The following is a 452687-nucleotide window of genomic DNA, read 5'->3' as shown; positions in this document are numbered from 1 at the left end:
CGAAGTCGAAGTGCGACTCCGAGTCGAGCGTGAACGTGCCCTGGAACCACGTGCCGGTCTCGGGCTGGTGCATCGCCGCGCGCAGCCGCGCGAACAGCGAACCGAGCTCCGGCGGCGCCGCGATCGACACCGAGACCGGGCCGTTGCCCTCGTCGCCGACCGAGCGGACCTCGAGTTCGGAGTAGTCGCCGACCTGCCGGAACTGGGCGCCGACCCGCTGCCAGCCGGCGGGCAGCACCCGCAGCAGCGTCCGGCCGATGGCGCGCAGCAGCGCGGCCTGATCGCCCGTTCCCGGCTGCAGCCGGGATTCCGGCGTCTCGACGAAGTCGTGCCTGGTCTGCCACAAGGCCGTCAGCCGCGTCGGTGCGGCCGTGGTCGAGAAGTCCGTCAGGCCCAGTTCGGCCGCGCGGGTCGCGTCCTCGCCCGCCCAGCGCAACGTCAGGTCGCCGCCGGTGCTCGGCGCGATCTGGAAGTGCTCGTCGTCGAACCGGCCGTACGACTGCAGGCTGAAGGTCGCGCCCGCCTCGCCGTTCAGCACGACCCTGGCCGGACGGCCGTTCCAGTCGCGGTCGAAGCCCTCGGGCGCCGCTTCCCCCGGCGGCGCGATGAGCAGCAGCGTGCCGTCTTCGGTCGACCGCTGGGCCGCGAAGACGGTGTCCCCCCAGACGGCGTACAGGCCATCAGGCCGCTCCGCCGCTTGAACCCGGTAACGCACTATGTGTCCCCTCCCCAAGTACCCCAAACCGGAGGTAAATCTAGTGGGCCGGATAGCGGGCGTACCACCGGTCGTCACCCGGTGCGCTCCCGCCGAACTCCGCGAGCGCGTCGTCCGCCAGCCCTCCGATGACCTCGGCCAGCTCCAGCTTCGCTAGCCAGTCCGGGTTGAGCGCTTCCTCGCCGTACATCGCGCCGACGAGATTTCCGCAGATCGACCCCGTCGAGTCGCTGTCACCGCTGTGGTTCACCGACGCGAGCAGCGCGGCGTTCGCGTCCGTGGTGGTCAGCGCGACGTAGACCGACATCGAAAGCGCGGTTTCGCCGATGTTCCCCTGGCCGAGGGTTTCGAGCTTCTCCGGCGTCGGGGCACCTTCCCGTGACAGGGCGAGCGCCTGGTCGAGTGCGACGCTCTGCTCCTCGTGCCCCCGGTACTTCTCCAGCTCGGTACGCGCGGTCGCGACGGCGTCGAGCAGCGGTTTCCCCACCAGCAGTTCGCGCACGATCACCGCGAAGGCGCCCGACGAGAGATACCCGCTCGGGTGACCATGCGTCAGTGCCGCGCTCTCGGCGCCGAGCCGGAACACCTCGGCGAGGTCGTCCGACCACAACGCGACCGGTGCCGCGCGCATGACCCCGCCGCAGCCCTTCGAGTTGTTCACCGGCCTGTCCATGCCGACGCGCACGCCTGTCCTGCCGTACGCCTCCAGCTCGCCGAAACAAGTGAGCCCGGGCGCGCGACGGCTGAACAGCTCGCGATTCGTGATCAGCCAGCCGTCCGGTTCCGCGCTCGTGTCCTTCGGGCCGCGGGCCCGCTCCCACGGGATGCCCTGGGTGTGCAGCCAGCGCTGGTAGGCCTGTTGGAGCGACTGCTCTACTGGCGACGTGGTAGCAAAGGTCCCTTGCTCCCGGCGGGCGGCGGCATGAGCCCTGATCAGGCCTTCGAGGGTGAAGAGCGTCATCTGGGTGTCGTCGGTGATCCGCCCGACGCCGCCGTACGCGGGGATGAGGTCGGTGATCCCGGCGGGGCCGGCGATCTCACGGATGCGGTCGATCGAGTCGAACTCGGTCTTCGCGCCGAGCGCGTCGCCGATCGCCCCGGCGAGCAGGCTGCCGCGCAGCCGCGACCTGGTCGCCGGATCTTGAAGCCACTCGCGCATTGCCTACTGATCTCCTCGTGGATACCGGTTCGCGTCCCAGCGCCGCCGCTCTTCGGGCTCGCGGGGCAGGCCGAAGCGGTTGAAGTAGTAATAGGCGTCGCCCGCCAGATTGTCGATGACGCCGAGGCCGTCGTACGCGGCGAGCCAGGCCTCCGGCAGGCCGGGCACGGTGAGCCTGGCGCCCACCGTCGCCCCGGTCAGCGCGGCCGTCACCGAGCCGCCGCGAGCGGCCAGCGCCAGCGCCGCTTCGGGGTCGTACCCGCGCTTGGCGGCGGCGAACAGGGCCCGGCCGAGCACCGAAAGCGGCGTCCGGCCGTCGCCGATGCTGTCGAACTGCTCGATGTCGTCTCCGTCGATGTCGTTCCGGAGGTCGAGCACGGTCTTGACCAGCTCGCCGACCTCGCCGCTGTACTCGTCGAAGCCTTCGAGGAAGTTCGCGACCGCCGGTTCGCCGTTCTGGGCCGCGAGCTGGGCGCGGAACACGTTCACCAGCAGTTCGGCGCCGTGGACGACCTCGTGACCGGCCGCGGAACCGACCAGTTCGCGGACCACCTTCATCGCGTAGAAGGTGCTGTCGGCGGGCCCCTGTACGCCACCGGTCACCGTCGCGGCCAGCGCTGTCGCCAGCATCGCCGAGAACTCGGCGGGTGCCGGTCCAGCGGACGCGGTGGCCTTGGCGACCCAGCCGTCCGGCCGTCCGCCGGCGGGCAGCGAGGCCGGGATCTCGGGCTTGTCCGGCGTCGGGTCCAGGCCGCGGATCACCGATTCGGTGTGGAACAGCAGCTGCCGGGTCAGGCCGCCGAGCGGCAGGCCGTCGGCAGGATCGGCGCCCGAGCCGAGTGCGTCTCCGAGCGCGAAGCCGACGTACGCGCCGAGAAGCCGCGGGTACGCGAAGCTGCCGATGGGGAGCGTCGGGTCGTAGAATTTCCCGAACGTCCAGGCGCTCGGACGCGGCTCGCCGTTGTCGTAGTAGTGCGTGACCAGCCCGTTCGCGAACAGGTCTTCGGGCAGTTCGGGCAGCGGACGGCCGTCGTACTTCGCCCGCGAGCGCTCGAACGACAGCGTCGAGGCATGCGTGAAGAGGGTGAGCTCTTCGCCGCTCAGCGGGTAGCCGTTGTCCCGCGCCTGGTCGACGAGGCTCCGCAGATTCGCGACGGCCGGAGTGTCGTACTCCCCGCTGAAGTAGGCGGGACGCCCGACGGATTCGGGGCGTTCGGTCCCGGCCGGGAGTTCGAGGTCGGCGACCTGCCGCAGCGTCTCCGGGTAGACGTTGAACGTCTCCGGACGTCCGGGATTGACCAGCAGGCCGAGGCCCGGGGTGTCCTTGCCCCGGCGCAGGAGCACGCGGGGCTGGATCCGCTGCCACACCGTGTACTCGGACGGGACCTGGGCTTCGGAGGTGTAGACGACGAAGCGCACGCCTGCGTCACCGAAGTCGCGGACCTGCAGATGGCCGTCCTTCGCCGGGGCGAGCACCTCGAGGTCGAGCATCCAATGGACGAACTCCTCCGGCGTGATCCACTCGACGCGGAGGTAGCCGAGAAGCGTCTCGACCGGGCTTTCGGGCGCCGGGCGGCCGGAGAATCGAGGCCCGGGGCGATGCTCCGGGTTCGCGCGGACCGCGCCGGTCGGCTCGCCGAGAAGCGTGTGCTGCTCCCAGCGCAGGATCGCCGCCTTCGGCACGGGCAGGCCGGGGACCGCGTCCGGATCGAACTCGGGATCGACGACTTCCGCCCACCGGGTGAACGCGTCCGGGTCGTCGCCCGCCGCCGAAACGGCCATCAGCTCCAGGTCGAGGCGGATCTCGCCGCCGTCGTCCGGGACGAACGCGACCGGGCTGGGGAACAGGCCCGTGCCGGGATCGGTGCCGTCGAGCCAGCCGACGGTGTTGTAGGTGACGTTCCAGCCGTCGGTCGCGCGCACGACGTACTCGCGGCGGACCCGCAGCGCGCCGGTCCCCTCCCCGCCTCGGTCCGTCAGCCATTCCTCGACGCGGCTGACGGCTTCCTCTTCGTTCATCGTCCCCATTCCAGTTTCACCAGCGGGGATACCGCTGGGACCAGCCGTCGACCTCGTGCAGCGCCGAATGGCGGTCGAAGTGCCAGAACGCGTCCGTGGCGATGTTCTCCAGCAGGTAACGCAGTTCCAGCTGCTCGACCCACTTCTGCGGCAGCCCCGGGATACCGGTGCGGGCGCCGAGCAGCGCGCCGGCGATGGCGCCGGTGATCGCGCTGCGGCCCGAGTGGTTGACCGCCCGCAGCAGCGCCTGCTCCGGATAGTTCTCGAAGCCGGACAGCGCCGCGAACGCGCGGCCCAGCACGGAAAGCGTGCCCTTGCCGTCGCCGATCAGCTCCGGGACCCGCAGGTCGGGCAGGCCGTGTTTGCCGAAGAACGGCACCGATTCCGCGACCATCGCCTTGAGATCCGCCCAGACCGGTCCCCGCTGGTGCGGGTTCTGGTCGCTGAAGATCTCGCGGGAGGTGTTCCAGATCGGGTAGCTGAACGCCTCCGAGGTCAGCGCCGGTTCGAACAGCCAGGTCAGGTAGGTCGCCGCTTCGACGTCGACCTCGCCGGGATGCGTGACCGCCACGATGTCGCGGACCGCTTGCCGGACGCCGCCGCTCATCGCGCTCCCCGGCCCGGCCGCGGTCATCGCCGCCGGCAGCGCCGCGACCAGCGCGTCCGGCCCGCTCATCGGCATCGCCGTCGGCGAGACGGTCGCCAGCGCGTGGTACGCGTTCAGTTCGGCGTCGTCGGGGGTGCGGCGGACGCGGAGCTCCGGCACCTTCACGAGCCAGCCGTCCGCGTTGTCCAGCGGCGCGCCCTGGGTGTGCAGCCAGCGCATCAGCGAGTTGCGGGCGACCGTGCCGAGCGCCTTTTCGGCGTCGCGGTTCTCCGGCTGCTCGCGATGCGGGCTGCGGATCACGGCCTCGGTGTAGAACAGCAGCCGCTGGGTGAGCGGCCCGACGCGACCGGGCAGATCGAAGGCGACCGTCAGATCCGAGACGCCCTCGGGGCCGTACGTGTTGTGGATTTCGTCGAGCCGCATCCGGTCGACAGCCGCCCCGAGGGCCTCGCCGAGCGCGAAGCCCACGTACGCGCCCGTGACGCGCTGCCAGCCGTAACGCGAGCTGGAGCGGTCTCGGTCGAAGTACTTGCCGAAGGTGTCCAGACGTGGCTGGATCTGGCCTTCGTTGTCGTAGCCCGGCGCCAGGCCGTTCGCCCGAAGGTCGTTCGGCCGGGCGCGAGGCGGCTCCGGCTGCTTGAGCCGGGCCAGCCAAGACTGACCGAGGACGGTCTTCTGGCATTCCTCGGCGCTCAGCTCGAAGCCGCGACGGCGTGCTCGCTCGGCCGCGGCCAGTGGCGGCTTCACCGGCTCGGCCAGGCCCATCTTCGCGGCGGTTTCGGCGGCGAGGGTCTCCAGCTCAGGTTCCGCTTCCGGGCAGCGTTCGTTGACGTCGACACCTGGGCCCCGGCGGGGGAACCGCTGCGCGGTCTCGGCGAGCTCGGCGCCGCTGACGTCCTCGAACGTCGCGGGACCGCCGTTGATCACGAGGTTCGGCGGGCTCTCGTACCCGGCCAGAGTGGCGATGTCGACCTTCCAGTACCCGTGTTCGCGGGACGGGAGATTCCTGGTCGAACTGAAGACACGCAGCTCGGCGCGTTCTTCGTTGAAGTAGAACCGCTCCGTCTTGCCCGACGCCAGGTCGAGCGGGACGTAGACCTCGCAGCGCAGCAGCCCGATGAGCAGCTGTTCCCTGGTCAGCCAGCCGACGCTGGCGAACGACAGCAGCGTTTCGAGCTTGTTCTCCGGCTTCGGGTAACCACGGCGGACCGGCCCGGCCTTGTATTCGGGGTTCTCCCGTTCCTCCCCGGTCTGCACGCCTTCCGCGTTGACCTTGACCCAGCCCGCGACGACCGCCGGCGGGACGCCGAGGTCACCGAGACCGGACTTCGCGTACTCGGGGTCGACGACCTCGCGCCAGGCCTCCTGGCCGGGGAACGCGACCGGGACGCTGAGCCCGCCGGGCTGCGGATGCGCCTGGCGCAGCTCGCCGTCGGGTTCGCGCACGATCACCGACGGCGGCGGGAAGATCTCCTTCTCGGCGTGACCCTCGTCGAGGAAGGCGATCGTGTTGTAGGGGACCGACCAGCCCTCAGGGATGCGCAGGACCTTCTCGTGGTTCACACGCAGGCCGGCGCCGCCCGGTTCGGACACGTCCGGACCGTGGACCGCGCGCAGCCACTCTTCGACCTTGGCTACCGCTTCCGCCGATTCCACCTACTCGATCCTCTCCAGGCTGCCGTCGGACACGTGCTCGGCGATGGTCCTCGGGAGCACGTAGGCCACCGCCCCACCAGGCATGTTCGCCCAAGGGACGGTGACACCGATGATCACGTGGAGCGGGCGTCGCAGCCGGTAGGTCCCACCGACGCGCTCCCGTTCCAGCGGCAGGGACGTCGTGGCGAACCGTACCCCTCCGTGGTGAACCAGATTGCCGGTTTCCTCGCCGAACCGCAGTACGACCGTACCGGCGACCATCCGGCTGACGCGCTTGTTGCGGAGCAAGGTGAGGGGAGGCTCACCCGGCGCCGCGTGCACCGGCCAGTCGGCGAGTTCCTTCGCCGTCTCCAGCGGCGTCTCGTGTCCGGCGGTCATCCGCGCCGGATGCAGCAGAACCGCGCCGAGAAGCTGATGCGACGCGTCTTCGAGCTTGTCGAAATACTTCGGCGAGACCGCGGCGCCGTCCGAGTAGGCCGCGACCTCCCAACCCTTCTCGGTGAAGTTGAGGCACCAGGCGCCGTCCGCGCGGTCGCCGATGCGGTAGGCCTCGGGCCAGACGGCGTGCTCGCCGAGCCTGCTGACCAGCACGACCAGGAGTTCTTCGTCGGTCAGCTCCGGATTCGGCGACGTCTCCAGCTCCGCGGCGATGTCGCCCTCGGTCTTCTTGACGTCGGAGCGGCCCGGTCTCGGTCTCGGCTTCCCGAGCAGATCCGCTTCCGCGGTCCGCCGCACCAGATGTTCGACGTACGGCGGCTGGAACCGCTGGCCGCGGATGTGCGCGACCAGCTCCGGCTCCGGCGGGATCCCGTATTTCCGCAGGTAGTGCGGTACGGACGCGTGCCAGATCCAGGTGCCGTCGGTGTGGTAGCTCTCCGGGACGTCGCCGTCGGCCTCCGGATCGAAGATGTCCTTGCCGAGGCCGCTGCCGGACAGGATCGCCGGTTCCCGTTCGAGGTACTGCGCGACCAGCGGCGCTTCGGACTCGTCGAGCTCCGGCCGGTCCACCACCGGCGGCTCGCCCTCGGTGTACGCGTCGACGATCCGGGCGTGCCGGAACTCGACCCGCAACGGAAGCTGCGCGCGCAGCCGCCACCAGTCCGGGACGTGCTCGTCCTCGCGCGGGAACGTGGCCAACTCGTCCGGGTACGCCGAAGTCGGCGGAGTCTCGGTCCACGACGGCTCGTCGTCGAGGGTGAAGTCGAAGTCGAAGGTGCCGTCGGGCTTCAGCGTGAACCGCGACTGCAGCCAGGTCCCCCGGCCGGTCGCGTACATCCCGGTGCGGAGCCTGCCGAAGAGCTCGTTCAGCTCGGGCGCGGGCGCGAGGTTGTGGCCCTCGAGTTCGGTGTGCTCCCCGATCTGCCGGAAATCGGCGACCGCGGCATGGGCGGGGTCGGCGATACCCGCCAGGATGAGCCTGCCGATCTGGACCAGCAGTCCGCGCTGGTGTTCCGGAGTCAGTTGTTCCACGTGAATCATCGCGCCCGGTTCGGGAAACGCGGCTCCGCGCGGAACGACGGCGGCTCACCGGCGGCGCGGCGGGCCAGCTCGTCCTCCCACATCTTGAACGTGCGTTTGCGCAGCGACTTGATCAACGCCGATTCCTGCGGTTCCACGCGCCGGTTCTCGCTCTTGGCCTGCTGGTAGAGGCCGTCGATGGTCTCGTACAGCGCGAAGATCGGACCGTCGCCCTTGAGCTCGTACGCGCGGGCTCGTTCGGTCTCCTGGACGAACCTCTCCTCGGGCACCTTGCTGATGTCCGAACTCGCCATCGCCCGCAGGACCTCGCGCACGTGCTCCGGCTTTTCGTCGAACTCGCCGGAGCTCAGGTTGAGGAGGTAACCCGTCAGGCCCCCGTCGGGAGTCGACTCGACGCGGTACGTCTTCCCGAAGTACGTGTAGAAGGACGGTGTCTGGATCACGTGCTCTCCTCCGGCGGCAGGCCCTTGCGGAGACCGGCCATGAACTTCTCCCGGACCCGGTCCATCAGGGCCGCTTCCAGCAGGGCCTGCTCCGGGGACAACCGCTTCTTGTTGTCCGCGTCCAGTGTCCGGTTGTACGTCGGGAAGTCGCGGCGGACCTCGTACAAGGCGTGTTCGTAGGCCGAGACGGTGTCGATATGCCGCAGGTGCAGCCGCAGTTCGGCGACGTGCCCGTTCGGCAGCCGGACGTTCATCTGCAGATCGCGGTACCCGCTGTCCTGCGGATTCGCGAACCGGTCGTCGAAGCTGACGATCCGGAGATCCGGATCGGCCATCACCGCGTTCAGCGCGTTGTAGACGTCGGCCAGCGTGTCGAACTGGATCTTCACGCCCACCAGGTCGGTGAGTTTCGACGCGTCGCCGTCGTAGCCCTCGATCTTCGCCTTCGCGCGGTCGTCGTCCTTCGGGCCGGGACGTCCTGAGGACTCGCCGTTGTTGTCGGCCGCGATCCGCTCGGCGATCCGGTTGAGATCGCCCTGGTTCTGCGGCCAAGCCTCCCGCTCGGCGTCCAGGAACTCCTGGATCTTCGCGGTGTCGCCCTTGTCCGCGCGATCGAAGCCGGCGTGGTACTGATCGCCCGGTTCCACGTCGGCGGCGATGTCCGCCGCCGCGTTCGCGAGGTCCCGCTGCTCCTGCGTGAGCGGGGTGTCGCCAGGACCGTCCTGGTGGACGTCGTCGATCATCTGGTGGCCGCGTTCCTCGACGTCACGCAGGGCGTCTTCGAGGATCGGGATGGCTTCCGGGTGCAGCAGCAGGCTGCCGATGGTCATCGGGTTGTTCAGCAGCGAAGCCCGCAGGTACGCGTTGTCGGGGTGCTCCATCAGCCGGACGAGTTCCGGATGCGCGGGCAGGTGCTCGCGGATGAAGTCCCGCATCGGGCCGACGTCGTGCTTGACGCCGTTTTCGTCCTCGTGGACGGCCCGCTTCTTGTCCGGGTCGAGTCCGTCGACCGCGGCCGCGACCTCGGGATCGTTCAGGAACCGTTCGACGTCGGCCCGGCCTCCATGCGACGGCTCGTCGGACGCCATGCCGTAGCCCGCGTCGCGCGGCGGAGTGACGATCGGACGGCCGTCCGGCCCGATCCGCGACGGCTGCACGTCGGGCGTGTCTTCCCTGGCGAACGCGATCCGCGGGTCCACCGCCGGCTGATCCGGCCGCGCGAACGCGATCCGCGGGTCGACGGGCCGCGTCGACGAGGTCTCCGTCCGCGTGATGTGCCCGTCGGTGTGCTGCGCGGCCGGGCCCTCCGGGACACCGACGTGCATCAGTTTCATGCCCAGCGGCGGATGCGGCAGGTTCATCAGCGCGCCCGACTGCGGGTCGAGGAACGCGACGCCGTCACGCGTGTTCGCCACCATCGCGACGTGCCCGCGTTCGACGCCGTTCTCGTCGAGGTACTTCACCGCGACGACCGCGTGGTGATCGGTCGGCATGCCGCGCATCTCGCGGATCACGGCGTCGTAGTCGGCGCGGTCGGAGAACTGCCCGCCGAACCGATCTTCGACGTGCTCCAGCGTGCCGCGGCTGTCCATCTCGTGCACGAGCAGCGGATCGGCGGTCGAATCGATGCCGTTCAGCCGGTCCATGTACGCGCCCGGCGTGCGGGTGCAGTTGGAGCGGTAGCCGTTCGCCAGCGCGTCGGGGTCGTTGAAGTGCGGGTTGACCTCGCCGAGCCGCGGGTGCCGGTCGGCGATGTAGGCGGCCTGCTGCTCGGGGCTCGCCGAACCGGCGTGGATCGCCGGTTCGCTCGGCGGGTTGGTCGCGACCGCCATCGACGAGTAGTCGCGCTCCGGGACCGGCAGTTCGGCCGTGTCGTCGGTGGCGGAGTGGTCCTGAGCGGGTTGCTCGCCGTACTCGGGACCCTTGTCGGCGTCCGCGACCCCGTGCTCCGCCGGGTTTTCCGCGGTGAGGTGCGGGGTCTGCGGCTCGTCGAAACCACCGAGGCGCGCCATCGACTGCGCCTGGGCGAGACGGGCGAGTTCCGGTGCCTCGGCGGCGTGCCGGGCCCGCCGCTCGTCCATCTTCTGCTTGGCGGTGTCGGGGTCCAGGTAGCGCGGGTCGCCGGGAGTGACCTCTTCGGCGTGGATGACCCACTTCGGCCGGTCGACCAGCGGCGGAGTCTTGAACTCCTTGCTGTGCACGTAAAGCTGCGTGGCCGGCTTGTTGATGGCCTCGTTCTCACCGGGGTTCTCGGCGAGCGACGAGACGTCCTTGCCCGTCTTCGAGACGATGTGGATCTCGACGTCTTGGCCGAACTTCGACTTCGTGTCCGGCGACGTCTTGATGGTGGAGCTGGTCATCGTCGGCTCGGGGACGGTCTGCCCCGGCTCGTAGTGCGCCGCCATGATCGCGGCGGCCTGCATGTCGCCCTTGGTGTCGATGCCGCGGATGGCCTCGCCGTGGAAGTCCGGCAGCTCGTTGAGCGCGCCGACGATCGCCCGGGTGCTGCGCTGGGCGTTCTCGAAGTCAGGGTGCGACTCGCCCTTACGGTTCGCCTCGTTGATCGCGTAGGCGTGTTCGCGCGAGTACGAGTAGATCGCTTCGGCCGCTTCGGGCGAGACGCGATCCTTCAGCGGGCTCGCTTCGAGACGCCTCAGCGCCTTTTCGCGGGCCTGCTCGGCGAGGTCGGCGGAGTCGTAGCGGTCACGGAGGCTCTTGTGATCCTCAGGCGTGCCACGGAAGTTCTCGTCGCCGAGGTAACTCTCGTCGAGTCGCGCCGGCGTCTCTTCCGGACCCTTGAGCCGCTCGGCGATGTCGACCTCGGTCTTGGGCGCCTGCTCCTGGACCGGGGTTTCGGCTTCGCCGGTCTTGTCGGTCTTGTCGGTGTGGGTGGTTTCCGGTGCTTCCGGCGAGTGGACGTGCGGAGCGTCGCCGCCGCCCATCGGCATGGCCTTGATCGACGTCGGATCGTCGGGCAGCGTCGCGAGCCGCCCGGTCATCGGGTCGGCGAAGACCACGCCGTGCGGCGTGTTCACCGCGGCGACGATGCGCGTCTCGATCCGGTCCTTGGACCGCGGCGAGCCCTCCGGCGCGTTCGGATCGGCGGGGGCGTGATGCTCGAACGCCACCGCGGTCCGCGCGCCGACCGGGCGTTCGCCCAGCTCACGGGCGACGTCGGCGAAACCGTTCCGATCCGACCACTGCCCGCCGAGCCGGTCGCTGACGTGCTGCAGCGGCGAACCACCCGTCGACGGCCCGGCGACGGCGTCGCCACCGTCCATCCGGTTCTCGAACGCGACCAGCGCCTCGGCCGAGTTCGTCTGGTAGCCGTCCTTCCACGATTCGGGCGCGTAGTAGTTGCGGGTGTTGGCCTCGCCGATCGCCGGAAGCTCGTCCATGACCAGCCGGACCTGCTGGTGCGGCGTCTCGGTCGAACCGGCGTGGATGACCGGCGTCCCGCCCTCTTCGAGCGGCTTCGCCAGCTCGGACCAGCCACCGTCGGGAGTGTGCTCCCTCGGCGGCTTGGGGAGCTCCCGGACCGGGGCGTCGGTGACGTCGGTCCAGCCACCCTTGCCGTCGGCCAGCTTGGTTTCGAGCCCGCCGAGACCCTGGGTCTGGAACAGCTCCGGGTGATCGCGGCGCAGCTGGGCTTCCTGGTCGGCGGCTTCCTGCGCCAGCCGCTCCTGCACGGCGTTGTTGTAGTCGCGCCGCTCGGCGACCTTCTGGTGGACCTCGTCCGGGCTCAGATGGCCGTCGTCACCGGGGACGACCTCTTCGCATTCGACGATCCACTTCGGCAGGTCGTTGGGCGAACCGTCGTCCAGCCGCTTCTTGTAATCGGGGTGTTCGGGATGCCCCGGGCCCATCTTGACGTCGGTGACGCGCAGCTGCGTCGCCGACTTCATCAGCACTTCGCGTTCGTCCTTTTTGGACGCGAGGTCTTCGATGTGGCGACCGGTCTTCGACTGGATGCGCATCTCGACTTCGCCGGGGAAGGTGCTGCGCGGATGGTCCGGCGTGACCCGCGACGTGCTCAGCATCTGCGGGTCGACCATGACCTGGCCCTTGGCGTGCGCTTCGAGGAAGGCCCGGATCGCGCTCTCGTTGCCGTTGAAGTTCACCCGCCGCGAGACGAGACCGTCGTAGGCGGGCATCTCGTTGAGGCCGGAGGTGATCGCCTCGATATGCGGCCGGAGCGCGTCCAGCTCCGGGCCGCCGTGACGCTGGGCGTGCGTGATCCGCTCGGCCATGTCGGTGCGCGTGTAGCTGTGCACCGCGTACGCGCCCTGATCCGACATCTGCTTGACGCGCGGATCTTCGTGGGCGTCGCGTTTGGCGAGACCTTCGCGGCGGACCTGTTCGCTCCGCGCTTCCCCGGTGTCCTTGTCGAAACCGCGTTTGTCGATCTGCGTTTCGGCGAGCGCGCGGTAGGCGGCGGGATCGTCCGTGCGGAAATCCGGGTCGGTCAGGTACGGCTCGTCGACAGTGGCCCTGTCGTCGGGCGTGGGTGCTTCGGTGTCCTTCGGTGCCTCGACGTCGTTGGGCGCGTCGGTGTCCTTGGGTGCGTCAGTGTCCTTGGGGCTCTCGACGTCCTTCGGCGTCTCGGTGTCCTTGGGGACTTCCGTGTCCTTGGGGGCCTCGACGTCCTTCGGCGCCTGGGTGTCCTTCGGGAGCTCGGTGTCCTTGGGCGCGTTCGCGCCGTGGTCCTGCGGCACCTGCTGCGGCGCGTGCTCCACCGGCCGCACCGGCGGCTGCTGCTGCGGCGGACGCTGCGGCTGCTGGGGACCCGCGTTCCCGTCGTGGCCGGGCCGCGGGGCCGGGACCTGCGGCGGACGTTGCGGACCACCGAAACGCGGCGGCTCGGCGCCGGGCGGCATCGGCCGTCCGGGCTGCTGTCCGGGACGTCCCGGCTGACCGGGGTGGTGCCCTGGCGGAGGCGGCGGCATCGGGCCGCGGTTGCCGGGGAACGGACCGTTGCCCGGGTGCTGGGGTCGCGGCGGAGGCGGCGGGTAGCCCCCGGGACCGCGGTTGCCGGGAGGCGGACCGGGCGGAGGTGTCTGCGGGCGCGGCGGAACCCCGCCGTTCGGACCGGGACCGGGCCTGCCCTGGTAACCCTGGGGCGGCCGCGGCGGGCCGGGCGGTGGTGGCGGCTGTGGCGGTTGCTGAGGGCGCTGACGCGGCCCACGATCCTGCGGATGTCCACCCTGGCCAGGGGGTGGCGGCTGCGGCCCGGTCGGACGCGGACCCATCGGGCCCTGTTGTCCTCGGTGCGGCATCGGTCCGCCGCCGCCACCCGGAGGCGGCGGCGGAGGCGGCGCGAACCCACCCGGAGGCGGCGGCTGCATCGGCTGCTGGCCCTGGAAGGGCATCGGCGCGGGCGGCTGGTCGAACCGCGGCTGCTGCGGTCCGCCGTTCCCGGCGAGGCCCGCGGCCTGGACGCCGTCGTTCGGCCGGGGAGGCCGGGACGGATCGTGTCCGCCGGGCGGGAAACCACCTGGCGTGGGCCCGTTGCCCGGCGGGTTGCCGCCGGGCGCCATGCCGTAGCCACCCGACGGAGCGGACGAGCCGGACGCCATCCCGTAGCCGCCGGAACTCGACGGCGCGCCCGAGGAAGCGGCGGGTGGCATCGCGCTGGACTGCGACGGGCTCGGCGAAGGGCCGTGCGAAGGACTCGGTGCCGGACTGGACGCCGGTCCTTGTGACGGGCTGGACGCAGGTCCTTGCGACGACGAGCTCGGTGCCGGGCTTGAAGCCGGCGTCTGGGCAGGGCTCGCCGCGGGCGCCTGCGCCGGAGCCTGCGACTGGGCGGCGGGTGCCTGCTGCTGATTCCCCGCCGCGGCCTGCTGCTGCTGTTGTTGCTGCTGACCGGATCCGTTGTCCGCGACCGGTGCGTTCTGGTGGGTCTGCGCCGCACGCTGACCGTCGCCGGTGTCCGCCGGACGTTCCGGAGCCTGCGTCGAGGACTGGCTGACCCGATCACCGTCGGCCGCCCGCTGGGGTTGCGGATCGGCGGACGAACTCCGCGGCGAAGGATCACTGTCCGAAGTGGACCGTGGCGCCGGGTCCGGCGAAGAGTCCGACCGCGACGAGGAATCCGAAGAAGAACCGGAGTCCGACGACGACCCCGAGTCCGACCGCGAAGAGCCCGAGTCCGAAGACGAAGAGTCCGATCGCGAAGAAGAACCGGAATCCGAGGAACCCGGCGTACGCGAAGGCGTCCCGGAATCCCCCGAATCCACATCCGGCGTCGTGGGCCCGTCACCCGCCGCCGGGCCGGGCGTGTTCGCGGCCTTGATGTCGCCGATCTGGCTCTTCGCCCCGTCGACACCACCGCCGACCGCCCCGCCGGACGCGCCCATCAGCACGTCCTTGGCCGAAAGCTTGTCCAGGTCACCGGTGACGGCGGCCTGCCCGACCGTGCTGGCGACGCCTTCGGCCGCTCCGCGCACGGCACCCCGCGCCGCGCTGTCGACGATCTGGCCGCCGACGCTGTCGGAAAGTCCCTTGGTGGCGCCCTTGCCGATACTGCTGCTGCCCGCGCCCACGACACCGTCGACGGCGCCGCTGATCGCGGAATCCTTGGTCTTGCTGAAATCCCAGCTGTCGCGGTCGCCCTTGGCCATCTGCAGGCCCTGGATGCCCGCGTCCATGGCGAGGTTCATCGCCGTGTTCTGCAGGACCTCCTTGCCGATCTTCTTCAGGCCCTCCTTGAGAAGTTTCTCCAGGAGTTCCTTCGCGACCTTCTTGAAGCCTTCCTGCGCGAGCTTCTGCATCAGCTGGCGGAAGATCATCTGGACGGTCATGCGGGTGGCGATCTGCGCCGGCGCGATCCCGGCCGTCGAACCGCCGAACGTCACCGCCGCGGCCGCGATCATCGCGACGATCTGGGCGGCGAGGATCACCAGCGAGATGATGATCATGTACTTCGTGTACTCGACGTCCAGCGCGGTCGCGTTGCACGAGTCGCCGAGCGCCTTCGAAGAATCGGCGAGCGACTTGAAGTACGCCTCGTCGCCCTCGACGAACTTCTTCCAGGCCTCGGCGAACTTCTCCGCGCCCTGACCGCTCCAGCCGCCGAGGACCTCGGTGGCGCCCTTGGTCGCGGTGTCGGCGATCGGCTGGATCGCCTTCGAGGCGTTGTGCCAGGCGTCGCGCAGTTCGCGGAGCTTGTCCTCGTCGCCTTCGGGCCAGCTTTCCCCGACGACGATCGGCAAGAGCCACTTGACCGCGTCGGGCATCTCCATACCCACGGCGCTAGACCTTCTTGTCCAGCGTCGACTTGATCTCTTCCTCGGCGTTCGTGAACGCGGTCATCGAGCGTTCGACGTTGTGCTGCATACCCCGCAGCGCCTCGACGATGTTCGCGAACCCCTCGGACGAGCCCTGCGCGCCCGGCTCGTAGTCCTTCGCGAACTCCTTGCCCGCGTCGTCGTTGCCCCAGCACTGGCCGAGCGAGTTCATCGCGGCCAGCAGTTCCTTGCCAGCCTCGTCCAGCTGGTCCGCGGCGATCCCCAATTTGGCCGCGGCCGACTTCACCGCATCCGGATCCGCGGTGAATCCGGCTCCGCCCCCACCGTTCGGCATCAGACTCCCCTGGTCAGCCAGCTCGAAGGCGGCTCTTCCTCATCGTCGTCCTGCTGACGCACCCGTTTCGGAACCGGTTTCGGCGTCGGCGGCGCGGGCGGGGCGGCCGGTGGCGGAGGAGGCGGCGGCGTGTCGTCCTTGATCATCAGTGGCGCGTCGAAGTCTTCGTCGGACTTCGCCGGCTCTGCTTCCTCTTCGGCCGCGAGGAAGTCCGGAATGGCCGGCATCAGCCCTTGCAACGAAGGCGCGCCTTCGATGAGGTCCGAAAGGTCCGGCAGCCCTTCGGTGATCGGGGCCATCAGCTCGGCGACCTGCTGCTTGACCTGCAGCGATCCCTGGCGGACCAGGGTCAGCACGGTGTTGGCCAGCTGCGCGGGGTTGGTGCGCTCGAAGGCGTTCGGCTGGATCTCGAGTTTGGCGAGGGTGCCGGTCGCGTCGATGGTGGCGCGGACGAGGCCGTCCTGCGAGACCACCGTCGCGGACGTCTGCGAAGCGGCTTCTTGCGCGTCCCGGAGCTGGGCCGTCTGGCGCTCGAACTGTTCGAGCAGCGTGTCGACCTGGTCCTTCATGGCGGCATTGCGCGCTTCGAGGCGTGCGCTGTCGTCGCCGGCCGTCGTCACTTGAGCCCCCGCTAGTGCTGGATCCCGGGCATACGCCACCCGGTGTCGGTAAGCGTCACCCTAATGCCAACGCCCGCGCCATATCACCGGATCTGGTGTTTTCGCACGGCGAGCAGATGACCGGCGGCTCCCGCCAGGTAGAGGACGGTCGCCGTGACGAGCAGCCCCGGCGAGCGTCCGTCGGCCGGGATCACCGTCGCGGCCAGCGAGACCGCGACGACCTGCGTGATGTTGAAGAGCGTGTCGTAGAGCGCGAAGACGCGTCCTCTCGCTTCGTCGGCGACGTCGAGTTGCACCGAGGAATCGACGCAGAGTTTCAGCACCTGTCCGGCGCCGGTCACCAGGAACGCCGCGAGCAACGCGGTGGGGATCGTCATCGGCAGGCCGAGCGCGGACTGCGCGGCCGCCGCCAGCACCAATGCCCCCACCACGACGCGGACCCTGCCGAACCGCTTGATCAGCCAGGCGGTCAGCAGCCCGGCGACGAGGATCCCGGCACCGGCGAACGCCGCCATCTCGCCCAGCCCCGTCATGCCGGCGGCGAAGTGGTTGCGCATCAGCAGCACGGTCACCAGCAGCGAGATCCCGTACGACGCGCGATGGGCGAACAGCGCGACGAACCCGGCCGTGACGCTGGGCGTGCGCCAGGCCGCCTTCGCGCCGTCGGCCAGGCCGCGGGCGACGGCGAGGGCCGGGTTCGACGGCTCGTCGACCGTCGACGGCCCGAGCAGTCCGTGCGCGAATCCGGCGGCGAGGACGGCGGCGCCGATCCCGCCCAGCGCGGCGACGGCGGTGACCCAGGCGGAACCGGCGTCGTCCGCGCCGGTCAGCGCCCGGAGGCCGATCGCGCAGCCGCCCCCGACGACGGCGAGCACCGAACCCCAGGTGGCCGCGAAGGCGTTCGCGGCGACCACGGACTTCTCTTCGACGACATGGGGAAGCGACGCGGACAGACCCGAGCCGATGAACCGCGAAATGCCTTCGGACGCCAGCGCGAGGGAGAAGAGCCCGATCCCGGCCACGCCCGTGCCCACGGCGACGGCCGTCGCGAGGATGGTGGCCGACCGCAGCAGGCTCGCGAAGATCAGGACCTTCCGGCGGTCCCAGCGGTCGAGCAACGCGCCCGCGAACGGGCCGACGATCGAGTACGGCAGCAGCAGCGCCGCGAATCCGCCCGCCATGGCGAGCGCGTCGGCGGCGCGTTCGGGGTTGAAGAGGACGGCACCGGCCAATCCGGCCTGGTACATGCCGTTGCCCCAGTGCGCGGAAAACCGCGTGAACAGCAGTCGGAGGAAGTCACGGTCGCGGACGAACGCCCTGGTGGGCGCCGTGGCGGTGGTCGTCACGGGAGCAGCCTATAAAGGTGGCCGATGCGCTTTGAGGTCGCCTCTCGGCGGCTATGCGCAGTGTGGCTCCAGCCGGACGGTATTCCACAAAGGCGGTTCTTCAGTGAGCCCGGGGGACACGGAAAGCGCACCGACCGTTGTGTCCAACGGTGCTCGTGATGCTGTTGTTCCCAGAGCCGGACGATTTGTCTCCGCTCGAAGTGGGATCATGGCGGACGTGCCAGCGGACGCCGAGGTCGAACCGGGAACGCTCCTGGTCGCCGCCCCCACGATGTTCGATCCCAACTTCCGGCGAACCGTCGTGTTCGTCATCGATCACCGGGACGAGGGAACGCTCGGCGTCGTGCTCAACCGGCCGAGTGACGTGCCGGTGTACGACGTGCTCCCCAACTGGGGCGGGCACGTCGCCGAGCCGCAGTCGGTGTTCGTCGGCGGTCCGGTCGAGAAGAAGACCGCGTTGTGCCTGGCCGCGTTGCGGACCGGCGAGACGGCGTCGAGCGTGCCCGGCGTGATCGCCGTCCGGGGTCCGGTCGCGCTGGTCGACCTCGACACCGATCCCGAGATCCTGGTGCCGAAGGTCCGCGGCGTGCGGGTGTTCGCCGGGTACGCGGGCTGGGATTCCGGCCAGCTGGCGAACGAGATCGAACGCGACGACTGGGTGATCGTCCCGGCGCTGCCCAGTGACGTCCTCGCCTCGCCGCACCACGACCTGTGGGGCCAGGTGCTGCGGCGTCAGGGCATCCCGCTGGCGCTGCTGGCCACCCACCCGGGCGACCTCCAGCGCAATTAAGCGGTGGCGGTGTCGGCCTTCTTGAAGACGCCGCAGGTGCCGCACGCGCAGCCGCTGCAGCCGGCGGGCCGCTCCGGTTCGGGCTCCGGCACCGTCGCGGCGGCGCGGTTGCCGAGCACTCCCCCGGCCGCGACCAGCGCGACCATCCCGGCCACACCCACGAACGAGGCGAGCAGCAGCCCGAACGTCGTCGGCATGACCAGCGCGGCGATCCCCGCGAGCACGGCGATCACCCCGCCTGCCAGCGTCGGGACCCCGGCGACCTTGTTGCCGAGCCGGAAGGCCTCTTCGGTGCGCATCGTGGCGGCGGTGCGCACGCCGGCGCCGCGGTCACGCGGCAGCTTCTCGCGCAGGCCGAGGAACCCACCCCAGCCGACGAGGACACCCAGCACGATCGGGACCAGCGCTATGACGAACACTCCACGAGGATAAGCGTGACGTCCCGGCAACCTGCCGGATACCCTGATCGACTGTGCTACAGGCCATGTCACGCCGAGTTCTTTCCGCAGCCCTGATCGGGGCCGTTCCCCTCACCCTGATGGCCGCACCGGCCGCCGAAGCGGGTCACCGTCCGCTTCGCCTGATCGGGGAACAGATCGTCCCGAACGCCCTGCCCTACGAAGGCACCGTCGTCGGCGGCCTGTCCAGCATCGACTACGACCCCCGCACCGGCGAGTACGCGCTGATCTGCGACGACCGCTCCGCCATCAACCCGGCGCGGTTCTACACGGCGAAGTTCTCCCTCGACGCCAAGGGCCTCGGCCCGGTGACCTTCACCGGCACCAAGCCGCTCCTGCGTCCCGACGGCACGCCGTACCCGCCGCTCGCGAAGAACGACCCCGCGCAGCCGCCGAACATGCAGACCATCGACCCCGAAGAGCTGCGCGTCGACCCCTGGACCGGCCGGTACGTCTGGTCGCAGGAGGGCGAGCGGTCGGCCGCGGCGCGGATCGACCCGTCGATCCGCGAGGCGGAGCGCGACGGCTCCTACGCCCGTGACCTGCCGATTCCCGCCAACGAGAAGATGACCGAGACGGCGGGGCCGCGGCAGAACCTCGCCCTCGAAGGCCTCACCTTCGCGGGCTTCGGGTCGCTGGTCGCCAGCTCGGTCGAGGGCCCGCTGCTCCAGGACGGCCCGGAGCCGAACACCACGTCGGGCGCCCTTTCGCGCATCACCGTCCAGTCGCGGTTCGGGCCGGTCCTCGCGCAGTACGCGTACCCGCAGGAGAAGGTCTTCGCGTCGCCGAACCCGCCCGGCGCGTTCGCGACCACCGGCATCTCGTCGCTGCTGGCCGTCGACCAGGCCGATCCGACGCGCTACCTGGTGATGGAGCGGTCGTTCGTCACCGGCGTCGGCAACAAGATCCGCATCTACGAAATCGACACCAAGGGCGCCACGAACGTCCTCAAAACGCCCTCCCTCGCCGATGCGACGAAGGTCAAGCCGGTCAAGAAGCGCCTGTTGGCCGACCTCGCGGACTTCGAACTGTCCACGGTGGACAACCTCGAGGGCATGACCTGGGGCCCGCGCCTCCCGAACGGGGAGCGCAGCCTGGTCCTGGTCAGTGACAACAACTTCTCCGCGACCCAGGTGACCCAGTTCATCGCTCTGGCGGTCCCCTCGGAACGCCTTTGACCTGGGCGTTAAACTGGACTCATGAACACGGCTCGGCTGCTCCTTAGCCTGCCGCGCTGAACTCGGTCGAACGGCCGGGACCAGCGCGGCGACCCCTCATGCCCTCCGGGCTGAGGGGTCGAGTTGTTTCTGGAGTGGCTTGACGTGGATGAGCACGGAGGATTTCGGCGATGAACCAGGCGAGCGAAGGCGCCGACGCGGCCCCTCAGCACCGCTACACCGCGGAGCTGGCGGGCCAGATCGAGCAGCGTTGGCAGGACTACTGGTCCGACCACGGCACTTACCACGCACCGAACCCGGTGGGCCCGCTCGCGGACGAAAGCGGGGAGGTCCCGTCGGACAAGCTGTTCGTCCAGGACATGTTCCCGTACCCGTCGGGCGCAGGCCTGCACGTCGGGCACCCGCTGGGCTTCATCGCGACCGACGTCTTCGCGCGGTATCACCGCATGATCGGCCGCAACGTGCTGCACACGATGGGCTTCGACGCCTTCGGCCTGCCCGCCGAGCAGTACGCGGTGCAGACCGGGCAGCACCCGCGCAAGACGACCGAAGAGAACATGGAGACCTACCTGCGCCAGATCCGGCGCCTGGGCCTGGGTCACGACGAGCGTCGCCGGATTTCGACGATCGATCCGGAGTACTACAAGTGGACCCAGTGGATCTTCCTGCAGATCTTCAACTCCTGGTACGACGAGAAGGCGGGCAAGGCCCGGCCGATCGTCGAGCTGGAGACCGAGTACGCCCAGGACAAGCGCCGCACGCCCGACGGCCGCAACTGGTGCGAGCTGACCCGCGCCGAGCAGCTGGAGATCATCGACACGCACCGGCTGGTCTACTTCTCCGAGGCGCCGGTGAACTGGTGCCCCGGTCTGGGCACGGTGCTGTCGAACGAAGAGGTCACCGCGGACGGCCGCAGTGAACGCGGCAACTTCCCGGTGTTCCGGCGCAATCTGCGGCAGTGGATGATGCGGATCACCGCGTACGCCGATCGCCTGGTCGACGACCTGGACCTGCTGGACTGGCCGGAGAAGGTCAAGTCCATGCAGCGCAACTGGATCGGCCGCTCGCACGGCGCGCGGGTCTCGTTCGATTCCGGCGACAAGAAGATCGAGGTCTTCACCACCCGCCCGGACACCCTGTTCGGCGCCACGTACCTGGTGGTCGCGCCCGAGCACCCGCTGGTCGACGAACTGACCGCCGCCACGTGGCCGGAAGGCGTCGACGCGAGCTGGACCGGCGATGCCGCCACCCCGGCCGAAGCCATCGCCGAGTATCGCGCCGCGGCTTCGCGGAAGTCCGAATTGGACCGTCAAGAGAACAAGGAGAAGACCGGCGTCTTCACCGGCTCCTACGCGGTGAATCCGGCCGACGGCAAGGAGATCCCGGTCTTCGTCGCCGACTACGTCCTGATGGGCTACGGCACCGGCGCGATCATGGCCGTCCCCGGCCAGGACACCCGCGACTGGGAGTTCGCCGAGAAGTTCGGCCTGGAGATCATCCGTACGGTCCAGCCGACGGAAGGTTTCGACGGCAAGGCGTTCACCGGCGACGGACCGGCGATCAACTCGGGCTTCTTGGACGGCATGGGCGTCGACGAGGCCAAGAAGACGATGATCGGCTGGCTGGAGGAGAACGAGCACGGCCGCGGCACCGTCCAGTACAAGCTGCGCGACTGGCTGTTCTCGCGTCAGCGTTACTGGGGCGAGCCGTTCCCGGTGGTCTACGACGAGGACGGCCACGTCCACGCGCTGCCGGAAAGCATGCTGCCGGTGGAGCTGCCCGAGGTCGCCGACTACTCGCCGGTGACGTTCGACCCGGAGGACAAGGACAGCACGCCGTCCTCGCCGCTGGCGCGCGCCACCGACTGGGTCGAAGTCGAACTGGACCTGGGCGAGGGCAAGAAGACCTACCGCCGCGACATCAACACCATGCCGAACTGGGCGGGTTCCTGCTGGTACCAGCTGCGGTACCTGGACCCGACGAACCCGGACGTGTTCGTCGCGCCGGAGAACGAGGCGTACTGGGTCGGCCCGCGGCCTGCCGAACACGGCGTCGACGACCCCGGCGGCACGGACCTGTACGTCGGCGGTGTCGAGCACGCCGTGCTGCATCTGCTGTACTCGCGGTTCTGGCACAAGGTGCTGTTCGACCTGGGCCACGTGTCGTCCAAGGAGCCGTACCGGAAGCTGTTCAACCAGGGCTACGTGCAGGCGTACGCGTACACGGATGCCCGCGGCGTGCACGTCCAGGCCGATCAGGTCGTGGAGCGGGACGGCAAGTTCTTCTTCGGCGAAGAAGAGGTCAAGCAGGAATACGGCAAAATGGGCAAGAGCCTGAAGAATGTCGTGACGCCTGACCAGATGGCCGCCGACTACGGCGCCGACACCTTCCGCTTCTACGAGATGTCGATGGGCCCGCTGGACGTCTCACGGCCGTGGGCGACCAAGGACGTCGTCGGCGCGCAGCGGTTCCTGCAGCGCCTGTGGCGCCTGGTCGTCGATGAAGAGACCGGCGAGCTGCGTGTGTCCACAGTGGACGCCACGGACGCCGACCGCAAGCAGCTGCACAAGGCGATCGCCGGGGTCCGCGAGGACTACGCGGAACTGCGGTTCAACACGGCCGGCGCGAAGCTGATCGAGCTGAACAACCACGTCACCAAGGTCTACGGCGGTGCCGAGGCGACTCCGCGCGAGCTGGTGGAGCCGCTGGTGCTGATGCTGGCGCCGTTGGCCCCGCACCTGGCCGAGGAGCTGTGGAAGCGCCTGGGCCACGCGGATTCCCTGGTGCACGGGCCGTTCCCGGTCGTGGACGAGAAGTACCTGGTCGAGGATTCGGTGGAGTACCCGATCCAGGTCAACGGCAAGGTGCGTTCCCGCGTCACCGTGCCGGCCGACGCGGGCAAGGACGCCGTGCAGGCGGCCGCGCTGGCCGACGAGAAGGTCGCCGCGCTGGTCGGCGACGGCACCCCGCGCAAGGTGATCGTCGTGCCGGGACGCTTGGTCAACATCGTCCTGTAGCACCGTGGCGGAAAGACGCCAGCGTCGAGGGTCGTGCGGCGATTCGATGGAGTTGTTCAAGGACAACGAAATCGAACGGAGAACATCGCATGACCCTCGACGGCAAGGTGGCTTTGGTGACCGGCGGCAGCCGCGGGATCGGTGCCGCCACGGCGATCCGGCTCGCCGAGGACGGCGCTGACGTCGCACTCACCTACCAGAACAACGCCGAACTCGCGGCCGGTGTCGTGGACCGGATCAAGGCGCTCGGCCGCCGCGCGCTGGCGATCCAGGCCGACAGCGCCGACGCCGCGGCCGTGGTCTCCGCGGTCGACACGGCGGTCGCCGAATTCGGCAGGCTCGACGTGCTGGTCAACAACGGCGGTGTCGGCTTCGTCGGCCCGCTCGACCAGACGAGCCTGGAGGACATCGACCGCGTGCTCGCGGTCAACGTCCGCGGTGTCTACGTGGCCACCCAGGCCGCGGCCCGGCACCTCGGCGACGGCGGCCGCGTGATCACCATCGGCAGCTGCGTCTCGGACCGCGTGCCCGGCCCCGGGATGTCGCTGTACGCGGTGAGCAAGACCGCGCTGCTGGGCCTGACCAAGGGCCTGGCCAGGGAACTGGGGCCGCGCGGCATCACCGTGAACATCGTCCACCCCGGCCCGACCGACACCGACATGAACCCGGCCGACGGCCCGTACGCCGCCGACCAGCGGAGCCTGACGGTGTTCGACCGCTACGGTTCGCCGTCGGAGGTCGCCGCAACCGTGTCGTTCCTGGCACGGCCGGAAAGCAAGTACGTGACCGCCGCGACCGTCTCGGTCGACGGCGGGCACGCGGCCTAGCTACTCGGTGGACAGGCCGATCTCGCGCGCGAGATCGGCCAGCATCGCGTCGAAGAGGACGTCCGGTTTCGAGAACGGGATCGGGTAGTTGCCGAAGACCTCGAGCGTGACGTGCCCGTAGAGCCGGGCCCAGAACTGGATCATCAGGTACGTCACGCCGAGGTCGAGCTTTTCGAGCGGGAACGTCGCCCCGGACTCCTTCAGCACGGCGAGCAGTTCTTCTTGGAACGACGTGAGATCGTCGCGCAACTCGGCCGGGACCACGTCGTTCGACGGCGTCACCAGATCGTGCATCGCGAGCACGCGCCCCGCCGCCGCGAGGAAGATCCGCCCGAACGGCTCGTCCAGCCTGCTCAACGTGTCGTCGCCGGCCGGCGACGCGAAAACCAGCGTGAACTCCTTCGTGTGCGTGAGCGCCCACCGCCGGAATCCCTTGCAGATGGCGAAAAGCTGCAGCGCGCCCTCGTCCGGCAACTGCGCGATGTCCTCGGCGAGCCCGGCCGCCAGATCCGCGACGACATCCGCGCGCAGATGCTCGACCAGATCGTCGCGGGAACCGTAGTAGCGGTACAACGCCGGTGCCGTGATGCCGAGCTCGCGCGCGATCGCCCGCAGGGTCACGGCCTCCGGCCCCTGCTCGACCAGGAGCGCCCGCGCCGTCCGGCGGATGTCCTGATCGGTCGCGGCCCGCTCGCGACCCCTGCGGCCGGTGTTCGTCATCCGGGCATTCTAGGTGGTCAGTGCGTCCTTACCGGGGAAGAACCCAGAAGCCGGGACTGGAGCCGCGTGAGTGGCCGGAGCGCAAGGAAGATCGGGATGGCCATCCCGGCCGCGATGAGGAAGTGCACGATCCACGCCCCTGCCAGCGTCGGCCCGCCCCACGTGCCCTCGGGATCGCTGCCGGTCCAGAAGAGCCCGTAGGTCGCGATGCGCCCGACGAGGTAGAACAGCAGCAAAGCGAGCAGGAACGCGACCGCGCTCGGACCGAGCGCCGCCACGAACCGCGGCCGGGACCCACTCTCGTGCCCGAGCCAGCGCCGCGTCAGTCCACGCTGGACCTTCGCGCCGCCGAGATACCCCGGCAGCACGAGAAGCGCGTAGACCGCGCGTTTCCAGTCCGAAATCGTCATACCGGCCACGCTAGGGGTCGCTGACCTGCGGGAACATGAGGTAAGCCGTCGGATCCGGTAGGGAAAACCGGAGGTCGCTGTGGTGATCCACACGACCGGGGTGCGGATGTCCGCCAAACGTTCCCCGATGTCAGACGGGTATGCCACACTCGGTCGCCGAACGGCTACGACGTGAACAGGGGAGGTTCGCGTGTCGAACCCTGAGCAGCTCTTCGCTGATTTCGAGGCCAAGCTGGCCGACGCCCAGCGGAAGGCGAATCAGATGCGCACCGAGATCGAGGGTGTCTCGGTGTCCGAACGCAGCAAGGACGGCCAGATCTCGGTCAAGGTCAACCACGCGGGGAACCTGGTGGGCCTGGAGATCGGCCCGTCCGTGCGGGACAACCCCGCGCTCGCGCAAGAGATCCTCCGCGTCGTCCAGAGCGCGCAGAGCAAACTCGCGGCCGCCATGCAGACCGGTGTGCCGTCCATCGCGGGCACCGAAACGATGAACGAGCTGGTCAACCAGCTGCACAACGAGTACCCGGAACCCGAACCGACGGGCTACGTCGAGGGCGGTCACCAGGAGGCGGACGAGGACGACCGCTTCGTCGCCGAAGACGAACTCGACGCGCCTCCGCCCCCTCCCACCCCGAAGCCGCCCGCACCCCCGGCCCCGCCCGCGCCGCCGCGTGCCGCGCGCCGGCAACAGACGGACCACGAGGACGACTACTTCACCGGCGGCGACTTCCTGCGCTGAGCGGGTTCTTGAGGGAGGGAAACCATGGGGCAGCCGCAGGCAGGTCAGGGTTTCGACGTAAATCCGGACCAGATCGACGAACACGCCAAACAGGTGGAACGGACGCACGAGCATTTGAGGACCGCGCTCGACGCGGACAAGGACCGTGTGGACGTGCTGGCCTTCGGGCTGATCGGCAATCTGTGCGGGATGTCGTTGATCTGCAACAACCTTTCGGAGAACGTGCGTGAGGCCCTGCAATCCGCGATCTCGTCGGGTGAGCACCATGTCGCCGCGGTGCGGAAATGGGCCGAGGTTCGACGAGTGACCGACCAGGACGCGGTGGATCTTCTGAAGCGGGCAGAGCAGGTGGAACGTGGCTGAGAACGACGTCCTCAAGAGTGCCAAGAGCGAAACGGACGCCGAGAAATACAAGGTGGACAACGCTCTGGAAGGTGCGGGCGCCGTCCAGGATGTGTTCGGCGGCGCCGAGAAGCTCTTGAAAGGTGACTGGACGGAGGGGCTCCTCAGCCTCGCGGGAGCCGTCCCGGATATCGTCGACGTGATCAAGAACCCTCTGGAAACCCTGATGAGCTGGGGTTTCGGTTGGATCATCGAGCATGTTGACTTCTTGAAGGAACCTCTCAACTGGGTTTCCGGCGACCAAGACGCACTTGATCTCGAGGTGCAGAAATGGCTGGAGGTCGGCAAGTACGTCAAGACGACGGCCGAGGAGTTGACCGACGAGGTCCAGAAGAACTGCATGGACTGGTCGGGCGCCGGGGCTGACGCGTATCGCGCCTACGTGCAAAAGCAACTCAACGGGTACCGGGAGATAGTCCGGCTCGCCGAGCTCGCCGGGAACATCATCAACATCTGCAAGACCGTGCTCTCGGTGGTTCGAACGATCATTCGCGATCTGATCACCGACACCCTGGCGAAGATCGTCATGATCATCGCCAGGTATCCACCGCCTGCCTATCCGGCCGCTCTGGCTGCGGAGGGTGTTCCCTTCGCGATCGAAAAAAGCACTGAGGCCATGACATGGGCCGAGAAGTTGATGCGCGTCCTCATGCGCGCGAAGTCCATGTTGATGGACTTCTACAAGAACGTCGGCGACATCCTCAAGAAAGGCGATGTGTTCGAGGGCGCGGGAATGGGCGCGTTCTGGGAGGTGGTGAAGGAAGCAGGAAAGACGGCAGTAAAAGAGGTGGTCAAGAGCGCGTCGGAAGACAAGGCGCGAGACCGGCGAGAGACGACCATCGACGCCACTGGCGAACCGAAGCCCTCAGAGAAGGCGAACGGAGCGGTCGGCTCCAGGCGCCCTGTCGAGCAGGAGCCGATTTTCGAGCAACCTGGAACGCAACGGATATCCGGGTCGATTCAGTGAGCAACGGTCTTCTGATGACCGGGTACGAAGCGGTTCCCACAGTCACGCGTAGATCCCCTTGGAAGGTGGCGGGCGCCGCAATCGGCGTATTCCTCTATGCGCTGGTCTGCTGGACCCTGCTCGGCCGCGGGATGGTGTCCCACGGCGAGGAGGGAACGAGCAAGGTCGTCGACATGGCGACGGCGAAGTCTTGCGAGGAGATAGGACCGCTGAGCATCGCCGGGGTCGGCTACTACTGGGTTTGCGACCTCGAGGTTCGCCCCTATTCGTCGGGTTCCAGGCAAGAAGTCGTGACGGCGCGCTCGTATCCGGACGAAGTGACTCCGGCCGACATAGGTAAACCCCTCCGCGTCAAAGAGGTCGGCAGGTACTACGCCCGGGACTTCAAAAGCGACGTTCCGTGGTGGAGCATCGCACCTGGCATCGGTGGGTTCGTGGGGTTGGGCCTGTTCGCCTACTGGCGACGGAACAAGCGTTTCCGCAAACCTGACACCGAAACGCCCGTGACCAGTTCGCTTTCTCTCTCGTCAGTTCGTCCGAGGGGTGGCGTGGCGGCTCCTGCCGGCCTACCCGCGACGGCGTCGAGGACGGTCACGCCCAACGACTGGTCGTCGGCGAAGTTCTGGCGCATTTGTGGGGTGCTCCTCGTTGTCGCCGTCATCTCCGGGATCGTGGGTTTCACCGCGGGCCGCGGAACGGAGCTCCGCGAAGCGACCCTGACGATCGCGGCGATCGGGCTCCTCTCTCCCGGATGGCTTTGGTTCTGCACCCCCGCGCGATGGAAAAAGGCGACCTGGTGCACCACGTTCACTGTGTCGGTCGAAGGAATTCGCTGGTTCCGCCGCGACAAGGCGACCTTCGAGTTGGGCTGGGACGAGCTCCGCGAGCTTCGGCTGACCACCGTCACCGATGGCAAACACGTCTTGCGGATGATCGACTTCTTCCCACTCGACGATGATTTCGCGAAGCGTCATCGGACGCTGAAGGGACTATGGGAAATCGGGGCGAACCTCGCCGGTCGCTCGCTTCCGCCGGTCGTGAACGGCTACCGGATTCCTGAAGCGTTCAGCGACGCCGCGTTCGCCGAGATCCGGGCGGCGATGACCATGATCCGGCCTGACAAGCTGGGCGAGTATCGCGGAATCCCGCAGAACACAGTCGCGTCCTGAGTGCGGCACCCGGTTGAACCGGGGCGCCGCCGGCGCCGATCACTCGGGGGGCTACGTGATCGACGCCGGCGACCCGATGCCCTCTTCCCGACGGAAGCCGGGATCGGGGCAACGTCACCGCTTGGAAGCGGCAACGCATCTCAAGAGCGGGCGTGATCGCCGAAGTGACGCCCGGGGGAAGGTTATCCCCCGAAAGAGTGACGGCGTTCCGCTGCTCGCCTGATTGTCGCACTACGCGCCGAGAAAGTTACAAAGTTCTTCACATCTTCGTCTGGAGAAGGGTCATGCCCGGACAACTGCTGGTCATGGCATCGTCTCTTCCATGACTTCTCAGGTGCTGGTCATCGGGTCCGCCAATGCCGATCTCGTCGTCCCGGTCGATCGGCGACCCGGTGGTGGCGAAACCGTACTCGGTGGCGACACGATCTTGTCGCCGGGTGGCAAGGGCGCCAACACCGCGGTCGCCGCGGCCAGGCTCGGGGCGGACGTCGCGTTGCTCGGCGCGGTCGGCGACGACCCGTACGGCGAGTTGCTCAAGCGGTCGCTCGCCGAGTCCGGGGTGGACACCGGCTCGCTGCGCACGAGTGAGCGCCCGACGGGGATCGCGTACATCACGGTCACGCCGGACGGTGAGAATTCGATCCTCGTCTCACCCGGCGCCAATTCCGCCTTGCGGCCCGAGGACGTCGACCTCGACGGCGCCGAGATCGTGGTGCTGTCGCTGGAGATCCCGCTCGAAACCGTCGAGCATGCCGTCGCGAAAGCCGTCGATCACCACGTGAAGACGCTGCTGAATCTGTCGCCCGCCGCCGAGCTTTCCGCGAAGACGCTGCAGGGGCTGGACGTCCTTCTGGTCAACGAGCACGAGGCCGCGTTCCTGCTCGGTGGCGAGGCGGATTTCCCCAAGCTGCTCGATCTCGGTCCGAAGGCCGCGGTCGTGACGCTCGGCGCGAAGGGGGCGGCTGTGGTGACGGCCGACGGGGTGACGGAGGTGCCGTCGCCGAAGGTCGAGGCCGTCGACACGACGGGCGCCGGTGACGCTTTCGCGGGGGCGCTCGCCACGTCGCTCGCGAAGGGCGAGGAATTGGTCGACGCGGCACGCAAGGCGGTGAAGGTGGCGGCGATCACCGTGACCCGCCAGGGTGCGCAGCCCTCGTATCCGACGGCGTCCGAACTGGAATGATGTCCTCTTCTGTGTTCTGCTGATGGCTATGAGCCAGCTCACGCCGCCTATGAGATATGGTCTAGACCATGCCGTCTGAGTCACTGTCCGGGGTCGCTGTCAGTCCCGGCCGCGCGAGCGGTCCTGTCGTCCGGGTCGCCGAACCGCTCGGTGAACCCGCGAGCACGCCGGCACCGGCCGATCCCGCCGCCGAGGCCGCCCGGATCGCCCCGGCCGCGCAGATCGTGGCCGGCAGGCTCGAGAAGCTCGCCGAGACGGCGACCGGTGAGGCCGCGACGATCCTCATCACCACCGCGGCGATGGCGGCCGATCCGGCGCTCGTCTCCTCGGCGGAGCAGCTGGTCAAGGACCAGCATCTGCCCGCGCCGCGCGCGGTGCACCAGGCGGCGGGGAAGTTCGCCGACGCGCTCGCCGCCGCCGGCGGCTACATGGCCGAGCGGGCTCGCGACGTCCTCGACGTGCGCGACAGGCTCATCGCCGAACTGCTCGGCATCGCGCCTCCCGGCGTTCCCGACCTCGCCTCGCCGAGCGTGCTCGTCGCCCGCGATCTCGCGCCCGCCGACACCGCCGGTCTCGACCCGGACAAAGTGCTCGCGCTCGTCACCGAAGAGGGCGGCCCCACCAGCCACACCGCGATCCTCGCCCGCGCGCTCGGCATTCCCGCCGTCGTCGCGGTCCGCGGGCTCCTCGCGCTCGACGCGCAAGCGCTTGCGGTGGACGGTGACACCGGCGTCGTCGAGGTCGCGGACCCGGACGCCGAGGTCGTCACGGCCGTCAAGTCCGGCGCGATCGAGTGGGACGGCACCGGCGCGACCTCCGACGGACACCGGGTGAAGGTGCTCGGCAACGTCGGTTCCGCCACCGACGCCCAGGCCGCCGCCGAGGCGGGCGCGGAAGGCGTGGGCCTTTTCCGCACCGAGTTCTGCTACCTCGACGCCTCTTCCGAGCCGAGCGTCGAAGAGCAGCGCAAGGCCTACACCGCCGTGCTCACGCCGTTCCGCGGCAAGCCGGTCATCGTGCGCACCCTCGACGCGGGCGCGGACAAACCCCTCGCGTTCCTGGAGCCTGAGGACGAGCCCAACCCGGCGCTCGGCGTACGCGGCCTTCGCGTCGCTTTCGACCGTCCCGAGATCCTCGACCGCCAGCTCGAGGCCATCGCGGGTGCCGCGCAGGACTCCGGCGCCGAGGTTTCGGTGATGGCCCCGATGGTCGCCACCGCCGCCGAGGCCGCCTGGTTCGCCGAGCGCGTCCGCGCCGCCGGAATCGCCCGTGCGGGCGTGATGATCGAGATCCCGGCCGCCGCGCTGACCGCCCGCGAGATCCTCGACGCGGTCGACTTCGTCTCCGTCGGCACCAACGACCTCGCGCAGTACACCTTCGCCGCGGATCGCCAGCTCGGCGCGGTCGCCAAGCTCAACGACCCGTGGCAGCCCGGCCTGCTGCGCCTGCTCAAGGTCATCGGCCAGGCCGCGAAGGACACCGGCAAGCCCGCCGGCGTCTGCGGTGAGGCCGCCGCCGATCCGAGGCTTGCGCTGGTGCTGGCCGGGCTCGGCCTGACCAGCCTCTCGATGAACGCGCCCGCCGTGCGCGCGGTCGGCGCGAGCCTGGCGGCCACGACGCTGGCCGAATGCGAGGCACTGGCCGACGCGGTCCTCGCCACGTCGGACCCGGTGTCCGCGAGGCAGGCCGCCGCCAAGCGGTAGCAAAGGTCCCCCGCTCCCGAAATCGGATCCGGGGGCATGTCGAAATCCGGTCCACCACTTCGACGCCTAGGTGAAAGACACCGAAGCGACGAAAGGACCGGACCATGACGACCACCATGACCCCGACGCGGGCAGGACGCCGGGAATGGGTCGGGCTGGCCGTACTGGCCCTGCCCACCTTCCTGGTCTCCCTCGACGTGTTCGTGCTGATCCTCGCGCTGCCGAAGCTCAGCCAGAGCCTCGGCGCCGACAGCACCCAGCAGCTGTGGATCATGGACGTCTACGGCTTCATGATCGCCGGGTTCATGGTCACCATGGGCACCCTCGGCGACCGCATCGGCCGCCGGAAACTGCTGCTCGTCGGCGCCACGGCGTTCGGGCTGGCCTCCGTGCTGGCCGCGTTCTCGACCAGCGCGCTGATGCTCATCGCCGCCCGCGCGATCCTCGGGATCGCCGGTGCGACGCTGGCGCCGTCGACGCTCGCCCTGATCAGCAACCTGTTCTCCGACAGCCGTCAGCGTTCGCTCGCGATCGGCATCTGGGCAGGCTGCTTCACCGTCGGCGCGATCGTCGGGCCGATGGTCGGCGGCGTGCTGCTGGAGCACTTCTGGTGGGGTTCGGTGTTCCTGCTCGGCGTCCCCGCGATGGTCCTGCTGCTCGTCGTCGGCCCGAAGCTCCTGCCCGAGTACCGCAACGAGAACGCCGGCCGCCTCGACCTCGCGAGCGTCGCGCTGTCACTGGTCACGATCCTGCCCGCGGTCTACGGCATCAAGGAACTGGCCCGCGAGGGTGTGCACGTGGTCCCGGTGGCCTCGCTCCTGATCGGTCTCGGCTTCGGCGTGGTGTTCGTGCGGCGCCAGCGGACCCTCCAGGACCCGCTGATCGACCTGACGTTGTTCCGCGGCCGTGCGTTCACGACGGCGCTGGGCGGGATGTGCGCGTTCTCCATGCTGGGCGGGACGACCATGCTCTTCGTCGCGCAGTTCTTCCAGATCGTGTTGGAGCTTTCCCCGGTCGGCGCCGCGCTGGCGCTGCTGCCGGGCATGCTCGCCTCGACCGTCAGCTTCCTGGCCGCACCGATCCTCGCCCGTCGTATCCGCCCCGCGACCTTGATCGCCACCGGGCTGGCCGGCGCCATCGCGGGGTTCCTGCTGCTGACACAGGTCGAGCCCGGAACAGGCCCGGTGGTCCCGGCGATCGCCTTCGCCATCACCTGCCTGTGCGGTGGACCGCTGATCACCCTGGGCACGGATCTGGTCGTCGGCTCCGTGCCGCCGGAGAAGGCCGGTTCGGCGGCCTCGCTTTCGCAGACCGGCAACGAATTCGGCTACGCGCTGGGTATCGCGACCGTCGGGACGCTGGGCAACGCGGTCACCCGGTCACGGCTCGCCGACGCCGTTCCGGCGCACGACGCGTTCGCCAGCGGGATGCACGCGGTGTCCGCGCTGGCCGCGCTGGTGCTGGCCGCGGTCGCGTTCTTCGTGGTCCGGCACCTGCGCCACATCTAGCCGAAGAACCCCCGCCGCGGGTACTTGATGATCAGCGACCCCCCGTGCACGCGCCCGGTGATGACGAACCGGGGCGTGCCGGGGCGGCCGTTCGAGCGGGTCCGGTCGTCGAGGTTGCCGAACTTGATGTCGGTGATCGAGTTCGTGTCGACGGCGCCGTCCTCGGGGATGGTGATCTCCACCGGCCCCCATTTGGCCTGCAGTTCGATGTGCACCACGGGGTACCGGATCTCGGCCTGGGAGAAGTCCAGTTTCGTGGCGCCGTACTTGTTCCGGATCACCATCGACTCGGGGACGAGCCAGTTCCCGTTGCGCTGCAACGCCGAGTACTTGCCGTTGAGCTCCATGACACCGGACGTCGAGGCGTAGGCGGGCTGCTGAGGCGGCGGCGCCCACGGGTTCTGCTGCCGCCGGGGCACCATTCCGGCTTCGGGATGCACCAGTCCGGGCAGATCCGTGAGCACCGCGTTCAGCTCACCGCGGGTCTTCGAGGCGAGGGCGCGGTCGGTCCGTTCGGTGAACTCGTCGAGGTTCAGCATCCCGAGGCCGATCGCCTTCTGCAGGACCTCGACGACGTGCTCGCGTTCCGCGTCGGAGACCCGGATGTCCCGTCCGGTCAACGGCTTGGTTTCGGTCGCCGGCTGCTCTTCCTCGCCCATGCCAGGAATGGTAGAACCGATTCTCACGCGCGAGATCGGGGAAATACCCTGAACAGACCCGCATTTCTCCCCTGTGCCGCCCTGCTGGCGGCCGTCCTGCTGCTGGCCGGATGCACTGTCGAAGCAAATCCGCCGGAAGCCGTCCCGGAGCCGACCTCGCCGCCGCCGTCGAAACTCGAAGGCGTACCGGTGGACTACAGCGGTTTCCGGCTCGTCATGGCGACCTCACCGCCGTCGATGCTCGATCCCGCCACCGGCGCCACCACGCCGCTGCCCGGTGCTCCGGGCGGTGACCGGGTCAACGACGTCATCCGCGTCGGCAAGTTCCCGGTCGTGCTGTCGGCGGGCCGCTGCGGGCCGTCTTGCCTGGAGCCGTCCGAGGTGCTCGTCTACGGCGACCCCAAGAACCAGCCGTGGAAGCTCGGCAGGGCCCGCAGTGTCGCCCCCGCCGCCGACGAGAGCGGCGTCTGGCTGATCCGCGACGACGGCAACGACCTGTGCCGCCTCCAATACGTCTCCCTGCTCGGCGTCGAGCGCGGGCGCGGCCGTCCGGCGAGCTGCACGATGGCGGTGCGCCAGGAGGTGCCGCAGGGCCTGCTGATCACGGTCAACACCGGGACGGCCACCGCCGAGGACGTGCTGATCGACCCCGCCACCGGCCGCGCCGTGCGCCAGTTCCCCCGCGTCCTCGCGATCACCAAGGACCGGATGCTGCTGGCCGAGCTGACCGAGTTCTCCGTGCTCGACCTGCGGAACAACCAGCGCACGCCGGTCAAGCGGCCGGTGGCCAACGGGACGCCGGGCGCCGCGGTGCCGAGCCGCGACGGCTACAAGGTCGCCGTGCTGTTCGGTGACCCGGCCTGGGCCGGGACGGCCACGCAGACCGCCGACGTCTGGGTGCTCGCCCTCGACACGCTGACCTGGACACACGCGCCCTCGAACCCGATCGCCACCGAACTCAAGCGGGTCGCGGTCGAATGGACCGAGGACGACAGCCTGGTGCTCGCCACGGACGTCGTCGCGAGCTGGCGGCTCGACCGGCCACAGTGGACGGTCGTCAAGACCGCGTTGCCCGCCGAGCGGAATCGTTCGGTGGTGACGATCGGGCAGGGCTGAGCTATTCCTCGTCCAACCCGTGCTCGATGGCGTACCTGGCCAGTTCGACGCGGTTGTGCAGCTGGAGTTTGCGCAACGTCGACTGGACGTGGTTCTCCACCGTCCGATGCGAGAGCACGAGTTTCTCGGCGATCTGCCGCGCCGTCATCCCCTTCGCGACCAGACGCAGGACGTCGGTCTCGCGTTCGGTCAGCCGCGGCGGCGCGGGCCCGTCGTCCGGCGCGTCCGCCATGCGGCGGTACTCGCCGAGGACGAGTCCGGCGAGCCCGGCGGTGAACACCGGGTCGCCCGCCGCGGTCCGCTTGACCGCGTCCACCAGTTCGCTCGCCGAGGCCGATTTCACCAGGTAGCCCGACGCCCCGGCCTTGACCGCCTCGAGGACGTCGCTGTGCTCGCCGCTCGCGGACAGCACGAGCACCTTCGTCGACGGCAGCTCCGCGGTGATCTCGCGGGTGGCGTCGACCCCCGACGTCTCGCCGAGGTTGAGGTCCATCAGCACGACGTCCGGCCGGACCGTGCGCGCGATCCGCACCGCGGCGGGCGCGTCCGGCGCGGTGGCCTTCACGTCGAAGCCGTGCTCGGCCAGGTCGCGCGCGACGCCGTCCCGCCACATCGGATGGTCGTCGACCACCATCACCGAGACCTGAGGCGTTTCGGTCATCGCTTCCCCCTCGCCGCCACTGGAACCTTGACTTCCCATTCCGTGCCCTGGCCGGGCGCGGTGTCCAGGGCGACGCTCCCGCCCAGATCCCGCACCCGCCCCTTGATGGACTCCGCGATACCTAGATGTCCCTCGGCCGCCGCGCGTTCCAGGACACCGGGCGCGATTCCCGGCCCGTCGTCGCGGACGCTGACCACGACCTCGGTGCCGAGATCCTCAAGCAGCACCCAGGCGTGAGCCTCTTCGCCCGCGTGCTTCTCGACGTTCGACAGCGCCTCGCGTGCCACGGCCACCAGCTCCGTGGTGACGTGTTCGGGCAGCTGGACCTCGCCCGCGGGCGTCGAGACCTGCACGGACGGCGTCGCGAGCAGCTGCAGCGCGGACCGGAGGTCGGTGGTCCCGTTCTCGCTCGGATGCGTCGGCTCGGTGGTGACCAGCGCCCGCAGCGCGATCTCCTGCTCACCGGCCAGTTTCGCCAGCTCGGCGGCCTCCCCGCCGAATTCGGCGCCGCGTTTGCGCACGCGCGCGAGCACCTGGAGGACGCTGTCGTGGATCGAGCGGGCGAGCCGCTCCCGTTCGGCCGTCGCGGCCTCCATGCGCAACGCCCTGGTCAGCGCGTCCGCCGACCGGCGCGCCATGGTCGCGGCGAGCCCGATGACGAAGCCGCTCGCGGTCAGCAGGAAGCCGTCCCGCGCGACGTCGACGTCGAACCGCCAGCGCACCAGCCCGGTGACCACCGAGACCACCAGCCCGGCGAGCACCCCGCCGAGCGCACCGAACCGCGTCCCGGCGGCCGCGGGCGGGACCGCCGCCCACACCGTGGTGATGAGCGGGGTGTTGGCGTCGAACTGCGCGGTGGTCAGGATCCACATCGACGTGAACATGAGGACGACGGTCAGCGCGAGATCGACGCCGACCAGCCACGGCCAGCGGCTCGACGGCCGCGCGTAGAACACGCTGCTCAGCACCGTCCACAGCGTCATCACGCCGAACGACGTCCATGCGAGCCACTTATTCGCGTAGCCGTCGTAATGGACGATGAACGAGCCGAGCGCGAAGAGCAGCGTCGTCACGCGAAGCACGATCACCCCGCGCCACAGCGGAGTGGCCGGGTCCCGCGTGCCGAGCGCCGAAACGGCGCGCCAGAGCGGGGGCTCGGTCATGACTTGGCTTCGGACTCTTCCCCGGGATCGTTCGGCTGCGCCGCCTGATCCCGCAGGACGTCGATCTCGGCCGGATCGGGATCGTGTTCGTGCAGCAGCGACCGGATACCGGCGTTGAGCACCGCGAGCAGCGGCACCGACAGCAGCGCGCCGGCGATCCCGGCGGCGACGAGACCGGCGGTGATCGCGAGCACCACGGCGAGCGGGTGCAGCTTCACCGCGCGCCCGAGCAGGATCGGCTGCAGCACGTGGCTCTCCAGCTGCATGACGCCGATGACGATGGCCAGCACGATCAGCGCGCCGACGACGCCCTTCGTCACCAGCGCGATCAGCACCGCGACCGCGCCCGCGATCACCGCGCCGATGATCGGGATGAAGGCGCCGAGGAACACCAGCGTCGCCAGCGGGATCACCAGCGGCACGCCGACGATCGCCAGGCCGATGCCGATACCGACCGCGTCGACCACGGCCACCGCCGCCGTCGCGCGCACGTAGCTGACCAGGGACGCGAAGCCGCGCCGCCCCGCGACGTCGACCCGGTTCCGGACGCGGCCCGGCACGCCGCGCACGAGGAACGTCCAGATCTGGTCGCCGCCGGAGAGGAAGAAGATGAGGATGAACAGCGTCAGGATGAACCCGGTGACGATCTCGCCGACCGTGCCCGCGGTGGTGAGCGCGGTGGTGGTGATCGAGGCCTGGTTGTTCTGCAGGAAGCTGATCGCCTGGTTGATGAACTCCTGGATCTGCTCCTGGCGCAGGTGCAGCGGCCCGTCGATGAGCCAGACCTTGATCTGGTTGAGGCTCTCCGTCAACTGCTTCTGCAGTTCCGGCAGGCCGGAGGAGAACTGCGCGACGACGAACGTCAGCAGCCCGCCGAGCACCGCGAGACCCGCGATCAGCACTATCCCGGCCGCCAGCCCGCGCGGGAATCTCAGCGCCGTCAGCTTGGAGACCGCCGGCGCGAGCAGCGCGGCGAGCAGCAGCGCGATCGACAACGGGATCACGACCACCGACAGATAGCCGATCAGGAACACGATCACGTAGAGCGCGGCGATCACCACGATGAACCGCCACGACAACGCCGCGCCGATCCGCAGGCCGCGGGGCACGAGGTTGGTGACGTCCTCGGTGGATTCCGAAAGGAACGGGTTCGCCGGGTCGAATTCCGGCTGCTTGCGCTGGGGCTCGCTCACGCGGACACCGTATCGGTCCGAGGCGACGTTTCTTGAACATTCCGGGCAACGCGCGAGCGGCGAATTCGCCCGATGCGACGCTTGACACATCGTCGGTGGATGGACTCCGGAGTAACCGGGCTCCGCCAGCCTTGATCACCGATCGTGATTTCGGGTTACACCGAGTGTTCTTCACACGATCGTGCCATCAAGGCCTTTCAAACTCGCGCAAGCCTTCCGCACTTTGCTTACCTCGGTCCCGCAACGACGAATCGAAGCGACAGGAGACCGAGTGACGAACGCGGCGAAGAACGAGAGGCGTGGCGCTGTGCGCTTCGGCCGTCTCGCTTCGCGTGCGCTGTTCGTGCTCGGTGGTGCCGTCGCCGGTTCCGCCGCGGCGTGGGCCGTTTCCGGCGCTTCCGCTTCCGCGGACATCGCCCCGGTGGTCTCCGCTCCGGACACCAGCGTCACCCCGGTCACCGACGCCACCGCGGCGGGATTGACCGACGTGTCCGGTGGCGCCTCGAAGTTCGCCGGCGATGTCGCCGGAGCGATGTGCGGCGAAGGCCACCAGGACGCCACCACGTGGTCGATGCCGGGTGAGAACGGATCCGCTCCCGCGAAGCGCCACTGCGGCGACCTCCGTGCCGACCAGCACGAGGTCTCCACCCGCGTCAGCGACGCGGTCACCGACTTCGCGGACACTTCGGTGGTCACCCCGGTCAAGCGGACCCTCGGCGCCGTCGAGCACATCGTGCGCAAGCCGCAGGACACCCGTCAGGTGCTGGACGAGACCTTCGCCCCGTCGCCCGACTTCGGCCGCGACGTCTGGGATCTCCTGGACCCGAACAAGCACGGCGACCTCGTCCCGGAACTCCCGGTCGGCGAATCCCCGGTGAACCCCGGCTCCCCGCTGGACACCATCGGCGCCGGCGAGCAGGTCACCGACTTCGCGCAGCTGGCGACGACGCAGTTCCCCGCTTCCTCCGAGACCGTCCTCCCGATGCCGGCGTTCGCGCAGTCGCACGATGCCTTCGATCAGGTCGAGGACGCTCCGGCGCGTGACGGTCACCGTGGTGACTTCCCGCGTCCGATCACCCCGGCGCCGCTTCCCGCCGCGCCTTCCTTCCCGACTGTCCCCGGCGGCTCCGCCCCCGGTGGTCACCTCGACGGCCTGACCCACGGCGTTCCCGCCTGGGTCGCCGCCGCCGTCGAGCGTTCCCTGACCGGCTACGCGCTGGCAGGCACGCGGTACATGCCGCTCACACCGGGCTCGCAGCCCGGCGTCACTCCCGACTGAACACCTCCCTCCGCGGGGTAGCCGACGCGCCTCACGCCTCCCGATTCCGGGCTTGGCTTCGCGTCCGCTCCTGATCCCCGCGAAACGGCGGTGCGCTTTTGTGCGCCCGCAGCCAGTTCCACCCCCCTCTGGTGCCGCTTCGAAGGCACCTCCTCAGACCCGAAAGGGAACCCGAAATGAAGGAGAACAACCCCATGCAATCCTGGGCAAAGCGCGGACTCCAGACCGCGTTGGTCACGGGTGGGCTGTTGATGCTGGGTACCGGCATCGCTTCGGCTGACGAACAGGTCAACCCCGACACCCCGGCCTCCCCGCTCGACGCGAACGTCACCGTTCCGGTCGAGATCGACAACAACGCCGTCGGCACGCCTCTCGGCCAGGCCGACCTCCCCGGCTACAAGGGCGAGATCAGCACGAAGGCCGTCACCAAGCCCGTCTCGGACGCGCTGGACTCGGCTTCGTCGCCCGGCGGCAGCACCGACGGTATCGGTGGAGGGCTCCCCAGCCTTTCCGGCAAGAACGCCGCGGTCCCGGCGCCGCTGGCCGCGAAGGACTCGGCCCGCCAGATCACCGGCGGCCCGACCGGCGGTGGGTTCACCACCACGGACGACATCCTCAAGGGCAACAAGGTCGTCGGTGACGTCGTCGTCCCGATCCAGATCGTCGACAACGCCATCGGCGTGATCGGCGACGCCGAGGTCGAGGGTGGCACGCACGACCAGACCTGGGCGCACAACCAGGACATCGAGACCACCGGTGAGGACTCCAGCCTCGCCGGGAACGTCGTGTCCCTCGACTGGGCGCTGCCCGTGCAGATCGCCGGCAACGGCGGCGGGCTCGCCGGCGGCACCGGCCGCGTGGTCGGCGGCTCCGCCAGCCAGAGCACCACCGAGACCGGCAACATCACCACCGACGGCGAGGGCTCCGCCCTGTCCGGCAACGTGCTGGCCGGCCAGTTCGCCACCCCGGTCCAGGTCACCGGCAACGCCGCCTCCTGGATCATCGGCAACGCCAACAGCTCCGGCTACGAGGCCGAGACCGAAGCCACCTCCGGCGGCTGGGTCGAGACCGACGGTGACGACTCCGCCCTCGGCGGCAACGTCGGCGCGGTGCCGATCGCCCTCCCGGTGAAGGTGAACGACAACGCGGCCGCCGCGTGGGGTTCGCTCGCGAACTCCAACAGCAGCTCGTCGGCGGACGCCACCGCCGGTGACACCACGCCCGGCTGGAGCAACGTCCCCAGCTACGTGCAGACCTCCGGCGAGGACTCGGCCGTCGCGGGTAACGCGATCGTGCCGCAGACCGCGGACGTCGCGAACGTCGGCGGCGTGGCCGCCAGCTGGATCGGCCTCGCGAACACCGGCACGGAAGGCGGGACCAGCCAGTCCAGCACCGTCGACGCCGGTGGGTTCGTCAGCAGCGAGGGCGAAGGCTCCGCCGGTGGCGGCAACATCGTCGACCCGGCCGTGGCCGCTCCCGTCGAGGTGACCTGCATCGCGGGCACCTACATCGGCAGCGCCAACGTCGCTTCGTGCGAGAACACCGTCGACGCGAACGCCGGCAACGGCACCCACACCACGGGTGACGACTCCACCCTGGCGGGCAACGTCGTCAACACCCAGGCCGCGCTGGCCCCCGAGGTGTTCGGCGTCGCCGGCTCGCACATCGGACAGGCGACCGCCGAGGCGTCCGAGACGAAGACCGTGACCGCGGGTGCGTACGACGGCACCACGGGCAACGACTCGTCCGGCTCGGGCAACATCGTCCAGGTCCCGGCCGCCGTTCCGGCCGAGGTCTTCGGCGTCGGTGGCTCGTTCATCGGTCAGAGCACCGCCTCGGCCGAAGAGACCAAGGTCGTCTCCGGTGGCGGCGGCGGGAACACCGCCGACGACAACGGCTTCCTCAGCTCCAACCTGGGCACCGTGCCGGTTTCGCTGCCGGTGCAGGCGTTCGGGATCGGTGGCGCGTTCATCGGCCAGGGCCACGGCGGCGCCGACGGCGACACCACCTCCAACGCGGGTGGCGACGTCCACGCGACCGGTGACGGTGGCGCGGGCTCGGGCAACCTGGTCTACGGCCCGGTCTCCCTGCCGGTCCAGGCGCACAACTTCGCCGCGGTGCTCGGCGGGATCGCGTCGGGCAAGGGCACGAACCTCACCGACTCGAACGCGGGCGGCGACGCCACCGCGAACGGTGAAGAAGGCGCCCTGGCGGGCAACATCGTCCAGACGCCGATCGGTGGCGCTGTCCCGGTGACCGGGCACGGCATCGCCGGTGCGGGCATCGCCGAGGGCGAGAGCGTCAGCGACGTCCTTTCGGAGGCGGGCGGCGACGCCACCACCAACGGTGACGCGGGCGCGGTTTCGGGCAACATCATCGGCGCGCAGGCGCTGCCGATCGTGCCGGTCACCCACGACGCGGTCGCGGCCGCCGGTCTGGCCGACGCCAACGGCGCCAACACCGTCGACGCCCTTTCGGGCGGGGACGTGGAGACCTCCGGTCTCGACGGATCGCTCTCGGGCAACATCCTCGACATCCCGGCCGCGGTCGACCCCGAGGTGTTCGGCGACGCGATCGCCGCCGCCGGTGGCGTCGCGGAGACGGAAGCCGACAGCATGATCACCGGCCAGGCCGGTGGCGACAGCATCACCGACGGCAGCGGAGAGGCCCTCTCGGGCTTCAACTTCCACCACCCGCTGGTCTTCGTGATCCCGCTGAACGAGCTCGAAATCCCGATCCTGGCGATCGCGGACGAGAACTCGACCGACTCCACCGTGATCAACGAGGAGGAGTACACCCGCGCCTTCACCGACTCGGTCGGTTCGGAGATGCCGATCGACGCGCTGCCCGCGCTGCCGTTCGGTTCGGTGCCGTCGCTGAACGGTGCCGGCGCCCTGCCGACCACCCCGGAGATCGGTGGCGCCCGCGCCGACGGTCCCCAGGTGGCGACCCTCCCGGTGCAGGTGGCCGGCCTGACCGCGCTGAAGCAGCTGGGTGCCATCCCGACGCAGCTGCCGAAGTCGGACCTGCCCGAGCTGCCCGGCACCCCGGCCCTGCCCGGTGTCCCGGCCCTGCCGAAGACCCCGGGTCTGCCCGGTGACGCCGCTCGTGCGGACGCCCCCAAGGTCGCGCAGCTGCCGACCCTCCCGGCGCTGAGCAACGGGCTGCCCGCCGCGGGCAACCTGCCGGTGCAGCTCCCGACCGCGGGCACCCTGCCCACCGCCGGCAACCTGCCGGTGCAGCTCCCCACGGCCGGCGCCCTGCCGACCGCGGGCGCGCTGCCGGTGCAGCTGCCCACCACGGGCACCCTGCCCGCGGTGAACAGCACCCCGGCGATGCCGACCGCGCAGGTCCCGGCTCTGGCGGGCGTCGACTCGTCGCCGCTGAGCATGTTCCAGCGCTTCATCGGCACCCTGACCGGCAAGAAGTTCCACACCATGTGAACCTGCCAGTCGGCTAGCGCCACTGAATGAACCGAAGCGGGCCCGGGAGACACTCCCGGGCCCGCTTTGTGTTCCGCCCCCGATCACGCGTGTTCGCTCTCCAATCACGCGTGTCGTCCGTCTGATCACGCGAGATCGCCGTTTCAGCCCCTCGGGGTGAAGAGCGCGTCCTGCGCGGCGCCCATCGCGGTCAGCACCGCGCCCTCCAGCACCGCGCCGCCGCCGACGGTCCCCGGCCGCACCTCGGTCCGCAGCGGCGAGATCTCCGAGAGCCGTCGGCTCACCCGTGCCGCCAGCGCGTCGCCGCCTGCCCGCCCGATCTCCCCGCCGAGGACGAGACAGCCCGGGTCGAGCACCGCGGTGACCGCGGCGGCGCCGATCGCGATCCGCTCCGCGACGATCTCCAGGAAGTCCTCGGCGTTCGAGTCGATCGCGTACCCGATGGCCGCTTCGGCCGCGGCGGCGTCGTCGGCCGACGACGCCGGGATGCCGTGCTCGCGGGCCAGTTCGCACAGCGCGGCGCTGCCCGCCAGCGTGTGGAAACCGCCGTCGCAGTCGGTCGAGGTCGGGAGCCGCCCTGGCCCCAGCATCGGCAGGAACCCGATCTCCCCCGCGCCGCCCGACGCGCCCCGCCGCAGCGAACCGTCGAGGACGACGGCCGCGCCGACCCCGAAGCCCAGCCACAGCAGGACGAACGTGTCCCGGTCGCGGGCGGCGCCGAGCCGCTGTTCGGCGGCGGCCGCGAGGTTGACCTCGTTCTCCAGCAACACCGGGACAGCCAGCCGCCGCCGGAGTTCGTCGACGAGTTTCCCGTGCCACGCGGGCAATCCCCCCGCGTGCCGCAGCCCGCCGGTCGCCGGGTCGACCAGACCGGGGGCGCCGACGGCGATCGTGTGCAGCGCGGTCGCGCCCGCCTCGGCGGTCGTGGTCTTCAGCAGGGCGATCGCCCGCTCGACGGCCTCGTCGGTGTCGACGTCCAGGTCGAACGGCAGCGACGCCTCCGCGCGGGTCCGGCCCAGCAGGTCCGCGACCGAAACGGCGAGGCCGTGGGTGCGGACGTCGAGCCCCGCGAGGTACGCGCGTTCGGCGACGATGCCGTACAGCTTCGCGTTCGGGCCGCGGCGGTCCGCGCCCGCCTCGCCGACGATTTCGATCAGGCCCGCGTCCTGCAGACGCTCGACGAGGTCCGCCACCGTCGGCCGGGAAAGCCCGGTCAACGTCTTGAGCTGGGCGGCCGTCAGCGAACCCTCGCGGTGGAGCAGGTCGAGGGCGAGGCGGTCGTTGATGGCACGCGCCGTGCTCGGGGAGGCGGACGGCGTCCGGATGACACTCACCGGCAGATCCTCCCAGAATTAATTATCAGGTTCCCTTCCTGATAGTTTACGCTGACGGCCGTCGAGTCGTCTCATGGACCTTGGGGGCCCAGTGACCAACACAGTGGAAACCGTCGGCGGGCCGACGCGGCGGGTGCGGCAGGCGCGGGTCGCCATCGCCGCCGTCTTCGCCGTGCACGGCGCGGTGACCGGCAGTTTCGCCACCCGGATCCCGTGGATCCAGGAACACGCGGGGATCAGCGCGGGTCAGCTCGGCCTCGCGCTCGCCTTCCCCGCGATCGGTGCCTCGCTCACCATGCCGCTCGCCGCGCGGATCGGGCACCGGCTCGGCGGCAGGCTGGGGCTCCGGCTGCTGCTCGCGTACTGGACGCTGGCGCTGATCCTCCCGTCCCTGGCGGGAAACCTCTTCACCCTGTGCCTAGCGCTGTTCGTCATGGGCACCGCGGCCGGCACCTCGGACGTGCTGATGAACGCCCTCGGCGTCGACGTCGAGGAGAAGATGGGCAAGTCGGTCATGTCGGGGCTGCACGGCATGTGGACCACGGGCGCGCTCGTCGGCTCGGCCGCGGGCACACTCGCCGCGCACGCCGGATTGGACGCCCGGATCCACTTCGTGATCGCGTCGGCGGTGCTCACCGTCGCCGGCGCACTCCTCTGTCAGGGCGTTTTCGACGTGCGGAGCGCGCCCGACGAGCACCCTCCGCCGAGGTTCGCGTTGCCGCCGAAGTCGGCCGTGATCATCGGTGCCGTCGCGTTCTGCGCCGTCTTCGCGGAGGGGGCGAGCCTCGACTGGTCCGCCGTCTACCTGCGTGACGTCCTCGGCACTTCGCCGGGCATCGCGGCCGCGTCGACCACCGCCTTCACTTGCACGATGGCGGTCGCGCGGCTCTCGGGCGACGCGCTGGTGCGGCGCTTCGGCTCGGTCAAGACCGTCCGCGCGGGCGGAGTGTTCGCGACCGCCGGTGGGTTGCTGGTCGTCTTCGCCGTCCATCCGGTGATGGCGATGGCCGGTTTCGCCCTGATCGGGCTCGGCGTCTCCGTCGTCGTACCGCTCGCCTTCGCGGCGGCCGGACGCAGCGGGCCGACGCCGAGCCAGTCGATCGCGGGCGTCGCGACCATCACCTATTCGTCGGGTCTCGTCGCGCCGTCGCTCATCGGCGGGATCGCCGACCTGACGTCGTTGACGATCTCCTTCGCGGTGGTCACGCTGCTGGCGCTCGGTTTGGTGGCGGGCGCCGGCGTCCTGCGGTCCCGCTAGCCGAACTGGAGGGAACGCTTGGCGAGGCCGTGCCAGTAGCCGTCGATCACGGTCTCGCCCTTGCCCTCCGACGAGCTCGCGCCGAGCGACACGAACAGCGGGGCGAAGTGCTCGATCCTGGGGTGCGCGATGGCCGCGGCGGGGGCCTTGTGCTGGAAGTCCAGCAACGCGTCGAGGTCGCCTTCGCGCAGGGTTTCCGCACCCCAGTGGTCGAATTCGCTCGACCACGACGGCGGCGTCCCGTCGGTGCCGTCGGTCTCGCGCATCGCGCTCAGGTTGTGGGTGAAGAAGCCGCTGCCGATGATCAGCACGCCTTCGTCGCGCAGCGGCGCGAGCTTCCGGCCGAGGTCGAACAGCTCACGCGGGTCCAGCGACGGCATCGACACCTGCAGCACGGGGATGTCGGCGTCCGGGTACATCTCCACGAGCGGGACGTACGCGCCGTGGTCGAGACCGCGGTCGGGCGCGTCGTGGACCGGCGTCTGGGACGAGCGCAGGAGTTTGCGCACCTTGTCCGCCAGCGCGGGAGCGCCGGGCGCGGCGTATTCCACCTGGTAGTAGCGGTCCGGGAAGCCCCAGAAGTCGTAGACCAGCGGCACCGTGGTGGTGGCGCCGAGGGTCAGCGGGGCCTCTTCCCAGTGCGCCGAGACGACGAGGATCGCCTTCGGCTTCTCGAGGTCCGCCGACCAGCCGGCGAGCTGGCGGGTCCAGGTGGCGTCGTCGGCGAGCGGCGGCGCGCCGTGGCTGAGGTAGAGCACCGGCGTCATGTCAGCTCCAGGTGTTTGAACTTTCAACTACCAGGATAGACGACGCCGCCCGCCTCCGCCTTATTCCCGGGCGAGGTTCGCGGCCATGCGCTCCAGTACGCCGACCGTCGCCCGGTACTCCTCGTCGCTGATGCCGTCGGTCACGCGTGAGCGGAACTCGCCGACCTTGGTCTTCAGTCGGAGGTGGGCCGCCCGGCCTGCTTCGGTCAGGCCGTCCTCGTCCATCCAGCCGCGAAGGCGCAGGTCGGCGATGGTCTCCCGGAGATCTCCGAACGGCTTCAGTGCCTCTTCGGGTGACGCTCCCGTGTTCAGGACCTGCCAGTGGCGGCGGGTCAGCGATTCGGCGGCGAGGAGGTGGTCCAGTGAAGATTCGAGAGCCTGGTGAAGATGGGCGAACCAGAATCCGATGGGTTTCATGGATACTCCTCAAGCAGGCGACAACTACATGTAAAAGTACATGCATTTGGTGAGGACGGGCAATGACGGACGCCGTGGCCGACGTGGAACGCGCGATGATCGCCATCCGGCGAAGCCAAGCGAGGCGATCGCTGTCGAAACTCGCCCGCGACCGCGCCGAAACGATGCCGGACCAGGCGATACAGGGGCTCCTGGACGCCGTCGAAGCAGCCGAGGAGAGCGGCGAACCGGGCACCGTCACCAGCCTCGCCGCGGCGTTGACCATCGACCAGCCGCGGGCGAGCCGCCTGGTCGCCCGCGCGGTCGAGGGTGGTTTCCTCCGGCGCGAAGCCGATCAGCGCGACGGCCGCCGCGCCGTCCTCGTGCTCACCGAAACCGGTCGCGCCGAAGTGACGCGGATGCACGAATTCCGCCGCTCGGTGTTCGCCGAGGCGATGGCGGACTGGCCGGACGACGACCGTCGCGAATTCGCGCGGCTGCTGACGGCGTTCGTCCGGAACTACGGGGCGCTCGGCGTGAAGTAGTTGACCAGGTTGCCGTCGGGGTCGCGGAACAGCAGCGACCGGTTCCCCCACGGCATCGTGGTCGGCTCCTGCACGATCTCGGCCAGATCCGCCAGCCGCTCGTACTCGCGGTCGACGTCCTCGACGCGGAATTCGAGGATCGAGGTCCGGTTCGATTCGGGCACGGCGGCGCCCGCGCCGAACAGCTGCATCGTCTCGGCGCTGCCGATCGCCAAGGTGCACGACGGGCCGACGAGTTCGGCGAACTGTTCGGAGCGCCATCGCGCGTCGAGGCCGGTCGCCTTCTCGTAGAAACCGGCGAGACGGGCGACGTCATGGGTGATCACACGGACGGAAACGAACTGCACGATGGATCCTTTCGGGTGCCGGAAAGCGGGACACCGGCCACGCTAGGAGCGATACCGGGCAGAATCCGCCCGGTATTCTCCGGCTTGTGACCAGGCCCATCGCCCGAGTTCTCGCGCTGCTGGAGATCCTCCAGAGCGGTGGGACGCGCACCGTCGCCGAGCTCGCCGACCGGCTCGACGTGGACGAACGCACCGTCCGCCGCTACGCCGAACACCTCGTCGACCTGGACATCCCGGTGCGCTCGGTGCGCGGCCGGTACGGCGGTTACCGGCTGGCCCCCGGCTACCGGATGCCGCCGCTGATGCTCACCGACGAGGAGGCTCTGGCCGTCCTGCTCGGCCTGGTCGCGGGACGGCGGGCGGGGCTGATCACCACGTCGGTCGCGGCCGTCGAGAGCGCGGTCGCGAAGGTCCGGCGGGTGCTTCCCGAAGCGCTGGGCCGCCGGTTGGACGCGCTGCTGGAGACCGCCGACTTCACCGCCCCCGCCCGGAAAGCCCTGTCGGCCGAGGCCGAAGTCCTGCTCACCGTCGCGGAGGCGGCGCGGGACCGGCGTCCGGTCGCGCTCGCGTATCTCGCCGGTCACGGCGGTGCGAGCGAACGCGTCGTCCATCCCTACGGCGTCGTGGCGCACTCCGGACGGTGGTATCTGACGGGCTTCGACTCGGCCAGCGGAGAGGTGCGCACCTTCCGCGTCGACCGGATCCAGTCCGCCGAGACGCGGGCCGGGACTTTCGAGGCGCCGGACGGTTTCGATCCGGCCGAGCGGGTGCTGACCGCGCTGGCCGAGACGCCGTACCGGCACGACGTCTCCGTGTGGATCAAGGCGACGCCCGAGGAGATCCGCGCCGTTTTCCCGCCGTCCGTGGCCACTCTCCAAACCGACGGCGCCCGGGTGCGTGTCCGCATCCGGGCGCAGCGGCTGGACTGGATCCCGCCGCTGCTCGCCGCGCTCGACCGGCCGTTCGTCATCGAACGGCCGGCCGAGCTCCGAGATCTGGTCGGCGCGCTGGCGGCCCGGCTGGCCGAGCGGGCGCGCTGACCGGTCACTTACCGCAGAACACCGTCCGGACGAGCTTGTTCAGCGCCGCCGGGAACGCCTGCGTCGGGTCGTTCGCGGCGTCCCCGCCGGTGACCGACGCGGTCAGCGTCTTGCTGCCGTCCGGCGTGCTGTACATCAGCGATCCGTAGCCGTTGAGGCCACCGTTGTGGTTGAGGACGACGCCGACACAGCCCGGGCCCAAGTCCTGCGAGAACTGCCCGAGACCGTAGAAGCCGTAGAGGCTTTCGCTGCCCGGATGCGTCACGCGCATCTCGGCCAGCAGCCAGGCAGGCAGGAGCTTTCCGCTCTGCAGCGCGGAAAAGTACGTCTGGAGATCCTTGGTGGTCGAGATCATGTCGCCGGCGCTGGAGATCCAGGTCGGGTTCTGGTGGGTGACGTCGATCGTCTTCCACTGGCCGGCGTTTTCGTAGCGGTAGTAGGCGTGGGCGTACGGCTTGGGCATCCCGGCCCACGCTCCCGGCGACAAGGTGTCACGCAGCTTGAGCGGCCGCAGGATCCGCCGGTCCAGCTCGTCGGCGAAGGGACGGCCGCTGAGCTTCTCGACCAGCAGCCTGGCCACCACGTAGTTGGTGTTGGAGTAGCTCCAGCCCGCCCCCGGCGCGAAGACCGCGGGCTTGGACACGGCCAGCCGCACCAGTTCCTCCGGCTGGTAGGTGTGGAACCGCTTGTCCACCCATTCCTGGCCCGCCCACGGGATCCCCGGCGTGACCGTGCCGTCCGGGTTGTACTGGCCGGTGTGGTTGAACAGCCCGCTGGTGTGCTGCAGCAGCATCCGCACGGTGATCCGCGGGTCCAGCCCGAGCCGGGGAAGGAGACCGGCGACCGGGGTGTCGAGGCCGATCCGGCCCTCGGCCACGAACTGCAGCACCAGGGTCGCGGTGAAGTTCTTCGTCGTGCTGCCGAGGCGGAAGTGGCCGTTCGTCGGCGGCTTCGCGGTGCCGCCCAGTTCGCGCACCCCGGCGCTGCCGGTCCATTCGCCCCGCTCGTCACGGACACGCAGCTGCATCCCGCCGAAGCCCGCGTCGACGAATTCCTGGGCCGCCTTCTGCAGCTCCGGGCGATCCTGCCCGGCGGAGGCGGCGGGGGCGGTCACGCCCGCCAGCAGTGCGGCGGCCAGCGCGGTGAGACCGATGCGGCGGAAGGTCTTCAGTGTCTTGGTCATGGCGACCACATTCGCGGGCCGCGCTGACACGGGACGGTCACGGCGCTGACATGGGAGTCTCGATCATGGACGAATTCAGGTTCGAGCAGGAACTGGTGCGGGCTCTGCTGCGGGAACAGCATCCGGATCTCGCGGAACTCGAACTCCGCGACGTCGAAGGCGGCTGGGACAACCAGCAGTGGCGCCTCGGACCGGACCTGGCCGTGCGCCTGCCGCGCACCGAACGTGCGCCGGAGTTGTTGCGCGGCGAGCAGAAATGGCTTCCCGTGCTGGCCGAGCGCTTGCCACTGCTCACTCCGGTGCCGGTGCGGATCGGTGAGCCTTCGGCTCTGTTCGAGCACACCTGGACGATCACGCGCTGGGTCGACGGCGAACCTTCGGATCGCGCGCCGATCACTCGTCCGGATGCCGCCGAGGCACTCGCGGGCTTTCTCGCGGCGCTGCATCAGGAGGCTCCCGCGGATGCCCCGGTCAGCCCGACGCGCGGCATCCCGCTCGCCGAAATGCGCGACGCTTTCGACCAAGGGCTGGAGTTCATCGAGGGCGACGCGAACACCGGACCCGCGCGGGAGATCTGGGAGAAGGCCCTCGCGGCGCCCGCGTGGGACGGGGCACCGATCTGGCTGCACGGCGACCTCCATGCCGCGAACGTGATCGTGCGGGACGGAACACTCGCCGGGGTGATCGATTTCGGTGACCTGTGCTCGGGCGATCCCGCGACCGACCTTTCGGCGGCCTGGCTCCTGCTGCCCGAGGGCACGGCGAACCGGTTCTTCGAGGCCTACGCGGTCGCGGACGAGGCCACCGTCGCGCGGGCCCGCGGCTGGGCGGTCCTGCGCGCGTTGCACCTGATCGGCATCGGGCGCAACGGCAGGCTCGGTCGTCCCGGGGGCAAGCCGACCTGGGAGCCGGCGGCCAGGGCGGCCCTCGAACGCGCGTCAGCCTGAGAGGCGGGCTTCGATGCCGTCCAGGAGGAAATCGAGGCCCATCCGGAAGGTTTCGTCGGCGTCCAGGTGGACGGCGTCGCGGACGACCGTGGCCAGCGCGGGGAGATCACCACTGGTGAACGCCCGCGTCAGATAGGGCCCGAGCGTGGCCTGCCACCGCTGCTCGTCCATCCCGGTGGCACGTTCGGCGCGGCGTTCGGCGATCTCCCGGCGGACCGCGCCGATCGTGTACGCGTTGACCGCCGAGACCACCGGCATCGCGGAGTCCACCCCGACGTCGCCCAGCGCCGCCATCACGGCCTCGGCGGTGGCCAGCGCGTGCGGCCCCAGCTGGGGCCTGCCGCCCAGGAGGTCGGCGAGCCATTCGTGCCGGTGGACCGCGCGGCGCATGGCGTCGGCGAGCGACCACAGTACCTCCCGCCAGCCGTCCCCGGTGGGCCGGATCTCGGCGTGGGCGGCGTCGACCATCAGGTCGAGCAGCTCTTCCTTGCTCTCGATGTAGCCGTACAGCCGCATCGGGCCGACGTCCAGCGCGGTCGCGATCTTGCGCAGGGACACCGCGTCCAGACCGTCCGCGTCGGCGAGGCGGATCGCCGCCCGCACGATCAGCTCCCGGCTCAGCGGGGCCAGCGCGGGCCGATCCGGCGGCTCGGGCCGCTCCCACACCACCATGGCGGTGACAATACAACGCATTGCTCGATACAGTGTATCGAGCAATACACTGTATCGAGAGGTGCGAAACATGACCATCGCCATCGTCGGAGCGGGCCTCGGCGGCTTGGCTCTCGCCCGGGTCCTGCACGTCCACGGCATCGAAGCCGTCGTGTACGAACGGGAGTCGTCACGCCACGCCCGCGGTCAGGGCGGCATGCTCGACATCCACGACGACACCGGGCAGCGGGCGCTGCGCGAAGCCGGTCTGATCGACCGGTTCGCCGCGATCGCCCGCGGCGAGGGCCAGGACATGCGGCTCCTGGAACCGGACGGCACCCTGCTGCTGCAGGAGGACACACCGGACGACGCGCCCTTCGCGCGACCCGAGGTCGACCGGGCCGATCTGCGCGACCTGCTGCTGGACTCGCTTCCCGAGCACACGGTGCGCTGGGGGCACGCGTTCGAATCCGCCGAAGACGGCGTCGTGCGCTTCGCGAATGGGCACAGCGCGACGTACGACCTCCTGGTCGGTGCCGACGGCGCCAACTCCCGCGTCCGCGCCTTGCTCACCGACGCCCGGCCGGCGCATCTCGGCCACAACCTGGTCGAACTCCGCATCCCCGACATCGACCGCACCCATCCCGATCTCGCGGCGATGGTCGGACGCGGCACGTACTGGGTGCTCGGCGACGGGAAATCCCTCGCGGCGCAGCGCAACGGCGACGGCACGGTTCGCGTTGGCCTCAGCTTCTACGGCACCGCCGAGGACTGGTTCGCCACCAACGGGATGCCGCTCGACGATCCGGCCGCCGCCCGGACGTGGCTGATCGGACGGCTCGACGGCTGGGAGGCGCGGTTCACCGCGCTGATCGCGGCCTGCGACGACGTGATCGTGCCGCGGTCGATCAGCAGCCTTCCCGTCGGCCTGACCTGGCCGTCGGCGCCGGACGTCACCCTGGTCGGCGATGCCGCGCACCTGATGCCGCCGGTGGGCGAAGGCGCCAACATGGCCCTGCTCGACGGTGCCCTGCTCGGGCTCGCGCTGGCCGCGCGGCCGGACGACTTCCCCGCCGCCGTCAAGGAGTACGAACACGAGATGTTCGAACGCGCCACTGCCGCCGCCCGGATGTCCGAGCGGGTCCACGAACTCCTCGCGGCTCCGGACGCTTCTCGGAAAATGCTCGCGTTCTTCCAGCCCGGGTGAGGCTAAGGTGGCTATGAACGAAAACTCATTTCGTTCATAGCCAGCCGGGAGCCGAGATGCCGAGCCCGTTCAGCGCCGAGGACCGCGCCAGGATCACCGAGCGGCTCCTGGACGCCGGACGTGCCCTGTTCGCCGCGCAGGGCCTGCGCAAAACCTCTCTGGACGACCTCGTGGCCCCCGCCGGGATCGCCAAAAGCAGCTTCTACGCCTTCTTCGATTCGAAGGAGGCGCTGTACCTGGAGCTCATGCTGCGGCAGGCCCCTGAGCTGCACGAACAACTGGCGGTGGTGGTGAACGAGACCGAAAACGCCCGCGCCGCCCTTGCCGGTTTCCTGCGCGCCACGGTACGGATCTTGGCGGAGAACCCGCTCTACCACCGGCTGATCACGCATCCCGAGGAGATGCGGGCGGTGGCCCGGCGGATGGGGCCCGAAGAGATGGCCAGAGCCGAGGAGGTGCTGCCGTTGCCCGGATTCCTGGCGGCGGCCCGAGCCAAGGGACAGCTCGTCGACGCCGACGACGACGAGCTGACCGGCGTGCTCCAGGCCGTACTGCTGCTGCCCATGCACCGGCAGGACATCGGCGAGCACCGCTACCCCGCCGTGCTCGACCGGCTCATCGACATCGTCGCGGCGGGACTGATCAAGGAGTGACCATGCGCGAAGGTGTACTGGCCGGTGGGGCCCCGTATTTCGAGTTCGGCACGGGAAGCCCGCTCGTGGTCTTCCGGACGGTGCTGCCCGACTCGGCCAACCCCACCGGCGTCGCCCGCTGGGCGGAGGTGCGTTCCCTCAAACCGCTGGCCGCGCGGTTCACCGTGCTGACGGTCGGACGGCGGCCGGGGCTCGAACCCGGCGTCACCATGGCCGACCTCGCCGCGCACCACGCCGAAGAGCTGCGGGAACGGTTCGACGGCCCGGTCGACGTGCTCGGCGTGTCCACCGCCGGTTGCCTGGCGCTGCAGTTCGCCGCCGACCACCCCGGCCTGGTGCGAAACCTGGTGGTCGGCGCCGCGGGCACCCGCCTCGGCTCGACCGGCCGCCGCGTCCAGCGCGAGTACGCGGATCTCCTGGCCGCCGGACGGCACCGGGCCGCGGCCATGGCGTTGGCGCCCACGGTCGCGGAATCCCGGCCGGGGCGCGCACTGCTGGCCGGTCTGCTGGCGCTGACCTCCGGCCGTCCGGCGGACCCGAACGGCATGGTGGCCATGCTGCGGGCCGAGGACGCCTTCGACATCGAAGACCGGCTCGGCGAGATCACCGCGCCCACCTTGGTGATCGCCGGCTCGCGGGACGCCCTCTACCCGCTCGAACTCGCCGAGCGGGTGGCCGACAAGACGCGCCGCGGCGATCTCAAGGTCTACCCGGGCCGACGGCACCACACCGTGATGAGCGATCGGCGGTTCACCAAGGACGTCTTCGAGTTCTTGCTTTAGTCGTGTGACAGGTCGACGAAGCGGCTGTAGTGCAGCTGGTGCGCCACGGTGATCGTCGCCGTCGGCCCGGCACGGTGCTTCGCGATGATCAGGTCCGCCTCACCCGCCCGCGGGTCGTCCCGCTCCCAGGCGTCGGGGCGGTTGACCAGGATGACGAGGTCGGCGTCCTGCTCCAGCGAGCCGGACTCACGGAGGTCGGACAGCATCGGGCGTTTGTCGGTCCGCTGCTCGGGACCACGGTTCAGCTGGCTGATCGCGATCACCGGGACCTCGATCTCCTTCGCCAGCAGCTTCATCTGCCGCGAGAACTCCGAGACCTCCTGCTGCCGCGACTCGACGCGCTTACCCGAGGTCATCAGCTGGAGATAGTCGAGGACGACGAGTTTGAGGTCGTTGCGCTGCTTGAGCCGCCGGGCCTTCGCGCGGATCTCCATCATCGTCATGTTCGGCGAGTCGTCGACGAACAGCGGCGCTTCGGAGACCTCGCTCATCCGGCGCGCGAGCCGCGTCCAGTCGTCGTCGGACATCTTGCCACCGCGCATATCCGCCAGGCGGATCCGAGCCTCGGCCGAGAGCATGCGCATGACGATCTCGGTCCTGCTCATTTCCAGCGAGAAGATGACGCTGGTCAGACCGTGTTTGATGGACGCCGAACGCGCGAAATCGAGTCCCAGCGTCGATTTCCCGACACCGGGCCGCGCCGCGACGATGATCATCTGGCCGGGGTGCAGGCCGTTGGTCAGGTCGTCGAAATCGGCGAACCCGGTCGGGATGCCCTGCGACTGCCCGCCGCGCGACGCGATCGCGTCGATCTCGTCCATGGTCGGCTGGAGCAGCTCTTCGAGCGCGACGTAGTCCTCGCTGGTGCGCCGCTCGGTGACGTCGTAGATCGCGGCCTGCGCGCGGTCGACGACCTCGTCGATGTTCGCGCCGTCGGCCGCGGCCGCGCCGTAGCCGTACTGCACGATCCGCGTGCCCGCCTCGACCAGGCGCCGCAGCACCGCCTTCTCGGAGACGATCTCGGCGTAGTACCCGGCGTTCGCCGCCGTCGGCACCGTCGCGATCAGGGTGTGCAGATACGGGGCGCCACCGACCCGGCCCAGCTCGCCGCGGCGTTCCAGCTCGGCGGAGACGGTGATCGGGTCGGCGGGTTCGCCTCGGCCGTAGAGATCGAGGATGACGTCGTAGATCGCTTGATGCGCGGGACGGTAGAAGTCGTCGGGGCCGAGGGCTTCGATGACGTCGGCGACGGCGTCCTTCGACAGCAGCATGCCGCCGAGCACGGATTGCTCGGCCGCGATGTCCTGCGGAGGCTGGCGGTCGTATTCACCGCCACGCGGACCGGGGTCGCTGGGACCCGGGTCGGACTCCGCGTACATCGGATTGCGGTCGTCGGTCAGCGCCACCGCTGCTGCCACCTCCTCAAGACATCGAACACGCGTTCGATTATGCCAGAATTTCCCCGGTCGGTCCGCCCGCGCCCGTCCGCCCCTCCCGCGGCTCCGGACTCTCCCCTGTCTTCCCCTTTTCGGCCGGACGACCACCACGGTGTGTACCGGCCCGGCGGGCACGCTAAGCCCCCCGAAAGGACGAGCGCAATTTCGCCTGGGGACCGCCCTGTGGATAACCTGGGGATGACTGCGGGCATCCCTTCACAGGTGACCCAAACCCTGTGTACAACTTGTGGGCAACGCTGGGATGGTCTGACAAAAGTGCTGGTCAGGCCCTGTGGAGAGTCTGTGGAGAACTTTATTCACCTCGCGACGGCGTGTCGGGCAAAAGTCGTCGTTCGGCGTGTCGCACGCGGGCGCACAGGGGTGCCCTGTGGATGAATGCTACGGAGGGTAGAGGGCTGACCCGCCGGGCTGAACGGGCCGGAATTCAGGACGCGAACAACCTGCCCTGTGCGCTCCGTAGTCGTTCTCCGAGAACCTGCTGGTCGGCGGGTGTGAAGGCGATCCTCGGCTCGCCACTCCCCGGTACCTCTTCGGTCAGCCACCGGCCCTCGGTCGTATCGATGTAGTTCACCGGGCGTTCGATCCGCTGCCGCGCGCCACTCCGGCCGCGGGCCGCGACGTAGAGGCTTCCACTCCCCAAACGGCGTAACGCGAGGATGCGGCGAAGCTCGTCGGCCTCCTGGCTGCCCGTGCTCTGCCGCCCGCTGCGAAGCACCTCGAAGCCCTCGTCCTGCGCCGTCGACGACGAGCGCGGAGCCTCGACCTGACTCTTCGGGACGGCGATCGGACGGCCGCGTCCCGGCGCGAGCTTCGGGATCTGGTCGAGGAACTCGGTGAGCAGCTCTTCGGGCCGCACGGAGGCCAGCGCGACGCCGTCGTGCTCGCTGTGCCGGGCGAGCACGAAACCCTCGCCGCCCGCGCTCCCCGCGAGCAGACTGAAGCTCAGCGCCTTCCCCTCGAACCCGCCGTCGACCCAGCCGTAGTACTCCAGCGTCGGCCTGGCGATCGCTTCGAGCGTCGCCTTGAAACCGGGGTGCAGTCCTCGCGCGCCGAAGAGACCCTGGCTCGCCAGTTCCTCGTTGGTCCGCTCGTCCTCGGCCCGCTGCGCGTCCTCGTCGTACCAAGTGGGGGTTTCCGACAGGATCGTGTGCGGTTCGCCGCCTCGGCGGTGGATCAGCGTGATGAGGGTGCCGGTCGTGATCGTGACCTGTTTGTCCAGCACCGGAACTGCCCCCTAGTCGTTCTGTTCGTCCAGCCCGGAACAAGACAAGCCGGGCGCGGCCCCAATCTTGGCACGCGCCCGGCCCGCTCGTGATGACTACTCGCCGATCACCGGCGGTGCGGTGAGTTCGTCGGTTCCGAAGATCTCGTTGGGGTCGTCGCCGACGAGGAACTTGGAGCTGCGCTCCTCGTCTTCGCCGCCCTTCCCCTTGGCGCCACCGGCTCCCATACCGCCCATGCCGCCCATCATGCCGCCGGCACCGCGGCCCGCTCCGGAACCGGAGCCACCGGCGCCGCCGCCCATGCCGGCGCCACCCATGGCACCCGCGTTGCCGGGCAAGGCCGCGCCACTTCCGCCGCCGGGGCCGAAGCCGCCACCAGGACCGAAGCCACCGTCCGGGCCGAAGCCGCCCGCACCGGGGATGTCGGTGCCACCGAAGCCGCCACCGGCGCCTCCGCCGCCACCACCCGGGCCGAAGCCACCGGCGCCGGGGATCTTCGGCGGGGTGTAGCCGGACGCGTTCGTCCCGTCGTCCCAGGACGGCGGCTTGTAGTTGCTGCCGGGGATGTTCGGGTTGTACTGGCCGCCGGGCAGGTTCGAACCCGGCAGGTTCGACCCGGGCAGATTGCTGCCCGGAAGGTTCGATCCCGGCGTGCCGATGCCCGGCATGTTCGAACCGGGGATGTTCGGGCTCGGGACGCTCGGCATCCCGCCGGGCGGCATCGAACCGGGCGGCGTCGAGATGCCCGGCATGCCGTTGTTCCCGTTCCGGTCGCCCTGGCCGCTGCCGTCCTTGTCCTTGCCGTTCTTGTCCTTGCCGCCGCCGTTGACGTCGACGTTGGTGTTCTGCCCCTCCATCTTGTTGTAGGTGGGCAGCTTCTTACCGTTCTCGGAACTGGCCTTGAAGTACTCGTTGAACGCGTCGACGTTCGCTTGACCCTTTTGGTTGTAGTCCCGGATCGCGCGGTCGGTGTCGGTGGTCCACGGGGTGATGGAGTTGAGCAGGTTGTTCTTCGGCGGGTCCTTCGGGACCTGCTGCACCTTCGCCTTCACCGTGGTGAAGGCGGTGTTCTGCTCACCGAGGTACTTGTCGGAGTCCACCAGCTTCTTGCCGGAGTCCTCCATCCACGTCCGCAGCGGATGCGCACCCGACTGCTGCGCGGCTTCGGCGCTCTTGCCGGTCCAGGCGGCGTCCATCTCCTTCGACAGGTTGTCGATGGTGGTCAGCCTGTCCTGGTAGCCGGCTTTGAGCCGGGTCGCGGCGGCCTGGCCCTCCTGGATCGACCCGGTACCCGGACCGGTGACGATCTTCTCCCAGATGTTGTAGCAGTCGATCTTGCGATCGCCGCCGGACGCTTCGAAGTCGCCGGATTTCGTGGTCGCCAGGTTGTAGGCCGAATACCCGGCGATGATCGGCAGCAGGAACACGCGTCAGCCCTCCTTCAACGTCTCGATCATCGCTTCCCCCACTTTGAGCGCGACCGGGCACGGATCACTCGCGCCGGGCCCGTTGTCGTACTGCACCAGGATGTTCACGGACAGCTGGTCGGTCACGCCGACGAACAGACCGCATTTGCCGTTCTTGCGGTGGTCGAGCGACGCGGCGTACACCGCCGGGTAGCCCGCGACCTCGGTCGGCTCGAAGTACTCGTTGTTGGCCTTCGTGTCGTAGACGTCGCTCAGGCCGTTCTTGTTCGCGAGCACCGGGCTGATCTCGATCTGGTTCAGCTTGTCGTCGGCGGCGAAGATCGAGCAGCCGGGCCCGACGCTCGTGGTCCGCCGCTCGCCTTCGCCGAGACCGAGCTCGGTCCGCTTCGCCGCGGAAAGCGCCGAACAGGCGTCGCTCTCGATCGACGAGGTCTTCAACGGGTTCGACACCTTGGGCGCGGAGCCGGACGAGCCGCTCGACGCGCTGGAGGCACCGGGCCCGGTCGTGTAGGACGGCTCCGAAGAGGCGGTGCCGTTCTTGGTGCCCGAACAGCCGGCGACCAGCGCGCCCGCGGCCAGGAGGAGAACGAGGGAACGTCGCATCACACGGCCTTGTGCTTGTTGAGCGAAGCCTGCGTTTCGGCCTCGTTCGTGGCGATCTTCTGCTTGGCGGCGGTCAGCTGGTCGATGTAGTTCTTGACGTAGTCCTGCATCTTCTGGTTCTGCTCCAGGAACGCCTTGCCCGACGGGTTGGCCAGCTTCTCCCAGTCGCCGCTCGCGAACTCCTTGCCGGGCGCCTTGACGTTCGCCATCAGGTTCGCGTCGGCGTAGTCCCGCTTGAGCTCGGCCTGCAGATCCGTCCACTTCTTGATGATGCCGTCGATCTTGTCCTTGTCGAAGGTGAACCCGCCGCCACCCCCGCCCGACTTCGTCGTGTCCGGATTGGCGGGCGCGGACACCGTGACCTTCTCTTGCCGGTTCTGCTCGGCGTTGCTGTCGTAAGCCATGCGTCCAGATCTCCCCGTGCCTCGACGTCGAGTCTCGATAATGCCTTGATCCCCAGTCAAGCTTAAGACGTGGCCCGAAGGGGTGGGGTTCCCCGTAAAACAAAGGGCGGGACACCTCCGGAATGGAGACGTCCCGCCCTGTGCCGAAGCGGTGTTACTTGGCCTTGACCTCGAGCCGCACGTCGACGCGGACGTCGGGGTGCAGACGGGCGCCGACCGAGTGCTTGCCCACGGTCTTGATGTGGTCCTTCAGCTCGATGACGCGCTTGTCGAGCAGCGGGCCACCCGCGGCCTTGATCGCGTCCACGATCTCGGCGGTGGTGATCGAACCGAAGAGCTTCTTCGAGCCCTCGGCCGCCTTGCCGCTCAGCTGGATGGCGCCGAGGCCCTCCAGGGTCGCCTTGATCTCCTTGGCGTGGTCGAGGTCGCGGATGCGACGGCTCTCCTGCGCCCGCTTGATCGTGCGCACGTTCTTCTCCGCGCCCTTGGTGGCCACGATGGCGTAGCCGCGGGGGAGCAGGTAGTTGCGTGCGTAGCCGTCCTTGACCTCGACGATGTCGCCGGGCCCACCGAGGTTGGCGACGTCGGTGGTGAGAATGATCTTCGCCATTGACGTGCCTCCTTAGCGCGCGGTCGAGGTGTAGGGCAGCAGCGCCATTTCGCGGGAGTTCTTGACCGCGATGGCGATGTCACGCTGGTGCTGGCTGCAGTTGCCGGTCACACGACGGGCACGGATCTTCCCGCGGTCGGAGATGTACTTCCGAAGCAGGTTGGTGTCCTTGTAGTCGATGTTCTCCGGGCGGCCCTTCTTCTCGGCCTTGCAGAACACGCAGACCTTCTTCTTGGGCTTGCGGATGGGTGGCTTGGCCACGGTATTACTCCTGAATTTCTACGTAGTGGTTGTCTCGAGGCGTCTCGCGGAGCTCGCGCCCGCGGTGGATCGCCTGATCAGAAGGGCGGCTCGTCGGAGAAACCGCCGCCACCGCCGCCACCGGCGGGCGGGGCGGAACCCCACGGGTCGTCGGCGGGCGGGCCGGACTGGCCGCCACCGCCGCCACCACCGAAGCCGCCGCCACCGCCACCGGTGCCACGGCTGACCTTGTTCACCTTGGCGGTGGCGTAGCGCAGCGACGGGCCGATCTCGTCGACCTCGAGCTCGACGACGGTGCGCTTCTCGCCTTCCTTGGTCTCGAAAGACCGCTGCTTGAGGCGCCCCTGCACGACGACTCGCGCGCCACGCGTCAGCGACTCGGCGACGTTCTCGGCCGCCTGACGCCAGATGTTGCAGCGCAGGAACAGGGCCTCGCCGTCCTTCCACTCGCCGGACTGACGGTCCAGCGTGCGCGGGGTGGACGCGACGGTGAAGTTCGCGACCGCCGCACCGGAAGGGGTGAAGCGAAGCTCCGGGTCGGACGTGAGGTTGCCGATCACCGTGATGACGGTGTCTCCAGCCATCGGAAAGTCCTTCGGCTCAGGCCTTGGCGGCGGCGGTCGCGGCGCGCTTGATCTCGCGGCGCATGACCTTGGTGCGGAGCACGGTCTCCTGCAGCGAGAGCTGACGGTCCAGCTCCTTGACCGCTTCCGAAGTCGAGTTCAGGTCGAGGAGCGCGTAGATGCCCTCGGCGTGCTTCTTGATCTCGTAGGACAGCCGGCGACGGCCCCAGACGTCGACCTTCTCGACGCTTCCGCCCGAAGTGCGGATCACGTTGAGGAAGTTGTCCAGGGTCGGGGCCACCGTACGCTCGTCGAGCGTGGGGTCCAGGATGACCATTACCTCGTAATGGCGTGACACAACCACTCACCTCCTATGGGCTCGCGGCCACGGACTGTCCGTGGCAGGAGGGTTTGTCCAGGTAAGCGTACCTGGCGGTCAGGAGACGCGGCGCAGGACCCAGGTGCGGACCAGCGCGGCGGTCACGCCGGCCAGCACGAGCACCGCGAGCAGCATCGGCAGCTGGACGTCGCCGCCCGGCATGCCGTCGGTCGCGAGCGCTTCGGCGTTGCCCGCGTTGCGGACGTCCGGACCCGGGCCGGCCTGGCCGTCGGTGCCGTACTGCGGGGCACCCTCGCCCGGGAGCGGGCTGTTGGCCGGGTAGCGCACGCCCGGCGCCACCGCGACACCCGGCTGCGCGACCGGCAGGTTGCCGTAGTCGCGCGGCGGGGCGTAGCCGGTGCCGTTGCTGCCGCCGGGCAGCAGGCTCGGCGACGTCGGGAGGCCGTTGGTGCCGCCGCCGTTGCCGCCCTGCTGCGGGCCGGTGGTGCCCGGCGTCGGCAGGGTGGGCGCGACGTAGTTCGTGGCGACCGTGGTCAGGCCGCAGCTGCCGGCGACTTTGTGCTCGATGGAGTTCAGCGTCTTCTCGGGGTTCAGCCCGAGGCCCCAGGACTTGGTGTCCTTGACCGCCTGCCGCACGGCCGTGCCGATCGCCTTGCCGTCGATCGAACCGCCCGCGGCGTTCGGGACAGAGCCGAGGTCGATCTTGTTGACCTTCGCGATGTCGTTCGCGGCGACGTCGTACAGCGCCAGCGTGCCCGCTTCCCGCGCGCCCGCCCGCACCAGTTCCTTGACCGAGGTGCCGGTGATCGCGACGGTGTCGCCCATCCCGCCGTTCACCGTGCCGCTGCACGCGTTCGCCAGCGTGGTGCCCGCCGCCGAGGCGGTACCCGCCGTCAGGAGCGCGCCACCGGTGACCATGGTCGCGAGTGCGGTGACGGTGAGCGCCTTGCGGGTGGTCTGCCAGATGGTGGTCTTCCGCACGGGCGCGATCCTCCGGGTCGGTGGGGGCGTGAAGCAGTGCATGAGGAATCACTGCAACGGGGATAACGAGGGAGTGACCAGAAAGATACTAGGCGGTAGGACTAACTTGTAGCGGCCATTCGGCGGAGGACCCAGGTGCGCACGAGGCCCGCACTGACTCCGGAGAGTGCCAAAACGGCGATCAGCAGCGGCAGTTTCCCGTCCTGAGTGAATCCGTCGCTCACACTCGGTAGCGCTTCGGCCTGTCCCGCATTCTGGACGTCCGGGTTGCCGGCCTGGTTCTCGGTCGCGATGCCGAACTGCGGCGCGTAACCCGGGATCTGGCCGCCGTACCGGAGGCCGGGCGACGGGCTGAAGAGACCGGCCGTCGCCATCGGGATGGAGCTGTAGTCGCGCATCGGGGCGTAGCCCGTGCTGATGCCCCACGGCAGGCCGCCGAAATTCGGGGTGAAGGTGCCGGGCAGGAGCGGGCTGTTCGCCGCCGGGATGCCGCCCGCCGGGGCGCCACCCTGCGCGGGAGCACCCGGTCCGCCGGTCTGGGGTCCGCCGCTGCCGGGTGTTCCGGGAGCGGGTTTCCCAGGCTGGGGCTGGGTTCCGGGAGCGGGCTTGGCGCCACCACCGGTCAGCGCCTGGGTGGTGCCGGCGACCGCGCCGTTCAGCGCTTCCGCGGCGGGTGCGCCGACGACCGGGACCGGCGCGACGACGGTGTTCACCACGGTCACCGTCACCTTGCATACTGTGCCGAGCAGCGCGTTGATCGTGCCCGTGAGCACCCCGGAGACCGACCCGGCCTGGCCGAGGTTGAGCGGGATGCCGAGCAACGGGGTCTTGCCGAGGATCGTGTCGCCGGTCTTCGCGGTCACCGAGCCGCCGCAGGTGGCGGTCTTGGTCTCCGCGGCGGCGGCCTGGCCGGGCATGGCGAGGGCGGCCGAGCCCGCGAGAATGAAGGCCGACGCACCCAGGGCGGTCGCCCTCCGTGTCCGTTCGCGCATGCCTTCGACTCCTCCGTCGTCGGGGTCACCTACCCGGATAACGACGCTAATGGAGACAAGTAACGCCCGCTCACTCGAAGAGGTCAGGCATTCGAGTGGAAGCGGGCGTCACTGACGGTGAAGATCAGGCGGGCTTACCCCGCAGCCAAGCGCGGACGAGAGCCGCGGCGACGACGGCCAGCGCCAGCACCGCGAGCAGCAGCGGCAGCTTGGCCGGGGCGACCGGCGCCTGGATGGCCTGCGCGTTGCCGGTGTCCTTCTCGTCGACGGTGGGCGGCGGCACCTCGCCGGGGATGATCTCGGTGATCACCGGCGCCTGGACGAAGCTGCCGGGGAGCAGCGCCGCGTTGCTGATCAGGCCGGCGATCGAGTCGCCGCCGATACCGGTGGAGGAACCCGGGGCGGTCTCGACCGGGAGTTCGCTGCCCGGACCGCCGGGCTGACCCGGACCCGGCTTCGGGGGCTCCGGCTTGGGAGGTTCGGGCTTCGGCGGTTTGGGGACTTCGGGAACCGGCAGCTCGTCGGCGACACCCTGGGTCAGGTTCCCGACCGCGTTCACCGCGCCCTGCGCCGGGGTGCAGACACCCTGCGCGACGAGGTCGCCTGCCGCGTTGTCGGTGAGACCGGTCGTCTTGACGAGATCCCCGACCGGCAAGGAGAGAAGGGGCTTCCGGCCCTCGGCGGTCTTGGCCTTCGAATCCAGACCGACCGTCAGCACCTCGGACGACCCGAGCGGCGCGCCCACGTCGGCGGTGAGGCCGTTGCCGGACTTTCCGTTCTGCAGCGTCGATCCGCAATCACCGGAAAGGGTCGGGCTCGGTTCCTCGGCGGCCGTCGCGGTCATCGGGAACGCGAGTCCGGCCATGACCGAAAGCGCGAATCCCCAAGCCGTGATCCGCCCGGCAGTCTTCCCCATCGAGTTCGTCCTCCGCCCCTCAAAGACCCACGCGGTTTAACGGAACGCGCTCACGCTACCCCACGAGCGTGACGGACTGGGGCGCGCCGGGGAGAATTCGGCAGGTATAGCGTGCTGGCATGAAAATCGGTGCCCATGTCCGCGACGACGATCCCCTCTCCGCGGTCGCCGAACGCGAGGCCGAGGTCCTCCAGTTCTTCCTTTCCGACCCGCAGGGCTGGAAAGCTCCCAAACCCCACCCGCACGGCGAAGCGATCAAGGAATCGCCGGTCGAGGTGTTCATCCATTCGCCGTATCTGATCAACGTGGCGTCGTTGAACAACCGCATCCGCATCCCGTCTCGGAAGAACGTCACCCAGCACGCGAACGGTGCCGCCGAAATCGGCGCGAAAGGGCTCGTCGTGCACGGCGGCCACGTCGGTGCGGGCGCGGACGTCGAAGAGGGCCTCGTCAACTGGCGCAAGCTTTTCGAGCGGGAACAGGAAAAGGGCGGTTTCGCCGTGCCGATCCTGATCGAGAACACCGCGGGCGGCGACAACGCGATGACCCGCGACCTCGACACGATCGCCCGGCTCTGGGACAAGGTCGGCGAATTCGGCGCGGGTTTCTGTTTCGACACCTGCCACGCGTACGCGGCGGGCTGGGATCTGACCGAGGCGGTCAAGAAGGTCAAGGCCATCACCGGCCGGATCGACCTGGTGCACCTCAACAATTCGCGTGACGAGTTCGGTTCCACGCGGGATCGGCACGCCAACGTCGTCGGCGGCGACGGCACGATCGATCCCGAGGTTCTGGCCGCCGTCGCGGCCGAAGCGGGTGCGCCCGTGGTCGTCGAGACCCCGGCCGACGGGCAGGCCGCGGACATCGCCTTCGTCCGGGAGCGCGTCGCGTCCGCCTGAAGTCACGGACCTGGAACACAGGGCGCGGCGTGCGCGAAGGCGTGATTCGCGTGCTCAGGCACGTGACTCGCGTGACTGGAAGCCGCACTCGGGGTGTTCCGCCCCTGATCACGCGAGTTCCGGCTTCGATCACGTGAGTGCGGTACTCGCGACGGATTGGGCAGCTGAAGTACTCGGCATGGTGTGAAGGCACTGTGACCGCTGTGCCTGCTTGTGCCTGTGGGGTGCGTGGCGAGGACCTGGCATGTGATCAAGCCGGACCGAGGGGCTACTCGCGCGGGAGATCGTTCCCTCTCCAGCGGGAGGCCCACCCGCGCGGGCGAAGGAAGGCTCGAATCCAGCCGGGAAACACCCGGTACTGGAGGGAAAGCCATGAAGCTCAAGGCCAAGATCGCCGCCGTCGCAGTGCTCGCCGTCGCCGTGGGAACGCTGGGGGCGACCCAGGCGACGGCGGCGCAGGCCCCGCCGTCCGGCTCGGTCGTCCTCGGGTCGGCGGGCGGTCCGCTGACGTTTCCGGGCTACGAAGGCGATCCGGTCCGGTTCGACTTCGCAGCCTTCGGCGATCCCGGGAAGTCCTCCGGGCGGTTCCACGTGAATCATCTGACCAAGGACGGGAAGCCCTTCGCCGATTTCGAAGGCAAGGTCGACTGCGTCTCGCGTGATGGCGACCTCGCGATCCTGACCGGCGTGATCGAACGCGCCGACATCCCCGCGCTCCCGGTGAACCTGGTCGGGCGCCGGGTCGGTTTCTCGGTACGGGACGTGCCGGGCGGGCACGACCGGATCGGCTGGAGCTGGGCCGTCGGCGGCTTCGATCAGGACGTCGTGCGCTGCACGGCCCCGATCCCGTTCTTCGAAACGAGCACGGGCGGCTACCTCGTGCGCTGAATCGGCTTGACCCTCTCGCCACGGGAGGGTCGAGTCTTGGCCGCATGAAGAATCGGACCGTGTACCGGGCGGAGGACGGCGAGCACGTCGGCTACGTCGTCCCCGCGCCGGAAACCCGTTGGCAGGCACTGACCGTTTTCGGCTACCCGCTCGGCGGGCCCGCCGCCTTCGACGACTCCGTCGCGTTGCTGGAGGCGGAGGGCCTGGCCATCCTCGCCGAGCGCTGGTCGGTCAGGCACGGCGAAGACTGGTTCACCTGCAGGCTGGTCGAAACCTCGCCCGAAGCCGTCGTCGTGCGGATCGAAGACTTCGGGGCCGAGGACTTCGGCAAGCACATCAGGCTCGAACGTCCTGGGCCTGAGGTGTTGAAGCGGGCTTGACCGCGCGTAGGTCGGGGGCGCCGTCGAGGAATCCGCCGATCGGATCGTCGTCCCCGGCGGCGCGGACCGGGTCTTTGCGTGGCTGGTGGATGTCGCGGATCACCAGCGCGCAAAGGCCGACCACCGCCAGGTCGCGGACCACGACGGCGCCCAGGAACCAGTCCTGGGGCAGGCCTTTGTTGTCGACGCCGAGGTAGTACATCATCCGCGGCGCCCAGACCAGCGCGTCGAGGATCATCCAGCCGAGCAGCAGCCGCCAGCGCGGGATCGCGAGCACCGCCAGCGGGACCAGCCAGAGCGAGTACTGCGGGCTCCACACCTTGTTGGTGAGCAGGAACGCGGCCACCACGAGGAACGCGAGCTGACCGAGCCTCGGACGGCGCGGCGCCTTCAGCGTGACGTAGCCGATGCCGGCGCAGGCGGCGAGGAACAGCACCGCGACGACGGCGTTGAGCACGACCGGTGTCTCGCCCGTGGCGAGTTTCCCGTCGAAACCGGCCCAGCCGGAAAGATGGGAGATCACGTTGTAGAGCGAGTCCGGGTCCATCGGGCGTGCCGTGTTGAGCCGGAAGAACTCCCACCAGCCGGTCGGCGCGGCGAGCGCGAACGGGACGTTGACCACGACGAACGTCGCCACGGCGAGCCCGGCGGCGAGCGCCCACTGTTTGACCTTGCCCGCGCGCAGGCACAGGAAGAGCAGCGGGATGAGCAGGAGCAGCGGATACAGCTTCGCCGCCGCGCCGAGCCCGAGCAGGAATCCGGCGATCTCGGGCCGTCGCCGTGCCCACGCGAGCAGCGCGGTCGCGGTGAACGCGGTCGCGATGGCGTCGAAGTTGGTGAAGACGTGCACCAGCACCAGCGGCGAGATCGCGACCAGTGCGGCGTCCCACGGGCGGCGTTTCAGCGATCGGCCGGTCGCCCACACCGTGACCAGCCAGGCCAGCGCGAGCCACAGAGCCGAGATGTTGAAGTACACGGCCACCGGGAGCGCGCCGGGCAGCCAGCCCGCTTCCGCGACCGAGAGCCAGGCTTCGGTGAGCTTCGCGTTGATCCACTGGAACAGCCCGGTCGCCACCGGGTACTCCATGTACCGCGTGGTCTCCTTCGCCGTTCCCGCGTTTTCGGTCCACGAAGTCACGTACGGGAAGGTGTCGGAGTTGTTCAGCCGCTCGGAGCTGTAGAGCGGGATGATGTCCGAGTAGCACATCGCGACGAACGGGCGGCCCGCCCGCCAGTCGAGCTGATGGGTGCCGGAGTCGTCGGTGTACTGCTGGATGCACGACGCCTTGCCGAACCACGAGAGCACCAGCGCGAGGCAGGCCAGCAGCAGCCCGACCCGCTGCGGCGACCAGAACCAGTGCCGCCCCACGGCCGCGTGCTCGCCGAGCGGGCCGCCGATCGGGCGGGTGGCCGCGGCCACGAGCGGTTCGTTCCAGCTCGGGATGACCCGCTCGCCGGGGGTGAGGGAGAGCGGAGCCTCGGGCTGGGTCGTCTGGTCGGACACGTGGCGGATGTTAGCGCCTATCCGGGTGACCACCCGGTGATGTCGCCGCTCTCGGAGAACCCGGTCGGCGATCTACTGGTGTCCGCAGGCCCACTTCCAGGTGGCGTCCCCGTAGGCCTTGGCCGCGGTATCGGGGTCCTTGCCGCGAGCCGGCATCGCTGTCCGGTCGGCCATTTCAGGTGTCAGAACGGTGCGGGCGAGTCCGCTGATCGCGAGCGCGGATCCCGCGCTGCAGAAATTCTTCGCCGCCTCGAACATCTCGTCGTAAGTGTGCGGCGAGTTCGGTACGAAACCCGCGCCCTTCATCGCGCCCGTCCATTCGGCCTTGGGATCGGGCGGGGACACGGCGGTGCCGCATCCGGACAGCAGAACCCCGCAGGTCACGGTGATGGTCGCGATGATCGCCCTGGCGCGCAACTGACTCCCTTTGCTCCCGAATGTCGATGCAAGGTCGTCACGGGAGCTTCGTCCGTTACAAGCCGGTTCCTAGGTGATGTCGCCGCTCTCGTAGAACCCGGCCAGCACCTCCGCCGCCGCGCCGAACGCCACGACGTCGTCGCCCATCTCGTCGAGGTCGACCTGGATCCGTTGCCAGTGCGGCAAAGGCAGGAGCTCCCGCAGTCGCTCCGCGACGGTGTCGCGGTACACCTCGGGTGCCGCGCGGACCGAACGTCCGGTCAGCACGACACGTTCGAGGTCGAGCACCTGGACGAGGTCGGCGAGCCCGATCGCCAGCAGGCCTGCCGCCTCTTCCGTGGTCGCCGCCGCGTTGTGCAGCACCTCCACGCAGCCGCGGCGGCCGCACGCGCAGCGCGGTCCGTCGAAGGCGAGCGTCGTATGCCCGAACTCGCCGGCGTTGGTCCGCGGCCCGCGGTACAGCCTGCCGTCGATCAGCAGGCCGACGCCGATCCCGGTGCCGACGAGCACGACGGCGGTCGCGGCCTGGTCGCCCTCCGGCCAGTGCTGCGCGAAGGCGGCGGCGTTGGTGTTCTTGTCGAGCCGCACGGGCAGTCCGGTGCGCTTCGCGAGCAGGTCGCGTAGGGGCACGTGGTGCCAGCCGGGCATGTTCGTGGCGTCCCGGACCACTCCTTCGTGGTGATCGAGCGGGCCGACGCTGCCGACGCCGAGGCCGAGGACACCCTCGACGCCGTCGGTTAGCGCTTCGGTCGCTTCGCCGAGGGCGGCAACGGCCTGGTCGGGGGTGAATCCGGGGGCCAGCGGCCCGCCGCGCGACGCGATGATCCTCCCGGTCAGGTCGGTCATGACCACCCGGTAGGAGTCCCGGTCGAGCTGGGCGCCGAGCGCGTGCCGGGCGTTCGCGCGGACGCGCAGCAGGGTGCGTGGCTTGCCGACACCCGACGCGGGCTGGCGTTCTTCGTCCAGCAGGCCGGCTTCGAGCAGTTCGGGCACGATCTTCGAGACGGCCTGCTGGGTGAGCCGGGTGCGCTCGGCGAGTTCGACGCGGCTGAGGCCGCCCGCGCGCAGGATGTGCGTGAGCAGCAGTGTCCGATTGTGCTGGCGCAGGCCGCGCAGATTGACCCCGGTCTCCGGCATAGCGCGCATCCTGCCATGACTGGCTGATTACGCAACACTGTTGTTTAATGGGGTCATGGCTGACTTGCGAGTGGGGATCTTCGGATACGGCACCGGCGGACGCGTCTTCCACGCGCCGCTGGTCGACGCGACACCGGGGCTGACCCCGGCCGCCATCGTCACCTCGAACCCGGACCGGGTCGCGCAGGCACGCGCCGACCACCCGGCCGCCGACGTGCTGCCGGACGCGGACGCGTTGTTCGCGAAGGCCGGCGAGCTGGACTTGGTCGTCGTCAGCACGCCGAACCGCACGCACGTCCCACTCGCGCTCCAGGCGATCGAGGCGGGTTTGCCTGTCGTCGTCGACAAGCCCTTCGCGCCGACGGCGGCCGAAGCGGCGAAGGTCGTCGAAGCCGCGAAGGCCAAGGGCGTCGGGCTGACGGTGTTCCAGAACCGCCGGTTCGACTCGGACTTCCTCACCGTCCGGAAGGTCCTCGAAACCGGCCGTCTCGGCGACGTCTTCCGCTTCGAGTCACGCTACGACCGCTGGGTGCCGAAGCCGCGGGACAACTGGCGCGAGTTCGGCGACCCCGCCGAGGCGGGCGGGCTCCTCTACGACCTCGGCGCGCATATCGTCGACCAGGCGCTGCAGCTGTTCGGCCCGGTTTCCGATGTCTACGCGGAGGTCGACAGGCGCCGCGCCGGGGTGTCGGTCGACGACGACGCCTTCGTCGCGCTTCGGCACACCAACGGCGTGCGATCGCACCTGTGGGCGTCCGCGCTCGCGGGCACCCGGAACCCGCGATTCCGCGTGCTCGGCGACAAGGCGACCTTCACCAAGTACGGCCTCGACGTCCAGGAGCCGCAGATCAAGGACGGGCTGCGGCCCGGCGACCCCGGCTGGGGCGTCGAACCGGAGTCGGACGCCGGCGTGCTCGGCGTGAACGACGACGTCGAGACCGTGCCCACCGAGGTCGGCCGCTACGAGGACTTCTACGCGCAGGTGCGCGACGCGCTGCTCGGCAAGGGCGGCTTCCCGGTCGATCCCGCCTCCGCCGTGGAGACGCTCCGGGTCATCGAAGCCGCCCACCTCGCGGGTGCCGAACGGCGCGTCGTCACCCTCTAGCTATTCGGTATCGCCTCTGCCGCCCCGGCCCGGCGGGCCTCCGTTGCCGCCCTCTTCGTTGTTCTCACTGGACGAAGGCGGGTTCTTCGAGCTCGAAGGCGGATCCTCTTCGTTCCGCGAAGACGAAGATCCGGTCGAGGGACCCGTCGACGGCGTGCCGGTCTCGGTCGAACCCTCGTCGTCGTCCGGCGGGGTCTGCGTCGACGGGACGGTGTTGCTGTCGTCCCCGCCGATGATCTTGACCTTGTCGAAGCGCTCCCCCGGTTTCCCGTTCAGGTACAGGGAAAGGAACTTCTGCCAGATCGGCCCGGCGATCGTCGAACCGAAGATCGACTTGCCGTTCTTGCCCTTCAGCGCCTTGTCACCGTCGCCGCCGACCCACACCGCGGCCGAGATCGACGGCGTGTAGCCGACCATCCAGGTCTGCGAGTTGGCGTCCTTGGCCGACGCGGGCTCGCCCTGCCGGTAGGTGTGCTGCTGGGTCCCGGTCTTGCCGGCGCACTCGTGGTTGTTGGGGCACTTGAGCTTCGAGAACGGGATGACACCCTTGAGCGACTCGGTGACGTTGCCGGCGATCTGCTTGCTCTTGTCGGAGTCGTCGGCGAACGCAGGCTTCGCCTCTTCCGGAGCCGAGTACGCGGCCTCGTCCTGCGAGTTGGTCACCTTGACGATGAAGTGCTTGTCCCGGCGCTGGCCGTCGCCCGCGAAGGTGGCGTACGCGGCGGCCATGTCCTCCGGGGTGATGACCGTCTTGCCGCCGCCGAGCGCGATGTTGTTGTCGGCGAACAGTTCCGAGGTGCCGTCGGGGGCGGGTTTCACCCCGGCGTCCTTGGCGGCCTGTGCCACCGGCCCGGGTTTGGTCACGTTCACGACCATGTCGTAGAACACCGTGTTGGCCGACCGTTGCATCGCCTCGGACACCGTGCACTGCTGCGAACAGGTGCTGCCGGGACCGGCGTTCCGGATCGTCTGCTTCCCGAACTGCCGGTTGTTGGACCCGTCGAACGTCGAGTTGATCCCGCCCTTGCCGAGCTGCATGTACGCGGTGAGGTCGAACGGCTTCATCGACGATCCGGGGTTCTGTGGCGTGTTCGCCCAGTCCCGGCCCTTCTGGTCCTGGCCGTTGGGGCCCTTCACGATGGACGGGCCGCCGTAGTACGCCTTCACACCGCCGGTCTTGGGATCGATCGCGACGAGCGCGTTGAGCAGGTTCTCGTCGGTCTGGCCCTTCATCCCGTCGGCCACCGCCTGCTCGGCCGCGGCCTGCGCCTTCGGGTCGATGGTCGTGTAGACCTTGTAGCCGCCCCGGTAATAGACGTCGGCGGTGATGCCGTTCGCGGCGAGCTCATCCTTGACCTTGTCGCGGATGAACGGGTTGACCACGCCCGCCTGCTCCTTGTCGGTCTGCGGGATCGGCGTCGGGAACTGCAGGTTCGCGCGGTCGGCGGCGGAGAGGAAACCGTTCTGCACCATGCGGTTCAGCGCGACGGTCCAGCGTTCGTTCGCGACCTTCGGGTTCTCCGAGCGGCCCGGCTGCTGGATGAGGCCCGCGAGCAGTGCCGCCTCGGAGGCGTTGAGTTCGCCCGCGGGCTTGCCGAAGAACGACTGCGCGGCCGACTCGATGCCGTATGCGCCGCGCCCGAAGTAGATGATGTTCAGATACGCCGAGATGATGTCCTTCTTCTCGTACGTCTGGTTCATCTTGAAGGATTTGGCGAGCTCGGTCCATTTACGGGCGAGCGACGATTCGTCGTCCCCGCTGGCGACCTTGATGTACTGCTGGGAGATGGTCGAACCACCGCCCTTGCCCGCGGTCACCTGGTTGTAGACCGCGCGCAGGATGCCGCCGATGTCGAAACCGGAGTTGGTCTCGAAGGAGGCGTCCTCGGTGGCGATGACGGCCTTCTTGACGATGTCCGGGATCTGCTCCGGCGTCAGGATGTGCCGGTTGCCGCCCTTGGGGACGTCCTTGCCCATCTCGGTGTTGTCGGCGTAGTAGTACGTCACCGCCTGGCCCTGCGTGGCCGCGACGGACTGCGGCGACGGCACGTCGACGGCGAAGTAGGTGATCACGAACGCGATCGCCGGGATGACGACGAAGAGGCAGAACAGCGCGAGCAGCACCCGCCGGATGCGTCTCCACCGGCGCTTCTTGCGCTGGGCCGGGGTGAGGATCGGCTTCCCGTTCTCGTCGGTCTCCGGGCCGTACTGCTCATCGTCGTACGGCTCGTCGTAGCCGCGGTCGGCGGTGCCGTTGTGCTCGTGATGCGTGATGAGGTCCGGTTCGTGCTGCGGCGCGACCGGCGGCCGCTGCGGACGACGCGGGGGCGGCGGCTGCTGCTGGGACGGACCCTGGCGCTGCCACGGCGCTTGCCCCTGCGGGCCGGGACCCGGGCGCTGTCCGTATCCCGGGGGCGGACCGGCGGGACGACGGGGCGGTCCGGCCGGGCGTTGCGGACGACGGGCGGGGTCAGGGTCCTGACCTGGCCATCCGCCGTGGGGATCGTCGTTCACTGGGACGTCCTCCGAACCTTCCGTGGGTGAGCGCGGTCCTGCGGTCGCAGGTCTCCTTCTACTAAAGACGTATCGGATCGGTTCAGGTTCACCGATGCCACGAAAAAAGGTGTGCCGGGCGAGTGCCCGGCACACCTTTCGTCACGTGCTCAGCCCGATCGTCACGGATCTTCGCCGTTCGGGAACAACGGATCCGAAGTCCCCGGCCCCGGCCTCGTCCAGCTCGGCTTCGTGGGCTTGGTCGGTTTCGTCGGCTCCGTCTCCGTCGGCTCGGTGGGAGTCGTCGGCGTCGGGGTGGTCGTCGGCGTCTCGGTCGGCGTCGACGTCTCCGGCGGCTTCTGCGCCGTCGTCGTCGGCACGGAACGCGCGTCCTTGCCGATCGGCTTGACGCTCTCGAACTTCTCCGACGGCTTGCCGGTCATGTACCGGGACATGAAGTCTTCCCAGATCGGGCCGGCGATGGTCCGGCCGTAGACCGGCTTGTTGTTCTTGTCGTGCAGCGGCTTGTTGCCGTCGCCGCCGACCCACACCGCGGTCGAGATGCTCGGCGTGTAGCCCACCATCCAGGTCTGGGCGTTGCGATCGCGATAGCTCGGCGGGTCGTCCTTCTTTGGGTCGTACTGCTGGGTCCCGGTCTTGCCCGCGCACTCGTGCCCCTTCGGGCACTTGAGCTTCGAGTACGGGATGACCTCTTCGAGCGCGTCGGTGACGTTGCCGGCGATCTGCTTGCTCTTGGCGGCGTCGTCGCTGAAGGCGGGAGCGCCCTTGGGAGCGGTCTCGTCGAACTCGACCTCGTCCTGGGAGTTGGTCAGCTTCGCGACGAAGTGCTGCTTCTGCCGGACACCTTCACCGGCGAAGGTGGCGAAGCCGGCCGCCATGTCCTCCGCGGTGGTGACCGTGCCACCACCGCCGAGCGCGATGTTGATGTCGGGGCTCAGCTTCGCCTTGCCGCCGTCGGCCTCCACTATCACGCCGGCTTCCTTCGCGGCCTTCGCCACCGGGTCGATCTTCGTCTCGTTGCGGACCATGTCGTAGAACACGGTGTTCGCGGAGACCTTCATCGCCTCGGCGACCGTGCATTGCGGCCCGCAGTTGGAGCTCTCGCCCGCGTTCCGGATCGTGCGGCCGTCGAACTTCCGGTTGTTGGAACCGTCGAAGGTCTCGCCGAGACCCTTGCCCATCTTGAGGAAGGCGGTCAGGTCGAAGGCCTTGAACGCCGAACCGGGGTTGTGCGGCACGTTCGCCCAGTCCATCGCCTGGACGTCCTGGCCCTGCGCGTTCTTCGTCCAGTCCGGGCCGCCCCAGTACGCGACCACGCCGCCGGTCTTGGGATCGACCGCGACCAGCGCGTTCAGGATGTTCTCGTCCGTCTGGCCCTTCATCCCCTCGGCGACGGACTCCTCGGCCATCTTCTGCGCCTTGGGGTCGATCGTCGTGGTGATCTTGTAGCCGCCCTGGTGCAGCCGGTCCTGGTCGTAGCCGCGCGCTTCGAGCTCGTCGATCACGCGGTTGCGGATGTGCAGGCTCAGCGTCCCGGCGTCGTCGGCCTTCGCCTGCGCCTTCGGGATCGGCTTCGGGAAGGTCGCGGTGGCGCGCGCACCCGGGTCGAGCCACTTGTTCGCCACCATCTGGTCCATCACGAAGGTCCACCGCCTGGTGGCGTAGGCCTCGTTCTCGGACTTGCTCGGGCCCTGGATCAGGCCGGCGAGCAGGGCGGCCTCGGACGCACCGAGTTCCTTGGCCGGCTTCTTGAAGTAGGCCTGCGCGGCCGCTTCGATGCCGTTCGCGCCGCGACCGAAGTAGATGGTGTTGAGGTAGGCGGTGATGATCTCCTCTTTGGACATCTGGTTGTTCATCTTGAAGGATTTGGCCAGCTCGGTCCATTTACGGGTGAGCGTCGGCGCCTCGTTGGCCGTGGCCTTCTTGATGTACTGCTGGGAGATCGTCGAACCGCCGCCCTGGCCGCCGGTGACGTTGTTGTAGACCGCGCGCAGGATGCCGCCGACGTCGAAACCGGAGTTGGTCTCGAACGACGAGTCCTCGGCCGCGTACACGGCCTTCTTGACCACCTCCGGGACGTCGCCCGGCTGCAGAAGGTACCGGCTTCCGCCGCTGGCGGGCGCGATCTTGCCCATCGGGCTGCCGTCCGAGTACATCAGCGTGATCGGCTGGCTCTGCAGGCTCGCGACGCTTTCCTGCGACGGGACGTCCACCAGGAAGTAGGTGATGACGAACGCGATCGCGGGCACCACGACGAAGAGGCCGAACATCGCGTAGAGGACCCGGCGGATGATCCGCCAGCGACGCTTCTTGCGCTGCTTCGGCGTGAGGACCTTCTTCTTGCCGTCTTCTCCGTCTTCTCCGTCTTCGGAGGGCTCGTCGTCATAGGCGTCTTCGCCCTCGGCGCCGAGCGTGGTGCTTTCGTGACGATCGTCATAGCGATCGTCGTACGGGTCGTAGCCGTACGGGTCTTCGGTGCCGTTGTGCGCGTGATGCGTGATGAGCTCGGGCTCGCGCTCGTACGGTTCCGGCTCGACCGGCCGGACCATCGCGGTCGCCTGGTCGGCCGGGGCCGGAGGACGGCGGTTGCCGGGCGGGGGCGGCGGCGGGCGGTGCCCGGCGGCACCCTGACGGGACCGCTGGTCACCGGCGGGGCCTCGCGCTCCCGGCGGCGGGGGTCCCTGCTTGCGCGGGGGCATGCCGTTGGCACGACGCGGGGCCGCGGGACGGCGCGGCTCGTTGTCGGAGGGCCACTCCGGGCCGCCGGAGTCGCCGCCCGGCCACTGTGGCTCGTTCGCGGACCGTGGCGGGGCCGAGCGGGGGGTGCCGCTCGGGGGTGTCCGGCGCTGGGGGCGGCGCGGCGGTTCTTCGCTCGGCCAGCCTGGTTCGTCGGCTTCGCCCGGCCACTGGGCACGGCGAGGTGCATCAGGCTCCTGGCCAGGCCAGGAGCGATTGCGGTCGTCGTTCACGAATGGGCCTCCCAGACCGGCGCTTCGGGGGACGCCGCTCTGTGGTCAACTGCGTTTTCGATACCTGTCACTGACCCGCTGTCCTCTGCGACCGGGTCCGTGGCCGGGTGGTTCCCGGTTCTCCTGTTCCGAGGACGTAGGACCGCACCAAGTGGTTCCAGTGACAGCTCTGGCAGACCTCGACCTCGTAGACGGTGAACTCCGCGAAGAGCCCGTCCATCCGCGTCAGTTCCTCCGGCGTCTTGGCCGATCCGGCGGCGTGCTTGAGCTCGTCGCCGTACACCCAGGACACCAGGGTCAGTTGCTCCCGGTGGCAGACCGGGCAGTCCTGCTCGCCTGGTCGGCCGTGGAATTTCGCGGCCCGCAGGAGGTACGGGCCCGCGTCGCAGACGTCGTATGTGCCGACCCGTCCGGAGTGGACGCCCTTGAGCAGCGCGCGCCGCTGTAAGGCGTAGTCCACGACCTGCCGCTGGTTTCGCACGCCAACAGAGTACGGGCTCTTCCTGTGTGGTCCACGCCCCGTTCTCGGGGGGACGGTCCGCGCACGGTCGGACACGCCGACGATTCGATAACTCTCCGGTGAATTTCGTCCGGATCAGCCGGTGCTCGATCGGGTTAGCTACGCCACTTCGATGTATCGGCGCGATATAGTGGGCCGGTAGGTTGACCGAGCCGGTCACGGTGGCCAACGCGACCGGTCGCGGTTTGTTCCCGGAAGGGGGTGCGGTGTGCTCGAGCTCGCGATCTTGGGGCTGCTGCACGAGACCCCCATGCACGGTTACGTGCTGCGCAAACGTTTGCATGAGACGCTCGGGATGTTCCGGACGTTCTCGTACGGCTCGCTGTACCCGACCTTGCGCCGGTTGCTTCGCGCCGGTTACCTCGTCGAGGAGCTCGAAGAGGTGGAAGACCGGGCGTGGGCGCGCCGGGGCAAGCGGGTGTACAAGCTCACCGCCGAGGGCAAGGAACGGTTCGCCGAACTGCTCGGCGACGCCGGGCCGCAGACGTGGGACGACGAAGGCTTCGGCGTCCACCTGGCGTTCTTTTCGAGGACACCGGCCGACGTCAGGATGCGAATCCTGGAAGGTCGTCGTCGTCGGGTCGAGGAACGCCGAGAAGGACTTCGGACGGCAATGGCGCGGGCCGAGGAGAAGATCGACCGCTACACCCGTGAGCTGCACCGGCTCGGGCTGGAGTCCAGTGAGCGGGAGGTGCGCTGGCTCAACGAGCTGATCGCGCACGAACAGGCCGAGCAGCGCGGACCGGAGACCTGAGGCGCTCCGGCGGTCCTCGCTGCGCATTACCTACAACTGTTGGACTAATGAAGGAGAAACCGGCATGGGCGAGAACCGCCGCGTTCGGGTGGCCATCGTGGGCGTCGGCAACTGTGCGGCCTCACTGGTCCAGGGCGTTCAGTACTACCGCGACGCGGATGCCGGCACCCGCGTGCCCGGGTTGATGCACGTCGTGTTCGGCGAGTACCACGTCCGCGACATCGAGTTCGTCGCCGCGTTCGACGTGGACGCCAAGAAGGTCAGCCGTGACCTGTCCGAGGCGATCTTCGCCAGCGAGAACAACACCATCAAGATCGCCGACGTGCCGCCGCTGGGCGTCACCGTGCAGCGCGGTCACACCTACGACGGTCTCGGCCGCTTCTACCGCGAGACCATCGAGGAATCCGACGAGACTCCGGTCGACGTCGTCGCCGCGCTGCGCGAGGCCGAGGTCGACGTGCTCGTCTCCTACCTGCCGGTGGGTTCCGAAGAGGCCGACAAGTTCTACGCGCAGGCGTGCATCGACGCCGGTGTGGCGTTCGTCAACGCGCTGCCGGTGTTCATCGCCTCCGACCCGGAGTGGGCGGAGAAGTTCCGCGCGGCCGGCGTCCCGATCGTCGGTGACGACATCAAGTCCCAGGTCGGTGCCACCATCACGCACCGCGTGCTGGCGAAGCTGTTCGAAGACCGCGGCGTCCAGCTCGACCGGACGATGCAGCTCAACGTGGGCGGGAACATGGACTTCCTGAACATGAAGGAGCTGGAGCGGCTCGAGTCGAAGAAGATCTCGAAGACCCAGTCGGTCACCTCGCAGGTCGACCGCGAGCTCGGCAAGGGCAACGTCCACATCGGGCCGTCCGACTACGTGCAGTGGCTCGACGACCGCAAGTGGGCCTACGTCCGCCTCGAAGGCCGTGCCTTCGGCGACGTGCCGCTGAATCTGGAGTACAAGCTCGAGGTGTGGGACTCGCCGAACTCGGCGGGCATCATCATCGACGCCGTGCGCGCCGCGAAGATCGCGAAGGACCGCGGCATCGGCGGCCCGATCCTCTCGGCTTCCTCGTACTTCATGAAGTCGCCGCCGGAGCAGTACGACGACGCGACCGCCCGCGACGAGGTGGAGAAGTTCATCGCCGGCGAGGCGTGACCCTCCCGGTCGCTCGCTAGGAACGGTCCTTTCCTTGCAAATTTTGCAAGGAAAGGACCGTTCCTAGCATTCGAGGGGCCGCTTAAACCCCTTCAGTCCTCCTGAAGCGCCGACGGCAGGTCCGTGATCACCGGGACCACCGTCGTCTGCTCCAGCACCGCCGGATCCGGCGGGAAATGCGGATTCGGCACCGCGTACACCGCCATCCCCGCCGCCAGCGCCGCGCGCAGCCCGTTCGTGGTGTCCTCCACGGCCGCGCAGTTCTTCGGCTCCGCGCCCAGCAGCTCGGCCGCCTTCAGGTACACGTCGGGCGCCGGCTTCCCCGCGCCGACCTGCTCAGATGAGACCGCCGTCGGCACCGGCAGCCGCGTGATGTCCAGGAACGCCTTGATCAGCAGCGGCGGCGACGAGCTCGCGATCGCCACCGGCCAGTGCTTCGCGACTTCGCGGACGACGCCCGGCGCGCCCGGAATGATCGGCGGCTTCTCCGCGTACCGCCGCGCCATCCGGTCGATCACCAGCTGCGCGACGTCCGAGGGCCGGAGCTGGACGCCGAGGTCGTGCGCCAGGTAGGCGGCCCATTCCGGGGTGCTCATCCCCTGCATGGCCCTGGTCGATTCCTCCCGCCAGGTGCCGTGGAACTCGTGGACGACCGCCCGGCGGACCTCGTCCCACATCTTTTCCGAATCCACCAGGACACCGTCGAGATCGAAGATCACCGCTTCCACACCCTCAACCCTAGGCGCTGGAAACCTGTGCGGCAGATTACTTAGCCATGCTCAGTAATTTTAGTTAGCATGGCTAAGTGACCACGAAAGTCGCCGATCTCGCCCACCGGCTCCGCCCGCTGGTGTTCCGGCTGTACTACCTCGTCCGCCGGGAGACGCCGCAGGTGCAGCTCACCCTCACGCAGGGTTCGGTGCTGTCGGAGCTGCTCAACGGCGGGCCGCGCCGGATGAGCACGCTCGCCGACCTGGAGCGGGTCCGGATGCCGACGATGACCGACGTCGTCCGCCGTCTCGAACGGCTGGGCCTGGTCAGCCGCCGTCGCGATCCCGCCGACGGCCGGGCCGTGCTCGTCGAGGTCACCGAGGTCGGGCAGCGCTTTCACCGGCGGTTGATCGTCGCGAGGGAGGAGTTCCTCCGCGAGCGGCTCCTCGAACTCGACGAGACCGACCGCATCGCGATCGAAGCCGCGCTCCCCGCTCTCACCAGGTTGCTGCACGAAGACAAGAAGGAGGAACTGATCCGCGATGAGCGCTGAGCCCCACTCGAGCCTGTTGGACGCCGTCAAAGGACAGCCCAAACAGGTATGGATCACCGCGTTCGCCGCGGTCATCGCGTTCATGGGCATCGGGCTGGTCGACCCGATCCTGCTGTCGATCGCGGAAGGCCTGAAGGCGACGCCGTCCGAAGTGACGCTGCTGTTCTCCAGCTACCTCGGCGTCCAAGCGGTCGCCATGCTGGTGACCGGCGCGATGAGTGCCCGGTTCGGGGCCAAGCGGACCGTGGTCGTCGGGCTGACGCTGGTCGTCGTCGCCACCGCACTGTGCGCCGCGTCCGGATCGATCGAGCAGCTCATCGGGCTGCGCGCGATCTGGGGGCTCGGCAACGCCTTCTTCATCGCGACCGCGCTTTCGGTGATCGTCGGCGCCGCGACCGGCGGCCAGGCGGGCGCGATCCTGCTGTACGAAGCCGCGCTCGGGGTCGGCCTCGCGGTCGGCCCGCTGCTGGGTGCCCTGCTCGGCAGCATCTCCTGGCGTGGTCCGTTCCTCGGCACTTCGCTGCTGATGCTGTGCGGTCTCGTGCTCTGCTCGATCTTCCTGACCGGTGACGCGAAGGAGAAGCGGCCGAAGATCCGCCTGCTCGACCCCTTCCGCGCGCTCAAGCACGGCGGGCTGCTGCGCACCTCGATCGGTTCCGCGCTCTACACGGCCGCGTTCTTCGTGGTGCTGGCCTGGTCGCCGTTCGTGCTGGAGTGGAGCGCCGTCGCCGTCGGCCTGATCTTCTGCGGCTGGGGCCTTTCGGTCGCCGTCGCGGGGGTGGTGCTGGCGCCGAAACTCGCCGCGAAGCTGGGCGAACGGCACGCGACCGTGGTCGCCGTCTTCGGGTACGCCGTGTTGCTGCTGATCATGGCGATCCCGAGCAAGCCGGTGCTGGTCGTCGGCATCATCCTGTCCGGTCTGGTGTCCGGCCTGCTCAACACGCTCTTCACCGGCACGGCCATGTCGATCAGCGGTGCCCCGCGTCCGGTCGCGAGTGCCGGGTACAACTTCTGCCGCTGGCTCGGCGGCGCGGTCGCCGCGACCGTCGTCGGTCACCTGGCCGAGTGGTTCGGTGCGAAGCAGGCGCCGTTCGTGATCGCCGCGGTCCTGTGCGTGCTCGCCGGAGCCCTGTTGACGATCCGCGAGAAGACCGCCGACCCGCACACGATCCCGGCCGAAGCGGTCCTCGTCGGCGAAGAGATGTAAATCGGAACAAAAGGTGAACACCGGACCAACGAGGGGTTTCCTCTCGTTGGTCCGGTGCCCTAGCGTCGACCTCCCGAACTGCAGATACGGAGGTCCGCGTGAAGTTCCTTCCGTTACTGGCCGGCCACTCACCAAGCCGGGCGTCAGTGACTTGTACCTATCGCTGTGGCGACGCGTGCTTCCACGACGCGCCGAACACGTCGGACAACCCCACCTTCGCCGACGTGCTCGGCGCGGTGAGCCGCCGTGGCGCGCTGAAGGCGACGGCCGTCGTCGCACTGGCCGCCGGGACGCCGCTCGCGCTCGCGGCGCCGGCGTCCGCCGCTCCCGAGGGGCGGCCGAAACCGCCACCCGGCACCGACTACAAACGGGTCCAGCCGAACACGCTCGACGCCGTCGTGGTGCCCGAGGGCTACGAGCAGGGCATCGTGATCCGCTGGGGTGACGCGGTTCTGCCCGGCGCGCCCGAATTCGACTTCGACCACCAGACCGCCGAGGCGCAGGCGAAGCAGTTCGGCTACAACTGCGACTTCGCCGCGCTGTTGCCGCTCGACCACTGGGGCCTCACGTCGCTCCTGGTCACGAACCACGAGTACACCTCGGAAGAGTTCATGTTCCGCGGTTACGACAAGGACAACCCGACCGAGGAACAGGTCAAGATCGCGTGGGCGGCCCACGGACTGACCGTCGTCCAGGTGTCGCGCGGACGCGACACCGGGCACCTGCGGCCGAAGATGTCCCGCTACAACCGGCGGATCACGCTGCACACGCCGTTCAAGGTGACGGGCCCCGCCGCGGGCAGCGATCTGCTCAAGACCGCCGCCGACCCCACCGGCACGGTGGTGCTGGGCACGATGAACAACTGCGCGGGCGGCGTCACGCCGTGGGGCACGATCCTGTCCGGCGAGGAGAACATCAACCAGTACTTCGGGAACGCCGAAACGGTGACCGATCCCGTGAAGCGCAAGCGCTACGCGCGGTACGGCATCAAGGGCACCGCCACCACCCGCAAGTGGGAGCGGTTCGACGCGCGCTGGGACATCGCCAGGGAACCGAACGAGGCCCACCGCTTCGGCTGGGTGATCGAGCTGGACCCGAACGATCCCGACAGCACCCCGGTCAAGCACACGCATCTCGGGCGGTTCAAGCACGAGACGGCGAACATCCGCGTCGCCAAGGACGGCCGCGTGGTCGCGTACTCCGGCGACGACGAACGCTTCGAGTACATCTACAAGTTCATCTCCAAGGGGCGCATGAAGCCGGGCGACAGCGCGCATGCCCGGCGCCACAACATGACCCTGCTCGACGACGGCACGCTCTACGTCGGCCGGTTCACCGGCGACAGCCCGGTCTCCGAGATCGACGGCACCGGGAAACTGCCCAGCGACGGCGAATTCGACGGCGGTGGCGAGTGGATCCCGCTGGCGTCCGGGAACAAGTCCTTTGTGGACGGAATGACCGCCGAAGAGGTGTACGTCTTCACCCGCGAGGCGGCCGACCGGGTGGGCGCCACGAAGATGGACCGTCCCGAGGACATCCAGGCCCATCCGTACACCGGCCGGATCTATTGCGCGCTCAGCAACAACGTCGAGCGTGGCAACCCCGGCAAGGAAGGCGCCACCGAGCCCAACCCGCGGCTGAACAACAAGCACGGTCAAGTGCTGGAGCTCGAAGAACGGCGCGGGGACGCGCTCGCGCTGACGTTCAGCTGGCGGCTTTTCCTGGTGTGCGGCGATCCGGCCTCGCCGGACACCTATTTCGCCGGCTTCCCCAAGGATCAGGTCTCGCCGATCTCCAGCCCGGACAACGTGGCCTTCGACCGGCACGGCAACCTCTGGATCTCCACCGACTCGGCGGGCGCCCTCGGCATCAACGACGGCCTCTACTCGGTGCCGCTGGAGGGCCGCAACCGCGGCGAGCTGAAGCTGTTCCTCACCGTGCCCCGCGGCGCGGAGACTTGCGGCCCGATCGTCGAGCGGAAGATCGTCACGGTCTGTGTCCAGCATCCGGGTGAAGTCGACGGCGCGAACGCCGACAAACCGGCCTCCCATTGGCCGGACGGCGGCGAAAACCAGCCCCGTCCCTCGGTGGTGGCGGTCTGGAAACCGGGCAGGCACGGGCTGTCCGACATCGGCTCCTAGTCGAAAAGCAACGATCTAGCAGTACTTTTGGTCGATGGCGCGCTACCGGGTCCGGCAGCGCGCCATCGCTCGTTCGCGCGCTGTTCATCTTCTGGCCAGGGCCGGATCGTTTTGGTCGCTTAACGTCACGGCGTTCCCCCGACTGGACTACGTGTACCCACCGCGACCATGGAGGCCCTGTGTCCTTCGAGCCTCAGCGGCTCCTGCCGTTGATCACCTCCCACCCCGGTGGCCGCTCCGCGGTCACCTGCGAGTACCGCTGCGGCAACGCGTGCGCCCACCCCGAGCCGAACACGTCGGACAACGAGTACTTCGGCGACGTCGTCAAGAACATGCTTTCCCGTCGTGGCGCGCTGAAGGCGAGCGCCGTGCTGGCCGCGACCGCCGGTGGTTTCGCCGCGCTGTCCGGTACGGCCGCCGCCGAGACCCCGGCTGACGTCTCCGCCGCCGGCCACGGCAAGCCGGGCCGCCCCGGGCGTCCGGTGCCCGGCACCGACTTCGAAGCGGTGCCGCCGAACACGCTCGACGCCATCACCATCCCCGAGGGTTACGACCAGCGCGTCGTCATCCGCTGGGGCGACGCGGTCGAATTCGGCGCCCCGAAGTTCGACTTCCGCAAGCAGACCGCGGCCGCGCAGGCGAAGCAGTTCGGCTACAACAACGACTTCGTCGGCCTGATCCCGCAGGATCCGCTGGGCATCCGCAACCTGCTGGTGGTGAACCACGAGTACACCACCGAGGTCCACATGTTCCCGGCCGACCAGTACGACCCGGCGAACCCGACCGAGGAGCAGGTCAAGATCGCGTGGGCCGCGCACGGCCTTTCGGTCGTCCAGGCCTTCCGCGACCCGATCGGCGGCGCGCTGCGCACCGTGCCGAGCCCGTTCAACCGCCGCATCACGCTGAACACAGCCTTCGAGGTGCGCGGCCCGGCGGCGGGCTCGAAGTTCCTCAAGACCTCCGCGGACCCGACCGGCCGCAAGGTCTTCGGCACGCAGAACAACTGCGCCGGCGGCGTGACCCCTTGGGGCACCGTGCTTTCCGGTGAGGAGAACGTCAACCAGTACTTCGCCAACGCGGCGAGCGTCACCGACCCGGTCGCGGCCGCGCGCCTGAAGCGGTACGGCTTCTCCGGTGCCGCCAGCACCCGTAAGTGGGAGCGGTTCGACAAGCGCTGGGACCTCGCGCAGGAGCCCAACGAGGCCAACCGCTTCGGCTGGGTCGTCGAGATCGACCCGAACGACCCGAACTCGACGCCGATCAAGCACACCGCGCTCGGCCGGTTCAAGCACGAGGCCGCGAACGTCAAGATCACCAAGGACGGCCGCGTCGCCGTCTACTCCGGTGACGACGAGCGCTTCGAGTACATCTACAAGTTCGTCTCCAAGGGCAAGTACAAGCCGGGCAAGAGCGCGCACGCGCGCCGCCACAACTCGGCGCTGCTCGACGAAGGCACCCTGTACGTCGCCCGCTTCACCGGCGACAGCCCGGCCGCCGAGATCGACGGCACCGGCAAACTGCCGTCGGACGGCGAATTCGACGGCGTCGGCGAGTGGATCCCGCTGGCCGCGGGGAATCAGTCCTTTGTGGACGGTTTCACTGCCGAAGAGGTCTACGTGTTCACCCGGCAGGCTGCGGACAAGGTCCAGCCGACCAAGATGGACCGGCCCGAGGACATCGAACCGAACCCGGTCAACGGCCGGATCTACGCCGCGCTGACCAACAACAGCCAGCGTGGCCCCGCCGGCAAGGCGAACGTCGACGAGCCGAACCCGCGGCCGAACAACCGCAACGGCCATGTCCTCGAGTGGGAAGAGGACCGAGGCGACGCCGCGTCGACGAAGTTCTCCTGGCGGCTCCTGCTGGTCTGCGGTGACCCGAAGACGGCGGACACCTACTTCGGCGGTTTCCCGAAGGAGCAGGTCAGCCCGATCTCCTGCCCGGACAACGTCGCGTTCGACCGGCACGGCAACCTGTGGATCTCCACCGACGGCAACGCGCTCGGCTCCCACGACGGGCTGTTCTCGGTGCCGGTCGACGGTCCGGAACGTGGGCACGTCAAGCAGTTCCTGTCGGTCCCGGTCGGCGCGGAATGCTGCGGCCCGGTGGTGACCGACCACCTGGTGCTCGTCGCCGTGCAGCACCCGGGTGAGGACGCGGACAGCTCCGCGAACCCGACGTCGCACTGGCCGGACGGCGGCACTTCGCAGCCGCGGCCGGCGATCGTGTCGGTGTGGAAGAAGGGCCGCTGGGGCCAGGTCGGCCGCATCGGCGTCAAGTAGTGCCTTCCGGCGCCCCGATCACTCTCGGCGAGACTTGTTCTCCCTGATCGGGGCGCCGGACGACACCGTTCGGTGATGACGGAAGCCGGTCGCGCTCATTAGCTTCAGCCCTGTGAAAAGGGCACTGGTGTTCATCGCGGCAGGCGCGCTCGTCTCCGGCTTCGTCCCTTCGTACGCGCAGGCGACGACCGTCCCGTCCGGCTGCACCGGCGGCGCCGCGCCGAACCCGAGCGTCGAGCAGGGCAGCCCGCCCGCCGGATACACGTTCAGCCCGGCCGCCCCGGTGCCACCGGGCACGCCGAGGAGCAAGCAGCCCCGGCTGTCGACGGCGAGTGGCTACCAGCCCGATGGCGGCAGATACGCCCTGATCGCGACCCCGGACAAGATGGTCAGCACCGCCTACGCGGCGCTGAAGTTCGTGCCCGGCGCCGTCTACACGCTGACCGACTGGACCGGCACGAACGTCCAGCGCACGGACGCCGTCCAGGAAACAGGACTGCGGTTCTACGACGGTTCTGGCAAGGTCGTCCTGGAGAACAAGCTCAAGGTCACGCATGCCGTCGAAACCGACGGCGCGCTGGCGCGGCAGGACTTCCCGCCGTCCACCGCCCCGCCGTCGGCCGGCTCCGTGAAGTTCTTCGCCGCAACCGACCGCAACTGGGTGATGTGGGACTGCGTCCACCTGCAGGTCGCCTCGTTCTCGGCGAAGGCGGAGGTGCGGGATCCGGCGAGCGGCGCCTGGGGCGCCACGGCCACCATCGAGGCGGGTACCACCGCGAACTACCGGTTCACGGTCACCAACGACGGCACCACGACGCTGACCGACATCAAGGTCGACGACCCGTACTGCGACGTGAAACCCGCGCCGATCGCGAGCCTCGAAAGCGGCAAGTCCGCGACCGTCACCTGCGACCACAAGAACGTCACCGAAGCGGACAACGGCCACGTCAGCACCGTGACCGTCTCCAGCGGCACCCTGCCGAAGAAGACCGCGACCACCACCATCAAGGTCACCCCGCCGCCCGCGATCGACGAGATCGGCGAGTTCGTCTGGGACGACGTCGACCGGAACGGCCTGCAGGACGCCGGGGAGCCGGGCGTCCAGGGCGTGAAGGTGACGTTGAAGGACGCGTCGGGCAAGGCGCTCGGGACGATCACCACGGACGCCGGCGGCAAGTACCGCTTCACCAAGCTGAAGGACGGCATCTACCAGGTCTGCTTCGACATCGCCGGGCTTCCGTTCACGTATACGGCCAAGGACGCGGGCGACGACACGAAGGATTCGGACGCCGACCCGGCGACCGGCTGCACCGCGACCACCACCGTCGGCCCGCGTAAACGCGTCGACCTGACGCTCGCGGCGGGGCTGAACGCGCCGACGAGCAGGCTGGGCGACTTCGTGTGGCTGGACAAGGACAAGGACGGCCTCCAGAGCCGCGACGAACTCGGCGTCCCGGACGTGAAGGTGACTTTGAAGGACGCGTCGGGCAAGGAGGTCGGCTCGGCCGTCACCGGGCCGGACGGGCGGTACGCCTTCGAGCGGCTGGCTCCGGGCTCGTACCAGGTGTGCTTCGACGTCGGCTCGCGTCAGCTGACCCGATCCGGTGCCGCGCACCACGACGGCACGGATTCGGCGGCGGATCCCGCGACCGGGTGCACGCCGGTGGCCGCGGTGGCGGCGCCGGAGGATCTGACCAGGGACGCAGGGCTGCTCGAACCGTGAATTGTCGGTGGGTGCCGCTAGCGTCGCCCACCGTGACCACTCATCTCGACGCCACCCGCGAGTCCTACGACACCGTCGCCGAGGATTACGCCGCGCTGATCGGCCCGCGCTTCGACCAGGAGCCGATCAGCCGCGCGATGCTGGCCGCGTTCGCCGAACAGGTACGCGGCCCGGTCGCCGACGTCGGTTGCGGACCTGGCCACGTCACCGCCCACCTGGCGTCGCTCGGCCTCGACGTCACGGGTGTCGACTTGTCGCCGAAAATGATCGAAGTGGCTCGTCGTCAGTTCCCTGACCAGCGGTTTTCCGTCGGATCGATGACGGCCTTGGATTTCCGCGACGGCTCGTTGGACGGTCTCGTCGCCTGGTGGTCGATCTTCCATCTGCCGCCGGAGGTGCTCCCCGACGTCTTCGCGGAGTTCCGCCGCACGCTCGCGCCCGGAGGCCGTCTGCTGGTCGGATTCCACGTCGGTGACGAGCGGCTGAGTCCGGAAAAGGCGTACGGCCACCCCGTCAGCTACGACGCCTACCTGCTGGATCCCGGCCGGATCGCCGACCTGCTGGGTCTGGCCGGTTTCGAGGTCGCCGCGCGGCTGATCATGGAAGGGAGGAAATGGCCACAGGCCTGCCTGTCCGCCCGGGCGGTTTGACGCGCGGGCCGCGGACCTGATCTCCTGCGCACGCAACCGAGCCGGGCGGGGTCATGACGCAGACGAACACGACCACGGGTGAGAACACGCCCGACTGGCCTTCGCGCGCCTGGTTCCGCCGGCCGTCGACCTGGACGTGGTTCGGGTTCGGCCTGGTGCTGATGGTCTACGCCGACCTGGCCTGGCGCCGTCGCTGGATGAGCGACGACGGGCTGATCGTGCTGCGGACGGTTCGCCAGATCCTCGCGGGCAACGGGCCGGTGTTCAACATCGGCGAACGCGTCGAGACGAACACCAGTCCTTTGTGGACGGCGGTGCTGAGCGTGCTCGGGCTGATTCCGGGCGTGCCGCTGGAGTGGATCTCCGTGGTTACCGGACTGGTCTTCTCCGTCGTCGGGCTGTTCTTCGGCCTGGACGGCGCCCGGCGGCTCTACCAGCCGCTGGCGTTCCATGGCCTCGCGCCCGCCGGGGCGCTGGTGGTCTGCGCGCTGCCGCCGTTCCGAGACTTCGCGACGTCCGGGCTGGAGACCGGCCTGATCACTCTGTGGCTGGGTGGCACCTGGTGGCTGCTCGTCCGCCGTGCGTCCACAGTGGACGATCTGCGCAGCTGGCCGGTCGCGCTGGTCGCCGGTCTCGGGCCGTTGGTGCGGCCGGATCTCGCGCTGTTCAGCGTCGTCGCCTTGGTGGCGCTGCTCGTGCTGCTGCGTCCGGGACGTCGTCGTGCGCTGGGCCTGCTGGCCGTGGCGGGCGCGCTCCCGTTGGCGTATCAGGTGTTCCGCATGGGCTACTACGGTCTGCTGACGCCGAACACCGCCCTGGTCAAGGAAGCGTCGGAGGTGAACTGGGCCCGCGGCTGGGCCTATCTGGTGGATCTCGTCCAGCCGTACTGGCTGTGGCTCCCGTTGCTGGTGCTCGCGGTCGCGGCCGCCACGGTTTCGTCCACTGTGGACAAGACGTTCGTGGTGCTCACCGCGGTCCCGCTCGTCGGCGCGGTGCTGCTCGCGGGGTACGTGATCCGCGTCGGCGGGGATTTCATGCACGGGCGCATGCTGCTCCCGGCGCTGTTCTGCCTGCTGTTGCCCGTGCTGGCCTTGCCGGTGACGAGGCTGACCGTGGCATTCCTGGTCGTCGTCGGGATTTGGGCGTTCGTGGCCGCCGCGTCGCTCCGCCCGGCGTCCTCGGCTTCTCCGCGCGCCGTCGGCGTCACGGACGAGCGGTCGTTCTGGTCGCGGTCGATCGGGCACGAACACCCGGTCCTGGCCGGCGACTACGCCGACCACCCGTTGATGCCGTCGGCGCTGGAGGCCATTCACGGCGTGGTCGGCCCTGCGGTGCTGGTCCAGGACTACGCGACCAGGCGCTGGTACGCGTACCCGACGGACCGGCCGTACGTCACCGTCGCGGCGGACAGCATGGGCGCCCTCGGCCTCCTGATCCCGCTCGATGTGCGGCTGCGCGACGGCTACGGCCTCGCCAACCCGTTCGCCGCGCATTCGACGTCGCTCCCCAACGGCCGCCCCGGTCACCAGAAATGGCTGCCGCCGGTCTGGGAACTGGCGAACTCCGCCCGCCTCCCGATCGCCGAAGGCGGCCCGGCCCGCGCCGAGGACGTCGCCGCCGCCCGAGCCGCACTCGACTGCCCTGCCCTTCGCGCGATCGACGCTTCGGTGCGCGACCCGCTCACCGCCGCCCGCTTCGCGGACAACTTCGCCGGTTCCTTCACGCGCGGCTCCGTACGATTCCCGCGGGTCGCCACCCCTCCCGTCGTGTGCGCCCTCCAATCACGCGAGTTCGCCTTCTAATCACGCGAGTTCCGCTTTCGAGCACGTGAGACCGCCGTACTAGCGTGGCGGGTATGGCTGATCTCCCCCTGGCTCTCGTCACCGGTGCCACCCGCGGCATCGGTGCCGCGACCGCCCGCGCGCTCGCTCCGACCCACCGGTTGCTGCTCGGCGGTCGCGACGCCGACGCGCTCGGCGAACTCGCGGAGACGCTGCCCGACGCGCGGCCGTGGCCGATCGACCTGACCGACGACGAGGCACTGGAAACCGCGACGGCCGAATTCGGCGCGCTGGACGTGCTGGTGCACTCGGCGGGCGTGGCGCGGCTCGGCACGGTCGAAACCGCGACCGACGCCGACTGGCGGGCGAACTTCGAGGTCAACGTGCTCGCGGTCGTCACACTGACCAGGCGGCTGCTGCCCGCGCTGCGTGCTTCGAAGGGGCACGTCGTCGTGATCAACTCGGGTGCCGGGCAGAACGCCCGCCCGGGCTGGGGCCCGTACGCCGCGAGCAAATTCGCCGTCCGTGCCTTCGCCGACTCGCTGCGGGAGGAGGAGTCCGCGCTTCGGGTGACGTCGATCTACCCCGGCCGCACGGACACCGAAATGCAGCAGGCGATCATCGCCGACGAGGGCCGCGCGTACGAGCCGGAACGCTTCCTGCGCCCCGAATCCGTCGCGGCCGCCGTCCTCGCCGCGGTCTCGGCGACCGGTGACGCGCACCCGACCGAGGTGACCCTGCGGCCGCGGGGCCTGGTCTGACGCGCCTTCGTTGCTCGCTTGTGTGTTCCCAATGTCGCATTCGAGACGCTCAGCGTCCCAAATGCGACATTGGGAACCCCAGCACAGCGCCCTAATGCCCCCAATGTGGCAACAGGGCCACTCAACGTCCCCAATGCCACATCGGGCGCCCCGGCCCAGTTATCCACAGCACCGCCCCATTGTGGACAACCAGCCCCTGAACAGCACTTTTTCCCAGGCCCCAGCCCCCACCCCCGATAGACTGGCTTCGGGGCCGCCCCCCGGGACGGGTGGGGGGCTGGGTAGGTGAGTCAAGAGCGAAGGCGTGCGGCGGTGTCGGCGACTTCGGCTTGTACTTGGGCGCGGTCCACTCGCAGGGATTCGCCGTCGCCGACGACCTGCTCACCGGCGACCCACACGTCGCGCACGCGGCGTGAGCCGGCGGCCCACACCAGGTTCGAGAGCAGCTGCACGTCCGGCACGTCGATGCCGGCCGCGAAGGCCGGGTCGTCGAGGTCGACGTGCACCATGTCCGCCCACCGGCCGGTTTCCAGCGCGCCGATGTCGGTCCTGCCCAGCGCGTCCGCGCCGCCGCGGGTGCCGAGCAGGAACGCGTCGGCCGCGGTCAGCACGGTCGAGTCGCCGGTCGCGAGGCGCGCGAACATCGCGGAGAGCTGCAGCTCCTCCCACAGGTCGATGTCATCGTTCGACGCCGGGCCGTCCGTGCCGAGCCCGACGGCGACGCCCGCCTTGCGAAGCTCCGTCACGCGTGCGATGCCCGAAGCGAGCTTCGCGTTCGAGCCCGGGCAGTGCGCCATCCCGACACCGCGCGCGGCGAACAGTGCGATGTCCTCGTCGGACAGGTGGATGGCGTGCGCGGCCAGCGTCCGGCCCCGCAGCATCCCGACCTTCTCCAGCAGCGCGGGCACCGAGCCGTGCGCTTCACGCTGCTTGACGTCTTCGAGCGCCGCCTCGGCCACGTGGATCTGCACCAGCGCGCCCCGCTCGGCCGCCGATTCCGCGGTCGCCCGCAGCGCCTCCTCGTTCAGCATGTACGCCGAGTGCGGCCCGTAGCCGACCTCGATCCGGTCGCCCGGCCCGAACCGCAGGCCGTCGGTGTCGATCCAGCGTTCGATGCTCTTCAGCATCGCGCGCCAATCCATCCCCGGCAGTTCCATGATCGGCGGAGCCAGCACCACACGGCCACCGGTGGTGAGCACCGCGTCGGCGAGCTGCTCGCCTTCGAAGTACATCTCCGCACTCGTCGTGACACCGTGCCGCAGCATCTCGACCGAGCCCAGCAGCATCCCGGTGCGGATGTCGGCCGGCTTCAGCTTCGCTTCGGTCGGCCAGATGATCTCGGTCAGCCACGGCAGCAGCGGCAGGTCGCCGCCCATCCCGCGCAGCAGCGTCATCGGGCTGTGCGCGTGCGCGTTGACCAGACCGGGCAGGAGGATACCGCTCAACCGGGTCACGGGAGCGGACGTTCCGGGCGCCTCGGAAGCGGGACCGACATGGGTGATACGCCCCGCCTCGTCCACGTCGACCACGGCGTCACGCAGCAACGAGCAGGCGGGGTCGGCGGGGAGAACGACGGGAGCGTGGAAACGGCGTTGCATGACCCGAGCTTACGGGTGCCGTTTATCGCGCCGCTCAGTCCACAACTCCGCTCCGCCACGCCCACGCCGCGATCTCCACCCGGTTCCGCGCACCGACCTTTCCCTGCACCGACGCCAGATGCGTCTTCACCGTCGACAGCGACAGGAACAGCTCGGCCCCGATCTCGGTATTCGTCAGCCCCTTCGCGGCCGCCTTCACGACGTCCAGCTCCCGCGCGGTCAGCGGCTCCGAAGGCGGGCTGACGTCGCGTTTCACCGTCCCGCCGTCGAAATGCTTCAGCAGCCGGACGGTGATCTGCGGCGACACCAGCGCGTCCCCGCGCGCGGCCGCGCGCACGGCTTCGATCAGCAGCGCCGGCCCGGCGTCCTTCAACAGGAAACCGCTCGCACCGTTCCGCAGCGCGGTGTGCACGTACTCGTCGAGGTCGAACGTCGTCACCACCACGACCTTCAGCGGATCGGTGACATCCGGGCCCGCCAGCTGCTTGGTGACCTCGAGCCCGTCGATCCCGGGCATGCGGATGTCCAGCAGGCAGACGTCCGGCCGCAGTTCTCGCGCCTTCGCGACCGCCGAGACACCGTCCGCCACGTCGGCGACCACCTCGATGTCGTCCTGCGCGTCCAGGATCATCCGGAAGCCGATCCGCACCATGTCCTGGTCGTCGGCGATCAATACCCGGATCACTCTTCTCCTTCAAGTGGTAGCCACGCTTCGACGCGCCATCCGCCGCCCGGCGCCCGCCCGGCGGAGAGCCGGCCGTGCAGCAGGGCGACCCGTTCGCGCATGCCGATCAGACCGTAGCCGCCCGACCCGCCCGCCGGACGCCGCTGGGGTTCGCGTCCGTCATCGGTCACCTGGAGGTGCAGTTCGTTCCCGGACACCTCGGCGATGACCAGCGCCTCTTTCGCCCCCGACGCGTGCTTGCCGACGTTCGTCAGCGACTCCTGCACCAGCCGCAACGCCGACCGTCCGACCTCGTGCGGCACGTTCGACGGCAGTTCGAGCTTCATCGACGTCTTCACGCCGTGGTTCGACCGTTCGATCAGCGTCCGCAGATCGGCGGCGAGATCGGTGGTGGCCTGTTCGCTGAACTCGCTGCTCCCGGCCGGGGCGTCGCCGCGCATACTCCGCACGAGCCGCCGCATCGCCGCCAGCGCCTCCACCCCGGCGTCCTCGATGCGGCCCATCGCCTCGACCGCGACCTGCGGATTCTTCTCGCCCATCATCTTCGCCGCCTGCGCCTGCACGACGATCCCGGTGACGTGGTGGGCGACGACGTCGTGCAGTTCCCGCGCCAGCGCCATCCGTTCCGAGGTCTGCGCGTCACTGATCGCCGACTGGATGACCTGCGTCCGCTCCGAATCCCGCGAACGCAACGCCAGGCCGACCGCCACCGAGATACCGAGCAGCAGCACCGCCGCGACGGCGAGCCCGGCGATCTCGTCCGGGTCGGTCATCAGCCTGGGGCCCGGCCGTTTGGTGTTGAGGATCGAGGCCACGGCGACCACGGCCGAAAGCCCCGCGATCCGGGACACGGCCTTGCTCAGCCCGACCGCCCGGACCAGGGTGACGACCAGCCCCATCCCCGCGACGATCTGCGTCCCCGGCACCCCGCCGGGCGTGGCGTAGTCGTAGCGGAGCCGCAGGAACGGCGTCACCAGAGCGGAAAGCAGCATGACCGCGGTGAGCGCGACCATCGCGTCGGCGGGCCGTCGCGGCGCCGCGACCGCGATGATCGCCGCGACGATCGAGCAGACCAGGATCGGGAAACCGTGCGCCCCGCTCTCGTAGGTGAAGCCGAACTCCAGGATCAGCGCGACACCCAGCAGACCGATGAGCGGCCATTGCCCCATCACCAGCTTGTTGAGCTTCTGCAGCTTTTCGTAGCGTTTCGGATGCGCCGTGCGGTCGCGGCCGGGGATCGCGAAGATCAGCGTGCCGCCCAGCAGGATGCCGCCGAACAGCATCGCCTGCGCCATCGTGCCGTTCGAATCGCTGCCGTAGAAGTACCGCCCGGACACCGCGGTCAACGTGGCCAGCACCAGACCCGAGATCACGGCGAAGGCGACACCCGGTCGCGTCCGGCGCGCGGCGTAGAACAGGATCTCGACCCCCGCCACCACCTCGGTGATGGACAGATGCGCGAGCACGCTCGAGTAGGTCGGGATGTTGAAGTACCGGACGACCAGCGTGTACGCCACCAGCACGACCGAGGCGGCGACGGCGGCGACGGCGGCCCTCTTCTGCGCCCAGAGCGCGCAGAACACCATCGCGAAAATGCCGGGGAACAGCAGGAGATCGATGCCGCGGGGGCCCGTGTCGTCGAAGGCCGCGTCGGTCACGAAGACCAGGTCGAACGCGAGCGCGGCCAGCAGGACGACGGCGGGCATGCCGATACGTCGCGCGAGCGCACTCACCCGCGCGGTGAACTTGTTCTGGGCCGGACCTGCTGTCACACCGTGACGGTAGAGGATCGGCCGCCGTCCGCACCTTGGCCGACCGGCCCGAGCCGGGTCGGCCGATCGGCCGATGCGCGGGTGATCAGCACTGGCCGTCTGCCCGAAGTGGACAGACGGCGGTTTCGCAAAGCTGATCGAGGCTGAAGTGACCGAGGTCTTTTGATCTTTTGAAGTCGCGCCCCTGTTGACCGTCAGGTCCCGTGATCGTGATGGCAGGGCGCCTTTGAGTGGGAGGTAACGTGAATTCCGAAGCAGCGCCCTGGCAGCACGATCACGGCAGGCGCGATGACGGCGCAGTGCTTTCGGGCCGCGGGCTGGTGAAGCGGTACGGCACACAGCACGCGCTGGCCGGGATCGACATCGACATCCAGGCGGGTGACGCGGTCGCCATCGTCGGGCCCTCCGGCTCGGGCAAGACCTCCCTGCTGCACGTGCTCGCCGGGATCCTCCGCGCCGACTCCGGGCAGATCTTCCTGGCGGGCCAGCGCGTCGACCAGCTCAACGAGCGCAAGCGCAGCGAACTGCGGCGCACCGAGTTCGGCTTCGTGTTCCAGTCCGGGATGCTCGTCGCCGAACTGAGCGCCGAAGAGAACGTCGCGCTGCCGTCACTGCTGGGTGGCAAGGGGCGCAAGGAATCCATCGAAGCCGGCCGCGAATGGCTGGCGAAGCTCGGCCTAGCGGGCAAGGAGAAGCGCCGCCCCGGCGAGCTTTCCGGCGGTGAGGCGCAGCGCGTCGCGATCGCCCGCGCGCTGACACACCGGCCGAAGGTGATCTTCGCCGACGAGCCGACCGGCGCGCTCGACACCCGCACCGGCCGCGCCACGATGGACGCGCTGCTCGCCGCTGCCGCCGACAGCGGCGCCGCGGTGATCGTGGTGACCCATGACCGCGAGCTCGCCGAAGCCATGCCGCGCACCGTCTCCATCCGGGACGGTCTGATCGCGACGAGGTTGGCCGCGTAATGAACAGCTTCCAGCTGGCCATGCGGGTGCTCCGGGTCGACCGCCGGACCCGCACGTCGGCCATCCTCACCGCGGTCGGGGTCGCCGTCGCGACCAGTCTGGTGCTCCTGCTCGCCTCTCTTCCCGGTGCCACGCAGGCCCGTTCGCAGCGGGCGATCTGGCAGGACATCGGCAGCTACTACTCCCAATCCGGGGAGAGCCAGCGCCCGGCGCCGCTGCTCATGGCGTCGAACAAGGACTACTCGGGCGATCGCGAGATCATCCGCGTCGACATCGCCCTGACCGGTACCGCGCCGATGCTCAGCCTGCCGCCGGGCATCCCGAGGTTGCCCGGTCCCGGCGAGTCGATCGTTTCGCCCGAACTCGGGAAACTGATCCAGTCCGCGCCGCAGGCGCAGCTCGGGGACCGGTTCGGCAAACTCGTCGACGCCCTCGGCCCCGAATCGCTGATGTATCCGGAGCAGCTGGTCGCCGTCGTCGGCCACACCCCGGAGACGATGCCGCAGACGGCGCTCGCCGCGGACGGCTTCCCCAACAAGCAGGCGAAACCCGACCCGATGCTCGAACTGCTCGCCTGGGTCGGCGTCATCGTCCTGCTCGTGCCGAGCCTGGTGCTCGTCGCGTCGTCGGCGAGGCTCACCGCCGCACGGCGTGAGCTGCGGATGGCCGCGCTCCGGCTCGCCGGGGCGACTCCCGGTCAGGTGACGAAGATCGTCGCCGCCGAAACGGCGTTGTCCGCGACCGTCGGCGCGTTGCTCGGCATCCTCGTGGCGCCCGCGCTGCAGGGGCTCTCCACGTTCGTCCCCTGGGCGGGCGGGACCTGGCTCGCGTCGGACTTCAGCCTGTCGGTCGGCTCGACCATCGCGGTCGCCATCGCGATCCCGCTGCTGGTCGTCCTCGCCGGGGTCCTCGGCATCCGCCGCGTGCTGAAGACGCCGCTGTTCGCGGCCTCGGCGCACGCTCGCAAGCCGCTGCACTGGTGGCGCTTGCTGGCGGTCCCCGTGGCCGGTGCCTTCTTCCTCTTCGCGATCACCCAGGACAACGCCAGCCTGCCGATGGTGATGCTCGGACTGTTCCTGCTGGTCGGCTCGGCCGCGATCATCGGACCGTGGGTCACCTCGGCGGTCGGCGGCACGTTCGTCCGGATTTGGCGCAAACCGGCGTCGTTGCTGGCCGGGCGCAGGCTCCGCGACGACCCGAAGAGCGCCTACCGCGCCACCGCGGGTGTCGTGCTCGCCGTCTTCACCGGCTCGATGGCGCTCACCCTGCTGCCCTCGTTCGAGTCGATGGCGGGTGGCGGCCGGACCTTCAAGGACAACGTCCTCTACGCCCAATCCGACGCGACCCAGGCACGGCAGGTCGCCGACCGGACCAACGCGTCCCTCGCCCGCTACGGGATCACCGAGAAGGCCGTCTCGGTCGGGCAGGTCTACCTGTCCACCGGCGAACCGGGCACCCGCTCGCAGAATCTGAGCCGGGCCTTCGTGATGACCTGTGAGGACGCCTCGAAACTCCTGCGGGTGAACATCGGCGGCTCCTGCCGGCCGGGTCCGGCGATCTACAGCAGGTACGCCATCAACCCGGCGGAGTACCGCGTGCTGTCGGAGTACGACAAGGCCGGTCCGCAGCTGGATCCGAAGGCCCCCGTCCACCTCTTCCCGCAGGGTGACGAGGACACGTCCAGCACGATCGTCATCGACCCGGCCCTGGTGCCCGCAGGGGTCACGCCGGAACGCTTCGACGTGATCGTGCCGACGACCCGGGACAACGGCGAGGTCGTGCGGACCGCGCTGGTCGGCGCGGCCCCCGGCCAGGAGGTCGGCAGCCGCGGCCTGCACCTGATCGGCCAGCAGCAGGAGCTCGGCGACCTGCGCCGGGTCACCGTCATCGGCCTGATCGCCGCCGGCGTGCTCGCCGGCTGCAGCGCGGCCGTGGCGACCGCGGGTTCGGTGATGGACCGCCGCCGCACCTTCGGGGCGCTCATCGCGGCCGGGACACCGGTCCGGGTGCTGGCGAGGGCGTTGCGGATGGAAGCGGCCCTGCCCGCGATGGTGGCCACCATCGGCGCGGGTGTGGTCGGGATCGGAGTCGGCATGGGGCTCTACAGCCTGGTCGAGAAGGAGTCGGTCGTGCTGAGCCCGTGGCTGCTGGCGCCCGTGGTGCTGGGAATCGGGGTGGCGTTGCTCGGGGCATCCGTCTCGACCCCGGCGCTCAAGCGGGTGCAGTCGGAGCCCTTGGCCGACGAATAGAAAAAAGGTTCGCCCGAATGGCGTCATGGCGCCTGGGCGGGCAGGTCTCGTGGGTGGAGTCGGGTGATCACATCCACGAGGCCGGGTGCCCGGTCGTCTCTCTGTCGGGGGAGGGACGAACGGGCACCGGGGACGCGCAGGGGGCGTTCCAAGGCACGGGGGTGTGAAGAAAGGGCCGGTCAGGGGACGTGGGGACGTCCTGACCGGCCCTTTCTGTGTGCTCTAAACCCGCTCGAAGATCAGATCGTGCGAGATCCGGCCCTCGACGTCTGCGCGGTTCTCGAACTTCGTGATCGGCCGCCATTCCGGACGCGGCGCCCAGCCGCCGGGCTCGCCGGCGTGGCGGTTGCGCAGGAGCGGCTCGGCCGAGCAGACCTCCATCATCTGCTCGGCGTAGTTCTCCCAGTCGGTCGCCATGTGGAAGGTGCCGCCCGGCGCGAGCCGCGAGGCCACCAGCGCGACGAACTCGGGCTGCACGATCCGCCGCTTGTGGTGCCGCTTCTTCGGCCACGGGTCCGGGAAGAACAGCCGGACGCCGGACAGCGTGCCCGGCTCCACATGCGAGGTCAGCAGCACGACGGCGTCACCGTGCATCAGCCGCAGGTTCTCCACACCGAGCTTCTCGGCGCGCAGCATCAGCTGGCCGAGCCCCGGGTCGTACACCTCGACCGCGACGTAGTTCAGCTCCGGCGCGGCGGCGGCGAGCTGGGACGTGGTCTCGCCCATGCCCGAACCGATCTCCACCATCACCGGGGCCCGCCTGCCGAACCAGTCGTCGAAGTCCACCGGTCCTTCGGGCAGTTCGCCGACGGTGCGGCCGAGCGACGGCCAGAGTTCGTTCCAGGCTCGCTGCTGCCCGACGGTCATCCGGCCGCCGCGTTTGACATAGCTGACCACGCTGCGCATCCGTGGCTGGTCCTCGTTTTCCACCAGCCCATTAAACGCGGCGGTTACCTGACTGCTTCGAACTCCCCCAGCCGCGAGCGCAGCCCCGCGAATCCGCCGACCGCGATCGGGGCGGGCGTCGTACCGGAATGGGCGGGGAGGACGTCGATCCAGCCGTCGTGGCCGCTGGTGTTCAGCACCGTGGTCGGGATCGAATGCCCGGACGCGCCGCGTTCGGAAGGCATGAACTCCCAGTAGCCGGATTCACCGTCCGCGGCCCACGGCACGAATTCCCAACCGGGCCGCCTGCCGAGCAGGCCGGCGATGCGATCTTCGATGCGGAAACCGAGCTCCCGCGATTCGAGCCGTCCGTCCACGATGGCCCGAAGCCACCAAGGCGCGGGAATTTCGCCGTGCATTCCGCTCGACGCGCGGTACAACGCGACGACGAGATCTTCGGGAGCGCGATGCACCCAGGCGCGGCGGATATCCGACGGCCGGGTCGCGGACGCCACCGTGCGGGGCAGTTCGATCGCCTGTGACCATTCGAGGTCGAGCATGGGCTCGAGCCGGGGCTGCATACTTTCCGTGCGGGCTTGCGGGATCATACGTTCCACTCCCTGACCGGAATCCACCGTCAAGGATCACCTCCGGGGCCGAGAGCCGAGAAATAGGCTCATCCCGAGCATCGCCCGGTCAGGAACAGTATGTCCGCTTCCTGTGAGAGAAGCCACAGCCTCTTAACGTGGACTTAACTCCTTTGGCCGCGGTAAAAGCTCACGCATCCCTTCGATGGGTGATCATCAGCCCGGCCGCATAAACAATCACGCAGATGCCGCCGAAATAAGCCAAATAGCCCCACGGTCCCAACGGTGGTTCGAGTTTCAGCATCGAAACCGTCAGATCCGGCCCCGAAAACTGATTCGCCGCGAAGAACGGCATCCACTGGTAGATGTCGTCGCCCACTTTCGGGATCAGCATGACGAGTCCCTCGAGCAGCTGCGTCCAGGCCAGCGCGAACCCGAGCGCGAACGCGGGACTGCGGAACAACAGCCCGAGGCCGACGCCGAGCAGACCGGTCAGGAAGAAGGTCAGGCCCTGCCCCGCCACCGCGCGCCAGTCGGCGCCCGAAGCCAGGCCCAGGTCGGCGGCCGGTTTGATCAAGTACGCGATCGCCCACGAGCCGAAGCCCACGAGCAGGCCGATCAGCCCCGAGAACACCCCGACGACGGCGCCCTTCGCCAGCAAGGCGGGCAACCGCGAGGGCACCGCCTGGAAGGTGAGCTTCATCGTGCCCCAGTTGAACTCCGTCGCCGCCGCGAGGATCGCGAGGACCAGCACCACGGTGCGGCCGAGCGCGCTGGCGACCTGCGTCGAGTTGACGCCGGTCTGGCCTTCGAGCGGGACGAAACCGAAGAACAACGCGGTGTAGGCGAGCGCGATCACGACCGCGATACCCGCGCACCACCAGGGCATGCGGGTGCTCAGCAGTTTGATCCGCTCCGCGCGGAGCACGTTCGCCGCGGTCATCCGACGACCTCCGGGACCTGGCCGGTGCCGTACTCGACGGCCTCGGCGGTGAGTTGCATGTACGCCTGTTCGAGCGAGCCGGTGAGCGGCTTCAGCTCGTGGAGGGTCGCGCCCGCGGCGAACGCGAGTTCGCCGATGTGGTCGCTGTCCATTTCGGACACGACGAGCGCGCCGTCCTCCTCGCGGAATTCGGCGCCCTTCTCGGTCAGCGCCCTCCGCAGCTCGGGCAGATGCGGGCTGCGGACCCGCACGCCGAGGCCCTTCGCGCGGCCGACGAAATCCTCCATCGTGCCCTGGTAGATCAGCTTCCCGCGTCCGATCACGACGAGGTCCTGCGCGGTTTGCGCCATCTCCGGCAGCAGGTGGCTGGACACGAACACGGTGCGTCCCTCGGCGGCGAGCGCGTGCATCAGCTTCCTGATCCACACGATGCCCTCGGGGTCGAGCCCGTTCACGGGCTCGTCGAACAGCAGCACCCGGGGGTCGCCCAGCAGCGCCGTGGCGATCCCGAGCCGCTGCGCCATCCCGAGCGAGAACTGCCCGGCGCGTTTGCGGGCGACCGGCTCCAGCCCGACGAGCCGGAGCACCTCGTCGACGCGTTTGTCCGGCAGGCCGTTGGTCGCGGCGATCCAGCGGAGGTGCTCGCGGGCGGTGCGGCCGGGATGCCGCCAGGTGGCGTCGATCATGCCGCCGACCGTCCGAAGTGGATCACGCAGCTCGCGGTAGGCGTGGCCGTCGATCGTCACCGTGCCCGACGTCGGGTTGTCGAGCCCGAGCATCATCCGCATGGTGGTGGACTTCCCCGCCCCGTTGGGGCCGAGGAACCCGGTCACCCGTCCTGCTTCGGCGGTGAAGGAAAGATCGTCGACGGCGAGCTTGTCGCCGTAGCGTTTCGTGAGTCCGATGGCCTCGATCATCAGCCCTCCCTCCGGTGGATTCCGACATTACGCGGGAAAGGACCGGGCTGCCCCCCGATAGGCGGCCCGGTCCTTGTTCCCCTTTTTCTCCCCGTCCGGACGTCTCGCTCCCCCGAGTGAGACGTCCGGCTTTCTCCCCTGTGGAAGTCCTTACGCGTCGCGCTTGTTCGCGACGACCAGCGAGATGGCCAGCAGCACCAGCGCGAAACCGGCGAAGTAGGCCAGCGAGCCTGCCTGGTTCAACGGCGCGTCCGCCGCGGCGGGGCCCCCGGTGAGGAACCGGTCGGCGACGTGGAACGGCATCCAGTCGTAGATGTCCTTGCCGATCTTCGGGATCAGCTGGATCAGGTTCTCCACCGCGAGGGCGTAGATCAGCACGAGCGAGATGGCGCCGGCGCTGTGCCGGATCAGGATGCCGACGGCGATCGCGATCACCGAGGCGAGGGCGAACACCACGCCCACCCCGGCGACGCTGACCCACTCCGCGGTGGTGTCCAGCATGAGGTCTTCCGGCCGCATGATCGAAGCGAGGCCCCAGGCGCCGAACGCGGCGATCTCGCCGATCACGAGCGACAGCGTCGCGACGACGCCGGTCTTGGCCAGCAGCGCCGAAGTGCGGTTCGGCACGGCCTGGAAGGTGGTCCGGATGGTTCCGAAACGGTATTCGGTGGTCACCGAAAGCGCGGCGAGCACCATGATCACGGCCATGCCGAACCCGTAACCGAACTGGGTCAGGCTGACGTCGGTGAGTTCCCCGGCGGGCGCGGCACCGGAGACGATGGCGGCGAAGCCGATCACGACCGCGAGTGCGGCCAGCGCGCACCACCAGGGTGAGCGGGTGGTGAACAGCTTGATGCGTTCCACGGCGAGCAGAGTCATGGCTTTTCTTTCCTCAGAAGAGTGGACGGCTACTGGGCGGCGGTGACCACTTCGGCGGCTTCGGCTTCGAGACCCGTGTGGTACTCGACCGAATCGCCGGTGATCTGCATGAAGGCCTGCTCCAGGGAGCCGGTCTGCGGGCTGAGCTCGTGCAGCACGATCTGGTTGGCCGCGGCGATCTCGCCGATCTTGTCACTGTCCAAACCGGACACCACGATCGCTCGGTCGGCGTCGGTGACCTGAGCGCTCGCCTGCGTCAGCGCGGTGCGCAGCGCGGGCAGTTGCGGCGACCGGACCTTGACCGTGTTCTCGGCGGCCCGCGCCACGAAATCCTCGGTGGAGGACTGGGAGATCAGCTTCCCCTTGCCGATCACGACCAGGTGGCTCGCGGTCAGCGCCATCTCCGAAAGCAGGTGCGAGGAAACGAATACCGTGCGGCCTTCGTCGGCCAGCCGGTGCATGAACTTCCGGATCCAGAGGATGCCTTCGGGGTCGAGGCCGTTGACGGGCTCGTCGAACAGAAGGACCTCCGGGTCGCCCAGCAGTGCCGCCGCGATCCCCAACCGCTGCGACATCCCCAGGGAGAAACCACCGGCGCGCTTCCCGGCGACGCTGGTGAGCCCGACGATCTCGAGCACCTCGTCGACCCGGCTCTCCGCGATCTTGTTGGACTTCGCCATCCACCGCAGATGCGCCCGCGCCGACCGGTTGGGGTGCACCCATTTGGCGTCCAGCAGCGCGCCGACGGTCCGCAGCGGGTCTTTCAGGTCGCGGTAGAGCTTGCCCCCGATGCGCACCTGGCCCGAGGTCGGGTTGTCCAGACCGAGGATCATCCGCATGGTCGTGGACTTGCCCGCCCCGTTGGGGCCGAGGAACCCGGTGACCTCACCCGCCGCGACGGAGAAGGACAGGTCGTTCACCGCCAGTGTCTTGCCGTACCGCTTGGTGAGGCCCGCTGCCTCGATCATGTCTGCTCCCCTCGGCGACTGCGAGAACAATCGTCGTCCATGTGGGTGGCCGAGCGCGTCATCCTGAGGTGCCAACCTGATACCCGACCTGAGACGTAGCTTGCCGTCTTCCGGCGGCGTACGCGATCGGTGATACCCCTGAGAGTGACCCTGATTCGCCAGGGTTAATGAACCGTGGTTCAATAATCGCATGGCGAGGCCCCGCAGCATCACCGACGAACGACTGCTGACCGCGGCGGGAACCGTGATCGGCAAGGTCGGCCCCGGTTTCACGCTGGCCCAGGTGGCGGCGGAGGCCGGGGTCGCGGTCGGCACCGTCGCCCAGCGGTTCGGTTCGAAGAACGGTCTTCTGCTGGCGTTGAGCCGGGCGAACACGCGATCCGTCGTGGGGCTGATGCGGGAATGCGGCGAGCTGGCCGATCCCGTGGAAGCACTGCGGGCGGCGGTCGTCGTGGTCTACGAGGGCCTGGGCGACGCGGAGACCGCGGCGAACCATCTCGGGCAGCTGGGGGTGGACATCGGCGATCCGGAGCTGCGCGCCCTGCTCGGTGAACATTTCACCGCCGTGGAAGCGGAATTACGCAGGCTGGTGCGCGCCGCGACGCGTGACCTGCCGGGCGCGCCGGGTGTCGTCCGCGCCGCGCGAGTGCTGCTGGGGGTGGCGAACGGGGCCGCGCTGGACTGGTCGATCCGGCCGAAAGGACGGATCACCGAACGGTTGGGGCAAGACGTGGACGCGGTGCTGACCGCGTGGAAGGGAGTGTCCTGAATGGACCGGAAAGTGGCCGTGGTCACGGGGGCGACGCGGGGCTGCGGCCGGGCGATCGCGGTGGAACTGGGCAGGCTCGGCTGGACGGTGTTCGTCACCGGCCGCACGACGCGGGAGCACCAGTCGCCGATGAAGCGGTCGGAGACGATCGAAGACACCGCGGAGCTCGTCGACGCGGCGGGCGGCCGGGGGATCCCCGTCCGGACCGACTTCACCGTCGTGTCCGATGTGGACGCGCTGAAGGCGCGGATCGAGTCCGAAGTGGACGGCCGGATCGACGTCCTGGTCGACGACGTGTGGGGCGGTGACCCGTTCGCGGATTTCGAGGGGGCGTACTGGGACTCCAGCCTCGACGACGCGCTCACGCTGGTGCACAACGCGATCGACACGCATCTGATCGCGCTGCACCGGCTGCTCCCGCTGGTCGTGCGGCGGGAAGGCGGCCTCGTCATCGAGGTCACCGACGGCGACCACGACGAGTACGTCGGCGCGGGGATCCCGTACTTCCTCGCGAAATGCGGGATCCGCGCGATCGGCAGGGCACTCGGCGCCGAACTCGAGAAGTACGGCTGCGTCGGCATGACCGTCACGCCGGGCTTCCTGCGTTCGGAAGCCATGCTCGACCACTTCGGGGTCACCGAGGAGACGTGGCGTGACGCGGTCGGCAAGACCGCCCCGGTCGATTTCGCCATCTCGGAGACCCCGGCGCTGCTCGGGCGCGGTGTCGCGAAGCTGGCGACCGACCCGGAGGTCTCGCGGTTCGCCGGCAAGACGCTCGCGTCGTGGACGCTGATGAACGAGTACGGCCTGACCGACGTCGACGGCTCACGCCCTGACTTCGGCAAGTGGATGGCCGAAGTCAGGGAGCCGGGCAAGGACACCGCGACGGCGGATCACGCGCTGTACCGCTGAGGGATCGTGCCGGCCGGGGAGCTACTTCTTCCCGGCCAGCACGTCCAGGTAGTGCTGGTTGAACATGACGCCGAGGACGTTGCCGAACGGGTCGACGACGGCCGCGGTCACGAAGCCCGGCCCGCGCTCGATGATCGGCTCGTACTCCTTCGCGCCCTTCTCCAGCAGCTTCGCGAAGGCGTCCTCGACGTTGTCGACGGCCCAGTTCGCGATGGCCCCGCCGGGGCCCGGCTGAGCCGACGGCGGCCGGAAGTCCCCGCGGACCAGGCCGAACTCGTGCTGGTAGTCGCCGATCCGGAACTCGGCGTACGCCGGCGTGCCGTCGGGACCGTTGCGGACGAAGTACGGCTCGATTCCGAAAAGGCCGGAGTACCACTCGATCGCGGCGGCCAGGTCGTCGGCGTAGAACGTGGTGGTGGTGAGACCTCGCAGCATTTCGTTCTCCTCAGGTAGTGGCTCTGAGAAGAAGGATCCACCGCAAAGTGCTCACCGAATGACCACTTTTCCGTGTGTTCCGGCTCCAATCACGCTTGATCCGGCTGGCATCACGCGAGATCCGGCTTTCCGAAGGGACTCGCGGTCGCCAGCCCCAGCAGTTGCGCGCGAAGGCCCCCTTCCCTCGGCTCAGCCGAGGAAACTCGACCTTCACACCTTCCCCAAGTACCTGAAGGCCCCCTTCACTGCGTCTAGCGCAGTGAAGGGGGCCTTCACGTACTGCAGGGGCGAGCGAGTGTGACAGTGGCGCAGAGGCTCAGGTGACCCCGGGACGCGCCAGCCCGGTCTCGTAGGCGAGCACCACGGCCTGCACCCGGTCGCGCAGGTCCAGCTTCGACAAAATCCGCCCGACGTGCGTCTTCACCGTCGCCTCGGACAGGAACAGCGTCTCGGCGATCTCCAGGTTCGAGAGCCCCTTCGCGATCAGCACGAGCACCTCCCGCTCCCGTTCGGTGAGGACATCGAGCTCGGCCGCGTCGCGCATCGGCTTCCCGCCGCCGCCGACGAACCGGTCGAGCAACCGCCGGGTCACCGAAGGCGAGACGACGGCGTCACCCGAAGCGACCGCCCTCAGCGCCGACACCAGGTGATCCGGCTGCGTGTCCTTCAGCAGGAACCCGCTGGCCCCGCCCTGCAACGCCGAATAGACGTACTCGTCCAGATCGAAGGTCGTCATCACGAGCACCCGAGCCGTCCCGGCCTCGACGATTCGCTTCGTCGCTTCGACCCCGTCCAGCACCGGCATCCGGACGTCCATCAGCACGACGTCGGGCCGCAGTTCCTCGGCGAGCCGGATCGCCTGCGCGCCGTCCCCCGCCTCTCCGACGACATCGATGTCGGCCTGCGCGCCCAGGACCATCCGGAACCCGACGCGCATCAATTCCTGGTCGTCGACGACCACCACCCGTATCACGTCGCCAACCTAACCGGGAGCCTCGCGTGCACCTGCCACCCTCCACCGGGAGCGGGGCCGACCTCCAGCGTGCCGCCGAAGACGTTCGCCCGTTCCCTCATTCCGATCAATCCGTTCCCACCGGGGACGGTGAGCTTCCGCGGCGGCGCGGTGTGCGCCGCCACCTTCGTCGCCGCGGGCACCAGCTGTTTCGCGCGGCCGGCGCCGTCGTCGGTGACCTTGACGTCGATCACGTCGGCCTCGCGGCGCACCACCACCTCGGCCTGTGCGCCCTGACCGGCGTGTTTCAGCGTGTTCGTCAGCGATTCCTGCACGATCCGGTACACGCCGAGGGAGACACCGGCGGGCAGCCCGGCCAGCGCTTCCGGCCCGATCGCCAGCGTCACCGGCACCCCCGCCTGGCGGATCCGGTCCGCCAGGTCGGTCAGCGCGCTGGCGTCCGGCTGCGGCACGCGCGGCTCGTCGTCGCCGTCGCTGCGGAGCACGTCCAGCAGGCGCCGCAGTTCGGCGAGCGCGCCGCGGCCGGTCTCCGAAATCGTCTGCAGGGCTCGTTTCGCCATCTCGGGATTCCCGTCGACCGCGTAGGACGCGCCGTCGGCCTGCACGACCATCACGCTCACCGCGTGCGCGACGACGTCGTGCAGCTCACGGGCGATACGTCCGCGCTCCTCGCCGACGGCGATCCTGGTCGCCTGGTCCCGTTCCGTCTCAAGTAGATGCAACCTGGCTTCCACCTCCTCGTGATAGGCGCGCCTCGCGCCGGCGAACTCACCGAGCGTCCAGCACAGCGCGGTGGAGAAAAGGGCGATGATCGCCAGGATCCACACGTCTTCCGGCGTGTCGATCCACAGCTGGAGCCCCGAGACGACGACGGTCGCCAGCAGGTACAGCAGCCCCTGTTTGCGCCCGACGTAGACCAGCACCGAGTAGATGCTGATCATCATCGCGAACGCGCTGGCCGCGCCCAGCTCCAGCGCGCTGTGCGGGATGCCGATCAGCAGCAGGAGGTACGCCGACCACAGCGTCGCCTTCCGCCGGAAGACCAGCGGCGCGACCATCGCGATGTCCAGCGGCAGGACCACGTACCAGGGCGGCATCGGGACTTCGGGCGTCTCGGCCGCCGCCACGAAGAACAGCAGGTCCGTGAGCAGCAGGGCGACGGCGATGAAGCTGTCCCCGGCCATGGGGTGGGCACGCATCCAGAGGCTTAACCGTCGCACCTGGTAACACTATGTCGGGCGATGCCGTTCGCGCGTCGGTCGCCGGTACCACCTTCGGTGCGACCCGAGGATGAGCGGCATGGCACGATTCTCCTCGGCGTGCTCGACGACTGGGAGGGGTGGGCGCCGTGACCTCAGCGACGGAGCAGGGCCGTCTCGCCGGTCCGTTGTCGATGTCGGTGGCGAATCTCTGCCATCGCCTCCAGCCCCAGGTGTCCGCGCGGACCGCGGCGGGTTTCGCCGAAGTGCTGCGCAGGCTGGGCGGCCCGTTGCAGGTCGCCGTCGCGGGCCGGATCAAATCGGGGAAGTCCACCCTGGTCAACGCCCTGATCGGCCGCCGGGTCGCGCCGACCGACGTCGGCGAGTGCACGCGGCTGGTCACCCGGTTCCAGTACGGCACGGTCGACCGCGTCGAGATCGTCTTCAACGACGGCCGCAAACAGGTGCTGCCCTTCTCCGCCGACGGGATGATCCCGGCCGAGCTGGGCATCGACATCGACCAGGTCTCGCATATCGAGGCGTACCTCACCAACGCGGTCCTGCAGGGCATGACCGTCATCGACACCCCGGGCCTCGGCTCGCTCGACGCCGCTTCGGTGTCGCGGACCGAGGAGCTGCTGGGCGCGGCGAAGCACCGCAAGCCCGACGATGACGAAGAGGAAGAAGAAGGCTCCGACGAGCTGGACGACACCTCGCGCAACGCGGTCGCGGGCGCCGAGGCCGTGCTCTACGTGGTCACGCAGGGCGTGCGCGCCGACGACCAGCAGGCGCTGGCCGCGTTCACCGCCGCGACCGCGAGCCGCGAGGCGGGCCCGGTCAACGCGATCGCGGTGCTCAACAAGGCGGACACCATCGCGCCGGAGTCGGTCGAAGGCTCGGGCGGCGACGTGTGGAAGGCCGCGACACTGCTGTCGGAGAAGCAGGCCGCGACGCTGAAACCCCGCGTCGCGGACGTGCTGCCGGTGATCGGGCTGATCGCGGAGTCGGCCGAGTCCGGCGGGTTCACCTCCCCCGACGCCGAGGCGCTGCGCCAGCTGGCCGAGATGGACGACGACATCCTCGAGACCATGCTGATCTCGGCGGACATCTTCACCAGCTGGGAATGCGACGTCGCGGCGGGCACCCGGCTGCGGCTGCTGGAGAAACTGGACCTGTTCGGCGTCCGGTACGCCGTCGAGGCGATCCGCAAGGAACCCGAGATCACCGCGGGCTCGCTGCGGCGGAAGCTGCTCGACGCCTCCGGGCTCGAAGCCGTCCGCCAGCGGCTGAGCATCGTCTTCGCCGCCCGAGCCGACGGCATCAAGGCCGCCGCCGCGCTCGCTTCGGTCACCGCGCTGGCCCACGCGTCCGGCGATCCGGCCGAGCGGCAGCGCGTCCACGACGCGATCGAGGTCCTGCTCGCCAAGCCCGAGGCGCATCAGCTGCGCCTGCTCGAAGCGCTCACCCTGGTCGCGTCCGGCGCGGTCGACATGCCCGAGGACCTGTCCGAGGAGGTCCTGCGGGTCGGCAGCAACGCCGACATCGGCGCCCAGCTCGGCAAGCCGGGCGCTCCCCGCGCCGATCTCGCCGCCCACGCCCTGGAACGCGCCGGCTGGTGGCGCTCCTTCGCGTCCTTCGGCGCGACGCCCGCCCAAAGCCGTGTCGCGCACGTCGTGCACCGGGCCTACTTCCTCATCTGGCAGCAGATCCGCGACTGACCTCCCGCGATCCGCGCATTTAGTCCTCTGGATGCGGTCCTTGCACGCGCAATGACCGCATCCAGAGGACTAAATGCGGGCCGGATTGATAAACCGAGCGCTCGGTCTAATAATGGGCGCATGGAAACGATCGTCGACGAGCCCCAGTGGCTGCGCACGGCCTCCTGGATCGGCTGCCCACTGGCGGGGGCCGCCCTCGGCTGGTTCCTCCAGTCGATCTCGGGCTGGGTGGCGTCCCTGAGCTGGATCCCGTTCAAGGGCCCGTTCCAACTGGTCTCGAACATCCCCCAGCCCTGGGCAACGGTCGTCGGAATCGGCGTGGGCCTGGTCCTCGGCCTGCTGTTCGCCGCGGTCTGGGCGCACGAACGGCTGATCGTCAAGGTGACGCCGACCCGCATCACGCTCACCACCAAGGGCCGCAGCCGCGCGTACGAAGCCGAGCTGGAGGCCGTCTTCCTCGACGGCAAGGAGCTCGTCCTGCTCGCCGCCGACGGCAGGGAACTGGCGCGGCAGAAGGGCGACGTCGACCGCGAGGCCGTCGCCAAGGCCTTTCTCGAGTACGGCTACCCGTGGCTCGACGAGCCCCCGGCGGTGAAATGAGGACGGTCGACCCCGCCAAACACGAGGCCAAACGCCGCGCCATCCTCGACGCGGCCGCGTGGCGTTTCTCGGAGAAGGGCTTCGAGAAGACCACGACGGCGGAGATCTGCCGCGCGGCGGGGATCAGCACCGGCAGCCTGTTCCACTACTTCCCGAACAAACGCGCGGTGTTCGTCGGCATCTTCGAGCAGGACGCCGACGAGACCGCGGCCCTGCTCGCGGCCGCCGGGGAGATCGAGGACCCGTGGGAGTCGATCCTCCACGTCGTCGCGCACGTGTCCGAGCAGCTGCTGCACCCGGTCGCGGCCAAACTCGTCCTCGAAGTCGCCGCGCAGTGCTCCCGCGACGCCGACCTGGCCGAGCTCGTCCAGGGCAACGACCGCGCCCTGCGCGACGGGCTCACCCTCCTCGTGACGCGGGCGGTGGACGCGGGCCGGATCGACCCCGGGTTGCCCCCGCGGACAGTGGCCAGCTGGCTCGTCGCTTTGGTCGACGCGCCGCTCTCCCGCGTGATTCTGGAGCCGGACCTCGATCCGGCGGCGGAACTCGCGGTGATGAAGGAGCTGATCGCCAGATTCCTTCGTCCCGTTCTGGCGATTCCGCCCCCGGCGGCCGGGCGGGTGGCCGACACTGGTGAAATCTCCCCGGGCTGATCGGTAAGCCCGGGACATCAGTTACGGGGGTCGAATCGGTGGGTGCCTGGCTGCGCAAGAAGGCGGTCGACGAGGAAAATCCGGACGATGTGCCGACCGGCCAGATCTCGGCGGCGATCATCGCCGAAGCGGATGGCGGGACTTCGCCGTCCGAGGGAACCACTGAGGTCGAAGCCGCGTCGAAACCCGATGTGGAGTCCACGACCACGGGTCCGGCCGACCTCGAACAGGCTCTCGCCGACAGGCAGGCACTGATCCAGATGTGCCTGTACGCCCTCGATCGCGCCCGCAGCGGCGGTGTCGTCGAGCGGCTCGAACACGGTCTCGCCGCGATCGGCGTCCGTGCCCTGCGTCCGGACGGCGAGCGGTTCGACCCCGCCGTGCACGAGGCGGGCGGCGCGGTCGCGACCGAGGATCCGGCACTCGAAGGGCTCGTCGCGGAGACCGAGGTCGTCGGGTTCGCCGATCACGACCGGGTGCTGCGCGCGCCGATCGTCATCGTCTACGCGAAGAAGGCACAGTGACCGCTCCGAGCGCGGCGGCCAACCTGCCCGCGGTCGTGAAGAGCACCCGCGAGCAGCTGCTCACCGTCGTCCGTGAAGCCGATCCTCAGGCCGCGAAATGGGTCGAGGACATCCGGAAGACGCGGCCGAAGAAGCCGTCGGTCGTGGTGGTCGGCGAGACCAACCGCGGCAAGAGCTCGCTCGTGAACGCGCTCCTGTCCATGCCGGGACTGTCCCCTGTGGACGCCGACGTGGCCACGGCGACGTATCTCGTCTTCGAACACGCCGAGCAGTGGTCCGCGCAGGCCTGCTACCCGGGCCAGCTGGCGCCGGTGCCGATCAACCTGAACGACCTGATCCACTGGGTCTCGGCGGCGCACGAACTGCCGGAAGGGCAGATCCCGCCGCGGTACGTCGAGGTCTCCGGCCCGGTCCCGCTGCTCGAACGAGTGTCCATTGTGGATACCCCGGGCGTCGGCGGGCTCGATTCGATGCACGGCGAGCTGGCGAAGGAGGCCGCCGCGGGCGCCACCGCGCTGTTGTTCGTCGTCGACTCCTCCTCGCCGTTCACCGCGCAGGAACTGCAGTTCCTGCAGGACATGGGCGAGCGCGTCGAGACCGTGCTGTTCGCGCTGACCAAGACCGACCAGTTCCGCGGCTGGCGCGAAGTCCTCGAAGCCGACCGGCGGCTGCTCGCCGAGCACGCCCCCCGGTTCGCGGACGCGGTGTTCCACCCGGTGTCCGCGCGCATGTTCGAAACGGCGGCCAAGGCCCCGAACGAGCAGATGGCCATGATGCTGCGCGAGAAGGCGGGCATCGCCGCGCTGCAGGGCGCGTTGCAGGAGATGCTGGTCGGCCGTTCGGCGATGCTGGGCGAGGCCAACACCCTGCGCGCGCTGTCGAGCGCGCTCGGCGAACTCAAGGCGAAACTCCAGGCGGAAAGCCGCGCGCTGTCCGCCGGCGAGGCCGAAGCGGAGCAACTGCGCCAGCGCCGCGACGATCTGACCACCGAACGCCGGTCTTCGACCCGCGGCTGGCAGCTGAAACTGCGTGCGGAGATCCAGAGGACCCGTGTCGAGGTCGGGCACGAGACCAGCAGGCAGATGCGCGACGCGTCGACCCACTTCCGCCAGCGGATCGACGGCGCGAAACGGGACGATCTCGCCGCGCTGCCCCAGCAGGTCGACATCGCGCTGCAGACGACGTCGCAGCGGATCTCGATGCTGCTCTCCCAGCGGCTCAACCAGGTCACCAACGTCGCGCTCGCCGAACTGTTCTCGCCCGAAGAGCTCGACATCATCCGAGGCCAGTTCGCCAGGGCGGGCGGCCCGCCGGTCGTGCTGCGCCCGCCGGACAAGAAACCGCCGACGGCCGAGGACAAACTGCTCATCTTCATGGGGGTTTCCGGCGGTCTCGGCGCCGGGAAGGTCGCCGCGCTGCCGCTGGCGGGTGTCGCGATCCTGAACCCGGTGATCCTGCCCGCCACGATCATCATCGGGCTCGGTGCAGGCTGGTGGATGGCGCGGACCCGCAAACACGCGTCGGACAAGCAGCACATGAAGCAATGGCTGGTCGAGGCGATCGCCGACGCGCGGTCCACGTTGGACCAGCTCGTCGCGGAGCAGCTGATCGAAGCCGAACAGCAGCTTTCGATGGCGCTCGACGAAGCCCTCGGCCGCCGCATCGACGCGATCGAGGCGGAGCTGAAGGAAGTCGACAAGACGATCAAGATGGGCGCGCAGGAACGGGCGAAGAAGATCTCGGTCGTCGCGAAGCGCCTGAAGGACGTCTCGGACGGCCGGGACCGCGCTGAGGCACTGCTCGGACGCATTCGGTCACTGCGCGACGCCTGATCACCCGCGTTTAGTCCTCTGGATGCGGTACTTGCACGTGCAAGTACCGCATCCAGAGGACTAAACGCGCTGGGCCAGCCTGCCCCAGCGGGTGGTCCTGTTGTGGACCGGAACCGAACCGGCTTACGGTGAGTCTTAAGCTTCGACACACCAGCAGGTCAACGAGGGGGTTATCCCATGTGGGTCGACGAGAGCGGCGGCACGGACACCGAGTCGGGCTCCACCGAAGCGGTCACCGTCCACGTTGACGGCGAGGAGTACCAGGCCGAGCTCAACTACGACCTCGACAAGGACGGCGTGAACGACGCCGCCGTCATCCAGCACGAGGACGGCACCGGCCAGGCGTTCGTCGACAGCGACGGCGATGGCGAGGCCGACCAGTACGCGGTGCTCGACGAGAACGGCAAGGTCGTCCAGGAAGCCGTCTACGACGAGGCGTCCGGTTCCTGGGTCGAGGCGGGTGGCGGCGGCAACGACGACGGTTCCGACGCGGGCACCAGCGGCACCATGCACGCCGACATGCCCAGCGGCGACGTCGAGGTCGGCCCGCCCACCGTCGACACCAACAACGACGGGACCCCGGACACCGCCATCGTCCACACGGAGGACGGCCGCACGATCGCCTTCACCGACAAGGACGGCGACGGCAGCGCCGACATCGCGGTGGAGACCGACGCCTCCGGCAACTCCAAGACCTACGAGCACACCGGCCCCGGCCAGTGGTCCGAGGTCGGCAGCGGCCTGGTCAACAACGACATCGACTCGGCCTTCACGAGCGCTCCGGCGGCCGAAGGCGACCCGGCGGGCGACGCGGCGTGGGGTGGCGAAGGCACCGAAACCCTCGAAGGAGTGGCGAAGATCGATTCCGCCACCGGCCAGTGGATCAGCCCCAACTAAATCCTGAAATGGCCTGGACCAATACAAGAATGGTTTAGTCCATTTCGGCGGGCCGATTAATGTAATCCTGGTCACAGAACAACCCGGCACGAGACCTCGTGCCGGGTTTTCTCATGTCCGATTCGTCTGCCGGCTGTGCCATCGATCACCGGAAGAATTTCTGCGTATGGCCCATTCCGGTGATACTGAATCGATTCCCTTATCGTTCTTGTGAGAGAACCGACAGGTCAGCTCTCGGTTACCTGCCGGTCATCCGGCTACTCTCGGGGAATCCCAAAACCTGCACACCGGTCTTCCCGCCGGTGTGCGAAGCCATTCGGTCGCCGGCATCGAAGCCCGCATCGGAACAGCGTCGTTCCCGGTGTGGGCTTCTGCCGTCGGAAGTCAGGAGTAGAGATGACCGCAGTCGCCATCCCTGGACTGGAAAATGCGCCGACGACGCACAGTGGCGTGCTGTCCTGGGTCCGGGAGGTCGCCGAACTGACCACTCCGGACCGTGTGGTGTGGGTCGACGGGTCCGACGAAGAGGCCGCCCGGATCAACGCCGAGCTGGTCTCCGCCGGCACGTTCGTGCAGCTCGACGCGAAGCCCAACTCGTTCTGGGCGGCTTCCGACCCGAATGACGTCGCCCGCGTCGAAGAACGCACCTTCATCTGTTCCGAGAACGAAGAGGACGCCGGTCCCACCAACAACTGGATGGACCCGGCCGAGATGAAGGCCACGATGACCGAGCTGTACCGCGGGTGCATGCGCGGTCGCACGATGTACGTCATCCCCTTCTGCATGGGCCCCCTCGGAGCCGAGGACCCCAAGCTCGGCATCGAGATCACCGACTTCGCCTACGTCGTCGCCTCCATGCGCGTGATGACCCGCGCCGGCAAGGCCGCGCTGGACAAGTTCGTCACCGAGGACGGCACCGAGCGCGAGTTCGTCCCGGCCCTGCACTCCGTCGGCGCGCCGCTGGAGCCGGGCCAGGAGGACGTCTCCTGGCCGTGCAACACCACCAAGTACATCTCGCACTTCCCCGAGTCCCGCGAGATCTGGAGCTACGGCTCCGGCTACGGCGGCAACTCGCTGCTGGGCAAGAAGTGCTACTCGCTGCGCATCGGTTCGGTCATCGCCCGCGACGAGGGCTGGCTGGCCGAGCACATGCTGATCCTCAAGCTGATCTCGCCCGAGGACAAGGTCCACTACGTCGCGGCGGCGTTCCCGAGTGCCTGCGGCAAGACCAACCTCGCCATGCTGCAGCCGACCATCCCCGGCTGGCGCGCCGAGACCCTCGGTGACGACATCGCGTGGATGCGGTTCGGCGAGGACGGCCGCCTGTACGCGGTGAACCCCGAGTTCGGCTTCTTCGGCGTCGCGCCGGGCACCGACTGGCACACCAACCCCAACGCGATGCGCACCATCGAAAAGGGCAACACGGTCTACACGAACGTCGCGCTCACCGACGACGGCGACATCTGGTGGGAGGGCATGGGCGACAAGCCCGAGCACGCCACCTCCTGGAAGAAGCAGGACTGGACGCCGGAGTCGGAAGAGAAGGCCGCGCACCCGAACTCGCGCTACTGCACCCCGATGTCGCAGTGCCCGATCCTCGCGCCGGAGTGGGACGACCCGCAGGGCGTGCCGATCTCGGCGATCCTGTTCGGCGGCCGCCGCAAGACCACGGTCCCGCTGGTGAACGAGGCCCGCGACTGGCAGCACGGCGTGTTCATGGGCGCCACCATGTCGTCGGAGACCACCGCGGCCGCCGCCGGCGCGGTCGGCAACGTGCGCCGCGACCCGATGGCCATGCTGCCGTTCCTCGGCTACCACGCCGGTGACTACTTCAAGCACTGGCTGGACCTCGGCAAGAACGCCGACGCGGACAAGCTGCCGAAGATCTTCTACGTCAACTGGTTCCGCCGTGGCGACGACGGCCGTTTCCTGTGGCCGGGCTTCGGCGAGAACTCGCGGATCCTGAAGTGGGTCATCGACCGCGTCGAGGGCAAGGGCAACGCGAACGAGACCCCGGTCGGTTTCGTGCCGAACGCCGAGGACCTCGACACCGACGGCCTCAAGGAGCCGCTGGCCGACATCCAGGCCGCGCTGGACGTCTCCGCCGACGAGTGGCGTCAGGAACTGCCGCTCATCGAGGAGTGGTTCGAGAAGATCGGCGACAAGGTCCCGTCGTCGCTGCGTGACGAGCTGGACGCGCTCAAGCAGCGCCTCGGCTGATAATCCGGACGCCGGAGAAGGCCTCATCCTCGGAGTCATTCCCGAGGATGAGGCCTTCTTCCTGTGCGCTCGGTACCGTGGCCGCATGGTCAAATTCGGCGTCAACATGGTCGTCCCGGAAAGCCGTGCCGCGTGGGTCGAAAAGTGCCGCAAGGCCGAGGACCTCGGATTCGACGTGATCGGCGCGGCCGACCACCTCGGCATGGCGCCGCCGTTCCCGGCCCTCGTGCTCGCCGCCGAGGTGACGAACCGCCCTCGGCTCAACACTTTCGTCATCAACACCGCCTTCTACAACCCGGTGCTGCTGGCCCGCGACGTCACCGGCACGGACCAGTTCACCGAAGGCAGGCTGGAGCTCGGCCTGGGGGCCGGTTACGTGAAGGCCGAATTCGAAGCGGCGGGAATGGAGTTCCCGCGTGCGGGCAAACGCGTCGACCATCTCGAAAACACCATAAAAGAGCTGAAACGGCTCTATGCCGACGAAAACCACAAACCGCCGACGGTGCAGAAACCGGGCCCGCCGCTGATGATCGCCGGCCGCGGCGACCGGCTCCTCACCCTGGCGGCCGAACACGCCGACATCATCGGCTTCACCGGCACGGCGGCCGTTCCCGATGGTGGCGCGCTCGCCGTCGACGACGCGGCCGGAATCGAGGAGCGGGTGAACTTCGTCCGCGGGAAACTGAACGGCCGCGCGGTCGAATTCAATACCCTCTCGCATTTCGTCGCCGTGGTCGAAGACCGGCGAAAAGGGTTGGAGAGCCTGCGAGAGTTACTCGACGGCACGCTCACCGTCGAACAACTCGCCGAGCTGCCGACGGCTTTGGTCGGCACCCACGAGCAGATCGCGGAACAGATCCTGGCGCATCGCGAACGCTTCGGCTTCACCTACTTCACCGTGCTGGAACACAACATGGACGCGCTCGCTCCGGTGATCGAATCCTTGCGCGGCAAATGATCGACGTACGCGGGCTCGGCGTCCAGGCCGGGGAGCACTGGTTGTTCGACGGCCTCGACTTCGAGGTCGAGGCGGGCGAATGCGCGGTCATCGTCGGCCCCAACGGAGTCGGGAAATCGACCCTGTTGCGGTGTTTGTACGGAACGCAAACTCCGCAGCGCGGCCGCGTCGTCGTCGCGGGCGGAAAACCCGACGAACGCGATGTTTCCTTCCGTCGCAAGGTTTCCGTTCTGTTCGACGACTCCGATTTCTTCGCCGAGCTGACCCCGCTCCAGCATCTCGAACTGCTGGAGGGTTCGTTCGGTGCCGATCTCGGCGATTTCGACGCGCTCCTCGCGGACGCGGGGCTCGCCGAGCGGGCGAAGGTCACCGCGGGCAAGTTCTCGGCCGGGCAACGCCGTCGGCTGTTGCTCCTCGGCGCGACGGCGCGGCCGCACGACGTCCTGCTGCTCGACGAGCCCGAGCGGGCGCTCGACGTCGCGGGGAAGGAATGGCTGACGTCGTTGATCAAGCGTTCGACCGACGCCGGGGCGGCCGTCGTCGTGGCCACGCATCATCCGCCGCTGCTGGAAGCGGCCGACTCCACCCTTGAGTTGTGGTGACCACGAAGGCGCCAACGCATGTGCCCGGACGTCAGCGATTCGGCGGGCTGCTCAACGGCGACTACCAGACCTTTTTGGCACTGTTCGGTTTCGGCGCGCTGTTCACCGCCTTCCAGAACCTGCCGAAGCTCCGCGATTTCCTCTTTGGACAGTCCGTTGTGGACTTCCCGGCGGTCTTCGGGCTGCTGGTCGTGCTCTGCGCGATGTTCTGGCGCGGCCTCCTGCGCCGGGGCTTCGTCTGGGCCGAACCGGCGGCGCTGACGTGGATGGACTTCGCCCGCGTCGACAGGCGCCGTGTCGTCGTGAAGCGGATGTGGACGCTGTGGTCCGGCCTGGTCCTGGTGGTCGGTTACACCGGGGCGCTGGTCACCGCGATCGGCGGCGGATCGAAGGACGTGTGGATCGCGATGTCGGCGTTGACCGCCTCCGGCGCGATCCTGGCCGCCGTCACCGCGCGGCGGACGGCGATCCGCGGGGAAACGCTCGCGCCGGTCGTGCTCGCGCTCGCCGGTCTGGCGTTCGCGGCCGCGGGCCTCGGCCCGGTCGCCGTCGAGGTGCTGGCCGGCGCGTTGTTCGTGGTGGCGGTCGCGGTGGCCTTCGGCGGCGAGCCGATGTCCGGGGTCGGCCGTCAGGAACTCGTCGACGGCTGGAACGCGCGGCTGCTGCGGGCGATGGCCGCGGTGTTCATGGATCCCATGCTGCTGATCCCGGAGTCGAAACCGGTGCCGTGGCTGTCGCTGCGGCGTCCGACGGCGCTGCGGCTCGCGTGGGCCGGGGTGCTCGGCCGGGCGCGCTACGCGGCGGCGAGCGTGGTGATCGCGTGCCTGGTCGGCGTCGCGCACCTGGCCTTCCCGGCGATCCCCGCGGCGGCGCTGTTCACGCTCGGCGCGTACGCGGCGCTCGTGCCGTTCGTCGGCGGGCTCGGCGAACTGTGGCGCAACCCCGGCCGCAGGCGGTGGCTCGGCGCGTCCGACTGGGAGTTGCGGCTGGTCAACGGGCTGGTGATCACCCTGCTCGGTATCGCTTGGGGGATCCTGCTCGGTCTCGTGACGTTGCTCCTCGGCGTGATCCCGGCCTGGCCGGTGTGGCTCGCGATCCCGCTCGCGGTCTTCGCCGCGCTGCGGACGGCGACCCGGCCACCGATGAACTACGACGTCAGCGGCGGGGCGGCCGGGCTTCAGGCCCTGCGCGGTGTCGACGTCCTCGTCGTCGGTGCCGTCTTGCTCAGCGTGATCGCCTGAGGTCACCCGTTCCCGCGTTCGGATCATTCGGATACTCCGAACGCGGGTTACCCTCGATGCGACGAAAGGAGCACGAGTGGGCGGCGGGCACGCACCGGGAAAGGGGCGGCGGGCGACCAGCGAGTTCCCCGCGGGCTGGACCGACGAGCAGATCATCGCGGTGATCAAGGACGTCGCGAACGATCCGAGCGAACCCCGCCTCAGACTCCACAACGGCCGTTGGCGCTGCGCCGGCGAACGGTACGGCGTGCACCTGATCGTGCTGGTCGAAGACAACGGCCACGTCAAGACGGGTTATCCGGTGGCGGGCCCCGGCGTGGTCCGCAATCCCGACACCGCCGCCGACCCGGCGAACCCGACCGTCGCCGACCTCGCCGCCGGCCGGATCAGCTTCTTCGGCGACAGCCTGCTCGACCAGATCGGCGACCGGATCGCGCCGGACGTCCTGGCCTTCTACCGCACCTTGCACTGGTCGGGTGAGTGGGAAGAACTGGCGGACGTCCTCGTCGCGCACGCGCTGAAGGAGAACCTGAACCTCGGCGTGGACGAGTACGCCACCTTGGAAAGCCTGCTGAACAGCTTCGACCTGCCGATCGACGGCTTCCTTTACCTGAACGACCGGGCACACGCCCTGGCCGCTCTGCGCCCCTGATCTCTGCGTCACCCGCGCAACCCCACCCCCCACCCATCCCTGGGGGGCGCGCCCTGCACCAGCGTATCGGCGGTGGGTGACGGGAACGGGGTGGAAGGGGATCGAGGGCGGTAGTTGTCCACAACGGCGGGGCCCTGTGGAAAGTGGGATGAAGGGGGCCTTGACCGCATGCGATGCAGCGAAAGCGTCCTTCACCGCTTCGCGTACGCCCACTGCTCACGAAGCGGTGCTGAAGCCCTCGTCAGCTCGCTTCGGCGACCTCTTCGGCGTCGCCCTCGGCGGCCGAACGCAGCGCGTCCAGCGGCAGCGCGACGGCGTCCGCGATCGCCATCACGGTGAAGAAGGCGGGCGTCGGGATCCGCCCGGTCTCGATCTTCCGGAGCGTCTCCACCGAGATCCCGGCCTCGGCCGCGACCTCGACCATGCTCCGCGACGACGCCGCGCGCGCGTCCCGGAGCGCCAGCCCCAGCCGCTCGCCACGTTCGCGTTCCTCGTCCGTCAACGGCACTCGCACCATGAGCCCAATACTAATACCGCTCGCGTGCCGAGTTACCCCCAGCCTGTGGACAACTCTGTGCACAGGTCGTGGACAACCCCAAGAAAAGGGCCCCGCCGAGCCGAAACTCGACGGGGCCACAATCCCTAGTGGCTTCAGGCGCCCGCGGGCACCGGAAGTGGGAGTCCGGGGAGGCTCTGGTCGTTCGGCACCTTGCCGTCGACGAGGTAGTCCTCCACGACCTTGTCCACACCCACGTTGCCGCCGGCGTAGATACCGTGGTCACCTTCACCGGTCACGGTGATCATCCGCGAGTTCGCGAACGCGCGGTGCGCACGGGTCGCGCCCTCGATCGGGGTCGCGGGGTCGTGCACCGACTGGACGATCAGCACCGGCGGGACGCCGCGGCCGTCGAGCTTCGGCAGGTCGACCGGCTTGTTCTTCCAGAAGATGCACGGCTGGATCAGCCAGCCGGCGCCGAGCAGCGGCAGATCGCGGTCGATCAGCTTCTGCGACTGGCGGATGACGCTCTGCCGGGTGCCGGTCCACTTGCCCTCGTTGCAGGGGATGGACCAGAAGCTGGCGTTGTAGGAGTCGCCGTCGCTCGGGACGAACAGCGGCTGCGGGCCGATGACGCCGTCACCGTCGACGGTCTCGGCCTTGACCTTCTGCGCGGCCGAGGCCTTCTGCTGCTGCGACGAGGTGCCCTCGGTCAGCGTCTTCAGGTTGACCAGGTAGTCGGCCAGTGCCGGGAAGTTGCGCTTCGAGTAGAGGTACGAAGCGATGGTCGAGTCGAGGGCGTTGGCCGAAACCGGGACGCCGTCGACCTCGACCGGGTTCTGGGTCAGCGCGAAGCGGACCTTCTCGTAGGTCTGGCGAGCGGCCTCACCGTTCTTGCCGAAGCCGTAGACCTTGTCGTACTTGCCCATCCACGGCAGGAAGTCCTGACGCCAGCGGCGCTCGAAGCCGAGCGGCTGACCGTCGAACGAGTTCTGCCAGGTGGTGGTGAACTCGGTCGAGGAGTCGAGCAGGAAGCGGCCGGTCCGGGTGGGGAACTGCTGCGCGTAGTGCGCGCCCATCCAGGTGCCCGCCGAGTAGCCGACCCAGTTGATCTTGTCGCGGCCCAGGAGGACACGCAGCAGGTCGATGTCGCGGATGGTCTGGGCGGTGTTGATGAGCGGGCCCAGCTCGCCGGACTTCACCTGGCACGAGTCCGCCGCGTACTTGGTGGCATCCAGGATCAGGTTGAGGTTCGCCCGGCTGCGGTCGCGCGGGTCCAGGTCGGAGCCGGTGCCGATCGCGTTGCCGCAGGTGATGTTGGTGCTCTTGCCGGTGCCGCGCGGGTCGAGACCGATGATCTCCTGGTTCGCGCGCAGCTTCGTCTGGTTGCGCAGACGGGCCGGGAAGTTACGGCCGGGAGCGCCGGGACCACCCGGGTTCGTGATGACACTGGCCGTCGCGTTGCCGCTGGTGGCGGCGAGGCGGCTGACGGCGATCGTCAGGTCGATGGCCTCGTTCGTCTTGTACCAGTTACGCGGCGCGCGGTAGGTCGCGCACTCGATGTTCTCGGCCCCCGGAGGCGGCGCGGACGGCAGCTCGCCGGCGGTGCACTTGTGCCAGTCCAGCTTCTGGTCCGCGTACTTCGCCGGAATGTTGGTGGAGTTCAGCGGCTGCTGCCCGGCAGCCTCCGGCCCTGCGAACGCAGGCGTGAACCCGGCCAGCATGGTGCCGGCGACAGCCGGGATCACCACCGCATAGCGGAGTTTCTTCATCCGATGCCCCTTTGATGTTGCGTGCGAAGTTCCTGTTCGCGACTTGCGGCTATTGATATCCGCCGGGGACTCCGACGGCAACCGCCCTTCGTCGTATGAGGCGTCGCTGATCAAATCGATATCAGGCAAGCGTGACCCGGACGGGGGAGAGGTTCTAGGGTCATCGGGTCGATCCGGGGGTACGGGAACGTTAGGTGAGGTCCGATGGCGTCAGGTAAGGCAGACGGGAAGGTGAGGGGTTTTCAGTTCAGCCCCTGGAACCTCCTGTTGATCATCCCGTTGCTGGTGCTGATCACGTCCTTGTTCAATTCGGACGGTCCCCGGCTGTTCGGGATGCCGTTCTTCTACTGGTTCCAATTCGTCTTCGTGGTGGTCGGTGTCCTCTGCACATGGATCGTCTACGTGATGACGAAGGACAAGCCGACCAGTGAGCGTCCCGACCGGCTGTCCGTGGACGAGCTCGACGAGGGGGACGTCAAGTGACCAACATCCAATGGCCCGAGCTGATCATCTTCACGATCCTCTTCGCGGTCGTCACCGTTCTCGGCTTCGTCGCGTCGCGCTGGAAGGCGGGAAACACCCTCGATCACCTGGACGAGTGGGGCCTCGGCGGGCGCAAGTTCGGCTCGTGGATCACCTGGTTCCTGCTCGGTGGTGACCTCTACACGGCTTACACGTTCGTGGCCGTTCCCGCGCTGATGTTCAGCGCCGGCGCGATGGGCCTGTTCGCGCTGCCGTACACGATCATCGTCTACCCGATCGTGTTGATGCCGGCGCTGCGCATGTGGTCGGTCTCGCGCGTCCGCGGTTACGTCACCCCCGCCGACTTCGTCCGCGGCCGGTTCGGTTCGCCGACGCTGGCGCTGCTGATCGCCATCACCGGCATCATCGCGACGATGCCGTACATCGCGCTGCAGCTCGTCGGGCTCGAGGCGGTCCTGCGGACCATGGGCATCAACGGCTCCGGCATCGTCGGTCACCTGCCGCTGCTGGTCGCCTTCATCATCCTGGCGGTCTACACCTACCAGTCGGGCCTTCGCGCGCCCGCGCTGATCGCGTTCGTCAAGGACATCCTGATCTACCTCGTGATCCTCGTGGCGATCATCTACCTGCCCTCGAAGCTCGGCGGCTGGTCGGCGATCTTCGACGCCGCCGACGCGAAGTTCGACAAGACGCCGTCTCCGGCGGACGGCATCCTGCTCAACGCCAACAACCAGTTGCAGTACGCCACGCTGGCGCTCGGTTCGGCGCTCGCGCTGTTCCTGTACCCGCACTCGCTCACCAGCGTGCTCGCCTCGCGCGGCCGCAGCGTGATCAAGCGGAACATGGTCGCGCTGCCGGCGTACTCGCTGGTCCTTGGCCTGCTGGCGCTGCTCGGCTACGTCGCGATCAGTGCCTCGGTCAAGCCGATCACGAACAACGCCACCGGCAAGCCCGACACGAACACCGTCGTCCCCGTGCTGTTCGACATGCAGTTCTCGTCGTGGTTCGCCGGGATCGCGTTCGCCGCGATCGGCATCGGCGCGCTGGTGCCCGCGGCGATCATGTCGATCGCGGCGGCCAACCTGTGGACCCGCAACATCTACAAGGAGTACATCAAGAAGAACGCGACACCGGGCCAGGAGGCGAAGCAGGCCAAGCTCGCTTCGCTGATCGTGAAGTTCGGCGCGGTGGCGTTCATCCTGTTCATCGACCCGCAGTTCTCGATCGACCTGCAGCTCATCGGCGGGGTGCTGATCCTGCAGACGCTGCCCGCGGTGGCGATCTCGCTCTACACGCGGTGGTTCCACCGCTGGGGCCTGATCGCCGGCTGGGTGGTCGGCATCGGGTGGGGCCTGATCATGCTCTACAACATCCCGAACCCGGCGACCGGCAAGGCGCACTTCGGCGGCTCGGCGCTGAAGCTCGGGGACCTGTCGATCTTCGGCTGGCACCCGCTCAGCGGCTCGCAGCTGCAGATCTACGTCGGGTTCGTGGCGCTGATCGCGAACCTGCTGGTCGCCGTGATCTTCACGGTGATCGCGCGGCAGCTGAAGGTCTTCAACGGCACGGACGACACCGAGGCCGAGGACTACCACGCCGACGAACACGACAAGGATCTCCGCGAAATCGGCGTCCACTAGTCACCGCTGATCGAAGGGGCCGCGTCCTGCCGGGACGCGGCCCTTTTCGTGGCCGTGGTCGCCGCCAGGTAGAGGGTGAGGCCGTTCAGCAGATGCCAGAGGAAGTGCGTTCCGGCGGGGAAGTTCCCGCAGACCGTGTGGTCGGCCGTGCGGAACGAAAGGGACACCCCGAAAACGCCCGCGGCGAGGGCGAACCTGCGGCGATGTTCACCCTTGAGAATGACCGCGAAGATCACGAGCCCGAGCAAGGCCGAGAGGTACAGCCCGCCGCCCAGCGACGCGACGACGGCGGTGAAGGCGAGGAACACGGGAATGCCGAGCCACGAGAGCCCGCGGCGGACGCCGAAGAACAGATGCGGGAACACGGCGGCGTAGTACAGGACGAACACCAGGATGAAGCCGGTGTCGGCGGCCGCGGACCAGCGGGTGGCGAGCAGGTGGAAGGCCGTGCTGCCGAGGAACACCAGTCCGATGAGGACGGCGAAGACGCGGCCCTTCGGCTGCCGCCAGACCGCGATCGCCGCGATCAGGAACGCGAGATTGCTGAGACTGTTGAGCGGCTCGCCCCAGAGGCCGGGAGCGAGGCGTTCGCAGTAGCCGTCGACGTACGCCGTCCAGTTCACTCCCCCAGGTAACCGTGCCCGCGTGAACCGGAGGTGTCTTCCGCGCTGGACTTCGCGAAAGTGGCTTTCGCGTCACCCCGCCCGCCGGATCTCCGTGTCCTGAAGGGTCCCTTTGAGACGCTCAATGTCCCGAAGGCCCCCTTTGAGACATCCACCCGAGTTGTCCACACCCACCCGCCGTTGTGGACAACTCGGCCCCTTGGGCCACTGGAACCCACCCCGCGTCGCCCCCTCCCGATACGCTGGTGCGGGGCGCGCCCCCCTGGGAGCGGTGGGGGGTGGGGTACGCGCGGGGAAGCGAAAAATGCCTGGTCAGTGGGGTGAGCAGGACGCCAGTCGTCGGCTGAGGAAGCGACGTTGCGGCTCCGAGCAGGGCAGCGCGAGCGCGCGCCGGTAGTGGTCCGCGGCTCGCCCGGGATCGCCGGCGCGCAGCCACAGCGCGCCGAGGACGGCGGGCAGCAGCGTGTAGTCCGGCAGTTCGGCTTCGACGGCTTCGAGTTCGGCGATCCCGGCCGCCGCCCCGTCCACCATCGAAAGCGCGATCGCGCGATTCAGCCGCGCCACCGGCGACGGCCGCAACGCCAGCAGGTCGTCGTACAGGCCGACGATCCGGCGCCAATCCGGCGGCGAGGCTGTGCCGTGGCACAGCGCGATCGCCGCTTCGACGTGATACGCCGACATCTCCGGCCCGGTGCACGCCCGCTCGAACAGCCGCGTCCCCTCGGCGATCATCGCGTGATCCCAGCGGTCCCGGTCCTGCTCGTCGAGCAGCAGCAGGTCACCGTCGCGGTCCACCCGCGCGGGCAGCCTGCTCCCCTGCAACAGCATCAGCGCGACCAGCGCCCGCACCCTCGGCAGATCCGTCTTCGGCTCGGCCAGCAGCAGCCGCCCCAGCCGGATCGCCTCGCCGCACAGTTCGCCGCGCACCGCGACCTCGCCGGTCGTCGCGTCGTAGCCTTCGTTGAACAGCAGATAGAGCACGGCCAACACACTGTCCACTCTGGACTCCAGCGCGTCCGGCCCTGGCAGGGTGAGCGGCTTCCCCGATTCCCGCAGCCATTTCTTCGCCCGCACGAGCCGCTGCGCCACGGTCGCCGGTTTTGTCAGCAGGGCCGCCGCGATCTCGTTCACCCCGAGCCCACCGACGGTCTTCAGCGTCAGCGCCACCTGCGAGACCGTCGGCAGCGCGGGATGACAGCACAGCAGCATCAACACGAGTTCGTCGTCCGTACGCCGGTCGGCTTCGTGGCCGTTCAGCTCGACGAGCCGCGGCAGCAGCGCGCGCAAGGTCTGTTCGCGCCGGACGACGTCCATCGCCCGGTTCCGCGCGGCCCGGAACAGCCAGCCGCGCGGATTGTCCGGCACCCCGCTCTGCGGCCAGGTCCGCAGCGCCTGCTCCAGCGCGTCGGCGACGGCCTCCTCGGCCAGGTCCAGGCGTTCGGGGCCGAGCGCCCTGGCCAGCGTGGCGACGATCCGCCCGGCACTGTGCCGGAACAAGTGCTCCACCACGCCGGCCGGGCGGCTCATGCCGACCTCAGTCCTCGCAACCGCGTTCGCCGATCTTGCGCACCTCGATCGGCCCGAACTTCAGATGCGGATGCGTCGCGAAGATCTTCTCCGCCTGGTCGAGGTCCACGGCCTCGATCACCTGATAGCCGCCGACGATCTCGGTGGCTTCGGTGTGCGGCCCGTCGGTCGCGCCGACCTCGCCGCCCGTGCCGCGCAGCACCCGGCCGCCTCGCGACAGCCCGCCGCCGCCGACGAAACGGCCTTCCTTCGTGCGTTCGTCGGCCCAGGCGATGTAGCTCTCGAGCACGCGTTGTGCTTCGTCGGGGCCGAGGTGATCATGCGAATCCGACTGGGACCGCAGGAAACCGGCGTACTGGGGCATGGTGTCCTCCTTGGAATCGATGGCCCCTAGACGAACGAGCCCCCGGCGAATCGACATCAATAGCGGAAGAGCCGGTCGTGCAGTTCACGCTGCCGCGCGAACCAGGCACCCAGCCTGGTGCGGCGCCGTCGCCGTTTCAACACCTGCCGCACTTCGCGCACACAGGGTTCATGGGACGTGAAGGACTTCCCGGTCAGCAGGACGGCGTAGTGGCCGTCGGGGCAGCGACCGGAGACGGAGATCATGCCCGGGGTCAGGTCGTCGACGAAATCGATCGAGTCGACCCCGACCACGGACCGCCGATCGCAGACGGGGCAGTAGACGACGAACACGTCACAGCTCCAGCCGCCAGGTCTGCCCGGTCAGCTCGTACCCGAAGCCCGTGATCGTCTCTTCGCTCACCAGCTGGAAACCGGCCTTCTGGTAGATCGCCCTCGCCGCCTCCAGCAGCGAGACCGTCCAGAGCTCCATCGCCGGGTAGCCGGACGCCCTCGCGAACTCGACGCACTCGCTGACCAGGCGCTTCCCGACACCCCGTCCTCGCGCGGCCGGTTCGAGGAGCAACATCCGCAGCTTCGCGGTGACGCCGTCTTCGGCGGGCATGCAGAAGATGCTGCCGACGCGCTCCCCGTCGAGCTCGGCGATCCAGCCCGCTTGGCGCGGATCGCCGCGCCTGTCGACGTACTCCGCGACGACACGGGCGACGAGTGCTTCGAAGCGTTCGTCCCAGCCGTACTCGCGGGAGTAGAGGGCGCCGTGACGGTGGACCACCCAGCCGAAGTCACCCGGCCGCGGCGGGCGCAGGACCAGCGTGGGATCCGCGGCGCGTTCGCCGACCAGCGACGTGATCGTGTCCATGGCACCGAGCAGGCGTTGCTGTTCGTCGTCGCCGAACCGGCCGAGCAGCGAGCCGATCCTGCCCACCGACCGTTCGTCGAGGACAGCGAAGGCCTTGCGGCCGTTCTCGGTCAGCCGGACGATCTGACGGCGGGCGTCCTCGTCGCTGCGTTCACGGGTGAGCAGGCCGCGTCCCTCGAGCCTCGCGAGCAGCCTGCTCGCGTACCCGGCGTCGAGGTCGAGACGTTTGCGCAGGTCGGTGACCTGGGTCTGCTCCTGCTGCGCGAGTTCGAAGATGACCCTGGCTTCGCTCAGGGAGTACTCGGCGTCGGCCGGTCCTTCGTCGAGGACGCCGATCACGCCGGTGTACAGGCGGTTGAAGGCCCGGACGGTCGCCACCCGGTCTGCGGATCGATTCATTTGACCACCTCAACAGATTCGTTGACGAGGTCAAGTGTTACTCCGCGAAGCGGTGAAGGCAAGAAATCTTTCGGGTCCGGACATATGGAAACCCCGTGATGCTGCCAGGTCGGGGGTCCGCCAGCATCACGGGGTCGTAGTGGGTATCGACGCCGCGTTCCGCGGCGTTACACCTCACGCACTATGTGTCGTAGGTCACTCGAATGGGCGACACCTACAACGGTTGTTGTCGGGTCAGCGCATGTGCGTGTGACGCGCCTGGGAGATAGCGATGAGCTCCTGACGAACGGTCGCGGTGGCCGCGGTGTCGATCGCCCGGTTCAGCGCCCGGCGAGTGCGAGCCTCGGCGCGACGGGCACGGAGCTTGGCGGCGATGTTGTTCATCGGTTTTTGTCATCCCCTTGGGAGTAGGTCTTGCGTCTTCGTGGCTGTGCTCCTAGTATGCACCCTTTTTCACAAGGAAGCCAACGATTATCCGGTGACTTGGCACACCTGCCGATGAATCATCGGCAACATGAGCGTAAAACCGGAGAGATTTGGTGGCGCCGGTCACTTCTTGATAACGCCGGCGGCTAGCGCAGGACCGCGTCGGCCCAGGCCGCCGTGGCGCTGCACGGCGAGTCGATGTTGTCCACCTGGAGGAGCAGTTGCTTGCCCTGGGCCACGGGGAGGTCGAGCACATCGACCTGTCCGGCGCGAAGGTCCCGGGTGGCCAGCGCCCGTCCGTCGATCCTCACCACGAACCGCGTGACGGTCTCGGCGGGCGCGCCGTCCGCGATGCCCAGCGTCACGTGGAAGCGTTGAAAGCGCTGATCGATGGCGAAGACTTCATGGCCGTCGTCGGATTTCGAGCACGTGGTGCCGATGTAGCTGTGTTTGAAGACTTGGCCGCCGACGGCGGCTTCGCCACGTCGCCAATCTCCGTAGCCGCCCTCGACCTTCGGCAGGTCGATGAGCCACACTCCGCCGCTTGGTGGCGCCGCCGAAGGCGAGGGTGACGAAGACGAGGGTGACGTGCTGGTCGCGGCGGCCAAGCCGGGTGTCCGATCGGGAGTGTTCCGTTCCGTCGCCAGCGAGAAACCGAAGACTCCCGCGCCGGCGACCGCGACCGCGGCGCCGGCGGCAAGCCGGACGTCGACCGGCATGCCCCATCGCCGCCAGATGGCGAACACCCCGAGGAGCACCGCGCCGAGGCTCGTCGCCCAGACGATCGGCAGTCCGCCGCCGACGATCAGGACCGATACCGCCGCCACGTCGGCGACCACGCCGAGCGTCTGGGGGAGGAATCGGGTGGGTGGCGCACTTCCCGGAGTGCCGCCGACGCGACGGAAGTTCATGAACGACTCTTCGTCGACCGGGCCCGCATGGCAGCGACGGTAGCGATTCTCGTCGTCGTGCTTCCGAGTCGACTTTCGCCGTAGTTGAGGGCGCAGGTCCGCTGTCGCTCGATGCTGCTGCGAATTCAGCGGCACTCTGCTGGTCGAACCTCGGTTTTCGTTGCCTCAGATGACTTTCGAGACCACTCGATCGAGTGGCGCGCTAGGGCTCTCTACCTCTTTCTAGAGCTGACGCTATAAAGCCTGAGAGAGGCTTAGTCCCGGCCGAGCAGGTAGTGGCCGAAGTGCGGGACGGTGAAGGCGATGTGCCCGCGCTCGGCGGAGTACACCAGGCCCTTTTTCATCAGGCTGTCCCGCGCCGGTGACAGCGACGAAGGCTTCCGCCCCAGGTAGACGGCCACATCGGCGGTCCCGGCGGACTCGTCCCGCCCCTGCGTCAGCTCCGCCATCGCGAGCAGGTACTCACGTTCCGCGGGCGTCGCGCGTTCGTAGCGGGAGCCGAAGAAGCCGACCGCGAGCTCGGACTCGGCCTCCGGGGCGGCGACCTGGACGTCCTTCACGGTGATGGGGTCCGCCGGCGCGGCATCCCAAGCGGCCTTGCCGTAGGCCTGGATGAAGTACGGATAGCCGCCGGACGCGTCGAACAGGGCGTCCAGCGCCTCCGGTTCGATGCCCGCGTCTTCGCGTTCGATCGGCGCCATCACCGCGAGGTCGGCGTCTTCGCGCTCCAACCTGTCGATGCGCGCGTAGCGGAAGAGACGCTCCGAGTACGACTTCGACGCCGACAGGACGGCGGGTACGTGCGGCAGTCCCGCGCCGACCACGACCAGCGGCGCCCCGGACTGCGAAAGTTCGTGGCAGGCGGCGCAGAGCGCGGAAACGTCCTCCGGCAGCAGATCCTGGATCTCGTCGATCAGCAGCGCGACCCCGGTGCCGACGTCGGCCGCCAGCTCCGCGACCTCGGTGAACAGTTCGACCAGGTCGATCTCGATGTCGCCGGAATCGGCGCGGCCCTGCGCGGCGGGCACGTCGATGCCCGGTTGCCAGCGGTCGCGCAGCTTCGCGTCCGGTTTGTTGGCGCGCAGCGCGAACGCCTTGAGCACGCCGAGCACCTGCTCGACCCGGTCCGGCGCGCGATGGCGGACGGCGAGATCGCGGATCGCGCGGTGCAGCGCGGCCGAGAGCGGCCGCCTCAGTTCGGTGTCCGGGCGGGCCTCGATCTTGCCAGCGCCCCATCCGTGCTTGATGGCCCTCGACCGCAGCTCGCCCAGCAATACGGTCTTCCCCACGCCACGCAGGCCGGTCAGCATCAGGCTGCGTTCCGGTCTCCCCCGCGCGACCCGTTCGAGCACGACCTCGAAGGCCTGGAGCTCGCGGACGCGACCTGCCAGCTCGGGCGGCCGTTGACCGGCGCCCGGCGCGAAGGGGTTGCGGATGGGATCCACTCTCCCACGCTATCGGGGTTTCTAGCTCTCGCCCGATATGCAGTGATATTTGCCTACGGCGTGTCGCGCTGACGGAAAAGCGCCGAAGAGGCGCTGTTCCGGTTCGCTCGTCACCTTGACGAACAGCGGCGCCCCTTCATCGCATTTCCGTGGCCTTCGGCCAAAAGAGGCGCGCGACGGTGAAGTCTCCGTCGGGCGCGGGCGCCCTTCGGGAGACCCCGCAGTTGAGCCGAGAGATGGGTCTGCAGCCCCGTCCCTCGTTCCTACTCACTCAGGTTGCGTTCCGCGTAGATCGTCATCGCGTCACGGATGTATTTCGCGGTGCCGGGGCCGTGCTTCTCGTCGTACTGCCCGTAGCGCGGGTCGTCGACGTACAGCTGCCCGAGACCGGCGAAGTAGCCCTTCGACACGGCTCGCACGGCCGGCCGGAGCCATTCGTACAGCCGCCGCGTGATCGCCTGGGCCTCGTCACCGTCGGCGGGCAGGCCCTGCGCGCGGGCCTCGCCGAACGCGGCCGCGATGTCCTTCTGTTCCTGCTGGTGCGCCTTCTTGTCCTCGGCGCTCAGCGACTTCCACCACCGGTCACCCTGCTTGTAGGCGTCGGCGCCCCAGCGTTCGGTTACCTCCTTCTCGTACTTCGTGTGGTCGAAGCCGTCGAACACTTCCGTTGCCATCAGTTGTTCACCTCTCTCCGTCTTCCTCAAGGTCGTTTTGACCGATTCGATCTGCCGCCCGAGCCGCTGTCGCTCCTGCTCCAGCCACTTCAGATGCGTGCGTAGCGCCGCCGTCGTGTCCTGCTCCCCTTCGAGGACTTCGCCGATCGCGGGCAGGCTCAGCCCGAGTTCGCGAAGCAGCAGGATCCGTTGCAGCCGCACCAGCGCGTCCTGGTCGTAGTAGCGGTATCCGTTGTTCCCCACCCGGCTCGGTTCGAGCAGCCCGATGTCGCCGTAGTGGCGCAGCGTGCGGCTCGTGGTCCCGGCCGAGCGGGCGATGTCCTGGATCGACCACTCCGTCTCGTTCGGCATGTCCACGAAGGTAGAGGTTGACGTTGCGTCAAAGTCAATCGAAGTTCACCCGACCGTGGCATGGTTCACGGATGAAGACATTCGCGCTGGTCATGGCCGCTGCGCTGACCTTGACGACGGCCGGGGTCGCCGACGCGCAGCCGCGTCGCGCCTTCGACATCCAGGCTCACCGCGGCGGGCTCGGCCTCACGGTCGAGAGCACGCTCGCGTCCTTCGGCAAGGCGATGGAGCTGGGGGTGACCACGCTCGAACTCGACATCCAGATCACCAAGGACGGTCGCGAGGTCATCACCCACGACCGCAAGACGACACCCGCGAAGTGCCGCGACACCGCGCCCGCGACGCCTGGCGACCCGGCGTACCCGTACGTCGGCAAATACGTGAAGGACCTGACGTTCGCGCAGGTCCGCACGCTCGACTGCGGTTCGATCCGGCAGCCCGCCCACCCCGGTCAGACACTGTCCCCCGGCGCCAAGATGCCGACGCTCGCCGAGCTCTTCCAGCTCGCCAGGGACCACCACGCCTGGGGGATCGAGTTCAACATCGAGACCAAGGTCGAGGCCGCCGCGCCGCACGAGACGGCGCCGCGTGAGCAGTTCGTCCAGCGGGTGGTGCGCGAGATCCTGCGTGGCGGGTTCGCCCGCAACGTCACCGTCCAGAGCTTCGACTGGGGCGCGCTGATGCGGCTTCGTGAAGTGGCGCCGTGGATCCCGACGGTCGCGCTGACCCAGCCCGAGTTCCTGCAGGTCGGGCAGCCGGGCAAGTCGCCTTGGCTCGGCGGGCTCGACATCGACGACTTCGGCGGCAGCCCCGTCCGGGCGGTGAAGTCGTTCGGCGCGAGCGCGCTTTCGCCGGTGCACGGCAACCCGCAGGGCGGCAAGGTCGGCGACCCCGACTACCGGCCGTTCACCACGAAGGCACTGGTCACCGAGGCGCACCGGGCGGGGATCAAGGTCGTGCCCTGGACGATCGACGACCCGGCCACCATGCACAAGCTCATCGACGACGGCGTGGACGGCATCATCACCGACTATCCGGACCGGCTGCGGCAGGTCGCGGCCGACCGCGGCTTCAAGCTGCCGAAGGCGTATCGGGCCCGCTAGTGAAATCTAGCGTCATCTAGCACTAGAGAAATATTCCGGGATACACCGTTAGCGCGGTTCGGCGCGGTGGCGGGCGGGAAGTCTGGGGATAGGTTTGTTTCCCGGGTCCGGATCCAGAAAGGTTTACGACCGTGATTCTCCGTCGCGTCGCACGTCCGCTCCTCGCCGCGATCTTCATCTCCGGCGGGATCGGTGCGCTGAGGGACACCCAGGGGCACGCCAAAGCCGTGGAGCCGTTCCTCACCGAGTCCTTCGACAAACTGGAGGGCGTGGTGCCGGAATCGGTGCCGCGCGACCCCGCCACCCTCGTCCGGATCGACGCCGCGGTGAAGGTCGGCGCCGGGGTCGCGCTCGCCGCGGGCAAGGCGCCGCGCCTGGCCTCGATGCTGCTGCTCGGCAGCCTCGTCCCGACCACGCTGGCCGCGCACCGGTTCTGGGAGATCAAGGAACCGGCCGAGCGTCAGCAGCAGCAGATCCAGTTCATCAAGAACGCCGGTCTCGCCGGTGGCCTGCTGCTGGCCGCCGCCGACACCGCGGGCAAGCCGTCGCTCGGCTGGCGCGCCAAGCGGGCCGCCTCCAAGACGGAGAAGCGCGCCGAGAAGCTGGCGAAGAAGGCCGAGAAGGCCATCACGAAGTGACGACCCGCGTTTAGTCCTCTGGATGCGAAAAAGCGCATCCAGAGGACTAAACGCGTGGGGTCATGAGGTGAAGGCCTCGATGTCCTCCGCCTCGACGACGGTGCGGACCTCGACCTCGATCTCGTCGAACAGCGCGGCGTAGGACTCGGCGAACGCGACGGCCTCCGCCAGATCCTTTGCGTTGATCAGCGCGAACCCGCCGATGACCTCCTTGGCCTCGGTGAACGGGCCGTCGGTCGCGGTGATCTTGCCGCCGCGCGCCTTGCGGACCTTCGCGCCCCGCTCGGAGGGGTGCACGCCCTCCGCCGTGATGAGGATGCCCTTCTCGAACGAGTCCTCGATGAAGGCGCCCATCTTCTCGATGAACTCCTTGCTGGGGTTCCAGGCCTCCGGGGCGCTCTCGTCCAGCCGGTGCATCATCAGAAACCGCATCGTCGCTCCTCAGTGTCTTGGCGGGGCTTTTCTACCCCGCCTTCACCGACGCGTCGAGCAGCTCGACGGCGGTTCGACATTTGTGCACAGAAGTTTTTCTAGCGGCTCGCGACCTTCTTGTACTGGGCCGTCGCCAGCGGCGCGAAGATCGCGATGATGGCGATGCAGCACAGGATCGCGTACAGCGACGCGTGCTCGGCCGGCCAGCCCGTCGGGGGCGCGCCGAAGCGGTTCCCGAACAGGTCGCGGGCCGAGTTGATCACCGCGGTGAACGGGTTCCAGTCGGCGATGGCCTTGAGCACGCCCGGCAGCTTGTCCGCCGGGACGAACGCCGTCGAGATGAAGCTCAACGGGAACATCCACATCAGCCCGGCACTCTGCGCCACCTCGACACTGCGCGCGACCAGCCCGATCCAGGCGCCGACCCAGGACAGCGCCCAGGCGAACATCAGCATCACCAGGTAGCCGAGCACGGCGTCGAGGAAGCTGCCGCGGATCCGCCAGCCGACCAGCAGCCCGCACAGCGACATCACGACCAGCGCGACCACGCTGATCACCAGGTCGGACGTCGTGCGGCCGAAGATCACCGCGAGCCGCGAGATCGGCAGCGAACGGAACCTGTCGATGATGCCCTTCTGCAGGTCGTTCGCGAACCCGATCACGGTGAACGCCGAGTTGAACGCGACCGTCTGCGCGAAGATGCCGGCGATCAGGAACTCCCGGTACGCGAGCCCGCCCGCCTCACCGCCGATCGCGTCCCCGAAGACGTACGCGAACAGCAGCACGAACATGATCGGCTGCAGCGTCGCCGCCATCAGCCAGTCCGGGTTGCGCTGGACGTTCTTCAGGTTCCGCCAGGTGATCACGCCACCGTCGGAAAAGGCCTTCGCGACCGCGCTCACTTCTTTTCCCCCTCGTCCGTGGCGTGCCCTGTCAGCGAAAGGAAGACGTCGTCGAGCGTCGGCCGGTGCAGCGCGACGTCTTGGACGGCGACGCCGTGTCCGTCGAGCCGCCGCAGTGCTTCGATCAGCGCCTTCGGCCCGCCCTCGACCAGGACGTCGACCTTGCGGGTGTGCTCGTCGACCGTCGGGGTGCCCGAGCCGACCTCGGTGAGCACCTGCGTGGTCATGGCGAGATCGCTCGTGTTCGCCACGACGAGCTCCAGCCGTTCGCCGCCGATCTCCTGCTTCAGCTCGTCGGCGGTGCCGCGCGCGATGACCTTCCCCTTGTCGATCACGACGATCGAGTCGGCGAGCTGATCGGCCTCCTCCAGGTACTGCGTGGTCAGCAGCACGGTGGTGCCGTCGGCGACGAGCTCCTTGATGACCTCCCAGGTGTCGATCCGGCCGCGCGGATCGAGCCCGGTGGTCGGTTCGTCGAGGATCACCACGGTCGGCTCGGCGACCAGCGCACCCGCCAGGTCGAGCCGCCGCCGCATACCGCCGGAGTACGTCTTGGCGGGTCGATCCGCCGCGTCCTCCAGCCGGAACCGGGCGAGCAGCTCACGCGCCCTGGACTTCGCCGCCGCCTTCTTGCTCCCGTACAGCCTGCCGACCATGTACAGGTTCTCGAAGCCGGTGAGGTTCTCGTCCACGGCGGCGTACTGCCCGGACAGCCCGATCGACCGCCGGACGGCGTCGGGCTGGGCCAGCACGTCGTGCCCGGCCACCTCCGCCTCGCCCGAATCCGGGCGGAGCAGGGTGGTCAGGATGCGGACCGTCGTCGTCTTGCCGGCGCCGTTCGGCCCCAGCAGGCCCAGCACCTTTCCCGTCGGGATCGACAGATCGACCCCGTCGAGCGCCCGGGTGGACCCGTAGGTTTTGACCAGCGCTTTCGCCTGAACTGCGAACATGCGCACACGCTAGACCCGGGCACCGACAAAGACACCCGGGTTTTTCCCCGATCCGCTGCGGGCGAACGCTACTTTTCGAGGATCGCGGTGACGCCCTGGCCGCCCGCGGCGCAGATCGAGATGAGTCCGCGGCCGGATCCCTTCTCGCTCAACAGTTTCGCGAGGGTGGCGACGATACGGCCGCCGGTCGCGGCGAACGGGTGCCCGGCCGCGAGCGACGAGCCGTTGACGTTCAGCTTCGCCCGATCGATGGAGCCGAGCGGCTCGTCGAGACCCAGCTTCGACTTCGCGAACTGCGGGTCCTCCCACGCCTTGAGGGTGGCGAGCACCTGCGAGGCGAAGGCTTCGTGGATCTCGTAGAAGTCGAAGTCCTGCAGAGTGAGTCCGGCACGCGTGAGCATCTGCGGGACGGCATACGCGGGCGCCATCAGGAGGCCCTCGTCGCCGTGGACGTAGTCGACGGCCGCGGTCTGCGAGAACGTCAGGTACGCCAGCACCGGCAGCTTCCGCGCCTTCGCCCACTGCTCGGTCGCGAGCAGCACGGTCGACGCGCCGTCGGACAGCGGCGTCGAGTTGCCCGCGGTCATCGTGCCGTCAGGACCACCGAAGGCGGGCTTCAGCTTCGCGAGCTTCTCGACGCTGGAGTCCGGCCGCAGGTTCTGGTCACGCGCCAGCTTGAGGTACGGCGTGACCAGATCGTCGAAGAAGCCCTTGTCGTACGCGGCGCCGAGCCGCTGGTGGCTGGTGGCGGCGAGCTCGTCCTGCGCCTCGCGCGTGATCTCCCAGACCTTCGCGGTCAGCGCGGCGTGCTCGCCCATGGACAGGCCGGTGCGCGGCTCGGAGTTGCGCGGGATCTCGGGGACGATGTGCCCGGGACGCAGCTTCGCGGCCAGCTTCAGCCGGTCGGGGAGCGTCTTCGCGGCGTTGAGCTGCACGAGGATCTGGCGCAGGTCGTCGTTGACCGCCAGCGGCGCGTCGGACGTGGTGTCGACGCCGCCCGCGATGGCCGAGTCGATCTGGCCGAGGGCGATCTTGTTGGCGACGTTGATGATGGCCTGCAGGCCGGTGCCGCACGCCATCTGCACGTCGGAGGCCGGGGTGGCGGGGTTCAGCCTGCTGCCGAGGACGCTTTCGCGGGCGAGGTTGAAGTCGCGGGCGTGCTTGAGCACCGCGCCGGCGGCGACCTCGCCGATCACCTCGTCCTGCAGGGAGAAGCGGCTGGCCAGGCCGTCGAGGGCGGCCGTGAACATGTCCTGGTTCGACGCTTTCGCGTACGGACCGTTCGAGCGGGCGAAGGGGATCCGGTTGCCGCCGATGATCGCGACCTTGCGCACGGGTGCCGTCCTTTTCGTGGCCATTTTTTCCACTCCTCCGTAGGCTCTCTCACACTGTAACCTACTAGCGAGTAGGTTAGAATGCGACGTGACGCAAACTGCACGGGAGGCACGTAATGGCTGACAGGTACCAGCAGTTCACGAAATCCCCCGTGGGGAAATTCGTGGTGCCGAAGCTCGGCCTGCCGAACCCCGCGACGCTCCGCCGGTACAAGCCCGGCCAGCCCGCTCTCGAGGGTCCCGCACTTCTGGGGGCCGCGCCGGGCGGTCGCCTCGAAAAGGTGATCGAGGCGCAGCTGCACCGCGCGGGGATCGAGGTCGTCTCGGCCGCGACGGACAGGCACGCCGCGCTCGTCTTCGACGCGACAGGCGTGAAGGACCCGAAGCAGCTTCGCGAGGTCTACAACTTCTTCCACCCGGTGATCCGGAGCGTCGGGCCCTCGGGCCGCGTCGTCGTCCTCGGGACGCCCCCGGAGCTGGCCGAAGGCAACGAGCGGATCGCCCAGCGCGCGCTCGAAGGCTTCGTCCGTTCCGTCGGTAAGGAGCTGAAGCGCGGCGCGACCGCTCAGCTCGTGTACGTCGCCGAAGGAGCCGAAGAGGCTACTGAGTCCACGCTCCGCTTCCTGCTCTCGTCGAAGTCCGCCTTCGTCGACGCACAGGTCATCCGCGTCGGAACCGAGACCAAGACCGCGTCCGCGCCCGCCGACTGGGCGAAGCCGCTGGACGGCAAGGTCGCCCTGGTCACCGGCGCTTCCCGCGGTATCGGCGCCGCCATCGCCGAAGTGCTGGGCCGCGACGGCGCCCACGTCGTCGCGCTCGACATCCCCGCGCAGGGCGCGGACCTGTCGAAGGTGGCCAACAAGGTCGGCGGCTCGGCGCTGCAGCTGGACATCACCGCCGCCGACGCGCCGGAGAAGCTCGCCGAGTACCTCGTCACCCGCCACGGCGGCGTCGACATCGTCGTGCACAACGCGGGCATCACCCGCGACAAGACGCTGGGCAACATGACCGAGGGCGGCTGGGATTCGGTCATCGCGGTCAACCTCGCGTCGCAGCTCGCGGTGAACGAGAAGCTGCTGTCCGACAAGGTGCTGCGCGAGAACGGCCGCATCATCGGCGTCTCCTCCATCGCCGGCATCGCGGGCAACGTCGGCCAGACCAACTACGCCACCAGCAAGGCGGGCGTCATCGGCATGGTGAACGTCGGCGCGCCGAAGCTCGCCGAGTACGGCGGCACGATCAACGCCGTCGCGCCCGGCTTCATCGAGACCAAGATGACCGCCGCCGTGCCGCTGTTCATCCGTGAGGCCGGGCGGCGGCTGTCCAGCCTCGGCCAGGGCGGGCTCCCGGTCGACGTCGCCGAGACGATCGCCTGGTACGCGAACCCGGCTTCGGCCGCGGTCAACGGCAACGTGGTCCGCGTCTGCGGCCAGGCACTGCTGGGGGCGTGAACATGGCGGTCAAGGAACTCCACGAGTCGCCGAGCCTGTCTTCGTTGTACCCCAAGGCGTTGCTCGGCTCGCTGCGCAAGAGCGGCGGGAACACGCTGCCGTCGACCGAGTTCGTCCGCGAGGGCGTCGTCGTCGACCCGGCCCACCTCGCCGCGTACAACCAGGTGTGCGGATTCCGGCTGGACGACGTGCTCCCGGCGACGTATCCGCACATCCTGGCGTTCCCGCTGCAGATGGCGCTGATGACCGAGGACGACTTCCCGTTCCCGTTGCTGGGCATGGTGCACGTCGCCAACCGGATCACCCAGCACCGGCAGCTGCGGCTCGACGAGTCGTTCACCCTGCGAGTGCGCGCCGAGGATCTGCGGCCGCACGAGAAGGGCAAGCAGTTCGACGTGATCAGCGAACTGCTCGTCAACGACAGTCCTGTGTGGACGGACGTCAGCACGTACCTGCGCCGCGGTGACGGCAGCGGCGAGAAGACCTCACGCGGTCAGCTCTCGCAGCCTTCGCCCACCGCGATCTGGCAGGTGCCCGGCGACATCGGCCGCCGCTACGCCGAGGTCTCCGGCGACCGCAACCCGATCCACCTGCACTCGATCACCGCGAAGGCGTTCGGGTTCCCGTCCGCGATCGCGCACGGCATGTGGACGAAGGCGCACGCGCTCGCGGCGTTCGAAGGCAGGCTTCCGGAGGCCTTCACCGTCGACGTCAAGTTCAAGCAGCCGGTCCTGCTGCCCGCCAAGGCCGCTTTCACTACTTGGAGTGAAGGAGATGGCTGGGCCTTCGAGCTGTGGAACGCCCGCAAACCGAAGCCGCATCTGGAGGGCTCAGTCGTCGCTCTCTGACGGCTTCCAGATCTCGCCCTCGACCAGGTCGTTGAACCCGAGCCAGACCAGGTTCATCAGCCACGAGGCGAGTACGCCGTCGGAGACGTCGGGGTGGTCGAGCGCCCAGTCGGCCAGCGACTCGGCCGCCCCGACCAGCGCGGCGGACAGCCCGGCGCCGGAGAACTCGGCCTGCTCGCCGAGGCCCTTGCGGGTGCCCGCGGAGACGACCAGCGCGGCGACCAGTTCGATCGCGCGGGTGCGCATGTCGGTGATCTCCGCGGCGAAGGCGCCACCGACGGTCATGGCCTGGCGGTGCAGCACCGTCCAGGACTCGCGATAGTCGGCGACGAAGCGGTAGAACGCGCGCAGACCGTGCCAAAGCTGCATGTCGGGCGGCAGATCGGGTTTGATCCCGTCCTGCACCGCCTCCAGCAGGCGGGTGGCTTCGCGGCGGATGCACGCGCCGAAGAGGTCTTCCTTGGAGCCGAGGTAGGTGTAGATCATCGGCTTGGACACGCCGGCGACCTCGGAGATCTCGTCCATCGACGCGGAGTGATAGCCGTAGCGCGAGAACACCGAGACCGCTGCGTCCAGGATCTGGCGTTCCCGCACCGCTCTCGGCAGCCTTTTGGCGCGTTCGGCGGGACGCGGCACTTCCTCGGACAACTCAAGACCTCCCATTAGCTCGCGTAAGACGCTACCGGGCTGCCACCGGCATGGGTGATTTCGGCACGCTTGCCCGCCTACCTACTCGCGGGTAGCCTTACGCTCGGGTAGCTGGAACTGGAGGGATGATGACCGAGATCGTGGGGCTGACCGGCCGCGCGCTGGTCGACGCGCTGGAACGGATCGAGCCGGATTCGGTCGAAGCGCACTCTCTCGACGTCAACGAGGTCGCGGGCGCCATCGACCCGAAGGACCTCGGCAAGGACGACGTCCGGCGGCTGCTGACCGCGCTGGGACGGCTCGCCGAGTCCGCGCCCGCGTTCGACCTCCGCAAGGTGGACCCGGCCCGGTTCGCGAACCTCGTCGCCCGTGCCTCGCGCACGCAACTCGAGAGCGTCGTCGCCGAACGGCCGCTCCGGGAGCGGGTGCTGCGCGAGATCTTCGACCGCATGGGTGCCCACATCCGGCAGGACCGCGCGAAGACACTGCACGCCGTCGTCCACTGGCGGCTGTCCGGCGGCACCGGTGACGGCGGTTACGACCGCTACGAGACGGTGATTTCGCACGGTGAGTGCACGGTCAGTCGCGACATGAAGGAGAAGCCGAGGGTGACGATCACGATCGCGCCCGTCGACTTCTTCCGGCTCATCACCCATCAGGCGACGCCCGCTGTGCTATTCGTCACCGGAAAGATCAAAGTAAAAGGTGACCTGGCGTTCGCGGCCGGTCTCATCGGTTTCTTCGACCTTCCGAAACCGTCCTGAACCCGGCCGAGCAGATACACTTCCGTGCCGTGCCCCGAAATTCCCAGAACCGGCGCTGGCGGGACAAGGTACGCCTTTCCCGTCCGTTGAGGCTGCACAAGACGCGCACCGGTGGCGAGCACGTCGTCAACGCGTTCGCGGAGAAGCTCGAGCTCGCGAAACTGAGCCCCGAGCAGTTCACGCAGGTGCTGGAAACCCTGCACATGCTGGGCGAAACCGGCGCGGGCATCGAGTTGAGCTCACTCGAGACCGAGGTGCTCGTCGACGTCGTGCAACGGGCGTCACGGGAGCAGCTCAAGGCGATCGCCGATCACCCGGAACTGCGTTCGGCGTTCCTCGACGAGATTTTCCGCAGAATGTCGGACCATTTCGTTCCCGAACGCGCGCGCCATGTGGACTTCGTCGTCGCGTGGCGTTTCACCGATGGTGACGGAGAAGACGGTTTCGATCGTTTTCAAACGGTCATCGAAGACGGCGTCTGCGTTTCGAGCACGGATCTCGCGCGCACTCCGGACACCACGATCACCCTTTCCGTCGACGACTTCATCCGGATGGCGACCGGCAACGCGGCGGTGGCGGCGATGTTCGTGACGGGCAAGGTGAAGGTGAAGGGCGAGTACGCGCCGGCCGTGCGGTTCAGCGGGTACTTCGACATCCCGAAGCCGAGTGGCGCCTAACCACCTGTTTCATCGAGGGTTCGCTTGGACGTACGGCGGTAGCGGACGTTGGGGCTCCGCAGATTTCGCTCGGTCGCTTCGATCAGTCCTTGCCTGAGCAATACGGTCAGCCAGCGCGTCATCGTGCGGTCGTGCAGCCCGGTCACCGCGACCAGGTCGGCACGTGTCGCCTCGTCGTCACCTAGGGCGTCGAGGATCTCTTCACGCCGATCGGCGCGCCGCTTCGGCGGTGCCGGACTATCGGTGCTGTCGGTGGGAGCGGGAGCCGCGTCTTCCGCGAGGGTGTAGTGCGCGTACCGGCGACCTCCGGCCGGGACAAGAAGACCTCGCGCGACAAGATCACCGAGTTCTTCGGTCGCCACCCTCGAATCGAGGTCGTTGGCGTTCCGGTAGGCCTGGTTGTTGAGCGTCTCCCCGTGGAACAGCATCGCGAGGCCGTGGCATTGGCTGTCGGTGAGACCGTGCTCGTCCAACGAAGCGATCCAGCGAACCGCGTCATCGCCCATCAAGGTGTGGTTCGGGAAAGTCGCCGAAAAAGCGGAAATATCATCGGCGAACCGAGGCGGGCTGAGCTTCGCGTCTCGCATGGCGGCGAGCATCGCGGGGATTCCGGATCCACGGTTTTCACAGATCGGACGATCCGACCCGGGCAACGGGGTGTCTTCGAGAATCTTCAGCAGCGTCGCGTTGCGGGCCGAGGATGTCCCTTCGACGCCGAGATTCTCTTCGCGGACCGACCCGTAAAGGCCCCCTGGGTTACGGATGAGCAACCGGTCGGGATACATCTCGACCTGCACCTGTGTCCCGTGGGAAGTACCCGAGTAGTCGCGGTGCACCAGTGCGTTCACCACTGCTTCTCGTAGTGCGGTCTCCGGGTACTCGTACGTTTCGGCCCGTCCGGCGCCGCGAACGGTGGATCGTCGTTTCATATTCCGGCGGAGAGCGATGAGCGCTTCGTCCACCATCACCGGAATCGGCCCCTCCGCGGCGACGTTGTCGATGAACCGCGTTCCGTTTCGAGGATCAGGCCCGGATTTCGTCGGGTAGTGCACGAAAGTCAACATGAGCTGCGGGAAGAACTCCTGAGGGTATTCTCCCAGCGCCAGAAGCCCTGCAAGGGAAAGCTCGGTGCCGACGAGAACCTTCGCGCGGCGCAGTGCCGCGGTGGTGTCCAAGTTCGCGAAAGCCCTGCTCCGGTGGCGGCGGAGTCGGCTCAGAAAAGTGTCGACCAGGGCATGGTCGAGGTTCGCAATGGTGGTACCGGCCACGGGCTGCTCGTCATCCCGCGGTTGGCCGCGGTTCGCCATCATCAGCTGGACTTCGTATGGGCTCAGCCTTCGATCCCCGTCGGCGACTCTGACGAAGCTCCCCTGCGTCATGCCGACGCCCCGATTGAACGAAGGCTTGCTGCCCGGCGGCAGTTCGGGAATCTCGGCGACCACGAGATCCGCCCCTTCGAAACGGTGGGTCCCGATGAGAGGGCGTAGCGGCGGCTCCAGGTTTTCCGAGCACAAGGCCGCCAGGTCGGCTTCCATCTTCGCCGGGTCGCGTACACCGGTCGCCTCGAAACCTTGGGTTTCGTCGAGGCCGAGGATCAGGACGCCGCCGCTGGTATTGGCGAACGCCGAGAGCGTTTCGCGGACGCTCTTCGGAAGCTTTGACTCGGCTCGTTTGGCCTCGACAAAGGCGTGGTCGCCGCCGAGGCCGCGAAGGTTCGCGATGATCTCGGCGAGGTCGTCGTAGAGCATGCCGCCGTCCCAGCTTAGACACTAGCTTAGACACTAGCTTAGACACTGGAGCCTAGCGGCGAAGCTAGTGTCTAAGCTGGCGAGGGTCAGCCCTCGACGATGCGGCCCTCGATCACCGGCGGCTGCTTCTTGGCGGCCTCCGCGGGCGGCGTGTCCGTCACGACCTCGCTGTCCACGACCATCACCGGCCCGCGGGCGCGGTTCGCGAACTTGACCGCCCGGCGCTGCATCCGCTTCTGCCACACCTTGCGCGCGACACTCCGTGTCGGCGGCAGGATGAACAGCAGGCCGATGACGTCGCTGACGAAACCGGGCAGCAGGATCAGCAGACCGCCGAGCCCGATCAGCATCCCGTCGGTGAGTTCCTTCTCCGCGTCGGCGGGACGGCCGAGCCGCGCGGATTCGGCGAACGCCCGGAAGGCGCGGCCGCCTTCACGGCGCGCGAGCCAGGATCCGACGAACGCGCCGGCGAAGAGCAGCGCGATCGTGCCGAGCACGCCAATGGCCGAGCCCACCGCCCACACGGCGGCGATCTCGGCGACGACATAGAGCAGGAACGCGACAGCCATACCTGGACAACGTACGGCTTGCCCGTTTTGCTCCCAACCCCCGGTCAGCCGATCCGGCGAAGGAACTCCTCCGCCTCGCGAGGCCTGGTCAGCACGATCCGCCGTGCGTGCGCGCCTCGCTCCGCCAGCCGTCGCACCGTCCGCTCCCGGTGGTGCTTCGGCCAGCGCCAGACGTAGGAATAGAACTCCGGATCCAGCCTTTCGGGGCAACCTGGCGCCTGCTTGTCTTGGCCGAGGTCGCGCAGGCTACGCACCAGGACCCGCCGGAGGCAGATACGACGCGGGTAGTCGAGGAAGACGATCGTGTCCGCTCTCGGGAGGCGGAGGTGCATCGACGCCCCGTAGTTCCCGTCGATCACCCAGGCGTCGGAGGCGATGACCTCTCGTTGCGCGGCGTGGAACTCGGCGTCCGGCGCCGGTGTCCACCCCGGCCGCCAGTAGAGCCGGTCGAGGTGGATGACCGGCAGGCCGAGCGCGGCGCCGAGTCGTCGCGAGAACGTCGACTTCCCGGCGCCGCTGCAGCCCACGACCATGATCCGCCGCACGGTCAAGCCTCGTCGAGGTACGCGGCCGCCTGCAGGGTGAACAGTTCGGCGTAGCCCGCCTCCGCCGCCATCAGCTCGTCGTGTGTCCCGTATTCGGCGACCTTGCCGTGTTCCAGCAGCAGGATCCGCTCCGCCTGCCGCACGGTGGAGAACCGGTGCGAGATGTACAGCGTCGTGCGTCCCTCCGAAAGCTCCCGCAGCCGCGAGAAGAGGTCGTGCTCGGCCTGGGCGTCCAGCGCGGACGTCGGTTCGTCGAGGATGAGGATCGGCGCTTCCCGCAGGAACGCCCTGGCCAGCGCGATCTTCTGCCATTCGCCGCCGGACAGGCTGACACCCTGGTCGAACCAGCGCCCGAGCGGGCTGTCGTACCCGTTGGGCAGGCGCTCGATCCGCTCGTCGGCGCCGGCGCGTTTCGCCGACGTCTCGATCCGTTCGCGGTCGACGAGGTGCGTCAAGTCGCCGAGCCCGATGTTCTCGGCGGCGGTGCCCTGGTAGGTCACGTAATCCTGGAACATCGCGCTGATCTGGCGCCGCAATTCCACCGGGTCGTATTCGCGGATGTCGACGCCGTCGAGCAGGATCCGCCCGCCCGTCGGGTCGTACAGCCGGCACAGCAGTTTGAACAGCGTCGACTTCCCGGCCCCGTTGCGGCCGACGACGGCGACCGTCTCACCCGGCCGGATCTCGAAGCTCACGCCGTCGAGCGCGGGATCGGGCGCTCCCGGATAGGTGAAGGACACTTCCTCGAACTGGATGTGTCCCTCCACAGTGGACGGAAGTGGGCGCGGCTGGAGCGGCGCGACGATCTCCGGTTTCGTCCCGAGGAAGCGATACAGCGTGTCGAGATAGAGATTGTTCTCGTACATCCCGGAAAACGCGGTGAACAGGCCCTGGACGGACGTCTGCACCGACGCCGCGGCCGCCGTGTACAGCGCGAGGTCGCCGAGGGTGAGCCTGCCGCCGACGGCCTCCAGCGCGATGTACAGCGCGATAGCGGATCCGGCGGCCGTGCTGAGCAGGCCCCACGATGTCGAGCTGATGCTGCGCTTGCGGGTCAACGTCCGCTGACGGTCGTAGAAGACCTGGCCGAGCCGCTGGAACCGGTCGACGAAATACGGACCGAGACCGAAGAGCTTGGTCTCCTTGGCATACGTGTCGGTGGTGACCAAAGAGGACAGATAGTCCATCCGTCGTTTCAGCGGCGACATCATCAACGTCAGCCAGAACGCGCGGGCGCCGTATTTCGATTGCGAGATGAACGCGGGGATCGGTGCCAAGAGGGCGACGAGCGCCAGCAGCGGGCTGATCGAGACGAGCAGCGCGATCATGCTGCCGAAGGTGATCACGGTCCGGACCAGGCCCAAGGCCGAGTTCATCATCGACAGCGGCCGGGTCGGCGCCTCCTGCGCGGCTTGGCGCAGCATGTCGTAGGACGCGGAACCCTCGAAGTACGAAAGATGCAGCTTGCTCGCGTGGTCCATCACCTGGTGGCGGATGGTCAGCGTCATCCGTTCCTGCAGCAGCGACTGGCCATAGGTGGTCAGCGCCTGCGAAACCGCGGTGAGCACGAGGATGCCGAACTGGAAGAGGGCGACACCGACGATCGCGCTCTTCGTCCCGTGTCCCTGGATCGCCGCGACCACCGAGTCGATCAGCAGCTTCGCGATGTACGCGGTCGCCGTCGGGAGGAGACCGGAAAGCAGCGTCACCAGGGTGATCACGATGGTCAGCGCCGGGCTTGCCTGCCAGGTCAGCTTCGCGACCTTCGGCAGGCCGCGGACCGTGCCCGCGACGTTGACCCACATGCGGTCGAGCCGGGACTTGAGGTCTTTCGGGACGGCTTCGGGTTCGGGCTCCGGGATGTCGACCGGGCCGGTCAGCCCGCTGTCGGGCACCGTCGACGGCGGACGACGGCGTCTGCCGCCGCGGGCCATGAACAGCTCCAGGCCGCCTCCCCCGCCGGGCGGGCCGATCACGCGGCCGCCAAGGCGCCGTTGAGGAACACGTCGACGAGCTCCATCGTGGTGGGCTCGTCCCCGGTCTCGCTGAACCGGATCCGGCCGCTGAACAGCAGCGACAGGAACAGCGCCGCGGACTGCGACGGCGGCAGGCGCAGCCGATCCTTCTCCGGTTCGAACAGCTCGGCCATGGCGTCGCGCATGACGCTCATCGACTCCTTGCGCCGGTCTCGGCGATCGTCATGACGATGCTCCAGTCGCCTGCCGGAACCATGCATGACCGCCATGAGCGCGCCCATCCGCTGGAGGTGCGCGCTGAGCGCGTCGGCCGCCTCGATGAGCCTGTCGTCGAGGGGCTGTTCGAGGTCGATGACCGCGATCGCGTCGAGTACCTGGTCGGGCTTCAGCGCTTCGGCGAAGCAGGTGGCGAACAGTTCGTCCTTGTCCTTGAACACGCGGAAGACGGTGCCTTCGCCGATGCCCGCGGCGCGCGCGATCTGGCTCGACGTGACACCGGCGCCGTGCTCCACCAGCAAGGGCAGCACGGACTGGACGATCATCCGGCGCCGCTCGTCGGCACTCATCCCCGGCGCTCTCCGCCGGGCGGTGGTTTCTGTCATGCGTCCAGTGTGCGGAGTGAGCGCTCACTCCGTCAAGCGAATAAGCCTCGAAGCGCGTGAAGGCCTCCTTCCCTCGACTCAGCCGAGGGAAGGAGGCCTTCACGTGCGAAACGTCAGTAGGTGATCGCGACCGCCGGGTCGGCCAGCAGGGCGCCGACGTCGGCCAGGAACTCCGAACCCTGCTGCCCGTCGACCACACGGTGGTCGAAGCTCAGCGAAAGCTGGAGCACCTTGCGCACCTTGATCTCGCCGTCGACTACCCACGGGGTGTCCTTGATCGCGCCGAGGCACAGGATCGCGGACTCGCCGGGGTTGATGATCGGCGTACCGGTGTCGACGCCGAAGACGCCGACGTTGGTGATGGTGATCGTGCCGCCGAGCATGGCCGCCGGGGTGGTCTTGCCCTCGCGGGCGACGTCGGTCAGCTCGGTGAGCGCGATCGCGAGTTCCTTGAGGGACATCGAATCCGCGTCACGGACCTTCGGCACGACGAGCCCGCGCGGGGTGGCCGCGGCGATCCCGAGGTGCACGTAGTCCTTGTAGACGATCTCCTGCGCCGCCTCGTCCCACACCGCGTTGACGTCCGGAGTGCGCTTGGCCGCCAGGCAGACGGCCTTCGCCGCGAAGGTCAGCGGGGTGACCTTGACCCCGGCGAACTCGCGCGACTTCTTCAGCTTCTCTCGGAATTCCATCATCGGCGTGACGTCGATGGTCAGGAACTCCGTGACATGCGGGGCGGTGTAGGCGCTCTGCACCATCGCGGCGGCGGTGGCCTTGCGGACGCCCTTGATCGGGACACGGCGTTCCCGCGTCGCCGGGTCGTAGCCGCTGTCCACAGTGGACACAGCGGTCGGTGTGGCCGAACCGTTGGCGGCCGCGTGCACGTCGTCACGCGTGATGACGCCGCCGTCGGCGGTGCCGGTGAGCGCGTGCAGATCGACGCCGAGATCCTTGGCGAGCTTGCGCACCGGCGGCTTCGCCAGCGGCACGTACCCGCCCTTCGGCTTCGAAGCCACCGCAGGCGCGGCAGGCGCGACGGGAGCAGGAGCCGCGGCCACCGGAGCCGGAGCAGCGGGAGCAGCACCCTTGCGCGCCCGGCGCTGCGTCACGACGGCCTTGGAGCCGTAGCCGACCAGCGGCTTCATCTCCTCTTCCGCCGGCTCTTCAGCCGCGGGAGCGGCGGCGGGTGCCGGTGCCGCCTTGCCGCCGGGGTCGACGTCGATGGTGAGGATCGGCGCGCCGACCTCCACCGTCTGGCCCGGCTCGACGAGCAGTTCGGTGACCACGCCCGCCCACGGGATGGGCAGTTCGACGGCGGCCTTCGCGGTCTCGACCTCGACGACGATCTGGTTCACCGTCACGGTGTCACCCGGCTTGACCTGCCAGGCGATGATGTCGGCCTCGGTCAGCCCCTCCGCCGTGTCGGCCAGGGGGAATTGTTTGTACTCGGGCATTTCAGCTATTTCCCCCTTACCAGGCGAGCGAACGGTCGACGGTGTGCAGAACCCGGTCCAGGTCGGGGAGGTAGTGCTCCTCGAGTTTGGCGGGCGGGTACGGCGTGTCGAATCCGGTCACCCGCAGCACGGGGGCTTCCAGCGAGTAGAAGCATTCCTCCTGCACGCGCGCGGCGATCTCCGAGGTCAGCGACGATTCCGACGGCGCCTCGCTCAGCGCGATGAGCCGTCCGGTCTTGCGTACCGACTCGAAAACCGGCTCCAGGTCGAGCGGGGAGAGCGTCCGCAGGTCGATGACCTCCAGCGACTTGCCCTCGTCCTCGGCGGCGGTCGCCGCGTCGAGCGCGACCTTCACCGACGGGCCGTACGCGACGACGGTGACCGCCGTGCCTTCGCGGACGACGCGGGACTTGAACAGCGGGTCCGGCGTGGTGTCGGTGTCGACCTCGGACTTCATCGCGCCCGAGTGGTACAGCTTCTTCGGCTCGAAGAACAGGATCGGGTCGTCGGACTTGATCGCCTGCTGGATGCCCCAGTAGGCGTCGACGGCGTTCGAGACCGAAACGACCTTGAGGCCGGGGATGTGCGCGAACAGCGACTCCGGCGACTCCGAGTGGTGCTCGACCGCGCCGATGCCGCCACCGAACGGCACGCGGATCACGATGGGCATCTTGATCTTGCCCTGCGTCCGGTAGTGCAGTTTGGCGACCTGGCTGGAGATCTGGTCGAAGCCCGGGAAGATGAAGCCCTCGAACTGGATCTCGCAGACGGGGCGAAAACCACGGACGGCGAGGCCGACCGCGGTGCCGATGATGCCCGATTCCGCGAGCGGCGTGTCCAGGACGCGCTGCTCGCCGAAGTCCTTCTGCAGTCCGTCGGTGATGCGGAAGACGCCGCCGAGCTTGCCGACGTCTTCACCCATGATCAGGACCTTCGGGTCCTCTTCCATGGCGCGCCGGAGGCCGAGGTTGATCGCCTTGCCGATGGTGAGTTTCTGGAGGTCGGCCATTTCAGTGCTCCCCCGCCCCGATGAAACCGTCCAGGTAGGACAGGTACTCCTCGCGCTGCGCGTCCAGCAGCGGCGTGGACTCCGCGTACACGTGGGAGAAGATCCGGTCCGGTGGTGGTTCGGGCATGTTGAAGCAATAGTCGCGCAGTTCGGCCGCGAAGGCGTCCGAGTCGGCCTGCACCTGGTCGAAGAACGCCTGGTCGGCGCCGCCACCGCGGGCGAGGTACGCCCGGACGCGCTCGATCGGGTCCTTCAGCTTCCACTCCTCCAGCTCGTCGGAGAGCCGGTAGCGGGTGGGGTCGTCGGTGGTGGTGTGCGCGTCCATCCGGTAGGTGAACGCCTCGATCAGCACCGGGCCGTTGCCGTGACGGCACTCCTCCAGCGCCCAGCGGGAGACCGCGAGGCAGGCGAGGACGTCGTTGCCGTCCACGCGGATGCCGGGGAAGCCGTAACCGCGGGCGCGCTGGTACAGCGGCAGCCGCGACTGGCGCTCGGTGGGCTCGGAGATCGCCCACTGGTTGTTCTGGCAGAAGAACACGATCGGCGCGTCGTAGACGGCTGCCCAGACGAAGCCTTCGTGCACGTCGCCCTGCGAAGTCGCTCCGTCACCGAAGTAACAGATGGTCGCTTCGCTGTCTTCGTCGCCGACCTTGCCTTCGAACTTCTGGCCCATCGCGTAACCGGCGGCGTTGAGCACCTGGTTGCCGATCACGATGGTGTACGGGTGGAAGCGGTGGGCCTGGTAGTCCCAGCCACTGTGGTCGGTGCAGCGGAAGATGCCGAGCACCTCTTTGAGGTCGATGCCGCGGGCGTACGCGACGCCGTGCTCGCGGTAGCTCGGGAAGGCCATGTCCCGCTTCTCCAGCGCGCGGCCGGAGCCGATCTGCGCGGCCTCCTGACCGAGCAGCGGGACCCAGATGCCGAGCTGGCCCTGGCGCTGCATGGCGTTGGCCTCGCGGTCCGCCCGGCGGACCAGGACCATGTCGCGGTACAGGCCTTTGAGGGCTTCGGCGTCGATGTCGTCGACATACCGGTCGAATTGCGGCGAGGCGACCCGTTCGCCTTCGGGAGTGAGCAGCTGAGTCAGCTCAGCGCCACCTTCGCTCGTTGCTCGCAAACCCGCGATCACCTGTTCGGGGGTGGGTTGCGCCGCCGCGGCGGCGGGACCGTCTCCAGGTTCCGGGTGCGTCCAGTGTTCGGACGGCATGCGCTGCTCTCCTTGATGTCGGCGCCGCTGGCGACCACTTGTGGCGGCGACAGTGACTGCGCCGGCGGGGACCAGCGCGTCGGATCTGAAGCGCCGGGTCACCATCGGCGTTGACGGTTCGTGCGCACATCCTGGCATGCCGGACGCCGTTTTGGTCAGGGCCGGATGCTGATTTGTTGCTGAGAAAGGGTGCCTGAACAGGGAAAATGCTAGGAAGCCCGAGTGTGGGGCCGCCGAAAGTAGGGGTTGCACTCGCGGGTCGACCAGCGGACGACAGACCCGGACGGGTGTCCTGTCCGGCGCGGGCGATGACGATCCGTGCCCGCCGCTGTGATCCATCCCACTCTCCGGCACCCGTGGCAGGATGGCGGACGTGGAGCAGAAATCCGTACGCGAAACCGTGGTTTCGAACTGGACGAACGACGTCCTTCCCAGCCTGTCCGGCCTGGTGGCGATCCCCGCCTTGTCGCCGGCGTTCGACGCCGAGTGGGCGAAGACCGGCCATCTGGCCGCCGCCGTCGAGCACGTCCGCTCCTGGATCGCCGCGCGGGAGATCCCCGGCGCGACGCTCGAGGTCGTGGAGCTCGAAGGCCGCAGCCCGCTGCTGGTCGTCGACATCCCGGCGACGTCCGAAGCCGCCGACAAGGGCACCGTGCTCATGTACGGGCACCTCGACAAGCAGCCGCCGGTCGGTGGCTGGTCCGAGGGGCTCGACCCGTGGACGCCGGTGATCCGCGACGGGCGGCTGTACGGCCGCGGCGCGGTCGACGACGGCTACTCCGGCTACGCGGCGACGACGGCGATCGAAGCCGTGCGCGCCGCCGGTGGCGAGCACTCCCGCGCGGTCGTGCTGCTGGAGACCGGTGAGGAATCCGGCAGCCCGGATCTGCCCGCCTACGTCGAGCACCTGAAGGAGAAGCTCGGCGCGGTCTCGCTGGTCGTCTGCCTCGACGCCGGCGGCACCGACTACAAGCGCCTGTGGCTGACCACCAGCCTGCGCGGCATGCTGCACGTCAACGTCACCGTGAAGGTGCTCGAGTCCGCGCAGCACTCCGGCATGGCCAGCGGCATCGTGGCCAGTTCGTTCCGCGTCCTGCGTGCGCTGATCGACCGGATCGAGAACGTCGAGACCGGCGAGATCAAGCTCGCCGAGCTCAGCGTCGACATCCCGGAGAACCGCGTCGAAGAGGCTCGTGGCGTCGTCGAGATCGCGCCCGGCGCGGCGAAGACGCTCTTCCCGGTGGTCGGCCGGACGGTCTCCGACGACGATCTGGAGCTGCTGCTCAACAACTCGTGGCGGCCGACGCTTTCGGTGATCGGCGCGAAGGGCTTCCCGCTCCCCGCCGACGCGGGCAACGTGCTGCGCGACAGCACCACGCTCACGCTGAGCTTCCGTCTGCCGCCGACCGCCGACGCGAAGGCCGCGATGGAGGCGGTCCGCCGCGTCCTCACCACCGACGTTCCTTACGACGCTTCGGTCGAGCTCGGGGATTTTCAGGCGGAGAACGGCTGGAACGCTCCGGACACCGCGCCGTGGCTCGACGAGGTGCTGCACCACGTCAGCGGCGAGGTCTTCGGCGAGCCGCACAAGAGCTTCGGCATGGGCGGGTCGATCCCGTTCATGGGGCTGCTCGGCGAGAAGTACCCGGACGCGCAGTTCGTGGTCACCGGCGCCTGCGGGCCGGACTCGAACATCCACGTGCCGGACGAGTGGCTGAACATCGACTTCGCGCAGCGGATCACCGAGGCGGTCGCGCACATCCTGGACGCGCACGCCAAGAGCTGATCTCCCGGCTCACGCTGCAATGAAAGGTCCTTTCCTAGCAAAATTCGCTAGGAAAGGACCTTTCATTGCACGCGCGGGAGGATCATGTTCGAAGGCTTCGAGCTCGAAAACGTCGACACGGGCGAAGTGACCTTCAGGGTCCGCCACGGCGGATCGGGGCCGCCGCTCGTCCTCCTGCACGGACATCCCCGCACCCACACCACCTGGTACGACGTCGCGCCGCGGCTCGCGGACGCGTTCACCGTCGTCTGCCCGGATCTCCCCGGCTACGGCCAGTCCTCGAAACCCGAGACCGCCGAAGACCACTCGGCGCACTCGAAACGTGCCATGGCCAGGCACATCGTCGCCCTCATGCGGCACCTCGGGCATGAACGGTTCGCCGTCGCCGGGCACGATCGCGGCAGCTACGTGGCGCATCGGCTGGCCATGGATCACCCCGAAGCGGTCACCAGGCTGGTCGTCCTCGACGGCGTCCCGATCGGTGAGGCGCTCGCGCGGGCCGACGCGACCTTCGCGCGGAAATGGTGGCACTGGTTCTTCTTCGGTCAGCTCGCGAAACCCGCCGAGCGGGTGATCAACGCCGACCCGGACGCTTGGTACGGCGGTGATCCCGAAGCGATGGGCGCGGAGAACCACGCCGACTTCCTGCGTGCGATCCACGATCCCGAGACGGTTCACGCGATGTTGGAGGACTACCGCGCCGGCCTCGGGCCCGACCGCGAAGCCGACGACGCCGACAAGGCGGCCGGGCGGAAGCTCGGCTGTCCCGTCCTCATGCTGTGGTCCAGCCGGGATGACATGGCCGAGCTGTACGGCGACCCGATCGCGGTGTGGCGCGAATGGGCCGACGACGTCCGCGGCTTAGCGATCGAATCCGGGCACCACATGGCCGAGGACAACCCGGCCGACCTCGCGGCGGCGTTACGGGAGTTCCTGGGCTAGGCGAACTTGTTCAGCGTCGCGGCGAGTTCCGTCAGCTGCGGCGTGAAACGCTGGTACGAGAACGGCGTCTCGTTGTTCCAAGGGATCAGCTTCCCGGCCTTCACCGCGGGCAGCTGTGCCCAGGTCGGCACGCCGCCGAGCCCGTCCGGGCCGAGCGAAAGCGAACCGCCGCGGTTGTCGTACATGATCACGTCGGCCGGGTACTTGCCGATGTTCTCCCAGCTGATCTGCTGGTAGTAGCCGCCCTGGCTCTCGTCCGGCGCCTCCGGCGTGACGAAGTCGAGTCCCTTGCTCTGGTAGTGCTTCGAGGTCGCGAATTTCGGCGCGTTCGAGACGTAGACGGCGTCCTTCTGCGCGGACACGAGGAGGATCTTCAGCCCAGCGGCCTTCTTCGCCGCTTCGGCGAGCGCGGCGTCAGCCTTCTCGTACTCCTCCTTCGCGGCCTTGATCGCCGGAGTCTCGGTGTCGGCGCCGAGCGCCTTCGCGAGCGCGATGAACTTCGCGATCCCTTCGGGCATCGAGATGTCCTGCAGCCGGACGCCGACGCTGGGCGCGGCCTTGTCGATCTTCTCGGTCTGCGTGTCCGGGACGTACCACATCTGGTCCTTGAGGTACATCACGCTGATCAGCAGCTGCGGGTTCAGCGAGACGAACTTGTCGAAGTTGAACTCGTTCCACACGTTCCCGAGCGAGGTCACCGTGTTGAGGTCGACGCCGCCCGCCTGCGGGTCCGGCTTGCCGTCGGCGAACTTCGACGGACCGAAGATCCCGACCGACTTCACGCCGAGGTCCCACAGCGCCGCCGCCGCGGTCACCTGCGCGACGATCCGCGTCGGCCGCTCGCCTTCGAGTTTCCGGCCGCGGTCGTCGGTGAACGACCAGGTCGCGCCCGCTCCCCGCGTGGGTGTCTCGTCCTGGTAGCCGCAGGCGGTCAGGAGGCCGGTGGCGCCGAGCGCCGCGGTGCCGGCGAGAAAGCCGCGTCGGGAGAGGTGCATGGAGATCTTCTTTCGCCGTCGAACCGGATTTCGTCGTTAGGCTAGCCTTCCCTTATCGTGGACGCCATGGTCCAGGTCACGGAGCGCGGCACGACCATGAGGACCAGCGTTTCCGTGAGAACGCTGGTCCTCGTGGGGTCCCTGACAGCGCTCGTCGCGGTCATCCTGCTGTCGATCGGCTTCGGCTCGAACCGCCTCTCGCTCGGCGAAGTCCTGCACGCCCTCTTCGCCTACGACGGGAGCTACAACGACGTCGTCGTCCGCGACGATCGCCTGCCCCGCACTGTGCTCGGCGTCCTGGTCGGGATGGCGCTCGCGCTGGCGGGCTCGCTCATGCAGGCGATCACGCGCAACCCGGTCGCGGAACCCGGCCTGCTCGGCATCAACCACGGTGCCGCCGTCGCGATCGTGCTCGGCTCGACGCTGTTCTCGGTGACTTCGCCCGGCGAGTACGTCTGGTTCGCCTTCGCCGGGGCGCTCGCGGGAACCGCGCTGGTCTCGGTGATCGGCGGGACACGCGGGGCGACGAGCCCGCTGAGGCTGGTGCTGGCCGGTGTCGCCGTCCAGGCGGTGTTCGTCGGGATCAACCAGGGCATGCAGATGGTCAACACGCACAACCTGCAGGCCATGCGGTTCTGGCTGGTCGGCTCGCTGGTGAACCGGAACCTGGATCAGCTGTCGGTCTTGCTGCCGTTCTTCGTCGCGGGGGTGGTGATCGCGATCGTGCTGGCCCGCGCGCTGAACGCGCTGGCGCTCGGTGAGGACACGGCCCGCGGCCTCGGCGCGAATCCGGCGCTCGTCCGCGTCGCCGGGATGGTCGCCGTCGGTCTGCTTGCGGCGTCGGCGACCGCGGCCTGCGGGCCGATCGCCTTCGTCGGCCTGATGATCCCGCACGTCGTCCGCACGTTGATCGGCCAGGACGAGCGGTGGGTGATGCTGATTTCGGCGTTGCTCGGGCCGGTGCTGCTGCTCGGCTGCGACGTCCTCGGCCGCCTGCTCGGCTCGCCGGGGGAGATCCAGGTCGGCGTGATGACCGACGTCGTCGGCGGGATCGCGTTCGTGATCGTGGCCCGGCGCTTGAAGGCGGTGCGCCGATGACCGCGCTCGTCCGTCGTGAGTCCGGTGTGGACAGACGATCGGTGATCGTCGTCGCCGTGCTGGCCCTGGTGACGCTGACGCTCGTCGTGCTTTCCGTCGGCACCGGCGACTACGAAATGAGCCCCGGCGAAGTGCTCGCCACACTCGCGGGTTCGGGCACGAAGGCGCAGTACCTGGTCGTCATGGGACGGCTGCCGCGCGTGCTGGTCGCGATCCTCGTCGGGGCCGCGCTGGCGCTGGCCGGGGCGGTCTTCCAGACGATCACGCGCAACCCGCTCGGCAGCCCGGACATCATCGGCTTCACGACCGGCTCGGCGACCGGCGGCATCGTGACCCTGCTGCTCTTCGGCTCCGGCCCCGGGCTGGTCTCCGTCGGCGCGCTGGTCGGCGGGCTGCTGACCGCGCTGGTCGTGATGGCCTTGTGCGCGCCGCACGGTCTGCTGAGTTCGCGGCTGGTGCTGCTCGGGATCGCGGTCAGCGCGGTATTGGTCGGCGTGAACTCGTATCTGCTGGTGAAGGCGAACCTCGAAGCCGCCGCGCAGGCCGTCGGCTGGCTGGTCGGCGACCTCGCCGGCCGCGACTGGAGCTTCTTCGTGCCGCTGGCGGTCGCGGTGGCGGTGCTCGCCCCGATCGTGTTCTTCAACGGCCGCGCGCTGCGCATGCTGGAGATGGGCGACGACACCGCCACCGGTATCGGCGTCGACGTCCACCGCGTGCGGCTGACCCTGGTGCTGGTCGCGGTCGCGCTGGTGGCCGCCGCCACCGCCGCGACCGGGCCGCTGCCGTTCATCGCGCTCGCCGCGCCCCAGCTCGCGCGCCGGATGACGCGTCTGCCGGGGCCCAACCTGGCGGCTTCGGCCTTCGTCGGCGCGGCGCTGGTCGTCGCGGCGGACTACCTCGGCCAGCGGCTGCTGGAGTCCTCGCTGCTGCCCGCCGGTGTCGTGGCGGCAGCCCTCGGCGGCGCCTATCTGCTCTGGCTGCTGCTGCGTCGCAGGGCTTAGGTCAGCCGGGTCAGCTGCACCGAGACGTCCAAAGTGGACTGACCGCCACCGGTGAAGATGCCCTTGAGCGGTGGTACGTCGGCATAGTCGCGGCCGTACGCGACCCAGACGTGCCGCGGCCCGACCGGGATCGCGTTCGTCGGGTCGTAGGCCCACCAGCCGCCGGTCCACACGTCGACCCAGGCGTGGCTTTCGCCTTCGACCGTCTCGCCGAGCTTCGCCTCCGGTTTCGTGTGCAGATACCCGGAGACGTAGCGCGCCGGGACGCCGATCGCGCGCAGCATCACCAGCGTGACATGCGCGAAGTCCTGGCAAACCCCTTCGCGCGCACGCCACGCGTCGGTCGCCGTGCTGTGCACACCGGTCGTCCCAGGCTGGTACTTCAGCTGCTGGTTGACCCATTCGCAGACCGCGAGCACGGCCTCCGCGGGGTCGAGCCCCTTCCGCAGTTCACGCGCGACCTTCGTCAGCTCCGGATCGCGGGGCGTGTAGGGCGTCGGCGTCAGGTACTCGGTGCGGTGGTCGACGACGGTGTCGCTGCGCAGGTCCTTCCACGTCGCCGAACGGACCGGCTCGCCTTCGTCGGCGGTCTCGACCACCGACGTCGCGAGCACGGTGAACTCGGTGTGCGGCGCGTGAAGGTCGAACGAGGTCACGACGGTGCCCCAGTAATCCGTGTACCGGTAAGCACGGGTCGCCGGCGTCGTCTCGACCCGGTTCACGACCGTGGTCTGGCGCCGATCGGAGCGCGGGGTCAGCCGCGCCTCGTTGTACGACTGCGTGGCCGGGGTCGCGTACCGGTACCCGGTCCGGTGGGCCACCCGAAGCTGCCAGGTCACAGCGAAACCTCCGCACCGCTCCAGGCCACCCAAGGCGACGAATGGAAGTACTGCACCGAAACCGCGTCGCCGATGTCCTTGATCGAGGTCTGCAGGGCGCCGAGCCGTTTCGGCAGGTCCTCCAGCAGATCCGATGGCCGCAGGAACTCCAGCTCGCTGCGCGCGCGGCCGAGCTGCCGCAGAGCCTCGGACTTCTCGTTGGCACGCGAGTTGACGCCGGGGTCCAGCCGCTCCAGGCATTCCTCCGCCTGGCGCAACGCGTGGAACACCGAACGCGGGAAGAGCGTGTCCCGCAACAGGAACTGCACGACCCGGGCGGCGTCGAGCGCGCCGCGATAAGTCCGCAGGTACGTGTCCTGCGCGCCCGCCGAACGGAGCACGGTGATCCAGCCGGGTGACGACGCGCTGTCCTGCACTCGCGAGAGCAGCAGCCGCACCACCATGTCCGCGCGTTCGACCGAGCGCCCGAGCACCATGAACAGCCAGCCGTCGTCGCGGCTCATCGTCGAATCGGCGAGCCCGGCGAACATCGCCGCGCGCTCCTCCACGAAGGAGAGGAACGCGTGCGGCCCGGCGCGGCGCGCGTACCGCTGCCTGTCCGGCACCGCGTTCCACGTCGCGTTCAGGCATTCCCACAGCTCGGTCGAGACGACCTCGCGGGCACCGCGCGTGTTCTCGCGGGCCGAGTTGATCGAGCCGACGATGGACGCCGGATTGTCCTTGGCGTAGGCGACCAGTTCGGTCAGCTTCCACACGTCGAGGGTGTCCATGCCCTCCGGCGAGATGCCGAGGACGGCGAGCAGCTGGCGGCTCGCGTGGTCCGGGTCGACGCTCGCGTCTTCGAGCAGCTGATGCACGGAGACGTTGAGGATCCGGGAGGTGTCATCGGCGCGTTCGACGTACCGGCCGATCCAGTACAGCGATTCCGCGTTGCGGGCGAGCACATCAACTCCCTTATGCCTGTTGCTGCTGCTGTTGCTGGGTGGTGGTCAGCTCCGGGCCCTGTTCGGCGACCAGACCGTCTACTTGGGACAGTGCGCCGAGTGCGGGCCGCTCCAGTTCCCGTTCCGCCGTCGAGGATCGCGGCGCCAGCACCCAGGTGTCCTTGGAACCGCCGCCCTGCGACGAGTTGACCACCAGGCTGCCCTCGGGGAGCGCGACCCGGGTCAGCCCGCCCGGCAGGACGAAGATCTCCTTGCCGTCGTTGACCGCGAACGGCCGGAGATCGACGTGCCGTGGCGCCAGTCTGTCGTCCACTTTGGACGGAACGGTGGACAGCTGGACCACCGGCTGGGCGATCCAGCCGCGTTTGTGCGCCCGGACCTTGCGTTTGAGCGCGGTCAGCTCCGCCTGCGTCGCCTCCGGGCCGAACACGATGCCGTACCCGCCCGAACCTTCGACCGGTTTGATCACCAGCTCGTCCATATGCTGCATGACGTGGTCGAACTCGTCCGGCAGCCAGCACCGGAAGGTGTCGACGTTGGGCAGCAGCGGCTTCTCGTTGAGGTAGTACTTCACCATCTCGGGCACGTAGGTGTAGACGAGCTTGTCGTCACCGACGCCGTTGCCGACCGCGTTCGCGATCACCACGTTGCCCGCGCGCGCCGCGTTGAGGATGCCGGCCACGCCGAGCACGGAATCCGGCCGGTAGTGCACCGGATCGAGGAACTCGTCGTCGATCCGCCGGTAGATGACGTCGACCTGCCGCTCGCCCTCGGTGGTGCGCAGGTAGACGACGTTGTCCCGGCAGAACATGTCGCGGCCCTCGACCAGCTCGACCCCCATCAGCCGGGCCAGCAGCGAATGCTCGAAATACGCGGAGTTGTGGACGCCGGGGGTGAGCACGACGACCATCGGGTCGGCGACGTTCGCCGCGGCCGCCGCCCGGAGCGCGCGCAGCAGATGCGAGGCGTAATCGCCGACCGGGCGCACCCGGTGCTGGGCGAACAGGTCCGGGAACACGCGCGCCATCGTGCGGCGGTTCTCCATCACGTACGACACGCCGGACGGGTTGCGGAGGTTGTCCTCCAGCACCCGGAAGGTGCCCTCCTCGTCGCGCACCAGGTCCACACCGGACACATGGATGCGGACGCCGTTGGGCGGATTGATCCCGAACGCCTCGCGCTGGAAATGCTCGCACGAGGTGATCAGCCGTCGCGGCAGAACGCCGTCACGCAGGATCTGCCGGTCGCCGTACACGTCGGCGAGAAAGGCTTCGAGCGCGCGGACCCGTTGCGCCACACCGCGTTCGAGTTTGCTCCATTCGGCGGTGGTGATCACGCGCGGCACCAGGTCGAGCGGGAATGGGCGTTCCTGGCCCGACAGCGAGAACGTGATGCCCTGGTCCACCATGGCCCGGTCGATCGCCGCAGACCGGGACGAAAGGTCCGCCGACGTCAGCGCGGAGATCGATTCGTACAGCGCGCGGTACGGCTGGCGGACCGTGCCGTCGGCGGTGAACATCTCGTCGTACGCGCCCGCGTGTGGCCGCGACGGCGAGAGATAGCCGTCGAACTGCGCCCCGGGTTTCGCCGCGCGCCGGGCCGACGTCGTCGTCCGCGGGCGGCGGCCCGCGGGTGGGAGGCGCGGCGCCGAGTTGTTGTTCATGGGGGTCATCGTGACCTATGTACCCCGTTCGGCGCGAGATGCCCGGGTTGGCTTGGCGGAATGATCAGCCTGATGCTAGCCTCGCCGGGCGTATTCGAACCTGACTGGGGAAGGTTGGATTCTGTTCGGCGTTTCGCCATGCGTAAAACTCGTTGATTCGCGTATTACCTGCTGGATAAGCAGGCTCTGAATTTCACCTGCAATTTACAAGGGGAATTGTGAAGAATCTTGTGAAAACGTTCGTCGTGGCCGGTGCCGCAGTGGCGGCGCTGGCCGTTCCGGGTGTCGCGATGGCAGCTCAGGACGGTGCCGCGGCGCCGTCGACCAGTGTCGGCGTAATGGATGTCACGAGTCGTTGGTGCGGTCACAACTACGATAGCTGTATCCGTGAGCGGAGCGAATTCGCCCGGTATTACAACGTCGGGCCGCTCGAGTACTTTCCTGTCGACCCCAGTTGTGCGGGTATCTGCTACAACGGCTACAGGTTCCAATATTGGCCCAAGTAGATAGGGCGGCGGTGGGGCGCTTCGGCGCCCCATCGTGTTTCCCGTGCTGGGCCGGTTGAACCTCTGTCGGGACCCACCGGGACCGAGGTCGGCTCCCTCCCGTTGTCGGGACGATCTTCGCTGGAAACAGCGCTGTAACGTCTCGGTGCTGTGCTTGCCGCCGGATGAGTGGCACTATGCATGCTCTCGACACATGGGAACTACAAGGAGTGACGACGTGGCCCGATTGAAAGCGCTCGCCCTGATCCCGGCGCTCGCCCTAGCCGCGGGTGCGCTGACCGCGTGTGGCGAAGAAGGTGGGCAGAGCACCGCGGCCGGTGGCGTCCAGCTCGTCGCCTCCGGCAAGCTCACCACCTGCACGCACCTGCCCTACCAGCCGTTCCAGGTCAAGCAGGGCGACAAGATCGTCGGCTTCGACGTCGACCTGGTCGACCTCGTGGCGAAGAAGCTGGGCGTCGAGCAGAGCATCGTCGACATCGCCTTCGAGAACATCGAGTCCGGCGAGGCGATGAACACGGGCCAGTGCGACCTCGCCGCCGCCGGGATGACGATCAACGACAAGCGCAAGGCGAAGTTCGCCTTCTCCGACCCGTACTTCGAGGCGTCGCAGGCGCTGCTGGTCAAGACCGGTTCGCCGATCAAGGACCTGAGCAACGTCGCCGGCAAGAAGATCGGCGTCCAGTCGGCCACCACCGGCGCCGACTACGGCAAGGAAAAGGCCGTCGGCGCCGAAATCGTCACCTTCGACGACCTCGCGCTGCTGGAGCAGGCGGTGAAGAGCGGCCAGATCGACGCGGGCATCAACGACAACGGTGTGCTCTACGACTTCGTGAAGACGAACCCGGACACGACCGTCGTCACGGAGTTCAAGACCAACGAGTTCTACGGTATCGGCGTGAAGTCGGGTAACACCGCCCTCGTCAACCAGGTCAACGAGGTCCTCAAGGCTTCGGTCGCCGACGGCTCGTACGCGCAGATCTACCAGAAGTGGTTCGGCAAGGCGCCGACCTGGCAGCCGGGCAGCCCGGCCGCCGGTTGATAATCCGTCCTCTGTGGCCGGTGCCCAGTGCACCGGCCACAGGCTTGTCACCACCTGTTTGAGGAGAGAAATGGCTCTGAGCCGCCGCCAGCGACGATCGGCGTTCCGGTGGGCGCAGTACGGTCTGCTGCTGGTGATCGTCGTGGTGTTCGCGCTGCTGGCCGACTGGGGACGGCTGGGCAAGGCGTTCTTCGACCTCGAAGTCGCCGCGAAGCAGTTCCCGGACGTCATCACCGTCGCACTGAAGAACACGATCGTTTTCACCGCGCTGGGCTTCGCGCTCGGCCTCGGCCTCGGGCTCCTGCTCGCGCTGATGAGACTGTCTTCGGTCGGCCCGTACCGCTGGTTCGCGCGCGGGTACATCGAGTTCTTCCGCGGCCTGCCCGCGCTGCTGATCTTCCTGGCGGTCGGTGTCGGAGTGCCGATCGCCTTCCCGAACGTGTTCCTGCCACGGAACGTGTCGATCATGCTGGCGCTGGGCATCGTGTCGTCGGCCTACATGGCGGAGACCATTCGCGCCGGTATCCAGGCGGTGCCGCGCGGACAGGTCGAGGCCGCGCGTTCGCTCGGCATGTCACCCGCCCGCACGATGATCACCGTCGTGATCCCGCAGGCGTTCCGGATCATCCTGCCGCCGCTGGCCAACGAGCTGATCATGCTGACGAAGGACTCTTCGCTCGCGTTCCTGCTCGGCACCACCCCGGCGCAGCAGGAACTCGCACAGTTCAGCCGTCAAGCGCTGCTGGAGGCCAAGGGCCTGACCCCGATCGTCGTCGCCGGTCTGTGCTACCTCGTCATCACCATTCCGCTGTCGATCCTGCAGCAGCGGCTAGAGAAGAAATACGGAGCCGGAGTGCCCGGCGGAGGAACGGTATGAGCACCCAGACGATCGTCGAAGTTTCGGGACTGCACAAGGCGTTCGGCGAGCTCGAGGTGCTCAAGGGCATCGACCTGGAGGTCCAGCGGGGCCAGGTCGTCTGCATCATCGGCCCGTCGGGTTCCGGCAAATCGACGCTGCTGCGCTGCGTCAACCTCCTCGAGGAACCGCAGCAGGGCAAGATCGTGGTCAACGGCAGCGAGATCACCGACCCGGACGTCGACATCGACGGCGCCCGCACGAAGATCGGCATGGTCTTCCAGTCGTTCAACCTGTTCTCGCACCTGAGCGTGCTCGAAAACCTCACCGTCGCTCAGCGCAAGGTGTTGAAACGCGGCAAGGAAGAGGCGGAGCGCGTCGCGCGGGAAAACCTCGCGAAGGTCGGGCTGGCGGAGAAGGAGTCTTCGCTGCCGACACAGCTTTCCGGCGGGCAGCAGCAGCGCGTCGCGATCGCCAGGGCGCTTTCGATGGATCCCGACGTCATGCTGTTCGACGAGCCGACGTCGGCGCTGGACCCCGAACTGGTCGGCGACGTCCTCGCGGTCATGCGGCAACTCGCGCAAGAGGGCATGACGATGCTCGTCGTCACGCACGAAATGCAGTTCGCGCGTGAAGTGGCCGACATCGTGCTGTTCATGGACGGCGGCGTCGTCGTCGAGCAGGGCTCGCCGGACCAGGTGATCGGGGACCCGCAGGAGGAGCGCACGAAGACGTTCCTCTCGCGGGTCCTGAACCCGAACCACCAGGGCTAGCGTCCGCGAAGCTGCGACTCCAGCTGGACGACCTTCGCGACGATTTCGTGCGGCCCGGCGCCCATGAGGCTCACCCAGCCCTTGGCGTCCGGGCCGAACACGACGCGGCCGTGTTCGGTGTCCATCCAGCCCGGCGGCCTTTCGACGCGTTTCCGGTTGCCGCCGCCGTCACGGATGGCGACGTAAAGCCGTCCGAAGAAGGTGTACGGCGACCGGATCCACTGGAGGATCTTCTTGGCGTCGCGGATGCTCGGACCGGTGCCGATGAGCATTTCGCCCTTCATCAGGACCTGAAGATCGGCTTCCGAGCAGTTCAAGGACGGCGTGCGCGCGGCGGGCGCCTCGGGGAGCAGACCGGTGAAATCCTGCGCCAGCGTGTCCGGCCGCGTCGGCGTCAGGTAGACGACCTTGTCGACCAAAACGACGTTGACCGCTTCCCGGCCACTGCCCGCGGCGCGAACCGTCCGTTCCCGTCCCTCGGACTTCACCCACGAGTAGTACTCCACCGCCGGCCGCTGCAGGAAGCGCAGTGTGTCGAGGAATTCGTCGTCGATCTTGCCGCGCCTGAGCAGTCCCTGTCTGTCCAATTCGGACTGCGCGGTGGCGGCGAGCTCGCGCCGTTCCTCGGGCAGATACCACTGCGCGCCGCGGACGAGCGTCGGATGGATGTCGCCGAGATTGTGCTGGTCCAGCAAGGTTTCGTAGGTCTGGAGCGTCAGTTCGACGGGTTTCTGCAGCACGTTACGCGCCGATCACCGGCGGAACCGGCTTGTCACCGTCGTAACCGCCGAAGAGGGAGTCGCCGTCCTCTTCCTGCAGCGTGATCTTGCGCTGGTGCTCCTCGTCCTCGCCGCCCTTGCCCTTGCCCGCACCGGCGCCCATCCCGCCGCCGCCCATACCCGGCGCGCCGGCACGACCCGCCGCCGCGGCGCCGCCCGCCGGCGTACCGCGCATCGGCCCTTCACCGGGCATTGCGGCGCCGACGCCGCGACCGGGCCCCATACTCCCCGGCCCGCCCGTCGACCCACCCGGCCCGAAACCGCCGCCGGGCCCGAAACCGCCACTGAATCCGCCCGATCCCGGCCCGAATCCGTTGCCGCCACCGGGCCCGCTCCCTGGCCCGGGACCGAACGAGGGCGGTCGGTGGTCGCCCGGCCGCACCTGTGTTTTCGGGTCCCAATGGGACAGTTGGGTCCGATCGTTCGGCTGTGGTGACGGAACCGGACGCGGCACCTGCGGCACCCTCGGCGCAGGCGGAACCTGCGGCGGCCTCGGCGCCTGATACCCCTCGGCCCCCGGAGGCGCGCTGTACGAACTCGGCCCGCCGGTGTACCCACCGGGACCGCTGTGCCGCCCGGAGTCGCCCGGCCCGCCGCTGAACCCGCTGACCTTGGTCTGCCCGGGATCGATCGGATCCGGCGTGATCGGCCCCGCCGAAACGTTCGGATCATGCGCGGCGGGATAAACCGGCGCGAGCGACTGCTGCCGCGGCTGGGTGCTCTGGTAGTACGGCTCGTAGATCTCGACGTTGTGCTTGGTGTCCGAGTCGAACTTCGCCGCCGCGATCTCGTCGTCACTCGCGCCGATGGACAGGATGTCGCCGGGCCCGTTGTCCCCCGCGCGTTCCTTCTCGACGGGACGGACATTGCCGCGTGTGTAATGGAAGGAGGCGTTCTGGTCGTACATCGACTGGCGAGCGCGGTCCATGTTCTCGCCGGCGATCTTGGAGGTCGCGATGAGCGGGGCGAGGCCTGCTGTTCCGCTGTCGGCGGCCTTGCCCTTCCAAAAGGACGTCAGCGCCGTTTGGCTGGTCTCCATGGCCTTGCTGAAGTTTTCATGGAACACCATCAACTTGTGTGAGGCGACCTGCGCCTTGTCGAGGGTTTCCGTCGTGGACGGATTGGCGTTGAGTTTGGTGAATATCTCCCAGCCGCTATAGGTCATGGCCTAAGCTCCTTTGAGCTTCTTGATCGCTGCGGCAGCAACCTTGGTAGCGAGACCACAGGGATCGGACAGCATGGGGTTTCCAGTGGCCAGGAGCGGCGTGACCGTATAGGTAAGGTCGTCACGCACGCCTACCGCGAGTACGCACCGCCCCTTGCCTTCTCCGCCGTTGTCGTAGATGACGCCTGGATATCCTTCGATCGAGTCGATCGGCTTGAAGGTGGAGAGCCCGCCCTGCGCGTGTTTCGCGTAGAGGCTGCTCAGCCCCTCCTTATTGCCAGGCAGGAGGCCTGCGGTCACGCTGCTTGGCCCGGCCTCGAAGATCCAGCCGCAGCTTTTTCCGAAAGTCCCGTCGTCGACCTCTGTCTTCTCGACCTTTCCGCCGAGTTCCTCGATCTGAGCGGTGGCCACCGTGCTACACGGGTCCGATTCGGCTTGGGTGGTGTTCAGAATCGGATTCGTCACAGCAGGAGCGCCGTTCGCCGGTAGCCGGGCCGAAGTGGGCGCGGTCGGGGCGGCTGAGGTCGCATCGCCCGTCTTGGGATCGCTGCATCCGCTCATCAGCAGCAAACCGCTCACTGCGGCTACGGACACGAACTTCCTGGCGTGGGGCATCAGTCGGCCTTCCCGATCTGGCGGAGTGCGTCGATGGCTGCTTGATCCTGGTTCTGGTACGCAGTCCGGATTTGCCTCAAAGTGTCCAGGTACGAGTTCGTGTAGTCCCAGGCCCCCTGCATGAAGGCCTGGTAGGAGCTTCCCGAGTTGTTCGCAGCGGCCGTGTATCCCTCGCTGCCGACTTCATGGCCCGGCGGCTGGATCTGATTCAGTACGTCGGCCTCGCGACGTGCCTTCCGGAAGTCGCTCTCGAGGCAGTCTTCGAGGGACTTGATCACGGCGTCCATAGCGGCAGGATCGAACTCCCAGCCACCATTCGCCGAGGCGGCTGCGAAGTCGGCCTTCGCTTGTCCGCTGCCCAGTTCGCCGTAATTCGGCGGCGGAGGGGACGGCGGGGGCGGCGGCGCTGCGGCAGCGCCCTGAATCAACCCCGAGTTCGGAGGAGGCGCCTGCGGCCCCGGCCCGTTGATCTGGTCGTAGACCCCTTGGGGGCCGCTTCCTGGTCTCGTCATTTCGTGCCTCCCCGCACGGGTCGCGATGGGGCGCGACCTACCCGTAGTTCCCCGATGACTCCGATCGGTGACGATAGCAGCAGGTAAACCGTTGATCAGCCCCTTCGTGAAAGATCACCATCGAAAGATGGGAAGTCGGCGTGATTTGTCTTGACTCCGGTGAGTGACCGCGGCGGCGAAACAGGACACCGGCGGCGAATCCGCCCAAGATCACTACCGCGGACGCAAACGGCCTGTTCCAGCACCCGGGGCGGCCGTTCTGCCGTCGCGATCCCGTGGCAGGTTCCGGTCCACTGTCCCGGGCCACTTGCGAACCCCGTGCGTGATCGGCTTCGCTGGGGGCCGAGGAACGACGGGGGAGGGAAGCGAAACGATGCCGGGTTTTCGGCGCAACAACGGGCCGCGCGATCCGGGGGAAGGTGACCAGAACGGCGACACGTCCTTGCCGCCGCTCGACCCGTTCGACCCGAACCCCGACAAGCGGTACGAGGTTCCGGCGTCCGAGCTGATGAAGCCGGGGACGACGGGGCTGCTCCGGTGGCGCCGCCAGGCGACCAACGCGCCGATCGTGCAGGTCGAGGACGCGTACATCACCGGGACGCTCGATCTGCGCGCCGCCGACATCAAGTATCTGTTCCGGTTCGAGCGGTGCCGGTTCGAGCATCCGCCGGACGTCCGTGAGGCGCATCTGCTCGGGCTCGTGTTCCGCAAGTGCTGGCTGCCCGGGCTCAAGGCGCGCAACCTCCGCACCCGCAACGACGTCCGCCTCATCCGCAGTGTCGTGCACGTCGACGCCGAGCACGAGATCGAGGAGACCACGGTCCAGCGCGGTGACGATCGCGAGCGCGGGATGCCGAACGCGGCGGTCAATCTCACCGACGCGGTCATCGAGGGTTCGGTCGTACTGACCCGCACGGTGATCACGCATCCTCGCGGCAAGGCGATCCAGGCCGACCGGGTCAACATCGTCGGCGCGCTGCTGGCGTATCGGTTGGTGGCCAACGGAGAAGTCCGCATCCCGGGTATGCGGGCGGGCGGTAACGTCAACTTTTCCGGCGCGACGCTGAACAACCGGGATGGCTTCGCGCTCAACGGCAACGGAATCCACATCGGCGGCAGTCTGCTGTGCGAGGTGGACAACTACGGGCCCGCCGCGCAGCGGAAACGCTTCTCCGCCAGTGGGATCATGTACTTGCCGAGCGCCACTGTGGACAGTGACATCATCCTGCGCGAGGCCAAGCTCTCGGTGAACCAGTCCGGGCCGATCGTCGTCGACGCGTGGAAATCGAATGATCCGTACATCGATCCGCGGCCCGCGTTGGTCGCGGACCGCTCGACGGTCAACGGGAACCTCGAGCTGAGCGATGGCATGCAGGCCACCGGGACGCTGCGGATGGTCAACGCCCGCATCGGCGGTTCGCTGCGGTTGGCGGGCGCCGAGGTCCAGGTCGTCCGTGGGCAGAGCATTCCTTACTACGACCGCGCGATCCATCTCGACGGGACCACCATCGGCGGTGATCTCGAGGCGACGAGCCTGCGGGTGCCGTCCGGGCAGTTGCGCATGGCCGACATCACCGTCGGTGGGAACGTGCTGGCGTGGAACTCGATGTTCCTGCACCCGCGCCGCGACGTCTTTTCCGCGCGGCGCGCGAAGATCGCGGGCAACTTCCAGCTCACGGACGCGACCGTCCAGGGCACCTTGCGGTTGCAGGGCGCCGAGATCGGCGGCAGCGTGAACCTCTTCGGCACGAGCCTGACCGAGCCCGGCGCGCGCACGCGGACCAGCTACTCGCTGGACGTCCGCACCGCGCGGATCGGCCGGGATCTGATCCTCACCGAGAACAAGGAACGTCCGTTCGTCGCGCAGGGCGGGGTCAACCTCGACGGTGCGCAGGTCGCACGACGCGTCGACTTCCGCGGCGCGCGGCTTGGTTCCCTGCCGCAGCACGGGATCGCGCTCGACGGCAGTGACGTGTCCGCCGACGAATTCCTGCTCACGCCCGCCGTCCCACCGGACGGCCGGATCGTGCTGCGCCGGGCGCATTGCGGGACGCTGGGCGACAACGAGGCGTTCTGGGCGTCGGCGACGGGGATCGAGCTGGAGGATTTCCGTTATGACGCACTGCAAGAGGACATCGCGCTCGACGACGACCGGGCGATCGACCATCGGATCGTGTTGCTGCGCAAGGCGATGGACGGTTACCGGCCGGGCCCCTACGACCAGCTGGCGGCGACGCTGCGTGCGTCCGGTAATGAAGAGCACGCCTCCACGGTGCTGCTGAAGAAACAGCAGTTCCGGTACGAGGCGCTCGCGAAGGGCTTCAAGTTCTTCGGGCCCGGCGTGCACGTGTGGAGCTGGTTGCAGCGGTCGATGGTCGGCTACGGCTTCCGTCCGGTGCGTGCGCTCGGCTGGCTGTTGACGTTGTTGGTGCTGGGCAGTCTGTGGTTCGGGTTCGGGGTCGACGACTGCGTGACCAAGCCCAATCTCACGGTGAGCGGGCCGCGCTGCCTGGTCAACCAGGACGACACCGGGCTGCAGTGGAACCCGGTGCTGTACACGATCGACCTGCTGGTCCCGATCGTCGACTTCGGCAACAAGTCGCGTTGGTACATGCACGGCATGGACAACTGGGTCGCGGCCGGGTTCACCGCGTCGGGCTGGGTGCTGGCGACCACGGTCGCGGCCGGGATCAGTCGCATGCTCCGCCGGGACAACTGAGGGTATTTCACATACCCTCAGTACGGAGGTATGTCATGACAGAGCCCAGCGCCACCGGAAAGATCGCGATCGCCGCCCCGCCCGAGAAGGTGTATTCCCTGGTCAGTGACCCGGGTGCGCTCGCGGGTATGGCCGAGGAATACGAGGGACACCGCTGGGTCGGCGCCGCGGGGGCCGTCGTGGGCGCCAAGTTCCGCGGCCGAAACCGCCGTGGGCTCCGCCGCTGGAGCACGCTCTCGACGATCACGGACGCCGACGAGGGCAAGCGGTTCGCGTTCGAGGTGACCACCGTCGCCGGCCTTCCCGTCGCGCGCTGGCAGTACGACATCGAGGCGTCGGGCGACGGTTGCGTGGCCGTCGAGAGCACGTGGGACCGGCGGCCGGGCTGGCTGCGCGGGCCGACGTCGCTGTTCACCGGGGTTTGGAAGCGGGACGACGCCAACCGGGCGAACATCGCCGCGACGCTGGCTCGGCTGAAGGCCGCCGCCGAGTCCTGACCCATACCACGGCCGGTCCCGGATCACCGAAAAGAGCAAGGGACCTTTGCTACCACGTGGGGCACATGTGGTGACGAACGATCCTCAACGCCACCACATGTAGCGTCCCCAACCCACAAACTCAAGTCATGAACGGACCGTTCATTCGACGAACCGAGACCAGAACTCGACGTGCCGCGGCCCGCCCTCCGGCGGCGGGCCCAGCGGCTGGCCGCAGAAGTCGTGCTGCAGGTATCCCCGCAGGTCGTAGCCGTAATAGACGATGTCGGTCTGATACACCGACAGCACCGGATAGCCCGTGCTCCCGGCGATCCCGGGCAGATACCGGTGCCCGCAGACGGGTACCAGCTGCGGCGCGAGCGCCAGATGCGATCGCGCCCGTGAAAGCGCGTCGGCGAGGTCGATCGGGCGCATGCCCCAGTCCGGCAGCCAGAAGCCGTTGTGTTCGACGTCGTAAAGCACCCCGTCGACCGGCCAGTCCAGGCGTTTTCGCAGCTGGTCGGGGTTGCCGCAGCGCCAGTCCGGCCAGCGGTCGCCGATCGGCACCCCGGCGGACAGGAACGTCCGGTGGTCGGCGGCGAACCGGAAGCCGAAACGGGCTTCGACGTCGTCGAGCTCGGCCTCGCTCAACCCGGGACGCACGGGTTCGGCCAAGCTCGCCTGGAGGTCGTGTGCCTCCTCGATGGTGAAGGCGTGCTCAACAGTGGACATGTGTTCGAGCCTAAATTGCGCATCGCGAAGGCGCCTTCCCTTTTAACACCACTCCCTCATCACCTACATGGGCCTCCTCCCGAGGGGTGAGCTCGCCCTCTCAACGCCTGGACCTCGGAACAGCACGGCCGCGGGTGTAGTTCACTCATGTCGTGACTTCCCCACGAACGCAGTCCCGTGTGCGCGCCCCCGAGCTCGCCGGTGACGGGTGGCTCAACACCGGCGGCGAGCGGATCACGCTCGCCGGGCTGCGCGGCCGCGTCGTCCTGCTGGACTTCTGGACCAGCGGCTGCATCAACTGCCTGCACGTGCTGGACGAGCTGCGCCCGCTGGAGGCCGAGTTCGCCGACGTCCTGGTGACCATCGGCGTGCATTCGCCCAAGTTCCTGCACGAGGGCGAGGCGGCCGCGATCGAGGCCGCCGTGCGGCGTTACGAGGTGCACCACCCGGTCCTCAACGACCCGAAGATGGCCACCTGGTCGCAATACGCGGTCAAGGCATGGCCGACGTTGGTCGTCGTCGACCCCGAGGGTTACGTCGTCCACGTCGCCGCCGGCGAGGGGCACGCCGAGGCACTGCGCAGGGTGATCGCCGACCTCGTCGCGACCCACGAGGCCAAGGGCACGCTCCGCCGCGGCGGCAGTCCGTACGTCCCGGCCGAGGAGCAGCGCACCGAGCTGCGGTTCCCGAGCAAGGCCGTCACCACCGCCGAAGGCCGCATCCTGGTCGCCGACACGGGCAACCACTCCATCGTCGAGTTCGCCTCCGACGGCGAGACGATCATCCGCCGGTTCGGCAGCGGTGAGCGAGGCGCGCAGGACGGGCCGTTCGACCTGGCGAGCTTCACCGAGCCGTCCGGGATCACCCTGCTGCCGTACGAGGTCGCCGAACGCGCGGGCTATCACGCCGTCGTCGCCGACACGGCCGGGCACCGGCTGCGCGGGATCGACCTGATCACCGGCGAGGTCTCCACGGTCGCCGGCACCGGCCGCCAGTGGCGCGACGGCGTCGACACCGGCAAGGCGCTCGACATCGACCTCACCAGCCCTTGGGACGTCGCCTGGTGGGGTCCCGCGGGCGGCGTCGTGGTCGCCATGGCGGGCAACCACACGCTGAGCGTGTTCGAGCCGGTCTCGGGCACCATCCGCCGCTTCGCCGGCACGACCGTCGAAGGCCTGCGTGACGGCGACGTCCACGAGGCGTTCTTCGCGCAGACGTCCGGCCTGACGCCCGACGGGCAGAAGCTGTGGCTCGCGGACGCGGAGACGTCGGCGTTGCGCTGGATCCAGCCCGAGGGCGAGACGTTCACCGTGCACACCGCGGTCGGCGTCGACCTGTTCTCCTTCGGCCATGTAGACGGACCCGCCGACAAGGCGCTCCTGCAGCATCCGCTCGGCCTTGCCGTGCTCCCTGGCGACACCGTCGCTATCGCCGACACCTACAACGGCGCCATCCGCCGCTACGACCCGCTCACCCGCCAAGTGACCACGCTCGCGACCGGGCTCGCGGAGCCGTCCGGGCTGCTGGTGCACGACGGCGAACTGCTGGTCGTCGAGTCGGCGGGCGGCCGGATCGGGCCGGTGCCGCTCGGGGAGCAGGCCGTGGCCGGGGACGCGCACGCGGTCCGCCGTCCGCCGACCGTGCTCGCGCCGGGTGAGCTGGAGTTCTCCGTCGTCTTCACCCCGCCGCCCGGCGAGAAGCTCGACGACCGCTTCGGCCCGTCGACGCGGCTGGAGATCAGCGCGTCGCCGCCGGAACTGCTCGCCGACGGCGCCGGAGTGGGCACGGACCTGTTCCGCAAGCTCCGCTTCGCCGAGGGCGTCACCGGAGGGGTTCTGCAGGTCGTCGCGCAGGCGGCGAGCTGTGACGATGGAGGCGAGCATCCCGCCTGCCGCATCACCCGCCAGGACTGGGGTGTGCCGGTGCGGTTCGAAAACGGCGGAGAAAGCGTGCTGAGCCTGGTCATGGCGGGCGACCCGGGTAAGTAGAGTCGTACCTGTGTCAGAGCGGCCGAAACTCGAGATTCAGATGCTGCAGGACAGGGTGCTCGTGAAGCTGTCCCCCGAGGACGGGGAGCGCCGAAGTTCCGGCGGCATCGTCATCCCCGCCACCGCGCAGGTGGCGCGGCGGCTCGCGTGGGGTGATGTACTGGGCGTGGGCAACAGTGTGCGGAACGTCAAGACCGGCGACCGCGTGCTGTTCAACCCGGACGACCAGCACGAGGTCGAGATCCAGGGCGAGGGGCACCTGGTGATGCGGGAACGCGACATCCACGCCGTGGCGACCGAACGGACCGAACACGGCACGGGGTTGTACCTGTAACTCGAGCCACGGGAGGGGTGGTGAGGGGCGGTGCGCGAAGACCATGACGAGCCGGGCGCCGACCTGTTCACCGACGATCTCCTCTCGGCCCCGGAAACCGACGAGGGCCTGGTAGACGAGCTCTTCGAGGGCGACAGGGTGGTGCATCCGCCGCCGACGCCCGCGTCGAAGTTCCGCAAGGGCCTCGGCAAGGCCCTCATGGTCACCGGCGTGCTCATGGGCCTGTTCGTGCTCCTGTACGCGGTCGATTTGATCGTCAGCGCCGGGGACGTCCCGCGCGGCGTCACGGTCGCGGGGATCGACGTCGGCGGTCTCACGCACAAAGACGCCGAGTCGAAACTTCGCCGTGAGCTGGAGCCGAGGCTGATCGAGCCGGTGCGGGTGCGGGCGGGCGACGTCCGCACGGTGCTGTACCCGACGTCCTCCGGCCTCGGCCTGGACTGGCCGCAGACGCTGGGCCGCGCCGGTCATCAGCCACTGAGCCCGTACACGCGGCTGATGTCGTTCTTCACCAGCCGCGAGGTCGGTGTCGTCACCTGGACCGACGCGCCGAAACTCGAAAAGGCCGTCTCGGACCTCGCCGCCACGAAGCTGAACCGCCCGCCGGTCGAAGGGAACATCACCTTCCAGCCGGTCGCGGGCACCGACGGCGGCGTGGTCCCGGCCGCGGTCGAACCGCGCAACGGGCAGACCCTCACCGACCTCAAGGAGGCCGTCACCGCGGTCACCGAGGGCTGGCTGAGCGACAACGGTGTCGAGTTCAAGGTGAACGTCGCGCCGGTGAAGGCGACTTCGCCGGGCGTGCACGCGGCGCTCGTCAAGATCGTCGTCCCGGCCGTCGCGAAGCCGCTGGTCATCCGCGGCGAGGGCAAGGACGCGACGCTGAAACCGGACGTGATCGCGGGGTCCTTCCAGTTCGCCGCGCGCGACGACGGCAACCTCGAAGTCCGTATCGACCAGGGCAAACTGCGGGCGGTGGCGCAGCCGCAGCTCAAGGAGACCGAGACCGACGGCGCCGACGCGCAGATCGTCTTCGTCGGCGACAGACCGGCCGTCCAGCCGTCGAAGGACGCGAGGAAGGTCAACTGGGACCTCACGTTCTCCTCGCTGACCTCGACGCTCGCCAAGAGCGAGGAGCGGGAGCTGAAAGCGGTCTACGACGCCAGCAGCCCGGCCGTCAGCACCGAGGCGGCGAACGTCCTCGGCATCAACGAGGTCATCGGCGAGTTCACCACGTCCGGTTTGAGCGGGCCGGCGATGACGAACGTGCAGACGCTGGCCACCAGGGTCTCCGGCGCCATCGTGAAGCCGAACGAACGGTTCAGCCTCGGCGCGCGCTCCGGGGCGAGGACGGCGGACGCGGGCTACGTGCCCGCCCCGGTGAACGAGGACGGCACCGGGCCGGTCGTGGTCGGCGGCGGCGTCTCGCAGCTCGCGACGACGCTCTACAACGCCGCGTACCTGGCGGGCCTCGCCGACGGCGGTCATCTGGAGCACGACAACTACCTGGACCGGTATCCCGTCGCGCGCGACGCCAAGGCGATCAACACCGACGGTTCGCCGGTCGATCTGCAGATCGTCAACGACGCCCCGACCGGGATCGCGCTCCAGGTGATCCCCGCGAACGGCTCGGTGACGGTGCGGATCTGGGGTACGAAACGGTTTTCGGTGCAGAGCGTCGCCGGCGAGCGGCATTCGTACGTTCCTCAGCCGGTGCAGATGGGGTCGGGGCCCGGCTGCGTCCCGGATCCCGGCGCGGCCGGGTTCAGCACGTCGGACACCCGCGTGCTCGTCGACGTCGTCACCGGTACGGAGGTCCGCCGGGAGACCCGCAACGCGACCTACTCGCCGAGGACCGCGATCATCTGCGCCTGAGCTTCACCGCAGCACCATGCAGCCCCGCGCCTCGAAGTCAGCGAGCCACGGCGGCTCGCGCAGTTCCTTGTTCCACCGCAGATCCAGTTTGTCCAATTTGGACAGCCGAGTGATGGACTCCGGCAGCGAGGTGAGCCGGTTCTCCCTCAGGTCGAGCTGACGCAGCTCGCTCAGGTCTCCGATGGAGGACGGCAAGGTGGTCAACCGGTTCTTTCGCAGATGCAGTTCGCGTAACGCGGAAAGTGTCCCCATCGATTCCGGGATTCCGGTCAATCCGTTGCCGTACAAGCGGAATTCACGCAACGACGTCAGGCCGGACAGATCCTCCGGAAGGGTGGCGATGCGATTGTCCGTGCACCCCAGGTATTTCAGCCGTCCGAGCGAACACAACGCGGCGGGGAACTCGGTCAACCGGTTGTCGCTCACGTAGAGGTATTCCGTCAGCCCGGAAAGCTCGCCGAGTTCGTCCGGCAGGACGGAAAGTTCGTTGTGCCCCAGATCCAGCGTGTGCAGATTCCGCAAGGCGCCGATGGCGGGCGGGACGGAGGTCAGCCGGTTGGTGGCCAGATTCAGCACGCGGAGCCCGGAAAGCGACCACAGCTCGTCGGGAACGGACGTCAGCCGGTTGTCGTACAGATCCAGGTACTCCAGCGTCGCCGGGAGGGAGATGCCGGACAGGGAGGTCAGCCCCTGGCCACCGAGTTCGAGTCGAGTGGTCACAGGGGCCGACCGTAGTCCTGGGTCAGGTCGCGGCGCGATGCCCGCCCTTGATCTTGGCGTAGATCGCGGCCGCGGCGATGACGCCGACGATGGCCGCGCCGACCTGGAAGGCGTGCCGGATCCAGTCGATGCCCGCGGTGTCGCGGACGCCGAACACGCCGGCCAGCCAGTTGCCGATGAACGCGGCGACGATGCCGACGACGATCGTCAGCCACATCGGGATCTTCTGATCGCCGGGCGCGATCATCCGGCCGATGACGCCGAGGATCAGCCCGACCACGATCGTGGTGATGATGCCCCAAAGGCCACCCAACATGGTCCCTCCTTCGCTGGAGAATCGAGTGAACCCACGGTGACACCGAAACCGGCTCGTCGCGCCTCAAGACCCCTTACCGGGTGACACCGCGGCGTCCGTAGAGGTTGGCGGCCAGCGTGACCCCGATCCCGGCGATGACGATCTGGGTGATGAGTTCGAGCCAGTCGAAGCCCTTCGTGTCCGCGTAGCCGAGCCCGCGGGCGATCGCGGTGCCGATGAAGGCGGCGACGATACCGACGACGATGGTCAGCCAGATCGGGATGGACTGCTTGCCGGGGGCGAAGAACCTGCCGAGCACCCCGAGGATCAGGCCGACCACGATCGCCGTGATGATGCCGGTGACTGTCATTGAGACTCCTTTGCCGAGGTCTCCGCCAACGGGCGGACTCAGCACGGAAATTCCCCCGGAAATCCCCCTCGAAACCACGAAGAGCCCCCTCCGGACCGGAGAGGGCTCTTCGTCACGAAACCGTTTAGAACGCGGCTTCGGGGATCTCCATGAGGCTGTTGTCCGCGGCCTCGACGATCGCACGGCGCGACGTCAGCTCCGGCAGGACGCTCTTCGCGAAGAACGACGCCACGGCGAGCTTGCCCTCGTAGAATGGGACGTCCTTCGCCGACGCGCCCGCGTCGAGCTTGCCGATGGCGACCTCGGCGTGCTTGATGAGCTGCCAGCCGATGAGCAGGTCGCCGACCGACATCAGCAGGCGGACCGTGTGCTGTCCGACCTTGTTGATGTTCTGCGGGTCTTCCTGCGACGAGGTCAGGTAGCCGATCAGCGAGCCGAGCATGCCCTGGGTGTCTTCGAGCGCCTGCTTGAGCAGACCGCGCTCGTTCTTGAGCCGCCCGTTGCCGATCTCCGACTCGATGGTCTTCGTGATCTCGCCGGCGACGTAGGCCAGCGAAGCGCCCTTGTCGCGGACGATCTTGCGGAAGAAGAAGTCCAGCGACTGGATGGCCGTGGTGCCTTCGTACAGCGAGTCGATCTTCGCGTCACGGATGTACTGCTCGATCGGGTAGTCCTGCAGGAAGCCGGACCCGCCGAGGGTCTGCAGCGACTGCACGAGCTGCTCGGTCGCGCGCTCGGAGCCGACGCCCTTGACGATCGGCAGCAGCAGGTCGTTGACGCCGTGCGCGATCTTCCGCGAAGCCTCGTCGCCCTCGCCGGTCCACACCTGGTCCTGGAAGGTCGCGGTGTAGAGGTACACCGCGCGCAGGCCCTCGGCGTACGCCTTCTGCAGCATCAGCGAGCGGCGGACGTCCGGGTGGTGGGTGATGGTGACGCGCGGCGCCGCCTTGTTCAGCATGTTCGGCAGGTCCGCACCCTGGACGCGCTCCTTGGCGTACTCGAGCGCGTTGAGGTAGCCGGTCGACAGCGTCGCGATGGCCTTCGTGCCGACCATCATGCGGGCGTACTCGATGACCTGGAACATCTGCGCGATGCCGTCGTGCACCTCGCCGAGCAGCCAGCCCTTGGCGGGGGTGCCGTGCTGGCCGAAGGTCAGCTCGCAGGTGGTGGAGGCCTTGATGCCCATCTTGTGCTCGACATTGGTGACGAAGGCGCCGTTGCGCTCGCCCAGCTCACCGGTCTCGCCGTCGAAGTGGAACTTCGGCACGAGGAAGAGCGAAAGGCCCTTGGTACCGGGCTTGGTCTCGATGCCGGGGCCCTCGGGGCGGGCCAGCACCAGGTGCATGATGTTCTCGACCATGTCGTTCTCGGCCGAGGTGATGAACCGCTTCACGCCGTCGATGTGCCAGGAGCCGTCCTCCTGCTTGACGGCCTTGGCGCGGCCGGCGCCGACGTCGGAACCGGCGTCGGGCTCGGTGAGGACCATGGTGGCGCCCCAGCCGCGGTCGATCATGATCTGCGCCCAGCGCTTCTGCTCGTCGGTGCCGTTCTTGTCGACGATGCCGGCGAAGTTCGGGCCCGCCATGTACATGAACAGCGGCGCGTTGGCACCGAGGATCAGCTCGGCCGCGGCCCACTGCACGGTCGGGGGCAGGCCGAAGCCGCCCAGCTCGTTCGGCAGGCCCAGCCGCCACCATTCGCCGTCCATCAGCGCCTGGTAGCTCTTCTTGAACGACTCGGGGATCTTCACCGAGAAGGTCTTCGGGTCGTACACCGGCGGGTTGCGGTCCGCGTCGGCGTACGAGTCGGCGAGGGGACCGGAAGCGAGCTTGTTCAGCTCGGTCAGCACGCCGCGGGCGGTCTCCTCGTCGGATTCCGCGAGGACGCCCTTGCCGAGGCGGTCCTGCACGCCGAGGACCTCGAAGAGGTTGAACTCCAGGTCTCGGACGTTGCTCTTGTAGTGGCCCATTTCGTCACTCCAATGTGTTCGGCTCCCCGGCCGGGCACACGTCCCTACTCGCCGGTAACATCAGGATATTACCTGTGGGTAACCGGCGGCAAGTGAATGGCCACTGTTGTGATGTGGAAATCAGCAATTCGGGGGGTCGAGGTGCTGGTTCAGCGGGGTGACGGCGCGATCGAAGTGGCCGCCTGCGGCTCCGCCGGGGTGTGCGCGTCGTCGGGATTCGCCACCAGGATGCCGGAGCGGAACGCGATCGTCACGGCGTGTGTGCGGTCGCGGGCCGAAAGCTTGCGCAGGATGCTCTTGACGTGCGTCCGCACGGTTTCGACGGACAGGAACAGGATCTTCGCGATCCCGGAGTTCTCGAGTCCCTCGGCCACCAGCTGCAGGACCTGGTACTCGCGGCGGGACAGCGGCATCAGGCCGCGCGCGGTCGCCGGCTTGGGGGCTTCGCCCGGCTTCGGGAGCACGGGCTGGCGCTTCGGCCGCGCCGTGAGTGCCGCCAGCGTCGGGTCGATGTAGCGGCGGTCGCTGTGCGCGCGCCGGATCGCCTCGGCCAGGTGCCGTCCGTCGGTCGCCCTCGGCACGATCGCGTGCACGCCCGCCGCGATCGCCGCGGCGAGGTACTGCTGGGTGCGGTTGGTGTCCCTGATCATCGTGATGATGACCAGCGCCGGGTCGCCGCCGCTGAGCAGCCGGGACAGATGGCAGTTCGGGTCGAGCGCCGAATCCAGCACGATGACGTCCGGTTTGAGCTGTTCGCACAGCTGGAGCGCGGCATGATGGCTCGCCGCGTGGCCGAGCCACGTCAGCCCCGGCGTGCGGTGGACCAGCGAGCTCAATCCCTCGCAGAAGATCGGGATCGGATCGACGGCGGCCACGCCGAGTCCGCGGCCGCCTGGCGACAGTCCGCCAGGCCTGCCGGCCTGCGTTCGGTTCGGCTCGATGCTTCGCATCACGGACCCCTCCGTTTTCGTGCCCGCCATCTCCGGACGAGAGGACTCGGAAGTCCATTCGGTGACCACTGCCCCCCGGCGTGGTCACCCTCGCCAACCGGTCCCCCCTGCGGGACCGGACAGAGATGACACCTCGTAACTATTACGAGTCGGTAGGTCGGAGCACGTGACGCGATATCCCCCTCATAGATGTATCGCCTCGTCGCAGCAAACTCTGCGTATCAGCTGGTTGTGGATCTCTTGCTCGAATGAGCGCACCGACGGGAGATCCTGACCCGTTCACTACTGAGAGTGGACTTCGGCACGAAGGCGCCCGAACTCGTCCCCGAGCGCCGCGGGCGTCCAGTGCGCGTTCAGCCCGCTCGGATTCGGCAGTACCCAAACCCGCGCTCCGCCGATCTCGGTGTCTTGCGGGCCGATCTTCGCCTTCGGCAGGCCGAAGGCGGTCCGGTAGGCCGTGATCCCGACGACCGCGAGCCGGCGTGGCCGGAATTCGGCGACCCTCGCCGTGAGCAGACGGCCGCCTTCCCGGAATTCGTCCGGCGTCAGCTCGTCGGCCCGCGCCGTCGTCCGCGCGACGACGTTCGTGATGCCGAGACCGAGGCCGAGCAGTTCGTCCTGCTCGCTGGGGTCGAGCAGGCGCGGGGTGAAGCCGCCGCGGTACAGCGCGGGCCAGAACCGGTTCCCCGGCCGGGCGAAGTGCAGGCCGAGGGCGCCCGAGTAGAGGCCGGGGTTGATCCCGCAGAACAGCACGTCCAGATCGGGCGCGATGACGTCGTCGATGGTCTTGCCGTAGGCGGCGGCCAGCTCGCCCTTGGTCGGTTTGGTCCTCACGGGGCCAGTTTCCGGCACGCTGGTGGGTATGGAGCAGGGGACGTTCACGGCGGACGGGTGTTCGGTGGAGGTGTACCGGCTGCTGCCGCCCGGCGACGAGCCGGGGATCGTGCACGCGGCGGTCCCGGCGGGGGCGTCGATCCTGGAGCTCGGCAGCGGCGCCGGGCGCGTCACGCACGCGTTGCTGGAGCTCGGGCATCCGGTGGTCGCGGTGGACGATTCGCCGGAGATGCTCGCCCACGTCCGCGCCGGGACGGTGTGCTCGAAGATCGAAGACCTGCGGCTCGGCCGGCTCTTCGACGTGGTGTTGCTCGGCAGCCACCTGGTCAACACCGCCTCGGAAGCCGATCGGGCGGCCTTCCTGGCCACCGCCCGCGCGCATGTCGCGCCCGGCGGGCGGGTGCTCGTCGAATGGCATCCGCCGGAGTGGTTCGACTCGGTCCGCGACGGTCAGGGCGGCAGGCTCGGCGAGGTCGACGTCCGGCTCGGCCAGGTCGTCCGTGACGGCGACCTGCTCTCGGCCGTCGTGCGGTACTCGGCCGGCACCCGGTGGTGGAGCCAGGCGTTCACCTGCCGGCGGTTGGACCTGCAGGCCCTGAAAGCCGCGCTGACCAGCGCAGACCTGGCCTTCGAACGGTGGCACACCGAAGACCGGACCTGGTTCTCGGCGAGCCCCGAGTGACCTGCGACACCCACTTTCGTCTCAAGGGGTGGTCAACTCAGCACGATGTGCGTACTGTTTGTGATCTCGCACACAAGGTCGTCTTCGAGGAGGCGTTTTGCAGCTCTCGCTCATCCTCGGCCTGGTCGCGTTGATCTTCGTGGTGGCCACCGTGCTGGTGATCGCGGAAGACCGGCGGGCCGCGAGGCGCGCGGCCCAGCGACGGCAGGCGAGGCTAGCGGACTTGGGCGAGGTCGACCCGCTCGCGGCGCGGAAGCTGAAGCTCGACCGTTGAGGGAACGGGCTTGCGCACGAGGCTGAGCAGCAGGGCCCCGGCGATCCAGCCGAGCATCGCGCCACCGGTGTTGTTGAGCAGGTCGTCGACGTCGAAGATCCGGTAGACGTAGGGCGCGGTGCCGAAGTTCGCGGTCAGCTGCGTGATCTCGATCAGCAGCGAAGCGGCGAGGCCGATCAGCGTCGTGCCGACGAGGCCGCGCTTCCACAGCGTCCTGGCGAAGAAGCCGAGCGGGACGAACAGCAGCACGTTCATGGTGGCCTGCTGGAAGGTCTGCGTGGTGAACCAGTCGGCCATCGGCAGCCCGTGCTTGAGCAGTTCGGTGTGGATGTCGGCGACCCATTGGAACGGCTGCAGTTGCACGGTCTGGCTCAGCCGTTTGACGCCGGGGCCGGGCAGCGGCAGGAAGGTGACGGCCAGCGTCATGGTCGCGTAGAGCAGCACGGCGGCCGTGGTCAGGACGGGACGAAGCCGCACCCGGCCGTGCCGCGCGTGCAGGACGATCAGCTGCGGGATCAGCACCGTCGCCCAGAGCGCGAAGAAGCTGATCAAGCCGTACTGCAGGGCGGTGACCTGTGCGTTCGTCATGACCACGACGTTATGGATCACGAGGGGTCCGCCACTTCGGTCGAAGGGCCGCGGCGGACGGCGCCGGATCGGCCGAGTGGCCGACCCCGATCTTGGCCGATCGGCGATATTCGTTCCCCGATCCACCGCTCGACGTGGGATTCTGCCCGGATGTTGCTCGTTCGACGGCTCGTCCCCTCGGACCTCGACGTCTTCCGCGAGGTCCGCCTGCGTGCCCTGACGGACACCCCCGAGAACTACGGCTCGATCGCCGCTGCCGAAAGCGCGCAATCCGACGAGGAGTGGCTCGCGAAGCTGGCGGGCGACGTCTGGTTCGCCGCCTTCGACGACGGGCGTCCGGTCGGCCTCGTCGCCGGACGGGCGCGGGACGACGGCTGGATCCTCTACTCGATGTGGGTCGCGCCCGAAGCCCGGGGCCGGGGGCTGGGCACCCGGAAGCTCACGCGCCATGTGACGGTTGCCTATCGTCCTCCTTTTTCCTCTGGTGAAGGTCAAACCCGCAAGGCAGACTCCTCCGCCGTGCGCCCAACAATGAAGATCTCCACCCGCCTGGCCGTCGTCGCCGGTGCCGCGCTGACCGCGCTGGCCGCCGTCGCCGCGCCCGCGTCCGCCGCGTCGGCGACCACCGACGTCCGGCTGATCACGTTCAACGACCTGCACGGCAACCTCGAACCGCCGTCCGGTTCGAGCGGCCGTGTCACGCTGCCCGACGGCAAGACCGTCAACGCGGGCGGCGCCGCCTACCTCGCGACGCACCTGAAGAAGCTTCGCGGCGAAGCGCGCAACTCGGTCGTCCTGTCGGCCGGTGACAGCATCGGCGCGTCGCCGGTGATCTCGGCGCTGTTCCACGACGAGCCGACCGTCGAGCTGCTGAACCGGCTCGGCGTCGAGGCTTCCGTCGTGGGCAACCACGAATTCGACGAGGGCCTCAAGGAGCTCCGCCGGATGCAGCACGGCGGCTGCCATCCCACCGACGGCTGCCAGTTCCGCGAGTCCTTCAAGGGCGCGAACTTCCCCTTCCTCGGGTCCAATGTGTACTACGAGAACGGCGTCCCGGCGTTGCTGCCGTTCAGCATCGAGGTCTCCGGCGGCGTCCCGATCGGCGTCATCGGCGCCACGCTGAAGGATCTGCCGCAGGTCGTCACCCCGGAGGCGATCAAGGGCCTCAAGTTCGGCGAAGAGGTCCAGGCCATCGACCGCACGGCCAAGCTGCTCGACTTCTTCGGGGTCAAGGCGCAGGTCGTGCTGCTGCACCAGGGCGACAACTCCGAGACCGCAGGTCCGGACGAGTGCAAGGTCAAGCCGGGCGCGGCGACCGCGATCGCGCAGAAGGTGACGTCCAAAGTGGACGCCATCTTCACCGGGCACAGCCACCAGCAGTACAACTGCGTGATCAACGATCCCGAGGGCGCCCCGCGTCCGGTGATCCAGGGCGCGTCGTTCGGCCGTCTGCTGTCGGTCGTCGACCTGAAGATCGACCGCCGGACCCGCGACGTCGTCCGTGGCGAGACCAAGGCGCACAACCAGATCGTCACCCGCGACGTCACCCCGGACGCCGACGTGGTGAAGCTGATCGACGAGGCCAAGACCAAGGCCGCGCCGATCGCGAACAAGGCCGTCGGCACCATCACCGCGGATCTGGTCGCCAAGGGCGCGGCGTCCGGTGAGTCGCCGCTGGGCGACGTCATCGCCGACGCCCAGCTCGAAGCCACGAAGTCGAACGGCGCGCAGATCGCGATGACGAACCCGGGCGGTATCCGCACGGACTTCACCTACGCGTCGTCGCCCGCCGGCGAAGGCGACGGTGTCGTGACCTACGGCGAGGCGTTCGCCGTGCAGCCGTTCGCGAACATCATGCAGACGATCACGCTCACCGGCGCGAACCTGAAGAACGTGCTCGAACAGCAGTGGCAGGCCAACGGCGTCGTGCGCACGCTGCAGATCTCGAAGTCGCTGAAGTACTCGTACTCGGCGTCGGCGGCTCAGGGTTCGCGCGTTTCGAACCTGACGCTCGACGGCGCGCCGATCGACCCGGCGGCGTCGTACCGCGTTTCGGTGAACAACTTCCTCGCCGCCGGCGGGGACGGCTTCACCGAGTTCACGAAGGGGACCGGCCTGTCGGGTGGTCCGGTGGACCTGGACGCGCTGATCGCGTACTTCGGGGCGCACCCGGGCATCGCTCCGCCGCCCGCGGACCGGATCACCGTCCTGCCGTAGCTCCCCCGCGCGCCATGAAAGGTCCTTTCCTTGCGAAATTTGCGAGGAAAGGACCTTTCCTTGCATTCGCCGGGTGGTTTTGTCAGTGACCCAGGGCACAATGTCCGCCATGACGACCTGGGAAGAAGTCGTGGCTCTGGCGGGCAGGTTGCCGGAGGTCGAGGAGTCCACGTCGTACCGCACGCCGTCGCTCAAGGTCGCGGGCAAGAACTTCGCCCGGCTGCGCACCGAGGCCGAGGGCGGGCTGATGCTGCTGTGCGAGCACGCGGAGAAGGAGGCCCTGCTGGCTTCCGGCGACCCCGCGTACTTCACCACGCCGCATTACGACGGCTACGGCGCGATCCTCGTCGACCTCGAGAAGGTGGAGAAGGTGCAATTGAGCGAACTCATCGAGGCGGCCTGGCGGATGAAGGCACCCGCCAGGCTCACGAAAGGACTGAACGACTAGCGGAGTTCCCCTTCGAGCAGGCTCATCAGGTACTCGTCGTGCCACTGGCCGTTCTGGCCGCGGAACGACTGCCGATGCCTGCCGTCCACCTGGAACCCGAGCTTCTTGTAGATGTGGATCGCGGCCTCGTTGTCGACCACGACCCACAGCGCGATCATGTGCAGCCGCATCATGTCGAAGCCGTAGCGGCAGAGCGTGCGCATGGCGTCGGTGCCGTAGCCGCCGCCCCAGTGGTCCTTCTCGCCGAGGTAGATGTCGAGTTCCGCGCGGCCCTGCTCCGGGGTGGCGTCGCGCAGGGTGCAGGTGCCGATCAAGGTGCCGACGGCGAGGCTCTCGATCGCGAAGTCCACCTGGCTGAAGCTGTTGGGTTTCCGGTGGGTGAAGCGTTCGCGGATCTGGGCGAGGGATTCCGGGTGGTCCGCGGGCAGCCAGCGCGTGACCTCCGGGTCGTTGTGCCAGCGCCACAGCGTGTCCGCGTCCTCGGGTTCCAGCGGGCGCAAGCGGATCAGTTCACCGGTCAGCATCGTCCATCCCAAGATCGGTATCGGACTTTCCAGACTATTGGGCGACACCCTCGAGCAGCCACCGCTTAACGGGGACTTCCAGCAGCACCCTGGCGCCGAACGGGGCGATCTCCACCCCGGCCGCCCAGCCGTCGTACTTCGCCGCCAGGGCCGCAAGGACGTCTTCGCGCAGAGCTCCTCGATGGACGCGCGCCACGCCTTCGGCGACAGCCGGAGCGTCGCCGTCTTCGAGCGCGAGGCTGACGCGTGGATCGCCGTCGATGTTGCGCACCTTCACGTTCCGCTCGCCGCTTCCGATCCAGAAGACGCCGTCGAGATACACGAACCACACCGGCGTGACGTGCGGCGATCCGTCCCCGCGGAGCGTGCACAACCAGGCGTTGCGCTCCCTGGCGAGCCGTTCGATAAGCGATTGATCACGTTTCACCTGGTCAGCCTGCCCGAAAGCTAGGGTGCCGGGCGTATGAAGGTCCACCAGTACTGCTACTTCGCCTTGAAGAGCGAAACCGTGTCCGCCGGGGAGATCACCGCGCGGCTCGGCATGGAGCCCGACGAGGTGCTGGTACTGGGTTCGCGGTCCGCCGAACACCGGTTGCCGCGGATGCACGCCTGGAAGGTGACGCATCGCGGTTCGGAACCGGTCGACGACCAGATCGAGAGCGTGATCGGCAGGCTCGCCCCGGTCCGCCCGGAAATCCGGCGGCTGGTGGACGAAGGCGTGAGCGCGGTGCTGCAGGTGGTGCGCTACTTCCATCACCGTGACGGCGGCGAGGAATTCGGCTGGCACCTCTCGCCCGCCGTGATCGCGTTCCTCACCGAAGCGGCGGCCGCGCTCGACGTCGACGAGTACGACCTCAGCGAATGACCTTCCGCCGGTCCGGTGCGCGAGGGGAACGCCGGAGATGGTGGGATGGGGCCCCACAGCCGGACAACCCCGTTGGGAGCCCAGCATGTCGAGCGAGAACTGGCCGATGAGTCAGGATCCCGAGTCGCCGGTGATCATCTCCCGGTCGCTGGTGGATGACCCGTCGAACCTCGCGTTCGTCGTCCTGGACGACGACGGCGACTGGTTCATCAGCGACGGCAACGAGTTCTCCGAAGACATGGAGGAGAACAAGGACGCGTTCGGCGCGCTGCCGCTGCGGGACGCCGTGGAGCTCATCCCGGAGATCGCCGTGCTGGCAGGCCTCCCCACCGGCATGGCCGCCGACTGGGATCCGGAGCGGCGCACGTGGCTGCTCAGTTCGGTCGCCGACTCGGACGACGACGAGGAAGACCTCCTGGTGCGCGCCGCCCGCCTCGCCGCGTGGACGCATCCCGGCTCGCCGCTGGAAGAAGTCCAGGTGAGCACCGAACTCGCCGAGATCTCCACCGACCCCGCCGCCCCGGCGCGCGCCGTCCGGCAGGTCGTCCGCGAGGCCGACGGAAGCTGGCTGCTCGTCGGCTTCCAGGTCCCGGAAAGCGAGGACTTCGAGGTCGAAGCCCTCGAGATGGAACACGCCGTCACGCTGTACCCGGATGTCGCGCTGGTGCTGAGCGCCGCGCCCGGCCAGGTGTACGACCGGCCGAGCGCCGACGCTCCTTGGGAACTCGTCGAAGGCTAAAGGCAGCGCAGCCACACGGCGTGCCGCCAGGACATCCCGTCGGTGCGGACGTCGACCACGCCGAGTTGGACATGCGTCGCGACCGTGGTGTCCGTGCCGACGCACGTTGGTCCCGACGAGCCATCACGCCAAACGTTGTCGGGGCCGACCCATCGAGCGCCCGACAGAATGAAGCCGTCGCCGTTCGAGCCGCCCTCAGGTGACTCGGTGAGCCAGATCGTGTTCCCGGCCGCGTTCGGCCATGCCCAGCCTTCGACGGTGGTCGGCCGGACGTCGCGGTTCAGCAGCCAGGTCGCCGTGATCGCGACCGCCGCCACGGCGACGACGGCTGTGACGGCATGTCTTTTGATCGTCCCGTTCACGGTTTCAGCCGAAGTCGCAGTACATGACGTGCAACCCGATGCGCCCCAGCGTCGGGTGCTCGAACGCGCCCGGCACCGTGCCGACGATCTCGAACCCGAGCCGTTCGTAGATCCGGATCCCGGCCGCGTTCGATTCGGCGACCGCGTTGAACTGCATCCCCGCGAAACCCCGTTCCCTGGCCCAATCCAGGGCATCCGCACACAGCGCGCCACCGATGCCCTTGCCGCGAACGTCCTTGTCCACCATGAAACTGGCCGTCGCCACATGGGCCCCGGGCCCGCCGCGGTTCGGCCCCATCTTGGCCGTGCCGAGCACGCGGCCGCCCTCGACCACGACCACCGTCCGGCCCGGCGGCGTCTCGACCCAAGTGCCGCGGGCGTCGTCCTCGGTGAGGTTCGGGTCGTAGGTGTACGTGTCCGCCGCCCGCACGACTTCGCGCACGATCGGCCAGACCTGCGCCCAGTCGTCTTCGGTGAACTCCCGGATTTCCATACCTGGCACGGTAACGACACTGGGAAGTCAATAACCGGCCCAGCGGTTCCGGCGCCACCGCCAGGCGAAGCCGGAGAGCAAGAGCAGGCCGGCGACCGTCAAACCCGAGCCGATCCAGATCCGCGTCGAGCCGGATTCCCGCTCGACGCGGATCCCCGGCGGCAATCCGGCCGCGATCCCGTCGATCTTGGCCTGGACCGAACGATGGTCGAAGACGCTCAGCTCGCCGTCTTCCGCCAACGTCGCCAGCCAGCGGCGAATCTCGTCGTTCTGCTCGCGGGAGAAACCGGGGAATTCGAGCGAGGCATCGCGCAGCACTCCCGGACCCATGCATCTCAACGGGTCCCCTGTGGACGCGTCGAGATATTGGCCTGTCGCCCCGCATTCGTCACCCGCCTTGGCGAAAACGACGGTGTACGGCCCCGGGGTGCTGCCCGTGTTCAAGCCGATGACGAGGAAGATCCCGCCGACCAGGAGGAGCGGAAGGATCAGCGACCCGGCCACCACGGTGAGCAAGGCCGCGGCCGTACTGTCGCTCGACATTTTCCGCACGGTGGAGAAGGTAATCGCGGGGAGCGGGACGGGTCCCCGGCTTCGGCTCGGGTCGCGACAGGGCCGGTCACCAGTCCTGAGGCAAAAGGCGCCTTCTGAATCCAGCCCGGACCAAACGATCGTAAGCCTCGGCGACGCTGCCCGGAATGCCCTGCCGGACAGCGAAACCGCGTTCCGCATAGACGGTGATCCGTTGCGTATCACCGACAAGCATGTTGATCACCCGGTCCACATCGCCGATGCTCTCGACGTAGTCATTCAGCGGCAACGGCCGCGAAGCGCAGATGACGTCCACCTCGGGCCACAGCTTCTTGCAGGTCGCGTAAGCACGCCGCTGTTGATACGGCCGAGAGATGAGAACGACCGACCCGACCTCGAGGCCGCGAGACTCCAGCAGCTTTCGGGTGAGCGTGATGTTGTCCCCGGTGTTCCGAGCCTCGGGCTCGACCAAGATGGCGTCATCCGGCACGCCCAACGCAAGCGCGTGTTCGCGGTAGTGCACCGCCTCGCCGCGCGGGAAGCGTTCGACGGTGGTCGGCGCGTTGGCCCCGGTGAAGACGACGCGCGGGAACATCCCGGCGTGGAACAGTTCCGCGGCACAGGTGGCGACGCCGAGATCGTGGCTGCCGAGTCCGATCCCGACGTCGGCGGGCCGGAGTTCGTGCCGCATGTCGTGGTAGTCCCAGAGCGTCTGGACGTCGTGGCGGAGGCCATCCGGCAAGGTCATAAGACTCCAAAGCGAAAGCCCCAGGTCCTAAGTGGACATCCACTGACCTGGGGCTTTCGCATGAGAGCGGATGACGGGAATCGAACCCGCGTATTCAGCTTGGGAACCAGGGTGATCATGCTGGAAAGTGGCTCTGGCCTGCGACTGACTGTCCGATGATCATGGTCGTACGGCGTGCTCTGTCAGGCTCCTGTTTTACGAACGCTGGATGCTAGACGCGTTGTTGTAACGGATCTTGCCGCAGCGACGATCCTCTGAGGGCCGTGTCAGGAGGTGATTGCGTAAGATCGCGCAGCGTCACGCATTCAGCGTGTAAAGATGCGTCTTGTTGGTCTGAGTCTTTTGTGCGGAGAGTTCGTGTGGATTTTTCAACATTAACTGGCCCTGTGGCGACAGTGGTGGCCGCGCTGGCTGGTTTGGTTGCGGCAAGGCGTAGAGAAAACCGTCTACGAAGTTCGATCCAAGCGAATTTGAGCTCGATTGAGAAGTTGCGCGAACTGAAGTTGGATAGCGAAAAATTGCTCGTCGGAAAATTTGAGGCAGCGCTTTCGATTCAGATCGATAGTCTGCTTGGTATGGAAGAGGCCCATGCAAGGGGGAAACAGCGAAACTGGCCATCTCTTGCGGCCGCCTTCCTGTTAGCTGCCATTGTTTCTACGCCGATGTGGCTCATGTGGCGCCCTCAAGTCTGGTATGCATGGACTCTGTTTGTGGCGCTTGGAGCTTTCTCGATTATGTTGATAATGTCGGGCCTTATGGCGTGGCGCAAAGGACCAGATGAGGGCAAGGCTGTGAGGTCGCGGAAGGGTTGAGTCTAGATACGTTCCATGTGGTCTGGGGCCGGCGCTCCGTTCGATTCGGGCGACCCTGGGAAGTCTTTCTTATAACTTAAAGCTTTTGATTTCGCCGCTGCGCAACGTGTGGTCAAGTGTCAGAATCCTGTCAATCGCAGCTGCTGAATTCAAGGGAGTGATGGTTATGTGGAAATCTCTGCGTGAGGTTCGAAGGATTTCCAGGGTGCAGGAAGGTTCCTGCCCCGGTCCAGGTGGAACGTGTCCCCTGCGGCACTTAGAGACCTGGGTCAAGCCGAGCAAGACGCGCTCCTCTTCACCGGTGAGCGAGGTGGGAACGCGGTCCGTCGGCCGAATTTCAGTCAGCGGACGAAGTGGGTCGAGGTCGTGGGGAAGATCGGCTTGAAGGGGCTGCACTTCCACGACCTGCGGCATGCCGGGAACATCTGGGGCATGACGACATGCGGGCGGCGCTGATCTAGCAGCGGGCGACGAGTGAGGCCGACGCGCAGATCGCGGACCGGCTGTCCAAGCTCGTCGACCGACACCGCAAGAGCACGACTCCGGACGACGACGAAGATCAGGACGGCCAGCCAGTTCCGGTCGGCAAATGGCACGTTAATGGCACGCGAGCATCGGCGGCCGGACAAAGCGAAAGCCCCAGGTCCTAAGTGGACAACCACTGACCTGGGGCTTTCGCGTGAGAGCGGATGACGGGAATCGTACCCGCGTATTCAGCTTGGGAACCAGCGTGATCATGCTGGAAAGTGGCTCTGACCTGCGGGCGGCGCTTGCTCGGGGTGGCCGCGATTGACCTTGGTTGACCCCGCTGAATGGCCCAACGTGCGCCTGTCTCCACCTGCGTCCTTGTGCCTGTTTGCTCCGCTTCCCTCGCCCCTGCCATCTCTAGCGCCGGGTCGGTCGTGTCAAGGCACGCTTTCCCGCCTTGATGCGGGCGACACGGTGTTAGACGCTGAGCAGCGAGGGACACCCGGTGACACTGCCACGCGGTCAGGTGGGCGGGGTGATCTGACGTCGTGTTCCATGGGTCTCCGGTGGCGGCGGCGCGCTGTGCGGTGCTGCCTCGTCGGCGGGCTCGCCCGGTGGCGCCTGCCGGAGCGGAGCGGGAGGCCGGCGTCCGCCATGGGGCGAAGCCCGCCGTACGGACGGTGACGTGCGCGCCGCTGGTGGCGGCGCCTTGATCCCATCGAGCCAAGTTCGGCAGACAACGCCGCTGCACAAGATCCCTCATTGGGAGTGTTTCAGGGCCAACTGGCGATGGAGTCGACTGACTCTGGTGATCATGGATTCGCTGTGTCGGGGACACCAGTGCGAGTGCTCCGTTAAAGTCAACCCTTTGCGCAATCTTTCACGTGATTAGATATCGAATAGAGTTTCTTGATTGCGTTGCGCTGAGGAAAGCTTAAGATCTTAAGCTTGAGCGCCGATTGCGTCAGAGGGAGCGGTAGATGTTGCCACTTAGTGAACTTGCAGACGAGCCCGCTGGTCGCCTGCATAGTGTCCTGGGACTCTTCCGAGATTTGGACTCCAATGGCTCAGTGACGCAAATGTGGGGTAAAATTGCTCCACTGGTCGCTACGGGTGGCGATGCCATATCGGTGCGTTCTGAGGCGGCAAGCCTTCTTCGAGATGTGGAACGTGCTGTGTATTCATTGCCGCAACGTCGGCACCGGGCTTCCGCGCTGCTCCGCGACCGTCCGCAATGGGCGCGTCCAATATTTGGAATTTCATTTAATGACACTGCAGCTTATTCTCCAAATGATCTAATAGCGGATTCTGCGCTGGATTCCTTGTCGACGCTTTCATCTCTTTTGAGTCTGGCTGGCCCAGAACATAGGCCTAAAGGTAGCGATGAAGAGCTAGTTCGCGTTCTGGAGGAAGTGTATGATCAACTCGGACAGCTTCGCATTGACATTGAAAATGCTACGGACATACCAGAGGTCGCTCGAATTAGAATGCTCGGGCCGATCTCGATAGCATTGGAGAAGATAACCTACGTTCGTATTCGTGGTTTCTCTCATCTGCTTGGAACGGTTCAAGTCACGGCGTTTGAGGTTGGGGTTGTTGTTGCAGAGCAGGCTTCCGAGGAACCTTCCGCGATCGAGCGCTTCAACAATTGGCTTGAAGTATTCAGGCAGGTAATTCGCAAGGTGGAGGAAGTAGTGCTTCCGCCAGCTGTTGGTATTGCTACTGGAATTTCTTCGAAGAATCTTGAGCTTGGTTTAGGTGCCACCCTTGCTACTCGTATAAGTCTGGAAAACTTGAAGATTCGCAAAGAAATCGAATCTGGAAGCAATGGAGAAGCAGGCCTGAATTCAGATCAGTTGAGTTGATTTAAATAGCCTAGTAAAACTTTTCCCACTGGTAACGTGTATGGAATTCGTCAGGATGCAGGATTTCCTGCAGTAATTTCATAGGGCCTATTTTAAAAAGTGATTTCTTTTGTGCGTGATCACAACGGCGAAGAGTGCCTCTGCTAGAGAAGGCGTTTCACGTAACCAGCTCGTATCAAGCGCTTGTAGGCGGCCGTGACGTAGTTTGGGATCTCCTGGTGGATGGCAAAGCCACGCTCGGCGTAGGCGGTGATGCGCTGGGTGTCGCCGACCAGCATGTTGATGACGCGGTCCACGTCGCTAATGCTCTCGATGTACTCGTCCAAAGGCGGCGGCCGCGAAGCGCAGGAGACGTCCACCTCGGGCCAGAGCTTCTTACAGGTCGCGTACGCGCGACGCTGCTGGTACGGCCGAGAGATGAGCACGACTGACCCGACCTCGATGGCGCGAGAATCCAGCAGGGCGCGAGTGAGCGTGATGTTGTCGCCGGTGTTCCGCGCCTCGGGCTCGACCAGGATGGCGTCATCCGGCACGCCCAGCTCAAGCGCATGTTCGCGGTAGTGCACTGCCTCACCGCGCGGGAAGCGTTCGACTGTCGTTGGCGCGTTGGCTCCGATGAAGACGATGAGCGGGAACATTCCGGCGTGGAACAGTTCCGCAGTGAACGTGGCGACCCGAGATCGTGGCTTCCGAGTCCGATCCCGGCGTCTGCTGGTCGGAGTTCGTGGTGCATGTCGTGGTAGTCCCAGAGCGTCTGGACGTCGGCGCGGAAGTTGTCCGGCAGGGTGGTCGAGCGCTCGGGCACGGGTTCTCCGGGGTCAGTCGGGGATCTTGAAAGTGTAGGTCCAGGAGAAGGCGGGCACGTCGACCAAAGACCTCATGGCGCGGATGGGGCATGACGACATGCGGGCGGCGCTGATCTACCAGCGGGCGACCAGCGACGCTGACGAACGGATCGCCGACCGGCTCTCGAAGCTCGTCGACCAGCACCGGACGGGCAGCGCGGATGACGATGACGACGGCCTGAGTGGCCAGCCGGTCCCGGTCGGCTAATGGCCCGTTAATGGCCCAGCCGGAAGATCGGCCGGACAAAACGAAAGCCCCAGGTCCTAAGTGGACATCCACTGACCTGGGGCTTTCGCAGCTGAGCGGATGACGGGAATCGAACCCGCGTATTCAGCTTGGGAAGCTGATGTTCTACCATTGAACTACATCCGCAGTGCTCGGCCAGCATACATGGCCCGGATCTCTCCTTGCCAAGACCCCGCCCATCTTGACGTCGTCGCCAGAAGTGACAACACTTGTTGTCTACCTCGGAGGTGATCCGGATGGGCGAGCGGCTGCCTGACCCCGAACTGTTCCGTCAAGGCGGGTTCCGGGTCGCGTCGAGGCTGTTCATCGAGGGCGACATCAGGGGTGACGAGCGCCAGGTGGCGCGGCTGCGGCAGTTCGCGCAGCGGGAGGATCCGGCGGCCGACGTGCTGGTGCCGCTGCTGCGCAAGAGTCAGCCCGAGTTCGAACGGGCGCTGCGGCAAGGCATCGACAGCGTCGAGAGTCCGCCAGAAGCGCTCGAAGCCTTCTTTCGCGACGTCGAGGCGACGCCGTACTGGGTCGACCGGGACCGCCTTGACCGCGGAGCGCGGGCGATCACGCGTGCCGGGTTGCTCGGGCTCTTCCCTCTTGGCGACGTCTCGTTGATGGGCGGCTATCTCGCTTCGCGCGCTACGAAGTCGCTCGTCGGCACCGGCGAGATCGAGTACAAGGCGGCACGACGTCTCGTCGAGACGGCGACGTGGTGGATCCACGTGACGACACCGGGCGCGCTGGTGCCCGGCGGGCGCGGGTACGAGTCCGCGTTGCGGGTGCGGATCGTGCACGCCCACGTCCGCGCGGCCATGAATCGCCGTAAGGACTGGGATTACGCGGCTTGGGACAGGCCGGTCAACCAGGTCCAGACCGCGGGCACGCTCCTGCTCTTCTCCCTCGTCTACGTCTTCGGCACGCAACTGCTCGGGCTCCGCTACAGCGCCCGCGAGCGCGCCGACATCCTGCATCTTTGGCGCTATGTCGGCTGGCTGATGGGCGTCGACGAGGAACTCCTGCCCGCCGGCGAGGACGACGCCTGGCGGCTGCTGTGGCTGCTCGCGACCACCGAGTTCATTCCCGACGACGATTCCAAACGGCTCGCCGCGGCGCTCATGAAGGCCCACGCCGGGATCGGCGACGGCCGCGGCGCGCTCGGCAAGGTCCTCGCGCACGTGTCGGTCGCGGGGCACGGGGCGATCAGCAGGCTCCTGCTCGGCAAGACCAACGCCGACTTCCTCGAACTGCCCGACGATCCGATCGCCCAGGCGGCCGTGGTCGCGGCGGCCGGGGTCAACTTCGCCGCCGAGACGGTGCGGCGGGTGGTGCCCGGCGCGACGGCGCTCCAGGAGCTGATCGGGGCGGCCGGCCGTCGCCACTATCTACGGCAGGTGACCAAGGTGTTCGGGCTCGACCCGACCTACGGCAGGCACATGAAGGCCGCTTGACTACGCTGATCGCGTGCTCCTCAGCGACCGTGACCTCCGTAAAGAGCTCGACGCCGGCCGTCTCGGCGTCGACCCGTTCGACCCGACGATGGTCCAGCCGTCGAGCATCGACGTGCGACTCGACCGCTTCTTCCGCGTGTTCGACAACAGCAAGTACACGCATATCGACCCGCAGCTGCAGCAGGACGAGCTGACTTCGCTGGTCGAGAAGGAGGGCGAAGACCCCTTCGTCCTCCACCCCGGCGAGTTCGTCCTCGGCTCCACCTACGAGACCGTCACGCTCGCCGACGACCTCGCCGGCCGCCTGGAGGGCAAGTCCTCCCTCGGCCGCCTCGGCCTGCTGACGCACTCCACCGCGGGCTTCATCGACCCCGGCTTCTCCGGCCACATCACCCTCGAGCTGTCGAACGTGGCGAACCTGCCGATCACGCTCTGGCCGGGTATGAAGATCGGCCAGCTCTGCATCTTCCGCCTGTCCAGCGCGGCGGAGTTCCCGTACGGCTCGAACGAGGCCGGTTCGCGATACCAGGGGCAGCGGGGCCCGACCCCGAGCCGCGCGTACAAGAACTTCCACCGCGTCGACACCTGGAGGTAGCGCGTCAGCCCACTGGGGCTTCCCAGTCGATCCGGTGCCGCCACATGAAGGCGTTCGGATCCTCCGCCGGTGGGTTCTTGAACGCCCGCGTGAGGAAGAAGTCCCGGATCACCCGCCCGACGGGCCCGACCGCCTTGTCGTCGCCGTTGCGCTTGCCGCGCTCGACGACGGCTTCGACGCGCTCGCGCCGCAGGCCTTCGTAAACGGCGAGCGCCTTCGGGATCGAGGGCACGTCACGCAGGCATCGCGCCAGCGTGACGGCGTCCTCGATGGCCATCGCGGCGCCCTGCCCGGCCGCGGGTGAGGTCGCGTGCGCGGCGTCGCCGATGATGACCATCCGGTCCGTCCGCCAGGTCGGCACGCTCGGGAAGTCGTAGGTCGCCCACGGCCGGTAGATCTCGCGCGTCGCGCGCACGATCTCGACGGCCGGGGTGCGGTCCACCGCCAGCCCCCGGATCAGGTCCTCGCGCCAGGTGGTCGTCACGGTGAGGTCGGCCGGCGACGGCTCACGCTTCCGGGGGACGTTCGCGAACCACCAGACACCCCCGTCCGGGTGGACGACGTGGGCGAAGAACAGCCGCTTGCCGAACGTCATGTGCATGACGCCGGGTTCGTCGTCCAGCCGCAGGCCTTCGGCCAGTCCGCCGGTGTTCAGCAGCGGCACGTAACGCGGTGACGGCGCCTTCGGGTCGATGATCGTCCGCACGCGCGAGCGGAGCCCGTCCGCGCCGATCAGCAGGTCGCCTTCGGCCGACGAGCCGTCTTCAAAGGTCGCGAGGACGCCGTCGCGGGTTTCGCGCGCGTCGGCCAAACGTTTGCCGTAGCGGATCTCGATGCCGCGTCTGACGGCTTCGTCGCGTAGGCCGATGTAGAGCTCGGAGCGCAGCACCGTCTGGCTCACGGTGCCGTCGTCGAGCTGCCCGCCGAGGGCGAAATCCGCCAGCTCGCGTCCGTCGCCGAGGTGCATCTTGATCCGCGGTGTATCGAATCCCAAGCCCTTGACCAGGCTTTTCAGTCCCAGTGGGGCCAGCGCGTCGAGGCCGTTCACCGCCAGGGTCAGGAACGCGCCGACCCCTTCCGCGGTCCGGTCGTACGCCTCGTGGATCACCGGCTCGTGGCCCGTCTCGTGCAGTGCGATCGCCGTGATCGTGCCCGCGATACCCCCGCCGGCGATCAGTACCTTCGCCATGTCGTTCACCCCATCGAATCTCTTAGAAACTAATTCGTTCTATCGAACTAAAGACTCCGCTAGGCTGACCGATGTGTCAAGCGAGCGAGCGGAACTGGTCGAGCGGATCCTCAACGGGTCGCGCGCGCTGTCGACGGAGACGGTCATGTTCCACACGGCCATCGCCGAGCTGAGCGGCCTTTCGGCCGTCGAAAGCAAGGTGACCGACTACCTCGCCCGCTTCGGGCCGCAGACGCCGAAGGCTCTTTCGCAGCTCTCGGGGCTCGCGCCGGCGTCGATCACCGCGCTCATCGACAGGCTCGAAGGCAAGGGGATCGTCGCCCGGAAGCCGCATCCCGAAGACCGGCGGAAGGTTCTCATCGAGATCGACGCGGCGAGGATGAACACCGTCGCGCCGCTGTGGGATCACCTGGTGAAGTCGGTCCGCGAGGCCTGCGAGAACTACACGGACGATGAGCTGGAGACCGTGATCCGGTTCCTCGCCGACGCGGCGGCGATCACGCACGACTCCACGGGTCGCCTCAGCCGCTGACCGGTATTACTACTTTCGGGGGTATTGCCGTAACCAGTTCGTGATAGTTTTCGGCCCCGTGTCCCCCAATAGAACACGAAGCCGGTTACTGCTTGTCACGCTCAGTGTCCTGCTGGGCGGGGTGATCGCCAGCGCGAGCTACCTGATGGTGACCGATCGGTTCCAGGGCACCGCGCTGAGCAATCTCTCACTCAGCGTCCCCGACACCAAGGGCAGACCCGGCGACGCCCTCGCGAAGCCGCCCGCCTACTTCGGCCAGACGTCCTCTCCGGCGCCGGAGGGTTCCGGGCCCGGCTCGGCCGCTCCGACGTCGTCCTCGGCGGCTCCCACGTCGTCCACCGCCCCGCCCAGCTCGTCCTCCGCCGCGGCCGAGCCGCCCGCGAAGTCTTCCGAGGCCGCCAAGCCCCCTTCGAGCAAGGCTCCGGAGCCGCCCCGCTCGCAGGACAGCTCGCTCGCCGGGCAGGTCATCGACCTCGTCAACGCCGAGCGCGCCGACGCGGGCTGCTCCCCGGTGAGCAACGAGTCGCATCTCGCCGCCGCCGCGCAGGGCCACAGCGACGACATGTCCGCGCGGAACTACTTCTCGCACACCACGCCGGAAGGCGTCACGTTCGACCAGCGCATCCGGGCCGCCGGCTACGACAAGCCCGGCGCCGAGAACATCGCCAAGGGCCAGTCGAACGCCGCCAAGGTGATGGACGCCTGGATGAACTCCGAGGGCCACCGCGCGAACATCCTGAACTGCAAGCTGAAGAAGATCGGCGTCGGCGTCAACACCAAGGGCATGTACTGGACGCAGAACTTCGGCTACTGACCCTTGTCCCACCGTTCGGCGATGTCGCCGTAGCGGGCCAGCACGGCCGCGCGCAGTTCGGCGTCCGTGCGCGGGACCGGTTCGATGAACACCTCGGTGACGTCGCCGAAGGACTCGGTCAGCTCGGTCGCCATCCGGACGCAGGCGCGTTCGACGTCCGCCGCGCCGAGTGAATCGTCGAAGTCGACGCGGGCGCAGACGAGCACCTGATCGGTGCCCATGAGCATGGTCTGCAGGTCGACGACGGCCTCGATCTCCGGCGCGTTCCTCAGGTGCTCCCGCACCCCGCGCACCAGCCGGGGATCCGCCTGCCTGCCGATCAGCAGGCCGCGGTTGGTCCGCCCGAGTACGTAGGCGACCAGCGCCAGCAGGACGCCGATCGCGATCGACGCCGCGCCGTCCCAGACGTGCGAGCCGGTGAGCTGGTGCAGCCCGATCCCGGCGAACGCGAGCAGCAGGCCGATCAGCGCGGCCGAGTCTTCGAACAGGACTGTCTTCGGCGCCGGGTCGTCGATCATCCTCAGGTAGACCGAGACCTTCTGGCCGGAGTCGGCGGCGTCGCGGCGCACCTGCCGCACGGCCTGGAACCAGGAGACGGATTCGAGGGCGAACGCGATCGCGAGGACGATGTAGCCGACGATCGGATCGGTCTGCTCGGTCGCCTCGCCGAAGACCGTCGAAAAGCCTTCGTAGAGCGCGAACATCGCGCCGGAGGCGAAGATCGACACCGCGGCGAGCAGCGACCAGAAGTACCGCTCCTTGCCGTAGCCGAAGGGATGGACTCGGTCGGCGGGGCGGTCCGACCGTTTCAGCGCGGTCAGCAGGAGCACCTCGGTGATCGTGTCGGCCACCGAGTGCGCGGCCTCCGACAGCATCGCGCCGGAGCCGGTGATGATCCCGGCGATCAGCTTCAGCACGGCGATGGCGAGGTTGACCCCACCCGCCAGCACCACGGTCAGCGTGCTTTCGTCACCGGATTCTTCACTCACCTCGCGTAGCGTAGTGCGGGTGCGCCGATCTCACAGGCGACGCAATCCCTGCAGGACGCGTTCCATCAAGGCGAGTGCCGGATGACCGTCGAATTCAGCCTGCGTTTCATGAACGGTGACCAAACCGAGTTCGGCCATGTCACCCAAAAGGACCTTTGCAACGCCGAGTGGAACACATAAGGACGCGGCCACTTCGGCGACCGAAGTCGGACGACGGCAGAGTGATCTCACGGAATGGAATTCGACACTGAATCCCGGGGCTGTCCACGGTGCGTCGTTCCGGACGGAAATCATCGCTTCGATCGCGAAGTTCCGCTTGGACTGCGTGCGTCCGCCCGTGCGGACGTACGGGCGGACGCGCGTGCGTTTCCGTTCCTGTCGCGGCGGCCGCCGCGCGGCCGGGATGCTGGGGATGGTCGCTTCCTGGGCCACTCTGGCGAGTGCCGCGGACGACGGGATACGGGCGGTCGGGCGAACGGTCGGTGATCCCGGTGTGGCGAGCCGATGCTCCCTGACCGAGCGGAGTTCGTGACGGTTGCCCATTGATTCCTCGCCCCTTTTTTCCGGATCCGCTGCAGCCTATCGCCACGGTGTACCGCCGAACGGGTAATGGAACGAAATAACCGCACCGGGGATAAAACAAGAGGGAACATTCTCTCGCATTATGTGCGAGAGAATGTCCCCTCCGGGTGTGACGTTCTACTTGTCTTCCTCGGGCAGCGGGGTTCCGGTGGCCGTTTCGTCGGTCGACGTGTCGGCCTTTCCGTCGAGTTCGGCGTCCGAGACCGCGTCCAAAGAGGGCGCTCCCGCCGGGACCAGTTGCGGCTCCGGCTTCCGCTTGACGGCGGTCAGCAGCAGCTGGGCGACGTCGACGACCTCGACCTTCTCGCTCGCCTGCCCGTCGCTCTGGCGCGCGGTGACGCCGTCGGTGAGCATCACGCGGCAGAACGGGCAGCCGGTCGCGATCTTCGACGGCGCGGTGCCGAGCGCCTCGTCCACGCGCTCGACGTTGATCCGCTTGCCGATCTTCTCTTCCATCCACATCCGCGCGCCGCCGGCGCCACAGCACATCGAGCGGTCGCCGTGCCGCGGCATCTCGCGCAGCTGGGCGCCCGAAGCGCCGACGAGCTCACGGGGAGCGTCGTAGACCTTGTTGTGGCGGCCCAGGTAGCACGGGTCGTGGTAGGTGACGTCCTCGGCGACCGGGGCCACCGGGGTCAGGTGCTTCTCCCGCACCAGGCGGTTGAGCAGCTGCGTGTGGTGCACGACGTCGAACTGGCCGCCGAGCTCCGGGTACTCGTTCGCGAGGGTGTTGAAGCAGTGGGCACAGGTGACGACCACCTTGCGCGCCTTGCGTTCGCGGCCCTCGAACACCGAGTTCAGGATCTCGACGTTCTGCTGCGCCAGCATCTGGAACAGGAACTCGTTGCCCGCGCGGCGGGCCGGGTCACCGGTGCAGGACTCCTCCGAGCCGAGCACGGTGTACTTGACGCCCGCGATGTGCAGCAGCTCCGCGACGGCCCGCGTGGTCTTCTTCGCGCGGTCCTCGAACGCGCCGGCACAACCGACCCAGAAGAGGTACTCGGTGTCGCCGAGGTCGCCGTCGAACACCGGCACCTCGAAGTCCAGGTCCTCGGTCCAGGCGAGCCGGTCCTTGGCGTTCTGGCCCCACGGGTTGCCCTTGTTCTCCAGGTTCTTGAACATCCCGTTGAGCTCGCTGGGGAACGCGGACTCGATCATCACCTGGTAGCGGCGCATGTCGACGATGTGGTCGACGTGCTCGATGTCCACCGGGCACTGCTCGACGCAAGCGCCGCACGAGGTGCAGGACCACAGCACCTCGGGGTCGATGACGCCACCGTCGTCACCGATGAGGGCCTTCTGGGACTCCGCGATCGCCAGGACGTCGATACCCGCGTACATGTCGTCGCCGGACAAGCCGACCTCGTCGCCGGCCATGTCGCGCTTGCCGCCCGCGAGCAGGTACGGCGCCTTCGCGTAGGCGTGGTCGCGAAGCTGCGTGATGAGCAGCTTCGGCGAAAGCGGCTTGCCGGTGTTCCACGCGGGGCACTGCGACTGGCAACGGCCGCATTCGGTGCAGGTGGAGAAGTCCAGCCAGCCCTTCCAGCTGAAGTCCTCGATCTTGCCGACGCCGAAGGTGTCCTCGTCCGGGTCCGCCTCTTCGAGGTCGAGCACCTTGCCGTTGCTCATCATCGGCTTGAGCGCGCCCAGCGCGACGCCGCCGTCGGCCTCGCGCTTGAAGTAGATGTTGAAGAAGGCGCTGAACCGGTGCCAGGCGACGCCCATCGTCATGGTGCGTGCCACGACGATCAGCCAGATGGTGGCGCTCATCAGCTTGACGAACGCGAACACCGTGACGAGGTTCAGGCTCGACGGCAGCAGCAGGCCGACCGGATGCGAGACGAACGAGGCCCAGATCGGGATCTCGTGGACGCCCAGCGCGGACTTCGCGGCGCGGACACCGAGGATGCCGATGCCCTCGATGAGCACGACGGCCTCGACGAAGTACGCCCATTTGAAGTTGGAGCCCTGGAAGCGGGACTGCCGGTCCGCGCGGCGCGGGTGGTTCTTCTGCCGGATCCCGATCAGCACCAGGATGCCGACGATGGTGCCGACGCCGAGCAGCTCCATGAGCAGGTGGAACAGCGACCAGTCGTCGAGGATGGGCCAGCCCCAGGTCGGGACGAAGACCTCGCCGTACGCCTCGAACACCGTGAGGGAGCCGAGCAGGAAGCCCCACATGACCAGCCAGTGCGCCGGGCCGACGCTCTTGACCTTGTTCATCCGGGTGTGCGCGGCGAATTCCTTGATCAAGGTCTTCATCCGCGGGATGAACGGCCCGTTGCGGGTCGAGTCCGGCTGGCCGAGGCGGATCACCCGCACGAAGCGGGCGACGGTCGCGAAGAACATTCCCCAGGCGACGACGCCGAGCAGGACCGCGATCCCGCCGAGCGTCAGCTGTACAGCGCCCATCGTCGGGTGCCTTTCGTCCGTGAAGCCAAGTGGTGAGTGGGCAGAGTGTGGTTCGGGCAGACTAATGCTTCTTACTGATGGGTAACCCACTGACCGCGCCCAAGTCCCACCGATGTGGTGTACGCCTCTCTTGGTTTTAAGACGATCGTCCAGGTAGTTTTTGTGACATGGGTGCGTATCTCCTTCTGGCTTTGGCCATCGCCGCTGAGGTATCCGCGACGGTGTCGTTGAAACTTTCCGAGGGCTTCAGCAAGGTGGGGCCGTCGATCGTCGTGGTCGTCGGATACGCCGTCGCGTTCGTCGCGCTCGCGTATGTACTGAAGGCGGGCGTGCCGGTGAGCGTCGCGTACGCGATCTGGGCCGCGGCCGGGGTCGCGCTGGTGGCGGCCGTCGGGATGGTGTTCTTCAAGGAGCCGGTCAACCTCTCCGTGATCGCCGGTCTGGTACTGGTGGTCGGCGGCGTCGTGTTGATCGAGGCAGGGAGCGCGCACTAAGTGAAGATCCAGGTCGACGGCCGCAAGGCCAGGGGCGAGAAGCGGCGTGAGGAGATCATCGCGGCCGCGTTGCGGGTGATCGAACGGGACGGCGTCGCCGGCGTCACCCATCGGACGGTCGCCGCCGAGGCGGGCGTGCCGACGGCTTCGACGACCTATCACTTCTCGAGCCTCGACGATCTGCTGATCGCCACCCTCATCTCGTGCGCGAGGGATATGGCGACCGAGGTCTACTGGATGATCGACCGCGCCCGGTCGCGCGGCAGCCGCGGCGCGGAAGAGGTCGCCGGGCTGCTCGCGGAGGCGCTGGGCCCGAGCCGCGGGCGGACGATGGCGGAGTACGAGCTGTACCTGCTGGCCGCCCGCAAACCCGAGCTGCGGCCCGCCGCCCGGCGCTGGCTGGACGTGCTCACCTCGATGGTTCGGCACGACGACGAGGTCGCGTTCCGGGTGTTCCTCGCCGGGATCGACGGTCTGCTGATCCAGGGCCTCATCGACGACGAGCCGCCGTCCGCGGAGGAACTGCGGCCGGTGGTGGACTACCTGCTGAAACCTCGTTGACCTGCTGGGTAGCGTTCGGATCATGAGGATCGTCGGCGCATACGAACTGGATGACGACCCGGCACGGGTGGACCTCGACGTGGTGTGGAAGCACCTGTCCACCGGCGTCTACTGGGGCAAGTGGCGAGACCGCGAACTGGTCGAGAAGGTCTTCAGGAACGCTTGGCGCGTCGTGGGCGCGTACGAGACCTCGACCGGTCGCCTGGTCGGCTTCGCGAGGGCGTTCTCGGACACCATCGGCAGTGCTTATCTCGCGGACGTCTTCGTCGTCGACGAGGCGCGTGGCGCGGGGCTCGGCAAGGAACTGGTCCGGGAGATGATCGACAACGGACCGGGCGCGGAATTCCGGTGGATGCTGCACACCGCCGACGCGCACGGGTTGTACCGGCAGTTCGGCTTCGGCGACCCGCCCGAAGGGCAGTACATGGAGCGGGGCCGGGCGAACGGGCAGTGCTGAAGGGGACCTTCCCCGCATGAGACGTGGTGAAAGCGTCCTTCACCGCGTGTCATGCGGGGAAAGCGTCCTTCAGCCCTTGTTCTCGTGCAGGGCCGTCAGCGACGCCCGGGCGATCGCGTGGCCGAAGAGGTTGAAGCCGAGGAACGCCGGCGTCGCGTCCTCGCCGACTTCCAGCTTTTCGACGTCGACGGCGTGCACCGCGAAGATGTACCGGTGCGGCCCGTGTCCGGGCGGCGGAGCCGCGCCGAGGAACTGCTTCACGCCGCCGTCCCCCTTCAGGGTGACGGCGCCCTCCGGCAGACCGGAGCCCGCTTCATCGCCCGCGTTCGCGGCCAGCGCGGTCACCGACGCCGGGATGTTGAACACCGCCCAGTGCCAGAATCCGCTCGCCGTCGGGGCGTCGGGGTCGTAGCAGGTCACGGCGAAGCTCTTGGTCTCAGCGGGGAACCCCTCCCACGACAGCTGCGGGGAACGGTCCTCGCCGCCCGCGCCGAAGATCCCGGAAAGCTGGGGTGTCGGCAGGAAGCCGCCTTCTTCGATGTCGGTGCTGCTCAGGGTGAAGGCAGGCAGATCGGGCAGGAAGCTGTACGGATCGGGTGCCTGCGGCATGCGTCCTCCTGGTCGTTGAACAGATGACGGAGCCAGGTTATGACCCCGAGGTCCCCGGCGCGGGTTCAGGGACGAATCCGGGGGTTACCCCTATGTCCAAGCCGTCGTGGTGCCCTTAGCGTCGGGTTACACGAAAACCTGCTCTGGAGGGACTCAAGACCATGGCGCGCCCACTCCTCGCAATCGGCGGCATCGCCTTGATCGGCGTCGGTGTCCTCACCGGCCTCGGCTGGTGGTGGCCGTCCGACGCGGAGGCCACCGCGGAGGTGGCCCAGCCGATCCGCAGTGTGCGCATCGACAACGAGGAGGGCCGCGTCAAGGTTCACGCCGGCGAGGGGCCGGTGCGGATCCACCAGCAGTTCGAGTACCGCGGCAGCAAACCGGGCGACGCCTTCCGCGTGGACGGCGACACCCTGATCCTCGCCGACTGCGGCTCCTCCTGCGAGGTCGCCTACGACGTGGTGGTCCCGGCGGGTATCCCGGTCTCGGGCAAGCTGGACTCGGGGGCGCTCGATATCGCCGGAGCGTCCACTGTGGACGTCACGGTCGACTCCGGCCGGGTCGAGGTGCGCGACGTGCCGGGCACCGTGAAGGTGCGGTCCGAAGCCGGTCGCGTCGACCTGGCGAACATCGGGCAGGCCGTCACGGTGCAGGCGGCTTCCGGCGGTATCAAGGGAGAACGGCTCGGCGGCAACGTCGAAGCGCGGACCGACAGCGGCCGTATCGAACTCGAACTCCTCAAGGGTGCCGACGTCACCGCGCGGACCGACAGCGGTTCGGTCGAGGTCACCGTCCCGTCGGGTGAGTACAACGTCACCGGCGACACCGGCAGCGGCCACCGCGACATCGGCGTGAACCAGTCCGGTTCGGCCCAGCACAAGCTCGATCTCAACACCGACAGCGGAAGCGTCACGGTCAAAGCGGCCTGACAGACTTATCGGGGGAATACTTTCTCATGGGGAACAAGGAGAAGCGCGTTCTCGGCGCGCTCGCTCTCGGCGCGCTGACCGCCTTCGGGATCGTCGGCTGCACAGGGGAATTCCAGCAGAAACTGAGTGACGGCGCGCCCGTCACCGAGCAGATCACCGCGATCCGGGTGGACGTGCCGGTCGGCGCGGTCACGCTGCGGGTCGAGGACGGCGCGCCCGTCTCGCTGCGCCGCGAAGTGACTTATAACGGCAAGAATCCCGGAAAGACGTACAGCGTCGAGAACGGCACGCTGGTCCTCGGCGGCTGTCAGCAGTGCGGCGTGGACTACGACGTCGTGGTGCCGCGCGAGCTGGCGATCTCCGGGTCCATCGGCACCGGCAAGATCACCCTCACCCGCGCCGCCTCGGTCGACCTGAAGGGCGACGTCGGCGACTTCAAGGTGATGGGCACGTCCGGGCCGGTCAACCTGCGCACCGGCACCGGCGACATCGAGATCGGCCTGGCGAAGCCGGGCGCGGTCACCGCGAACGCGGAGGTCGGCAAGGTCGTCGTCACCGTTCCCGACGGCGCGTACCAGGTTCGCGCGAAGGCGGAGACCGGCAAGGTCGAGACCGGTGGCGTGCGGCAGGACCAGGCTTCGGCGAACGTCCTGGACCTCCAGTCCGGCACCGGCTCGATCACGGTGAAGCCCGCATGAAGGCGCTCGCCGCCGTCGCCGCGCTGGCCCTGCTTCCGCTCACCGCGCTGACGGCGTCCGCCGCGTCCGGGATCGACTGGAAGCCGTGCGCTACCGAGTACGCGCCGACGCTGGAATGCGCGAATCTCCGGGTGAGCGGTGGGTTTTCGATCGCGCTGGCGAAACTGCCCGCGACCGATCCCGGGCGCCGTATCGGTTCGCTGCTGACGAATCCGGGCGGGCCGGGTGGTTCCGGGGTCACCGTGCTCAAGTACGGCGGCCGCGGTTTCGCGCTGGACAAGCCGGAGATGGCCGAAGTGCGGCAGCGGTTCGACGTCATCGGATTCGATCCGCGCGGCGTCGGCGAAAGCACGCCCGCGATCGCCTGCGGGCCGGATCTGCACGATCCGGCGGTCGGCCGGTTCCCGCGGAGCCGTGCCGATTACGACAAGCTCCTCGCGCACAACCGCGCGTCGGGCGAGGAATGCCTGAAGCGGACCGGGCGAGCACTGTCCTCTATGGACACTTGGCATGCCGCGGACGACATCGAAGCGATCCGTGGCGCCCTCGGGGAGCCGAAGGTGAACTGGCTCGGCGTCTCCTACGGTTCCGAACTCGGCGCCGTGTACGCGGAGAAGTATCCGAACCGCATCCGGACGATGGTGCTCGACGGCGCCGTCGACCACTCGCGGCCGACCAGGCAGGCGGTCCTCGAAGAAGCCGTCGCGACCGAAGGCGCCCTCAAGGACTTCGCGAAGTGGTGCACGACGTCGGCCGACTGCGTGCTTCGCGGCAAGGACGTCCTCGCCACCTATGACGCCTTGATGCGGACGCCCGGCGGCGTGCCGTCGAAACAGCTCGGGCGGAACGTGACCGCCGAGGAGATGGCGTCCGGGGTCTACGGCAACCTCATCTTGCCCGCGTTCTGGCCGGGCTTGGCGAAGGCGATCGACGCCGCGACGGCGGGCGACGCGGACGGACTGCTGCCGTATTCGCAGCTCGACCCGTCCTATGGCGCGTATCGCTCGATCGGCTGTCACGACTTCGGCTCGCCGTTCACCTCCTACGCCGACATGAGGGCGATGCAAGGACTGGTGAAGACGCTCTCGCCGCACGGCTGGCGGTACTCGGAGTTCTGGGACATGGCCAGCGGGTGCGCGGCCTGGCCGGTGCCCTCGGCGTACCTGCCGCGGCCGCAGAAGGTGAGCGGCGCGGCGCCGATCCTCGTGGTCGGCGGTGAACACGATCCGGCGACGCCGCTCGTTTGGGCGAAGGGGCTCGCGAGGAACATCGAGAACTCGACGTTGCTCGTCGACGCCGGGTACGGGCACACGGGGCTGCTGAACTCGGCCTGCGTGCGCTCCGAAGAGGTGAAGTACCTGGTGAGCGGTGTCACACCCGCTCCGGGCACGGTCTGCCGGTAGTCCGGGAACAAGACGACCGTGCCGCACGTTGAGCCGGATACAAGGTTGAGTGAGGGTGACTCAAGTCCGGCTTGACGGAAGCCCCACCATCCCGATACAACTTGCGTTGAGCCCACTCAAGGTGGGTGAGAACGTGCAGGTCACGAACTAGCAGGAGGATCACACCATGGCGCGAGCGGTCGGCATCGACCTCGGCACGACCAACTCGGTCGTCGCTGTCCTTGAGGGCGGCGAGCCGACGGTCATCGCCAACTCGGAAGGTTCACGCACCACCCCGTCCATCGTCGCCTTCGCCAAGAACGGCGAAGTGCTGACCGGTCAGCCGGCGAAGAACCAGGCCGTGACGAACGTCGACCGGACCATCCGGTCGGTCAAGCGGCACATCGGTACCGACTGGAAGACCGAGATCGACGGCAAGGCCTACACCTCGCAGGAGATCAGCGCCCGCGTGCTGATGAAGCTCAAGCGCGACGCCGAGGCGTACCTGGGCGAGACCATCACCGACGCGGTCATCACCGTCCCCGCGTACTTCGAGGACGCGCAGCGGCAGGCCACGAAGGAGGCCGGGCAGATCGCCGGCCTGAACGTGCTCCGCATCGTCAACGAGCCCACCGCGGCGGCGCTGGCGTACGGCCTCGACAAGGGCGAGAAGGAACAGACCATCCTGGTCTTCGACCTCGGTGGCGGTACGTTCGACGTCTCGCTGCTGGAGATCGGCGAGGGTGTCGTCGAGGTCCGCGCGACCTCCGGTGACAACCACCTCGGCGGTGACGACTGGGACGAGCGGATCGTCACCTGGCTGGTCGACAAGTTCAAGTCGTCCAACGGCATCGACCTCACCAAGGACAAGATGGCGCTCCAGCGCATCCGTGAGGCCGCCGAGAAGGCGAAGATCGAGCTGTCCAGCTCGAACTCGGCCAGCATCAACCTGCCGTACATCACCGTGGACGCGGACAAGAACCCGCTGTTCCTCGACGAGCAGCTCTCCCGCGCCGAGTTCCAGAAGATCACCTCGGACCTGCTCGAGCGCACCCGCAAGCCGTTCAACAACGTCATCCGTGACGCGGGTGTCGCCGTCGGCGACATCGACCACGTCGTGCTCGTGGGTGGTTCCACCCGCATGCCGGCCGTGTCCGAACTGGTCAAGGAGCTGACCGGCGGCCGCGAGCCGAACAAGGGCGTCAACCCGGACGAGGTCGTCGCGGTCGGCGCTGCGCTGCAGGCCGGTGTGCTCAAGGGCGAGGTCAAGGACGTCCTGCTGCTCGACGTGACCCCGCTTTCGCTGGGCATCGAGACCAAGGGCGGCGTGTTCACCAAGCTCATCGAGCGCAACACCACGATCCCGACCAAGCGTTCGGAGATCTTCTCCACCGCGGACGACAACCAGCCGTCGGTGCAGATCCAGGTGTTCCAGGGTGAGCGCGAGATCGCGGCGCACAACAAGAAGCTCGGCATGTTCGAGCTGACCGGTCTCCCGCCCGCCCCGCGTGGCGTGCCGCAGATCGAGGTCACCTTCGACATCGACGCCAACGGCATCGTGCACGTCCTCGCGAAGGACCTCGGCACGAACAAGGAGCAGTCGATGACGATCACCGGTGGCTCCGCGCTGCCGAAGGACGACATCGAGCGCATGGTCAAGGACGCCGAGGCGCACGCCGAGGAGGACAAGCAGCGCCGCGAGGAGGCGGAGACCCGCAACCAGGCGGAGACGCTGGTCTACCAGACCGAGAAGTTCGTCAAGGACAACGAGGACAAGCTGCCCGACGAGCTCAAGGGCAAGGTGAAGTCCGCGATCGACGAGGCCAACGAGGCGCTCAAGGGCACCGACTCGGCGAAGATCCGCGAGTCCATCGAGAAGCTGAACACCGCTTCGCAGGAGCTGGGCACCGCGCTCTACGCCAACGCCACCCCGGGTGCCGAAGGTGCCGCCGGTGAAGGCGCCGCCGGTGCGGCGGGCGCGGGTACCGGTTCGCAGGCCAAGGCGGACGACGTCGTCGACGCCGAGATCGTCGAAGAGGACGAGAAGGACAAGAAGTGACGGGACGCTACGACGAAACCGAGGGCCGGGGCCCGGAGGAACCGGTGGTCGTGCGGGACCGTAGGCGGATCGACCCGCTGACCGGTGAGGTCCGCCCGGCCGCCCCGGCCGCCGAACCCCAGGACGGCCCGAAGCACGCCGCCCCGGCCGAAGAGGCCGCCGCGCAGACCGAGCCGGAGCCCGCCGCACACGCGGGCCCCGGCCTCGGGGAGTCCCTTGTGGACGATTCGGTGTCGGTGGCCACCGGTCTGGAGAAGGAGCTGGCGGAACGCACCGCCGACCTCCAGCGCCTCCAGGCGGAGTACGCCAACTACCGCAAGCGCGTGGACCGCGACCGCGAGCAGGTCGTCGTCGGCGCGAAGGCGTCGGTCGTCGGCGATCTGCTCCCGCTGCTCGACGACCTCGAGCGCGCGGAGCAGCACGGCGACCTGACCGGTGCCTTCAAGTCGGTCGGCGAGAAGCTGGTCGGAAGCCTGCAGCGGTCGGGCCTCGAGGCGTTCGGCACCGAGGGCGAGCCCTTCGACCCGAGCGTGCACGAGGCCGTGCAGCACAGCACGTCCCCGGACGTCACCGGGCCGACGGTCACCATGGTCATGCGCCGTGGTTACCGCTTCGGCGAGCGCGTGCTGCGTCCGGCGATGGTCGGGGTCACCGACCACGAGCCGGGTGGCGCCCCGGTGGACCCGCCGGTGGGCGGCGAGTTGCCGCTCGAGGGCGAACTTTTCGATGAGAACAACCGCTGATCGGCGATACGGCGTGAAAGGAGGAGACGTTCGGTGAGTGCACGGGAATGGATCGGTAAGGACTTCTACCGTGAACTGGGCGTCTCCTCCGACGCCACCGCGGACGAGATCAAGAAGGCCTACCGCAAGCTGGCCAAGGAGAACCACCCCGACGCCAACGCGGGCAACGCGGAGGCCGAGAAGAAGTTCAAGGCGGTCTCCGAGGCGTACGGCGTGCTGTCCGACACCGCCAAGCGCAAGGAGTACGACGAGGCTCGCCGCCTCTTCGGCTCCGGCGGTCCCGGTGGCTTCGGCTTCCCGGGCGGCGGTGCCGGCGGCGGCGGTTTCGACGTCGGCGACATCTTCGGCCAGGCGGGGCAGCAGCAGGGCGGCTTCGGCGGTCTCGGCGACATCCTCGGCGGGCTGTTCGGCCGCCGCGGCGCCGCGGCCGGTGCCACGGCGAACCGGCCGCAACGCGGCGCGGACGTGGAGACCGACGTCCGGATCGATTTCGCCGAGGCGGTCAAGGGCGCGACCCTGCCGCTGCGGCTGTCGAGCCCGGCGACCTGTTCCACCTGCGGTGGCAACGGCGCGAAACCGGGGACCTCCCCGAGGACGTGTGCGACCTGCCAGGGCAGCGGGCTGGTCAGCCGCAGCCAGGGCGCGTTCGCCTTCTCCGAGCCGTGCCGCGACTGCCGCGGCCGCGGCCAGATCATCGACGACCCGTGCCCGGAATGCGCGGGCGAGGGCGTCAGCACCCGTACACGCACGCTGACCGTGCGGATCCCGCCGGGCGTCGCCGACGACCAGCGGATCCGGCTGGCGGGCCAGGGCGAACCGGGCCGTGGCGGCGCGCAGCCGGGCGACCTGTACGTCCGCGTGCACGTCGCTCCGCACACGTTGTTCGGGCGCAAGGACCTCGACCTGACGATCACCGTGCCGGTGTCCTTCACGGAGCTGGCCCTCGGCGGCACGATCACCGTGCCGACGCTCGAGGGCAAGGTCTCGCTGAAGGTGCCGCAGGGTACGGCGAGCGGTCGCGTGCTTCGCGTGCGCGGCAAGGGAATCGCGAAGCGTGACGGTTCGCAGGGCGATCTGCTGGTCACCCTGCAGGCGGCCATCCCGGCCAAATTGGACGACAAGGCCCGTGAAGCGCTGGAGGCGTACGCGGAAGCCATGTCCGGCCACGACCCGCGACCGGAGATCACCGAACTTCTCGAAGGCAGGTGAGCACGATGTTCGGCGGGCTGCCGCACGGTGCGGACGAGGACACCCCGGTGTTCGTCATTTCGGTGGCGGCACAGCTTTCCGGCCTGCACGCGCAGACCCTGCGGTCCTACGACCGCCAGGGTCTCGTGTCGCCGGGCCGGACCTCCGGTGGTGGACGGCGTTACTCGATGCGGGACATCGCGTTGCTGCGCGAAGTGCAGCGACTGTCCCAAGAGGACGGTGTCAACCTCGCGGGCATCAAGCGGATCATCGAGCTGGAGAACCAGGTCGACGCGCTCCGCGCGCGCATCGCCGAACTGACCGAGGAGCTCACGGCGGCGTACCTCACCGCCGAACAGACGGCCGCGGCCGTGCACGCCTCCTACCGCAAGGATCTCGTTCCCTTGCGGCAGCAGACGGCCCTCGTGGTCTGGAAGCCCAAAAAACGCAATTAGTCCTCTGAATGCCGCGGGTCGCCAGCCCTCGTGAGTACGTGAAGGCCCCCTTCACTGCGCTAGACGCAATGAAGGGGGCCTTCACGTACTTCACGCATTTAGTCCTCTGAATGCGTCATTGGCCGGGGACGAGGGTCCGGATCTGCTGGACCTCGCCGGTGCGCGAGTCCTGGATCCGCTGGGCCAGCGCCTTCGACTCGGGGTTCTTCCCGTCCTTCAGCTCGGTCCTCGCCAGCGCGACCCCGTTGTGCTGGTGCGCCACGAAGATGTCGGCGAAGTCCAGACTGAACTCCGCACCATCCTTTTTGGACAGTGCGTCGAGCAGGCCCTTGTCGGTGAGCCCGTCGCCACCGTGATGGTGGTGCGCCTTCGGGTCCATGGAACCCGTCTCGGGTTTGCCCCAGGCCTTCAGCCGGTTCCGCATGTCGGTCGTCTCGGTCTGCTGGGTCGCCTCGATGGCGGCCGCGAGGTCCTTGAGCTCCTGCTTCTGCCCCTGCTTGGCCTTGACCAGCTTGACGATCTCCACGCCCTGGTCGTTGTGGGCGATCATCATCTGCAGGAACATCACGTCGGCGTCGTTGTACTCCGCGGACGCCCCGGCCGACTGGGAAACCGGGGAGATCGGGGCGCCGGCGTTGGTGGATGAGCCATCACCGGTCCCGCAGCCCGCGAGGGCCACGAGACCGGCGACGAGAACGAGGGCCAGCTTCACTGCCGCGTCCACAGCGCGGGGGTGTTCGGCGGTTCCCAGCCTTGGATCGCGGTATGCGCCATCTGGCAGCGGTAGGTCGCGCCGCCGTAGGTCACCGTGTTGCCGACCGCGTAGGACGTCCCGGCCGCCCAGGTGCCGCCGGTGGGCGGGTTGCCGGTGCTGGTCGGCGGGTTCGACGTCGTGGGCGGGTTGCTGGTGGTCGGCGGGTTGCTGGTGCTGGTGGGCGGGGTGCCGCCGCCGATCTGCAGGTCGATGCAGCTGTAGAAGGCCATCGGCGTGTCCGCGATGTTCCAGATGGCGAGCACCTTCTGGCGGCCGCTGAAGCCGTTCAGGCTCACCGTGTGCGACGTCGGGTCCTTCGGCGCGGAGTTGTTCCCGCTGATGTCGGCGATCTTGGTGCCACCGATGTAGTACTCGTAGTTCGTGGTCCGGTGGTAGGCGGTGAACTTCCAGCTGAAGGTCACGCTGTTGCCGACCGACGCGGCGGGCCACGGCTTCGACTCGTCGTTGAGCTCGGCGAATCCGGGAAGGCCGCCGTTGCAGCTGCGGAGCCCCTTGGGGCCTTCGACGCTCTGCGGTTCGTAGACGATGGCGCCGCAGCCGGAAACCTTGCCTTGGGCGCAGTTCGCCTGGCGGCTGGGCGGGGACAGCACATAGCCGTGGGCGCTGGCCACCTGCGGGATGGCCACGATGGCGATCGGGGCGAGGATCGCACCGGCGGCGGCTGCCACGAGCTTGCGTTTGACGGTCATGCCGGCTCCTGGGGATGGAACGACGGTGTTCCCGTGAGGGGGAGCAATGTGGTCTAGACCATAAATCCGCCGGTGACCGTGGTCAATGATTCACTGACCTACTGCTGCGTCGGGCCCAGGTGGAACAGCCGATCGGCCTAATACGAACGAAGTATCACCTCAGTCCAGGGTGAAGGGGTCGTACTTGATCCGGCCGAGGTCCGTGCCCGCGGCGAGCAGTTTCGCGATGGTCGCCCGGATCATCGACGGCGACCCGGCGACGTACACGTCACGCTCCTTCCAGGCCCCGCGCTGCGTCACCGCCGTCGCCAGCGTGCCGCGGTCGCCGCCGGTGACGGCGCCTTCCTCGGTCACCGGTGTCACCGTCAGCCAAGGGCAGGTGACGGTGAGCCCGCGGAGTTCGTCGAGGGCGTAGAGGTCTTCCGGACGGCGCCCGCCGAAGAAGAGGTGCACCGGCGGGTTGTTCTTCCAGCGCGACATGTCGTCGAGCAGGGCGAGCAACGGCGCGACGCCGGTGCCGCCGCCGATCATCAGCAGCGGACGGCTTTCCGTGTGATTCACCGAAAGCGCGCCGAGCGACGGGCCGAGGCGCCAGACGTCGCCGAACCGGGTGTGGTGGACGATCGCGCGCGAGACCCAGCCGCCGCGCACGGCGTGCACGTGGAACTCCATCGTCCCGTCGTCGTGCGGCGCGGTGGCGGGCGAGAAGTACCGCCACATCCGCGGCCGTTGCGGGACCTCGACGCTCACATAGCCGCCGGCCCGGTACGGCAGCGGCTGATCGGTGCGCACCTTGACGATGGCGACGTCACGGGACACGACGCGGTGTTCGATGACGGTCGCCTTCCACCACGCCGGCCCGACCTCCTTGCCCGCGGCCTCGCGCATGCTCTTCGAAATGACGCCGTACGCGGTGACCCAGGCGTCCTCCACCTCGGGAGTCCAGTCGTCCTTCAAGAACCTTTTCAACGCGGCGATCAGTGCGACGCCGACGGCGTCGTAATGGCGGCCGAGGACATCGAACTTCCGGTGGTCCCGGCCGAGCTGGCCGAGGAAGGTGGCCAGTTCGTCGGGCCGGTCCACCATCTGCACGACGTAGACGAGGGCGCGCAGCAAACGATTTCGCTGCGTGGCCATGTTGATCGGGAAGAGCGCCCTGGCGTCGGGCGAAACGGCGAAGAGCGCCCCGTAGAAGTATTGGGACAACTCCTCGGACTTCGTTTCGACGGCGGCGAAACTCTCCCTGATGAGCTTGGCCAGCTGGACGGACTTGTCCGCCGTCGGCGTCTCGATCAAGGGTGGGACGGGAATCGGTGAGGATCTGGACGAACTGGGCGGATGCTCGTACTTCACTGTTTCGGCGGTCATGGGTGAACGATTTTCTCCAGTTGGATCGGGCATATTCTCCAGACCCGATGTCATCGTGCTCGTGTTCCCCCGAGGGTTCTCGACTGTATGCCCGAAAGTCGCGAAAGGATCCACGAATGTTTGTTTCCCGCTCGAACGGAGCAAACGATATACGCGCCGTCAACCCCGTCTGGCACTAAGTAAAGGAATGCGTGATCGGCCGATCGGGTGGGTTTTTCTCCGTGTTTACGAGATCACGTAACGCGGCCGAACACCATTGTGGAATCGAATTGCCTAGTCGATGGTGAAGGGGTCGTACGCGATCTGGTCGAGCGCGCTGCCCGCGACCAGCATCCGGGACACCGTCGCCCGGATCATCGCGGGCGAGCCGGCGACGAGGATCCGGTGTCCCGGCCAGGATCCTTGCTGTGTAACGGCTTCCGCGAGCGTGCCCTGCACGCAGCCGGGGGCTTCTTCGCCGTGTTCGACCACCGGGGTCACGGTGAGCCACGGGTTCGTGGCCGCCAGGGCGCGCAACTCGTCGAGGTCGTAGAGGTCCTCACGCGACGGTCCGCCGTAGAACAACTGCACCTTCGGGTTCTCGCCCCACTGCGCCAGATCGTCCAAGATGGCGCGCAGCGGCGCGACACCGGTGCCGCCCGCGATCATCAGGACGTCGCGGCCGTCGGTCCGGTCGACCGAAAGCCTGCCGAGCGGCGGTCCGAGCCGCCAGACGTCGCCGGGCTGCGTGTGGCTCACGATGGCGCGCGACACCCAGCCGCCGTCGACCGCGCGCACGTGGAACTCGATGCCGCCGTCCTCGCGCGGCGCGTTCGCCGGCGAAAGGTAGCGCCAGAGCCTCGGCCGCTGCGGTACTTCGACGCTCATGTACTGGCCGGGCAGGTAGGGCACCGGGAATTCGGGCTGGACGCGGACCAGGGCGAGATCCCAGGTGAGCCGCCGGTGTTCGAGTACGGTCGCCGACCACGACGCCGGGTTGACGTCGGCCGCGGCGGCCTCCTGCATCGCGCGGGCGACGATGGTGAACGCCTCCGCCCAGGCCCGTTCGACCTCGGGTGTCCAGTCCGGACCGAGGTGGTTCTTGAGCGAGGCGAGCAGCGCGGTGCCGACGGCCTCGTAGTGCCGCGGGATGACGCCGAACTTGCGGTGGTCGCGGCCGAGCTGGGTCAGGAACGGGACGAGGTCGTCCGGCCGGTCGACCATCTGCACGATGTGGACCAGCGCGCGGACCAGCCTGCCGCGCTGGACCTCCATGTTGATCGGGAAGAAGTCGCGGGTGGCAGGTGCGAGGGTGAACAGCATCCCGTAGAAGAACTGCGAGATCTCCGGGATGAAGGGTTCCGACTTCGCCCAGGTGTCCCGGATGAGCCGCACCATCGCGGTGACGGCGGGCGGTGCTTCACGCGGCGCCGAAGACCGCGGGACCGGGCTGACCGCGTCGGCCGTCACGGGCTGGGAGTCGCTGATCGGGAAGCGCATACCGGAAGACAGTTCCCCGGATTCACGTACGAGGGTCCACTGGAGAAGAATTCACGGATCATTCACCTCTCCGGTCAGTGGCTGTCGGCCGGTCGGCTGAGTTCCGGCTCGTTCGCGAGACTAGCCGCCGAGAGACCTTTTGCCCGCATCGTTGCTCCGGACGGGTGTACTCGAAGCCGGTCCACAGTGGGCGATCTCACGAGGTAAATAGTTGTCTTACGCAAGTGTCGCCGAATAAAGTTGTACTGTACAAGTAGCCGGGAGGGACCGATGAGCTCCGCGGACGACGCCAGGGTCGAGCTGATGCGTGAGTTGAAGGCCGCCTCGCAGCTGCAGCACGCCTGGATAATGCAGGCGTGGCAGGACGACCCCGGGCTGCATCCGGCGGCCGCGATGCTGCTGTCGGATCTGGCGAAGCACGGCGAGGCACGCCCTTCCGAATTGGCCAAACGACGCTTTGTGGACCTTTCGGTCGTAAGTCGTCAAATTTCCCAGCTGTCCGCGGCGGGCATGGTCGACCGCCGTCCGGCGCCCGAAGACGGCCGCGCGTCGATCATCAGCATCTCCGAGCGCGGGCGCGCGGAGCTGGGCCGCAGACGGGCCGGTTATCTGGAGTTCATGGAGCGCGCGCTGGGCGGCTGGGACGACGAAAAGGTCCTCGAACTGACCACCCGCCTGGCGGAGATGAACGCCGACGTCCGCGCCGCCCTGTCCGTGCGGACCTGCGACGTTTGACGGCGGCCGTTGCTACCCGCCGGTCTTGACTGAACGGACCTTTCGTAGCGCTGTGACGCCGGTAGCGTCGTATCTGTGCGTAACCGGGTCGCATTGCTGGTCGCCTTGGGAATCGACAACTTCGGCTCGGGACTGTTCCTCCCGCTCGGGCTGGTCTTCGTCATCCGCGTGGTGGGTCTCCCCCTCGCTCAGGCGGGGAGTGCGGTCACTCTCGGTGCGCTGGCCGGCCTGCTCGTCCCCGCGTTCGCCGGGCGGCTCGTCGACCTGATCGGCCCGCGGACGGTGATGATCTGCGCCCACGTCCTGCAGGCCGCCGGGGTGGGCGCCTTCCTGCTGGCCCGTGGGTTCGCCGGGGTCGTCGGCGCGTCCGTCATGCTCGCGGCAGGGCAGCAGCTGTTCTACAGCTCGCAGTTCTCGCTCATCGCCGACGTCGCGGGCGAAGGGCCGAAGGACCGGCCGTTCGCCGAAGCCGCGATGGTCCGCTCCGCGGGCTTCGGGCTGGGCGGGCTCGCGGCGGCAGGGCTGCTGGTCTGGATCGGGCGCGAAGGCCTCTACGTCGCCGTGATGATCGACGTCGCCACCTTCGTCATCGCCGCCGCCATCCTCTCGACTCTCGTGACGCCCGCCCCTCGGCACCTGCGGCGGTGCCCGGGGTCCGTGCGGGTCTGGCGGGACCGTCCGTACCTGGCGCTCATCGTGTTCAGCGGTCTCTTCGCGCTCACGATGGACTTCTTCCTCATCGGAATGCCCGTGTACGTCTTCAATGCGTTGCAGGGGCCTCGATGGCTACCTGGGGCGATCATCGCGCTGCTCACCGTCGTCACCAGTCTGGGTGGAGTCGTCGGGCTGCGGCTGACCAGGAAGCTGACCCGGATCGCCGCGATGCGCGCGGGTTCGGCGTTGTTCGCGGTGTGGTGCCTCGCCTGCCTGATGGTGGTGTTCGTGCCGAAGGTGTTCCAGCCGGTTTACCTGCTCGGCGCGACCCTCGTGCTGGCCGCGGGCGATCTCGCGTTCGGTCCGCGCTCCGGGGCGCTGGCCGAAGCGGCGGCGCCGCCGGAGGCGCGGGGCCGATATCTGGCGGCCTTCCAATACGCGTTCACGCTCGCCGCGGTGATCGCTCCGGCCGTCGTCGCGCTGTTCTCCGTGGCAGTCTGGATCCCGTGGGTGCTCGTGGCCGCGTGCGCCTGCACCGCCGTCGTCGGCCTCGGCCGGGTGGGTCCGCGGCTGCCCGCGGAGGCCGTCTCCCCGACCGGGGGCTGAAACTTTTCGGAGTTGAGTGGAACAGACTCAACTTTCCTGACGTTGTACCTGTCGACAGAGCTTTGCAAGACCTAGTACGAGGTGAGGGATGGACGCTTTCAACCCGACCACGAAGACCCAGCAGGCGATCTCGTCGGCGGCCCAGGCGGCCACGATGGCGGGAAACCCGCACGTGGCCGCCGCACACCTGCTCGGCGCCCTGCTGGCGCAGGGTGAGGGGCTCACCGCACCGCTGCTGACCGCGGTCGGGGCCGATCCGGCGCAGGTGCACAAGGAGCTGGAGCCGCTGATCGCGGCGTTGCCGTCGGCGACCGGCGCCACCGTGTCGAGCCCGCAGTTCGACACGAACGCCGTCAAGGCGCTGACGCACGCGCAGAAGCTCGCGACCGAACTCGGCGACGAATACGTCTCGACGGAGCACCTCCTCGTCGGCCTCGCCACCGAAGGCGGGCCGGTGGCCGAGCTGCTCAAACGGCACGGCGCCACCCCGGACGCGCTGCGCGAGGCGTTCGCCAAGGTGCGCGGCTCCGCGCGGATCACCAGCGCCGATCCCGAAAGCACGTTCAAGGCGCTGGAGAAGTACGGCGTCGACCTGACCGAGCGCGCCCGGGCGGGCGAGCTGGATCCGGTGATCGGCCGTGACACCGAGATCCGCCGCGTGGTGCAGGTGCTCTCGCGCCGCACCAAGAACAACCCGGTGCTGATCGGCGAACCCGGCGTCGGGAAGACGGCCATCGTCGAAGGGCTCGCCCAGCGCATCGTCGCCGGTGACGTGCCGGAGTCGCTGCGCGGCAAGCGCGTGGTGGCGCTGGACCTCGGCTCGATGGTCGCGGGCGCCAAGTTCCGCGGCGAGTTCGAAGAGCGGCTGAAGGCCGTGCTCAAGGAGATCACCGACTCCGCGGGCGAGGTCGTCACCTTCATCGACGAGCTGCACACCATCGTCGGCGCCGGCGCGACCGGTGAGGGCGCGATGGACGCGGGCAACATGATCAAGCCGATGCTCGCCCGCGGCGAGTTGCGGATGGTCGGCGCGACCACGCTCGACGAGTACCGCGAGCACATCGAGAAGGACGCCGCGCTGGAGCGGCGTTTCCAGCAGGTGCTGGTCGGCGAACCGTCCCCTGAGGACACCATCGCCATCCTGCGCGGGCTCAAGGAGCGGTACGAGGTGCACCACGGTGTGCGCATCACCGACGCCGCGCTGGTCGCCGCCGCGACGCTGTCCGACCGCTACATCACCGCCCGGTTCCTGCCGGACAAGGCGATCGACCTGGTCGACGAGGCCGCTTCGAAGCTCCGCATGGAGATCGACTCGCGGCCCGTCGAGATCGACGAGGTCGAGCGCGCCGTGCGGCGGATGGAGATCGAGGAGATGGCGTTGTCCAAAGAGGACGATGCCGCGTCCAAGGAACGCCTCGCCGCGCTGCGCTCGGAACTGGCCGAAAAGCGGGAAACGCTGACCGCGCTGACCGCGCGCTGGCAGAACGAGAAGGGCTCGATCGAACGCGTCCGCGAACTCAAGGAGCAGCTGGAGCAGCTGCGCGGCGAGTCCGAACGCGCCGAACGCGACGGCGACCTCGGCAAGGCCGCCGAACTCCGCTACGGCCGGATTCCCGCGCTGGAGAAGGAGTTCCAGGCCGCGACCGAGGCGAACGAGGTCAGCCAGCAGAACGTCATGCTCAAGGAGGAGGTCAGCGCGGACGACGTCGCCGACGTGGTCAGCGCGTGGACCGGCATCCCGGCCGGGCGGCTGCTGGAAGGCGAGACGGGCAAGCTGCTCCGGATGGAGGAGGAGCTCGGCAAGCGGGTCGTCGGCCAGAAGGAGGCCGTGCAGGTCGTCTCGGACGCGGTGCGCCGCACCCGGGCCGGCGTCGCCGACCCCGACCGGCCGACCGGTTCGTTCCTGTTCCTCGGCCCGACCGGTGTCGGCAAGACCGAGCTGGCGAAGGCGTTGGCGGAGTTCCTGTTCGACGACGAGCGCGCGATGCTGCGGATCGACATGAGCGAGTACGCCGAGAAGCACTCGGTGGCGCGCCTGGTCGGTGCGCCCCCGGGCTACGTCGGCTACGACCAGGGCGGGCAGCTGACCGAGTCGGTGCGCAGGCGGCCGTATTCGGTGGTGCTGCTGGACGAGGTCGAGAAGGCGCACCCGGACGTGTTCGACGTGCTCCTGCAGGTGCTCGACGACGGACGGCTCACCGACGGCCAGGGCCGCACGGTCGACTTCCGCAACACCATCCTGGTGCTGACGTCGAACCTCGGCTCGCAGGCCATCGCCGACCCGGCGCTCGACGAGCGTCAGCGCAACGACGCGGTGATGTCGGTGGTGCAGCGGCAGTTCAAACCGGAGTTCCTGAACCGGTTGGACGACATCGTGGTCTTCCACGCGCTGGGCACCGACGAGCTGACGTCCATTGTGGACATCCAGATCGAGCGGCTCGCCACGCGGCTTTCGCGGCGCCGCCTGACGCTGGAGGTCACCGACGGGGCACGCGAGTGGCTCGCGCTGAACGGCTTCGACCCGATCTACGGCGCGCGGCCGCTGCGGCGGCTCGTGCAGTCGGCGATCGGCGACAAGCTGGCGAAGCAGTTGCTGGCCGGTGAGATCCGGGACGGCGACACGGTCCGGGTGGACATCCCGGCCCAGGAGGCGTCGGACGCCCTGACGGTCACGCGGGTGGACTGAGGCCTCGTGAGTCGTCCGGCTGATCACACGTGTCGTCCGTCTGATCACGTGTGATCGCCGCACCGGGGTGGTCGAGGCATCTGGTCTCCCTCGCCTGAGTGCCATGAAAGGTCCTTTCCTTGCAAATTTCGCGAGGAAAGGACCTTTCATGGCGTTGGCGACACGGCGATTTGTCGACCTTTCCTCGCGTCTTTCGTGGTCTTTCCCGGGTGCCGCACCGAAAGGGGCGCGCGACACGGCGCCCGGCGATCACATCCGGTGAGGGCAGGGGGATACCCTGACCGTCGTGGGTATTCCGGCGTGGATCTGGTTCGTCATCGCCGCCGTCGCCTTGGTGGCGGGGCTGGCGCTGCTCGCGGCCGACCGGGCGAAGGAGGGCTCGCGCAATCGCGAGCGCATGCGCTGGGCCGAGCTGCGCGGCTGGCAGTTCGTCGAAGAGGACGAGCGGTTGCCGCGGCAGTGGTCCAACGGCGCGATCGGCTACTTCGGCGCGCAGCTGGCGGTCAACGTCGTGGCCGGGTCCACCTTCACCTCCGACGGACGGCGCCCCGTCTTCATCTTCGACATCGAGACCGAGGGCCAGATCCCGGCCGTCGTGGTCGCCGTGCGCTGCAACCGCGTGCACGAGACGCCGCTGGAGATGTGGCTGTCCAGCGTGCCGTTCCAGCGCCAGGACATGCCCGAGATGCTCGGCCCGATCGGTCAGCGCTACGCCTTCGCGGACGACTCCGAGGGCGCCCGCAAGGTGATCACGCAGGAACTCGTCGACGCGGCGGATTCGCTCGGCGGCGACGTCGGCGTGGCGTGGCTGGAGAACGAGTGGGTGCTCGCGAGCGTCGCCCCGAACGCCGGGCCGTCGCGGCTCGAGCGGCTGCTGCGCGACCTCGGCGAGATCGCCGACATCGTCGACCCGTTCGACGAGGAGTACGACAACGCCCCGACCCCGGGCCGCCACTGGCAGACCGAGACCCCTGACGACATCGAGCCGCAGGCCTAAGTCGGTTTGAGTTCCAGCGGGAGCGCTCCGGCGACGTAGCCGGTGTGAGCCGGCTGACCGAGCAACGTCAGGTCGAGCGTCCCGGACTGCGTCACATGCCCCGCCTGCGCAGGATCGGCGGTGGGCAGCACCCCGCGCACGGACGACGTCGTGGTGCCGCGGGCGGACGCGACCTCGCCGATACCGAGGTCGCCGCTGATGGTGTGCGAACCGGCTCCGGTGAATCCGCCGCCGTGCTGCGCCAGATCCACGTCCTGTCCGGTGGTCACCAACCCGGTCCCCGGGCCGACGGTGCCGCCGAGCGCGTGTTCCTGGCCGAAGGCGGCGCCCGAGCCGACGTCGAGCGGGAGAACACCCTTGAACCGGCCGTTGCCGTGCTGCGTCGACGTCGTCCCGACGGCCGCGAGGTCACCGAAGTCGACCGCGTGGCCCGACGACCGACCGGCCTCCAGGACACCGCCGAGGTCGCCGGTGAACCCGCCGTCGAGCCGGACGGCGCGGTCGAGAGTGCCGCCTGCTCGCTGGTCCGTCTCGTTGATCACGCCGATCCCCGGCAGCGGGCGGACGGCGTGGTAGGTCCCCTCGGCCGCGTGGAGCCCGCGGCCGTCCTGGGAGACGAAGGTGGGGACGCCGGTGCGCGGGTCGAGCGCGACCTCGGTCAGCCGGGCGCCGGTCCGCTCGAGTTCGGTCTCGTTCCCGGCGACGACGCTGCCGTAGCGGTCGGCCTTCACGGCTTCGCGCTGGCCTTGCTTGAGGGTCTCGGTGGTCTTCGCCGCGCCGAGCGCGCCGACCTTGTCCGGGCGGGCCGTGACACTCTCGCGGGTCTCGACGGTCTCGCTCACCGAGCGGCGGACGTCCGCGACGACCTTCGCGTCGCCGAGGTCCTTGCCGAAGACGTTCCGTTCGGTGTTGGTCAAGAAACCGCGAAAGACGGATGTGTCGCCTTCGGTGGTGAAGCCGGCTCCGCGGTCGAGGCTGCCTTCGCGCTGGTGGTCGAGGGGCAGCGGGATCGACGGGTCGGTCTGGGTGGCGATCGCGGTGGCCGGGCCGGCGAGCAACAACGCCAGCGGCGCCGCGCCGACCGCGACTTTGGGCAGGTAGCTCGGCTTGCGCCTGCTGTGCTTCCCCATGGGGGCGGACGATACTTCCCGACTCCGGCCATTGCACGTCAAATCCCCACGGTGGGTGACCCCCACGCTCGCCTCATCCGAGCGTCTTCCCGGAATCCGACCGAGGAGTAGGTTCGGCGGCATGACACAGACCGCCCTGATCACCGGTGCCACCGCCGGCATCGGTGCGCAGTTCGCGCGCCGGCTCGCCGCCGAGGGGTACGACCTCGTGCTCGTCGCCCGCGACGTCGACCGGCTGGAGGGCTTCGCGGCGGAACTGATCGAGGCGCACGGCGTCGACGTCGTCGTCCTGCCCGCCGATCTGTCCGAAGTGGACGGACGTGCGCTGGTCGAAGCCCGCCTGGAAGGCGAGCCGGTGGACCTGCTGGTGAACAACGCGGGCTTCGGCCTCAACGGCGATTTCTGGACCATCCCGCCGGACGCGCTGCAGCGTCAGCTCGACGTCAACGTCACGGCCGTCCTGCGGCTGACCCGCGCCGCGCTGCCGGGCATGATCGACCGCGGCGAGGGCGCGATCATCAACGTCAGCTCGGTCGCCGGTTTCTTCAGCGGCCGCGGCTCGACGTACACCGCCAGCAAGAACTGGGTCACCTCGTTCACCGAGGGCATCGCCGCCTCGCTGCCGAAGAACATCCGCATGATGGCGCTGTGCCCCGGGTTCACCACCACGGAGTTCCACGAGCGGGCGGGGCTGGACAAGCCAGGACCGAAGGCGTTCTGGCTCGGTGTCGACCAGGTCGTCGACGAGGCGCTCGCGGATCTGCGCCGCGGCAAGGTTATTTCGGTGCCGAGCCTGCAGTACAAGGCGCTCGTCGCGGTCGGCGGATTGCTGCCGAGGGCGGTGCTGCGCAAACTCGGCGGCGGTTTCGGCGGCAAGGGCCGCACCTAGTCGTCATCGGTGGTTTCGATGGACCGCACACCTTCGGTCGCGGCGAGCACGGTCGGGGCGGCGGCGTGATCGGGGCCGGTGAGGTCGAGTGAGACCGTCACCTCGCCGTCGCGGTCGTCGGTGATCCGCAAGGACGTGATCGACCATCGGTGGCTCGTGCAGAGCGCGAGCAGATCGCGCAGGACACCCTGCCCGTCCGCGTAACTCGGTCTCCCAGACCGCCGCGGCCGTCGTGAGTCCCCGGATCGCGCCCTGCCTGGTGATGATCAGCCCGGCGCCGAGGAACCCGACACCGGAGACGATCTGCGCCGCGATCCGCGACGGGTCGAGTACCACCTGCCCGGTCGCGAGGATGTCGCCGAAACCGTACTTACTGACCAAAAGGATCAGCGCGGACGCCGTGCCCACGATCGTCTGGGTCCGCAGCCCGGCGCTCTTGCCCCTGATCTGCCGCTCCAGCCCGATCGCCGCCGAAAGCGCGAACGCCGTCGTCAGCTCGCCGATCTGGAGCCAGCCCTGTCCGTTCGAGACCATCACCCCACAGTGCCATCCGGCCCGGCGACGGTTCGAGCTCGCGCCGGGCGGGTACGCGCGGATCATGAAGTCATCACTTCTCGTCATCGCGGTCGCGCTGACGCTGGCCGCTTGTTCCACCGAGCCACCGCCGGGGCCCGCGGATCCGGGGCCGGAAGCCCAGCCGGTGAAGGCGATCCAAGCCGCGGCGGCCGCCGTGCCCGGCGGGCGGGTGTTCGACGTGGAGCCCGCGAACGACGGCTGGGAGATCAAGGTCGCGTCCGGCGGACAGGAACACAAGATCCGCGTGAGCCGGGACGGCGGTCAGGTCCTCGGCGATCAGCAGACGGCGAAGCCGAGCGACGACCTGGCGAAGATCGCGCAGGCGGACGTCGACGCGGTCAAGGCGCTGCAGGCCGCGCAGCAACGGCAGCCGGGCGAGCTCGACGAGATGGAGATCGACCGCGCCACCGACGGTGCCCTCGTCTGGCAGGTCGGGTTGCGTGACGGCAAGGGGATCGAGCACGACCTCGACGTGGACGCCAAGACCGGGGCGGTCAGGTAGGGCCCGCCCTACCAAGGAGACGCACGCTCGCCCCAGGGTGCTTCCGACCTGGGATTCCTAGGGTTTTCACCATGAACCCTGGGTGGAACGGAGACGCGGTCCGGCTCGACGGCGTCCGCAAGGAATACGGCAAGGGCGTCGTCGCGCTGGACGGGGTGACGCTCGCGTTCCCGCGTGGCGGATTCACCGCCGTGATGGGGCCTTCGGGCTCGGGCAAGAGCACCTTCCTGCACTGCGCGGCCGGGCTGGACCGGCCGACGTCCGGATCCGTCGTGCTCGACGGGCAGGAGCTGGCCGGGATGAGCGAGACGAAGCTGACGAAGCTGCGCCGCGACCGGGTGGGCTTCATCTTCCAGGCTTTCAACCTGCTCCCGGCGCTGACCGTCGAGCAGAACGTCACGCTCCCGCAGCAGCTCGCCGGTGCCAAGCCGGATCGTCGCGTCGTCGAGGAGATGCTGGCCCGCGTCGGGCTTTCCGGCCGCCGCAAGCACCTTCCCGGTGAACTGTCCGGCGGGCAGGCACAACGCGTGGCGATCGCGCGGGCGCTGGTCACCCGGCCCGCGGTGGTCTTCGCCGACGAGCCGACCGGGGCGCTCGACACCCGCACCGCCGCCGAGGTCCTCGAACTGCTGCGCGGTTCGGTCCGCACCACCGGTCAGACGGTGATCATGGTGACCCACGACCCGATGGCGGCCTCGTACGCGGACCGCGTCATCTTCCTGGCCGACGGCCGGATCGCGGACGAACTGCACGCGCCGACCGCGGACGTCGTCGCCGAACGCATGACCCACCTGGGTGCTTGGGCAGCCCCGACGTACGCGTCTCAGCGGAGGGGCCAGAACACCGGCCCGGTCAGGGCGGGGGCGTGATGCTGCGACTCGCCTTCCGGACCTTGCGCCTGCGCAAGGGCGGTTTCATCGGCACCTTCATCGCCGTCTTCTTCGGCGCGCTGATCGTCGCCTCGTGCGGCGGCCTGATGGAGACGGGGATCCGCGGCAACGCGGAACCTCAGCGGCTCGCGGCCGCCCCGATCCTCGTCACCGGCGGCCAGACCTTCGAGCTGCCCAAGGAGGACCCTGCCTCCCTCGAACCCGACGACAAGCGCAAGTTCGAGGACGCGCGGCTTCCCGAACGCGTCCGGCTCGACGACGGCCTGGTCTCCCGGCTGCGGTCCGTTCCCGGCGTCTCGGACGTCGTCGGCGAAGTGAGCTTCCCGCTCGCGGCGGGCGGGAAACCCGCGCTCGGCCACGCTTGGGACTCCGCCGTCTTGACCCCGTACGCGCTGGTCGCGGGTGCCGCGCCCGTCGCGGGCGAGGTCGTCGTCGAGTCCTCGTGGGGCGCGAAGCCCGGTGACGTCGTGCAGATCGCCGCGCGCGGCAAGACCGAATCGTTCCGCGTCGCCGGAGTGGCCGGTGCGCCGCGTTCGATCACACAGGCCGCCGTGTTCTTTTCCGCCGCCGACGCCGCCCGGCTCTCCGGGCACCCCGGCAAGGCCGACGTCATCGGTGTCTTCACCGATCCCGGCGCCGACGTCGAAACGGTGCAGGCGAAGGTCGCCGAGGCCGCGTCCGGCGCGAACGTCCTGACCGGTATCGACCGCGGTGTCGCGGAGTTCCCCGAGGCCGATACGAGCGGGACCAACCTGATCGTCATCGCCGCGGTGTCCGGTGGGCTTTCGGTGATGGTCGCGATGTTCGTCGTCGCCAGCACGCTGAGCCTGTCCACCCAGCAGCGTTCGCGGGAACTCGCGCTGATGCGGGCGATCGGCACGACCCCGCGTCAGCTCCGGCGCATGGTGCTCGGCGAAGCGCTGGCCGTCGGCCTGCTGGCCACCGCGCTCGCCGCCTTGTTGGGCCCGATCCTCGGCGAGTGGCTGTTCGGTCAGCTCGTCGAGAACGGTGTGGTGCCCCCGGTCCTGCGGTTCTACCAGGGCTGGCTGCCTGCCGTCGTCGGCGCGGGAGCCGCGATGCTCGCGGTGTTCATCGCCGCCTTCGTCGCCGGCCGTCGCGCCGGGAAGATCCGGCCGACCGAGGCGCTCGCCGAGGCCGCGGTCACCCGCCGCTGGCTGACCCCGACGCGCTTCATCGTCGCCGCTCTTTGCTTCGGCGGCGGCACCGCGCTGGCCATCGTGACCGTCGCGGTGATGACCGGACCGATCGCGGCCAGTACCGCCGGCCCCGCGGTGATCCTCTGGGCGATCGGCGTCGCGATGATCACGCCCGGCGTCGCCAAGGTGATGACGGCGATCCTGCAGTGGCCGATGCGCCTGCTCGGCGGCATCGACGCCAAACTCGCCGTGCTCAACACCCGCGCCGGCATCGTCCGGGCGGCGGGCGCGGTCACCCCGATCATGCTCGCCGTCGGCATCGCGACCGCGAACATCTACCTGCAGACCACCCAGCAGGAGCTGGCGAACCAGGCCTTCACCGAAGACGTCCGGGCGGACGCCGTGATCGGTTCCGTCGCGGGCGGGCTGTCCCCGGACCTCGTCCAGCGCATCCAGGCCGTGCCCGGCGTCGCCGGCGCGTCCGAGTACGTCACCAGCAGCGTGTTCCTCGAGAAGCCGTACGACTCCTCCGACGAGGGGCGTCCGGCGATCGGCCTCACCGCTTCCGGCGCGGCCGCCACGACCGACACCAAGGTGACCCAGGGCGATCTGACGGCGCTGACCGGCTTGACCGTCGCGCTCCCCGAGGTCTTCGCGAAGGACTATGGGCGCGGCCTCGGCGACACGCTCAGCCTGCGGCTCGGCGACGGCGTGCCCGTCGACGTCAAGGTCGTCGCGGTGACCAGCCAGCGCCCCGGCTTCGAAAGCCTGCTGCTCCCGGCCGGTCTCCTGGCCCCGCACACCACCGCCGGGCTCGCCCCGCAGATGCTGGTCCGCGCCGCCCCGGACGTCGATCCGGCGGTGCTCACCGAGCGGCTCCGCGAGGCGACGGCCGGACTGCCGGTGTCCGTCGGCGACCGGGCGGCGCTCGTCGCGGCGCACGACAAGGACCAGGCCGTCGGCGCGTGGGTGAACTACCTGCTGGTCGGGATGATCATCGCCTACACGGTGATTTCGGTCGCCAACACGCTCGTGATGGCGACCGTGCGGCGACGCCGCGAGTTCGGCCTCCAGCGGCTCACCGGCTCGACGAGGGCACAGGTGCTGCGGATGGCCGGCTTCGAAGGCGGGCTCGTCGCACTGGTCGGGATCGTGCTCGGCACCGTCGTCTCGGCGGGCGCGATCGTCCCGTTCTGCCTGGTGGCGGCCGATTCGCTGCTGCCGATGGGCTCGCCGTTGATCTACCTGACCATCATCGGGCTCGCCGCGGCCCTCGCGCTGGCGGCGACCCTGATCCCGGCCTGGGCGGCCACCCGCGGCCCGGCCGTCGACGCGGCGACGGCCGGCAGTGACTAGAGCTACCGTCGAAGGACCCGGCGGGCCGTGTGTAAGACTCTCGGCCGTGGCGTACCCCGGGTTGGATCAAGCGGCGAAACTCGAACTGGCGAGACTGGTCGGCGAACTCGCCGTCGTGCACGGCAAGGTGACCTTGTCCTCTGGCAAGGAAGCCGACTACTACATCGACCTTCGGCGGGCGACGCTGCATCACGCGGCCGCGCCGCTCATCGGGAAGCTGCTCCGGCAGCTCACGCACGACTGGGACTACGTCGCCGCCGGCGGCCTGACCCTCGGCGCGGACCCGGTGGCGCTGGCGATGCTGCACTCCGCGGCGACCGACGGCGTCGTGCTCGACGCGTTCGTCGTCCGCAAGGCCGTCAAGGAACACGGCATGCAGCGCCGGATCGAAGGCGTCGAGGTGCTGGGGCAGCGCGTGCTGGCCGTCGAGGACACCTCGACCACCGGTGGCAGCGTCCTCACCGCCGTCGAGGCGCTGCGCGAGGCCGGAGCGAACGTGGTCGGTGTCGCGACGGTCGTCGACCGGGACACCGGAGCGCGCGAGGCCATCGAGAAGGAAGGCCTCGAATACCGTTACATCCTGAACAAGGACGATCTCGGTCTGTCCTGAGTAAAGCGTCCCGAAGGGGGCATCCTCCGTGTGCGAACGGAGGATGCCCCTTTTTTCGTGAGCGTTTCTCAAGACGAGAGGGGTAACGTCGCTGGTAGGGGTGTGAAAGGGGGCTTGAGGTGGCGGGTTTCCTGGCGAACGTGACAGTCGCGGTGCACATTTTCGCACTGTTGTTCATAGGATTCGGCGGTTTCCTGGCGTGGCGGTGGCCGAAGGTGATCTTCGTGCATGTGTTCTTCGCCGCATGGGGTGTTCTCGTCAACGTCTTCCCGTGGCCCTGCCCGCTGACGGCGGCCGAGAACTACTTCCGGCACCAGCAGGGCCTCGGCGACCTGCCCGGCGGCTTCAACGCCTACTACCTCTACGACACCGTGTTCCCGCGTTCGTCGCTGCCGGTCGTCGTCGTGATCGCGATGGCGACGGTGATCGTGTCCTACGTCGGCGCGTACCAGCGCTGGCGTCACCGCCACCACGACGGAGACGCACCGGCGCACCGCGTCAGCATGGGCTGAGTGACAATCACCGAGTGACTGAGAACGAGGCCGGGCCCACCGAATGGGTGGCGCGGGAAGAGGTCGGCGTCGGTCCGTGGGAGGGCGAGTGGCCCGCGGACGAGCGCTACGACCCGGAACTCCTGGCCAACGGCGACCGCCGCAACGTCGTCGACCCGTACCGCTACTGGCGGCGCGAGGCCATCGTGTCCGATGTGGACGGCCGTCGGCATCCGTTCCACGTGGCGATCGAGAACTTCCAGCACGACCACAACATCGGCACCGTGGTCCGGACGGCGAACGCGTTCGCCGCGGCGGCGGTGCACATCGTCGGGCGGCGGCGCTGGAACCGGCGCGGCGCCATGGTGACCGACCGCTACCAGCACCTTCTCCACCACGAGGACGTCAACGGCCTGCTGACCTTCGCCGCGACGGAAGGCCTCGCCGTGGTCGCCGTCGACAACACGCCCGGTTCGCAGCCCGTCGAGACCGCCGAACTGCCGCGCGAGTGTGTCCTGCTGTTCGGCCAGGAAGGGCCGGGGTTGTCGGCCGAGGCGCAGAAGACGGCGTCGCTGGTCGTTTCGATCGCGCAGTTCGGCACGACCCGCTCGATCAACGCCGGCGTCGCCGCCGGGATCGTCATGCACGCCTGGGTCCGGCAGCACGCCGATCTCGCCCAAGCCTGGTGACCCCCGCATTTCGTCCTCTGAATGCGCTCCTTGCGCGTGCAACTACCGCATTCAGAGGACGAAACGCGGGCTAGACGGGGGCCACCTCCACCGGGATCCCGTTCAGGACGGCGTTCCCGGACGGCACGTCGAGCAGGGTTTCGTCGGCGACCAGGTTCGAGTTGACCCCGGCGTGCGCCGCGGCGACCTTCGTCCGCGTTCCGTCGAGGTCGTGCCCCCAGCCGTGCGGCATGCTCACCACGCCGGGCCGGACGTCGGCCGTGACCTCCACCGGCGCTTCGAGTTTGCCCGCCCGCGAAGTCACCGATGCGAGCCCGCCGTCGGTCAGCCCGAGCCGGGACGCGTCGTCCGGATGCACCTGGACGGTGCACCGGTTCCTACCGCGCACCAGCGGCGTCAGGTTGTGCATCCACGAGTTGTTCGAGCTCAGATGCCGTCGCCCGATCAGCAGCAGCCCGCCGTCGGGCGCCTTGTCCAGCTCCGCGCGCAGCCGCGGTACATCCTTCGTGATCGCCTCCGGGGCCAATTCGACCTTCCCGCTCGCGGTGGCGAGCGCTTCGGGCAGCCGCGGCTTGAGCGCGCCGAGGTCGATGCCGTGCGGGGCGGCTTCGAGGTCGGCCAGGCTCAGTCCGTACGGTCCGCCGCGCAGCATCAGATCGATCATCCGTGCCGGTCCCGTACGACCTTCGGCCAGCGAGAGATCGACGCCGGTGCGTCGCGCCGTTTCGCCCGCGACCATCGTGTCGAAGGCGGCGACGTCGACGTCCGGGCCCTGGCCGGCGGCGATCCCGGCCAGCCGCAGCAGGGTCACCCACTCCTGCGGCATGTCCGTCTCGAGCGTCTGCGGCGTCCAGTTCGCGACATTGCGCACGGCGAGCGCGTACAGCGCGACGTCGTAATGCGGCCGCTCCAGCGGCGACGGCCCGGGCAGGATGACGTCGGCGTGCCGCGTGGTCTCGTTGAGGTACACGTCGAGCGAGACCATGAAATCCAGCTGCCGCAGCGCTTCCGAGAGCCGCGCGGAGTTCGGCGTGCTCAGCGCCGGGTTGCCGCTGATGGTCACCAGCGCCCGCACCTGGCCTTCGCCGGGCGTCTCGATCTCGTCCGCGAGCGTGGCCACCGGCAGTTCGCCGAGCACCTCGGGATACCCGCGCACCCGGCTCGTCCAGCGGCCGCTGGTGAACGGCGACGACCGGCGCGGCCGCCACAGGGCGGGCAGCGGGAACATCACGCCGCCTTCGCGATCGAGGTTGCCGGTCAGCGTGTTGAGGACGTCGACCAGCCAGCTCGCGATGGTGCCGTACGCCTGGGTCGTGGTGCCCATCCGGCCGTACACCGCGGCGCGTTCGGCGTCCGCGAGTTCGAGCGCGATACGGCGGATCTCCGCGGCGTCGATCCCGGTCGCGGGCGCGACCGCCTCCGGCGTGAACGGCTCCGCGAGCGCGCGGACCTCGTCGACACCGTCGACGTGCTCGCCGGGACGGACGCGGTTCTCCGCGAACAGGACGTTGACCAGCGCGAACAGGAACAAGGCGTCGGTGCCGGGCCGGATCGCGTGGTGCTCGTCGGCGAGCTGCGCGGTCCGGGTGCGGCGCGGATCGAGGACGACGATCTTGCCGCCGCGTTTCTGGATCCCGCGCAGCTTTCCGCGGGTGTCCGGGGCGGTCATCAGGCTTCCGTTGGACACCAACGGGTTCGCGCCCAGGATCAGCAGGTGCTCGGTGCGGTCGAGGTCCGCGACGGGGATGGTCTGCGGGTCGCCGAACAGGTAGCCGGAGGAGAAGTGCTTCGGCATCTGGTCGACCGTGGTCGCGGTGTAGAAGTTCCTGGTGCCCAAGGCTTTGAAGAACACGCGGCCGTAGAGCACCAGCGCCGAGTTGTGCACCGTCGGGTTGCCGGCGTAGACCGCGACGGCGTTCCGGCCGTGCTCGTCGATGATCGGCCGGAGCCGCCGGTCGATCTCGGCGAACGCTTCGTCCCAGGTGACCTCGACGAACTCGCCGTCCCGTTTGACCAGCGGCGCGGTGAGCCTGTCCGGGTCATGGTGCAGCGCGCCGAGCGAAGCGCCCTTCGGGCAGATGTAGCCCTTCGAAAAGACGTCCTCGCTGTCGCCCCGAACCCGGGTCACCAGGCTCTTCTCGTCGATCGTCACCTCCAGACCGCAGGTGGCTTCGCAAAGCGGGCAGGTCACGTGCGCCGTGGTCATGAAGCACCTCGCGGGTCCGGGAATCATCCCAACATACTGAGCGGTATGTCAGCGGGCAAGGGATGATGGCCCGATGACTGCTCTCGCCGACCGGGCCGCGACCGCCGAGCGCGCGATCCGCGACCGGCATCTGCGCCGCGTGTGGGGGCTGCCGGGGACCGTGCTGGGCCGCAGCGGCTGGCCGCCCTCGACGGGGCAGCGCGTCCATTGGCACTGGAACTACTGGTGGCAGGCGCATCTGCTGGAGACCCTCGTCGACGCTCAGTTGCGGGATCCGTCGCCGGATCGGCTGAAGCTGATCGACCGGTTCGTGGTGTCCGTGCGGCTGCGCAACTTCGGCAAGTGGATCAACGACTACTACGACGACATCGCCTGGCTCGGCCTCGCGCTGCAACGCGTGGGGCATCTCGGGCTGGACGTCCGCGGTGGGCTGGAGGCGATCAGTTCTCGGCTGCGCGAAGGCTGGACCGACGACGCGGGCGGCGGGATCTGGTGGCGCGTCGGCGACGACTTCAAGAACGCGCCCGCGAACGGCCCGGCCGCGATCTTCCACGCCCGCGAAGGCTCGGCGCAGCACGCTCGCGGCTTGGCCGACTGGATGACCGAACGGCTCGTCGACCCGGAAACCGGGCTGGTGTGGGACGGCCTACGCGTCGGCAGTGGCGAACTGGTGAAGCATATTTTCACGTACTGCCAAGGTGTTTACCTCGGCGCCTGCCTTGAACTGTCCGAAATGGACAGAGTGGAGCACACGATCCACGCGGTCGCGGAACACGTCGCGCCGAACGGTGTGATCCGCGGCCAGGAAGGCGGCGACGGCGGCCTGTTCGGCGGGATCCTCGCCCGGTACCTGGCGCTCGCGGCGCCGCTGCTGCCGAGCGGGGTGGCGCGCGACCTGGTCATCCGGTCGGCTGACGCGTGCTGGTCGGGTGCCACCGAGACGCCGCACGGTCCGCTCTTCAGCGCAGACTGGGCGACTCCGGCGCCTTCGCTGCCCCTCGCCGCCGACGCTCCCGAACGCGACCTGTCCGTCCAGGTGAGCGCGTGGATGCTGCTCGAAGCCGCGGCCACCCTGGAACACCGCATTTAGTCCTCTGAACGCGGATGGTGAGGCCGAGGTAGCGGGGTTGCGAAAGCCACTTTCGCAACCTTCAACGTTGCGAAAGTGGCTTTCTCAACGTCAGGGAGGCGGAGACCGCGAGTGGTGCGGCTCTGGCGGTTGTGAAGGCCTCCTTCCCTACGCTGAAGGTAGGAAAGGAGGCCTTCACTACGCCGACACGGCCGCCAGCCGACCGCTCTTCCGCATTTAGAGGACTAAACGCGGTGATGGGGCGGAGGTGGCGGGGGTTGCGAAAGCCACTTTCGCAACCTTCAACGTTGCGAAAGTGGCTTTCGCAACGTCAGGAAACGCGGGTCACCAGACGTCGCCGGAACGCCAGTCGCAGGTGATCTCCCCGTCCAGATCCAGCGTGACCCCCACCGGCAGCACATGGATCGACCCGTCCTCCTCCTTCGTCGCCTCGATACCCGTAGGCGTCATGGCCGACGAAGTCCCGCGCCACAGCAGCCAGCCCCGCGACGCGTAGAACTCCAGCGCCTCGTCGGACGCCGAGAGCGCCCCGAGGTCGTACGCCTTCCGCAGGACCCGCTCCAGCGCGTCCATCATCGCGGCGCCGTGCCCACGCCGCCGGTGATCCGACCGGACGGCGACCGCCTCGATATAACCCGTGCGGAGGACCCGGCCGTCGTGCACGAGCCGCCGCTGGACCAACGACGCGTGCCCGATCAGCTCGCCGGCCTCCCACACGAGCGTGTGCATGCCGCCGAGGGCGTTTTCCCAGTCGTGGTCGCTGAAATCGCCGTCGAAAGCGTCGTCCAGCAGAGCGCGTGCCGACGTCAGCACGCCTGCTTCGAGGTCGGCGGTGTGCACGGTCCACAGGTCGGTCATGCCGCCATCATCACCCGGCGGCGGGCTTCTCACCAGCGACTTGTGATTCAGCAGCCGCACGACTGCCGGTGGATGAACCGCGGCGCGAGCCGTACGGATTCGGGTCGTCGCTCAGGGTCGGTGATCCGGGCCAGCAGGAGTTCGACGGCCTTGCGCCCGATCTCCTCGATCGGCTGCGCCATCGTGGTGACCGCCGGGGTCACCTGCCCGGCCCACTCCATGTCGCCGTAGCCGACGATCGCGAGGTCGCGCCCGATCCGGATGCCGAGCCGGTGCGCCTCGTACTGGACGCCGATCATCATCGCCTCGCTCGCCACCACGAGCGCGGTCGGCGACGGCCAGCTGTCGAGCAGTTTCGCGGTCGCGGCGGCCGCGCCGCCGGGGGTCGACCGCCCGCACGCGACCAGCTGCGACGTCCACCGCAGGCCGGAGCGGCCGAGGCCGAGCCGGTAGCCCAGCGCCCGCTCCTCGTAGGTGGTCACGTCCTCTTCGCCGGAGATGAAGCCGATCTTGCGGTGCCGCAGCCCCGCCAGGTGCCGCACGAGCGCGCACACGGCCTGGATGTTCTCGGAACCGACCTGGTCGACGTCGTTGCGTCCGGCCATCCGGTCGACGAGCACGGTCGGCACACCCATCCGGACCAGCCCGTTGATCACCGCTTCGTCGCCGGCCGCCGGGACGAGCAGGACACCGTCGACGCGGTCCGCCCGCAGCGCGCGGATGACCGCGGCTTCTTCGGCGACGCTGTCGCCGGTGTCGGCGAGGGTGATCTCGCAGCCGTGACGGCGCGCGGCGCGGCGGATGGCGCGGACGAGTTCACCCGAATACGGGTTCGCGTGCATCGCCATGGCCACCCCGAACCGGTGGGTGACAGGGGTGTCCTCCCACAGGGGTAACGCCGGGGACAATGCGGTCATCGCTCCACGCCTTCATCCGAGCTTGAATGACGGTAACGGCTGACGGAGCGTCACTCGGCGGCGAGACCGGAAAGTCTCCCAACAATCATCAATGTGAGTGAACGAGAGCGCATCCGCAGGACGCACGATGGCGGAGCGTAGGCGGAATCCGCATCGTCTGGGCCTTGCGTGCGGGATCGTTGATGCGGGCGAGCAACAGACGCACCGCCTGTGTGCCTATCTCCTCGATCGGCTGGGCCATCGTGGTCAGCGGCGGGTCGACCAGATCGGCCCACTCGACGTCGTCGTAGACCACCACCGGCAGGTCGACACCCGCGCGCAAGCCGCGACGCCGCAACTCGTGCAGCACGCCGACCATCATGGTGTCGTTGGCGACCACGAGCGCCGTCGGCGGCTCCGGGAGCGCGAGCAGCGTGCTCAGCGCGAGCGCGCCACCGGCCTGCGAAGACTGCCCGCACGCGACCAGGTCCTCCGACCAGGTCAAACCCGAGCGCCCGAGCCCCAGCCGATAGCCGAGGATCCGCTCCTCGCTGGTGCTCAGCCCGGCCGTGCCGCTGATCATGCCGATCCGCTGATGCCCGAGCGACGCCAGATGCGCCGTCAGCGCCGACGTCGATTGGATGTTCTCCGCGCCGACCTGGTCGACGTCGGTGCGCGTGGAGAGCCGGTCGATGAGCACGGTCGGGACGTCGAGCGAGACGAGCTCGCCGATCACCGAACCGTCGCCCGGCGACGGCGTGATCAGCAACCCGTCCACCCGGCGCGAACGCAGCGTCCGCACGGTCTCACGCTCGGTGTCGACGGTGTCGTGCGTGTCCGCGAGCAAGACCGTGTACCCGGCGAGCGCGGCCTCGCGTTCGATCGCCTGGATCAGCACGGCGAAGTACGGGTTCGCGATCAGCGAGATCGCGACGCCGATCGACCGCGTCCCGCCGGTCACCAGCGAGCGGGCGATGGCGTCGCCGGTGTAGCCCGTCTGCTCGATCGCGCGCAGCACCGCCAGCTTGGTGTCCTCGGCCACCGCCCTCGTCCCGTTGACCACGTGGGAAACGGTGGTGATCGAGACTCCCGCCAGCTCGGCGATGTCGCGTTGGGTGGGACGGGACGAGCGAGACGGCGGCATTACCAATCCTCGTGAAGTCAGCTGGCAAGCGTTTGCGCAAACGCTTGCGACTGAGCATAACCCTGTCTACCTTCCGGTCCATCACGGACAGCCTTGAATCGGAGGGCATCCCCCATGAGACAGCGCAGTCTCGCCGCGCTCGCCCTGGCCGCCGCCTTGACGGTGACCACGGCCGGGTGCACCGTCGAACGCCACTGGGGTGGCGGCTCGAACGCAGGCGGCGGTGGCAAGGCCAAGGTCGGCCTGGTCACCAAGACCGACACCAATCCCTACTTCGTGGAGCTGAGAGCGGCCGCCAAGGCCGCCGCCGAGGCCAACGGCGCGGAGTTCAGCGCGCTCGCCGGCCAGTTCGACGGCGACAACGACGGTCAGGTCCGCGCCATCGAGAACCTCATGCAGCAGGGTGCGAACACCATCCTGATCACGCCGAGTTCCTCGACCGGCGTCCTCGACGCCATCGACCGCGCCCGCAAGGCCGGGGTGCTGGTCATCGCGCTCGACACGGCGACCGAACCGGACACCGCCGTCGACGCCACCTTCGCCACGGACAACTTCGAAGCCGGACGACAGCAGGGCGCGTACGTCAAGGCCGCCCTGAACGGCAAGCCGCCGAAGCTGTTCATGGTGGACGGCACCGCCGGGTCCACAGTGGACACCCAGCGGCACACCGGATTCCTCAAGGGCATCGGGCTCACCGACGCGTCGCCGGAGATCAAGGGCAAGACGCCCGCGAACGGCGACCAGAGCCTCGCGCAGCAGGGTGTCGAAAACCTGCTGCAGCGCACCACCGACATCAACGCCGTCTACACGATGAACGAGCCGATGGGCCGCGGCACCTACGCCGCGCTCCAGGCCCGCGGTCTGGTGAACCAGATCGTGATGGGCTCGATCGACGGCGGCTGCGAAGGCGTCAAGAACGTACGCGACGGCCAGTACGCCGCGACGGTCATGCAGTTCCCCAAGAAGATGGCCGAGCAGGGCGTCCTCGCCGCCGTCGAATACGCCAAGACCGGGAAGAAGCCGAGCGGGTTCGTCAACACCGGTTCCGCGGTGATCACGGACAAGCCGATCCCCGGCGTCGAAAGCCAGGACACCAAGTGGGGCCTCGAGAACTGCTGGGGGACGAAGTGACTACCGCAACCCTCAAAGGCAACGAACGCCCGTCCATCGGTGAGTTCTTCCTGCGCGCGCCCGCGGTCGGGCCCGCGCTGGCCCTGCTCGTCGCGATCGTGGTGTTCTCGCTGTCGACGGACACCTTCCTCGACCTCGACAACCTTTCCCTTGTGGTGCAACAGTCCCTGGTGGTCGGCACGCTCGCGCTCGGGCAGACGCTGATCATCCTGACCGCGGGTATCGACCTGGCCAACGCGGCCGCGATGGTGCTCGCGACGCTGATCATGGCGAAGCTCGTGGTCGGCGGCGTCTCCGGGATCTGGGCGCTGCTGCTGGGAATCGTGGCGACGGTGGTGATCGGGATGGTCACCGGTTCGCTGGTCACCCGGATCAAACTGCCGCCGTTCATCGTCACGCTCGGCCTGCTGACCGTGCTCACCGCGGCCGCGAAACTGTTCGCGAGCGGGCAGGCCGTCCCGGTCGCCGACGAACTGCTCAAATGGCTCGGCACCCGCCGGTACCTCTTCGGCGGCATCCCGATCACCTACGGCATGACGCTCGCTTTGCTGATGTACCTGGGACTTTGGTACGCGCTCACGCGGACGCCGTGGGGCAAGCACGTCTACGCGGTCGGCAACGCGCCGGAATCCGCGCGGCTGTCCGGGATCAAGGTCAACCGGACGATCCTTTCGGTGTACATCGTCGCCGGGGTGATCGTCGGGATCGCCGCCTGGCAGGCGCTCGGCCGCGTGCCGAACGCCGACCCGAACGCCTTCCAGCTCGGCAACCTCGACTCCATCACCGCGGTGGTGCTCGGCGGCGCGAGCCTGTTCGGCGGCCGGGGTTCGGTACTCGGCACGATGATGGGCGCGCTGGTCGTCGCGGTCCTGCGGTCCGGGCTGACCCAGCTCGGGGTGGACGCGCTCTACCAGGACGTCGCCACCGGCGCCCTGCTCATCGGCGCGGTCTGCGTCGACCGGTTCGCGAGGAGGCAGCAGTCATGACGACGCCCACGTTGTCCGCTCAGGGACTGGTCAAACGCTACGGCCGGGTCACCGCCATCGACGGCGCCGACTTCGAGCTGTTCCCGGGTGAGGTGCTCGCCGTCGTCGGCGACAACGGCGCCGGGAAGTCGAGCCTCATCAAAGCCCTTTCGGGCGCGGTGATCCCGGACGCCGGAGAGATCAAAGTGGACGGTCGGACCGTCCACTTCAAGTCCCCTTTGGACGCTCGGCATTACGGGATCGAGACGGTGTATCAGGATCTCGCCGTCGCGCCCGCGCTCGACATCGCGTCCAACATGTTCCTCGGCCGAGAAAAGCGGCGCACGGACCTGTTCGGGAGAGTGTTTCGCAAACTGGATAGCGCCGCCATGCGGGCCGACGCGCAGCGGATCCTGGACGAGCTCGGCATCAACATCAAATCCATCACGCAGCCGGTGGAGACGTTGTCCGGCGGGCAGCGCCAGGGTGTCGCGGTCGCGCGGGCGGCGGCCTTCGGCACCAAGGCGGTGATCATGGACGAGCCCACCGCCGCGCTCGGCGTCGCCGAGTCCGGCAAGGTGCTCGACCTGATCAACCGCATCCGCGAACGCGGCCTGCCGGTGGTGCTGATCAGCCACAACATGCCGCACGTGTTCGACATCGCCGACCGTATCCACGTGCACCGCCTCGGAAAGCGGGTCGCGGTGGTCTCACCGAAGACGCACACCATGAACCAGGTCGTCGGCCTGCTCACGGGTGCGCTGAAGATCGGTGAGAACGGCGAGGTCGAAGAGGTCGCTTCAGCCGTCCACACGGGCCTGTAGTGAAGGTGCTGCTGGCGGGCCTGTGCACCGTCGACCAGATCCAGCGCGTCGCCGAGATCCCGGCGCCGGGCGAGAAGGTGCGTTCGCTGTCGATGGACGTCGCCGCCGGGGGGCCGGCGACGAACGCGGCGGTGACCGTGGCCGCGCTCGGCGCCGGGGCGACGTTGCTGACGGTCGCCGGTGCGCATCCGCTGGCGGCACTCGCCCGCGCCGACCTCGAGGCGTACGGCGTCGACCTGGTCGACCTCGATCCCGAACGGCCGGATCCGCCCGCGATCAGCGCCATCGTCGTCCGCGATTCCGACGGGGAACGCACCGTCGTCTCGCGCAACGCCCACGCTTCCTCGCGTTTCGTCCTCTCGATGCGGTCCTTGCACGCGCAACTACCGCATTCAGAGGACGAAATGCCGGGGTGTGTGCTCTTGGACGGGCACCATCCGGAGGTCGCGCTGGCGGTCGCGCGCTGGGCGAAGGACCGGAAGGTGCCGGTGGTGCTCGACGCCGGGAGCTGGAAGCCGGTCTTCCCCGAACTCCTCCCGCTGGTCGACGTCGCCGCGTGCTCGTCGCTGTACCGCGGGGACGATCCGCGTGAGCATGGCGTGCCGGTGGTCGTCACGACCGCCGGGCCCGAACCGGTCCGCTGGTCGACGACGGACGGATCCGGTGCAGTTCCCGTTCCCGTCGCGCGGGCGCGTGACACGCTGGGCGCGGGCGACGTCTGGCACGGGGCTTTCGCGTACGCGGTCGCCAGGGGCACAGGGGATGTCCCGGGCTGGATCGGGTTCGCCAACGAGGTGGCCGCCGAACGGGTGCGGCATGAAGGACCGAGGTCGTGGACGGCCGCGGTCGCGAAGATGGGAGAAGGACAGCCATGAGTGCCATGCCTCCGGTGTTCGAGGACCTGTTGAGCAGGGCTCAGACGCTGGCGAAGCCGGGACAGCGCAGTGTGCTCGGCATCGTCGGCGCCCCCGCGTCCGGCAAGACGACACTGGCCTGGGGCCTGGCGAAGGCGCTGGGCACGCGGGCGGCCGTGGTCGGGATGGACGGGTTCCACCTGGCGCAGGTCGAACTGCAGCGGCTCGGGCGGGTGGAGCGCAAGGGCGCGCCGGACACCTTCGACGCCGCCGGGTACGTGCACCTGCTGCGCAGGCTCGCCGAAGGCCGCGAGACGGTCTACGCGCCCGAGTTCCGCCGGGAGATCGAGGAGCCGATCGCCGGCGCCGTCGCGGTCACGCCGGACGTCCCGCTGGTCATCACCGAGGGCAACTACCTGCTCATGCAGGACGACCCGTGGAGTGGCGTGAAGCCGATCCTCGCCGAGTCGTGGTTCCTCGCGCCGGACGAACCCGAGCGCATCGAGCGGCTCGTCTCGCGGCACCGCCGCTACGGCCGTTCGCTGGTCGAAGCGCGTCGCCGCGCGCTCGGTTCCGACCAGCGCAACGCCGATCTGATCGCGTCCACCAGCGACCGGGCCGACCTGGTCCTCGAGAACCTGCCGCTGGTCAACTTCGCCATATGATCCGGTCATGACTGGGGTTCTCGTCGTCACCGGCGGAAGCAAGGGCATCGGCGCGGCGGTCTGCGAACTGGCCGCCGCGCGCGGATACGACGTCGTCGTCAACTACGCGGGCGACGCCGAAGCGGCCGAAGACGTCGCTTCGCGCGTCCGGAAGCACGGCGTCCAGGCGATCATCCAGCGCGGTGACGTCGCGTCCGAAGACGACGTGGTGGCCCTGTTCGACGCCGCCGTCGCACTCGGCCCGCTCGCCGGGGTGGTCGCGAACGCGGCCATCACCGGCAACACCCCGGGCCGCTTCGACGAGTACGAGGTCGACGTCGTCCGCCGCGTGGTCGACGTCAACGTCACGGGAGTCTTCCTGTGCGTCCGCGAGGGCATCCGCCGGATGTCCACCCGGTACGGCGGTGCGGGCGGCTCGATCGTCACGCTGTCGTCCACCGCCGCGAAAACCGGTTCACCCGGGGAATGGGTCCATTACGCGGGCACCAAGGCGGCGGTGGAAACGATGACCTACGGCGTCGCGCAAGAAGTCGCGAAAGAGTCCATCCGGGTCAACGCCGTCGCGCCGGGCATGATCCACACCGGGTTGCACGCCGCGGCGGGGATGCCCGACCGCATGGACCGGATCGCCCCCACCATCCCGATGGGACGGGCGGGTGAACCCGGCGAAGTCGCGGAAGCCGTGCTGTGGCTGCTTTCCCCGGCGGCGTCGTACACCACCGGGACGGTGCTGACCGTCGGCGGAGGACGTTGACACCCGGGGCCACGGACCGGTCACGGGGCGATATCGGGTCCGCGTGCGGTTCAGCCACTTTTTAACACCCTTTCCCGGCGGATATCACGATTCATGTGGGAAGTCGGCGGATCACCTCGTGGCCCGAGGCGCCTGTGTCACCCTGGTGGCGCCCCCAAGCTTCTTGATCAGGACGGTCATCCCCGATGTCCAAGCTCATGTCTGTGCACCACCTGGCACTCACCGTGACCGATGTGGACCGGAGCGTGCCCTGGTACGCCCGTGTGCTCGAACTCGAGGAGTTCACGCGTCGCGAGGACCCGGAGACGGGACTGCGGAAGGTCGTGCTCAGGTCGCCGAGCGAAGGTTTCGCCGTGGTTCTCGTCGAGCATCAGGACACCGAGCGGCCGCGGTTCGACGAACGACGGACAGGTCTGGACCACGTGGCGTTCAAGGTCTCGTCGCGGTCGGAACTGGCCGAATGGGAAGCGCGGCTCTCGGAATACGGCGTCGTCTATTCGCCGTCGAAGGGATCGCGGACCTTGGAGGGTTCGTCGGTCATCGTGTTCCGCGACCCCGATGGGATCCAGCTGGAGATCTGGGCCGACCCCGAGGTCTAGGGGGTGCTCTGTTCCGGCTCTTCGGCGGGACGCCGCATCTCCTGGCGGTAGCGGATGAAGCCGTAGGCCGTACCCACCACGAAGAACGCGATGCTGATCCACAAGGCCGCCGTCTTGACCCACGGCAGCTGGTCGAGCAGACCGGCGCCGTAATAGCCGAGCAGGACCAAGGTCGGCACCCAAAGCAGCCCGCCGAGCGCGGTCGCGAGGGCGAATCGCCGCGGATCCATCCGCGCGGTCCCCGCGATGAGCGGCGCCAGCGTGCGGATCCACGGGATCCAGCGCGCGGCCACGATGGCGAAGAAACCCTTGCGATCCAGGAACGCCCTGGCGCGGTCGAGGTTGTGCCGGTTCAGCACCTTGCCGCCGCGGCGGGCGATCAGTTTCGTGCCCGTGCCCCGGCCGATGTAATACCCCACCTGGTTGCCGAGGATCGCGACGAGCAGCGCGGCGGCCGAGAGCAGCCACGCGTTCAGGTCGGAGCCGTGCTGCGCGAGGACGACTCCGGCCGCGAACAGCAGGGAGTCGCCGGGCAGGAACAGCCCGATGATCAGCGCGCACTCCACGAAGATGAAGCTCAGCACGATCACCCAGACGAGCACCGGCCCGGCGGTGTCGAGCCAGCTCACCCCGATGCCTGCGGCCTCGGTGTACACCTCACTCACGACGCGAGCCTACGTGTACTCGGCGAACCGCACTTCACCGAACGGTGGAATCGGGGTGTCCTCGGTCCTGTGACCCGCTCCGCGCGAGGGTCGGCACCTCCCCGTCGGGCGGGTTCGCGTGCTTGAACGGACGACACACGTGATCGGGCGGACGACACGCGTGTCCAGCCGGACGACACACGGCGGGACCCCTCGACGCACGCGTGTCGTCCATCCCGTCACGCGTGTCGTCCGTCGGATCACCCGTGTCGTCCTTTCAAGCACGGGAAACCCCCGATGCAATGAAAGGTCCTTTCCTCGCAAAATTTGCGAGGAAAGGACCTTTCATTGCGTTGGTGACTAGTGCTCGACGAGCTCGTCCAGCGCCTGGTCGTAGCTCAGCCGGACGTCGTGTTCGGCCTGGTCACCGCCCAGCAGCTCCACCCGGCTGGTCGCCGGCGGGTAGCCGCTGGCGATCACCGTGTAGGTCCCGGCGGGCAGGTCGCTGACCGTGTAGTTGCCCTCCGCGTCGGTCCTCGCCACGGCGGCGACGCCGCCCGAGAAGTCGAGCACGGTGATCCGCGCGTCCGGCACCACCCGGTCGCCGTCGGTGCGGGCGACCCCGCTCAGCAGGATCGTGCTGACCAGTTCGACGTCGTGGCGCAGCATCCCGGAGCCGGTGGCGGTCAGCGTCGCCGCGACCGGCCGGAACCAGCGGCCGCTGGCGACGATCGTGTACCGCCCGCCCACGATGCCGGCGAACGAGTAGACGCCGTTCTCGTTGGTGTGCGTCCTGGCCACCTGATTGCCGTTGTGGTCGATCAGGGTCAGCGCCGCACCCGCGACGTTCGTGGCGTCGTCCCGGCGGACATGCCCGCTGATCTGCGCGGATCCCGCCCGGTAGGCGCCGTTCCCGTTGGTCATGGCGTGCTTGCCGGGCTCGACCGGGGCGGTCACGACGGTCTTCTCGGAAGCCGTCTCGACAGGCACGTCTTCCTCTTCGAGGAGTGCTTCGCCGCCTTCGAGAGCCGAGGCCGCCGAAGGAGCCGAGCCGCCGAGCAGTGGGATCTCCTTCATGAACATCAGCACCAGCGTCGCCAGCAGCGCGACCGCACCCGCCACGTAGAACACCGTGGTGATCGACTCGGTGAAGCCGATCAGCACCGGGGTCTTGATGGCCTCGGGCAGGCTCGCGATACCGCTCGTGTTCGACTGGATGTCGCCCAGCGCCGCCGCGCCGGGGCCGCTCGGCGGGTTGCCGCCGAACGCCTTGGTGATGTTGCCCGGCAGGACGTTGAACAGGATCGTCAGGAACACCGCGACACCCGCGGTACCACCGATCTGCCGGAAGAACGTCGCCGACGCGGTCGAGACGCCCATGTCGCTGCGCGGGCCCGCGTTCTGCACCGCGATGATCAGCGTCTGCATGCAGGCACCGAGGCCGAGACCGATGATCGCGGCCGCGACCAGCGGGTGCCACAGCGCGCTGTTGTACTCGACCTGCGCGAAGAAGAACGCGCCCGCCGCGATCAGCAGCGTGCCGACCACCGGGAACACCTTGTAGCGCCCGGTCTTGCTGGTGATCTGGCCCGAGATGATCGAACCGCTCATGATGCCCGCCATCAGCGGGATCATCAGCAGACCCGATTCGGTCGGCGAGAACTCCTGAACCACCTGCATGTACTGCGGGATCATCATGATCGCGCCGAACATCGCGACACCGACGATGATGCCGCCGACGATCGCGACCGTGAAGGTCGAGTTCTTGAACAGCCGCAACGGGATCAGCGCCGCGTCCTTCATCAGCTTCTCGATGAAGACGAAGGCGATCACGCCGATACCGCCGATGATGTAGCAGATGATCGCGTTCTGCGAGCCCCAGCCCCACTTGTTGCCCTGCTCGGCGACGATCAGGAACGGCACCACGGCGACGACGAGCGCGAGCCCGCCCCACCAGTCGATCTTGTGATCGTGGCGCTGGTGCGGCACGTTGAGCACGCGGGCCACCACGAACAGCGCGACGATCGCGATCGGCACGTTGATCAGGAACACCCAGCGCCAGCCTGCGATGTCGTAGCCGAAGACGCTGCCGAGCTTGTCGAAGTCGGCGAAGAAGCCGCCGAGCACCGGGCCGAGCACGGTGGAGATACCGAAAACGGCGAGGAAGTAGCCCTGGTAGCGGGCGCGTTCCCGCGGCGGCACGATGTCGCCCATGATCGTCATCGCCAGCGACATCAGACCGCCGGCGCCGAGGCCCTGGATCGCGCGGAACGCGGCCAGTTCGTACATCGACGTCGCGAACGCCGAAGCGATCGAGCCGACCAGGAAGATCGAGATCGCCGCGATGTAGAACGGCTTGCGCCCGTAGATGTCGGACAGCTTGCCGTAGATCGGCGTGACGATCGTCGAGGTGATCAGGTAGGCCGTGGTGATCCAGGCCTGCAGGTCGAAACCGTTGAGGTCGTTGGCGATCCGGACGATCGAGGTGCCCACGATCGTCTGGTCGAGCGCGGCGAGGAACATGCCCGACATCAGGCCGATCAGGATCGTGACGATCTGACGGTGACTGAGCCGGGGACCATCTTCGTGGATGGCTGGCGGACTTTCTACGGTGGAACTCATTGCTTCAGGCCCCCTTGGCCTTCGACGCCGACGCGGGGTCGGCGAACTGTGGAGATGTTTTTTCGAGGTCGTCGTTCAGCCGGTGGAACAGCGAGTTGAGGGTCTTCCGGTCGTCGTCGGACCAGTCGCCGAGCACCTCGGCGAGCCACTGGTTCCGCTGCTTGCGGTTCTCCTCGAACACCCGGAGCCCTTCGGCGGTCGGTGCGAGCAGGCAGGCGCGGCCGTCTTCGGGGTCGGCCAGGCGTTCGACCAGTCCGTGCTGGACGAGGGAACTCGACTGCCTGCTGATGGTCGAGATCTCGGAGTGCAGGAACTCGGCGAGTTTGCTGGTCCGCTGAGGGCCGACGTGGATGAGGCAGAAGAGGATCGCGTACGCGGCCCGCTCGATGCCGTCCGGTCCCTGCTTGGACACCTGGGACTTGGCCCGGTTGACCAGGCGCACGAGCCGCACGAGCTCATGCCCGAGGGTGTCGGCCAGATCGAGGTCGGACTTCGACCTGGTGCCGGGTGTCGTGGGTGTCATGGTGGTCTCTCTCGCCGGTTGCTTGGTCACTGCAACTAGTTGTCTAGAGCAAGGATGTTCCTCTCAAAGGAGGTTCGCAAGGAGAAAGCGATGTTGTGTGTCGGATGACACTTTAGTTGCCGCATGCAAGCACATTTATTCGTGCATGTTTGTCCGATTCGCCCTGAGCTGCACTTTTGCTTTGATGGAGTCATGACCGACTCCGCGCTCTACGCGATCCTCGCCCGACGAAACTTCGGCACCCTCGCCACCATCAAGCGTGATGGGCGGCCCCAGCTGTCGACCGTCAACTACCTCTACGACGCGGACGCGGGCGCGATCCTGATCTCGATCACCGCGCCGCGGGCCAAGACCAAGAACCTCCAGCGCGACCCGCGGGCGACGTTCCACGTTTCGACCGAGAGTGGCGATGGCTACGTCGTCGTCGAGGGGACGGCGGTGCTCACGCCGACTGCCGCTTCGCGTAACGACGCGACCGTCGACGCGCTCGTGGACCACTACCGGCGAGCGCGGGGCGAGCATCCGGACTGGGACGAGTTCCGCGACGCCATGGTCGCCGACCAGCGGGTGCTGCTGACCATCCCGATCGAGCGCGTCTACGGGATCCAGATGTAACCGCCCCGCATTCAGTCCTCTGGATGCGGTAGTTGCACGCGCAAGGACTGCATCCAGAGGACTAAATGCATCAGCGGGCGATGCGGGCCTTGATCTCGTCGAGTCGGTCGAGGAGGGGGCTCGCGTCGTCCCGGCCGAGCGCGGCCCGCAGATAGAGGCCGTCGCCCACCAGGATGACCAGTTCGGCGGTCAGCGGGTCGTCGACGTGCTCGCTGATCAGGTCGTGGACCTTCTGGTTGTAGACCTGCACGACCTCGGAGACCCGGGGTTCGTTGAGCATGATCCGGATCGTCGCCATGGTCGTGCGGTGCAGCGCCTTCTGCTGCGTGACATCGGTGATCGCGGTCCGCAGATACCAGGAGACGACGCCTTCGGGCGCCTTCCGCGCCTCTTCGAGATCCGCTTCCGACAGCGTGGCGAGACGTTCCATCAGGCCGTCGACCAGCGCTTCCTTGGAGCCGAAGTGGTAGAGCAGGCCGCCCTTCGACACCCCGGCGTGCGCGGCGACGGCGTCGAGGGTGACCCCGCCGGGACCTTGCTCGATGAGGATCTCCTCGTACGAGTCGAGGATGCGTTCCTTCGCGGTGGGCTTCGCCATATCAGTTGACTATACCGTCTGGACGGTTTACCTTCGAACGAGGCGGTAACTGTACCGTCCAGACGGTTTAGCTTAAGGAGAGTGCGCCATGGCGGGGCGCAAGCAGTGGTGGGCGTTGGCGGTACTGGTGCTTCCGGTGCTGCTGATCAGCGTGGACATGACGGTGCTCGGGTTCGCGCTGCCGTTCCTGTCCGAAGATCTGGCGCCCACCGGTGCGGAGCAGTTGTGGATCGTCGACATCTACTCGTTCATGCTGGCGGGCCTGCTGGTCCTGATGGGCACGCTCGGCGACCGCATCGGCCGTCGCAAGCTGCTGCTCATGGGTGCCGCGGCGTTCGGTGCCGCGTCGGTGCTCGCGGCCTTCTCGACCAGCGCGTTCATGCTGATCATCGCCAGGGCGCTGCTCGGCGTCGGTGGTGCGACGCTGATGCCGTCGACGCTGTCGCTGATCCGCAGCATCTTCGTCGACGCCAAACAGCGGCGGATCGCGATCGCGGTGTGGAGCGCCGGGTTCTCCGGAGGGATGGCGCTCGGGCCGGTGCTCGGCGGCTGGCTGCTGGAGCACTTCTGGTGGGGCTCGGTGTTCCTCATCAACGTCCCGGTGATGCTGGTGCTGCTGATCGTCGGACCGTTCGTGCTGCCGGAGGCGCGCGACCCGAAGCCGGGCCGTTTCGACCCGCTGTCGGCGCTGCTGTCGCTGGCCGCGATGCTGCCGGTGGTCTACGGCATCAAGCTGGTCGCCGAACACGGCTTCACGGTGAAGGCCACCGTCAGCGTCCTGATCGGGCTCGGACTCGGCGTCGTGTTCGTGCGCAGGCAGAACAGCCTCGACGAGCCGATGCTCGATCTGAAGCTGTTCTCGAACCGGGCCTTCAGCGGCTCCGTCGTGACGAACATGCTCGGCGTGTTCGCCATGGTCGGCCTGCTGTTCCTGGTGCCGCAGTACCTGCAGCTGGTGCTCGGGCTGAGCCCGGTCGTCGCCGCGCTGTGGATGCTGCCGGCGACGGTCGCCGGTATCGCCGGCGCGCTCCTCGCGGCTTGGCTCGCGAAGCGGATCCGGGTGTCCTTGCTGGTCAGTGGCGGTCTCTTGGTCGCGGCGGTCGGCTTCCTCGCCTTGACCCAGGTGTCGTCCGGCGGCGGGCTCGCGTACGTCGTCGTGGCGTTCACGCTGCTCGGGGGCGGTGTCGCCTTGTCGGAGACGCTGACGAACGACCTGGTCATCTCGGCCGCTCCGGCCGAACGGGCGGGCGCCGCTTCGGCGATCTCCGAGACCGGGTTCGAGCTGGGCGGCGCGCTCGGCACGGCCATCCTCGGCAGTGTCGCGACCGCGGTCTACCGGTCCGGCCTGCCGGAGGGCACGGCCGAGTCGGCTCGGGACACGCTGGGCGGCGCGGTGGCGACCGCGCATCAACTCGACCCCGCCGCGGGACAGGCGCTTCTGGAATCGGCTCGCGAGGCCTTCACCCAGGGCATGCACGTCACCGCATGGGCAGGCGTGGCCGTGCTCGTCTATACAGGTGTTCAGGCCTTTGTCCTGCTAGATCGGAAAAAAATTCCGCAGTGCGGAGCTGATCCGGCTTACCATGAGGGCATGAACAACCATGCCCTGGTCACCCGCCTCCGCGAGCAGCTCGGCGACGCCGCGGTGCTCACCGACACCGATGTCACGGACGCCTACTCGCGCGACATGATGCCGCTGGCCGCCAGCGGCAAGCCGCTCGCGGTGGTCCTGCCGTCCGACGTGGAAGGTGTGCAGGCCGTGGTCAAGGCCTGCGCGGAGTTCGAGGTGCCGATCGTGCCCCGCGGCGCCGGCAGTGGTCTGTCCGGCGCCGCGAACGCGATCGACGGCTGTGTCGTGCTGGTGCTGACGAAGCTCGACCAGATCGTCGAGATCGACGAAGGCAACCGGCTCGCCGTCGTGCAGCCCGGCGTGGTGAACCTCGATTTCCGCAACGCGGTGGAGAAGCACGGCTTGTTCTATCCGCCAGACCCGTCCAGCTACGACTGGTGCACCATCGGCGGGAACCTGTCCACCAATGCCGGTGGACTCTGCTGCGTGAAGTACGGCGTCACCACGGATTCCGTGCTGGGACTGGAAGTCGTGCTCGCCGACGGCTCGGTGCTGAAGACCGGGCGCCGCACGGTGAAGGGCGTCGCGGGGTACGACCTCGCGCGGCTCTTCGTCGGCAGTGAGGGCACGCTCGGCGTGATCACGCAGGCGACCGTCGCGCTGAAACCGTTGCCGCAGTTGCCTTCCACGCTCGTCGCCGCCTTCAACAGCACGGAGGCCGCGGGCGAGGCCGTCGCGCGGGTCGTGCGCGAAGGTCTGGTGCCGTCGCTGATGGAGATCATGGACGCGACGTCCATCAAGGCCGCCGAGGCGTACCTCAAGACCGACCTCGGCACGAGTTCGGACTGCAAAGCCTTGCTGCTCGCGCAATCCGACTCCGGCGGCGAGGTCGCGCGGAAGGAACTCGCGGTGCTGGAACAGATCTGCGTCGACTGCGGCGCGGATCTGGCCTACGCCACCGAGGATCTCGAAGAGGGCAAGATGCTGCTGCAGGCGCGGCGGGTCGTGCTCACCGCGCTGGAGATGTACGGCGTCTGGCTGACCGACGACGTCTGCGTGCCGCGTACGCGGATCGCCGAACTGATCGCCGGCTGCGAGCGGATCAGCGAAGAGGTGGGGCTGCGGATCGCCGTCGTCGGCCACGCCGGTGACGGGAACATGCACCCGACGATCGTCTACGCACACGATTCCGAGGAGGAGTTCGCCCGCGCGCGGGTCGCCTTCGACGCGATCCTCGACGTGGCCCTGTCGCTGGGCGGGACGGTCACCGGCGAGCACGGCATCGGCCGCATCAAACGCGAGTGGCTGGCCAAGGAGATCGGCGAGGTCGGGATCCAGGTGCACCGCCAGATCAAGCGGGCGCTGGACCCGGGGAACCTCTTCAACCCGGGCTCGATGTTCTCCCTCTGAACGCAGAGGTGCGGGAATCATCCGGTAGCGCGTGTGCAAGAAAGCCACTATAGGGTGTGTGAAACGTCCGCTAGTATGTGTGGAGAATGTCCGCCACCATGCTGAGAAGGGTCAATGCCCTACCTGCCCCGGCTGATCGACCGCAACTTGGTCGATGTTCTCGCCGCTTTTCCGGCCGCCTTGATCGTTGGTCCCCGCGCGGTCGGCAAGACGACTACTGCGCGACGGGTCGCGACCGAAGTCGTCGAACTGGATGACCCCGCGCAGGCCGCGCCGTTCCGGGCCGATCCGACCGCCGCGCTAGAGGCGCTGCGGAGGAACGGTTCCGGGCCGTTGCTACTCGACGAATGGCAAGAGGTTCCAGAGGTGCTCGGCGCCATCAAACGCGCCGTTGATCGAGGCGCCGGTCCTGGCAGCTTCATTCTCACCGGCAGCGTCCGCGCACCTCTTAACTCGGCTTCGTGGCCTGGGACGGGTCGCGTGATCACCCTGGACATGCATCCGATGACCGTGCTGGAGCAGCGGGCGGCGACCGCACCGGACAACGAGTTCGTATCCGGTCTGCTGAGTGGGCAGGTCACTGGGTTCGCCTTGCCCGCTGAACCGCCCGATCTCGTCGGCTACCTAGAGCTGGCGGCGACCGGTGGCTACCCCGCGGTGCTCGGTCTTCCAGGATCGGCCAGGAAATTGTGGCTCGACAGCTATGTCGAACAGCTCGTTCTCCGCGATGTGCCCGAGCTCGGCGAAGTCCGGGACCCGGCGGCGTTGCGACGGCTGTTGCGCGCGCTGATCGAAAGCACCGGAACGCTCACCGCTGATACCGAGCTCGCCGCTGCCGCCGACATGAACGTGAAGACCGTCAGGCGTCAGGAACGTCTGCTCGAAGACCTGCGTATCGTCACGTCGCTGCCTGCCTGGCACACCAACCGATTGAGCCGGTTGATCAAGCAACGTAAGCGATACACGGTCGACACCGGTCTGGTCGCTGCGCAGCTCGAGACCGATGTCCGAGGGTTGCTCAGGCAGGGCGACTTGATGGGGCGGATGCTGGAAACCTTCGTGCTGGCACAACTTCGCCCGTTGCTGGAAGTCTCTGAGCGCAAGGTCGTCGCGTATCACCTCCGTCAGCAGGACGGCAGACGAGAAGTAGACGTGCTTTTGGAAGGCGCGGATGGACGTGTAGCCGGGTTGGAGATCAAGGCATCCGCGAGCCCGGCCAAGGCCGACGCCCGGCACTTGGTCTGGCTCCGTGACCAACTCGCCGACCGGTTCGTGGCCGGACTCGTGCTGCACACGGGCAAAACCATCTACCAGCTCGATGACCGGGTCAGCGCCGTCCCGATCGCCGCGCTCTTCTGAACCCTCGTGAAGCGGGTCAGTCGCGGACGCGCGGGATCTGCTGCGTCGCGTCCATGTCCGCGGCCGGGGCGGCGGCTTCGTGCTTCTTCTCGCGGCGCGCCTTCAGGTACTCGATCACGATCGGCACCACCGAAACCAGCACGATCAGGATGAAGATCGCGTCGACGTTGTCGCGGATGAACGCGACGCCGCCGAGCAGGTGGCCGAGCGCGGTGATCCCGGCGGCCCACAGGATGCCGCCGATGACGGTGTAAGTGAAGTACTTCTTCGGGTCCATCTTGCCGATGCCGGCGATCCAGGTGATGAACGTCCGCACGAACGGCACGAACCGCGCCAGCACGACCGCCTTCGGCCCGTGCTTCTCCAGGAAGGCATGGGTCTGGTCCACGTACTTCTGGTTGAAGAACTTCGAATCCGGCTTCCGGAACAGCCAGGGGCCGACCTTCCAGCCGAGGCCGTACCCGACCGCGTTGCCGAGCAGCGCGGCGACGGTGACCAGGACGCACACCAGCCACAGCGGCGCCTCGATCGAACCGTTCGCGATGAACAGGCCCGCGGTGAACAGGAGCGAGTCACCGGGCAGCACCGGGAAGATGCTGCTCTCGATGAAGATGATCAGGCAGAGCACGGTGATGACCGGGACGGTCAGCCCGCTCAGCAGGTGCTGCGGGTCCAGCCACTCCGGCAGGAGGCCCATCGTCGTCACGTTGTTCTGCGCCAGGATCACACCAAAACGGTACAGGGTGACGCAGAGTGCCTTGACCCGGCGGGAGACCGCGCTCAGATCAGCGTGAGCAGCCCGATCACCGAACCGGCGGCGAGCCCCAGCAGCACGGCCAGCAGCAACACCCAGTACGCGGGCAGCGGCGGGCTGCCCGGCGAAGGCGCAGGAGGCGGTGTCGGGCGCTCCGCCAACCTGGCCGTTTCCGCGTCTTCCAGCGCGACGCGCTCTCGCTCGAGCGAGTCCGCGCCGGCTCCGGACAGCAGGCCGTACTGCAGCGGCAGTTCGTGTTCGCCGGCGGATCCGAGATTACTCTCGGTGTCCGTTTCGACCGGTTTGTCGGTGGTCGTCTCGGAGATCCGCTCCGCCGAAGGGGCGAAGACGGCCTGAGCGCGCAGGGCATCGGCTAGGAGCTTCTCCGGGTCCTTGGGCTCGCTCATCCGGGACTCCTTTCGTCGCTACCCGTCGCTGACCGACACACCGCCTTCGATGGCGCTGCTCAATGTAGCCGCAGCGTCGTCTTCGACCCACTTGCCCTGACGAAGCACCTTGACCGGCCGCAGGTCGCGGTCGAGCACGACGAGGTCGGCCGCGAGCCCGGCCCGCAGCGAGCCGGTCCGGTCGGCGATGCCGAGCAGTTCGGCGGGGCGCCCGGAGGTCGCGCGCACGGCGTCGAGCAGGTCGATGCCCGCGCCGCGCACGAGGTTGCGGAAGGCCGCGTCCATGGTCAGCGTGCTGCCCGCCAGCGAACCGTTCCCGGCCAGGGTGGCGACGCCGTCGCGGACGTCGACCTCGAGGCGGCCGAGGATGTAACTGCCGTCGGCGGCGTCGGTGGCCGACATGGCGTCGGTGATGAGCACCGTCCGGCCTTTGCCCGCGTGGTGCGCGGCCAGCCGCAGGACGGTCGGGTGCACGTGGACGAGGTCGCAGATCAGTTCGACGGTGATGCGCTCGTCGTCGAGGAGGGCGCCGATCGGGCCCGGCTCGCGGTGGTGGAGCGGCCGCATGGCGTTGAAGAGGTGTGTCGCGACGGAGGCGCCCGCGTCGATCGCGGGGATGATCTGGTCTTCGACGCCGTCGGTGTGTCCGATGGCGGCGATGACGCCCGATTCGGCCAGTTGCCGGACGGCCTTGATCCCGCCGTGCAGTTCGGGGGCGAGGGTGACCATCCGGATGTCGCCGCGGCCCGCGCCGAGCAACGCGTTGACCGTCGCCGTGTCCGGCTCGATCAGCGTCGCCGGGTCGTGCGCCCCGCAGCGCGCCTTCGAGATGAAGGGTCCTTCAAGGTGAATTCCGGCAAGTTCACCCTCTTGGACCAGCTCACGAAGGGCCGCGATCTGGTCCCTGAGCACCGGGATGGGGTCCGAGACCAGACTGCCGAGCATCGTCGTGGTCCCGTGTCGCCGGTGCGCGCGGACCGCGCGGAACAGCTCCTCGGGGTTCGCGCTGGAGAACGATCCGCCCCCACCGCCGTGGCAATGGGTGTCGACGAAGCCCGGGACGACCAGGCCGCCCTCGACGTCCACATAGTCGGCACTGCCGATGTCCGGGGGTGTCCCGGAACCGACTTGGACGATCTTGCCGCCGGCGATAGCCAGCCAGCCGTCGTCGAGTACACGGTCCGGGGCGACGACCCGGCCGCCCGCGATCACGAAATCTCCGGCGCCTCTCACGCCCCCCAGCATATATTGGTCTGGACCAAGCATGGCGGCACAACCCAGCGGTCGAGATGAAGGCCGGGCATCAGTTCGGTGACTGCATCGCTTTCTGCAGTGCTTCGAGCGCCCGGCTGGCGGTTGACTTAACGGTACCTTTCGAAATCCCGGCGGCCTCCGAGATTTCGGCCTCACTCAGCCCACCGTAGTAACGGAGGACCAAAACCTCGCGCTGGCGAGGGGGCAGTTTGGACAAAGCGCTCACAACGGCCTGATGTTCACTCGACAGCATGGCGAGGCTTTCGGCCGAACGCGCGTTGACGGCGTGCGGCGCGACGTACTCGCGCGCGGTCTTGCGGCGGCGCAGCACGCTGCGTGAGCCGTTGACCACGGCGGTGCGCAGGTATCCGACGGCCGCGGCGGCGTCGCGCAGGCGCCCCCAGTTGCGGTGCAGCCCGGTGAAGGCCTCCTGGACGACGTCTTCGGCGGTCGCCGGTTCGTCCACGAGCAGGATGGCCAGCCGGACGAGCCGCATCCGGTGCTGGCGATAGAGATCCTCAAGGGTCAGCGGTGCCGCAGGCGGCGGTGGCGTGACCGGTCCGTCCATGGTGCGCAAGTGGCCGAGGGTCGCCTCGACACTGCGTTCCGCATTGCCCTCGAGCATGTACCCCTACCTGTTCATTTACCCCTTTGAAGCACAACCTGTGCGTGGCGCTCGATCAGCGTATCGGGTGGGGCGTGACTCCTGCCTGGTCGGATCCTGAGAAGCTGGGAGGCGTCTGTCGGAACGACCTTGGAGATGTCGATGGCCTGGTTCCTGGTGGAGATCACGTACGTGCAGGAGAAGCTGGCGGACGTGCGTCCCCGGCACCGGAAGTTCCTCACCGACCTCGCCGACCAGGGCGTCGTCGCGCTCGGCGGCCCGCTGGGCGACGGCTCCGGTGGCATCTCGATGTACCAGGCGGCCGACGAGGCGGCGTTGATGGAGATCATCGACCAGGACCCGTACCACCTCGAAGGGGTCGTGGCGAAGCGGACCGTGCGCGAGTTCAAGCCGGTGATCGGCGCCTGGGTCCCCAAGGAAGACTGACAACTCAGAGATCGAGGGTGACCGGCTCGCGTTCGACGCAGACCCGGACGCGGTCGCCGGTCACCGTCGGCAGTTCGCACGTCCCGCAAAACCCCTGGCGGCACGAATAAGCGATACCGGGCACGGTCTCGCGCAGGACGTCGAGCGTCGACCGGTCGGCGGGCACGTCCAGGGTCACGCCGCTGCGCGCGAGTTCGACGCGGAACGGCTTGCCGCCGACGATCGGCGGCGTCGAGAACCGTTCGAAGAACACGGGTCCCGAGTCGCGCAGTGCCGCGTCCGTGCGGACGTTCATGATCATCGGAACCGGGCCGCAGCAGTAGATCGGGGCACTCTTCGGTGCCCCTTCGAGCAATTCCTCGCCCGACGCGGGGATCCCGTAGTCCGTGTCCGGCCGGATCCAAACGCGGTCGCCGAATTCGGACAATTCCTCCAAGAACGGCATCGAGGCCTCGTCGCGACCGGTGTAGACCAGTCGCCAATCCGCTCCGGAAGCGGCTGCCTGCCGCACCATCGGCAGGATCGGCGTGATCCCGATTCCGCCCGCGATGAACAGATACGCCGGGCTCTCGACGAACGGGAAGGCGTTGCGCGGGCCGCGCCCGGTGATCCGCGCACCCTTCTTCAGCGCGTGCATCGCCGTCGATCCCTCGCCGAGCAAGCGGACTCCGACGCGGTAGGCCGAGCGGTCGTCCGGATCGCCGCACAGGGAGTACTGCCGGACCAGACCCGGTCGCGGCGAGAGATCGATGTGCGCGCCGGGCCGCCACCGGGGCAGCGGCTCGCCGCGTTCGTGCACCAGCCGCAGGACGGCGACGCCGTCCGCCTGGGCGCGGAGGTCGTCGACGACCAGCGGGAGGTCACGGTCGACGGCGACCACAGGCGGACGGCGACGGCCGCTCACCCCGCTGAGCCTGCGGTAGAGCGCGACGACACCGGTCAGCGACGCCATCGCGCGGTCGGTGCGCCCGCTGCCGTCGAGCCGCAGCGGCCTGGTCATCGGGGTTCGTCGGCGGCCAGCGCGGCCGGAGAGCTCGCGAGGTACGCGACGGCCTGATCCGTGTTGCCGGTTTCGGTGGGGTGATAGGACTTCCGGAAGTACGGCCGGATCTCGCGCCGCAACTGCCTGCCCGACGGCAGCAGCCCGAGCTTCGCGACGCGCAGATAGGTCCGGAAACTCGTCTTGCCCGGCCGGGTCGGGTCGTTCTTCATGAGGAACCTGGTGCCCCGCAAGAAGACCCACGCGAGTACCGGCGTCACCACGAGCATGCTGCGCACGCGGCGCGCGTACCGGCCGTCGAGGTGCATGAACAGATCGAACGCGACCGAGCGGTGCTCGACCTCTTCGGCGCCGTGCCAGCGCAGGAGATCCAGCATCGTCGGATCGGCGCCGGCCTTGTCGAGCGCTTCGGCGTCGAGGATCCACTGGCCGAGGAACGCCGTGTAGTGCTCGATCGCGGCGATGACGGCGAGCCGTTCGATCAACCATTCTTCGCGCCGTTTGGCGGAAAGCTCACGGTCGCCGAGCAGACGGCGGAACATCCACTCCATCTGCGCGATGTACGGCCGCACGTGGACGCCCGCGGCTTCGAGGTGTTCGGCCGCGCTGTCGTGCGCCTCGGCGTGCATGGCCTCCTGGCCGATGAAGCCGAGGACGTCCTCCTTGAGCCGCTCGTCGCGGATCAGCGGCACGGCCTGCTTGAACACCTCGACGAACCAGCGTTCGCCCTCCGGCAGCGCCAGGTGCAGCACGTTGATCGTGTGCGTCGCCTGCGGTTCGCCGGGGATCCAGTGCATCGGCAGCGACGCCCAGTCGAACTCGACGTCGCGAGCGTGCAGGACGATCTGCTCGTGGTCGGTCACGACGACCTCCCGCTGAGTTCGTAGTCGCTCGCGTCGACCTTGCGGGTGTCGAGCCAGTAGCGCCAGGTGAAGCCCGGCCAGATCGTGCGGTTGACGCCCTTCGCGTCGAGGTACCAGCTCTTGCAGCCGCCCTGGGTCCACACACCCTTGACGAGCTTGTCCTGGATCTCGCGCTGGAACTTCTCCTGCACGCCGGGGCGGACGTCGAGCGCGGCGGCGCCCCGCGAGTCGGCGAGTTTGATCGCGTCGACGACGTACCGCGCCTGCGACTCGATCATGAAGACCACGGAGTTGTGGCCCAGCGCGGTGTTCGGGCCGAGGAGGAAGAACAGGTTGGGGAAACCGGCGACGTTGATGCCCTTGTGCGTGTGCATCCCCTCGGTCGCCCATTCCTTGGCGAGGTCGCGGCCGTCGATCCCGGTGATGTCGAGGTATTCCAAGGCATCCGTGACCTTGAAGCCGGTGCCGTAGATGATCGCGTCGACCTCGTGCTCGATACCGTTCCCGTCGACGACGCTGTGCGCCTTGACCTCGCGCACGCCTTCGGTGTTGACGTCCACATTGGACCGATTGATCGCCGGGTAGTAGTCGTTGGAGATCAGCACCCGCTTGCAGCCCATGGTGTAGTCCGGGGTGACCTTCTTGCGCAGCTTCGGATCCTTGATGGCCTTGCCGATGTGGCGCTTCGCGATCACCTCGCCGGCCTTCATGATCGCGGGGTGACCGTTGAAGCCGACGGCGCGCACCTCGAGGAACCAGTACAGCGCGTTGCGGTAAAGCCGTTGCACGCCGGGGATCCGGCGGAACGCGGTCTTGGTCCAGCCGGGCATCGCGTGGTCGGGTTTCGGCATGATCCACGGCGGCGTCCGCTGGAACAGCGTCAGCTCGTCGACCTCGGGGGCGATCTTCGGGACGAACTGGATCGCGCTCGCGCCGGTGCCGACCACGGCGACCTTCTTGCCGCGCAGGTCGTACTCGTGGTTCCACTGCGCCGAATGCCAGGTCTGGCCCTTGAACTTCTCGATCCCGGGCAGCGTGGGCACCTGCGGGATGTGCAGGCCGCCGACGCCGGAGACCAGGAACTGGGCCTCGAACTCACCCGACTTGGTGTGCACGTGCCAGCGGCGTGCGGTGTCGTCCCAGGTGGCACCGGTGAGCTCGACCCCGAAGCGGATCTTGCGCCGCAGCCGGTACTTGTCGGTGACGTCCTTCAGGTACTGGAAGATCTCCGGGGCGGGTGAGAACGACCGCGACCAGTCCGGGTTCTGCTCGTACGAGAACGAGTACATGTGGGACTGCACGTCGCAGGCGCAGCCGGGGTACGAGTTGTCGCGCCACGTACCGCCGACTTCGTCCGCCTTCTCCAGGATCACGTAGTCGGAGATCCCGGCCTTTTCGAGCTGGATGGCCTGGCCGAGCCCGGAGAATCCGGTGCCCACGATCACGACCTTGAATCGCTCGGTCATCTGCGCCCTCCACGTCGAGGCTTTCTTGCGCGGATGACGTTACCTGAAGTAACAGTTACTTGCTAGTACTACCTACCCGTCAGTACGTGCCGCCGAGTTTCGTGTGGTCCCAGCTGACGATCTTGGTGGGCCGGAAAATCAGCCCGATCCGCTTCGGGGCCTGCTTGCCGATGAAGCCGGACAGCTCGTCGGGCACCGGGTCCCCGGGCTTCGCGCCCGCGTACCGCTGCATGAGGCTGATACCCATCTGGGTGACCACGGCCGTGTCGGTGATGACCTCGACGTCGGCTTCGAGGGAGACCCCGCGCAGCTTCTCGTAGCTCTCGCCGTCCTCGATGAGCACGGTGGCGCGGGGGTCTCGCTCCAGGTTCTTCGCCTTCTGGGACGTGCCGTAGGTCCAGGTCGCGACGCTGGACTCGTGCGGGTAGTACCAGAGCGGCGCCAGATGCGGGCGGCCGTTCGGGCCGATCGTCGCGACGTTGATGACCTTCTGCTCGTCGAGGTAGGCGGCGAGTTCGTCAGGTGACATGCGGATCTGGTCGCGACGGGACATACGTCAGCCCTTTCGTGTGGCGGCCCGGCCTGCCTGGCCGGTCACTGAAGATTCGTACGCCCCGCGCTCCTTGATGTCCATGAGCGCGGCGGCGTCGGCCTTCTTGATCCGGCCCTTCGCGCCGATCTCGATGATCGGCGGCAGGAACGCGCGGATCAGCTTCAGGCCGCCGACCCAGCGGGGCACGTGCACGGTGCGGGCGCGTTTGTTGACCCCGGCCTGGAGGTGGTCGAGCGCGACGGACAGCGGGTAGGTCTTGCCGAGCAGGCCGGGCATGCCGGCGCGGAGCTTGCCGAAGACCGGGTGCTGGTCGGCGCTCTCGACGAGGTCGGTGCGGATCCAGGTCGGGTGCGCGACGCCGACCTTCACGCCGAGGTGGGCGACTTCGGCGCGGAAGCTGTTGCAGAACGCCTCGACGCCTGCCTTCGCGGCGGCGTAGTTCGCCATGCCGGGCGCGTGGGTGATCGCGGCCAGCGAGGAGATCGCGAGCAGGTAGCCCTTGCGGTCGATGACATGCGGAAGGGTGACGCGGAAGGTGCGCCAAACGCCCAGGAGGTCGACCTCGATGACCTTTTCGAAGGCGGCGGGATCCACCGACCGGACGAAACCGGAGGTCGCGATGCCGGCGTTCGCGATGACGATGTCGATCCCGCCGAAGTGCTCGACGACGCCCGCGGTGGCGCGTTCGAGGTCTTCCCAGCTGGTGACGTCGGCTTCCCACGCGTGCGCGCTGGGGCCGATCTTGTCGGCGACCGCCTGCTGTTCCTTGGCTTCGATGCCGACCAAGGCGACCTTCGCGCCCTGCGCGGCCAGGCGCTCGGCGAGCCCCGCGCCGATGCCCCTCGCGGCGCCGGTGATCAGGACGACCTTGCCGTTCACGCTGTTCTTGGCCACGTTGCCTCCTCGTCCGAGCCCTAAGGCTTTCGGACGGTACCCCAACCTACCCGGAGTAAGCTACCCGCAAGTAAGTCCGCGTTTCGTCCTCTGAATGCGGTAGTTCGTGGTGCCAACTACCGCATTCAGAGGACGAAACGCGAGGGTCGTCAGCTTCCGGAGGCGGCGGTGAGGGTGTCGACCTCCTCGGTGGTCAGCGTGAGGTCGGCCGCGGGCAGGAGGTCGTTCAGCTGCTCGACCGAGCGGGCGCTCGCGATGGGCGCGGTGACGGTCGGCTGCGCGAACAGCCACGCGAGCGAAACGGCCGCGACCGGGACGCCGCGGGAGGCCGCGACCTCGTCGAGCGCCGCGAGTACCCGCTCGCCCCGTTCGTCCAAATAGGACGAAGCGCGAGCGGCGCGCGGGCTGTCCCCGAGGTCGTCCTTCGAGCGGTACTTCCCGGCGAGGAAACCCTTGGCCAGCGAGAAATACGGCAGGACGGTCAGGCCTTCGCGCTCGACCGTCGGCGCCAGATCCTGCTCGTAGTCCCGCTCGACGAGGTTGTAGTGCGGCTGCAGCGCGACGTACTTCGCCAGCCCTTCGCGGTCCGAAATGGACAGTGCTTCGCTCAGTCGTTCGGCGGAGTAGTTAGACGCCGCGACGTAGCGCACCTTGCCCGCGCGCACGAGCGCGTCGAAGGCCCGCACCGTCTCCTCGACCGGCGTGTCCGGATCGTCGAGGTGCGCGTAGTAGAGGTCGATGTGATCGGTACGGAGGCGTCGCAGCGAGTCTTCGGCCGCCGCCGCGATGTTCGCCGCCGACAGCCCCTTGCGCTGCTCCCACATACCGGTCTTGGTCGCGATGACGACGTCGTCACGGCGGCCGCGCTTGGCCAGCCAGTCGCCGATGATCGTCTCGGAACCGCCTTGGGAGTACAGGTCGGCGGTGTCGATGAAGTTGCCGCCCGCCGCCGTGTAGGCGTCGAGGACGGCGAAGGACTGTTCCTCGTCCGCGGTCCAGCCGAAGACGTTGCCGCCGAGGTTGATCCCACGGACGTCGAGGTCGGTGTTCCCGAGTTTCGCCATGGTTCGAACATAAGGGAAGACATCGCCCGCCCGCGGTGTTGGCTCGGAACATGGGAATCGAACTCGGCAGGATCGGCATCTGGCAGCACGAATCCGTCTTCACCCCGGAGATCGCCCGTGAGCTGGAGGAACTCGGCTACGGCGCGATCTGGCTGGGCGGCTCACCGGACGGCGACCTCGTGAAGGCGGAGGAGCTGCTCGACGCCACGAAGACGATCAAGGTGGCCACCGGCATCGTCAACATCTGGAAAGACGACGCGGTCACGGTCGCCGAGTCGTACAAGCGCATCGAGGCGAAGCACCCGGGCCGGTTCCTGCTCGGGATCGGGGCCGGGCACCGCGAGCACACCGCCGAGTTCAAGAAGCCGTACACGGCGCTGGTCGAGTACCTCGACGCGCTCGACGACGCCGGGGTGCCGGTCGAAGGCCGCGTTCTCGCCGCTCTCGGCCCGAAGGTGATCAAGCTCGCAGGAGACCGCACGGCGGGAGCCCACCCGTACCTGATGACGCCCGAGCACACCCGCCAGGCGCGGGAGATCCTCGGCGAAGGACCGCTGCTCGCGCCCGAGCAAAAGGTCGTCCTCGAGGCCGACCCGGCGAAGGCCCGCGAGATCGGGCGGCCGGGTGTCCAGTTCTACCTGAGCCTCGTCAACTACACGAACTCCCTGCGGAAACTCGGTTTCACCGACGAAGACCTGGCGGGCGAGGGCAGCGACAAACTGGTCGACGCGCTGGCCGTCCACGGCGACGCCGAGACGGTCGCCCGCGGCGTCACCGCGCATATCGAAGCCGGGGCGGACCACGTCAACATCCAGGTACTGAACCAAGACCCCCTGCCGGTCTACCGGGCGCTCGCCGCGGTCCTCCTCTGACGCGACGGCTGTAGGCACCTCCCGGCCGACCTCGTACGATGCGGCCGAGAGGTGCACCAGCCTGCTTCGAGGAGGAGTAAACGATGCCCATCGCCACCCCCGAGGTCTACGCGGAGATGCTCGACCGGGCGAAGGCGAACGAATTCGCCTACCCGGCCATCAACGTGACCTCGTCGGAGACCCTGAACGCCGCCATCCGCGGGTTCGCCGAGGCGGAGAGCGACGGGATCATCCAGTTCTCCACCGGCGGCGCGGAGTTCGCGTCCGGCCAGAAGGTCAAGGACATGGTGACCGGTTCGGTCGCGCTCGCCGAGTTCGCCCAGGTCGTCGCCGCCAAGTACGACGTGAACGTCGCGCTGCACACCGACCACTGCCCCAAGGACAAGCTCGACGGCTTCGTCCGCCCGCTGATCGAGATCTCGGCGGAGCGGGTCAAGAACGGCCAGAACCCGCTGTTCCAGAGCCACATGTGGGACGGTTCCGCGATCGACCTCGACGAGAACCTCGAGATCGCGCAGGAGCTGCTCGCCAAGGCAGCGGCCGCGAACATCATCCTCGAGGTCGAGATCGGCGTCGTCGGCGGCGAGGAAGACGGCGTCGAAGCCGAGATCAACGAGAAGCTCTACACCGCCGAGGGCGACTTCCTGAAGACGATCGACGCGCTCGGCTCCGGCGAGAACGGCCGCTACCTGCTGGCCGCGACCTTCGGCAACGTGCACGGCGTCTACAAGCCCGGCAACGTGAAGCTGCGCCCGGACGTGCTCAAGGGCGGCCAGGAGGCGGCGTCGAAGAAGCTCGGCCTCCCGGCGGGTTCGAAGCCGTTCGAGCTGGTCTTCCACGGCGGTTCCGGCTCGCTGCCGGAGGAGATCCGCGAGGCGGTGTCCTACGGCGTCGTGAAGATGAACGTCGACACCGACACGCAGTACGCCTTCACCCGGCCCATCGCGGACCACTTCTTCAAGAACTACGACGGCGTCCTGAAGATCGACGGCGAGGTCGGCAACAAGAAGGTCTACGACCCGCGTAGCTACCTGAAGGCCGCCGAGGCCGGCATGGCCGCGCGCATCGTCGAGGCCGCCCAGTCGCTGGGCTCCGCCGGCAAGAAGCTCTGACCCTCCCGCATTTAGTCCTCTGAATGCGGAAGTACATGAAGGCCCCCTTCCTTGCGCTAGACGCAAGGAAGGGGGCCTTCATGTACTCGGAGCGTGGCTGAGGCCAGCGGTTTCATGATCAGCAAAATGTCGGTCACTTGCGCTGTGGAATGTTGGTTCACCTGGTCGTGAAATGTCGGTCGAGGGTACTGTGAGATGTACACGACCTCCGGCATTTCGAGGAGCTATGGCCGAATCGGACCTGGTACGGGCCAGTTGCGCCGTCGCCGAGGAGTACCTGGCGAGCTTTCGTATCGTGATCCTCAACGGCCCGCGTCAGGCCGGTAAGACGACCATGCTCAGGCATCTGCACCGGCGTCACGGTGGTACCTCCTTCAACCTCGACGACGAGCAGCTTCTGCAAGCGGCCATCGAGGACCCCGTCGGATTCGCCGGTACCGGCCCGGAGCCCAGGCTCATCGATGAGGTGCAACGGGCAGGGGACCCGCTGATCAGAGCGATCAAGGCGGAGGTCGACGCGGAGAGCGGGCCAGGACGCTACGTCCTGGCCGGGTCCACCAGGTTCCTGGCGACTCCCAGCCTTTCGGAGTCCCTGGCGGGACGGGGCGTCGTCGTCGATGTGTGGCCGTTTTCGCAGGGGGAGTTCGAGGGACGGTTCGAGCGGTTCATCGATGTCGCTTTCGACGAACCCGGCCGTTTGCTCGGCCTCGGTCCCGCGAACGTCGATCGCGCGGACTACTTCGCGCGGATCTGTCGCGGAGGTTTTCCCGAACCCGCGCTTCTCGGCGGCGCGCGTGCGCGTAAGGCCTGGTTCCGTGCCTACGTGCAGGCCATCGCGGAGCGCGACATCCGGGAGATGTCCAGGGTCAATGAACCCAGCGCGATGACGGCCTTGCTGGCCTACCTGGCCTCCATCACAGCGCAAGAGCACAACAGCGTGAACACGTCGACCAGGACAGGCCTTCACCGCACCACGGTGAACAAGTACGTCGAGTTGCTCGAAGCGGTGTTCCTGGTCCACCGGCTCCCGGCGTGGTCGCGAAATCTGACGTCCCGGGCGGTGAAACACGCCAAACTGCACCTCACCGACACGGGCCTCGCCGCTTCTTTGCTGGGCGTGTCACCGGAATCCCTGGCGAAGCCCGTGGCGCCGACCCGTGGCCCCCTTGTCGAGACCTTCATCGTCAATGAACTGGCCAAGCAAGCGACGTGGAGCGAAGCGGAGGTCCGGCTCCACCACTGGCGAGTGAGCGGTGGCGCGGAGGTCGACGTGGTCATGGAACGGGACGACGGGCAGGTTGTCGGCGTCGAAGCGAAGGCGCGAGACACCGTGACCGCGGCGGATTTCCGCGGCCTCGCCCAGTTGAGAGACCTTCTCGGTGATCAGTTCACGCAAGGAATCGTCTTGCACACGGGGAGCCAGGGCGCCATCAGCTTCGGTGATCGGCTGATGGCGCTCCCGCTCGATTCCTTGTGGCGGGCCGGGCACGATCCGGCTACGTGAGACTCAGGCGGCGCGTGCGCGACGCTTCTCCAGCACCGAGTTCATCGCCCGCGTCCCCGGTCCGGCGGCGGCCCACAGCACGCCGACCCCGACCAGGCAGACCGCGGCCGTCCAGTAGGCCACCGGCGGCGCCGACTCCGTGTGCGCGTCGCCGAGGATCCACGGCCGGAACTGCGACTGCACCCACAGCATCCCGTAGCCGAAAGCGGTCACCAGCAGCGCGCCCGCGCCCGCCGTCAGCATCGGATGCCCCCGCCCGATGCGGAACGCCAGGTCGACGGCGAGGCCGACGGCCAGCAGATAGAACGGCACGACCGAGACCGGGAAACCCATCCCGAGCAGCAGCGGCCACATCACCAGCCGGTACGCGAGGTACGCGGCGGCGACCGTCGTGCCCGCCCAGCGGAAGCCGGTCGTGTGCCGCGCCAGCGCGAAGATCAGCGCCATCACGCCGATGCCCCACAGCGGGTACACCCAGTCGTCGATCGGCATCGTGAAGTACTCGACGGCCACCCGGTCGACCGGATGCCCGATCTGGTTGGCGGCGAAGTTCAGCAACTCGGGCTCGGCCTCGGGCGTGCCGCGTTCCCAGGCACGCAGGCCGAGGATGCCGTACTCCTGCTGACCGTTCGGGAAGAACGTGTTCTCGAGGAAGAAGGCCCACAGTCCGATCAGGACACCGGTGCGCAGGCGGCCGGGTTTGGCGTACTTGAGCCAGCCCATGATCACGCCGGCCTGCATGATGCCCGTTCCGATGTAGAGCATCATGTGCGACGGGCTCCACGCGGTCAGGTCGAGACCGTTGACGCGGTGGTTGATGACGTCCAGCGGCGCCGCGATGAGGAACACCACGAGCCCGATCTGCATCAGCCGCAGCGAACGCCGGTCGGCACCCATGCCGGTGTAACTGTGGATCGCCACCAGCACCATGATGATCACCGTGCCGACGGTGTTGATCAGATGCGGCGGGGCGAGGTCGTCACGCAGCCACATGAAATGCCACGACATGTCCCAGGACGAGCCCACCAGTTTGAAGGCGAACGCGGCCAGCCACATCGAGTAGCAGAAGTTCAGCACCCAGTCCGGCGTCGCCTGTCCCGGCGCGCCGCGGTGCCAATGGAGTTTGAAGAACAGCCTCGTCTTCGCGATCGGGCTGCGGGGGATGACACCCGGCGAAAGGTCCCCGGTCACTTCTGTCGCCTTTGTCATGCGGGTCATCTTCCCTGCTCCAGATCACGGGATGGGCATTTGGGGTCGAAAATCGGGGTTCACCCGTAGGGGTGGTGGATTTGCGACCGGCGTGCGAAACAGGGCAAGGTGTGCCGCCATGATGCCGAAACGACTCGTCGCGGCGGTCCTCGTCGCCGCTCTGGTGCTGGCCGGTGGGGGCATTCTCGGGAGCCTGTTCTTCTAGTCACAGCGCTGCTGATCGCGCGCTGACGAAAGCTCGCCGAAGGGGCGCCGTTCTCCGGCGATGGTCGCGTGCTCCGAGATGCGCCCCTTCATCGAACTTTCGTGGCCTTCGGCCGACAAAGGGCGCGCGATGTGAAGTCTCCGTCGGGCGCGGGGCGCCCTTGGGGAGACGGGTCGGCACAATGGCCCGTATGACGAACCTCCTCGGCCCCCAGCCGACGCATCTCCCCGAGCACACCGCCGCGCAGGCGGCGCTGGACGCCGGGACCGATCCGGCCGCCGTCGCCGCCGAGCACCCCGACTACAGCGAGGCGTGGGCCGCCCTCGCCGAGAAGGCGCTCGACGCGGGCGAGACCGTCGCCGCGTACGCGTACGCCCGCACCGGTTACCACCGCGGCCTCGACCAGCTTCGCCGCGCGGGCTGGAAGGGACACGGGCCGGTGCCGTGGTCGCACCGCCCGAACCAGGGTTTCCTGCGTTCGCTCGCCGTCCTCGGCAAGGCCGCCGGCAAGATCGGCGAGACCGAGGAGTACGACCGCTGCAGGACCTTCCTGAGTGACTCGGACCCCGCCGCCGCGGAAGCCACCGGCCTCAAGTAGCGCGCTATGAAAGGTCCTTTCCTTGCAAATTTTGCAAGGAAAGGACCTTTCATGGCACTAGAACAGGCCGCAGTTCCCGAAGGCCGGCAGCCCCGCGAAGCGTCCCTCAAGCCAAGCGAAGGCCTCCGGGAACGCCCGGATCGCCCCGCCGACGTGCGTCGGAACCAGCGAAGTCGAGAACTGCACCTTCGCACCCTTCGCGCACCACGAGCGCGCCATGGTCCGCCCCTGCGCGTAGGGGACGATGTCGTCGAGAGCACTGTGGACGACCAGCGTCGGCGCGCCCGGCTTACGCGCACCGATGAGCTGCTCGCCGACTCGCGTCTTGTACGGCTCTTCGCCGAGGTAAGCCGTCAGCGGCCTGCCGTCCTTCGTCAGGTCCTTCGACTGCGTGAACGCGTGCGCGAAGATCGCGTCCACAGTGCACTCCTGCTTGACCTTCTCGAACGCTTCGGCGCCCTTCGCGTTCAGCAGGGACGGGATGTTCAGCTCCGGGTACGCCGCGTCCATGCTGACCATCGTGAAGCCGAGGAACCCGAACGCGTAGTGCCCGTCGATGTTCTTGCCGACTTCGGCCAGGTCGGCCGGGACGGCGCCCGCGTACGAGCCCTTCAGCTTGAGTTCGGGCGCGTACGACGGCTGCAGTTCGGCGGCCGACGCCGACGCCCCGCCGCCCTGCGAGTAGCCCGCGGTCGCGACCGGGCCGTTGTCCGGCAGATTCGCTTCGGGCAGGCGCTGCGCCGCGCGGATCGAGTCGAGGACGGCGTTGCCCTCGGCGACGCGGTTGACGTACGTGTGGACGCCGGGAGTGCCGAGGCCTTCGTAGTCGGTGACGACGACGCCGTAGCCGCGAAGCAGCAGCCCGGCGATGAAGGGGCCTTCGTACTCCATGCCCGCCGAGAGGGCTTTCGACGGCGCGCACTGGTCGCCGACGCCCTGCGTCCCGGCCGCGTAGCCGATGACCGGCCGCTCGCCCGCGCCGGTCCACGCCTTCTTCGGGGTGAGGACGGTGCCGGTCACGGCGTTGGCCCGGCCGTGGGTGTCGGTGCTGCGGTACATGATGCGCTGGACGTCCGCGTCGGCCTTGATGAGTTTCACGGGATCGACGTAGAAGGTGGACGGCTCGTGCCGGATGATGTCGCCGGGAGCACCCGCGGGCAGTGGCGACGGGGGATCGTAGAAGGACGGGGCGGCGCCGGCCTGCTGTGCCCCGAAGGTCAGCAGGGCCGCGATGGTGGCCGCTGAGACGGCGGCGGACACACCGCGCCGGGATCCTGGACGCATGCTTGCTCCTCGTTGAGCACAAACATTTTCGACAGACGTGTCGAAAAAGAGAGTCAGTGAGGTGGCGCACAATGTCAAGTCCGGCGCCGCGAGGGAGACCCCGCAAACTCCCGATCGGCGAGCAACGCGCGCGGGTGCTGGGTTCGGCCGCCGGCGTCTTCGCGGTGCACGGCGCGCAGGCCGCGACGATCGAGCAGATCGCCCGGCGCGCGGGGGTGTCCCGCCAGGCCGTCTACGAGCAGTTCGGCGACCGCACGACGTTGTTCGCCCAGGTCGTGGCCGACATCGAGGAACGCGCCTTCGAGGCGATCGGCGCGCCCGCCCTCGACCTCTCGCAGCCCGAGCTCCGGTCCTGGGCCCGCGCCAACTACGCCAACATGTTCGCCTTCGTCGCGGCGAATCCCGACGCGTTCCCCGTGCTGCGTGAAGCGGAGCGCATGGGCGACCCGGCCCTCACCCGGCTTCGGGAACGGCTCGCGACCGTCTACACCGAGGCGAGCCGTCAGCGCTGGGCACGCCACGGCGTCGACTCCGGCCGCGCGGACAAGGCGCTGGTCACGCTGTTCTTCGCGATGACCGAGGCGCTCGTCCAGGCGAGCTGGGACGGTGAGCCGCCCGACGCGGACGCGCTCATCGACCTGCTCACCGAATTCACCGTCGGCGGCGTCGTCCGTCTCCGGACCGCGGCCGCCGACGTGATGGAAAGACTGCGTTAGGCCGCGACGGCCTCCATGGCTTCTTCGGTGACCGACGCCAGATCCGGTGACGAGACGACGCGGTTACGGCCGTTGCGTTTGGCCGCGTAGACGGAGGCGTCGGCCGAGGCCATGACCTCGTCGATCGTCCGGCCGTCGAGCGGGAACGTCGCGACGCCGACCGACGCCGTCCGCTGCTCGATGACCACGGCGTTGCCCTCGTTGTCCTGGGTCTTGATGACCATTTCGCTGATCCGCTGCCGGATCCGCTCGGCGACCGCGACGGACTCCTGCTTCGAAGACGAGGTCAGGAGTACGACGAACTCCTCACCGCCGAAGCGGCCGGCGAGGTCCTGCGTCCGCGTTTCGGCCTTGACCAGCGCCGCGACACCCTTGAGGACATCGTCGCCCGCCAGGTGGCCGTACGTGTCGTTGATGCTCTTGAAGTGGTCGAGGTCGATCATCAGCGCGCCGAACTGGCCGTTCTCACGCTCGGCGCGGGAGACCTCGCGGACGGCGCCCTGCTGCCAGGTCGTGGCGTTGAGCAGCTGGGTCTTCTGGTCGGTGGTGGCGAGCTCCTCCAGCTGCTTGATCAGCACGGAACGCTGCAGCAGGTACAGCGGCAGGAAGACGAGCAGCACGAGTACCGGCTGATGCGGCAGGACGGCGAGCACGAGCGCGCCGATGCAGACCGTCGAGGCTTCGAGGATGTTGTCGTCCCAGGAGCCGAGGAGCGTCTGGACGGTCGCCTTCTTGGGAGCCGCGAAGTACAGGCCGGTGCCGGTGAAGACGGCGTTCATCAGGAAGAAGGCGAGGCTCGCGGCGCAGATCGACGTCACCGACGCCGTGTCGGCGCCGACGATCTGCACGGCCGCCCAGGCGGCGAACGCGGTCAGCGTCATCGATGTGGCGTTCGCCACAGTTCGATGGGGGTTGACCGTGCGGAGGCCCGCCCAGCTGCGGTATCCGAGGTGAAGATAGATCACGGTTACGAGAAGCGCGGTCAACTGCGGCGGAAGCAGGATCGCGCCCGGCAGGACCCAGACCGAGGTCATGTTGATATGCGGGGTGACGCTCATGCTGCGCCGCTGGCGCTCGATCCGGCGGGTCGCCTCGGTATGCGCGATGGCGAGCCCCGCGAGCAGGGAACACAGCAGGACCTGCGAAGACGTGATGGCGATGGATGCGGCGAAGACCCCCGTCAGTGCCAGCATCGTCGCGACGGACAGCCCGGTGTAGGCGATCCAGTGTTTAGGCCTCTTCCACAGCTCCCACGTCGCTACCGTGAGAGCCGAACGATGTCCAGCGCGTTCCTCCGATGTGATCATCTTTCCCCCTGACTCTTGCGTCATTCTCCGAAACCCCCTACTTACGGACAGCTTCTACCGACTTGCGGGCTGTCGACAAGCTCCCTAGGTGTGTACTTTTCTCTGAGAGGTCGAGGGAAAGGTGCCAGCGATGGCCGGTAGGGATCAGTGAACTGGGGCGCGCGCCAGACGTCCGCGCGATCGGGCCGGCGCGTGGAACAGCTCAATGTTCTGCGCGTGCGGCGTCTTTTTCCTGCCACCGTTCCGGGTCGCGGCTGAGGGTCCGGAACCAGCTCAACGCGAGCGGGACGGTCAGAATCAATCCCGCAAGGCCGAAGACGCCGACGGTCGACTGAGGGCCGACCTGGTCCGCCAGGATGCCGCCGATCAGGGGACTCACCCCCATCGTCGTGGTCAATCCGGTGTTCGACAGCCCCATCACCTGTGCCCGGCTCTCGTCCGGCACGGCCAGCGTCAGCGACGCGGTCGCCTGCATCAGCGCCACCGTGCCGAAGCCGCCGCAGAGCACGAACAGCACGATCGACGACAGCGGTCCCGGCTGCAGGAAGCACAGCAGCAGCGGGAGCGCGGTCAACGCCGAAAGCGGCCCGATCAGTTTCGGTCTGACGTGTGCCGGCACCCACCGTGAGTAGATGAACGCCCCGATCACGCTGCCGATCGGGTCGGCGGCCAGCAACAGGCCGATGACCTCGGGGCCGCCGCCCGACGAGGCGACGTAGGGCGCCGCGATGCCCTCGTACACCGGCAGCAGGCCCATCAGCCAGGTGAACAGCAGCAACGAGCGCAACCCGGCGCTGGCGAAGACGATCTTGCCGCCCGAACCGATCGACGCGAAGAACGACTTGCGCTTCTCCCCGGACGCCGCGGCCGGCCGCGATTTCAGCCCGAACCGGACGAACAGCGCCGAGATCACGAAGGTGACCGCGTCCAGCGCGAGGGCGATATGGGGTTCGAGCGCGGTCAGCAGGAGCCCGCCGCCGGCGAAGCCCGCCAGCTGTGCCGATTGGACGGTCATGCTGCGGATCGCCATGCCGACGACGAACCGGTCGCCTTCGAGGATCTGCGGCAGCAGGGCCAGCTGGGCCGCCTTGAACGGCGGGTTCAGCAGCGAGACGCCGCCGACGAGGACGCACAGGACCCAGAACGGCAGTACCGGCACCGCGACCAGCGCGATCAGCAAGGCCCGTAAGAGGTCGACGACCACCATGACGGTCCGCCGGGGGAACCGGTCCGCGAAGCCGGTGAGGAAGATGCCGCCGAGCAGCGAAGGGGCGTAGGTCAGCGCGTAGGTGAGACCGGTCAGGGTCGCGGAGCGGGTTTCGGTGAAGACGAGGACGGACAGGGCGACCCTGGCGAGTTGATCACCGAAGATCGAAAACAGTTCGGCGAACCAGAGCGAACGGAACTCGGCTACACCGAACACCTCTCGGTAAGTGACCCGTCCGGCCGAAGCCATGTTGCCCCCAATAGGGTCCTTATTACGCGAGAAACTCGTGACCGAGAGTAACGCGGTCACGAGCTCGTCACGAAGCGTCATTCGTTCACGTAAGTGTCTCCTGACTGTTGGTGATTGGCTAGGTTCTTTCGCCGGGTTTCTGGAGTTGGAGATCTTTTTCGTGGACGAACGGCCGTTCGCGAAGATGTCCCGGTGACCGGTATCGCGGTCCAGGCCAGCGCTTTTGGGTTGTTTCGGGCTTTTCGCCGGGAAACAGCGGCAAGGACGGTGTCACCCGGGGCGGGGATGCCGCGTCGCGACGGTGGTCCGCGGGTGGCCTCCGACGCGCCTGTGGGCGAACGGGTTTCGACTCCGCTCCGCGACGACCGGGGCAATCGACGGCAGCCGGCGTCGTGCGCCGAATGGATGATGCCGACCGCCATCCGGTCGAGTGAACGGCTCAGCCGTCGACGGCGAGTACCTCGCGCGCCGAAGCCGCCTTCGCCGCGTCGCGTTTGGCGACCTCTTCGCGCACGATCGGGATGACGTGACGGCCGAAGTCGATCGTGTCGCCGAGCATGTCGTAGCCGCGGGCGGAGAGGATGTCGACGCCGAGGTCGTAGTAGTCGAGCAGGGCCTGCGCGACGGTTTCGGGCGTGCCGACCAGGGCGTTGGAGTTGCCCGCGCCGCCGGTCGCGGCCGCCGTCGGGGTCCACAGCGCCCGGTCGAACCGCTCGCCCTCGGCGGCGACCGCGAGGAGCCGCTGGGAGCCGGTGTTCTCCGGGTTCGTGAGCGAATGCCGCCGAGTCAGCTGCTGACCGCCGCTCGTCCGGGCCTTGATCGCGTCGACCGTCCGATGCGCCTTCTCCCAGGCGAGCTCCTCGGTCGGCGCGATGATCGGGCGGAAGGCGACCTGGATGCGCGGGACGTCGGTCCGCCCGGCGGCCTTCGCCGCGGCCTTGACGGACTCGATCTGCTCGGCCGTTTGCGCGAGGGGCTCGCCCCAGAGACAGAAGATGTCCGCTTCGGCCCCGCCAGCCGCGTACGCCGCCGGTGACGAGCCACCGAACGAGACGTCAGGGCGTGGCTGCTGCACAGGCCGGACGTCGAGAACGAAGTCGGCGAAGCGGTAGTGCTCGCCTTCGTGGTCGAAGGGCTCTTCGGACGTCCAAGCCCGCTTCACGATCTGGATGTACTCGCGCGTTCGTGAGTAGCGCTCGTCCTTCGTGAGGTAGTCGCCTTCGCGCTGTTGCTCGTGATCGCTGCCGCCGGTGATGAAGTGGACCGTGAGCTTCCCGTCCGAGAGCTGGTCCAGCGTGGCGAACGTCTTCGCCGCGAAGGTCGGGTACGAGACGTTCGGCCGGTGCGCCAGCAGGATCTGGAGCTTGTCGAGCTTCGCCGCGACGTACGCGGCCGCCTGCGCCGGGTCCGGCCCGCTGGAGCCGTACGCGAACAGCACCCGGTCCCAGCCGAATTCCTCGTGTGCCCGCGCGAGCCGCAGTGTGTAGTCCTTGTCGAAGACGCCACCCGATCGCGGATGTGTCTCCGAACCGTCGTTGGTGCCTCCGATACCCAGGAATTCGACCGGCATCGTCCGTCCCTCTCGTCCGTGTCCCCCTGTTCGACGAGTACGCGCCGGTTCCTCGCCGTGGCAACGGGTTCCGCTCCTTGAGAACCCGCACACGGCCCGGAATCCCGGCGTAGCTTCGGCTTCGTGACCACCGCGGACCTTCCCTACGTACTCGCGGTGGTCGGCGCCGGTCCACGCGGGGTGGGCGTGCTCGAACGGCTCGGCGCCAACGCCGCCGAGCTCCTCGGCGGGCGGCGGCTGGTGGTGCATCTCGTCGATCCCTTCCCAGCCGGGGCCGGGCGGGTCTGGCGTTACGAGCAGTCGCCGTTGCTGCGGATGAACTCCATGCCCGAGGACGTCACCGTGTTCACCGACGACACCGTGGAGATCGACGGGCCGATCCGCCCCGGGCCTTCGCTGATCGAGTGGGCCCGGCTGGTTCGCGAGGGCGCGCTCGACGCGGAAGTCGACGAAAGCCTGCGCGCCGAACTCGAGGCGCTGCAAAGCGATCATTTCCCGACTCGACGGTTGCAGAGCGCGTACCTCGCCTGGTTCCACCGCGAGGTCCGCGCCGGGCTCCCGCCCGAAATCGAGGTCGTCGAGCACCGGACCCGTGCGGTGCGGCTGGAGGACGGCGATCCGCAGTCGCTTTGGTTGGAGGACCGGGCGGAACCCCTCGCCGTGGACGCGGTCCTGTTCACCGTCGGGCATCTCGACGCCGAACCGGACGAGCGCGAAACCGCACTGGCCGACTTCGCCGCCCGGCACGACCTCGCCTACTATCCGGCCGGCTACACCGCCGACGTCGACTACTCGGCGATCGGGCCGGGGGAAACGGTGCTGGTGCGCGGATTCGGCCTCGCGTTCGTCGATCTGATGCTGCTGCTGACCGAAGGCCGCGGCGGCCGGTTCGAAGAGCAGGCGTGCGGCGGGCTGAAATACCACCCCAGCGGCGCCGAGCCCGTAGTGCACGTCGGTTCGCGCCGTGGCGTGCCGTACCACTCGAAGATCGGCTACCGGCTGCGCGGGAAACCCTTGCGGTTGCCCAAATTCTTCGATTCCTACGCGATCGGGAAGCTCTGCGCGGTACCCGGCCGGATCGACTTCCGCCGCGACGTCTGGCCACTGATCTCGAAGGAGATCGCGTGGGCCTACTACAGCGAACTGTTCACCGCCCACCCCGAGCGGGTGCGGATGGATTTCGCGGTCTTCGCCGACGCTTTCGCGGACGCCGCGCCCGGCGAGCTCGACGCGCTGGTGGCACGGGCGGTTCCGGCGCCGGACGATCGGCTCGATCTCGGCAGGCTCGACCGGCCGATGGCGGGGGCCGAGTTCGGCACCGCCGAGGAGTACGGCAAGGAGCTGCGCGAGTACATCGAAGCGGACTTGAGCCGCCGGGCGGACCCCGAGTACAGCGCGGATCTGGGCGCGTTCATGGCGCTGCTTTCCGTGATGGGGCAGCTTCCGGCGCTGGTGCAGACCGGACGGCTCGACGCGGCGTCACAACTGTCCGATTTGGACGGTTGGTTCCTCGGTTTCTTCTCGTACTTCGCCAGCGGGCCGCCGCCGCGACGGCTCGAAGAACTGCTCGCGCTCCAGGAAGCGGGTCTCGTTTCCTTCTTGGGTGCCGAAATGCGGGTGTCGGCCGACGAGGAGCGCAAGGCCTTCGTAGCTTCGGGTGCGAGCTTCCCCGGTGAGACCGAGGCGCGAACCCTTGTCGAGGCGCGGCTTCCCGAGCCGAGCGTCTCCAGGGCGTCCGATGTCCTTTTGCGACAGTTGCGCGACAGCGGTGCGCTCGGCGAGGAAGCCGTCCTCGACCCGGTCACCGGCGACAGGCTGCTCGCCGGCCGTATCCACACCCGCGTCTCCGACGGCCGGATGCTCGACGGCGAGGGCCGCCCGCATCCGCGCCGGTTCGCGCTCGGGCCGCATACGTCGGCGCGGTCGGCAGGGGCGTTCACCCGGCCGAGGACCAACGCGCTCCCGTTCCGGCAGAACGACGTCGTCGCGCGGGAGATCTTGCGGTTGGTCACTTAACGAGCGGCGAACTCCTCCAGCCGCCGGACGACCTCCGACGGCGCGGGCATGGCGGCGATCTCGTGACGGGCCCTCGCCGCCACCTCGCGCACGCGGGCGTCGTCGAGGAGGGTCTTGGCCCTCTCCTCGACGGCGTCCGCGGTCACCTCGTCGCCGATCAGCGCCCGTCCGGCGTTGGCCGTCTCCAGCATTTCCGCGTTGACGAACTGGTCCGCGCCCTGCGGCAGCACCAGTTGCGGCAGGCCGGCCGAAAGCGCGCCGAGTACGGTCCCGGTTCCGCCGTGGTGCACCACCAGATCCGCGCGCGGAAGGACTTCGGACTGCGGCACGAAACCGGTCACGTGGACGTTCGGCGGCAGGTCGCCGAACTCGCCGGGGTCACCGGGACCGCGGGCGACCAGTACGTCCACCGGCAGCCGCGCGAGGCCGTCGATCGCCGAACGCAGCACGCCGGTGGCGCCGAAGGCCACGGTGCCCAGCGTCAGGTAGACGAGGGGCCGGTCGCGTCCGTCGAGCCACGACGGTACCGTGCCCGGCTCGTTCCACGGCACCGGGCGGAGCCGGAAGACCGTCGGCAGCGCGGTCAGTTCCGGGTCGCGGACGAGGTCCGGCCACACGTCGATCGCGGCGTCGCCCAGCATCAGGTTGGCGGGCGGATGCCCGTCCCACAGCGGGGCGAACCGGTGCGCCGCGGCGGCCATCAGCTCGGCGGGCATCGAGCGGCCGATCACTTGGGACACCACCGCGATCCCGGCCCGGCGGGCGGCCGCCGACGCGCCGACGTCGCTCATCTCGTAGACGACCAGATCCGGCCGGAGCGTGGGGAGCAGCGGGGTCAGGTCGGCGATCGTCGCCTGCGGCAGGATGTCGGCGAAGGCGGTGAAGATGGCCTCGAGCGCGTCCCCTTCGGCCTGGTCGACGGCGTCCTGGATCGAGATCCCGACCTTGTGCGCGTCGAAACCGAGCCCGCGGACCTTGTCCACGAACGCTTCGCCGGTCCCGAAGAGCACCTCGTGCCCGGCTGCGCGGGCGGCGATCGCCAAGGGCATCAACGGGTACAGGTGGCCGTAGGCGGGGCGGCACGTGAAGAGGATGCGCACCTTCTCGAAGCTACTAGCTTTCCCAGACGCGTGAGGGCAGTTCTTTCCGCACGATCGGGACGACGTCGGCGGCGAAGAGCTCCAGGACGTCCCGCGCCTCCCCGGCTTTCAAGCCGTCGACCGACACCGCCTGCACCTCGTGCCCGAACGACGCGTGGTAGTCGCCGATCTTGTCGATCACCTGTTCCGGGCTCCCGACGAGCGCGGAACCGCCGGCGATCTTGTCCTCCAGCGTGGCGAACTCCGACTTGTTGTGCTGATACGCGGGCGTCTTCATCAGCGCCTCGAAATACGGCCGGTACCCGTCCAGCGCCTCCTGCGAGGTTTTGGCCACGTAGAGCCCGCCCGCGCCGGAACCGACGAGCGCGTCCGCCGGATCATGGCCGTACTCCGCCCACCGCCGCCGGTAGTGGTCGATCAGATCGGCGTACTTCTTCTTGGGGTGGAAGCCGTTCGCGGTGAACAGCGGATCGCCGAACTTCGCCGCCAGCTCGGTCGATTCGGTGCTCGACGCGCTGCCGTGCCAGATCCGCGGCCGCGCGTGGAACGGACGCGGCTGCGTCGTGACGTCGGTCAGCGGGGCGCGGAACTCTCCCTCCCACGTCACGCCCTCCTCCAGGAACAGGCGGCGCAGCAGGGCGAACTTCTCCGCCTGGTACTCCCATTGCCGGTCTTCTTCGAGGCCGAACAGCGGGAAGTGCCGAGGATCGTTGCCCTTCCCGATCATGAGTTCCAGCCGGCCGCCGGAAAGCTGATCGAGCGTCGCGTAGTCCTCGGCGACGCGCACCGGGTCGAGCACGCTGATCACGGTCAAGGTGGTTAGCAACCGGACCCGTTTCGTGCGTTCCGCGACCGCCGCGAGGATCACCGGCGGAGCCGAGGAAAGGAACGGTTCGCCGTGCCGCTCGCCGACGCCGTACGCGTCGAAGCCCAGTTCCTCGGCGAAGATCGCCTCGTCGACGACCCGGCGCAGGCGTTCGTGCTGGGTCGGCGTCGCACCGGTCGTTGGGTCGGGATGGTTGGCGACCAGGGAGAAGAGCCCGAACTTCATCGTGTCTCCAAGGGTTTCCGGCCGGGGATGGCGGCGAGCAGCTCCCGGGTGTAGTCCGCGCTCGGCCGTTCGAGGACGTCCCTCGCCGGGCCGAGCTCCACGAGTTCGCCGCCGCGCAGCACGCCGACGGTGTCCGCGATCTGCCGGACCACGGCGAGGTCGTGCGAGATGAACAGGTAGGTCAGGCCGAGTTCGTCCTGCAGGTCGGCGAGCAGCCGCAGGATCTGCGCCTGCACCGAGACGTCCAGCGCGGAGACGGGTTCGTCGGCGACGATCAGCTCCGGGCGCAGGGCGAGCGCCCGGGCGATGGCCGCGCGTTGCCGCTGCCCGCCGGACAATTCGGCCGGCTTCCGCTTCAACACCGAAGACGGCAGGGCGACTTGGTCGACCAGCTCGGCCGCCCGCGCCCGGCGTTCCGCCTTCGTGCCGGCGCCGAACGCCCGCAGCGGCTCGGAGATGACGTCCTCGATGCTGAACTTCGGATTCAACGACGCGTATGGGTTCTGGTACACCAGCTGGAACCGGCGCCGCAGCCGTCGCAGCTCCTCACCGCGCAGCGTCGTGATGTCCTCGCCGTCGAATTCGACGGCACCGTCGGTCGGCGTCTCCAGCCGCAGGATCATCCGCGCGGTGGTCGACTTGCCCGAACCGGATTCGCCGACCAGCGCGAGCGTCCGGCCGCGGGCGATGTCGAACGAAACGTCGTCGACCGCTCGGACGGTCCCGAAGGTCTTGCCGAGGCCACGGACGGACACCAGGACGTCGGACGACGGCGGTTTCGGCTCCCTCAGCGGGGTGTCGGACAGACTGGGCGCGGCGGCGAGCAGGTCCTGCGTGTACGTCTGCGAGGGCGCGGCGAGGATCTCGCCGGTCGTGCCTTCCTCGACGACGCTTCCTTGTGACAGGACGACGATCCGCGACGCGCGATCCGAGGCCACACCGAGATCGTGAGTGATCAGCAGGACCGCGGTGCCCGCTTCGGCGGCGAGTTCTTCGAGGTGGTCGAGGATCTGCCGCTGCACGGTGACGTCGAGCGCGCTGGTCGGCTCGTCGGCGATGATCAATTTCGGCCGCCCGGCGAGTGCGGCCGCGATCAGCGCGCGCTGCCGAAGCCCGCCGGACAGCTCGTGCGGATACTGCCGCGCCCGCGTTTCCGGATCGGCGATCCCGGCCTTGCGCAGCAGCTTCACCGCCTCCGTACCGGCGGTGCGTTTGTCGGCGAGACCGTGGATCAGCAGCACTTCCGCGACCTGGTCACCGATCCGGTGCACGGGATTGAGCGACACGGTCGGATCCTGCGGGACCAGCGCGATCTCGCGGCCCCGCACCGAACGCCAAGCGCGGTCGGAGAGTTTCGTGAGGTCACGGCCGTCGAAGGTGATCTCGCCGCGGTCGATCCGCCCGCCGCGGGGCAGCAGGCCGATCGCCGCGTGTGCCGTCGTGCTCTTGCCGGAGCCGGACTCGCCGACCACCGCGACGATCTGTCCCTTGTGGACGGAAAGCGAGACGCCGTCCACGGCGGTCACGGATTTGTAGGAAACCGCGAGATCGCGGATGGTCAGCAGCTCGCTCACCGCACGTCTCCTTCGATCGCTCTGGACAGCCGGTTCGCGGACAGCACCACGGCCGCGACGGTGAGTCCGGGAAAGGTCGTCATCCACCAGGCGGTGGCGAGGAAGCCGCGGCCGTCCGCCACCAGCGAGCCCCATTCCGGGGTCGGCGGGGTGGCGCCGTAGCCGAGGAAGCTCAGCGCCGACACCTCCAGCACCGCAGTGCCGAAGGTGAGCGTCGCGAGCGCGAGTACCGGGCCGAGGGCGTTGGGCAGCACGTGCCGCCCGAGCACGCCGGTCCAGCGCACACCGCCCGCCCTGGCCGCCTCGACGAACACGCCACTGCGGACCCGCAGCACTTCGGCCCGCATCAGCCGGGCGAACTGCGCGAGGTTCGCGACCCCGACCGCGATCGCGACATTGGTCGTCCCGAAGCCGAGCGCGGTGACCAGCGCCAGCGACAGGAGAATCGACGGGATCGCCAGCAGGACGTCGACGCAGCGCATGATCGCCGAATCGAGCGCGCCGCCGCGGAACCCGGCGAGCAGCCCGAGCGCGGAACCGGCGACCAGCGCGACCACGACGGCGATCACGGTCGCCTGCAACGAAAGCGCGGCGCCGTGCACGACACGGGCGAAGATGTCGCGCCCGGTCTCGTCGGTACCGAAGAGATGGCCGAGCGACGGCCCCTGCATCTTCTCGGCGGGGACGCCGGCGAGCGGGTCCTGTCCGGTGAAGAGGCCGGGCGCGACCGCCGACAGCAGGGCGAAGGCCAGCACGGCGATCGCGAGGATCAGGCCCGGCTTGCGCCCGGTGCGCACGAGAACGTCAGGCATCGGCCGTCTCCCGGTGTCGGATCCGCGGGTCGAGCAGGGGATAGACGAGGTCGACGAGCAGGTTGATCACCACGAACACCAGCGCGGCGAGCACGATCACCGCCTGCACCACCGGGATGTCCTGCGCGGTGACCGCCGACGACGTCACGCGGCCGAGGCCGTCGCGGGAGAACACGGTCTCGGTGATCACCGAACCCGCGATCAGGTTCCCGGCGACCACGCCGGCGATGGTGAGCGTGGGCACCGCCGCGTTGCGCAGGAGATGTCCGAAGTGGACTCTCGACCGGCTGGCCCCTTTCGCCAGCGCGATCTCGGCGTAGGGCTCGGCGAGCTGCGTGCGGAGGCTTTTCGCCAGCACCTGCCCGATGATCGCGCCGGTCGGGATGGCGAGCGTGATCGCGGGCAGGATCAGCGACTCGAAGCCGTTCGAACCCAGCGCGGGCAACAGCCTGAGCTGGAAGGAGAAGAACTGCACGAGCAGCAACCCGACCCAGAACGGCGGCAGGGAGATCCCCAGCGGTGGCAACGCGAGCAGGAGGTTGCCCAGCCACCGATGCCGCGTGAGGGTGCCGGCGAACGCGATCCCGCCGCCGAACAGGATCGCGAGCACCAGGGCGAAGCCGGTCACCGCCAGCGTCGGCGGCAGGGCGGAGACGACCATGTTCGTGGCGTCGTCCCCCGTCGCGATCGAGCGTCCGAAGTCCCCTTGGAGTGCCGCGAGCAGCCGCTTTCCGTACTGCAGCGGCAAGGGGTCGTCGAGTCCGTACTCCGCCTTCGCCGCGGCGAGTTGTTCCGGCGTCACCGAAAGACCGGCCTCGCCCCCGCCGAGCTTCGCGCTGACCGCGTCGCCCGGCAGGAGGTAGAGGATCACGAAGGACACGGTGAACGCGGCCCACAGTACGAAGACCGCCTGCAGGATCCGCCGCAGCAGATACCGCGTCACGAGCCGGACAGCCAGGCGTCGAACAGCTGAAGCCGGGACGACGCCTCGAAACCGACGCCGTGCGCGTTCGGCCCGTGCGCCAGCACCTGGGTCAGCTCGAACACCGGCGCCGAATAGCCGTGCTCGATGATCGCGCGCTGCGCCTCCTCGGCCGCGGGCTTGCGTTTCGCCGGGTTCACAGTGGACGACTGCGCGTCGAGCGGCGCGTCGACGGGGTTGCCCGCGGACAGTTTGCTGCGGTTGTTCGCCTTGGTGGAGAACAGGTTGCGCAGGATGTCCGGATCGGCGCGGGTGGTGTTGTACCAGAGGTACTCGTAGTTCCCGCTCTGCGTGATCTGCACGCTCTCGGCCGTCGTGCGCTGCTCGATCTGAAGATCGAAGCCGATCTTGCGCAACTGCTGCTGCACGAGTTCGAGCACGCTCTTGTTCTGATTGAACACCAGGGAGAAGACGACCTTCGCGGTCAGCCGCTGCCCGTTCTTGGTGCGGATCCCGTCGGGTCCGGGGAGCCAGCCCGCGCTCTCCAGCAGCGCCGTGGCGCCTGCCGGATCGTAGGCGAGCAGCGGGGAAAGATCGGTGTAGAACGGTGTCGCCGAGCCGAGGATGCTGGTGGCGGGCTTGTAGTTCGGGGTCAGCACGGTGTTGGTGACCTCGGGCCGGTTGATGCCCTTGACCACCGCCTGGCGGACCTTTTCGTCGGTGAGCACGCCCTTGGTGACGTTGGCGTGCAGGTTGAACACGACGCCGGGGTTCGGGCGCGTGGGCTCGGTGAAACCGTTGCCGGTGAACTGCGGCTCGTCGACCGGCTGGACGTCGGTGATCGCGTCGAGCTGGGCGGACGCGAGACTTCCGGTGCGTACACCGGGTTCCGGCACTATCTTGTAGGCGATCTTGTCGAGGTACGCTTCGCCCTGGTGCTTGAACAGCGACGAACCCCAGTTGTAGCCCTTGCGTTTCGCGAGGACGATCTCCTGATTCTGCTTCAGGCTTTCGAAAACGAACGGGCCGGAGCCGATCAGGCCGTCACCCTGGCAACGCTGGTCGGCGGTCTTCTGGTACGCGGCGGGCGCGAGGACACCGAGCGACATCGTCGAGCTGGCCTGCAGGAACTGTGCGCTGGGAACGGAGAACTCGATCTTCACCGTCTTCGGGTCGACGACCGTCGTCCCCTTGTAGACGGCCAGATAGCCCGAGCCGAGCTGTGATTTCGGGCCGAGCGCCTTGATCGCGTCGAAGCTCGTCTTGACCGCGGCGGCATCGACCGGGCTGCCGTCGGAGAAGGTCGCGCCGTCACGAAGGTGGAAGGTGAACGCGGTCGAATCCGCGTTGCTCTCCCATTTTTCGGCCAGCCACGGCTTGATCTCGCCGGTGGCCGGGTCTTGATCCGTCAGCGAATCGACCAGCTGACGGCCGACGTTGAGCGACGCGTTGGTGCCGACCTGTTGCGGGTCGACGCAGTCCGGGCTCGACGAGATCCCGAGTCGCAGCGTGCCACCGGGTTTGGGCGGCCCGGCGTCGGCGCCCGTCGCACCACCCGCGGAGGAGCAAGCAGTGACGACGATCGCGGTGAGGGCGAGTAAGGAAGTGGCGGCGGTACGGGACACCGGGTGGCCTCCAGCGGGGAACGGGGGCGCTTTCTCTTGCGCCTACCCGAATCACGCTAATCACGGCCTTGAGCCCCGCCCACATGCTGAACCCGGCTCCCAGCCCGCGAAACGTCCCACGTTTCCGCTTGACAGTGCCGAAAGTACGTGAAGGCCCCCTTCATGTACCTAGGCGCAAGGAAGGGGGCCTTCATGTACTTGCGGGGTCTAGCAGCGGTTGAGCATGTCCGTCAGCGCGGTCTTCTCCGCCGACTTGATGCTCAGCTTGTACTTGTACTTCACCGTGGTCCACATCTTCGCGTAGGTGCACCAGTAGCCGACGGTCGGCGGCTTCCAGGCGTCCGGCGACTTGTCGCCCTTCTCCTGGTTGACGTTGTCCGTGACGGCGATCAGCTGCGGCGCGCTGAGGTCGTTCGCGAACGCCTGGCGCTGTGCGGTGGTCCACGAAGACGCCCCGGTGCGCCACGCGGCGGACAGCGGGACGACGTGGTCGATGTCCACATCGGACGCAGCGGTCCAGGTGGCCCCGTCGTACGGACTGAACCAGCTGCCGGAGACGGCGGCGCAACTGCTGTCCTGCTGAACGTTCGTGCCGTCCCGCTTCAGCACGACCTCACGCGTGTTGCAGCTGTTGCCCTGGTCGGACCAGTGCGGGAACTTGTCGCGGCTGTACCCGGTCGACGAACCGTCCGGCTTGACGGTCAGCGCGGCGAGCTGGGTCTTGGCGGTCGAGGCCGACGGGATGCCCGGGGGTGTCGCTTCGGCGACACCCACCACGCCCGCGGAGACGATCGCCGAGACGGCGAGAACGGTGAAGGAGCGACGAACAGCAAGCGCAGTTGGCATATTGCTGCCTCCGTGTCAGGTTTGGGGACCTGGTCACCATGCGGCACCGATATGACCCACGCAACACCATCGGATGACACTCTGCTGGCTATTCGTGAACGGAGGGTGTCACGAGCAGGTAGGACAGGGTGGCCGTCGCCGAAAAATCTTCGGAAAGTCCAGCTGAAGGTTCTGAGCCGAACGGCCTAATCCAGCCCGCGCACCAGCCTGAGGTCCTCAGTGTGCCGGTACCAGGTCCACCGGCTCATCGCCCGCGGATGCGCGACGCCGTCGCTGCTCGGCCGCGTCGGGATGCAGCCGAGCTGGAACGCCCGCGCGTACTGCGTCGAAGGCCGCTTGAACAGCGTCCCCTTGGTCACCCGCACCATCAGCCCCGGGCCGCTCGTGTCCGGCTCGACCTCGATCGAGCGCGCGGGGCCGCGCAGGACGGTGTGCTCGTCGCAGTAGGCCACCCCGCGGATCATCCCGATCACCCCGCGTCCGACCAGCACGCCGCCGGTGTCGTCGCGGATCAGCGGCACCGGGTCGACCTCGCCGCGCAACGCGAGCGAGAGGGCGCGCAGCGGCTGCGTCGGCAGGCTCCAGATGCGGGCGACGTCGGAGTCCGGCGAGGAAGGCACGAAGCCGAGCGACACGCCCGAGAGCTGTTCTTTTCGTAACAGCCGCAGCGCGACCGCCGCGAGGTCGGCATCGGTGCCCGCGACCACGAGATGATCGTGTTCCCCCAGCAAGGGGTCGATATCCGCCTTGCCGGGACGGCTCGGGACGTGCACCATTTCGACGTCGTCGATCTCCGGGAGTGTGGGCTCGCCCTCCGGACAGACCACCACTATTCCGCGCACCCGAAGGCCCTCCGTTACGCTCATGCACCGGCATTTACCAGCGCCAAACCACAAGTCGCCGAACACCTGGAGTGTCACATGCCGGCCATCGTGCTGATCGGGGCCCAATGGGGGGACGAGGGCAAGGGCAAGGCCACCGACCTGCTCGGCGACCGCGTCCAGTGGATCGTGCGTTACCAAGGCGGTAACAACGCGGGCCACACCGTAGTCCTTCCCGACGGGCAGAACTTCGCCCTCCACCTCATCCCGTCCGGGATCCTCACGCCGGGCGTCACCAACGTCATCGGCAACGGCGTCGTCATCGACCCGGGCGTGCTGCTCGACGAACTCGCCGGGCTGGAAGAACGCGACGTCGACACCAGCAAGCTGCTGATCTCCGCCGACGCGCACTTGATCATGCCGTACCACGTGGCGATCGATAAGGTCACCGAGCGTTACCTCGGCAGCCGCAAGATCGGCACCACCGGCCGCGGCATCGGCCCCTGCTACCAGGACAAGATCGCCCGCGTCGGCGTCCGCGTGCAGGACCTGCTCGACGAGAAGATCTTCCGGCAGAAGGTCGAGTCGGCACTGGAGTTCAAGAACCAGGTGCTGGTCAAGGTCTACAACCGCAAGGCGCTGGACGCGAACCAGGTCGCCGACGAGGTGCTGGCCGCGGGCGAGAAGTTCGCGCACCGCATCGCCGACACGCGCCTGCAGCTCAACCAGGCCCTCGAACGCGGCGAGACCGTGCTGCTCGAAGGCTCGCAGGGCACCCTGCTCGACGTCGACCACGGCACCTACCCGTTCGTGACGTCGTCGAACCCGACCTCCGGCGGCGCGAGCGCGGGTTCGGGCATCGGCCCCGGCAAGATCGAGACCGTGCTGGGCATCCTCAAGGCCTACACCACGCGGGTCGGCTCCGGCCCGTTCCCGACCGAACTGGACGACGAGTCCGGCGAGTACCTCCGCAAGCAGGGCGGCGAGTTCGGCGTCACCACCGGCCGCTCGCGGCGCACCGGCTGGTTCGACGCGGTCATCGCGCGCTACGCGGTGCGGGTCAACGGCATCACCGACTACTTCCTCACCAAGCTGGACGTGCTGTCCGGCCTGGAGAAGGTGCCGGTGTGCGTCGGCTACGAGGTCGACGGGTTCCGCACGTACGACATGCCGATGACGCAGACCGACGTGCACCACGCGCTGCCCATCTACGAAGAGCTGCCGGGCTGGTTCGAGGACATCTCGGGCTGCCGCACCTTCGAGGAGCTGCCGGCGAACGCGCGGGCGTACGTCGAGCGGCTCGAAGAGCTCTCGGGCGCGCGGATCTCGGCGATCGGCGTGGGGCCGGGCCGGGAGCAGACCATCGTGCGGCACGAGTTCGTCTGACCCCCTTCGCGTGCTAGGAAAGGTCCTTTCCTTGCAAATTTTGCAAGGAAAGGACCTTTCCTAGCGTCTTAAGCGAGCGAAGTCTTCACCGGCGTCGGGTTCCGGAACAGGTCCAGCACCGGGCAGTGCTCGTCCACCTGCCGCTTCAGGTCCTCGTAGACCTCCGCCCCGGCGGGCCCGCTCAGCTCGACCGAAACGCGCACGTCCCCGAAGCCCGGCCGGGTCTCCGAGAATCCGAAGAACCCGTGAAGGTCGATGTCGCCGTCCACGGTCACCTGCACGCCTTCGAGCGGCACACCGAGCTTCGCCGCCCAGAACTGGTACGTGATCACCTGGCACGAGCCCAGCGCGGCGAGCGCATACTCGACCGGGTTCGCCGCGGTGTCGGTGCCGCCGAGCGCGGCGGGCTCGTCGACGGCGAACGAGTGGTCGCGCACCCGCACGTCCACCCGGGTCGCGGTCCCGGGGTTCAGCGCGTTGGCGACGCTGAACGAGACGGCGGCGTTGCGCGGGTCGGCGTCGACGGCGGTCTTGGTTCCTTCGATGACATCGGTCAGCGACATCGGGTCTCTCCAGGATCGAAGTGTCGGACGCCGCCCAGGGTGGGCCAACACCGCGATCCGCGCGCATGATCCCAACTGGTGAACGGCGAAATATCCGCGAGGCGCCGTCGTTGCCGTCGAACATGACCATCGGAGTGGCACTCCCGTCCGGGGACACCGCGGACGCAGTCAACATCGTCGACGAACTCGTCACCCAGACCCGGCAGGCCGCCGACGCGGGGCTGACGTCGGTCTGGTTCTCGCAGCAGATGGAGCACGACGCGATCACCGTCGCCGCCCTCGCGGGCCGGGCCGTCCCGGGCGTCACCGTCGGGACGAGCGTCGTCCCCATCTACCCGCGGCATCCCTTGCTGATCACCGGTCTCGCGCAGACGGCGCAGGCCGCCACCGGGGGCCGCTTCGTCCTCGGCCTGGGAACCGGCGCGAAGAACTGGCTCGAACCGGCGTACGGCATCGAGTACCCGTCGCCGATCAAACACCTTCGCGAGTACCTCACGATCCTCCGTCAGGTGCTCGACGGCGGCGAAGTCGACTTCCACGGCGAGACCGTCCGGGCGCACGCCAAGGGTTTCGCGGCCTCGCTTTCCGTCGCGGGGTCTTCGGACGTCCCGGTGATCGTCGCCGCGATGGGACGGCAGGCGCTGCGCGTCACCGGCGAGCTCGCCGACGGCACGATCCCGTTTCTCGCCGGGCCGAAGGCCCTTTCCGGGCTGATCGTCCCGGAGATCACCAAGGCCGCCGCCGGTCGTCCGGCGCCGCGGATCATCGCGATGGCCCCGGTCGTCGTGACCGACGATCCCGAGGCCGTGCGCGCCGCGGTCGACCGGCAGTACGCGTTCTTCCGCGACATCCCGTCCTATCGCGCGGTCTTCGACGCCCAGGGCGTGGATTCCGCCGGTGAGCTGGTGATCGCGGGGGACGAGGAGACCGTCGCCGCCGAGATCCAGCGGTACTTCGACGCAGGGGCGACCGAGGTCGTCGCTGCACAGAGCGGCATCCGGAACAGCGAAGAGCGGCTTCGCACCTGGCAGGTTCTCGGAGACCTCGTGAAGCGCTGACGCTCGTGTCATGAAAGGGCCGTTCAGGACATTTATCGTCCTGAACGGCCTTTCATGTCATTCAGGGGCCCAGTGGCCTTGCTCACAGCGTTCGGATTGTGCATACTCGTGCGCATAGCGAACACAGCTGGAGGTCCCCATGTCCCCTGCCGCGGCCCGTTCGTGGGTGGTCCCACTCGCCTGGACGGCGGTACTGCTCGACGGATTCGACCTGGTCGTCCTGGGCACGGTGCTGCCCGCGCTGCTCCGTGACCACGTCTGGGGCCTGACGCCGGGCACCGCGTCGGTGATTTCAACGGTCGGCCTGATCGGCATGACGATCGGCGCGCTGGCGATCGGCACGATCACCGACGTCATCGGCCGCCGGAAGGCGCTGATCATCGCGGTCACCGCGTTCTCGGCGTTCACGGCGCTCTGCGCGATCTCGCCGTCGGCGTTCGTCTTCGGCCTGCTGCGCTTCCTTGCCGGGCTGGGCCTCGGCGGCTGCCTGCCGACGGCGATCGCGCTGGTCACCGAGTACGCCCGCAAGGGCAAGGGCGGCAGCGCGACCACCACGGTGATGACCGGCTATCACGTCGGCGCGGTGCTCACCGCCCTGCTCGGCATCTGGCTGATTCAGCCGCTCGGCTGGCGGGCGATGTTCGTCGCGGGCGCACTGCCCGCGCTCGTGCTGGTCCCGCTCATGATCAAGTACCTGCCGGAGTCCGAGTCCTTCGAGCGGGCGCGGGAGACGCAGGAGAAGTCGGCGACCGAGGTCGTCGGCGGGCTGTTCCGCGGCGGGCTCCTGCGCGCCACCATCGCGTTCTGGGTGACGTCGTTCATGGGCCTGCTGCTGGTCTACGGGCTCAACACCTGGCTGCCGGAGATCATGCGCCAGGCCGGGTACCCGCTGGGTGCGGCGCTCGGGCTGCTGCTCACGCTGAACCTCGGCGGTGTCGTCGGCCTGCTCGTCGCCGGCCGGGTGGCGGACAAGGTCGGAGTCCGCCCGGCGGTGATCTTCTGGTTCCTCGGGGCGGCCGTGTTCCTCGCCCTGCTGAGCGTGAAACTGCCCGCCGTCGGCCTGTACGTGGCGGTGTTCCTCACCGGCGGTTTCGTGTTCAGCGCGCAAGTGCTCGTATACGCGTACATCGGCAAGACGTATCCGGACGTCATGCGCGCCACCGGGATCGGCTGGGCGGCGGGTGTCGGCCGGGTCGGTGCGATCTGCGGCCCGATCCTCGGTGGCGCGCTGCTGAGCGCCGGGATCGCGTATCCGTGGGGTTTCTACGCCTTCGCCGGAGTCGGGGCGTTGGGAGCGGCCGCGGTGACCGGAGTCCGAGCCGGCCGCTCCCGGGAGAACGTCTCCGCTACCCCAGTTCCTTGAGTTCCTTTTCCACGGCGGCGAGTTCCTCCTCGGAGCCCTGCACCTTCGGACCCGTGAACCACTTGCGTGCCGAGGCGAACCACCACACCGCCGCACCACCGAGTACGACGAGGAAGGCGATGGGCGTGTAGTTGAAACTGTCGATGGTGACCGGTGATCCCTGCGGAAGCATGAACAGTACGAAGATGAAGCAGACCCAGACGGTCGCGATGGTCCCGACGAGCTTGCCCCAGCGGCCGAGGTTCCACGGTCCTGGCTCGAAGTCGTCGCCCTTGCGCACCCGCAGGAACACCGGGATCACGTAGGCCACGTAAAGCCCGACGACGGCGATCGAGGTCACCGCCGCGTAGGCGGTCGCGCTCCACAGGTACGGCAGGGCGAGCAGGAGCGCGCCGCCCGCGGCCAGCCACACCGCGTTGGTCGGTGTCTGGGTGCGCTTGTTGATGCGGTGCCAGAACTTCGAACCCGGGATCGCGCCGTCGCGGGCGAAGGCGTAGATCATCCGCGAGTTCGCGGTCACCGACGCCATCCCGCAGAACAACTGGGCACCGATACAGATGAGCAGGAGGAACTTGCCGGTCGTCGCGCCGGTCGCGTCGATGAAGATCTGCGCGGGCGGCACCCCGGTCTCGGATTCCACGGCGCCGTCGTAGTCCTGGATGGCGAAAGTGAGGCCGATCAGCAGCACCCACCCGGCGACCAGGGAGACGAGGATCGAGTTGATGATGCCGCGCGGCCCGGCCTTCGCCGCGTTCTTGGTCTCCTCGGTCATATGCGCCGAGGCGTCGTAGCCGGTGAGCGTGTACTGCGCGACGAGGAGCCCCAGTAAGAAGACGTAGACCGGGGACGCCCAGCCGGTCTTGTTCACGAACTCGCCGAAGACGAAGGACGCGTCCTGGTGCTTGGCGGGCACGACGATCAGCACCCCGACGATGACCAGCACGCCCACCAGATGCCACCACACGCTGATGCTGTTCAGCAGCGCCACGATCTTGACGCCGAAGGTGTTCAGCAGACCGTGGATCACCAGGATGATCGCCAGCAGCAGGATCGTGTTGCCCGGCGTCGCCTCGAAGCCGAACTGCAGGTCGAGGAAGGCGTTCAGGAACAGCGCCGCGCCGAAGTCGATCCCCGCGGTGACGGCGATCTGCCCGATGAGGTTGAACCAGCCGGTGAACCACGACCACGCCGCGCCGTTGCGCGGAGCGAGCTTCGCGGCCCAGTAGTAGAGGCCGCCCGCGGTCGGATAGCTGGAGCAAACCTCGGCCATGCCCAGTCCGACCAGGATGACGAACAGGCCGACCAGCGGCCAGCCCCAGATCATCGCGGCGGGGCCGCCGGTCTTCATGCCGAACCCGTAGAGGGTCAGGCAGCCGGAGAGGATCGAGATGATCGTGAAGGAGACGGCGAAGTTGGAGAAGGTCGACATCGTGCGCCGGAGTTCCTGCGCGTAGCCGAGTTGGTGGAGCCGGGCACTGTCTTCGTCGGCGGGTTCTGCGGCCTGCTTGTCAGAGACATCCATCGGGCACCCACTTAAAAGGTATGCGGACAGACCATTGAGATCCGCCGAAATTAGGCCCGCCGACCTGCGCATGTCAAGGTCCCGTCAAGAAACCCGTCCCCAGATGTCAGGAAAGGGTCGTTCAGGACGAAGAACGTCCTGAACGACCCTTTCCTGACACTCACCGTCAGAAGCGCGCGAGCAAGGAGGCCTTGATGCCGCCGGTCAACTCACGACCGCGAGAGCTCAGCGCCCCTGGAACGCCTTCACGGCCTCCAGCGCCGTGTCCGGGTGGTCGGCGAAGTACCCGTCGACACCCGCCTTCAGGAACGCTTCCTGCTCGGCGAACGCGTTGCCGTACTCGGCGAGGTTCGCCGACGAACGCAGGTTCTGCGGGAGGAAGTTGTTCTCGTTGCGGAACGTGTACGGCCCGACCTTCAGCCCGGCCTTGTGCGCGTCGGCGACGAGCTTGGTCGGCTGCCCCAGCGCGCCGTTCACCACCGGGATGACCTGCGCCTTCTCCGGGCCCAGGTAGTCCGCGTACTTCGAGATCTCCTTCAGTCCCGCCGGCGTCACGAGGTCGGCGTACGTCCGCGGGTCACCCTTCGCGACGAAGTCGGCCGGAGCGCCCGACGCCGAGGTCAGCTGCAGCAGCGGCACCCGCACCTGGCGCGAGAGCTCGATCAGGTTCGACACCTCGAACGACTGGATGATCACCGGCGCCTTCGGGTGGTTTAGCCCGTTGCGCTTGAGCAGCTCGACCAGCTTCGGCTCGGTCGGGTTCTTGATCGACGAGAAGTAGGTCGAGTGCTTGATCTCCGGGTACGTCCCCAGCTCGCGGCGCAGTTCGCGGCCCAGGCGGCGCGTCAGGTCGAGCACCTCCTGGTAGGTGGCGATCTGGTAGCGGCCGTCGTAGATCTTGTTGTTCGGCCGCAGCTGCGGGATCCGCTCGGTCGCGCGCAGGGTCTTCAGCTCGGCGAGCGTGAAGTCCTCGGTGAACCAGCCGGTGAACGACGTGCCGTCGATGACCTTCGTCGTCTTCCGGCCCGCGAACTCGGGGTGCTTCGCGACGTCGGTGGTCCCGCCGATCTCGTTCTCGTGCCGGGCGACGAGCTGGCCGTCCTTGGTGGGCACGAGGTCGACGTCGACCCAGTCGACGCCCTGGCGGTAGGCGAGCTCATACGAGGCGAGCGTGTGCTCCGGGCGGTAGCCGGGGGCGCCGCGGTGTCCGACGATCACCGGCCCATCGTGGCCCTTGGCCGACGCCGACACATCTCGGGCACCCGGCTCGGCGGCGCCGGCCAACCCGGTGACACTGAGTACGGCGAGTCCGGACAGGGCGAGCACGCCCAGGCGCTTTCGCATGGTGGATGACCTCTTTCGCTTGAACTCGGGGTACCGCGCCACCCTTGACGCAGGAGGCGTCCGGACGGCGAAGACGGACCGGCGGAGGCCTGACCGCCGGGTGAACGCCGGATGGAACCACCCGCTCGAGGACGGCGACGTGTTCGGGGCTCACCGGCCCGGTTACCCTGTGCGTCGTGCGCGTACTGGTAATCGGGTCCGGCGCCCGTGAGCATGCACTCGTCCTCGCGGTCGCGGAAGACCCTTCCGTCACCGCACTGGCCTGTGCCCCGGGCAACGCCGGCACCTCTTCGGTGGCCGAGCAGCTCGGCGTCGACGCGGCCGACCCCGAATCGGTCTCCGCCCTCGCGAAGCAGTGGCAGGCGGACCTGGTGGTGGTCGGTCCCGAGGTCCCGCTGGTGGCGGGTGTCGCCGACGCGGTCCGGAAGGCGGGCATCGCCTGCTTCGGCCCGTCCGCGTCCGCGGCCAGGATCGAGGGCTCGAAAGCCTTCGCGAAGGACGTCATGGCGGCCGCGAAGGTGCCGACGGCGCACTGCGAGGTCGTCGACAACCCCGCCCGTCTCGATGCCGCGCTCGGCCGGTTCGGCCCCACCTGGGTGGTCAAGGACGACGGTCTCGCCGCGGGCAAGGGCGTCGTGGTCACCACGGACGTCGACGTCGCGCGCAAGCACGCCCTGATGCTGCTCGACGGCGGCCACCCGGTGCTCCTGGAGTCGTTCCTCGACGGTCCGGAAGCCTCTCTCTTCTGCTTCGTCGACGGCCGCACGGTCGTCCCGCTGCTGCCCGCGCAGGACTTCAAACGCGTCGGCGACGGCGACGCGGGCCCGAACACCGGCGGCATGGGGGCGTACGCGCCGTTGCCGTGGGCGCCGAAGGACCTGGTCGACGACGTCGTCGCCCGGATCGTCCAGCCCGTGGTCGACGAACTCGACAAACGTGGCGCCACCTTCTCCGGCCTGCTCTACGCCGGTCTCGCGCTGACTTCCGAAGGCCCGCAGGTCATCGAGTTCAACTGCCGCTTCGGCGACCCGGAGACCCAGGTCGTCCTGGCGCTGCTGCGCAGCCCGCTCGGCAAGGTCCTGCACGCGACGGCGACCGGCAAGCTCGCCGAACTGCCGCCGCTGGACTGGGATTCCGGCGCGGCGGTCACCGTCGTGCTCGCCGCCGACGGCTACCCCGGCAAGCCGAGGACCGGCGACGTCATCACCGGTGGCGAGCTGGAAGGCGTGCTCCACGCCGGCACCCGCCGCCGCGACGACGGCGCCGTGGTCTCCTCCGGCGGCCGCGTGCTGTCGGTCGTCGGCACCGGCAAGAACCTGAAGGCCGCCCGCAAGGACGCCTACGCGACGGTCGAGAAGGTCCACTTGGCCGGCTCCCACCATCGCACCGACATCGCCCTGCTCGCCGCCAAGGGAGAGATCGCCACCCCGGTCTCGTGAATTCCGGACGGAACCGCTCCGGTCCTTGGTGCGTCTAACCCGGTATTTCCGGCAAAGCTTAGGCAGCCGATACATCCGCGTTGGTAGCCTCAGACAGGACGAACGGTCACCGTGCGCAGTGTCCAAGGGGTGGGGAATGGCAGCATCGGGCAAGGTCCAGGACCTCACGTCGGCGGTCCCGACGCCACCGTCGGTGGCCGACATCAGAGTCGATCCGTCGAAGCTGCTCGAAGTGGCGAAGATCGTCGAAGAGCAGGTCGACGCGTTGCAGGACAAGCTCATGACGCGGCTCGACCAGCTGCGGATCGACACTCCGGCCAACGACACCGTGAGCGTGCACGCGACCGACGTGTGGAACTCGCTGGTGGCCGACGGCGACCAGTCGTACGCCGCGCAGGTCCGGGCGTACGTGGCCGGTCTGCGGGGATTGGTCAGCCAGCTCCGCACGGCGGCCAAGGAGTACAAGACCAGTGATGCGGACAAGGCGGCCGCTCTCGGGGACCGTGGTGTTCACCGGGCGTAGGCCCCGTGTGCTGGTGTCCGGCGGCGTGCTCACCCTCGCCCTGGCCGGATGTACCACGGACACGGGCGGTCAGCCGTTCCCGAACGAACCCGCGCTGGCTTCGGCCACGCAGGGTGCCAAGGCGTCCGCGCTGCCCGCCAGGCCCGCCGAGTTGACCCTCCAGGGTGTCGATCCGTGTGTCCTGCTCGCCGATCCGCAGCTCGACCGGCTCAAGATCAACAGCAAACCGCGCCCGGCCGCGGAACCGATCGACGGCCCGACCTGTGTCTTCGACGCCGACGCCGAACAGCCTTTCCACAGTTACTACGTCCGCACGATCACCGCGGACGTCGAAGAATGGTTCACCGGCAAGCGCCGCAAGAACAGCATGACGACGGAACCGACGCAGGTCGACGGGTTCCCCGCCATCAGGAACCACCGCGACACCGGCACGCCGGGTGATTGCGAAACGCTCGTCGGCGTCGCGAAAGGACAGACGCTGGCGGTGCGGGCCGTCACCATCACCGCGGGCGCGTTCACCATGCCGCAGCTGTGCGAGAAGTCCGCACTGGCGGCCGATTTGGCTTTGCAGACCTTGAAAGCACGCAATTAGGGAGGGCGGCGTGAACGTTTCCGACCTCGCGGGCAGGCTCCGCGATCTTCGGTTCGACGGCTACACCGACACCGGGATCGCGACCGAGATCGAGCAGTTCCGCAGCGGCGACGGCACCGGCAGCATCGGCATCGCCGTCGACGCGCTGAAATCCGTCGCGGGCGCGCTCGCCGACACCGACAAGACGCTGCGTGACGAGCTGGGCAAGCTCGGCGTGGAATGGCAGAGCGAAGCGGGCGGCGCCGCCGGTCAGGTGTTCACCGAGCAGGCGGGTTTCTCCCAGGACGCGAACACGAAGGTCTCGCATTCCGCGGAGATGATCTTCGCCCAGGGTGAGGCCTTCAACCGGACGCTGCACAAGCTCCCGGATCCGGACGTGGTCCGGAAGGGCGCCGGCGGCCTGACCGTCGGCGACGTCCTGCTGAGCCTCATCGGGTTCGAGACCGACCACGCCAAGACCGTCAGCGCCGCGAACAACGCGCGGGCGCAGGCGCAGGAGGCGTTGAACGACTACGCCAAGACGAGCGGCGAGAACCTGCTGACGACCGACACCCTGGCCGATCCGCAGGCGATGAACCTGACCCAGACCACGACGACCGCCGGCGCGGGCGGCGGGTCCGCCCCGCTCGACCTCGCGGGAACGGCCACGGATCTGACCCCGGACGGCAGCGTGCGGCCCGCGTCGGCCGCCGTGGAGTCGAAGTACGTGCCGCCGGTCGCGCAGCCGGTCAGCAACCCGAAGGCGCCGTCGTACGACGCCCCGACTCCGGCCTATGGCGTCGCCATGGGCGGCGGGACGGCCAGGAAGACCGCTTCGGCGGCACCCGGCGCGACCGCTCCCGCGTCGGCGGGCTCGACGACCCCGGCCGGCACTTCGCGGCCGGCTCCCGCCCCGGGCTCCGGCTGGGTGACGCCGAACCGGCCGTCCCCGCAGCCCGAACAGGGCAGGCCTTCGTACCCGGTCACCGGCCCTCCCGCTTCGCCGCCGTTCGTCCCGCCGGGCGCGCCGTCCAACCCGAACATCCCGCCGGGCCAGTCCACCGGCAGCCTGCCGCCGAACAGCACCACGTCGGCGCAGCCGGTCGGCAAGTCCTTCGGCACCGGTCCCGGTATCGACGCCGCGCTCGGCAAAGGCGCCGGTTCCAGCTCCGGCCCCGGTGTCTTCGGCAACGTCGGCGGCGGCGCCGGTGGCGACCAGGCGCTCGGCAAGGGCCGCTCGGTCGGCTCCGGACCGCAGGCGCCGTTGGCCCCCGGCAACGAATCCGGTCGCGGCTTCCCCGCCGTCCCGAAGATCACCGGCCCGGCCGCGGGCGATCTGGGCGCCGGTGCCGCCGCGCTCGGCGCCGGTGTCGCCGGTGGCGCGCTGAGCGGCGACAAGGAACGCGACCGCCGTCCCCGCCAGGAAGGCGGCGTGAAACCGACCCGCCAGCTGCCGATCGGCGAGCTTCCCGAAGAGGAGGCCATGCGGCGCTCGGAGAAGATCGGCGCGAAGCAGCCGAAGCCCGAGTCGAAGTTCATGGAGCGCGCGGCCACCCAGGACGTCGAAGAGGACGCGGAGCACATCAGGCGTTATGGCGTCGACGACAAGGATCTGTTCACCGACGAGCGCTTGGTGTCGCCGGACGTGATCGGTGACCACGGCAACTCCGAAACGCGTTGACCCTGTGCCGAACGACAACGGCAGCCTGGTGCTGTCCGCACTCGAGTTCGAAATGCTCTGGGAAGCCGAAAGGCTGCCCCGCCGCCATGTCGCACTCGACGTGCCGAGCCCCGGAACGACCCATACGGAGCGGGCGGCACTGATCGAAGAGGCCTGGGAATCCCTGCGCGCGCGAGGGCTCGCGCGGGGACACCAGGCGTCGGGCGAGCTGGTCGACATGCTGAACCTGTTCGCGCACCCCCGGCTCGCGATCGACGTCTGGGTGTGGACCGACCGCGAGATCAAGGGGCAGGCGGTCAGCGTCGGCAACCAGGCGTTGCTCGGCGTGATCGACGCCGGTCAGGTGTGGCTGATCCCGGCGCGCGAAAGCTCGCTGGCCGAAGCCGCCGTCTCGGTCGCGGGTGATCTCGGCCCCGGTGTCGGCCAGTCGATCAGCATCCCCCACGACGTCCTCGTCCAAGCCGACGCCGCGGCCCGCGGCGAGGCGAAAGCGCTGGTCACGGCCTTGGAAGATCTGGACGTGCCCCTCTGGCAGGCGCAGGAGGTGGCGGGCATGCTGCTGGGCCAGGAGGCGCGCGGCCAGTTCGGTGCCGAACGCGCGGGCCGCGACGGCCGCCCGCGGCGCGCGGACGGCGTGGTCGCCTTCTACGACACGGACGCGGGCCGCTATCTGTTCCAGGTCGCGCGGAACCGCGACGGGCGGGATTGGGCGACCATCACCCCGGCGGACAATCAACTGCTGGCGACGAGGATCCGGGAAGTCGCCGATTTCTGATTCGCCCGATTATCGGCGGGGTGGAAGTTGGCGTGGATACGCACACGGCCCCCTGCCGAGGTCTTAAAGTATGCGCGGGAACCGTCTTGATCGGCCGCGCGTCAGATCGGGCGGACACAAGTTTTTCCGTGAAGGGGATGACGAACCGTGCCTGTGTACGACCCGGATTCCATGGGGATCGCCGCCGGTCAGGTGGAGAAGCTCAAGGACGAGTTCGAGAAGACCAAAAAAGGCGTCACCGGGATGGATGACGAGAAGGAAAGCCCCTTCGGCGGAGTGGACGAGCACGGCGACGCGCAGGGCGCGGTCGGCAAGTTCAAACAGGGTGTCCACAACGAATTCGATTCGGCCGGTCAGCTGATGGAGGCCACGGCCTTCGTGCTGCGAAAGGCCGCGGGGCTGATCAAGGAGACCGAAGCGGTCCACGTGGACAACCTGAAGGTGCACGGGGACCTGTGACGACTCGCCAGGCCTGGGGGCCGAAGACCAAGGGGGCTTGAGCAGTGGCTTTGAACGGTGTCGGCGCCGGCACGCCGGACGGCTGGGACGGACTGACCCAGAAGGCCGAGCAGATCAGCAAGGTCAACCTCGCCGCCATTCAGAACGCGTCGAGGCAGTTCAAGACGGCCGCCGACAACGCGGGTGACCACAGCGCGGCGTTGTCGACGTCGACCGAGGCGCTGAACGGCGGCGTCTGGGCCGGGCCCGCCGCGGAGGCCTTCTTCGAGTACGTCAAGTCGATCACCAAAGCCGGGAAGAACGTCGAAGAGCAGCTGGGCAAGGTCGTCGACGACCTCGATCGCGTCCACACCGATCTCGGCAACATCAAGGCCCAGGTGAAGGGCGTCTACGAAGACGCCGAAGCGGCGGTCAACAAAAGGAACACCCAGGCGGAGTCGGACAAGAACGCGGCGATCACGGCCGCCGCGCAGGCCGAGAAGGATCACAAACCGGCGCCGAGCCCTTCGGCTGACGAGATCATCCAGAAGGCCAAGACCGACATCAACGGCATCGCCAAGGACGCGGACGGCCGGGTCAAGGGCCTGCTCGACCAGGCCAACCAGATGATCCAGAAGTCCCAAGAACTGATGAAGAAGGACATCCAGGGCGGCTATTCCACCGTCCCGATGCCCGGCAAGGACGGCTCCGTCCCCAAGCGCACCGGCGGACTCCACGCCGGTGGCGGCGGTGGAGGAGGAGGCGGCGGTGGCGGTGGGGGCGGCGGCCTCGGCCCGAGCGGCGGCCCGCCGTCGACGACGCCGCCGGGCAACGTCCAGCAGTGGATCCAAGAGGCCATCAAGATCCTGCAGGCCAACGGGATCCCGGTGACCGAGGCGGATATCCAGAAGATCTGGACGATCATCGAGAAGGAGTCCGGCGGTAACCCCAACGCCATCAACAACTGGGACTCCAACGCGGCGAAGGGCACGCCGTCGAAGGGGTTGATGCAATGCATCGACCCGACCTTCAACGCGCACAAGCTTCCCGGGCACGACGACATCTACAACCCGGTCGACAACATCATCGCGGGCGTGCGGTACACGTTCTCGCGGTACGGCGGTTTCGAAGGCCACCCGGGCCTGAAGTCCATGGCCGGGGGCGGCGGATACCAGGGCTACTAACGAGCTCGACCGGCTCGCTTGCCGCGTTTCGGGCCCGCCGGAAGTACGTGAAGGCCCCCTTCATTGCGCTAGACGCAGTGAAGGGGGCCTTCATGTACTTGGGAAAGGAGGCCTTCACGGATATCAAGTCACTTCCGTCACGCGTGTCGTCCGTCCAGTCACGCGAGTCCCCCGGCCGGCGCACCCCAAGGGCCCGCCGTCAGTAGTCCTTGAGTGCCAAGGCGTTCGCCGCTTCCGTGAGCGGCCGCATGGCCGCCTTCATCAGCCGGTCCCGGAACGGCAGATGAGGCAGCACCCGCATCGACTGGATCTGTTTCCACTGACGGAACCGCGTCTGACTCTTCTGGTTCATCGCCGCCAGCGCTTGGTTCTTGAGCACGAACGGCCGCATTTCCCTTTCGTAGGAAGCAAAAGCGGCGCGGTGGTCAAGAGAAGCGGCCAGCGACCCGGCGAGCACGTAGGCCCCGACGATCGCCAAACTGGTGCCCTGCCCCGAAAGCGGTGACGGTCCATAGCCCGCGTCGCCGACCAGCGCGACCCGCCCGTCGGTGAACCGGTCCATCCGGATCTGGGTCATGGAATCGAAGTACAGCTCGCTCGACGCCATTTCGCGAAGCAGCCGCGGCACTTCCCAGCCTTGGCCGGCGAACCGGTCGGCGATCAGTTTTCGTTGCTGCTCCAGGTCGTGCCGGTCGAAGTCGAGCTCCGGCGACTGGAAACCGAGCATCGCCCGCGCTTCCGTGTTCTTTCGCGCGCTGTACAGCCCGGCCAGTTTCCCCGGCGTCATGTGGAAGGTCTGCCAGCGGTCCAGATCGAGGAAGTTCGGCACGGTGAACACCGCGAGATAGGTGTCCATGTAGTGTGAAAACTCTTTCTCCGCACCGAAAACCAGTGACCGCACCGCCGAGTGCTGCCCGTCCGCGCCGATGACGAGGTCGAAGTCCCGAGCCTCTCCGCGTGCGAAGGCGACTCGGACACCGTCGGTGCGCTGCGTGATCCCGGTGATCCAGTCCCCGTAGACGTACTCGACACCCTCCTGAGCGACGGAAGCCAATGTGTCGGTGAGGTCGTCCCGCAGGATCTCGACGTCCTCGCTGTCGGTGAGCCCGCCGGTCAGCGTGTGGTCGGTGACGTTCACGAGGGTCTTGCCCTCGCCGTTCACGAACGACATCCCGCGCATGTCCGTCCGCAGCTCCCGGAGGCGTTCGAGCACCCCCATCCGGTCGACGACGCCGAGCGCCGTACCGCGGATGTCGACCGCGTGCCCGCCGACCCGGGGCGCGGGCGCCCGCTCCACGACCGTCGGCGCGAAACCGTGCCGGCGCAGCCAGTACGCCAGCGTCGTACCGGCGATACCCGCGCCCGAAATCAGGACCTTCCGCATGTCCACTCCTTGTGTACGGCGTTGTGAAGCACTGCGTACAACGTATGGACGCGTCGGCTCAGTCCCAGGAAAAAGCCTCGAAAACCTTCGCTGCACTAGTGCGATGCGGGTAGTGCGCCGCCTGAAATGCGGTAACGTGCACTATGGCAAGAACCGATCCGCCCTACCTGCGGATCGCCGCCGAGATCCGTCGCCGGATCACGTCCGGCGAGCTTCGCGAGGGCGACAAGGTCCCGTCGACCCGCCTGATCATCGCCGAGTGGGGCGTGGCGATGGCGACCGCGACGAAGGTGCTCGCCACGCTCAAACGGGACGGCCTGGTCGTCGCCAAACCCGGCGCGGGCACGGTCGTCGCGAGCCGCACCCGGAAGGCCGCGCCGAAGACCGAGGCGGAGCTGTCACGCGAGCGAGTGGTGAAGGCCGCGATCCGGATCGCCGACGCCGAGGGCATTCGCGCGCTCTCGATGCGCCGCGTCGCCTCCGGGCTCGGCGTCGCGACGATGGCGCTTTATCGCCATGTCACCGCGAAGGAGGAGCTGATCCTCGAAATGGCGGACATGGCACTCGGCGAGATCCGTTTCCCGCCCGAGCCGCCATCCGGCTGGCGGGCCCAGCTGGAGCTGATGGCGCGAGCGCAATGGGCTCTGTTCCGTCGGCATCCCTGGCTCGCGCAGGCGCTCTCGATCACCCGCCCGCAGCCACTGCCGAATCTGCTGACGCACGCCGATTGGGCGACCCGCGCGCTCGACGGTCACGGCCTCCCGCCGTCGACGATCATGTACGCGCACATCACGATCTTCAACCATGTACGCGGCATCGCCCTCAACTTCGAGGCCGAAGCCGACACCGAATCCGGAACGGCGGTCACGGCCGACGCCTGGCTGGCGGAGCACGAGCCGATCCTCTGGGATCTGGTGTCCGGCGGTCGTTTCCCGAACTTCGCCGGTGTCGTCTCGCGCGCTCCGTTCGACTACGACCTCGACACGCTCTTCGAGTTCGGCCTGCAACGGCTCCTCGACGGCTACTCGGTTCTCCTCGCGAAGTCCGGTTAGCCTCACGTCATGCTCATCCCCGGTCCCGCCGCACGTTCCGACGTCCCGCCGTTCCACGTCATGGACGTCCTTTCGGCCGCACAGGCCCGGCAGCGCAGCCACGGCGACCTGGTCCCGTTGCTCGCCGGGCAGCCGTCCGCCCCGGCGCCGGGACCGGTGCTCGAAGCCGCGCAACGGGCGCTGAAGGACCACAACCTCGGCTACACCGAGCAGCTCGGCATCCCGGAGCTGCGCGAGGCCGTCGCGGAGCACTACAACCGCACGTACCCGGTCGACGTGAGCCCGCAGGACGTCATCATGACGACCGGTTCCTCCGGCGGCTTCCTGCTCTCGTTCCTCAGCGCCTTCGAGGCGGGCGACCGCGTCGCGATGGCGCGTCCCGGCTATCCGGCCTACCGCAACCTGCTGAAGGTGCTCGGTTGCGAGGTCGTCGAGTTCGCCACCGGGGCGGACACGAACTTCCAGCCGACCGTCGCGCTGCTCGACGAATTGGGGCCGGTCAAGGGACTCATCGTGGCCAGCCCGAGCAATCCGACCGGCACCGTCCTGCCGCCGGGTGAACTGGCGGCGATCAGCGGCTGGTGCGCGTCACGCGGTGTGCAGCTGATCAGCGACGAGATCTACCACGGGATCTCCTATGGCGCCGGGCTCGATTGCGCCTGGCAGTACGGCAACGAAGCGCTCGTCCTCGGCTCGTTCTCCAAGTACTTCGCCATGACCGGCTGGCGGCTCGGCTGGATGCTCGCGCCGCAGCGGCTGCATCGCGCCATCGACGTCCTGACCGGCAACTTCACCATCTGCCCGCCCGCGGTCTCCCAGCACGCCGCGGTCGCCGCGTTCACCCCGGAGGCGTACGCGGAGACCAACGGTCACGTCGAGCGCTACCGGGCCAACCGCGACGTGCTCTTCGCCGGTCTCAAGGGCATCGGCATCGACAAGCTCGCGCCGGCCGAAGGCGCCTTCTACGCCTACGCCGATGTCTCCGCGTACACGACCGACAGCCTCAGCTGGTGCCAACGGCTCCTCGCCGAAACGGGCGTCGCGATCGCCCCCGGGATCGACTTCGACCCGGTCGACGGCGGCCGGTTCGTGCGGTTCTCCTTCGCGGGTTCTCGCGAGGACATCGACGAAGGGGTCCGCAGGCTGGGCCAGTGGCTCACCGCTCAGGGGGAACCCGGAAATCACCCTGAACGTTAGGCGGAATGAAGGCGCTCGCGAGCTTCGCCTGACAACCTGGACTCACCGGGCCCGCTCGGGCACGGTGAGGCAATCGGAGGATGCCATGTTCTGGAAGATCGTCGGCGGGCTGATCCTGGCTTGGGTGGCCTTCATGGTGCTCGGATCCGTGCTCGGTTTCCTCGTGAAGGCCGTCTTTTGGATCGCCGTCATCGGCGGCGCGGTCTTCCTCGGCACGGCCGCGTACGGCGCCATCAAGGGCAAGGGCACCCCGAAGCAGCTCCGCCGCTAAGGCTTACGCGCCACCCCGCCGAGCGACGTGAAGTTCACGGGCGAAAGCGGGGTGAAGCGCGGGCCGTCCGGCCACCACAGGTGCGGGTACGTCAGCCCGGGCTCCATGAGATCGAGTCCTTCGAAGAACGACTCGATCTCGTCACGCGTGCGGTACAGCGTGTCCAGCCCCGTGCCGTTGAAGCGCTTTTCGAGTGCCGTCGCGACGTCGGCGGCTTCGGAGCCATCGGCGGGGTTGTGCTGGTGCAGCAGCGCGACGAACGAGCCCGGGGCCAGCGCGTCGACGTAGGCGCGGACGGTCTTCCGCGCCTCGTCGAGGTCCTGGATGTGGTGGACGATCGCGCACAGGACGAGCCCGACGGGCCGGTCGAAGTCCAGCCGGTGGGTGCGGGCGAGTTCCTCGACGACCTCGGCCGGTTCGGTCAGATCCGCGGCCACCATATGCGCGAAGTCGTTCGCCGCGAGCAGCGCGCGGCCGTGCGCCTGCACCACCGGATCCCGGTCGACGTAGACGACCTGGGCTTCGGGGTTGTACCGCTGCGCGACCTGGTGCGTGTTGTCCATGCTCGGGAAACCGGAACCGAGGTCGAGGAACTGGTCGATGCCTTCCCGGTCGGTCAGGTAGCGCACGGTCCGCACCAGCCAGTGCCGCACTTCTTTGGCCATCGCCTGCGCGTCCGGCGAGATTTCCAGGATCTGGCGCAGTGCCACCCTGTCCGCTTCGTAGTTGTCCTGGCCGCCCATCAGCGCGTCGAAGACCCTCGCGATGCTCGGCCGGTCGAAATCGACGGGCACGAACGGGCGCTGGTCCGCTGACATGGGCACCTACCGGGGTAACTCGGTTTGGACGCGTTCAGCGTAGGTCATCCGCTTCACCGCGCGTAAGCGGATGAGCGGTGAGGGTGAATTATTCCTCCGAAGAGCCGAAGCCGGATTTCGCTGTTGTCACGCCGACCCAGCGTTCGGCCTTCATCCCCACCGCCCGTGCACCGTCCACATTGGACTGACGATCGTCGAAGAACAGGCAGTCGCCCGGTTCGGCGCCGAGTTCGGCGAGCAGGATCCGATAGATCTTCGCGTCGGGCTTCATACAGCCGAGGTCACCCGAGAAGAGCTTCACGCGGAACAGCTTCGCCCACTCCTGCTCGCGCACCCACCGGCCGAAGGTGGACGACGCGTTCGAGAGCAATGCGAGCGCCGCGCCTGCCTCGTGCAGCCCTTCCAGCAGTTCGAGGACGTCCGGTTCGAGGTGCGTCCAGCCCTCGACGTCGATGCGGGTCAGCTCGTCCGCGAACGCCTTGTCGACAGGCACGTTCAGCGCGCGGCCGACGTTCTGCCAGTACTCGAGGTCCGAGCCGCCCGAGTCGTACTGGACCCGCTCGGCCCAATAGTGCGGCTCGAAGTCGGCGAGATCGAGGTCGAAGGCCTTGGCCAGGGTCGGCAGCGCGTCGGTGTGCTCGCTGATGACGTCGCCGTAGTCGAAGACGATCCAGTTCATGTTCAGCCCCCGGTCTTGACGCGTTGAAGGGTTTCTTCGATGTCCGCCGCCGAAAGGTCCCGGTGCGCGACGAAGCGGATCCGGCCCGAGCTCGGCAGCGTCAGGATCCCGAGCCCGGCCAGCCACGCCAGCCGTCCTTCGAGATCCGGTGCGGTGACCTGCACGATGTTGGTCTCGGGAGCGTTGACCTCCCAGTCGAGCTCGGCGAACCCGGCCGCGAGCCGGGTCGCGTTCTCGTGGGTCTCGGCGAGGTCGCCGATGCGGTCCAGCGCGACCATGCAGGCCGCCGCCAGCACGCCGCCCTGCCGGACGCCGCCGCCGAGCATCTGGCGCATCCGCCGCGCCTTCTCGACGAACTCCTCGCTGCCGGCCACCACCGAGCCGACGGGCGCGCCGAGCCCCTTGGAGAAACAGGCGGACACGGTGTCGACGCCGACCGTGAGGGCCGCGGGCGGGACCTCCAGCGCGACCGACGCGTGCCAGATGCGGGCGCCGTCGAGGTGCACGGTCAGCCCGGCCTCCTTCGCGATCGCCACCAGCTGGGCGTGCTCGTCGGGCGGGGTGACCGCGCCGCCCGCCGTGTTGTGCGTGTTCTCCAGGCACAACAGCGGGGTGCGCAGCGCGTAGTACGGCCCGCGCGGGACGCCGATCGCGGCCGAAAGCGTCTCCGGCGTCGGCCGCCCGGGCCCGGCGTCGTGCTCCAGCGGCTCCGGCATGCCGCCCGCGAGCCACGCGGCGGAACCGAGCTCGTCGGTGATGACGTGCGAGCCCCGCGGCGCGAGGAACCGGTCGCCACGCTGGAGATGGATGCTCAGCGCGATCAGGTTCGCCATGGTCCCGGACGGGGTCCAGAGCGCGGCGGGCATGCCGAGGAGTTTCGCGGCGCGCTGTTCCAGCGCGGCGACGGTCGGATCGCCGTCGAGGACGTTGTCGCCGACCTCGGCCTTCGCCATGGCCTGGCGCATGACGTCGTCGGGCCGGGTGACGGTGTCGGAGCGGAAATCGATCAGCGGGAGAGAGCGCGAGGTCACGGTACGATCACATCACATCGACGGGCCCGCCATGAATCTCCTCCCCGGCTGGTCCGCCGCGCCCGCTCATGCAACCGTGGACGCCCCCGGTTCCGTCCTACCCACCGACGAGGCAAGAGCGGAGACAAAAACCGCGTGAACCAGCGCGACGAACAAGAGTTCGCGGAGTACTTCGCCGCGAAGCGGGACTCCGTGCGCAGGACCGCGTACATGCTCTGCGGTGACTGGCATCGTGCGGACGATCTCGCGCAGACGGCGTTCGTCGCGCTGCACCGGAGGTGGAAGAAGATCAGAGAACGGGCGGCGACCGACGCCTACGTGCGGAAGACGCTGGTCAGGGCGGCCATCGACGAGTCGAGGCGGCCGTGGCGGCGGGAGTGGCAGACCGAAGAGCTGCCCGAACCGCCGCAGGACGGCTTCGACCTCGGCGAACAGGTCGTCACCAGGGAAGACCTGCTGGCCGCGTTACGGGAAGTGCCCCCGAAGCAGCGGGCCGTGCTGGTGCTCAGGTTCTTCGAGGGGCTGGACGTCGGTGCCGCGGCGAAGGCGCTGGGCTGCAGCGAAGGGAACATCAAGAGCCAGACCGCGCGCGGGCTGGCGAACCTCAGGCAGGTCATGGAGAAGGAGGAGGTGGCACGGGATGGACGAGAATGACCTGAAGGCGTTGTTCCGTGACGCCCCCGGCGACGCGCCGTCGCCGACCTTCGACACCGCCGACGTGGTCCGCGCCTCGAAACGCGCCACTGCCCGACGCCGAAACGGTATCGCGGTGGCCTGTAGTGCGGTGGTTTTGGTGCTGGCCGGAGTGGGCATGTTCGGCGTGCTCGGCGGAACCGACTTCGAACTGGGGACCGCGGCCAAATCCGATCAGGAAGCGGCGTCCGCGGGGCAACCCGGGGCCGCGTCCGCACGTCCTCAGAACGGGGAGTCCTCGAACTTCTCGAACCCGCCGCCTCAGCAGGGGGGCGGCGGAGTAGAGAAGACCGGCCCATTGGTGGCCGAAGGCACCTACGGGTGCGACCAGGTGGACCGGGAGCTCGCCACCGCCCTCGCTGGCGAGCTCCCGGTCCCCGTGGATGTCGCCAAGTCGACGCCCGGCGACATCTGTACGACGGGAGCCAGGTCCGCGGGGTTCCAGGTGCCGGGCGGCACGGTCTCCGCGGCGGTCTACCCGGCGGGTTCGTCCGTCCCGGTGATGCCCACCGGAGCGGCCGAGGCGCGGCGGACCACCCCCAAGGGGTCTCTCGTGGTCGTGGTGAGCCTCGGCGACGGTTCGGGCAGGCCCGCCCTTCCCGAGTCCGACGTCGACAGGCTGGTCGGCGTGCTCGCCGCCCGGTATTAACCGAGCTGGCAAAATAGCCCGCCATGACCGCCGCAGCGACCACACCGAAGGGTGAGCGACGCCGTGCCGAGCTGATCGAGGCCGCCTCGTCGCTCCTGGCCGAGGGCGGTTTCGACGCCGTGCGGCATCGTGCGGTCGCCGAGCGGGCCGGTCTTCCGCTCGCTTCGACGACGTACTACTTCGATTCGCTGGAAGAGCTGGTCACCGCCGCGGTGGAGCACCACGCGAAAGTGGAACTGGAGGACGGGCGGCAGCGTCTCGACGAGCTGGCGACCCGCAATCGCGGCGTCGAGGCCACCGTCGACCTGGTGCTGGACATGCTCCTCGGCCCGCTCCGCCCGGATCGCGAGGCCGACGCCGAAGCGGTCCTCCTGCGCTACGAACGCCTCGTCGGGACAGGGCGCCGTCCGTACCTTCGGCCCCTGATGCGGACGCTGTCCGCGCAGCTGTACGAGCTGCTCCACGAGATCTTCGCGCGCTCCGGCACTCCTGTGGACGCCACCGAACTGGAGCGGCTCGTCGCCTTGGTCGACGGCGCCGTGGTCAACGCGCTCATCGAGGTCGACCCGGAGCCCCGGGCCGCCGCCGCGCGCATGCTCCAGGCGGCCCTGGCCTGAAACTCCCGCGTTTCGTCCTCTGAATGCGGTAGTTGGTGTCGCGAACCACCGCATTCAGAGGACGAAACGCGGGGCGGGTTAGTCTGGCCGCGTGACGGACAAGCCCCGCATCCCCAACGTGCTCGCCGGCCGCTACGCCTCGCCTGAGCTGGTCGAACTCTGGTCCCCGGAACGCAAGGTCGTGCTGGAGCGCGAGCTCTGGCTCGCCGTGCTCCGCGCGCAGGCCGACCTCGGCGTCGAGGTGCCGGACGGTGTCGTCGCCGACTACGAACGCGTCCTGGAGCAGGTCGACCTCGACTCGATCGCCGCACGTGAGCGCGTCACCCGGCATGACGTGAAGGCCCGCATCGAGGAGTTCAACGCGCTCGCCGGGCACGAGCACGTCCACAAGGGCATGACGTCGCGGGACCTCACCGAGAACGTCGAGCAGCTGCAGGTGCTGCGGTCGCTGGAGCTGGTGCGCAGCCGCGTCGGCGCCGTGCTGGCCCGGCTCACCGCGATCGCGGTCGAGCACGCCGACACGGTGATGGCCGGTCGTTCGCACAACGTCGCCGCGCAGGCGACGACCCTCGGCAAGCGGTTCGCCACCGCCGCCGACGAACTGCTGGTCGCCTTCGACCGGCTCGAGAACCTCATCGGCCGCTACCCGCTGCGCGGGATCAAGGGCCCGGTCGGCACCGCGCAGGACATGCTCGACCTGCTCGGCGACGAGTCCACTTTGGACGAACTGGAGTCGCGGGTCGCGGCCCACCTCGGCTTCGAGAACGTGTTCACCAGTGTCGGCCAGGTGTACCCGCGTTCGCTCGACTTCGACGTGCTGTCCACCGTCGTCCAGCTCGCGGCCGCCCCGTCGAGCCTGGCCAAGACGATCCGCCTGATGGCGGGCCACGAGCTGGTCACCGAGGGCTTCAAACCCGGCCAGGTCGGCTCGTCGGCCATGCCGCACAAGATGAACACGCGCTCTTGCGAGCGGGTCAACGGGCTCGCCGTGGTGCTGCGCGGTTACCTGTCGATGATCGGCGAGCTCGCCGGCGACCAGTGGAACGAAGGCGACGTGTCCGACTCCGTCGTCCGCCGGGTCGCGCTGCCCGACGCGTTCTTCGCGCTCGACGGTCTGCTGGAGACCTTCCTCACGGTGCTGGCCGAGTTCGGCGCCTTCCCGGCGGTCATCGGACGTGAGCTCGATCGCTATCTGCCGTTCCTCGCGACCACCAAGGTGCTCATGGCCTCGGTCCGCGCGGGGGTCGGGCGTGAAACCGCTCACGAGGCGATCAAGGAGAACGCCGTCGGCGTCGCGCTCGCGATGCGGGAGCAGGGGCTGGCCGAGAACGACCTCCTCGACCGGCTCGCCGCCGACGAGCGCATCCCGCTCGACCGCGGTGAGCTGGACAAACTCCTCGCCGACCGCATCTCGTTCACCGGTGTCGCGCCGCGTCAGGTGGCCGCGATCGCGTCCCGCGTCGAGGCCATCCTGGAACGTTTCCCGGAGGCGGCGAACTACTCGCCGGCCCCGATCCTCTGACCTGTGAGCAGCCCCACCACGGGGCGTTCACAGAGTGAGACGAAGTTACTCGATCGGGCGAAATGCCTAATCTCGATCGCTGAACCCGGAGCGCCAGGCCGCCCATGAGGCGGCCTGGCGTGTTTGTATCGCGCCTTGCGCGCCGAACCCACGGAAGAAGCGATGAGATCCACGCTGTCGAAAATCGTCGCCGTCGTCACGGCCGGAGCGGCCACCCTCGCCCTCGCCGCCTGCGGCTCCGGTGACGCGGGTGCGAGCGCCCAGAAGCTGCGGGTCGGCACCCTGACCGACGCGCCGCCGTCCATCTACCTGGAGAACGGCACCTTCACCGGCTACGACAACGAACTGCTGCGCGACATCGGGAAGCGCGAGGGCTTCGAGGTCGAGTTCGTCGGCACCGAGTTCGCCGGGCTGCTCGCCGCCGTCGCCACCAACAAGTTCGACATCGGCAGCTCCACGATCTCCACCACCGAGGCCCGCAAGAAGACCGTCGCGTTCAGCAACGGCTACAGCACCGGGTTCACCTCGATCATCACCAAGAAGGGCGCGGGTCTCAAGGACGTCGGCGCCTTCAACGGCAAGCGGCTCGGCGTCGTGCAGGCGTCGGTGCAGGACGATTTCGCGAGCGGCAAGGTGCCCGGCGCCAACGTCGTCCGCTTCCCCGACTACAACGCCGGTTTCGCGCAGCTGAAGGGCGGCAGCCTCGACGGCTGGGTCGTGCCGAAGGACATCGGGCAGAAGTACATCGACCAGAACCCGGACCTGCAGCTGGAGTTCGGCTACACCGTCGAGACCAAGGACACGCCGTCCGCGTTCGCCGTCCGCAAGGACAACAAGGAACTGCTGAAGAAGATCAACGACGGCCTCGCGAAGGCCGTGGCGGACGGCACCGTCGCCCGCCTGCACGCCCGGTTCTTCAAGACCGAGCCGCTGCCCAAGGAACTCGAACAGGGCGGCCCCGGCCTGCCCGTGCAGAACCCGGGGGTCTGAAAATCATGAAGAAAACGCTGCTCGCCACGCTGGCCGCGGGCCTCGTCGCCGTGCTCGCCGCCTGCGGTGGTGGCGAATCCGCCACCGAGAAGACCCTGCGCGTCGGGACACTGAGCGACGCGCCGCCGAACATCTACGTCGAGAACGGCAACTACACCGGCTTCGACAACGAGCTGCTGAAGGCCATCGCCGCCAAGCAGAACCTGAAGCTCGAGTTCGCCTCGACCGACTTCTCCTCGCTGCTCGGCCAGGTCGCGAACAACCAGTTCGACATCGCCAGCTCGGCCATCGCGCAGACCGACGAGCGCAAGAAGAACGTCGACTTCTCCAGCCCGTACAACTTCGAGGTCATGAGCATCCAGACCAAGGACGGCTCGCCGATCACCGAGGAGAAGGGCCTGTCCGGCAAGCGGGTCGCGGTCATCCAGGCGACCGTCGGCGACAAGTGGCTCACCTCGACGGTGCCCGACGCGCAGGCCGTGCGTTTCCCCGGGTACGCCCCGGCGCTGGCCGCGCTCAAGAGCGGTGCCGTCGACGCCTACATCCTCGACCAGGCGATCGCCGAGACGAACGTCAAGGAGAGCACCGACGCGAAGCTCAAGGTCGTCAAGTCCTTCACCACCGACGTGCCCCACGGCTTCGCGGTGAAGAAGGGCAACAGCGAGCTGCTCACCAAGATCAACGAGGGCCTCAAGCAGGTCATCGCCGACGGCACCTGGGTCAAGCTGCACGAGAAGTTCCTGCCGACGGCCCCGGTCCCGGCCCAGTTCAAGGCGTGAGGATCACGATGAAGAAGTCACTCGCCGCCGTCGTCAGCGCTCTCCTCGTGACGGTGCTGGCGGCGTGCGGCGGCGGTGAGGACGCCGGCGGGAAAACCCTTCGCGTCGGCACCCTCAGCGACTCGAAACCCAACGCCTACCAGGAAAACGGCGTGTTCACCGGGTTCGACAACGAGCTGCTGAAGGCCATCGCCGCGCACCAGAACCTGAAACTCGAGTTCGTCTCCACGGAGTTTTCGGCGCTGCTCGGCCAGGTCGCCACCGGCAAGTTCGACATCGGCAGCTCGGGGATCTCGCAGACCGACGAACGCCGCAAGACCGTCGACTTCTCGGCGCCGTACAACTACCAGTCGCTCGGCATCGAGACCCGCGAAGGCGTCGCGATCACCGACGAGAACTCCTTGGCGGGCAAGCGGATCGGCGTCGTCCAGGGCACCGTCTCGGACAGCTGGCTGACGGCCAACGCGCCCACCGCGCAGGCGGTGAAGTTCCCGCAGGACGCCGCCGCGCTCGCCGCGCTGAAATCGGGCGCGATCGACGGCGCGATCTTCGACCAGGCGACCGCCGAGGACTACGCGGCGAAGAACCCGGACGCGAAACTCAAGGTGGTCAAGGCGATCACCACGACGATCCCGCACGGTTTCGCGGTCAAGAAGGGCAACACCGAATTGGCGGGCAAGATCAACGCCGGGCTCAAGGCGGTCATCGCCGACGGGACCTGGGAAAGAGTGCACCAGCGGTTCGAACCGAACGCGCCGGTGCCCGCGGAGTTCAAGGCCGGGCAGAAGTAAGTGGACGATTTCCTCAACACCTTCCTGAACTGGGAGTACATCTGGGAGGTCTTCCCCGACCTCCTCGGGACCGGCCTGCTGAACACGCTGATCCTGTCGGTGTTCTCGGCACTGATCGGCACCGTGCTCGGCATGTTGCTGGCCACGATGGGCCTGTCCAGCAAGGCGTGGCTGCGCTGGCCCGCCCGGGTGTACACCGACATCTTCCGCGGCCTGCCCGCGATCCTGACCATCCTGGTGATCGGGCAGGGCGGCGGGATCCTCATCCCGTCGCTGTCGCGGAATCCTTACCCGCTGGGCATTCTGGCGCTGAGCCTGATCGCGGCCGCGTACATCGGCGAGATCTTCCGCGCCGGTATCCAGAGTGTCGAAAAAGGACAGATGGAGGCCAGCCGCGCGCTGGGCATGAGCTACACCAAGGCGATGACGCTCGTCGTAATCCCGCAGGGTGTGCGGCGCGTGCTGCCCGCGCTGGTGAACCAGTTCATCGCGCTGGTCAAGGACTCAAGCCTGGTGTACTTCCTCGGCTTCCTCGCCGAGCAGCGCGACCTGTTCCGCATCGGGCAGGACCTCGCGGCGAACACCGGGAACCTGTCGCCGCTGGTCGCCGCCGGTGCCGTCTACCTGGTGATCACCGTGCCGCTGACGCATCTGGTCAACTACATCGACAAGAAGCTGCGCACCGGCAAGAAGGTCCGGGTCGACGACGAGGGCGGCGAAACGGAACTCCTGAACGCCGGAAAGGTGCCGATGTCATGACCGCCGCCGTCCGTTCTTCCAGCGTCGAACTCCGCGACATCCATGTCTCCTTCGGCACCCTCGAAGTGCTGAAGGGCGTGAACCTCAAGGTCGAGAAGGGCCGCACGACCTGCATCATCGGGCCGTCGGGGTCCGGCAAGTCGACGTTGCTGCGCTGTGTGAACCGGCTCCAGGAGCCCGACTCGGGCGACCTGCTGCTGGGCGGCGAGAGCGTCATCTCGTCCGATCCGGACGCGCTGCGGCAGCGCGTCGGGATGGTGTTCCAGCACTTCAACCTGTTCGGGCACCGCAGCGTGCTGGACAACATCACCCTGCCGCTGCGCAGTGTGCGCAAACTCGGCAAGGAGGAGGCGGCGGAGATCGCGCACGCCCGCCTCGCCGAGGTCGGCCTCGCCGACAAGGCGCCGTACCGGCCGAGCGCGCTCTCGGGCGGGCAGCAGCAGCGGGTCGCGATCGCGCGGGCGCTCGCCATGGAGCCCGAGGTCATGCTGTTCGACGAGGCGACCAGCGCGCTGGACCCGGAGCTGGTCAAGGGCGTCCTCACGCTGATGGCCGGGCTGGCCGAGCGCGGGCTGACGCTGCTCGTGGTCACCCACGAGATGGGTTTCGCGCGCGGCGTCGCCGACGAGGTCGCGTTCATGGACGACGGGAAGATCGTCGAACAGGGCGCTCCGGAGGCGATCTTCGACGCTCCGCGGAGCGAGCGGCTGCAGCGTTTCCTGTCGCAAGTGCTGTAGGCGCTTCCCCGAGTACATGAAGGCCCCCTTCCTTGCGCTAGACGCAGTGAAGGGGGCCTTCATGTACTTGGGAAGGTGTGAAGGTCGAGTTTCCTCCGCTGAGCCGAGGGAAGGGGGCCTTCACACATCTGCTGTGACTGCTGGGGCTGGTGGTGTCACAGAGCCGCGGGTGGCGATCGTGTAGTCCGTGAAGGCCTCCTTCCCTACCCTGAAGGTAGGCAAGGAGGCCTTCACGGACCGGCGGCCAACGGCCACCCACATTCAGTAGGCACCTAAGACAGCCTTGGCCCGAATCGCCACTCACCACGCCTTAGTCGTTAACCTGCGGCTATGGCGAGAGTGGCGAAGCTGGTCTATTACCCGGTCAAAGGCTGCGCGGGGACGTCGGTCGCGACGGCCGACGTCACCCCCGCGGGGCTGAGGTTCGACCGGGCCTGGATGGTCGTCTCCCCGGAGGGCGAGTTCCGCAGCCAGCGCAAGCATCCGGTGATGGCGTCGATCCGGGCCGAGGTGCTCGACGACGGCGCCCGCCTGCGTCTCGCCGCTCCCGGCGTCGAGGAACTGCTGGTCGAGACGGTCACGGACGGGCCGAGGCAGCCCGCCGCGACGTTCACCTGGCAGGGCAAGGGCGTCCACCAGGGCGAGGACGCCACCGAGTGGTTCTCCGACGTCCTCGGCCTGCCGTCGGTGTTCGTCGGGCTCGCGCCGGAGCACGAACGCGTCACCAACGGCGAGATCCCCGGCACCGCGGCCTTCGCCGACGCGCACGCGATCCTGTTGACCTCGGAGTCCTCTTTGGACGGTCTGAACGAGCGTATCGCGTCGCGCGGCGCCGAAGCCGTGCCGATGGACCGCTTCCGGCCCAACATCGTCGTCGCGGGCTGGCCCGAGCCGCATCGCGAGGACGACGTCCGCTCGCTCACCGCCGGTGGCCTCGAACTGGGGTACGCCAAGGTCTGCATCCGCTGCACGGTGCCGATGGTCGACCAGGAGACCGGGAAGAAGGCCGGTCCCGAGCCGATCCGGTCGCTCGCCGACTACCGCCGCGAACCCGAGGGCGGCGTCTCGTTCGGGATCAAGATGGCGGTGACCAGGCCCGGTCAGGTGGCCGTCGGCGACGAGGTGATCGTGCACTCCTGGGCGGGTCCCAGTCCGAGCACCGCCGAGGCGGAGCCGCCGTTCACGGCGACCGCGAGCCGTCCCGCGGAATCGGTGTAGAGCACGTTCCGGCCCGGCGGCACCGTGCCGAAGGTGTCGCCGACCAGCGCTTTCACCAGGACGTGTTCGCTGCTGACGGAGACCGTGCCCGCCAGCCCGGCCAGTTCGAGGTCGGCGGGGCTCGCGGCCAGCTGGACGTTGCCGAAGTGGTCGACCGTGAGCACCTCGGCCACCAGCTTGCCGGGGAACACCGCGACGAACGGGTCTGGCAGCCGCACGAGGTCGTCGACGCGCGGCCCGAACTCCTCGGGCGGGACGCCGAGCGCGAGATGCGCGGCGGCGGGGGCGAAGACGTCACGCCCGTGGAACGTCGACGACGTCACCGGAAGGCGGTATTCCGGCGCCGCGAGTTCGTACGCGGCTATCACCCCGCTGAGTGTTTCGGCGGCGGGAATGAGGAGCCCGTTGTCCGGGCCGACGAGCATTCCGCGGTCGGTGACCACCACGACGCCGCGCCGGGCGGTGCCGACGCCGGGGTCCACGACGGCGAGATGGACGGACTCCGGCAGATACGGCGCGGTCTGGGCGAGCACCTCGGCGCCGGTCCTGACCTGCTGCGGAGGGATCTCGTGGCTCACGTCGATCACCCGTACGGACGGCGCGATCCGCGCGATCACGCCGTGGCACGCGGCCACGAAACCGTCGCTCAGCCCGTAGTCGGTCGTGAACGAAACGCAGTGGATCGGCATGATCAGCCATCATCCTTGATCGCTAGGGTGCAGCCGTGACGACGCTCGAATACCCGAAGATCGCCGCCGGCAAGGTCCGTGAGCTCTACGCCGTCGATGACGAGCATCTGCTGCTCGTCACCTCCGACCGGATCTCCGCCTACGACGTCGTCTTCGACACGCCCATCCCGGACAAGGGGCGGGTGCTCACCGCGATGAGCGTGTTCTGGTTCTCCCTGCTCTCCGATGTCCTCCCCAACCATCTGGTCTCCTACGAAGACGACCGCATCCCCGCCGAGGTCCGCGGCCGCGCGCTGCTGGTGCGGCGGCTGGCGATGCTGCCGTTCGAAGCCGTCGCCCGCGGCTATCTCACCGGTACCGGTCTCGCCGATTATCGCGCGCGCGGCACGGTTTGCGGTGTCGAACTTCCGCCCGGTCTGACCGAATCGTCCCGCCTGCCCGAGCCGATCTTCACGCCCGCGACCAAGGCCGACCGCGGCTCGCACGACGAGAACATCGCCTTCTCCGACGTCGTCGGGCAGCTCGGCCGCGAGCGGGCCGAGGAGGTCCGCGAGGCGACGCTGGCGGTGTATCGCCGCGGCGCGGAGTTCGCCGCCGAACGCGGCATCCTCCTCGCGGACACGAAGCTCGAATTCGGCGTCGACCGGGAAGGGAATCTCGTGCTCGCCGACGAGGTCCTGACCCCGGATTCCTCGCGCTACTGGCCGGCGGGCGGCTACGCGCCGGACAGCCCGCAGCCGTCGTTCGACAAGCAGCCGCTGCGGGACTGGCTCACCAGTCCGGCGTCCGGCTGGCATCGCCGGGACAGACCCGGGTCGCCACCCTTGCCCGAGGACATCGTCGCCGCCACGCGCGCGAGGTACATCGAGTCGTACGAACGCATCACCGGCCGGTCGCTGCAGGATTGGCCCGCCTGACCTGCGGCGTTCACCCCGTGGTCAGTCCGGCGCAAGTCGCGGCTGGCTCACTGGTGGGGTGGACGCACGTTTGCTGGTTTCCCTGTCCGGCGTGACCACCCGGACGTTGCACCGCTGCGCCGATCTCGCGGCCGAACTCGACCGGCGCAGGGTCCCGTTGTCCGTGCTCTACGCCGCTCGCACCGGCGAGGGCCCCGTGACCGAGTGGGTCCGGACGCGTCGCACCCGCGGCGATTCCGTCCTCCTGCACGGGTACGACCACCAGATCCCGCCCACTCATCGCGCCGTCTACCTGGGCAAACGAGCCGAGTTCGCGGCTCTGCCCGCGCACGAGGCGCGGCTGCGCCTGATCGCGGCGAAGGCGGCGCTCGACGCCAACGGCATGGCCGTCGACGGCTTCGCGCCGCCGCGCTGGATCGCCTCGGAAGGCACCCTGCAGGCCCTGCGCGAACACGGGTTCACGCTGTGCGCGGATCTGGCGTCGGTGCGGGACCTGGTGTCCGGAGACGTCCAGCGCGCCAGGGTGCAGGAGTTCGGCGGACCGTCGCACCGCACGGAGACCGTCCGGTGTTTCGCGCTGGTGCTGGCCGCCGCCAGGGCCGCGCGCCGCGGCGGGCTGGTGCGGCTCGGCATCGACGCCGCGGACCTCGCCCGGCCGGGACTGCGGCAGGCGTTCCTCGACGCCGTCGACGTCTCGCTGGAGAACCGCGCTTTCGGAACCACGTACGGCTCGCTCTCGCGAACGCGGGTTAAATTGTCGGGATGACCGACGAGGCAGGCGCACCGGCGACGCTGATGCGGCTCTGGCGCCGGTCGGAACGCCCGACGCGCGGCAGGCCGTCCGTGCTCGACATCGACGGTGTCGTGGCGGCGGCGGTGGACCTCGCCGATCGCGAAGGCGTCGCGAACGTGACGCTGGCGAACGTGGCGAAGGATCTGGGCGTCACGAAGATGTCGTTGTACCGCCACATCGGTTCGAAGGCGGAGCTGCTGGAGCTGATGGCCGACGTCGCCATCGGCGATCCGCCGGAGGTGGAGCCCACCGGTGACTGGCGGGCCGAGCTGACCACGTTGGCCGAGGCCAACCGCGACGTGCTGATGAGCCATCCGTGGCTGGTCGAGCTGCCGCTTTCCGGCCCGCCCGCCGGTCCGCACGCGGTCGCCTGGATGGACGCGTTCCTGCGCACGCTGCGCGAAACCGGCCTCGACTGGGGGACCAAGGGCGGGATCCTGGTCCTGATCGGCGGCTATGTCCGCCTCGCCTGCGCGCAGGCACTCCAGCTCGCCGAGGGCCGGAAGGACAGCGGGCTGACCCAGGCGCAGGCGGAACAGGCCTACGGCAAGGGCCTCGCCGAGCTGATCGACCCTGAGCGTTTCCCCGACGCCGTGGGCTTCCTGAGCTCGGGTCTCGGTGGCTCCGAACAGAACTCCGACTTCGACTTCGGTCTCGACGTCGTCCTCGACGGCATCGCCGCTCTCGTCGAAGCGAGCTGACAAAACCCCTCCTCAGCCTTTAGTATCCGCCGGACATTAATTAGTGTACGTTGGATACTAAAGGGGGATCCATGACATCGACACCGACGGGCGAGCGTGTGCTCGCACCGGATCTGGCCAGGGGTTTCGCGCTCCTGCTGGTCGCGCTGGCGCATACCGCGAGCATCTTCCTCGGCAACACGCCGGGCGTCGATCAGACGCCGGAAGGACTGGAACGGCCGTACTTCGTGGTGCTGTTCGTGCTCGTCCACGCGTGCGCGCTGCCGCTGTTCGGCATGATGCTCGGCTACGGCATGGTGCAGTTCGCCGATCGGCAGGAAGCGCTGGGGCAGTCATGGCCGCGCACGCGTGGCATCCTGCTTCGCCGTCACGCGTGGCTGCTCGTCTTCGGCGCCGTCGACGGGGTGCTGTTCTTCTCCGGCGACGTGCTCGGCGCGTACGGCGTGGTCGGCATGGTGTTCGCCCTGCTGCTTTTGCGGCGTGGCAAGGGTTTCTACCGGCTTCCCGTGCTGTACTTGGGTTTCGGCGTCTGCTATCTGGCAGTGCTGATGTACCTGGTGCTCACCGGGAATTCCGGGAGCGCGCCGGTTCCGTCCATCGAGGACGCGTCGTCACTGGCGCCGACGTACGGCGACGCCGTGCGGGAACGGCTCGTCGAATGGCCGATGACCACCGCGGTCCTGCTGTCGTCGATCCTGTTCGTCTGGGTGGGCGCCTGGGCCGCGAAGAAGCGTGTGCTGGAGGAGCCGAATCGGAAACTGCTCCTTTTCGGTCTGTTCGGGGGTTTCGGTGTCGCGATCGCGGGCGCGCTGCCGATGGGGCTCTTCGCCGGTGACCACGTCGGCTTCGACGAGGAGACCGCCGGGCTCGTCAAGCTGATGTACGAGGGAGCGGGCCTGTTCGGCGCGATCGGTTACATCAGCCTGTTCGGGCTCATCGGCATGGCAGTCGGCAGGAAACGCCGCGGCGTCCTGGTCACCGCGATCTCGGCGCTCGGCCAGCGCACGCTGAGCGCCTACCTGTTCCAGTCGGTGGCGTGGCTGATCCTGGCGCCGCCGTTCATGCTGGGGCTGGGCGGCAGCACGTTCGTCGCGGCCGCGTGCGGGCTCGGCGTGTGGCTGCTGACGGTCGTCGTCGCGTACGTGATGCAACGGCGGGCGTATCGGGGACCGGCGGAGATCTTGGTGCGGAAACTCGCGTACCGGCGCTAAAGCTTCACCGGCTCCCCGACGTCGAGCACCTTCACTTCGGTGCCTTCAGGAGCGAGATTCGCGAACAGGCCGTAGTGCATCTGCGGCCGCGCGAGGACCGCTTCGTGGATCGGGACGGCGAGGCGCGGCGACACCGCACGCAGGTAGTCGACCGCCTCGCCGGCCTTGAGCCACGGGGCGCCGGTGGGCAGGCCGAGGACGTCGATCTTCTGTTCCGGCATGAAGAACGAGTCACCCGGGTGATAGAAGGCGCCGTGATCGACCACGTAGCCGACGTTCGGGATCACCGGGATCTCCTCGTGGATCACCGCGTGCTCGCCGCCGACGACGTCAATGCCGCTGGACCCGATCTCGAAGGCGTCGCCGGGGTTCGCGATCTGGAACTCGGCGCCGATCTTCCCCACCGCTTCGGCGGAACCCGGGTCGACGACCAGCTTCACGCCGGGGTTGGCCTCCAGCAGCGCGGGCAGCCGGTCCATGTCGAGGTGATCGAAGTGCTGGTGGGTGATCAGGATGGCGTCCAGTTCGCGCTCGCCTTCGAAACCCGTCGAGAAGGTGCCGGGGTCGATCAGGATCCGCGCGCCCTCGGTCTCCAGAAGCGTGCAAGCGTGTCCAAAGTGGACAATACGCATCGGTGTTCTCCTTCGCGGTAGGTCGATTCCAGCCTATGCCCGGATCAGGGCGTCGCCAAGTTCGGTGCGCCGGTAACGGACTTCGCGGCCGCGCCGCCGGGTGTCGAGCAGGCCCGCGGCGTGCATCGCGGTCAGATGCTGCGAGACCGTCGGTGCCGAGAAGCCCAGCCGTCGGGCCAGTTCGGTGGTGCTCGCGGGTTCGTTGAGCGTCGTGAGCAGGGCGGCCTTCGTCCGGCCGAGCACTCCCGCGAGCGCGCCGGGCGGGCGTTCGGGGTCCGACCAGAGTTCGGCCACGCCGCGGGCCGGATACAGCAGCGAAGGCTGCCACGGCTCCATCGTGATCACCCCGACCGAAGGCCACGCGAAGACGCCGGGAATCAGCAGGAGCCCGCGGCGGTCGAGGTGGACGCGGCCGCGTTCCTTCATCTCGATCACCAGGACGTCGTCGACCAGTCGGACCCGTGGGTGGATGTCCTCCAGTACCAGCGCGATTCCGCCCGCGGCCAGGCGACGTGAGCGTTCCTCGATGTCGGCGACGAGGAACCGGCGCATCCGGGGCCAGTGCGGTTCGACCAGTTCGGTCCACGCGATCTCCATCTGGTCCGCCAGCAGATCCCTTGCCACGGCCGGGTCTTCGGGGAGACCACTCAGGTCGGCGTCTACTTTGGACAGTTCGTGGGCGACCTGATCCGGCGGCGTGCGGCGGATTTCGGCGAGCTGGGCGGACGCGGTGGTCTCCGGTCCGCTCGGCGGCGGGCTGAGGAAGTCGGTGATGTAGTGCCGCGCGCTCATCACTTTGGCGAAGCCCTCGATGGGCAGGTTCGGCAGTTTCGCGGCCGCCTCGCGCAGCCACGGCAGGTGGCTCGGATGCCCTCGCCGTCCGAGCAGGGTCTGCAACGCGCCCATGGTCTCGTCGAGCGGGGAGATGCCGAAGCGGACGCGGTTGGCGCTCTCGGCGGTGAGGACCAGCTCGATCATCGGATTAGGCTATGCCCTAATCAATGGTTCTCGCCAGGCCGTGTCGGCAGGGTTCTCGAACATGACGTTGCTGCGTAATTCCGGGTATTGGCGCTGGTCGGCGGGGGTACAGCTGAATCGGCTGCCCGCCACGATGGCGCCGCTGGCCTTCACCGTGCTGACCACCGCGACGACCGGTTCGTACCGGCTCGGCGGGGTCATGATGGCCGTCTTCGTCGCCGCCGAGATGGTCGGCGCCGTGCCGACCGGGCGGCTGCTCGACCGTGTCGGCCCCGCCCGCGGTCTCGTCGTGCTGCTGCCCCTGGTCGCCGCCGGGCTGTTCCTGCTGGCCGCGGTCGCTTCCGCCGGAGCCCCGGACTGGGCGCTGCTCGTACTGGCGATCCCGCCGGGACTGGTCGCGGGCGGGTTGAACGGTGGCTTCCGGACCTTGCTCGCCGGGACGGTGACCGAAGAGGAACTGCCGAGGGCGGTTTCGGTGGACGCGATGATCCTCGAAGGCGTCATCGTCGGCGGACCGCTGCTGGTGGCGCTCCTGGCGACGTCCGGACCGGCCGTCCCGGTCCTCGCGATGGCCGTCGTCGCCCTGCTCGCGGCGCTGCTCGTGCCGCGACGGACGGTCCAGCGAGATCCACAAAGGACGGTCGAACGACAGTCGATCTCGGTCGCCGCCTGTGTGCCCTGGTTAGCGGGGTTGTTCACCGTCGGGCTCCTGCTGTCGACCATCGAAGTCGGGCTGCTGCCGCTCGTCCAGCGTCTCGGCGCCCCTGACTCGGCGACGGCGATCGTCATCGTCGTGCTGTGCGCCGCGAGCATCACCGGAAGCGCGCTGTACGCGGCGCGCGGGAAGGTCGGCGATCCGCGGCTGTTCCTGGCCGGCTTCGTGCTCGGCGGGGTCGTCGTTTCGGCGGGTTTCGGATGGGCCGGACTGCTCGGCGGGGTCGCGCTGATCGGGCTCTGCACCGGACCGCTGATGGCCGTCTCGTCGGTCAACCTGCAGAAGCTGCTGCCGGAACGCCGCCGGTCGGAGGGGTTCTCGCTGGCCTTCACCGTGCAGGCGTCGGGCTTCGGCCTGGGCTCGCTGGCGATCGGCGTGCTGCCGGTCTGGCTGTGCCCTCTTCTCGGTGTCCTTGCGGCGCTCGTCTCCTGTGCGATGCTGGTGGCACGCCCCAGGCGAGCTATTGGCACGCCGTCAGTAACGTCGTAGCCTGGGCTTTGAGCCGAGACACGGGAGAAGTCGATGACCGCAGTCCAGCCGAAGCCGACCGCGCACAGCGTGGGGGAGACCTTCGATTCCCTCAGCCCGGCGACCGACGAGGTCGTGGGCACCTACCCGGTGCACAGCAAGGAGGACGTCCGCGCCGCGATCGCCCGCGCGAGGGACGCCGCCGAATGGTGGGCCGGGCTCGGCTACGACGGCCGCGCCGAACGTCTGCGCCGCTGGAAGGGCGTCATCACCCGCAGGCTGCCGCAGCTGTGCCAGGTCGTGCGCGACGAGACCGGGAAGCCGATCGCCGACGCGCAGCTGGAGAGCGTCCTCGCCATCGAGCACATCGCGTGGGCGGGCAAGCACGCGCGCAAGATCCTCGGCAAGCAGCGCCGCGCGGCCGGGCTGATGATGTCGAACCAGGCGGCGACGGTGGAGTACCAGCCGCTCGGCGTCGTGGGCGTGATCGGCCCGTGGAACTACCCCGTGTTCACCCCGCTCGGCTCCATCGCCTACGCGCTCGCCGCCGGCAACACCGTGGTCTTCAAGCCGAGCGAGTACACGCCGGGCGTCGGGAAATGGCTGGTCGACGCGTTCAACGAGGTCGTCCCGGAGTGGCCGGTGCTGCAGCTGATCACCGGTTTCGGTGAGACGGGCGCATCGCTCGTCACGGGCGGCGTCGACAAGATCGCCTTCACCGGTTCGACCGGGACGGGCAAGAAGATCATGGCCGCGGCCGCCGAGACGCTGACGCCGGTGATCATCGAGGCAGGCGGCAAGGACGCGGTCCTGGTCGACGCGGACGCCGACCTCGAGGCCGCCGCGGACGCGACCGTCTGGGGCGCGTTCTCCAACTCGGGCCAGACCTGCATCGGCGTCGAGCGTGTGTACGTCCACGAGCGCGTGCACGACGAGTTCGTCGCGAAGGTCGTCGAGAAGTCGAAGGACGTGCGGGCCGGTTCGGACGCGGCCGCGCAGTACGGCCCGGTGACGATGCCTTCGCAGCTTTCGGTGATCAAGCGCCACATCGCGGACGCCATCGAGCGTGGCGGCAAGGCGCTGGTCGGCGGTGTCGACGCGGTCGGTGACCGTTACGTGCAGCCGACGGTGCTCGTCGACGTGCCCGAGGACTCCGCGGCGGTGCAGGAGGAGACGTTCGGCCCGACCGTCACCATCGCCAAGGTCCGCGACATGGACGAGGCCGTCGAGAAGGCCAACGACACGAAGTACGGCCTCGGCTCGACGGTGTTCTCGAAGTCGCGCGGCCTCGAACTGGCCGGACGGCTGCGCACCGGCATGACGTCGATCAACGCGCCGCTTTCGTTCGCCGGTATCGCTTCGCTGCCCTTCGGCGGCGTCGGGGATTCGGGCTTCGGCCGGATCCACGGCCCGGAAGGCCTGCGCGAGTTCGCCCGCCCGAAGGCCGTCGCGCGGCAGCGGTTCACCGCGCCGATCGTGCTGACCTCGTTCTCCCGCAAGGAAAAGACCGACGCTCTGGTCGCGAAGCTGATCACCGTGCTGCACGGGAAACGCTGACGCTTCTCCCTCAAATGTCATGAAAGGGTCGTTCCTGACGAAAAACGTCAGGAACGACCCTTTCATGACATTTGGCGCTACTTGCCTCGGATGAGATCCGCCGCCTTCTCCGCCACCATGATCGTCGGCGCGTTCGTGTTCCCGCGCGGCACCACGGGCATCACCGAAGCGTCGACCACCCTCAGCCCCTCCACCCCGCGCACCTTCAGCGTCGGATCGACGACGGCGTTCTCGCCCGTCCCCATCGAGCAGGTCCCCACCGGGTGGTACAGCGTCTGCGTCTTCTCGCGCACGTAGTCGGCCAGTTCGCCGTCGGTCAGGTCGTGCCGCTCCGGCAGGAACGGCTTGTCCAGATACCGCGCCAGCGGACCGGACTTCCCGATCTCCACCAGGGCGCGCATCCCGGCGAGCATCTTCTCCATGTCGACGGACTCCGCGTAGTACGCCGGGTCGATTTCGGGTTTCCACAAGGGATTCCCCGACTTCAACCGCAGACGTCCCCGGCTCGCGACGTCCACTAGGGTCGCCGCCGACGTGAAGCCCGGCACCGTCGGCTCGCGCATCCCGTTGTCGTAGAACAACGTCGGCGCGACGTGGATCTGCATGTCCGGCGGCGAAACCCCGTCCGCCGCGGGGAAGAACGCGCCCGCCTCACCGATGTTCGAAGCCAGCGGGCCGCGTTTGGTGAGCTGGTAGCGCACCAGGCCGGCGGGCGTCGCCGCGTCCACCAGGTCGGTGGTGCCGCGTGTCGACCAGATGATCCCGCAGGCCGGGTGGTCGTGCAGGTTGTCGCCGACGCCCGGAAGCGCGGCCACGACGTCGATCCCGTGCTCCCGCAGGTGTTCCGCCGGGCCGACGCCGGAGAGCATCAGCAGTTGCGGCGAGTTCACCGCGCCGCCGCTCAGCAGGACCTCGGTCGACGCGCGCACGGTCGTCTCGGTGCCTTGGTCCAAATAGGACACTCCGACGGCGCGGGTGCCTTCGAAGACGACGCGGGTGGCTTGCGCGTTGGTCCGCACGGTGAGGTTCGGGCGCGACAACGCCGGCCGCAGGTACGCGTCGGCTGTCGACCAGCGGCGGCCCTTCTTGCAGGTCACCTGGTAGACGCCCGCGCCTTCCTGCGATTCGCCGTTGAAGTCGTCGGTGCGCTTGAGGCCCCAGGCGACCGCGGAATCGACCCAGGCGAGGGACAGTTCGTGGGTGAAGCGGCGGTCCTCGACGTGCAGCGGCCCGTCGGTGCCGTGCAGCGGGCCGCCGAGCCGCTGGTTCCCCTCCGCCCGTTTGAAGTACGGCAGGACGTCGTCGAAGCCCCAGCCCTCGGCGCCGTGCCCGTCACGCCAGCCGTCGTAGTCCGCGCGGTTGCCGCGGATGTAGATCATCGCGTTGATCGACGAGCAGCCGCCGAGCGTCTTCCCGCGCGGCCAGTACAGCGACTGGCCGGTGTGCTTCTGCTCGACCGTCTCGTAGTTCCAGTCCCATTTGGTCTTGAACAGACCGGGGAACGCGGCGGGGATGTGGATCTCGTCGGCGTCGTCCTCGCCGCCCGCTTCGAGCAGGAGCACCCGCGCCGACGGATCCTCGCTCAGCCGGTTCGCCAGTACGCATCCCGCGCTGCCCGCGCCGACGATCACGTAGTCGAAGGAGTCCTGATCGGCCACGGTGCCTCCTGCTGCTCGCCCGGTGTTGACGCCCCGCCAATGAGCTCATCTTGGCCCAGCGCCGCGCTCCGAGCATCCCCCAGACGAAGGATCGGTGCGAGCTCAGTCGGAGTCGGGTGAAAAAGAGGTCACGCAGGGGCCGCCTTCGGCGTCGTCCTCGGTCTCGATGCGGCCGGGGTTCCGGACGCCGTCGACCTCGCCCGTGAGGTGCAGGATCGTCTGTTTCGCCGTGGTCAGCACGTCGGCGTTGTCGACGGTGTACCTCGCTTCGCCGTGGATGATCTGCTGCACGCCTTCGCGGGTCGTGTCCGCCACCTTCTCGCACAGCACGGACAACGCCGCCGGGATGTCGCGCGCGTTGATCGCGTCGACGAACTTGTTCCCCGCCTCCTCCCCGGTCTTGACGTCCGGACGGGGCGACGGCTTCGTGTCGAGGCTCGGCAGCGGCTCGGGCTCGCCGCCGGTCTTGGCGTCGCGCACGCACCAGCCGCCCTCGGCGGGGATCATCGCGATCCCGACGGTCTGACCCCCGAGGGTGAACGCGGCCGAGTACTCCTGCGCCGCACGCTGGTGCGCGGGCGTGCTCAGCTGTGCGCCTTCGGAGACCGCCATCATCTGCTCGAAGGTGTACGACCGCTTCGAGCGGATCGGGCACCAGAGCTGGCTGACGCGACCCTCACCGACGCCGTTCACGAACGACTGGCCCAGCTGCTCCGGCGTCGCGCGCGAGGTGGTGTCGGCCTTGGTCTTGAAGAACCCCGGCGTCACGAAGCCGGTGAACGCGACACCGCCCGCGATCAGGACGAAGACCAGCACCAGCGTGATCCAGAGCCCGGTCTTCGACTTCTTCGGCGCGTACTGCGGTTGCCCGTAGGTCATGCGGCAACCGTAGTGAAGTAGGCTCGGGCGGTACCCACGACCTGCGTGAATAAGGAGCAGCCTGCCGTGGCCCGAGTCGTCGTCGACGTCATGCCCAAGCCCGAAATCCTCGACCCGCAGGGCCAAGCCGCGCTCGGCGCGGCCGGTCGTCTCGGCTTCACCGGGATCACCGGGATCCGTCAGGGCAAGCACTTCGAGATCGAAGTCGACGACTCCGTCGACGACGCGACGCTCGAAAAGATCGCCGAAGGTTTCCTCGCGAACCCCGTGATCGAGCAGTGGACCATCAAGCGGGTGGACGCGTGAGCGCCCGTATCGGGGTCATCACCTTCCCCGGCACGCTCGACGACGGTGACGCGGCCCGCGCGGTCCGCTACGCCGACGCCGAGGCCGTGCCGCTGTGGCACGCGGACGAAGACCTCAAGGGCGTCGACGCAGTCGTCGTCCCCGGTGGCTTCTCCTACGGCGACTACCTGCGCGCCGGCGTCATCGCCCGGTTCGCGCCGGTGATGTCGTCGGTGATCGAGGCCGCCCACAAGGGCATGCCGGTGCTGGGCATCTGCAACGGCTTCCAGATCCTGTGCGAGGCCGGGCTGCTGCCGGGCGCGATGATCCGCAACGCGGGTCTGCACTTCATCTGCCGTGACCAGTGGCTGCGCGTCGAGCACAACGAGACCGCGTGGACCACCCGGTACGACAAGGGTGCCGAGATCCTCATCCCGATGAAGAACATCGACGGCTGCTACGTCGCCGAGCAGGCCACCCTCGACGAGCTGGAGGGTGAGGGCCGCGTGGTGTTCCGCTACGTCGGCGGCAACCCGAACGGCTCGCGCAACGACATCGCCGGGATCCGCAGCGAGAACGGCCGCGTCGTGGGGCTCATGCCGCACCCGGAGCACGCCATCGACGCCCTCACCGGGCCTTCCGACGACGGCCTCGGCATGTTCTACAGCGCGGTCGACGCCCTCGTCTCCGCCTGACACCCCCTCGCATTTCGTCCTCTAAATGCGTTCGCATTTAGAGGACGAAATGCGTCAGGAGGCGGCGGCGACCAGGGCCGCATAGGGCCCACCGGCGGCCAGCAGCTCCGCGTGCGAGCCCAGCTCGGTCACCCGGCCGCCCTCGATGACGGCGACCCGGTCGGCCGCGGCCGCCGTATGCAGCCGGTGCGCGATCGCGATCACCGTGCGCCCTTCGAGCACCGCGCTCAGCGACCGCTCCAGCTCCCGCGCCGAGCCTGTATCCAGCAGCGACGTCGCCTCGTCCAGCACCAGCGTGTGCGGGTCGGCCAGCACGACCCGCGCCAGCGCCAGCTGCTGCGCGATCGCCGCCGGAACGGCGACCGCCCCGGCCCCGACCTTCGTGTCCAGCCCGTCCGGCAGGCTCGCGACCCACTCCGAAGCCCCGACCGAGGCCAGCGCGGCCAGCAGCCGTTCGTCGGTCCAGTCACCGGCCGGGAGCGTGAGGTTGTCCCGCAGCGTCCCCGCGAACACGTGCTGCTCCTGCGTCAGCAGCAGCACCTCACCGCGCAGGACATCGTCCGGCAGCGTCGACACCTCGGCGCCGCCGATCCGCACCGAGCCCGACGTCGGCGCCGACATCCCGGCCAGCAGCCGTCCCAGCGTCGACTTGCCTGCACCCGACGGTCCGACGATCGCCAGCCGTTCACCGGCGGGCACCCGCAGGTCGATCCCGTGCAGCACCTCGCGGTCCGCGTTGTAGCCGAAGCGCACATCGCGGACCGCGATGTCCTGGCCGCGCGGAGCCTCCGAAGCCTCATCTGAAGACCCCGCAGGCCGAACGCCCAGCAGCCGCCGCAGCGAGACCCCCGCGACCTGCATGTCCGCGAGCCAGAACAGTGCCTCATTCAATGGACCTGTCATGACCTGCGAATACAGCAGCATCGCGGTGATCGTGCCGAGCCCTTCCCAGCCGTTCGAGTAGGCGAGCAGACCCAGCCCGAGCATCACCGGCACCGGCAGCACGTAACTGATCTCCAGCGACGGGATCCACCGCATCTGCAGTGCCCGGACCTTGCGCTCGCCCAGCATCGCCGCGTCGAGACCGTCGTGCCCGGTCCGGATCCGGCGGCCGGTCAGGTTCAGCGCCTCGGCCGTCCGCGCGCCCTCCGCGGTCTCGTGCGTGGTGGACTGCAGCTCGGACCACTTGTCCAGCATCCGCCGCATCACGTCCGGGATCCGCCGCTGGTACCAGATGTTCACCGGCACCAGCAGCGGCAGCGCGACCAGCAGGCCCAGCGCCAGGAACGGGGACGTGATCACCATCGCCACCACGGTGAACACCACCGTGACCGCGGCGATCAGGATCTCCGGCGCGCCGAAGCGCACCGCGTGGTCGATACGGCTGACGTCGGTGGTCGCCCGGCTGAGCAGGTCACCGGTGCCCGCGGCCTCGACCGTCCCGAGCGGCAGGTCCAGCGCGTTCCCGACGAACTCCTCGCGGTTCTTCGCCAGGATCCGCTCGCCGAACACCCGCGCGCGAAGCCGCGCCAAACCCTTGAACCACGCCTGCGCGCTCAGCACGACCACGAACGCGATCGCCAGCCAGGTGATCGTGGCGGTCGTCGTGCCGCCGACGACCTCGTCCACCAGCGCGCCCAGCAGTTGTGGCCCGGCCAGCCCGATCGCGGTCGCGACGCAGAACAGGCCGAGCATCACGGAGAACTCGCGCTTGTTGGCGCGCGCGGTCTCCCTGATCCATCGTCGAACGTCTTTCTTGTCTGCCAGCGGCAGCTTCTTCATGCTGGTACTTTCGAATCGATGACCTCGTCGGCCACATGTGTCCACAAAGGACTTTGACTGAACACGACGGTGGTCTTGCCGCGCCGCAGCTTCGCGACGCGTTCGGTTATGCGGGCTTCGGTATGCGCGTCGACGGCCGAGGTCGGCTCGTCGAGCAGCAGGACGTCGGCGTCGGTCGCCAGCGCGCGGGCCAGGTTCAGCCGCTGCCGCTGACCGCCGGAAACCTCACGTCCGCGTTCGCCGATCACCTCGTCGACGCCGTTGGGCAGCGCGTCCACGATGTCCTCGGCGTCCGCCGCGTACAGCGCTTCGGTGATCTCGACGTCGCCAGGCTGGGCGGGGCTGACCTGCTCGCGCAGCACACCGGAGAACCAGATGTCCTGGTTGTGCGCGAACACGACCCGCCGCCGCAGCTCGTCGAGGGCGACCCGGTCCACCGGAACCCCGCCGACGAGAGCAGGTTCACTCGGATCGGTGAACCGCGCCATCCGTGACGCCACCGCTTCGGCGTCGGCCCCGACGTCGATGACGGTCAGCTTCCCGGCCTCGACCTTGATCCCGGACGTCTCGTCGTACAGGTCCAGCGGGCCTTCCGGCAGCGGCACCGGATGCTCCGGCTCGGCGAGCGTGCGTTCGGTGGACAGCAGTTTGCACACCTTCCGCGCCGAAACCAGCGCGGCGCTCAGCACGCCCGCGAACTCGGTCGCCGTCGTCACCGGGATCACCAGGAACACCGAGACGCCGTAGAACGTGATCAGCTCGCCGACGCCGATGGTGCCGTTGATCGCCAGCTGCGCGCCCAGCCAGGTGATGACCACCGTGACCAGACCCGGCAGCGCGACCTCCGCCGCCGCGAGCCACGCCTCGCTGCGCCCGACCTGGACGCCGGCCGCGCGGACCTTCTGGCTGGAGCGGCGGAAACGGTCGAGGAACTGCTTCTCGCCGCCGACCCCGCGAAGGATCCGCAGGCCGGAGACGATGTCCGCGGCCAGCGCGTTGACCTCGGTCTTCTCCTCGCGCTGCTTCGTCTGGCGCTTCTCCAGCGGCTTCAGCAGCGGCCCGATACCCACCACCGCCAGCGGGACACCGATCAGCGCGACCATGCCGAGCAGCGGAGACGTCGTCAGCAGCGCCGTCGCGCAGACGATGAACGCGATCAGCGAACCGAACGCCCGCCCGAGCACCTCGAAGGAGTCACCGATCGGGTTGATGTCGCTGGTGGTGATCGCGACCACGTCACCCGTGGTGGTCGTGTCCCTCAGGTTCGCGCCCAGCTTCGCCGCGTGTTCGGTGGCGAGCCGCTGCGTCACCCCGGCGCCGTGGATCCAGCAGCCGTAGGACGCGAAATGCTGCACCGTGCCCGCGAGCGTCTGCGCGATCCCCAGCCCGGCGGCCGCGAGGCCCCACAGCCAGACGGAATCGCCGTCGCCGCGGCCGATCGCGTCGATACCCCGGCCGATCGCGACCGGCAGCAGGGCGATCGGCAACGACCACAGCGCACCGCTGATCGCCGAGACGGCGAGCAGTCCCGGGCGCGCGAGCATCATCCTGAGCAGGTACCGCCAGGCGGTCGGCTTGGCGGGCAGTCGCAGTCGCGGAAGGGGATATGTGGCGGAAAGCACGATTATCGACGGTAAGCGGATCACCGCCGCGGGCGCGACCGATTTATCCGTGGGCGACCGAGAGGTGAACAACCCTCTCCCTTATTCTGGCGGCCGTGGCGAACCCTGATGCGGACACCGTGACCAGCACCGTTGACACCACTCAACACGCCGAGGCGACCCCCGAGCAGACCCAGCCGTACGTCGAACTCGGCCTCGCCGACGACGAGTACGCCCGGATCCGGGAGATCCTCGGCCGCCGTCCGACCGACGCCGAACTGGCGATGTACTCGGTGATGTGGAGCGAGCACTGCTCGTACAAGTCCTCGAAGAAGCACCTGCGCTACTTCGGTGAGACGGCCACTCCCGAGATGAAGGAAAAGATGCTCGCCGGTATCGGCGAGAACGCGGGCGTCGTCGATATCGGCGAGGGCTGGGCGGTCACCTTCAAGGTCGAGAGCCACAACCACCCCTCCTACGTCGAGCCGTACCAGGGCGCCGCGACCGGCGTCGGCGGCATCGTGCGCGACATCATGGCGATGGGCGCGCGCCCGCTCGCGGTGGCGGACGCGCTGCGCTTCGGCCCGGCGGACGCCCCCGACACCCGCCGCGTGCTGCCCGGCGTGGTCGCCGGCGTCGGCGGCTACGGCAACTGCCTCGGCCTGCCGAATATCGGCGGCGAGCTGGTGTTCGACCAGAGCTACTCCGGGAACCCGCTGGTCAACGCCCTGTGCGTCGGCGCGATGCGCGTCGAGGACCTGCACCTGGCCTTCGCCTCGGGCAAGGGCAACAAGATCATCCTGTTCGGCGCGCGCACCGGCCTCGACGGCATCGGCGGCGTGTCCGTCCTCGCCAGCGACACCTTCTCGGGTGACGAAAGCTCGGGCGGCCGCAAGAAGCTGCCCAGCGTCCAGGTCGGCGACCCCTTCACCGAGAAGGTGCTCATCGAGTGCTGTCTCGAACTGTTCGCCCAGAAGCTCGTCGTCGGCATCCAGGACCTCGGCGGCGCCGGGCTCTCCTGCGCGACGTCGGAGCTCGCGGCGGCCGGTGACGGCGGTATGCACATCTACCTCGACCGGGTTCCGTTGCGCGCCACCGGGATGACCCCGGCGGAGGTGCTCTCCAGCGAATCGCAGGAGCGGATGTGCGCGGTCGTCTCGCCGGAGAACGTCGAGGCGTTCATGAAGGTCTGCGAGAAGTGGGACGTCATCGCCACCGACATCGGCGAGGTCACCGACGGCGAGCACCTGGTCATCACCTGGAACGACGAGATCGTCGTCGACGTCCCGGCGCACACCGTGGCGCACCAGGGCCCGGTGTACGACCGCCCGATCCAGCGGCCGTCCACACAGGACGCCCTGCAGGCCGACACCTCGGCCAAGCTGCCGCGTCCGTCCACTTCGGACGAACTGCGCGCCGACATCCTCAAGCTCATCTCGTCGCCGAACCAGGCGTCGAAGGAATGGGTGACCTCCCAGTACGACCGTTACGTGCGCGGCAACACCGTTTCCGCGCAGCCGTCGGACTCGGGTGTCATCCGCATCGACGAGTCGACCGGCCGCGGTGTGGCCGTTTCGACGGACTGCAACAGCAAGTTCGTCTACCTCGACCCGTACGAGGGCGCGAAGCTCGCCCTGGCCGAGGCGTACCGCAACGTCGCCACCAGTGGCGCGAAGCCGGTCGCGGTCTCGGACTGCCTGAACTTCGGCGCGCCGACCGACCCGGGTGTGATGTGGCAGTTCGAGCAGGCCGTGCACGGCCTGGCCGACGGCTGCGTCGAACTCGGCATCCCGGTCACCGGCGGCAACGTCAGCTTCTTCAACCAGACCGGTGACGTCGCCATCCTGCCGACGCCGGTGGTCGGCGTGCTCGGCGTGATCGACGACGTCACCCGCCGCATCCCCACCGGGATCGGCGCGGAGGCCGGGGAAACCCTGCTGCTGCTGGGTGAGACCCACGACGAGCTGGACGGCTCCGCCTGGGCGCGCGAACTGCACGGCCACCTCGGCGGCCGCCCGCCGCGCGTGGACCTGGCGCGCGAGAAGCTGCTCGCCGACATCCTCATCGCCGGTTCCCGCGACGGCATGATCTCCGCCGCGCACGACATCTCCGACGGCGGCCTGATCCAGACGCTCGTCGAGACCGTCCTCATCGGACAGTGCGGTGCCCGCGTCTTCCTCGACACGGAGCAGGATCCGTTCGTGCAGCTGTTCTCCGAGTCCGCGGGCCGGGTGCTGGTCGCCGTGCCGCGTACCGAGGAACTGCGGTTCACCGAGATGCTGACCGCGCGCGGCCTGCCGTGGCGCAAGACCGGTGTGGTGGACCCGGAATCGGGCTCGCTCGAACTCCAGGGCATCACGGAGTTCACGTTGAAGGAGCTTCGGGAGCCTTGGGAGCGCACGCTCCCGGCCCTCTTCGACTGATACGTCGCACCTTCCCCAAGTACGTGAAGGCCCCCTTCCTTGCGCTAGACGCAAGGAAGGGGGCCTTCACGTACTGCGGCCGGGAAGCGTCGAACCGGCCGCGAACTTCGCGCCCTCAAGCGACGGCGGCTCCGCGAAGGTGGCCACGCCGAAGTCGACGGGTTTCTCCACGACGAGATAGTCCAGCGACACCTTGCGTTCGAAGCGCGCCCTCGTGAGGTCGAGCGTCCCGTGGATGGTCACGTCCTTGAGCGAGAACTTCCCGGAAACCTGGGCATCGGTGAGATCCACATAGCTCGCCACCTCGCAGCGATCCGCCCCGAACCAGCCGACCCGCCTGCCGAGCAGTTCGAGCTTGTCGAGCCGCGCGTCGCTGAGGTTGAGCCCCAGCGTCGGCCCGGTGGTGCCGGCGTGGGGAAGGATGTCGCGGATCAGCCGCTCGGCCGCGCGCCGGACCAGCCGTTCGCGTTCCGCGGCCGCCTCGGTTTCCTTGTTCCACTTCGTCTTGCTCGGGAACTTCGGATGGTCGAACGGCCGCCGCAGGTAGGCGCACAACACGTCGAGCACCGTCTGCCGGTACTCCGGCCGGGTCCTGGCCAGCCCCGCGAGCGAATGCATCGCGCCGACGCGGACCTGATCGGCCTCGTTGCCCAGCAGTTCGATCGACTTGGCGAACCGCTCGTCGGAGATCCGGCTGCGCTCGATCTCGTGCCTGTCCTCTTCGGTCCGCCGTCGCCGGTCGTTGAGCCACAGCCCGTAGAGCGCGGCGATCGCCCCGCCCGCCAGCGCGCCGGTCTTGAGCGCGTCGCCGCGGCTGGTCGCGCGATCCGTGAGCAGCCAGGCGGTGACCCCCACGAGCACCACGACCGACGACAGCAACGTCCACAGCAACGGGGACTTGAGCAGGCGTCTCATACGTCCTTCATCGTGAGCCGGGCACGGCCGTCCGGCAGCGTTTCGACGGACCAGTCCGCCGGGAGTTCGTGATCCCTCGCCGGGTCCACCGAAGTGTTGTACAGCGACACGGAACCCGGTGCCTTGCGGAACTTCAGGTCCCCGAACCCCTCGAACCGCGCCCGGCGCAGATCCAGTGCCCCCTCGAATTCGGCGTCGGCGAAGACGGCGTTCTTCGCGAAGACACTGTCCTTAAAGGACGTTTCGCCCGCGAACACCGTGTAGGAGAACTCGGCGTCCTCGCTGAACTGCACCCCGCTGAACCACGCCCGCTGCTCGAACTTGGCTTCGTTGCACCGGAAGTAACCGATCCGCTTGCCGGTCTCCGTCCCGGCGCCGGTCAGGTAGACCGGTCCGAGGAACACGCAGCCGGACAGATTGGTGCTGCTGTACAGACCGGCATAGCGGAGCAGCAGCTTGCCGACCTTCCGCTCGGACAGGTCGAAGTACTCCAGCACGGCCCCGGTGAGGTCGAGGTCGTACCCGGGCGCGTCCTCGGCATTCGCGGCCGGGAGCAGGTCCCCGATGAGCCGCTGGGCGGTCTGCCGCACCTGGAGTTCCTGTTCCTGCTCGGGTTTACCGGGTGCGGGAAGCTTGTTCCCTTGGCGTTTCGCTTCTCCTTCATAACGCGGATGCTCGAACGGCCGCCGCAGGTACGAGCACAGGATGTCCAGCACGGTCTGCCGGTACAACTCGCGACCGCGGGCCAGCCCCGCCAGCGCGTGCAGCGCACCCACCCGCACCTGGTCGGCGTCGTGCCCGAGCAGCTCGACGGCCTTCGCGAACCGTTCGTCCGAGATCCGGTCCCGGTCCTGGTCGGCCCGCCGCAGCTCCAGCTCCTGCCGCTGCCGTTCGACCTCCTGCCGTCGTTCCTCCACCCGGCGTCGCCGGTCGTTGAGCCACAACGCGTACAGCGCGACGATGGCGGCGCCGGCGACACCGCCGGTCTTCAACGCCTCACTGCGGCTGGTCGCCGGATCCGTCAGCAACCAGCCGCCGACCGCGAGCAACAGGACGAACGAGAGGACGAACGTCCACAGCAACGGGGAGCGGAGGAACCGCCTCATCGGGCCTTGGAGACCAGAAGCGAAGAGACGCACCAGGAGCCGGACTGGCTCTGCGCGAACATCGTTCCCTTGGCGTCCTCACCTTCGACCGTGCCGGTGATCTCGGCCATGACGAGGTTGGTGGTTCCCTGCGTCCGCTTGACCTCCGCCGTGGAGCCCGGCGGGAGGAAGACGTCGAGCACGGAGCCCATGCTCGACCGACGGTTCTCACAGGCCAGGGCGATCGCCCCTTGCCGGTCGCCCGACGAGATCTTGGCGAGGAAGTCCTGGATGACCTTGACGCCCGCAGGATCGCCGGAGCTGCTGCCACCGCTTTCGGTGCTTCGCGGGGTCCTGGTCGTGCTCGACTTCGGGCTGCTGCTCTTCGGCGCGGAGGTCGGCGCGGGCTCGGACGACGAGGGCGGCGCGGCCACCGGCTCGTCCTTGCTCAGCAGGAAGCCCGGCGCGACGAACCCGGTGACGCCGAACGCCACCAGCACGACCACGCCGATCACGATCCCGATGATCAGTCCGGTCTTGCTCTTCTGCGGCGGCGCGGGCGGGCCACCGAAGCCCTGCTGGTAGCCCTGCTGATTCGGGTCCCAGCCCTGCTGCGGCTGCTGGTACTGCTGCGTCTGGTCCCAGCCCTGCTGGGGCTGCTGCTGGTACTGCTGGGTCTGCTCCCAGCCCTGCTGCTGGCCGTACTGCTGAGGCTGACCGTACTGCTGGTTCGGGTCCCAGCCACCCTGCTGCGGCTGCTGTCCCTGTGGGTCCTGGCCATAGGGCTGGCCTGGCTGGGGTGGGTAGGTCATCGGTCTCGCCTTCCGTACTGGGGCCTGAGGCTTCAGATCAGACGACCGGCGGTCAGCGCTGGTTCCGGATCCGCCCGTGCCAGGGATTTCCAAGGGGAAAATACCCCGCGCGCGAAAACGGCTCCCGGCCGAGGCCGGGAGCCGTTCTTCACGGAATGCGCAGCTCAGCCGTTGGCCAGTGCCTGCAAGCGGTCGTAAGCGCCGTTGAAGGTGTTCTGGTCGAGCGGGCTGGAGGTGTACTGCCACACGGTGTAGAAACCCCAGCCGTAGGGCAGCGTGCCCACGGTGGACGCGTAGCGCGCGATCCACAGCGGGACCGTGCCACCGAAGTTCTGCGACGTGCCGACGCAGGTGCTCCACCAGCTCGTCGAGGTGTAGATGACGGGCCAGCGGCCGGTGCGCGCCTTGTACCGGTCGTGGAACGCCCGGATCCACGAACCCATGGCGGACTGGCTCAGGCCGTAGCAGGTCGCGCCGTACGGGTTGTACTCCATGTCCAGCGCGCCCGGCAGCGTCTTGCCGTCCTTCGACCAGCCACCGCCGTTGTTGATGAAGAAGTCGGCCTGCGCCGCGCCGCTCGAGACGTTCGGCAGGGCGAAGTGGTACGCGCCGCGGATGAAGCCCTTGTTGTAGGAACCGTTGTACTGCTGGGCGAAGTACGGGTTCTTGTAGCTGGTGCCTTCGGTGGCCTTGGTCCACACGAAGCGCTTGCCCTGGTTCCACCAGTAGTTCCAGTCGACGTTGCCCTGGTAACTGGCCACGTCCATCCCCGCGACCGTCGCGAGCACGCCGACCTCGGGCTGCGGCTGGGCGGCCTTGGCCTTCGACTCGGGGGTGGAGGTGTCGCCTTCCACGCGCCGGATCTGCGATCCGATCGTGTGGTCGTTCTGCTGGAGATCCTGTTCGATCGACATGATCTCGGGGGACGGGGCGGCCGACGCCTGGACCGTGCTGCTGAGCAGGAGCAGCGCGGAGCCGACGGCGATGGCGATTCTTCGGGAAGTGCGCATCACGACAATCCCTTCACGGATAACCCTCGCTGAGGACGGCGACCTTGCAGGTGGTAGCCGTCCGGGCACGATTGTTGACGACGGGTGCCGGGTTTGTCACTAACTTCCGTGAAATTGGTACTACGCGTGGGTGATTTTCATTTCCAAGTAGGGCGAGTTATGTGATCTTGTAACGCCCACTCGGGTGAGTGTTCAGCCGAGCGACAGCGCTCGCACGCGGTCGATCGTGCCGTTGAACCAGTTCTGGTCGCCGGGGAGACTGCCCTTGTTCGAGAACTGCCAGATGGTCTGGTGCTTCCAGCTCGCGGGCAGCTCGCCGATCTCCGTGTTGTAGCGCGCGATCCACAGCGGGTTCTGCCAGAAGACGTTGCTGTTGCCCGTGCAGCGTTTCCACCAGCTCGTCGACGTGTAGATCGCCGGATGCCGCCCGGTCCGCCACAGATAGGTCTCGGCGAACGACGCCATCCACGCGACCATCTGCGCCGGCGTCTTGCCGTAACAGGTTTCGCCGTACGGGTTGTATTCGACGTCGAGCGCGCCGGGCAGTGTCTTGCCGTCGCCGGACCAGCCGCCGCCGTGGTCGACGAAGTAGTGCGCCTGCGCCGCGCCGTCCGAGATGTCGGGGCGTGCGAAGTGGTAGGCGCCGCGGATCAGGCCGACGCCGTAGGAACCGTTGTACTGCTGGGGAAACCGGGGATTGACGAAGCCGGTGCCCTCGGTGGCCTTCACATAGACGAATTTCGCGCCGGTCCTCGCGGCGCCGGGCCAGTCGACGTCGCCCTGATGGCCGCTGACGTCGTGGCCGAGCGTCTGCGCCTCACCGCCGTACAGCGGCCCCACCGACACGTTGACGCCTTCGTGCAGCGCGATCTGGGAACCGGCGTAATGCTCCTCGGCCCCGTCGTACCTGGGCCCGCTTTCCCGTGCGACGGCGGGGGTCTGCGCGAGCAGCAGAACCCCCGCCGCGAGGACGGCCCCCCAGCCTTTCGAACACACTCTGCGACTCATCACGTCGCCACGATCCCCCGGAAAAAGGGAATCAGCGACTCGAACATCACCCGAAAGAGTTGCTTTCGGGCCCAAAAAATTGGGCCGAGTGGGTTAATCGGGCCCTAACGACGCTCGTCTGAAAGGGCTTTGTCGAGGTGCTCCGAGGGGACGATCGCGGTGAGCCGGTCGTGGGGGTTGATCGTCACGGGGTGCCCGGCGAGCAGCGGGACCATGTCCCGGCCCAGCACCGCGCGGGCGTGCGGCCATTCGCGCGGGACCAGCGATTTGGCCGTGTACGCGGGCACGAGCACCTTGCCGTCGGTGTTGTGGAAGCCGATAACGGTGCGCTGCACCGGGGAAAGGGCGTAGACGAACAGCGTCGAGTCGAGGATGACGCGCGGCAGGTCGGCCGCCGGTCGGTGGTTCGTGCGCACCAGCTGGAGGAGCTGCTCGAGCTCGTTGCGCGGCTCCGGGAAGCCGAGCGCCTTGGGCGAGGGACGGTAGCGATCGTTGGGGTGGAAGTCCTCGACGATCTCGCCGCCGCCGTTCACCGGGTACGCGCCGACGACCGCCCAGGACGGCACCGGGCCGTCGGGATCGAAGGCCTCGTCGATGACGTAAAGCCAGCTGTTCGGGTTGGCCTTGGCGTTGGCGCGCATCTCTTCGGTGATCTTCGGCTTCTTCTTGCCCGCCGGGCTCGACGCCAACCGATCCGCCTCGTCCCGCTGCGCCATCGCCATCCCCACGTTCCGGGTGCCTGAAGGTTTGTTCGCGCTCACTCTACTGTTCTCCCATGGCCTCTTCGCGTACGGTCGACCCCGCTGAGTTACGAGCCGCGATCGCGGCGATTTCCCCCTGGTTGAGCGGATCCGGTCCGGAACCGGCCCGTCCCGAGCTGGCCTCGGCGGTGCGGCTGAGCCTGCGGACGCTGGCCGGGGACGCCCCGGGGAAGAGTGTCGAAGTGCGGGTGCCGCCGTTCGCGGCTGTGCAGTGTGTCGAAGGATTGCGCCATACCCGCGGGACCCCGCCGAACGTCGTCGAAACGGATCCGCGTACTTGGCTGGAACTGGCGACCGGGCTGCTCGGCTGGGCCGACGCCGTCGAATCGGGGCGGGTCACCGCCTCCGGGAGCAGGGCCGATCTGGCCCGCTGGCTGCCCTTGGTCCGCCTCTAGACCCCGCCCTGGCGTGCAATGAAAGGTCCTTTCCTCGCAAATTTTGCCAGGAAAGGACCTTTCATTGCAGCCGGAAGGCGGTCTTAAGCCTTACGGCCGATGCCGCCCGAGATGGTCCGCTGGGCCGCGTTCAGCTCCTTGATCCGCGGGCCGTCCGGCCACCAGTCCACGCACAGCTTGACGCCGGGCTCGACCATCTCGAGGTCGTGGAACAGCTCCTCGATCTCGGCCTTGGTACGGAAGGTGCCCGAGCCCATCGGGCTGTGGATGAAGAAGTCCTCCATCTTGCGGGCGGTCTCGGACAGCTCGTCCTCCGGATCGGAGAAGTGCGAGATCGCCACGTACGAACCCGACGGCAACGCGTCGATGTACTTCTTCATGATCTGGGCCGGCGCTTCCTTCGGCCCGTTGTAGTGGTGCAGCGTCCCGAGCTGCAGCAACGCGATCGGCTGAGAGAAGTCGATGTGCCGCCGGATGTCCGGGTTGTCGATGATCCGCTCCGGCTCGAAGATGTCGTCCGAGACGAAGTGCGTGTTCTCGTTCTCCTCGAGCAGCGCCCGCCCGTGGGCGAGCACGACCGGGTCGTTGTCGACGTAGACGACCTTGATCTCCGGGTTGATCCGCTGCACGACCTGGTGCGTGTTCTCCGCCGTCGGCAGGCCGGATCCGAGGTCCAGGAACTGCGTGATGCCCGTCTGGCTGGCGAGGAACCGGCAGGCGCGGATCAGGAAGCCGCGGTTCTCGGTCGCCAGGTCCTGCGCCTCCGGGGCGGCCTGCTGGACCTTGCGCAGCACCTCCCGGTCGATCTCGTAGTTGTCCTTGCCGAGCAGGAAGGCGTCGTACACCCGGGCGATGCTGGCCCGGGTCGGGTCGACACCCACAGGCACTCGTTCCGTCCGGGTCGGGGCGTCGGGCATCTTGAACCTCACAAAACTGTGTCGGAAGTCTCGGGCTCTACGTAGAGTAGAACCACGTACGCGACGGGTAAACCGAGCCGTCCCTGTCGTGTCGAGGCCCAAACGTGTACTTTCAGTAATCGGCTTGTTCTCCTGTGAGTGTCGTCGCGCGAAAGGTCCCCGGTCGATGAACGCGGTCACCCCGCCTGGCGGTGAGCAGTCCCTGGGTCCCACCGCGCGACGGATGATCCTCGGCTCTCAGCTCCGCCGGATGCGCGAGGACGCGGGCATCACGCGCCAGGAGGCCGGCTACAGCATCCGCGGCTCGGAGTCGAAGATCAGCCGCCTCGAGCTCGGCCGCGTCGGCTTCAAGGAACGCGACGTCGCCGACCTGCTGACCATGTACGGGATGACCGATCCCGGTGAGCGGCAGCAGTTCCTCGACATGGTCAAGGAGTCGAACGAGCCGGGTTGGTGGCGCCGCTACGGCGACCTGATGCCGAGCTGGTTCAACGACCTCGTCGGGCTCGAAGAGGCCGCCGCCCGCATCCAGGTGTGGGAGCCGCTGTACGTCACGGGTCTGCTGCAGACCGAGGACTACGCGCGGGCGATCATGAGCCACGGCCGCAAGGACATGGTCAACGAGCAGATCGACCGCCGGGTCGCGCTGCGGATGCGGCGCCAGAAGATGCTGTCGCGGCCGGACGCGCCGCGGTTGTGGCTGGTGCTCGACGAGTCGGTGCTCCACCGGCCGATCGGCGACCGCGAGGTCCTGAAGGCGCAGATCGACCACCTGCTGGAGATGATCCAGCAGCCGAACATCTCGGTGCAGGTCCTCCCGTTCGACCGGAGCGGCTACTCCGCGGACAGCGCGTTCTCGCTGCTCAGGTTCGCGGAAGAGGAATTGCCGAACATCGCGTACACCGAGTACCTGACCGGCGCGCACTACATCGACAAGCGCGACGAGATCGAGCGGTACAGCCGCGCGCTGGACATGCTCGCCGTCGACGCGGAGACGCCGGACCGCAGCCGCCAGATGCTGATGAAGCGCCGCGCCGAAATCTGAGTCGATCACCGTTGTGGGGCTGACCGCTGTTCCGGGGACGGCCGGGGTTTTCTTGCGGTCACCCGAAATTCCGGCAACAAGTCGTAGCTGTTCACCCGTTGGAGACAGTGCGCGTCACCCTTTGGTGGGACGGCTGAGGACTTAAGTCATCACTGCACGCGAATTCTGCAAAAACTTCTGCACGTGCATTTACCGCTGCAGTCACACGTGCTAACTTTGGGATCACAGGCAAATGCACATGCAGATGCATCGCCCGAAGTCTTCTGTCGGGGAAGGTGGGGACCATGGCTGAACAGTTCGACAACGGCATCCCGGCCGATCGTCTTACCGGCGCGCAATGGCGCAAAGCGAGCTACAGCAACGCGATCGGCAACTGCGTGGAGGTGGCACCGCTCGCGTCCGGCGAGATCGCGATGCGCAACTCGCGCTTCCCGACCGGTCCCGCACTCGTCTACACCCAGGCCGAGATGGCCGCGTTCCTCGCGGGTGCCAAGGACGGCGAATTCGATGACGTTCTCGGGTGACACCATCACCGCGGAAATCACCGACATCGAAAGCGGCCTGCAGGAACTGATCCACCGCGGGTACCAGTTCGTGCACCCGTGCGACGCGAACGGCGAGGTCATGGCCGTGGTCGGCGTGCGAGTCCACGACAACGTGGTCGACGTGGTCCGGCTCAACGCCGAGGACGACGTCGTCGCGACCCGCATGCCGGGCACCGAGGAGGACATCCTCGAACCCGAGGTCTGGTTGTGGCGGTTCACCGGAGACGCGGCGACGGTGCTGACGGCACTGCTCGCGCTCCCGGACGAGCGCACACCCGGCTCGCTCCACCTCCCGGAGACCGCGGCCAAGGGCTGCTGGGTCCCCGGCCGCGGCGGCACGTCCAAGTGGCTGGCTGCGGGCTAGTCAGCTCCTAAGCACAGTCGACCGCCTCTGTCGAGGGGGAGCGGTCGGCTGGTCGGGGGTCGTGAGTGACGGGTCTTGACACCCGCTCGTCACTCACGGTCACAGTGTCACCCCAGCTCGAAGCGTGTCCAGCGCCACCTCGTGCGGCGCGTTGATCTCCTGCTCACCGTTTACACTGGTGGCGGCCTGCCCTCTTTCTCCCTGGGAGCACCTCGGTGGTTTCCGACCCGTCCCTCGCCGGACAGCCCGTGACCGACCAGCCCGATCCGGAACCCCGCGAGGAATGCGGTGTCTTCGGTGTCTGGGCGCCCGGAGAAGAGGTCGCGAAGCTGACCTACTACGGGCTCTACGCACTTCAGCACCGCGGCCAGGAAGCGGCCGGCATCTCGGTCTCCGACGGTTCGCAGATCGTCGTCTTCAAGGATCTCGGCCTGGTCAGCCAGGTGTTCGACGAGCAGGTCCTGCAGTCGCTGCAGGGACATATCGCCGTCGGGCACTGCCGCTACTCGACCACCGGCGCCACCATCTGGGAGAACGCGCAGCCGATCTTCCGCACCACCGCGACCGGCAGCGGATTGTCCTTCGCGCACAACGGGAACCTCGTCAACACCGCGGAACTGCGGGATCGCACGGTCGAGGCCGGGCTCAAGCCGCACGCGGGCCTGACCGGTTCGTCCAGCGACTCCGACCTGGTGTGCGGGCTGCTCGCGGCCAACGCCGCCGACAAGGGCATCGAAGCGGCCGCGCTGGAACTGCTGCCCACCCTCAAGGGCGCGTTCTGCCTGGTCTTCGCCGACGAGTCCACTCTCTACGCCGCGCGCGACCCGCACGGCGTGCACCCGCTGGTGCTCGGCAGGCTCGAACGCGGCTGGGTCGTCGCGAGCGAGACGGCCGCGCTCGACATCTGCGGCGCGTCGTTCGTCCGCGAGGTCGAGCCCGGTGAGCTCATCGCGATCGACGCCGAGGGCCTGCGCTCCTCGCGGTTCGCGAACCCCGAGCCCAAGGGCTGCGTCTTCGAGTACGTGTACCTCGCGCGCCCCGACACCTCGATCGCCGGCCGCAGCGTGCACGCCACCCGCGTCGAGATCGGCCGCAAACTCGCCGCCGAGCACCCGGCCGACGCCGACCTGGTCATGCCGGTGCCCGAATCCGGCACTCCGGCCGCCATCGGCTACGCGCAGGGCTCCGGCATCCCCTACGGCACCGGCCTGGTGAAGAACGCCTACGTCGGCCGCACCTTCATCCAGCCGTCGCAGACCATCCGGCAGCTGGGCATCCGGCTGAAGCTGAACCCGCTGCGCGACGTCATCCGCGGCAAACGGCTCGTGGTGGTCGACGACTCCATCGTCCGCGGCAACACCCAGCGCGCGCTGGTCCGCATGCTGCGGGAGGCGGGCGCGCTCGAGGTGCACGTCCGGATCGCGTCGCCGCCCGTGCGCTGGCCGTGTTTCTACGGCATCGACTTCGCCTCGCGCGCCGAACTGGTGGCCAACGGCGTCGACCTCGACGGCATCCGCCGCTCCATCGGCGCCGACACCCTGGGCTACATCTCCCTGGACGGGCTGGTCGCGGCGTCGGAACAGCCGAAGTCGCGGTTGTGCACCGCGTGCTTCTCCGGCGAGTACCCGATCGCGCTGCCCGAAGACGCGCTGATCGGGAAGCACCTGCTGGAGAGCCTGGACTCGGTGAATGGCGCGGCGAAGCCCGTCAGCCCTGCCGGGTACGGTGCTGAGGACGCCATCCGGCGTCCCTAGACCTCTCTTCCAGAGTTGGAGTCCGCTTCCGTGAGCGAGTCCACGAGCGCCACGTACGCCGCCGCCGGCGTCAGCATCGACGCCGGTGACAAAGCCGTCGAGCTGCTCAAACCGCACGCCGAGAGGGCCACGAGGCCCGAGGTGATGGGCGGCGTCGGCGGTTTCGCCGGGCTGTTCTCCCTGAAGCTGGACAAGTGGAAAGAGCCGGTGCTGGCCTCGTCGACCGACGGGGTCGGCACCAAGATCGCCGTCGCCCAGGCGCTCGACAAGCACGACACGGTCGGCATCGACCTGGTCGCGATGGTCGTCGACGATCTGGTCGTCACCGGCGCCGAGCCACTGTTCATGCAGGACTACATCGCCGTCGGCAAGGTCGTGCCGGAGAAGATCGCGGCGCTGGTCGGCGGGATCGCCGAGGGTTGTGTCCAGGCGGGCTGCGCGCTGCTCGGCGGCGAGACCGCGGAGCACCCCGGCCTGATGGGCGAGCACGACTACGACCTCTCGGGCACCGGCATCGGTGTCGTCGAGGCGTCGAACGTGCTGGGCCCGGAGCGGGTCCGCCCCGGCGACGTCGTCCTCGCGCTCGGCTCGTCCGGCCTGCACTCCAACGGCTACTCGCTGGCCAGGCACGTGCTGCTGGACATCGCGCGCATGCCGCTCGACGGGCACGTCGAGGAGTTCGGCCGCTCGCTGGGTGAGGAGATGCTGGAGCCGACCAGGATCTACGCGAAGGACTGCCTCGCGCTGGCGGCCGAGGCCGACGTCCGCACGTTCGCGCACGTCACCGGTGGTGGCCTGGAGCAGAACCTCGCCCGCGTCATGCCGCGCGGCCTGGTCGCGCGGCTCGAACGCGGCACCTGGACCCCGGCGCCGGTGTTCGCGCTGATCGGCCACCGCGGCAAGGTCGAACGCGCCGAACTGGAGAAGACGTTCAACATGGGCGTCGGCATGGTCGCGATCGTCGGCGCCGACGACGTCGACCGCGCGCTCGCGATGTTGACCGCGCGGCACGTGCCGGCGTGGATCCTCGGCGACGTGCAGCCCGCGGAAGACCCGGACGGCCCGCGCGCCGTGCTGTCGGGCGACCACCCGCGCTTCTGATTTAACGGCTTGGCCTCGGGTGACACACTGGGTCCGTGGCTGATGACGTGGTGATCGGTACCCGGTTCGTGATCCCGGGTGCCGAATTGAGCGAACGGTTCTCCCGGTCTTCGGGCCCGGGTGGGCAGGGCGTGAACACCACGGACTCGCGGGTCGAACTGTCCTTCGACGTGGCCGGTTCGGCGTCCGTCCCGGAGCATCTCCGGGCCCGGATGCTGGACCGGCTTTCGTCGCGCTTGGTCGACGGCGTCGTCACGATCGCCGCGTCCGAACACCGCTCCCAGCTGATGAACCGGGAAGCCGCGCGGGCGCGGCTGGTGATGCTCCTGACGGACGCGTCGGCGCCCCCGGCCGCCAAGCGGCGTCCCACCAAACCCTCACGGGGTTCGAAGGAACGCCGCCTGGCGTCGAAGAAGCGCCGCGGCGAGGTCAAGAAGTCACGCCGAGGCGGCTATTCAGACGACTGACAGGTGCACGCACTCGGCCGCGGTCTCGAACCCGACCCGGCCGTAGACGCGTTCCGCCTGCCCGGCCCCCGGCGTCAGGAACACCGACCGGCCGCCGCGCGCGTGTGCTTCACGCGTCAGGTACTCCGTCATCGCCGCGGCGATCCCGCGGCTCCGGTACTCCTCGAGCACCCCGATCCCGGCGATCTCCGTCGCGCCGTCGAGGATCGCGGTCGCGACCCCGCCGCCGACGACCTCGCCGTTCTCGTCGACCGCCATCACCGAGATGGTCTCGCCGCTCAGCTGATCCGGCGACGGGTCGAGGTGTTCATCGGGATCGGTCTCCCCGAACGCCACGTTCTGCGCCCGGATCATCTGCCGGAGTTCGCCCTCGGTCTTCGGGGTGACCAGGCTGATCCCGGCTGGTTTCGGCTGTTCGACGACCTGCCCTGGAGTGCAGATCATCAGCGGAACCCGCCGCTCCAGCGTGTAACCGCACCGGACGAGCACGGCTTCGGCAGCCGGAACGGCTTCGGTGAGGAACTCCAGACGCGGCGTGAGGCCGCGCTTGCGGAACGCCTCGGTGAGCGCGGCGACGTCGTCCTCGGTGGGGACGGCGCCGTCGTCGGGGATCGCGTAGTTGAGGAAAGGGCTGCTGGATTCGAGGTAGTACGTGGCCAGGAACGGCTCGATCCGCTCGGTTTCGCGGAATTTCGCCGCGGTGAGGCGGATGTAGGACTGCAGAGCACGAATCGTCGCGGAAAGCACTGGTGGAAAGCCTTTCGGGCAGAAGAAGGAGACGCACGGGAGGATCCGCGTGCGTGGTGAGGCTGGCGGGTGCGCCGGCTAGCTCGTGCCGACGCCACCGAAGGCGTCAGGCATGAGGCATCCCTCTTTCTTGCTGCGTAGGGCTTTCGCGATCACTTTCGCACGACGGTCAACCCCTTTACCTCCGCTGCGGATGCGCGATGCCCGAATACCGCTCGTCCCAGACCGATCTCGGGACCCGGAGCCGGACCGGCGCCTCGCACACCCGCCGGACCTGCGCCGGGATCGCCACGGGCGGCCGGACGTCCAGGCGATGCCACAGTCGTTTGCTCACCGCGGCGCCCGCGACGGCGCCCAGGGTGTTCAGCAGGATGTCGTCCGCCGAGGTCACCCGGCCCGCCTGGATCAGGTACTGCGTGCCCTCCACCAGCACCGAGACGGCCAGCGCGCCCAGCGCGATCCGGCCCAGTGAGCGCAGGCGGCGGAACCGCAGGGGTAGCAGGGCGCCGAGCGGGCTCAGCATGAGAACGTTGCCCAGCGCCTGCCAGAGATTGGCGCTGTCGTTCAGGGCGAGGCGCAGGTCGGTGCCGGGTTCGAGGTTCAGCCTGCTGCCGTGGGCGCCGGTCACCGGCATCGTGACCAGGCACAACACCAGGAAACCGGCCAGCACGAGCGTCATGTCGACGGCGGCCGTCGCCGACGCGGAGAAGAGGTCGGCCTGTCTTCGCCGCCGCCGATGCGCCGCGAGCAGCGGCCACCCGAGCAGTGCGTACGGAACCGCGGTGATCGTCAACGGGATCATCACACCGAAAGCGCGGAGCAGCTCACCCATGGCCTTCCTTTCCGGAGCGCCCAAGATCACCTTCGCATCACAAGATCGACTCGGCATGGCGGAGCGGACGCACTAAGAGGTGATCTTTTCCGGTGGCGGAAAAGGTTTTCCCGTGCTCGGAACCGTCCACAAAGGAACCTGTGGACAAACCTGTGGACGGCCGCGAAGTAACCGGAAGAAGGTGTTATCCCGCAAGGAAAAGCCTTGTGGGTGACCTGTGTACTACTTGCCGTGTCCGGCGAGCTCCCGCGCGCGTTCGAGCAGCTTTTGGAGGTGTAGCCCGCGACGTACGTCACACGGGTGCGAGGTCGTCCCGCTCGCGGCCATCGCGGCGAAATCGTCCAGGAGCGCGGTGTACGACTCGCCCGCCGAGCCCGGCTTCCGGCCGAGCGTGCGGTAACCGTGCTCGCCGTAGACGGCGACTTCGACGACCGTCGGCTGGATCGGCAGCCGCAGCGACAGGGTCGCCGTACTCGTCGCGCCACCCTCGTGGGCTAACAGCACTTGCCACAGATCGTCATCGGTCCGGTTCGCCGCGAGCACGTCGGTGATCTCGCCGAGCGCCGCGTCCAGCAGATCGAAGGCGTGCGGGCCGATGTCCGCGAGCGCGCCGGAGTCGTGCCGCCACGCCGAGGACTGGTATTGACCGCCGAGCAACGCGCCCGAAAGCCATCGAGCCCCGCCGCCCCGCCAGCCGCCGGCTTCCTTGATGCCGTCGAGCCACTCGCGGGTCATCGGTGAGAAACGCAGGATCAGGACCACGAGAGCCGCGACACCGGCGGCCTCCACCGCGTCCGCGAGCCGCCGCGCGCCGTCGAGATCCGCGGCGATCGGCTTCTCCAGGATCAGATGCTTACCCGCTTCGGCCGCCCGGACCGCCAGTTCCGCCTGAACGGCGGGCGGCACGGCGAACGCGACCGCGTCCACCTGGTCGAGCAGCTCGTCGAAGCTGTCGACGGCCTGAGCGCCGTGGGCCTCGGCCAGCTCCTTCGCGGCCTCGGGACGCCTGGCCCAGACCGCGCGCAACGTCATGCCGGGGTGATCGGCGAGACCTGGCGCGTGCACCGTCTTCGCCCACGGACCGGCACCGACCAGACCCGCGCGCAGCTGTCCCTGTCCCACGCCCCCGAGTCTAGGGCCCCGCATTCAGTCCTCTGATTGCGGTCGTTGCGCGTGCAAGAACCGCATTCAGAGGACTAAACGCGTGGGAGAAGCGTGGGTCAGGAGTAGCTGTAGAAGCCGCGGCCGGTCTTCTTGCCGAGCAGGCCGGCGTCGACCATGCGCAGCAGCAGCGGCGGCGAGGAGTACAGCGGCTCCTTGAACTCGGCGTACATCGAGTCCGCGATGGCCTTGATGGTGTCCAGGCCGATCAGGTCCGACAGCCGCAGCGGACCCATCGGGTGCGCGGTGCCGAGCTCCATGCCGCGGTCGATGTCCTCCGCGGACGCGAAGCCCGACTCGATCATCCGGATCGCGGAAAGCAGGTACGGAACGAGCAGCGAGTTCACGATGAACCCGGCGCGGTCCTGCGACCGGATCACCGTCTTGCTCAACGCCGTCGTCGCGTGCTCCTCGGCACGGCGGGCGGTGTCGTCGCTGGTCAGCAGCGAGGGCACCAGCTCGACGAGCGGAAGCACCGGGACCGGGTTGAAGAAGTGGATGCCGATCACCTGCTGCGGGCGGCCGGTGGCCATCCCGAGCTTCATGATCGGGATCGAGGAGGTGTTGGACGCGAACACGGCGTCCTCACGCTCGACGATCTTGTCCAGCGACCGGAACACCTCGACCTTGGCCTGTTCCTGTTCCAGGATGGCCTCGATGACGAGGTCGCGGTCGGCGAACTCGCCGATCTCGGTGGTGAAGCGGAGTCGTCCGAGCGCGGCGTCGGCGTCTTCCTGCGAGAGCTTCCCGTTCTTGACGCCGCGTTGCAGCGACTTCTCGATCCGCGCCCGCCCGGAGTCCAGCGCCGGCTGGTTCACCTCGGTGACGATCACGTCCAGTCCGGCCCGTGCGTGCACCTCGGCGATGCCCGAGCCCATGAGCCCGGCCCCGACGACACCTACTCGCGCTACGTCAGACATGGCACCTCCTCATATTTTGGGCAGCACGCGACACGCGAGGGTGGTCACCGGGGCAAGCCCGGATCCACCCTCGCGTGTCACGCGTTGCTCAGCGGCGGTATTCGTCGTACCCGTCGTACGGGTCTTCGTCGTACCGCTTGTCGTCCTCGTGCCTGTCTTCCGAGGAACTACTGGACAGCTCGCGCTGCAAAGCATCGAAGTCGGTTTCGTGCGAGCTGTACTTGAGCTCGCGCGCCACCTTCGTCTGCTTGGCCTTAGCCCGGCCGCGCCCCATGGCTCGACCCCCTCGCACAGGGGCGGGGCGGCCGGGGGAATCGGCGGCCCCGCATCGTCTCGACAATTCTTTCCTGCTGACACCGTACCGTGTCCGGGGGGTTGGATGCGACGTGGCACGGTGTGCCGGTGGCGACAGTGTTCTCCGAACGCCGGTTACCGGCCGGTCGGTGGCGATAGTCGCAGGTCGGCGTGCCACGATGCTCGTGTGCCCCGTCCGTTCGCGGCTTATCTCCGCGTCTATGAGCCCCTGCTCGCGCTGGGGGATCCACCGGACGAACGCCTGCTCGAGGCCGTCGAAGCGGCCCGGCTCGATCGTTCGTCCGCGGGCGAGCGCGAGCAGGCATTGTGGCTCAAGTCACAGCATGTCGGGCGGTTGCTGCCCGCCGAACTCGCGGACGGCAGGGCCGCCCCCAGTCTCGTCACCGACGTCCTCGTGCTGGACCCCGAAGACGTGCCCGAGGGTGAGCACGGCGACGCAGGCCCGGGACCGCTGATCTGCCCGATGGAGATCCGCGCGCGCTCGGCCGCGGCGTTGGTGACCTTCCTCGGTGACGCGCATCCGGCGTTGAAGAACGCGGTGCTCGACGCGGGCGGCGCGTCGCTGGACATGATCCGCTCGCGGGCGAAGTCCGCGATCGGCGACTTGTCCGCCTCGGCCTCGCACACGCTCTCGACGACGTGGACCGTTCCGCTCCCGTGGTTCGTCCTGTTCGACCCCGGGATGCGCCGGGTCAAACTCGGCAAGGGCCGCGACGATCCGGAGCGCGAGGTGTCGTGGCGGGTCTCCATCGCCGACGCGCGGTATCGCGCCCGCGAGGTCGGGGACCTGCTGGAAGCGACCTTCGGTGACTCGGGACCCGGCCGGGTGCTGCTCGAGACGCGACGCTGGCTCGACAGCTTCCACCCCGGCTCCGCGGTCGAACTCGACTACGGCGGTCTCGTGCAGCTCTTCGCCGACTCGATCCTGCAGTCGGACACGACCGCCGAAGAGGTGCACGACATCCTCGACGCGCTCCGCACCGGCAACGTCGACGAGCTGGCGGAACTGTTCGCCGACCTGCGTGACTTCTGGGGCGACCTGGCCGCGCGGGAACGCGCGAACTAGCCGAAGAGACCGGCGGCGACCTTCAGCTCGCCGACCGGTTTCCCGCCGCCGAGCACCGCGTCGCGCGCGAGGTCCGCTGCTTCGTCGCCCGGGTCGATGCCGAGGTGGCGCAGGGTCGCGAGCAGCAGCGGGAGCCGGGCGCGGGCCGCGCCGTCGTCGATCTTCAGTGCCAGCGCCGTGCCGTCCGGGAGCGCGAACGCGTGCACTCCCTCGGCGCCGCCCTTCGAGAGCAGGCCGTCGATCGTCCGCATCAGCACGGTGTCTTCGCGGCCGGTGCCCGCGACCTGCCACGGATGCGCGCGGACCGCGTCCGCGACCCGGCGTTCCGGCCCGCCCATGGCGGTGACCAGCCTGCCGAAGGAACGCGCGAGGCCGGTGAGGGAGAACGCGAACAGCGGTGCGCCGCAGCCGTCGACGCCGACCGTCTCGATCGTTTCGCTGGTGAGGTCGGCGACCGTGGCCTGGATGATCTTCTGCAGCGGGTGGATCTCGGCCGCGTAGTCGTCGGTCGGCCAGCCGACCTGCGCGCAGGTCGTGAGCATCGCGGCGTGCTTGCCGGAGCAGTTCATCGCGGCCCGGCGTTTCCCGGCGGAGGCGACGGCCAGCATGCTCGGCTCGTGCAGCGGGAAGGCGGGCGGGCAGGCCAGCGCGTCCTCGGTGAGTCCCGCGCGGGACAGCATCGCCAGGGCGCCCTCGACGTGGCCGGGTTCGCCGTTGTGCGAGCCGCAGCCCAGCGCGAGTTCTTCGTCGTCGATGGTGAGGCCGGCGCGGAGCATGCCGACGGCCTGCAGGGGTTTGTTGGACGAGCGCGGGTAGACCGGCCGCTCGATGTCGCCCGCGGAGAAACGCACCGAGCCGTCCGGGGCGGTGATCACGAGCGCGCCGCGGTGCACGCTCTCCACGAAACCGGATCGGACGACCTCGACCAGGACCGGATTCGTCACTCGGACCCGCCGCGTTCGGTGTCGAGGAGATCGTCGACCGACGCTGTGCCCTTGCGGTAGCGGGTCGCGATCTCGGCGTTGATCGTGTCCATCACGCTCTGCACCTCGCGGCGGTACGAAGAGACGGAGACCTCTTCGTCGGCGTACCGGTTGAGGGCGTTGACCAGCTTCTCGTCCGAGAGCGTGCTGACGTCGGAAAGGTCCGTGTCGCCGATGAGGGCCTCGGCGAACCGCCGGTGCTCGCCCGCGCGAGACGGCTCCAGCCGCTGATGTCTCCCCGAGCCCGTGGCCGGGCCGATCGCGTTGTCCGCCAGGATCGCGGCCAGCCGCTCGACGACGCTGCTCTCGCCGCCGGAACTCCGGCGCTCCTGCTCGGCCCGCACGATGTCGATGCGCGCGTGGAGCAGGCGCCGCAGGTACGACAGGTCGGTCTCCTCCTGCGCGGCCTCGTCACGGCGCTCACGCAGCACGGAAAGCGTCAGCTCGCCGAGGTCGCTGAGATACCCAGGGCCGAGCACGCGGTCGATACGACGGCGACCACCGGGCCGGACTTCGATCACGCGCGTAGCTTATCGCGCTCCAGCGGAAATGTTCCGCAGGGAGCGATACCACAAGGATCTCCGCCCCTTCCGAGACCCTCCGCCGGGCGGCTGCTCTTTCGGTCCCTTCCAGAGCCCGCCCCCCACCCGTCCCGGGGGCGGCCCCTGGTCCAGTCTACCGGGGGTGGGCGGGGAAAAGTGCTGGTCGGCGAAGTTGTCCACAGGTGGGCGGAGTTGTGGACAACCTGTGGATGAGTACGTGAAGGACCCCTTCATTGCGTCTAGCGCAGTGAAGGACCCCTTCATGTACTTCGGTCGTGAGTGAAGGCCGAGTTTCCAGCGCTCAGCCGAGGGATGGGGCCCTTCACGCGCGGCCGCCGGCGGAAAGCCGCGGACGCAGTGTCCCCAATGTGGCATTGGGGACACTGAGCGTCTCCGATGCCACATTGGGCGCACCGGCTCAGCCCCGCAGCCGCTGAGCCGCTTCCCGGCCGGGAGCCGGAGCCTCCCCCGGAACCGAGTCCGGGTCGATGGTCGCCTGCACGACGCGGTCCTCGGCGCCCACCAGCAGCTCCGCACCCGGCTGCGTCGAGCGTTTGACCAGCGCCAGCGCGATCGGGCCCAGTTCGTGGTGCTGCACCACGCTGCCGACGCGCCCCACCGTCCGCTCGCCCAGCACCACCGGATCGCCGGTCTCCGGCGTGATCTCCGGCGAACCGTCCAGATGCAGCAGCGCCATGTACCGCGGCGGCCGCCCGACGTTGTGGACCTTCGCGACGGTCTCCTGCCCGCGGTAGCAGCCCTTCGCCACGTGCGCGGCGGAGTCGACCCAGTTCACCTCGTGCGGGATCGTGCGCTCGTCGGTGTCGACGCCGAGGCGCGGCCGCAGCGATTCGACCCGCAGCGCGTCGAAGGTCCAGCTGCCCGCCGGTCGCGCGCCCGCGTCGGTCAGGCGCCGCCACCAGCCGGCCAGGTCGGCGCGGGGCACGGCGAGGTCGACGCTGTGCCGTCCCGGCCACGGCATCCGCCGCGCGAAACCACCGGGGATCGCCACGACCGAGTACGGGTCCGAGCCCACGGAGACACCCACGGCGTCCAGCACGCGGTCCGCGTCGGGGCCGAGGACGGTCAGCAGCGCCAGCTCGTCCGAGACATCGCGGATGTCCACTTTGGACCAGAACTTCATCGCTTCGAGGTAGTCGCGCAGTGTCTGCTTGCCGCCGGACGGCAACGCGCTGGTGGCCACCGCGCCCCGGTCGCTGTCCAGCCACACCGTGCCGTCCGCGTGCGCGACGACCATGTGCGTGTCGACGCGGCCTTGGCTGTCCAGCACGAGCGCCTCGGTACCGGTGCCCTCGGCGAGCCCGGTGACATGCTGCGAGATCACCAAATGCAGCCAGGACAACCGTTCTTCGCCGGTGACGGCCAGGATCTCGCGGTGCGAACGGTCGATCACGACCGCGCCGCGCGCCGCGGTCCGTTGCTCGGCGAAGGGGTCACCCCAGTGCCACGGGACACCTTCCTCCGGATGCCCGTCGGGTGCCGCGATCGGTCCGGGAAGGTCGAGCAAGGGGGAGCGGTAGGGCATGAAACCCATGCTAGTGAGTACCGTGTCCCCATGCGCGTGCTTGCCTTCCTCGACGGGACCCTGGCCGACCCCGAAGCGGCCCACCTGCGGGTGGACGATCTGGGACTGCTTCGCGGCGACGGCGTGTTCGAGACGATCCTCGTCGTCGACGGACGGCCCCGCGAGCTCCGCCCGCACCTCGAGCGGCTGGCCCGTTCCGCGGCCATGCTCGACCTGCCGGAACCGGACCTCGCGGTCTGGGAGCGGGCCGCGCAGACGGTCATCGACAACTGGTCCGGCCCGGCCGAGATCGCGCTGAAACTGGTGTACACCAGGGGAATCGACGGCGATCCGGAGGCGAAGCCGTTCGGGTTCGCGCTCGGTGTGGAGATCGACGAGAAGGTCCAGCGGGCCCGCGTCGAAGGCGTCGCGGCGATCACCCTCGAGCGCGGTATCGAGGCCGACCTCGCCGAGCGCGCGCCATGGCTGCTGCTGGGCGCGAAGTCGATTTCGTACGGCGTCAACATGGCGGCGTTGCGGGAGGCGGGCCGCCGTGGCGCGAGCGATGTGATTTTCACCGCCGCCGACGGTTCGGTCTTCGAAGGACCGACTTCCACGGTCGTCCTCGCGAAGGACAAGACGCTCTACACGCCGCCGGCGACCATCGGCATCCTGCCGGGGACGACGCAGGCGGCGCTGTTCCGCGGCGCCGAGCGCGCGGGCTGGTCGGTCAAGGTCGAGCCGCTCAAGGTCTCGGACCTCACCGAGGGTGAAGGGCTCTTCCTCGCCTCGTCGGTCCGCAAGCTGACCCGGGTGCACACGCTCGACGGCGTCGCGCTCACCGACTCCAGCGCGATCCACGCCGAGCTGGCCGCCGCGTACGAGAGCGAGTACGCGATCAGCTGAGCGTCGCGCGCAGCTTGGCGATGGTGCGAAGGATCTCGTCCCGGTGCTTGGCCGTCGTGATCCAGGCGGGCAGCCGGGCCACCAAGGTCATGCCGGGACGATTCCCGAGCCCGCGTTCGCGCAGCTTCGCCGCGACGAATCGTTCGAGCAGGTCGAGGTGACGTTCGTGGAACGCCCAAAGGGTGTTCCCGCCACAGCAGTCGGCGCGCAGCCACAGCGGTTCGCGGAAGAACGGGTCGATGGGCCGGTTCCACACGTGGTAATGGGGTTCAGGGGGAACGCGCACCAGGGCACAGCCGGCGCAGGTCAGCCGTTCGTGAGTGACCGAAGCGCGGCCCGAGCAGCGTGGACAGACGATCAGGATCGGCTCGGCGGCAAGGTTCCCGAGCCGAATCTGCGGATCGCGGAACCGCGGGCCGTCCATCAGCCGAGCGGGCTGATGATCAGCAGGTGCGGCAGGATCTCCTCTTCGCGGTAGGCCGCGATCTTGTGGTGCCCGTCGAGGATCACCGCCGCGTCGGTGGTCTCCAGCACGACCGCGACCGGCCGGTGCCCGCTCTTGATCGCGGTCCGGTAGTAGCCGACCCGGGACACGTCGGCGGGCGGCCAGTCGGCGCTCGGGGTCAGGTAGCGGTCCTCGGCCAGCCGTTCGGGTCCGGTGACCTGGTACTCGCCGTCGGCGAAGAGGTCGAGAAGCGGGCGGAGCGTGTCGCCGAGCGGACGCCGCATCTGGCCGGTGGCCAGCGCGATCCGCAGCGACTGCGGCAGTTCCGGTTGGGTTGGGACCGAATTCGTGTCGATGACACCTGTGCCACCGTCGACCTTTACCTGTTCCACACCCTCGTGGACGAGTGAAAGCGGAGAAGGGTTCCGGGTCTGGCCTGCGCGAGGGCCGGGAGTGACGCCTGTCTCACCACGGCCGCCACCGGATAACCACCGGTAGTCGGATGATCCGCCAAGAACACCACCGGCAACCCGTTCGGCGGAACCTGCACGGCACCGGTCAGCAGGCCCTCGCTCGGCAGTTCCCGCTCCGCGTATTCGGGCCCGCGAGTCAACGCGGGGCCGTCGAGCCGGAGCCCGACGCGGTTGGATTCCGCCGTCACCGTCCAGGTCTTCGCGAGCCCCGCCGCCGGATCCTCGAACCAGTGCGCCCGCGGGCCCGGGTCCACCCGCACGACCAGTTCCGCCGGTGCCGTCGTGGGCAGCACGACGTCGGCGCCGCCGGACACCGACGACGGGCCGAGCGGCAGGACGTCGCCCTTCTTGAGTGGCGCGGGGCCGATCTCCGAAAGGACGTCCCGCGACCGGCTGCCGAGTTCCGCGTCGACCACGATGCCGCCGGAAACCGCCAGATAGCACCGTAATCCGGTGGCAGGCGCGCCGATCGCCACGACCTGTCCCGCCGCCAGCCACACCGGCGCGTGCGAGCCGACCGGACGCCCGTCCACCTCGACGGCGACGGGAGGACCGGTCACCGCGACCGTGCAGGACGTCGTCGCGCGCAGCCGCGGCCCGCCGAGCAGGCACTCCACCCCGGCCGCGTCCTCGGCGTTGCCGACGAGCCGGTTGGCCAGTTTCAGCGCCGGGACGTCCAGCGCGCCCGACGGAGGCACGCCGAGATGCGCGTAACCGGGCCTGCCGAGATCCTGGATCAGCGCGAGCGGACCGGTCTCGAGCACTTCGAGGGCCCTCATCCGGCACTCCGGAACCGCACGCGGTCGCCGGGCGCCAGCAGCGCGGGCCGGTCGGCGCGGGGATCGAACAGGACGGTCCGGGTGCGGCCGATCAGCCGCCAGCCGCCGGGCGAGACGCGCGGGTACACGCCGGTGAACTCACCCGCGATACCGACCGAACCCGGTGGCACGCGAGTACGCGGAGCGGGCAGCCGCGGCTGCCGGAGCGGCTCGGGAAGCCCTGTCAGGTAACCGAATCCGGGCGCGAAGCCGGTGAACGCCACGGTGTAGACGGCGCCGGTGTGCAGCCGGACGACGTCCTCTGTGGACACTCCGGCGTCCCGTGCGACGAGTTCGAGATCCTCGCCGTCGTAGGTCACGTCGAGGGTGATCTCGCGGGATTCGCCTTCCGGCGGATGGTCGAGGTCGGCGTCCGCCAGCAGTTCACGGACGGTCGCGAGCGCGCCCGAGCCGGGGGTTTCCACCACGAGCAGGCTGCGGGCGCCGGGAACGAGTTCGGTGATGCCGTCCGGGCGCGCGGAGGAGACCATCGCGTGCGCCGCCATCGACTCGGCCAGGGAGGCGCAGTCGAGCAGGGCGGCGTGCTCGCCGTAGGCACGCCACCGCATCGGAAGTACGTCAGCCCACCACGCGACGCAGCAGCGCCGACGTGTGCGGCTGCAGTTCCTGGCCCATCATGGCGCGCTCCTCGACGAAGCCGAGTTCACCGTTGACGATGCCGTAGAGCCGCTGAGACGCCGTGACGTCCTTGGCCGTCGAGGTGCGGACGACCGCGTCGGTGCCCAGCTCCCAGGCCGGGACCGAGGCCTTGCCGCGCGGCTTGCCGTAGAAGAGCTCCACGATGCCGGTGTTGTGCGTCAGCAGCAGCTCGATCGTGTCGTCGGCCTGCGGGCGCCAGAACCCGGATTCGCGCGCGGCGGGACGGATGACCTTGCCGTCCTCGTCGAGCAGCCAGGCGCGTGCCTCGTGCGCGAGGAACGGGCGGCCGTCGTGCGCGATGGTCAGCTGCATGCCGAACCGGTACGGGCCCTCGATGGTCGGGTAGTCGACCTCGCCCTCGCCGCGCCACACGCCGACGAGCGGCAGGAGCGCCAGGCAGGCGTCGTTGAGGTTCGGACCTTCGCGCAGGTTCGCGGTGTCGCCCGGGATGGGCATGTCGTCGAACTGCGGAAGGTTCCGGTCGCGCGTGCTCTCCGCGCGCTTTTCCGCGGCCTGGATGGCCTCGTCGCCACTAGCCGTCATGGGTCAGCGCTGGTCCGCGTAAAGCCGGTAGACGACGTACACGGCGAACCAGGTGATCGCGACGCCGGCGAGCACCAGCAGGGTCGTAAACAGGATCTCCACGACACGCACCTTAGTCGCTACCTGCCCCGACAGGCCTGCCGAGGTCGCGTGGCAGTGCCCACAAGTACATGAAGGCCCCCTTCACGGCGCTAGGCGCAATGAAGGGGGCCTTCATGTACTTACGTCGTCAGGCGACCGAGATCGCCAGCTGGTGCACGCCAGGTCCCTGGGCGGTCACCGAGGCCTCGCCGTTGCCGGAGCGGTGCAGCGCGCGCACCGTCCAGTCACCGGGGGCCGCGTAAAAGCGGAAGTCGCCGTCGGCCGACGAGACCACCTCGCCGGTGAAGTCGCCGCCGCCGTCGAGCAACCGCACGAAGGCGCCGCCGACGGGCCCTTCCGAGCCGGTCACCTTGCCGGCCAGGACGACCTGGCCGCGGGTGTCGTAATCGGCGGGCGTGGCCTCCTGGACCGGCGCGCCGCAGCTGTCGTCTGCCATCACTTAGCTCCCAACTCGACCGGCACGCCGACGAGCGAGCCGTATTCCGTCCACGAACCGTCGTAGTTCTTCACCTGGTCGTAGCCGAGGAGCTCGTGCAGCGCGAACCACGCGATGGACGAACGCTCACCGATCCGGCAGTACGCGATCGTGGACTTCGACTCGTCGAGGCCCTCGTCGGAGTACAGCTCCTTGATCTCTTCCTCGGTCTTGAAGGTGCCGTCCTCGTTGGCGACCTTCGCCCACGGGACGTTCAGCGCGCCGGGGATGTGGCCCGGGACCTGCGACTGCTCCTGCGGCAGGTGCGCCGGGGCGAGCAGCTTGCCGGAGAACTCGTCGGGGGAACGCACGTCGACGAAGTTGCTGCCGCCGATGGCCTGGACGACCTCGTCGCGGAACGCGCGGATCGACAGGTCCTGCTCCTTGGCCTGGTACGTGGTGGCTTCGCGCTTGACCTCGTCCGAGTTCAGTTCGCGGCCGTCGAGCTCCCACTTCTTGCGGCCGCCGTCGAGCAGCTGCACGTTCTCGTGGCCGTAGAGCTTGAAGTACCAGTACGCGTACGCGGCGAACCAGTTGTTGTTGCCGCCGTAGAGGATCACGCGGTCGTCGTTCGAGATGCCCTTCTCGGACAACAGCTTCTCGAAGCCCTCCTTGTTGACGAAGTCGCGGCGGACCCCGTCCTGCAGGTCCTTGCGCCAGTCGAACTTCACCGCACCGCGGATGTGTCCGTTGTCGTACGCGGTCGTGTCCTCGTCGACCTCGATGAACACGACACCCGGGGTGTCCAGGTTCTCCTCGGCCCACTGGGTGGTGACCAGGACGTCTTCACGGCTCATGGAGCTGACTCTCTTTCTGGGTTAGGACGCGCGAGGGCTGGGGCTGAAACGCTTGATGAGCAGGTACATCTCGCAACCGAGACAGAAGTTGAACGCCGCGTTGAGGAACGCCGCGAACAGCGCGAACGCCGTGGCGACGAAGCCGAGCGCGGTCAGGCCGGCGGCGAAACCGACGGTGCCGACGACGGCGAACACGAACCCGACGGCCTGTGCGAACCGCAGCGGGGCGGCGTCCTCGCGTTCGGTCGTCGGGCCGAGCCGCGGCGCGACGAGGTAGCGGTAGAGCAGGGAGTACGGCGCCGGCTTCAAACCGATGAAGGCACCGATCGCGAACACCACCGCCTGCGCCGCGAGCAGTGGCCACCACTGGGTGATGAGCACGACCGCGAGCACGATCGTCGTCAGGATGGCGGCGAAACGCGGACCACGGGGGTCGACGGCCGGTCCTGCGGACATGGTTCCTCCTGCGAACGAGAGGTAAGGAGATGCGTGCCGAACGGGCACGCGCAGGCGAGGTTCAGCGAACGCCGGGACACAGGCTGCTGCGAACGCGGCACAGATCCACTGCGCGGCGCTGGGTCAGCAAGGTTCGGGGCAGCCTGTTCACGGGCACGAGGGTACGCAGAGCTCCCTCAGGTTGGGAACCGTGTTCACACCTTGGGACGCTTCCCAAAATTCGGGATCAGGCGTTCGCCAGATGGGGCCTCAGGGCTTCGAGAAGCTCCTGACCTCGGGGAACGCCGCCGACGCGAAAGACCTCCCGGCCGTCCGGGGTCAAGGCCAACGTCGTGGGGGTCCGCAGCACCGAGAGCGCCTGGGCGACTTCGGGGGTTTCGGTGACGTCCAGATCGACGTGCGTGAGGCCGTCGGTCTTGTCCGCGAGCGCCGAGAGGATCGCGCGGGTGTGGCGGCACGGCGCGCAGAACGTCGTGGAGATCTGGACCAGGGTGACGCCTTCGGGCGCGAGGGCACCCGAGACACGACCGGGCAGTGTGGGCGCGCCGGGCTTGGCCGCGCGGATCCGGCCGTTACGCGCTCGCATCAGCGCGCCCGCGATCCCGCCGAGCACCAAGACACCCAGCAGCACCCACACTCCGGTCATTCGCAAGTCACCCCTGAGGCTTCGCTCCGCTGAAGGCCACGTTCTTGCCTTCACCCTTGATGGTCACCGAGCCGCTGTTCACACGCACCGAGGTCGGAGTCACCGAGAACGGCATCGCGCCGGTGTCGATGGTCGCGTTGAAGTTCGGCAGCAGCGCGTCCTGCACCGCCTGGGGAACGACGGTGGTCTCCTTGTCATTCCCGAACTGCAGCCGCTTCGGCTCGAGACGGATCTTCTGCCCGTCCAGTTCGATCATCGCGAAGCAGAAGATCTCCACCTTCTGCCCGGCGATCTGGACGTTGCCCGAAACCCGGATCCCGGCGCTGGCGGTGTCCACCGGCTCGCCGTTCTCGTTGGTCGCCGTCGGCTTCGTCTCGCCCTGGCCGCTGTCGCCGTTGCGGACGTAGTCCTCGGTGACCGGTTCGATCTTGAGGTTCTCGATCTTGTCCAGCGGCGCCTGCCGCGCGATGTCCGCGGCCTTGATCGTCACCTCGCCCTTGAGCGTGCCGATGACGATCGACTTCGTGTTGCCGGACGTCAGGTCCGAGAGCGGCGCCGTGACGTCGCTCATGTCCGCGTTGAAGTCCACGTCACGCAGTTTCGGCGGAACGGCGACGCCCTGGGCGTTGATGGTGATGTGACTGTAGTCACCGGAAAGGGCCTGGGTCAGGAACGGAAAACCGTGCACCGTGACCGCCGGATCGTTGGCCAGATCCAGCTGCTGGCGGGCCTTCTGGGAGATCGTGTGCTCGGCGAACGCCGCCGCCCCGAAATCGGCGCCGACCAGCAGCACCACGAGGACCGCAAGGGCGATGAGCCAGCCCCGGCCACGGCGCTTTCCTCGCTTGGCGGACCGCCCCGGAGAGGGTCGGTCGTCCTGCGCCACGGGCCTGCTCACCATTGCGTCGAATCTCCTTCGTCAACCTCTTTGGCCAGGTGTGATCGATCCAGCACGGGGTAGGTCCCCGGCTGTTCACCCGCTATTCTCACTAAGCACCGGCGGTCGCCACGTTCGAGGCGGCCACGATCCGAAGGCGGTGCGGCGATGAGCCTGGACCTTCTGGTACTGACCGCGGAAGCAGATGCCACCACGGTGTTGCCCGCCCTGGACCTGCTGCCCCACACCGTACGCGTCCGTGCTCCGGAAGTGACCGCGCTGCTCGACGCGGGCCACCGCGACGTCATCGTCCTCGACGCCCGCACCGATCTCGCCTCCGCGAAGAGCCTCTGCCGCCTGCTCAAGGGCGCCGGCGAGGACGAGGCCTCCACGCCGGTCATCGCCGTCGTCGGCGAAGGCGGTCTGGTCGCGGTCAGCGCGGAATGGCGCACCGACGACATCCTCCTCCCGACGGCCGGTCCCGCCGAGGTCGACGCCCGGTTGCGGCTGGTCACCACCCGCGACGGCAGTGCCGCGCAGGTCGACGCCGAACTCCGCGTCGGCGACCTCGTCATCGACGAAGCGACCTACACCGCGAAGCTGCGCAAGCGCACTCTCGAGCTCACGTACAAGGAGTTCGAACTCCTCAAGTACCTCGCGCAGCACGCCGGCCGGGTGTTCACCCGCGCCCAGCTGCTGCAGGAGGTCTGGGGTTACGACTTCTTCGGCGGCACGCGCACGGTCGACGTCCACGTCCGGCGTCTGCGCGCGAAGCTGGGGCCGGAGCACGAGCAGATGATCGGCACCGTGCGCAACGTCGGCTACAAGTTCGAGCGTCCCTCGAAGGGAGCGGCCAAGCAGGCCGTCGCCCCGGACTCGAGCGTCTACGAGCCGAGCGAGTTTTCCGCGCACTGAGTCCCCTTTCCTGTCTGACAAGACGTCCAGGCGGAAGGCGGGTTCCCGGGTAGGGTCGATTTCATGCTCGATCTGGCTTGGACCGGTGAACCGGACACGGAAGAGATCCACGACTTCCTCCTCGCCGTGCGCGAGGCCGACGGCCGCCCGGAGGACTCCGGGTTCGACGGTGGGCGGCACCTCCTCGGCCGCGTCGACGGCGCGTTGGTCGCGTACGCGCATCTGGACACCGAGGGCGACTCGCACGGAAACCAGGTCGCTGAACTGTTCGTCCACCCCGCGCATCGCCGATCCGGCCACGGCAGGGCGCTCACCAGGGCGCTCGTCGAAGAGACCGCGGGGAAGCCGCTGCGGGTCTGGGCGCACGGCGACCACCCCGCCGCCGTCCACCTCGCCGGGACCGAAGGTTTCGAACGGGCCCGCGAACTGCTGATCCTCCACGCGGACGTCGAGAGCGCCGACTGGCCGGAACCCGTGACGCGCGAAGGGGTCACGCTGCGCACGTTCGTCCCCGGCCAGGACGAGGAAGCGATGGTGCGGGTCAACGCCCGCGCCTTCGACTGGCACCCCGAACAGGGCGCGCTGACCGCCGACGAGGTCCGAGCGACCGAGAAGGACGCCTGGTTCGACCCCGAAGGCTTCTTCCTCGCGGAGGAGAACGGCGAGGTCATCGGCTTCCACTGGACGAAGGTCCACGAGGCGGTCCCCGGCCGGTTCGGCGGTGAGCCCGCCGGAGAGGTCTATGTCGTCGGGATCGACCCGGACGCGCAGGGCGGCGGCCTCGGAAAGGCCCTCACCCTCGCCGGACTGCGGTATCTCCGTGATCGCGGGCTGGGGCAAGTGATCCTTTACGTCGAAGGGGACAACGCGCCCGCACTCGCCGTGTATTCGAAGCTTGGCTTCACCCGATACGAGGTAGACGTTCAATACGCACGGTAACGGCGTTCACACGGGCGGCACTTGACCGGTCACGGAGAGCAGACGCGCAGGTCACGGGCGGGACACGGGTCACTTTCGGAGTAGTCGCGCTGCTCACATCGGCCGCCTTGTTCACTTGCCGTTCACCCTTAGACGGTCGCCTGTCCACTGTCGGTGCTTAATGTCCGGGTCCGGAAGGAACGCTCCCGTTCCACCGATCCGGCGAAAGTCTCCCAGTGGAGGAAATGCAGTGAAGATCATGCGGCCCGCGGGCGCGATCGGCATCGTGGCCACCGCCGCCCTCGTGCTCGGCGCTTGTGGATCCGACCCGGCGGCGACCAAGCCCGGCAGCACGGGTGCCGCCGCCGCTCCGAGTGGCGCGGCCAACGTCGAATGCGGCGGCAAGAACCCGCTTTCGGCCGAGGGTTCGTCCGCGCAGAAGACCGCGGTCGACATCTTCGTGCAGGCTTACGCCGCCAAGTGCTCCGGCCAGAAGGTGAACTACAACCCCAGCGGTTCGGGCGCCGGCATCAAGCAGTTCAACGCGAACCAGGTCGACTTCGCCGGTTCGGACTCGCCCCTCAAGGACGAAGAGGCCGAGAAGGCCAAGGCCCGGTGCGCCTCGGACGCGTGGAACCTCCCGCTCGTCATCGGCCCGGTCGCCGTCGCGTACAAGGTTTCCGGGGTCGACAAGCTGACCCTGACCCCCGAGGTCACCGCCAAGATCTTCAACGGCGGCATCACCAAGTGGAACGACCCGGCCATCAAGGCGGTCAAGGGCAACGAGAGCGTCAACCTGCCGGACAAGGCCATCCAGGTCATCTCCCGCACCGACGAGTCGGGCACCACCGACAACTTCCAGAAGTACCTGAAGGCGGCCTCGAAGGGCGCTTGGACCCAGGGCGACGGCAAGAAGTTCAACGGTGGCGTCGGTAACGGTGCCGAGAAGTCCAACGGTGTGGCCAGCGCGGTCAAGGCCACCGACGGTGCCATCACCTACGTCGAGTCCTCCTTCGCGAAGGACGGCCTGAACGCCGCCCTGATCGACAGCGGCTCCGGCGGTGTCGAGCTCACCGCCGCGAACGTCGCCAAGTCCCTCGACTCGGCGAAGTTCAAGAAGGAAGGCAGCAACGACCTCGCGCTGGACCTGAACTCGATCTACTCCAGCAACGTCGCGGGCGCCTACCCGCTGCTGCTCGCCACCTACGAGATCGTCTGCTCGAAGTACGCGGACGCCGAGGTCGGCAAGGCCGTCAAGGCGTTCCTGAACGTCGCCGCCACCGACGGTCAGAAGCCGCTTTCGGACAAGGGCTACGTGCCGATCCCGCAGAGCCTGCAGGACAAGGTCCTGACCGCCGTCAAGGCCATCGCCTGATCTGTCGACGACCTCTAGGTTGATCAGTGAACAGGCTGGACTGAAGTAGTCGATGAGCGATTCGTCTTCGCCCAGAACGCCCACCGGCGACCCCGGTGGGCGTTCTGGCGTCCGCGAGACCTTCACGGAGGACCCGATTTCGGAGCAATCTGCCGCGTCACCGCCCGAGCAGTCCTCGGTGCGCCTCGCGAGCCCCAATTCCAGGACGGTGCGACCCGGTGACCGCATCTTCCAGATCCTGACCACCGGAGCCGGCGTCTTCGTCGTCTCGCTGATCGGCCTGATCGGGCTGTTCCTGCTGGTGCAGGCCATCCCGGCGTTGCAGGCCGACAACGTGAACTTCCTGACCAGCCAGGTCTGGCAGACCACCCCGGACGACATGCGCTTCGGGATCATGGGCCTGCTGCTGGTGACGGTGTACTCGTCCCTGCTGGCGTTGATCATCGCGATGCCGATCTCGCTCGGGATCGCCCTCTTCCTCACCCAGTACGCGCCGAAGCGGCTGGCACGGCCCTTCGCCTACGTGATCGACCTGCTCGCCGCGGTCCCTTCGATCATCTACGGCCTGTGGGGCCTGATGGTCTTCGCGCCGGCGATCGAGCCCTTCTCGCAGTGGGTCAACGACACCTTCTCGTGGATCCCGCTCTTCGCGGCCGGCAACGTCTCGCCGGACCTGCGGGGCACCATCTTCACCGCGGGCATCGTGCTGGCCGTGATGATCCTGCCGATCATCACCTCGCTGTCCCGTGAGGTGTTCGAGCGGACCCCGACCCCGCATATCGAGGGCGCGCTGGCGCTGGGCGCCACCCGCTGGGAGGTCATCCGCACCACGGTGCTCCCGTTCGGCAAGGCGGGCTACATCGGCGCTTCGATGCTCGGCCTCGGCCGCGCGCTCGGCGAGACGATCGCGCTCGCGATCATCCTGACCGGCGCGGTCGGCCGCGAGTTCACCTGGAGCCTCTTCGACGGCGGCGCCACGTTCGCCTCGAAGATCGCGGCGGACTACGCGGAACTCAACAACGAGATCTCGGCGGGCGCGTACATCGCGGCGGGTCTCGTGCTGTTCCTGCTGACGCTCGTCGTCAACTTCATCGCGCGATCCGTCATCGCCAAGAAGGGGGACTGAGCATGTCCACCACGCTCGAGAAGACCCCCGCCACCACCCCCGCCTTCCAGCAGGTCAGCCTGGCGAGGAAGGTCAAGAACGGCTTCGCCACGACGTTGATCTGGCTGTCGTTCCTGATCGCCGTCGTGCCGCTGGTGTGGCTGCTCGCCACCGTGGTCGTCAACGGTGTCAAGCGGATCCCCTACAGCAACTGGTGGACCGAGGACTTCGGCTCCGTGCTGTCGGACGAGGTCGGCGGCGGCGTGCTGCACGCGGTCATCGGCTCGGTGCTGCAGGGCCTGGTCTGCGCGATCATCGCGGTCCCGATCGGCATGCTGGTCGCGATCTACCTGGTCGAATACGGCCGCGGCAAACTCGCGAAGGTCACGACCTTCATGGTGGACATCCTCTCCGGTGTCCCCTCGATCGTCGCGGCGCTGTTCATCTACGCGCTGTGGATCACGACGTTCGGCCTCCCGCGCAGCGGTTTCGCCGTGTCGCTCGCGCTGGTGCTGCTGATGATCCCGGTGGTCGTGCGCTCCTCGGAGGAGATGCTGCGGATCGTCCCGGACGACCTGCGCGAAGCCTCCTACGCGCTGGGCGTGCCGAAGTGGAAGACGATCATGAAGATCGTCCTGCCGACCGCGCTGTCCGGCATCATCGGCGGCATCATGATGGCGCTCGCCAGGGTCATGGGCGAGACCGCGCCGCTGCTGGTCCTCGTGGGGTACTCCGCCTACGTGAACTGGGACATCTTCGGTGGCGAACAGGCCGCACTGCCGCTTCTGATGAACAACGAACGGGTCAGCAACCCGTTCGACGAAGGTACCGTCGCGTTCGACAGGATCTGGGGAGCGGCGCTCACCCTGGTACTGATCATCGCGATCGTGAACCTCCTCGCCATGCTCTTTGCCCGTCTTGTCGCCCCGAAGAAGAAGTGAGCTGTTTGAGATGGCCAAACGAATCGACGTCAAAGACGTGGACATCTACTACGGCAAATTCCACGCCGTGGACGGCGTCACCCTCTCGGTGCCGCCGCGGAACGTCACCGCGTTCATCGGCCCGTCGGGCTGCGGCAAGTCGACGGTGCTGCGCACGCTGAACCGCATGCACGAGGTCATCCCCGGCGCCCGCGTCGAGGGCGAGGTGCTGCTGGACGGCGAGGACATCTACGGCGCCGGTGTCGACCCGGTGCAGGTCCGCCGCACCATCGGCATGGTGTTCCAGCGCCCCAACCCGTTCCCGACGATGTCCATCCGCGACAACGTCGTGGCCGGCCTGCGCCTGGGCGGCACCAAGGGCAAGAAGGAGCTCGACGACGTCGCCGAGCGGGCCCTGCGCGGCGCGAACCTGTGGAACGAGGTCAAGGACCGGCTGAACAAGCCGGGCGGCGGCCTCTCCGGTGGTCAGCAGCAGCGGCTCTGCATCGCGCGGGCGATCGCCGTGCGGCCCGACGTGCTGCTGATGGACGAGCCGTGCTCCGCGCTCGACCCGATCTCGACGCTGGCCATCGAGGACCTGATCGGTGAGCTCAAGAAGGAGTACACGATCGTCATCGTGACGCACAACATGCAGCAGGCGGCGCGGGTCTCGGACCAGACCGCGTTCTTCAACCTGGCGGGCGTCGGCCAGCCGGGGCGCCTGGTGGAGCTGAACGACACGGAGAAGATCTTCTCGAACCCGGACGAGAAGGCGACCGAGGACTACATCTCGGGCCGGTTCGGCTGATCTTTGTCGCGCGTGAAGGCCCCCTTCCCTCGGCTGAGCCGAGGGAAGGGGGCCTTCACGCGCTTGGGGGTCGAGTGGACGTTGCGAAAGCCACTTTCGCAACGTTGAAGGTTGCGAAAGTGGCTTTCGCAACACCTTCCCCCGCAGCGCGATGGCGGGCGGCGGGACGTCACGCGTGACTGGACGGACGACACGCGTGACGGAGTGGACGACACACGTGTCCAGAGGGACGGCTCGCCGCGTAGCTCGGCCTCAGCCGTGTCGTCCCTCGGATCACGTGTGTCGTCCACCAGCTCACACGTGTCGTCCGTTCCGTCACGCGAAACGACCGATGTCGGTCCGGCGCCAGCATGACGAAGGGGCCCTTCACCGCGTTAGATGCGGTGAAGGGCCCCTTCGCTACGTCTCATGCGGGGAAAGTCCCATTCAGCCCTTAAAGCTCGTCGGGTCCGTAACCAGGCATCTTGCCGGTCACCACGAAGATCATCCGGCGCGCGACCGAGACGGCGTGGTCGGCGAAGCGCTCGTAGAAGCGGCCCAGCAGGGTGACGTCCACGGCCGCGGCGACGCCGTGGTCCCAGTTCCGGTCCATGATGACCGTGAACAGATGCTTGTGGATCTCGTCGACCTCGTCGTCGTCCGACTCGATCGTGCGGGCGGCCTCGACGTCCTTGGACTTGATGACCTGCTCGACCTGACGGGCCAGGCTCACGCCGACCTCGCCCATCTTGGCGAAGTCCGCCTTCACCTCTTCGGGCAGTACGGGGTCCGGGTGACGGCGGCGCGCGGCCTTGGCCACGTGCAGCGCCAGATCGCCCATCCGCTCCAGGCTTTCCGCCGCGTGGATCGCGGCGAGCACGGTCCGGAGGTCGGTCGCGACGGGTGCCTGCAGGGCCAGCAGCGCGTACGCCTGCTCCTCGCATTCGGCGCGCGCGTCGTCGACCTTCGCGTCGTCGCTGATGACCTGCTCGGCGAGCCCGAGATCGACCTCGAGCAACGCCCGGGTCGCCCGCTCCATCGCATCGGCGACCTGGAGGGACATGCTCGCTAGGTTCTCGGCGAGCTGTTCGAGTTCGACATGGTAAGCCTCACGCATGGCCCAACCCTACGGGGAACAGAGGCCAAAAGCCGCATCCCAGAGTGAACCTGACATGAACCCGGACTAACGAATGATCCTCAGCCTGAGCTGCTGCTCTTCTTGGCGCCGCCCGACTTGGCGGAGCTGGTCGGGGGCGAGGCCGTGTCGCTCGCGGGAGGCGCCGGGGCCTTCTCTTCCAGCGGCGTGTTGTTGATCAACGCGTCGAAGACGGCCTTCGCCTTGCTCTGCAGCAACACCTCGTTGCCGCGTTTGTTCGCCTCTTCGGTGGTGGGCACGGTGAGGAACTTGACCTTGTCCGAGCCCATCCCGCGCATCGACTTCGCCAGCGTCATCATCTGCTTGATGCCGAGGTTCTCACCGAAGGTGGCCTTGGCGAACGCGTCGATGAAGCCGCTGAGCTTGCCGGTGTCCAGGATGACGTCCTTCGACATCACCGTCTTCAGCAGCGCGCCGAGGAAGGCCTGCTGCCGTTTGATCCGGCCGTAGTCCGACGTCGGGTCGCCCTTGACGTGCCGCGCCCGGACGTAGTTCAGCGCCTGATCGCCGGAGATCCGCACCTCGCCCGCCTGCGGGATGATCATGCCCAGCGTGGTGTCGTCGACCGGCTTCTCGTTGTACACGGTGACGCCCTGCACGGCGTCGACCATGGATTTGAAGCCGTTGAAGTCGATCCCGACGAAGTGGTTCATCTTCATGCCGGTGATCTGCTGGATGACCTTCGTGACGCACTGCGGGCCGCCGACCGCGTAGGCGGTGTTCAGCTTCGCGATCTTCTGCGCCGGCGAGGTCTGGTCCGAGTACGACGACGTCGCCGGGTCCCAGCGCTTGCATTCGGGGCGGCTGATCTCGAGGTCGCGCGGGAAGGACACCATGACGACGCGCTGCCGGTCGGCGGGGACGTGCGCGATCATCACCGTGTCCGAGCGGGCACCCGGGGTGCCCTCGGCGTCGCCGACACCGTCTTCGGCGGCCGCGCCGTCACGGGTGTCGGAGCCGACCATCAGGAAGTTCTCGTCGCCGGTCTGGCCGGCGGCGTCCTGGATGTCGGCCGAGTCCTCGTCGAGCGAGGCGACGTTGTTGAACTTCGCGTCGAACCAGGTCTGCGCGCCCCAAGCCGAACCGATGGAGAGGAACACGAGCGCGGCGACCACGGCGGCGGCGATCCGGCCCGCCTTGGCCGTCTGCCTGGTCTTGCGTTCCTTCTTCTCCTGCAGCCGGGTCTGCGGCGCGGACTCCTCGGCGGCCGCGGCAGGCTCGGGATCGGTGGTCGTGACCACCCGCTGCAAGGCCGTGCGGGTCTGCTCCAGCAGCGCGGCGGGGCGCAGGGCGAGCCGCTCGCGGCGCTCACGCTTCTTGGCCTCTTCGGCCTCGAGTTCGTCGTGCGCGGCGGAGAACCGGGCGAGCGTGTGGTCGATCTTGCGTTTGGTGATCGTCGCGTCGTCGATCGCCTCGAGCTCGTCGGTCATCGTGAGCCGGTCCATCTCGGACCGCGGCGGGACACCCGGCGACTGTGGGGCGGGCGCCTGCTGCACCGGCCGTTGCACCGGACGGCGAGGACGACGCGGGGGCGGCGGTACCGCGGGTTGCTGCTGCGCGCCCGGGCCGACCACGGGCGGGCGGCGCTGCGTCGGCGCTTCGGGGCTGGGCGCGGCCTGCGTGGCGCGGCGCGGCTGGCGCGCTCGAGGCGGACGCTGGGTCTCGTCGGGCTGCGGGCCACGCGGCGGCATCTGGGCACGCGGGGCGGCGGGTTTGGCCGCGCGGGGAGGGGGTGCCGGGCTCTCGGCGGGCGCGGCGGGCCGAGGACGGCGAGGTGCGGGCGGCTCCGTCCGGGCGGCTCGCGCACCGGGTCTCGGAGGCTCCGGCGACGGCTCGCTCTGCCGGAGACGACGCGGAGCGGGCGCCTCGGCGGAGGGGTCGAAGATCGGGCGTTCACCGGTATGACGTGCGACGACGTCGGAAACGCTGATCCCGCCGTGGGTGTCCATCGAGCGGCGTCGGGCCCGGCGGCCGCGCTCACCGGCATTCCTGTCGGTGTTGCTGTGGCGACCGGTCCCCGGGGTGTGGTGCTCGTCGGGCACTCGGTCTCCTTTCAGGCCTGGCGTCGAAGCTCTTTCGTTATCGTACGGACACCTCAGGTTCGTGACGACAACCATCCCGGAATTTTCTTCACCCAAGGTACCGAGAAGCGCCGAACGGTCCATGCGATCGGGTGAGCGGTCGTGGTTAAAGCTGCGTTAAAAGGTGCGAAACCGCTACGCAGAGTGCGACGGTTGACTGTGTGAGTGGCGGCGAGTGGGCTAAGCGCCCGCGGACTCCGCCGTGTTCATCGGATGCGGAATCGTGCGCGACGATTCCCTATCCTGATAGGCCACTTTGTTTCGTCCCGCCCGTTTCGCCATATACAACAAAGTGTCGGCACTGCGCAACTGCCGTTCCGGTTCGGCCGCGAGATCCGGCTCCATCCGGCTTTCGTGCGCGAGCCCCACGCTGATCGTCACCGACAGGCCCGGGCGGATGCGGCGCCACGGATGGCGGGCCACCCGGATACGGGCGGTGTCGGCGATGCGCACGGCGCGGGCGGCGTCGACGTCCGGGATGACGAGCGCGAACTCCTCGCCGCCGTAGCGGGCGCAGAACGCCTCCGGCGGAAGTCCCTGTTGCAGCAGGTCGGCCACCTCGCGGAGCACCCGATCACCCACCAGATGCCCGAAAGTGTCGTTGACGTCCTTGAACAGGTCGAGGTCGACCAGCGCGATCGCGACGCCCGGCGGGCCGCGGTGGTCGACGGCCGGGCCGTGCAGCCACTGGTCGAGGTAGCGGCGGTTGTAACTGGACGTCAGTGTGTCCCGCAGGCTGCCGGCCCTGGCGAGGTCGAAGGCGGATTTGAGGTGGTGATACGCGCGCCGCCAGTCGCCCTGCGTGGCCAATACCCCGGCGATCGACTCGTGGAGACTGAGCAGATCGGTGGTCGGCGCGCCCGGTGGGAGCGCGGCCTCGTCGTCGGCTGCCACGCTCACCTCCGCCACGAATTGGTTTTCGTCGTATAGGAGGGATCTCTTGAGGTATGAGTACGGGCCAAAGTGAATATCGCTCAAGAGGACGACGGTTCGGCGCCATTGTCACGCACCGAAGTGTCTTTTCATAAGGACGAAAACGGCTCGGTGTCCTTGAGCTGCGAAAACTGATCCTTCGCCCAGTAACTCACGTCAGTCACATCGTCATTCAGCAACAGTGCGTAATCGTTCCAGCTCAGCCAGCGCCACTCGCCGACCTCGTCGGGATGCGGTTCCGGATCGTCGTCGACCCAGGCGACGAAGACCGGGCAGAACTCGTTCTCGACCACGCCTTCGAACGGCGGAGTGGAATAACGGTAGGCCGGAAGGACGCACCGGAGCCCGTTCAGCCGCGGCAGCCCGAGCTCGAAGGCGGCGCGGCGCCGGACGGCCTCCTCGATCGGTTCACCCGGCGCGGGGTGCCCGCAGACACTGTTGGTCCACACACGAGGCCACACCTTCTTGGTGGCGGCGCGGCTGGTGATCAGCAGGGACTGGTCGCTCCCGCGCAACAGATAGCAGGAGAACGCCAGGTGCAGCCGGGTGTGCTCGTGGTGCGCGGCCAGCTTGGGCGCGGTTTCGCCGGTCGGCTCGCCGTCCTCGGTGACGTAGACGATGCGTTCGGTGTCCACTTCGGTCATGTTGTTCATCGGACCCACTGAACCAGCAGGCTCGCTGTAACCGGTACCGCGACCAGAGTTACCCCTGTTAGTGGGATGAAAGGTGCTCCACGAGCAAAGATGTGACGGCCTCGGGAGCCTCCTCCACGACCCAGTGAGAGACGTCCTCGATCATCTCGAAGCGGTACGGGCCGGTGACCCGGTTCGCGGTGTCGAGCGCGGCCGTCGAACCGAAGGCGGCGTCCTCGGTGCTCCAGATGTAGAGCGTCGGAACCTCGATCGGCCCGATCTTCCCGCCGGGACGGCCGGCGCGGTACCAGTTGAGCGCGGCGGTCAGCGCGCCCGGCTCGGACAGACGCTGGATGTACTCGTCGATCTTGCTCGGCGGCACTTTCCAGTCGAACATGCGGCGCAGCGCGTCGGCGTTGTTCTCGAGCATCCGCCGTTCGGTGACGCGGGTCTGCCGCCATTCGGTCATGTACGCCGAACGGAGATGCTGGTCCTCGTCGGTCTTCATGGCCTCCGCCAGTGCTGCCGGATGCGGCGTCGAAATCACGGCGAGACTGCGGAGCCTGGCGGGATGCGCGTCGGCCGTCCACCACGCGACCGCGCCGCCCCAGTCGTGTCCGACGAGATCGAATTCGTTCCACCCCAAGCGATCCGCGATCGCGATGACGTCACCGACGAGGTCGTCGATCCCGTACTCGGAGGCCTGTTCCGGCCGGACGTCCGGCGAGTATCCGCGCTGATCCGGGGCGACCGCGCGATAACCGAGCACGCCGAGCGTCGCGACCTGGTGCTCCCACTCCACCGCGGCCTCGGGAAACCCGTGCAGCAGCAGGACGGGACGGCCGTCTTCGGGGCCCGCCGTGATGGCGTCGAAGGAACCGGCCGCGGTGGGGATGCTCAGCTGCTCGATCACGACGCCGACTTTACGGGTCTCCGGTTTCCGGCAAGCGGCAAGGGATTGACGACGAGTGTTCGTTGATCGTCTAATGAGCGCGCTGCCGATCTTCGGCCGCACTGGGGAAACTGGGGTATCACATGTCGAACAGTTGGAGGCGCCGGCTCGCCGTCGGCGCCGCTTCCGTCGCGCTCGCGGGCGGAATCGGTGTCACCGCGGCGAATGTCGCGGTCGCGCAGGAGGCACCGGTTTCGGTGCTCGGGGTCTGTGACGGCAACCCGGGGTGTCATCTCGGGCCGTACCCGACCTACGAGGCGTGTCTCATCGAGCAGAGCAACATGGCCCGGTATTACACGATCACCATGCGGTGCTTCGAGGTCGACCACGACCAGTGGAAGTTCGCCTACAAGACCAGGGGAACCTGAGTCGTGAACGAAACGCTCCCGCCGCCCGGCGGGAGCGTTTTTCGTTTCAGCCGCCCGAGTGCATGTCCTCGGCTTCGGGGACGCAGTCGTCGTCCGGGTCGTCGAGCCAGCCGTGCGGCAGCGTGACCTTGCCGGGCGAACCCTGCCGCCCGCGCGGACCGGTGGCCGCCGTGGGGAACGGCGCGTCGTGGTCGAGCTTGGCGATCAGGTCGTCGAGCTGGTCCATGCTGGAGAGCATCGCGAAACCGCGTCGCAGCTCCGAACCGACCGGGAAACCCATGAAGTACCAAGCCATGTGCTTGCGGATGTCGCGCATGGCCTTGTCGTGGCCGTCGTGCTCGACGAGCAGTTCCGTGTGGCGGCGCAGCACCTTCGCGACCTCGCCGAGATTCGGCGGCGTCGGCTGCGGGCGACCGCCGAAGGCGGCCTCCAGTTCACCGAACAGCCACGGCCTGCCCAAGCAGCCGCGGCCGACGACGACGCCGTCGCAGCCGGTCTCGTCGACCATGCGAAGCGCGTCCTCGGCGGAGAAGATGTCGCCGTTGCCGAGCACCGGGATGCTGGTGACGGCCTCCTTGAGCGCCGCGATCTTCGTCCAGTCGGCCTGGCCGGAGTAACGCTGCGCGGCGGTGCGCGCGTGCAGGCTGACCGCCGCCGCGCCCTCCGCCTCGGCGATGCGCCCGGCGTCGAGGTAGGTCAGGTGGTCGTCGTCGATGCCCACCCGGAACTTGACCGTGAACGGCACCCCCGCCTCGGCCGCGGCCTTCGCCGACTCGCGCACGATGTCGGCGAACAGCTTGCGCTTGAACGGCAACGCCGCGCCGCCGCCCTTGCGCGTCACCTTTGCCACCGGGCAGCCGAAGTTGCTGTCGATGTGGTCGGCGAGCCCCTCACCGGTGATGATGCGGACGGCCTCGGCCATGGTCTTCGGGTCGACCCCGTAAAGCTGCATGGACCTGGGCTTTTCGTTCTCGCCGAAGGTCATCATGTGCATGGTGCCGGGATGCCGTTCGACCACCGCGCGGGCGGTGATCATCTCGCAGACGTAGATGCCGGCGCCGTACTCCTGGCACAGCTGCCGGAACGCGACGTTGGTGATACCCGCCATGGGAGCGAGCACGACCGGCGGATCGACCTCGTAGGGGCCGATCTTCAGGCTGGGCTTGCTCAAGGTGGCTGTCACGTCCTCCATTGTCGCCTGTGGTGTCTGTCACTCGCAGGTGGGCCGGGCTCCGCCGCCGATTTCCTCGCCGCGCGGGGAGGTCACCCACCATTTGATCGTGCCGTCGGTGTAGGTCCCGTCGATGTAGGTCATGCGACCGGCGGTGATCACGCCTGTGTGCTTCGGGGATCTCAATTCGATCCGCAGGTTGTACATGCGGTACTTCTCGGTCTCGATGACTTCGTCTTCGTCTCTCCATACGGTCAGTTCGGGGAAGTGAAGGTTCTCGAAGCGCACCGACCGGACGCCTTCGAAGAGAAGTTCGACAGGATCGGCCTGCGGCCTGAACCCGGACCGGAGGATCAACTGTGAGTGCCCTGCGCCGTATCGCCACAGTTGGAAGGTGCGCGACGTGCTGAGGAGCGTTTCGCCGGGGTTCATCCACCCAGTATGGAGAAACTTCCGGCGCCCGGGTCTGACGTTTGCTCCCTGCGGTGACCGTGTGGATTTTGGGACGTCAGATGTCCCAAAATCCACACAGTGCTCCGTGACATCGTCGCCGGGCGTGAGTGATCCGTGCGCGACCATCGGCAGATCAGCGGCACGCCGCGTGGCGTAGGGGACGGCGTCCTGTCAGGACGACTTCGCCAACTGGCTGACTCGCTGGAAGGACATGCCGAGCACTTCACCCGCTTCGCGTTGTGAAACGCCAAGAGCAAGCAGTTCTTGAACCGCCGCACGGTGTTCTGCGGCCGCTTCGGCCTGTTTGCGCTGAGCCTCTTCGCGCAGGACCTCGGCGCGGGCTTGATGGTCCTTCACCGAACTCGGCAGGTGTACTTCGAGATGTAGGTCGTACTCGTCCTCCTTGACGCCGTCCATGATCTCGATGAGCTCGTTGGCCATCGTCACGACGTCCTTGTAGCGGAGAGCCTGGGTCGAGCGGTCGATCTCGCGGACACGGATGAGCCAGAACCTGCCATCGCGAGTGACTTCGGCGTGATAGGTCTTCACTTCTTCCACCATCCTTTCCCGAGGACACCCTCGCATTCCTTGAAGATGTCGACGGCGAAGATCTCGCCCAGTTCGGTATGGCGCGGAATGGGCACCACCACACCGTTCAAGGAGTAGATGGTGTGGTTGGCGCCTTCCCGTTCCAGGATCCACGTCGCGCGTTGCCGCCTGGCGGCGACGGCGATCCTCTTGATGACCTCTCGTCTTCTCACAGCGTATGTCTAGGGAGGGGTAGACGCAAGTGTCAAGGCCGGGGTAGACATCTCCCGAGATGGGATGGAAAAGGACATTTCGTTGCGGTCGCGCATCGCGGCTGATCCACGGACCGGTACATCGACCTCTTGCGGGCACTCCGGGTGTGGGCCGGATCGCGATGATCTTGCAGGTCGCGACCACATCGTCATCACGATTGAGTAGTGCTACGGATCCCTCGGCGGGCGTCAGGCCGCATGCTGATCGCCATGACCACCGATGGGGATGTGCTCCTCAGGCTCGCCGGGGAGATCGACGACCTTGGGGCCCGCCTCGCGCGGGTCGGCACCGAGCTGCGGACCGTCCGGTCCGAGGCTGAGCCGAAGCCCGAAGAGGCGCCTGAGCAGGCGGAGAAGCCCGCCGAGCAGCAGGAAGAGCAGGCCACGGCACCGCAGGCCGAGCAGACAGAGCAGCCGCAGCAGGCTGACCAGCCGCAGCAGCCGCAGGCCGAACAGCCGCAACAGCCCCAGGTGCCGCATCAGGGCCAGCCGCAGCAGCCCCACGTGCCCCAGCAGCCGTACCCGCGCTACTTCACCCACCCGCAGCACCCTCAGTACCAGGCCCAGTACCACCAGCAGCATCAGCAGGCCCAGTACGCGCAGTGGCAGCACCAATGGCAGCAGCAATACCGTCAGCAGTACCAGCAGCCGCAGCAGCCCTACCGCCCCTACCAGCCCGCCCCGAAGGTGTCACTCGCCGAGAAGCTGGGCAAGGAGGGCGCCGGCAGCAGGCTGCTGGCCTGGATCGGCGGCGCGGTCACGTTGCTCGGCATCGTGCTGTTCCTCGTGCTCGCGATCCAGCGTGGCTGGTTCGGCCCGGTGCCGCGGGTGATCGGCGGCGCCGTGCTCGGCGCGGCGCTGGTCGGGATCGGCCTCCGCCTTCACCGCACGCCGGCGGGCCGCACGGGTGCGTTCGCGCTCGCCGCGACCGGGATCGGCGCGCTGTACCTCGACGCCATCGCCGCGACGACGATGTACGAGTACCTCCCGGCCTACGCCGGTCTAGCGATCGGGCTCGTGATCGCGGTCTGCGGGTTGCTGCTGGCCGTGCGGTGGGAGTCGTCGCTGCTCGCGACGGCCGTCGTGCTCGGCTGCGTGATCTGCGCGCCCATCATCACGCAGGGGTTCACCCCGCAGCTGGTCGCGTTCCTTCTTGTCGTCCAGATCGCTTCGACGCCGGTGCAGCTGCGCCAGTCCTGGCCGTCGGTCGCGGTCGCGGCCGGGATCCCGCCGCTGCTCGCCTCGGTCTGCAGCACGGCCTTCGTCGGCTTCGGCGGCAGCACGGCCAACACCGCCGCCGCGCTGGCCGCGGGCGGCACCGCTCTCGCGCTGGCCTTGATCGTCACCCTCAAGCGGCCGGGAGACGCCGCCGGGCTCGCCCTGCTCGCCGTCGCCCCCGCCCCGTCGTTGCTCGCCGCGCTGTTCCTGCCGAAGACCCAGGCCGTGCTCGTCACCGCCTCGGTCGCGCTGGTGCTGCTCGCGGTGTGGGCCGTCGGGCAGTGGCTCGACGGTTGGACGGGTGAGCTCGCGGGCGCCGCCGGGCTCGTCGCGGCCCTGCAGACGACGATGACGCTCTTCGACGGCAGTGCCCGTTCGGGGATCCTCATCGGCGAAGCGGTTCTGCTGGCCCTGGTCGCGCTGTGGACGAAGAAGCACGTCGCGCTCTTCGGAGGCCTCGGCTTCGCCGTCATCGGAGGCATGATCGCGCTGGTCCTCGACGTCCCGCCGACGCTGTTCTTCCTGGTCCGCAACCGTCCGGACGCCGACCTCGCCGCCGCGTTCCTGGTGGCCCTGGCGATCTTGGCCGCCTCGATCACGCTTCCGTGGGTCTCACACCGCCTGGGGCTGTTCAAGGCCGCGGCCGAGAACGTGGTGCCGTGGCTCCTCGCCGGGGTCTGCGGGCTCTACGGCGCGGGCGCGCTGGTGTTGTGCGGCGCGCTCCTGTCCGTTCCCGGCCGGTCGGGTTTCCTCGTCGGCCACGTGGTGATCACGGTGTCGTGGACGGTCGCCGCGCTGGTCCTGCTCATCCGCGGCATCTCGGCGGTCAACCTGCGGGTGATCGGGTTCGTGCTGGTCGGCGCCGCGGTGCTGAAGCTGGTCCTGTTCGACCTCTCCGCGCTCGACGGTCTGGCCAGGGTCGCCGCGTTCCTCATCGCCGGTCTGGTGCTGCTCGGCGCGGGGACGCGGTACGCGAAGCTCGTCGCGTCTCGCTGAGCGGACGTGGAAGAAAAGCCGCGGGATCGTGGTTGGTCGGTTCATGACCTACCAACCCGATCCGCGGCTCGCCGAGCGGGCGAAGGAGAACGTCGCCTGGCTGACCACGATCAGCCCGAAGGGACGCCCTTCGCCCCGCCCGGTGTGGTTCGTGCTCGACGGTGACGATTTCATCGTCTTCAGCCAGCCGGACACGGCGAAGACCCGCCACATCGAAGCCAACTCCGAGGTCAGCCTCCACTTCAACAGCGACGAGCACGGGGGCTCGATCCTGGTGATCGGCGGCAAGGCCGAGATCCTGCCGGACGGTCTCGCGTCGGAGCAGCCGGGCTTCCTCGCCAAGTACGAGAAGCACTACCCGGCGATCGACTACGACGTCCCGAAGTTCGACCGGGAGTACAGCGTCCGGATCAGGATCCGGCCCGAACGTACCTGGGGTTTTTAGAAACCGACCGTCACACAGGCCAGCCGGGCCCCCGCGGTCCCGGCGTGGCCCGGGTCGGTGTGCGTATGCGTTTCGTGGATCACGATCGAGTTCGCGCGCCGGTCGGTGAACGTCCAGTCCACTTTGGACACGGCGACGCCGCGGCCGGTGGCGTCGGAGGTGAGGTCGAGCCAGATCTCGTTGCGGGGGTTGGCATAGGCCGGGTCCACCGACGGCTTCACCGGGTCTTCGACGTTCTGGTAGTGCGGGCCGGCGAGATCACCGGTGGCGCCGCACGGCTTCGTGTGCGCGTGGGCGCCGTATTCGCGGTTGGGCAGCAGGCCGGTCACGAGGACCGCGGTCGACGTGCCATGGGCCTTGGACGTCAACCCGAAGACGTGCGCGCGGGCACCGGGTGGCACCAGGTCGGGCTTGTAGATGGTCAAGCCGCTCTTGGCGGTGATCACGTGGACCCGGGAGCCGGGGACGGCGGTGGCCGGCCCGGCGCCGGCGGTCAGGGCCAAGGCGGCCGCGGACAGGACGAGGGCGAGTGCGGGGACGGGGCGCATGCCCCTTGCCTAGTCGGCACGAATCGGACACGCCAGAGCGGTCACTCCGTCGGGCGATCATTCTCAAACTATGGGCAGGAAAAGTGAGTAGCAACCCTCCGGATCGCACCTGGCTGGTCGCGGTCGCCGCCGCGCTTTGGGGTACCGACGGGCTTCTTCGGCTTCCGCTGGCCGAGGCGCTTCCGGCGGCCACGGTGGTCTTCTGGGAGCACCTGCTGGTGGTGCTCGTGCTGAGTCCCTTCATTCCCGGCGCTTTCCGCGCGCTGCGCCGGACCGGGCCGCGGGAATGGCTGGCGGTGCTCGCCATCGGCGGCGGATCCTCCGCGCTCGCGACCGCGATGTTCACCGCGGCCTTCAAACTGGGCGACCCGGTGACGCCGCTGGTCCTGCAGAAGCTCCAGCCGGTGTTCGCCGTGCTGGCGGCGTATTTCGTCCTCCGTGAGCGGGTCCGCCCCGGTTACGCCTTCTTCGCGATCCCGGCGCTGCTCGGCGCCTGGCTGCTGGCGTTCAAGGATCCGCTGAACATCCAGCTCGCCGCGGCCAAGGCGGCGCTGCTGGCGATCGGCGCGGCCGCGTTGTGGGCGGCGGGCACGGTGCTCGGACGGCTGCTCTCCACCGAACTGGCGCCGAAGGAGGTCACCACCCTGCGCTTCACCGTCGGACTCCCGGTCGCGGCGGGCATCGTGGCCTACCAGGGCGGCGAGTTCGCGGTCGGTTGGGACAACGCGCTCGGGCTCGGCCTGCTCGCCTTCGTCCCCGGCCTGCTGGCGCTGAGCCTGTACTACCTGGGCCTGCGGTCGACTCCGGCCGCCAGGGCGACGCTGGCCGAGCTCGCGTTCCCGGTCACCGCGGCCGTGATCGGCGTATTGTGCTTGAACGCCGATTTGTCGGGTACTCAGTGGCTGGGCCTCGCCGTGGTGGTCGTGTCGGTCACGTCGCTCGGCTGGCATGAAAAGGTCAGGCGTCAACCGATGGTCTTGGAGCCGCCGCATGGTCGAGCACACCGGCGAGACGAAGAACGAACGCCTGACCCGCAACGTCAGTGAGCTCCTGCAGGAGCTGCGGGTCGCGCAGGCCGGTGTCCAGATCCTCTTCGGTTTCCTGCTCACGGTGGTGTTCACCGACGAGTTCCACGAGGCGAGCGGGTTCGAGAAGGCCGTCCACCTGACGGCGGTCCTGCTCACGGTCTGTTCGACGGTCCTGCTGACGGCGCCCGCCGCGTGGCACCGGCTGCTGTTCCGCACCGGGAACCGTGAGCGGATCCTCACCGTCGGCAACCGTTCCGTGCTGGCGGGCCTCGCCTGCCTGGCGGCCGCCATCACCACGACCGTCGCGCTCATCGCCAAGGTCGTCTACGGCCCGATCGCGATGACGATCCTCGGCGTGGTGTCGGCGGTGCTGTTCGTCGTCATGTGGTTCGTCGTGCCGAAGAAGATCGACCGCAACGGCGACTGATCACCGCCCGGTGCGCACCGGCGTGCTTTCGGGCAGGCCGAAAGCGGCGGCCGACACGGACTTCGGATCGTCCGGGCTCGCGCCGTCGAGTACCCGGCGGGCGCCGACCCAGGAGAACATCTCCTTGACCGAACGTGAGTAGCCGGCGCCGTCCTCCGCGAACTTCCGGTCGAGCACGCGGAACCCGCCGGGGGTCCGTTCCACGCGGTAGACCATCGCCTGCCGCCGGAATCCGCTGCGCGTGACGAGCCCGCCGCCCTCTTTCGCGACCTCGTCGCAGCTCGCGACCAGGCCGATCTTGACCCGGTCGCCGTCCGGCCTGGTCTCGATCACCTTCTGCGTGCACACCCAGCGGACGTCCGGGTCGTCGGAGTGGGCGGCCGCCGTCGTCCACGCGCGCAGATGCTCGTCGATCGGCGGCAGCGCCTCCCGGGCGACGGCGTCGTCCACCGTCGGCATCTCGTCCACGATCCACCAGCCTGCCGCGGCCACCACCACACCGACCCCGGCGAGCACGGGCCAGCGTTTGACGTTCCCCATGGGACGAAGCTACCGAGCGGGGCAAGTGTTCATCCGCGGTTCGGGACGCGTTGCCTCCGCGACCGTAGGTTGCGGCCGTGAACGACTCATCCAGACGGACCTTCCTGCGCGGCGCGGGCCTGCTCGGCGCCGGTGCGGCGGTCTCCGCGTTACCCGCGCTCGGTGCCCCCGCCGCCTCGGCGGCCTTCGGTCGCGGCCCGGACACCGAAGACGGCCGCTTCACCCTCGCGGTCCTGCCCGACACCCAGTACCTCTTCGACGCCGATCGCGGCGACCCCGCGCCGTTGGACGCCACGCTGCGGTACGTCACCGGCGGCGACGAGAACATCGTCTTCCTGGCGCATCTCGGCGACCTCACCGAGAACGGGCAGCCGGGCGAGTTCGACCAGATCAGCCGGTCCTTCCAGCACCTGGACCGGCGCCGGTTCCCGTACAGCACGCTGGCAGGCAACCACGACATCAAATCCTCGACCGACGACCAGCGCGGCCGCACGCCGTACCTCGACGCCTTCGGGCCGCAGCGGCAGCGCGGTTCGCGGACCTTCCGCGGCGCGAGCCCGGACGGCTACAACAGCCACCACGTGTTCCGTGCCGGTGGGCGTGAGTGGCTGCTGCTCGCGCTCGACTGGCGGCCGTCGGCGGGCGGGCTGGAGTGGGCGCGGTCGGTGCTGGCGCGGAATCCGCGGCTTCCGGCGATCCTGACCATCCATGAATTGGTATGGGCCGACGAGGCCGGGCAGGCGCGGCTTTCCGAGTTCGGGCAGAAGGTGTGGGACGAACTGGTCGCCGGGAACGACCAGATCTTCCTGACGCTCAACGGGCACTACTGGCCGCCGGGCCGCACGGTGAAGCAGAACAAGGCGGGCCACGACGTCCATCTGCACATCACCAACTACCAGGACCGGTACTACGGCGGCAGCGCGATGATCCGGCTCTACCGGTTCGACCTCGCGCGCAACGTGATCGACGTCCGCACGGTCTCGCCGTGGCTCGCCGACCAGGCGCCGCGGCTGAACGAACTGCAGCGGCAGGAGATCGAACGCACCGGTCCGGCGGACTACTTCAGCCTGGAGATCGACTTCGAGTCGAGGTTCGCCGGTTTCGCGCCGGTCCCGGTCCCGCCCGCGCGGCCGGCGGAACGCCAGCTGATCCGCGGGACCGTGGCGTACTGGCGGTTCGAGGGCCGTGACGGCGCGCCTGTCGACAGAGTCCGTGACCTTTCGGGCCGGGGCAACGACCTGGTCCGCGTGACCCTGCCCGGGAGCGCGCCCGAGGCGTTGCGGTTCTCCGGCGAGTTCTCCACGCGGCAGCCGTCGAGGTCGAGTCTCCGGTTCGACGGCGGCAAGAAACCGGCTCGCGGCGGGTATCTGCGCACGGCGGACTCCGCGCCGATGAACGCGGAGACGTTCGCCCGCGGCTACACCGTCGAGGCGTTCGTGAAACTGCCCGAGGATTTCAAGGACGGCAAGCACTCCTGGGCCGCGATCTTCGGCAGGCAAGGCTCGGGCGGCAAGGCGGGCAAGACCGGCGACGATCCCGGCGAGCCGTCGGCCACACTGTCCCTTTCGGACGGTGCCGCGTTCCAGTGGGCGGTGTTCCCGGTGAACCAGAACGGGATCTCCACCTGCTGGGGGCACGAACTGGCGTTGCGGGAATGGATCCACGTCGCGGCCGTCAACGACGGCAGGCGGACGACGCTCTACGTCGACGGTTGCCCGGTGCTGAGGAACCCGAAGACGCCGGCGGCGGGGATCGCGAACCCCGGCGGCTCGTGGCTGATCGGCGCCTACGCCTATGACTCGATCGTCGAGCAGGCGTTCCACGGCTGGCTCGGCGACGTGCGCGTGGTGGGCAGGGCGCTGGACCCCCGTGAGTTCATGCTCGGCTGAGTTTCGCGCGGATCGTGCGCGGTAATGGTGGACGACCGTCCCCATTATCGCGCACGGTCGTTTCCGGGGGAATGCGGGGGGTCTCTTGACAAGCGGGGGACAATAAAAAATCGGCGCCTGATTCAGATTCACTGATCAGTACGCCGAATGTGTTGTCAGTCTAACCGCTGTGAGGGGAACTTGTCAAATCAGGGGTACGACGAGGAATTGCGATCCGAGCGGCAGTACGTGGCGTCGCTCTACGGGCGGCTGGACACCGAACGCGTGCGCGTGAGCGAGGCGTATGCCGGTGCACTGCGCGGAGAAGGCTTCGCGCTGTCCGACCGCGAGGTGTCCGTCGGTGCGAAGGCTCGCGAGATGGCCAGGCTGAAGGTCGCCGACGAGGGTCTTTGTTTCGGCCGTTTGGACGCCCTTTCGGGAGAACGTTCGTACGTCGGCCGGATCGGCCTTTTCGACGAAGAGAACGACTACGAACCCTTGGTGCTGGATTGGCGTGCGCCGGCGTCGCGCGCGTTTTACTGCGCGACCGGCGCGTCGCCGGAAGGAATGGCGAGGCGCCGTCAATTCCGCACCCTCGGGCGCGAGGTCCTCGACTTCACCGACGAGGTCTTCGGCCGTCCGGGAACGGCGGGGGAACGGGGTGACGTCGCGCTGCTGGCCGCGGTCAACGCGCCACGCGGCGAGGGGATGCGGGACATTGTCGCGACGATCCAAGCCGAGCAGGACGAGATCATCCGGCTCGATCACCCGGGGGTCGTCGTCGTGGAAGGCGGTCCCGGCACCGGCAAGACGGCGGTGGCGCTGCATCGCGTGGCGTACCTGCTGTACACGAAACGGGAGCGCATGGAACGCCGCGGCGTGCTCGTGGTCGGGCCCAGCAGCGGCTTCCTCGACCACATCGGCCGGGTCCTGCCGTCGCTCGGCGAGACCAGCGCCGTCTTCGCGACACCCGGCGACCTCGTCGCCGGTCTGCGCGCCGAACGTGAGGACCCGCCGGCGGTCCAGCGGATCAAGGGTTCGCTGGCGATCCTGGACGTGCTCGCGGCCGCGGTGGCGGACCGGCAGGAACTGCCCGCCGAACCGGAGTCGATCGAGCTCGACGACGTCACCGTGCCGTTGGACGCCGGGATCGCGGCCGCCGCGCGCGAGGTGGCCAGGGAGAGCGGCCTGCTGCACAACGAGGCCAAGGCCGTCTTCGAACGCACGGTGATCGCCGCGCTCGCCGTGCGCGCGGTCGACCGGATCGGCGCGGGCTGGCTCCCGGAGGACGATCGGCACACCCGTCCGGAGATGCTCGAGCACGCCCGCCGGGACCTGGAAGCGAGCGAGGAGCTCGGCGCGGTGCTCGATCGGCTCTGGCCGTCGCTGACGCCGCAGCGGCTGCTCGCCGACCTCTACGCGTCGCCGGAGCGGTTGCAGGCCGCCGGGGCCGATCCGGCGCTGTTCCGTGAGGACGCGGACGCGTGGACGGTGTCCGACGTGCCGTTGCTGGACGAAGCCGTCGAACTGCTCGGCCGGGACCGCACCGCCGAGCGCCGGGCGGAGGAACGGCGGCGGCTGGCGCGCAAGGAATACGCCGAGCGGGTGCTGGAAATCGTGGAGGTCGAAGACGACCACGACGACTACGAGTTCGCACTGCGGCCGACGGACGTGCTGATGGCGGAGGAACTGGCGGACCGGTTCGCCGAACGCGACGAGCGGGATCTCGCGGAACGCGCCGCCGCCGACCGGGAATGGACCTATGGGCACGTGGTCGTCGACGAGGCACAGGAACTGTCCGAAATGGACTGGCGAGTCCTGATGCGGCGCTGTCCCAGCCGGTCTTTCACCGTCGTCGGGGATCTGGCGCAGCGCCGGTCGCCGTCCGGCGCGCGGTCGTGGGACGCGATGCTGTCCCGGTACGTCGCCGATCGATGGGTGTACCGGAAACTGACCGTCAACTACCGGACGCCGTCGGAGATCATGGCGGTGGCGGCGTCATTGCTGGCGAGTTTCGCGCCGGATGTCGTGCCGCCGGAATCGGTGCGCTCGTGCGGAATTCGCCCGTGGGCGCGTCGACTGTCCGAAGTGGACATCGAGGACGCCGTCGCCGAGTTCGTCCGCGAAGAGGCGGGACGAGAGGGGACGTCGGTCGTCATCGGGCCGCCGGGAGTGCCCGGCGCGATCGCGCCGTCCGCGACGAAGGGGCTGGAGTACGACGCCGTCCTGGTGGTCGAGCCGGAGCGGATCCTCGCGGAAGGCCCGAGCGGCGAGGCGGAGCTGTACGTCGCGCTGACGCGGGCGACGCAGCGGCTCGGGGTCCTGTACAGCGGGGTGCTGCCGAAAGTCCTCCGCGGTCTTGATTCCGGGCGGCGGACTCCCGACGCTTACCTGCACTGCGTCTGACCCCTCCCGCGAGTGCCATGAAAGGTCCCTTCCTTGCGAAATTTGCGAGGAAGGGACCTTTCATGGCGCGGGGCGTGCTGTCATCGGGTCAGGTTGCCCCAGGCATATGTCTGTTTTGCGAGTTTCAAGTAGACCAAGGTCTCCGTGCTGACGACACCCGGGATGGGCCGGATGTCGTCGTTCAGCACACTCAAGAGGTGTTCGTCGTCCCGGCAGGCGACCTCGGCGAGCAGGTCGTAGCCTCCCGCGGTCAGTACGACGTAGTGGACGTCCGGCATTCCGGAGAGCTGGTCGGAGACCGCCCGCGGATCGCCTTGCACCTTGATCCCGACCATCGCCTGACGGCCGAGCCCGACGTTCGCCGGATCCGTGACCGCGACGATCTGCATCGTCTCGTCCCGCAGCAGCCGCTGGACGCGCTGCCGCACGGCGCCCTCCGACAGCCCGACGGCCTTGGCCAAGGCCGTGAACGAGGCCCGCCCGTCGACTTGCAGTAGAGCGATCAGAGTGCGATCGGTATTGTCCAAACCTCTAGGTGTGCGCTGCTCCATCTGCGCGCGTGGTTCGTCACCCATGCCGTCCCTCCCTTTGTTTCGGCATGCGATTCTTGTCGCGCAGCGTATCGATAAGTGTCCAGAATGCTACCGCCGTTAAGTTGTTTGTCGTGATTCTCTTTCTCGGCGCCTTCGCGCGAAGGATTCTGTCGTGCGATAGGGCGGGTGCCGAGGTTTTCGGATGACGCGTCAGCCGAGGTCGCGTTTCAGCAGGTCTTCCTCGGTTTCGCGGCGGACGAGCAGCGTCGCGGTGCCGCGGGAGACGCCGACCACCGGCGGCCTGCCGACGAGGTTGTAATTCGACGCGAGCGAGTGGTGGTATGCCCCGGTGCACGGGACGGCGAGCAGATCGCCGGGGCGGACGTCGTCGGGGAGCGAGAGCCCGTCGGCGAGGACGTCGCCCGATTCGCAGTGCCGTCCGACCACCGTCATCGGCCGACGGGCGGAACGGCTGCGCCTGCCGATCAGACGCGCGGTGTACGCCGCCCCGTAGAGCGCCGGCCGCGCGTTGTCGCTCATCCCGCCGTCGACGGCGACGAAAGTGCGCGAGCCGCGTTTCACCGCGCAGACCCGGTACACGGTGATCCCGGCCGGACCGACGATCGCGCGGCCGGGTTCGATCGTCAGCTTCGGCAGGGGGAAGCCGTGCGAGGTGCATTCGTACGCGAGCGCGACACGCAGACGGCGCACATAACCGTCGATGTCGAAACCCGTGTCGCCGGGCAGATAGCGCACGGCGTGCCCGCCGCCGAGATCCAGTTCGCGCAGGGTGACACCGTTGCTCTCGCGGAGTGCGACGAGCACCCCGATCATCTTGCGGGCGGCCAGTTCGTAGAAGTCCACCCGTGACACCTGCGAACCGATGTGGCAATGCAGCCCGGCCAGGCGGAGCCCGGGCTGCGCGAGCACGGCGGACACGGCACGCCCGAGGTTGTCGCGGACCTCCTCGCGCAGCGAGAAGCCGAACTTCTGCCCTTCGGTGCCGGTGGTGATCGCCGCGTGCGTGCCGGCGGCGACGTCGGGGGTCACGCGGATCAGCACCTGCTGCGCGCCGGTGGCCAGCGCGCCGAGCTGCTCGATCTCGTCGAGCGAGTCCACCACGATCCGGCGGACGCCGTAGGACAACGCGGCTTTGAGGTCTTCGGGGGTTTTCGCGTTGCCGTGCAGCAGGATCCGCTCGGCGGGGAAGCCGATCGATCGTGCCACCGCGATCTCACCCGCCGAGCAGGTGTCGAGGGAAAGGCCTTCCTCGGCGACCCAGCGCAGGACCGCGCGGGTGCACAGGGCCTTGCTCGCGTACGCCACCTCGGCGTCGGGCAGTGCCTTCCGGTACGCGCGGGCGTTCTGCCGGACCTCGTCCTCGTCGAGCAGGTACGCCGGTGTCCCGAACCTCGCGGCGAGGTGGGACACCGGCGCGCCCGCGAACAGCAGTTCCCCGCCGGGCCCGAGCCGGGTGCTCCGTGGCCAGATCCCGGGTTCGAGGTGGTCGGCGGCCTCGCAGCCGAGGCTGGGCAGGAGCTCGCTGAGCGTCACGGTTACCTCCGCGTCGATCGGTCAGTGCCTCCTCAGCACAACTCCGATCGACCCGGCCCGGCCGCCGCGGCAACGTCTCCCTGACGCTTCGCGAGGCCTCGCTGACGCCTTGTTAACGCGCGAGTAACCCCGGCCACAGGGTCAGCGCACGGGTTCCGGGACGGTGTCGAGCGCCCGCACCATGTGCACGGCCAGCGCGAACGCCGCCTCGTTGTCGAGGTCGGTGTGTTCGTTGACGATCTTCTTCACGGTGTCGACCCGGATCTCGTAGCGGGAGACGGGGACGGTGTCGGCGTTCATGGTGATCCTCTATTCGGTTGTTTCGGGGTTCGTGGCGCAGGTGCAGCCGCGGCTGAACCCTCCTGCCGCGGTCGCGGTGCAGAAGCGGCGGGCGATCGTGTCGTGCGAGGACAGCGGATGCGGGCAGACCGGGCAGCGGTCGTCGGCGGCCGGCTCGGCGACGTCGCCGAGGGACTGGACGGAGGTCATCGTGCCGCCACCGGGTGACCGCGCAACGGCGCCCCGACCGCGTGCAGATGCCGGAGCACGTAGCCGTAGGACGCCGCCCAGCCGCATTGGGCGTAGTCGATGCCGTGCTTCGCGCAGAACTCGCGCACGATCACCTGCGCGTGCTTGAGGTTCGGCCGCGCCATGTTCGGGAACAGGTGGTGCTCGATCTGGTAGTTGAGCCCGCCGAGCGCGAAATCCACGACCGGACCGCCGCGCACGTTGCGCGAGGTGAGCACCTGCTTGCGCAGGAAGTCGAGCTTGTGACCGGCCGACAGCGTCGGCATGCCCTTGTGGTTCGGGGCGAACGAGCAGCCCATGTACACGCCCCAAAGGCACTGGTGCACGGCGATGAAGACGAAGCCGACACCGGGCGAGAGGACCACGAACACCGCGGTCAGGTACGCGGCGACATGGGCCAGCATCAGCGCCGATTCGATCTTCCGCCGCTTGAAGCCGCGCTGGAAGATCGCCGTCACGCTCGAGACGTGCAGGTTCAGGCCTTCCAGCAACAGCAGCGGGAAGAACAGGAACGCCTGGTATTTCGCCATCCAGCGCAGGAAACCACGTCGCTCGGCGCCCTGCGCCTTGGTGAAGACGAGCGCGGCGAGGTTGACGTCCGGATCCTCGTCCTCGTGGTTGGGATTGGCGTGATGGCGGTTGTGCGTGCCGATCCACCAGCCGTAGCTCAGCCCGGTCAGTCCACCGTGGACGAAACCGGTGATGTCGTTGGCCTTGCGGCCACGGAAGATCTGTTTGTGCCCGGCGTCGTGGCCGATGAAGGAGAGCTGGGTGAACATCATCGCGAAGAAGGCGGCGATGAACAGCTGCCACCAGGAGTCCCCGAGATGTGCGAAGGCGACCCAGCCGCCCGCGAAAGCGAGCAGGTTCAAGGCGATCTTCACCGCGTAGTACTTGCGCCGCCGATCGAGGAGGCCTGCTTCCTTGACCAATTTGGACAGTTCGGCGAAGTCGCTGCCCTGCCTCGTCTGTGTGGAGGTCATGGGAGATCACACCGTTCTGGTTCGTGAAGGTGGGCAATCCAGCAACGGGTTTCAAGACACCGAAAGGGTCTGGTTCGGCCGAGAAGAGGCACTGGTACCGCAACACGCCACGGACGCTCCGTGGTCTTCTTCCAGCGTCCCACGACGGCGGAGCGGAAGCAATTCACCAAAGCAGCACGATCTGGCGTACAGTCGAAGACATCGAGGGAAATTTCCCCCGGTTCCGTCCGGTCGCGAGAATCGATCGGAGACAGGAGCACCGGCCAGACATCGTTCTTCGCGCTCATGGTCCCACCGGCTTCGCCGGTGAGCAGCCGCCCGCCGCGCCGCACGGCGCGCCCCGAGGCGCCCATCAGGGCCACGCCGCGATCGTCGATGGCCACGACCTCTGACCTGTCACCGTGTCCGCGCCCGCCCCAGTGGGCGCGGACACGGTCAGAAAACGCCCCAGCCGTCCAGCGCCGAGGAGACCCGCTCTCGCTCCGCGCTGGTCAGCGCGCGGCTCGGCGGCCGGACGTCGGGACGGCACAAACCCAGCTGTGCCAACGCTTCCTTGACCACGCTCACGTTGTTGGCGTTGCCGTCCGCGGCGCGCAGCTCCTCGAAAGGCCGGATCCGCTCCCAAACCACCATCGCCCCGGCGAAGTCGCCGTTTCGCAGCGCATGGAACATCTCCAGCGAAAGCGACGGCGCGACGTTCACCAGCCCGGAGGTGAACCCGGTCGCGCCGACGGCGAAGTAGCCCGGCGCCGACAGCTCCGCCAGCCCGGCGATCCACGCGAAACGGTCGATCCCCGCGCCCCGCGCCACCGAGGCGAAGCGCACCGGATCCGGCACCGCGTACTTCACGCCGATGACGTTCTCCGCGGCATCGGCGAGCCTGGCCAGCTGCTCGCCTTCGATGCGCGCGTCGCGCACGTACAGCACGACGCCCAGCTCCGGGACCGCCGCCGCGATGGCGCGGTGGTACTCGACCCAGCCCTCCGCCGAGACGTACGGATGCACCGGCTGATGGATCATGACCAGGCCGGCGCCCGCGTCCCCGGCGTGCCGGGCCGCGCCGATCGCCGTCCGGACGTCGTGCCCGACCCCGGCGACCACACTCGCCCGCCCCGCCGCGGCCTTGACCGTCACTTCGAGGCAGTGCCGCGCCTCGGTCTCGTCCAGCGCGTAGAACTCGCCGGTGTTCCCGTTCGGCGTCACGACGTCGACGCCGGCGCTGATCACGCGGTCGACGAGGTGCCCGTAGGCCTCGGAATCCACGGCGCCGCCGGCGTCGAACGGGGTCACCGGGATGGCCACGACCCCGGACAGCCGCCGTTTCCGCTCGTCGAACCGTGAGGTCACTGGCATGTCCGATCTGATATATGATGTGACGTCTCACGGTAGCACGACGGGACGCTTGTCCTGAATCTTGGGACGCTTGACTCAAGTGGGTCGTGAGTGGCCCGGATCCACGTGATCGAAGCGGAACTCACGTACGGAGCCGCACGGTCCACTTAGGACGTAGCGGCGAGGAAGATCTCCAGCTGCTCGACGACGAACGCGTGATCGTCGGCCTGCGGTAGGCCCGAGACGCCGACGGTGCCGACCGGACCGACTCCCTCGACGATCACCGGGAACACGCCACCGTGCGCGGCGTACAGATCCGGGTCGAGGCGGGAGCCGGCCTCGAACGTCGTGCCCTTCGCGCGGAACTGTTCGCCGACGAAGAACGAGCTGTGCCCGTAACGGTCGACGACGCGGCTCTTGCGGTCGATCCACGCGTCGTTGTCGGCCGAGGTGCCCGGCAACGCCGCGTGGAACAGCCGTTGCCCGCCGCGGCGCACGGAGACCGTCACCGGGAGGGCGCGGTCCCGCGCCGCCGCGAGCAGGTGGGCGCCCAGCTCCAGCGCGGTCTCGTTGTCGAACCGGCTGAAGACCAGACGCTCCTCCTGTGCGGCCAGGGCGGCCAGGGTGTCATCGCTCATGGCACCCATTAAATCAACACTGTTGTGTAATGACTAGCGAAGGGCGTCCAGGGCGAACGCGGCGTACATCGCCACGCCGTTGGCCATCGCGTCCTCGTCGAAGACCACCCGGTTCGAGTGGTTCGCCTCCACCGTGGCCAGATCGGCGCCGGGCGGGCAGGCCCCCAGGAACGCGAACGCCCCCGGCACCCGCTGCAGGACGTACGAGAAGTCCTCCGCGCCCATCACCGGGTTCTCCATGACCTCGGAGTTCCCGGCGCCGAGGACCTCGCCCGCCAGTTCCAGCACCCGGGCCGCGACCTGGGGATCGTTCACCGTGACCGGGTAGCCGGGGAGGACCTCGGCGCTCACCTTGACGCCGTGCGCCGCGCCGACCGCCTCGCACACCCGCGGCAGTTCCTCGCGCACGAACGCCTGCGTCCGCTCGGACAGCGTGCGGATCGTGCCCTCCAGGAACGCCGTCTCCGGGATGATGTTCGTCGTCGTGCCCGTCTCGATGCGGGTCACCGACACCACCGCGGGTTCGAAAACGCTGACCTTGCGAGTCACCATCGTCTGCAGCGCGCTCACCATCGCGGCCGCCGCCGGCACCGGGTCGATCGCCTGGTGGGGCGCCGAGCCGTGCCCGCCCCTGCCGGTGACGGTGACGTGGAAGCTGTTGGCCGACGCCATGATCGGGCCCGGTCGCGTCTGCACGACGCCGGACGCGGCCGAGGTGAAGATGTGCAGGCCGAACGCCTTCTCGACGCGCTCGCCCGCGGCGTCGAGCACGCCCTCGTGGATCATGTGGCGCGCGCCGTGCTCGCCCTCCTCGCCGGGCTGGAACATGAACACCACCGACCCGGCCAGCTCGTCGACGTGCTCGCAGAGCAGCCGCGCGGCCGACGCCAGCATCGCGACGTGGGTGTCGTGCCCGCAGGCGTGCATCGCGCCGTCGTCTTCGGAGGAGAAGTCGAGCCCGGTGTCCTCGTGCAGCGGCAACGCGTCCATGTCGCCACGGAGCAGGATCGCCGGGCCCGGCTTCCCGCCGCGGAGGACGGCGGTCAGCGAGGTGGTCGATTTGCCCTCGGTGATCTCCAGCGGCAGGCCATCGAGGGCGGCTTTGATAGAGGCCTGGGTCTTCGGCAGGTCGAGGCCGATCTCCGGATTCCGGTGGATCTCCCGGCGGAGCTCTACGGTTTTCGTCTGGAGAGCGCGGGCTTCGTCCAGCAAACCGGCGAAGCGCGCGTCGGGGAGGGTGGGCAGGTCGGTGGGTCCGGTCATGTCTCGATAGTGGCGCATGCGGCGCTTCGGGCGCACCGTGCGTGCGTTCCGAATGCGGGCGGAATACGGTGTGCGCATGGCGGTGCAAGAGCCGATCACGGGGTTCGCGGTGGCCGTGGTGCGGGAGGACGGTCGGTGGCGGTGCAGTTCCCTTGATCCGGGGGCGCTCGGCGAGCTCGACGCTGCGATCACCGAGCTCGGCAAACTGCGTTCGACAGGGGCCGCGTTCGGGCTGCTGGCGGTGGACGACGAGTTCTTCGTGATCGTCCGGCCGAGCCCCAGGGGCCCGTCGCTGCTGTTGTCCGACGCCGCCGCGGCGCTCGACTACGACATCGCCGCCGACGTCCTCGACGTGCTGAGAGTCGACCCGCCGGACGAGGACGACGACGCGGTCTGGCCGGAAGGCGACCTGGAGATCCTGTCCGACCTCGGACTGCCCGGGGCGGAGCTGCAGGTGATCGTCGGCGAGGTCGACCTCTATCCGGACGAACAACTCCAGATGGTCGCGCAGAGATGCGGCTTCGCCGCCGAGTTCACCAAGATCCTGGACGAGATCTGAGCCCCGCCGCCTCCGTCGCCGACATCGCCGCCGTCCGGGCGGCGATCGTCGCGGCGCGAGGTGCGGGCGAAGACGTGCCGATCGGTGCCGTCGTCCTTGCTCCGGACGGGACCCCGCTCGCTTCCGCGCGCAACGCCCGCGAAGAACTCGGCGATCCGACGGCGCACGCGGAGATCCTCGCGCTGCGGGCCGCGTCGAAGATCTACGGCGACGGCTGGCGGCTCGAAGGCTGCACGCTCGCGGTGACGCTGGAGCCGTGCACGATGTGCGCCGGCGCCCTCGTGATGGCGAGGGTCGCGAAGGTCGTCTTCGGCGCCTGGGAGCCCAAGACCGGGGCCGTGGGGTCGCTGTGGGACGTCGTCCGCGACCGGCGGCTCAGCCACCGCGCGGAGGTCGTCGGCGGGGTCCTGGAGGCCGAATGCGCGGCCCTGCTCGAAGACTTCTTCCACCGGCAGCGGGGTAACCGCACCGGGTGAAGGATGTGTCGGACCCCGGGGCACGGGTAACCCTCCGGAGAGGTGGCCGCAGACGGTGGCCGCAGTCGAAGGAGGAATATCCGCCATGAGCGTTTTCGACAAGGCGAAGGACAAGGCCGAGCAGGCCATCGGCGCCGCCAAGGAGAAGCTCGGCGAGAAGACCGACAACCAGGACCTCGCGAACTCCGGCCGGGCCGACCAGACCAAGGGCGAGGTCAAGGAGGCCGGACACGACCTCCGCGACCGCGCGGAAGGCGGCGTGCAGGACCTCAAGGACAAGTTCAACAAGTAGCCGCGAACGCAGAAGAGCCGGTCTCCGTGGAGACCGGCTCTTCGCTGCGGACGTGATGAGTTCGAGCTCCGGAGGTCGGGCGAGTCTCGGGTTTCGCAGACCACGCTGAGTCTGGAACTTCAGGGCGTTGAAGACGCTGTTTGGCGGCAACGCTTTCGGCTGTAGCGGTGCGATGAAACGTCGCTCGGCACCACGAAGGCCTGGTGCTCCGCGCATAAGTAGATCCACTCAGCCGATCTTGAGTAGCCCTCCCCGACCTAGGCGGATGTGGTTCACAGGTGACCGACTGTCGTCGTATGGTCACGGGGACAGCACACGCGTCACCTTGGGAGGGTGTGGCAGATGGCTGGCTATGAAGCTGTACTCGGAGAGATCGACGAAGCGAGTAAGGCCGCCGGGCGATTGGTCGATGACGCCCGCGGGCTCGATACCGCCGGCGTGGTTCCGGCGGGTGATGCCGGCCTTCCCGGTACTCGTTCGGCAGGCAAGCTGGCTGCGTTGAAGTCTGCCTGGTCGGGCAAAGGCCAGCGGTGGGCCGGAGCCTGGGCGGCGTACTCCGGCGACCTCGGCAAGGCTGCGGCGAACTACCGCGCCAACGAAGCGGCCGCCCAACAAGATCTGCACGTCACGGTCTCTCACGGCGGGCCGAAGGCCGGCTGATGGTGTCGTGGGGAGATCTTCGACGCTGGAACCCGAGCGCCCTTTCTGACATGTCGGCCGCGCTCAACGGCAAGTATCTGCAGCTGCTGGCCTGCGCCGAAGACTTTGAGAACGCCGCGATGCCGAGCGGTTGGTCAGGCACCGCGGCCACCGCGGCGGCCGGTGCATCGAAGCGCCTCATCGAAGAGGGCAAGGAGTGGGCGGCCGAGATCGCGGCCATCCGCCGAGCCAGTGGTGATGCAGCGGATGCGGCCGCTGGCGTGCTGGCCGGCCTCAAGGAAGCCGAGGGCCTGGCCAAGGCGCATAACTTCTCAATCGGGGACGACGGCGCGATCACCGACCACGGTTTGCCGCCGGACATCCCGGAAGAGCAGCGTGAGGACGTCGAGCGCGAACGCAAGGTCGTGGCTTCGGAGCTGGGCGAGCGCGTGAAGCAGACGCTGCTCTCCGCCGAAGACGTCGACAACGACTTCTGCGCCGTACTCGACCCGGCGATCAACGGACACACCATCGACGCCAGCGGCGAAGGCACCAGCCTGGCCGCGGCCGGAAACGCCGGCGAAGCCCTCGGCTCCTTGTCGATCCCCGCTCCGCCTGCCGTCGACGCGGGCCCGGCGGCCAACGCCGCCTGGTGGGACTCCCTCTCAAAGCAGCAGCAAGAGCGCCTGATCAAGGATCACCCGGGGTTGGTGGGCAACCGAGATGGCGTGGCGGCGTGGGCCAGGAGTAAGGCGAACATCGCGCTCCTGGGGGACGAGAAGCAGAAGCTGCTCGACGAGCGCACCGAGCTCATGCGCCACGCCCCGGCGGATCCGAGCCGGGATGTGCCGAGCGTGCACAGGTACCAGGAACAGCTCGCCAAGCTCGACGAACGACTCGCTGCCCTGAACAAGGTCGAAGGCATCATGGTGGGCCCGGACGGCAAGCCGCTGCCGAACCGGCAGCTCATGTCGCTCGATGTCACTGGCGACAAGGTGAAGGCCGCGGTGGCCAACGGGGACGTCGACACGGCGAAGCACGTAGCTGTCTTCACACCGGGAATGAACTCCTCGGTCGAGACGAACCTCGACGGCTACGTGAATGACATGCAGAGCGTGCGCGAGAGCGCCAATCGCATGGTGGGTGACCTCAGCGGCAAGTCGGTCGCGACGGTGACCTGGCTCGGCTACGAGCCGCCCGCGACCGACAAGCTGGGTGACTACGTCGACGTCATCGGCGGCGGCGCGGCGCAGGATGGGGCCGAGAAGCTAGCCCGCTTCGACCAAGGGATCAACATGTCCCGGCCGGATGACCCACACCTCACGGCGCTCGGGCACTCCTACGGCTCGCTGACTACCGGCATCGCGCTGCAAAGTGACACCGGCGTTGACGACGCCGTGTTCTTCGGCTCGCCCGGCATCTCTGACCAACCGTACGGAGACGGCATCGGAGGCCGTTCGATCGACAGACTGCACGTTCCGGAGGGCCGCGCCTACACACTCGAGGCGGATGGCGATCCCGTGGCCGACGTCGGCAACATCACCCATGGGCGGTTCGGCGAAGACCCCGGCAGCATGGAGGGCATGAAGCAGCTGTCGACCCACGGAGCGGCATCGCTGCTCGACGGCCGGCCGCTGGCTGCTTCTTCGGGGCACAGCGAGTACACCCTGACCACGCCGGATGGCACCGACAGCACCAGCAAGTACAACATGGCGGCGGTCGTTGCTGGCCGCCCTGACCTGACCATCTCGAGGTAAGCCCAGGTGAAACCCATGAAGCACGCTGCTCGAACCACCAGCTGGATTGCCGGGATGGCGGTCGCCGTCCTGCTCACCAGCACGGCGTGCGACAGCAGCCCGGACTACCTCGACAACGACCACGGCAAGGACGGCATGTCGACCCAGCAGCAGTTCACCGAACTCCTCAAGCGGCCGGACGCCAAGCAGGCCCAGGCGAAGTACGACGAAGCGCTCACCGACCTGCGCGCCAAGCTCACCGAGGCCACTGGTTTCTCCGCGTGGCAGCAAGGCACGGTGGCCGAAGTATCGCCCGGCTGTAACGCTTTCCGTGCGGTCGACGTACACGACGTGTACACCGCCTACACCACTTGGGGCCTGCCGGACGCAATTCCTGAAGCCAGCTGGGTGAAGACAACGCAGGCGCTCACCGAAGCCGCGGGTAAGCACGGCTTCACGAAGAAGGGCTTCGAAGTCAACCAGCCTGCGTTCCGAGAGTTCCACCTGCTCGATGACTTCGGAGCGGATCTGACGCTTTCGACCTCGACCGGCACGACGACCGGCACCAGCACGATGCTGACGCTGAAGACGGGGTGTCACCTGTCGGCGGAGGCGCATATGCGGGGCACTCCGCGGGCGACGGGTGCACCCGGGCAATGACGTACTGCTGGAGAACAGCGGTCGAGGACGTGTGCTGGCGGATTCAAGAGGCCGAACAGCGGCGCCAGAAGCTCTTCGGCGTTCTACGAAAGATGCCATTCCCGAGGAGCTGCTCAGACAACAGATGCAGCGACTGACCCAGGAGCTCAGGGAACGACTCGTCAGGGAGCGACCAATCAACCAGGCTGGTCTGTGACGAGGACTACACAACGGTGTTCTCGCAGGGCGTTCCTGGTCGGTCAGACGTCCGTGGGAACGAACAAACCCCGGGTCAGGTGGTCCCGACCCGGGGTTTGAACGTCGCACATATGGCGGTGGCGGTGGGATTTGAACCCACGGACGGGTATTAACCGTCACACGATTTCGAGTCGTGCTCCTTCGGCCGCTCGGACACGCCACCGCCGAGAACAATACCGGAGGGCCTTCCGGTGTCTTCAGGGGGTCAGGAAAGCTGCGACGTGATCTCGTCGATCGCCGCCGTCTGGTTCTCGACGATCTCCTGTGCCAGCGCTTTCGTCTCGGCGTGCTCGCCGGAGGAGAGCACGGTCTTGGCCATCGCGACGCCGTTGCGCAGATGCTCGGCCATCAGCGGGAGCCACATCTTGTCGAATTCGGCGCCGGTCAGGTTCTGCAGCGACGCGACCTGCCCTTCGGTGATCATCCCCGGCATCGCGTGCCCGGCGTGGCCCGCCGCGGGGAGCACGGCCGCGTTCCACGACTGGAGCCACGCGGTCATCGTCTGGACTTCGGCCGACTCGGCCTTGACGATCTTGGCCGCGGTGGCCTTCACGTACTCGGACGCCGACCGTTCCGAGGCCAGGTTCGCGACCTGGATCGACTGCTGGTGGTGCGGCACCATCTGCTGGGAGAAGGTGATGTCGGCCTGGTTGGCGCCCGGTGTCGCCGGGGCGGCGCCCGTGGCCGTCGAGCAGCCCGCGAGTACCCAGACGACCAGCGCGAACAGGGCCATCGGCAGTCGCCGTCGCATCGATACCTCCGTAGTCAGGGAAAACCGGCCCCTCCGCCCTGTGATACGGCTGTGACCTTCCGCCGGTTCAAAACCGGATCAGCCTTGGCTGACATGACGGATCCGAAGACCGTGGTGACCGGTTTCCTTCAGGCCCTCGAAGAGTTCGACATCGACCGCGCGCTGGGCTTCGTCGCGATCGACATCGTCTACCAGAACGTCCCGCTTCCCCCTGCGCGCGGCCTTTCGGCGGTGGAGAAGCAGTTGCGCGCCATGACCCGCTACGGAAGCGGGTTCGAGGCGCGCACCCACCACATCGCCGCCGACGGCCCGATCGTGCTCACCGAGCGCACCGACGTCCTGCGGCGTGGTGCGTGGGAAGCCGAGTTCTGGGTGTGCGGCACGTTCGAAGTGCGCGACGGCCGGATCGTGCTGTGGCGCGACTACTTCGACTGGACGACGTTCCTCGCGGCGAGCGCGAAGGGCGTGGGCAAGGCGGCGGTCGCCGGCTTGAAGAAACTCGTGAGTGGCAAGGACGGTTAGGGCCAACCGTGTCTTCTGTACCTCCTTGGGAACACAGGGCACGCGTGTGCCGCGAGGCGGAAATGACGCACCGCCGGTGTACGGGCTCCGTCCTCCCCCGACGGTTCCCGTGCACCGGCGGTGCGCCCCCAGTTCCCCCGGCTCACCCTCCCCGGTGAGCGTCCAGAAGTCGTTCGCCCAGGTCGGCCTCGCGCAGGACGGCGTCGAGCCGTGCCCCGCCGAACGGGGCCACCGGGCGTCCGCCGCGTTTCCGGTCGCGCAGGTCGACGGCCAAGGCGGTGGTCAGCAGCAGAACCAGTGCCGTACCGACGATGAGCCAGTTCATCGGACACCTCCTCCGGCGACGTGAGGGAGGATTTGTGTCCTCGCTCACGTCGCCAAGGTAGCTCTGGAAATGCCGGGTTGGACCCGGACTTGAGGTTCATTTAAGGCAGCGGAACACCAATGGGCTATTTCCGTGGGGCTCCCGCGACATAAATGTCACCGTCGGCCACGGAGACGTCACGGGCACTGGACGCGCCGGTCGCCAGAATGCGGGCGGGGTCCCGGAAACCGGTGATCACTTCGACGCGCTGGACCGGTTTCGGCGTGGTGATCAAGGTTTCCGGCGTCCAGACGCGACCGTTCTCGAGCAAGAACGTTTCGATGCCCGGTTGTCCGTCGCGTGTTCCGTAAACGCGCCAAGTGCCGCCATTGAGCTGCTCGATCTCACGCAATCGGAGTCCGTTTGCGACTTCGCGCACTTCCCAGTTGCGGCCGTTCCACGCGCCCGCGAAATCGCGCGGCGAGCCCGCGGCGTCGAACTGGAACCAGGTGACGAACGGTTTGCCGTCGCGCTGGGTGCCGACCTGCAGGATGTAGTCCGGCGACTTGAGCCCGCCGGGGAGTTCGAGCGGCGTTTCGACGACCTTGAGATACCGCTCCTGCTCGGCGTCGTCGACCTGCGTGCCGAGGTCGCGGCCTGCCGCGGAGAAGAAGTGCAGGCTCCGCACGTCGAACGACAGGTGATAGACGTTTCGGTGGTAGACGTCGTGTTTGTGCTGCGACGGCCCGCCGCCGGCGAGCGTGTAGGCGAAGTGGATCCGCCCGGACGACGGCACGTACCGCAGCTGCCCGACGTAGATCTCGTCCATGTGGTCGGCCCGGCCCAGCGAGCCGAACGCCCACCGCTTCCCGGTCAGCTGCACGGAGTTCCTCCACGTCTTCCCGTGATCGCGGGAGACGAGGTACTTCATCGGGCGGAAGTCGGAGTTCGCCGCCGGGTCCAGTTCGTTGGTGGTCTCACGGTAGAACAGGAAAAGCGTGCCGTCGACGGTCTTCACCGGCATCGGGTAGCTCGCCGAATCACCCTCGGGCACCTCGGTGTCGGTCCAGGTGCCGTCGAGGGAATGGGCGCGCGGCGCCCGGCTGATCACGGTCCGCGTGTTGTGCATGCCGCGGAAGATCAGCAGATGCCCGTCGCCCGCCAGCAGCATCGTCGGGTAGTTGTGCGGATCGGACTCGCCGTCGGCGATCTTCTTCGGCGCCGTCCAGACGCCGGTCCGGTGGTCGTAGGCCTGGACGTAGGTGTCCGCGGCCTTGCCGGACCACGAGATGAAGGTCTTGCGCGCGACCGGGTCGAAGAGCCCGCCCGCGTTCGGCCGCCGGTCGGTGCGGGACGCGACGGTGCTCGCCGGGGTCATCACGTCGAACGCGACCTTGCCGGGTGGTGGTGCGGCGGTCGCCGCGGGAACCGGGATCACGAGACCGGCCGCGACGAGCGCGCAAAGCAGTCCGCGCATGAAAAACGCCTCCTGGAGTGTGGCAGGCGGCGGAGCTCGATCTTCTCACGCGAGGATCCGAACGGGCTAGTGGTGACGAATCGTTGTCTTGACGTCTTCCTCATTTCACTTGTTCGGGGGAGTATGCCTCGACCGATCTTGCGAAAAGGGGACTCAGCGTGACCACATCCCGACGTGCTGCCCGGAGGCGGGCCCTGACCGTGGCCGTCGCCTCGGGCCTGGTCGTGAGCGGCATGACCGCTCCGGCCGCGCTCGCCGCGCCCAGCGCCGACGCCGTGATCGCCGAGGTCTACGGCGGTGGCGGCAACTCGGGCGCCACGCTGACCAACGACTTCGTCGAACTCGCGAACCGCGGCGCGGCCGCCGTGAGCCTCGACGGCTTCAGCGTCCAGTACGCGCCCGCGTCGGGGAACAGCTGGCAGGTCACGCCGCTGACCGGCAGCGTCGCGCCGGGCGCGCGGTACCTCATCGCGCAGGCGAAGGGCTCGGGCGGCACGGTCGCGCTGCCGACGCCGGACGCCACCGGTTCGCTGGCCCTGTCCGCGACCGCCGGCACCATCGCGCTCGTCCAGGGCACCATGGCCCTGACCTGCAAGACGGCCGCCGACTGCGCCGCCGACAGCCGCATCAAGGATCTGGTGGGCTTCGGTTCCACCGCCGTCATCCGTGAGGGTGCCGCGGCGCCCGCGCCGTCCAACACCGCGTCCGTCGCCAGGGGTACGACGCTCGCGGACACCGACGACAACGCCGCCGACTTCACCTCCGGCGCGCCCACGCCGACCAACGGCAAGGGTGAGACGCCGGGCGAGACCGGTCCGCCGCCGGTCGACGCCAAGATCCACGACATCCAGGGCACCACGCGGATCTCGCCGCTCAAGGACCGGAAGGTCGCCGGGGTCACCGGCGTCGTCACCGCGATCCGGAGCTTCGGCTCGGCGCGCGGGTTCTGGATCACCGACCCCGCGCCCGACGCCGACCCGCGCACCAGCGAGGGGCTGTTCGTCTTCACCGGCTCGACCACGCCCGCCGTGGCCGTCGGTGACGCGGTGACCGCCACCGGCACCGTCCGCGAGTTCTACCCGGACGCGCCCGCGAGCTCGCCGTACCAGTCGCTCACCGAGCTGACGAGTGCACAGTGGACGGTCGGCTCCAACGGGAACGCCTTGCCCGCACCGACCGTCGTCACGCCGGACACGGTCCCGGACACCGTCGCCCCCGCGCCGGGCGGCAGCATCGAGCCGTTGCCGCTGGAGCCCGCGAAGTACTCGCTGGACTTCTGGGAGACGCACGAGAGCGAGATCGTCAGCGTCTCGGACGCCCGCGTCGTCGGCCCGACGTCGTCGTTCAACGAGCTTTACGTGACCACCAAGCCGAAGCAGAACCCGAGCGTCCGCGGTGGCGCGGTGTACCTGGACTACGACCGGCTCAACACCGGCGTGCTCAAGGTCGCGTCGCTGATCCCGTTCGCCCAGCAGCCGTTCCCGAAGGTCAACACCGGTGACATGCTCACCGGCGAGACGTCCGGCCCGGTCGAGTACAGCAACTTCGGCGGCTACACGCTGTTCGCGACGAAGCTCGGCGCCGCCAAGGACAACGGCTTGCAGCGCGAGAGCACCCGCGCGCAGCGCAGTGGTGAGCTCTCCGTGGCGACCTACAACGTCGAGAATCTGTCCGCTTTGGACAGTGACGAGAAGTTCGGTGAGCTGGCGAAGGCCATCGCCACCAACCTCGCGAAGCCGGACATCCTGAACCTGGAAGAGATCCAGGACAACAACGGGCCGACGAACGACGGCACCGTCGCCGCAGACCAGACGCTGAAGAAGTTCACCGACGCGATCGTCGCCGCCGGTGGCCCGCGCTACGAATGGCGTCAGATCGACCCGGAGAACGGCAAGGACGGCGGCCAGCCCGGCGGGAACATCCGCGTGGGCTTCCTGTTCAACCCGGCGCGTGTGTCCTTTGTGGATCGAACCGGCGGCGACGCGACCACCCCGGTCGGCGTGGTGAAGGAGCGCGGCAAGACCCATCTGACCGTCTCGCCCGGCCGCGTCGAGCCCGGGAACGAGGCGTGGGAAGCCAGCCGGAAACCGCTGGTCGGCGAGTTCGTCTTCCACGGGCGCACCGTGTTCGTCATCGCGAACCACTTCAACTCCAAGGGCGGCGACCAGCCGACGCACGGCCGCAACCAGCCGCCGGTCCGGAGTTCCGAAGTGCAGCGGGCCAAGCAGGCGACCCTGCTCCGCGGCTTCGTCGACAAGCTGCTCGCTTCGGACAAGAACGCGAACATCGTCGTCGCCGGCGACCTGAACGACTACCCGTTCTCGCCCGCCGTGAAGACGCTGACCGCCGGTGGCGCACTGAAGGACCTCATCGCGTCGCTGCCCGAAAACGAGCGGTACAGCTACGTTTTCGAGGGCCAGTCGCAGGTGCTCGACCACATCCTGGCGTCGAACGCGCCGCGCGGTCTCGACTACGACGTCGTGCACCTGAACGCCGAGTTCGCGAAGCAGGCGAGCGACCACGACCCGCAGGTGCTGCGTTTCCGGCCGAGCGCGGGCAACCCGGTCCAGGACGCGTTCTGGGACCTGGCCGACTACCTGGAGAAGATCTTCGGGGCTTACCCGCCGAAGCCGTAGCTCCTCTTCGGAGGGCCTCAAGCATCGCTCTGAGGCCCTCCGACTGCGCCGTGCACTCGTCGGGTTGATGCCGATCAGCCGTTGCTGTTACCCATCTAACAAGCTTGAACCAGTATTCGAGTCGCCGATACTGGCCATGAGAACCTCGGTGGCCGGCAATGACCGTAGGGGATCGCGGTGTTTGGCAGGCGCCGGCTCAAAAGATATAGGCCGTCCGCGCAGGTAGGCATCCAGGGCGACCTGTCGGGTTCGCCGACTGCTGAGGTCGCTTGAGTTTCGGATGGCGCGCGAGTAGGAAAGAACAGAGGTATCGACTTCGAAATTCTTGTGCGACTTCTTGTCGACGAGGGATACCAGACTGTTGACCTGTGCCGAGAATTCGACGAGTCTCCTTGAGATACGTTCACGCTCGTCACGGTCGAATGGCATTTCCGAAGCCCTGGCGGCCAACACTATGAACAACGAGTAGAAGTCGACCTTTCGCGACCAGCGCAACTTGTTAGGCCAGGTCACCAACTGTTCGAGCTCGCCGAGTACGGCGTTGAATGTGTCCTCGACCTTGTCTTGATCAGGAAACTCTTCTTCGAATGAAGCGTAGAACTTGTCCAGGTTCGACTTCTTGTTCTGTGGTCCGAACAGCATTCCGGTGGCGAGCTCGCTGACGTACTCGACGTCGATCATTCGACGGAAGTCGTTCGAACTGAAGATTCCCGAGTTCACCCAGAAGTGCATTTGACTCAGGCTCTCCATGCATGTGATGAATTCTCCCCAGTAGGTTGCGTGCCGCAGCTCCTGTTTGTTCAGGGCGATATTATTCCTGTTCAACCGTGCGAAAATGTCGCGAACTAGATCTGTCGACAGCGCGGGGAGGGATCGGACGACGAACTTGTATTCGAAGAATTTCCGGCGTTGTGCATCGGGCAACTGGTCGAACTTCAGGCCTGCAAGCTCATCGGATTCTTCGCCCAATGCAAACTTGTTGGATATGAACTCAAGACATGCACGCACCCGTTGCTGTCCGTCCACGATGGTATGAACCTCATCGCCTCCACTGGTGACGGTGGATTGCAGGTAGAGCTCGGGGACAGGGAATCCTCGTAGGATCGAGTCGATCAGGTATGCCTTCTGCCGGTCTTGCCAGACTGGGTTCCTCTGAAAAGGGGGGCGTATGTTGAGTTCTTTATTCTGCAGTCTTCCCCAGAACCATGAGACGGTTTGGTGGGCAACTTCAAGGAATTGTTGAGGATAATCGGTCATGTCTATTCTGCTCAAATTATTCACCCTGCTTATTCGTCGTCGGCCAAGAGGCTTGCTCTGAGTCTTCTCACGTTGTTTTCCTGGTAGGCGCGCAGAGACTGGCAGTCTTTATATATGCGCCCTCGGATGTCGCGTCCCAGGGTCGGCTGGCGAGTTGAAGCCAGGCCGAAGGCTCTGGTCCAGGCGGGACCGAAGGGGAGCATGTCGAGGATCTTGTCGGTGGCGATAGTGCCATCGAAGACGAGATTTCCTCTGTGCCAGTTCAAAAAGTCTGCGGCTCTAGTTTCAGGTCCCAATAGATCCACCGGGCCGAGACTGCGAAGTTTTTGCCAAGCTTCCTCGAAATGTCGGCTGCTGACGATCGCCACGTCGATATCCGAATCGCTGTGAAACTCCACGAATCTTTTGCGTGGAGACAGGCTGAAACCCAGGCAGGCACTTCCTACGATGTAGATCGGAAGTGGATCTACGTCTAATTCATGGGCAAGGTGGGTCTTCCAGTCCACATACTGACTCCTGGACTCGAATAACCAGGGAATGCGGTCCAGTATATGGTGGCTGGTGAATTGCTGGGGTGTTAGTGTGACTATTGCCTTGCGAAGATCCCTCTGTGTTGATGGGTGCCTTTTGACGGCACTTTCCAGCCTGCTTGGAGCAGGGTTTTGTTCGCCCGAGATACGCCGATTCTCGACGATTGCCCGGGCGACACTCTCCTGTATGGACAATCCATCGCCGTTGATGTAGAAGTTTCGAGAACTAAGTTCTATTAGAGATGCGCATGCGAACGTACCTTCGCCGCGATTGAAATCCTCTAGATGGGCTGAGGGTAGCTGTCGGCATCCCAGGGCTGAGTGGAAATCGGCATGCGGAAGAGTTTCGCGGGCTTGCGCTCACGCCACTTGTTCCATGCCTGGATGGTCATGCCGATGACGATATTCCTTTTAGTGTGCCCGAATCGATCGTTCCGCATGCGCAGTAGCTGCTTTCGAAGCACGACGCAAGGGTCATTTTCATACTCGGCGATACTGTTTACAAGGTTGTGCATGAACCTCTTGGCGTCATCCGGATCGATTCGAGAGAACAGCCACATAAGAAATGCGCAATGATTTCGCTTCATAATGGCGTTCACTGCGCCGTGATCCAGGGCCCCTGCGCTCTTCGTCAGATCGGTGGCACCAGGATTGGCGACAACATATTCATGTACCTCGAGGGGGTCCACCTGGCGGAATGTGGCATGAGATATCCAGCCGGTCTCGTTCCACTCCAGAATGAGACGAATGATTGTCCCCAGGTCGCCTGTATTGGTGTAGTCGTATGCAACGCGCAGCTGATCGGCGAGTGAGCGTGCTCGGCCCATGTCGATTGTCACGATCGCGGAGCGTGGCACGTTGTACACGACATAGATCTTGACTGGCTTCCCGTATTGTACGACCGCCGCACATCGATGTTGGCCATCGATCAACTGACCGTGCTCGTCGATTTTGATCGTTTCGCCGTTGAGGTGAAAGTTGTCGGCGGCCATAATGCTTGCATAGTGCTTGACACGTTTTGAGCTGATGCGTCGATTTGTTGCCATGTTCGTGAGCCAAGCCTGCGCCATTGCGGGCGTTACCGCGACGACGCCTCCGTGCTGTTCGGCTCCAGAGCTCCCCACTGAGCTCTCATTTGTCTTCTCGTTCACGAGCGATGATTGTGGTGGTCTGGCAATAGACCACCATGGACCGACCCGCCGGGCCGGACACTTGACCGCCGAAATTCACTCGTTCAGGCAGTCGTCCATGTGGTGCTCGACGGCAGATAGTGCTGCAACTCTGAAACGCGTGAAGGCCCCCTTCCCTCGGCTGAGCCGAGGGAAGGGGGCCTTCACGCGCGTTGACCGCTTACCAGCGGCGGTCGGTCACCGCACCGTTGGAGGCGTTCCAGAACACGTAACCGCCCTGGAAGTTGTTCTGCCGTCCGCCGGTGACGGCCATCTCGTCGGTGGTCGGGTACCTCAGGTAGGAGTTCTCCCAGCCGAGCGCTTCCCAACGCTGCCGGATGGCCCCGTAGACCCCGTGCGCGTCGGTCTGCATCGTCCAGTAGATCGAGCCGGCCTTGGTGAAGTGGACGTAGCGGCCGATACCGTCCGGCGTCTTCGCCTCTTCCATGGTCGGATACCCCATGGGGCCTGCCTCCCAGCCGAGCGCTTCCCACCGGACACGGATCCGGCCCCAGATCGCCTTGGCGTCGGTCTGCACCGTGTAGTAGATGGACGCGTTCTTGCTGAAGTGGTTGTAGCGGCCGATCCGGTCGGGCGTGATGCCCTCGTCCGTGGTCGGGTAGCCGAGTTCACCGGCCTCGGCGCCCAGCGCCTTCCACCGCACGCGGATCCGGCCGAACACCGGATGCGCGCCCGTGTTCACCGTGTAGTAAATCGACGACTGCATCTTGCCGGGCCACACCGGGAAGTCGTTGTAGCGGCCGATGGTGTCCGGCGTGGTCATCTCGTCGGTCGCGGGCGGGCCGAATTCCTTGTGGCCGCCCAGGGCGAGGTACTTCTTGAGGATTTCGCCCTCGATCTGCTTCACGCCCGTGTCCTTCGACCAGTACAGCCGCCCGCGCTCGTAGGTGCGGAAGCGGACCGTGCCGTCGACGGCCTCGGGCGCGGTCGGCGCGCCGAGTCGTTGCGCCAGCGCGGGTTCGTCGCGGTAGCGCTTGTCGATCGGGGTGATGTAGTTCGCCGTGATCGTCAGATCCGTGGTGCCCATGGTGATCTCGGTCAGCCGCCCGGTGGCACCGTTCGACCAGCCGGTGAAGGTCGACGCGCCGTCCGAAGCGACCTCGGCCGCCTGGATCTCCACCTTCGCGCCTTCGACCACCATCGCCGACGAGGCCCCGCCTTCCGGCGTGATGCCCAGTGCCGCGGCGACGTTGCTGGTCAGCGTGAGCCGGTGCTCGCGAGGCTTCGCGATGTAGGTCTTCGAGACCTTGACGCCCGCGCTGTCGGTCGCCGTCGCGGTGAACTCCAGGTTGGAGTCCGTGTGATCGGTGAACGGCATGGCGAACTCGGGTCCGGTGCCGCTGTGGTCCGGATGCGCGTGGCAGACCGCGTTCTCAGGGCAGTGCCGGACCAGGGTGGTCCAGGTTACCGGGAGCGCGCCGTCCTCGGTGTCGGTCACGGTCGCACCTACCTTGACCTCCTCACCGACGGCGAACAGCCGCTCGCCGGGGTCGGTCATGGTCAGCTTCGGCGAGTGGTTCCCGGGCGCCACGGCGATGTCCGTGCTCCCGGACGCCTGCAGGCCGTCCTTCACCGTCAGCTTGGCGGTGAACTTTTCGGTGCCCGCCGGGTAGGCGTGGCTGATCTTCGCGCCGGCGCCGGTGGTGCCGTCACCGAAGTCCCACTCGTAGGTCAGCTGGTCGCCGTCGAAGTCGTAGGAACCGCTGCCGTCGAACGTGACCGTGCGGGTTTCGGGATTCGTTTCGGAAGTGGCGACCGCGACGGGCGCCTTGTTCCCGGTGGTGTAGCTGAGCCGCCGCAGCAGACCGCTGTAGATGTCGGCGTAGACGATGTCGCCGTTGGACGCGGCCAGGAACTTGACCGGGCCACCGATGCCGGTGAACTTCGGCGGCGTCTCCTGCGGGCGGACGACGCGGCCCTGCGTGTCGTACTTGGCCGTCCAGAGCTTCTGGGTGGCGTAGTCGCCGAAGAAGTACGCGCCCCGGTATTCCTCCGGGTACGACTCTCCATTGTAGACGATCCCGGCGGTGATGCTGTTGCCGTTGTCGACGCCCTGCCCGTGGCTGATCGCCAGCATCGGCGGGGTGTTCACGGCCGAAGCGCACTGCGGCATCGCGGAGAAACCGTCCGCGGGCTGGTTGCCCTCGAAGCAGGGCCAGCCGAGATTCGCGCCCTTCTGGACGAAGTTGATCTCCTCCCAGGTGCCCCAGCCGACGTCGCCGACCACCGGCAGACCGGTGCTGGCGTCGAGGCTGAACCGGAACGGGCTGCGGAAGCCGCTCGCGAACACCTTGGAGCGCAAGGAGTTCGGGTTGGCCGCGGTGTAGTACGGGTTGTCGGGAACGCCCGCACCGTCCGCGGTGATGTGGAAGATCTTGCCGAAGATCTTGTCGAGGTCGTACACGTTGAGCGCGAACGGGTCGGCCGCGCCCTGGAACCGGGAGCTGTCGCCGGTCGAGACCCATACCGTGCCGTCGGGCGCGGCCACGACGCCGGTGATGCCGTGGATGTCGGTGTTGGCGGCGCCCTCGATGAGCACCTTCTCGGCGGTCAGCCCGGTCGGCTGGGCGGTACCGGTGACCGTCCAGCGCGAAGCGCGCAGCGCGATCCCGCCGCCGGCGACGTCGACCGCGCGTGCCGTGTAGATCGTGCGGGAGGTTGCGTAGTCGGGCGCGATCGCGATTCCGACGAGCCCCAGGTCGCCTGTGCTGCGCACCGGCAGGGTGGCGATGCTCTGGGTCTGCCCGGTGGTGGACACCCAGGCGACGTTGCCCTGCTTCCCCGTGGTCAGCATCGAGCCGTCGGGCAGGTAGGCGAAGTCGGTCAGGTCGTACGGAGCCTGCCCGCTCTGCTGGTCACGCAGGACGAAGCCGGGCGGAAGCACCGGCGCCGCGGACGCCGATGTGGACGTCAGCGGCACCAGCAAGGTCACTATCAGCAACGTCACGAGGGCGTGACAGAGCGCACGGAATCTCGAAGGCATGCAAGGGCCCCTTTCCCCAGTCGAACGTCTCATCGAAGGGGCCTAGGTGGACATTTCACACTTTCGAGTGCCTTTATCGAACTGTGATCACCACCGTCGGTCGATCACCTGCCCCGTGGTCCGGTTCCAGGTGATGTAGCCGCTCTGGAAGCTGCTCTGCCGTCCGATGGGGATGCCGAACTCGTCCGTCGCCGGGTAGCGCAGGTACGACCGCTCCCAGCCGAGCGCGGCCCACCGCTGCCGGATCGCACCGTAGACCGCGTGCGCATCGGTGGCCATCGTCCAGTAGATCGAGCCCGCCTTGGTGAAGTGGTTGTAGCGGCCGACGCCGTCCGGAGTGGCGGACTCGTCCGTGGTGGGGTAGCCGAGCGGGCCTGTCTCCCAGCCGAGCGCCTCCCACCGGACCCGGATGCGGCCCCAGATCGCGTGCGCGTCGGTCTGCACCGTGTAGTAGATGGACGCCTTCTTGCTGAAGTGGTTGAACCGGCCTGCGCCGTCGGGGGTCGGGAGCTCGTCGGTCGTGGGGTAGCCGAGCGGGCCCGCCTCCCAGCCCAGCGCCGCCCATTTGACCCGGATCCGCCCGTACACCGGATGCGCGCCGGTCGACGGCGTCCAGTAGATCGACGACTGCATGGTGCCGGGCCGGTTCGGGAAGTGGTTGTAGCGGCCGACGCCGTCCGGGGTGGCGGTCTCGTCGGTCGCGGGCGGCCCGAACTTCCGGTGCCCGCCCAGCGCGAGGTACTTCTTGAGGATCTCGCCCTCGATCTGCTTCACGCCGGTCTCGGCGCTCCAGTAGAGCCTGCCGTTCGCGTACGGCCGGTAGCGCACGGTCCCGTCGGCGACCTCGGGCCCGACGGGTGCGCCGAGTCGTTGCCGCAGCGCGGGTTCCGCCTGGTAGCGCTTGTCGATCGGGGTGAGGTAGTTCGCGATCAGGGTCAGGTCGTTCGCCGGAACGGTCACGGTCACCGTGCGCGACGCCCGCCCGTCGGACCAGTTCGAGAACGTCGAGACGCCGTCCGCGGCGATCTCCTCCGCCACGACCTCGAACGTCGCGCCTTCGGTCACCATCGCGGTGCTGACCCCGCCCTCGGCCGGGATGCTCAACGCCGCCGCCACGTTGGCGGTCAGCGTCAGCCGGTGCTCACGCGGCATGGCGACGTACGTCTTGCTCGCCGTCACCCCCGCACTGTCGGTCACCGACGCGGTGATCTCGACGTGGGAGTCCTGGTGGTCGGTGAAGGGCACGGTGAACGCCGGTCCGCCGCCCGGCGAGCCGGGATGCGCGTGGCAGGTCGCTTCCTCCGGGCAGTGCCGGATGAGGGTGGTCCACGAGACCGGCAGCACGCCGTCCTCCGCGTCGGTCGCCGTCACCTCGACGACGACCGGTTCCCCGACCGCGAACGTCCGGGCGCCGGGGTCCGTCATCACCGGTTGCGGCGAATGGTTTCCCGGCACCACGACGACGTCCGTACCGCCGGACGCGCCGAGCCGGTCCGTGACGGTGAGCCGCGCCGTCGCTCTCGTGAGCCCGGTGCCGTAGGCGTGGGTCACGCGGACGCCGGTCTGGCTCGTGCCGTCACCGAAATCCCAGTGGTAGGTCAGCGGATCGCCGTCGAAGTCGTAGGAACCGCCGCCGTCGAAGGTGACCGTGCGGGTTTCGGGGTTCGTTTCGGAAGTGGCGACCGCGACCGGTTCCGCGTTCGTCCCCGGATAGCTGAGGCGCCGCAGGTTGCCGGTGTGGATGTCGGCGTACACGATGTCGCCGTTGGCCGCGGCCGCGAACTTGACCGGACCGCCGACTCCGGTGAACTTCGGTGGCCGCTCCGGCGCGCGCACGAGCCTGCCCTGGCTGTCGTACGTCATCGTCCAGATCTTCTGCGTGACGTAATCACCGAAGAAGAAGGCGCCTTTGTATTCGTCCGGATAGGACGATCCACTGTAGACGATCCCGGCGGTGACGCTGTTACCTTCGTCGACGCCGGAACCGTGGTGGTACGCGGTGATCGGCGGCGTGTTGACCACTCCGGCACAGCCCGCCAGCCCGGAATACCCCGGCGTGGGGGCGTTTCCTTCCCAACAGGGCCAGGCGTGGTTCGCCCCAGGCCGCACGACGTCCACCTCTTCCCAGGTGTTCCAGCCGACGTCGCCCACGACCGGCAGGCCGAGCCGCGGGTCGAGGGAGAACCGGAAGGGACTGCGGTAGCCACTGGAGAAGACCTTGGAGCGATTGGCATCCGGGGCCGCGGCGGAGTAGTACGGATTGCCGGGAACGCCGGCGCCGTCCGAGGTGACGTGCAGGATCTTGCCGTAGAGCTGATCGAGGTCGAGCGAGCGCAACGCGCCCGGATCCATCCTGGTGAAGTCGGCGGCGTCGCCGATGGAGATCCACAACGTTCCGTCGGGCGCCGTGACGAGCCCCGTGATGCCGTGGACGTCGTAGAACCCGGGAAGATCGACGAGCACCCGTTCGTTCGCGAGCCCGGTGGGGACGTCCGTGCCGGTCACCGTCCAGCGCGCCACCCGCATGGTGAACGCGCCGCCGCCCGTGTCGAACGACCACGCGAGGTAGATCCGGTGCGACGTGGCGTAATCCGGCGCGATGGCGAGACCGACCAGTCCGAGGTCGCCGCCGTCGTGGACGGGAAGGTTCGCGATCGTCCTGGCCGCACCGGAGACCGGCACCCAGGCGATCTTGCCGCTCTTGCCGATGCTGAGCACGGAACCGTCCGGCAGATAAGCGAAATCGGTCAGATCGAAGGCGGCCTGCCCGCTCGGCTGGTCGCGCAGGACGAAGCCGGACGGCAGAGTGGGCGCTCCGGTCGCTTCCGGAGCGCCCACCCATCCCGGGAGAAGCAGGATGGAAACCGACAGTGCGACGAGTACCCGGCTCCAGATCATCGGCACTTCCCCATTTCCGGCGTGTCCTGGGCACGTCGCCGGGAGCGGGGAAGTCATTGCCGCCGGGAGCTTTCATTTATCTCAAAGCAACCGAACCGCAATCGATCGTCACGCGGTGGAGCGATCAGGCCACGACCTGCACCACATCGCCGTTCTGCAAGGTCGTGAAGTACTTCTGCGAAGCCGCCGCCGACAGGTGGATGCAGCCGTGCGAGTACACCGAGAGGCTGCCGGTGTGGAACGCGATACCCGGCAGGAAGAACACCGAGTTCGGCATCGGCGCGTCGAAGGCCTTCGAGTGGTAGTTCTTGACCTTGGCCGAAACCTGGAACACGCCGGTCGGCGTGGCGTGCCCCTTCTTGCCGGGCAGTTGCTTGACCGGCCCGTAGATGACCTTGCCGTCCTGCAGGAGCCACGTCTTGAGCGCGGAGAGATCCACGCAGGCGCTCACGCCCGGCGAGGCCAGTGCGGCCTTGCAAGGCACGTCGGCGGCGTTCGCGGCGGGCTTGGGCGCCGGTTTCGGCGTGGGCTTCGGCTTGGGCTTCGAAGACGTCGGCTTCGGCGTGGAACTGCTGCTGCTCGGCGTCGGCGTCGGGGACGACGTGGCCGGGGTCGAAGACGGCGCCGACGTGGTCGTGGGCCCGCCTGCCGGGTCGCCCTGCGCGACGGCTCCACCACCGGGCGCGCTGCCGCCGGCGTTGCCCGAACACGCGGTCAGCACCAGCGCTGTGGCCAGTGCGGTCACCCCCACCAGGAACTTCTTCACGACCCTTACCCCCGTTTGTCCGTAGTCCGTCTGACATGGGTAAAGACGGAGCTCACCCGGTCGGGGTTGTTGATCGGCAGGTCACGATCGCGTCTCAGGGGCTGAAGGGGCCCTTCACCTCATCCGATGCGGCGAAGGGAGCTTTCCCCGCATCGCATGCGAGAAAGTCCCTTTCAGCTCAGGGCACGCGGCCTACGACCCTCGCGTACATCCGGCCCGGGTTGGCGCCCTCGTCCAGATATCCGGGCAGCGGCGGCAGGTCCCGCGCGAACACGGCCAGCCGCCCGAACAGTTCGTCCGCGTCGCGGGGCCGCCGTTCCGGGTCCTTCTCCAGCAGATCCGCGAGCAGCACGTTCAGTCCACCCGGGACACCGTCCACTTCGGCCGGACTCTCCTTCACCTGCTTCTCGAACACCGCGTACGCCGTCGGGCCGGTGAACAGCTGCCTGCCGGTCAGCATTTCGTGCAGGACGCAGCCCAGCGCGTACAGATCGCTGCGCGGCCCGGCGATCCCGCGCTGGATCTGCTCGGGCGCCATGTACGCGGGGGTGCCGAGGATCTGCCCGGCGCGGGTGAACTGGGCGACGTCGGTTTCGCGCAGCATCGCGAGCCCGAAGTCGAGCACCTTCACGCTGCCGTCGGGGCACAGCATCAGGTTGGTGGGTTTGAGATCGCGATGACAGATGGACAGCGCGTGCGCGGCGGACAGCACGGCGCAGGCCTGCGCGGCGATCGCGGCCGCCCACGGCACCGGCAGCGGCCCGTGTTCGGCGGCGAGGTCGGCGACGGTCACGCCCTCGATGAACTGCATGACCTGGTACAACCGCTCGTCATAGGTGCCGAAGTCGTACAACGTCGGCGCGCCCGCGTGTTCCAGGGTGGCGAGGATCCGCGCCTCGCGGATGAAACGCTGTTCGAGTTCGGCGTCCGGGCCGCCGGGAAGCCCGAGGAACTTCACCGCCACGCGGCGGCCGAGATGCCGGTCGTGGCCCGCGTACACCGCGCCCATCCCACCCCGCCCGAGCGGCAGCTCGTCGAGTTCGTAGCGATCGGCGATAAGCACTAGTTCTCCGGCTTGAGCTGTCCTTCGGTGAGCCCGGCCAAGCCTAGCCTCACCAGCTCCAGGCCCGATTCCGCCGCCTCGCGCAGGGCGTCCTCGAAGGCGGCGAGCCGGGTGAACGCCGCCCCGTGCGCACGTTGCGTCTCGATCGGCAGGCGCGGGATCCGGGTGCGTTTGAGGTCGATCCTGGTCGATGAGGTCGGCGCGATCTGCCCGGCCGCGCGCAGACAGCCGGCGAGGAACGCGGCGTCGAGCCGTTCGGGATCGGTGCGGTACTTCGACATCGTCGGCTCAGCTGTGAACGTCTCTCCATTGTGGACATATGCGGGCACGGCGGGCGACGCGACGACGTCGCCTTCTTCCACCGATTCCGGCACGGTGAGCACCCCGGACTTCAGCAGTTCCCCGAGCGTGACGTACGAGGGCTTCTCGTCGGACACGACCAGCGATGGCGGTTCCGGCCGAACACCCTCGAAACGCTTGAGGGCTTCAAGGAAGGCTTCGCCCGCGTGTTCACCGCGCGCCTGATGGCGAACCGGGGAAAGGTCGATCTCCTCGTCGAGCAGATCGATGATCCGGACCGTGCCAGGTACGTCGGCACCGCGCAGATATCCCTCCACAGTGGACGGATCAGTCGTCAGAAGAAGCCGGGACGGTGGCCGTTCCCCGGATTCCGGCCGCCGCAGCAACCAGAGATCGGCGCCGCCGACCGTGACCACGGCGCGCAAAGCACCGGCACGCAACAGGTTCCCGCGAATCCTCCGCCCCGTGCGACGGCCGGCCGCGGCGGGGGGCATGCGGATCGCGACGAGCCCGCCGGGTTTCACATGCGCGAGACAGTGCTGCACCCAGGCCAGTTCCGGCTCGCCGCGCGGCGGCTGGCCGTACACCCAGCGCGGGTCGCCGATGAGTTCGTCGTACCCCCATTCCCTTTCGTTGAAAGGCGGATCGCAGACGACAGCGTCCGCGAGAACCCCTTCGTAGGAGTCCATCGACAGGGCGTCCGCGCCGTACATCTCCATGTCCGCCCCCGCGAGCAGGAGCCGATGCGCGGCGATGCACGAGGTCGCCGGATCGTCGACCTGGCCGAGCAGCCGGGTCCCGCCGGAGGCCAGCAGCAGCGTCCCGAGCCCGCACGCGGGATCGAGCACGACACCGGGTTCGGGGCCGATGAGCCGGGACATCAACGTCGCCACCGGTTCCGGCGTGACGGACAGCTGGCGCGAGTGCGCCTCGACGTAGCGTTCGCACAGGAACTCGTAGGCCTCGCGGGCTCCTCGCTCCTCGGCGAAGCGGTCCAGCAGTCCGAGCAGTTCCGCGTCGTCGTAGCGCGGCGAGACGCTCCACACGCCTCGACGCGAGAGATACGACCCCACCCGGCCGACGCGGTCGCCGAGCGCCAGGTCGTCGCCGAGGTTCCGCAGCCGCTGCCAGACCCGGTCGCCGAGCGAGATCTCGACCGGTTTTCCCCGCTCACGCAGCCAGCTTTCGACGGCGAACAGGGAAAAGAGGGGGCTCAACGCCGTCCCGCCGACAGGCGGCGGAAAATCGCCGTAACGTCGACGCCAGTTGCTGACGGCGGCGCGGCCGACTCCGGCGATGCGCGCGATGTCCGCCGCGGTGACGGTGGCTTGCTCCTCCATCGCCGCATCGTAACCGACAGCTGGCTATTCCAACCCTTTGTTTGTGAACTCAGTACACAGCTGCTTTACTGGGGTCCATGAGGTACACCCTTCGGTACGCCGCCGGCTCGGACGTCGGACGGCGCCGCCAGGTCAACCAGGACTCGGTCTACGCCAGCGCCAGGATGCTGGCGGTCGCCGACGGCATCGGCGGGCAGCCGCACGGCGAAGTGGCCAGCGCCGCGGCGGTCGGCGTCCTGTCCCGGCTCGACACGGACCTCCGCGGCTTCGACCTCGCGGACGTCGACCTGGTCGAGGTGCTCACCGGCGGCCTCCGCACCATCGACGACCGGCTCGCCGCGACGGCCGAGCAGGAGCCCGAGACGCGGGGCATGGGCACCACACTGACCGCCCTGCTGTTCGACGGCTCGCATTTCACGGCCGCCCACATCGGCGACTCGAAGGGCTACCTCCTCCGCGGCGGGACGCTTCAGCGCTTCACCCGCGACCACACGCTCGCCCAAGCCCTCGCCGACGACGGCCGCATCGACCCGTCAGAGGTCGAAGGACACCCCCGCGGCTCGCTGTTGATGAAGGCACTCCTGAGCACCGGCAGCGGCGAAGCGGACATCTGGACCTTCGACGCCGTCCCCGGCGACCGTCTCCTGCTGTGCTCGGACGGGTTAACGGCAACGGTTGTCGAAACCGTTATCAAGGACGTCCTCGGCACCTTCCAAGATCCCGCCGACACCGTCCCGAGGCTGATCGACCTGGCCAACGAAGGCGGCGGACCGGACAACATCACCTGCGTCGTGGCCGACGTCCTCGCCCCCGCGGCCGCCTGAGTCACCGAAGCCGCAAACGCAGGTCAGACCCGCCTTCGAGGGGGCGAAACGGCATCCGGTATCGTTCCCCACGGAGGATTGGCCGAGCGGCCTAAGGCGCACGCTTGGAAAGCGTGTTGGGTTCACGCCCTCGCAGGTTCGAATCCTGTATCCTCCGCCGTCAGCAAGGCCCCGGACGTTCCGACGTCCGGGGCCTTGTTGATTACTTAGCAGGACCTTCACTTAACAGAGTCAGTTGATCACGCTAAGTTTAATAGTGGTCGTTCCAGCCCCCGACGTCCCAAGGAGTCCGCCAAAATGGCCGGAGTCGAAGAGATCCGCGCTGGTATCGCGCTCGCGAACGAGAAGGCATCCGCGAGCATCGCCGCACTTCAGCAGGCAGCGCAGTCTCTCGAAGAAGCCCAGCTTTCGCTTTCCCAGGCCACTCAGGGCAGCACCCAGCACGAGGTGAGCCAGGCGCACGGGCTTCTCGCCGAGGCCCTGCAAGGCATCACCGGCATGCAGAGCACCATCCAGGCGGGCATCTCGTCGGCCGAGTCGTACTCGACCCGTCTCTGACATGTACCTCGAGGAACTGCACCAGCTGCTGACGGCCGTCCAAACCGGCCTCGCCGACGGACGCGCCCATGCCGAGCGGGCCAGGAGCCTGCTCGAAGAGTCCAGACGCGCCATCGTGGAACCCCAGGCCCAAGCCGTGCCATGGGTTCCGCCGCAGCTGGCGCAGGCCGACGAGGGAATGGAAAACCTCCTGACGCGCCTTTCCGCCGCTGACGACCTGGTCAGCGGTTACCAATCCCGCCTCTGAGATCGGCGAGCCGGTATGGGCAGCAAAGCGAGTGAACAGCGCAATCGCGTCGCCACGGCGCTCGAGCGGGTCCGGCACCAGATCGGGCTCGTCCTCGGCGCCGCCGCCGGCGCCCGTCAGGCCGCCGAGGCGGAACTGGCCAAACTGCAGCTGGAACAGCACATCGTCCGGGTGGGGATGAACAACTCCACCTCGGAGCAGTACACCGAATGGTCGCGGCATCCCGCCGCGAACGAGGTGTTCGGCCTGCTGGGCAGCGTGCGCGGCCAGTTCTACGCCGACTGGGAAGCGGGCCCGAACGCGTTGCGCGAACTCGTCGCGAACAACGCGCCGGGGCCCGCGAGCCAGCAACCGGGCAACTGGCTCGGCCGCGTCGGCGGGAATCCCGGCATCACCGCGCCCGGGCTGTGGCGCGTCGGCTCGGCGACCGTGCCGGGCCAGGACGTCCCGCGCACCTTCGACGTCGCGGTCCCCTTGCTCGACGAGTCGCATCTGTCCATCACGTCGGCACCGAAGACCAGGGCCGCGGTGGACGGCATCGTGCAGAACCTGCTGATGCGGATCCTGAGCACGTTCGAACCCGGCGCGGTGCGCATCCATCTGTGGGACGTCGGGCAGCTGACCGCGATCCTCCCCGACCTGTATCCGCTGAGCCGCACCAGCGCGCTCACTCTGTACGACCCAGGACGGCTCGAGGACCTCCTCGACGAACTGGCCGGGCACATCCGCCGCATCCACGCGACCGGGATGCAGGCGGGGCACACGTCGCTGCGGGAGATCCGGCGGGCGAGCGGCCAGCGCGTCGAACCGTTCCGTGTCGCGGTGCTCTACGGCAACGGCGAAACCCTCGAACCGGAGCGCGCCCGCGAACTGAAACGGGTCGCCACCGGGGCGCTGGCGGCGGGGATCTGCTTGATCCTGATCGACGTGCCGACCATGCTGTCGACGTCGGTCGAATCGCTGAGCCTGCACGACGAACGGCACGCGACGAGCAGCATGACCGGCCCCGACCTGATGGTCGACCTCGATCCGCCGATGCCGTCCGGGCAGGTCATCCGCGCCGCCGGGCGGATCGCCGAGGCGCTGATCGCCAAACAGGGCGGGCCGCGCGCGTTCGCCGACCTCCTGCCCACCGAACTGGGCAAGGAGAGCTCGGCGCGGGAACTGCGGGCTCCGGTCGGGTTCTTCGAGGGCGAGGCGGTGGAGGTCGTCATCGGCGACGCCAGCCCGCACGTGCTCATCGGCGGGCCGAGCGGTTCGGGGAAGACGAACTTTCTGTATTCGCTGCTCGGCAGCCTCGCGGCGCGGTACTCGCCGGACGAACTCGCGCTGTACCTGCTGGACTTCAAGGAAGGCGTGTCGTTCGCCGGGCTCGCGCCGGGGCGGCGGGACGCCAGCTGGCTGCCACACGCCAAACTCATCGGGGTCAACGTCAACACCGACCGCGAGTTCGGCCTGGCGCTGCTGCGATACCTCGCCGACGAGCTGCGCCGCCGGTCGGCCGCCGCGAAACTGCACGAGGTCACCAATCTCGCGGACCTGCGCGAGCAGGACCCCGGCGGGCACTGGCCGCGGATCGTCGCGGTGATCGACGAATTCCAGTACCTGTTCGCCGGCCGCGACGGCGTGACGGCGACCGCGACACAACTGCTGGAGGACATCGCGCGGCGAGGCCGGTCTCAGGGCATCCACCTGGTGCTGGCGAGCCAGGACGTCGCCGGGATCGAGGCCTTCTGGGGCAAACCTGCGGTGTTCGAGCAGTGCACGCTGCGGATCGCCATGCCGAAGGCGCGGCGGGTGTTGTCCGAGACCAACAACGCGGCCGTCTCCGCGCCGAAGTGGCACGCGGTGATCAACCACGATTCCGGTGTGGCGCACGGGAACCAGCTCGCGCACGTCCCGGACGCGAGCAGCAAGGACGTCTTCAACAAGCTGCAGCACCGGCTCTGGGAGCAGTACTCGGAGTCGTTCAAGCGGCCCCGGTTGTTCGACGGCGCGCATTCCCCGGTGCTGGAACAGTTCCCGGCGTTCACCGATCTGAAGCCGACGGACAAACCGCGGGCGTTGCTCGGCCAGTCCATCGACGTCGACGAGGCCGCCTGCGGGGTCGAACTGCCGAAGGCACCAGGGCGGAACGTCGCCGTCCTCGGCGCGGCCACGGCGGAAGCACTGTCCATCATGGACTCCGCCGCACGTTCGCTGGCCCGCCAGTATCACCGCGAGACAGTGGAGTTCGTGCTCTCGTGCCCCATCGAGGCGTCCGTCCCCGCCGTGGCCGAACTGGCCGAGCGCCTGCGCGCGGAGGGACACCAGGCGACCCTGGTCGACGATCTTCCCGCCCGGGTAATCGATATCGCGGAGAATCTGTCCTCTTTGGACAAAGTGCGGGTGTTGCTGCTGTACGGCGTCGACGCGTCGATCCCCGCCCTGGAGGCGAAGGCGCCCGGACAGCTCAAGAGCGGTCTGGATCAGTTGCGGGTGCTGCTGAAGCAGGGCCCGACGCACGGAGTCCACACCATCGGCTGGTGGCGCAGCATCGCCCGGCTGAAGGACACGCTCGGTTTCGCGGGCACCGACGACATCGGATCCTGGGCGGCGTTGGACGTCCAGGGCAACGAACTGTCGCCGTTCGCCGCCGGGCAGGTGGTGCACTGGTCACCGCGGCCGGGCCGCGCGCTGTTCTTCGACCGCACCACGCACGGCGCCCCTGAGGTGATCATCCCGTTCCAGCGTCCGGAAGGGCTTCTCGATGGATGACGGCATCACCGCGGCCATGCGGTACAAGGAGATCGTCGGCCTCGCGCGCGCTTCGGCGGAGAACCTCCGGAACTGGGAGATCGGCCGCGCGGACGAACTGGAGGCCCGGCTCGCCGAGGCGCACCAGGCCGTCGCGGACGCCGCCGAACGCGAGCAGCGCGCCGTCGACCGGTGCACGCGCTGGTGGAAGATGGCGCAGCACAACGTCGAAGGTCTCTCGTGGCTGCCGGAGGACGAGGAACCACGTCCGGTGCCGACCGCGCGGGCCGGGTACCTGGAGAAGTACCTGGAAGAGGTCAAGCCGAGCTACCAGGAACTCGTCCAGGCCGTCCTTTCCCTCGGGTGGCGCGCCAAACGCTCATAGTCTCCGCAGGTAGACAGGGTGGTTCAGCTTGAAGCCGCACAGGCCCGGCGCACCTCCAAGGAGCTCGTGTCGTTGGCTTTCATGTACTTCAGCGCAGGAGGTCCGCCGGTGACGTGCCCGTCGACGTCAGCGGCAGGCCGAGCGCGACGCGTTCGGTGAGCCAGGCGCTCGGCCGGTAGCGCTGGTCGCCCGTGCTCGCGACGAGACCGCGTAGCACTCGCAGCACGAGATCCGCGCCCGCTTCGTCGCCCCAGGTCAACGGCCCGCGCGGGTAGCCGAGGCCGAGGCGGACGGCGGTGTCGATGTCCTCCGGCGTCGCGAGGCGTTGCCCGGCGATGAAACAGGCGGTGTTGACGATCGACGCGAGCAGCCGCTGCGCGATCGGAGCGGGGCCGTCGCGGACCACGGTCACCGGCAGTCCGGTCGCGGCGAGCGCGCCCCAAGCGGTGCGGCCGGCGGCCGGGTCGAGCGCGGGGTGGACCGAGAGTGTCAGACGTTTCCCGTAGCCGCCGAGGGGATCGACGCCGACGACCCGTTCCGGCGGGAGACCCGCCGCGAGCGCGGTGTCCACAGTGGACGCACCGATCGGGCTGACGATCAGGACCGTGTCCGGGTAGGCGGAGTGCACCACCTGGATACCCGCCGCCGAGAGCAGCGTGCCGAGGCGTTCGTCGTCGACCCATACCGGAGTGCTCGGGGCCTCCGGCGCGGCCGGTTCCGGCTCGACCTGTTGTTGCCCGTCGACATAGCTGTAGAAGCCTTCACCGTTCTTGCGGCCGAAGAGCCCGGCGGCGACGCGGGGGCGCGTCAGCCACGACGGCCGCAACCGCGGTTCGCCGTGGAAGCCGCTCCAGATGCTTTCGAGCACGGCGTGCGAGACGTCGAGACCGGTGAGGTCGAGCAGTTCGAACGGGCCGAGTTTCAGGCCGAGCACGTCACGGGCGACACGGTCCACTTCGGCCGGGCTCGCGATCCCTTCGGAGAGGATCTGCAGCGCCTCGGTGCCGAGCCCGCGGCCGGCGTGGTTGACCAGGAACCCCGGTGCGTCGCGGGCGAGGACCGGTTCGTGTCCCCAGCCGCGGACGAGTTCGGTCATGGCGGGCGGCAGCCACGCGGCGGTCCGCGCGCCGGGCACGACCTCGACCAGCCGCATCAGCGGGACCGGGTTGAAGAAGTGGAGGCCGAGCAACCGGCCGGGATCGGTCAGCGCGGCACCGATCTCGGTGACCGAGAGCGAGCTGGTGTTGGTGGCGAACACGGTGTCCGGGCCGCACACGCGTTCCAGCTCGGCGAACAGCGCGCGTTTGATCTCCAGATCCTCGCGGACCGCTTCGACGACGAGATCGACGCCGTCGGCGGGGGCCAGCGGGCCCTCGGCCGCGATCAGCCTGCCCTTCGCCGACTCGGCGGCCTCCTCGGTGATCTTGCCCTTCGAGGCGAGCTTGCCCAGCATCGCGCCGACGTGGTCGATGGCCTCGCCGACCGCCTCGGGCCGGGCGTCGGCGAGCTCGACCTCGAGCCCCGCCGTCACGGCGAGCTGGACGATGCCCCGGCCCATCACCCCGGTTCCGATGACCCGGATCCTGCCGACCTGCTCCGCCCACTTCTCCACCGCGAGCCGCCTTTCCGTCGATGTAGTCCCGTCGTGACGCTAGCCGCCACGCCGGTATCTCGCCCGGACGGGTGATCCGTGCGCCACTCGGCGTAAGGCCACCGAGCCGCCGAGGTCTCCTCCGCGAAAACCGAGTGTTCCGCGCACCACCCCCCGAAGGGAAACCTCCCATGGCCACCGTCCCCGCCGCCGCAGCCGTCCGGACCACGCCGTTGCTCCTCGTCGCCGTTCTCTTCGGCGCGGTCGCCGCGTTCCTGGCGAGCCAGGCGTTGTGGTCGCTCACCGCACTGGCCGTCGTGGTCGCCGCCGCCGTCCTCGCGGGCGGGGTCTGGCTGTCCGGACGGAAGCCCGCGACCGAACTCTAAGATCGCCGTGTGACGGCGAAACGCTTGACGCGGGAGGAGAGCCGCGAGCAGACCAGGCAGCGCCTGCTCGCGGCGGCCGCCGAGCTGTTCTCCGAACGCGGGGTCAACGGCACGTCCGTCGAGCAGATCGCCGAGCGGGCGGGTTTCACGCGCGGCGCCTTCTACGGCAACTTCGACGGCAAACACGAGCTGGTCGTCGAGTTGCTGCGCCGCCGCACCCAGCGCGAGGCCGAGGAGGTCGCCGCGTTGCGTGACGGCGTCGGGTCCTTCGCCGAGATGATGGACCGGTTGCGCGCCTGGAACGTCGAGCGCGCCGAACACCTCGCCGGCTGGCTGACGCTGCGCACCGAGCTGGCCCTCTACGCGTTGCGGAATCCCGATGCCCGCCCGCTCGTCGGCGAAGGCGAGAAGTCGACAAGGGCACTGCTGGAGACTTCGATCCGGACCGAACTCGCCGCGCGGGGCGCGGAACCGCCCGCCGATCCGGCCTTCCTCGCGCTGATCCTGCACGCGCTCGAGGACGGTCTCCTGCTGCAGCGCTTCCTCAGCCCGGAGGGAACCGGCGACGAGGACGTCGTGGACGCCGTCCAGCTGCTGATGCGCTCGTGGACCGCGCTCAGCCGGTCATCTTGATCCCGGTGAACTCGGCCATCTGACGGACCCCGTGCGCGAAGAAGGCGTCCGCCGGGTCGACGGAGCCGACGTACTGGCCGAACAGCTCGAAGTTGATCATTCCGAACAGCTGGGTCCAGGCCATGATCAGCCGAGAGGCGGTCTCGGGGCCCAGGTTGACCTTGAGGATTTCGGTCAGCGCGTCGAGCTGGTGCAGCAGCTCGACCGGCATCTCGCCGACCTCGGTCTCGACCCGGAGGTTCGCGTCGCGCAGGACCGCGACCAGCGCGAAGGCCACCCGGCCGGCGGGGGCGACGGTGTCCTGCGGGGCCTGGTAGCCGGGGATCGGCGAACCGTAGATCAGCGCGTACTCGTGTGGATGCGCCTTCGCCCAGGCGCGGACCGCGTGCCAGATCGACACCCACCGTTCCAGCGGGGCCTTCTTCGGGTCGTCTGCGGCCTCCGCGGCTTCTCCGACGGCGTTGTAGGCGTCGACGATCAGGGCGGTCAGCAGCTCCTCGCGGCTGGAGAAGTACCGGTAGAGCGCGGACGACACCATGCCCAGCTCGCGCGCGACCGCGCGGAGGGAGAGGCCGAGCGCGCCGACTTCGGCGAGCTGGCGGCGGGCTTCGTCCTTGATCTCACGGGTGAGTTCGGCGCGGGCACGTTCGCGCGCGGTCTGAGTGGCGGCCATGCTCTCACTGTAGAGCATTGCACCTAAACGAGAGCAGCGCTCTTGACATGGCGCACCGCTCTGGTGTTCACTGCTCTTAACAGAGAGCACCGCTCTCGCAAACTTCGAGGAGACGAGATGACCACCAACGCCGCCGCCACCACCGGAGCCGCCCCGGAGACCGCCGCGATCCGCTACGTCAAGCCGGCCAAGGCGACCAACGCGTTCAACGAGTTCGTGCTCAAGCTGACGAAGCTCGGCGTCAGCGTCCTGGGCAGCCGGGTGCTCTCGGTCCGCGGTCGCAAGAGCGGCGAACCGCGCTCCGTCCCGGTCAACCTGCTGAAGCTGGACGGCGAGCGCTACCTGGTCGCTCCGCGCGGTGTCACGCAGTGGGTGCGGAACCTGCGCGTCGCCGGTGAGGGGCAGCTCAGCGTCGGACGCCGCACCGAGACGTTCACCTACACCGAACTCGCCGACCACGAGAAGCCCGAGATCCTGCGCGCGTACCTCAAGCGCTGGAAGTTCGAGGTCGGGGTGTTCTTCGACGGTGTCGACGCGAAGGCGTCGGACGAGAAGCTGCTGGAGATCGCGCCCGGCTACCCGATCTTCAAGATCGTCTGATCACGCGTGTCCGGCGGTGACGGCCCCGGCTAGTCGGCCCGGTCCTCACCGGAGGTCTGCCGTGTGCGGCGGGCGGTGGCCGCCACCAGCACCACCCCGACCAGGAACGCGACGAGCCCGATCAGGAACCACAGCTTCTGCCCGGTCATGAAACTGCCGGTCAGCACACCGGCGCCCTGCAGCACCCAGACACCGCCGACCAGCAGGAAGACCAGCCCGATCGTGAGCGTGACCCAGCGTTTCATCCACAGCTCCCCGCGTCGACGTGCCCTGTGGCGATTCTGGCATCGGGCGCCCCGCCCGGCGAACCGATCAAGCCCGGCGGGGTCAGTTCCCCACCAAGCCGTTGCGATAGGCGTAGACGACGGCGTGCACCCTGTCCCGCAGCCCGAGCTTCGCCAGGATCCGCGAGACGTGGGTCTTCACCGTCTCCTCGCCCACATGCAGGCGCACGGCGATCTCCGCGTTGCTGGAGGCGTCGGCGACGAGCAGGAGGACTTCGCGTTCGCGTGAGGTGAGCCGTTCGAGTTCGGCCGGTTCGGCGGCCGCCGGTTCGATGCTGGTGGCGAAGGTCGACACCAGCCGCCGGGTCACCGTCGGGTCGATCAGCGCGTCGCCGCGCGCGGCCACCCGCATGGCCGAGACGAGTTCTTCGGGCGCGAGGCTCTTCAGCAGGAACCCGCTCGCACCGGCGCGAAGCGCGCGATACACGTACTCGTCGGAGTCATACGTCGTCAGCACGAGGACCCGGGTGTCGTTGCCGGGCGCGGACATGATCGCCTCGGTCGCGGCCAGACCGTCCAATTTGGGCATCCGGACGTCGAGGACGGCGACGTCCGGCCGCAGCGAGGCCGCCTGCGCGACGGCTTCGCGCCCGTCCGCCGCCTCGCCGACGCATTCGAAGTCCGCCTGGGTGTCGAGCACCGCGCGCATCCCGGACCGGAACATCGCGTGGTCATCGGCCAGCAGAACCCGGATCACTGTGCCTCCAAAGGAAAACCGACTCGAACCCGCCAGTGCCGCCCGTCGTCGAGCGGTCCGCATTCGGCCTGTCCGCCGAACAACGCGACCCGCTGCCTGATCCCGGCGAGACCGCGTTTCGTCGACTCGGCCGACGCGTTCGGGCGGCCGATCTCGTTGGTGATCGTGAGGAGTACTTCCGTCTGCCGGTAGGCGAGGTCGATCTCGACGATCCCACCGTCCCCGTGCCGGAGCGCGTTCGTCAGCGCCTCCTGCGCGATGCGGTACAACGCGATGTCCACCGAACCCGGGAGTTCGCGCGGTCCGCCGTGACTGGTCAGCCGCGCGGGCAGCCCGGCGGTGCGGAGGTTGTCGAGCAGTTCGTCGAGGTTGTCCAGCCCCGGCTGTCGCTGCACGGCACCGTTCTCCTTGCCGTGCAACAGATCCAGCAGACGCCGCAGGTCGGCCATCGCGGCCCGGCTCGACGATTCGACGGCGGAGAGCGAACGCCGGACGGCGGGTTCGCCCTCCGGCAGCCCGAGCCGTGCGGCACCGGCGTGCACGCCGATCGCGCTGACGTGGTGGGAGATCACGTCGTGCAGATCGCGGGCGATCGTCGTGCGTTCTTCGACGACGGCTCGGCGGACGGCCTCGGCTTCGTGCTGCTGCCGTTGTTCCTCCGCGCGCTGGAGATCGGCGATGTACGCGCGCCGCGCGGTCGTGTAGCGGCCGACCATCCACGGCAGCAAACCGCTCACGCCGACGTCGATGACCAGCAGGCGCCAATCCCGGTCGCCGCGGTCGACCGGGATGAGGTTGCAGGCGACGAGCCCGGCGAGCATCGTCACCAGGGCGGCCACCGCGGGTTTGGTCGCGAGCCAGGCGCCCGCGCGGTAACCCGCGATCAGCACGCCGGCGTTGGTGGCCTGCAGGTAATGGTCGTACGGGAACAGCAGGAGCGGCGCGGCGGCCAGCAACGCGCCGTGCGCGGCGGAAACCCAGCCGGAATACCGCGAAGGCCCGGCGAGCGCGGCGTTCGCGAGGATGCCGCCGATCAGGAGAACCCAAGCCTGCCAGCCCAGTGAGAGCGGCGGACCGGCGATGAGGAACAGCCCGGCGTCGGCGATCAGGCAGACGGCCGCGACCGCGCACGCCTGCCTCGCCAACGAACCGCTGATGTCCCGCACGGGCTCAACTCTGCCCTATTTCGCTGGACAGGGGTTCCTAAGATCGAAACCCATGGGGGCAGCGAAGACACCCGTGCTCTGGACGACCGGGGCGCCGGGAACCGGGAAATCGACCACCGCCTGGGGTTTGTACACCCGCCTGACGCAAGCGGGCGGAAGCGTCGCGTACGTCGACATCGACCAGCTCGGGCTGATCGGTCCGCCGCCCGGCGGCGGGGACGCCGCGCACGCGATCAAGGCGGCCAATCTGCTGCGCGTACTGGAAGTCCTGCGAGGCACCGCGCAGGTCGTCGTGTCCGGAGTGGTGGACCCGGCGAAGCCGTACATCGAGAGCCCGGACTTCGATCTCACGCTCATCCGGCTGACGTGCGATCGCGACGAACTCCGGAGCCGCTTCCTCGGCCGTGGCTCACCCGCCGCGGCCTTGCCCGACCTCTTCGCGGTGGCGGACGTCTACGACCGCGCCGGTTTCGGCGAGGCGATGGACACGACCGGCCAGCGGCCCGAGCAGACCGTCGAAGCGCTGTTCCGCAGCTGCACCTTGGACGCCGGAACCGTTCGCACGCCGGACGCGGGACAGCCGCAGCCTGGACCGGTGACCGTGGTTACCGGCCCGACGGCGGTCGGCAAGTCGACAGCCGCGTTCAGCGCGCTCCGCGATCTCTGGGAGCGCGGGATCCCCGTGGCCTACGTCGATCTCGCGCAACTCGGCTTCGCGCACCCCGGCCCGGATCCGGCACTGGAAGCGGCGCTCCTTTCGGCCGTCTGGCGCGGCTATCGCGACGCGGGAGCGAAGCGGCTGATCGTCGTGGCCCGGGAATTCCGCCCGGAGCACCGGCGGGTCTTCGACGCGGTCACCGTCGTCCACCTCGACGCGGACGACGCCACGCTCACCGAGCGAGTCCGGCGCCGGGCCGAAGGCGAGTCCGCCTTGCTGGCGGGCGACGAACTTCGCGGCGCGCCACCCGGCGTACGGGACCGGGTGGCCGCGCGTGCGGTCGCCGAAGCGGCGCGGATGCGGCGCTCCGGCGGCGATCGCGTCGTCCTCGACACCTCAGGGCAGGAACCCGCCGAAACGGCCGCCGCGCTGCTCGCCGAGCTGGCTCAGTAGCGCCGCTGACCGTCCTGGCCCTGTCCGGGCGGCCCACCGCGCTGGTTCTGTCCTGGTTTGCCGATGGTCGTCGCCGTCGCGGTGTTCCCGGTGACCTTGGCGGTCACCATCACCGTCTCGCCGACCTTGGGTTCGCCGGTCTTCATGGTCGACGCGTCGATCGTGTAGACCTGCTTGTAGCCGTCCTTGCTGGTCAGGCTGACGGAGGTCGCGCTGACCTCGGTGACCTCCCCGGTCTGCGTCCGCTCGGTGCTGTAGCCGCCTTTGCCGTCGGAGACGACGAAGTCGCCGTGCAGCGTGTCGCGAGGCATACCTCCGCCGGGGCCCATGAGCACCCGGCCGCCGCCGGGGCCGCCCGTCATCGTGCCCCGTTCGGCGCCGTTCGCGGCGGTCCCGGCCCAGATCGCGGCGCCACCGCCGGCGGCGATCACGACCGCCGCCCCGGCCGCGATCGCGGTCTTGCGACCCGACCAGGTCTTCTTCGGTTCGCCTTCCGGGGCGGGCGCACCCCATTCGGCGGGTTCGGTCGGTTCGGTCATCTGGACGCCTCCCTGTACTCGGTTGCGGCCATGGTCGGCGCCGTCGCTGTGCGGGAGCTGTGCCGCCGGTGGGCACGCGCTGTGATTCGCACCCCGGCAGGGTGATCGTTCACAGGAAACGCACAGGCGGCACACAGAGAAGCCTCATCGGCGCCGCCCAGGATGGCACCATGACCAGTGTGAACGTCCCTTCGTCCGGTTCCGCGAAGGCCGGCCTGCGCCGTGCCGACGGCAGCCCCGTACGGGTGCTGGTCGTCGATGACGAGGCGACCTTGTCCGAACTCGTGTCGATGGCGCTGCGCATGGAGGGCTGGGACATCCGCACCGCCGCCGACGGCACCGAGGCCGTCCGCGTCGCGCGGGAATTCCGGCCGGACGCGGTGGTGCTGGACGTCATGCTGCCGGATATGAGCGGCCTGGAAGTCCTGCGCCGCCTGCGTTCCGAGGTGCCGAACCTGCCGGTGCTGTTCCTGACCGCGAAGGACGCGGTGGAGGACAGGATCGCCGGTCTCACCGCGGGTGGCGACGACTACGTCACCAAACCGTTCAGCCTGGAGGAGGTCGCGCTGCGGTTGCGCGCGCTGCTCCGCCGCGCGGGCGGGGTCGCCGGGCCGAGCGGGTCGACGCTCGTCGTCGGCGACCTGACCCTGGACGAGGACAGTCGCGAGGTTCACCGGGGTGGCGATCTGGTGCCGTTGACCGCGACCGAGTTCGAACTGCTGCGTTATCTCATGCGCAATCCGAAGCGTGTGCTGTCCAAGGCGCAGATCCTGGACCGGGTGTGGAGCTACGACTTCGGCGGCCAGGCCAATATCGTCGAGCTCTACATCTCCTATCTCCGCAAGAAGATCGACGCCGACAGGGAACCGATGATCCACACGATGCGCGGCGCCGGGTATGTCCTCAAACCCGCGGGGTAGGCGGCCGTGGTCCCTGCGTCGACGGCTGATCGCGCAGGTCGCGGGCCTGCTCGCGCTCGTCTGCCTGGTGGTCGGCGTGGTCACCGAACTGGCGTTGCGGAACTTCCTGATCGACCAGCTCGACGCCCGCCTCGCCGAGACCAGCGAGCGTGCCAGCCGCCCGCCGCCCCCGGGCCGTCCCGGCGGGGAAAGGGTTCCCGAGGGCCTTCGCGCGTATGGGCAGAGCACCGGTTCGTTGTTCGTGAACGTGTTCCCGGACGGACGCGTGCTCGCGGCGGTGCTGCGGTCCAGCTACGACGCGAAGGTCACCGATCCGTTCCCGCACGACGAGATCAGCCCCACCCAGATCGGCACCCTGCTGCGGTCGACGACGGGTGACAAGCCGACCGACGTGAACCTCGGGTCGCTCGGGGAATACCGGGTGGTGGCGAAGAAAACGGCGGGCGGTGGCGTCGCGATCACCGGGCTGCCCACCAAGGATGTCACGGATACGTTGTGGAGCCTCGGTTTCATCTTCGGCGGGGTCGCCGTCGGCGGCATCCTGCTGGCGGGCGCGCTCGGCGCGGTGACCGTGCGGCGCACCATGAAACCCCTGGACCGCCTGGCCGCCACCGCGACCAGGGTCGCCGAACTCCCGCTGGATCGCGGCGAGGTCGCGTTGTCCGAGCGAGTGTCCGAAGTGGACACGGATCCGCGGACCGAGGTCGGGAAGGTCGGGTTCGCGCTCAACCGCATGCTCGGCCACATCTCGAACGCGCTTTCCGCCCGGCAGGCCAGCGAAAGCCGGGTGCGCCGGTTCGTCGCGGACGCCAGCCACGAACTGCGGACGCCGCTCGCGGCCATCCGCGGCTACGCGGAACTCACCCGGCGCTCCGGCTCCGAGGTGCCGCCGGACATCGCGTTCGCGATGGGCCGCGTGGAGTCGGAATCGACGCGGATGACCGGCCTGGTCGAGGATCTGCTGCTGCTAGCGCGGCTCGACTCCGGCCGTCCGGTGGTGCGCCGGCCGGTGGACCTCTCCCGCCTGGTCGCGGACGCCGTCGCCGACGCACATGTCGCCGGGCCGGAGCACAAATGGCTGCTGGAGGTCCCGCCGGAGCCGATCACCGTCCTCGGTGACGCGGATCAGCTGCATCAGGTGGTGATCAATCTGCTCGGCAACGCGCGCACGCACACCCCGGCAGGCACCGAGGTCACCACCTCGCTGTCCATAGTGGACTCGACGGTGACGCTGTCCATTGTCGATGGTGGGCCGGGGATCCCGCCGGAGATCCTCCCGGAGGTCTTCGAACGTTTCGCCCGCGGCGACGACTCACGGTCACGGGCGGCGGGCAGCACCGGGCTCGGACTGGCCATCGTCGCGGCCGTCGTCGCCGCGCACGGCGGGCAGGTCGGCGTCGCCAGCCGCCCGGGACACACGGAGTTCCGGGTGGTGCTCAGGGCCGCCACTCACTGTTAGCGCCGCAGAGGATGACGCAGGGCAGATCGCCTTCGGTCCGCCCGGCCAGCCACGCGGCGAACGGGACCGCGGCGGCCGGTTCGACGGCGAGGCGGAACTCCTCCCAGAGCCGGTCCCGCGCGGCGAGCAGTTCCTCGTCGCTGACCAGCACGGACGTCACCCGGTCCCGGAGCACGGCGAACGGGGCGTCCCCGACCCTGGTCGCGCCCAGCGCGGACGCGGCCACCGAGTCGATCTCCACGTCCACCGGCTCGCCCGCCTCCAGCGCGGCGCCGAGCGCGCGGCACCGCTCCGGCTCGACGGCGAACGTCGGCAAGCCGGCCAGCGACGTCCCCGCGACCAGCCCGCCACCGCCGACCGCGACCAGGAACGCGTCGACGTCCGGCGCGTCCTGGACCACTTCGGCCGCGACGGTGCCCTGACCGGCGACGACGGCAGGATCGTCGTACGCGTGCAGGTATCGCGTACCCGGCTCGGCGGCGGCTTCGAGCGCCTTCGCGGCTGCCTCGGCATACGTCGCTCCGTGACGGATGAGCTTCGCGCCCGTGGCCTCGATCCGGACCGTCTTCGCCTGCGGAGCCGACTCGGGCACGTACACCGTCGCAGGCAGATTCAGCAGCGAAGCCGCCGTCGCCACGCCCAGCCCGTGGTTGCCGCCGGACGCCGTCAGCACCCGCTCCGGCAACGGGCCGCTCACCAGCGCGTTCACCGCGCCCCGCAGTTTGAACGATCCGCTCCGCTGCAGATGCTCCAGCTTGAGGACCAGCGGCCGTCCGTCGACCTCGGCGCGCAACACCGGCGTGCGCCGCACGAACGGATGAACGGCCTCGGTGGCCTTGAGGACATCTTCCCAGGTCGGAGTACTCATACCCCCCACTGTCCTCCATGCCGGGACGGGAGTGACTACACTGGTCCTCGGATCCCGCGCGGCGTCCATCTTGTGAACCTCCCCAGGGCCGGAAGGCAGCAAGGATAAGCAAGCTCTGACGGGTGCGCGGGATCCCCTTTTTTGGGGCTAGAAGATCCCGAACACATCCTTCGGCGGCACGGGCGACGGCAGGGCTTCCGCGTCCGTGATGGGTTTCGCCTTGCCCTGGAGCTGCCGCAGGTCTTCTCCCGCGACGCAGCGCGCCGGATACGCCGACGAAGCGGCGCGCCGGGTCAGGTTCGCGACGGGAAGCTCGACGCGGGAAGCGGCTACCACGATGTTCCCGAACCGGCGGCCCCGCAGGACGCCCGGCTCGGCCAAGATCGCCAGGTGGGGGAAGGAATCCGCCAGCGTCGCCAAGAACCGGCGAAGGAACGGCAGGTTCGGCCCGTCCGACACGTTGGCGACGTAGGTTCCGGCCGGGCGGAGGACCCGCGCGATCTCGTTCGTGAACTCGACGGTCGCGAGCCCGCCGGCCAGGACCCCGCGTTCGAAAGCGTCCACGATGACCAGGTCGGCCGAAGCGTCGTACCTGCCGGAGACCCCTTCGCGGCCGTCGCCGACACGGACCTTCAGTCCCTTCAGGCCCAGCTGCTCGCGGACGAGCGCGACGAGCTCACCGTCGGCGTCGAAGACCAGCTGCCGTGATCGCGGCCGCGCCGCGGCGAGGTAGCGGGGGAGCGTGCAGGCCGCCCCGCCGACGTGCAGCGCGTCGAGCGGGCCTTCGCCGAGGCAGTCGACGACGTCGGCGATCCTGCGGATGTAGTCGAACTCGAGATCGGTGGGGTCGTCGAGGTTGACGTGCGACTGGGCGACGCCGTCGACCGAGATCATCCAGGCGTTGGGACGGTCGGCGTCCTGGAGCAGTTCGGCGGTGCCGAAGCGCACCGGATACCTGCCGGGGGTCGGTGCCGGTCTCACCTGTCGGGCCCTCCCGGTAGTCTCGCCGCGTGGCTCTAGCTCTATACCGAAAGTACCGTCCGGCTACCTTCGCCGAGGTCGTCGGGCAGGAGCATGTGACCGATCCGCTGCGCATCGCGCTGGCCGCCGGTCGCATCAACCACGCCTACCTCTTCTCCGGCCCGCGCGGCTGCGGCAAGACGTCCAGCGCCCGCATCATGGCGCGGTCGTTGAACTGCGCGAAGGGCCCGACGCCGGATCCGTGCGGCGAGTGCAACTCGTGCCGCAACCTCGCGCCCGAGGGCCCCGGCAGCGTCGACGTCACCGAGCTCGACGCGGCCAGCCACGGTGGTGTCGACGACGCCCGCGAGCTGCGGGACAGGGCGTTCTACGCCCCGGCCGACTCGCGCTACCGCGTCTTCATCATCGACGAGGCGCACATGGTCACCACGCAGGGCTTCAACGCCCTGCTGAAGATCGTGGAAGAGCCGCCCGAGCACCTGATCTTCATCTTCGCGACCACCGAACCGGACAAGGTGCTCCCCACCATCCGGTCGCGGACGCACCACTACCCCTTCCGGCTGATCCCGCCCAGCTCCATGCGCGAACTGCTGGAACGCAACGTCGCCGCCGAGGGCGCGACGGTCGAGCCCGCGGTGTATCCGCTGGTCATCCGCGCGGGCGGGGGTTCGGCGCGGGACACGCAATCGGTGCTCGACCAGCTGCTGGCGGGGGCCGGGCCGGACGGCGTCGACTACTCGCGCGCGGTGTCGCTGCTGGGCGTCACCGACGTCGCGCTCATCGACGGCATGGTCGACGCGCTGGCCGCGGACGACGCGGCCGCCGTGTTCGGCACCGTCGAGCGGCTCGCCGAGGCCGGGCACGACCCGCGCCGGTTCGCCACCGACCTGCTCGACCGCCTGCGTGACCTGGTGCTGCTGCGTTCGGTGCCGGACGCGGGGGAACGCGGCCTCGTCTCCGCGCCGGACGACGAGCTCAAGAAGATGAAGGAGCAGGCGGGCAAACTGGAGCCCGCCACGCTCTCGCGCTACGCCGACATCGTCCACAATGGACTATTGGAGATGCGGGGCGCGACCTCGCCGCGGCTCGTGCTGGAGCTGCTGACGGCGCGGATGCTGCTGCCGTCGGTCGCGGAGAGCACCGACGCGTTGCTCGCCCGTCTCGAACGGCTTGAGCGCCGCGCCGCTTCGGCCCCGGCGCCCGTCGCCGCTGCTCCGGCGCAGGCCGCTCCGGTGGCGCAGTCCGCGCCCGCCCCGGCCGCTCCGCCCTCAGGGGAGCCCGTCCGCGAGTTCCAGCGGCCGTCGCAACGGGCCGCCGCGCCCGCTCCGCAGCAGGCCGCACCCGCTCCGCAGCCCGCCGCGCGACCCGAGCCGGTCGCCGAGCGGCCCGCCCCGCAACGTCCTTCCGCGCCGACTCCGCCGCCCGCCGCACCCACGCCCGCCCCGGCTGCGGCTTCGGGCGACGCGGCGCCCGTATCGGACGCGGACGGCATCCGCGGCAAGTGGCCGCACGTGCTCGCCGCGATCCGCAAGGTGCCGGGCGGCCGCAGCACCGAAGCGATGCTCACGCAGGCGAGCGTGGTGAGCGTCGAAGGCCACGCCGTCACTCTCACCCACAGCGCGGAGCCGCTGGCCCGGCGGCTTTCCGAGCCGCACAACGCGGAGCGGGTCGCGGCCGCGTTCAAGGAGGTCTTCGGCGGCGATTGGCAGGTGCGTTGCGTCCACGGCGCCGCACAGGCCCGGCAGGCCGCCGCTCCGAAGGCCGCGCCGCCGCCCCCCGCGCCTGAACGATCCTTCACTCGCCGGTCCGCCGAAGCGCCCAGCGCGCCTCCGGCGCCTCCCGCGCCGAAGCCGGAGCCCCAGCGGCCGAAGGTGACGACCAGCGAGCCGGACATCCCGCTCCCGCCCGAGCCGGTCGAGGAGGACGAGGACCTCTACAACGAGGACGCGAGCCCCGCGCCGCCGCCTCCGCCGCTCCCACCCGAGAAGGATCCGGAAGAGATCGCCCGGAAGCTGCTCGCCGACCACCTCAACGCCCGCCCGCTCGACGAACGCAAGTAGTCCTCTGGATGCGGTCCTTGCACGCGCAAGGAGCGCATCCAGAGGACGAAACGCGGGGCTCGACGGGTCAGGGTGACTCGTCGAGTTCCCCGGCGAGCAGCGCGGTGCCGAGCCGGGTGAGGTGGTGCAGGATGGCGCTGCCCTGCCGGACGCTGGTGACGAGCCCGGCCTCGCGCAGCACGGTGGCCTGCTTGCTGGCCGTGCCGATCGAGGTGCCGAGGCATGAGGCCAGCTTGCTGGTCGTACGCGGGACATGCAGCGCGCCGAGGCTTTCGGCGCGGGTCCGGCCGAGAAGCGCCACCAGTTCGGGGGACACGTCCGCCGGGCGGGCGCTCGTCGGGCCGGCGGGGTACAGCAGCACCGGCGGCAGCGCCGGATCGATGAAGGTGACCGGCGTTTTCGCGCAGAACCGGCTCGGGATCAGGGTCAGTCCCCGGCCGCCGAGATGGACGGTCCGCTGCCGGGGGTACGCGATCTCCAGCACCTCGCCGTCCCAGCCGCGGACGCCGGGGATGCCGCGCATCATCGCCCCCGCGCCCTCGGTGGCCAGCGTGCGGACCCGCCGGGCCCGGTCGGCGGCGACGGTCTCGCGCATGCTGTGCCAGACCGGCGCGATCACCAGGTCGTACGCGTCGCGCAGTGCGCCGACGACCCCGTGGACCTCGTCGCGATCGCCGTCGGCGAGCCGTTTCACCCAGGTCGGGGCGGCGCCGGTGAACACGGTCCGGAGATCGGCGCACAGCCGTCCGCGAGGAGTGCACGCCACCGCTTCGAGCCCGCTTTCGAAGGAGCCCGCCGTCGTGGGCGGGGTCAGGAAATCGGGAAAGTTCCCCTTCGGTGGGACGAGGGTGAACAGCGTCTTCAGCGATCGTGCCGCTTCCTCGTTCTGACGCAGGTTCTGCTGGACCCGCTGCCGCCAGGCCGACGGGCGGTCCTCTCTCAGCTGATGCGAGCCGAGGACCAGCTCCCACAGCGGGTCCGGTGCGTCGGCTATGCGGATCCCCTGGAGATCCTTCCGATCGAAGATCATGCGCAGAGTCATGCCTGGTCCCCCTCAAGACGGCATTTTCTTCTCCGGCGGTAACTCAAACGTGCCGGACCCGCTGAGACAAGCCGATCGGCCTAATCCGGGAGGGTGGGACGACAAGCCCCTGCTGACCTGCGGAGACACGGGCGCGTGAGACGTTTCCGGGAGGCCGGGGCCCGGTGATGTTTTCGCTGGGACGAAAAGGTGTGTCCCGTTCGCCGGTCATCGGTGACGCTTCGTGGGCACCATCCGGGGGAGGGACCCATGGCAGGAGGAGAACACGGCCGGGCCTTGGCGGAACTGCTCGAAGGGCTGAAACGGCGTAGCGGGCAAAGCTACGAACGGATCGGCGCCAAGGCGCATCTGAGCCGATCGACCGTCCACCGCTACTGCAGCGGTGCCAGCGTGCCGGCCGCGTTCGGCCCGCTGGAACGGATCGCGACGGTCTGCGAGGCCGAGCGCGACGAACTGTCGAAGCTCTTCCGGCTGTGGGAACGCGCGGACGCGGCACGGGGAGAGGTCGCGTCCGCGCCTCCCGCCCCGCATCCGGTCCCCGAGCCGAGGGGGCGTGACCGGATCGGGTGGTGGCCGCTGCTGGCGTCGCTCGTCATGGTCACCGTGGTCGGGGCGAGCGCGGTCCCCGCGGCGGAACCGGTCGCGCCGGCGATCCATGCCCCGATGTGGACCGAGTTCCCGTCCCCTGTGGACAGTGCGTTCTTCGGCGTGACGACCAACAGCGAGACCGGGCTGATGCCGACGTTCGGCGTCGGCGCGGTCCGGCTCTGGGATTCGGAGACCCGCTGGCAGAACCTCGAACCGGAACGCGGCAGGCCGGTTTGGTCCACTTTGGACAGACTGGTCGACGGCGCGAACCAGGCGGGGCTCCCGGTGCTGTACGTCTTCGGCGGCACCCCCGGCTGGGCGGCGCCGGGCGGACCGCCGTCGGCCTACCCGGACGGCTCCCGGGCGGCACCGCCCGAAGACCTCGCGGACTGGGACGCCTTCGTCGGGAAGGTGGTCGAGCGGTACCGCGGCCGGATCGAGTCCTACGAGCTGTGGGACATGGCCAACCATCCCAAGTACTTCACCGGTCCGGTCGAACGGCTGGTGGAGATGGTCCGGCGGGCGAGCCGGATCATCAAGGCTGGTGATCCCGGCGCCACCGTGGTCTGCCCGTCGATGGGGCACCTCGCCGATCCCGCGTATCGGCGAATCATGGAGCGGTTCGGTGAACTCCGCGGCTACGAAAGCTGCGACGCCGCCGCGGTCAAACTGCATCCGGGCAGGATGGCGGACCCGCCGGAGACGATGCTCGCCGTCGCGGACGAGATCCAGCGGAGTTTCCACCGTGCCAACGGACACGCGAACCTGTGGAGCACCGGCCCCGATTTCGACGTCCCGTTGCAGCCACCGGTCGACCCCGCCGTCGCCGCGGACTACGCCGCTCGCATCTTCCTGACCGGTCTTTACGCGCGCTTCAAGCGGATGTACTTCTACAACTGGGGAAGCGACCGCGTGCCGATCGTGCTCCAGCCGGCGGGCGGACCGCCGACCCGCGCCGCCGCCCACGTCGAACGGCTCGGCCGCTGGCTCGACGGCGCGAAGATCCGGTCCTGCGGCGAGGGCACGCGGGCCGGGCTGCCGGAGAACCTGTGGCGATGCCGGTTCACGCGCAACGGCATGGAGTTCCGGATCGCGTGGGCTCCCTCGGGCACCGTGCGGCTGTCGGCGCCGGGCAGCGCGGAACGCCTCGACGGGACACGGCCGGCGATCGAATCGGGCTCCGTCGAGGTCACCGGCAGCCCGGTGCTGCTCAAGCCCTGACGTCACGCGTGATCAGACGGACGACACGTGTGATCAGACGGACGACACGCGTGATCAGACGGACGACACGCGCGACGTCCGTCTGATCACGCGAGTCGGCCACCTGATCACGCGAGTCGTCCGGTTCGGTCCGGCGCCCTACGCCGCGAGGTAGTCCTCGATCGCCTTCGCGATGACGGCCGCGTACTGCTGCCGCCCCTCTTCGCTCGCCATCGCGGCGGCTTCGGCGGCGTTGCGCATGTTCCCGCATTCGACGAGCGCGGCGGGGCGGGTCGAGAGGTTGAGCCCGCCGAGGTCGGCGCGCGGGGCGAGCCCGTTCGAACCGAGGTACGTCGAGGTCGGGAAGCCGCCCGCGCGGAGGCCGTCACGCAACGCGGTCGCGAGTTTCACCGAGGGCTCACCCTGCTGGGCGTTCAGCGGCGGTGCCGAGTAGGCGACGTGGAAACCATGCGCTCCGGCGGAATTCGAGCCGTCCGCGTGGATCGACACGACCGCGTCCGCCCCGGCGTCGTTCCCGATCGCGGCGCGTTCGTTGACGCACGGTCCGACGCCGGTGTCGTTCTGCCGGGTGAGGATGACGCGGATTCCCTTGGCCGCCAACGCCTGCGAGATCCGCTGTGAGACGTCCCAGGTGAACGCGTGCTCGGTGTAGCCGGAATTCGTCGAGGTTCCGGTGGTGTTGCACGGTTTCGTCTTGCCGCGCCCCGCCGGGACCTGCTTGTTGATCTCGCCCGGCTTGCCGGAGTTGCCGCCGTTGTGCCCGGGATCCAGCACGACGACCTTGCCGGTTTTCGGCGGCTGCTGGCTGCTCGGCGGCGGCTGAGGCGCGCTCGATGGCGGAGCGCTCGTCGTGGGGCTCGGCTGCGGAAGGGTGGTGAACACCGTGGTGGTGCCGGGCGGCGGCGGACTCGACGGCGAAGACGCGGGGCTGTCCACCCCGCACGCCGTGAACAGCGTCAATCCGATCGCCAGCACCAGGCCCATCCGTCGTCGCACGGCGCCCACGGTGCCACACGGGTGACGGCTAGGCTGGTAGGCGGCACGGGATTTTCCAGGAGAGGACCGATCGGATCATGGTGCAACCCGGTGGCGGCTTCGACCTGTCGCAGATCATGCAGCAGGCACAGCAGATGCAGCAGAAGCTGGTCGAGGCCCAGGAAGAGCTGGCCAACACGGAGGTGACCGGTACTTCCGGCGGCGGCCTGGTCACCGCGACCGTGTCCGGCGACAGCCAGCTCAAGTCGCTGTCCATCGACCCCACGGTGGTCGACCCCGACGACGTCGAGACCCTGTCCGACCTGGTCGTCGCGGCCGTCCGCGATGCCTCGGCCAACGCGCAGAAGCTCACCGAGCAGAAGCTCGGCCCGCTCGCCGGCGGCCTCGGCGGCGGAATGCCGGACCTCGGCGGCTTCCCCGGGCTCGGCGGCTAGCTTGTACGAGGGTGTCGTCCAGGATCTGATCGACGAGCTCGGGCGGCTGCCCGGCGTCGGTCCCAAGAGCGCGCAGCGGATCGCCTTCCACCTGCTGGCGGCCGATCCCGCGGATATCGCGCGCTTGCAGGAAGTGCTCGGCAAGGTCAAGGAAGGCGTGCAGTTCTGCGAGGTCTGCGGCAACGTCTCGGAGCAGGAGACCTGCCGGATCTGCCGCGACACCCGCCGCGACCTCACGGTCATCTGCGTGGTCGAGGAGCCGAAGGACGTCCTCGCGGTCGAGCGGACGCGCGAGTTCAAGGGCCGCTACCACGTGCTCGGCGGCGCGCTGGACCCGTTGTCCGGTATCGGACCCGAGCAGTTGCGCATGCGTGAACTGCTCGCCCGGATCGGTGGCGCGGAGATCAGCGAGATCATCATCGCGACCGACCCGAACACCGAAGGCGAGGCGACCGCGACGTATCTCGTGCGGATGCTTCGCGACTTCCCCGGCCTGACCGTGACACGGCTGGCGTCGGGGCTGCCGATGGGCGGTGACCTGGAGTTCGCGGACGAGCTGACGCTGGGCCGGGCGCTGTCCGGCCGCCGGGCTCTTTAGCTCCCCGATGCCATGAAAGGTCCTTTCCTTGCAAAATTTGCAAGGAAAGGACCTTTCATGGCGTTCGTGAGCGAGCGCGAAGCGTCAGCAGTAACCCAGCCGCGCGAGAGTGTCGACGATGATCTCCGACGGGTGGAACTTGTCGACCCAGGACTCGCCGCGGCGGTTCTGGTAGGTGTCGAGGAAGTTCTGCAGCTTGTCCCCGCGCATCTCGGTCAGCACGACGGTCTCGCCGAGGTGCTGCGGCGTCTCGGTGCGCTCGCGGTGCACGGCGCACGGCAGGCCGAGGTAGTAGCACTCGGCCGAAAGGCCGCCCGAGTCGGTGACGACGTACTCGGCCCGCGCGACCAGCGGCAGGAACTTCAGGTACCGCATCTTCGGCTGGATGATGAAGTTCTTCTCGTCGAACAGGTTCGCCAGGCCGAGCGCGCGGATCTTCTCGCGCTCGGGCGCGCCCGCCATGTAGAGGATCGGCATCTGCTTGCTCTGCTCGCGCAGGATCTCCAGCGCCTCGCGGTACTTGTCCGCGCGCGAGACCAGTTCGAAGCGGTGCAGGGTGGCGAGGCCGAACTTCTCCGGCAGGCCCTCGACGTCCAGCGGCCCGTTGATGGCCATCCGCATCGCGTCGATCGCGGTGTTCGCCTCGGTGTCGACGACGACGCCGCGGGCGTTGCGGAGGTTGTTCACCTCACGCGCGCTGGGCGCGAAGTGCATGTCGACGATCTTCGCGGCGATCTTCCGGTTCAGCTCCTCCGGCAGCGGCGACATGATGCTGCCCGACCGCGCACCCGCCTCGACGTGCCCGACCCGCGACTTGAGGATCCGCTTCCCGATGAGCGAGCCGTACGGCGTGGTGAAGGTGTCGCCGTGCACCAGCACCAGCGGCGGACGCCCGTCCTCGACCAGCGCGGCCTTCAGCTCGGCCCGGCGGCTCCACGCGGTCCGCAGCACCTGCGCGGCCCAGCCCGGCACCTGCGCGGGCGACTCCAGGTTGTGCGCCTTCTCCTTCGGCACGAGCCAGACGTCGGGCTCGGGGAGGTCCAGGTCGGCGAGAACGTCCGAGACCTCGTCGACGTGCTGGGCGGTGAACCAGATCTTCGGCCGGACCCCGCGTTCGAGGATGCCGTGGTAGACCGGCGCGATTTTGATCAGTTCCGCCGTGGTGCCGAGAATGAAGGAAATCACCGGAAGAGCCATTCTGTCGGGGTCTGCGGTGCCCGAAGGATACTGGTGGGCCGCGCAAGGTAGCCTCGCCGGGGTGAGTGCGAATTCGCTCCTCCCGGCCCTGTCCGTCGTGATCCCGGTCTACAACGAGCAGGACTGGATCGACCGCAGTGTCGGCGCGCTGATCGCGTCGGCACAGGTGGCGAACTGGCCGGTCGAGGTCGTCGTGGTCGACGACGGCAGCACCGACGGCACCGGCGGCAAGCTCGCCAAGCTGCAGGAGCTGTACGGCATCACCGTGCTCACCCAGCCGAACAGCGGCCGGTTCGAGGCACGCCGCGCGGGCATCGCGAAGGCGTCGGGGCGGCAGATCCTGCTGCTCGACAGCCGCGTGATCGTCGACCCCGGTTCGCTCACCTTCCTCCGCGACCAGCTCGTCGACCACCCCGAGCGCACGGTGTGGAACGGTCACATCAACGTCGCGTCCGAACACAATCCGTACGCGGGATTCATGGCCGGGCTGGTCAAGATCCCGTGGCGCCGTTATTGCGCGAACCCGCGGTTGATGTCGTTCGGTATCGACGAGTTCGACGTCTTCCCGAAAGGCACCGGATTCTTTTCCGCGCCGAAGGACGTTCTCGAGGATTCGTCCAACGCGTTCGAGTCGCTCTTCGAAGACGTCCGTTTCGCCAGTGACGACACGGGTGTTCTGCGCTGGATCGCGGAACGTCACCTCATCTTCCTCGCCCCGGACTTCTCCGCGACCTACCACGGCCGCGATTCGTTCAAGAAGTTCGTCGGGCAGTCGTATTTCCGCGGCACCACGTTCGTCGATTCGTATCTCGCGTCGCCCGGGCCCGCGCGCAACGGCCTGTTCGCCGCGATGGCCGTCGGCGTACTCGGCCTCGGTGTCGCCGCGAAGCGCCCGAAGACCGCCGTCGCGCTGGCCGCCGCGGGGTCGACGGCCGCCGGGTTCGCGGTGACGAAGTTCGGCGCGACCAAGGCCGAGGCCAAGGCCGTCGCCCAGCTCACCCCGGTCTTCGCCGCCGGCTTCGGCGCCGGGGCACTCCGAGGCCTCTTCATGGCGCTGCGGGCGCGGCTCCGTAAATGAGCAGCGCGGTGAGCAGCGAAAAACTGGCGAAGGACACCGGGAAATCCGCCGGTCGCATCGGTGTCTACCTGCTGATCGCCATCGCGCTCGGCTACGTCCTCACCGTGGTCTGGGGCCGGACTCTGTCGCCTGCCGACAACGCGGTCCTGCTCTCCTTCTGGGGCATGTTGATGGGGCTGGGCGCCGCCCTGTCCCCGCTCGAGCAGGAGATCTCGCGCCAGTCCGCGCACGCCGCGCTCGAAGGCCGCAAGGCAGGGCGGCCCGCGGTGATCGCCTTCGTGACCAGCCTGGTCGCGGTCGCCGTCGCGGCGCTGTTCACGCTGATCCCGGCGGTGACCGACAAGGTCTACGGTGGTCAGTTCGCGCTCGCCGTGATCGTGCTGGCGGGCGGGCTTTCGTTCGCCTTCCAGTTCGCCGCGCGCGGTCTGCTGATCGGCCAGGACCACGTCCGGTCCTACTCGTGGCTGATCCTGGTCGAAGCGGCCGTGCGGATCCTCGTGGTCGGCGCGCTGGTGGTCGCCGGGCTCACCCAGCTGTACTGGTTCGCCATCGCCGCCGCGACCGGTTCGTTCGCCTGGCTGCTGTTCGCCCGCGGCGCCGCCAAGCTGGTCGACCCGAAGCTGGACGCCGACGAGCCCGCGAAACCGATCGTCAAGAACATGCTGATGCTGCTGGCGGGCGCGGGGCTCACCGCCAGCGTCATCACCGGTTACCCGGCGCTGGTCAGCCTGCTCGCGCCCGGCGGCGACAAGGACAAGCTCGGCGTGCTCTTCGTCGCCCTGTTCGTGGCCAGGACGCCGCTGACGCTGATGGCGCCGGTCCAGGCCCTCGCGGTCCCGACCGTGGTGCGCCTGTCCAGCACCGAGGAGGGCAAGCACCGGCTGCGGAAGCTGCTCGCGCTCGGTTCGGCGGGCGCGCTGGCGCTCGCGGCCCTCGGCGCGCTGATCGGGTACCTCATCGGCCCGTGGGTGGTGCGCCTGGTCTACAGCGCCAAGAACGACCCCGAGGCCTGGTGGATGGCCGGGCTGGTCTGGTCGTCGGTGCTGCTGGCCGCGATGCAGCTGCTCGCCGCCGTCCTGGTCGCGCAGGCCAAGGCCACGAAGGTGCTGATCACCTGGGCCGCCGTCGTCGTCGCGACCGCGCTGGTCCTGCTGTTCTTCCCCGGCGACACGGTCGTGCGCGCCGTCGTCGGGCTCGCCGCCGGACCCACCGTCGGCCTGCTGGTCGTGATGGCGTTCGTGGTGAGAGGCACGCCCGAGGCGGGCAACGCGAAGCCGTCCGAAACGTCTCGATAGTGTGGCCGCGCCATCGCGCGCCGCGAGCGGGTGGCGTCTTGACGCCGAATAGGGTTGGACAGCGAATTCGATGAACGTTCTTTTGGTCTTGCTGGCGTTCTGGCTGCCGGGGCTCGTCTTCGGTGCCGCGATCCGGTTGCGCGGCTGGACCCTCGCCGCCGCGGCCCCGCTGCTGACCTTCGGCCTCGTCGCCATCGGCATCCCGATCCTCGGCCGCTTCGGCATCCGCTGGACGATGCTGAACGTCGGCCTGTGGGTGCTCCTGCTGTCCGTCGTCGGTTTCGCGCTCTCTTTCCTCGTGCTCCGCTTCACCGCGAAGCGTCACCCGGACTGGGCCGAGGACGAAGACGACGACGAATCGAAGCGTTCCCTGCGCGACCACCTGCTGATCGGTGCCGGTGTCCTGGTCGGTCTCGGCGTCGGCACGGTGACCTTCCTGCGCGGCTCCCACAGCCTGGAGAACGTCCAGCAGGGCTGGGACGCCCCGTTCCACGGCAACCTCGTGCGCTGGATCGCCGAACACGGTGACGCGCGCGCGTCGACCGTCGGCACCATCGCGAACCTGCCGAACCAGACCGACTACTTCTACCCGGACACCTACCACGCGCTGCTCGCCCTGGTCTTCGGCAAGGGCGGCCTGACGATGATGCCGACGCTGAACCTGGCGGCGCTCATGGTCGTGCTGACCGTCCCGGTCGGGGTCGCGGCGATGTGCCGCGCCTGGCGGATGCCGGTCCTCGCGACCGCGGCCGCGGCGGCCGTGTCCACCTGGTTCACCGCGTTCCCGTACGACTCGCTGTGGCGCGGCCCGCTGTGGCCGTACGTCGCCGGCGTGGCGCTCGTGCCCGCGATGCTCGCGCTCGCCCGCCTGCTGCTCAAGCCGAACGGCGTCGCCGGACCGCTCGCGATCGGCGTCGGCGTCGCCGGGCTGGCCGGCCTGCACACCAGCCTGATCTTCGTGATCATGGTCTACTTCCTGCTGATCCTGCTCGCGGTGCTGTTCCGCTTCGAGAAGATCGGCTGGCGCCGCAGCGCCGCCTCGCTGATCGCGACGATCGTGATGGCGGTCGTGCTCGGCGTGCCACAGGTCCTTCCCGCGCTCTACAACGCCGGCGGCGTGACGAGCGCGTTCTGGGCCTCGGAGACCAGCGTGTCCGGCGCGCTCGGGCAGACGATCACGTTCTCGCCGATGGCGTCGTTCCCGCAGTGGTGGATCGGCATCCCGGCGATCATCGGCGTGTTCTTCCTGGTCAAGCACCGGCGGATGCTCTGGATGGTCGGCGCGTACGTGGTCCTCGGCGGCCTGTTCGCCGCGACGATCTCGCTGGAGACCCCGCTCATCCACACCCTGACCGGCGTGTTCTACAACGACCACTGGCGGATCGGCGCGCTCGTGCCGCTGGCAGGCGCCGTCGCGTTCGGCGAGTTCGTGCACACCGCGTCGGGCAAGTTCGCCGAGAAGATCGGCGAGCGGAAACCGAACCTGAACCCGGTCACCGCGGCCATCGCGGGCGCGCTCGTGGTCGGTCTCGTGGTCACCGTGCTGAGCCGAGGCGGGTACATCGGCCGCAACTCCGCGCGGCTCGCGATGAACTACGGCACGGAGGGCCCCTCGGTCAGCAAGGGCGAGGAAGAGGCCTACGCCTGGCTCGGGAAGCACGTCGTGCCGGGCGAGCGCGTGATGAACGACAAGGCCGACGGCTCGGTGTGGATGTACGCGCTCGCCGGGGTTCAGCCGGTCGAGTGGACGAACTACGGCGCCGAGTTCACCACCAAGGCGGGCTGGCTCAGCGTGTTCCTCAACGACATCAACCGCGAGCCGCGCGTGCGCGAGGCGCTCACCGATCTCAAGGTGCGCTACGTGCTGGTCGGCAAGGGCAAGGTGGCCCCCAACGCGCAGTCCGCGGTGGGCCTCCAGCGGCTCGACATCACTCCGGGTTTCAAGCGCGTCTTCCACAACCTCGACGCGTCGGTTTACGAAATCGAAGGTCAGCAAGGTGTGGTCGCCTCCGGCGTCCCCGCCGGGTCCGACACCGCTCACGGCCAGTAAGAAGATAGAGTGATCCAGTGTCCAGTACGTCCGTGACCACCCGCCGCGTACTCATCGTGATGCCTGCCTTGAACGAGCAGGCCAGTGTCGGCGCGGTCATTTCCCAGGTCAAGCAGTCCTTGCCGGGCATGGACGTGCTGGTGGTCGACGACGGTTCGTCCGACGACACGGCCAAGCTCGCCCGCGCCGCGGGCGCGGAGGTGGCCCGCCTGTCGGTGAACCTCGGCGTCGGCGGGGCGATGCGCACCGGCTTCCGGTACGCGGCCGCCCGCGGCTACGACGTCGTCGTGCAGGTGGACGCGGACGGCCAGCACGATCCGGACGAGGTCGCCGCCCTGCTGGACGCGCTCGACGACGCCGACATCGCGATCGGTTCGCGGTTCGCCGGCAAGGGTTCGTACAAGGCCAGCGGCCCGCGGAAATACGCGATGGTCGTGCTCTCGCTCGTTTTCTCCCGGCTCGGGAAGACCAAGCTCACCGACGTGACCTCCGGGTTCAAGGCGATGGGCCCGCGCGCGATCAAACTGTTCGCCGCGTACTACCCGGCCGAATACCTCGGCGACACGGTCGAATCGCTGGTGATGGCGATCCGCGCCGAACTGAAGATCAAGGAAATCCCGGTGATCATGCGGGAACGGGCCGGTGGCACACCGAGCCATTCTCCGGTGAAATCGGCCGTCTACCTCGGCCGCGCCGGACTCGCCCTGCTGCTGGCGCTCGTGCGCCGCCGCCCCGCCGTCGACTCGTCGGATTCGGCGTAAAAGGAGCTGATTATGGCTGGCTGGCGCATTCTCAGCATCGTCGTCGCCTGTCTGGTGCTGTTCGTCGTCCTCGAGATGATGCGGCGGCGGAAACTGCGGGAAAAGTACGCGGGTGTTTGGCTCGTCCTCGCCGTCGGCGTGGTCGTGCTCGCCCTCGTTCCGCAGGCCGCCGACTTCCTGGCGCGGATAACCGGCGTGCAGACGCCGTCGAACTTCGTATTCCTCTTGGCCGGTGTCGTGCTGGCACTGGTCGCGTTGCATCTGTCGACCGAGGTCGGTCACCTCGAAGAAGAGGTCCGGACCTCCGTCGAGGAGATCGCGCTGCTCCGCTGCGAACTCGCCGACGCCCAGCGTGACCTGGAAGAACGCGTCGCCGCGCTCGAAGCGCGGACGGCCACGCCCGACAACGTCAAAGGGCTCCCCGAAGTGAGCCCCGCACGCGCACGCTGATCGACGCCCTTTTCGCCGCCCCGCCGAGGTTGGGCGCCGTCCGCGTACTCGCCGTCGACGGCCCTTCCGGCTCCGGGAAGTCCACGCTGGCCAGGAAGATCGTGGCGGAACTCGCCGGTCGCGGTGCCCGGGTGGCGCTGGTGAGCACCGACGAGTTCGCCACCTGGGACGAACCCGTTTCGTGGTGGCCGCGGCTGGAGACCGGCGTGCTGGAACCGCTGCGCGCGGGCAGGCCCGGTCGCTACCGGCGAGTGGACTGGTCCACCGGCGTCCCGCTGCCGGGTGAAGAGGTCGAAATCCCGGTCCCCGAGGTTTTGGTGCTGGAAGGCGTTTCCAGTGGCCGCGCGCGGATGCGGCCCTCGTTGTCCCTGCTGACCTGGCTCGATGGCGGCAGTGAAGCGGAACGTCTCGACCGTGCCGCCGAGCGGGACGGCGAGGGATCGAGGGCGGAACTGCGGCGCTGGCAGCTGTTCGAGCGCGGGTGGTTCGCCGTCGACGGGACCAGGGCCGCGGCCGATCGTGTGGTCACCCCCCGCGAGTGGTGAGGACGGCGGTTTCGCGTGATTGGACGGACGACACGCGTGATCCAGAGGACGACGCGCGTGTCTGGACGGACGACACGAGCCCGGTCAAGCTCCGCCGCGAGTCGTCCATCTGGTCACGTGTGTCGTCCGTCGGATCACACGTGCCGTCCGATCAATCACGCGAAACCGCCGTTCGGCACAGATGGTCAGAGCCAATCCTGTAGCCCATGTACCTGCGGGTCCGAAGTCCGTGAAGGCCTCCTTGAGGGACCCTGAGTCCCTCAAGGAGGCCTTCACGGACTGGACACACAAGGCGCAGCGTGAGCGGAGGCGTGACTCGCGTGATCAGGGACGTGACTCGCGTGATTGAAGGCCGCACTCGGGTGTTCCGCCTCTGATCACGCGAGTTCCGCCTTCGATCACGTGAGTGCGGCCCAATGTCCTGCCGATGTCCTGTTTCCTCCGGCACCCATTGGTTGTAGTGGTGGACACCCATTTGAGTCAGTGACCCGGCACTCTGCGCGTTAGTGGTCGGGAATTGATTACACTCCGTCCGGAATTGCGGACACTTTGCGGTCGTATTGGCCGTCGTGTAGCGCGATCGTAACCTCGCGTGCTTAAGTGCGGGCTGAGTTCCCGCTAGTGTCGGCGGGCACACCGATCGTCCGTGGAGTTCGAGTTACCGACCGACCGGACGGTGCCTAAACACCGAAAATCTCCTCAAGGGGTGCCAGATGCAGCAACTGCGGGTGACCCGAGCACGCCGTGTGGCCCTGATCGGGCTTGCCGGCGCACTCGCGGTCTCCATTTCCGCCTGTGCCGAATCGAAGCGTGAAGAAGGCGCAGGGGGTGGCTCGGGAGGCACCATGGTCTTCGGTGCCGCCGGTAACCCGAAGACTTTCGACCCGCTCTTCAACGACGACGGTGAGACCTTCCGCATCATCCGCCAGATGATGGACACCCTGATCATGAACAAGCCGGGGACCGCGGACCTCGAGCCCGGCCTGGCGGAGAAGTGGGAAGGCAGCAACGAAGGCAAGACCTGGACCTTCAGCCTGAAGAAGGGCGTGAAGTTCCACGACGGCACCCCGTTCAACGCCGAAGCGGTCTGCTTCAACTTCAACCGCATGTTCAACATGAAGGGCGCCGCCGCCCAGAGCCAGATGATCTACTACGGCGACGTCTTCGAGGGCTTCGCCAAGAACGAGGGTGACGCCTCCGGCGCCCCGGTGTTCAAGGACTGCCAGGTCAAGGACGAGTCGACCGCCGTCCTGAACCTGAACAAGGCCAAGGGTGCCTTCCCGGCCGCCTTCACGCTGCCGTCGTTCTCGATCCAGAGCCCGGACGCGCTGAAGAAGTACAACGCGGACCAGGTCACCCAGAGCGGTGACTCGTTCTCCTACCCGGAGTACGCGCTGAAGCACCCGACCGGCACCGGCCCGTTCAAGTTCGAGAGCTGGGACCAGGCCAAGGGTGAGATCACGCTCTCCAAGGCCACCGACTCGCCGACCCAGACGGCCAAGCTCGACAAGCTGGTCTTCAAGGTCATCCCGGACGAGAACGCCCGCAAGCAGGCGCTCAAGGCCGGCGACATCCAGGGCTACGACTACCCGTCGCCCGCGGACTACGGCCTGCTGCGCAACGACGGCGAGCAGGTGCTCATCCGCCCGTCGTTCAACATCCTGTACCTGGGCATCAACCAGAAGAACAACCCGAAGCTGAAGGACCTCAAGGTCCGTCAGGCGCTGGCCTATGGCCTCAACCGCGCCCAGTTCGTGAAGTCGAAGCTCCCCGAGGGCGCCGAGACCGCGACCCAGTTCGTGCCGAAGGCGATCGACGGCTACAACGAGAACGTCACCAAGTACGACTACAACCTTCAGAAGGCGAAAGACCTGCTGAAGGAAGCCGGCGCCGAGGGCATGACCCTGAAGTTCTACTACCCGACCGAGGTCACCCGGCCGTACATGCCGAACCCGGCGGACATCTTCACCTCGCTGTCCGAGGACATGAAGGCCATGGGCATCAAGGTCGAGCCGATCGCCAAGCCGTGGAACGGTGGCTACAAGGACGACGTCCAGAAGGCGGGCAAGCACGACGTGCACCTGCTCGGCTGGACCGGTGACTACAACGACGCCGGCAACTTCGTGGGCACCTTCTTCGGTCGCGAGAAGCCGGAGTTCGGCTTCAACGACTCGGCGCTGTTCTCGGCCATCTCGGCCGCGGACGCCGCGCCCGCCGGCGAGGCGCACACCAAGGCGTACCAGGAAGTGAACCAGAAGATCATGGAGTACCTGCCCGCCATCCCGATCTCCTACGGCCCCCCGGCGATCGTCGTCGGCCCGAAGGTGAAGGGTCTGGTGGCCAGCCCGCTGACCGACGAGCGCTTCTACACCGTCACGGTCAACTGATCCTCCACCACTAGTGGCTCAGGGGGTGGGTGCTACCGCGCCCACCCCCTGAAGTCCATCCCGGGCTGGCAACAAAGGAACGCACGTGCTCCGTTTTCTCGTGCGTCGGCTGCTACAAGCGATACCGACGCTCTTGATCCTGTCCATTTTGATCTTCGCCTGGCTCCGGTCCCTGCCCGGTGGCCCCGCCGGCGCCCTCCTGGGTGACAAGGCGACCCCGGAGAAGATCGCCGACCTGAACAAGCTTCTCGGCCTCGACGATCCGATCTTCGTCCAGTACTTCAAGTTCCTCGGCCGGGCGATCACCGGCGACTTCGGCAACTCGCTGGTCTCCGCCCAGCCGGTCATGTCGGAGATCGGGAACTTCCTGCCCGCCACCCTCGAGCTCGGCTTCTGCGCGATGCTCATCGCGGTGGGGCTCGGCATCCCGTTCGGCTACCTGTCCGCCCGCTTCCGCGGCGGTGCCGTCGACAACATCATCATCGTGCTCTCGCTGGTCGGGGTCGCGGTGCCGGTGTTCTTCCTCGGCTACATGATGCAGGACGCGCTGGCCGCTCCGCTCGGACTTCCGTCGCAGGGCCGTCAGATGGCGGGTCTCGACGCCACCACCGTCACCGGCTTCGCGGTCTTCGACGGCATCATCACCCAGGAATGGGACGCCGCCTGGGACGCGATCACCCACCTGATCCTTCCCGCGTTCGCGCTCGCCACCATCCCGCTCGCGGTGATCGTCCGGATCACCCGCGCGTCGGTGCTGGACGTGCTGAACGAGGACTTCATCCGCACGGCGAACTCGAAGGGCCTGACCCAGCCGATCGTCCGGCGCCGTCACGTGCTCCGCAACGGGCTCCTGCCGGTGGTCACCGTCATCGGCCTGCAGACCGGCGCGCTGCTCGGTGGCGCCGTGCTGACCGAGCGCGTGTTCAACTTCCGCGGCCTGGGCTTCCTGCTCGCCGAGGGCATCGAACGGCGTGACTACCCGCGTCTGCAGGCGCTGCTGCTGTTCGGCGCGCTCGTCTACGTGCTGGTGAACACGCTGGTCGATATCTCGTACGGGCTCATCGACCCGAGGGTGCGTGTCCGATGAACACATTGCTGAACAAGAAGAAGGAACCGATCGACAAGCTCGCCGCGACGTCGGCGAAGGGGCACAGCCTCGGTGGCGAGGCGCTCCGCCGCATGCTGCGGAGCCCGGTCGCGATCACCGGTGGCGTGATCACCCTGCTGTTCCTGCTGCTGGCGATCCTGGCGCCGTTCATCGCGCCGAAGGACCCGTACGAGCGGTACCTGCAGAGCGAGGTCATCCTCGGCCAGGGCATCATCCCCGGCGCCCAGGCCGGTTTCCCGCTCGGTGTCGACGACTTCGGTCGCGACTACCTTTCGCGGCTGCTGGTCGGCGCGCAGAACACGCTGCTGGTCGGTGTGCTCGCGACGATCATCGGCGTCGTGGTCGGCATGATCATCGGCGGTCTCGCCGGTGCCTTCGGCGGCTGGGTCGACACGGTGCTGATGCGCCTCGTCGACGTCATGCTGTCCGTGCCGTCGCTGCTGCTGGCGATCTCGGTCGCCGCGCTGTTCCAGAAGCCGAGCCAGTGGACCGTGATCGTGGCCGTGTCGATGGTCGGCGTGCCGATCTTCGCGCGGTTGCTGCGCGGTTCGATGCTCGCGCAGAGAAACAGCGACCATGTGCTCGCGGCGACGTCGCTCGGCGTCAAACGCGGCGCGATCGTGTTGCGGCACATGCTGCCCAACTCGCTCGGCCCGGTCATCGTGCAGGCCACGCTGACCCTGGCCACCGCGATCCTCGAGGCGGCGGCACTGTCGTTCCTCGGTCTCGGCGACCCGGACCCGAACCGGGCGGAATGGGGCATCATGCTGAGCCGCAGCGCTCGGCAGTTCCTCGACATCCGTCCCGAGCTGGCGTACTACCCGGCCATCGCGATCATCATCGTCGCGCTCGGGTTCACGCTGCTCGGCGAGTCCTTGCGGGAAGCCCTCGATCCGAAGAACAGGCGGTGATCTTTCATGGCTCTCCTTGAAGTACGCGACCTCAAGGTCGTTTTCTCCCGGCGCGGCGAGAAGCCGTTCACCGCGGTGGACGAGGTCAGTTTCGACGTCGAACCCGGCCAGACGGTCGGTCTCGTCGGCGAGTCCGGTTGCGGCAAGTCCGTGACCTCGCTGGCGATCATGCGGCTGCTCGCGAAGCGCGGCAACCAGGTCAGTGGTTCCGTGTCGTTCGAAGGCGCGGATCTGCTTCGCCTGTCGGACAAGGAAATGCGGGACCGCCGGGGTCGCGATCTCGGCATGGTGTTCCAGGACCCGCTGTCCTCGCTGAACCCGGTCATCCCGATCGGGCTGCAGATCACCGAGGTGCTGGAACGGCACCGCGGGATGGCGCGCAAGGCGGCGTCGGTGGAAGCGGCGGAACTGCTGGACAAGGTCGGCATCCCCGACCCGACACGGCGGCTTTCCGAGTACCCGCACCAGCTTTCCGGCGGGATGCGGCAGCGCGCGCTGATCGCGATCGCGCTGGCGTGCCGTCCGCGGCTGCTCATCGCCGACGAGCCGACCACCGCGCTCGACGTGACGATCCAGGCGCAGATCCTCGCGCTGCTGCGGGAACTGGTGCAGGACACCGGGACCGCGCTGATCATGATCACGCACGACCTAGGTGTCGTCGCCGGTCTCTGCGACCAGGTCAACGTGCTCTACGGCGGCAAGATCGTCGAGCGCGCGGAGCGGCACGCGTTGTTCGCCGAGCCGCGGCATCCCTACACGCACGGCCTGCTCGCCTCGATCCCGCGTCTCGACGCGGGCCGCGGCGAGAAACTGATCCCCATCAAGGGATCCGTCGCCGACAACATCCCGTGGGACGGCGGCTGCGCGTTCGCGCCCCGCTGCCCGAACGCTCTCGGCGTGTGCCGGGAGGTTTCACCGCAGCTGACCCCGGATCGCAACGGGCTGCTGCGCTGCCACAACCCGGTGATCCCGGCCGTGGCCGCACGAGGAGGGGCCCGATGACCCAAACGGTACCGCCGCAGGACGTGCTCCTGGAGGTCGACGACCTCAAGGTGCACTTCCCGATCAAACGCGGCATCGTGGTCGACCGCACGGTCGGGCACGTGTTCGCCGTCGACGGCGTCGATCTGGCCATCCGCCGGGGTGAAACCTACGGTCTGGTCGGGGAATCCGGCTGCGGGAAGTCCACTTTGGGCAGGGCGATCCTCCGGCTGACCGAGCTGACCGACGGCAAGGTCGTCTTCGACGGCACCGACGTCGCCGGGCTCAAGGGCGAGGAACTGCGCAAGGCCCGCCGCCGGATGCAGATGGTGTTCCAGGACCCGATGTCCTCTTTGGACCCTCGGCAGTCGGTGGAATCCATTCTGACCGAAGGGATGAAGGCGCACGGCCTCGCCAAGGACAAGGAGGCGACGGCCAAGCGGCTGCGCGAACTCCTTGCCGCCGTGGGGCTTCCGGAGTCCTCGCTGCGGAAGTACCCGCACGAGTTCTCGGGCGGTCAGCGTCAGCGCATCGGCATCGCGCGGGCTTTGGCGGTCGAGCCGGACCTGATCGTCGCCGACGAACCGGTGTCCGCGCTGGACGTCTCGGTGCAGGCGCAGGTGGTCAACCTCCTGGAGGATCTGCAGGAGAAGCTCGGGCTGACGTACCTGGTGATCGCGCACGACCTCGCGGTGGTGCGTCACATCTCCGACCGCATCGGCGTGATGTACCTCGGCTCGCTGGTCGAAGAGGCCGACGCGGACACGCTGTACGAGAACCCGCTGCACCCGTACACGCGGGCGCTGCTGTCGGCGATCCCCGTGCCGGATCCGACGGTGGAGGACAGCCGCGAGCAGATCCTGCTCGCCGGTGACCTGCCCTCGCCGGCGCGGCCGCCGTCCGGCTGCCGGTTCCACACGCGGTGCCCGTGGAAGCAGCAGAGCCTGTGCGACACCGACCGCCCGCAGCTGCGGGAGATCGGCACCGGGCACCGGGTCGCGTGCCACTACGCGGAGGACATCCGCGACGGGCGGATCAAACCGCACGAGGTCAAGGCGGAACTCGTCGAGGCCGGGGAGCTGAACCCCGACGTCGGCGGACTGCCGGACGTCGGCTCGGCGGCGGAGATCCTCTAGCCCCAGCTTTGGTGAAGTACGTGAAGGCCCCCTTCCTTGCGCCTAGGTACAGGAAGGGGGCCTTCATGTACTTCCGCATTCAGAGGACTAAATGCGGGGAGCGTGGCCTTCGGGCAGACTCTCTGTCATGCGGGTCACAGTGCTGGGAGCGTCGGGGCGGACGGGGATCCACGTGGTCCGGCTCCTGCGGGGGCGGGGACATCAGGTGCGGGCGGGCCTGCGCAGCCGCCGCCGCGCCGAGCAGGTCGCCGGGCTCGGCGCCGAGACCGTGGTCGCGGACGTCACCGCCGACGCGGACGATCTCGTCGAGGCGCTCGCCGGGTCCGAAGTGGTGATCAGCGCGATCGGCGCGCCCGATCCCGACCAGGCCTCGGTCGACCTCGTCGACCGTGACGGCGTGATGACCGCCATCCGCGCGGCGGAGAAGGCGGGGGTCTCGCGGTTCGTGCAGCTTTCCGCGCAGTTCGCGGATTCACCGGATCAGGGTGATCGCCTGGTGCGGTCGATCCTGATGGCGAAGCAGATCTCCGACAGTGTCCTGCGCCGTTCGAGCCTGAACTGGACGATCGTCCGGCCCGGCACGCTCACCGACGACCAGCCCACCGGCCACGTCAAGATCGCCGGTCATCTCGAACCGGGCCGCGTCTCCCGCGCCGACGTCGCCGCCGTCCTGGTCGCCACGCTGGAAGAACCGCTCGCCGAGAATCAGGGTTTCGACGTCATCGGCGGGGAGATCCCTATTCCGTCGGCGCTGGCGTCGTTGGGCTGAGCGCCTTCTTCCGCTCCCGCGCCGCCCGCAGGTTCGCGACGTTCCCGCAGGTGCGCACGTCGTGCCAGACGCCGCTGTTGTTGCGCGAGACGTCGTAGAAGGCCGAACGGCAGCCGTCGAGCCGGCACAGTTTCAGCCGCGACCAGATCCCGGCCTGCTGCGCGAGCAGTGTTTCCGTCCACAGCGCCGAAGCGAGCCACTGTCGTCCGGTGCCGGACGGGAACAGCCGGACGACGCCGTCGCGCAGGTCGAGGTCCGCCTTGATCGGCTTGCCGAGGTCCGTTTCGCCGCCGTCCACGAGCGAAACGAACGATGCTCGAAGGTCGCGTAGCGCGCGAAGGTCGCCTGGACCCAGCGAGATCTCGGGAGCCGCGGAGTCCCGGGCTCGCGACCATTCCGCCAGTGCCTCGGTGGCCCAAGGTCGCGCCAGGTCGGCGTCGCTCAGCAGGTCGAGGCCGTACGTCTTGATCGCCTTGGTGTTGAGGAAGTCCTGAACGAGCGCCAGCCCCGAGGGGGCGGTGCGTAACCGGTATCGGTCCGTCGCGGTCCATGACATAGGTCAAGCGTACTTGACTCTGTCGAGTCGCGTCGCCATGCTGACGACAGAGGCAAAAGCCGAACACTTCTGTCAAGGAGCAAGTCATGACCTCCATCGAAGGCGCCGTCGTCCTGGTCACCGGCGGGCAGCGCGGGCTCGGCAAGGCGTTCGTCGCCGAACTGCTCGACCGCGGCGCCGCGAAGATCTACGCGACGGCCAGGTCGCCGCGCGAGGAGACCGATCCGCGGATCGTCCCGCTCCCGCTCGACGTCACCGACCCGGAATCCGTCCGCGCGCTGGCCGCGAACGCGAGCGACGCCACGATCGTCTTCAACAACGCCGGCGTCCTCGGGCTCGGCTCGCTGTTGAACGACGGCGTCGAAGCGCACCGGCCGGTCTTCGAGACGAACGTCTTCGGCGCGCTGCGCGTCGCGCAAGCGTTTGCGCCGCAGCTCAAGGATGGCGGGGCGCTGGTCAACGTGCATTCGGTCCTGTCGTGGGCGGCGGGCTCGGGCTCGTACGGCGCGTCGAAGGCGGCGTTCTGGTCGCTCACCAATTCGCTCCGCATCGAGTTCGCCGAGCAGGGCACTCAGGTGGTCGGCGTTCACCTCGGCTACACCGACACCGACATGACCCAGGGCCTCGACATCCCCAAGAACGACCCTCGCGACGTCGCCCGCCAGGTCGTCGACGGCCTCGAAAAGGGCGAGACCGAGGTGCTCACCGACGACCTCACCCGCCGGGTCAAGGCCGCGCTGTCCGGTCCGGTCGAGCATCTCGGCACCAGCCGGATCGGCGCGTAGAAAACCGTTGGCGGGAGGCCGCCGCTCCGAGGTAGCTTCGCCGCCATGTGTGCCCCCGCGTTCACCCGGATCCGCCGCGCCTAGCGGCGGATTCCCGGCTTTCGGCAAGGAACCGCCGCCCGAGCGAGTCATCGCCGGGCGAGCCTCGTGCTGCCCGGCTCACCTCGAAGCCGCGGAGATCCCTTGCGCACACAGCGTCCTGGCCGTCATGAACTCGGCCAGAACTTCCTCATCGACCGGACCATCATCGAAACCGTCGTGAAGCTCGTCGACGGCACGACCGGGCCGATCATCGAATTCGGCACGGGCGATGGCGCCCTCACCCTGCCGTTGGAACAGCTCGGCAGGCCACTGACCGGCGTCGAAATCGACGACCGCCGCACCGCCCGGCTGGCGGGCCGCGTCCAGCCGCCGACGAAGATCGTCACCGCGGACTTCCTGCGGTTCCCGTTGCCGAAGACACCCCATGTGCTGGTCGGGAACCTGCCGTTCCACCTGACCACCGCGACCCTGCGCCACGTCCTCGCCGCTCCCGGGTGGACGGACGCCGTCCTGCTCATGCAGTGGGAGGTGGCGCGCCGCCGGGCCGGGGTCGGTGGCGCGACCATGATGACCGCGCAGTGGTGGCCGTGGTTCGACTTCCGGCTGGCGGGCCGGGTGCCCGCGGAGGCGTTCCGCCCGAGGCCGGGCGTCGACGGCGGTCTGCTCACCATGGCCCGGCGTGAGCGGCCGCTCGTCGGCGACGCGGATCGTGAGGGCTACCAGGACTTCGTGCGGCAGGTGTTCACCAGGCCCGGCCGGGACGTCGTGCCCAAACGGCTCACCGCACGCCAGTGGGCTGAGGCGTTTCGGCTTCGGCGAGGAAATCCGGCTCGCGCACGCGGCGTTTCGTCGAACCGAACAGGACGCCGCCGATGACCACGGCCGCCGCGACGATCTCCACCGGCGAAGGCCGCTCGTCGAGGACCAGGAACGCCATCGACAGCCCGACCACCGGCACCAGCAGGGAGAACGGCGCGACCACGCCCGCCGGGTTGCGGCGCATCAGCGACGTCCAGATCCCGGAGCCGACGATCGTGCCGAACACCACGACGTAGGCGAGGCCGCCGAGCCCGATCAGCCCGGTCGTCGTGCCGAGCGTGCTCAGCGAGTGCCCGATCTCGGCGGGGCCCTCCATCACCAGCGACAGCGCGAACATCGGCAGCGGCGGCACCACGGACATCCAGAGGACGAAATTCAGCGGATTGTCCGGTGCCGCCTGCCGGGTGCTCAGGTTGCCGAACGCCCAGCTCAGCGCGCCGAGCAGGGTCAGGATCACCGGCAGCAGGGCGGCGTTCCCGGCCTGCTGCCAGGCGATCGTCGCCATTCCGGCGACGGCGAGCAGGATCCCGGCGAGCTGCCGTCCGGACACGCGTTCGCGGAGGAAGACGGCGCCGAGCAGCACGGTGAACGGGGCCGACGCCTGCAGCACGAGCGACGCGAGACCGGTCGGCATGCCGGTGTCCATCGCGATGAAGAGGAACACGAACTGCCCGGTGCCGAAGCCCAGCCCGTAGCCGAGCAGGTGGCGGATCTTCACCTTCGGCCACGGGACGAACAGGATCGTCGGGATCGCGATGACCGCGAAACGCAGCCCGCCGGCGAAGACGGGCGGGAACTGGCCGAGGGTGGCGTGGATGGCGAGGAAGTTGCAACCCCAGAGGACGGCGACGAACAGGGCGAGCAGACGATCGCGGGCGGGCATGTCTTCACTCTTACGTGGAACGACCATTTAGGACCAGCGAGAATATTTGCAGCGATCGTTCAGTTCGGCTTCACATATGCTGGCGGTATGGACATCGGCCGGTTGCGGACCCTGCGGGAGTTCGCCGATCGCGGCAGCGTGACGGCGGCCGCGAAAGCGTTGCACTGCACGCCGTCCGCGGTCTCCCAGCAGCTGCGCGCCTTGCAGAGTGACGTCGGTCTCGCGCTGACGGAACCGGCCGGACGCGGCCTGCGGCTGACCGACGCGGGCCGCGCGCTGGTCGCCCGCGCGGACGACGTGCTCGCCGCACTGGAGCGGGCGGAGTCCGAATTGGACACTTACCGCAGTGCCCCGCGCGGCCGGGTCCGGGTGGCGATCTTCCAGTCCGCCGGGCTGATGCTGCTGCCCGGCCTGCTGCACCGGACGGCGGAATTCGACGGGCTGGACGTCATCGTGCGCGACGTCGACATGACCCCGCCGGAGGTCCCCGGCCTCGTCGCGGATTACGACATCGTGGTGGCGCACCGGGACGAGCACGCGCCGTCGCTCGGCTCGGACCGGCTGGAGACCCGGCATCTGCTGCGGGAACCGCTCGACGTCGCGCTCCCCGCGGGGCACCGGCTCGCGAAGCGCCGCCGTATCGAACTCGCCGAACTGGCCGACGAACGCTGGATCAGCGTCAACGCCGGCTTCCCGGTGGACGACATCCTCCAGTCGCTGATCATCCGCACCGGGGTGCGGCCGCAGGTGGTCCAGCGCATCAACGACTTCCGCATCACCGAACGGCTCGTCGCCGCCGGGCACGGGATCGCGCTTCTTCCCCGGTACACAATGGACACTCGGCGCGGCAGCGGTCTGGTCTGCCGTCCGCTCGCCGGGATCAAGGCGGCCCGGCACGTGGAGGCGGTCTACCGGCTCGGCGCGTCTTCGCGGCCCGCGGTGGCGAAGGTGCTCGACGCGCTCGCCGACGAGGTCGGCGCGCTCACGGGCGAGCGTGACTCCTCAGGTGGTCCAGGGCGATCTTGAGCGCGTCGGCGATCGGCGTGACGTCGTGGCGCAGGTGGGCCATCAGCAGGCCGCCCTGCACACAGGTCAGCGCGGCCTGTGCGAGCCTCGCCGGGTCGGCGCCTTCGACCAGTTTTCCCTGTTCTCGCAACGATTCCAGGCCGCGCTGGAGATGTGACTCCCATTCGCGGTAGGCCTTGTCCAGCAGCGGCGCCATCTTGGGGTCGTCGCCGAGTTCGCCGGTGAGGTTGCCCAGCGGGCAGGCGATCGGCCCCTTGGGCGTGGTCTGGATGGCCAGGATCTCCCTGGCCCACTGGTCGAAATCGGCCCAGTCGTGCAGCTCGAAGATGGTCGGCTGGTTGCCGAGGATGTTTTCGAGGAAGCGGGTGATGACCGCTTCGACGAGCTGATCCTTGTTCTTGAAGTAGTGGTACATCTGCGATTTCCCGGCCCCGCTGGCCGCGAGCACCTTGTCGACGCTCGTCCCGGCGACGCCGTGGACGTACATCAGCTCCGCCGCCGCGTCGACGATCGCGTCCCTCGTCATCCGCCCCTGCGGGGTCTTCGCCGGTTGACCACTCATGTACCGAATAGTACAGTCGGCTCCACTGTACCGATCAGTACAACCAAAGGAGCCGACCATGGGGGATCTCAACACCGAACTCGCCGAGCTGCGGGAGTCCGTCGCGAGCCACGTTCCGGCGGAGGTCGCCGAGGTGCTCAAGGCCGACCGCGCGACGTTCGTGGGGGTGGTCGCCGAGGCGGCCGCGAAACCGGGGACGCCGATGCCGGACCTCGCGCTGCCGGACGCCGGTGGCGATCGGGTGCGGGTCGCGGACGGGCCCGCGGTCGTGGTGTTCTATCGCGGCGCGTGGTGTCCGTACTGCAACCTGGCGCTGCGCACGTATCAGCAGGAGCTGGTGCCGGAGCTGGAGAAACTGGGCGTGAAGCTGGTCGCGGTCAGCCCGCAGCTGCCGGACGGCTCGCTGTCCACAAAGGACCTGGAGTTCGCCGTCCTGTCCGATGTGGACAACGAGCTCGGGCGCGCGCTCGGCATCACGTTCCGGCTGGCCCCGGAGACGAAACCGGCGTTCGACACGCTCATCGGCGACGTCGAGAAGATCAACGGGGCGGCGGAATGGGAGCTGCCGTATCCGACCGTCCTGGTCGTGGACGGCGAAGGCGTCATCCGGTACATCGACGTGCACCCGGACTACACCACGCGCACCGACCCGGCCGACGTCCTGGCCGCCGTGAAAGGCCTGTAGAAGTACATGAAGGCCCCCTTCCTGTGCCTAGGCGCAAGGAAGGGGGCCTTCATGTACTGAGGAACTACCGGTTCGCCCGGTTCACGGCCGAGACGACGGCCCGCAGCGAAGCGGTCACGATCGACGGGTCGATCCCGATGCCCCAGTACACCCGGTCGGAGATCGCGCACTCGATGTACGACGCCGCGCGCGCGTCGTCGCCCGGCGAGAGCGTGTGCTCGCTGTAGTCCAGCAGCCGCAGGTCGAACCCGACGGTCGACAGCGCGTCGAAGAACGCCGCGATCGGGCCGTTCCCGCGTCCGGTGACCTCGTGCTCGTCGCCCTCGACCCGCACGGTCGCGGTGATGTCGTACTCACCGTCCCCGTTGTCCCGGACGTGCTGGCGCACCAGCTCCAGCGGCGTCTTCAGCTCCAGATACTCGGCCGAGAACGCGTTCCACATCGTGGCCGGGTCGACCTCGCCGCCCTCGGTGTCGGTGTGGCGCTGGACGACCTTCGAGAACTCGATCTGCAGGCGCCGCGGCAGGTCGAGCTGGTGCTCGGCCTTCATGATGTAGGCGACGCCGCCCTTGCCGGACTGCGAGTTCACCCGGATCACGGCCTCGTAGTTGCGGCCGATGTCCTTCGGGTCGATCGGCAGGTACGGGACCTCCCACGGGTGCTCGTCGACCGGCGTCCCGACCTTGTCGGCGGCGGCCTTCATCGCGTCGAGGCCCTTGTTGATCGCGTCCTGGTGGCTGCCGGAGAACGCGGTGAACACCAGGTCGCCCGCCCACGGGCTGCGTTCGTGCACCGGCAGCTGGTTGCAGTACTCGACGGTCCGCTTGATCTCGTCCATGTCGGAGAAGTCGATCTGCGGGTCGATGCCCTGGCTGTACAGGTTCATGCCCAGCGCGACCAGGTCGACGTTGCCGGTGCGCTCGCCGTTGCCGAACAGGCAGCCTTCGATCCGGTCCGCGCCGGCCTGGAAGCCCAGTTCGGCGGCGGCGATACCGGTGCCGCGGTCGTTGTGCGGGTGCAGCGACAGGATCACCGAGTCGCGGCGGTCCAGGTTGCGGTGCATCCACTCGATCGAGTCGGCGTAGACGTTCGGCGACGCCATCTCGACGGTCGCGGGCAGATTCAGGATCACCGGCTTCTCCGGCGTCGGCTGCCAGATCTCCGTGATGGTGTTGCAGACCTCGAGCGCGTACGACAGCTCGGTGCCGGTGTAGGACTCCGGCGAGTACTGGAAGCGGAAGTCGGTGTCCGGCTGCTTCGCCGCGTAGTCGACGACCAGCTCAGCGGCCTGCGAAGCGATCTTCGTGATGCCGATGCGCTCTTCGCGGAACACGACGCGACGCTGCAGGATCGAGGTCGAGTTGT

442 protein-coding genes, 3 tRNA genes, 1 other RNA gene and 2 pseudogenes (2 of these 448 only partly in view) are annotated in these 452687 nt (G+C 68.5%); 218 read left to right on the top strand and 230 right to left on the bottom strand.

Going from position 1 to position 452687, the window contains the following annotated elements; translation table 11 throughout:
- The 10 genes from AJAP_RS41605 to AJAP_RS41560 form a co-directional block, all read right to left on the bottom strand.
- Positions 1 to 715 carry the 5' end (the start) of a TNT domain-containing protein gene (locus AJAP_RS41605; protein ID WP_038522021.1) on the bottom strand. 1208 nt of this gene lie to the left of the window's left edge, so 715 of the gene's 1923 nt are visible here — the first part of the coding sequence; it begins with the start codon at positions 713 to 715; the stop codon falls past the left edge of the window.
- A 40-nt stretch (positions 716 to 755) separates the two neighbouring features.
- Positions 756 to 1874 (bottom strand): ADP-ribosylglycohydrolase family protein, encoded by a 1119-nt coding sequence (locus AJAP_RS41600; protein ID WP_038522018.1) that lies wholly within the window; start codon positions 1872 to 1874, stop codon positions 756 to 758.
- A 3-nt stretch (positions 1875 to 1877) separates the two neighbouring features.
- A complete protein-coding gene (locus tag AJAP_RS41595; RefSeq protein WP_038524891.1) occupies positions 1878 to 3893 on the bottom strand; it encodes a YrhB domain-containing protein in 2016 nt (671 codons plus the stop codon).
- Positions 3894 to 3909: 16 nt separating this feature from the next.
- Positions 3910 to 6156, bottom strand: a complete 2247-nt coding sequence (locus AJAP_RS41590) for an ADP-ribosylglycohydrolase family protein (protein ID WP_038522015.1) — start codon at positions 6154 to 6156, stop codon at positions 3910 to 3912.
- Positions 6157 to 7626 (bottom strand): TNT domain-containing protein, encoded by a 1470-nt coding sequence (locus AJAP_RS41585; RefSeq protein ID WP_148311651.1) that lies wholly within the window; start codon positions 7624 to 7626, stop codon positions 6157 to 6159.
- Positions 7627 to 7631: 5 nt separating this feature from the next.
- Positions 7632 to 8078, bottom strand: a complete 447-nt coding sequence (locus tag AJAP_RS41580) for a hypothetical protein (RefSeq protein WP_038522010.1) — start codon at positions 8076 to 8078, stop codon at positions 7632 to 7634.
- A complete protein-coding gene (locus tag AJAP_RS42670) occupies positions 8075 to 15322 on the bottom strand; it encodes a WXG100-like domain-containing protein (protein ID WP_051972753.1) in 7248 nt (2415 codons plus the stop codon). The genes AJAP_RS41580 and AJAP_RS42670 overlap by 4 nt, the downstream gene beginning before the upstream one ends.
- Positions 15323 to 15332: 10 nt before the next feature.
- Positions 15333 to 15662, bottom strand: a complete 330-nt coding sequence (locus tag AJAP_RS41570) for a WXG100 family type VII secretion target (RefSeq protein ID WP_037334042.1) — start codon at positions 15660 to 15662, stop codon at positions 15333 to 15335.
- Entirely contained in the window at positions 15662 to 16282 is a 621-nt protein-coding gene (locus tag AJAP_RS41565; RefSeq protein WP_038522008.1) for a YbaB/EbfC family nucleoid-associated protein, read from the bottom strand. The genes AJAP_RS41570 and AJAP_RS41565 overlap by 1 nt, the downstream gene beginning before the upstream one ends.
- An 83-nt stretch (positions 16283 to 16365) precedes the next feature.
- The gene (locus tag AJAP_RS41560) at positions 16366 to 17628 is read right to left on the bottom strand and encodes an MFS transporter (RefSeq protein WP_038522005.1); all 1263 of its coding nucleotides are present in this window, start codon (positions 17626 to 17628) and stop codon (positions 16366 to 16368) included.
- Positions 17629 to 17836: 208 nt separating this feature from the next.
- Here AJAP_RS41560 and AJAP_RS41555 point away from each other — a divergent pair, with 208 nt between their 5' ends.
- Complete coding sequence (locus AJAP_RS41555) at positions 17837 to 18418, top strand: YqgE/AlgH family protein (protein WP_007032276.1); 582 nt, start codon at positions 17837 to 17839, stop codon at positions 18416 to 18418.
- Here the strand turns inward: AJAP_RS41555 and AJAP_RS41550 are convergent.
- A complete protein-coding gene (locus tag AJAP_RS41550; protein WP_038522002.1) occupies positions 18415 to 18837 on the bottom strand; it encodes an SdpI family protein in 423 nt (140 codons plus the stop codon). The genes AJAP_RS41555 and AJAP_RS41550 overlap by 4 nt on opposite strands.
- A gap of 65 nt (positions 18838 to 18902) precedes the next feature.
- On the opposite strand from AJAP_RS41550, the gene AJAP_RS41545 reads away from it, so the two are divergent.
- From AJAP_RS41545 to AJAP_RS41535, 3 genes are all read left to right on the top strand, one after another.
- Positions 18903 to 20054, top strand: a complete 1152-nt coding sequence (locus tag AJAP_RS41545) for an esterase-like activity of phytase family protein (protein WP_038521999.1) — start codon at positions 18903 to 18905, stop codon at positions 20052 to 20054.
- A 170-nt stretch (positions 20055 to 20224) separates the two neighbouring features.
- Positions 20225 to 23071 carry a leucine--tRNA ligase gene (gene leuS, locus AJAP_RS41540; protein WP_038521996.1) on the top strand — a complete coding sequence of 949 codons (2847 nt, stop codon included), beginning with the start codon at positions 20225 to 20227 and terminating at the stop codon, positions 23069 to 23071.
- An 89-nt stretch (positions 23072 to 23160) separates the two neighbouring features.
- Positions 23161 to 23898, top strand: coding sequence for an SDR family oxidoreductase (locus AJAP_RS41535; protein WP_037334058.1), 738 nt, complete (start codon positions 23161 to 23163; stop codon positions 23896 to 23898).
- Here AJAP_RS41535 and AJAP_RS41530 read toward each other — a convergent pair whose 3' ends face one another.
- Positions 23899 to 24618 (bottom strand): TetR/AcrR family transcriptional regulator, encoded by a 720-nt coding sequence (locus tag AJAP_RS41530; protein ID WP_037334062.1) that lies wholly within the window; start codon positions 24616 to 24618, stop codon positions 23899 to 23901.
- A 17-nt stretch (positions 24619 to 24635) separates the two neighbouring features.
- Positions 24636 to 25028: a hypothetical protein gene (locus tag AJAP_RS41525; RefSeq protein WP_038521993.1), complete on the bottom strand. Its 393-nt coding sequence runs from the start codon at positions 25026 to 25028 to the stop codon at positions 24636 to 24638.
- Positions 25029 to 25218: 190 nt separating this feature from the next.
- On the opposite strand from AJAP_RS41525, the gene AJAP_RS41520 reads away from it, so the two are divergent.
- The 7 genes from AJAP_RS41520 (at position 25219) to AJAP_RS41490 (ending at position 32699) form a co-directional block, all read left to right on the top strand.
- Positions 25219 to 25767: a YbaB/EbfC family nucleoid-associated protein gene (locus AJAP_RS41520; protein ID WP_038521990.1), complete on the top strand. Its 549-nt coding sequence runs from the start codon at positions 25219 to 25221 to the stop codon at positions 25765 to 25767.
- A 24-nt stretch (positions 25768 to 25791) separates the two neighbouring features.
- Positions 25792 to 26130: a hypothetical protein gene (locus AJAP_RS41515; RefSeq protein ID WP_038521987.1), complete on the top strand. Its 339-nt coding sequence runs from the start codon at positions 25792 to 25794 to the stop codon at positions 26128 to 26130.
- Positions 26123 to 27136, top strand: a complete 1014-nt coding sequence (locus AJAP_RS41510) for a hypothetical protein (RefSeq protein ID WP_038521985.1) — start codon at positions 26123 to 26125, stop codon at positions 27134 to 27136. The genes AJAP_RS41515 and AJAP_RS41510 overlap by 8 nt, the downstream gene beginning before the upstream one ends.
- Before the next feature lie 14 nt (positions 27137 to 27150).
- A complete protein-coding gene (locus AJAP_RS41505) occupies positions 27151 to 28305 on the top strand; it encodes a DUF6346 domain-containing protein (RefSeq protein WP_148311650.1) in 1155 nt (384 codons plus the stop codon).
- Between the two features lie 322 nt (positions 28306 to 28627).
- On the top strand, positions 28628 to 29488 hold the full coding sequence (locus AJAP_RS41500; protein WP_038521980.1) for a ribokinase: 861 nt from the start codon (positions 28628 to 28630) through the stop codon (positions 29486 to 29488).
- 68 nt (positions 29489 to 29556) lie between these two features.
- On the top strand, positions 29557 to 31191 hold the full coding sequence (gene ptsP / locus AJAP_RS41495) for a phosphoenolpyruvate--protein phosphotransferase (protein ID WP_038521977.1): 1635 nt from the start codon (positions 29557 to 29559) through the stop codon (positions 31189 to 31191).
- 104 nt (positions 31192 to 31295) lie between these two features.
- Positions 31296 to 32699 carry an MFS transporter gene (locus AJAP_RS41490; RefSeq protein WP_038521974.1) on the top strand — a complete coding sequence of 468 codons (1404 nt, stop codon included), beginning with the start codon at positions 31296 to 31298 and terminating at the stop codon, positions 32697 to 32699.
- Here the strand turns inward: AJAP_RS41490 and AJAP_RS41485 are convergent.
- Positions 32696 to 33358, bottom strand: a complete 663-nt coding sequence (locus AJAP_RS41485; protein WP_038524885.1) for a DUF1707 SHOCT-like domain-containing protein — start codon at positions 33356 to 33358, stop codon at positions 32696 to 32698. The genes AJAP_RS41490 and AJAP_RS41485 overlap by 4 nt on opposite strands.
- A gap of 189 nt (positions 33359 to 33547) precedes the next feature.
- On the opposite strand from AJAP_RS41485, the gene AJAP_RS41480 reads away from it, so the two are divergent.
- The gene (locus tag AJAP_RS41480; RefSeq protein ID WP_228694821.1) at positions 33548 to 34474 is read left to right on the top strand and encodes a hypothetical protein; all 927 of its coding nucleotides are present in this window, start codon (positions 33548 to 33550) and stop codon (positions 34472 to 34474) included.
- Between the two features lies 1 nt (position 34475).
- Here AJAP_RS41480 and AJAP_RS41475 read toward each other — a convergent pair whose 3' ends face one another.
- From AJAP_RS41475 to AJAP_RS41465, 3 genes are read right to left on the bottom strand one after another with little or no spacing between them, the layout of a single operon-like run.
- The gene (locus AJAP_RS41475; RefSeq protein ID WP_038521971.1) at positions 34476 to 35135 is read right to left on the bottom strand and encodes a response regulator; all 660 of its coding nucleotides are present in this window, start codon (positions 35133 to 35135) and stop codon (positions 34476 to 34478) included.
- Positions 35132 to 36298 carry a MacS family sensor histidine kinase gene (gene macS / locus AJAP_RS41470; RefSeq protein WP_038521969.1) on the bottom strand — a complete coding sequence of 389 codons (1167 nt, stop codon included), beginning with the start codon at positions 36296 to 36298 and terminating at the stop codon, positions 35132 to 35134. The genes AJAP_RS41475 and macS overlap by 4 nt, the downstream gene beginning before the upstream one ends.
- The gene (locus AJAP_RS41465) at positions 36295 to 37491 is read right to left on the bottom strand and encodes an AI-2E family transporter (protein ID WP_038521967.1); all 1197 of its coding nucleotides are present in this window, start codon (positions 37489 to 37491) and stop codon (positions 36295 to 36297) included. Before AJAP_RS41465 ends, macS begins: the two co-directional genes overlap by 4 nt.
- 271 nt (positions 37492 to 37762) lie before the next feature.
- Between AJAP_RS41465 and AJAP_RS41460 the strand changes: the two genes are divergently transcribed.
- Complete coding sequence (locus AJAP_RS41460; protein WP_038521965.1) at positions 37763 to 38770, top strand: hypothetical protein; 1008 nt, start codon at positions 37763 to 37765, stop codon at positions 38768 to 38770.
- A gap of 194 nt (positions 38771 to 38964) precedes the next feature.
- On the top strand, positions 38965 to 42213 hold the full coding sequence (locus AJAP_RS41455; RefSeq protein WP_084098777.1) for a beta strand repeat-containing protein: 3249 nt from the start codon (positions 38965 to 38967) through the stop codon (positions 42211 to 42213).
- Between the two features lie 143 nt (positions 42214 to 42356).
- On the opposite strand, the gene AJAP_RS41450 is transcribed toward AJAP_RS41455, so the two are convergent.
- The gene (locus AJAP_RS41450) at positions 42357 to 43547 is read right to left on the bottom strand and encodes an ROK family transcriptional regulator (RefSeq protein ID WP_038521963.1); all 1191 of its coding nucleotides are present in this window, start codon (positions 43545 to 43547) and stop codon (positions 42357 to 42359) included.
- A 91-nt stretch (positions 43548 to 43638) separates the two neighbouring features.
- On the opposite strand from AJAP_RS41450, the gene AJAP_RS41445 reads away from it, so the two are divergent.
- Positions 43639 to 44805 (top strand): MFS transporter, encoded by a 1167-nt coding sequence (locus AJAP_RS41445; RefSeq protein ID WP_037334098.1) that lies wholly within the window; start codon positions 43639 to 43641, stop codon positions 44803 to 44805.
- On the opposite strand, the gene AJAP_RS41440 is transcribed toward AJAP_RS41445, so the two are convergent.
- Positions 44802 to 45572, bottom strand: a complete 771-nt coding sequence (locus AJAP_RS41440; protein ID WP_038521960.1) for a dioxygenase family protein — start codon at positions 45570 to 45572, stop codon at positions 44802 to 44804. The two genes, AJAP_RS41445 and AJAP_RS41440, sit on opposite strands and share 4 nt — an antisense overlap.
- Positions 45573 to 45632: 60 nt before the next feature.
- A complete protein-coding gene (locus tag AJAP_RS41435; RefSeq protein ID WP_038521957.1) occupies positions 45633 to 45989 on the bottom strand; it encodes a hypothetical protein in 357 nt (118 codons plus the stop codon).
- A gap of 62 nt (positions 45990 to 46051) precedes the next feature.
- Here AJAP_RS41435 and AJAP_RS41430 point away from each other — a divergent pair, with 62 nt between their 5' ends.
- Positions 46052 to 46513, top strand: a complete 462-nt coding sequence (locus AJAP_RS41430; RefSeq protein ID WP_038521955.1) for a MarR family winged helix-turn-helix transcriptional regulator — start codon at positions 46052 to 46054, stop codon at positions 46511 to 46513.
- On the opposite strand, the gene AJAP_RS41425 is transcribed toward AJAP_RS41430, so the two are convergent.
- Entirely contained in the window at positions 46489 to 46860 is a 372-nt protein-coding gene (locus AJAP_RS41425) for a VOC family protein (RefSeq protein WP_038521952.1), read from the bottom strand. The two genes, AJAP_RS41430 and AJAP_RS41425, sit on opposite strands and share 25 nt — an antisense overlap.
- A gap of 86 nt (positions 46861 to 46946) precedes the next feature.
- Here AJAP_RS41425 and AJAP_RS41420 point away from each other — a divergent pair, with 86 nt between their 5' ends.
- Positions 46947 to 47900, top strand: a complete 954-nt coding sequence (locus AJAP_RS41420; protein WP_084098537.1) for a helix-turn-helix transcriptional regulator — start codon at positions 46947 to 46949, stop codon at positions 47898 to 47900.
- Between the two features lie 4 nt (positions 47901 to 47904).
- Here AJAP_RS41420 and AJAP_RS41415 read toward each other — a convergent pair whose 3' ends face one another.
- Complete coding sequence (locus tag AJAP_RS41415) at positions 47905 to 49083, bottom strand: serine hydrolase domain-containing protein (RefSeq protein ID WP_038521949.1); 1179 nt, start codon at positions 49081 to 49083, stop codon at positions 47905 to 47907.
- Positions 49084 to 49148: 65 nt separating this feature from the next.
- On the opposite strand from AJAP_RS41415, the gene AJAP_RS41410 reads away from it, so the two are divergent.
- On the top strand, positions 49149 to 50030 hold the full coding sequence (locus tag AJAP_RS41410) for an aminoglycoside phosphotransferase family protein (RefSeq protein ID WP_038524873.1): 882 nt from the start codon (positions 49149 to 49151) through the stop codon (positions 50028 to 50030).
- On the opposite strand, the gene AJAP_RS41405 is transcribed toward AJAP_RS41410, so the two are convergent.
- The gene (locus tag AJAP_RS41405) at positions 50022 to 50702 is read right to left on the bottom strand and encodes a TetR/AcrR family transcriptional regulator (protein WP_038521946.1); all 681 of its coding nucleotides are present in this window, start codon (positions 50700 to 50702) and stop codon (positions 50022 to 50024) included. The genes AJAP_RS41410 and AJAP_RS41405 overlap by 9 nt on opposite strands.
- A 70-nt stretch (positions 50703 to 50772) precedes the next feature.
- Here AJAP_RS41405 and AJAP_RS41400 point away from each other — a divergent pair, with 70 nt between their 5' ends.
- Genes AJAP_RS41400 through AJAP_RS41390 form a run of 3 tightly spaced genes read left to right on the top strand, consistent with a single transcriptional unit; the run spans position 50773 to position 53323 of the window.
- Positions 50773 to 51888 (top strand): FAD-dependent oxidoreductase, encoded by a 1116-nt coding sequence (locus tag AJAP_RS41400; RefSeq protein ID WP_038521943.1) that lies wholly within the window; start codon positions 50773 to 50775, stop codon positions 51886 to 51888.
- A 56-nt stretch (positions 51889 to 51944) separates the two neighbouring features.
- On the top strand, positions 51945 to 52541 hold the full coding sequence (locus tag AJAP_RS41395; protein ID WP_038521940.1) for a TetR/AcrR family transcriptional regulator: 597 nt from the start codon (positions 51945 to 51947) through the stop codon (positions 52539 to 52541).
- A 2-nt stretch (positions 52542 to 52543) separates the two neighbouring features.
- Positions 52544 to 53323 (top strand): alpha/beta fold hydrolase, encoded by a 780-nt coding sequence (locus tag AJAP_RS41390; protein WP_038521936.1) that lies wholly within the window; start codon positions 52544 to 52546, stop codon positions 53321 to 53323.
- On the opposite strand, the gene dnaB is transcribed toward AJAP_RS41390, so the two are convergent.
- The 12 genes from dnaB to AJAP_RS41330 all read right to left on the bottom strand — a co-directional run bounded on the left by dnaB (position 53320) and on the right by AJAP_RS41330 (position 63100).
- Entirely contained in the window at positions 53320 to 54729 is a 1410-nt protein-coding gene (gene dnaB / locus AJAP_RS41385; RefSeq protein WP_016338295.1) for a replicative DNA helicase, read from the bottom strand. The genes AJAP_RS41390 and dnaB overlap by 4 nt on opposite strands.
- Before the next feature lie 475 nt (positions 54730 to 55204).
- On the bottom strand, positions 55205 to 56002 hold the full coding sequence (locus AJAP_RS41380; RefSeq protein ID WP_038521933.1) for an ESX secretion-associated protein EspG: 798 nt from the start codon (positions 56000 to 56002) through the stop codon (positions 55205 to 55207).
- 96 nt (positions 56003 to 56098) lie between these two features.
- Positions 56099 to 57430, bottom strand: coding sequence for a PPE domain-containing protein (locus AJAP_RS41375; protein WP_038521931.1), 1332 nt, complete (start codon positions 57428 to 57430; stop codon positions 56099 to 56101).
- Positions 57431 to 57433: 3 nt separating this feature from the next.
- Entirely contained in the window at positions 57434 to 58033 is a 600-nt protein-coding gene (locus AJAP_RS41370; RefSeq protein WP_038524870.1) for a DUF3558 domain-containing protein, read from the bottom strand.
- A complete protein-coding gene (locus tag AJAP_RS41365) occupies positions 58033 to 58437 on the bottom strand; it encodes a hypothetical protein (RefSeq protein WP_038521928.1) in 405 nt (134 codons plus the stop codon). Before AJAP_RS41365 ends, AJAP_RS41370 begins: the two co-directional genes overlap by 1 nt.
- Positions 58438 to 58591: 154 nt before the next feature.
- Entirely contained in the window at positions 58592 to 59047 is a 456-nt protein-coding gene (rplI, locus tag AJAP_RS41360; RefSeq protein ID WP_005168124.1) for a 50S ribosomal protein L9, read from the bottom strand.
- 12 nt (positions 59048 to 59059) lie between these two features.
- On the bottom strand, positions 59060 to 59308 hold the full coding sequence (gene rpsR, locus AJAP_RS41355; RefSeq protein WP_005168122.1) for a 30S ribosomal protein S18: 249 nt from the start codon (positions 59306 to 59308) through the stop codon (positions 59060 to 59062).
- A 77-nt stretch (positions 59309 to 59385) separates the two neighbouring features.
- Positions 59386 to 59892, bottom strand: a complete 507-nt coding sequence (locus AJAP_RS41350) for a single-stranded DNA-binding protein (RefSeq protein ID WP_007032318.1) — start codon at positions 59890 to 59892, stop codon at positions 59386 to 59388.
- Positions 59893 to 59908: 16 nt separating this feature from the next.
- Positions 59909 to 60229, bottom strand: coding sequence for a 30S ribosomal protein S6 (gene rpsF / locus AJAP_RS41345; RefSeq protein WP_016338288.1), 321 nt, complete (start codon positions 60227 to 60229; stop codon positions 59909 to 59911).
- A 78-nt stretch (positions 60230 to 60307) separates the two neighbouring features.
- Positions 60308 to 61192, bottom strand: a complete 885-nt coding sequence (locus AJAP_RS41340; protein WP_038521924.1) for a hypothetical protein — start codon at positions 61190 to 61192, stop codon at positions 60308 to 60310.
- Positions 61193 to 61293: 101 nt separating this feature from the next.
- A complete protein-coding gene (locus AJAP_RS41335; protein WP_038521921.1) occupies positions 61294 to 62184 on the bottom strand; it encodes a hypothetical protein in 891 nt (296 codons plus the stop codon).
- A gap of 124 nt (positions 62185 to 62308) precedes the next feature.
- Complete coding sequence (locus AJAP_RS41330; RefSeq protein WP_038521918.1) at positions 62309 to 63100, bottom strand: hypothetical protein; 792 nt, start codon at positions 63098 to 63100, stop codon at positions 62309 to 62311.
- 119 nt (positions 63101 to 63219) lie between these two features.
- Here AJAP_RS41330 and AJAP_RS41325 point away from each other — a divergent pair, with 119 nt between their 5' ends.
- The 3 genes from AJAP_RS41325 to AJAP_RS41315 all read left to right on the top strand — a co-directional run bounded on the left by AJAP_RS41325 (position 63220) and on the right by AJAP_RS41315 (position 65267).
- Complete coding sequence (locus AJAP_RS41325) at positions 63220 to 63999, top strand: deoxyribonuclease IV (RefSeq protein ID WP_038521916.1); 780 nt, start codon at positions 63220 to 63222, stop codon at positions 63997 to 63999.
- A gap of 372 nt (positions 64000 to 64371) precedes the next feature.
- Positions 64372 to 64887 carry a hypothetical protein gene (locus AJAP_RS41320; protein WP_038521913.1) on the top strand — a complete coding sequence of 172 codons (516 nt, stop codon included), beginning with the start codon at positions 64372 to 64374 and terminating at the stop codon, positions 64885 to 64887.
- Positions 64888 to 64931: 44 nt separating this feature from the next.
- Positions 64932 to 65267 (top strand): hypothetical protein, encoded by a 336-nt coding sequence (locus AJAP_RS41315; protein ID WP_037334159.1) that lies wholly within the window; start codon positions 64932 to 64934, stop codon positions 65265 to 65267.
- Here the strand turns inward: AJAP_RS41315 and AJAP_RS41310 are convergent.
- The 3 genes from AJAP_RS41310 to AJAP_RS41300 all read right to left on the bottom strand — a co-directional run bounded on the left by AJAP_RS41310 (position 65224) and on the right by AJAP_RS41300 (position 68325).
- Positions 65224 to 66771, bottom strand: a complete 1548-nt coding sequence (locus tag AJAP_RS41310) for a glycosyltransferase family 87 protein (protein WP_038521910.1) — start codon at positions 66769 to 66771, stop codon at positions 65224 to 65226. The two genes, AJAP_RS41315 and AJAP_RS41310, sit on opposite strands and share 44 nt — an antisense overlap.
- 72 nt (positions 66772 to 66843) lie before the next feature.
- On the bottom strand, positions 66844 to 67188 hold the full coding sequence (locus tag AJAP_RS41305; RefSeq protein WP_038521907.1) for a hypothetical protein: 345 nt from the start codon (positions 67186 to 67188) through the stop codon (positions 66844 to 66846).
- Positions 67189 to 67257: 69 nt separating this feature from the next.
- Positions 67258 to 68325, bottom strand: a complete 1068-nt coding sequence (locus AJAP_RS41300) for an ROK family transcriptional regulator (protein ID WP_038521904.1) — start codon at positions 68323 to 68325, stop codon at positions 67258 to 67260.
- 55 nt (positions 68326 to 68380) lie between these two features.
- Here AJAP_RS41300 and AJAP_RS41295 point away from each other — a divergent pair, with 55 nt between their 5' ends.
- Positions 68381 to 69430, top strand: a complete 1050-nt coding sequence (locus tag AJAP_RS41295) for a Gfo/Idh/MocA family oxidoreductase (RefSeq protein WP_148311649.1) — start codon at positions 68381 to 68383, stop codon at positions 69428 to 69430.
- Here the strand turns inward: AJAP_RS41295 and AJAP_RS41290 are convergent, their stop codons facing one another.
- The 3 genes from AJAP_RS41290 to AJAP_RS41280 all read right to left on the bottom strand — a co-directional run bounded on the left by AJAP_RS41290 (position 69431) and on the right by AJAP_RS41280 (position 75394).
- Positions 69431 to 71944 (bottom strand): transglycosylase domain-containing protein, encoded by a 2514-nt coding sequence (locus AJAP_RS41290; protein ID WP_038521899.1) that lies wholly within the window; start codon positions 71942 to 71944, stop codon positions 69431 to 69433.
- A gap of 161 nt (positions 71945 to 72105) precedes the next feature.
- Entirely contained in the window at positions 72106 to 74493 is a 2388-nt protein-coding gene (locus tag AJAP_RS41285; RefSeq protein WP_084098534.1) for a transglycosylase domain-containing protein, read from the bottom strand.
- Between the two features lie 487 nt (positions 74494 to 74980).
- Positions 74981 to 75394 (bottom strand): DUF5318 domain-containing protein, encoded by a 414-nt coding sequence (locus tag AJAP_RS41280; RefSeq protein WP_037334179.1) that lies wholly within the window; start codon positions 75392 to 75394, stop codon positions 74981 to 74983.
- A gap of 247 nt (positions 75395 to 75641) precedes the next feature.
- Between AJAP_RS41280 and AJAP_RS41275 the strand changes: the two genes are divergently transcribed.
- Both AJAP_RS41275 and AJAP_RS41270 read left to right on the top strand, forming a co-directional pair.
- Positions 75642 to 76187, top strand: coding sequence for a PadR family transcriptional regulator (locus AJAP_RS41275; RefSeq protein WP_005168208.1), 546 nt, complete (start codon positions 75642 to 75644; stop codon positions 76185 to 76187).
- Positions 76188 to 76251: 64 nt separating this feature from the next.
- Positions 76252 to 77334, top strand: coding sequence for an inositol-3-phosphate synthase (locus AJAP_RS41270; RefSeq protein WP_034314293.1), 1083 nt, complete (start codon positions 76252 to 76254; stop codon positions 77332 to 77334).
- 92 nt (positions 77335 to 77426) lie between these two features.
- On the opposite strand, the gene AJAP_RS41265 is transcribed toward AJAP_RS41270, so the two are convergent.
- Positions 77427 to 78062 carry an HAD family hydrolase gene (locus AJAP_RS41265; protein ID WP_038521890.1) on the bottom strand — a complete coding sequence of 212 codons (636 nt, stop codon included), beginning with the start codon at positions 78060 to 78062 and terminating at the stop codon, positions 77427 to 77429.
- Between the two features lie 77 nt (positions 78063 to 78139).
- Between AJAP_RS41265 and AJAP_RS41260 the strand changes: the two genes are divergently transcribed.
- From AJAP_RS41260 to AJAP_RS41225, 8 genes are all read left to right on the top strand, one after another.
- Positions 78140 to 78598: a MarR family winged helix-turn-helix transcriptional regulator gene (locus AJAP_RS41260; RefSeq protein ID WP_038521887.1), complete on the top strand. Its 459-nt coding sequence runs from the start codon at positions 78140 to 78142 to the stop codon at positions 78596 to 78598.
- Positions 78588 to 79805, top strand: a complete 1218-nt coding sequence (locus tag AJAP_RS41255; RefSeq protein ID WP_038521885.1) for an MFS transporter — start codon at positions 78588 to 78590, stop codon at positions 79803 to 79805. The genes AJAP_RS41260 and AJAP_RS41255 overlap by 11 nt, the downstream gene beginning before the upstream one ends.
- A gap of 98 nt (positions 79806 to 79903) precedes the next feature.
- Positions 79904 to 81946, top strand: coding sequence for a PhoX family protein (locus AJAP_RS41250; protein WP_073845889.1), 2043 nt, complete (start codon positions 79904 to 79906; stop codon positions 81944 to 81946).
- Positions 81947 to 82125: 179 nt separating this feature from the next.
- A complete protein-coding gene (locus AJAP_RS41245) occupies positions 82126 to 84228 on the top strand; it encodes a PhoX family protein (protein ID WP_038521879.1) in 2103 nt (700 codons plus the stop codon).
- A gap of 112 nt (positions 84229 to 84340) precedes the next feature.
- On the top strand, positions 84341 to 85951 hold the full coding sequence (locus tag AJAP_RS41240; RefSeq protein WP_228694819.1) for a DUF7850 domain-containing protein: 1611 nt from the start codon (positions 84341 to 84343) through the stop codon (positions 85949 to 85951).
- Between the two features lie 32 nt (positions 85952 to 85983).
- Positions 85984 to 86601 carry a class I SAM-dependent DNA methyltransferase gene (locus tag AJAP_RS41235; RefSeq protein WP_038521877.1) on the top strand — a complete coding sequence of 206 codons (618 nt, stop codon included), beginning with the start codon at positions 85984 to 85986 and terminating at the stop codon, positions 86599 to 86601.
- 53 nt (positions 86602 to 86654) lie between these two features.
- On the top strand, positions 86655 to 88403 hold the full coding sequence (locus AJAP_RS41230) for a hypothetical protein (RefSeq protein WP_038521874.1): 1749 nt from the start codon (positions 86655 to 86657) through the stop codon (positions 88401 to 88403).
- Positions 88404 to 88456: 53 nt separating this feature from the next.
- Positions 88457 to 89143, top strand: coding sequence for an SDR family oxidoreductase (locus AJAP_RS41225; RefSeq protein ID WP_038521871.1), 687 nt, complete (start codon positions 88457 to 88459; stop codon positions 89141 to 89143).
- A gap of 290 nt (positions 89144 to 89433) precedes the next feature.
- Here the strand turns inward: AJAP_RS41225 and AJAP_RS41220 are convergent, their stop codons facing one another.
- Genes AJAP_RS41220 through AJAP_RS41210 form a run of 3 tightly spaced genes read right to left on the bottom strand, consistent with a single transcriptional unit; the run spans position 89434 to position 93198 of the window.
- On the bottom strand, positions 89434 to 90741 hold the full coding sequence (locus tag AJAP_RS41220) for an amidohydrolase family protein (protein WP_038521868.1): 1308 nt from the start codon (positions 90739 to 90741) through the stop codon (positions 89434 to 89436).
- 34 nt (positions 90742 to 90775) lie between these two features.
- Positions 90776 to 91426 carry a response regulator gene (locus AJAP_RS41215; protein ID WP_038521866.1) on the bottom strand — a complete coding sequence of 217 codons (651 nt, stop codon included), beginning with the start codon at positions 91424 to 91426 and terminating at the stop codon, positions 90776 to 90778.
- On the bottom strand, positions 91423 to 93198 hold the full coding sequence (locus AJAP_RS41210; protein ID WP_038521863.1) for a sensor histidine kinase: 1776 nt from the start codon (positions 93196 to 93198) through the stop codon (positions 91423 to 91425). Before AJAP_RS41210 ends, AJAP_RS41215 begins: the two co-directional genes overlap by 4 nt.
- 299 nt (positions 93199 to 93497) lie before the next feature.
- Between AJAP_RS41210 and AJAP_RS41205 the strand changes: the two genes are divergently transcribed.
- Positions 93498 to 94163 (top strand): ABC transporter ATP-binding protein, encoded by a 666-nt coding sequence (locus AJAP_RS41205; protein ID WP_038521860.1) that lies wholly within the window; start codon positions 93498 to 93500, stop codon positions 94161 to 94163.
- Positions 94163 to 96412 (top strand): FtsX-like permease family protein, encoded by a 2250-nt coding sequence (locus tag AJAP_RS41200; protein ID WP_038521857.1) that lies wholly within the window; start codon positions 94163 to 94165, stop codon positions 96410 to 96412. Before AJAP_RS41205 ends, AJAP_RS41200 begins: the two co-directional genes overlap by 1 nt.
- 222 nt (positions 96413 to 96634) lie before the next feature.
- Here the strand turns inward: AJAP_RS41200 and trmB are convergent, their stop codons facing one another.
- The 6 genes from trmB to AJAP_RS41170 form a co-directional block, all read right to left on the bottom strand.
- Complete coding sequence (gene trmB / locus AJAP_RS41195) at positions 96635 to 97318, bottom strand: tRNA (guanosine(46)-N7)-methyltransferase TrmB (protein ID WP_038521854.1); 684 nt, start codon at positions 97316 to 97318, stop codon at positions 96635 to 96637.
- A 44-nt stretch (positions 97319 to 97362) separates the two neighbouring features.
- Positions 97363 to 97905: a hypothetical protein gene (locus AJAP_RS41190; RefSeq protein WP_038521851.1), complete on the bottom strand. Its 543-nt coding sequence runs from the start codon at positions 97903 to 97905 to the stop codon at positions 97363 to 97365.
- 169 nt (positions 97906 to 98074) lie between these two features.
- Positions 98075 to 98827: an ABC transporter permease gene (locus tag AJAP_RS41185; RefSeq protein ID WP_038521848.1), complete on the bottom strand. Its 753-nt coding sequence runs from the start codon at positions 98825 to 98827 to the stop codon at positions 98075 to 98077.
- Complete coding sequence (locus AJAP_RS41180; protein WP_038521845.1) at positions 98824 to 99744, bottom strand: ABC transporter ATP-binding protein; 921 nt, start codon at positions 99742 to 99744, stop codon at positions 98824 to 98826. The genes AJAP_RS41185 and AJAP_RS41180 overlap by 4 nt, the downstream gene beginning before the upstream one ends.
- Positions 99745 to 99894: 150 nt before the next feature.
- The gene (locus tag AJAP_RS41175) at positions 99895 to 100623 is read right to left on the bottom strand and encodes an ABC transporter permease (RefSeq protein WP_038521842.1); all 729 of its coding nucleotides are present in this window, start codon (positions 100621 to 100623) and stop codon (positions 99895 to 99897) included.
- 29 nt (positions 100624 to 100652) lie between these two features.
- Positions 100653 to 101591, bottom strand: coding sequence for an ABC transporter ATP-binding protein (locus AJAP_RS41170; RefSeq protein WP_038521839.1), 939 nt, complete (start codon positions 101589 to 101591; stop codon positions 100653 to 100655).
- A 190-nt stretch (positions 101592 to 101781) separates the two neighbouring features.
- On the opposite strand from AJAP_RS41170, the gene AJAP_RS41165 reads away from it, so the two are divergent.
- Together AJAP_RS41165 and AJAP_RS41160 are read left to right on the top strand one after the other, a co-directional pair.
- Entirely contained in the window at positions 101782 to 102360 is a 579-nt protein-coding gene (locus AJAP_RS41165) for a TetR/AcrR family transcriptional regulator (RefSeq protein ID WP_038521836.1), read from the top strand.
- On the top strand, positions 102361 to 103272 hold the full coding sequence (locus AJAP_RS41160) for an SDR family NAD(P)-dependent oxidoreductase (RefSeq protein ID WP_038521833.1): 912 nt from the start codon (positions 102361 to 102363) through the stop codon (positions 103270 to 103272).
- Between the two features lie 21 nt (positions 103273 to 103293).
- Here the strand turns inward: AJAP_RS41160 and AJAP_RS41155 are convergent, their stop codons facing one another.
- The 3 genes from AJAP_RS41155 to AJAP_RS41145 all read right to left on the bottom strand — a co-directional run bounded on the left by AJAP_RS41155 (position 103294) and on the right by AJAP_RS41145 (position 105879).
- Positions 103294 to 103707, bottom strand: coding sequence for a VOC family protein (locus AJAP_RS41155; protein ID WP_038521830.1), 414 nt, complete (start codon positions 103705 to 103707; stop codon positions 103294 to 103296).
- 316 nt (positions 103708 to 104023) lie between these two features.
- On the bottom strand, positions 104024 to 104680 hold the full coding sequence (locus AJAP_RS41150) for a response regulator (RefSeq protein WP_005167029.1): 657 nt from the start codon (positions 104678 to 104680) through the stop codon (positions 104024 to 104026).
- Positions 104677 to 105879, bottom strand: a complete 1203-nt coding sequence (locus tag AJAP_RS41145; protein WP_443111207.1) for a histidine kinase — start codon at positions 105877 to 105879, stop codon at positions 104677 to 104679. Before AJAP_RS41145 ends, AJAP_RS41150 begins: the two co-directional genes overlap by 4 nt.
- Positions 105880 to 106073: 194 nt before the next feature.
- Here AJAP_RS41145 and AJAP_RS41140 point away from each other — a divergent pair, with 194 nt between their 5' ends.
- From AJAP_RS41140 to AJAP_RS41090, 11 genes are all read left to right on the top strand, one after another.
- Positions 106074 to 107597 carry a dynamin family protein gene (locus AJAP_RS41140; protein WP_143202509.1) on the top strand — a complete coding sequence of 508 codons (1524 nt, stop codon included), beginning with the start codon at positions 106074 to 106076 and terminating at the stop codon, positions 107595 to 107597.
- 120 nt (positions 107598 to 107717) lie between these two features.
- On the top strand, positions 107718 to 108197 hold the full coding sequence (locus tag AJAP_RS41135) for a YqeB family protein (protein ID WP_038521825.1): 480 nt from the start codon (positions 107718 to 107720) through the stop codon (positions 108195 to 108197).
- The gene (locus tag AJAP_RS41130) at positions 108194 to 108850 is read left to right on the top strand and encodes a TetR/AcrR family transcriptional regulator (protein ID WP_038521824.1); all 657 of its coding nucleotides are present in this window, start codon (positions 108194 to 108196) and stop codon (positions 108848 to 108850) included. Before AJAP_RS41135 ends, AJAP_RS41130 begins: the two co-directional genes overlap by 4 nt.
- A gap of 38 nt (positions 108851 to 108888) precedes the next feature.
- Complete coding sequence (gene grpE, locus AJAP_RS41125) at positions 108889 to 109374, top strand: nucleotide exchange factor GrpE (protein ID WP_038521821.1); 486 nt, start codon at positions 108889 to 108891, stop codon at positions 109372 to 109374.
- Positions 109371 to 111206: a dynamin family protein gene (locus AJAP_RS41120; RefSeq protein WP_038521819.1), complete on the top strand. Its 1836-nt coding sequence runs from the start codon at positions 109371 to 109373 to the stop codon at positions 111204 to 111206. The genes grpE (AJAP_RS41125) and AJAP_RS41120 overlap by 4 nt, the downstream gene beginning before the upstream one ends.
- Positions 111207 to 111383: 177 nt before the next feature.
- Positions 111384 to 112103, top strand: a complete 720-nt coding sequence (locus AJAP_RS41115; protein ID WP_038521816.1) for a hypothetical protein — start codon at positions 111384 to 111386, stop codon at positions 112101 to 112103.
- Between the two features lie 396 nt (positions 112104 to 112499).
- Positions 112500 to 114323, top strand: coding sequence for a phosphoenolpyruvate carboxykinase (GTP) (locus AJAP_RS41110; RefSeq protein WP_038521813.1), 1824 nt, complete (start codon positions 112500 to 112502; stop codon positions 114321 to 114323).
- Between the two features lie 85 nt (positions 114324 to 114408).
- Entirely contained in the window at positions 114409 to 115281 is an 873-nt protein-coding gene (locus tag AJAP_RS41105; protein ID WP_038521812.1) for an LLM class F420-dependent oxidoreductase, read from the top strand.
- Entirely contained in the window at positions 115278 to 115883 is a 606-nt protein-coding gene (locus AJAP_RS41100) for an ABC transporter ATP-binding protein (protein WP_038521810.1), read from the top strand. Before AJAP_RS41105 ends, AJAP_RS41100 begins: the two co-directional genes overlap by 4 nt.
- On the top strand, positions 115877 to 117124 hold the full coding sequence (locus AJAP_RS41095) for a DUF6297 family protein (protein ID WP_038521807.1): 1248 nt from the start codon (positions 115877 to 115879) through the stop codon (positions 117122 to 117124). The genes AJAP_RS41100 and AJAP_RS41095 overlap by 7 nt, the downstream gene beginning before the upstream one ends.
- Positions 117125 to 117200: 76 nt before the next feature.
- Complete coding sequence (locus AJAP_RS41090; RefSeq protein WP_038521804.1) at positions 117201 to 117776, top strand: EndoU domain-containing protein; 576 nt, start codon at positions 117201 to 117203, stop codon at positions 117774 to 117776.
- Between the two features lie 241 nt (positions 117777 to 118017).
- On the opposite strand, the gene AJAP_RS41085 is transcribed toward AJAP_RS41090, so the two are convergent.
- On the bottom strand, positions 118018 to 118293 hold the full coding sequence (locus AJAP_RS41085) for a helix-turn-helix domain-containing protein (RefSeq protein ID WP_038521803.1): 276 nt from the start codon (positions 118291 to 118293) through the stop codon (positions 118018 to 118020).
- 134 nt (positions 118294 to 118427) lie between these two features.
- The gene (locus AJAP_RS41080) at positions 118428 to 120044 is read right to left on the bottom strand and encodes an alpha/beta hydrolase (RefSeq protein WP_038521800.1); all 1617 of its coding nucleotides are present in this window, start codon (positions 120042 to 120044) and stop codon (positions 118428 to 118430) included.
- Between the two features lie 204 nt (positions 120045 to 120248).
- Here AJAP_RS41080 and AJAP_RS41075 point away from each other — a divergent pair, with 204 nt between their 5' ends.
- Together AJAP_RS41075 and mctP are read left to right on the top strand one after the other, a co-directional pair.
- Complete coding sequence (locus AJAP_RS41075; protein WP_038521797.1) at positions 120249 to 120527, top strand: DUF3311 domain-containing protein; 279 nt, start codon at positions 120249 to 120251, stop codon at positions 120525 to 120527.
- Complete coding sequence (gene mctP, locus AJAP_RS41070) at positions 120524 to 122167, top strand: monocarboxylate uptake permease MctP (RefSeq protein ID WP_038521794.1); 1644 nt, start codon at positions 120524 to 120526, stop codon at positions 122165 to 122167. Before AJAP_RS41075 ends, mctP begins: the two co-directional genes overlap by 4 nt.
- Here mctP and AJAP_RS41065 read toward each other — a convergent pair.
- From AJAP_RS41065 to AJAP_RS41030, 9 genes are all read right to left on the bottom strand, one after another.
- The gene (locus AJAP_RS41065) at positions 122164 to 122790 is read right to left on the bottom strand and encodes a hypothetical protein (RefSeq protein ID WP_038521791.1); all 627 of its coding nucleotides are present in this window, start codon (positions 122788 to 122790) and stop codon (positions 122164 to 122166) included. The two genes, mctP and AJAP_RS41065, sit on opposite strands and share 4 nt — an antisense overlap.
- A 312-nt stretch (positions 122791 to 123102) precedes the next feature.
- Positions 123103 to 124317: an RNA polymerase sigma factor gene (locus AJAP_RS41060; protein WP_038521788.1), complete on the bottom strand. Its 1215-nt coding sequence runs from the start codon at positions 124315 to 124317 to the stop codon at positions 123103 to 123105.
- A 7-nt stretch (positions 124318 to 124324) separates the two neighbouring features.
- Positions 124325 to 124681 (bottom strand): YciI family protein, encoded by a 357-nt coding sequence (locus tag AJAP_RS41055; protein WP_038521784.1) that lies wholly within the window; start codon positions 124679 to 124681, stop codon positions 124325 to 124327.
- Positions 124682 to 124737: 56 nt separating this feature from the next.
- Complete coding sequence (locus AJAP_RS41050; protein ID WP_038521781.1) at positions 124738 to 125013, bottom strand: hypothetical protein; 276 nt, start codon at positions 125011 to 125013, stop codon at positions 124738 to 124740.
- A 1-nt stretch (position 125014) separates the two neighbouring features.
- Positions 125015 to 125938, bottom strand: a complete 924-nt coding sequence (locus AJAP_RS41045) for a bifunctional helix-turn-helix transcriptional regulator/GNAT family N-acetyltransferase (protein ID WP_038521779.1) — start codon at positions 125936 to 125938, stop codon at positions 125015 to 125017.
- A gap of 234 nt (positions 125939 to 126172) precedes the next feature.
- Positions 126173 to 126322 carry a hypothetical protein gene (locus AJAP_RS44495; protein WP_007032374.1) on the bottom strand — a complete coding sequence of 50 codons (150 nt, stop codon included), beginning with the start codon at positions 126320 to 126322 and terminating at the stop codon, positions 126173 to 126175.
- 188 nt (positions 126323 to 126510) lie between these two features.
- Positions 126511 to 127275: an NPCBM/NEW2 domain-containing protein gene (locus AJAP_RS41040; RefSeq protein WP_038521776.1), complete on the bottom strand. Its 765-nt coding sequence runs from the start codon at positions 127273 to 127275 to the stop codon at positions 126511 to 126513.
- 254 nt (positions 127276 to 127529) lie between these two features.
- Positions 127530 to 128720 carry an ATP-binding protein gene (locus AJAP_RS41035; RefSeq protein WP_007032375.1) on the bottom strand — a complete coding sequence of 397 codons (1191 nt, stop codon included), beginning with the start codon at positions 128718 to 128720 and terminating at the stop codon, positions 127530 to 127532.
- Positions 128721 to 128983: 263 nt separating this feature from the next.
- Positions 128984 to 129745, bottom strand: coding sequence for a MerR family transcriptional regulator (locus tag AJAP_RS41030; protein WP_038521774.1), 762 nt, complete (start codon positions 129743 to 129745; stop codon positions 128984 to 128986).
- A 71-nt stretch (positions 129746 to 129816) separates the two neighbouring features.
- Here AJAP_RS41030 and AJAP_RS41025 point away from each other — a divergent pair, with 71 nt between their 5' ends.
- Both AJAP_RS41025 and AJAP_RS41020 read left to right on the top strand, forming a co-directional pair.
- On the top strand, positions 129817 to 130848 hold the full coding sequence (locus AJAP_RS41025) for a glycerophosphodiester phosphodiesterase family protein (RefSeq protein ID WP_038521772.1): 1032 nt from the start codon (positions 129817 to 129819) through the stop codon (positions 130846 to 130848).
- Positions 130849 to 130979: 131 nt separating this feature from the next.
- Positions 130980 to 131486 (top strand): DoxX family protein, encoded by a 507-nt coding sequence (locus AJAP_RS41020; protein WP_038521769.1) that lies wholly within the window; start codon positions 130980 to 130982, stop codon positions 131484 to 131486.
- 60 nt (positions 131487 to 131546) lie between these two features.
- Here the strand turns inward: AJAP_RS41020 and AJAP_RS41015 are convergent, their stop codons facing one another.
- The 4 genes from AJAP_RS41015 to AJAP_RS41000 form a co-directional block, all read right to left on the bottom strand.
- Positions 131547 to 131918, bottom strand: a complete 372-nt coding sequence (locus AJAP_RS41015) for a YciI family protein (RefSeq protein ID WP_083649874.1) — start codon at positions 131916 to 131918, stop codon at positions 131547 to 131549.
- 98 nt (positions 131919 to 132016) lie between these two features.
- The gene (locus AJAP_RS41010; protein WP_037334316.1) at positions 132017 to 132820 is read right to left on the bottom strand and encodes an ABC transporter permease; all 804 of its coding nucleotides are present in this window, start codon (positions 132818 to 132820) and stop codon (positions 132017 to 132019) included.
- On the bottom strand, positions 132817 to 133770 hold the full coding sequence (locus tag AJAP_RS41005) for a daunorubicin resistance protein DrrA family ABC transporter ATP-binding protein (RefSeq protein WP_038521766.1): 954 nt from the start codon (positions 133768 to 133770) through the stop codon (positions 132817 to 132819). Before AJAP_RS41005 ends, AJAP_RS41010 begins: the two co-directional genes overlap by 4 nt.
- Before the next feature lie 68 nt (positions 133771 to 133838).
- A complete protein-coding gene (locus AJAP_RS41000; RefSeq protein ID WP_038521763.1) occupies positions 133839 to 135128 on the bottom strand; it encodes an acetyl-CoA C-acetyltransferase in 1290 nt (429 codons plus the stop codon).
- A 92-nt stretch (positions 135129 to 135220) separates the two neighbouring features.
- Between AJAP_RS41000 and AJAP_RS40995 the strand changes: the two genes are divergently transcribed.
- Positions 135221 to 136555: a 3-oxoacyl-ACP reductase gene (locus AJAP_RS40995; RefSeq protein ID WP_038521760.1), complete on the top strand. Its 1335-nt coding sequence runs from the start codon at positions 135221 to 135223 to the stop codon at positions 136553 to 136555.
- A gap of 2 nt (positions 136556 to 136557) precedes the next feature.
- Positions 136558 to 137403, top strand: a complete 846-nt coding sequence (locus tag AJAP_RS40990; RefSeq protein ID WP_038521757.1) for a MaoC family dehydratase — start codon at positions 136558 to 136560, stop codon at positions 137401 to 137403.
- On the opposite strand, the gene AJAP_RS40985 is transcribed toward AJAP_RS40990, so the two are convergent.
- A complete protein-coding gene (locus AJAP_RS40985; protein WP_007032385.1) occupies positions 137386 to 138051 on the bottom strand; it encodes a TetR/AcrR family transcriptional regulator in 666 nt (221 codons plus the stop codon). The two genes, AJAP_RS40990 and AJAP_RS40985, sit on opposite strands and share 18 nt — an antisense overlap.
- A 128-nt stretch (positions 138052 to 138179) precedes the next feature.
- Between AJAP_RS40985 and AJAP_RS40980 the strand changes: the two genes are divergently transcribed.
- The gene (locus AJAP_RS40980) at positions 138180 to 138815 is read left to right on the top strand and encodes an SCP2 sterol-binding domain-containing protein (protein ID WP_038524859.1); all 636 of its coding nucleotides are present in this window, start codon (positions 138180 to 138182) and stop codon (positions 138813 to 138815) included.
- A gap of 86 nt (positions 138816 to 138901) precedes the next feature.
- The gene (locus AJAP_RS40975; RefSeq protein WP_051972751.1) at positions 138902 to 139492 is read left to right on the top strand and encodes an SCP2 sterol-binding domain-containing protein; all 591 of its coding nucleotides are present in this window, start codon (positions 138902 to 138904) and stop codon (positions 139490 to 139492) included.
- Here AJAP_RS40975 and AJAP_RS40970 read toward each other — a convergent pair.
- The 8 genes from AJAP_RS40970 to pdhA form a co-directional block, all read right to left on the bottom strand.
- Positions 139489 to 141240: an ATP-binding protein gene (locus tag AJAP_RS40970; RefSeq protein ID WP_038521754.1), complete on the bottom strand. Its 1752-nt coding sequence runs from the start codon at positions 141238 to 141240 to the stop codon at positions 139489 to 139491. The genes AJAP_RS40975 and AJAP_RS40970 overlap by 4 nt on opposite strands.
- Positions 141241 to 141326: 86 nt before the next feature.
- Positions 141327 to 141809 carry an FxsA family protein gene (locus AJAP_RS40965; RefSeq protein ID WP_038521751.1) on the bottom strand — a complete coding sequence of 161 codons (483 nt, stop codon included), beginning with the start codon at positions 141807 to 141809 and terminating at the stop codon, positions 141327 to 141329.
- Positions 141810 to 141853: 44 nt separating this feature from the next.
- Positions 141854 to 142354 (bottom strand): P-loop NTPase family protein, encoded by a 501-nt coding sequence (locus tag AJAP_RS40960; RefSeq protein ID WP_038521748.1) that lies wholly within the window; start codon positions 142352 to 142354, stop codon positions 141854 to 141856.
- Between the two features lie 2 nt (positions 142355 to 142356).
- A complete protein-coding gene (locus tag AJAP_RS40955; RefSeq protein WP_148311765.1) occupies positions 142357 to 144300 on the bottom strand; it encodes an ABC transporter ATP-binding protein in 1944 nt (647 codons plus the stop codon).
- Between the two features lie 26 nt (positions 144301 to 144326).
- Positions 144327 to 144896: a TetR/AcrR family transcriptional regulator gene (locus AJAP_RS40950; RefSeq protein WP_037334344.1), complete on the bottom strand. Its 570-nt coding sequence runs from the start codon at positions 144894 to 144896 to the stop codon at positions 144327 to 144329.
- 149 nt (positions 144897 to 145045) lie between these two features.
- Complete coding sequence (locus AJAP_RS40945) at positions 145046 to 146386, bottom strand: dihydrolipoamide acetyltransferase family protein (protein ID WP_038521743.1); 1341 nt, start codon at positions 146384 to 146386, stop codon at positions 145046 to 145048.
- Between the two features lie 16 nt (positions 146387 to 146402).
- A complete protein-coding gene (locus AJAP_RS40940) occupies positions 146403 to 147395 on the bottom strand; it encodes an alpha-ketoacid dehydrogenase subunit beta (protein ID WP_038521741.1) in 993 nt (330 codons plus the stop codon).
- A 1-nt stretch (position 147396) separates the two neighbouring features.
- The gene (gene pdhA / locus AJAP_RS40935) at positions 147397 to 148602 is read right to left on the bottom strand and encodes a pyruvate dehydrogenase (acetyl-transferring) E1 component subunit alpha (RefSeq protein WP_038521738.1); all 1206 of its coding nucleotides are present in this window, start codon (positions 148600 to 148602) and stop codon (positions 147397 to 147399) included.
- Positions 148603 to 148975: 373 nt separating this feature from the next.
- On the opposite strand from pdhA, the gene AJAP_RS40930 reads away from it, so the two are divergent.
- Together AJAP_RS40930 and AJAP_RS40925 are read left to right on the top strand one after the other, a co-directional pair.
- On the top strand, positions 148976 to 150388 hold the full coding sequence (locus tag AJAP_RS40930) for a M20/M25/M40 family metallo-hydrolase (protein WP_083649873.1): 1413 nt from the start codon (positions 148976 to 148978) through the stop codon (positions 150386 to 150388).
- An 84-nt stretch (positions 150389 to 150472) separates the two neighbouring features.
- Positions 150473 to 151330 (top strand): alpha/beta fold hydrolase, encoded by an 858-nt coding sequence (locus tag AJAP_RS40925; RefSeq protein ID WP_038521732.1) that lies wholly within the window; start codon positions 150473 to 150475, stop codon positions 151328 to 151330.
- Here the strand turns inward: AJAP_RS40925 and AJAP_RS40920 are convergent.
- Positions 151327 to 152325, bottom strand: coding sequence for an ABC transporter substrate-binding protein (locus AJAP_RS40920; RefSeq protein WP_038521730.1), 999 nt, complete (start codon positions 152323 to 152325; stop codon positions 151327 to 151329). The two genes, AJAP_RS40925 and AJAP_RS40920, sit on opposite strands and share 4 nt — an antisense overlap.
- A 66-nt stretch (positions 152326 to 152391) precedes the next feature.
- Here AJAP_RS40920 and AJAP_RS40915 point away from each other — a divergent pair, with 66 nt between their 5' ends.
- Positions 152392 to 153423, top strand: a complete 1032-nt coding sequence (locus tag AJAP_RS40915; RefSeq protein WP_038524849.1) for a FecCD family ABC transporter permease — start codon at positions 152392 to 152394, stop codon at positions 153421 to 153423.
- On the top strand, positions 153420 to 154424 hold the full coding sequence (locus tag AJAP_RS40910; protein ID WP_038521728.1) for a FecCD family ABC transporter permease: 1005 nt from the start codon (positions 153420 to 153422) through the stop codon (positions 154422 to 154424). Before AJAP_RS40915 ends, AJAP_RS40910 begins: the two co-directional genes overlap by 4 nt.
- Here AJAP_RS40910 and AJAP_RS40905 read toward each other — a convergent pair.
- The 3 genes from AJAP_RS40905 to AJAP_RS40895 are packed head-to-tail and all read right to left on the bottom strand — an operon-like array spanning position 154421 to position 157879.
- Positions 154421 to 155263, bottom strand: coding sequence for a transglutaminase family protein (locus AJAP_RS40905; RefSeq protein WP_037334373.1), 843 nt, complete (start codon positions 155261 to 155263; stop codon positions 154421 to 154423). The genes AJAP_RS40910 and AJAP_RS40905 overlap by 4 nt on opposite strands.
- Positions 155260 to 156207: an alpha-E domain-containing protein gene (locus tag AJAP_RS40900; protein ID WP_016338202.1), complete on the bottom strand. Its 948-nt coding sequence runs from the start codon at positions 156205 to 156207 to the stop codon at positions 155260 to 155262. Before AJAP_RS40900 ends, AJAP_RS40905 begins: the two co-directional genes overlap by 4 nt.
- 10 nt (positions 156208 to 156217) lie before the next feature.
- Complete coding sequence (locus tag AJAP_RS40895) at positions 156218 to 157879, bottom strand: circularly permuted type 2 ATP-grasp protein (protein ID WP_051972750.1); 1662 nt, start codon at positions 157877 to 157879, stop codon at positions 156218 to 156220.
- Positions 157880 to 158088: 209 nt separating this feature from the next.
- On the opposite strand from AJAP_RS40895, the gene AJAP_RS43955 reads away from it, so the two are divergent.
- The 4 genes from AJAP_RS43955 (at position 158089) to AJAP_RS40880 (ending at position 161044) form a co-directional block, all read left to right on the top strand.
- Complete coding sequence (locus AJAP_RS43955) at positions 158089 to 158376, top strand: hypothetical protein (protein ID WP_148311647.1); 288 nt, start codon at positions 158089 to 158091, stop codon at positions 158374 to 158376.
- Between the two features lie 217 nt (positions 158377 to 158593).
- Positions 158594 to 159415: a transporter substrate-binding domain-containing protein gene (locus tag AJAP_RS40890; protein WP_038521722.1), complete on the top strand. Its 822-nt coding sequence runs from the start codon at positions 158594 to 158596 to the stop codon at positions 159413 to 159415.
- Between the two features lie 70 nt (positions 159416 to 159485).
- Positions 159486 to 160292: an amino acid ABC transporter permease gene (locus tag AJAP_RS40885; protein ID WP_038521719.1), complete on the top strand. Its 807-nt coding sequence runs from the start codon at positions 159486 to 159488 to the stop codon at positions 160290 to 160292.
- Positions 160289 to 161044, top strand: a complete 756-nt coding sequence (locus AJAP_RS40880) for an amino acid ABC transporter ATP-binding protein (RefSeq protein ID WP_038521717.1) — start codon at positions 160289 to 160291, stop codon at positions 161042 to 161044. The genes AJAP_RS40885 and AJAP_RS40880 overlap by 4 nt, the downstream gene beginning before the upstream one ends.
- Here the strand turns inward: AJAP_RS40880 and AJAP_RS40875 are convergent.
- Genes AJAP_RS40875 through AJAP_RS40860 form a run of 4 tightly spaced genes read right to left on the bottom strand, consistent with a single transcriptional unit; the run spans position 161041 to position 164115 of the window.
- Positions 161041 to 161784, bottom strand: a complete 744-nt coding sequence (locus AJAP_RS40875; protein WP_038521714.1) for an ESX secretion-associated protein EspG — start codon at positions 161782 to 161784, stop codon at positions 161041 to 161043. The genes AJAP_RS40880 and AJAP_RS40875 overlap by 4 nt on opposite strands.
- 1 nt (position 161785) lies before the next feature.
- Complete coding sequence (locus AJAP_RS40870; RefSeq protein ID WP_038521711.1) at positions 161786 to 162988, bottom strand: hypothetical protein; 1203 nt, start codon at positions 162986 to 162988, stop codon at positions 161786 to 161788.
- 3 nt (positions 162989 to 162991) lie between these two features.
- Entirely contained in the window at positions 162992 to 163567 is a 576-nt protein-coding gene (locus AJAP_RS40865) for a DUF3558 domain-containing protein (protein ID WP_228694817.1), read from the bottom strand.
- A gap of 35 nt (positions 163568 to 163602) precedes the next feature.
- Positions 163603 to 164115 carry a hypothetical protein gene (locus AJAP_RS40860; protein ID WP_038521706.1) on the bottom strand — a complete coding sequence of 171 codons (513 nt, stop codon included), beginning with the start codon at positions 164113 to 164115 and terminating at the stop codon, positions 163603 to 163605.
- A gap of 373 nt (positions 164116 to 164488) precedes the next feature.
- Here AJAP_RS40860 and AJAP_RS40855 point away from each other — a divergent pair, with 373 nt between their 5' ends.
- Together AJAP_RS40855 and AJAP_RS40850 are read left to right on the top strand one after the other, a co-directional pair.
- A complete protein-coding gene (locus AJAP_RS40855; RefSeq protein WP_038521703.1) occupies positions 164489 to 166834 on the top strand; it encodes a hypothetical protein in 2346 nt (781 codons plus the stop codon).
- A gap of 35 nt (positions 166835 to 166869) precedes the next feature.
- Positions 166870 to 167331 carry an SRPBCC family protein gene (locus AJAP_RS40850; RefSeq protein WP_038521700.1) on the top strand — a complete coding sequence of 154 codons (462 nt, stop codon included), beginning with the start codon at positions 166870 to 166872 and terminating at the stop codon, positions 167329 to 167331.
- Positions 167332 to 167472: 141 nt separating this feature from the next.
- Here the strand turns inward: AJAP_RS40850 and AJAP_RS40845 are convergent, their stop codons facing one another.
- The gene (locus AJAP_RS40845; protein ID WP_038521697.1) at positions 167473 to 168042 is read right to left on the bottom strand and encodes a hypothetical protein; all 570 of its coding nucleotides are present in this window, start codon (positions 168040 to 168042) and stop codon (positions 167473 to 167475) included.
- 179 nt (positions 168043 to 168221) lie between these two features.
- Between AJAP_RS40845 and AJAP_RS40840 the strand changes: the two genes are divergently transcribed.
- Genes AJAP_RS40840 through AJAP_RS40830 form a run of 3 tightly spaced genes read left to right on the top strand, consistent with a single transcriptional unit; the run spans position 168222 to position 172239 of the window.
- Complete coding sequence (locus AJAP_RS40840) at positions 168222 to 170030, top strand: NHL domain-containing thioredoxin family protein (protein ID WP_038521694.1); 1809 nt, start codon at positions 168222 to 168224, stop codon at positions 170028 to 170030.
- Between the two features lie 40 nt (positions 170031 to 170070).
- On the top strand, positions 170071 to 170364 hold the full coding sequence (locus tag AJAP_RS40835) for a GroES family chaperonin (protein WP_007032412.1): 294 nt from the start codon (positions 170071 to 170073) through the stop codon (positions 170362 to 170364).
- A 30-nt stretch (positions 170365 to 170394) separates the two neighbouring features.
- On the top strand, positions 170395 to 172239 hold the full coding sequence (locus AJAP_RS40830) for a VanW family protein (protein ID WP_038521689.1): 1845 nt from the start codon (positions 170395 to 170397) through the stop codon (positions 172237 to 172239).
- Positions 172240 to 172242: 3 nt separating this feature from the next.
- Here the strand turns inward: AJAP_RS40830 and AJAP_RS40825 are convergent, their stop codons facing one another.
- The 6 genes from AJAP_RS40825 to mug form a co-directional block, all read right to left on the bottom strand.
- The gene (locus AJAP_RS40825) at positions 172243 to 172959 is read right to left on the bottom strand and encodes a leucine-rich repeat domain-containing protein (protein WP_038521686.1); all 717 of its coding nucleotides are present in this window, start codon (positions 172957 to 172959) and stop codon (positions 172243 to 172245) included.
- A gap of 22 nt (positions 172960 to 172981) precedes the next feature.
- Positions 172982 to 173275, bottom strand: a complete 294-nt coding sequence (locus AJAP_RS40820) for a GlsB/YeaQ/YmgE family stress response membrane protein (protein ID WP_038521684.1) — start codon at positions 173273 to 173275, stop codon at positions 172982 to 172984.
- 73 nt (positions 173276 to 173348) lie between these two features.
- The gene (locus tag AJAP_RS40815) at positions 173349 to 173624 is read right to left on the bottom strand and encodes a GlsB/YeaQ/YmgE family stress response membrane protein (RefSeq protein ID WP_038521682.1); all 276 of its coding nucleotides are present in this window, start codon (positions 173622 to 173624) and stop codon (positions 173349 to 173351) included.
- A gap of 124 nt (positions 173625 to 173748) precedes the next feature.
- On the bottom strand, positions 173749 to 175593 hold the full coding sequence (locus AJAP_RS40810; RefSeq protein ID WP_038521680.1) for an acyl-CoA dehydrogenase: 1845 nt from the start codon (positions 175591 to 175593) through the stop codon (positions 173749 to 173751).
- A 149-nt stretch (positions 175594 to 175742) separates the two neighbouring features.
- Positions 175743 to 176543, bottom strand: a complete 801-nt coding sequence (locus tag AJAP_RS40805; protein ID WP_038524846.1) for a response regulator transcription factor — start codon at positions 176541 to 176543, stop codon at positions 175743 to 175745.
- A gap of 282 nt (positions 176544 to 176825) precedes the next feature.
- On the bottom strand, positions 176826 to 177377 hold the full coding sequence (mug, locus tag AJAP_RS40800; RefSeq protein WP_038521677.1) for a G/U mismatch-specific DNA glycosylase: 552 nt from the start codon (positions 177375 to 177377) through the stop codon (positions 176826 to 176828).
- A 28-nt stretch (positions 177378 to 177405) separates the two neighbouring features.
- Between mug and AJAP_RS40795 the strand changes: the two genes are divergently transcribed.
- Positions 177406 to 178059 (top strand): class I SAM-dependent methyltransferase, encoded by a 654-nt coding sequence (locus AJAP_RS40795; RefSeq protein ID WP_038521676.1) that lies wholly within the window; start codon positions 177406 to 177408, stop codon positions 178057 to 178059.
- 97 nt (positions 178060 to 178156) lie between these two features.
- Positions 178157 to 178333 carry a hypothetical protein gene (locus AJAP_RS44490; protein WP_167551731.1) on the top strand — a complete coding sequence of 59 codons (177 nt, stop codon included), beginning with the start codon at positions 178157 to 178159 and terminating at the stop codon, positions 178331 to 178333.
- Here the strand turns inward: AJAP_RS44490 and AJAP_RS40790 are convergent.
- Positions 178274 to 178921, bottom strand: a complete 648-nt coding sequence (locus AJAP_RS40790) for a VanZ family protein (RefSeq protein ID WP_038524843.1) — start codon at positions 178919 to 178921, stop codon at positions 178274 to 178276. The genes AJAP_RS44490 and AJAP_RS40790 overlap by 60 nt on opposite strands.
- 150 nt (positions 178922 to 179071) lie before the next feature.
- Here AJAP_RS40790 and AJAP_RS40785 point away from each other — a divergent pair, with 150 nt between their 5' ends.
- Together AJAP_RS40785 and AJAP_RS40780 are read left to right on the top strand one after the other, a co-directional pair.
- Positions 179072 to 181138: a GNAT family N-acetyltransferase gene (locus AJAP_RS40785; protein WP_158509821.1), complete on the top strand. Its 2067-nt coding sequence runs from the start codon at positions 179072 to 179074 to the stop codon at positions 181136 to 181138.
- 109 nt (positions 181139 to 181247) lie between these two features.
- Positions 181248 to 181586, top strand: a complete 339-nt coding sequence (locus tag AJAP_RS40780) for an MmcQ/YjbR family DNA-binding protein (RefSeq protein ID WP_038524837.1) — start codon at positions 181248 to 181250, stop codon at positions 181584 to 181586.
- On the opposite strand, the gene AJAP_RS40775 is transcribed toward AJAP_RS40780, so the two are convergent.
- Positions 181583 to 182110 (bottom strand): GNAT family N-acetyltransferase, encoded by a 528-nt coding sequence (locus AJAP_RS40775; protein ID WP_037334434.1) that lies wholly within the window; start codon positions 182108 to 182110, stop codon positions 181583 to 181585. The genes AJAP_RS40780 and AJAP_RS40775 overlap by 4 nt on opposite strands.
- 34 nt (positions 182111 to 182144) lie before the next feature.
- Complete coding sequence (locus AJAP_RS40770; protein WP_038521673.1) at positions 182145 to 182537, bottom strand: pyridoxamine 5'-phosphate oxidase family protein; 393 nt, start codon at positions 182535 to 182537, stop codon at positions 182145 to 182147.
- A gap of 36 nt (positions 182538 to 182573) precedes the next feature.
- Here AJAP_RS40770 and AJAP_RS40765 point away from each other — a divergent pair, with 36 nt between their 5' ends.
- Entirely contained in the window at positions 182574 to 182975 is a 402-nt protein-coding gene (locus AJAP_RS40765) for a DUF4279 domain-containing protein (RefSeq protein WP_016338169.1), read from the top strand.
- Between the two features lie 85 nt (positions 182976 to 183060).
- Positions 183061 to 183714, top strand: a complete 654-nt coding sequence (locus tag AJAP_RS40760) for a hypothetical protein (protein WP_038521671.1) — start codon at positions 183061 to 183063, stop codon at positions 183712 to 183714.
- Here AJAP_RS40760 and AJAP_RS40755 read toward each other — a convergent pair.
- From AJAP_RS40755 to AJAP_RS40740, 4 genes are all read right to left on the bottom strand, one after another.
- Positions 183711 to 184076 carry a hypothetical protein gene (locus AJAP_RS40755; RefSeq protein ID WP_038521668.1) on the bottom strand — a complete coding sequence of 122 codons (366 nt, stop codon included), beginning with the start codon at positions 184074 to 184076 and terminating at the stop codon, positions 183711 to 183713. The genes AJAP_RS40760 and AJAP_RS40755 overlap by 4 nt on opposite strands.
- A gap of 4 nt (positions 184077 to 184080) precedes the next feature.
- Complete coding sequence (locus tag AJAP_RS40750) at positions 184081 to 184569, bottom strand: GNAT family N-acetyltransferase (protein WP_038521666.1); 489 nt, start codon at positions 184567 to 184569, stop codon at positions 184081 to 184083.
- Between the two features lie 27 nt (positions 184570 to 184596).
- On the bottom strand, positions 184597 to 185112 hold the full coding sequence (locus AJAP_RS40745) for a hypothetical protein (RefSeq protein ID WP_228694815.1): 516 nt from the start codon (positions 185110 to 185112) through the stop codon (positions 184597 to 184599).
- A gap of 76 nt (positions 185113 to 185188) precedes the next feature.
- On the bottom strand, positions 185189 to 185848 hold the full coding sequence (locus AJAP_RS40740; protein WP_038521660.1) for a YdcF family protein: 660 nt from the start codon (positions 185846 to 185848) through the stop codon (positions 185189 to 185191).
- Positions 185849 to 186207: 359 nt separating this feature from the next.
- Between AJAP_RS40740 and AJAP_RS43950 the strand changes: the two genes are divergently transcribed.
- Positions 186208 to 186660, top strand: a complete 453-nt coding sequence (locus AJAP_RS43950) for a hypothetical protein (RefSeq protein ID WP_148311646.1) — start codon at positions 186208 to 186210, stop codon at positions 186658 to 186660.
- Positions 186661 to 188108: 1448 nt separating this feature from the next.
- A complete protein-coding gene (locus AJAP_RS43945) occupies positions 188109 to 188993 on the top strand; it encodes a hypothetical protein (protein WP_148311645.1) in 885 nt (294 codons plus the stop codon).
- 143 nt (positions 188994 to 189136) lie between these two features.
- Here the strand turns inward: AJAP_RS43945 and AJAP_RS40730 are convergent.
- Positions 189137 to 189798: pseudogene (locus AJAP_RS40730) on the bottom strand (YdcF family protein).
- Positions 189799 to 189881: 83 nt separating this feature from the next.
- On the opposite strand from AJAP_RS40730, the gene AJAP_RS43415 reads away from it, so the two are divergent.
- Positions 189882 to 190046 (top strand): hypothetical protein, encoded by a 165-nt coding sequence (locus tag AJAP_RS43415; protein ID WP_202965556.1) that lies wholly within the window; start codon positions 189882 to 189884, stop codon positions 190044 to 190046.
- A gap of 94 nt (positions 190047 to 190140) precedes the next feature.
- Here the strand turns inward: AJAP_RS43415 and AJAP_RS40725 are convergent.
- Positions 190141 to 190211: transfer RNA gene (locus AJAP_RS40725), tRNA-Gly, on the bottom strand.
- A gap of 110 nt (positions 190212 to 190321) precedes the next feature.
- On the opposite strand from AJAP_RS40725, the gene AJAP_RS40720 reads away from it, so the two are divergent.
- Both AJAP_RS40720 and dcd read left to right on the top strand, forming a co-directional pair.
- A complete protein-coding gene (locus AJAP_RS40720; RefSeq protein ID WP_038521655.1) occupies positions 190322 to 191524 on the top strand; it encodes an oxygenase MpaB family protein in 1203 nt (400 codons plus the stop codon).
- A 13-nt stretch (positions 191525 to 191537) separates the two neighbouring features.
- Positions 191538 to 192119: a dCTP deaminase gene (gene dcd, locus AJAP_RS40715; protein ID WP_016338162.1), complete on the top strand. Its 582-nt coding sequence runs from the start codon at positions 191538 to 191540 to the stop codon at positions 192117 to 192119.
- Between the two features lie 4 nt (positions 192120 to 192123).
- Here dcd and AJAP_RS40710 read toward each other — a convergent pair whose 3' ends face one another.
- A complete protein-coding gene (locus AJAP_RS40710; protein WP_038524834.1) occupies positions 192124 to 193308 on the bottom strand; it encodes an FAD-dependent oxidoreductase in 1185 nt (394 codons plus the stop codon).
- Positions 193309 to 193381: 73 nt separating this feature from the next.
- On the opposite strand from AJAP_RS40710, the gene AJAP_RS40705 reads away from it, so the two are divergent.
- Complete coding sequence (locus AJAP_RS40705) at positions 193382 to 193840, top strand: MarR family winged helix-turn-helix transcriptional regulator (protein WP_038521652.1); 459 nt, start codon at positions 193382 to 193384, stop codon at positions 193838 to 193840.
- Between the two features lie 121 nt (positions 193841 to 193961).
- The gene (locus tag AJAP_RS40700) at positions 193962 to 194654 is read left to right on the top strand and encodes a CAP domain-containing protein (RefSeq protein ID WP_148311764.1); all 693 of its coding nucleotides are present in this window, start codon (positions 193962 to 193964) and stop codon (positions 194652 to 194654) included.
- On the opposite strand, the gene AJAP_RS40695 is transcribed toward AJAP_RS40700, so the two are convergent.
- From AJAP_RS40695 to AJAP_RS40685, 3 genes are all read right to left on the bottom strand, one after another.
- Positions 194648 to 195643, bottom strand: a complete 996-nt coding sequence (locus tag AJAP_RS40695) for a cation diffusion facilitator family transporter (RefSeq protein WP_038521648.1) — start codon at positions 195641 to 195643, stop codon at positions 194648 to 194650. The genes AJAP_RS40700 and AJAP_RS40695 overlap by 7 nt on opposite strands.
- A 30-nt stretch (positions 195644 to 195673) precedes the next feature.
- Positions 195674 to 196075, bottom strand: coding sequence for a DUF742 domain-containing protein (locus AJAP_RS40690; protein WP_228694813.1), 402 nt, complete (start codon positions 196073 to 196075; stop codon positions 195674 to 195676).
- 267 nt (positions 196076 to 196342) lie between these two features.
- Entirely contained in the window at positions 196343 to 198637 is a 2295-nt protein-coding gene (locus AJAP_RS40685; protein ID WP_038521645.1) for a (Fe-S)-binding protein, read from the bottom strand.
- 167 nt (positions 198638 to 198804) lie between these two features.
- Between AJAP_RS40685 and AJAP_RS40680 the strand changes: the two genes are divergently transcribed.
- The 3 genes from AJAP_RS40680 to AJAP_RS40670 are packed head-to-tail and all read left to right on the top strand — an operon-like array spanning position 198805 to position 200149.
- Positions 198805 to 199131, top strand: a complete 327-nt coding sequence (locus AJAP_RS40680; RefSeq protein ID WP_037334469.1) for a DMT family transporter — start codon at positions 198805 to 198807, stop codon at positions 199129 to 199131.
- Entirely contained in the window at positions 199132 to 199692 is a 561-nt protein-coding gene (locus tag AJAP_RS40675) for a TetR/AcrR family transcriptional regulator (protein ID WP_038521642.1), read from the top strand. It abuts the gene before it with no gap.
- 22 nt (positions 199693 to 199714) lie between these two features.
- Positions 199715 to 200149: a GNAT family N-acetyltransferase gene (locus tag AJAP_RS40670; protein WP_038521639.1), complete on the top strand. Its 435-nt coding sequence runs from the start codon at positions 199715 to 199717 to the stop codon at positions 200147 to 200149.
- A gap of 69 nt (positions 200150 to 200218) precedes the next feature.
- On the opposite strand, the gene AJAP_RS40665 is transcribed toward AJAP_RS40670, so the two are convergent.
- Positions 200219 to 200758 (bottom strand): YbhB/YbcL family Raf kinase inhibitor-like protein, encoded by a 540-nt coding sequence (locus tag AJAP_RS40665; protein ID WP_038521636.1) that lies wholly within the window; start codon positions 200756 to 200758, stop codon positions 200219 to 200221.
- A 161-nt stretch (positions 200759 to 200919) separates the two neighbouring features.
- Between AJAP_RS40665 and AJAP_RS40660 the strand changes: the two genes are divergently transcribed.
- The 7 genes from AJAP_RS40660 to AJAP_RS40630 all read left to right on the top strand — a co-directional run bounded on the left by AJAP_RS40660 (position 200920) and on the right by AJAP_RS40630 (position 208212).
- Entirely contained in the window at positions 200920 to 201687 is a 768-nt protein-coding gene (locus tag AJAP_RS40660; RefSeq protein WP_038521632.1) for a DUF4097 family beta strand repeat-containing protein, read from the top strand.
- 26 nt (positions 201688 to 201713) lie between these two features.
- The gene (locus AJAP_RS40655; RefSeq protein WP_038521629.1) at positions 201714 to 202385 is read left to right on the top strand and encodes a DUF4097 family beta strand repeat-containing protein; all 672 of its coding nucleotides are present in this window, start codon (positions 201714 to 201716) and stop codon (positions 202383 to 202385) included.
- Positions 202382 to 203788, top strand: coding sequence for an alpha/beta hydrolase (locus tag AJAP_RS40650; RefSeq protein ID WP_038521626.1), 1407 nt, complete (start codon positions 202382 to 202384; stop codon positions 203786 to 203788). Before AJAP_RS40655 ends, AJAP_RS40650 begins: the two co-directional genes overlap by 4 nt.
- 166 nt (positions 203789 to 203954) lie before the next feature.
- Positions 203955 to 205826: a molecular chaperone DnaK gene (gene dnaK / locus AJAP_RS40645; protein WP_016338148.1), complete on the top strand. Its 1872-nt coding sequence runs from the start codon at positions 203955 to 203957 to the stop codon at positions 205824 to 205826.
- Positions 205823 to 206569 carry a nucleotide exchange factor GrpE gene (gene grpE / locus AJAP_RS40640; protein ID WP_038521619.1) on the top strand — a complete coding sequence of 249 codons (747 nt, stop codon included), beginning with the start codon at positions 205823 to 205825 and terminating at the stop codon, positions 206567 to 206569. Before dnaK ends, grpE (AJAP_RS40640) begins: the two co-directional genes overlap by 4 nt.
- Positions 206570 to 206602: 33 nt before the next feature.
- Positions 206603 to 207778 (top strand): molecular chaperone DnaJ, encoded by a 1176-nt coding sequence (gene dnaJ, locus AJAP_RS40635; RefSeq protein WP_038521616.1) that lies wholly within the window; start codon positions 206603 to 206605, stop codon positions 207776 to 207778.
- A gap of 5 nt (positions 207779 to 207783) precedes the next feature.
- Positions 207784 to 208212, top strand: a complete 429-nt coding sequence (locus AJAP_RS40630) for a heat shock protein transcriptional repressor HspR (protein WP_038524831.1) — start codon at positions 207784 to 207786, stop codon at positions 208210 to 208212.
- A gap of 115 nt (positions 208213 to 208327) precedes the next feature.
- Here AJAP_RS40630 and AJAP_RS40625 read toward each other — a convergent pair whose 3' ends face one another.
- From AJAP_RS40625 to AJAP_RS40610, 4 genes are all read right to left on the bottom strand, one after another.
- The gene (locus AJAP_RS40625; protein ID WP_038524828.1) at positions 208328 to 208924 is read right to left on the bottom strand and encodes a DUF305 domain-containing protein; all 597 of its coding nucleotides are present in this window, start codon (positions 208922 to 208924) and stop codon (positions 208328 to 208330) included.
- A complete protein-coding gene (locus tag AJAP_RS40620) occupies positions 208921 to 209676 on the bottom strand; it encodes a lytic polysaccharide monooxygenase (RefSeq protein ID WP_038521613.1) in 756 nt (251 codons plus the stop codon). The genes AJAP_RS40625 and AJAP_RS40620 overlap by 4 nt, the downstream gene beginning before the upstream one ends.
- 159 nt (positions 209677 to 209835) lie before the next feature.
- Positions 209836 to 211044, bottom strand: coding sequence for a globin domain-containing protein (locus AJAP_RS40615; RefSeq protein ID WP_378410915.1), 1209 nt, complete (start codon positions 211042 to 211044; stop codon positions 209836 to 209838).
- Between the two features lie 273 nt (positions 211045 to 211317).
- Positions 211318 to 212523 carry a globin domain-containing protein gene (locus tag AJAP_RS40610; protein ID WP_174492084.1) on the bottom strand — a complete coding sequence of 402 codons (1206 nt, stop codon included), beginning with the start codon at positions 212521 to 212523 and terminating at the stop codon, positions 211318 to 211320.
- A 270-nt stretch (positions 212524 to 212793) separates the two neighbouring features.
- Here AJAP_RS40610 and AJAP_RS40605 point away from each other — a divergent pair, with 270 nt between their 5' ends.
- From AJAP_RS40605 to AJAP_RS40590, 4 genes are all read left to right on the top strand, one after another.
- Positions 212794 to 213258, top strand: coding sequence for a MarR family winged helix-turn-helix transcriptional regulator (locus tag AJAP_RS40605; protein ID WP_037334501.1), 465 nt, complete (start codon positions 212794 to 212796; stop codon positions 213256 to 213258).
- A 75-nt stretch (positions 213259 to 213333) separates the two neighbouring features.
- Complete coding sequence (locus AJAP_RS40600; protein ID WP_038521610.1) at positions 213334 to 214518, top strand: MFS transporter; 1185 nt, start codon at positions 213334 to 213336, stop codon at positions 214516 to 214518.
- Between the two features lie 88 nt (positions 214519 to 214606).
- Complete coding sequence (gene clpB, locus AJAP_RS40595) at positions 214607 to 217204, top strand: ATP-dependent chaperone ClpB (RefSeq protein WP_037334507.1); 2598 nt, start codon at positions 214607 to 214609, stop codon at positions 217202 to 217204.
- Between the two features lie 286 nt (positions 217205 to 217490).
- On the top strand, positions 217491 to 218201 hold the full coding sequence (locus AJAP_RS40590; RefSeq protein ID WP_038521608.1) for a type III secretion system chaperone family protein: 711 nt from the start codon (positions 217491 to 217493) through the stop codon (positions 218199 to 218201).
- On the opposite strand, the gene AJAP_RS40585 is transcribed toward AJAP_RS40590, so the two are convergent.
- Positions 218198 to 219331, bottom strand: a complete 1134-nt coding sequence (locus tag AJAP_RS40585) for a hypothetical protein (RefSeq protein WP_038521605.1) — start codon at positions 219329 to 219331, stop codon at positions 218198 to 218200. The genes AJAP_RS40590 and AJAP_RS40585 overlap by 4 nt on opposite strands.
- Positions 219332 to 219452: 121 nt before the next feature.
- On the opposite strand from AJAP_RS40585, the gene AJAP_RS40580 reads away from it, so the two are divergent.
- Entirely contained in the window at positions 219453 to 220220 is a 768-nt protein-coding gene (locus tag AJAP_RS40580) for an SDR family NAD(P)-dependent oxidoreductase (RefSeq protein ID WP_038521603.1), read from the top strand.
- Here AJAP_RS40580 and AJAP_RS45405 read toward each other — a convergent pair.
- The gene (locus tag AJAP_RS45405) at positions 220217 to 220351 is read right to left on the bottom strand and encodes a hypothetical protein (protein WP_267284166.1); all 135 of its coding nucleotides are present in this window, start codon (positions 220349 to 220351) and stop codon (positions 220217 to 220219) included. The two genes, AJAP_RS40580 and AJAP_RS45405, sit on opposite strands and share 4 nt — an antisense overlap.
- A 124-nt stretch (positions 220352 to 220475) precedes the next feature.
- Positions 220476 to 220754: pseudogene (locus tag AJAP_RS45400) on the bottom strand (MgtC/SapB family protein); the annotation flags it as partial.
- Between the two features lie 64 nt (positions 220755 to 220818).
- On the opposite strand from AJAP_RS45400, the gene AJAP_RS40570 reads away from it, so the two are divergent.
- The 6 genes from AJAP_RS40570 (at position 220819) to AJAP_RS40545 (ending at position 226491) form a co-directional block, all read left to right on the top strand.
- Entirely contained in the window at positions 220819 to 221298 is a 480-nt protein-coding gene (locus AJAP_RS40570; protein WP_038521600.1) for a PepSY domain-containing protein, read from the top strand.
- Positions 221299 to 221369: 71 nt separating this feature from the next.
- Positions 221370 to 222167: an ABC transporter ATP-binding protein gene (locus AJAP_RS40565; RefSeq protein WP_051972748.1), complete on the top strand. Its 798-nt coding sequence runs from the start codon at positions 221370 to 221372 to the stop codon at positions 222165 to 222167.
- Positions 222167 to 224701: an ABC transporter permease gene (locus tag AJAP_RS40560; protein WP_038524815.1), complete on the top strand. Its 2535-nt coding sequence runs from the start codon at positions 222167 to 222169 to the stop codon at positions 224699 to 224701. Before AJAP_RS40565 ends, AJAP_RS40560 begins: the two co-directional genes overlap by 1 nt.
- Before the next feature lie 46 nt (positions 224702 to 224747).
- Positions 224748 to 225311, top strand: coding sequence for an orotate phosphoribosyltransferase (pyrE, locus tag AJAP_RS40555; protein WP_007032460.1), 564 nt, complete (start codon positions 224748 to 224750; stop codon positions 225309 to 225311).
- Positions 225312 to 225430: 119 nt separating this feature from the next.
- Positions 225431 to 225823: a DUF2784 domain-containing protein gene (locus tag AJAP_RS40550; RefSeq protein WP_037334525.1), complete on the top strand. Its 393-nt coding sequence runs from the start codon at positions 225431 to 225433 to the stop codon at positions 225821 to 225823.
- Positions 225824 to 225837: 14 nt separating this feature from the next.
- Entirely contained in the window at positions 225838 to 226491 is a 654-nt protein-coding gene (locus tag AJAP_RS40545; RefSeq protein WP_038521598.1) for a TrmH family RNA methyltransferase, read from the top strand.
- 70 nt (positions 226492 to 226561) lie between these two features.
- On the opposite strand, the gene AJAP_RS40540 is transcribed toward AJAP_RS40545, so the two are convergent.
- Positions 226562 to 228697, bottom strand: coding sequence for a molybdopterin oxidoreductase family protein (locus AJAP_RS40540; RefSeq protein ID WP_038521595.1), 2136 nt, complete (start codon positions 228695 to 228697; stop codon positions 226562 to 226564).
- Positions 228698 to 228770: 73 nt separating this feature from the next.
- On the opposite strand from AJAP_RS40540, the gene AJAP_RS40535 reads away from it, so the two are divergent.
- Complete coding sequence (locus tag AJAP_RS40535) at positions 228771 to 229787, top strand: glycoside hydrolase family 76 protein (RefSeq protein ID WP_038521592.1); 1017 nt, start codon at positions 228771 to 228773, stop codon at positions 229785 to 229787.
- A 324-nt stretch (positions 229788 to 230111) separates the two neighbouring features.
- Here AJAP_RS40535 and AJAP_RS40530 read toward each other — a convergent pair whose 3' ends face one another.
- From AJAP_RS40530 to AJAP_RS40520, 3 genes are all read right to left on the bottom strand, one after another.
- Positions 230112 to 230645 (bottom strand): GNAT family N-acetyltransferase, encoded by a 534-nt coding sequence (locus tag AJAP_RS40530; RefSeq protein ID WP_038521590.1) that lies wholly within the window; start codon positions 230643 to 230645, stop codon positions 230112 to 230114.
- Positions 230646 to 230692: 47 nt separating this feature from the next.
- Positions 230693 to 231562, bottom strand: coding sequence for a LacI family DNA-binding transcriptional regulator (locus tag AJAP_RS40525; protein WP_038521587.1), 870 nt, complete (start codon positions 231560 to 231562; stop codon positions 230693 to 230695).
- An 88-nt stretch (positions 231563 to 231650) separates the two neighbouring features.
- On the bottom strand, positions 231651 to 232685 hold the full coding sequence (locus AJAP_RS40520) for a LacI family DNA-binding transcriptional regulator (RefSeq protein ID WP_037334537.1): 1035 nt from the start codon (positions 232683 to 232685) through the stop codon (positions 231651 to 231653).
- Between the two features lie 114 nt (positions 232686 to 232799).
- On the opposite strand from AJAP_RS40520, the gene AJAP_RS40515 reads away from it, so the two are divergent.
- From AJAP_RS40515 to AJAP_RS40485, 7 genes are all read left to right on the top strand, one after another.
- Complete coding sequence (locus AJAP_RS40515) at positions 232800 to 233816, top strand: substrate-binding domain-containing protein (protein ID WP_038521584.1); 1017 nt, start codon at positions 232800 to 232802, stop codon at positions 233814 to 233816.
- On the top strand, positions 233813 to 234802 hold the full coding sequence (locus AJAP_RS40510) for an ABC transporter permease (protein ID WP_037334541.1): 990 nt from the start codon (positions 233813 to 233815) through the stop codon (positions 234800 to 234802). The genes AJAP_RS40515 and AJAP_RS40510 overlap by 4 nt, the downstream gene beginning before the upstream one ends.
- A complete protein-coding gene (locus AJAP_RS40505; RefSeq protein ID WP_038521581.1) occupies positions 234799 to 235605 on the top strand; it encodes an ATP-binding cassette domain-containing protein in 807 nt (268 codons plus the stop codon). The genes AJAP_RS40510 and AJAP_RS40505 overlap by 4 nt, the downstream gene beginning before the upstream one ends.
- Before the next feature lie 5 nt (positions 235606 to 235610).
- Positions 235611 to 236480 carry a PfkB family carbohydrate kinase gene (locus AJAP_RS40500; protein ID WP_084098771.1) on the top strand — a complete coding sequence of 290 codons (870 nt, stop codon included), beginning with the start codon at positions 235611 to 235613 and terminating at the stop codon, positions 236478 to 236480.
- Positions 236477 to 237124 carry a nucleoside/nucleotide kinase family protein gene (locus AJAP_RS40495; protein WP_038521576.1) on the top strand — a complete coding sequence of 216 codons (648 nt, stop codon included), beginning with the start codon at positions 236477 to 236479 and terminating at the stop codon, positions 237122 to 237124. Before AJAP_RS40500 ends, AJAP_RS40495 begins: the two co-directional genes overlap by 4 nt.
- A 7-nt stretch (positions 237125 to 237131) precedes the next feature.
- Positions 237132 to 237878, top strand: a complete 747-nt coding sequence (locus AJAP_RS40490; protein ID WP_038521573.1) for an SDR family oxidoreductase — start codon at positions 237132 to 237134, stop codon at positions 237876 to 237878.
- Between the two features lie 185 nt (positions 237879 to 238063).
- Entirely contained in the window at positions 238064 to 238477 is a 414-nt protein-coding gene (locus AJAP_RS40485) for a VOC family protein (RefSeq protein WP_005160702.1), read from the top strand.
- Here the strand turns inward: AJAP_RS40485 and AJAP_RS40480 are convergent.
- From AJAP_RS40480 to AJAP_RS40470, 3 genes are all read right to left on the bottom strand, one after another.
- Positions 238474 to 239142: a DedA family protein gene (locus tag AJAP_RS40480; protein WP_038521569.1), complete on the bottom strand. Its 669-nt coding sequence runs from the start codon at positions 239140 to 239142 to the stop codon at positions 238474 to 238476. The genes AJAP_RS40485 and AJAP_RS40480 overlap by 4 nt on opposite strands.
- A gap of 339 nt (positions 239143 to 239481) precedes the next feature.
- Positions 239482 to 241743 (bottom strand): MFS transporter, encoded by a 2262-nt coding sequence (locus tag AJAP_RS40475; RefSeq protein WP_038521566.1) that lies wholly within the window; start codon positions 241741 to 241743, stop codon positions 239482 to 239484.
- A 4-nt stretch (positions 241744 to 241747) separates the two neighbouring features.
- Entirely contained in the window at positions 241748 to 242266 is a 519-nt protein-coding gene (locus tag AJAP_RS40470) for a MarR family winged helix-turn-helix transcriptional regulator (protein ID WP_037336196.1), read from the bottom strand.
- 192 nt (positions 242267 to 242458) lie between these two features.
- Here AJAP_RS40470 and AJAP_RS40465 point away from each other — a divergent pair, with 192 nt between their 5' ends.
- Positions 242459 to 242881 carry a PPOX class F420-dependent oxidoreductase gene (locus tag AJAP_RS40465; protein WP_038521564.1) on the top strand — a complete coding sequence of 141 codons (423 nt, stop codon included), beginning with the start codon at positions 242459 to 242461 and terminating at the stop codon, positions 242879 to 242881.
- Between the two features lie 70 nt (positions 242882 to 242951).
- Here AJAP_RS40465 and AJAP_RS40460 read toward each other — a convergent pair whose 3' ends face one another.
- Entirely contained in the window at positions 242952 to 243479 is a 528-nt protein-coding gene (locus AJAP_RS40460; protein ID WP_038521561.1) for a TetR/AcrR family transcriptional regulator, read from the bottom strand.
- Between the two features lie 88 nt (positions 243480 to 243567).
- On the opposite strand from AJAP_RS40460, the gene AJAP_RS45395 reads away from it, so the two are divergent.
- The gene (locus tag AJAP_RS45395) at positions 243568 to 246459 is read left to right on the top strand and encodes an MFS transporter (protein WP_084098525.1); all 2892 of its coding nucleotides are present in this window, start codon (positions 243568 to 243570) and stop codon (positions 246457 to 246459) included.
- A gap of 114 nt (positions 246460 to 246573) precedes the next feature.
- Positions 246574 to 247818 (top strand): ATP-binding protein, encoded by a 1245-nt coding sequence (locus AJAP_RS40445; RefSeq protein WP_038521558.1) that lies wholly within the window; start codon positions 246574 to 246576, stop codon positions 247816 to 247818.
- Positions 247819 to 247834: 16 nt separating this feature from the next.
- Here the strand turns inward: AJAP_RS40445 and AJAP_RS40440 are convergent, their stop codons facing one another.
- From AJAP_RS40440 to AJAP_RS40425, 4 genes are all read right to left on the bottom strand, one after another.
- The gene (locus AJAP_RS40440) at positions 247835 to 248545 is read right to left on the bottom strand and encodes a DedA family protein (RefSeq protein ID WP_038521555.1); all 711 of its coding nucleotides are present in this window, start codon (positions 248543 to 248545) and stop codon (positions 247835 to 247837) included.
- Between the two features lie 53 nt (positions 248546 to 248598).
- On the bottom strand, positions 248599 to 248979 hold the full coding sequence (locus tag AJAP_RS40435) for a hypothetical protein (protein ID WP_037334561.1): 381 nt from the start codon (positions 248977 to 248979) through the stop codon (positions 248599 to 248601).
- Positions 248980 to 248997: 18 nt separating this feature from the next.
- Positions 248998 to 250191, bottom strand: a complete 1194-nt coding sequence (nagA, locus tag AJAP_RS40430) for an N-acetylglucosamine-6-phosphate deacetylase (RefSeq protein ID WP_038521552.1) — start codon at positions 250189 to 250191, stop codon at positions 248998 to 249000.
- A gap of 91 nt (positions 250192 to 250282) precedes the next feature.
- Entirely contained in the window at positions 250283 to 250858 is a 576-nt protein-coding gene (locus AJAP_RS40425; protein ID WP_007032484.1) for a SigE family RNA polymerase sigma factor, read from the bottom strand.
- Between the two features lie 141 nt (positions 250859 to 250999).
- Between AJAP_RS40425 and AJAP_RS40420 the strand changes: the two genes are divergently transcribed.
- Positions 251000 to 251284: a YciI family protein gene (locus AJAP_RS40420; protein ID WP_038524807.1), complete on the top strand. Its 285-nt coding sequence runs from the start codon at positions 251000 to 251002 to the stop codon at positions 251282 to 251284.
- A gap of 4 nt (positions 251285 to 251288) precedes the next feature.
- Here AJAP_RS40420 and AJAP_RS40415 read toward each other — a convergent pair whose 3' ends face one another.
- The 6 genes from AJAP_RS40415 to AJAP_RS40390 all read right to left on the bottom strand — a co-directional run bounded on the left by AJAP_RS40415 (position 251289) and on the right by AJAP_RS40390 (position 257124).
- Entirely contained in the window at positions 251289 to 252284 is a 996-nt protein-coding gene (locus tag AJAP_RS40415; protein ID WP_038521549.1) for a PDR/VanB family oxidoreductase, read from the bottom strand.
- A complete protein-coding gene (locus tag AJAP_RS40410; RefSeq protein WP_038521546.1) occupies positions 252281 to 253147 on the bottom strand; it encodes a metal-dependent hydrolase in 867 nt (288 codons plus the stop codon). Before AJAP_RS40410 ends, AJAP_RS40415 begins: the two co-directional genes overlap by 4 nt.
- Positions 253144 to 254613: a flavin-containing monooxygenase gene (locus tag AJAP_RS40405; protein ID WP_038521544.1), complete on the bottom strand. Its 1470-nt coding sequence runs from the start codon at positions 254611 to 254613 to the stop codon at positions 253144 to 253146. Before AJAP_RS40405 ends, AJAP_RS40410 begins: the two co-directional genes overlap by 4 nt.
- 79 nt (positions 254614 to 254692) lie before the next feature.
- Positions 254693 to 255166: a pyridoxamine 5'-phosphate oxidase family protein gene (locus AJAP_RS40400; RefSeq protein ID WP_038521541.1), complete on the bottom strand. Its 474-nt coding sequence runs from the start codon at positions 255164 to 255166 to the stop codon at positions 254693 to 254695.
- 3 nt (positions 255167 to 255169) lie between these two features.
- Positions 255170 to 256060: an SDR family oxidoreductase gene (locus AJAP_RS40395; protein WP_038521539.1), complete on the bottom strand. Its 891-nt coding sequence runs from the start codon at positions 256058 to 256060 to the stop codon at positions 255170 to 255172.
- A gap of 149 nt (positions 256061 to 256209) precedes the next feature.
- Positions 256210 to 257124, bottom strand: a complete 915-nt coding sequence (locus AJAP_RS40390) for an aldo/keto reductase (RefSeq protein WP_038521537.1) — start codon at positions 257122 to 257124, stop codon at positions 256210 to 256212.
- 50 nt (positions 257125 to 257174) lie between these two features.
- Here AJAP_RS40390 and AJAP_RS40385 point away from each other — a divergent pair, with 50 nt between their 5' ends.
- From AJAP_RS40385 to AJAP_RS40375, 3 genes are all read left to right on the top strand, one after another.
- On the top strand, positions 257175 to 257996 hold the full coding sequence (locus AJAP_RS40385; protein WP_038521533.1) for an LLM class F420-dependent oxidoreductase: 822 nt from the start codon (positions 257175 to 257177) through the stop codon (positions 257994 to 257996).
- A gap of 83 nt (positions 257997 to 258079) precedes the next feature.
- Positions 258080 to 259108, top strand: coding sequence for a class II fructose-bisphosphate aldolase (fbaA, locus tag AJAP_RS40380; RefSeq protein WP_038521530.1), 1029 nt, complete (start codon positions 258080 to 258082; stop codon positions 259106 to 259108).
- 226 nt (positions 259109 to 259334) lie between these two features.
- Positions 259335 to 260612 carry an ATP-binding protein gene (locus AJAP_RS40375; RefSeq protein WP_073845803.1) on the top strand — a complete coding sequence of 426 codons (1278 nt, stop codon included), beginning with the start codon at positions 259335 to 259337 and terminating at the stop codon, positions 260610 to 260612.
- A 3-nt stretch (positions 260613 to 260615) separates the two neighbouring features.
- Here AJAP_RS40375 and AJAP_RS40370 read toward each other — a convergent pair whose 3' ends face one another.
- The gene (locus AJAP_RS40370; protein WP_037334584.1) at positions 260616 to 261821 is read right to left on the bottom strand and encodes a hypothetical protein; all 1206 of its coding nucleotides are present in this window, start codon (positions 261819 to 261821) and stop codon (positions 260616 to 260618) included.
- Positions 261822 to 262216: 395 nt separating this feature from the next.
- On the opposite strand from AJAP_RS40370, the gene AJAP_RS40365 reads away from it, so the two are divergent.
- Positions 262217 to 262624 (top strand): DUF3151 domain-containing protein, encoded by a 408-nt coding sequence (locus AJAP_RS40365; RefSeq protein ID WP_038521526.1) that lies wholly within the window; start codon positions 262217 to 262219, stop codon positions 262622 to 262624.
- A gap of 57 nt (positions 262625 to 262681) precedes the next feature.
- On the opposite strand, the gene AJAP_RS40360 is transcribed toward AJAP_RS40365, so the two are convergent.
- The gene (locus tag AJAP_RS40360) at positions 262682 to 263908 is read right to left on the bottom strand and encodes a lipase family protein (protein ID WP_037334588.1); all 1227 of its coding nucleotides are present in this window, start codon (positions 263906 to 263908) and stop codon (positions 262682 to 262684) included.
- A gap of 134 nt (positions 263909 to 264042) precedes the next feature.
- On the opposite strand from AJAP_RS40360, the gene AJAP_RS40355 reads away from it, so the two are divergent.
- A complete protein-coding gene (locus tag AJAP_RS40355) occupies positions 264043 to 264624 on the top strand; it encodes a TetR/AcrR family transcriptional regulator (protein WP_081975716.1) in 582 nt (193 codons plus the stop codon).
- Here the strand turns inward: AJAP_RS40355 and AJAP_RS40350 are convergent.
- The 3 genes from AJAP_RS40350 to AJAP_RS40340 all read right to left on the bottom strand — a co-directional run bounded on the left by AJAP_RS40350 (position 264621) and on the right by AJAP_RS40340 (position 268957).
- Positions 264621 to 265931, bottom strand: a complete 1311-nt coding sequence (locus tag AJAP_RS40350; protein ID WP_037334592.1) for a GGDEF domain-containing protein — start codon at positions 265929 to 265931, stop codon at positions 264621 to 264623. The two genes, AJAP_RS40355 and AJAP_RS40350, sit on opposite strands and share 4 nt — an antisense overlap.
- Positions 265932 to 266133: 202 nt before the next feature.
- Positions 266134 to 267387 carry an MFS transporter gene (locus tag AJAP_RS40345; RefSeq protein ID WP_037334593.1) on the bottom strand — a complete coding sequence of 418 codons (1254 nt, stop codon included), beginning with the start codon at positions 267385 to 267387 and terminating at the stop codon, positions 266134 to 266136.
- Positions 267388 to 267826: 439 nt separating this feature from the next.
- Positions 267827 to 268957 carry an LLM class flavin-dependent oxidoreductase gene (locus AJAP_RS40340; protein WP_038521523.1) on the bottom strand — a complete coding sequence of 377 codons (1131 nt, stop codon included), beginning with the start codon at positions 268955 to 268957 and terminating at the stop codon, positions 267827 to 267829.
- A 123-nt stretch (positions 268958 to 269080) separates the two neighbouring features.
- Here AJAP_RS40340 and AJAP_RS40335 point away from each other — a divergent pair, with 123 nt between their 5' ends.
- Positions 269081 to 270973, top strand: a complete 1893-nt coding sequence (locus AJAP_RS40335; protein WP_038521520.1) for an FAD/NAD(P)-binding protein — start codon at positions 269081 to 269083, stop codon at positions 270971 to 270973.
- On the opposite strand, the gene AJAP_RS40330 is transcribed toward AJAP_RS40335, so the two are convergent.
- From AJAP_RS40330 to AJAP_RS40295, 8 genes are all read right to left on the bottom strand, one after another.
- On the bottom strand, positions 270970 to 272073 hold the full coding sequence (locus tag AJAP_RS40330; protein WP_038521518.1) for a glycosyltransferase: 1104 nt from the start codon (positions 272071 to 272073) through the stop codon (positions 270970 to 270972). The genes AJAP_RS40335 and AJAP_RS40330 overlap by 4 nt on opposite strands.
- Before the next feature lie 13 nt (positions 272074 to 272086).
- Positions 272087 to 273124, bottom strand: a complete 1038-nt coding sequence (locus tag AJAP_RS40325; RefSeq protein ID WP_038521515.1) for an LLM class flavin-dependent oxidoreductase — start codon at positions 273122 to 273124, stop codon at positions 272087 to 272089.
- Positions 273121 to 274698: a dipeptide ABC transporter ATP-binding protein gene (locus AJAP_RS40320; RefSeq protein WP_038521513.1), complete on the bottom strand. Its 1578-nt coding sequence runs from the start codon at positions 274696 to 274698 to the stop codon at positions 273121 to 273123. Before AJAP_RS40320 ends, AJAP_RS40325 begins: the two co-directional genes overlap by 4 nt.
- A complete protein-coding gene (locus AJAP_RS40315; RefSeq protein WP_038521510.1) occupies positions 274695 to 275510 on the bottom strand; it encodes an ABC transporter permease in 816 nt (271 codons plus the stop codon). Before AJAP_RS40315 ends, AJAP_RS40320 begins: the two co-directional genes overlap by 4 nt.
- Entirely contained in the window at positions 275503 to 276453 is a 951-nt protein-coding gene (locus AJAP_RS40310; RefSeq protein WP_038521507.1) for an ABC transporter permease, read from the bottom strand. Before AJAP_RS40310 ends, AJAP_RS40315 begins: the two co-directional genes overlap by 8 nt.
- A complete protein-coding gene (locus AJAP_RS40305) occupies positions 276450 to 278057 on the bottom strand; it encodes an ABC transporter substrate-binding protein (protein ID WP_038521506.1) in 1608 nt (535 codons plus the stop codon). Before AJAP_RS40305 ends, AJAP_RS40310 begins: the two co-directional genes overlap by 4 nt.
- 207 nt (positions 278058 to 278264) lie before the next feature.
- Positions 278265 to 278903 (bottom strand): GmrSD restriction endonuclease domain-containing protein, encoded by a 639-nt coding sequence (locus tag AJAP_RS40300; protein ID WP_038521503.1) that lies wholly within the window; start codon positions 278901 to 278903, stop codon positions 278265 to 278267.
- A 185-nt stretch (positions 278904 to 279088) separates the two neighbouring features.
- Positions 279089 to 279769: a hypothetical protein gene (locus AJAP_RS40295; protein WP_228694811.1), complete on the bottom strand. Its 681-nt coding sequence runs from the start codon at positions 279767 to 279769 to the stop codon at positions 279089 to 279091.
- Positions 279770 to 279823: 54 nt separating this feature from the next.
- Here AJAP_RS40295 and AJAP_RS40290 point away from each other — a divergent pair, with 54 nt between their 5' ends.
- Complete coding sequence (locus tag AJAP_RS40290; protein WP_038521497.1) at positions 279824 to 281110, top strand: adenylosuccinate synthase; 1287 nt, start codon at positions 279824 to 279826, stop codon at positions 281108 to 281110.
- A 68-nt stretch (positions 281111 to 281178) separates the two neighbouring features.
- Here AJAP_RS40290 and AJAP_RS40285 read toward each other — a convergent pair whose 3' ends face one another.
- Positions 281179 to 281673: an OsmC family protein gene (locus AJAP_RS40285; RefSeq protein ID WP_038521494.1), complete on the bottom strand. Its 495-nt coding sequence runs from the start codon at positions 281671 to 281673 to the stop codon at positions 281179 to 281181.
- Between the two features lie 122 nt (positions 281674 to 281795).
- Between AJAP_RS40285 and AJAP_RS40280 the strand changes: the two genes are divergently transcribed.
- Both AJAP_RS40280 and AJAP_RS40275 read left to right on the top strand, forming a co-directional pair.
- Complete coding sequence (locus AJAP_RS40280; RefSeq protein ID WP_038521492.1) at positions 281796 to 282731, top strand: LLM class F420-dependent oxidoreductase; 936 nt, start codon at positions 281796 to 281798, stop codon at positions 282729 to 282731.
- A gap of 139 nt (positions 282732 to 282870) precedes the next feature.
- Entirely contained in the window at positions 282871 to 284094 is a 1224-nt protein-coding gene (locus tag AJAP_RS40275; RefSeq protein WP_038521489.1) for an MFS transporter, read from the top strand.
- Here the strand turns inward: AJAP_RS40275 and AJAP_RS40270 are convergent.
- Together AJAP_RS40270 and AJAP_RS40265 are read right to left on the bottom strand one after the other, a co-directional pair.
- A complete protein-coding gene (locus AJAP_RS40270; RefSeq protein WP_038521486.1) occupies positions 284078 to 285616 on the bottom strand; it encodes an amino acid permease in 1539 nt (512 codons plus the stop codon). The two genes, AJAP_RS40275 and AJAP_RS40270, sit on opposite strands and share 17 nt — an antisense overlap.
- Positions 285617 to 285841: 225 nt before the next feature.
- Positions 285842 to 286960: a glycerophosphodiester phosphodiesterase gene (locus AJAP_RS40265; protein ID WP_038521484.1), complete on the bottom strand. Its 1119-nt coding sequence runs from the start codon at positions 286958 to 286960 to the stop codon at positions 285842 to 285844.
- 176 nt (positions 286961 to 287136) lie between these two features.
- Between AJAP_RS40265 and purD the strand changes: the two genes are divergently transcribed.
- The 7 genes from purD to AJAP_RS40230 all read left to right on the top strand — a co-directional run bounded on the left by purD (position 287137) and on the right by AJAP_RS40230 (position 293571).
- Positions 287137 to 288399 (top strand): phosphoribosylamine--glycine ligase, encoded by a 1263-nt coding sequence (gene purD, locus AJAP_RS40260; protein WP_038521481.1) that lies wholly within the window; start codon positions 287137 to 287139, stop codon positions 288397 to 288399.
- 136 nt (positions 288400 to 288535) lie between these two features.
- Positions 288536 to 288922, top strand: a complete 387-nt coding sequence (locus AJAP_RS40255; protein ID WP_037334617.1) for a PE domain-containing protein — start codon at positions 288536 to 288538, stop codon at positions 288920 to 288922.
- Positions 288873 to 289514 carry a DUF3558 domain-containing protein gene (locus AJAP_RS40250; RefSeq protein WP_228694809.1) on the top strand — a complete coding sequence of 214 codons (642 nt, stop codon included), beginning with the start codon at positions 288873 to 288875 and terminating at the stop codon, positions 289512 to 289514. The genes AJAP_RS40255 and AJAP_RS40250 overlap by 50 nt, the downstream gene beginning before the upstream one ends.
- 10 nt (positions 289515 to 289524) lie before the next feature.
- Positions 289525 to 291174 (top strand): PPE domain-containing protein, encoded by a 1650-nt coding sequence (locus tag AJAP_RS40245; RefSeq protein ID WP_038521475.1) that lies wholly within the window; start codon positions 289525 to 289527, stop codon positions 291172 to 291174.
- Between the two features lie 4 nt (positions 291175 to 291178).
- Complete coding sequence (locus tag AJAP_RS40240) at positions 291179 to 291949, top strand: ESX secretion-associated protein EspG (RefSeq protein ID WP_038521472.1); 771 nt, start codon at positions 291179 to 291181, stop codon at positions 291947 to 291949.
- 147 nt (positions 291950 to 292096) lie between these two features.
- A complete protein-coding gene (locus AJAP_RS40235) occupies positions 292097 to 292408 on the top strand; it encodes a hypothetical protein (protein WP_038521469.1) in 312 nt (103 codons plus the stop codon).
- A 44-nt stretch (positions 292409 to 292452) separates the two neighbouring features.
- Entirely contained in the window at positions 292453 to 293571 is a 1119-nt protein-coding gene (locus tag AJAP_RS40230) for a transglycosylase SLT domain-containing protein (RefSeq protein ID WP_038521467.1), read from the top strand.
- Positions 293572 to 293770: 199 nt separating this feature from the next.
- Here the strand turns inward: AJAP_RS40230 and AJAP_RS40225 are convergent, their stop codons facing one another.
- Positions 293771 to 294955 carry an FAD-dependent monooxygenase gene (locus tag AJAP_RS40225; RefSeq protein ID WP_063777832.1) on the bottom strand — a complete coding sequence of 395 codons (1185 nt, stop codon included), beginning with the start codon at positions 294953 to 294955 and terminating at the stop codon, positions 293771 to 293773.
- A gap of 143 nt (positions 294956 to 295098) precedes the next feature.
- On the opposite strand from AJAP_RS40225, the gene AJAP_RS40220 reads away from it, so the two are divergent.
- The 3 genes from AJAP_RS40220 to AJAP_RS40210 all read left to right on the top strand — a co-directional run bounded on the left by AJAP_RS40220 (position 295099) and on the right by AJAP_RS40210 (position 297475).
- On the top strand, positions 295099 to 296007 hold the full coding sequence (locus tag AJAP_RS40220; protein WP_038521461.1) for a TetR/AcrR family transcriptional regulator C-terminal domain-containing protein: 909 nt from the start codon (positions 295099 to 295101) through the stop codon (positions 296005 to 296007).
- A 9-nt stretch (positions 296008 to 296016) separates the two neighbouring features.
- On the top strand, positions 296017 to 297204 hold the full coding sequence (locus tag AJAP_RS40215; protein ID WP_038521458.1) for a pyridoxal phosphate-dependent aminotransferase: 1188 nt from the start codon (positions 296017 to 296019) through the stop codon (positions 297202 to 297204).
- Between the two features lie 85 nt (positions 297205 to 297289).
- Positions 297290 to 297475 (top strand): hypothetical protein, encoded by a 186-nt coding sequence (locus AJAP_RS40210; RefSeq protein ID WP_007032516.1) that lies wholly within the window; start codon positions 297290 to 297292, stop codon positions 297473 to 297475.
- On the opposite strand, the gene AJAP_RS40205 is transcribed toward AJAP_RS40210, so the two are convergent.
- The 3 genes from AJAP_RS40205 to AJAP_RS40195 form a co-directional block, all read right to left on the bottom strand.
- On the bottom strand, positions 297472 to 298293 hold the full coding sequence (locus tag AJAP_RS40205) for an SAM-dependent methyltransferase (protein WP_038521455.1): 822 nt from the start codon (positions 298291 to 298293) through the stop codon (positions 297472 to 297474). The genes AJAP_RS40210 and AJAP_RS40205 overlap by 4 nt on opposite strands.
- Positions 298294 to 298381: 88 nt before the next feature.
- Complete coding sequence (locus AJAP_RS40200) at positions 298382 to 298972, bottom strand: HAD family hydrolase (RefSeq protein ID WP_038521452.1); 591 nt, start codon at positions 298970 to 298972, stop codon at positions 298382 to 298384.
- 2 nt (positions 298973 to 298974) lie between these two features.
- Positions 298975 to 300003, bottom strand: coding sequence for a threonine aldolase family protein (locus AJAP_RS40195; RefSeq protein ID WP_038521449.1), 1029 nt, complete (start codon positions 300001 to 300003; stop codon positions 298975 to 298977).
- 135 nt (positions 300004 to 300138) lie between these two features.
- On the opposite strand from AJAP_RS40195, the gene AJAP_RS40190 reads away from it, so the two are divergent.
- The 10 genes from AJAP_RS40190 (at position 300139) to AJAP_RS40145 (ending at position 308758) form a co-directional block, all read left to right on the top strand.
- A complete protein-coding gene (locus AJAP_RS40190) occupies positions 300139 to 300657 on the top strand; it encodes a SigE family RNA polymerase sigma factor (RefSeq protein WP_038521447.1) in 519 nt (172 codons plus the stop codon).
- On the top strand, positions 300644 to 301345 hold the full coding sequence (locus AJAP_RS40185) for a hypothetical protein (RefSeq protein ID WP_037334649.1): 702 nt from the start codon (positions 300644 to 300646) through the stop codon (positions 301343 to 301345). Before AJAP_RS40190 ends, AJAP_RS40185 begins: the two co-directional genes overlap by 14 nt.
- A 23-nt stretch (positions 301346 to 301368) precedes the next feature.
- Positions 301369 to 301962: a TetR/AcrR family transcriptional regulator gene (locus tag AJAP_RS40180; RefSeq protein ID WP_037334651.1), complete on the top strand. Its 594-nt coding sequence runs from the start codon at positions 301369 to 301371 to the stop codon at positions 301960 to 301962.
- A 91-nt stretch (positions 301963 to 302053) separates the two neighbouring features.
- On the top strand, positions 302054 to 303484 hold the full coding sequence (purB, locus tag AJAP_RS40175) for an adenylosuccinate lyase (protein WP_037334654.1): 1431 nt from the start codon (positions 302054 to 302056) through the stop codon (positions 303482 to 303484).
- Positions 303485 to 303646: 162 nt separating this feature from the next.
- Complete coding sequence (locus AJAP_RS40170) at positions 303647 to 304474, top strand: substrate-binding periplasmic protein (RefSeq protein ID WP_084098520.1); 828 nt, start codon at positions 303647 to 303649, stop codon at positions 304472 to 304474.
- 5 nt (positions 304475 to 304479) lie between these two features.
- Positions 304480 to 305253, top strand: a complete 774-nt coding sequence (locus tag AJAP_RS40165; protein WP_038521444.1) for an ABC transporter substrate-binding protein — start codon at positions 304480 to 304482, stop codon at positions 305251 to 305253.
- 8 nt (positions 305254 to 305261) lie between these two features.
- The gene (locus AJAP_RS40160) at positions 305262 to 306044 is read left to right on the top strand and encodes an ABC transporter substrate-binding protein (protein ID WP_038521441.1); all 783 of its coding nucleotides are present in this window, start codon (positions 305262 to 305264) and stop codon (positions 306042 to 306044) included.
- A complete protein-coding gene (locus AJAP_RS40155; RefSeq protein WP_038521438.1) occupies positions 306045 to 306803 on the top strand; it encodes an amino acid ABC transporter permease in 759 nt (252 codons plus the stop codon).
- Entirely contained in the window at positions 306800 to 307540 is a 741-nt protein-coding gene (locus tag AJAP_RS40150; RefSeq protein WP_037334665.1) for an amino acid ABC transporter ATP-binding protein, read from the top strand. The genes AJAP_RS40155 and AJAP_RS40150 overlap by 4 nt, the downstream gene beginning before the upstream one ends.
- A gap of 330 nt (positions 307541 to 307870) precedes the next feature.
- Positions 307871 to 308758 (top strand): MOSC domain-containing protein, encoded by an 888-nt coding sequence (locus AJAP_RS40145; RefSeq protein WP_038521434.1) that lies wholly within the window; start codon positions 307871 to 307873, stop codon positions 308756 to 308758.
- Here AJAP_RS40145 and AJAP_RS43405 read toward each other — a convergent pair.
- Positions 308641 to 309447 (bottom strand): SAM hydrolase/SAM-dependent halogenase family protein, encoded by an 807-nt coding sequence (locus tag AJAP_RS43405; protein WP_073845781.1) that lies wholly within the window; start codon positions 309445 to 309447, stop codon positions 308641 to 308643. The genes AJAP_RS40145 and AJAP_RS43405 overlap by 118 nt on opposite strands.
- Before the next feature lie 35 nt (positions 309448 to 309482).
- Between AJAP_RS43405 and AJAP_RS40135 the strand changes: the two genes are divergently transcribed.
- From AJAP_RS40135 to AJAP_RS40120, 4 genes are all read left to right on the top strand, one after another.
- Complete coding sequence (locus AJAP_RS40135; protein ID WP_038521429.1) at positions 309483 to 310364, top strand: phosphoribosylaminoimidazolesuccinocarboxamide synthase; 882 nt, start codon at positions 309483 to 309485, stop codon at positions 310362 to 310364.
- A gap of 58 nt (positions 310365 to 310422) precedes the next feature.
- Positions 310423 to 311130 (top strand): DUF2334 domain-containing protein, encoded by a 708-nt coding sequence (locus AJAP_RS40130; RefSeq protein ID WP_228694807.1) that lies wholly within the window; start codon positions 310423 to 310425, stop codon positions 311128 to 311130.
- Complete coding sequence (locus tag AJAP_RS40125; RefSeq protein ID WP_038521426.1) at positions 311127 to 311858, top strand: TetR/AcrR family transcriptional regulator; 732 nt, start codon at positions 311127 to 311129, stop codon at positions 311856 to 311858. The genes AJAP_RS40130 and AJAP_RS40125 overlap by 4 nt, the downstream gene beginning before the upstream one ends.
- A 71-nt stretch (positions 311859 to 311929) precedes the next feature.
- Positions 311930 to 313069, top strand: coding sequence for a DUF418 domain-containing protein (locus tag AJAP_RS40120; RefSeq protein ID WP_038521423.1), 1140 nt, complete (start codon positions 311930 to 311932; stop codon positions 313067 to 313069).
- On the opposite strand, the gene AJAP_RS40115 is transcribed toward AJAP_RS40120, so the two are convergent.
- Positions 313066 to 313701 (bottom strand): MBL fold metallo-hydrolase, encoded by a 636-nt coding sequence (locus AJAP_RS40115; RefSeq protein WP_038521421.1) that lies wholly within the window; start codon positions 313699 to 313701, stop codon positions 313066 to 313068. The genes AJAP_RS40120 and AJAP_RS40115 overlap by 4 nt on opposite strands.
- Before the next feature lie 33 nt (positions 313702 to 313734).
- Complete coding sequence (locus AJAP_RS40110; protein WP_038521419.1) at positions 313735 to 314679, bottom strand: ArsR/SmtB family transcription factor; 945 nt, start codon at positions 314677 to 314679, stop codon at positions 313735 to 313737.
- 61 nt (positions 314680 to 314740) lie between these two features.
- Between AJAP_RS40110 and AJAP_RS40105 the strand changes: the two genes are divergently transcribed.
- Together AJAP_RS40105 and AJAP_RS40100 are read left to right on the top strand one after the other, a co-directional pair.
- The gene (locus AJAP_RS40105) at positions 314741 to 315883 is read left to right on the top strand and encodes an MFS transporter (RefSeq protein ID WP_038521416.1); all 1143 of its coding nucleotides are present in this window, start codon (positions 314741 to 314743) and stop codon (positions 315881 to 315883) included.
- Positions 315884 to 315916: 33 nt separating this feature from the next.
- Positions 315917 to 317419, top strand: a complete 1503-nt coding sequence (locus AJAP_RS40100) for an aldehyde dehydrogenase family protein (RefSeq protein WP_038521413.1) — start codon at positions 315917 to 315919, stop codon at positions 317417 to 317419.
- A gap of 77 nt (positions 317420 to 317496) precedes the next feature.
- Here AJAP_RS40100 and AJAP_RS40095 read toward each other — a convergent pair whose 3' ends face one another.
- The gene (locus AJAP_RS40095) at positions 317497 to 319077 is read right to left on the bottom strand and encodes a GMC family oxidoreductase (RefSeq protein ID WP_038521411.1); all 1581 of its coding nucleotides are present in this window, start codon (positions 319075 to 319077) and stop codon (positions 317497 to 317499) included.
- Between the two features lie 102 nt (positions 319078 to 319179).
- Complete coding sequence (locus tag AJAP_RS40090) at positions 319180 to 319956, bottom strand: hypothetical protein (RefSeq protein ID WP_038521408.1); 777 nt, start codon at positions 319954 to 319956, stop codon at positions 319180 to 319182.
- 66 nt (positions 319957 to 320022) lie between these two features.
- Between AJAP_RS40090 and purS the strand changes: the two genes are divergently transcribed.
- Positions 320023 to 320262 (top strand): phosphoribosylformylglycinamidine synthase subunit PurS, encoded by a 240-nt coding sequence (purS, locus tag AJAP_RS40085; protein ID WP_005152565.1) that lies wholly within the window; start codon positions 320023 to 320025, stop codon positions 320260 to 320262.
- Positions 320259 to 320936 carry a phosphoribosylformylglycinamidine synthase subunit PurQ gene (gene purQ, locus AJAP_RS40080; protein WP_037334697.1) on the top strand — a complete coding sequence of 226 codons (678 nt, stop codon included), beginning with the start codon at positions 320259 to 320261 and terminating at the stop codon, positions 320934 to 320936. Before purS ends, purQ begins: the two co-directional genes overlap by 4 nt.
- A gap of 54 nt (positions 320937 to 320990) precedes the next feature.
- On the opposite strand, the gene AJAP_RS40075 is transcribed toward purQ, so the two are convergent.
- Both AJAP_RS40075 and AJAP_RS40070 read right to left on the bottom strand, forming a co-directional pair.
- Positions 320991 to 322718: an ABC transporter ATP-binding protein gene (locus tag AJAP_RS40075; protein ID WP_038521403.1), complete on the bottom strand. Its 1728-nt coding sequence runs from the start codon at positions 322716 to 322718 to the stop codon at positions 320991 to 320993.
- Positions 322715 to 324340, bottom strand: a complete 1626-nt coding sequence (locus AJAP_RS40070; protein ID WP_038521400.1) for an ABC transporter ATP-binding protein — start codon at positions 324338 to 324340, stop codon at positions 322715 to 322717. The genes AJAP_RS40075 and AJAP_RS40070 overlap by 4 nt, the downstream gene beginning before the upstream one ends.
- 119 nt (positions 324341 to 324459) lie before the next feature.
- Here AJAP_RS40070 and purL point away from each other — a divergent pair, with 119 nt between their 5' ends.
- Entirely contained in the window at positions 324460 to 326742 is a 2283-nt protein-coding gene (gene purL, locus AJAP_RS40065) for a phosphoribosylformylglycinamidine synthase subunit PurL (RefSeq protein WP_148311763.1), read from the top strand.
- Positions 326743 to 326808: 66 nt separating this feature from the next.
- Here purL and AJAP_RS40060 read toward each other — a convergent pair whose 3' ends face one another.
- The 6 genes from AJAP_RS40060 to AJAP_RS40035 form a co-directional block, all read right to left on the bottom strand.
- Positions 326809 to 327657, bottom strand: a complete 849-nt coding sequence (locus AJAP_RS40060; RefSeq protein WP_038521394.1) for a hypothetical protein — start codon at positions 327655 to 327657, stop codon at positions 326809 to 326811.
- Positions 327654 to 328763 carry a pentapeptide repeat-containing protein gene (locus tag AJAP_RS40055; protein ID WP_038521391.1) on the bottom strand — a complete coding sequence of 370 codons (1110 nt, stop codon included), beginning with the start codon at positions 328761 to 328763 and terminating at the stop codon, positions 327654 to 327656. The genes AJAP_RS40060 and AJAP_RS40055 overlap by 4 nt, the downstream gene beginning before the upstream one ends.
- Complete coding sequence (locus tag AJAP_RS40050; protein ID WP_038521389.1) at positions 328760 to 329554, bottom strand: hypothetical protein; 795 nt, start codon at positions 329552 to 329554, stop codon at positions 328760 to 328762. Before AJAP_RS40050 ends, AJAP_RS40055 begins: the two co-directional genes overlap by 4 nt.
- Before the next feature lie 164 nt (positions 329555 to 329718).
- Positions 329719 to 330564: a lysozyme gene (locus AJAP_RS40045; protein WP_038521386.1), complete on the bottom strand. Its 846-nt coding sequence runs from the start codon at positions 330562 to 330564 to the stop codon at positions 329719 to 329721.
- 192 nt (positions 330565 to 330756) lie between these two features.
- On the bottom strand, positions 330757 to 331572 hold the full coding sequence (locus tag AJAP_RS40040) for a lysozyme (RefSeq protein ID WP_037334716.1): 816 nt from the start codon (positions 331570 to 331572) through the stop codon (positions 330757 to 330759).
- A 104-nt stretch (positions 331573 to 331676) separates the two neighbouring features.
- Positions 331677 to 332294 (bottom strand): type VII secretion system-associated protein, encoded by a 618-nt coding sequence (locus AJAP_RS40035; RefSeq protein WP_037334719.1) that lies wholly within the window; start codon positions 332292 to 332294, stop codon positions 331677 to 331679.
- Between the two features lie 53 nt (positions 332295 to 332347).
- Here AJAP_RS40035 and AJAP_RS40030 point away from each other — a divergent pair, with 53 nt between their 5' ends.
- Positions 332348 to 332728 (top strand): sterol carrier family protein, encoded by a 381-nt coding sequence (locus tag AJAP_RS40030; protein WP_038521382.1) that lies wholly within the window; start codon positions 332348 to 332350, stop codon positions 332726 to 332728.
- 83 nt (positions 332729 to 332811) lie between these two features.
- Here the strand turns inward: AJAP_RS40030 and AJAP_RS40025 are convergent, their stop codons facing one another.
- Positions 332812 to 333609 carry an SAM-dependent methyltransferase gene (locus AJAP_RS40025; protein WP_038521380.1) on the bottom strand — a complete coding sequence of 266 codons (798 nt, stop codon included), beginning with the start codon at positions 333607 to 333609 and terminating at the stop codon, positions 332812 to 332814.
- Between the two features lie 202 nt (positions 333610 to 333811).
- Between AJAP_RS40025 and AJAP_RS40020 the strand changes: the two genes are divergently transcribed.
- From AJAP_RS40020 to arfB, 6 genes are all read left to right on the top strand, one after another.
- A complete protein-coding gene (locus AJAP_RS40020; RefSeq protein WP_038521377.1) occupies positions 333812 to 334690 on the top strand; it encodes a helix-turn-helix domain-containing protein in 879 nt (292 codons plus the stop codon).
- A gap of 284 nt (positions 334691 to 334974) precedes the next feature.
- Positions 334975 to 335214 carry a DUF397 domain-containing protein gene (locus AJAP_RS40015; RefSeq protein WP_038521375.1) on the top strand — a complete coding sequence of 80 codons (240 nt, stop codon included), beginning with the start codon at positions 334975 to 334977 and terminating at the stop codon, positions 335212 to 335214.
- Positions 335198 to 335599: a hypothetical protein gene (locus tag AJAP_RS40010; protein WP_038521372.1), complete on the top strand. Its 402-nt coding sequence runs from the start codon at positions 335198 to 335200 to the stop codon at positions 335597 to 335599. Before AJAP_RS40015 ends, AJAP_RS40010 begins: the two co-directional genes overlap by 17 nt.
- Positions 335600 to 335814: 215 nt before the next feature.
- Entirely contained in the window at positions 335815 to 337353 is a 1539-nt protein-coding gene (purF, locus tag AJAP_RS40005) for an amidophosphoribosyltransferase (RefSeq protein WP_007032554.1), read from the top strand.
- A 30-nt stretch (positions 337354 to 337383) separates the two neighbouring features.
- A complete protein-coding gene (gene purM / locus AJAP_RS40000) occupies positions 337384 to 338454 on the top strand; it encodes a phosphoribosylformylglycinamidine cyclo-ligase (RefSeq protein WP_038524798.1) in 1071 nt (356 codons plus the stop codon).
- A gap of 35 nt (positions 338455 to 338489) precedes the next feature.
- Positions 338490 to 338921, top strand: coding sequence for an alternative ribosome rescue aminoacyl-tRNA hydrolase ArfB (gene arfB / locus AJAP_RS39995; protein ID WP_016338029.1), 432 nt, complete (start codon positions 338490 to 338492; stop codon positions 338919 to 338921).
- On the opposite strand, the gene AJAP_RS39990 is transcribed toward arfB, so the two are convergent.
- The 5 genes from AJAP_RS39990 to AJAP_RS39970 form a co-directional block, all read right to left on the bottom strand.
- Positions 338910 to 339668 (bottom strand): GNAT family N-acetyltransferase, encoded by a 759-nt coding sequence (locus AJAP_RS39990; RefSeq protein ID WP_084098516.1) that lies wholly within the window; start codon positions 339666 to 339668, stop codon positions 338910 to 338912. The genes arfB and AJAP_RS39990 overlap by 12 nt on opposite strands.
- Before the next feature lie 178 nt (positions 339669 to 339846).
- Positions 339847 to 340500: a VanZ family protein gene (locus AJAP_RS39985; protein ID WP_038521368.1), complete on the bottom strand. Its 654-nt coding sequence runs from the start codon at positions 340498 to 340500 to the stop codon at positions 339847 to 339849.
- Positions 340501 to 340722: 222 nt separating this feature from the next.
- Complete coding sequence (locus AJAP_RS39980; protein ID WP_038521365.1) at positions 340723 to 341646, bottom strand: Gfo/Idh/MocA family protein; 924 nt, start codon at positions 341644 to 341646, stop codon at positions 340723 to 340725.
- A gap of 74 nt (positions 341647 to 341720) precedes the next feature.
- A complete protein-coding gene (locus tag AJAP_RS39975) occupies positions 341721 to 342581 on the bottom strand; it encodes a 3-hydroxybutyryl-CoA dehydrogenase (protein ID WP_016338023.1) in 861 nt (286 codons plus the stop codon).
- Positions 342582 to 342669: 88 nt separating this feature from the next.
- Positions 342670 to 342855, bottom strand: coding sequence for a DUF3073 domain-containing protein (locus AJAP_RS39970; protein ID WP_016338022.1), 186 nt, complete (start codon positions 342853 to 342855; stop codon positions 342670 to 342672).
- A 207-nt stretch (positions 342856 to 343062) separates the two neighbouring features.
- On the opposite strand from AJAP_RS39970, the gene AJAP_RS39965 reads away from it, so the two are divergent.
- Positions 343063 to 343962 (top strand): hypothetical protein, encoded by a 900-nt coding sequence (locus AJAP_RS39965; RefSeq protein WP_038521360.1) that lies wholly within the window; start codon positions 343063 to 343065, stop codon positions 343960 to 343962.
- Here AJAP_RS39965 and AJAP_RS39960 read toward each other — a convergent pair.
- The 3 genes from AJAP_RS39960 to ygfZ all read right to left on the bottom strand — a co-directional run bounded on the left by AJAP_RS39960 (position 343959) and on the right by ygfZ (position 347033).
- Positions 343959 to 344906, bottom strand: coding sequence for an asparaginase (locus tag AJAP_RS39960; RefSeq protein ID WP_038521357.1), 948 nt, complete (start codon positions 344904 to 344906; stop codon positions 343959 to 343961). The genes AJAP_RS39965 and AJAP_RS39960 overlap by 4 nt on opposite strands.
- Positions 344903 to 345466 carry an RsiG family protein gene (locus AJAP_RS39955; RefSeq protein ID WP_007032564.1) on the bottom strand — a complete coding sequence of 188 codons (564 nt, stop codon included), beginning with the start codon at positions 345464 to 345466 and terminating at the stop codon, positions 344903 to 344905. The genes AJAP_RS39960 and AJAP_RS39955 overlap by 4 nt, the downstream gene beginning before the upstream one ends.
- A 439-nt stretch (positions 345467 to 345905) precedes the next feature.
- A complete protein-coding gene (gene ygfZ / locus AJAP_RS39950; RefSeq protein ID WP_038524793.1) occupies positions 345906 to 347033 on the bottom strand; it encodes a CAF17-like 4Fe-4S cluster assembly/insertion protein YgfZ in 1128 nt (375 codons plus the stop codon).
- Between the two features lie 30 nt (positions 347034 to 347063).
- Here ygfZ and AJAP_RS39945 point away from each other — a divergent pair, with 30 nt between their 5' ends.
- Positions 347064 to 347918 carry an aminodeoxychorismate lyase gene (locus AJAP_RS39945; protein WP_038521352.1) on the top strand — a complete coding sequence of 285 codons (855 nt, stop codon included), beginning with the start codon at positions 347064 to 347066 and terminating at the stop codon, positions 347916 to 347918.
- Here the strand turns inward: AJAP_RS39945 and AJAP_RS39940 are convergent.
- From AJAP_RS39940 to AJAP_RS39895, 10 genes are all read right to left on the bottom strand, one after another.
- Entirely contained in the window at positions 347911 to 348342 is a 432-nt protein-coding gene (locus tag AJAP_RS39940; RefSeq protein ID WP_038521350.1) for a hypothetical protein, read from the bottom strand. The genes AJAP_RS39945 and AJAP_RS39940 overlap by 8 nt on opposite strands.
- On the bottom strand, positions 348342 to 348755 hold the full coding sequence (locus AJAP_RS39935) for a hypothetical protein (protein ID WP_037334753.1): 414 nt from the start codon (positions 348753 to 348755) through the stop codon (positions 348342 to 348344). The genes AJAP_RS39940 and AJAP_RS39935 overlap by 1 nt, the downstream gene beginning before the upstream one ends.
- Positions 348743 to 349615, bottom strand: coding sequence for a 5-oxoprolinase subunit C family protein (locus tag AJAP_RS39930; RefSeq protein ID WP_038521347.1), 873 nt, complete (start codon positions 349613 to 349615; stop codon positions 348743 to 348745). The genes AJAP_RS39935 and AJAP_RS39930 overlap by 13 nt, the downstream gene beginning before the upstream one ends.
- The gene (gene pxpB, locus AJAP_RS39925) at positions 349612 to 350223 is read right to left on the bottom strand and encodes a 5-oxoprolinase subunit PxpB (protein WP_038521344.1); all 612 of its coding nucleotides are present in this window, start codon (positions 350221 to 350223) and stop codon (positions 349612 to 349614) included. The genes AJAP_RS39930 and pxpB overlap by 4 nt, the downstream gene beginning before the upstream one ends.
- A gap of 10 nt (positions 350224 to 350233) precedes the next feature.
- Complete coding sequence (locus tag AJAP_RS39920) at positions 350234 to 350857, bottom strand: FABP family protein (RefSeq protein ID WP_038521341.1); 624 nt, start codon at positions 350855 to 350857, stop codon at positions 350234 to 350236.
- Positions 350858 to 351086: 229 nt separating this feature from the next.
- Entirely contained in the window at positions 351087 to 351395 is a 309-nt protein-coding gene (locus tag AJAP_RS39915) for a DUF1416 domain-containing protein (protein ID WP_038521338.1), read from the bottom strand.
- A complete protein-coding gene (locus AJAP_RS39910) occupies positions 351395 to 352231 on the bottom strand; it encodes a sulfurtransferase (RefSeq protein WP_038521335.1) in 837 nt (278 codons plus the stop codon). Before AJAP_RS39910 ends, AJAP_RS39915 begins: the two co-directional genes overlap by 1 nt.
- A gap of 21 nt (positions 352232 to 352252) precedes the next feature.
- Complete coding sequence (locus AJAP_RS39905; protein WP_038521332.1) at positions 352253 to 352687, bottom strand: DUF4395 domain-containing protein; 435 nt, start codon at positions 352685 to 352687, stop codon at positions 352253 to 352255.
- Between the two features lie 226 nt (positions 352688 to 352913).
- The gene (locus AJAP_RS39900) at positions 352914 to 353333 is read right to left on the bottom strand and encodes a TlpA family protein disulfide reductase (protein ID WP_038521329.1); all 420 of its coding nucleotides are present in this window, start codon (positions 353331 to 353333) and stop codon (positions 352914 to 352916) included.
- A 7-nt stretch (positions 353334 to 353340) separates the two neighbouring features.
- Positions 353341 to 354234, bottom strand: a complete 894-nt coding sequence (locus AJAP_RS39895; RefSeq protein WP_083649866.1) for an LmeA family phospholipid-binding protein — start codon at positions 354232 to 354234, stop codon at positions 353341 to 353343.
- Between the two features lie 144 nt (positions 354235 to 354378).
- On the opposite strand from AJAP_RS39895, the gene AJAP_RS39890 reads away from it, so the two are divergent.
- The 6 genes from AJAP_RS39890 to pstB all read left to right on the top strand — a co-directional run bounded on the left by AJAP_RS39890 (position 354379) and on the right by pstB (position 360251).
- Positions 354379 to 355125, top strand: a complete 747-nt coding sequence (locus AJAP_RS39890) for a winged helix-turn-helix transcriptional regulator (protein ID WP_038521327.1) — start codon at positions 354379 to 354381, stop codon at positions 355123 to 355125.
- 63 nt (positions 355126 to 355188) lie between these two features.
- Positions 355189 to 356064, top strand: coding sequence for a mycothiol synthase (mshD, locus tag AJAP_RS39885; protein ID WP_038521324.1), 876 nt, complete (start codon positions 355189 to 355191; stop codon positions 356062 to 356064).
- A 229-nt stretch (positions 356065 to 356293) separates the two neighbouring features.
- On the top strand, positions 356294 to 357418 hold the full coding sequence (pstS, locus tag AJAP_RS39880; protein WP_037334774.1) for a phosphate ABC transporter substrate-binding protein PstS: 1125 nt from the start codon (positions 356294 to 356296) through the stop codon (positions 357416 to 357418).
- 208 nt (positions 357419 to 357626) lie between these two features.
- Complete coding sequence (pstC, locus tag AJAP_RS39875) at positions 357627 to 358544, top strand: phosphate ABC transporter permease subunit PstC (RefSeq protein WP_016338002.1); 918 nt, start codon at positions 357627 to 357629, stop codon at positions 358542 to 358544.
- Positions 358545 to 358546: 2 nt separating this feature from the next.
- A complete protein-coding gene (gene pstA, locus AJAP_RS39870; protein WP_038521321.1) occupies positions 358547 to 359464 on the top strand; it encodes a phosphate ABC transporter permease PstA in 918 nt (305 codons plus the stop codon).
- Positions 359465 to 359474: 10 nt separating this feature from the next.
- Positions 359475 to 360251 (top strand): phosphate ABC transporter ATP-binding protein PstB, encoded by a 777-nt coding sequence (gene pstB / locus AJAP_RS39865; protein ID WP_016338000.1) that lies wholly within the window; start codon positions 359475 to 359477, stop codon positions 360249 to 360251.
- A gap of 433 nt (positions 360252 to 360684) precedes the next feature.
- On the opposite strand, the gene phoU is transcribed toward pstB, so the two are convergent.
- The 5 genes from phoU to AJAP_RS39840 all read right to left on the bottom strand — a co-directional run bounded on the left by phoU (position 360685) and on the right by AJAP_RS39840 (position 365945).
- Positions 360685 to 361347: a phosphate signaling complex protein PhoU gene (gene phoU / locus AJAP_RS39860; RefSeq protein WP_016337999.1), complete on the bottom strand. Its 663-nt coding sequence runs from the start codon at positions 361345 to 361347 to the stop codon at positions 360685 to 360687.
- 80 nt (positions 361348 to 361427) lie between these two features.
- On the bottom strand, positions 361428 to 362831 hold the full coding sequence (locus AJAP_RS39855) for an LCP family protein (protein WP_038521318.1): 1404 nt from the start codon (positions 362829 to 362831) through the stop codon (positions 361428 to 361430).
- A gap of 816 nt (positions 362832 to 363647) precedes the next feature.
- The gene (locus AJAP_RS39850) at positions 363648 to 364376 is read right to left on the bottom strand and encodes a GGDEF domain-containing protein (protein ID WP_038521315.1); all 729 of its coding nucleotides are present in this window, start codon (positions 364374 to 364376) and stop codon (positions 363648 to 363650) included.
- Between the two features lie 113 nt (positions 364377 to 364489).
- Complete coding sequence (idi, locus tag AJAP_RS39845) at positions 364490 to 365053, bottom strand: isopentenyl-diphosphate Delta-isomerase (RefSeq protein ID WP_038521313.1); 564 nt, start codon at positions 365051 to 365053, stop codon at positions 364490 to 364492.
- Between the two features lie 58 nt (positions 365054 to 365111).
- Positions 365112 to 365945 (bottom strand): alpha/beta fold hydrolase, encoded by an 834-nt coding sequence (locus tag AJAP_RS39840; protein ID WP_038521310.1) that lies wholly within the window; start codon positions 365943 to 365945, stop codon positions 365112 to 365114.
- Between the two features lie 122 nt (positions 365946 to 366067).
- On the opposite strand from AJAP_RS39840, the gene AJAP_RS39835 reads away from it, so the two are divergent.
- Positions 366068 to 366352 (top strand): hypothetical protein, encoded by a 285-nt coding sequence (locus AJAP_RS39835; RefSeq protein WP_037334795.1) that lies wholly within the window; start codon positions 366068 to 366070, stop codon positions 366350 to 366352.
- Positions 366353 to 366398: 46 nt separating this feature from the next.
- Here the strand turns inward: AJAP_RS39835 and dusB are convergent, their stop codons facing one another.
- From dusB to AJAP_RS39815, 4 genes are all read right to left on the bottom strand, one after another.
- Entirely contained in the window at positions 366399 to 367544 is a 1146-nt protein-coding gene (dusB, locus tag AJAP_RS39830) for a tRNA dihydrouridine synthase DusB (RefSeq protein ID WP_038521307.1), read from the bottom strand.
- A gap of 18 nt (positions 367545 to 367562) precedes the next feature.
- Entirely contained in the window at positions 367563 to 367811 is a 249-nt protein-coding gene (locus AJAP_RS43930; protein ID WP_143202455.1) for a hypothetical protein, read from the bottom strand.
- Between the two features lie 336 nt (positions 367812 to 368147).
- Positions 368148 to 368525, bottom strand: a complete 378-nt coding sequence (locus AJAP_RS39820) for a hypothetical protein (protein ID WP_038524785.1) — start codon at positions 368523 to 368525, stop codon at positions 368148 to 368150.
- A complete protein-coding gene (locus AJAP_RS39815) occupies positions 368522 to 368737 on the bottom strand; it encodes a hypothetical protein (RefSeq protein ID WP_038521304.1) in 216 nt (71 codons plus the stop codon). Before AJAP_RS39815 ends, AJAP_RS39820 begins: the two co-directional genes overlap by 4 nt.
- 237 nt (positions 368738 to 368974) lie before the next feature.
- Here AJAP_RS39815 and AJAP_RS39810 point away from each other — a divergent pair, with 237 nt between their 5' ends.
- Both AJAP_RS39810 and AJAP_RS39805 read left to right on the top strand, forming a co-directional pair.
- The gene (locus AJAP_RS39810) at positions 368975 to 370990 is read left to right on the top strand and encodes a DUF2339 domain-containing protein (protein WP_038521301.1); all 2016 of its coding nucleotides are present in this window, start codon (positions 368975 to 368977) and stop codon (positions 370988 to 370990) included.
- A 43-nt stretch (positions 370991 to 371033) separates the two neighbouring features.
- Entirely contained in the window at positions 371034 to 371435 is a 402-nt protein-coding gene (locus tag AJAP_RS39805) for a TIGR03667 family PPOX class F420-dependent oxidoreductase (RefSeq protein ID WP_038521298.1), read from the top strand.
- Here AJAP_RS39805 and AJAP_RS39800 read toward each other — a convergent pair.
- Positions 371432 to 371983 carry a superoxide dismutase family protein gene (locus AJAP_RS39800; RefSeq protein ID WP_038521295.1) on the bottom strand — a complete coding sequence of 184 codons (552 nt, stop codon included), beginning with the start codon at positions 371981 to 371983 and terminating at the stop codon, positions 371432 to 371434. The genes AJAP_RS39805 and AJAP_RS39800 overlap by 4 nt on opposite strands.
- Positions 371984 to 372066: 83 nt before the next feature.
- Between AJAP_RS39800 and AJAP_RS39795 the strand changes: the two genes are divergently transcribed.
- Together AJAP_RS39795 and AJAP_RS39790 are read left to right on the top strand one after the other, a co-directional pair.
- Positions 372067 to 373029 carry a DMT family transporter gene (locus AJAP_RS39795; RefSeq protein ID WP_038521291.1) on the top strand — a complete coding sequence of 321 codons (963 nt, stop codon included), beginning with the start codon at positions 372067 to 372069 and terminating at the stop codon, positions 373027 to 373029.
- Positions 372974 to 373438 (top strand): DUF6328 family protein, encoded by a 465-nt coding sequence (locus AJAP_RS39790; RefSeq protein ID WP_038521290.1) that lies wholly within the window; start codon positions 372974 to 372976, stop codon positions 373436 to 373438. Before AJAP_RS39795 ends, AJAP_RS39790 begins: the two co-directional genes overlap by 56 nt.
- On the opposite strand, the gene AJAP_RS39785 is transcribed toward AJAP_RS39790, so the two are convergent.
- Complete coding sequence (locus AJAP_RS39785) at positions 373439 to 373978, bottom strand: hypothetical protein (RefSeq protein WP_038521288.1); 540 nt, start codon at positions 373976 to 373978, stop codon at positions 373439 to 373441.
- Positions 373979 to 374055: 77 nt separating this feature from the next.
- Between AJAP_RS39785 and AJAP_RS39780 the strand changes: the two genes are divergently transcribed.
- Together AJAP_RS39780 and helR are read left to right on the top strand one after the other, a co-directional pair.
- Positions 374056 to 375867, top strand: coding sequence for a LamG-like jellyroll fold domain-containing protein (locus AJAP_RS39780; RefSeq protein WP_038521285.1), 1812 nt, complete (start codon positions 374056 to 374058; stop codon positions 375865 to 375867).
- Positions 375868 to 376047: 180 nt separating this feature from the next.
- A complete protein-coding gene (gene helR, locus AJAP_RS39775) occupies positions 376048 to 378252 on the top strand; it encodes an RNA polymerase recycling motor ATPase HelR (RefSeq protein ID WP_267284121.1) in 2205 nt (734 codons plus the stop codon).
- A gap of 80 nt (positions 378253 to 378332) precedes the next feature.
- Here helR and AJAP_RS39770 read toward each other — a convergent pair whose 3' ends face one another.
- The 8 genes from AJAP_RS39770 to AJAP_RS39740 form a co-directional block, all read right to left on the bottom strand.
- Complete coding sequence (locus AJAP_RS39770; protein ID WP_037334827.1) at positions 378333 to 378827, bottom strand: Lrp/AsnC family transcriptional regulator; 495 nt, start codon at positions 378825 to 378827, stop codon at positions 378333 to 378335.
- A gap of 168 nt (positions 378828 to 378995) precedes the next feature.
- A complete protein-coding gene (lysA, locus tag AJAP_RS39765; RefSeq protein WP_038521279.1) occupies positions 378996 to 380339 on the bottom strand; it encodes a diaminopimelate decarboxylase in 1344 nt (447 codons plus the stop codon).
- A gap of 141 nt (positions 380340 to 380480) precedes the next feature.
- A complete protein-coding gene (locus AJAP_RS44480) occupies positions 380481 to 380639 on the bottom strand; it encodes a DUF6307 family protein (protein ID WP_167551730.1) in 159 nt (52 codons plus the stop codon).
- A 9-nt stretch (positions 380640 to 380648) separates the two neighbouring features.
- Positions 380649 to 380828 (bottom strand): RGCVC family protein, encoded by a 180-nt coding sequence (locus tag AJAP_RS39760; RefSeq protein WP_038521277.1) that lies wholly within the window; start codon positions 380826 to 380828, stop codon positions 380649 to 380651.
- On the bottom strand, positions 380825 to 381850 hold the full coding sequence (locus AJAP_RS39755) for a fatty acid desaturase family protein (protein ID WP_038521274.1): 1026 nt from the start codon (positions 381848 to 381850) through the stop codon (positions 380825 to 380827). The genes AJAP_RS39760 and AJAP_RS39755 overlap by 4 nt, the downstream gene beginning before the upstream one ends.
- Positions 381851 to 382285: 435 nt before the next feature.
- Positions 382286 to 383203: a dihydrodipicolinate synthase family protein gene (locus tag AJAP_RS39750; RefSeq protein ID WP_038521271.1), complete on the bottom strand. Its 918-nt coding sequence runs from the start codon at positions 383201 to 383203 to the stop codon at positions 382286 to 382288.
- 146 nt (positions 383204 to 383349) lie between these two features.
- The gene (locus tag AJAP_RS39745) at positions 383350 to 383820 is read right to left on the bottom strand and encodes a heme-degrading domain-containing protein (protein WP_038521269.1); all 471 of its coding nucleotides are present in this window, start codon (positions 383818 to 383820) and stop codon (positions 383350 to 383352) included.
- A 33-nt stretch (positions 383821 to 383853) separates the two neighbouring features.
- A complete protein-coding gene (locus AJAP_RS39740) occupies positions 383854 to 385083 on the bottom strand; it encodes a M20 metallopeptidase family protein (protein ID WP_038521266.1) in 1230 nt (409 codons plus the stop codon).
- 76 nt (positions 385084 to 385159) lie between these two features.
- On the opposite strand from AJAP_RS39740, the gene AJAP_RS39735 reads away from it, so the two are divergent.
- The 6 genes from AJAP_RS39735 to AJAP_RS39710 all read left to right on the top strand — a co-directional run bounded on the left by AJAP_RS39735 (position 385160) and on the right by AJAP_RS39710 (position 389445).
- The gene (locus tag AJAP_RS39735; RefSeq protein ID WP_197684721.1) at positions 385160 to 385642 is read left to right on the top strand and encodes a tRNA adenosine deaminase-associated protein; all 483 of its coding nucleotides are present in this window, start codon (positions 385160 to 385162) and stop codon (positions 385640 to 385642) included.
- Positions 385597 to 386118: a nucleoside deaminase gene (locus tag AJAP_RS39730; RefSeq protein ID WP_407639391.1), complete on the top strand. Its 522-nt coding sequence runs from the start codon at positions 385597 to 385599 to the stop codon at positions 386116 to 386118. Before AJAP_RS39735 ends, AJAP_RS39730 begins: the two co-directional genes overlap by 46 nt.
- Positions 386119 to 386203: 85 nt before the next feature.
- Positions 386204 to 386410 carry a CsbD family protein gene (locus AJAP_RS39725; RefSeq protein ID WP_037334843.1) on the top strand — a complete coding sequence of 69 codons (207 nt, stop codon included), beginning with the start codon at positions 386204 to 386206 and terminating at the stop codon, positions 386408 to 386410.
- 342 nt (positions 386411 to 386752) lie between these two features.
- Positions 386753 to 387070, top strand: a complete 318-nt coding sequence (locus AJAP_RS39720; RefSeq protein WP_148311644.1) for a hypothetical protein — start codon at positions 386753 to 386755, stop codon at positions 387068 to 387070.
- Between the two features lie 50 nt (positions 387071 to 387120).
- A complete protein-coding gene (locus AJAP_RS39715; RefSeq protein WP_051972744.1) occupies positions 387121 to 388806 on the top strand; it encodes an alpha/beta hydrolase in 1686 nt (561 codons plus the stop codon).
- A gap of 15 nt (positions 388807 to 388821) precedes the next feature.
- Complete coding sequence (locus AJAP_RS39710) at positions 388822 to 389445, top strand: LppA family lipoprotein (RefSeq protein ID WP_084098514.1); 624 nt, start codon at positions 388822 to 388824, stop codon at positions 389443 to 389445.
- Between the two features lie 309 nt (positions 389446 to 389754).
- Here AJAP_RS39710 and AJAP_RS39705 read toward each other — a convergent pair.
- A tRNA-Ser gene (locus AJAP_RS39705) sits at positions 389755 to 389845 on the bottom strand.
- A 42-nt stretch (positions 389846 to 389887) separates the two neighbouring features.
- Entirely contained in the window at positions 389888 to 390433 is a 546-nt protein-coding gene (locus AJAP_RS39700) for a DUF305 domain-containing protein (RefSeq protein WP_038521259.1), read from the bottom strand.
- Positions 390434 to 390526: 93 nt separating this feature from the next.
- On the opposite strand from AJAP_RS39700, the gene AJAP_RS39695 reads away from it, so the two are divergent.
- Positions 390527 to 390955 carry a limonene-1,2-epoxide hydrolase family protein gene (locus AJAP_RS39695; protein WP_174492083.1) on the top strand — a complete coding sequence of 143 codons (429 nt, stop codon included), beginning with the start codon at positions 390527 to 390529 and terminating at the stop codon, positions 390953 to 390955.
- A gap of 142 nt (positions 390956 to 391097) precedes the next feature.
- Here the strand turns inward: AJAP_RS39695 and AJAP_RS39690 are convergent, their stop codons facing one another.
- Together AJAP_RS39690 and AJAP_RS39685 are read right to left on the bottom strand one after the other, a co-directional pair.
- Positions 391098 to 391280 carry a hypothetical protein gene (locus AJAP_RS39690; protein WP_037334852.1) on the bottom strand — a complete coding sequence of 61 codons (183 nt, stop codon included), beginning with the start codon at positions 391278 to 391280 and terminating at the stop codon, positions 391098 to 391100.
- Between the two features lie 124 nt (positions 391281 to 391404).
- Positions 391405 to 392736: a BNR-4 repeat-containing protein gene (locus tag AJAP_RS39685; protein WP_038521256.1), complete on the bottom strand. Its 1332-nt coding sequence runs from the start codon at positions 392734 to 392736 to the stop codon at positions 391405 to 391407.
- Positions 392737 to 392969: 233 nt separating this feature from the next.
- On the opposite strand from AJAP_RS39685, the gene AJAP_RS39680 reads away from it, so the two are divergent.
- Positions 392970 to 395372, top strand: a complete 2403-nt coding sequence (locus AJAP_RS39680) for an endonuclease/exonuclease/phosphatase family protein (protein ID WP_228695036.1) — start codon at positions 392970 to 392972, stop codon at positions 395370 to 395372.
- Between the two features lie 87 nt (positions 395373 to 395459).
- On the opposite strand, the gene AJAP_RS39675 is transcribed toward AJAP_RS39680, so the two are convergent.
- From AJAP_RS39675 to AJAP_RS39645, 8 genes are all read right to left on the bottom strand, one after another.
- Positions 395460 to 396629: a DUF262 domain-containing protein gene (locus AJAP_RS39675; protein ID WP_084098508.1), complete on the bottom strand. Its 1170-nt coding sequence runs from the start codon at positions 396627 to 396629 to the stop codon at positions 395460 to 395462.
- Between the two features lie 29 nt (positions 396630 to 396658).
- Positions 396659 to 397135, bottom strand: a complete 477-nt coding sequence (locus tag AJAP_RS43925; RefSeq protein WP_148311643.1) for a hypothetical protein — start codon at positions 397133 to 397135, stop codon at positions 396659 to 396661.
- 305 nt (positions 397136 to 397440) lie between these two features.
- Positions 397441 to 398310, bottom strand: coding sequence for a ParB N-terminal domain-containing protein (locus AJAP_RS42665; RefSeq protein WP_148311642.1), 870 nt, complete (start codon positions 398308 to 398310; stop codon positions 397441 to 397443).
- A 199-nt stretch (positions 398311 to 398509) separates the two neighbouring features.
- Positions 398510 to 401332 carry a PQQ-dependent sugar dehydrogenase gene (locus AJAP_RS39665; RefSeq protein WP_038521251.1) on the bottom strand — a complete coding sequence of 941 codons (2823 nt, stop codon included), beginning with the start codon at positions 401330 to 401332 and terminating at the stop codon, positions 398510 to 398512.
- Positions 401333 to 401419: 87 nt separating this feature from the next.
- Entirely contained in the window at positions 401420 to 404230 is a 2811-nt protein-coding gene (locus AJAP_RS39660; RefSeq protein WP_038521248.1) for a PQQ-dependent sugar dehydrogenase, read from the bottom strand.
- Positions 404231 to 404354: 124 nt separating this feature from the next.
- Positions 404355 to 404996, bottom strand: a complete 642-nt coding sequence (locus AJAP_RS39655; protein ID WP_038521245.1) for a L,D-transpeptidase — start codon at positions 404994 to 404996, stop codon at positions 404355 to 404357.
- A gap of 178 nt (positions 404997 to 405174) precedes the next feature.
- The gene (locus AJAP_RS39650) at positions 405175 to 406059 is read right to left on the bottom strand and encodes a serine/threonine-protein kinase (protein ID WP_038521243.1); all 885 of its coding nucleotides are present in this window, start codon (positions 406057 to 406059) and stop codon (positions 405175 to 405177) included.
- Positions 406059 to 407699 carry an N-6 DNA methylase gene (locus tag AJAP_RS39645; RefSeq protein WP_038521240.1) on the bottom strand — a complete coding sequence of 547 codons (1641 nt, stop codon included), beginning with the start codon at positions 407697 to 407699 and terminating at the stop codon, positions 406059 to 406061. The genes AJAP_RS39650 and AJAP_RS39645 overlap by 1 nt, the downstream gene beginning before the upstream one ends.
- 77 nt (positions 407700 to 407776) lie before the next feature.
- Here AJAP_RS39645 and AJAP_RS39640 point away from each other — a divergent pair, with 77 nt between their 5' ends.
- The 6 genes from AJAP_RS39640 to AJAP_RS39615 all read left to right on the top strand — a co-directional run bounded on the left by AJAP_RS39640 (position 407777) and on the right by AJAP_RS39615 (position 412449).
- Positions 407777 to 408523, top strand: a complete 747-nt coding sequence (locus AJAP_RS39640) for a PP2C family protein-serine/threonine phosphatase (protein WP_084098506.1) — start codon at positions 407777 to 407779, stop codon at positions 408521 to 408523.
- 72 nt (positions 408524 to 408595) lie between these two features.
- Positions 408596 to 408680: transfer RNA gene (locus AJAP_RS39635), tRNA-Ser, on the top strand.
- 140 nt (positions 408681 to 408820) lie between these two features.
- The gene (locus AJAP_RS39630) at positions 408821 to 409081 is read left to right on the top strand and encodes a hypothetical protein (protein WP_005167132.1); all 261 of its coding nucleotides are present in this window, start codon (positions 408821 to 408823) and stop codon (positions 409079 to 409081) included.
- Between the two features lies 1 nt (position 409082).
- Positions 409083 to 409328, top strand: coding sequence for a hypothetical protein (locus AJAP_RS39625; RefSeq protein WP_016337967.1), 246 nt, complete (start codon positions 409083 to 409085; stop codon positions 409326 to 409328).
- 15 nt (positions 409329 to 409343) lie between these two features.
- Positions 409344 to 412085 carry an FtsK/SpoIIIE domain-containing protein gene (locus tag AJAP_RS39620; protein WP_038521233.1) on the top strand — a complete coding sequence of 914 codons (2742 nt, stop codon included), beginning with the start codon at positions 409344 to 409346 and terminating at the stop codon, positions 412083 to 412085.
- Positions 412078 to 412449 (top strand): hypothetical protein, encoded by a 372-nt coding sequence (locus AJAP_RS39615; RefSeq protein ID WP_037334861.1) that lies wholly within the window; start codon positions 412078 to 412080, stop codon positions 412447 to 412449. The genes AJAP_RS39620 and AJAP_RS39615 overlap by 8 nt, the downstream gene beginning before the upstream one ends.
- Before the next feature lie 88 nt (positions 412450 to 412537).
- Here AJAP_RS39615 and AJAP_RS39610 read toward each other — a convergent pair whose 3' ends face one another.
- On the bottom strand, positions 412538 to 414061 hold the full coding sequence (locus AJAP_RS39610; protein ID WP_038521229.1) for a 3-hydroxyacyl-CoA dehydrogenase: 1524 nt from the start codon (positions 414059 to 414061) through the stop codon (positions 412538 to 412540).
- A gap of 170 nt (positions 414062 to 414231) precedes the next feature.
- Between AJAP_RS39610 and AJAP_RS39605 the strand changes: the two genes are divergently transcribed.
- Positions 414232 to 414426, top strand: a complete 195-nt coding sequence (locus AJAP_RS39605; RefSeq protein ID WP_038521226.1) for a hypothetical protein — start codon at positions 414232 to 414234, stop codon at positions 414424 to 414426.
- A 9-nt stretch (positions 414427 to 414435) separates the two neighbouring features.
- Positions 414436 to 415059 (top strand): TetR/AcrR family transcriptional regulator, encoded by a 624-nt coding sequence (locus AJAP_RS39600; RefSeq protein ID WP_038521223.1) that lies wholly within the window; start codon positions 414436 to 414438, stop codon positions 415057 to 415059.
- Here the strand turns inward: AJAP_RS39600 and AJAP_RS39595 are convergent.
- Positions 415043 to 415732: a TetR/AcrR family transcriptional regulator gene (locus AJAP_RS39595; RefSeq protein ID WP_038524764.1), complete on the bottom strand. Its 690-nt coding sequence runs from the start codon at positions 415730 to 415732 to the stop codon at positions 415043 to 415045. The two genes, AJAP_RS39600 and AJAP_RS39595, sit on opposite strands and share 17 nt — an antisense overlap.
- A gap of 117 nt (positions 415733 to 415849) precedes the next feature.
- Between AJAP_RS39595 and AJAP_RS39590 the strand changes: the two genes are divergently transcribed.
- Positions 415850 to 416332 (top strand): nitroreductase family deazaflavin-dependent oxidoreductase, encoded by a 483-nt coding sequence (locus AJAP_RS39590; protein WP_051972741.1) that lies wholly within the window; start codon positions 415850 to 415852, stop codon positions 416330 to 416332.
- A 29-nt stretch (positions 416333 to 416361) separates the two neighbouring features.
- Here the strand turns inward: AJAP_RS39590 and AJAP_RS39585 are convergent, their stop codons facing one another.
- The 3 genes from AJAP_RS39585 to AJAP_RS39575 all read right to left on the bottom strand — a co-directional run bounded on the left by AJAP_RS39585 (position 416362) and on the right by AJAP_RS39575 (position 418479).
- Positions 416362 to 416577, bottom strand: a complete 216-nt coding sequence (locus AJAP_RS39585) for a hypothetical protein (RefSeq protein ID WP_016337955.1) — start codon at positions 416575 to 416577, stop codon at positions 416362 to 416364.
- A gap of 82 nt (positions 416578 to 416659) precedes the next feature.
- Entirely contained in the window at positions 416660 to 417313 is a 654-nt protein-coding gene (locus AJAP_RS39580; protein WP_016337954.1) for a response regulator, read from the bottom strand.
- Positions 417310 to 418479, bottom strand: a complete 1170-nt coding sequence (locus AJAP_RS39575) for a sensor histidine kinase (RefSeq protein WP_038521220.1) — start codon at positions 418477 to 418479, stop codon at positions 417310 to 417312. Before AJAP_RS39575 ends, AJAP_RS39580 begins: the two co-directional genes overlap by 4 nt.
- Before the next feature lie 52 nt (positions 418480 to 418531).
- Here AJAP_RS39575 and AJAP_RS39570 point away from each other — a divergent pair, with 52 nt between their 5' ends.
- A complete protein-coding gene (locus tag AJAP_RS39570; RefSeq protein ID WP_038521217.1) occupies positions 418532 to 419590 on the top strand; it encodes a hypothetical protein in 1059 nt (352 codons plus the stop codon).
- On the opposite strand, the gene AJAP_RS39565 is transcribed toward AJAP_RS39570, so the two are convergent.
- Entirely contained in the window at positions 419584 to 420129 is a 546-nt protein-coding gene (locus tag AJAP_RS39565; RefSeq protein WP_037334908.1) for a hypothetical protein, read from the bottom strand. The genes AJAP_RS39570 and AJAP_RS39565 overlap by 7 nt on opposite strands.
- Positions 420130 to 420299: 170 nt before the next feature.
- On the opposite strand from AJAP_RS39565, the gene AJAP_RS39560 reads away from it, so the two are divergent.
- Both AJAP_RS39560 and AJAP_RS39555 read left to right on the top strand, forming a co-directional pair.
- On the top strand, positions 420300 to 421049 hold the full coding sequence (locus AJAP_RS39560; protein ID WP_037334910.1) for a response regulator transcription factor: 750 nt from the start codon (positions 420300 to 420302) through the stop codon (positions 421047 to 421049).
- Positions 421027 to 422508 (top strand): sensor histidine kinase, encoded by a 1482-nt coding sequence (locus tag AJAP_RS39555; RefSeq protein WP_038521212.1) that lies wholly within the window; start codon positions 421027 to 421029, stop codon positions 422506 to 422508. The genes AJAP_RS39560 and AJAP_RS39555 overlap by 23 nt, the downstream gene beginning before the upstream one ends.
- On the opposite strand, the gene AJAP_RS39550 is transcribed toward AJAP_RS39555, so the two are convergent.
- Positions 422486 to 423376, bottom strand: a complete 891-nt coding sequence (locus tag AJAP_RS39550) for a serine/threonine dehydratase (protein WP_038521209.1) — start codon at positions 423374 to 423376, stop codon at positions 422486 to 422488. The genes AJAP_RS39555 and AJAP_RS39550 overlap by 23 nt on opposite strands.
- Positions 423377 to 423422: 46 nt before the next feature.
- Between AJAP_RS39550 and ffs the strand changes: the two genes are divergently transcribed.
- Positions 423423 to 423517: signal recognition particle sRNA small type (gene ffs, locus AJAP_RS42765), an RNA gene on the top strand.
- A 6-nt stretch (positions 423518 to 423523) separates the two neighbouring features.
- On the opposite strand, the gene AJAP_RS39545 is transcribed toward ffs, so the two are convergent.
- Complete coding sequence (locus AJAP_RS39545; protein WP_038521207.1) at positions 423524 to 424357, bottom strand: spermidine synthase; 834 nt, start codon at positions 424355 to 424357, stop codon at positions 423524 to 423526.
- 29 nt (positions 424358 to 424386) lie between these two features.
- On the opposite strand from AJAP_RS39545, the gene AJAP_RS39540 reads away from it, so the two are divergent.
- A complete protein-coding gene (locus tag AJAP_RS39540; RefSeq protein ID WP_038521204.1) occupies positions 424387 to 426417 on the top strand; it encodes a DNA polymerase III subunit gamma and tau in 2031 nt (676 codons plus the stop codon).
- A 67-nt stretch (positions 426418 to 426484) separates the two neighbouring features.
- On the opposite strand, the gene AJAP_RS39535 is transcribed toward AJAP_RS39540, so the two are convergent.
- Positions 426485 to 427459 (bottom strand): ArsR/SmtB family transcription factor, encoded by a 975-nt coding sequence (locus tag AJAP_RS39535; RefSeq protein ID WP_038521201.1) that lies wholly within the window; start codon positions 427457 to 427459, stop codon positions 426485 to 426487.
- Between the two features lie 249 nt (positions 427460 to 427708).
- Between AJAP_RS39535 and AJAP_RS39530 the strand changes: the two genes are divergently transcribed.
- Positions 427709 to 429268, top strand: coding sequence for a helix-turn-helix domain-containing protein (locus AJAP_RS39530; RefSeq protein ID WP_148311641.1), 1560 nt, complete (start codon positions 427709 to 427711; stop codon positions 429266 to 429268).
- A 138-nt stretch (positions 429269 to 429406) separates the two neighbouring features.
- On the opposite strand, the gene AJAP_RS39525 is transcribed toward AJAP_RS39530, so the two are convergent.
- Positions 429407 to 430252 (bottom strand): N-acetylmuramoyl-L-alanine amidase, encoded by an 846-nt coding sequence (locus AJAP_RS39525; RefSeq protein ID WP_038521198.1) that lies wholly within the window; start codon positions 430250 to 430252, stop codon positions 429407 to 429409.
- Between the two features lie 89 nt (positions 430253 to 430341).
- On the opposite strand from AJAP_RS39525, the gene AJAP_RS39520 reads away from it, so the two are divergent.
- A complete protein-coding gene (locus tag AJAP_RS39520; protein ID WP_038521195.1) occupies positions 430342 to 430698 on the top strand; it encodes a YbaB/EbfC family nucleoid-associated protein in 357 nt (118 codons plus the stop codon).
- A gap of 1 nt (position 430699) precedes the next feature.
- The gene (gene recR / locus AJAP_RS39515) at positions 430700 to 431296 is read left to right on the top strand and encodes a recombination mediator RecR (RefSeq protein ID WP_005166260.1); all 597 of its coding nucleotides are present in this window, start codon (positions 430700 to 430702) and stop codon (positions 431294 to 431296) included.
- Between the two features lie 84 nt (positions 431297 to 431380).
- Here recR and AJAP_RS39510 read toward each other — a convergent pair whose 3' ends face one another.
- Positions 431381 to 432493 carry a UDP-N-acetylglucosamine 2-epimerase gene (locus tag AJAP_RS39510; RefSeq protein ID WP_038521192.1) on the bottom strand — a complete coding sequence of 371 codons (1113 nt, stop codon included), beginning with the start codon at positions 432491 to 432493 and terminating at the stop codon, positions 431381 to 431383.
- 61 nt (positions 432494 to 432554) lie between these two features.
- Here AJAP_RS39510 and AJAP_RS39505 point away from each other — a divergent pair, with 61 nt between their 5' ends.
- The 12 genes from AJAP_RS39505 (at position 432555) to AJAP_RS39450 (ending at position 445964) form a co-directional block, all read left to right on the top strand.
- Positions 432555 to 433571, top strand: a complete 1017-nt coding sequence (locus AJAP_RS39505; RefSeq protein WP_038521190.1) for a glycosyltransferase family 2 protein — start codon at positions 432555 to 432557, stop codon at positions 433569 to 433571.
- Positions 433568 to 434866, top strand: a complete 1299-nt coding sequence (locus tag AJAP_RS39500; RefSeq protein WP_038521189.1) for a polysaccharide biosynthesis protein — start codon at positions 433568 to 433570, stop codon at positions 434864 to 434866. Before AJAP_RS39505 ends, AJAP_RS39500 begins: the two co-directional genes overlap by 4 nt.
- A 70-nt stretch (positions 434867 to 434936) precedes the next feature.
- Complete coding sequence (locus AJAP_RS39495; RefSeq protein WP_038521188.1) at positions 434937 to 436916, top strand: DUF6541 family protein; 1980 nt, start codon at positions 434937 to 434939, stop codon at positions 436914 to 436916.
- Between the two features lie 59 nt (positions 436917 to 436975).
- Positions 436976 to 437677, top strand: a complete 702-nt coding sequence (locus AJAP_RS39490) for a glycosyltransferase family 2 protein (RefSeq protein WP_051972890.1) — start codon at positions 436976 to 436978, stop codon at positions 437675 to 437677.
- Between the two features lie 12 nt (positions 437678 to 437689).
- Entirely contained in the window at positions 437690 to 438127 is a 438-nt protein-coding gene (locus tag AJAP_RS39485; RefSeq protein WP_007035120.1) for a DUF2304 domain-containing protein, read from the top strand.
- The gene (locus AJAP_RS39480) at positions 438124 to 438672 is read left to right on the top strand and encodes a uridine kinase family protein (protein ID WP_084098503.1); all 549 of its coding nucleotides are present in this window, start codon (positions 438124 to 438126) and stop codon (positions 438670 to 438672) included. The genes AJAP_RS39485 and AJAP_RS39480 overlap by 4 nt, the downstream gene beginning before the upstream one ends.
- Before the next feature lie 713 nt (positions 438673 to 439385).
- Positions 439386 to 441059 (top strand): ABC transporter substrate-binding protein, encoded by a 1674-nt coding sequence (locus AJAP_RS39475; RefSeq protein ID WP_443111205.1) that lies wholly within the window; start codon positions 439386 to 439388, stop codon positions 441057 to 441059.
- 85 nt (positions 441060 to 441144) lie between these two features.
- Positions 441145 to 442146, top strand: coding sequence for an ABC transporter permease (locus AJAP_RS39470; protein ID WP_037334940.1), 1002 nt, complete (start codon positions 441145 to 441147; stop codon positions 442144 to 442146).
- Positions 442143 to 443078, top strand: coding sequence for an ABC transporter permease (locus tag AJAP_RS39465; protein WP_038521181.1), 936 nt, complete (start codon positions 442143 to 442145; stop codon positions 443076 to 443078). Before AJAP_RS39470 ends, AJAP_RS39465 begins: the two co-directional genes overlap by 4 nt.
- A 6-nt stretch (positions 443079 to 443084) precedes the next feature.
- The gene (locus tag AJAP_RS39460) at positions 443085 to 444080 is read left to right on the top strand and encodes an ABC transporter ATP-binding protein (RefSeq protein ID WP_038521178.1); all 996 of its coding nucleotides are present in this window, start codon (positions 443085 to 443087) and stop codon (positions 444078 to 444080) included.
- On the top strand, positions 444077 to 445195 hold the full coding sequence (locus AJAP_RS39455; RefSeq protein ID WP_038521175.1) for an ABC transporter ATP-binding protein: 1119 nt from the start codon (positions 444077 to 444079) through the stop codon (positions 445193 to 445195). The genes AJAP_RS39460 and AJAP_RS39455 overlap by 4 nt, the downstream gene beginning before the upstream one ends.
- Before the next feature lie 127 nt (positions 445196 to 445322).
- Entirely contained in the window at positions 445323 to 445964 is a 642-nt protein-coding gene (locus AJAP_RS39450) for an SDR family oxidoreductase (protein ID WP_038521172.1), read from the top strand.
- On the opposite strand, the gene AJAP_RS39445 is transcribed toward AJAP_RS39450, so the two are convergent.
- Positions 445933 to 446520, bottom strand: coding sequence for a CGNR zinc finger domain-containing protein (locus AJAP_RS39445; RefSeq protein ID WP_038521169.1), 588 nt, complete (start codon positions 446518 to 446520; stop codon positions 445933 to 445935). The two genes, AJAP_RS39450 and AJAP_RS39445, sit on opposite strands and share 32 nt — an antisense overlap.
- 86 nt (positions 446521 to 446606) lie before the next feature.
- On the opposite strand from AJAP_RS39445, the gene AJAP_RS39440 reads away from it, so the two are divergent.
- The gene (locus tag AJAP_RS39440; protein ID WP_038521166.1) at positions 446607 to 447305 is read left to right on the top strand and encodes an SDR family oxidoreductase; all 699 of its coding nucleotides are present in this window, start codon (positions 446607 to 446609) and stop codon (positions 447303 to 447305) included.
- A 183-nt stretch (positions 447306 to 447488) separates the two neighbouring features.
- Positions 447489 to 448223, top strand: a complete 735-nt coding sequence (gene erm, locus AJAP_RS39435) for a 23S ribosomal RNA methyltransferase Erm (RefSeq protein WP_038521164.1) — start codon at positions 447489 to 447491, stop codon at positions 448221 to 448223.
- On the opposite strand, the gene AJAP_RS39430 is transcribed toward erm, so the two are convergent.
- Positions 448126 to 449049: an EamA family transporter gene (locus tag AJAP_RS39430; protein WP_038521160.1), complete on the bottom strand. Its 924-nt coding sequence runs from the start codon at positions 449047 to 449049 to the stop codon at positions 448126 to 448128. The two genes, erm and AJAP_RS39430, sit on opposite strands and share 98 nt — an antisense overlap.
- Positions 449050 to 449136: 87 nt before the next feature.
- Between AJAP_RS39430 and AJAP_RS39425 the strand changes: the two genes are divergently transcribed.
- Positions 449137 to 450075: a LysR family transcriptional regulator gene (locus AJAP_RS39425; RefSeq protein WP_038521157.1), complete on the top strand. Its 939-nt coding sequence runs from the start codon at positions 449137 to 449139 to the stop codon at positions 450073 to 450075.
- On the opposite strand, the gene AJAP_RS39420 is transcribed toward AJAP_RS39425, so the two are convergent.
- The gene (locus AJAP_RS39420) at positions 450032 to 450637 is read right to left on the bottom strand and encodes a TetR/AcrR family transcriptional regulator (RefSeq protein WP_038521155.1); all 606 of its coding nucleotides are present in this window, start codon (positions 450635 to 450637) and stop codon (positions 450032 to 450034) included. The genes AJAP_RS39425 and AJAP_RS39420 overlap by 44 nt on opposite strands.
- A 58-nt stretch (positions 450638 to 450695) precedes the next feature.
- Here AJAP_RS39420 and AJAP_RS39415 point away from each other — a divergent pair, with 58 nt between their 5' ends.
- A complete protein-coding gene (locus AJAP_RS39415) occupies positions 450696 to 451322 on the top strand; it encodes a peroxiredoxin-like family protein (RefSeq protein ID WP_038521152.1) in 627 nt (208 codons plus the stop codon).
- A gap of 64 nt (positions 451323 to 451386) precedes the next feature.
- On the opposite strand, the gene leuA is transcribed toward AJAP_RS39415, so the two are convergent.
- A protein-coding gene (gene leuA / locus AJAP_RS39410; protein ID WP_038521149.1) for a 2-isopropylmalate synthase crosses the window boundary here: on the bottom strand, positions 451387 to 452687 show its 3' portion. It continues 457 nt past the right edge of the window; the window shows 1301 of its 1758 coding nt (coding positions 458-1758); its start codon lies off the right edge, out of view; the stop codon is at positions 451387 to 451389.

It is taken from the genome of Amycolatopsis japonica (assembly GCF_000732925.1).
GTDB lineage: Bacteria > Actinomycetota > Actinomycetes > Mycobacteriales > Pseudonocardiaceae > Amycolatopsis > Amycolatopsis japonica.
This window is presented reverse-complemented; position numbering and strand designations above follow the sequence as displayed.

Coding starts and splice junctions, on each gene's coding strand:
- AJAP_RS41600 (WP_038522018.1), bottom strand. CDS start 1,874: ATGCGCGAGTGGCTTCAAGATCCGGCGACCAGGTCGCGGCTGCGCGGC.
- AJAP_RS41595 (WP_038524891.1), bottom strand. CDS start 3,893: ATGAACGAAGAGGAAGCCGTCAGCCGCGTCGAGGAATGGCTGACGGAC.
- AJAP_RS42670 (WP_051972753.1), bottom strand. CDS start 15,322: ATGGAGATGCCCGACGCGGTCAAGTGGCTCTTGCCGATCGTCGTCGGG.
- AJAP_RS41570 (WP_037334042.1), bottom strand. CDS start 15,662: ATGCCGAACGGTGGGGGCGGAGCCGGATTCACCGCGGATCCGGATGCG.
- AJAP_RS41555 (WP_007032276.1), top strand. CDS start 17,837: ATGGCGGACGTGCCAGCGGACGCCGAGGTCGAACCGGGAACGCTCCTG.
- AJAP_RS41545 (WP_038521999.1), top strand. CDS start 18,903: ATGTCACGCCGAGTTCTTTCCGCAGCCCTGATCGGGGCCGTTCCCCTC.
- leuS (WP_038521996.1), top strand. CDS start 20,225: ATGAACCAGGCGAGCGAAGGCGCCGACGCGGCCCCTCAGCACCGCTAC.
- AJAP_RS41535 (WP_037334058.1), top strand. CDS start 23,161: ATGACCCTCGACGGCAAGGTGGCTTTGGTGACCGGCGGCAGCCGCGGG.
- AJAP_RS41530 (WP_037334062.1), bottom strand. CDS start 24,618: ATGACGAACACCGGCCGCAGGGGTCGCGAGCGGGCCGCGACCGATCAG.
- AJAP_RS41525 (WP_038521993.1), bottom strand. CDS start 25,028: ATGACGATTTCGGACTGGAAACGCGCGGTCTACGCGCTTCTCGTGCTG.
- AJAP_RS41515 (WP_038521987.1), top strand. CDS start 25,792: ATGGGGCAGCCGCAGGCAGGTCAGGGTTTCGACGTAAATCCGGACCAG.
- AJAP_RS41505 (WP_148311650.1), top strand. CDS start 27,151: ATGACCGGGTACGAAGCGGTTCCCACAGTCACGCGTAGATCCCCTTGG.
- AJAP_RS41500 (WP_038521980.1), top strand. CDS start 28,628: ATGACTTCTCAGGTGCTGGTCATCGGGTCCGCCAATGCCGATCTCGTC.
- ptsP (WP_038521977.1), top strand. CDS start 29,557: ATGCCGTCTGAGTCACTGTCCGGGGTCGCTGTCAGTCCCGGCCGCGCG.
- AJAP_RS41490 (WP_038521974.1), top strand. CDS start 31,296: ATGACGACCACCATGACCCCGACGCGGGCAGGACGCCGGGAATGGGTC.
- AJAP_RS41485 (WP_038524885.1), bottom strand. CDS start 33,358: ATGGGCGAGGAAGAGCAGCCGGCGACCGAAACCAAGCCGTTGACCGGA.
- AJAP_RS41475 (WP_038521971.1), bottom strand. CDS start 35,135: ATGACCGAAACGCCTCAGGTCTCGGTGATGGTGGTCGACGACCATCCG.
- macS (WP_038521969.1), bottom strand. CDS start 36,298: ATGACCGAGCCCCCGCTCTGGCGCGCCGTTTCGGCGCTCGGCACGCGG.
- AJAP_RS41455 (WP_084098777.1), top strand. CDS start 38,965: ATGCAATCCTGGGCAAAGCGCGGACTCCAGACCGCGTTGGTCACGGGT.
- AJAP_RS41440 (WP_038521960.1), bottom strand. CDS start 45,572: ATGACGCCGGTGCTCTACCTCAGCCACGGCGCGCCGCCGCTCGCCGAC.
- AJAP_RS41435 (WP_038521957.1), bottom strand. CDS start 45,989: ATGAAACCCATCGGATTCTGGTTCGCCCATCTTCACCAGGCTCTCGAA.
- AJAP_RS41430 (WP_038521955.1), top strand. CDS start 46,052: ATGACGGACGCCGTGGCCGACGTGGAACGCGCGATGATCGCCATCCGG.
- AJAP_RS41415 (WP_038521949.1), bottom strand. CDS start 49,083: ATGACCAAGACACTGAAGACCTTCCGCCGCATCGGTCTCACCGCGCTG.
- AJAP_RS41410 (WP_038524873.1), top strand. CDS start 49,149: ATGGACGAATTCAGGTTCGAGCAGGAACTGGTGCGGGCTCTGCTGCGG.
- AJAP_RS41405 (WP_038521946.1), bottom strand. CDS start 50,702: ATGGTGGTGTGGGAGCGGCCCGAGCCGCCGGATCGGCCCGCGCTGGCC.
- AJAP_RS41400 (WP_038521943.1), top strand. CDS start 50,773: ATGACCATCGCCATCGTCGGAGCGGGCCTCGGCGGCTTGGCTCTCGCC.
- AJAP_RS41395 (WP_038521940.1), top strand. CDS start 51,945: ATGCCGAGCCCGTTCAGCGCCGAGGACCGCGCCAGGATCACCGAGCGG.
- AJAP_RS41390 (WP_038521936.1), top strand. CDS start 52,544: ATGCGCGAAGGTGTACTGGCCGGTGGGGCCCCGTATTTCGAGTTCGGC.
- AJAP_RS41370 (WP_038524870.1), bottom strand. CDS start 58,033: ATGCGACGTTCCCTCGTTCTCCTCCTGGCCGCGGGCGCGCTGGTCGCC.
- AJAP_RS41365 (WP_038521928.1), bottom strand. CDS start 58,437: ATGGCTTACGACAGCAACGCCGAGCAGAACCGGCAAGAGAAGGTCACG.
- rplI (WP_005168124.1), bottom strand. CDS start 59,047: ATGGCGAAGATCATTCTCACCACCGACGTCGCCAACCTCGGTGGGCCC.
- AJAP_RS41350 (WP_007032318.1), bottom strand. CDS start 59,892: ATGGCTGGAGACACCGTCATCACGGTGATCGGCAACCTCACGTCCGAC.
- AJAP_RS41335 (WP_038521921.1), bottom strand. CDS start 62,184: ATGCGCGAACGGACACGGAGGGCGACCGCCCTGGGTGCGTCGGCCTTC.
- AJAP_RS41330 (WP_038521918.1), bottom strand. CDS start 63,100: ATGGGGAAGACTGCCGGGCGGATCACGGCTTGGGGATTCGCGCTTTCG.
- AJAP_RS41325 (WP_038521916.1), top strand. CDS start 63,220: ATGAAAATCGGTGCCCATGTCCGCGACGACGATCCCCTCTCCGCGGTC.
- AJAP_RS41320 (WP_038521913.1), top strand. CDS start 64,372: ATGAAGCTCAAGGCCAAGATCGCCGCCGTCGCAGTGCTCGCCGTCGCC.
- AJAP_RS41315 (WP_037334159.1), top strand. CDS start 64,932: ATGAAGAATCGGACCGTGTACCGGGCGGAGGACGGCGAGCACGTCGGC.
- AJAP_RS41300 (WP_038521904.1), bottom strand. CDS start 68,325: ATGCCGGAGACCGGGGTCAATCTGCGCGGCCTGCGCCAGCACAATCGG.
- AJAP_RS41295 (WP_148311649.1), top strand. CDS start 68,381: ATGGCTGACTTGCGAGTGGGGATCTTCGGATACGGCACCGGCGGACGC.
- AJAP_RS41285 (WP_084098534.1), bottom strand. CDS start 74,493: ATGGTCCGGCCGGTCGAGCCGGAACCGTACGAGCGCGAGCCCGAGCTC.
- AJAP_RS41270 (WP_034314293.1), top strand. CDS start 76,252: ATGGGCGAGAACCGCCGCGTTCGGGTGGCCATCGTGGGCGTCGGCAAC.
- AJAP_RS41255 (WP_038521885.1), top strand. CDS start 78,588: ATGAGCGCTGAGCCCCACTCGAGCCTGTTGGACGCCGTCAAAGGACAG.
- AJAP_RS41230 (WP_038521874.1), top strand. CDS start 86,655: ATGACGCAGACGAACACGACCACGGGTGAGAACACGCCCGACTGGCCT.
- AJAP_RS41225 (WP_038521871.1), top strand. CDS start 88,457: ATGGCTGATCTCCCCCTGGCTCTCGTCACCGGTGCCACCCGCGGCATC.
- AJAP_RS41220 (WP_038521868.1), bottom strand. CDS start 90,741: ATGCAACGCCGTTTCCACGCTCCCGTCGTTCTCCCCGCCGACCCCGCC.
- AJAP_RS41200 (WP_038521857.1), top strand. CDS start 94,163: ATGAACAGCTTCCAGCTGGCCATGCGGGTGCTCCGGGTCGACCGCCGG.
- trmB (WP_038521854.1), bottom strand. CDS start 97,318: ATGCGCAGCGTGGTCAGCTATGTCAAACGCGGCGGCCGGATGACCGTC.
- AJAP_RS41190 (WP_038521851.1), bottom strand. CDS start 97,905: ATGATCCCGCAAGCCCGCACGGAAAGTATGCAGCCCCGGCTCGAGCCC.
- AJAP_RS41185 (WP_038521848.1), bottom strand. CDS start 98,827: ATGACCGCGGCGAACGTGCTCCGCGCGGAGCGGATCAAACTGCTGAGC.
- AJAP_RS41180 (WP_038521845.1), bottom strand. CDS start 99,744: ATGATCGAGGCCATCGGACTCACGAAACGCTACGGCGACAAGCTCGCC.
- AJAP_RS41175 (WP_038521842.1), bottom strand. CDS start 100,623: ATGACTCTGCTCGCCGTGGAACGCATCAAGCTGTTCACCACCCGCTCA.
- AJAP_RS41170 (WP_038521839.1), bottom strand. CDS start 101,591: ATGATCGAGGCAGCGGGCCTCACCAAGCGGTACGGCAAGACACTGGCG.
- AJAP_RS41165 (WP_038521836.1), top strand. CDS start 101,782: ATGGCGAGGCCCCGCAGCATCACCGACGAACGACTGCTGACCGCGGCG.
- AJAP_RS41160 (WP_038521833.1), top strand. CDS start 102,361: ATGGACCGGAAAGTGGCCGTGGTCACGGGGGCGACGCGGGGCTGCGGC.
- AJAP_RS41155 (WP_038521830.1), bottom strand. CDS start 103,707: ATGCTGCGAGGTCTCACCACCACCACGTTCTACGCCGACGACCTGGCC.
- AJAP_RS41145 (WP_443111207.1), bottom strand. CDS start 105,879: ATGCGTGCCCACCCCATGGCCGGGGACAGCTTCATCGCCGTCGCCCTG.
- AJAP_RS41140 (WP_143202509.1), top strand. CDS start 106,074: ATGTCGGTGGCGAATCTCTGCCATCGCCTCCAGCCCCAGGTGTCCGCG.
- AJAP_RS41135 (WP_038521825.1), top strand. CDS start 107,718: ATGGAAACGATCGTCGACGAGCCCCAGTGGCTGCGCACGGCCTCCTGG.
- AJAP_RS41130 (WP_038521824.1), top strand. CDS start 108,194: ATGAGGACGGTCGACCCCGCCAAACACGAGGCCAAACGCCGCGCCATC.
- AJAP_RS41115 (WP_038521816.1), top strand. CDS start 111,384: ATGTGGGTCGACGAGAGCGGCGGCACGGACACCGAGTCGGGCTCCACC.
- AJAP_RS41110 (WP_038521813.1), top strand. CDS start 112,500: ATGACCGCAGTCGCCATCCCTGGACTGGAAAATGCGCCGACGACGCAC.
- AJAP_RS41105 (WP_038521812.1), top strand. CDS start 114,409: ATGGTCAAATTCGGCGTCAACATGGTCGTCCCGGAAAGCCGTGCCGCG.
- AJAP_RS41100 (WP_038521810.1), top strand. CDS start 115,278: ATGATCGACGTACGCGGGCTCGGCGTCCAGGCCGGGGAGCACTGGTTG.
- AJAP_RS41085 (WP_038521803.1), bottom strand. CDS start 118,293: ATGGTGCGAGTGCCGTTGACGGACGAGGAACGCGAACGTGGCGAGCGG.
- AJAP_RS41080 (WP_038521800.1), bottom strand. CDS start 120,044: ATGAAGAAACTCCGCTATGCGGTGGTGATCCCGGCTGTCGCCGGCACC.
- AJAP_RS41075 (WP_038521797.1), top strand. CDS start 120,249: ATGGCGTCAGGTAAGGCAGACGGGAAGGTGAGGGGTTTTCAGTTCAGC.
- AJAP_RS41060 (WP_038521788.1), bottom strand. CDS start 124,317: ATGAGCCGCCCGGCCGGCGTGGTGGAGCACTTGTTCCGGCACAGTGCC.
- AJAP_RS41055 (WP_038521784.1), bottom strand. CDS start 124,681: ATGCCCCAGTACGCCGGTTTCCTGCGGTCCCAGTCGGATTCGCATGAT.
- AJAP_RS41045 (WP_038521779.1), bottom strand. CDS start 125,938: ATGAATCGATCCGCAGACCGGGTGGCGACCGTCCGGGCCTTCAACCGC.
- AJAP_RS44495 (WP_007032374.1), bottom strand. CDS start 126,322: ATGAACAACATCGCCGCCAAGCTCCGTGCCCGTCGCGCCGAGGCTCGC.
- AJAP_RS41040 (WP_038521776.1), bottom strand. CDS start 127,275: ATGAACTTCCGTCGCGTCGGCGGCACTCCGGGAAGTGCGCCACCCACC.
- AJAP_RS41030 (WP_038521774.1), bottom strand. CDS start 129,745: ATGCCGAACGAGACGGAGTGGTCGATCCAGGACATCGCCCGCTCGGCC.
- AJAP_RS41025 (WP_038521772.1), top strand. CDS start 129,817: ATGAAGACATTCGCGCTGGTCATGGCCGCTGCGCTGACCTTGACGACG.
- AJAP_RS41015 (WP_083649874.1), bottom strand. CDS start 131,918: ATGCGGTTTCTGATGATGCACCGGCTGGACGAGAGCGCCCCGGAGGCC.
- AJAP_RS41005 (WP_038521766.1), bottom strand. CDS start 133,770: ATGTTCGCAGTTCAGGCGAAAGCGCTGGTCAAAACCTACGGGTCCACC.
- AJAP_RS41000 (WP_038521763.1), bottom strand. CDS start 135,128: ATGGCCACGAAAAGGACGGCACCCGTGCGCAAGGTCGCGATCATCGGC.
- AJAP_RS40995 (WP_038521760.1), top strand. CDS start 135,221: ATGGCTGACAGGTACCAGCAGTTCACGAAATCCCCCGTGGGGAAATTC.
- AJAP_RS40990 (WP_038521757.1), top strand. CDS start 136,558: ATGGCGGTCAAGGAACTCCACGAGTCGCCGAGCCTGTCTTCGTTGTAC.
- AJAP_RS40980 (WP_038524859.1), top strand. CDS start 138,180: ATGACCGAGATCGTGGGGCTGACCGGCCGCGCGCTGGTCGACGCGCTG.
- AJAP_RS40970 (WP_038521754.1), bottom strand. CDS start 141,240: ATGCTCTACGACGACCTCGCCGAGATCATCGCGAACCTTCGCGGCCTC.
- AJAP_RS40965 (WP_038521751.1), bottom strand. CDS start 141,809: ATGGCTGTCGCGTTCCTGCTCTATGTCGTCGCCGAGATCGCCGCCGTG.
- AJAP_RS40950 (WP_037334344.1), bottom strand. CDS start 144,896: ATGAGTGCCGACGAGCGGCGCCGGATGATCGTCCAGTCCGTGCTGCCC.
- AJAP_RS40945 (WP_038521743.1), bottom strand. CDS start 146,386: ATGCCCGAGTACAAACAATTCCCCCTGGCCGACACGGCGGAGGGGCTG.
- AJAP_RS40940 (WP_038521741.1), bottom strand. CDS start 147,395: ATGGCCGACCTCCAGAAACTCACCATCGGCAAGGCGATCAACCTCGGC.
- pdhA (WP_038521738.1), bottom strand. CDS start 148,602: ATGCCGTCCGAACACTGGACGCACCCGGAACCTGGAGACGGTCCCGCC.
- AJAP_RS40925 (WP_038521732.1), top strand. CDS start 150,473: ATGTTCGAAGGCTTCGAGCTCGAAAACGTCGACACGGGCGAAGTGACC.
- AJAP_RS40920 (WP_038521730.1), bottom strand. CDS start 152,325: ATGCACCTCTCCCGACGCGGCTTTCTCGCCGGCACCGCGGCGCTCGGC.
- AJAP_RS40915 (WP_038524849.1), top strand. CDS start 152,392: ATGGTCCAGGTCACGGAGCGCGGCACGACCATGAGGACCAGCGTTTCC.
- AJAP_RS40910 (WP_038521728.1), top strand. CDS start 153,420: ATGACCGCGCTCGTCCGTCGTGAGTCCGGTGTGGACAGACGATCGGTG.
- AJAP_RS40895 (WP_051972750.1), bottom strand. CDS start 157,879: ATGACCCCCATGAACAACAACTCGGCGCCGCGCCTCCCACCCGCGGGC.
- AJAP_RS40885 (WP_038521719.1), top strand. CDS start 159,486: ATGGCTCTGAGCCGCCGCCAGCGACGATCGGCGTTCCGGTGGGCGCAG.
- AJAP_RS40880 (WP_038521717.1), top strand. CDS start 160,289: ATGAGCACCCAGACGATCGTCGAAGTTTCGGGACTGCACAAGGCGTTC.
- AJAP_RS40870 (WP_038521711.1), bottom strand. CDS start 162,988: ATGACCTATAGCGGCTGGGAGATATTCACCAAACTCAACGCCAATCCG.
- AJAP_RS40860 (WP_038521706.1), bottom strand. CDS start 164,115: ATGACGAGACCAGGAAGCGGCCCCCAAGGGGTCTACGACCAGATCAAC.
- AJAP_RS40855 (WP_038521703.1), top strand. CDS start 164,489: ATGCCGGGTTTTCGGCGCAACAACGGGCCGCGCGATCCGGGGGAAGGT.
- AJAP_RS40850 (WP_038521700.1), top strand. CDS start 166,870: ATGACAGAGCCCAGCGCCACCGGAAAGATCGCGATCGCCGCCCCGCCC.
- AJAP_RS40845 (WP_038521697.1), bottom strand. CDS start 168,042: ATGTCCACTGTTGAGCACGCCTTCACCATCGAGGAGGCACACGACCTC.
- AJAP_RS40835 (WP_007032412.1), top strand. CDS start 170,071: ATGCTGCAGGACAGGGTGCTCGTGAAGCTGTCCCCCGAGGACGGGGAG.
- AJAP_RS40820 (WP_038521684.1), bottom strand. CDS start 173,275: ATGTTGGGTGGCCTTTGGGGCATCATCACCACGATCGTGGTCGGGCTG.
- AJAP_RS40815 (WP_038521682.1), bottom strand. CDS start 173,624: ATGACAGTCACCGGCATCATCACGGCGATCGTGGTCGGCCTGATCCTC.
- AJAP_RS40810 (WP_038521680.1), bottom strand. CDS start 175,593: ATGGGCCACTACAAGAGCAACGTCCGAGACCTGGAGTTCAACCTCTTC.
- AJAP_RS40805 (WP_038524846.1), bottom strand. CDS start 176,543: ATGCGAAGCATCGAGCCGAACCGAACGCAGGCCGGCAGGCCTGGCGGA.
- AJAP_RS40795 (WP_038521676.1), top strand. CDS start 177,406: ATGGAGCAGGGGACGTTCACGGCGGACGGGTGTTCGGTGGAGGTGTAC.
- AJAP_RS40790 (WP_038524843.1), bottom strand. CDS start 178,921: ATGACGAACGCACAGGTCACCGCCCTGCAGTACGGCTTGATCAGCTTC.
- AJAP_RS40785 (WP_158509821.1), top strand. CDS start 179,072: ATGTTGCTCGTTCGACGGCTCGTCCCCTCGGACCTCGACGTCTTCCGC.
- AJAP_RS40780 (WP_038524837.1), top strand. CDS start 181,248: ATGACGACCTGGGAAGAAGTCGTGGCTCTGGCGGGCAGGTTGCCGGAG.
- AJAP_RS40775 (WP_037334434.1), bottom strand. CDS start 182,110: ATGCTGACCGGTGAACTGATCCGCTTGCGCCCGCTGGAACCCGAGGAC.
- AJAP_RS40765 (WP_016338169.1), top strand. CDS start 182,574: ATGAAGGTCCACCAGTACTGCTACTTCGCCTTGAAGAGCGAAACCGTG.
- AJAP_RS40760 (WP_038521671.1), top strand. CDS start 183,061: ATGTCGAGCGAGAACTGGCCGATGAGTCAGGATCCCGAGTCGCCGGTG.
- AJAP_RS40750 (WP_038521666.1), bottom strand. CDS start 184,569: ATGGAAATCCGGGAGTTCACCGAAGACGACTGGGCGCAGGTCTGGCCG.
- AJAP_RS40745 (WP_228694815.1), bottom strand. CDS start 185,112: ATGTCGAGCGACAGTACGGCCGCGGCCTTGCTCACCGTGGTGGCCGGG.
- AJAP_RS40740 (WP_038521660.1), bottom strand. CDS start 185,848: ATGACCTTGCCGGATGGCCTCCGCCACGACGTCCAGACGCTCTGGGAC.
- AJAP_RS43945 (WP_148311645.1), top strand. CDS start 188,109: ATGTTGCCACTTAGTGAACTTGCAGACGAGCCCGCTGGTCGCCTGCAT.
- AJAP_RS43415 (WP_202965556.1), top strand. CDS start 189,882: ATGGGGCATGACGACATGCGGGCGGCGCTGATCTACCAGCGGGCGACC.
- AJAP_RS40720 (WP_038521655.1), top strand. CDS start 190,322: ATGGGCGAGCGGCTGCCTGACCCCGAACTGTTCCGTCAAGGCGGGTTC.
- AJAP_RS40710 (WP_038524834.1), bottom strand. CDS start 193,308: ATGGCGAAGGTACTGATCGCCGGCGGGGGTATCGCGGGCACGATCACG.
- AJAP_RS40685 (WP_038521645.1), bottom strand. CDS start 198,637: ATGGGCGCTGTACAGCTGACGCTCGGCGGGATCGCGGTCCTGCTCGGC.
- AJAP_RS40680 (WP_037334469.1), top strand. CDS start 198,805: ATGGGTGCGTATCTCCTTCTGGCTTTGGCCATCGCCGCTGAGGTATCC.
- AJAP_RS40670 (WP_038521639.1), top strand. CDS start 199,715: ATGAGGATCGTCGGCGCATACGAACTGGATGACGACCCGGCACGGGTG.
- AJAP_RS40665 (WP_038521636.1), bottom strand. CDS start 200,758: ATGCCGCAGGCACCCGATCCGTACAGCTTCCTGCCCGATCTGCCTGCC.
- AJAP_RS40660 (WP_038521632.1), top strand. CDS start 200,920: ATGGCGCGCCCACTCCTCGCAATCGGCGGCATCGCCTTGATCGGCGTC.
- AJAP_RS40655 (WP_038521629.1), top strand. CDS start 201,714: ATGGGGAACAAGGAGAAGCGCGTTCTCGGCGCGCTCGCTCTCGGCGCG.
- AJAP_RS40650 (WP_038521626.1), top strand. CDS start 202,382: ATGAAGGCGCTCGCCGCCGTCGCCGCGCTGGCCCTGCTTCCGCTCACC.
- dnaK (WP_016338148.1), top strand. CDS start 203,955: ATGGCGCGAGCGGTCGGCATCGACCTCGGCACGACCAACTCGGTCGTC.
- AJAP_RS40630 (WP_038524831.1), top strand. CDS start 207,784: ATGTTCGGCGGGCTGCCGCACGGTGCGGACGAGGACACCCCGGTGTTC.
- AJAP_RS40620 (WP_038521613.1), bottom strand. CDS start 209,676: ATGACCGTCAAACGCAAGCTCGTGGCAGCCGCCGCCGGTGCGATCCTC.
- AJAP_RS40615 (WP_378410915.1), bottom strand. CDS start 211,044: ATGACCGCCGAAACAGTGAAGTACGAGCATCCGCCCAGTTCGTCCAGA.
- AJAP_RS40610 (WP_174492084.1), bottom strand. CDS start 212,523: ATGCGCTTCCCGATCAGCGACTCCCAGCCCGTGACGGCCGACGCGGTC.
- AJAP_RS40605 (WP_037334501.1), top strand. CDS start 212,794: ATGAGCTCCGCGGACGACGCCAGGGTCGAGCTGATGCGTGAGTTGAAG.
- clpB (WP_037334507.1), top strand. CDS start 214,607: ATGGACGCTTTCAACCCGACCACGAAGACCCAGCAGGCGATCTCGTCG.
- AJAP_RS40585 (WP_038521605.1), bottom strand. CDS start 219,331: ATGGGGAAGCACAGCAGGCGCAAGCCGAGCTACCTGCCCAAAGTCGCG.
- AJAP_RS40580 (WP_038521603.1), top strand. CDS start 219,453: ATGACACAGACCGCCCTGATCACCGGTGCCACCGCCGGCATCGGTGCG.
- AJAP_RS40570 (WP_038521600.1), top strand. CDS start 220,819: ATGAAGTCATCACTTCTCGTCATCGCGGTCGCGCTGACGCTGGCCGCT.
- AJAP_RS40565 (WP_051972748.1), top strand. CDS start 221,370: ATGAACCCTGGGTGGAACGGAGACGCGGTCCGGCTCGACGGCGTCCGC.
- AJAP_RS40560 (WP_038524815.1), top strand. CDS start 222,167: ATGCTGCGACTCGCCTTCCGGACCTTGCGCCTGCGCAAGGGCGGTTTC.
- AJAP_RS40540 (WP_038521595.1), bottom strand. CDS start 228,697: ATGACCACGGCGCACGTGACCTGCCCGCTTTGCGAAGCCACCTGCGGT.
- AJAP_RS40535 (WP_038521592.1), top strand. CDS start 228,771: ATGACTGCTCTCGCCGACCGGGCCGCGACCGCCGAGCGCGCGATCCGC.
- AJAP_RS40530 (WP_038521590.1), bottom strand. CDS start 230,645: ATGACCGACCTGTGGACCGTGCACACCGCCGACCTCGAAGCAGGCGTG.
- AJAP_RS40525 (WP_038521587.1), bottom strand. CDS start 231,562: ATGACCGCATTGTCCCCGGCGTTACCCCTGTGGGAGGACACCCCTGTC.
- AJAP_RS40520 (WP_037334537.1), bottom strand. CDS start 232,685: ATGCCGCCGTCTCGCTCGTCCCGTCCCACCCAACGCGACATCGCCGAG.
- AJAP_RS40515 (WP_038521584.1), top strand. CDS start 232,800: ATGAGACAGCGCAGTCTCGCCGCGCTCGCCCTGGCCGCCGCCTTGACG.
- AJAP_RS40505 (WP_038521581.1), top strand. CDS start 234,799: ATGACGACGCCCACGTTGTCCGCTCAGGGACTGGTCAAACGCTACGGC.
- AJAP_RS40495 (WP_038521576.1), top strand. CDS start 236,477: ATGAGTGCCATGCCTCCGGTGTTCGAGGACCTGTTGAGCAGGGCTCAG.
- AJAP_RS40490 (WP_038521573.1), top strand. CDS start 237,132: ATGACTGGGGTTCTCGTCGTCACCGGCGGAAGCAAGGGCATCGGCGCG.
- AJAP_RS40485 (WP_005160702.1), top strand. CDS start 238,064: ATGTCCAAGCTCATGTCTGTGCACCACCTGGCACTCACCGTGACCGAT.
- AJAP_RS40475 (WP_038521566.1), bottom strand. CDS start 241,743: ATGAGTTCCACCGTAGAAAGTCCGCCAGCCATCCACGAAGATGGTCCC.
- AJAP_RS40470 (WP_037336196.1), bottom strand. CDS start 242,266: ATGACACCCACGACACCCGGCACCAGGTCGAAGTCCGACCTCGATCTG.
- AJAP_RS40465 (WP_038521564.1), top strand. CDS start 242,459: ATGACCGACTCCGCGCTCTACGCGATCCTCGCCCGACGAAACTTCGGC.
- AJAP_RS40460 (WP_038521561.1), bottom strand. CDS start 243,479: ATGGCGAAGCCCACCGCGAAGGAACGCATCCTCGACTCGTACGAGGAG.
- AJAP_RS45395 (WP_084098525.1), top strand. CDS start 243,568: ATGGCGGGGCGCAAGCAGTGGTGGGCGTTGGCGGTACTGGTGCTTCCG.
- AJAP_RS40445 (WP_038521558.1), top strand. CDS start 246,574: ATGCCCTACCTGCCCCGGCTGATCGACCGCAACTTGGTCGATGTTCTC.
- AJAP_RS40435 (WP_037334561.1), bottom strand. CDS start 248,979: ATGAGCGAGCCCAAGGACCCGGAGAAGCTCCTAGCCGATGCCCTGCGC.
- AJAP_RS40425 (WP_007032484.1), bottom strand. CDS start 250,858: ATGCTCGAGGGCAATGCGGAACGCAGTGTCGAGGCGACCCTCGGCCAC.
- AJAP_RS40420 (WP_038524807.1), top strand. CDS start 251,000: ATGGCCTGGTTCCTGGTGGAGATCACGTACGTGCAGGAGAAGCTGGCG.
- AJAP_RS40415 (WP_038521549.1), bottom strand. CDS start 252,284: ATGACCAGGCCGCTGCGGCTCGACGGCAGCGGGCGCACCGACCGCGCG.
- AJAP_RS40405 (WP_038521544.1), bottom strand. CDS start 254,613: ATGACCGAGCGATTCAAGGTCGTGATCGTGGGCACCGGATTCTCCGGG.
- AJAP_RS40400 (WP_038521541.1), bottom strand. CDS start 255,166: ATGTCCCGTCGCGACCAGATCCGCATGTCACCTGACGAACTCGCCGCC.
- AJAP_RS40390 (WP_038521537.1), bottom strand. CDS start 257,124: ATGGCGAAACTCGGGAACACCGACCTCGACGTCCGTGGGATCAACCTC.
- AJAP_RS40385 (WP_038521533.1), top strand. CDS start 257,175: ATGGGAATCGAACTCGGCAGGATCGGCATCTGGCAGCACGAATCCGTC.
- fbaA (WP_038521530.1), top strand. CDS start 258,080: ATGCCCATCGCCACCCCCGAGGTCTACGCGGAGATGCTCGACCGGGCG.
- AJAP_RS40375 (WP_073845803.1), top strand. CDS start 259,335: ATGGCCGAATCGGACCTGGTACGGGCCAGTTGCGCCGTCGCCGAGGAG.
- AJAP_RS40370 (WP_037334584.1), bottom strand. CDS start 261,821: ATGACAAAGGCGACAGAAGTGACCGGGGACCTTTCGCCGGGTGTCATC.
- AJAP_RS40365 (WP_038521526.1), top strand. CDS start 262,217: ATGACGAACCTCCTCGGCCCCCAGCCGACGCATCTCCCCGAGCACACC.
- AJAP_RS40360 (WP_037334588.1), bottom strand. CDS start 263,908: ATGCGTCCAGGATCCCGGCGCGGTGTGTCCGCCGCCGTCTCAGCGGCC.
- AJAP_RS40350 (WP_037334592.1), bottom strand. CDS start 265,931: ATGATCACATCGGAGGAACGCGCTGGACATCGTTCGGCTCTCACGGTA.
- AJAP_RS40345 (WP_037334593.1), bottom strand. CDS start 267,387: ATGGCTTCGGCCGGACGGGTCACTTACCGAGAGGTGTTCGGTGTAGCC.
- AJAP_RS40340 (WP_038521523.1), bottom strand. CDS start 268,957: ATGCCGGTCGAATTCCTGGGTATCGGAGGCACCAACGACGGTTCGGAG.
- AJAP_RS40325 (WP_038521515.1), bottom strand. CDS start 273,124: ATGAAGTTCGGGCTCTTCTCCCTGGTCGCCAACCATCCCGACCCAACG.
- AJAP_RS40315 (WP_038521510.1), bottom strand. CDS start 275,510: ATGCCTGACGTTCTCGTGCGCACCGGGCGCAAGCCGGGCCTGATCCTC.
- AJAP_RS40300 (WP_038521503.1), bottom strand. CDS start 278,903: ATGCCAACTGCGCTTGCTGTTCGTCGCTCCTTCACCGTTCTCGCCGTC.
- AJAP_RS40295 (WP_228694811.1), bottom strand. CDS start 279,769: ATGAGCGTAACGGAGGGCCTTCGGGTGCGCGGAATAGTGGTGGTCTGT.
- AJAP_RS40290 (WP_038521497.1), top strand. CDS start 279,824: ATGCCGGCCATCGTGCTGATCGGGGCCCAATGGGGGGACGAGGGCAAG.
- AJAP_RS40285 (WP_038521494.1), bottom strand. CDS start 281,673: ATGTCGCTGACCGATGTCATCGAAGGAACCAAGACCGCCGTCGACGCC.
- AJAP_RS40280 (WP_038521492.1), top strand. CDS start 281,796: ATGACCATCGGAGTGGCACTCCCGTCCGGGGACACCGCGGACGCAGTC.
- AJAP_RS40275 (WP_038521489.1), top strand. CDS start 282,871: ATGTCCCCTGCCGCGGCCCGTTCGTGGGTGGTCCCACTCGCCTGGACG.
- AJAP_RS40270 (WP_038521486.1), bottom strand. CDS start 285,616: ATGGATGTCTCTGACAAGCAGGCCGCAGAACCCGCCGACGAAGACAGT.
- AJAP_RS40265 (WP_038521484.1), bottom strand. CDS start 286,960: ATGCGAAAGCGCCTGGGCGTGCTCGCCCTGTCCGGACTCGCCGTACTC.
- AJAP_RS40255 (WP_037334617.1), top strand. CDS start 288,536: ATGGCAGCATCGGGCAAGGTCCAGGACCTCACGTCGGCGGTCCCGACG.
- AJAP_RS40250 (WP_228694809.1), top strand. CDS start 288,873: ATGCGGACAAGGCGGCCGCTCTCGGGGACCGTGGTGTTCACCGGGCGT.
- AJAP_RS40225 (WP_063777832.1), bottom strand. CDS start 294,955: ATGCGGAAGGTCCTGATTTCGGGCGCGGGTATCGCCGGTACGACGCTG.
- AJAP_RS40220 (WP_038521461.1), top strand. CDS start 295,099: ATGGCAAGAACCGATCCGCCCTACCTGCGGATCGCCGCCGAGATCCGT.
- AJAP_RS40215 (WP_038521458.1), top strand. CDS start 296,017: ATGCTCATCCCCGGTCCCGCCGCACGTTCCGACGTCCCGCCGTTCCAC.
- AJAP_RS40210 (WP_007032516.1), top strand. CDS start 297,290: ATGTTCTGGAAGATCGTCGGCGGGCTGATCCTGGCTTGGGTGGCCTTC.
- AJAP_RS40205 (WP_038521455.1), bottom strand. CDS start 298,293: ATGTCAGCGGACCAGCGCCCGTTCGTGCCCGTCGATTTCGACCGGCCG.
- AJAP_RS40200 (WP_038521452.1), bottom strand. CDS start 298,972: ATGAACTGGATCGTCTTCGACTACGGCGACGTCATCAGCGAGCACACC.
- AJAP_RS40185 (WP_037334649.1), top strand. CDS start 300,644: ATGGACGAGAATGACCTGAAGGCGTTGTTCCGTGACGCCCCCGGCGAC.
- AJAP_RS40180 (WP_037334651.1), top strand. CDS start 301,369: ATGACCGCCGCAGCGACCACACCGAAGGGTGAGCGACGCCGTGCCGAG.
- AJAP_RS40170 (WP_084098520.1), top strand. CDS start 303,647: ATGAGATCCACGCTGTCGAAAATCGTCGCCGTCGTCACGGCCGGAGCG.
- AJAP_RS40165 (WP_038521444.1), top strand. CDS start 304,480: ATGAAGAAAACGCTGCTCGCCACGCTGGCCGCGGGCCTCGTCGCCGTG.
- AJAP_RS40160 (WP_038521441.1), top strand. CDS start 305,262: ATGAAGAAGTCACTCGCCGCCGTCGTCAGCGCTCTCCTCGTGACGGTG.
- AJAP_RS40150 (WP_037334665.1), top strand. CDS start 306,800: ATGACCGCCGCCGTCCGTTCTTCCAGCGTCGAACTCCGCGACATCCAT.
- AJAP_RS40145 (WP_038521434.1), top strand. CDS start 307,871: ATGGCGAGAGTGGCGAAGCTGGTCTATTACCCGGTCAAAGGCTGCGCG.
- AJAP_RS43405 (WP_073845781.1), bottom strand. CDS start 309,447: ATGCCGATCCACTGCGTTTCGTTCACGACCGACTACGGGCTGAGCGAC.
- AJAP_RS40125 (WP_038521426.1), top strand. CDS start 311,127: ATGACCGACGAGGCAGGCGCACCGGCGACGCTGATGCGGCTCTGGCGC.
- AJAP_RS40120 (WP_038521423.1), top strand. CDS start 311,930: ATGACATCGACACCGACGGGCGAGCGTGTGCTCGCACCGGATCTGGCC.
- AJAP_RS40115 (WP_038521421.1), bottom strand. CDS start 313,701: ATGCGTATTGTCCACTTTGGACACGCTTGCACGCTTCTGGAGACCGAG.
- AJAP_RS40110 (WP_038521419.1), bottom strand. CDS start 314,679: ATGATCGAGCTGGTCCTCACCGCCGAGAGCGCCAACCGCGTCCGCTTC.
- AJAP_RS40105 (WP_038521416.1), top strand. CDS start 314,741: ATGACGTTGCTGCGTAATTCCGGGTATTGGCGCTGGTCGGCGGGGGTA.
- AJAP_RS40100 (WP_038521413.1), top strand. CDS start 315,917: ATGACCGCAGTCCAGCCGAAGCCGACCGCGCACAGCGTGGGGGAGACC.
- AJAP_RS40090 (WP_038521408.1), bottom strand. CDS start 319,956: ATGACCTACGGGCAACCGCAGTACGCGCCGAAGAAGTCGAAGACCGGG.
- AJAP_RS40075 (WP_038521403.1), bottom strand. CDS start 322,718: ATGAAGAAGCTGCCGCTGGCAGACAAGAAAGACGTTCGACGATGGATC.
- AJAP_RS40060 (WP_038521394.1), bottom strand. CDS start 327,657: ATGAGACGCCTGCTCAAGTCCCCGTTGCTGTGGACGTTGCTGTCGTCG.
- AJAP_RS40055 (WP_038521391.1), bottom strand. CDS start 328,763: ATGAGGCGGTTCCTCCGCTCCCCGTTGCTGTGGACGTTCGTCCTCTCG.
- AJAP_RS40050 (WP_038521389.1), bottom strand. CDS start 329,554: ATGACCTACCCACCCCAGCCAGGCCAGCCCTATGGCCAGGACCCACAG.
- AJAP_RS40045 (WP_038521386.1), bottom strand. CDS start 330,564: ATGCGCACTTCCCGAAGAATCGCCATCGCCGTCGGCTCCGCGCTGCTC.
- AJAP_RS40040 (WP_037334716.1), bottom strand. CDS start 331,572: ATGAGTCGCAGAGTGTGTTCGAAAGGCTGGGGGGCCGTCCTCGCGGCG.
- AJAP_RS40035 (WP_037334719.1), bottom strand. CDS start 332,294: ATGGCGATGGCGCAGCGGGACGAGGCGGATCGGTTGGCGTCGAGCCCG.
- AJAP_RS40030 (WP_038521382.1), top strand. CDS start 332,348: ATGGCCTCTTCGCGTACGGTCGACCCCGCTGAGTTACGAGCCGCGATC.
- AJAP_RS40020 (WP_038521377.1), top strand. CDS start 333,812: ATGAACGCGGTCACCCCGCCTGGCGGTGAGCAGTCCCTGGGTCCCACC.
- AJAP_RS40015 (WP_038521375.1), top strand. CDS start 334,975: ATGGCTGAACAGTTCGACAACGGCATCCCGGCCGATCGTCTTACCGGC.
- AJAP_RS40010 (WP_038521372.1), top strand. CDS start 335,198: ATGACGTTCTCGGGTGACACCATCACCGCGGAAATCACCGACATCGAA.
- AJAP_RS39985 (WP_038521368.1), bottom strand. CDS start 340,500: ATGGGTGAGCTGCTCCGCGCTTTCGGTGTGATGATCCCGTTGACGATC.
- AJAP_RS39980 (WP_038521365.1), bottom strand. CDS start 341,646: ATGCGGGGCCCTAGACTCGGGGGCGTGGGACAGGGACAGCTGCGCGCG.
- AJAP_RS39975 (WP_016338023.1), bottom strand. CDS start 342,581: ATGTCTGACGTAGCGCGAGTAGGTGTCGTCGGGGCCGGGCTCATGGGC.
- AJAP_RS39970 (WP_016338022.1), bottom strand. CDS start 342,855: ATGGGGCGCGGCCGGGCTAAGGCCAAGCAGACGAAGGTGGCGCGCGAG.
- ygfZ (WP_038524793.1), bottom strand. CDS start 347,033: ATGCCCTACCGCTCCCCCTTGCTCGACCTTCCCGGACCGATCGCGGCA.
- AJAP_RS39945 (WP_038521352.1), top strand. CDS start 347,064: ATGCGCGTGCTTGCCTTCCTCGACGGGACCCTGGCCGACCCCGAAGCG.
- AJAP_RS39940 (WP_038521350.1), bottom strand. CDS start 348,342: ATGGACGGCCCGCGGTTCCGCGATCCGCAGATTCGGCTCGGGAACCTT.
- AJAP_RS39930 (WP_038521347.1), bottom strand. CDS start 349,615: ATGAGGGCCCTCGAAGTGCTCGAGACCGGTCCGCTCGCGCTGATCCAG.
- pxpB (WP_038521344.1), bottom strand. CDS start 350,223: ATGCGGTGGCGTGCCTACGGCGAGCACGCCGCCCTGCTCGACTGCGCC.
- AJAP_RS39920 (WP_038521341.1), bottom strand. CDS start 350,857: ATGACGGCTAGTGGCGACGAGGCCATCCAGGCCGCGGAAAAGCGCGCG.
- AJAP_RS39915 (WP_038521338.1), bottom strand. CDS start 351,395: ATGGCAGACGACAGCTGCGGCGCGCCGGTCCAGGAGGCCACGCCCGCC.
- AJAP_RS39910 (WP_038521335.1), bottom strand. CDS start 352,231: ATGAGCCGTGAAGACGTCCTGGTCACCACCCAGTGGGCCGAGGAGAAC.
- AJAP_RS39905 (WP_038521332.1), bottom strand. CDS start 352,687: ATGTCCGCAGGACCGGCCGTCGACCCCCGTGGTCCGCGTTTCGCCGCC.
- AJAP_RS39900 (WP_038521329.1), bottom strand. CDS start 353,333: ATGACCGGAGTGTGGGTGCTGCTGGGTGTCTTGGTGCTCGGCGGGATC.
- AJAP_RS39895 (WP_083649866.1), bottom strand. CDS start 354,234: ATGGTGAGCAGGCCCGTGGCGCAGGACGACCGACCCTCTCCGGGGCGG.
- AJAP_RS39890 (WP_038521327.1), top strand. CDS start 354,379: ATGAGCCTGGACCTTCTGGTACTGACCGCGGAAGCAGATGCCACCACG.
- mshD (WP_038521324.1), top strand. CDS start 355,189: ATGCTCGATCTGGCTTGGACCGGTGAACCGGACACGGAAGAGATCCAC.
- pstA (WP_038521321.1), top strand. CDS start 358,547: ATGTCCACCACGCTCGAGAAGACCCCCGCCACCACCCCCGCCTTCCAG.
- pstB (WP_016338000.1), top strand. CDS start 359,475: ATGGCCAAACGAATCGACGTCAAAGACGTGGACATCTACTACGGCAAA.
- phoU (WP_016337999.1), bottom strand. CDS start 361,347: ATGCGTGAGGCTTACCATGTCGAACTCGAACAGCTCGCCGAGAACCTA.
- AJAP_RS39855 (WP_038521318.1), bottom strand. CDS start 362,831: ATGGACCGGCTCACGATGACCGACGAGCTCGAGGCGATCGACGACGCG.
- idi (WP_038521313.1), bottom strand. CDS start 365,053: ATGAACAACATGACCGAAGTGGACACCGAACGCATCGTCTACGTCACC.
- AJAP_RS39835 (WP_037334795.1), top strand. CDS start 366,068: ATGTCGAACAGTTGGAGGCGCCGGCTCGCCGTCGGCGCCGCTTCCGTC.
- dusB (WP_038521307.1), bottom strand. CDS start 367,544: ATGGAGGACGTGACAGCCACCTTGAGCAAGCCCAGCCTGAAGATCGGC.
- AJAP_RS39810 (WP_038521301.1), top strand. CDS start 368,975: ATGCTGATCGCCATGACCACCGATGGGGATGTGCTCCTCAGGCTCGCC.
- AJAP_RS39805 (WP_038521298.1), top strand. CDS start 371,034: ATGACCTACCAACCCGATCCGCGGCTCGCCGAGCGGGCGAAGGAGAAC.
- AJAP_RS39800 (WP_038521295.1), bottom strand. CDS start 371,983: ATGCGCCCCGTCCCCGCACTCGCCCTCGTCCTGTCCGCGGCCGCCTTG.
- AJAP_RS39790 (WP_038521290.1), top strand. CDS start 372,974: ATGGTCGAGCACACCGGCGAGACGAAGAACGAACGCCTGACCCGCAAC.
- AJAP_RS39785 (WP_038521288.1), bottom strand. CDS start 373,978: ATGGGGAACGTCAAACGCTGGCCCGTGCTCGCCGGGGTCGGTGTGGTG.
- AJAP_RS39770 (WP_037334827.1), bottom strand. CDS start 378,827: ATGGGTGACGAACCACGCGCGCAGATGGAGCAGCGCACACCTAGAGGT.
- AJAP_RS44480 (WP_167551730.1), bottom strand. CDS start 380,639: ATGAACGCCGACACCGTCCCCGTCTCCCGCTACGAGATCCGGGTCGAC.
- AJAP_RS39760 (WP_038521277.1), bottom strand. CDS start 380,828: ATGACCTCCGTCCAGTCCCTCGGCGACGTCGCCGAGCCGGCCGCCGAC.
- AJAP_RS39755 (WP_038521274.1), bottom strand. CDS start 381,850: ATGACCTCCACACAGACGAGGCAGGGCAGCGACTTCGCCGAACTGTCC.
- AJAP_RS39750 (WP_038521271.1), bottom strand. CDS start 383,203: ATGCCAGTGACCTCACGGTTCGACGAGCGGAAACGGCGGCTGTCCGGG.
- AJAP_RS39745 (WP_038521269.1), bottom strand. CDS start 383,820: ATGAGCGATGACACCCTGGCCGCCCTGGCCGCACAGGAGGAGCGTCTG.
- AJAP_RS39740 (WP_038521266.1), bottom strand. CDS start 385,083: ATGACCGGACCCACCGACCTGCCCACCCTCCCCGACGCGCGCTTCGCC.
- AJAP_RS39735 (WP_197684721.1), top strand. CDS start 385,160: ATGGCGGTGCAAGAGCCGATCACGGGGTTCGCGGTGGCCGTGGTGCGG.
- AJAP_RS39730 (WP_407639391.1), top strand. CDS start 385,597: ATGCGGCTTCGCCGCCGAGTTCACCAAGATCCTGGACGAGATCTGAGC.
- AJAP_RS39725 (WP_037334843.1), top strand. CDS start 386,204: ATGAGCGTTTTCGACAAGGCGAAGGACAAGGCCGAGCAGGCCATCGGC.
- AJAP_RS39720 (WP_148311644.1), top strand. CDS start 386,753: ATGGCTGGCTATGAAGCTGTACTCGGAGAGATCGACGAAGCGAGTAAG.
- AJAP_RS39715 (WP_051972744.1), top strand. CDS start 387,121: ATGTCGGCCGCGCTCAACGGCAAGTATCTGCAGCTGCTGGCCTGCGCC.
- AJAP_RS39710 (WP_084098514.1), top strand. CDS start 388,822: ATGAAGCACGCTGCTCGAACCACCAGCTGGATTGCCGGGATGGCGGTC.
- AJAP_RS39700 (WP_038521259.1), bottom strand. CDS start 390,433: ATGCGACGGCGACTGCCGATGGCCCTGTTCGCGCTGGTCGTCTGGGTA.
- AJAP_RS39695 (WP_174492083.1), top strand. CDS start 390,527: ATGACGGATCCGAAGACCGTGGTGACCGGTTTCCTTCAGGCCCTCGAA.
- AJAP_RS39690 (WP_037334852.1), bottom strand. CDS start 391,280: ATGAACTGGCTCATCGTCGGTACGGCACTGGTTCTGCTGCTGACCACC.
- AJAP_RS39685 (WP_038521256.1), bottom strand. CDS start 392,736: ATGCGCGGACTGCTTTGCGCGCTCGTCGCGGCCGGTCTCGTGATCCCG.
- AJAP_RS39680 (WP_228695036.1), top strand. CDS start 392,970: ATGACCGCTCCGGCCGCGCTCGCCGCGCCCAGCGCCGACGCCGTGATC.
- AJAP_RS39675 (WP_084098508.1), bottom strand. CDS start 396,629: ATGACCGATTATCCTCAACAATTCCTTGAAGTTGCCCACCAAACCGTC.
- AJAP_RS39665 (WP_038521251.1), bottom strand. CDS start 401,332: ATGCCTTCGAGATTCCGTGCGCTCTGTCACGCCCTCGTGACGTTGCTG.
- AJAP_RS39660 (WP_038521248.1), bottom strand. CDS start 404,230: ATGATCTGGAGCCGGGTACTCGTCGCACTGTCGGTTTCCATCCTGCTT.
- AJAP_RS39645 (WP_038521240.1), bottom strand. CDS start 407,699: ATGGAGGAGCAAGCCACCGTCACCGCGGCGGACATCGCGCGCATCGCC.
- AJAP_RS39640 (WP_084098506.1), top strand. CDS start 407,777: ATGAGGTACACCCTTCGGTACGCCGCCGGCTCGGACGTCGGACGGCGC.
- AJAP_RS39630 (WP_005167132.1), top strand. CDS start 408,821: ATGGCCGGAGTCGAAGAGATCCGCGCTGGTATCGCGCTCGCGAACGAG.
- AJAP_RS39625 (WP_016337967.1), top strand. CDS start 409,083: ATGTACCTCGAGGAACTGCACCAGCTGCTGACGGCCGTCCAAACCGGC.
- AJAP_RS39620 (WP_038521233.1), top strand. CDS start 409,344: ATGGGCAGCAAAGCGAGTGAACAGCGCAATCGCGTCGCCACGGCGCTC.
- AJAP_RS39615 (WP_037334861.1), top strand. CDS start 412,078: ATGGATGACGGCATCACCGCGGCCATGCGGTACAAGGAGATCGTCGGC.
- AJAP_RS39605 (WP_038521226.1), top strand. CDS start 414,232: ATGGCCACCGTCCCCGCCGCCGCAGCCGTCCGGACCACGCCGTTGCTC.
- AJAP_RS39595 (WP_038524764.1), bottom strand. CDS start 415,732: ATGGCCGCCACTCAGACCGCGCGCGAACGTGCCCGCGCCGAACTCACC.
- AJAP_RS39590 (WP_051972741.1), top strand. CDS start 415,850: ATGACCACCAACGCCGCCGCCACCACCGGAGCCGCCCCGGAGACCGCC.
- AJAP_RS39585 (WP_016337955.1), bottom strand. CDS start 416,577: ATGAAACGCTGGGTCACGCTCACGATCGGGCTGGTCTTCCTGCTGGTC.
- AJAP_RS39570 (WP_038521217.1), top strand. CDS start 418,532: ATGGGGGCAGCGAAGACACCCGTGCTCTGGACGACCGGGGCGCCGGGA.
- AJAP_RS39565 (WP_037334908.1), bottom strand. CDS start 420,129: ATGACCGAACCGACCGAACCCGCCGAATGGGGTGCGCCCGCCCCGGAA.
- AJAP_RS39560 (WP_037334910.1), top strand. CDS start 420,300: ATGACCAGTGTGAACGTCCCTTCGTCCGGTTCCGCGAAGGCCGGCCTG.
- AJAP_RS39555 (WP_038521212.1), top strand. CDS start 421,027: ATGTCCTCAAACCCGCGGGGTAGGCGGCCGTGGTCCCTGCGTCGACGG.
- AJAP_RS39550 (WP_038521209.1), bottom strand. CDS start 423,376: ATGAGTACTCCGACCTGGGAAGATGTCCTCAAGGCCACCGAGGCCGTT.
- AJAP_RS39535 (WP_038521201.1), bottom strand. CDS start 427,459: ATGACTCTGCGCATGATCTTCGATCGGAAGGATCTCCAGGGGATCCGC.
- AJAP_RS39530 (WP_148311641.1), top strand. CDS start 427,709: ATGGCAGGAGGAGAACACGGCCGGGCCTTGGCGGAACTGCTCGAAGGG.
- AJAP_RS39525 (WP_038521198.1), bottom strand. CDS start 430,252: ATGGGCCTGGTGCTGGCGATCGGATTGACGCTGTTCACGGCGTGCGGG.
- AJAP_RS39520 (WP_038521195.1), top strand. CDS start 430,342: ATGGTGCAACCCGGTGGCGGCTTCGACCTGTCGCAGATCATGCAGCAG.
- AJAP_RS39510 (WP_038521192.1), bottom strand. CDS start 432,493: ATGGCTCTTCCGGTGATTTCCTTCATTCTCGGCACCACGGCGGAACTG.
- AJAP_RS39500 (WP_038521189.1), top strand. CDS start 433,568: ATGAGCAGCGCGGTGAGCAGCGAAAAACTGGCGAAGGACACCGGGAAA.
- AJAP_RS39495 (WP_038521188.1), top strand. CDS start 434,937: ATGAACGTTCTTTTGGTCTTGCTGGCGTTCTGGCTGCCGGGGCTCGTC.
- AJAP_RS39490 (WP_051972890.1), top strand. CDS start 436,976: ATGCCTGCCTTGAACGAGCAGGCCAGTGTCGGCGCGGTCATTTCCCAG.
- AJAP_RS39485 (WP_007035120.1), top strand. CDS start 437,690: ATGGCTGGCTGGCGCATTCTCAGCATCGTCGTCGCCTGTCTGGTGCTG.
- AJAP_RS39475 (WP_443111205.1), top strand. CDS start 439,386: ATGCAGCAACTGCGGGTGACCCGAGCACGCCGTGTGGCCCTGATCGGG.
- AJAP_RS39465 (WP_038521181.1), top strand. CDS start 442,143: ATGAACACATTGCTGAACAAGAAGAAGGAACCGATCGACAAGCTCGCC.
- AJAP_RS39460 (WP_038521178.1), top strand. CDS start 443,085: ATGGCTCTCCTTGAAGTACGCGACCTCAAGGTCGTTTTCTCCCGGCGC.
- AJAP_RS39455 (WP_038521175.1), top strand. CDS start 444,077: ATGACCCAAACGGTACCGCCGCAGGACGTGCTCCTGGAGGTCGACGAC.
- AJAP_RS39450 (WP_038521172.1), top strand. CDS start 445,323: ATGCGGGTCACAGTGCTGGGAGCGTCGGGGCGGACGGGGATCCACGTG.
- AJAP_RS39445 (WP_038521169.1), bottom strand. CDS start 446,520: ATGTCATGGACCGCGACGGACCGATACCGGTTACGCACCGCCCCCTCG.
- AJAP_RS39440 (WP_038521166.1), top strand. CDS start 446,607: ATGACCTCCATCGAAGGCGCCGTCGTCCTGGTCACCGGCGGGCAGCGC.
- AJAP_RS39430 (WP_038521160.1), bottom strand. CDS start 449,049: ATGCCCGCCCGCGATCGTCTGCTCGCCCTGTTCGTCGCCGTCCTCTGG.
- AJAP_RS39425 (WP_038521157.1), top strand. CDS start 449,137: ATGGACATCGGCCGGTTGCGGACCCTGCGGGAGTTCGCCGATCGCGGC.
- AJAP_RS39420 (WP_038521155.1), bottom strand. CDS start 450,637: ATGAGTGGTCAACCGGCGAAGACCCCGCAGGGGCGGATGACGAGGGAC.
- AJAP_RS39415 (WP_038521152.1), top strand. CDS start 450,696: ATGGGGGATCTCAACACCGAACTCGCCGAGCTGCGGGAGTCCGTCGCG.